409 protein-coding genes, 6 tRNA genes and 3 pseudogenes are annotated in these 454,190 nt (G+C 65.8%); 218 read left to right on the forward strand and 200 right to left on the reverse strand.

Annotated features, from left to right (window positions below):
* Nucleotides 1–9 precede the first annotated feature (9 nt).
* Nucleotides 10–210 (forward strand): HNH endonuclease, encoded by a 201-nt coding sequence (locus tag ACYVF5_RS00320; protein WP_460942924.1) that lies wholly within the window; start codon nt 10–12, stop codon nt 208–210.
* Between the two features lie 253 nt (nt 211–463).
* Here the strand turns inward: ACYVF5_RS00320 and pip are convergent, their stop codons facing one another.
* On the reverse strand, nt 464–1,438 hold the full coding sequence (pip, locus tag ACYVF5_RS00325) for a prolyl aminopeptidase (RefSeq protein ID WP_460942140.1): 975 nt from the start codon (nt 1,436–1,438) through the stop codon (nt 464–466).
* Nucleotides 1,439–1,858: 420 nt separating this feature from the next.
* Between pip and ACYVF5_RS00330 the strand changes: the two genes are divergently transcribed.
* Complete coding sequence (locus ACYVF5_RS00330; RefSeq protein WP_460942142.1) at nt 1,859–2,854, forward strand: TRM11 family SAM-dependent methyltransferase; 996 nt, start codon at nt 1,859–1,861, stop codon at nt 2,852–2,854.
* A 121-nt stretch (nt 2,855–2,975) separates the two neighbouring features.
* Here the strand turns inward: ACYVF5_RS00330 and ACYVF5_RS00335 are convergent, their stop codons facing one another.
* Genes ACYVF5_RS00335 through ACYVF5_RS00345 form a run of 3 tightly spaced genes read right to left on the reverse strand, consistent with a single transcriptional unit; the run spans nt 2,976 to nt 9,305 of the window.
* Nucleotides 2,976–4,727: an ABC transporter ATP-binding protein gene (locus ACYVF5_RS00335; protein ID WP_460942144.1), complete on the reverse strand. Its 1,752-nt coding sequence runs from the start codon at nt 4,725–4,727 to the stop codon at nt 2,976–2,978.
* Nucleotides 4,708–6,711, reverse strand: coding sequence for an ABC transporter ATP-binding protein (locus ACYVF5_RS00340; RefSeq protein WP_460942146.1), 2,004 nt, complete (start codon nt 6,709–6,711; stop codon nt 4,708–4,710). Before ACYVF5_RS00340 ends, ACYVF5_RS00335 begins: the two co-directional genes overlap by 20 nt.
* Nucleotides 6,708–9,305: a glycoside hydrolase family 38 N-terminal domain-containing protein gene (locus ACYVF5_RS00345; RefSeq protein ID WP_460942148.1), complete on the reverse strand. Its 2,598-nt coding sequence runs from the start codon at nt 9,303–9,305 to the stop codon at nt 6,708–6,710. The genes ACYVF5_RS00340 and ACYVF5_RS00345 overlap by 4 nt, the downstream gene beginning before the upstream one ends.
* Before the next feature lie 240 nt (nt 9,306–9,545).
* On the opposite strand from ACYVF5_RS00345, the gene ACYVF5_RS00350 reads away from it, so the two are divergent.
* Nucleotides 9,546–10,913 (forward strand): ABC transporter substrate-binding protein, encoded by a 1,368-nt coding sequence (locus ACYVF5_RS00350; RefSeq protein ID WP_460942150.1) that lies wholly within the window; start codon nt 9,546–9,548, stop codon nt 10,911–10,913.
* Nucleotides 10,914–11,239: 326 nt separating this feature from the next.
* Here ACYVF5_RS00350 and ACYVF5_RS00355 read toward each other — a convergent pair whose 3' ends face one another.
* Together ACYVF5_RS00355 and ACYVF5_RS00360 are read right to left on the reverse strand one after the other, a co-directional pair.
* Nucleotides 11,240–12,196, reverse strand: coding sequence for a carbohydrate ABC transporter permease (locus tag ACYVF5_RS00355; protein ID WP_460942152.1), 957 nt, complete (start codon nt 12,194–12,196; stop codon nt 11,240–11,242).
* Nucleotides 12,196–13,170, reverse strand: coding sequence for a carbohydrate ABC transporter permease (locus tag ACYVF5_RS00360; protein ID WP_460942154.1), 975 nt, complete (start codon nt 13,168–13,170; stop codon nt 12,196–12,198). The genes ACYVF5_RS00355 and ACYVF5_RS00360 overlap by 1 nt, the downstream gene beginning before the upstream one ends.
* A gap of 253 nt (nt 13,171–13,423) precedes the next feature.
* On the opposite strand from ACYVF5_RS00360, the gene ACYVF5_RS00365 reads away from it, so the two are divergent.
* Nucleotides 13,424–14,461, forward strand: coding sequence for a LacI family DNA-binding transcriptional regulator (locus ACYVF5_RS00365; protein ID WP_460942156.1), 1,038 nt, complete (start codon nt 13,424–13,426; stop codon nt 14,459–14,461).
* 21 nt (nt 14,462–14,482) lie between these two features.
* Here ACYVF5_RS00365 and ACYVF5_RS00370 read toward each other — a convergent pair whose 3' ends face one another.
* Both ACYVF5_RS00370 and ACYVF5_RS00375 read right to left on the reverse strand, forming a co-directional pair.
* Nucleotides 14,483–15,559, reverse strand: coding sequence for a Gfo/Idh/MocA family protein (locus ACYVF5_RS00370; protein WP_460942158.1), 1,077 nt, complete (start codon nt 15,557–15,559; stop codon nt 14,483–14,485).
* A 147-nt stretch (nt 15,560–15,706) separates the two neighbouring features.
* Nucleotides 15,707–16,702, reverse strand: coding sequence for a Gfo/Idh/MocA family protein (locus ACYVF5_RS00375; RefSeq protein ID WP_460942160.1), 996 nt, complete (start codon nt 16,700–16,702; stop codon nt 15,707–15,709).
* A gap of 283 nt (nt 16,703–16,985) precedes the next feature.
* Here ACYVF5_RS00375 and ACYVF5_RS00380 point away from each other — a divergent pair, with 283 nt between their 5' ends.
* The 3 genes from ACYVF5_RS00380 to ACYVF5_RS00390 all read left to right on the forward strand — a co-directional run bounded on the left by ACYVF5_RS00380 (nt 16,986) and on the right by ACYVF5_RS00390 (nt 23,800).
* Nucleotides 16,986–18,527 carry an FAD-dependent oxidoreductase gene (locus ACYVF5_RS00380; RefSeq protein WP_460942163.1) on the forward strand — a complete coding sequence of 514 codons (1,542 nt, stop codon included), beginning with the start codon at nt 16,986–16,988 and terminating at the stop codon, nt 18,525–18,527.
* 313 nt (nt 18,528–18,840) lie between these two features.
* Nucleotides 18,841–20,469 (forward strand): stealth family protein, encoded by a 1,629-nt coding sequence (locus ACYVF5_RS00385; protein ID WP_460942926.1) that lies wholly within the window; start codon nt 18,841–18,843, stop codon nt 20,467–20,469.
* A 25-nt stretch (nt 20,470–20,494) separates the two neighbouring features.
* Nucleotides 20,495–23,800 (forward strand): ATP-binding protein, encoded by a 3,306-nt coding sequence (locus tag ACYVF5_RS00390; protein ID WP_460942165.1) that lies wholly within the window; start codon nt 20,495–20,497, stop codon nt 23,798–23,800.
* Nucleotides 23,801–23,909: 109 nt separating this feature from the next.
* Here the strand turns inward: ACYVF5_RS00390 and ACYVF5_RS00395 are convergent, their stop codons facing one another.
* Nucleotides 23,910–24,752 carry an ABC transporter permease gene (locus ACYVF5_RS00395; RefSeq protein ID WP_460942167.1) on the reverse strand — a complete coding sequence of 281 codons (843 nt, stop codon included), beginning with the start codon at nt 24,750–24,752 and terminating at the stop codon, nt 23,910–23,912.
* Nucleotides 24,749–25,774 (reverse strand): ATP-binding cassette domain-containing protein, encoded by a 1,026-nt coding sequence (locus ACYVF5_RS00400; protein ID WP_460942169.1) that lies wholly within the window; start codon nt 25,772–25,774, stop codon nt 24,749–24,751. Before ACYVF5_RS00400 ends, ACYVF5_RS00395 begins: the two co-directional genes overlap by 4 nt.
* 196 nt (nt 25,775–25,970) lie before the next feature.
* On the opposite strand from ACYVF5_RS00400, the gene ACYVF5_RS00405 reads away from it, so the two are divergent.
* Entirely contained in the window at nt 25,971–26,102 is a 132-nt protein-coding gene (locus ACYVF5_RS00405; RefSeq protein ID WP_460942171.1) for a type II toxin-antitoxin system RelE family toxin, read from the forward strand.
* Here the strand turns inward: ACYVF5_RS00405 and ACYVF5_RS00410 are convergent.
* The 3 genes from ACYVF5_RS00410 to ACYVF5_RS00420 all read right to left on the reverse strand — a co-directional run bounded on the left by ACYVF5_RS00410 (nt 26,093) and on the right by ACYVF5_RS00420 (nt 28,446).
* A complete protein-coding gene (locus ACYVF5_RS00410; protein ID WP_460942173.1) occupies nt 26,093–27,007 on the reverse strand; it encodes a DMT family transporter in 915 nt (304 codons plus the stop codon). The two genes, ACYVF5_RS00405 and ACYVF5_RS00410, sit on opposite strands and share 10 nt — an antisense overlap.
* Nucleotides 27,008–27,031: 24 nt before the next feature.
* A complete protein-coding gene (locus ACYVF5_RS00415; RefSeq protein WP_460942175.1) occupies nt 27,032–27,988 on the reverse strand; it encodes a phosphodiesterase in 957 nt (318 codons plus the stop codon).
* Nucleotides 27,989–28,107: 119 nt separating this feature from the next.
* Complete coding sequence (locus ACYVF5_RS00420; RefSeq protein WP_460942177.1) at nt 28,108–28,446, reverse strand: hypothetical protein; 339 nt, start codon at nt 28,444–28,446, stop codon at nt 28,108–28,110.
* 168 nt (nt 28,447–28,614) lie between these two features.
* Between ACYVF5_RS00420 and ACYVF5_RS00425 the strand changes: the two genes are divergently transcribed.
* Genes ACYVF5_RS00425 through ACYVF5_RS00440 form a run of 4 tightly spaced genes read left to right on the forward strand, consistent with a single transcriptional unit; the run spans nt 28,615 to nt 31,239 of the window.
* Nucleotides 28,615–28,947, forward strand: coding sequence for a DUF7882 family protein (locus tag ACYVF5_RS00425; protein WP_460942179.1), 333 nt, complete (start codon nt 28,615–28,617; stop codon nt 28,945–28,947).
* The gene (locus tag ACYVF5_RS00430) at nt 28,944–29,237 is read left to right on the forward strand and encodes a hypothetical protein (RefSeq protein WP_460942181.1); all 294 of its coding nucleotides are present in this window, start codon (nt 28,944–28,946) and stop codon (nt 29,235–29,237) included. Before ACYVF5_RS00425 ends, ACYVF5_RS00430 begins: the two co-directional genes overlap by 4 nt.
* Nucleotides 29,182–30,777 (forward strand): phytoene desaturase family protein, encoded by a 1,596-nt coding sequence (locus ACYVF5_RS00435; protein WP_460942183.1) that lies wholly within the window; start codon nt 29,182–29,184, stop codon nt 30,775–30,777. The genes ACYVF5_RS00430 and ACYVF5_RS00435 overlap by 56 nt, the downstream gene beginning before the upstream one ends.
* An 18-nt stretch (nt 30,778–30,795) precedes the next feature.
* A complete protein-coding gene (locus ACYVF5_RS00440) occupies nt 30,796–31,239 on the forward strand; it encodes an SRPBCC family protein (RefSeq protein WP_460942185.1) in 444 nt (147 codons plus the stop codon).
* On the opposite strand, the gene ACYVF5_RS00445 is transcribed toward ACYVF5_RS00440, so the two are convergent.
* Nucleotides 31,199–31,672, reverse strand: a complete 474-nt coding sequence (locus ACYVF5_RS00445) for a pyrimidine dimer DNA glycosylase/endonuclease V (RefSeq protein WP_460942187.1) — start codon at nt 31,670–31,672, stop codon at nt 31,199–31,201. The two genes, ACYVF5_RS00440 and ACYVF5_RS00445, sit on opposite strands and share 41 nt — an antisense overlap.
* A 93-nt stretch (nt 31,673–31,765) precedes the next feature.
* On the opposite strand from ACYVF5_RS00445, the gene ACYVF5_RS00450 reads away from it, so the two are divergent.
* Nucleotides 31,766–33,184 (forward strand): APC family permease, encoded by a 1,419-nt coding sequence (locus ACYVF5_RS00450; RefSeq protein ID WP_460942189.1) that lies wholly within the window; start codon nt 31,766–31,768, stop codon nt 33,182–33,184.
* A 92-nt stretch (nt 33,185–33,276) separates the two neighbouring features.
* Here ACYVF5_RS00450 and ACYVF5_RS00455 read toward each other — a convergent pair whose 3' ends face one another.
* Genes ACYVF5_RS00455 through ACYVF5_RS00465 form a run of 3 tightly spaced genes read right to left on the reverse strand, consistent with a single transcriptional unit; the run spans nt 33,277 to nt 35,820 of the window.
* The gene (locus tag ACYVF5_RS00455) at nt 33,277–34,878 is read right to left on the reverse strand and encodes a DUF7059 domain-containing protein (protein ID WP_460942191.1); all 1,602 of its coding nucleotides are present in this window, start codon (nt 34,876–34,878) and stop codon (nt 33,277–33,279) included.
* 60 nt (nt 34,879–34,938) lie between these two features.
* Complete coding sequence (locus ACYVF5_RS00460; RefSeq protein WP_460942193.1) at nt 34,939–35,418, reverse strand: 8-oxo-dGTP diphosphatase; 480 nt, start codon at nt 35,416–35,418, stop codon at nt 34,939–34,941.
* A 9-nt stretch (nt 35,419–35,427) separates the two neighbouring features.
* A complete protein-coding gene (locus ACYVF5_RS00465; RefSeq protein WP_460942195.1) occupies nt 35,428–35,820 on the reverse strand; it encodes a TraR/DksA family transcriptional regulator in 393 nt (130 codons plus the stop codon).
* A gap of 169 nt (nt 35,821–35,989) precedes the next feature.
* Between ACYVF5_RS00465 and ACYVF5_RS00470 the strand changes: the two genes are divergently transcribed.
* The 7 genes from ACYVF5_RS00470 to ACYVF5_RS00500 all read left to right on the forward strand — a co-directional run bounded on the left by ACYVF5_RS00470 (nt 35,990) and on the right by ACYVF5_RS00500 (nt 44,373).
* Complete coding sequence (locus ACYVF5_RS00470; protein ID WP_460942197.1) at nt 35,990–36,346, forward strand: hypothetical protein; 357 nt, start codon at nt 35,990–35,992, stop codon at nt 36,344–36,346.
* Between the two features lie 113 nt (nt 36,347–36,459).
* Nucleotides 36,460–38,736 (forward strand): DUF6049 family protein, encoded by a 2,277-nt coding sequence (locus tag ACYVF5_RS00475; protein WP_460942199.1) that lies wholly within the window; start codon nt 36,460–36,462, stop codon nt 38,734–38,736.
* Nucleotides 38,729–40,363 (forward strand): murein biosynthesis integral membrane protein MurJ, encoded by a 1,635-nt coding sequence (gene murJ, locus ACYVF5_RS00480; RefSeq protein ID WP_460942201.1) that lies wholly within the window; start codon nt 38,729–38,731, stop codon nt 40,361–40,363. Before ACYVF5_RS00475 ends, murJ begins: the two co-directional genes overlap by 8 nt.
* 94 nt (nt 40,364–40,457) lie before the next feature.
* On the forward strand, nt 40,458–41,477 hold the full coding sequence (gene trxB, locus ACYVF5_RS00485) for a thioredoxin-disulfide reductase (RefSeq protein ID WP_460942203.1): 1,020 nt from the start codon (nt 40,458–40,460) through the stop codon (nt 41,475–41,477).
* 45 nt (nt 41,478–41,522) lie between these two features.
* Complete coding sequence (gene trxA, locus ACYVF5_RS00490; RefSeq protein ID WP_460942205.1) at nt 41,523–41,846, forward strand: thioredoxin; 324 nt, start codon at nt 41,523–41,525, stop codon at nt 41,844–41,846.
* A 216-nt stretch (nt 41,847–42,062) separates the two neighbouring features.
* Nucleotides 42,063–43,385 (forward strand): aminotransferase-like domain-containing protein, encoded by a 1,323-nt coding sequence (locus tag ACYVF5_RS00495; protein WP_460942207.1) that lies wholly within the window; start codon nt 42,063–42,065, stop codon nt 43,383–43,385.
* Nucleotides 43,386–43,413: 28 nt separating this feature from the next.
* On the forward strand, nt 43,414–44,373 hold the full coding sequence (locus tag ACYVF5_RS00500) for a D-alanine--D-alanine ligase family protein (RefSeq protein WP_460942209.1): 960 nt from the start codon (nt 43,414–43,416) through the stop codon (nt 44,371–44,373).
* A gap of 754 nt (nt 44,374–45,127) precedes the next feature.
* Here the strand turns inward: ACYVF5_RS00500 and ACYVF5_RS00505 are convergent.
* The 9 genes from ACYVF5_RS00505 to rpmH form a co-directional block, all read right to left on the reverse strand.
* On the reverse strand, nt 45,128–46,102 hold the full coding sequence (locus ACYVF5_RS00505; RefSeq protein WP_460942211.1) for a ParB/RepB/Spo0J family partition protein: 975 nt from the start codon (nt 46,100–46,102) through the stop codon (nt 45,128–45,130).
* Nucleotides 46,092–47,045 carry a ParA family protein gene (locus ACYVF5_RS00510; RefSeq protein ID WP_460942213.1) on the reverse strand — a complete coding sequence of 318 codons (954 nt, stop codon included), beginning with the start codon at nt 47,043–47,045 and terminating at the stop codon, nt 46,092–46,094. The genes ACYVF5_RS00505 and ACYVF5_RS00510 overlap by 11 nt, the downstream gene beginning before the upstream one ends.
* A gap of 898 nt (nt 47,046–47,943) precedes the next feature.
* Nucleotides 47,944–48,243 (reverse strand): GIY-YIG nuclease family protein, encoded by a 300-nt coding sequence (locus tag ACYVF5_RS00515; RefSeq protein WP_460942215.1) that lies wholly within the window; start codon nt 48,241–48,243, stop codon nt 47,944–47,946.
* Between the two features lie 1,070 nt (nt 48,244–49,313).
* Nucleotides 49,314–49,958, reverse strand: a complete 645-nt coding sequence (gene rsmG / locus ACYVF5_RS00520) for a 16S rRNA (guanine(527)-N(7))-methyltransferase RsmG (protein WP_460942217.1) — start codon at nt 49,956–49,958, stop codon at nt 49,314–49,316.
* A 57-nt stretch (nt 49,959–50,015) separates the two neighbouring features.
* Nucleotides 50,016–50,558: a Jag family protein gene (locus ACYVF5_RS00525; RefSeq protein WP_460942219.1), complete on the reverse strand. Its 543-nt coding sequence runs from the start codon at nt 50,556–50,558 to the stop codon at nt 50,016–50,018.
* Nucleotides 50,559–50,564: 6 nt separating this feature from the next.
* Nucleotides 50,565–51,518 (reverse strand): membrane protein insertase YidC, encoded by a 954-nt coding sequence (gene yidC / locus ACYVF5_RS00530; RefSeq protein WP_460942221.1) that lies wholly within the window; start codon nt 51,516–51,518, stop codon nt 50,565–50,567.
* A 9-nt stretch (nt 51,519–51,527) separates the two neighbouring features.
* On the reverse strand, nt 51,528–51,854 hold the full coding sequence (yidD, locus tag ACYVF5_RS00535; protein ID WP_460942223.1) for a membrane protein insertion efficiency factor YidD: 327 nt from the start codon (nt 51,852–51,854) through the stop codon (nt 51,528–51,530).
* Entirely contained in the window at nt 51,851–52,192 is a 342-nt protein-coding gene (gene rnpA / locus ACYVF5_RS00540; protein ID WP_460942225.1) for a ribonuclease P protein component, read from the reverse strand. The genes yidD and rnpA overlap by 4 nt, the downstream gene beginning before the upstream one ends.
* Before the next feature lie 29 nt (nt 52,193–52,221).
* Nucleotides 52,222–52,359, reverse strand: a complete 138-nt coding sequence (gene rpmH, locus ACYVF5_RS00545) for a 50S ribosomal protein L34 (RefSeq protein WP_460942227.1) — start codon at nt 52,357–52,359, stop codon at nt 52,222–52,224.
* A 333-nt stretch (nt 52,360–52,692) separates the two neighbouring features.
* Between rpmH and dnaA the strand changes: the two genes are divergently transcribed.
* The 10 genes from dnaA (at nt 52,693) to ACYVF5_RS00595 (ending at nt 64,015) form a co-directional block, all read left to right on the forward strand.
* Nucleotides 52,693–54,153, forward strand: coding sequence for a chromosomal replication initiator protein DnaA (gene dnaA / locus ACYVF5_RS00550; RefSeq protein WP_460942229.1), 1,461 nt, complete (start codon nt 52,693–52,695; stop codon nt 54,151–54,153).
* Nucleotides 54,154–54,665: 512 nt separating this feature from the next.
* Nucleotides 54,666–55,814 (forward strand): DNA polymerase III subunit beta, encoded by a 1,149-nt coding sequence (dnaN, locus tag ACYVF5_RS00555; protein ID WP_460942231.1) that lies wholly within the window; start codon nt 54,666–54,668, stop codon nt 55,812–55,814.
* 27 nt (nt 55,815–55,841) lie between these two features.
* A complete protein-coding gene (gnd, locus tag ACYVF5_RS00560; RefSeq protein WP_460942233.1) occupies nt 55,842–56,741 on the forward strand; it encodes a phosphogluconate dehydrogenase (NAD(+)-dependent, decarboxylating) in 900 nt (299 codons plus the stop codon).
* 46 nt (nt 56,742–56,787) lie between these two features.
* The gene (gene recF, locus ACYVF5_RS00565) at nt 56,788–58,050 is read left to right on the forward strand and encodes a DNA replication/repair protein RecF (RefSeq protein ID WP_460942235.1); all 1,263 of its coding nucleotides are present in this window, start codon (nt 56,788–56,790) and stop codon (nt 58,048–58,050) included.
* Complete coding sequence (locus tag ACYVF5_RS00570) at nt 58,043–58,540, forward strand: DciA family protein (RefSeq protein WP_460942237.1); 498 nt, start codon at nt 58,043–58,045, stop codon at nt 58,538–58,540. Before recF ends, ACYVF5_RS00570 begins: the two co-directional genes overlap by 8 nt.
* A 120-nt stretch (nt 58,541–58,660) precedes the next feature.
* Complete coding sequence (gene gyrB / locus ACYVF5_RS00575; protein WP_460942239.1) at nt 58,661–60,661, forward strand: DNA topoisomerase (ATP-hydrolyzing) subunit B; 2,001 nt, start codon at nt 58,661–58,663, stop codon at nt 60,659–60,661.
* A gap of 83 nt (nt 60,662–60,744) precedes the next feature.
* The gene (gene gyrA / locus ACYVF5_RS00580) at nt 60,745–63,360 is read left to right on the forward strand and encodes a DNA gyrase subunit A (protein WP_460942241.1); all 2,616 of its coding nucleotides are present in this window, start codon (nt 60,745–60,747) and stop codon (nt 63,358–63,360) included.
* A gap of 2 nt (nt 63,361–63,362) precedes the next feature.
* A complete protein-coding gene (locus tag ACYVF5_RS00585; protein WP_460942243.1) occupies nt 63,363–63,770 on the forward strand; it encodes a DUF3566 domain-containing protein in 408 nt (135 codons plus the stop codon).
* A gap of 53 nt (nt 63,771–63,823) precedes the next feature.
* Nucleotides 63,824–63,897, forward strand: a tRNA-Ile gene (locus ACYVF5_RS00590).
* Nucleotides 63,898–63,939: 42 nt separating this feature from the next.
* A tRNA-Ala gene (locus ACYVF5_RS00595) sits at nt 63,940–64,015 on the forward strand.
* A gap of 242 nt (nt 64,016–64,257) precedes the next feature.
* On the opposite strand, the gene ACYVF5_RS00600 is transcribed toward ACYVF5_RS00595, so the two are convergent.
* Together ACYVF5_RS00600 and ACYVF5_RS00605 are read right to left on the reverse strand one after the other, a co-directional pair.
* On the reverse strand, nt 64,258–64,908 hold the full coding sequence (locus ACYVF5_RS00600) for a transcriptional regulator (protein ID WP_460942245.1): 651 nt from the start codon (nt 64,906–64,908) through the stop codon (nt 64,258–64,260).
* Entirely contained in the window at nt 64,905–65,300 is a 396-nt protein-coding gene (locus ACYVF5_RS00605; RefSeq protein WP_460942247.1) for a DNA-binding protein, read from the reverse strand. Before ACYVF5_RS00605 ends, ACYVF5_RS00600 begins: the two co-directional genes overlap by 4 nt.
* Before the next feature lie 58 nt (nt 65,301–65,358).
* Here ACYVF5_RS00605 and ACYVF5_RS00610 point away from each other — a divergent pair, with 58 nt between their 5' ends.
* The 4 genes from ACYVF5_RS00610 to ACYVF5_RS00625 all read left to right on the forward strand — a co-directional run bounded on the left by ACYVF5_RS00610 (nt 65,359) and on the right by ACYVF5_RS00625 (nt 70,328).
* The gene (locus tag ACYVF5_RS00610) at nt 65,359–66,537 is read left to right on the forward strand and encodes a PEP/pyruvate-binding domain-containing protein (RefSeq protein WP_460942249.1); all 1,179 of its coding nucleotides are present in this window, start codon (nt 65,359–65,361) and stop codon (nt 66,535–66,537) included.
* A 68-nt stretch (nt 66,538–66,605) separates the two neighbouring features.
* Nucleotides 66,606–67,208 carry a histidine phosphatase family protein gene (locus tag ACYVF5_RS00615; RefSeq protein WP_460942251.1) on the forward strand — a complete coding sequence of 201 codons (603 nt, stop codon included), beginning with the start codon at nt 66,606–66,608 and terminating at the stop codon, nt 67,206–67,208.
* Nucleotides 67,209–67,398: 190 nt separating this feature from the next.
* A complete protein-coding gene (locus tag ACYVF5_RS00620) occupies nt 67,399–68,760 on the forward strand; it encodes a hypothetical protein (protein ID WP_460942253.1) in 1,362 nt (453 codons plus the stop codon).
* Nucleotides 68,757–70,328 carry an FAD-binding oxidoreductase gene (locus ACYVF5_RS00625; protein ID WP_460942255.1) on the forward strand — a complete coding sequence of 524 codons (1,572 nt, stop codon included), beginning with the start codon at nt 68,757–68,759 and terminating at the stop codon, nt 70,326–70,328. The genes ACYVF5_RS00620 and ACYVF5_RS00625 overlap by 4 nt, the downstream gene beginning before the upstream one ends.
* Before the next feature lie 88 nt (nt 70,329–70,416).
* Here the strand turns inward: ACYVF5_RS00625 and ACYVF5_RS00630 are convergent, their stop codons facing one another.
* Nucleotides 70,417–71,412, reverse strand: a complete 996-nt coding sequence (locus tag ACYVF5_RS00630) for an ABC transporter substrate-binding protein (RefSeq protein WP_460942257.1) — start codon at nt 71,410–71,412, stop codon at nt 70,417–70,419.
* A 195-nt stretch (nt 71,413–71,607) separates the two neighbouring features.
* Between ACYVF5_RS00630 and ACYVF5_RS00635 the strand changes: the two genes are divergently transcribed.
* Genes ACYVF5_RS00635 through ACYVF5_RS00645 form a run of 3 tightly spaced genes read left to right on the forward strand, consistent with a single transcriptional unit; the run spans nt 71,608 to nt 75,819 of the window.
* Entirely contained in the window at nt 71,608–71,829 is a 222-nt protein-coding gene (locus tag ACYVF5_RS00635; protein WP_460942259.1) for a hypothetical protein, read from the forward strand.
* Between the two features lie 19 nt (nt 71,830–71,848).
* Nucleotides 71,849–73,885 carry a hydantoinase/oxoprolinase family protein gene (locus ACYVF5_RS00640; protein ID WP_460942261.1) on the forward strand — a complete coding sequence of 679 codons (2,037 nt, stop codon included), beginning with the start codon at nt 71,849–71,851 and terminating at the stop codon, nt 73,883–73,885.
* The gene (locus ACYVF5_RS00645; RefSeq protein WP_460942263.1) at nt 73,882–75,819 is read left to right on the forward strand and encodes a hydantoinase B/oxoprolinase family protein; all 1,938 of its coding nucleotides are present in this window, start codon (nt 73,882–73,884) and stop codon (nt 75,817–75,819) included. The genes ACYVF5_RS00640 and ACYVF5_RS00645 overlap by 4 nt, the downstream gene beginning before the upstream one ends.
* 28 nt (nt 75,820–75,847) lie before the next feature.
* On the opposite strand, the gene ACYVF5_RS00650 is transcribed toward ACYVF5_RS00645, so the two are convergent.
* Nucleotides 75,848–78,136 (reverse strand): ATP-binding protein, encoded by a 2,289-nt coding sequence (locus ACYVF5_RS00650; protein ID WP_460942265.1) that lies wholly within the window; start codon nt 78,134–78,136, stop codon nt 75,848–75,850.
* Between the two features lie 202 nt (nt 78,137–78,338).
* Between ACYVF5_RS00650 and ACYVF5_RS00655 the strand changes: the two genes are divergently transcribed.
* The gene (locus tag ACYVF5_RS00655) at nt 78,339–79,439 is read left to right on the forward strand and encodes a zinc-binding dehydrogenase (RefSeq protein WP_460942267.1); all 1,101 of its coding nucleotides are present in this window, start codon (nt 78,339–78,341) and stop codon (nt 79,437–79,439) included.
* A gap of 7 nt (nt 79,440–79,446) precedes the next feature.
* Here the strand turns inward: ACYVF5_RS00655 and ACYVF5_RS00660 are convergent, their stop codons facing one another.
* Nucleotides 79,447–80,187, reverse strand: a complete 741-nt coding sequence (locus tag ACYVF5_RS00660) for an SDR family NAD(P)-dependent oxidoreductase (RefSeq protein ID WP_460942269.1) — start codon at nt 80,185–80,187, stop codon at nt 79,447–79,449.
* Nucleotides 80,188–80,291: 104 nt separating this feature from the next.
* On the opposite strand from ACYVF5_RS00660, the gene ACYVF5_RS00665 reads away from it, so the two are divergent.
* Both ACYVF5_RS00665 and purU (ACYVF5_RS00670) read left to right on the forward strand, forming a co-directional pair.
* Nucleotides 80,292–81,173: a dioxygenase family protein gene (locus ACYVF5_RS00665; protein WP_460942271.1), complete on the forward strand. Its 882-nt coding sequence runs from the start codon at nt 80,292–80,294 to the stop codon at nt 81,171–81,173.
* A gap of 46 nt (nt 81,174–81,219) precedes the next feature.
* Nucleotides 81,220–82,122, forward strand: a complete 903-nt coding sequence (purU, locus tag ACYVF5_RS00670) for a formyltetrahydrofolate deformylase (RefSeq protein WP_460942273.1) — start codon at nt 81,220–81,222, stop codon at nt 82,120–82,122.
* A gap of 42 nt (nt 82,123–82,164) precedes the next feature.
* On the opposite strand, the gene ACYVF5_RS00675 is transcribed toward purU (ACYVF5_RS00670), so the two are convergent.
* On the reverse strand, nt 82,165–82,839 hold the full coding sequence (locus tag ACYVF5_RS00675; protein ID WP_460942275.1) for a GntR family transcriptional regulator: 675 nt from the start codon (nt 82,837–82,839) through the stop codon (nt 82,165–82,167).
* 126 nt (nt 82,840–82,965) lie between these two features.
* On the opposite strand from ACYVF5_RS00675, the gene ACYVF5_RS00680 reads away from it, so the two are divergent.
* Nucleotides 82,966–83,628, forward strand: coding sequence for a GntR family transcriptional regulator (locus ACYVF5_RS00680; RefSeq protein ID WP_460942928.1), 663 nt, complete (start codon nt 82,966–82,968; stop codon nt 83,626–83,628).
* Here the strand turns inward: ACYVF5_RS00680 and ACYVF5_RS00685 are convergent.
* The 6 genes from ACYVF5_RS00685 to ACYVF5_RS00710 are packed head-to-tail and all read right to left on the reverse strand — an operon-like array spanning nt 83,622 to nt 88,181.
* Entirely contained in the window at nt 83,622–84,008 is a 387-nt protein-coding gene (locus ACYVF5_RS00685) for a cupin domain-containing protein (RefSeq protein WP_460942277.1), read from the reverse strand. The two genes, ACYVF5_RS00680 and ACYVF5_RS00685, sit on opposite strands and share 7 nt — an antisense overlap.
* A complete protein-coding gene (locus ACYVF5_RS00690; protein WP_460942279.1) occupies nt 84,005–84,922 on the reverse strand; it encodes an NAD(P)-dependent oxidoreductase in 918 nt (305 codons plus the stop codon). The genes ACYVF5_RS00685 and ACYVF5_RS00690 overlap by 4 nt, the downstream gene beginning before the upstream one ends.
* Nucleotides 84,919–85,773 (reverse strand): SDR family NAD(P)-dependent oxidoreductase, encoded by an 855-nt coding sequence (locus tag ACYVF5_RS00695; protein WP_460942281.1) that lies wholly within the window; start codon nt 85,771–85,773, stop codon nt 84,919–84,921. The genes ACYVF5_RS00690 and ACYVF5_RS00695 overlap by 4 nt, the downstream gene beginning before the upstream one ends.
* Nucleotides 85,770–86,573, reverse strand: a complete 804-nt coding sequence (locus ACYVF5_RS00700; protein WP_460942283.1) for an ABC transporter ATP-binding protein — start codon at nt 86,571–86,573, stop codon at nt 85,770–85,772. The genes ACYVF5_RS00695 and ACYVF5_RS00700 overlap by 4 nt, the downstream gene beginning before the upstream one ends.
* Nucleotide 86,574: 1 nt before the next feature.
* Nucleotides 86,575–87,396 (reverse strand): ABC transporter permease, encoded by an 822-nt coding sequence (locus ACYVF5_RS00705; RefSeq protein ID WP_460942285.1) that lies wholly within the window; start codon nt 87,394–87,396, stop codon nt 86,575–86,577.
* Nucleotides 87,393–88,181, reverse strand: a complete 789-nt coding sequence (locus ACYVF5_RS00710) for an ABC transporter permease (protein ID WP_460942287.1) — start codon at nt 88,179–88,181, stop codon at nt 87,393–87,395. Before ACYVF5_RS00710 ends, ACYVF5_RS00705 begins: the two co-directional genes overlap by 4 nt.
* Before the next feature lie 126 nt (nt 88,182–88,307).
* On the opposite strand from ACYVF5_RS00710, the gene ACYVF5_RS00715 reads away from it, so the two are divergent.
* Nucleotides 88,308–89,612 carry a hypothetical protein gene (locus tag ACYVF5_RS00715; protein WP_460942289.1) on the forward strand — a complete coding sequence of 435 codons (1,305 nt, stop codon included), beginning with the start codon at nt 88,308–88,310 and terminating at the stop codon, nt 89,610–89,612.
* On the opposite strand, the gene ACYVF5_RS00720 is transcribed toward ACYVF5_RS00715, so the two are convergent.
* From ACYVF5_RS00720 to ACYVF5_RS00760, 9 genes are all read right to left on the reverse strand, one after another.
* A complete protein-coding gene (locus tag ACYVF5_RS00720) occupies nt 89,597–89,902 on the reverse strand; it encodes a Dabb family protein (protein ID WP_460942290.1) in 306 nt (101 codons plus the stop codon). The two genes, ACYVF5_RS00715 and ACYVF5_RS00720, sit on opposite strands and share 16 nt — an antisense overlap.
* A complete protein-coding gene (locus tag ACYVF5_RS00725; protein WP_460942292.1) occupies nt 89,899–90,963 on the reverse strand; it encodes a maleylacetate reductase in 1,065 nt (354 codons plus the stop codon). The genes ACYVF5_RS00720 and ACYVF5_RS00725 overlap by 4 nt, the downstream gene beginning before the upstream one ends.
* 15 nt (nt 90,964–90,978) lie before the next feature.
* Nucleotides 90,979–92,079, reverse strand: a complete 1,101-nt coding sequence (locus ACYVF5_RS00730; RefSeq protein ID WP_460942294.1) for a zinc-binding dehydrogenase — start codon at nt 92,077–92,079, stop codon at nt 90,979–90,981.
* Nucleotides 92,080–92,098: 19 nt separating this feature from the next.
* On the reverse strand, nt 92,099–93,325 hold the full coding sequence (locus tag ACYVF5_RS00735) for an acyl-CoA dehydrogenase family protein (protein WP_460942296.1): 1,227 nt from the start codon (nt 93,323–93,325) through the stop codon (nt 92,099–92,101).
* 65 nt (nt 93,326–93,390) lie between these two features.
* The gene (locus ACYVF5_RS00740) at nt 93,391–94,146 is read right to left on the reverse strand and encodes a carboxymuconolactone decarboxylase family protein (protein ID WP_460942298.1); all 756 of its coding nucleotides are present in this window, start codon (nt 94,144–94,146) and stop codon (nt 93,391–93,393) included.
* Nucleotides 94,143–95,009, reverse strand: a complete 867-nt coding sequence (locus tag ACYVF5_RS00745) for an NAD(P)-dependent oxidoreductase (RefSeq protein ID WP_460942300.1) — start codon at nt 95,007–95,009, stop codon at nt 94,143–94,145. Before ACYVF5_RS00745 ends, ACYVF5_RS00740 begins: the two co-directional genes overlap by 4 nt.
* Entirely contained in the window at nt 95,006–95,827 is an 822-nt protein-coding gene (locus ACYVF5_RS00750; RefSeq protein ID WP_460942302.1) for an N-acyl homoserine lactonase family protein, read from the reverse strand. The genes ACYVF5_RS00745 and ACYVF5_RS00750 overlap by 4 nt, the downstream gene beginning before the upstream one ends.
* Nucleotides 95,824–96,969, reverse strand: a complete 1,146-nt coding sequence (locus ACYVF5_RS00755; RefSeq protein ID WP_460942304.1) for a flavin reductase — start codon at nt 96,967–96,969, stop codon at nt 95,824–95,826. Before ACYVF5_RS00755 ends, ACYVF5_RS00750 begins: the two co-directional genes overlap by 4 nt.
* An 83-nt stretch (nt 96,970–97,052) precedes the next feature.
* Nucleotides 97,053–98,348, reverse strand: a complete 1,296-nt coding sequence (locus tag ACYVF5_RS00760) for a hypothetical protein (protein WP_460942306.1) — start codon at nt 98,346–98,348, stop codon at nt 97,053–97,055.
* A gap of 222 nt (nt 98,349–98,570) precedes the next feature.
* Between ACYVF5_RS00760 and ACYVF5_RS00765 the strand changes: the two genes are divergently transcribed.
* The gene (locus tag ACYVF5_RS00765; RefSeq protein WP_460942308.1) at nt 98,571–99,803 is read left to right on the forward strand and encodes an acyl-CoA dehydrogenase family protein; all 1,233 of its coding nucleotides are present in this window, start codon (nt 98,571–98,573) and stop codon (nt 99,801–99,803) included.
* A 40-nt stretch (nt 99,804–99,843) separates the two neighbouring features.
* Nucleotides 99,844–100,248, forward strand: coding sequence for a carboxymuconolactone decarboxylase family protein (locus tag ACYVF5_RS00770; protein ID WP_460942310.1), 405 nt, complete (start codon nt 99,844–99,846; stop codon nt 100,246–100,248).
* Nucleotides 100,249–100,285: 37 nt separating this feature from the next.
* Here ACYVF5_RS00770 and ACYVF5_RS00775 read toward each other — a convergent pair whose 3' ends face one another.
* Nucleotides 100,286–101,086, reverse strand: coding sequence for a siderophore-interacting protein (locus ACYVF5_RS00775; RefSeq protein WP_460942312.1), 801 nt, complete (start codon nt 101,084–101,086; stop codon nt 100,286–100,288).
* A gap of 117 nt (nt 101,087–101,203) precedes the next feature.
* On the opposite strand from ACYVF5_RS00775, the gene ACYVF5_RS00780 reads away from it, so the two are divergent.
* A complete protein-coding gene (locus tag ACYVF5_RS00780; protein ID WP_460942314.1) occupies nt 101,204–101,617 on the forward strand; it encodes an NUDIX hydrolase in 414 nt (137 codons plus the stop codon).
* A gap of 79 nt (nt 101,618–101,696) precedes the next feature.
* Here ACYVF5_RS00780 and ACYVF5_RS00785 read toward each other — a convergent pair whose 3' ends face one another.
* Nucleotides 101,697–102,191: a DNA helicase gene (locus ACYVF5_RS00785; RefSeq protein WP_460942316.1), complete on the reverse strand. Its 495-nt coding sequence runs from the start codon at nt 102,189–102,191 to the stop codon at nt 101,697–101,699.
* 105 nt (nt 102,192–102,296) lie between these two features.
* Here ACYVF5_RS00785 and ACYVF5_RS00790 point away from each other — a divergent pair, with 105 nt between their 5' ends.
* Entirely contained in the window at nt 102,297–102,839 is a 543-nt protein-coding gene (locus ACYVF5_RS00790; RefSeq protein WP_460942318.1) for a peptidylprolyl isomerase, read from the forward strand.
* Between the two features lie 52 nt (nt 102,840–102,891).
* Nucleotides 102,892–103,758 carry a rhomboid family intramembrane serine protease gene (locus ACYVF5_RS00795; protein WP_460942320.1) on the forward strand — a complete coding sequence of 289 codons (867 nt, stop codon included), beginning with the start codon at nt 102,892–102,894 and terminating at the stop codon, nt 103,756–103,758.
* 268 nt (nt 103,759–104,026) lie between these two features.
* Here ACYVF5_RS00795 and ACYVF5_RS00800 read toward each other — a convergent pair whose 3' ends face one another.
* Nucleotides 104,027–104,272 carry a cell division protein CrgA gene (locus ACYVF5_RS00800; protein ID WP_460942322.1) on the reverse strand — a complete coding sequence of 82 codons (246 nt, stop codon included), beginning with the start codon at nt 104,270–104,272 and terminating at the stop codon, nt 104,027–104,029.
* Nucleotides 104,273–104,348: 76 nt separating this feature from the next.
* Here ACYVF5_RS00800 and ACYVF5_RS00805 point away from each other — a divergent pair, with 76 nt between their 5' ends.
* The 6 genes from ACYVF5_RS00805 (at nt 104,349) to ACYVF5_RS00830 (ending at nt 108,790) form a co-directional block, all read left to right on the forward strand.
* The gene (locus tag ACYVF5_RS00805) at nt 104,349–105,284 is read left to right on the forward strand and encodes a class E sortase (RefSeq protein WP_460942324.1); all 936 of its coding nucleotides are present in this window, start codon (nt 104,349–104,351) and stop codon (nt 105,282–105,284) included.
* Nucleotides 105,284–105,442, forward strand: a complete 159-nt coding sequence (locus ACYVF5_RS00810) for a hypothetical protein (protein WP_460942326.1) — start codon at nt 105,284–105,286, stop codon at nt 105,440–105,442. The genes ACYVF5_RS00805 and ACYVF5_RS00810 overlap by 1 nt, the downstream gene beginning before the upstream one ends.
* 2 nt (nt 105,443–105,444) lie before the next feature.
* Nucleotides 105,445–106,080 carry an anthranilate synthase component II gene (locus tag ACYVF5_RS00815; protein ID WP_460942328.1) on the forward strand — a complete coding sequence of 212 codons (636 nt, stop codon included), beginning with the start codon at nt 105,445–105,447 and terminating at the stop codon, nt 106,078–106,080.
* A gap of 243 nt (nt 106,081–106,323) precedes the next feature.
* The gene (locus ACYVF5_RS00820) at nt 106,324–107,589 is read left to right on the forward strand and encodes an iron-containing redox enzyme family protein (protein WP_460942330.1); all 1,266 of its coding nucleotides are present in this window, start codon (nt 106,324–106,326) and stop codon (nt 107,587–107,589) included.
* A complete protein-coding gene (locus ACYVF5_RS00825) occupies nt 107,586–108,566 on the forward strand; it encodes a glycosyltransferase (protein WP_460942332.1) in 981 nt (326 codons plus the stop codon). Before ACYVF5_RS00820 ends, ACYVF5_RS00825 begins: the two co-directional genes overlap by 4 nt.
* A complete protein-coding gene (locus ACYVF5_RS00830; protein ID WP_460942334.1) occupies nt 108,563–108,790 on the forward strand; it encodes a CDGSH iron-sulfur domain-containing protein in 228 nt (75 codons plus the stop codon). The genes ACYVF5_RS00825 and ACYVF5_RS00830 overlap by 4 nt, the downstream gene beginning before the upstream one ends.
* A 129-nt stretch (nt 108,791–108,919) precedes the next feature.
* On the opposite strand, the gene ACYVF5_RS00835 is transcribed toward ACYVF5_RS00830, so the two are convergent.
* The 8 genes from ACYVF5_RS00835 to ACYVF5_RS00870 all read right to left on the reverse strand — a co-directional run bounded on the left by ACYVF5_RS00835 (nt 108,920) and on the right by ACYVF5_RS00870 (nt 118,432).
* A complete protein-coding gene (locus ACYVF5_RS00835) occupies nt 108,920–109,324 on the reverse strand; it encodes a hypothetical protein (protein WP_460942336.1) in 405 nt (134 codons plus the stop codon).
* Between the two features lie 151 nt (nt 109,325–109,475).
* On the reverse strand, nt 109,476–111,173 hold the full coding sequence (pknB, locus tag ACYVF5_RS00840) for a Stk1 family PASTA domain-containing Ser/Thr kinase (RefSeq protein WP_460942338.1): 1,698 nt from the start codon (nt 111,171–111,173) through the stop codon (nt 109,476–109,478).
* A gap of 63 nt (nt 111,174–111,236) precedes the next feature.
* Complete coding sequence (locus ACYVF5_RS00845) at nt 111,237–112,961, reverse strand: protein kinase domain-containing protein (protein ID WP_460942340.1); 1,725 nt, start codon at nt 112,959–112,961, stop codon at nt 111,237–111,239.
* Nucleotides 112,958–114,412: a peptidoglycan D,D-transpeptidase FtsI family protein gene (locus ACYVF5_RS00850; protein WP_460942342.1), complete on the reverse strand. Its 1,455-nt coding sequence runs from the start codon at nt 114,410–114,412 to the stop codon at nt 112,958–112,960. The genes ACYVF5_RS00845 and ACYVF5_RS00850 overlap by 4 nt, the downstream gene beginning before the upstream one ends.
* A complete protein-coding gene (locus tag ACYVF5_RS00855; protein ID WP_460942930.1) occupies nt 114,409–115,764 on the reverse strand; it encodes an FtsW/RodA/SpoVE family cell cycle protein in 1,356 nt (451 codons plus the stop codon). The genes ACYVF5_RS00850 and ACYVF5_RS00855 overlap by 4 nt, the downstream gene beginning before the upstream one ends.
* A 98-nt stretch (nt 115,765–115,862) precedes the next feature.
* On the reverse strand, nt 115,863–117,158 hold the full coding sequence (locus ACYVF5_RS00860; RefSeq protein WP_460942344.1) for a Stp1/IreP family PP2C-type Ser/Thr phosphatase: 1,296 nt from the start codon (nt 117,156–117,158) through the stop codon (nt 115,863–115,865).
* 3 nt (nt 117,159–117,161) lie between these two features.
* On the reverse strand, nt 117,162–117,686 hold the full coding sequence (locus ACYVF5_RS00865) for an FHA domain-containing protein FhaB/FipA (RefSeq protein ID WP_460942346.1): 525 nt from the start codon (nt 117,684–117,686) through the stop codon (nt 117,162–117,164).
* Nucleotides 117,683–118,432 carry an FhaA domain-containing protein gene (locus ACYVF5_RS00870; RefSeq protein WP_460942348.1) on the reverse strand — a complete coding sequence of 250 codons (750 nt, stop codon included), beginning with the start codon at nt 118,430–118,432 and terminating at the stop codon, nt 117,683–117,685. The genes ACYVF5_RS00865 and ACYVF5_RS00870 overlap by 4 nt, the downstream gene beginning before the upstream one ends.
* 379 nt (nt 118,433–118,811) lie before the next feature.
* On the opposite strand from ACYVF5_RS00870, the gene ACYVF5_RS00875 reads away from it, so the two are divergent.
* A tRNA-Leu gene (locus tag ACYVF5_RS00875) sits at nt 118,812–118,895 on the forward strand.
* A gap of 51 nt (nt 118,896–118,946) precedes the next feature.
* Here the strand turns inward: ACYVF5_RS00875 and ACYVF5_RS00880 are convergent.
* The 4 genes from ACYVF5_RS00880 to ACYVF5_RS00895 all read right to left on the reverse strand — a co-directional run bounded on the left by ACYVF5_RS00880 (nt 118,947) and on the right by ACYVF5_RS00895 (nt 122,312).
* Nucleotides 118,947–120,356, reverse strand: a complete 1,410-nt coding sequence (locus ACYVF5_RS00880) for a hypothetical protein (protein WP_460942350.1) — start codon at nt 120,354–120,356, stop codon at nt 118,947–118,949.
* The gene (locus ACYVF5_RS00885) at nt 120,353–120,694 is read right to left on the reverse strand and encodes a PadR family transcriptional regulator (RefSeq protein ID WP_460942352.1); all 342 of its coding nucleotides are present in this window, start codon (nt 120,692–120,694) and stop codon (nt 120,353–120,355) included. Before ACYVF5_RS00885 ends, ACYVF5_RS00880 begins: the two co-directional genes overlap by 4 nt.
* An 89-nt stretch (nt 120,695–120,783) precedes the next feature.
* Nucleotides 120,784–121,461: a response regulator gene (locus ACYVF5_RS00890; protein ID WP_460942354.1), complete on the reverse strand. Its 678-nt coding sequence runs from the start codon at nt 121,459–121,461 to the stop codon at nt 120,784–120,786.
* Nucleotides 121,458–122,312, reverse strand: coding sequence for a sensor histidine kinase (locus ACYVF5_RS00895; protein ID WP_460942356.1), 855 nt, complete (start codon nt 122,310–122,312; stop codon nt 121,458–121,460). Before ACYVF5_RS00895 ends, ACYVF5_RS00890 begins: the two co-directional genes overlap by 4 nt.
* Before the next feature lie 130 nt (nt 122,313–122,442).
* Between ACYVF5_RS00895 and ACYVF5_RS00900 the strand changes: the two genes are divergently transcribed.
* From ACYVF5_RS00900 to ACYVF5_RS00915, 4 genes are all read left to right on the forward strand, one after another.
* Nucleotides 122,443–123,153 carry an ABC transporter ATP-binding protein gene (locus ACYVF5_RS00900; RefSeq protein WP_460942358.1) on the forward strand — a complete coding sequence of 237 codons (711 nt, stop codon included), beginning with the start codon at nt 122,443–122,445 and terminating at the stop codon, nt 123,151–123,153.
* Nucleotides 123,150–123,938 (forward strand): ABC transporter permease, encoded by a 789-nt coding sequence (locus tag ACYVF5_RS00905; protein WP_460942360.1) that lies wholly within the window; start codon nt 123,150–123,152, stop codon nt 123,936–123,938. The genes ACYVF5_RS00900 and ACYVF5_RS00905 overlap by 4 nt, the downstream gene beginning before the upstream one ends.
* A 7-nt stretch (nt 123,939–123,945) precedes the next feature.
* Nucleotides 123,946–124,674: a hypothetical protein gene (locus ACYVF5_RS00910; RefSeq protein ID WP_460942362.1), complete on the forward strand. Its 729-nt coding sequence runs from the start codon at nt 123,946–123,948 to the stop codon at nt 124,672–124,674.
* Nucleotides 124,675–124,894: 220 nt separating this feature from the next.
* Nucleotides 124,895–126,325 carry an NAD(P)/FAD-dependent oxidoreductase gene (locus ACYVF5_RS00915; RefSeq protein ID WP_460942364.1) on the forward strand — a complete coding sequence of 477 codons (1,431 nt, stop codon included), beginning with the start codon at nt 124,895–124,897 and terminating at the stop codon, nt 126,323–126,325.
* A 99-nt stretch (nt 126,326–126,424) separates the two neighbouring features.
* Here ACYVF5_RS00915 and ACYVF5_RS00920 read toward each other — a convergent pair whose 3' ends face one another.
* The 3 genes from ACYVF5_RS00920 to ACYVF5_RS00930 all read right to left on the reverse strand — a co-directional run bounded on the left by ACYVF5_RS00920 (nt 126,425) and on the right by ACYVF5_RS00930 (nt 131,790).
* Nucleotides 126,425–128,512: an oxidoreductase gene (locus ACYVF5_RS00920; RefSeq protein ID WP_460942366.1), complete on the reverse strand. Its 2,088-nt coding sequence runs from the start codon at nt 128,510–128,512 to the stop codon at nt 126,425–126,427.
* A 132-nt stretch (nt 128,513–128,644) separates the two neighbouring features.
* A complete protein-coding gene (locus tag ACYVF5_RS00925; RefSeq protein ID WP_460942368.1) occupies nt 128,645–130,366 on the reverse strand; it encodes a CocE/NonD family hydrolase in 1,722 nt (573 codons plus the stop codon).
* Nucleotides 130,363–131,790 (reverse strand): amidase, encoded by a 1,428-nt coding sequence (locus ACYVF5_RS00930; RefSeq protein WP_460942370.1) that lies wholly within the window; start codon nt 131,788–131,790, stop codon nt 130,363–130,365. The genes ACYVF5_RS00925 and ACYVF5_RS00930 overlap by 4 nt, the downstream gene beginning before the upstream one ends.
* A 174-nt stretch (nt 131,791–131,964) precedes the next feature.
* Here ACYVF5_RS00930 and ACYVF5_RS00935 point away from each other — a divergent pair, with 174 nt between their 5' ends.
* Complete coding sequence (locus tag ACYVF5_RS00935; RefSeq protein ID WP_460942372.1) at nt 131,965–132,699, forward strand: adenine nucleotide alpha hydrolase family protein; 735 nt, start codon at nt 131,965–131,967, stop codon at nt 132,697–132,699.
* Nucleotides 132,699–133,277: a hypothetical protein gene (locus tag ACYVF5_RS00940; protein ID WP_460942374.1), complete on the forward strand. Its 579-nt coding sequence runs from the start codon at nt 132,699–132,701 to the stop codon at nt 133,275–133,277. The genes ACYVF5_RS00935 and ACYVF5_RS00940 overlap by 1 nt, the downstream gene beginning before the upstream one ends.
* A gap of 375 nt (nt 133,278–133,652) precedes the next feature.
* Here ACYVF5_RS00940 and ACYVF5_RS00945 read toward each other — a convergent pair whose 3' ends face one another.
* From ACYVF5_RS00945 to ACYVF5_RS00965, 5 genes are all read right to left on the reverse strand, one after another.
* Nucleotides 133,653–135,290, reverse strand: a complete 1,638-nt coding sequence (locus tag ACYVF5_RS00945; protein WP_460942376.1) for an ABC transporter substrate-binding protein — start codon at nt 135,288–135,290, stop codon at nt 133,653–133,655.
* 159 nt (nt 135,291–135,449) lie between these two features.
* Nucleotides 135,450–136,289: an ABC transporter ATP-binding protein gene (locus ACYVF5_RS00950; protein WP_460942378.1), complete on the reverse strand. Its 840-nt coding sequence runs from the start codon at nt 136,287–136,289 to the stop codon at nt 135,450–135,452.
* Entirely contained in the window at nt 136,282–137,286 is a 1,005-nt protein-coding gene (locus ACYVF5_RS00955; protein WP_460942380.1) for an ABC transporter ATP-binding protein, read from the reverse strand. The genes ACYVF5_RS00950 and ACYVF5_RS00955 overlap by 8 nt, the downstream gene beginning before the upstream one ends.
* On the reverse strand, nt 137,283–138,155 hold the full coding sequence (locus tag ACYVF5_RS00960; protein WP_460942382.1) for an ABC transporter permease: 873 nt from the start codon (nt 138,153–138,155) through the stop codon (nt 137,283–137,285). The genes ACYVF5_RS00955 and ACYVF5_RS00960 overlap by 4 nt, the downstream gene beginning before the upstream one ends.
* Complete coding sequence (locus tag ACYVF5_RS00965; protein ID WP_460942384.1) at nt 138,152–139,099, reverse strand: ABC transporter permease; 948 nt, start codon at nt 139,097–139,099, stop codon at nt 138,152–138,154. The genes ACYVF5_RS00960 and ACYVF5_RS00965 overlap by 4 nt, the downstream gene beginning before the upstream one ends.
* 254 nt (nt 139,100–139,353) lie before the next feature.
* Between ACYVF5_RS00965 and ACYVF5_RS00970 the strand changes: the two genes are divergently transcribed.
* From ACYVF5_RS00970 to ACYVF5_RS00980, 3 genes are all read left to right on the forward strand, one after another.
* Nucleotides 139,354–141,372, forward strand: coding sequence for an acetoacetate--CoA ligase (locus ACYVF5_RS00970; RefSeq protein ID WP_460942386.1), 2,019 nt, complete (start codon nt 139,354–139,356; stop codon nt 141,370–141,372).
* A 185-nt stretch (nt 141,373–141,557) separates the two neighbouring features.
* A complete protein-coding gene (locus tag ACYVF5_RS00975) occupies nt 141,558–142,595 on the forward strand; it encodes an amidohydrolase family protein (protein WP_460942388.1) in 1,038 nt (345 codons plus the stop codon).
* Nucleotides 142,592–144,109, forward strand: a complete 1,518-nt coding sequence (locus ACYVF5_RS00980; protein WP_460942390.1) for an aldehyde dehydrogenase family protein — start codon at nt 142,592–142,594, stop codon at nt 144,107–144,109. Before ACYVF5_RS00975 ends, ACYVF5_RS00980 begins: the two co-directional genes overlap by 4 nt.
* 8 nt (nt 144,110–144,117) lie before the next feature.
* Here the strand turns inward: ACYVF5_RS00980 and ACYVF5_RS00985 are convergent, their stop codons facing one another.
* Genes ACYVF5_RS00985 through ACYVF5_RS00995 form a run of 3 tightly spaced genes read right to left on the reverse strand, consistent with a single transcriptional unit; the run spans nt 144,118 to nt 147,885 of the window.
* Nucleotides 144,118–144,912, reverse strand: coding sequence for an IclR family transcriptional regulator (locus ACYVF5_RS00985; RefSeq protein ID WP_460942392.1), 795 nt, complete (start codon nt 144,910–144,912; stop codon nt 144,118–144,120).
* 13 nt (nt 144,913–144,925) lie between these two features.
* Nucleotides 144,926–146,374: an aldehyde dehydrogenase family protein gene (locus tag ACYVF5_RS00990; protein WP_460942394.1), complete on the reverse strand. Its 1,449-nt coding sequence runs from the start codon at nt 146,372–146,374 to the stop codon at nt 144,926–144,928.
* Nucleotides 146,371–147,885, reverse strand: coding sequence for a carotenoid oxygenase family protein (locus tag ACYVF5_RS00995; protein ID WP_460942396.1), 1,515 nt, complete (start codon nt 147,883–147,885; stop codon nt 146,371–146,373). Before ACYVF5_RS00995 ends, ACYVF5_RS00990 begins: the two co-directional genes overlap by 4 nt.
* A gap of 182 nt (nt 147,886–148,067) precedes the next feature.
* Between ACYVF5_RS00995 and ACYVF5_RS01000 the strand changes: the two genes are divergently transcribed.
* The gene (locus ACYVF5_RS01000; RefSeq protein ID WP_460942398.1) at nt 148,068–148,844 is read left to right on the forward strand and encodes an electron transfer flavoprotein subunit beta/FixA family protein; all 777 of its coding nucleotides are present in this window, start codon (nt 148,068–148,070) and stop codon (nt 148,842–148,844) included.
* Nucleotides 148,845–148,855: 11 nt separating this feature from the next.
* On the forward strand, nt 148,856–149,836 hold the full coding sequence (locus ACYVF5_RS01005; RefSeq protein WP_460942400.1) for an electron transfer flavoprotein subunit alpha/FixB family protein: 981 nt from the start codon (nt 148,856–148,858) through the stop codon (nt 149,834–149,836).
* 58 nt (nt 149,837–149,894) lie between these two features.
* Here the strand turns inward: ACYVF5_RS01005 and ACYVF5_RS01010 are convergent, their stop codons facing one another.
* Nucleotides 149,895–150,191, reverse strand: a complete 297-nt coding sequence (locus tag ACYVF5_RS01010) for a hypothetical protein (protein ID WP_460942402.1) — start codon at nt 150,189–150,191, stop codon at nt 149,895–149,897.
* A 190-nt stretch (nt 150,192–150,381) separates the two neighbouring features.
* Here ACYVF5_RS01010 and ACYVF5_RS01015 point away from each other — a divergent pair, with 190 nt between their 5' ends.
* Complete coding sequence (locus tag ACYVF5_RS01015) at nt 150,382–151,275, forward strand: cytochrome b/b6 domain-containing protein (RefSeq protein WP_460942404.1); 894 nt, start codon at nt 150,382–150,384, stop codon at nt 151,273–151,275.
* A 200-nt stretch (nt 151,276–151,475) separates the two neighbouring features.
* The gene (locus tag ACYVF5_RS01020) at nt 151,476–152,996 is read left to right on the forward strand and encodes a CoA-acylating methylmalonate-semialdehyde dehydrogenase (protein WP_460942406.1); all 1,521 of its coding nucleotides are present in this window, start codon (nt 151,476–151,478) and stop codon (nt 152,994–152,996) included.
* A 69-nt stretch (nt 152,997–153,065) separates the two neighbouring features.
* Here ACYVF5_RS01020 and ACYVF5_RS01025 read toward each other — a convergent pair whose 3' ends face one another.
* Nucleotides 153,066–154,601 (reverse strand): PucR family transcriptional regulator, encoded by a 1,536-nt coding sequence (locus ACYVF5_RS01025; RefSeq protein WP_460942408.1) that lies wholly within the window; start codon nt 154,599–154,601, stop codon nt 153,066–153,068.
* 88 nt (nt 154,602–154,689) lie between these two features.
* Here ACYVF5_RS01025 and ACYVF5_RS01030 point away from each other — a divergent pair, with 88 nt between their 5' ends.
* The 3 genes from ACYVF5_RS01030 to ACYVF5_RS01040 are packed head-to-tail and all read left to right on the forward strand — an operon-like array spanning nt 154,690 to nt 157,861.
* Nucleotides 154,690–156,009: an aminotransferase class III-fold pyridoxal phosphate-dependent enzyme gene (locus tag ACYVF5_RS01030; RefSeq protein ID WP_460942410.1), complete on the forward strand. Its 1,320-nt coding sequence runs from the start codon at nt 154,690–154,692 to the stop codon at nt 156,007–156,009.
* Nucleotides 156,006–156,380, forward strand: coding sequence for a cupin domain-containing protein (locus ACYVF5_RS01035; protein WP_460942412.1), 375 nt, complete (start codon nt 156,006–156,008; stop codon nt 156,378–156,380). The genes ACYVF5_RS01030 and ACYVF5_RS01035 overlap by 4 nt, the downstream gene beginning before the upstream one ends.
* Nucleotides 156,380–157,861 (forward strand): gamma-aminobutyraldehyde dehydrogenase, encoded by a 1,482-nt coding sequence (locus ACYVF5_RS01040; RefSeq protein ID WP_460942414.1) that lies wholly within the window; start codon nt 156,380–156,382, stop codon nt 157,859–157,861. The genes ACYVF5_RS01035 and ACYVF5_RS01040 overlap by 1 nt, the downstream gene beginning before the upstream one ends.
* Nucleotides 157,862–157,950: 89 nt before the next feature.
* Here the strand turns inward: ACYVF5_RS01040 and ACYVF5_RS01045 are convergent, their stop codons facing one another.
* The 4 genes from ACYVF5_RS01045 to ACYVF5_RS01060 all read right to left on the reverse strand — a co-directional run bounded on the left by ACYVF5_RS01045 (nt 157,951) and on the right by ACYVF5_RS01060 (nt 162,305).
* A complete protein-coding gene (locus ACYVF5_RS01045; protein ID WP_460942416.1) occupies nt 157,951–158,763 on the reverse strand; it encodes an NAD-dependent epimerase/dehydratase family protein in 813 nt (270 codons plus the stop codon).
* Between the two features lie 31 nt (nt 158,764–158,794).
* Entirely contained in the window at nt 158,795–160,357 is a 1,563-nt protein-coding gene (locus tag ACYVF5_RS01050) for an aldehyde dehydrogenase (NADP(+)) (protein WP_460942418.1), read from the reverse strand.
* On the reverse strand, nt 160,354–161,298 hold the full coding sequence (kdgD, locus tag ACYVF5_RS01055) for a 5-dehydro-4-deoxyglucarate dehydratase (protein ID WP_460942420.1): 945 nt from the start codon (nt 161,296–161,298) through the stop codon (nt 160,354–160,356). The genes ACYVF5_RS01050 and kdgD overlap by 4 nt, the downstream gene beginning before the upstream one ends.
* A gap of 119 nt (nt 161,299–161,417) precedes the next feature.
* Nucleotides 161,418–162,305, reverse strand: a complete 888-nt coding sequence (locus tag ACYVF5_RS01060; RefSeq protein ID WP_460942422.1) for a LysR family transcriptional regulator — start codon at nt 162,303–162,305, stop codon at nt 161,418–161,420.
* Between the two features lie 133 nt (nt 162,306–162,438).
* On the opposite strand from ACYVF5_RS01060, the gene ACYVF5_RS01065 reads away from it, so the two are divergent.
* The 5 genes from ACYVF5_RS01065 to ACYVF5_RS01085 are packed head-to-tail and all read left to right on the forward strand — an operon-like array spanning nt 162,439 to nt 167,958.
* Complete coding sequence (locus ACYVF5_RS01065; RefSeq protein ID WP_460942424.1) at nt 162,439–163,767, forward strand: sugar ABC transporter substrate-binding protein; 1,329 nt, start codon at nt 162,439–162,441, stop codon at nt 163,765–163,767.
* Complete coding sequence (locus ACYVF5_RS01070) at nt 163,764–164,708, forward strand: carbohydrate ABC transporter permease (RefSeq protein WP_460942426.1); 945 nt, start codon at nt 163,764–163,766, stop codon at nt 164,706–164,708. Before ACYVF5_RS01065 ends, ACYVF5_RS01070 begins: the two co-directional genes overlap by 4 nt.
* On the forward strand, nt 164,705–165,571 hold the full coding sequence (locus ACYVF5_RS01075; protein WP_460942428.1) for a carbohydrate ABC transporter permease: 867 nt from the start codon (nt 164,705–164,707) through the stop codon (nt 165,569–165,571). Before ACYVF5_RS01070 ends, ACYVF5_RS01075 begins: the two co-directional genes overlap by 4 nt.
* Before the next feature lie 18 nt (nt 165,572–165,589).
* Nucleotides 165,590–166,852, forward strand: coding sequence for an enolase C-terminal domain-like protein (locus ACYVF5_RS01080; protein ID WP_460942430.1), 1,263 nt, complete (start codon nt 165,590–165,592; stop codon nt 166,850–166,852).
* An 11-nt stretch (nt 166,853–166,863) separates the two neighbouring features.
* The gene (locus tag ACYVF5_RS01085; RefSeq protein WP_460942432.1) at nt 166,864–167,958 is read left to right on the forward strand and encodes a hypothetical protein; all 1,095 of its coding nucleotides are present in this window, start codon (nt 166,864–166,866) and stop codon (nt 167,956–167,958) included.
* 117 nt (nt 167,959–168,075) lie between these two features.
* Here the strand turns inward: ACYVF5_RS01085 and ACYVF5_RS01090 are convergent, their stop codons facing one another.
* The gene (locus tag ACYVF5_RS01090; protein WP_460942434.1) at nt 168,076–169,008 is read right to left on the reverse strand and encodes an aldo/keto reductase; all 933 of its coding nucleotides are present in this window, start codon (nt 169,006–169,008) and stop codon (nt 168,076–168,078) included.
* Nucleotides 169,009–169,072: 64 nt separating this feature from the next.
* The gene (locus ACYVF5_RS01095; protein ID WP_460942436.1) at nt 169,073–169,933 is read right to left on the reverse strand and encodes an aldo/keto reductase; all 861 of its coding nucleotides are present in this window, start codon (nt 169,931–169,933) and stop codon (nt 169,073–169,075) included.
* Nucleotides 169,934–170,053: 120 nt separating this feature from the next.
* On the opposite strand from ACYVF5_RS01095, the gene ACYVF5_RS01100 reads away from it, so the two are divergent.
* On the forward strand, nt 170,054–170,965 hold the full coding sequence (locus ACYVF5_RS01100; RefSeq protein ID WP_460942438.1) for a LysR family transcriptional regulator: 912 nt from the start codon (nt 170,054–170,056) through the stop codon (nt 170,963–170,965).
* A 126-nt stretch (nt 170,966–171,091) separates the two neighbouring features.
* Here ACYVF5_RS01100 and ACYVF5_RS01105 read toward each other — a convergent pair whose 3' ends face one another.
* On the reverse strand, nt 171,092–172,615 hold the full coding sequence (locus ACYVF5_RS01105) for a PucR family transcriptional regulator (RefSeq protein ID WP_460942440.1): 1,524 nt from the start codon (nt 172,613–172,615) through the stop codon (nt 171,092–171,094).
* A gap of 164 nt (nt 172,616–172,779) precedes the next feature.
* On the opposite strand from ACYVF5_RS01105, the gene gabT reads away from it, so the two are divergent.
* The 5 genes and pseudogenes from gabT to ACYVF5_RS01130 all read left to right on the forward strand — a co-directional run bounded on the left by gabT (nt 172,780) and on the right by ACYVF5_RS01130 (nt 180,234).
* Nucleotides 172,780–174,123, forward strand: a complete 1,344-nt coding sequence (gene gabT, locus ACYVF5_RS01110) for a 4-aminobutyrate--2-oxoglutarate transaminase (RefSeq protein WP_460942442.1) — start codon at nt 172,780–172,782, stop codon at nt 174,121–174,123.
* A gap of 61 nt (nt 174,124–174,184) precedes the next feature.
* Nucleotides 174,185–175,654: an NAD-dependent succinate-semialdehyde dehydrogenase gene (locus ACYVF5_RS01115; protein WP_460942444.1), complete on the forward strand. Its 1,470-nt coding sequence runs from the start codon at nt 174,185–174,187 to the stop codon at nt 175,652–175,654.
* A gap of 43 nt (nt 175,655–175,697) precedes the next feature.
* Complete coding sequence (locus ACYVF5_RS01120; RefSeq protein WP_460942446.1) at nt 175,698–177,149, forward strand: aminobutyraldehyde dehydrogenase; 1,452 nt, start codon at nt 175,698–175,700, stop codon at nt 177,147–177,149.
* A gap of 26 nt (nt 177,150–177,175) precedes the next feature.
* Nucleotides 177,176–178,567, forward strand: a pseudogene (locus ACYVF5_RS01125) (flavin monoamine oxidase family protein); the annotation flags it as partial.
* Nucleotides 178,568–178,686: 119 nt separating this feature from the next.
* Nucleotides 178,687–180,234 (forward strand): APC family permease, encoded by a 1,548-nt coding sequence (locus ACYVF5_RS01130; RefSeq protein WP_460942448.1) that lies wholly within the window; start codon nt 178,687–178,689, stop codon nt 180,232–180,234.
* Between the two features lie 26 nt (nt 180,235–180,260).
* Here the strand turns inward: ACYVF5_RS01130 and ACYVF5_RS01135 are convergent, their stop codons facing one another.
* Nucleotides 180,261–182,738, reverse strand: coding sequence for a glycoside hydrolase family 3 protein (locus ACYVF5_RS01135; RefSeq protein WP_460942450.1), 2,478 nt, complete (start codon nt 182,736–182,738; stop codon nt 180,261–180,263).
* A 116-nt stretch (nt 182,739–182,854) separates the two neighbouring features.
* On the opposite strand from ACYVF5_RS01135, the gene ACYVF5_RS01140 reads away from it, so the two are divergent.
* Entirely contained in the window at nt 182,855–183,430 is a 576-nt protein-coding gene (locus tag ACYVF5_RS01140; protein ID WP_460942452.1) for a TetR/AcrR family transcriptional regulator, read from the forward strand.
* Between the two features lie 141 nt (nt 183,431–183,571).
* Here the strand turns inward: ACYVF5_RS01140 and ACYVF5_RS01145 are convergent, their stop codons facing one another.
* A complete protein-coding gene (locus ACYVF5_RS01145) occupies nt 183,572–184,000 on the reverse strand; it encodes a GlcG/HbpS family heme-binding protein (RefSeq protein ID WP_460942454.1) in 429 nt (142 codons plus the stop codon).
* Between the two features lies 1 nt (nt 184,001).
* On the opposite strand from ACYVF5_RS01145, the gene ACYVF5_RS01150 reads away from it, so the two are divergent.
* Nucleotides 184,002–184,124 carry a hypothetical protein gene (locus ACYVF5_RS01150; protein ID WP_460942456.1) on the forward strand — a complete coding sequence of 41 codons (123 nt, stop codon included), beginning with the start codon at nt 184,002–184,004 and terminating at the stop codon, nt 184,122–184,124.
* A 140-nt stretch (nt 184,125–184,264) separates the two neighbouring features.
* Nucleotides 184,265–185,164 (forward strand): alpha/beta fold hydrolase, encoded by a 900-nt coding sequence (locus ACYVF5_RS01155; protein WP_460942458.1) that lies wholly within the window; start codon nt 184,265–184,267, stop codon nt 185,162–185,164.
* An 80-nt stretch (nt 185,165–185,244) separates the two neighbouring features.
* Here ACYVF5_RS01155 and ACYVF5_RS01160 read toward each other — a convergent pair whose 3' ends face one another.
* A complete protein-coding gene (locus ACYVF5_RS01160; RefSeq protein WP_460942460.1) occupies nt 185,245–186,060 on the reverse strand; it encodes an IclR family transcriptional regulator in 816 nt (271 codons plus the stop codon).
* 307 nt (nt 186,061–186,367) lie between these two features.
* Between ACYVF5_RS01160 and ACYVF5_RS01165 the strand changes: the two genes are divergently transcribed.
* The 9 genes from ACYVF5_RS01165 to ACYVF5_RS01205 all read left to right on the forward strand — a co-directional run bounded on the left by ACYVF5_RS01165 (nt 186,368) and on the right by ACYVF5_RS01205 (nt 195,822).
* Nucleotides 186,368–188,056, forward strand: a complete 1,689-nt coding sequence (locus ACYVF5_RS01165) for a bifunctional 3-(3-hydroxy-phenyl)propionate/3-hydroxycinnamic acid hydroxylase (RefSeq protein ID WP_460942462.1) — start codon at nt 186,368–186,370, stop codon at nt 188,054–188,056.
* Entirely contained in the window at nt 188,049–188,864 is an 816-nt protein-coding gene (locus ACYVF5_RS01170; RefSeq protein WP_460942464.1) for an ABC transporter ATP-binding protein, read from the forward strand. Before ACYVF5_RS01165 ends, ACYVF5_RS01170 begins: the two co-directional genes overlap by 8 nt.
* The gene (locus ACYVF5_RS01175) at nt 188,861–189,751 is read left to right on the forward strand and encodes a branched-chain amino acid ABC transporter permease (protein WP_460942466.1); all 891 of its coding nucleotides are present in this window, start codon (nt 188,861–188,863) and stop codon (nt 189,749–189,751) included. The genes ACYVF5_RS01170 and ACYVF5_RS01175 overlap by 4 nt, the downstream gene beginning before the upstream one ends.
* Entirely contained in the window at nt 189,744–190,940 is a 1,197-nt protein-coding gene (locus ACYVF5_RS01180; protein ID WP_460942468.1) for a branched-chain amino acid ABC transporter permease, read from the forward strand. The genes ACYVF5_RS01175 and ACYVF5_RS01180 overlap by 8 nt, the downstream gene beginning before the upstream one ends.
* Entirely contained in the window at nt 190,937–192,196 is a 1,260-nt protein-coding gene (locus ACYVF5_RS01185; RefSeq protein ID WP_460942470.1) for an ABC transporter substrate-binding protein, read from the forward strand. Before ACYVF5_RS01180 ends, ACYVF5_RS01185 begins: the two co-directional genes overlap by 4 nt.
* A 15-nt stretch (nt 192,197–192,211) precedes the next feature.
* Entirely contained in the window at nt 192,212–192,997 is a 786-nt protein-coding gene (locus ACYVF5_RS01190; protein WP_460942932.1) for an ABC transporter ATP-binding protein, read from the forward strand.
* Nucleotides 192,994–194,223, forward strand: a complete 1,230-nt coding sequence (locus ACYVF5_RS01195) for a cytochrome P450 (protein ID WP_460942472.1) — start codon at nt 192,994–192,996, stop codon at nt 194,221–194,223. Before ACYVF5_RS01190 ends, ACYVF5_RS01195 begins: the two co-directional genes overlap by 4 nt.
* A gap of 2 nt (nt 194,224–194,225) precedes the next feature.
* Entirely contained in the window at nt 194,226–195,194 is a 969-nt protein-coding gene (locus tag ACYVF5_RS01200) for a PDR/VanB family oxidoreductase (protein ID WP_460942934.1), read from the forward strand.
* A 94-nt stretch (nt 195,195–195,288) separates the two neighbouring features.
* On the forward strand, nt 195,289–195,822 hold the full coding sequence (locus tag ACYVF5_RS01205; RefSeq protein ID WP_460942474.1) for an HtaA domain-containing protein: 534 nt from the start codon (nt 195,289–195,291) through the stop codon (nt 195,820–195,822).
* A 225-nt stretch (nt 195,823–196,047) separates the two neighbouring features.
* On the opposite strand, the gene ACYVF5_RS01210 is transcribed toward ACYVF5_RS01205, so the two are convergent.
* From ACYVF5_RS01210 to ACYVF5_RS01225, 4 genes are all read right to left on the reverse strand, one after another.
* Nucleotides 196,048–196,839, reverse strand: coding sequence for an IclR family transcriptional regulator (locus ACYVF5_RS01210; protein WP_460942476.1), 792 nt, complete (start codon nt 196,837–196,839; stop codon nt 196,048–196,050).
* An 8-nt stretch (nt 196,840–196,847) separates the two neighbouring features.
* Nucleotides 196,848–197,306: a nuclear transport factor 2 family protein gene (locus tag ACYVF5_RS01215; protein ID WP_460942478.1), complete on the reverse strand. Its 459-nt coding sequence runs from the start codon at nt 197,304–197,306 to the stop codon at nt 196,848–196,850.
* Between the two features lie 225 nt (nt 197,307–197,531).
* Entirely contained in the window at nt 197,532–198,476 is a 945-nt protein-coding gene (locus ACYVF5_RS01220) for a 3-carboxyethylcatechol 2,3-dioxygenase (RefSeq protein ID WP_460942480.1), read from the reverse strand.
* Nucleotides 198,477–198,665: 189 nt separating this feature from the next.
* On the reverse strand, nt 198,666–199,481 hold the full coding sequence (locus ACYVF5_RS01225; RefSeq protein WP_460942482.1) for a helix-turn-helix domain-containing protein: 816 nt from the start codon (nt 199,479–199,481) through the stop codon (nt 198,666–198,668).
* A gap of 295 nt (nt 199,482–199,776) precedes the next feature.
* Between ACYVF5_RS01225 and ACYVF5_RS01230 the strand changes: the two genes are divergently transcribed.
* The 4 genes from ACYVF5_RS01230 to ACYVF5_RS01245 all read left to right on the forward strand — a co-directional run bounded on the left by ACYVF5_RS01230 (nt 199,777) and on the right by ACYVF5_RS01245 (nt 203,213).
* Nucleotides 199,777–201,156: an aminomethyl transferase family protein gene (locus ACYVF5_RS01230; RefSeq protein ID WP_460942484.1), complete on the forward strand. Its 1,380-nt coding sequence runs from the start codon at nt 199,777–199,779 to the stop codon at nt 201,154–201,156.
* Between the two features lie 16 nt (nt 201,157–201,172).
* Complete coding sequence (locus ACYVF5_RS01235; protein ID WP_460942486.1) at nt 201,173–202,042, forward strand: methylenetetrahydrofolate reductase; 870 nt, start codon at nt 201,173–201,175, stop codon at nt 202,040–202,042.
* 95 nt (nt 202,043–202,137) lie between these two features.
* Entirely contained in the window at nt 202,138–202,638 is a 501-nt protein-coding gene (locus tag ACYVF5_RS01240; protein ID WP_460942488.1) for an SRPBCC family protein, read from the forward strand.
* Nucleotides 202,639–202,700: 62 nt separating this feature from the next.
* Entirely contained in the window at nt 202,701–203,213 is a 513-nt protein-coding gene (locus ACYVF5_RS01245; RefSeq protein WP_460942490.1) for a bifunctional nuclease family protein, read from the forward strand.
* 54 nt (nt 203,214–203,267) lie between these two features.
* Here ACYVF5_RS01245 and ACYVF5_RS01250 read toward each other — a convergent pair whose 3' ends face one another.
* Both ACYVF5_RS01250 and ACYVF5_RS01255 read right to left on the reverse strand, forming a co-directional pair.
* Entirely contained in the window at nt 203,268–204,713 is a 1,446-nt protein-coding gene (locus ACYVF5_RS01250; RefSeq protein ID WP_460942492.1) for an anthranilate synthase component I family protein, read from the reverse strand.
* A gap of 37 nt (nt 204,714–204,750) precedes the next feature.
* Nucleotides 204,751–205,536 (reverse strand): NAD(P)-dependent oxidoreductase, encoded by a 786-nt coding sequence (locus ACYVF5_RS01255; RefSeq protein ID WP_460942494.1) that lies wholly within the window; start codon nt 205,534–205,536, stop codon nt 204,751–204,753.
* A 141-nt stretch (nt 205,537–205,677) separates the two neighbouring features.
* On the opposite strand from ACYVF5_RS01255, the gene ACYVF5_RS01260 reads away from it, so the two are divergent.
* Nucleotides 205,678–206,346 carry a GntR family transcriptional regulator gene (locus tag ACYVF5_RS01260; RefSeq protein ID WP_460942496.1) on the forward strand — a complete coding sequence of 223 codons (669 nt, stop codon included), beginning with the start codon at nt 205,678–205,680 and terminating at the stop codon, nt 206,344–206,346.
* A gap of 36 nt (nt 206,347–206,382) precedes the next feature.
* Here ACYVF5_RS01260 and ACYVF5_RS01265 read toward each other — a convergent pair whose 3' ends face one another.
* Nucleotides 206,383–207,081: a 4-carboxy-4-hydroxy-2-oxoadipate aldolase/oxaloacetate decarboxylase gene (locus ACYVF5_RS01265; RefSeq protein WP_460942498.1), complete on the reverse strand. Its 699-nt coding sequence runs from the start codon at nt 207,079–207,081 to the stop codon at nt 206,383–206,385.
* Nucleotides 207,078–207,812 carry a PIG-L deacetylase family protein gene (locus ACYVF5_RS01270; protein WP_460942500.1) on the reverse strand — a complete coding sequence of 245 codons (735 nt, stop codon included), beginning with the start codon at nt 207,810–207,812 and terminating at the stop codon, nt 207,078–207,080. Before ACYVF5_RS01270 ends, ACYVF5_RS01265 begins: the two co-directional genes overlap by 4 nt.
* A gap of 315 nt (nt 207,813–208,127) precedes the next feature.
* On the opposite strand from ACYVF5_RS01270, the gene purU (ACYVF5_RS01275) reads away from it, so the two are divergent.
* Nucleotides 208,128–209,030, forward strand: coding sequence for a formyltetrahydrofolate deformylase (gene purU, locus ACYVF5_RS01275; RefSeq protein WP_460942502.1), 903 nt, complete (start codon nt 208,128–208,130; stop codon nt 209,028–209,030).
* Entirely contained in the window at nt 209,030–209,899 is an 870-nt protein-coding gene (gene folD, locus ACYVF5_RS01280; protein ID WP_460942504.1) for a bifunctional methylenetetrahydrofolate dehydrogenase/methenyltetrahydrofolate cyclohydrolase FolD, read from the forward strand. The genes purU (ACYVF5_RS01275) and folD overlap by 1 nt, the downstream gene beginning before the upstream one ends.
* Before the next feature lie 265 nt (nt 209,900–210,164).
* On the opposite strand, the gene ACYVF5_RS01285 is transcribed toward folD, so the two are convergent.
* The 5 genes from ACYVF5_RS01285 to ACYVF5_RS01305 form a co-directional block, all read right to left on the reverse strand.
* The gene (locus ACYVF5_RS01285) at nt 210,165–210,737 is read right to left on the reverse strand and encodes a hypothetical protein (RefSeq protein ID WP_460942506.1); all 573 of its coding nucleotides are present in this window, start codon (nt 210,735–210,737) and stop codon (nt 210,165–210,167) included.
* Between the two features lie 28 nt (nt 210,738–210,765).
* Nucleotides 210,766–211,914 (reverse strand): zinc-dependent alcohol dehydrogenase, encoded by a 1,149-nt coding sequence (locus tag ACYVF5_RS01290; protein WP_460942508.1) that lies wholly within the window; start codon nt 211,912–211,914, stop codon nt 210,766–210,768.
* Between the two features lie 185 nt (nt 211,915–212,099).
* Nucleotides 212,100–212,480, reverse strand: a complete 381-nt coding sequence (gene trxA / locus ACYVF5_RS01295; protein ID WP_460942510.1) for a thioredoxin — start codon at nt 212,478–212,480, stop codon at nt 212,100–212,102.
* 45 nt (nt 212,481–212,525) lie between these two features.
* Nucleotides 212,526–213,251: an acetolactate decarboxylase gene (budA, locus tag ACYVF5_RS01300; protein WP_460942512.1), complete on the reverse strand. Its 726-nt coding sequence runs from the start codon at nt 213,249–213,251 to the stop codon at nt 212,526–212,528.
* Between the two features lie 60 nt (nt 213,252–213,311).
* Complete coding sequence (locus ACYVF5_RS01305; protein WP_460942514.1) at nt 213,312–213,749, reverse strand: heavy-metal-associated domain-containing protein; 438 nt, start codon at nt 213,747–213,749, stop codon at nt 213,312–213,314.
* 200 nt (nt 213,750–213,949) lie between these two features.
* Between ACYVF5_RS01305 and ACYVF5_RS01310 the strand changes: the two genes are divergently transcribed.
* A complete protein-coding gene (locus ACYVF5_RS01310; RefSeq protein WP_460942516.1) occupies nt 213,950–215,137 on the forward strand; it encodes a M23 family metallopeptidase in 1,188 nt (395 codons plus the stop codon).
* Nucleotides 215,138–215,167: 30 nt separating this feature from the next.
* Here the strand turns inward: ACYVF5_RS01310 and ACYVF5_RS01315 are convergent, their stop codons facing one another.
* From ACYVF5_RS01315 to ACYVF5_RS01370, 12 genes are all read right to left on the reverse strand, one after another.
* On the reverse strand, nt 215,168–216,469 hold the full coding sequence (locus tag ACYVF5_RS01315) for a coiled-coil domain-containing protein (protein WP_460942518.1): 1,302 nt from the start codon (nt 216,467–216,469) through the stop codon (nt 215,168–215,170).
* Nucleotides 216,470–216,519: 50 nt separating this feature from the next.
* Nucleotides 216,520–217,254 (reverse strand): HAD hydrolase-like protein, encoded by a 735-nt coding sequence (locus ACYVF5_RS01320; protein WP_460942520.1) that lies wholly within the window; start codon nt 217,252–217,254, stop codon nt 216,520–216,522.
* 106 nt (nt 217,255–217,360) lie between these two features.
* Nucleotides 217,361–218,056, reverse strand: coding sequence for an endonuclease NucS (nucS, locus tag ACYVF5_RS01325; RefSeq protein ID WP_460942522.1), 696 nt, complete (start codon nt 218,054–218,056; stop codon nt 217,361–217,363).
* An 83-nt stretch (nt 218,057–218,139) separates the two neighbouring features.
* Complete coding sequence (locus ACYVF5_RS01330; protein ID WP_460942524.1) at nt 218,140–219,375, reverse strand: MFS transporter; 1,236 nt, start codon at nt 219,373–219,375, stop codon at nt 218,140–218,142.
* A 48-nt stretch (nt 219,376–219,423) separates the two neighbouring features.
* The gene (locus tag ACYVF5_RS01335; protein ID WP_460942526.1) at nt 219,424–221,724 is read right to left on the reverse strand and encodes an FdhF/YdeP family oxidoreductase; all 2,301 of its coding nucleotides are present in this window, start codon (nt 221,722–221,724) and stop codon (nt 219,424–219,426) included.
* A gap of 5 nt (nt 221,725–221,729) precedes the next feature.
* A complete protein-coding gene (gene fdhD / locus ACYVF5_RS01340; RefSeq protein WP_460942528.1) occupies nt 221,730–222,593 on the reverse strand; it encodes a formate dehydrogenase accessory sulfurtransferase FdhD in 864 nt (287 codons plus the stop codon).
* Nucleotides 222,594–222,691: 98 nt separating this feature from the next.
* Entirely contained in the window at nt 222,692–223,315 is a 624-nt protein-coding gene (locus tag ACYVF5_RS01345; protein ID WP_460942530.1) for a response regulator, read from the reverse strand.
* Entirely contained in the window at nt 223,312–224,604 is a 1,293-nt protein-coding gene (locus ACYVF5_RS01350) for a sensor histidine kinase (RefSeq protein WP_460942532.1), read from the reverse strand. Before ACYVF5_RS01350 ends, ACYVF5_RS01345 begins: the two co-directional genes overlap by 4 nt.
* A 67-nt stretch (nt 224,605–224,671) precedes the next feature.
* Nucleotides 224,672–225,610, reverse strand: a complete 939-nt coding sequence (locus ACYVF5_RS01355) for an ABC transporter permease (protein WP_460942534.1) — start codon at nt 225,608–225,610, stop codon at nt 224,672–224,674.
* Nucleotides 225,603–226,517, reverse strand: a complete 915-nt coding sequence (locus ACYVF5_RS01360; protein WP_460942536.1) for an ABC transporter ATP-binding protein — start codon at nt 226,515–226,517, stop codon at nt 225,603–225,605. The genes ACYVF5_RS01355 and ACYVF5_RS01360 overlap by 8 nt, the downstream gene beginning before the upstream one ends.
* A gap of 96 nt (nt 226,518–226,613) precedes the next feature.
* Nucleotides 226,614–227,174, reverse strand: a complete 561-nt coding sequence (locus tag ACYVF5_RS01365; RefSeq protein WP_460942538.1) for a flavin reductase family protein — start codon at nt 227,172–227,174, stop codon at nt 226,614–226,616.
* 88 nt (nt 227,175–227,262) lie between these two features.
* Nucleotides 227,263–227,859, reverse strand: a complete 597-nt coding sequence (locus ACYVF5_RS01370; protein WP_460942540.1) for an RBBP9/YdeN family alpha/beta hydrolase — start codon at nt 227,857–227,859, stop codon at nt 227,263–227,265.
* Nucleotides 227,860–227,998: 139 nt separating this feature from the next.
* On the opposite strand from ACYVF5_RS01370, the gene ACYVF5_RS01375 reads away from it, so the two are divergent.
* The 3 genes from ACYVF5_RS01375 to ACYVF5_RS01385 all read left to right on the forward strand — a co-directional run bounded on the left by ACYVF5_RS01375 (nt 227,999) and on the right by ACYVF5_RS01385 (nt 230,605).
* Entirely contained in the window at nt 227,999–228,340 is a 342-nt protein-coding gene (locus ACYVF5_RS01375; protein WP_460942542.1) for an ArsR/SmtB family transcription factor, read from the forward strand.
* Nucleotides 228,337–228,831 (forward strand): SRPBCC family protein, encoded by a 495-nt coding sequence (locus ACYVF5_RS01380; protein ID WP_460942544.1) that lies wholly within the window; start codon nt 228,337–228,339, stop codon nt 228,829–228,831. The genes ACYVF5_RS01375 and ACYVF5_RS01380 overlap by 4 nt, the downstream gene beginning before the upstream one ends.
* Nucleotides 228,832–229,090: 259 nt before the next feature.
* Nucleotides 229,091–230,605 carry a DHA2 family efflux MFS transporter permease subunit gene (locus ACYVF5_RS01385; protein ID WP_460942546.1) on the forward strand — a complete coding sequence of 505 codons (1,515 nt, stop codon included), beginning with the start codon at nt 229,091–229,093 and terminating at the stop codon, nt 230,603–230,605.
* Nucleotides 230,606–230,708: 103 nt separating this feature from the next.
* Here the strand turns inward: ACYVF5_RS01385 and ACYVF5_RS01390 are convergent, their stop codons facing one another.
* Complete coding sequence (locus tag ACYVF5_RS01390) at nt 230,709–232,022, reverse strand: MATE family efflux transporter (RefSeq protein WP_460942548.1); 1,314 nt, start codon at nt 232,020–232,022, stop codon at nt 230,709–230,711.
* Nucleotides 232,023–232,134: 112 nt separating this feature from the next.
* On the opposite strand from ACYVF5_RS01390, the gene ACYVF5_RS01395 reads away from it, so the two are divergent.
* Entirely contained in the window at nt 232,135–232,776 is a 642-nt protein-coding gene (locus tag ACYVF5_RS01395) for a response regulator (RefSeq protein WP_460942550.1), read from the forward strand.
* Nucleotides 232,777–232,832: 56 nt separating this feature from the next.
* On the opposite strand, the gene ACYVF5_RS01400 is transcribed toward ACYVF5_RS01395, so the two are convergent.
* The 3 genes from ACYVF5_RS01400 to ACYVF5_RS01410 all read right to left on the reverse strand — a co-directional run bounded on the left by ACYVF5_RS01400 (nt 232,833) and on the right by ACYVF5_RS01410 (nt 236,770).
* Nucleotides 232,833–234,524, reverse strand: a complete 1,692-nt coding sequence (locus tag ACYVF5_RS01400) for a sensor histidine kinase (protein WP_460942552.1) — start codon at nt 234,522–234,524, stop codon at nt 232,833–232,835.
* 79 nt (nt 234,525–234,603) lie between these two features.
* Nucleotides 234,604–236,094, reverse strand: a complete 1,491-nt coding sequence (locus ACYVF5_RS01405) for a signal peptidase I (RefSeq protein ID WP_460942554.1) — start codon at nt 236,092–236,094, stop codon at nt 234,604–234,606.
* 70 nt (nt 236,095–236,164) lie between these two features.
* Nucleotides 236,165–236,770 carry a hypothetical protein gene (locus ACYVF5_RS01410; protein ID WP_460942556.1) on the reverse strand — a complete coding sequence of 202 codons (606 nt, stop codon included), beginning with the start codon at nt 236,768–236,770 and terminating at the stop codon, nt 236,165–236,167.
* A gap of 213 nt (nt 236,771–236,983) precedes the next feature.
* Between ACYVF5_RS01410 and ACYVF5_RS01415 the strand changes: the two genes are divergently transcribed.
* Both ACYVF5_RS01415 and ACYVF5_RS01420 read left to right on the forward strand, forming a co-directional pair.
* Entirely contained in the window at nt 236,984–239,482 is a 2,499-nt protein-coding gene (locus ACYVF5_RS01415) for a transglycosylase domain-containing protein (protein WP_460942558.1), read from the forward strand.
* A gap of 93 nt (nt 239,483–239,575) precedes the next feature.
* Entirely contained in the window at nt 239,576–239,929 is a 354-nt protein-coding gene (locus ACYVF5_RS01420; RefSeq protein WP_460942559.1) for a VOC family protein, read from the forward strand.
* An 81-nt stretch (nt 239,930–240,010) separates the two neighbouring features.
* Here the strand turns inward: ACYVF5_RS01420 and ACYVF5_RS01425 are convergent, their stop codons facing one another.
* The 3 genes from ACYVF5_RS01425 to ACYVF5_RS01435 all read right to left on the reverse strand — a co-directional run bounded on the left by ACYVF5_RS01425 (nt 240,011) and on the right by ACYVF5_RS01435 (nt 244,510).
* Nucleotides 240,011–241,309 carry a peptidoglycan DD-metalloendopeptidase family protein gene (locus ACYVF5_RS01425; RefSeq protein ID WP_460942561.1) on the reverse strand — a complete coding sequence of 433 codons (1,299 nt, stop codon included), beginning with the start codon at nt 241,307–241,309 and terminating at the stop codon, nt 240,011–240,013.
* A 235-nt stretch (nt 241,310–241,544) separates the two neighbouring features.
* The gene (locus ACYVF5_RS01430; RefSeq protein WP_460942563.1) at nt 241,545–243,107 is read right to left on the reverse strand and encodes an MFS transporter; all 1,563 of its coding nucleotides are present in this window, start codon (nt 243,105–243,107) and stop codon (nt 241,545–241,547) included.
* A gap of 5 nt (nt 243,108–243,112) precedes the next feature.
* Nucleotides 243,113–244,510, reverse strand: coding sequence for a glutamate decarboxylase (locus ACYVF5_RS01435; RefSeq protein ID WP_460942565.1), 1,398 nt, complete (start codon nt 244,508–244,510; stop codon nt 243,113–243,115).
* Between the two features lie 56 nt (nt 244,511–244,566).
* Between ACYVF5_RS01435 and ACYVF5_RS01440 the strand changes: the two genes are divergently transcribed.
* Nucleotides 244,567–246,573: a M13 family metallopeptidase gene (locus ACYVF5_RS01440; protein WP_460942566.1), complete on the forward strand. Its 2,007-nt coding sequence runs from the start codon at nt 244,567–244,569 to the stop codon at nt 246,571–246,573.
* Between the two features lie 233 nt (nt 246,574–246,806).
* On the forward strand, nt 246,807–247,751 hold the full coding sequence (locus ACYVF5_RS01445) for a serine hydrolase (protein WP_460942568.1): 945 nt from the start codon (nt 246,807–246,809) through the stop codon (nt 247,749–247,751).
* A gap of 42 nt (nt 247,752–247,793) precedes the next feature.
* Here ACYVF5_RS01445 and ACYVF5_RS01450 read toward each other — a convergent pair whose 3' ends face one another.
* Entirely contained in the window at nt 247,794–248,864 is a 1,071-nt protein-coding gene (locus ACYVF5_RS01450) for an NAD-dependent epimerase/dehydratase family protein (RefSeq protein WP_460942570.1), read from the reverse strand.
* A gap of 69 nt (nt 248,865–248,933) precedes the next feature.
* The gene (locus tag ACYVF5_RS01455; protein ID WP_460942571.1) at nt 248,934–249,650 is read right to left on the reverse strand and encodes an esterase/lipase family protein; all 717 of its coding nucleotides are present in this window, start codon (nt 249,648–249,650) and stop codon (nt 248,934–248,936) included.
* 360 nt (nt 249,651–250,010) lie between these two features.
* Here ACYVF5_RS01455 and ACYVF5_RS01460 point away from each other — a divergent pair, with 360 nt between their 5' ends.
* Nucleotides 250,011–250,355 (forward strand): DUF4190 domain-containing protein, encoded by a 345-nt coding sequence (locus ACYVF5_RS01460; RefSeq protein WP_460942573.1) that lies wholly within the window; start codon nt 250,011–250,013, stop codon nt 250,353–250,355.
* Between the two features lie 130 nt (nt 250,356–250,485).
* Here ACYVF5_RS01460 and ACYVF5_RS01465 read toward each other — a convergent pair whose 3' ends face one another.
* Complete coding sequence (locus ACYVF5_RS01465) at nt 250,486–251,817, reverse strand: glutamyl-tRNA reductase (RefSeq protein WP_460942575.1); 1,332 nt, start codon at nt 251,815–251,817, stop codon at nt 250,486–250,488.
* A gap of 73 nt (nt 251,818–251,890) precedes the next feature.
* Between ACYVF5_RS01465 and hemE the strand changes: the two genes are divergently transcribed.
* From hemE to ACYVF5_RS01515, 10 genes are all read left to right on the forward strand, one after another.
* Nucleotides 251,891–253,027, forward strand: coding sequence for a uroporphyrinogen decarboxylase (hemE, locus tag ACYVF5_RS01470; RefSeq protein WP_460942577.1), 1,137 nt, complete (start codon nt 251,891–251,893; stop codon nt 253,025–253,027).
* The gene (gene hemG / locus ACYVF5_RS01475; protein ID WP_460942579.1) at nt 253,024–254,613 is read left to right on the forward strand and encodes a protoporphyrinogen oxidase; all 1,590 of its coding nucleotides are present in this window, start codon (nt 253,024–253,026) and stop codon (nt 254,611–254,613) included. The genes hemE and hemG overlap by 4 nt, the downstream gene beginning before the upstream one ends.
* A 105-nt stretch (nt 254,614–254,718) precedes the next feature.
* Complete coding sequence (locus ACYVF5_RS01480; protein ID WP_460942581.1) at nt 254,719–255,105, forward strand: hypothetical protein; 387 nt, start codon at nt 254,719–254,721, stop codon at nt 255,103–255,105.
* A gap of 17 nt (nt 255,106–255,122) precedes the next feature.
* Nucleotides 255,123–255,536, forward strand: coding sequence for a phage holin family protein (locus tag ACYVF5_RS01485; protein WP_460942583.1), 414 nt, complete (start codon nt 255,123–255,125; stop codon nt 255,534–255,536).
* Nucleotides 255,523–255,744: a DUF3618 domain-containing protein gene (locus ACYVF5_RS01490; RefSeq protein WP_460942585.1), complete on the forward strand. Its 222-nt coding sequence runs from the start codon at nt 255,523–255,525 to the stop codon at nt 255,742–255,744. Before ACYVF5_RS01485 ends, ACYVF5_RS01490 begins: the two co-directional genes overlap by 14 nt.
* 264 nt (nt 255,745–256,008) lie before the next feature.
* Nucleotides 256,009–256,644, forward strand: a complete 636-nt coding sequence (gene hemQ / locus ACYVF5_RS01495; protein WP_460942587.1) for a hydrogen peroxide-dependent heme synthase — start codon at nt 256,009–256,011, stop codon at nt 256,642–256,644.
* On the forward strand, nt 256,641–257,843 hold the full coding sequence (locus ACYVF5_RS01500; protein WP_460942589.1) for a ferrochelatase: 1,203 nt from the start codon (nt 256,641–256,643) through the stop codon (nt 257,841–257,843). Before hemQ ends, ACYVF5_RS01500 begins: the two co-directional genes overlap by 4 nt.
* Nucleotides 257,786–258,847: a hydroxymethylbilane synthase gene (gene hemC, locus ACYVF5_RS01505; protein ID WP_460942591.1), complete on the forward strand. Its 1,062-nt coding sequence runs from the start codon at nt 257,786–257,788 to the stop codon at nt 258,845–258,847. Before ACYVF5_RS01500 ends, hemC begins: the two co-directional genes overlap by 58 nt.
* A gap of 6 nt (nt 258,848–258,853) precedes the next feature.
* Complete coding sequence (locus tag ACYVF5_RS01510) at nt 258,854–259,651, forward strand: uroporphyrinogen-III synthase (protein WP_460942593.1); 798 nt, start codon at nt 258,854–258,856, stop codon at nt 259,649–259,651.
* 95 nt (nt 259,652–259,746) lie between these two features.
* Nucleotides 259,747–259,917: a CsbD family protein gene (locus ACYVF5_RS01515; protein ID WP_460942936.1), complete on the forward strand. Its 171-nt coding sequence runs from the start codon at nt 259,747–259,749 to the stop codon at nt 259,915–259,917.
* A gap of 72 nt (nt 259,918–259,989) precedes the next feature.
* Here ACYVF5_RS01515 and ACYVF5_RS01520 read toward each other — a convergent pair whose 3' ends face one another.
* Nucleotides 259,990–260,595: a class I SAM-dependent methyltransferase gene (locus tag ACYVF5_RS01520; RefSeq protein WP_460942595.1), complete on the reverse strand. Its 606-nt coding sequence runs from the start codon at nt 260,593–260,595 to the stop codon at nt 259,990–259,992.
* A 97-nt stretch (nt 260,596–260,692) separates the two neighbouring features.
* Between ACYVF5_RS01520 and cmtR the strand changes: the two genes are divergently transcribed.
* From cmtR to hemL, 4 genes are all read left to right on the forward strand, one after another.
* Nucleotides 260,693–261,049, forward strand: coding sequence for a Cd(II)/Pb(II)-sensing metalloregulatory transcriptional regulator CmtR (cmtR, locus tag ACYVF5_RS01525; protein WP_460942597.1), 357 nt, complete (start codon nt 260,693–260,695; stop codon nt 261,047–261,049).
* A complete protein-coding gene (locus ACYVF5_RS01530; protein ID WP_460942599.1) occupies nt 261,025–261,696 on the forward strand; it encodes a cation transporter in 672 nt (223 codons plus the stop codon). Before cmtR ends, ACYVF5_RS01530 begins: the two co-directional genes overlap by 25 nt.
* Before the next feature lie 192 nt (nt 261,697–261,888).
* Nucleotides 261,889–262,815 (forward strand): porphobilinogen synthase, encoded by a 927-nt coding sequence (gene hemB, locus ACYVF5_RS01535; protein WP_460942938.1) that lies wholly within the window; start codon nt 261,889–261,891, stop codon nt 262,813–262,815.
* Nucleotides 262,812–264,128: a glutamate-1-semialdehyde 2,1-aminomutase gene (hemL, locus tag ACYVF5_RS01540; RefSeq protein WP_460942601.1), complete on the forward strand. Its 1,317-nt coding sequence runs from the start codon at nt 262,812–262,814 to the stop codon at nt 264,126–264,128. Before hemB ends, hemL begins: the two co-directional genes overlap by 4 nt.
* A 19-nt stretch (nt 264,129–264,147) precedes the next feature.
* On the opposite strand, the gene ACYVF5_RS01545 is transcribed toward hemL, so the two are convergent.
* Nucleotides 264,148–264,846 carry a YceI family protein gene (locus ACYVF5_RS01545; protein ID WP_460942603.1) on the reverse strand — a complete coding sequence of 233 codons (699 nt, stop codon included), beginning with the start codon at nt 264,844–264,846 and terminating at the stop codon, nt 264,148–264,150.
* Nucleotides 264,847–264,884: 38 nt separating this feature from the next.
* Entirely contained in the window at nt 264,885–265,757 is an 873-nt protein-coding gene (locus tag ACYVF5_RS01550) for an SDR family oxidoreductase (protein WP_460942605.1), read from the reverse strand.
* Between the two features lie 83 nt (nt 265,758–265,840).
* Between ACYVF5_RS01550 and ACYVF5_RS01555 the strand changes: the two genes are divergently transcribed.
* A complete protein-coding gene (locus ACYVF5_RS01555) occupies nt 265,841–266,275 on the forward strand; it encodes a winged helix-turn-helix transcriptional regulator (protein WP_460942607.1) in 435 nt (144 codons plus the stop codon).
* Between the two features lie 125 nt (nt 266,276–266,400).
* Nucleotides 266,401–267,306 (forward strand): hypothetical protein, encoded by a 906-nt coding sequence (locus tag ACYVF5_RS01560; RefSeq protein ID WP_460942609.1) that lies wholly within the window; start codon nt 266,401–266,403, stop codon nt 267,304–267,306.
* A gap of 20 nt (nt 267,307–267,326) precedes the next feature.
* Here ACYVF5_RS01560 and ACYVF5_RS01565 read toward each other — a convergent pair whose 3' ends face one another.
* Complete coding sequence (locus tag ACYVF5_RS01565; protein ID WP_460942611.1) at nt 267,327–268,085, reverse strand: MerR family transcriptional regulator; 759 nt, start codon at nt 268,083–268,085, stop codon at nt 267,327–267,329.
* A 43-nt stretch (nt 268,086–268,128) separates the two neighbouring features.
* Between ACYVF5_RS01565 and ACYVF5_RS01570 the strand changes: the two genes are divergently transcribed.
* Nucleotides 268,129–268,653 carry a DUF6194 family protein gene (locus ACYVF5_RS01570; RefSeq protein ID WP_460942613.1) on the forward strand — a complete coding sequence of 175 codons (525 nt, stop codon included), beginning with the start codon at nt 268,129–268,131 and terminating at the stop codon, nt 268,651–268,653.
* A gap of 99 nt (nt 268,654–268,752) precedes the next feature.
* Here ACYVF5_RS01570 and ACYVF5_RS01575 read toward each other — a convergent pair whose 3' ends face one another.
* Nucleotides 268,753–269,781, reverse strand: a complete 1,029-nt coding sequence (locus tag ACYVF5_RS01575; protein ID WP_460942615.1) for an MDR family oxidoreductase — start codon at nt 269,779–269,781, stop codon at nt 268,753–268,755.
* 360 nt (nt 269,782–270,141) lie between these two features.
* On the opposite strand from ACYVF5_RS01575, the gene ACYVF5_RS01580 reads away from it, so the two are divergent.
* The 4 genes from ACYVF5_RS01580 to ACYVF5_RS01595 all read left to right on the forward strand — a co-directional run bounded on the left by ACYVF5_RS01580 (nt 270,142) and on the right by ACYVF5_RS01595 (nt 274,555).
* Complete coding sequence (locus ACYVF5_RS01580; protein WP_460942617.1) at nt 270,142–271,521, forward strand: HNH endonuclease signature motif containing protein; 1,380 nt, start codon at nt 270,142–270,144, stop codon at nt 271,519–271,521.
* Between the two features lie 301 nt (nt 271,522–271,822).
* On the forward strand, nt 271,823–272,665 hold the full coding sequence (locus tag ACYVF5_RS01585) for an LssY C-terminal domain-containing protein (protein ID WP_460942940.1): 843 nt from the start codon (nt 271,823–271,825) through the stop codon (nt 272,663–272,665).
* Nucleotides 272,662–273,129: a hypothetical protein gene (locus ACYVF5_RS01590; RefSeq protein ID WP_460942619.1), complete on the forward strand. Its 468-nt coding sequence runs from the start codon at nt 272,662–272,664 to the stop codon at nt 273,127–273,129. Before ACYVF5_RS01585 ends, ACYVF5_RS01590 begins: the two co-directional genes overlap by 4 nt.
* A 211-nt stretch (nt 273,130–273,340) precedes the next feature.
* Nucleotides 273,341–274,555: an acyltransferase family protein gene (locus ACYVF5_RS01595; protein ID WP_460942621.1), complete on the forward strand. Its 1,215-nt coding sequence runs from the start codon at nt 273,341–273,343 to the stop codon at nt 274,553–274,555.
* A 22-nt stretch (nt 274,556–274,577) separates the two neighbouring features.
* Here the strand turns inward: ACYVF5_RS01595 and ACYVF5_RS01600 are convergent.
* Together ACYVF5_RS01600 and trhO are read right to left on the reverse strand one after the other, a co-directional pair.
* Nucleotides 274,578–276,065, reverse strand: a pseudogene (locus tag ACYVF5_RS01600) (glycosyltransferase); the annotation flags it as partial.
* Nucleotides 276,013–276,916 (reverse strand): annotated as a pseudogene (gene trhO / locus ACYVF5_RS01605) (oxygen-dependent tRNA uridine(34) hydroxylase TrhO). The pseudogenes trhO and ACYVF5_RS01600, both read right to left, overlap by 53 nt.
* A gap of 118 nt (nt 276,917–277,034) precedes the next feature.
* On the opposite strand from trhO, the gene ACYVF5_RS01610 reads away from it, so the two are divergent.
* The 6 genes from ACYVF5_RS01610 to prpB all read left to right on the forward strand — a co-directional run bounded on the left by ACYVF5_RS01610 (nt 277,035) and on the right by prpB (nt 282,849).
* Nucleotides 277,035–277,589 (forward strand): YbhB/YbcL family Raf kinase inhibitor-like protein, encoded by a 555-nt coding sequence (locus ACYVF5_RS01610; RefSeq protein ID WP_460942623.1) that lies wholly within the window; start codon nt 277,035–277,037, stop codon nt 277,587–277,589.
* Nucleotides 277,590–277,831: 242 nt separating this feature from the next.
* Nucleotides 277,832–278,635, forward strand: a complete 804-nt coding sequence (locus tag ACYVF5_RS01615) for an enoyl-CoA hydratase/isomerase family protein (RefSeq protein ID WP_460942625.1) — start codon at nt 277,832–277,834, stop codon at nt 278,633–278,635.
* Between the two features lie 52 nt (nt 278,636–278,687).
* On the forward strand, nt 278,688–279,515 hold the full coding sequence (locus tag ACYVF5_RS01620; RefSeq protein ID WP_460942627.1) for an SDR family oxidoreductase: 828 nt from the start codon (nt 278,688–278,690) through the stop codon (nt 279,513–279,515).
* A gap of 105 nt (nt 279,516–279,620) precedes the next feature.
* Nucleotides 279,621–280,310: a GntR family transcriptional regulator gene (locus tag ACYVF5_RS01625; RefSeq protein ID WP_460942629.1), complete on the forward strand. Its 690-nt coding sequence runs from the start codon at nt 279,621–279,623 to the stop codon at nt 280,308–280,310.
* On the forward strand, nt 280,307–281,830 hold the full coding sequence (locus ACYVF5_RS01630) for an MmgE/PrpD family protein (RefSeq protein ID WP_460942631.1): 1,524 nt from the start codon (nt 280,307–280,309) through the stop codon (nt 281,828–281,830). The genes ACYVF5_RS01625 and ACYVF5_RS01630 overlap by 4 nt, the downstream gene beginning before the upstream one ends.
* 119 nt (nt 281,831–281,949) lie before the next feature.
* Nucleotides 281,950–282,849: a methylisocitrate lyase gene (prpB, locus tag ACYVF5_RS01635; RefSeq protein ID WP_460942633.1), complete on the forward strand. Its 900-nt coding sequence runs from the start codon at nt 281,950–281,952 to the stop codon at nt 282,847–282,849.
* A gap of 104 nt (nt 282,850–282,953) precedes the next feature.
* On the opposite strand, the gene ACYVF5_RS01640 is transcribed toward prpB, so the two are convergent.
* Nucleotides 282,954–284,102, reverse strand: coding sequence for an ice-binding family protein (locus tag ACYVF5_RS01640; protein WP_460942635.1), 1,149 nt, complete (start codon nt 284,100–284,102; stop codon nt 282,954–282,956).
* Between the two features lie 296 nt (nt 284,103–284,398).
* On the opposite strand from ACYVF5_RS01640, the gene ACYVF5_RS01645 reads away from it, so the two are divergent.
* Both ACYVF5_RS01645 and ACYVF5_RS01650 read left to right on the forward strand, forming a co-directional pair.
* A complete protein-coding gene (locus ACYVF5_RS01645; RefSeq protein ID WP_460942637.1) occupies nt 284,399–285,574 on the forward strand; it encodes a bifunctional 2-methylcitrate synthase/citrate synthase in 1,176 nt (391 codons plus the stop codon).
* A gap of 171 nt (nt 285,575–285,745) precedes the next feature.
* A complete protein-coding gene (locus ACYVF5_RS01650) occupies nt 285,746–286,306 on the forward strand; it encodes an acyl-CoA thioesterase (protein WP_460942639.1) in 561 nt (186 codons plus the stop codon).
* A gap of 157 nt (nt 286,307–286,463) precedes the next feature.
* Here the strand turns inward: ACYVF5_RS01650 and ACYVF5_RS01655 are convergent, their stop codons facing one another.
* On the reverse strand, nt 286,464–286,856 hold the full coding sequence (locus ACYVF5_RS01655) for a RidA family protein (RefSeq protein WP_460942641.1): 393 nt from the start codon (nt 286,854–286,856) through the stop codon (nt 286,464–286,466).
* Nucleotides 286,857–287,014: 158 nt separating this feature from the next.
* On the opposite strand from ACYVF5_RS01655, the gene ACYVF5_RS01660 reads away from it, so the two are divergent.
* Together ACYVF5_RS01660 and ACYVF5_RS01665 are read left to right on the forward strand one after the other, a co-directional pair.
* Nucleotides 287,015–288,091 (forward strand): DNA-3-methyladenine glycosylase family protein, encoded by a 1,077-nt coding sequence (locus ACYVF5_RS01660; protein ID WP_460942643.1) that lies wholly within the window; start codon nt 287,015–287,017, stop codon nt 288,089–288,091.
* 305 nt (nt 288,092–288,396) lie between these two features.
* Nucleotides 288,397–288,732, forward strand: a complete 336-nt coding sequence (locus ACYVF5_RS01665) for a hypothetical protein (RefSeq protein WP_460942645.1) — start codon at nt 288,397–288,399, stop codon at nt 288,730–288,732.
* On the opposite strand, the gene ACYVF5_RS01670 is transcribed toward ACYVF5_RS01665, so the two are convergent.
* Both ACYVF5_RS01670 and ACYVF5_RS01675 read right to left on the reverse strand, forming a co-directional pair.
* Nucleotides 288,702–290,411 (reverse strand): phytoene desaturase family protein, encoded by a 1,710-nt coding sequence (locus ACYVF5_RS01670; protein WP_460942647.1) that lies wholly within the window; start codon nt 290,409–290,411, stop codon nt 288,702–288,704. The two genes, ACYVF5_RS01665 and ACYVF5_RS01670, sit on opposite strands and share 31 nt — an antisense overlap.
* 115 nt (nt 290,412–290,526) lie before the next feature.
* Entirely contained in the window at nt 290,527–291,204 is a 678-nt protein-coding gene (locus tag ACYVF5_RS01675) for a hypothetical protein (protein WP_460942649.1), read from the reverse strand.
* A 139-nt stretch (nt 291,205–291,343) separates the two neighbouring features.
* Between ACYVF5_RS01675 and ACYVF5_RS01680 the strand changes: the two genes are divergently transcribed.
* On the forward strand, nt 291,344–295,141 hold the full coding sequence (locus ACYVF5_RS01680; RefSeq protein ID WP_460942651.1) for a proline dehydrogenase family protein: 3,798 nt from the start codon (nt 291,344–291,346) through the stop codon (nt 295,139–295,141).
* A 103-nt stretch (nt 295,142–295,244) separates the two neighbouring features.
* Here ACYVF5_RS01680 and ACYVF5_RS01685 read toward each other — a convergent pair whose 3' ends face one another.
* Together ACYVF5_RS01685 and ACYVF5_RS01690 are read right to left on the reverse strand one after the other, a co-directional pair.
* Complete coding sequence (locus tag ACYVF5_RS01685; RefSeq protein WP_460942653.1) at nt 295,245–295,376, reverse strand: putative transporter small subunit; 132 nt, start codon at nt 295,374–295,376, stop codon at nt 295,245–295,247.
* Between the two features lie 8 nt (nt 295,377–295,384).
* A complete protein-coding gene (locus tag ACYVF5_RS01690) occupies nt 295,385–297,061 on the reverse strand; it encodes a sodium:solute symporter family protein (RefSeq protein ID WP_460942655.1) in 1,677 nt (558 codons plus the stop codon).
* A 337-nt stretch (nt 297,062–297,398) separates the two neighbouring features.
* Between ACYVF5_RS01690 and ACYVF5_RS01695 the strand changes: the two genes are divergently transcribed.
* Nucleotides 297,399–298,793 (forward strand): MFS transporter, encoded by a 1,395-nt coding sequence (locus tag ACYVF5_RS01695; RefSeq protein WP_460942657.1) that lies wholly within the window; start codon nt 297,399–297,401, stop codon nt 298,791–298,793.
* A 4-nt stretch (nt 298,794–298,797) separates the two neighbouring features.
* On the opposite strand, the gene ACYVF5_RS01700 is transcribed toward ACYVF5_RS01695, so the two are convergent.
* Nucleotides 298,798–299,373: a TetR/AcrR family transcriptional regulator gene (locus tag ACYVF5_RS01700; RefSeq protein ID WP_460942659.1), complete on the reverse strand. Its 576-nt coding sequence runs from the start codon at nt 299,371–299,373 to the stop codon at nt 298,798–298,800.
* A 128-nt stretch (nt 299,374–299,501) separates the two neighbouring features.
* Here ACYVF5_RS01700 and ACYVF5_RS01705 point away from each other — a divergent pair, with 128 nt between their 5' ends.
* Nucleotides 299,502–299,891 (forward strand): DUF7882 family protein, encoded by a 390-nt coding sequence (locus ACYVF5_RS01705; RefSeq protein WP_460942661.1) that lies wholly within the window; start codon nt 299,502–299,504, stop codon nt 299,889–299,891.
* A gap of 49 nt (nt 299,892–299,940) precedes the next feature.
* Here the strand turns inward: ACYVF5_RS01705 and ACYVF5_RS01710 are convergent, their stop codons facing one another.
* Complete coding sequence (locus tag ACYVF5_RS01710; protein WP_460942663.1) at nt 299,941–300,303, reverse strand: GntR family transcriptional regulator; 363 nt, start codon at nt 300,301–300,303, stop codon at nt 299,941–299,943.
* Nucleotides 300,304–300,333: 30 nt separating this feature from the next.
* On the opposite strand from ACYVF5_RS01710, the gene ACYVF5_RS01715 reads away from it, so the two are divergent.
* The 3 genes from ACYVF5_RS01715 (at nt 300,334) to ACYVF5_RS01725 (ending at nt 307,750) form a co-directional block, all read left to right on the forward strand.
* Nucleotides 300,334–301,938 carry an FAD-dependent monooxygenase gene (locus ACYVF5_RS01715; RefSeq protein WP_460942665.1) on the forward strand — a complete coding sequence of 535 codons (1,605 nt, stop codon included), beginning with the start codon at nt 300,334–300,336 and terminating at the stop codon, nt 301,936–301,938.
* 324 nt (nt 301,939–302,262) lie between these two features.
* Entirely contained in the window at nt 302,263–304,053 is a 1,791-nt protein-coding gene (locus tag ACYVF5_RS01720; protein ID WP_460942667.1) for a 2-isopropylmalate synthase, read from the forward strand.
* 184 nt (nt 304,054–304,237) lie between these two features.
* Complete coding sequence (locus ACYVF5_RS01725; protein ID WP_460942669.1) at nt 304,238–307,750, forward strand: choice-of-anchor I family protein; 3,513 nt, start codon at nt 304,238–304,240, stop codon at nt 307,748–307,750.
* Between the two features lie 70 nt (nt 307,751–307,820).
* On the opposite strand, the gene ACYVF5_RS01730 is transcribed toward ACYVF5_RS01725, so the two are convergent.
* Nucleotides 307,821–308,591, reverse strand: a complete 771-nt coding sequence (locus tag ACYVF5_RS01730; RefSeq protein ID WP_460942671.1) for a GTP pyrophosphokinase — start codon at nt 308,589–308,591, stop codon at nt 307,821–307,823.
* Nucleotides 308,592–308,727: 136 nt separating this feature from the next.
* Here ACYVF5_RS01730 and ACYVF5_RS01735 point away from each other — a divergent pair, with 136 nt between their 5' ends.
* The 3 genes from ACYVF5_RS01735 to ACYVF5_RS01745 all read left to right on the forward strand — a co-directional run bounded on the left by ACYVF5_RS01735 (nt 308,728) and on the right by ACYVF5_RS01745 (nt 312,183).
* Entirely contained in the window at nt 308,728–309,747 is a 1,020-nt protein-coding gene (locus ACYVF5_RS01735) for a malate dehydrogenase (protein ID WP_460942673.1), read from the forward strand.
* Between the two features lie 61 nt (nt 309,748–309,808).
* Nucleotides 309,809–311,287: a lipase maturation factor family protein gene (locus ACYVF5_RS01740; RefSeq protein ID WP_460942675.1), complete on the forward strand. Its 1,479-nt coding sequence runs from the start codon at nt 309,809–309,811 to the stop codon at nt 311,285–311,287.
* Nucleotides 311,288–311,448: 161 nt separating this feature from the next.
* Entirely contained in the window at nt 311,449–312,183 is a 735-nt protein-coding gene (locus ACYVF5_RS01745; protein ID WP_460942942.1) for a glycosyltransferase, read from the forward strand.
* Between the two features lie 133 nt (nt 312,184–312,316).
* Here the strand turns inward: ACYVF5_RS01745 and ACYVF5_RS01750 are convergent, their stop codons facing one another.
* Together ACYVF5_RS01750 and ACYVF5_RS01755 are read right to left on the reverse strand one after the other, a co-directional pair.
* On the reverse strand, nt 312,317–312,967 hold the full coding sequence (locus ACYVF5_RS01750) for an HAD-IB family hydrolase (RefSeq protein ID WP_460942677.1): 651 nt from the start codon (nt 312,965–312,967) through the stop codon (nt 312,317–312,319).
* Nucleotides 312,964–313,926: an AvrD family protein gene (locus ACYVF5_RS01755; protein WP_460942680.1), complete on the reverse strand. Its 963-nt coding sequence runs from the start codon at nt 313,924–313,926 to the stop codon at nt 312,964–312,966. The genes ACYVF5_RS01750 and ACYVF5_RS01755 overlap by 4 nt, the downstream gene beginning before the upstream one ends.
* A gap of 31 nt (nt 313,927–313,957) precedes the next feature.
* Between ACYVF5_RS01755 and ACYVF5_RS01760 the strand changes: the two genes are divergently transcribed.
* Both ACYVF5_RS01760 and ACYVF5_RS01765 read left to right on the forward strand, forming a co-directional pair.
* On the forward strand, nt 313,958–314,542 hold the full coding sequence (locus tag ACYVF5_RS01760; protein ID WP_460942682.1) for a ScbR family autoregulator-binding transcription factor: 585 nt from the start codon (nt 313,958–313,960) through the stop codon (nt 314,540–314,542).
* Nucleotides 314,543–314,777: 235 nt separating this feature from the next.
* Nucleotides 314,778–315,194: a hypothetical protein gene (locus tag ACYVF5_RS01765; RefSeq protein ID WP_460942684.1), complete on the forward strand. Its 417-nt coding sequence runs from the start codon at nt 314,778–314,780 to the stop codon at nt 315,192–315,194.
* Between the two features lie 105 nt (nt 315,195–315,299).
* On the opposite strand, the gene ACYVF5_RS01770 is transcribed toward ACYVF5_RS01765, so the two are convergent.
* From ACYVF5_RS01770 to ACYVF5_RS01790, 5 genes are all read right to left on the reverse strand, one after another.
* Nucleotides 315,300–316,607 carry an alpha-hydroxy acid oxidase gene (locus ACYVF5_RS01770; protein ID WP_460942686.1) on the reverse strand — a complete coding sequence of 436 codons (1,308 nt, stop codon included), beginning with the start codon at nt 316,605–316,607 and terminating at the stop codon, nt 315,300–315,302.
* Nucleotides 316,562–317,389 (reverse strand): FadR/GntR family transcriptional regulator, encoded by an 828-nt coding sequence (locus ACYVF5_RS01775; RefSeq protein WP_460942688.1) that lies wholly within the window; start codon nt 317,387–317,389, stop codon nt 316,562–316,564. Before ACYVF5_RS01775 ends, ACYVF5_RS01770 begins: the two co-directional genes overlap by 46 nt.
* A 128-nt stretch (nt 317,390–317,517) precedes the next feature.
* Complete coding sequence (locus ACYVF5_RS01780) at nt 317,518–318,093, reverse strand: phosphoheptose isomerase family protein (RefSeq protein WP_460942690.1); 576 nt, start codon at nt 318,091–318,093, stop codon at nt 317,518–317,520.
* 76 nt (nt 318,094–318,169) lie between these two features.
* Nucleotides 318,170–318,928 (reverse strand): helix-turn-helix domain-containing protein, encoded by a 759-nt coding sequence (locus ACYVF5_RS01785; protein ID WP_460942692.1) that lies wholly within the window; start codon nt 318,926–318,928, stop codon nt 318,170–318,172.
* Nucleotides 318,919–320,016 carry a sugar ABC transporter substrate-binding protein gene (locus ACYVF5_RS01790; RefSeq protein WP_460942694.1) on the reverse strand — a complete coding sequence of 366 codons (1,098 nt, stop codon included), beginning with the start codon at nt 320,014–320,016 and terminating at the stop codon, nt 318,919–318,921. The genes ACYVF5_RS01785 and ACYVF5_RS01790 overlap by 10 nt, the downstream gene beginning before the upstream one ends.
* Nucleotides 320,017–320,247: 231 nt before the next feature.
* Between ACYVF5_RS01790 and ACYVF5_RS01795 the strand changes: the two genes are divergently transcribed.
* From ACYVF5_RS01795 to ACYVF5_RS01815, 5 genes are all read left to right on the forward strand, one after another.
* Entirely contained in the window at nt 320,248–321,270 is a 1,023-nt protein-coding gene (locus tag ACYVF5_RS01795) for an autoinducer 2 ABC transporter substrate-binding protein (protein ID WP_460942696.1), read from the forward strand.
* A gap of 106 nt (nt 321,271–321,376) precedes the next feature.
* Nucleotides 321,377–322,942 (forward strand): sugar ABC transporter ATP-binding protein, encoded by a 1,566-nt coding sequence (locus ACYVF5_RS01800; protein WP_460942698.1) that lies wholly within the window; start codon nt 321,377–321,379, stop codon nt 322,940–322,942.
* Complete coding sequence (locus ACYVF5_RS01805; protein WP_460942700.1) at nt 322,939–323,952, forward strand: ABC transporter permease; 1,014 nt, start codon at nt 322,939–322,941, stop codon at nt 323,950–323,952. The genes ACYVF5_RS01800 and ACYVF5_RS01805 overlap by 4 nt, the downstream gene beginning before the upstream one ends.
* Nucleotides 323,949–325,031: an ABC transporter permease gene (locus ACYVF5_RS01810; RefSeq protein ID WP_460942702.1), complete on the forward strand. Its 1,083-nt coding sequence runs from the start codon at nt 323,949–323,951 to the stop codon at nt 325,029–325,031. Before ACYVF5_RS01805 ends, ACYVF5_RS01810 begins: the two co-directional genes overlap by 4 nt.
* An 83-nt stretch (nt 325,032–325,114) precedes the next feature.
* Complete coding sequence (locus ACYVF5_RS01815; RefSeq protein WP_460942704.1) at nt 325,115–325,882, forward strand: SDR family NAD(P)-dependent oxidoreductase; 768 nt, start codon at nt 325,115–325,117, stop codon at nt 325,880–325,882.
* A gap of 242 nt (nt 325,883–326,124) precedes the next feature.
* On the opposite strand, the gene ACYVF5_RS01820 is transcribed toward ACYVF5_RS01815, so the two are convergent.
* The 3 genes from ACYVF5_RS01820 to ACYVF5_RS01830 are packed head-to-tail and all read right to left on the reverse strand — an operon-like array spanning nt 326,125 to nt 327,817.
* Nucleotides 326,125–326,568 (reverse strand): type II toxin-antitoxin system VapC family toxin, encoded by a 444-nt coding sequence (locus ACYVF5_RS01820; protein WP_460942706.1) that lies wholly within the window; start codon nt 326,566–326,568, stop codon nt 326,125–326,127.
* Entirely contained in the window at nt 326,565–326,843 is a 279-nt protein-coding gene (locus ACYVF5_RS01825; protein WP_460942708.1) for a hypothetical protein, read from the reverse strand. The genes ACYVF5_RS01820 and ACYVF5_RS01825 overlap by 4 nt, the downstream gene beginning before the upstream one ends.
* A gap of 44 nt (nt 326,844–326,887) precedes the next feature.
* Entirely contained in the window at nt 326,888–327,817 is a 930-nt protein-coding gene (locus ACYVF5_RS01830; RefSeq protein WP_460942710.1) for a 2-hydroxyacid dehydrogenase, read from the reverse strand.
* 205 nt (nt 327,818–328,022) lie between these two features.
* On the opposite strand from ACYVF5_RS01830, the gene ectA reads away from it, so the two are divergent.
* From ectA to thpD, 4 genes are all read left to right on the forward strand, one after another.
* Nucleotides 328,023–328,574, forward strand: coding sequence for a diaminobutyrate acetyltransferase (ectA, locus tag ACYVF5_RS01835; protein WP_460942712.1), 552 nt, complete (start codon nt 328,023–328,025; stop codon nt 328,572–328,574).
* 70 nt (nt 328,575–328,644) lie between these two features.
* Nucleotides 328,645–329,973, forward strand: a complete 1,329-nt coding sequence (gene ectB, locus ACYVF5_RS01840) for a diaminobutyrate--2-oxoglutarate transaminase (RefSeq protein WP_460942714.1) — start codon at nt 328,645–328,647, stop codon at nt 329,971–329,973.
* Complete coding sequence (locus ACYVF5_RS01845) at nt 329,970–330,395, forward strand: ectoine synthase (protein ID WP_460942716.1); 426 nt, start codon at nt 329,970–329,972, stop codon at nt 330,393–330,395. Before ectB ends, ACYVF5_RS01845 begins: the two co-directional genes overlap by 4 nt.
* Before the next feature lie 64 nt (nt 330,396–330,459).
* On the forward strand, nt 330,460–331,359 hold the full coding sequence (thpD, locus tag ACYVF5_RS01850) for an ectoine hydroxylase (RefSeq protein ID WP_460942718.1): 900 nt from the start codon (nt 330,460–330,462) through the stop codon (nt 331,357–331,359).
* Nucleotides 331,360–331,579: 220 nt separating this feature from the next.
* Here thpD and ACYVF5_RS01855 read toward each other — a convergent pair whose 3' ends face one another.
* From ACYVF5_RS01855 to ACYVF5_RS01890, 8 genes are all read right to left on the reverse strand, one after another.
* On the reverse strand, nt 331,580–331,870 hold the full coding sequence (locus tag ACYVF5_RS01855) for a hypothetical protein (RefSeq protein ID WP_460942720.1): 291 nt from the start codon (nt 331,868–331,870) through the stop codon (nt 331,580–331,582).
* An 82-nt stretch (nt 331,871–331,952) separates the two neighbouring features.
* Nucleotides 331,953–332,429, reverse strand: a complete 477-nt coding sequence (locus tag ACYVF5_RS01860; RefSeq protein ID WP_460942722.1) for a hypothetical protein — start codon at nt 332,427–332,429, stop codon at nt 331,953–331,955.
* 16 nt (nt 332,430–332,445) lie between these two features.
* Nucleotides 332,446–333,369: a hypothetical protein gene (locus tag ACYVF5_RS01865; RefSeq protein WP_460942724.1), complete on the reverse strand. Its 924-nt coding sequence runs from the start codon at nt 333,367–333,369 to the stop codon at nt 332,446–332,448.
* Nucleotides 333,370–333,399: 30 nt separating this feature from the next.
* On the reverse strand, nt 333,400–333,783 hold the full coding sequence (locus ACYVF5_RS01870) for a hypothetical protein (RefSeq protein ID WP_460942726.1): 384 nt from the start codon (nt 333,781–333,783) through the stop codon (nt 333,400–333,402).
* A gap of 410 nt (nt 333,784–334,193) precedes the next feature.
* Complete coding sequence (locus tag ACYVF5_RS01875) at nt 334,194–334,430, reverse strand: hypothetical protein (protein ID WP_460942728.1); 237 nt, start codon at nt 334,428–334,430, stop codon at nt 334,194–334,196.
* A 51-nt stretch (nt 334,431–334,481) separates the two neighbouring features.
* The gene (locus ACYVF5_RS01880; RefSeq protein WP_460942730.1) at nt 334,482–335,987 is read right to left on the reverse strand and encodes a rhamnulokinase; all 1,506 of its coding nucleotides are present in this window, start codon (nt 335,985–335,987) and stop codon (nt 334,482–334,484) included.
* 127 nt (nt 335,988–336,114) lie between these two features.
* Entirely contained in the window at nt 336,115–338,166 is a 2,052-nt protein-coding gene (locus tag ACYVF5_RS01885; RefSeq protein WP_460942732.1) for a bifunctional aldolase/short-chain dehydrogenase, read from the reverse strand.
* Between the two features lie 198 nt (nt 338,167–338,364).
* Nucleotides 338,365–339,123: a DeoR/GlpR family DNA-binding transcription regulator gene (locus tag ACYVF5_RS01890; RefSeq protein ID WP_460942734.1), complete on the reverse strand. Its 759-nt coding sequence runs from the start codon at nt 339,121–339,123 to the stop codon at nt 338,365–338,367.
* 428 nt (nt 339,124–339,551) lie between these two features.
* On the opposite strand from ACYVF5_RS01890, the gene ACYVF5_RS01895 reads away from it, so the two are divergent.
* The 3 genes from ACYVF5_RS01895 to ACYVF5_RS01905 all read left to right on the forward strand — a co-directional run bounded on the left by ACYVF5_RS01895 (nt 339,552) and on the right by ACYVF5_RS01905 (nt 349,847).
* The gene (locus ACYVF5_RS01895) at nt 339,552–342,122 is read left to right on the forward strand and encodes a helix-turn-helix transcriptional regulator (RefSeq protein WP_460942736.1); all 2,571 of its coding nucleotides are present in this window, start codon (nt 339,552–339,554) and stop codon (nt 342,120–342,122) included.
* Nucleotides 342,123–342,413: 291 nt separating this feature from the next.
* Nucleotides 342,414–348,371, forward strand: a complete 5,958-nt coding sequence (locus tag ACYVF5_RS01900) for a DUF7927 domain-containing protein (RefSeq protein ID WP_460942738.1) — start codon at nt 342,414–342,416, stop codon at nt 348,369–348,371.
* Nucleotides 348,372–348,698: 327 nt separating this feature from the next.
* Nucleotides 348,699–349,847: a fatty acid desaturase family protein gene (locus tag ACYVF5_RS01905; RefSeq protein WP_460942740.1), complete on the forward strand. Its 1,149-nt coding sequence runs from the start codon at nt 348,699–348,701 to the stop codon at nt 349,845–349,847.
* Between the two features lie 58 nt (nt 349,848–349,905).
* Here the strand turns inward: ACYVF5_RS01905 and rhaI are convergent, their stop codons facing one another.
* From rhaI to ACYVF5_RS01940, 7 genes are all read right to left on the reverse strand, one after another.
* Nucleotides 349,906–351,075: an L-rhamnose isomerase gene (rhaI, locus tag ACYVF5_RS01910; RefSeq protein ID WP_460942742.1), complete on the reverse strand. Its 1,170-nt coding sequence runs from the start codon at nt 351,073–351,075 to the stop codon at nt 349,906–349,908.
* On the reverse strand, nt 351,072–351,452 hold the full coding sequence (locus tag ACYVF5_RS01915; protein WP_460942744.1) for an L-rhamnose mutarotase: 381 nt from the start codon (nt 351,450–351,452) through the stop codon (nt 351,072–351,074). The genes rhaI and ACYVF5_RS01915 overlap by 4 nt, the downstream gene beginning before the upstream one ends.
* A gap of 76 nt (nt 351,453–351,528) precedes the next feature.
* A complete protein-coding gene (locus ACYVF5_RS01920; protein WP_460942746.1) occupies nt 351,529–352,980 on the reverse strand; it encodes an arabinose isomerase in 1,452 nt (483 codons plus the stop codon).
* A gap of 106 nt (nt 352,981–353,086) precedes the next feature.
* Nucleotides 353,087–354,154 (reverse strand): rhamnose ABC transporter substrate-binding protein, encoded by a 1,068-nt coding sequence (rhaS, locus tag ACYVF5_RS01925; protein ID WP_460942748.1) that lies wholly within the window; start codon nt 354,152–354,154, stop codon nt 353,087–353,089.
* A 28-nt stretch (nt 354,155–354,182) separates the two neighbouring features.
* Nucleotides 354,183–355,268: an ABC transporter permease gene (locus ACYVF5_RS01930; RefSeq protein ID WP_460942750.1), complete on the reverse strand. Its 1,086-nt coding sequence runs from the start codon at nt 355,266–355,268 to the stop codon at nt 354,183–354,185.
* The gene (locus ACYVF5_RS01935) at nt 355,261–356,241 is read right to left on the reverse strand and encodes an ABC transporter permease (protein ID WP_460942752.1); all 981 of its coding nucleotides are present in this window, start codon (nt 356,239–356,241) and stop codon (nt 355,261–355,263) included. The genes ACYVF5_RS01930 and ACYVF5_RS01935 overlap by 8 nt, the downstream gene beginning before the upstream one ends.
* Before the next feature lie 41 nt (nt 356,242–356,282).
* Nucleotides 356,283–357,818: a sugar ABC transporter ATP-binding protein gene (locus ACYVF5_RS01940; RefSeq protein ID WP_460942754.1), complete on the reverse strand. Its 1,536-nt coding sequence runs from the start codon at nt 357,816–357,818 to the stop codon at nt 356,283–356,285.
* A gap of 182 nt (nt 357,819–358,000) precedes the next feature.
* On the opposite strand from ACYVF5_RS01940, the gene ACYVF5_RS01945 reads away from it, so the two are divergent.
* Nucleotides 358,001–359,008, forward strand: coding sequence for a LacI family DNA-binding transcriptional regulator (locus ACYVF5_RS01945; RefSeq protein ID WP_460942756.1), 1,008 nt, complete (start codon nt 358,001–358,003; stop codon nt 359,006–359,008).
* Between the two features lie 123 nt (nt 359,009–359,131).
* Here the strand turns inward: ACYVF5_RS01945 and ACYVF5_RS01950 are convergent, their stop codons facing one another.
* On the reverse strand, nt 359,132–360,829 hold the full coding sequence (locus ACYVF5_RS01950; protein WP_460942758.1) for an MFS transporter: 1,698 nt from the start codon (nt 360,827–360,829) through the stop codon (nt 359,132–359,134).
* Between the two features lie 5 nt (nt 360,830–360,834).
* Nucleotides 360,835–361,260 carry a MarR family winged helix-turn-helix transcriptional regulator gene (locus tag ACYVF5_RS01955; RefSeq protein WP_460942760.1) on the reverse strand — a complete coding sequence of 142 codons (426 nt, stop codon included), beginning with the start codon at nt 361,258–361,260 and terminating at the stop codon, nt 360,835–360,837.
* Nucleotides 361,261–361,356: 96 nt separating this feature from the next.
* Here ACYVF5_RS01955 and ACYVF5_RS01960 point away from each other — a divergent pair, with 96 nt between their 5' ends.
* A complete protein-coding gene (locus ACYVF5_RS01960; protein WP_460942762.1) occupies nt 361,357–362,229 on the forward strand; it encodes an alpha/beta fold hydrolase in 873 nt (290 codons plus the stop codon).
* Complete coding sequence (locus ACYVF5_RS01965) at nt 362,226–363,764, forward strand: carboxylesterase/lipase family protein (protein ID WP_460942764.1); 1,539 nt, start codon at nt 362,226–362,228, stop codon at nt 363,762–363,764. The genes ACYVF5_RS01960 and ACYVF5_RS01965 overlap by 4 nt, the downstream gene beginning before the upstream one ends.
* An 81-nt stretch (nt 363,765–363,845) precedes the next feature.
* Here the strand turns inward: ACYVF5_RS01965 and ACYVF5_RS01970 are convergent, their stop codons facing one another.
* Nucleotides 363,846–364,505 carry a histidine phosphatase family protein gene (locus ACYVF5_RS01970; protein WP_460942766.1) on the reverse strand — a complete coding sequence of 220 codons (660 nt, stop codon included), beginning with the start codon at nt 364,503–364,505 and terminating at the stop codon, nt 363,846–363,848.
* Between the two features lie 234 nt (nt 364,506–364,739).
* Between ACYVF5_RS01970 and ACYVF5_RS01975 the strand changes: the two genes are divergently transcribed.
* The 4 genes from ACYVF5_RS01975 to ACYVF5_RS01990 all read left to right on the forward strand — a co-directional run bounded on the left by ACYVF5_RS01975 (nt 364,740) and on the right by ACYVF5_RS01990 (nt 368,362).
* Nucleotides 364,740–365,156, forward strand: a complete 417-nt coding sequence (locus ACYVF5_RS01975; protein WP_460942768.1) for a CBS domain-containing protein — start codon at nt 364,740–364,742, stop codon at nt 365,154–365,156.
* 155 nt (nt 365,157–365,311) lie between these two features.
* Entirely contained in the window at nt 365,312–366,361 is a 1,050-nt protein-coding gene (locus ACYVF5_RS01980; RefSeq protein WP_460942770.1) for a lipoate--protein ligase family protein, read from the forward strand.
* A gap of 110 nt (nt 366,362–366,471) precedes the next feature.
* Nucleotides 366,472–367,365, forward strand: coding sequence for a DNA-methyltransferase (locus ACYVF5_RS01985; RefSeq protein ID WP_460942944.1), 894 nt, complete (start codon nt 366,472–366,474; stop codon nt 367,363–367,365).
* A gap of 70 nt (nt 367,366–367,435) precedes the next feature.
* Nucleotides 367,436–368,362 (forward strand): LLM class F420-dependent oxidoreductase, encoded by a 927-nt coding sequence (locus ACYVF5_RS01990; protein WP_460942772.1) that lies wholly within the window; start codon nt 367,436–367,438, stop codon nt 368,360–368,362.
* Between the two features lie 184 nt (nt 368,363–368,546).
* Here ACYVF5_RS01990 and ACYVF5_RS01995 read toward each other — a convergent pair whose 3' ends face one another.
* Nucleotides 368,547–368,897: a metalloregulator ArsR/SmtB family transcription factor gene (locus ACYVF5_RS01995; protein WP_460942774.1), complete on the reverse strand. Its 351-nt coding sequence runs from the start codon at nt 368,895–368,897 to the stop codon at nt 368,547–368,549.
* Between the two features lie 96 nt (nt 368,898–368,993).
* Between ACYVF5_RS01995 and arsB the strand changes: the two genes are divergently transcribed.
* Genes arsB through ACYVF5_RS02025 form a run of 6 tightly spaced genes read left to right on the forward strand, consistent with a single transcriptional unit; the run spans nt 368,994 to nt 374,499 of the window.
* The gene (gene arsB / locus ACYVF5_RS02000) at nt 368,994–370,115 is read left to right on the forward strand and encodes an ACR3 family arsenite efflux transporter (RefSeq protein WP_460942776.1); all 1,122 of its coding nucleotides are present in this window, start codon (nt 368,994–368,996) and stop codon (nt 370,113–370,115) included.
* Between the two features lie 24 nt (nt 370,116–370,139).
* Nucleotides 370,140–370,550, forward strand: a complete 411-nt coding sequence (locus ACYVF5_RS02005; RefSeq protein WP_460942778.1) for an arsenate reductase ArsC — start codon at nt 370,140–370,142, stop codon at nt 370,548–370,550.
* A gap of 10 nt (nt 370,551–370,560) precedes the next feature.
* On the forward strand, nt 370,561–371,232 hold the full coding sequence (locus ACYVF5_RS02010; RefSeq protein WP_460942780.1) for an arsenate reductase ArsC: 672 nt from the start codon (nt 370,561–370,563) through the stop codon (nt 371,230–371,232).
* Nucleotides 371,229–372,257 (forward strand): thioredoxin-disulfide reductase, encoded by a 1,029-nt coding sequence (trxB, locus tag ACYVF5_RS02015; protein WP_460942782.1) that lies wholly within the window; start codon nt 371,229–371,231, stop codon nt 372,255–372,257. The genes ACYVF5_RS02010 and trxB (ACYVF5_RS02015) overlap by 4 nt, the downstream gene beginning before the upstream one ends.
* 8 nt (nt 372,258–372,265) lie before the next feature.
* Nucleotides 372,266–373,624 carry an FAD-dependent oxidoreductase gene (locus ACYVF5_RS02020; RefSeq protein WP_460942784.1) on the forward strand — a complete coding sequence of 453 codons (1,359 nt, stop codon included), beginning with the start codon at nt 372,266–372,268 and terminating at the stop codon, nt 373,622–373,624.
* Between the two features lie 35 nt (nt 373,625–373,659).
* Entirely contained in the window at nt 373,660–374,499 is an 840-nt protein-coding gene (locus ACYVF5_RS02025) for a siderophore-interacting protein (protein ID WP_460942786.1), read from the forward strand.
* A gap of 21 nt (nt 374,500–374,520) precedes the next feature.
* On the opposite strand, the gene sufU is transcribed toward ACYVF5_RS02025, so the two are convergent.
* The 7 genes from sufU to ACYVF5_RS02060 form a co-directional block, all read right to left on the reverse strand.
* Entirely contained in the window at nt 374,521–374,967 is a 447-nt protein-coding gene (gene sufU / locus ACYVF5_RS02030) for a Fe-S cluster assembly sulfur transfer protein SufU (RefSeq protein WP_460942788.1), read from the reverse strand.
* Nucleotides 374,967–376,235, reverse strand: a complete 1,269-nt coding sequence (locus tag ACYVF5_RS02035) for a SufS family cysteine desulfurase (RefSeq protein ID WP_460942790.1) — start codon at nt 376,233–376,235, stop codon at nt 374,967–374,969. Before ACYVF5_RS02035 ends, sufU begins: the two co-directional genes overlap by 1 nt.
* Before the next feature lie 171 nt (nt 376,236–376,406).
* Nucleotides 376,407–377,387 carry a LacI family DNA-binding transcriptional regulator gene (locus ACYVF5_RS02040; RefSeq protein ID WP_460942946.1) on the reverse strand — a complete coding sequence of 327 codons (981 nt, stop codon included), beginning with the start codon at nt 377,385–377,387 and terminating at the stop codon, nt 376,407–376,409.
* Nucleotides 377,388–377,608: 221 nt separating this feature from the next.
* Nucleotides 377,609–379,042, reverse strand: a complete 1,434-nt coding sequence (locus tag ACYVF5_RS02045; protein ID WP_460942792.1) for a GH1 family beta-glucosidase — start codon at nt 379,040–379,042, stop codon at nt 377,609–377,611.
* Nucleotides 379,042–379,941: a carbohydrate ABC transporter permease gene (locus tag ACYVF5_RS02050; protein WP_460942948.1), complete on the reverse strand. Its 900-nt coding sequence runs from the start codon at nt 379,939–379,941 to the stop codon at nt 379,042–379,044. The genes ACYVF5_RS02045 and ACYVF5_RS02050 overlap by 1 nt, the downstream gene beginning before the upstream one ends.
* Entirely contained in the window at nt 379,935–381,038 is a 1,104-nt protein-coding gene (locus tag ACYVF5_RS02055; RefSeq protein ID WP_460942794.1) for a carbohydrate ABC transporter permease, read from the reverse strand. Before ACYVF5_RS02055 ends, ACYVF5_RS02050 begins: the two co-directional genes overlap by 7 nt.
* A gap of 53 nt (nt 381,039–381,091) precedes the next feature.
* Entirely contained in the window at nt 381,092–382,411 is a 1,320-nt protein-coding gene (locus ACYVF5_RS02060) for an ABC transporter substrate-binding protein (protein WP_460942796.1), read from the reverse strand.
* Nucleotides 382,412–382,822: 411 nt separating this feature from the next.
* Here ACYVF5_RS02060 and ACYVF5_RS02065 point away from each other — a divergent pair, with 411 nt between their 5' ends.
* Entirely contained in the window at nt 382,823–383,725 is a 903-nt protein-coding gene (locus tag ACYVF5_RS02065; RefSeq protein ID WP_460942798.1) for an amidase domain-containing protein, read from the forward strand.
* Nucleotides 383,726–383,834: 109 nt separating this feature from the next.
* On the opposite strand, the gene pgm is transcribed toward ACYVF5_RS02065, so the two are convergent.
* The gene (gene pgm / locus ACYVF5_RS02070; protein WP_460942800.1) at nt 383,835–385,457 is read right to left on the reverse strand and encodes a phosphoglucomutase (alpha-D-glucose-1,6-bisphosphate-dependent); all 1,623 of its coding nucleotides are present in this window, start codon (nt 385,455–385,457) and stop codon (nt 383,835–383,837) included.
* Between the two features lie 157 nt (nt 385,458–385,614).
* Here pgm and pheA point away from each other — a divergent pair, with 157 nt between their 5' ends.
* The 4 genes from pheA to gdhA all read left to right on the forward strand — a co-directional run bounded on the left by pheA (nt 385,615) and on the right by gdhA (nt 389,347).
* Entirely contained in the window at nt 385,615–386,643 is a 1,029-nt protein-coding gene (gene pheA, locus ACYVF5_RS02075) for a prephenate dehydratase (RefSeq protein ID WP_460942802.1), read from the forward strand.
* A gap of 35 nt (nt 386,644–386,678) precedes the next feature.
* Nucleotides 386,679–387,296 carry a hypothetical protein gene (locus tag ACYVF5_RS02080; RefSeq protein ID WP_460942804.1) on the forward strand — a complete coding sequence of 206 codons (618 nt, stop codon included), beginning with the start codon at nt 386,679–386,681 and terminating at the stop codon, nt 387,294–387,296.
* A gap of 33 nt (nt 387,297–387,329) precedes the next feature.
* Nucleotides 387,330–387,812 (forward strand): hypothetical protein, encoded by a 483-nt coding sequence (locus ACYVF5_RS02085; protein ID WP_460942806.1) that lies wholly within the window; start codon nt 387,330–387,332, stop codon nt 387,810–387,812.
* A gap of 209 nt (nt 387,813–388,021) precedes the next feature.
* A complete protein-coding gene (gene gdhA, locus ACYVF5_RS02090) occupies nt 388,022–389,347 on the forward strand; it encodes an NADP-specific glutamate dehydrogenase (RefSeq protein WP_460942950.1) in 1,326 nt (441 codons plus the stop codon).
* Between the two features lie 170 nt (nt 389,348–389,517).
* Here the strand turns inward: gdhA and ACYVF5_RS02095 are convergent, their stop codons facing one another.
* From ACYVF5_RS02095 to ACYVF5_RS02105, 3 genes are all read right to left on the reverse strand, one after another.
* Nucleotides 389,518–390,582, reverse strand: a complete 1,065-nt coding sequence (locus tag ACYVF5_RS02095) for an HAAS signaling domain-containing protein (RefSeq protein ID WP_460942808.1) — start codon at nt 390,580–390,582, stop codon at nt 389,518–389,520.
* Nucleotides 390,579–390,956, reverse strand: a complete 378-nt coding sequence (locus tag ACYVF5_RS02100; protein WP_460942810.1) for a PadR family transcriptional regulator — start codon at nt 390,954–390,956, stop codon at nt 390,579–390,581. The genes ACYVF5_RS02095 and ACYVF5_RS02100 overlap by 4 nt, the downstream gene beginning before the upstream one ends.
* Nucleotides 390,957–391,046: 90 nt before the next feature.
* The gene (locus tag ACYVF5_RS02105) at nt 391,047–392,024 is read right to left on the reverse strand and encodes a diacylglycerol/lipid kinase family protein (RefSeq protein ID WP_460942812.1); all 978 of its coding nucleotides are present in this window, start codon (nt 392,022–392,024) and stop codon (nt 391,047–391,049) included.
* Nucleotides 392,025–392,194: 170 nt separating this feature from the next.
* On the opposite strand from ACYVF5_RS02105, the gene serS reads away from it, so the two are divergent.
* The 6 genes from serS (at nt 392,195) to ACYVF5_RS02135 (ending at nt 397,400) form a co-directional block, all read left to right on the forward strand.
* Nucleotides 392,195–393,457 carry a serine--tRNA ligase gene (gene serS, locus ACYVF5_RS02110; RefSeq protein WP_460942814.1) on the forward strand — a complete coding sequence of 421 codons (1,263 nt, stop codon included), beginning with the start codon at nt 392,195–392,197 and terminating at the stop codon, nt 393,455–393,457.
* The gene (locus ACYVF5_RS02115; RefSeq protein ID WP_460942816.1) at nt 393,454–394,332 is read left to right on the forward strand and encodes an HAD family hydrolase; all 879 of its coding nucleotides are present in this window, start codon (nt 393,454–393,456) and stop codon (nt 394,330–394,332) included. The genes serS and ACYVF5_RS02115 overlap by 4 nt, the downstream gene beginning before the upstream one ends.
* A gap of 136 nt (nt 394,333–394,468) precedes the next feature.
* Nucleotides 394,469–394,556: transfer RNA gene (locus ACYVF5_RS02120), tRNA-Ser, on the forward strand.
* A 23-nt stretch (nt 394,557–394,579) separates the two neighbouring features.
* Nucleotides 394,580–395,866, forward strand: a complete 1,287-nt coding sequence (locus ACYVF5_RS02125; protein ID WP_460942818.1) for an LCP family protein — start codon at nt 394,580–394,582, stop codon at nt 395,864–395,866.
* 67 nt (nt 395,867–395,933) lie between these two features.
* Entirely contained in the window at nt 395,934–397,196 is a 1,263-nt protein-coding gene (locus ACYVF5_RS02130) for an LCP family protein (protein WP_460942821.1), read from the forward strand.
* Nucleotides 397,197–397,311: 115 nt separating this feature from the next.
* A tRNA-Ser gene (locus ACYVF5_RS02135) sits at nt 397,312–397,400 on the forward strand.
* Nucleotides 397,401–397,569: 169 nt separating this feature from the next.
* Here the strand turns inward: ACYVF5_RS02135 and ACYVF5_RS02140 are convergent.
* Nucleotides 397,570–398,508 (reverse strand): LysR family transcriptional regulator, encoded by a 939-nt coding sequence (locus ACYVF5_RS02140; RefSeq protein ID WP_460942822.1) that lies wholly within the window; start codon nt 398,506–398,508, stop codon nt 397,570–397,572.
* Between the two features lie 197 nt (nt 398,509–398,705).
* Between ACYVF5_RS02140 and ACYVF5_RS02145 the strand changes: the two genes are divergently transcribed.
* On the forward strand, nt 398,706–399,353 hold the full coding sequence (locus ACYVF5_RS02145; RefSeq protein WP_460942824.1) for a nuclear transport factor 2 family protein: 648 nt from the start codon (nt 398,706–398,708) through the stop codon (nt 399,351–399,353).
* Here the strand turns inward: ACYVF5_RS02145 and ACYVF5_RS02150 are convergent.
* Complete coding sequence (locus tag ACYVF5_RS02150) at nt 399,335–400,249, reverse strand: LysR family transcriptional regulator (RefSeq protein WP_460942826.1); 915 nt, start codon at nt 400,247–400,249, stop codon at nt 399,335–399,337. The genes ACYVF5_RS02145 and ACYVF5_RS02150 overlap by 19 nt on opposite strands.
* A 175-nt stretch (nt 400,250–400,424) precedes the next feature.
* On the opposite strand from ACYVF5_RS02150, the gene ACYVF5_RS02155 reads away from it, so the two are divergent.
* From ACYVF5_RS02155 to ACYVF5_RS02205, 11 genes are all read left to right on the forward strand, one after another.
* Nucleotides 400,425–401,207, forward strand: coding sequence for a MoaF C-terminal domain-containing protein (locus tag ACYVF5_RS02155; RefSeq protein WP_460942952.1), 783 nt, complete (start codon nt 400,425–400,427; stop codon nt 401,205–401,207).
* A 45-nt stretch (nt 401,208–401,252) separates the two neighbouring features.
* Nucleotides 401,253–402,416, forward strand: a complete 1,164-nt coding sequence (locus ACYVF5_RS02160) for an acyl-CoA dehydrogenase family protein (protein WP_460942828.1) — start codon at nt 401,253–401,255, stop codon at nt 402,414–402,416.
* A 28-nt stretch (nt 402,417–402,444) separates the two neighbouring features.
* Nucleotides 402,445–403,011 (forward strand): flavin reductase family protein, encoded by a 567-nt coding sequence (locus ACYVF5_RS02165; protein ID WP_460942830.1) that lies wholly within the window; start codon nt 402,445–402,447, stop codon nt 403,009–403,011.
* Between the two features lie 64 nt (nt 403,012–403,075).
* Nucleotides 403,076–404,152: an NAD-dependent epimerase/dehydratase family protein gene (locus tag ACYVF5_RS02170; protein WP_460942832.1), complete on the forward strand. Its 1,077-nt coding sequence runs from the start codon at nt 403,076–403,078 to the stop codon at nt 404,150–404,152.
* Nucleotides 404,149–404,670: a VOC family protein gene (locus ACYVF5_RS02175; RefSeq protein WP_460942834.1), complete on the forward strand. Its 522-nt coding sequence runs from the start codon at nt 404,149–404,151 to the stop codon at nt 404,668–404,670. Before ACYVF5_RS02170 ends, ACYVF5_RS02175 begins: the two co-directional genes overlap by 4 nt.
* Complete coding sequence (locus tag ACYVF5_RS02180; RefSeq protein ID WP_460942836.1) at nt 404,670–405,095, forward strand: nuclear transport factor 2 family protein; 426 nt, start codon at nt 404,670–404,672, stop codon at nt 405,093–405,095. The genes ACYVF5_RS02175 and ACYVF5_RS02180 overlap by 1 nt, the downstream gene beginning before the upstream one ends.
* Before the next feature lie 148 nt (nt 405,096–405,243).
* Nucleotides 405,244–406,809 carry an ABC transporter substrate-binding protein gene (locus ACYVF5_RS02185; RefSeq protein ID WP_460942838.1) on the forward strand — a complete coding sequence of 522 codons (1,566 nt, stop codon included), beginning with the start codon at nt 405,244–405,246 and terminating at the stop codon, nt 406,807–406,809.
* Between the two features lie 141 nt (nt 406,810–406,950).
* Complete coding sequence (locus ACYVF5_RS02190; protein WP_460942840.1) at nt 406,951–407,895, forward strand: ABC transporter permease; 945 nt, start codon at nt 406,951–406,953, stop codon at nt 407,893–407,895.
* The gene (locus tag ACYVF5_RS02195; protein ID WP_460942842.1) at nt 407,892–409,730 is read left to right on the forward strand and encodes a dipeptide/oligopeptide/nickel ABC transporter permease/ATP-binding protein; all 1,839 of its coding nucleotides are present in this window, start codon (nt 407,892–407,894) and stop codon (nt 409,728–409,730) included. The genes ACYVF5_RS02190 and ACYVF5_RS02195 overlap by 4 nt, the downstream gene beginning before the upstream one ends.
* Complete coding sequence (locus tag ACYVF5_RS02200; RefSeq protein ID WP_460942844.1) at nt 409,727–410,584, forward strand: ATP-binding cassette domain-containing protein; 858 nt, start codon at nt 409,727–409,729, stop codon at nt 410,582–410,584. Before ACYVF5_RS02195 ends, ACYVF5_RS02200 begins: the two co-directional genes overlap by 4 nt.
* A 224-nt stretch (nt 410,585–410,808) precedes the next feature.
* Complete coding sequence (locus tag ACYVF5_RS02205; protein ID WP_460942846.1) at nt 410,809–411,543, forward strand: LysR family substrate-binding domain-containing protein; 735 nt, start codon at nt 410,809–410,811, stop codon at nt 411,541–411,543.
* Nucleotides 411,544–411,642: 99 nt separating this feature from the next.
* Here the strand turns inward: ACYVF5_RS02205 and ACYVF5_RS02210 are convergent, their stop codons facing one another.
* A complete protein-coding gene (locus tag ACYVF5_RS02210) occupies nt 411,643–412,740 on the reverse strand; it encodes a VIT1/CCC1 transporter family protein (protein ID WP_460942848.1) in 1,098 nt (365 codons plus the stop codon).
* A 341-nt stretch (nt 412,741–413,081) separates the two neighbouring features.
* The gene (locus ACYVF5_RS02215) at nt 413,082–413,531 is read right to left on the reverse strand and encodes a MarR family winged helix-turn-helix transcriptional regulator (protein ID WP_460942850.1); all 450 of its coding nucleotides are present in this window, start codon (nt 413,529–413,531) and stop codon (nt 413,082–413,084) included.
* A 39-nt stretch (nt 413,532–413,570) separates the two neighbouring features.
* On the opposite strand from ACYVF5_RS02215, the gene ACYVF5_RS02220 reads away from it, so the two are divergent.
* From ACYVF5_RS02220 to ACYVF5_RS02230, 3 genes are all read left to right on the forward strand, one after another.
* Nucleotides 413,571–413,870, forward strand: coding sequence for a hypothetical protein (locus tag ACYVF5_RS02220; RefSeq protein ID WP_460942852.1), 300 nt, complete (start codon nt 413,571–413,573; stop codon nt 413,868–413,870).
* Nucleotides 413,871–413,965: 95 nt separating this feature from the next.
* On the forward strand, nt 413,966–414,397 hold the full coding sequence (locus ACYVF5_RS02225; protein ID WP_460942854.1) for an MmcQ/YjbR family DNA-binding protein: 432 nt from the start codon (nt 413,966–413,968) through the stop codon (nt 414,395–414,397).
* Nucleotides 414,398–414,471: 74 nt separating this feature from the next.
* Nucleotides 414,472–415,047 (forward strand): ATP-dependent Clp protease proteolytic subunit, encoded by a 576-nt coding sequence (locus ACYVF5_RS02230; RefSeq protein ID WP_460942856.1) that lies wholly within the window; start codon nt 414,472–414,474, stop codon nt 415,045–415,047.
* Nucleotides 415,048–415,071: 24 nt separating this feature from the next.
* Here the strand turns inward: ACYVF5_RS02230 and ACYVF5_RS02235 are convergent, their stop codons facing one another.
* The 5 genes from ACYVF5_RS02235 to ACYVF5_RS02255 form a co-directional block, all read right to left on the reverse strand.
* On the reverse strand, nt 415,072–415,392 hold the full coding sequence (locus ACYVF5_RS02235; RefSeq protein WP_460942858.1) for a helix-turn-helix domain-containing protein: 321 nt from the start codon (nt 415,390–415,392) through the stop codon (nt 415,072–415,074).
* Between the two features lie 255 nt (nt 415,393–415,647).
* On the reverse strand, nt 415,648–416,715 hold the full coding sequence (gene mgrA / locus ACYVF5_RS02240; protein WP_460942860.1) for an L-glyceraldehyde 3-phosphate reductase: 1,068 nt from the start codon (nt 416,713–416,715) through the stop codon (nt 415,648–415,650).
* Between the two features lie 116 nt (nt 416,716–416,831).
* Complete coding sequence (locus ACYVF5_RS02245) at nt 416,832–418,061, reverse strand: acyl-CoA dehydrogenase family protein (RefSeq protein ID WP_460942862.1); 1,230 nt, start codon at nt 418,059–418,061, stop codon at nt 416,832–416,834.
* A gap of 184 nt (nt 418,062–418,245) precedes the next feature.
* Nucleotides 418,246–419,469 (reverse strand): acyl-CoA dehydrogenase family protein, encoded by a 1,224-nt coding sequence (locus ACYVF5_RS02250; protein ID WP_460942864.1) that lies wholly within the window; start codon nt 419,467–419,469, stop codon nt 418,246–418,248.
* A complete protein-coding gene (locus tag ACYVF5_RS02255) occupies nt 419,466–420,995 on the reverse strand; it encodes an LLM class flavin-dependent oxidoreductase (RefSeq protein WP_460942866.1) in 1,530 nt (509 codons plus the stop codon). Before ACYVF5_RS02255 ends, ACYVF5_RS02250 begins: the two co-directional genes overlap by 4 nt.
* 357 nt (nt 420,996–421,352) lie before the next feature.
* Between ACYVF5_RS02255 and ACYVF5_RS02260 the strand changes: the two genes are divergently transcribed.
* From ACYVF5_RS02260 to ACYVF5_RS02275, 4 genes are all read left to right on the forward strand, one after another.
* On the forward strand, nt 421,353–422,681 hold the full coding sequence (locus ACYVF5_RS02260; RefSeq protein ID WP_460942868.1) for an ABC transporter substrate-binding protein: 1,329 nt from the start codon (nt 421,353–421,355) through the stop codon (nt 422,679–422,681).
* 83 nt (nt 422,682–422,764) lie between these two features.
* On the forward strand, nt 422,765–423,754 hold the full coding sequence (locus ACYVF5_RS02265) for a carbohydrate ABC transporter permease (protein WP_460942870.1): 990 nt from the start codon (nt 422,765–422,767) through the stop codon (nt 423,752–423,754).
* Nucleotides 423,751–424,737 (forward strand): carbohydrate ABC transporter permease, encoded by a 987-nt coding sequence (locus ACYVF5_RS02270; protein ID WP_460942872.1) that lies wholly within the window; start codon nt 423,751–423,753, stop codon nt 424,735–424,737. The genes ACYVF5_RS02265 and ACYVF5_RS02270 overlap by 4 nt, the downstream gene beginning before the upstream one ends.
* Before the next feature lie 114 nt (nt 424,738–424,851).
* Nucleotides 424,852–424,924, forward strand: a tRNA-Arg gene (locus ACYVF5_RS02275).
* A gap of 185 nt (nt 424,925–425,109) precedes the next feature.
* Here ACYVF5_RS02275 and ACYVF5_RS02280 read toward each other — a convergent pair.
* The 6 genes from ACYVF5_RS02280 to ACYVF5_RS02305 are packed head-to-tail and all read right to left on the reverse strand — an operon-like array spanning nt 425,110 to nt 429,943.
* Nucleotides 425,110–425,370, reverse strand: coding sequence for a hypothetical protein (locus tag ACYVF5_RS02280; protein WP_460942874.1), 261 nt, complete (start codon nt 425,368–425,370; stop codon nt 425,110–425,112).
* A complete protein-coding gene (locus tag ACYVF5_RS02285) occupies nt 425,370–426,515 on the reverse strand; it encodes a tyrosine-type recombinase/integrase (protein ID WP_460942876.1) in 1,146 nt (381 codons plus the stop codon). Before ACYVF5_RS02285 ends, ACYVF5_RS02280 begins: the two co-directional genes overlap by 1 nt.
* A complete protein-coding gene (locus tag ACYVF5_RS02290; RefSeq protein WP_460942878.1) occupies nt 426,512–426,697 on the reverse strand; it encodes a helix-turn-helix domain-containing protein in 186 nt (61 codons plus the stop codon). Before ACYVF5_RS02290 ends, ACYVF5_RS02285 begins: the two co-directional genes overlap by 4 nt.
* A 5-nt stretch (nt 426,698–426,702) precedes the next feature.
* Nucleotides 426,703–428,148 carry a replication initiator gene (locus tag ACYVF5_RS02295; protein ID WP_460942879.1) on the reverse strand — a complete coding sequence of 482 codons (1,446 nt, stop codon included), beginning with the start codon at nt 428,146–428,148 and terminating at the stop codon, nt 426,703–426,705.
* Complete coding sequence (locus tag ACYVF5_RS02300; RefSeq protein WP_460942881.1) at nt 428,148–428,543, reverse strand: hypothetical protein; 396 nt, start codon at nt 428,541–428,543, stop codon at nt 428,148–428,150. The genes ACYVF5_RS02295 and ACYVF5_RS02300 overlap by 1 nt, the downstream gene beginning before the upstream one ends.
* On the reverse strand, nt 428,540–429,943 hold the full coding sequence (locus ACYVF5_RS02305; protein ID WP_460942883.1) for an FtsK/SpoIIIE domain-containing protein: 1,404 nt from the start codon (nt 429,941–429,943) through the stop codon (nt 428,540–428,542). Before ACYVF5_RS02305 ends, ACYVF5_RS02300 begins: the two co-directional genes overlap by 4 nt.
* 603 nt (nt 429,944–430,546) lie before the next feature.
* Between ACYVF5_RS02305 and ACYVF5_RS02310 the strand changes: the two genes are divergently transcribed.
* The 4 genes from ACYVF5_RS02310 to ACYVF5_RS02325 all read left to right on the forward strand — a co-directional run bounded on the left by ACYVF5_RS02310 (nt 430,547) and on the right by ACYVF5_RS02325 (nt 435,028).
* The gene (locus ACYVF5_RS02310; protein ID WP_460942885.1) at nt 430,547–431,164 is read left to right on the forward strand and encodes a hypothetical protein; all 618 of its coding nucleotides are present in this window, start codon (nt 430,547–430,549) and stop codon (nt 431,162–431,164) included.
* Between the two features lie 352 nt (nt 431,165–431,516).
* Nucleotides 431,517–432,806 (forward strand): hypothetical protein, encoded by a 1,290-nt coding sequence (locus ACYVF5_RS02315; protein WP_460942887.1) that lies wholly within the window; start codon nt 431,517–431,519, stop codon nt 432,804–432,806.
* A gap of 85 nt (nt 432,807–432,891) precedes the next feature.
* The gene (locus ACYVF5_RS02320; protein WP_460942889.1) at nt 432,892–433,896 is read left to right on the forward strand and encodes a DUF262 domain-containing protein; all 1,005 of its coding nucleotides are present in this window, start codon (nt 432,892–432,894) and stop codon (nt 433,894–433,896) included.
* Between the two features lie 673 nt (nt 433,897–434,569).
* Nucleotides 434,570–435,028 carry a DUF1643 domain-containing protein gene (locus ACYVF5_RS02325; protein WP_460942891.1) on the forward strand — a complete coding sequence of 153 codons (459 nt, stop codon included), beginning with the start codon at nt 434,570–434,572 and terminating at the stop codon, nt 435,026–435,028.
* A 215-nt stretch (nt 435,029–435,243) separates the two neighbouring features.
* Here the strand turns inward: ACYVF5_RS02325 and ACYVF5_RS02330 are convergent, their stop codons facing one another.
* From ACYVF5_RS02330 to ACYVF5_RS02340, 3 genes are all read right to left on the reverse strand, one after another.
* Complete coding sequence (locus ACYVF5_RS02330; protein WP_460942893.1) at nt 435,244–435,870, reverse strand: hypothetical protein; 627 nt, start codon at nt 435,868–435,870, stop codon at nt 435,244–435,246.
* A 303-nt stretch (nt 435,871–436,173) separates the two neighbouring features.
* Nucleotides 436,174–436,473: a response regulator transcription factor gene (locus ACYVF5_RS02335; protein ID WP_460942895.1), complete on the reverse strand. Its 300-nt coding sequence runs from the start codon at nt 436,471–436,473 to the stop codon at nt 436,174–436,176.
* A 156-nt stretch (nt 436,474–436,629) separates the two neighbouring features.
* Complete coding sequence (locus ACYVF5_RS02340) at nt 436,630–437,262, reverse strand: NAD(P)-dependent oxidoreductase (RefSeq protein WP_460942897.1); 633 nt, start codon at nt 437,260–437,262, stop codon at nt 436,630–436,632.
* An 89-nt stretch (nt 437,263–437,351) separates the two neighbouring features.
* Between ACYVF5_RS02340 and ACYVF5_RS02345 the strand changes: the two genes are divergently transcribed.
* The 5 genes from ACYVF5_RS02345 to ACYVF5_RS02365 all read left to right on the forward strand — a co-directional run bounded on the left by ACYVF5_RS02345 (nt 437,352) and on the right by ACYVF5_RS02365 (nt 442,071).
* Nucleotides 437,352–437,801: a MarR family winged helix-turn-helix transcriptional regulator gene (locus ACYVF5_RS02345; protein WP_460942899.1), complete on the forward strand. Its 450-nt coding sequence runs from the start codon at nt 437,352–437,354 to the stop codon at nt 437,799–437,801.
* A gap of 822 nt (nt 437,802–438,623) precedes the next feature.
* The gene (locus ACYVF5_RS02350) at nt 438,624–439,166 is read left to right on the forward strand and encodes a hypothetical protein (RefSeq protein ID WP_460942901.1); all 543 of its coding nucleotides are present in this window, start codon (nt 438,624–438,626) and stop codon (nt 439,164–439,166) included.
* Between the two features lie 78 nt (nt 439,167–439,244).
* Nucleotides 439,245–440,327 carry a peptidoglycan-binding domain-containing protein gene (locus ACYVF5_RS02355; RefSeq protein ID WP_460942903.1) on the forward strand — a complete coding sequence of 361 codons (1,083 nt, stop codon included), beginning with the start codon at nt 439,245–439,247 and terminating at the stop codon, nt 440,325–440,327.
* The gene (locus ACYVF5_RS02360; RefSeq protein WP_460942905.1) at nt 440,324–440,980 is read left to right on the forward strand and encodes an ABC transporter ATP-binding protein; all 657 of its coding nucleotides are present in this window, start codon (nt 440,324–440,326) and stop codon (nt 440,978–440,980) included. The genes ACYVF5_RS02355 and ACYVF5_RS02360 overlap by 4 nt, the downstream gene beginning before the upstream one ends.
* On the forward strand, nt 440,977–442,071 hold the full coding sequence (locus ACYVF5_RS02365; protein WP_460942907.1) for an ABC transporter permease: 1,095 nt from the start codon (nt 440,977–440,979) through the stop codon (nt 442,069–442,071). The genes ACYVF5_RS02360 and ACYVF5_RS02365 overlap by 4 nt, the downstream gene beginning before the upstream one ends.
* A 516-nt stretch (nt 442,072–442,587) precedes the next feature.
* Here ACYVF5_RS02365 and ACYVF5_RS02370 read toward each other — a convergent pair.
* From ACYVF5_RS02370 to ACYVF5_RS02395, 6 genes are all read right to left on the reverse strand, one after another.
* On the reverse strand, nt 442,588–443,352 hold the full coding sequence (locus ACYVF5_RS02370; RefSeq protein ID WP_460942909.1) for a MerR family transcriptional regulator: 765 nt from the start codon (nt 443,350–443,352) through the stop codon (nt 442,588–442,590).
* Nucleotides 443,336–444,619 (reverse strand): MFS transporter, encoded by a 1,284-nt coding sequence (locus ACYVF5_RS02375; protein ID WP_460942911.1) that lies wholly within the window; start codon nt 444,617–444,619, stop codon nt 443,336–443,338. The genes ACYVF5_RS02370 and ACYVF5_RS02375 overlap by 17 nt, the downstream gene beginning before the upstream one ends.
* Before the next feature lie 22 nt (nt 444,620–444,641).
* Nucleotides 444,642–444,965, reverse strand: a complete 324-nt coding sequence (locus ACYVF5_RS02380; protein WP_460942913.1) for a hypothetical protein — start codon at nt 444,963–444,965, stop codon at nt 444,642–444,644.
* Between the two features lie 50 nt (nt 444,966–445,015).
* Nucleotides 445,016–445,210, reverse strand: coding sequence for a hypothetical protein (locus ACYVF5_RS02385; RefSeq protein WP_460942914.1), 195 nt, complete (start codon nt 445,208–445,210; stop codon nt 445,016–445,018).
* Nucleotides 445,211–445,360: 150 nt separating this feature from the next.
* Nucleotides 445,361–445,996, reverse strand: a complete 636-nt coding sequence (locus ACYVF5_RS02390) for a phosphatase PAP2 family protein (protein WP_460942916.1) — start codon at nt 445,994–445,996, stop codon at nt 445,361–445,363.
* Between the two features lie 404 nt (nt 445,997–446,400).
* Nucleotides 446,401–449,010: a LuxR C-terminal-related transcriptional regulator gene (locus tag ACYVF5_RS02395; RefSeq protein WP_460942918.1), complete on the reverse strand. Its 2,610-nt coding sequence runs from the start codon at nt 449,008–449,010 to the stop codon at nt 446,401–446,403.
* Between the two features lie 371 nt (nt 449,011–449,381).
* Between ACYVF5_RS02395 and ACYVF5_RS02400 the strand changes: the two genes are divergently transcribed.
* Entirely contained in the window at nt 449,382–453,500 is a 4,119-nt protein-coding gene (locus ACYVF5_RS02400) for a DUF7507 domain-containing protein (protein WP_460942920.1), read from the forward strand.
* Nucleotides 453,501–453,570: 70 nt separating this feature from the next.
* A complete protein-coding gene (locus ACYVF5_RS02405) occupies nt 453,571–454,119 on the forward strand; it encodes a hypothetical protein (RefSeq protein WP_460942922.1) in 549 nt (182 codons plus the stop codon).
* The last annotated feature ends 71 nt before the right edge of the window (nt 454,120–454,190 follow it).

Raw genomic sequence — 454,190 nt, forward strand, 5'->3', positions numbered from 1 at the left:
GGCTGCAACATCCCCGCACACCTACTCGAAGCACACCACGTCCTCGAATGGTCCCAAAACGGCACCACAGCCGTCAGCAACGGAGTCATGGTCTGCTACCGAGACCACCAACTCCTCAGCACCAACCAATGGAACATCCACTTCACACACGGGAAACCCCGGATGGTCGGGCCAGCCTGGCTCAACCGCAAACACTACCTCCACCGATAAAACCCCGGCGCAGCGGGAGGTGCCGACAAGCTCGACCACCGAGGGTGCGCTCGACCGGTAGGAGGCCTCGACACGCTCGACCACCGATGCACCAGTGGTTGAGCAGACCCGACCGAGCGCAGCGACACCGGACCATGTCGAACCCCCTCATCGACAGCGACTTTGACACACGACGGTCTCGACTCGACCACCGAAGTGGGATTGACCCGCGGGAGGTCTCGACAGGCTCGACCATCGGAGGGAGAGGGCCTGCTCAACCACCGGGCGGGGTCTGGCCAACAGATGTGCTGGTCGGTCTCGAAAAGTCAGCGACAGCATCCTTCACCGCGGTGAACATCGCGGTGCCGTGGTGCCCTTCGTCCTCCACAACGATCAGTTTGCTGGCGGGCCAGGCCTTGTGAAGTTCCCAGGGAACCGAGAGGGTCGAGCTGACATCCAAGCGACCGTGTATGAGTGCGGCAGGAATGTGCATGATGCGATCCACGGCTCCGAGTATGCCGGGCGGATCGATGAATGCGGCGTGTTTCCAGTAATGGATCACCAGGGTCGCCAGCAGCAACCGCATCTGAGGATCCTCGAAACGCGGATCGGGTCTACGACACGGATCGAGAGAAACGTGAACGTCTTCCCAGTCGCACCAGGCTCGAGCGGCAGCCTCACGAACCGTGACGTCTGGATCGGTGATCCTCTTGTAATAGGCATCGAGAAGCCGCTCACCTTCGCGCGCACCAGAGGCCAGCGCGAACGCCTCCCACTCGCGGGGGAACAGTCGGCGCAGGTCCTGCGTGATCCACTCGACTTCGGACTGACTGGTCGTCGTCACCGCGCCGAGCACAAGCTCGGTCACCCGGTCAGCATGCGCCTCGGCATACGCCAGAGCGAGCGTCGCCCCCCATGAGAGGCCGACGATCAGCCACCCCTCAACTCCCAGATGCTCGCGCAGCGCTTCGAGATCGCGAATGATCGCCTGGGTGGTGTTGGTGTGGAGACGTGTCGGATCGTCGCTCGCGAGGGGCCGGCTGCGCCCACATCCACGTTGGTCCAATGAGACCACCATGTATTCCGCCGGGTTGAAGTAGGTGCGGTGATGGGTGCCGATCCCAGAGCCGGGGCCACCGTGAAGAAACACTGCCGGCTTCCCTTCGGGGTTTCCCCAGCGTTCCCAATAGATCTCGTTCAGGTGATCAACAGCGAGACGACCACTCGTGAACGGGACTTCCGCAGACATCCGAACAGCCTATGCCGCAACCTGTGGGCCTCCAAGCATCCGTGGCCCGACCCCGGTGCGAGCCGAGAGCGAAATGACGGCCACACCCACGGCGGCTCAGATCGGATCACCTCGATCGTGCGCGGTGTCACCTCCTTAACCGCCTGAACGGCCTCGGCACATCAACACACCAACACACCAGCACCAGCACCAGCACCAGCAGACCAGCGACGCGATACCGTGGAGCCATGACAACAACGTTCTTCTCGCTCGGCTAGCGCTCCGCTAGCCACCCCACTGAGGCACATTGCCCGCGGCTAGCGATGCGGGAGCGGCTACCCGGCAGCTCCCGAACGCTGACCGGAAGAACTTGTTATGCCCACTTCGCGCAGTATTGCTGTGCCCGCCTTCCAACCGCTCACACCCAGCACAAGAATCGTTGTGAGAACAACAACAGGCCTGGAACGGCTCCTCGCGTCTGAACTCGCGGAGTCGGGCCACTCCGTGGATGAGCTGTCAAAACGCCAACTCGTTGTCTGCCCCGCCGACGAATCGATCCTGACCGACCCTCCGCAGTTGGCAGACGATCTCTTCATCGAAACAGCCGGTGTTCCCGATCCAGGCGGTCACCAGGCCTCCCTCGCCCGAGCCGTTGAGACCTTGGCCACCCCGACGGTGCACCCCGCCCACCAACTCGCGACGCGAACGCTGGCGGTGTCGGCGTCATTCACAGGGCGACGCAACTACTCCCGCTTCGACATAGAGGATGCCGTCGGCAATCACCTCTCGCACCACGGTGCCGGCGAATACTTCTCGAGACGCGGCGATGTAACGCCGCCGCGCGGATCACAGCAGTGGCGGGTCACACTGGACGGGAGGATGATGCGCGTCGGTGTTCGACCGTTTGCCACTCCCCTTCACCGGCGGCCGTGGCGCCGGTGCACCGTGCTCGGGAGCATCCATCCGCCGGTCGCCGCAGCAATGGGACGTCTGGCGAGAATCGAGAACAGCTGCACAGTACTCGACCCATGCTGCGGAGCCGGCACGGTCGTGGTGGAAGCGTACGGGCTGAACTCCGCGGCCACCTATATCGGTGGTGACATCGAGCCGGAAGCCATCGCGATCGCCGCGGAGAACAGCGTTGGCTTGCCCGTCCAGTGGTACGTCGGAGACGCGGGAGACCTGGGCCTCCCTTCGGGGAGCGTCGACCGCATCGTGACGAATCCGCCCTGGGGAGTGCGCCGACAGGCAGTCGATCTCACCGGGCTCCTGACCGAGTGGCGCAGAGTGTTGCGATCTGACGGACTGCTCGTCGTGCTGTTGAACGAGGCACAGCACAGAGCACTGTCGGCGCACCCCGGTTGGAAGGTCACGACCGTCTATCCCGTAAGCATTGCGGGCCAACATGTTCGCATCATCCTGGCGCGTTCCTGCTGAGCGAGAACGGCACTGGCGTGCCTCCTCGCGCGTTCGCCGGTGCGACCTCGCCGGGGCAGTCGTTCGCGCGGGAGTCGGCGCTGTGGGCAATCCCGCGCGAAGTGGTCGAGCAGACATCTCCTCAGGAATGCCCGCTGCCCTCGTGATGCCACGAGGTCCAGAGAGCCGAGTATTCACCGCCCGCAGCCACAAGCGCATCATGCGGACCGATCTCGGCAATGCGCCCGTTCTGCACAACAGCCACCCGGTCGGCATCGTGCGCCGTGTGCAGACGGTGGGCGATCGCGACAACGGTTCGGCCCTCGAGCACACGACTCATCGCGCTCTCGAGTTCGCGGGCAGCGTTCGGGTCGAGCAACGATGTCGCCTCATCAAGGATGAGGGTGTGCGGGTCGAGCAGCACCAGCCTGGCCAAAGCCACCTGCTGCGCCTGCGCCGGAGTGAGCACCACACCTCCCGACCCGACCTTCGTCTTGACGCCGGAGGGCATCGAGCGAACCCAGCCAAGGGCATCCACCACGTCGAGCGCGCTCTCGAGCGCCGCCGTGTCTGCGCCGGGGGATGCCAGTCGCAGGTTGTCTGCGATGGTCCCGACGAACACATGGTGCTCCTGTGTGACCAGGGCGACATGGCTTCTGAGCTCTTCGAGGGGCAGCTCGGTCAGAGGCACTCCGCCCACGGTCACCGAACCGTCCGTCGGCCCGTTGATGCCGGCGAGCAGGCGCCCGAGCGTCGACTTGCCCGACCCCGACGGCCCGACGATCGCGAGGCGCTCGCCGATGTCGAGGTCGAGGGTGATGCCGTGCAGCACCTCGATGCCCCGCCGGTAGGAGAATCGCACATCGCGCGCGACGAGTTTCTCGCCAGCAGGTTTTCCGTCTCCCGGTTCGCGGTCCGGGGGAACGTCGGCCACACCGATGATCCTCGACAGGGCGGTTGTGCCGACCTGGATCTCGTCCATCCAGCGAATCAGCTCGCCGATCGGCCCCACCAGCTGCATGGCATAGAGCGCGATGGTCGTGACGGCGCCGATGGTGGCCGCCCCCGTCGAGGCAAGGTACGCCCCCCATGCGACGATGGCAACAACAGGGAGCAGGAACGACATGTCTGTCGAGGGAAACCAGACACTGCGCAAGCCGAGGGTGTATCGCTCTGAGTTTCGCCTCTCGAGAAGTGCACGGTCGATCTTGGCCCGCTGTGTCTGGGCGAGGCTCAGTGCCTCGATCGTTCTCGCCCCCTCGACGGTCTCGCTGATCGTGCCGGCGAGGCGGGCATACGACGCGAGCTGCCGCTGGTATCCGGGGCCCGAGCGCTTGAGATACCAGCGCGTCGTGACGATGAGCAGCGGCACACCGATGAACAGGGCCGGCGCCACCGCCGCATTGGTGATGAACGCCGCGACCACGGTCAACAGTGCAGTGACGCCTGCCACGAGAATGCGTGGCACGCCGAACCGCACTGTCGCCTGCACACTCTCGATGTCGTTCGTCGTGCGGGCGAGAAGGTCGCCTGTTCCCGCTCGCTCGACGGTCGAGAGGGGAAGCCGGCCCACTGTCCGCATGAACTCCTCCCTGAGCGCCGCGAACACGTCTTCACCCAGGATCATCGCCTGACGCTGGGCGAATCGCAGGACGAGGGCCTGCAGGGTGACAGCGCCGACGAGGATCAGCGCCATCAGGTGAATGGTGAGCATGGTGGCGTCGCCCGAGTCGAGAGCGTCGATGATGCGACCGATCAGCCACGGACCGACCAGGCCGAACAGCGCGGCCGCGGTGTGCAGAACGAGCACAACAGCAAGCGAGCGCCTGTGCTGGGCGATCAGGCGGAGCGCGGTCGCCCTGACAGCGGCGGTACTAGCGATCGGCAGGAGCATCCTGATCCCCTTGTTCGTCGGTGACGGAATCGCCAGGCTGCACGGGGCCGGCCTGCGTCGCAGCGGGCTGCACGACGATCGCGCCGGTCTCGACCGCCTCTGTCCACAGAGCGTCGATCGATCCGGTCGCCGCGGCATCCAGATCGGCTGGCTCCACCGGTTCTGCTGTGCTCGTCGTTCGTGCGACGACCGAGCGATAGAGATCGCCGACCCCGTCATCCCTGCGCAGCAGCTCGGAGTGCGTGCCGTGCCCGACGACACGACCGGTTCGCATCACCTGCACGTCGTCCATGTGCTCGAGAAGAAGCGGGCTGGCCGAGACCACAACCGTTGTGCGCCCGGCCCTCGCCTTGCGCAACCGTCGGGCGATCAGCGCCTCTGTGTGTGCGTCGACAGCGCTTGTCGGCTCGATGAGCACAAGCACCTCGGCGTCTGTGATGAGGGCGCGTGCCAGGCTCAACCGCTGCCGCTGACCGCCGGAGAACGAGCGTCCGCGCTCTGGGATGTCCTCTTTCAGCCCCTCTGGCAGCGCGTCGACGGTCTCTGTCGCGGCCGCGGCCGACAGCGCAGAGCTCACGCGCCTGATTCGCCCGGTGTGCGTCGACTCTCGCTGTGGCTCCCTCACGCTCAGCACGTCGAGGCCCTCGATGAGGCTTCCGCCGAAGAGATGAGGCGACGCGTCGCTCACCACGATCCGCTTGCGGATGTCTGCGACCGGCACCTGCGTGTGGGGGATTCCGCCCCAGAGCACCGGAGCTTCGCGGTGTGCTGTGTCGTCGAAGCGCCCGAGCCCCGTCGCCACCGCGGCCGCCGCATCTGGATCGCTGTCGACGATCGCCGTGAAGCGGCCGGGCCTCACCACGAGCCCAGAGGCGACGTCGACGATCTCGGCACCCGTAGGGGGAGCCTTCTCGGTCTGCTGGATGTCTTGGGCGGCCGGTTGGATCTTCAGCACGTCGAGGATCCGCCTGGCGGCGACCACCCCGCGCGTGAAGACCTGTGCGGCTTCAACACCCGTGCCGATGGGGATGGTGAGGAACACCGCATAGCCGTAGAACGCGACGAGTTCGCCGGCCGTGATCGAGCCGTCCAGCACCAGCCTCGCACCGAACCACACGATGAACGCCAGAAAGAGCCCGGGCAGGAACACCTGGAGACCGTCGAGCCACGACTGCAGTTTCGCCACTCGGACGCCGGCTTTGCGCACCTTCTGCGAGCGTGACGCGTATCGGGCAACGAACTCGTCTTCGCCGCCGATGCCGCGCAGAACCCGAAGCCCGGCCACCGTGTCGGCACCGAGGGTCGTGAGCAGACCGGTCTGGTGACGCCAGTCGGCCTGCCGCTTCTGCAAGGGCCTGATCAATCCGGCGAGCACCAGGCCGAGCGCGGGCACGCCGATGAGCACGGTGAGCCCCAATGGAACCGAGCTGACGAGCATGATCGCAGAGACCACCAGATAGGCGATGATGCCACCTACCAGCCGGCCGACGACGTCGTACATCTGCCCGAGGCGCAGCGCGTCAGACGACACCGTCGCCACGATCTCCCCGGACGCCGTTGTCGCGGTGATCGCGTGCCCGGTGTCCGCTGAATGATGGCCGATCACTCTCGAGACGCCGAGAGACGAACGCAGCCAGTTCGACACCGCCATACGGTGCCGGAACATGCCGGACACCGCCTGAACGACCGCCACGCCGAACAGCGCGAGACACCACATCCAGACGACGGCCACACCGCCGTCGATCCCCTCATCGATCGCTCGCCCGAGCAGATAGGGCCAGACGGCCTGGCACAGCATCCAGACGACGCCGAAGACGACACCGAGAATCAGGGTCTTGGGCTGGCGGGCGGCCTGCCACAGCAGAAACCGGGGGATGGAGTGCACGGGCGGGCGCTCCACGCTGCCGCCGATCGGCATCGACGTGAGCCCGGCGCCGTCGTCGGCCGGGCTCTTCCCACCGCCCGCCTGACTGTTGTCGGTCATCCGTGTGTTCGACGCACGATCAGGTCACGCGTTGTGTATCCCTCGATCACGACGTCGCCCCCTCCCTCACTCTCGATGGGCACCTCGTCAGAGATAGCGCCGTCGTTCCACCGCACGCGCACGGTCTGGTGCGATGGTCCGACATTCCTCAGCCTGACCCTTACGCCGCCATCGCCCAAGGGGCGGAGTTCGGCGATGACGTCACCCTGCTGGTCGATGCTCAACCCGCTGGAGCCGTCGAGCCGAACCGGGCCGTTGTATTGGCGCGCCTGCAGGGGTTCAGCCAGGTCGCGCCCGAACCGCCTGACCTGCTGCCTGGTCACGCCGGCTCGTTGTGGGGCGAACCGGTAGCGAAAGGTGCGGCTGATCTGCTGACGGGCCTGAAAATTGGTGAAGTGCAGGTTGTTGGCGACCCAGCTGTTGATCTGACCACCGCTCACCTCGAGCTCACGAGCCCACTTTCCGGTGTGAAACCCGCCCACCTGCACAAGCGGCGCGTCGAAGCTTCCCCAGAGGATGCCGCCGTCCGCACTGTTCACGGCCGCCGCGTGCTGGATCGAGTACCAGTCCTTGCTCGTGTCCTGGATCTGCTCTGTGCCTGCCGCATACACCGCCCCTGCCGTCTCGAGCAGGAACTCGGGGTCCGTCGCCGCGAAGGGAAACGCCACGAAGATGCTCTCGGGCCCGAAGACCTCTGGCTTGTCGATGTGCACGTCGAGATCGATCAGGTCGCTGTCGTGATAGAGAACAAGCGTCGAGTGAACGGCGATGCCTGTGTTGACGCCACCGTGCCCGTGCCCGGATTCTGGATAGTGACCGGTCCAACTGATCTGCACACCGGCATCCGTCTGCTCGATGGCCGGCTCCGCCCTGTCGACGGCGATGTGGTGTTCGAAGACCGGACCGAGGTGGTCCGGGTGAAAGTCCTTGGGGTTCCGTGTGACCATCGGATGCTCACTGCCCGGTTCGACGGCCTCGGTCACGACGGCGCCGAGACCGTGTGTCCGCTGCCTGTCGACCAGCTCGCGGCCGCTCGAGCTGTCGATGATCGACACAACACCCCCGCGCAGGGGGTCGACGGTGACCCGATAGCGCTCTGTGCTGATCTCACGGCCGGGGCCGGCTGATACCGGTGGCGGCGGAACCTCGGCGAATGCGGTGCCGAAGGCGGGAGCGGTCACGAGCATGCGGGCGCGGCGGGCGCCGTCGATCTCGACAGACACGGGCTCGGTCCGTTCGCGCTCGCTGAGGTTGGCGACGAGAACCCCGTCGCGCCGATCGTCGTCGCGGTCGCCCGTGTCGCTGCCATCACTCCCGCTGCCATCGCTCGCGTTCCCGCTCGCGACCAGCCGGAAGATTCCCTCGATCGCGAGGTCGCGAGCGTGATCGAACGCGTTGTAGGCGAAACCGGCCTTGGCGTTCCAGTGCGAGTGGCTGAACGTCGAGTGCGGCTTCGAATAGGTTTCCCACGAGCCCCAGGTGTGTTCACCGAAGAGCAGGAGCTGCTCGTCGACCCGTGCGAGATCGGCGACGACCTCGGCGTCGGAACGCAGGCGCGCCGGGCCACGGCGATAGCCGAGCACCGTTGCGAGCGCCGGATCGCCGTCGCCGCGCAGGGCGGTCAGAGCGAAGCCGGACTGTGCGGCGCGGGCGAAGCTTCGCGCCTCACGATAGACGGCCACCTCGCGCGCCGTCGAGCCGTGTCCATGCGACCACCAGTCCGACCACTCACCGCTCACAACGGGGATGTCAGCGGCCTCTGCCTGCTCCTGCAGCAGGTCGAGCGCCGCGTCGATCGTGGTGGTGCGCATCCGCACGTCCGGATGCCGCGCGTTCCAGTGGTCGACCACGTCCAGGAACGCGGCCGTCGGCCAGCGGTTGTCGTTGCCCGCGTGCACGAGAGCAGTGTCGTACGGATAGTCGTCTCGGGCCTCGAGCTGCTCGACGAACGCAGCGATGTTGCGTTCGGCGGCTGTGACGTCGCCGTCGACGATGCCCCACTCCTCGCCGTATCCGTAGTGGGTGGACAACCAGGTGAACAGACGGCTGCCGTCCTGACCCTGCCACCAGAACCCGGTCGGCTGGGGGAACGGGGCGCGACCGTGGTCGGGATTGAGGGCCATCACCAGACGACGGATGCCCGCACGCTGCATGCCGGGAACAGCACCCCAGGCGATGCCATTGACGTCACCGTGCTGCTCTGTCGAGACCGAGATGCCGGCATCGCTGAGCACACGAAGTGCGTCGTACGATCCGTCGAACTCCGATTCAGACGGCAGTTGCGTCATGTTGAGATACCCGCCGGTCACCGAGATCCGACCCTCGGCCACTCGCCGCCGCAGCCGTTCGACGTCTTCTGGCGCGGAGTGGGTGACGAAATTGATCACCGGGCGCGCGACCTCGAAGGTCCAGCGGAAGACAGCGGCATCCCCCGGCGCGCTCGTGGCCCCTTGGTGTCCATCATCGCGATCGCAGAGGTCGAGCACTTCTGAAACCAGGCGTTCGTGCATACGGTCGATGATGCGGGGGCTGTTGGTGTACCCGACATCGTGGTGGGTGTGGCCGAGAAGCAGGAGGTGTCGAATGCGCGGCATGGGTTCCTCGTTCCATATGGCATCGTTGCCACATTGAGCCTAGCGACTGCTCCATTCTCATCACAAGACTCAATAACGGTTCGGACACGGAACACGGTCCGGTGGGCCGTATGCCCTTGTTTTCGTGTGTTGGGCTGGGTTACCGTGCAATGTGGAAAGGATTCCAGTTTTTTCGGGTCTCCGGCTTTCCTGGTCGCCGGCAACGATGCCGCGACCATCGTCTTCGAAAGGGATTGACAGATGAAGAAGAGGCAGAAGGCGCTCCTCGCGATTGCCGCGACGGCATCCGTGGCCGCGCTCACCGCCTGTGGCGGAGGTGGCGCAGACAACGCAGACGTTTCATACACAGACACCCCATCGGGCACCCTCAACGCCTGGGGGTTCGACAACGCAGACGAGGTCGGCACGTCGAGACTCGACTATGCGGCCCAACAGCTGTCCGACGTCGAGATCGAGATCGACCAGACCGGTTTCGACGCGCAGAAGTTCACCACGCGTGTGGCAAGCGGCAACGTGCCAGACGTCGTTCAGATGGACCGCAGGTTCGTCACAACCTATGCCGCACAGGGGCTCATCTTGCCCCTCGACGAGTGCTACTCGGCGCACGACGCAGATCCGGCGGACCTCTATTACGAATCGGTCGTCGACGACATCACGTATGAGGACCAGATCTGGGCGGTGCCGCAGTTCTACCAGCCACCGGCGATCATGCTCAACAAGCGTGTGATGGATGCCGCAGGGGTGACGGCAGACCAGATCGACACCTCGAAGCCAGACGTGCTGATCGAGGCGATCGGCAAGATGTACCAGGAGAACGGCGGAAATCCCAGTGTGCTCGGGCTCGATCCGGTCGCCACGGGGCAGGGGGGACTCTGGGTGCTCGGGCTCGGCGGCCAGCTGATCGACGACGACGGCGCGCCGACTCTTGACGACGAGCGCAACACCGCCGCCCTCGACCTGCTCAAGCAGATCACGGATGCCCAGGGAGGCTACGCGAAGGTCAAGAGCTTCACAGACACCTTCGACACCTTCGGCGACAACAACCAGTTCGTGGCAGACCAGGTGGGTGCGCAGGTGAACGCCCAGTGGTACGTCAACGTGCTCACCCCGTACGTCGACCAGGTTCAGATCAGCGCCGTGCCGTTCAAGAACAGCGACGGTGAGCCGTTCGCGGTCGCCAGCGGCACCTCGTTCGTGATTCCTGCGGGGGCTGAGAACCCGGATGCCGCGTGCGCCTGGGCGTTGAACCTCACCTCGTACGACGCGTGGATGGAAGCTGGCGCAGCGAGGGCCGAGACGATCGAGAGCACTCCCGGGGCGATCAACACAGGTCTCTTCACCGGCTCGCCGGAGGCGGACGAGGCCATTCGGGCCGAGTACGTCACCGAGAGCGGCAACACCGGCTTCGACGAGGCGATCGCGACGTACTACGACGTCGTCGGTGAGGGTGTCTCGTTCGGGTCGTCCCCGGCCGGACAGGCCATCGAGGGCGAGCTGAACAACGCGATCTCGTCTGCGCTGCTCGGCGACAAGTCGAGCGAAGAGGCACTGGCAGACGCGCAGGCAGCGGCGATGCGCGCCTATGACAGCGCCGTGGCCGGACAGTAACAGAGCACAGAGACAGAGACAGAGACAGAGACAGAGACAGAGCAGCTTCAGTCATTCTGCTGCTCGCACGTGAGCGGGTGGCCCCTCAGGGCCGCCCGCTCTCTCGTTGCTCGAACCCGGTGGTCGAGCCCGCCGAGACGTCCGTCGACTGTTGCGCAGCCCTGAACCGTCGGGCAACCGCGCACACATCAGGCAGAGCTCGCCCGAACCGGTGCGCCACACACCGGCGGCGGCATCCGCTCGGCAAACGGCCCGAATAGAGCGCACCCGCAGCGGGTCCCCCTCGGCGCCGCCGGAACTGCACCCGAGGCCGGGGTGTCGGCGGCTCACCCCTTGCGGCCCTGGGTCGCGATCCCCTCGATGAAGTAGCGCTGGCCGAAGGCGAAGATGATCAGCATGGGCAGTGTCACCAGGAGGGCTGCCACCATCACGTACTGGTAGTCGCCGTGACCGCCGGCCGTCGGGCTGAACTTCGTCATCGCATACGAGATGCCGAGTGGTGCCGTGAAGTCGCTGACGCTGCCCGAGTTCAGGTAGATCAGGGCGGCCTGCAGGTTGTTCCAGCTCGCCTGGAACTCGAAGATGAACACGATGATGAACGAGGGGATCGACAGCGGCATGGCTATACGACGGAAGAGCCCCCAATAGCTCGCCCCGTCGATGCGGGCCGCCTCGAAGAGCTCTCTCGGCAGGCCGAGGAAGAACTGACGTTGCAAGAAGATGTAGAACGCCGAGCCGAACAGGTTCATGCCCCACAACGGAGCCCACGTGCCGATCAGGCCGAGCTCCTTCCAGATGAGGTACTGCGGCACCATGGTGACGGCGCCCGGCAGCATCATGGTGGCGAGCACGAGCCCGAACAGCAGGTTGCGCAACGGAAACGTGAAGTAGGCGAAACCGAACGCCACAACGGAACTCGACACGGCGACGGCGGTTGCGGCGAGCAACGCGATGGCGAGGCTGTTGAACATCCAGCTGAGGAGCGGCAGCTGATTCCACACCTCGAGGTAGTTCTCTGGAACGAGGGTCTTCGGAATCAGCGCATTGTCGAAGACCTGCCCCCTCGGCTTCAGGCTGGCCGCGAGCAGCCACGCGAACGGATACATGAACAGCAGGGAGAAACCCACGAGCACGATCCACAGGATCACCTTGCCGATGATGCTCTTCGGCTTGTACCAGCGGTCGGAGCGCCCTGGTCTGCCCGGCGAGCCGGTGATGAGCTGTTCACCGATCACCTGCGCCTTGAGGCCTGTTGCTGCCGCAGAGGATTCACCGACCGACATCAGTCCCTGCTCCCTTCGTAATAGACGAAACGATTGGCGAACTTCATCTGGATGAACGTGATAATCATGATGATGACGAAGAGCAACCACGCCATCGCCGCAGCGAAGCCGAAGTTGAACTGCCTGAACGCCTGCTGGAACAGGTAGACCGCGTAGAAGAGCGACGACTCAGGCGATGCGTTCGACTGATCCCGCCAGAACAGCAGGTATGCCTGGTCGAAGATCTGGATCGCCGCGATCGTGAGAACGATCACGTTGAAGAAGATCGCGCTCGAGATCATCGGAACGGTGATCGTGAAGAACTGTCTCACGGGGCCTGCGCCATCGAGCGACGCGACCTCATAGAGATCCCGCGGCACGTTCTTCAGTGCGGCCAAGAAGATGATCATCGTGCCACTCACGGTCCAGAGCGTCATAAGCACAATCGACGGCTTCACCCAGGCGGGGTCGAGGAGCCACTGCGGGCCCTGGATGCCGAAGAACCCGAGGGCCTCGTTGATCGCTCCGTTGTTGCCGTTGAGCAACAGCAGAAAAACGGATGCCGTCGCGACGGTCGGCGTCATCTTCGGCAGGTAATAGACGGTCCTGAAGAACCCGGCGCCCGTGCCAACGCGATTGAGGAGCATCGCCAGAAAGAGCGCGAAGAGGATTTCGAGCGGCACGGCCATCAGGGCGAACACGAGTGTGTTGCTCAGCGCCAGCATCACCTTGGGATCGTCGAACAACAGTGCGTAGTTGTCGAAGCCGACGGGCGTCGCCGTGTTGGTGGCGAGGTTGTAGTTGCTGAACGAGATGACGAGGCTGTACACCATGGCCCCGAGGGTGAAGACCAGGAACCCGACGATCCACGGTGCGATGAACAGGTACCCGGCTATGGCCTCACGTTTGTTGTATGTGACCGCGTGCGGCTTTCGTCTTCGTGACGTGCGGTCTGCCCGTGTGGCCTTCGCTTCGCGCCGTGCTTCAGTCGTCATCGCACCCCTCCACCGAGCGTCGCCCCCGTCGCCGACCGGTGGTGCGTCGTCGCCCCGGGAAGTGTCGCTCGTCATTGAGATGTGGCATCGTTACCACATACTGGACTATAGGACGCGATCGCCACCAGGGCAAGGGCAGAGACCCGGCGTGCCGCGTCCGTCATCCCTGAACACGCATGCGCGCTAGTCTGGTGGGGTTCGAAAGTGGGTACGTTCCCGCGTCGACGCCCGTGCCCGGCTACGAGGGAGACACATGAGCCAGAGCGTTTCACCCTCTCTTCCGCCGCGCCGCGCCACGCTCAAAGACGTCGCCCGTGCCGCGGGCGTGTCGCAGTCGACGACCTCGCGTGCCCTGAGCGGCGAGGGATACGTCGCCTCGGCAGTCAGACAGCGTGTGCTCACGGCGGCTGACGAGCTCGGTTACGTGCCTCACGCGATGGCCCGCAGCCTGCGCAAGCAGGTGACCCAGTCCATCGGCGTGATCGTCTCAGACCTTCGCAATCCGTTCTACGCCGAACTCGCGGCCGGTGTGTCGAGCCGTGCACGGAGCAAGGGCTACACCATGATGCTCGTCGACGACGAGGGCATTGCAGAAGAAGAGCTCGCCGCCGCCGAGGCGTTCGTCGGAACGCGGACCGCCGGGGTGATCGTGACGCCCCTCTCTGCAGACGTGTCCACCTATCTGCTGAAGCACCACATCCCCGTGGTCGAGGTCGACAGACAGTTCTCTGCAGGCAAGTGCGACGGAGTCGTCGTCGACAACGAGAAGATCGCCCGGCAGGTCACCGACCACCTGGTCGCGCTCGGGCACCGTCGCATCGCGCTCGTCATCGACGAGACGAACTGGACGACGGGCAGCGAACGGTTCTCCGGCTATCAGAGATCGCTCGACGACGCCGGCATCACCGCGGATCCCTCACTCGTCGTCACGGCTGGATGGGATGTCGACGCGGCTCGCAATGCCGCCGTCAACGCTCTCGCCCGCCGCGATCCGCCGACAGCTGTCTTCGCGGCCAACAACCTGCTCGCAGAGGGCGTGTGGCGGGCGGCGAACGACCTCGGCCTGCGCATTCCGCACGACATCAGCGTCGTCTCGTTCGACGACGCCAGGTGGATGACCATGGTGAGTCCCGGCATCACCGCTGTGGTTCAGGATGCCGCCAAGCTGGGCGAGACCGCCATGGATCGGCTGCTCGAACGCATCGACGAGCCCCACGCTCCGCCGACGACAGTCGTGCTTGATTCCCAGTTCGTCCCCAGGCGCTCCACGGCCGGCCCGCGCCGGCCCTGAGGAACCCGCCCGGTCACCCCATCACCCCACGGGCACCACCTCGTCGGCGGCGCCCTGCACACCCGCCGGCACGGCATCCGCGAGGGTGCGACGGCTCTCACTGGCCCTGATCACCGGTGCGACGGTGCCTGTGGCCGCCGATTCATACGCGGCGAGAATCATGCCGAGCACCTCGATGCCCTCTTTCTGCGTGTGGACCGGTCGCTCGCTCCGTTGCAGGCTGCTGGCGAAGTGCTGGATCTCCGCAGCGAACTCGTGCACCTGCTCGAACGCCAGCACCACCGATTCACCGCCCCTGAGCCGGTAGCTCAGGGTGGTGCCGTCGCTGCGCAACGACCCGAGCTCGCCGACCACAGAGAACCGTTCGGTGCTCTCGGCCGGCTCATAGGCCCAGCTCGTCGAGATGGTGCCGACCACTCCGTTGTCGAAGCGGACAAGCACCTGCGCCGAGTCCTCGCCCTGCATGAAGGTGAGCCTGTGGGTGCTGATCATGGCGGCGGCCTCCGTCGGCACGCCGCCGGCGAGATGCAGCAGCAGATAGGCGGGGTGGTACCCCGTGTCGATGAGCTCCCCGCCTCCGCTCGTTTTCGCGTCTGCCCTCCACCCCATCGTCTCCGGTGTGAAATCGTTGAAGAAGCTGTCCGTCGTGCGCACCTCATACACCTGGCCGAGCACACCCGAGTCGATGAGCTGCTTGGCTTTGGCGACGGCGGGCAGGAACAACTGGTTATGGGCGCACATCACGGTGATTCCCGACGCCTCGACAGCTGCCGACACCTCTGCTGCCTCGTCTGCCGTGAGGCAGAGCGGCTTCTCGCAGAGCACGTGTTTCCCGGCCTGCGCGGCGGCCACGATGGCATCCTTGTGCAGGTGGTGCGGCAGGCAGATGTCGACGGCGTCGATGTCTGCGAGATCGAGCATCTCGCGATAGTCGTGGTAGATCGCCGCATCGGTCCCTGCCGCGCGAGCGACGGCGTTGGCTGCAACGGGGTCTGCGACCGCCGCGAAGACGACAGAGTCGGGGTTGCGTTTATACCCGGCGACGTGTGCGCCGGCTATTCCGCCCGCTCCGATGAGTCCGATCCTGATGGGTTGCATGCTGTGTTCCTCCTGGATGCTGTGCTGGGTGTGGTGCTGCGGTGGGTGTGGGTGCTGTGGTGGGTGTCGTTCATGTGCATCACAGCGGTTTTCGCTCTGGACGCGTGGATGCCGTCGGCCGTGTGCCGCCCGTCAGGGGCGCACCGGTCACGTGCGCACCTGGACGTGTGCTCCATCTCTCGCAGAGCGGTTCGCGGCGACGACCATGCGGGTCAGCTCGGTGGCCGCGCGCAGGTTCTGGATATCCCTCGTGCCGCCGAGCGCGTGGCCCACCCAGCTCGCGAACGGGCTCTGCTCGGCGTCACGCAGGGCGACCTCCGTCCATCGTTCGGAATCGAAACGGGCGCCTTTCACCAGCATCCGCTCTGAGCCGAAGCCATAGAGCAGGCTTCCCTCTGTGCCACGCAGCTCGAATGCGAATGCACCGGGCGTCGTCACGAAGCTCGCCTCGAAGACGCCGATCGCACCGTTCGCATACCTCGCCGTGACGACCGCGTTGTCTTCGACCTCGCGCCCCGAGAACGATCCGTATTCGGCACTGACAGACACCGGGCGGTCACCGAAGAAGAGCTGCGTGAGAGAGGCCGGATGACACCCAAGGTCAGAGAGTGCGCCGCCGACGGCATCCGCCCTCACCGCGAAGCGCTCGGGCAGCCAGTCGTTGATCCAGCCGTCGTGAGCCATGCGCACACGCCCATAGGTGAGTTCGCCGAGCAGGCCGTCACCGACGATCTGCCTCGCGGTGACCGTTGCGGCCTCGGTCAGCTTCGGCAGCGAGACCACAATCGACACGTGGTGTTCGGCGGCTTCGGCGATAAGCGCCTCGCACTCCTCGACGGTCGGCGCGAGCAGCTTCTCGCTGAAGACGTGTTTGCCGGCCCTGACGGCCGCCGTGATGATGTCTGTGTGCCGTGTTGTGGCCGTTGTCACCACGACCGCCATGATCCCGGGGTCGGCGAGCACGTCGTCGAGGCTCTCGGTGAACCGCACGCCGAGCTTCTCGGCCACCGACGAACCGCGGCCCGGGTCGTCGTCCCACACGGTGGTGAGGCTGGTATGTGTATGTTCGAGCGCGGCCCGGGCGTATTCCTCGGCGTGGACGTGCCAGCAGCCCAGGAGGGCAATGGACAAGGTGTCTGGCATCTGTACGCTCCGTTGTGGTCTTCTGCGGGTAGGGTCTGTGTGTTCTGTGGGATCGTTGTCAGTGAATCCGTGCCACCATACCTTCTGCTTTTCAGCAAGCGCCAGTTCTTCGCGGGGCGTGGCTCGATGTCCCCCTGCTTCTTCGCGCTCATTCTTCGCGCTCATCGCTCCCGCGGGGAGAGATCCGTTATGGTAACGTTCCCACAAAAGTGTCGGAGACGCATAGGGTTAAGAGCGAGATCACCCGGGAACCCGCGCGACGAGGCGAGGAATGAGAACACCGATGAGCACACGGGATGCAGACGTGCTGGTCTATGGGGCGACGTCTGCGGGCGTCTGCGCTGCTGCGGCCGCCGCCGCCCGGGGCGCCCGGGTGATATTGCTGGAACCCGGCAGCCACGTCGGCGGCATGACGAGCGGCGGACTCGGCTACACCGACATCGGCGACCGTCGTGTGCTCGGAGGAGCAGCCGCGCGTTTCAGATCGGCTGTCGCCCGGCACTACCGCGTCGCGCCCGGTGTGTATGCGGGTCCGGAGCCACACGTCGCCGAGAAGATCTTCACCGGCTGGCTCGAATCGGCCGGCGTCGAGGTCTTCTTCGGCGAGCGCGTCGCATCCGTCGACGTCGCAGCGGGTCGCATCACGACCGTGCACAGCGCATCGGGGCGCTCGTTCAGCGCCCACACGATGATCGATGCCTGCTACGAGGGTGACCTGCTCGAAAAGGCAGGTGTGCCGTCGGCGGTCGGCCGCGAAGACCGCACCCTCTACGGCGAACGATTCGCCGGCCGGCAGGAGCCCGCTCCCGGCATGCACAGTATCCCGCCGTGGATCTCTCCGTTCGTCGGCGATCCGACGGGCGCGCACGAGGGCGAACTGTTGCCGCAGATCAGGCCGGGGCCGATGGCCGAGGTGGGGCACGGAGACGGCGGGGTCATGTCATACGGCTACCGGGTGTGCCTGACCACCGCAGACGACCGCATCCCGTTCGAACGACCGGACGACTACGACGAGTCGCATTGGGAACTGGGACGCCGCCTGTTCTCGGAATGGGGGAAGCGCGGCGTGACGAAACGTGCCGGTGAGCTGATCGGGCTCGAGCCGAACCTGCCGAACGGAAAGTGCGACGGAAACTCCCTCGGCCCGTTCTCGCTGAATGTGCTCGACGGCTCGGCATGGGAGTACCCGCGCGCTTCGCCCCAGCGACGCGAGCGGTTGCGGCAGAGGCACCTGTCCCACACCCGTGGGTTCCTGTGGTTCCTGAGCACAGACGACGCTGTGCCCAGGGGCATCCGAGACGAGATGCGGCGCTGGGGTCTGCCGCCAGACGAGTTCGCCGACACCGGCCACCTGCCGCATCAGCTGTATGTGCGTGAGGCACGACGGATGCTCGGTGACGTTGTGCTCACCGAGCACGATCTCGTGGAATCCCGTACGCACGACGACGTCATTGCGATGGGTTCGTACCACATCGACATCCGCGAGGTTCAGCGAACCTGGCGATGGGTCTACGAGCATCCGCGACCACTGGGGATGGTTGTGACAGAGGGGTACCTCTCCGTTCCCGTGCAGCCCTACCAGATTCCGTACAGTGCTCTTCTGCCACGGGCTGAGCACTGTGTGAACCTCATCGTCCCCGTGTGCATCTCGGCGTCACACGTCGCGTTCTCCTCGATGCGCATGGAGGTGCAGTACCAGATGCTCGGCGAGGCCGCGGGTATCGCCGCCGCCCTCGCCGCGCGCCGTGACACCGATGCGCATCTGGTGAACGTGCCCGAGCTGCAGCGACTTCTCATCGAGGCCGGCCAGGTGCTCTCGCTCTAGGCGAGTGCTCGCTCCCGGTTCACGAGCGTCTTCATCCGTTCCGGACCTTTTCGCCCGACATGCCGGGTGAAAAGGTCCGGAACGGATGACAGGGCGGCGCGGGGCTGAACAACAGGAGCCCAGCAACCTCGACGTACAATGAGCCGTACGACACATTCTTCAACCACCGAGGGGGCGCATGACGACCAAGCATCCGAGCAAGCGCACCCATCCTCGAGTCGACGATGAAGCGATTGCACAGCCGCCGCGGCCGACTCCGGATGCTTTCACGCGGGAACCGGCGCGTCACGGGCCGAATCCCCATCTCAGTGCCATGCCCGAGCTTCTGCTGGTGTCGTCGAGCACACGGCCGCGCCGATTCGATCGCCCTGACATCGTGCAGCGCAAGGGTGAGTTCGCCCTGGTCAACGGGCACCTGACTCCCCAGGAATCGATGGTCGAAGACCTGCTCGCACTGCGAGAGGCGCTCGAGGACGCCGACATCGACTATCTGCTTGTGCGCGCCGACTTCGATCACCCCGTGATCGCCGTCGACCGACGCGACCGCAAACGGCTCGCTGAGGCTCTTGCGGAGGCCTTCGCCGACGAGCCGTTCTACAGTCAGACCCTCGAGAAGAAGTCCCTCAAACGCGACGGTGCTCCCGTTCTGCTCGGTGACGGTGTGCTCTCGCACACTCGCAAAGCGTCTGTGTTCCGGCTCTACCGACCGCGCATCGAGCCGATCGGCCGCCTGCGCTACGGGCCTGAGACAGCGCCGCAGCTCGAACTGTGGCAGTTCGGCGACGACACGATCATCGCACCGCGGCCCAACGCTTTGACGAGGCGGCACCTGCCGCGCTCGGAGGCGACGGCAGACACCGTCGAACTGTACGGACGCTCCTGGCCGACCCTGGAGAACATGTTCGTCGAGCTCGCGAGCGACGTCAGTTTCGAGATCGACATGGTCTTCTCGTGGGTCGACGGATCGAGTGAAGAGTTCCAGCGCGCACGGGCCAAGCGCATGCAGAGCTATGTGGTGGGGGAGGGCGACGACTCCGAAGCCCGGTTCAGGCAGATAGACGAACTCAAATATGCACTGCGGAGCATCTATATGTTCGCGCCCTGGATCAGACGCATCTTCATCGCCACCGATTCACCGGCGCCGCACTGGCTTGCGGAGCATCCACGTGTCACTCTCGTGCGAAGCCACGAGCACTTCGCCGACACGAGTGTGCTGCCCACGCATAACTCGCACGCCGTCGAGAGCCAGTTGCACAACATCCCCGGCCTGGCCGAGCACTTCTTGTATTCCAATGACGACATGTTCTTCGGCCGGCCGGTGCGCCCCGAGCTCTTCTTCTCGCCCGGGGGCATCACGAAGTTCGTCGAGGCGCCCACCAGAATCGGGCTCGGCGAGAACAATCCACAGCGCTCGGGCTTCGAGAACGCGGCACGCGTCAACCGGGCCCTTCTGCGTGAACGCTTCGGCAAAGTCACCACCCGCCACCTCGAGCACTGCGCGGCTCCTCTTCGGGTGAGCGTGATGCGGGAGCTCGAACGGGAGTTCAGCGAAGAGTTCGCACGAACAGCCGCGGCACGATTCCGATCGGCTACAGACATCTCGGTGACGAACTCGCTCTATCACTACTACGGTCTCGTCACCGGTCGCGCCGTTGTGCAGCCACAGGCCAAGGTCACCTACATCGAGACCACGCTGCGCAACGCGCCCGAGAAGATGAGACGCCTGCTCAAAAAGCGCGATCAAGACATGTTCTGCCTGAACGACGGCTCGAAGCCCGAGATCTCGATCGAGGAACGCACACGAGCGGTCACCGACTTTCTCGAGCACTACTTTCCGTTCGCCGCTCCATGGGAGAAAGAAGCGCGGCAGGCGTCGCAGCCGGGTGTTCCGCTCTCGGCAGATGAGCTGCATCAGGTGGCGGAGAACGCCGCGGGCGCCTGAGACGAGGGTCAGTAGGATCGACCACGTGACACCCTCACCCGATCAGCGCGTGCGTGCGGCGGTTCTCGGCCCCGTGTTGATCGAGGGCGCGCGAGGCACGCTGGTCGAACCGCCTGGCGCCATGGCTCGCAGACTGATCGTCGCTCTCGCTCTCGCACTCGCACCGCGAACGCAGCTCTCCGTTGCGGGACTGATCGACGATCTGTGGACGGATGCTCCGCCACGCAACGAGAAGGCCGCGTTGCAGACGTTGGTGTCGCGACTGCGCGCAACCAGCGCCCCCGGCCTGATCGCCTCTGCCAGCAACGGATATCGCCTCGCCATCTCGGGCGAGCAGTGCGATCTCGGACGCGCGCAGGCTCACCGCGATCGAGCTCAGCGAGCACTGGACGGCGGCGAGCACACCCTCGCAGAAGATGAGGCATCCGAGGCGCTCGACCTCTGGCGGGGTGATCCAGGAGCCGACCTCGGCGACGGCGACCTAGCCGGAACGCTCGCGCGGATCGCCTCGCGCCTGCGCGACGACCTGCTGCACATCCGCGCTGTCGCCCGCCTCGAGCAGGGTGACCCCGCTGGGGCGCTGACCGATCTGGAGCCGCTGCTGGCGGCATCCGCCCTCGACGAGCACCTTCAGCTCTTGCGGATGCGCGCCCTCGCGGCGGAGGGCCGTCGCAATGATGCGGTGCGGGTCTTCGCCGAGTTCCGCGCCCGACTGCGCGATGAACTCGGCACCAGCCCGTCTGCCCGGCTCGTGAGCTTCAATGCCGAGCTGCTCCGAGAGGGCGACGAGCCACCAGCCGAACCGAAACGCGTGCGCATCGGATTGCGGGCTTCGCCGAACGAGCTGGTCGGACGCGACGCGGACGTCGCCGCCGTCACGGACCTGCTCGCACAGTCGCGGCTGACGACCATCCTCGGCGTGGGCGGACTCGGCAAAACGCGTCTCGCGCACGAGGTCGCGCGACGCGTCGCCGAGAGCACACCATCCGTTGTCGTCGTCGAGCTGGCCAGTGTGCGCAGCGGTGACGATGTGCCGCTCGCGCTCGCGTCGACGCTCGGCGTGGGCGAGGCGGCGAGCACCCGGCTGATGCTGGCCGACAGCGGCGCACGGCGGGATGTGCGCAGCCGCATCCTCTCCACGCTGGCCGAGCAGCAGACCCTGCTGGTCATGGACAACTGTGAGCACATCGTCGAAGCCGTCGCCGTGTGGGTCGCCGACATCCTCGACTCCGTCGCCTCGGTGCGCGTTCTGGCCACCAGTCGCGCCCCGCTGCAGATCGCGGCGGAACACGTGTATCCTCTCGACCCGCTCTCGAGCGCCGATGCCGCGGGCGCGCTGCCGCCCGCGATCGCCCTGTTCATCGATCGGGCGAGGGCCGCGCGGCCTTCCGCATCGCTTCCGCTCGACACCGTCGCGCGCCTGTGCCAACGGCTCGACGGCCTGCCGCTGGCTATCGAGCTGGCCGCGGCCCGCATACGTTCGATGTCTGTCGACGAGATCGAGCGACGCCTCGGCAATCGTTTCGCCCTGCTGACCGGCCGCGACCGCACAGCCCCTGAGCGTCATCGAACGCTTCTGGCCGTCATCGACTGGAGCTGGAACCTTCTCAACGCGTCCGAACAGCGGATGCTCCGCCGGCTCTCGCGATTCCCAGACGGGTTCAGCGCAGAAGCTGCACGCGTCATCGCCGCAGACAACGCGGTGACGCCGAGCGACGCGAGCGATCGCGACGATGATCTGGAATCGCTTGTGAACCAATCGCTGGTCTCTGTCACCGATTCGTCGCGGACCGGTTCGGTGCGCTACCGCATGCTCGAGACCGTGCGCGAGTTCGGCGAGATGGCTCTGACCGAGGCGGGCGAAGACGCACAGGTGACCGAGGCGATGTACCGGTGGGCATCCGCGTTCGCCCTGGAGGCCTGGCGCAGGACCTACGGTGCCGAGCAGGTTCCCACGTTCGCGCGCGTCGCCGAGGAGCAGGACAATCTCGTCGCGGTGCTGCGGTCCGCGGTGGATGACCGGCAGGGCGACGTCATCGTCGTTGTCTTCGTCGCGCTGGCGTTTCACTGGTCCATTCGCGGCGCGCACAGCGAGGTCGTGTCGTTCGCCGGATCGGTGTCAGAAGCTCTCACCGGCTATGAGCCCGATGCCGGGCACACCGAGGCTGCTCTCGCCACCTGGACCGTGATCGCCGGAGCATCGTTCGCCGGCAATACTCAGCAGGGGCTGAGAGCGCTCGTGCGAACGAAACGGCTCGCGCGCGGACACGAGTTCGAAGACCTTCCACTCGGCATGCTTGTTCACCTGATGCTGAGTCTCAACGACATGGCGAAGGCACAGCAGGTGCTGGCCGAGCACCGAGCCTCGGACAACGCGCTCGTCGCCGGATTCGCCAACGTGATGACCGCGCAGTTCTTCGAGAACACCGGCGAGATCGACAGTGCGGAGAACTTCGCGCGGGTTGCGTACGATAACGCCAGGCTCTCTGGCGACTCCTGGCTCACAGCGATGGCCGCGCAGACACTCGCCCAGCTGAACAGCCAGCGCGCTCGGCCGCTCGAGGCACTCGAGTGGGCGCGCGCGGCCGAACCGCCCTTGCGTGCGCTCGAGTCCGACGACGACCTGCGTCAGCTCGACTGGTTGGTGGCCCTGAACGAGATCTCGTCCGGGCATCCCGAGCTCGCACGGCCGACCCTCGAACGACTGGCGGCGGCAGATGCCGAATCGGCCGGATTCGACTACGCCGACCTGCGGTCGATCGCCTTCGCGGGCCTGGCAGAGATCGCCGCCGCCGCCGAAGATCTCGATGACGCCCGTCGGCTGTATACGCGGGGACGGGATGTGTTCCGCGAGGTCGAGCGGCGGGCTGCACCGTGGTCGCTGTCCGTGGCCTCCGCGTTCATCGTCGTCTCTGTGCGAGCCGGCGCAACGAACGATCAAGAGACGCGGGACGAGGCGCGCAGACTGCGCACCCAGATTCTCGTCTCGCACCGCATGCGCTCTCAGTACTCGGATCGGCCGGTGCTCGGCTCTGCCGTGCTCGGTCTCGCACTCTGGCTCCTGGCACCGGATCGTGTTGATGCAACCGACGCGGATCACACGATCGGCATCGAACTGCTGGCGCTCTCGCACGCGCTCAGCGGTCGCGAGGACCTGCCGTCGTTGAACTGGGAGCGCGCACGGACGGAGATCGCCGCCACGCATCCTCATGCCGATATCGCTGCGGCATGTGCTCGGGCTGAGACGCTCACGATGGACGAACGCACCGAGCACGCCATCGAGTTGCTGAGAGACAGGCGGGTGAGGCAGACGGTCGCACGGCCGTCATAGGCTGATCCGATTCGTGGATGCCGCTGAGCTGCGCCTCACGGGACACGAGCGTGCCGAGACCGTGCACAACGGTCTCGACACGCTTGCTCGCACGGCCTCGCCCGGGTCTCTACGCCTTTCGCATGTACGCCCGCACGGTGAGCGGCGCGAACACGGCGACGATCACTGCCGAGCCGATCAGCGAGATAACCGCATCCATGCCGACCATTCCGCTGTTGGCGAGGTCGCGAACTGCCGTCACCAGGTGCGAGATCGGGTTGACGTTCACAAACCCTTGCAGCCATCCGGGCAGCGAGTCCACCGGCACAAACGCGTTCGACAGGAACGTGAGCGGGAACAGGATGATCATCGAGATGCCCTGCACACTCGAGGCGCTGCGCGCGATCACGCCGAAGAACGCGAAGATCCAGCTGATGGCCCACGAGCACGCAATGACGAGCAGTGCGGCGAGCACAACCGACCAGAAGCCGCCGCCGGGCCGGTAGCCCATGATGTAGCCCATCACGAACGTGAGCGTCGTGGCGATCGCATAACGAATCGTGTCGGCCAGCAGCGCGCCGGCCAGTGGTGAGATGCGTGCGATCGGAAGCGATTTGAACCGGTCGAACACACCCTTGTCCATGTCTTCGCGCAACTGGACGCCCGTGACCACCGAGGTCGTGATGACTGTCTGAACCAGGATGCCCGGAATCAGAAGGGGCAGGTAGCTCTGCACGTTTCCGGCGATGGCCCCGCCGAACAGGTAGGTGAACATCAGGGTGAACAGGATGGGCTGCACGGTCACGTCGACGAGCTGCTCAGGTGTGCGCCTGATCTTGAGCAGGCCGCGGTAGGCCATGGTGAACGAGTTGCGCACGGTCTGGGCGAGACCGGTGTGGTTCTTGAGCTGGCGCTCGGCGCCCGGGGTGATGGTTCCCGGTGTTTTGCCCGGTGTCATGGTGGTGGTGCTCATGCGCTGACCCTTTCGGTCTCGTGGGGGTCGGCGTCTGCGTCAGAGGACTTCTCGTCTTCGACGCCGTGGCCGGTGATGGTGAGAAAGACCTCGTCGAGCGTGGGCTTCTGCACACTCATCTCGGTCAGGTGGATGCCGGCCTCGCGAAGCGTGATCAGCAGGTCGGTGACGCGGTCTGCATCCGCCATGGGCGCCGTGATGCGCGCGGCCTCCGGCGAGACGGTGCCCTGCGCACCGAGCACGGACTGGATGGCTCGCAACGCGTCATGGGTGTCGTTGGTGTCTTCGAGGCGCAGTTGCAGCGACGACGTGCCGACGGATGCCTTCAGCTCGTCTGCAGTCCCCTCGGCGACAACGCGCCCCGTGTCGATCACGGCTATGCGGTCGGCGAGCTGATCGGCCTCGTCGAGCATCTGGGTGGTCAGGAGCACTGTTGATCCGCTGGCGACGAGCCGGCGCACGGTGTCCCACATCTGGCTGCGCGTGCGCGGGTCGAGTCCTGTTGTCGGCTCGTCGAGAAAGATGAGCGGCGGCTGCGCGATCAGGCTGGCCGCAAGGTCGAGCCGACGACGCATACCACCAGAGAACTTGGCGAGCGGGCGCGTGGCGGCCTGTGTGAGGTTGAACTCCTCAAGCAGATCCGCCGCCTTCTTTCTGGCTTCGGCGCGGCCGAGGCCGAGCAGTCTGGCGAAGATGATGAGGTTCTCCGTTGCGCTGAGTTTCTCGTCGACGGATGCGAACTGCGCGGTCACCCCGATCAGCTGGCGCACGATCTGCGCCTCTGTGACGATGTCGTGGCCGAAGACCCGGGCGCTGCCGCCATCGGGGCGCAGCAGAGTGGCGAGCATGCTGATGGTGGTGGTCTTGCCTGCGCCGTTCGGGCCGAGCACGCCGTAGACGGTGCCGGACCGCACGCTGAGGTCGACACCGTCGACGGCGCGGTTGTCGCCGAAGACCTTGACCAGCCCGTGGGCCTCGATGGCCCAGTCGGATCCGCCTCGCTCTGCGATTCTGGTGTTCATGATGACTCCTTGCTCGGTCTCGTGGACCGGTGACGGATGGGTGATGCGTCTATGGTGTCGCCCGGCACTTACGCATCACTTGCAGAGCGCTTACAGCGTCGGTTTCTGCTGTAAGCGGCCGATGAGCGCCGCTCGGCCGAGGCCGGCCGGCGGGATCGAGATCGCCGGACGCGGTTGACCATCTTCGATCGATTTGGTGAACAGCGACGGTGCGTGGCGGATCCGAGTGGGCGACCACCGGGTGATCTACGACATCGAAGACGATCGTCTGCTCGTTCTCGCTCTCGCGCTCTCTCTCAGCGGGTCACCGCGCGAGATCTACCGATGACTCCATCGCCTGACCTCCGGAGACGATGGTGACTCGACGGGGACGACATGTCGCGCGCGCGACGAGCTGCGCTGGCCGATCAGTACTCCCGTGAGGATGAGAAGCGTGCCAACCACCTGGCGCGGGCCGAACGGCTCAGCGGCGAGCACGGTGCCGAGCAGAACGCCGGTGATCGGGTTGAGCAGCCCGATGAGACCGACGGTCCCTGCGTTCAGGTGACGCAACCCTGCGAACCAGGCGACGAACGCCACGGCAGTGGCAACGACCGTGACATAGGCGAACCCGACCAGCGCGGGCACGTCGAGCGGGGGCGGTGCGCCCTCGACGAGGAACGCGAAAGGCACTATCACCACACCGCCGCCAACGAGCTGCCACGACGTGACGGCTATCGTCGAGTCAGTCGACGCCCAGCGCTTGGTCAGCACGAAGCCGGCCGAAGACATAAGCATCGCCGTGAACGAGGCCGCAACGCCCCACGGCTCGATTGCCCCGCCGCCCTCGAACACCAACACGCACACACCGGCGAAGCCGATCGTGGCCCCGGCGATGCCCCCCAGCGCAGGCCGCTCGTGGAGCATCGGCCACGCGAGCAGCATCAGCGCAACAGCAGAGGTGGCCATGATCGTGGAGGCGACGCTCGACGGAAGCAACTGAGAGGCGATGTAGATGAGGATGAAGAATGCCCCGACGTTGAGCGTGCCAAGCACCATCGACCGCCACCACCATCGCCCACGAGGCAGGCGGCGTGCGAGAAGCAGCAGGATGACACCGGCCGGCAGGGCGCGCAGGACTGTGCCCCAGAGCGGCGCATCCGCGGGAAGGAACTCTCTGGTGACGAAGTAGTTGGAGCCCCAGGCCACCGGGGCGATCGCCGTGATCAGGATCCAGCGCCATTGAGCTTCCATCGAAGATACGAGACCAGCGCGCGGCTAGCGCAGCACCGGAATCTCTCGTGTCTCGGCGTCATCCGGAGTCAGCAGCGGCTCTGAGTCGACGGGGCCGTTCTCCGCGTCCGCGATCCTGACGCCCACAGAGGCAAGCCGCCTGGCGCTCTCATCCGGATCGACGTAGTCGAGGGCCATGTGCGCGCCCAGCGGCACAACCGAGTGCAACACCGTGTTGCCGTAGACGTGCACAAGGTTGTATGCCCTCGCCCCGTCGCGGCCGCGGGTGCCGCCCACCGGCACGGAGAGGTCCTGTGTGTAGCAGGTGGCTGAGGCGACAGAGACGGGGATGCCCGCGAACGTCGCCGTCGACGAGTAGTGCAGGTGGCCGGCGAGGATGCTGCGAACGTCGCTTCCCTCGAGCACCTCGGCGAGCGCGGACTGGTCGCGCAGCTCGACGCTGACGGCCAGGTCGAGCACACTCGGCACAGGCGGGTGATGCATGGCGAGCAGAGTTCCGTGAGGCGCCCGTATGGAGAGCTCCTCGGCGAGCCAGTCCAGTTGCGCACCCGCGATCTCACCGTGGTGATGCCCCGGAACCGTCGAATCGAGGGTGATCACCCGCAGTCCGTTGACGTCGTAGACCCGGTCGAGCGGGCGCATGCTCGGAAACTCGTCGAGCAGTCCGGCCTTGAGCGCGGCGCGGTTGTCGTGGTTGCCCATCACCCACACCACCTGAGCGCCCAGCCGTTCCGCGGTCGGCTCGACGATGCGCCTCAGCACGTCGTATGCCTCCGGCTCCCCCTTGTCGGCCAGGTCGCCCGTGAAGACGATCGCCTCCGGTCGCCCGCCGGATGCCTCGACCTCGTCGAAGAGCTGGCGCAGGTGGTGCGCGCTGTCGACGCTGTTGTAGAGGCGACGTCCCCCTCCGAGGAGGTGTGTGTCGCTGATGTGCAGAAGAAAATGGTCCGGCCTCGGGTACTCGGCCGTTCGGAGGGTCACAGTCCGTCCATTCGGGTTGGCGGTTGAAGTCATACCACGTTGTTAAACAGATATTCGACCAGAGAATTCCGAACGTTGCGTGTACGACTCACCACGGGAGCATGAATGGGGCACGGAGTTCAGTAGCCCTCGAACTCCTCGCCATAGCCCTCGTATGGCTCGTGCTCCGGCCGTGCCTCCGGGGGAGAGGTGATCAGTTGCATCCGCTCGCGCATATGTGCAACTGCATCGTCGTTGTCTGGCTCAGGCAACAGCGAGGTCGTGGACTCGGCCATCATCGACGCGCCGCTGTCGAGCAGGAACGTGGCTTCGACCTCTTCGCCGAGGGTGTCATACGCGCGCAGCTTCACTGTTTCACCCGTGGCCGACTTGGCGACAAGAGCGGCGAACTCCAAAAGGAGGTCGGCCGCTTCGTCGCCCACAAGCACCGATTTGTCAGCATAGGTGATGTGCTTCATGCCGCGACCCTATACGGATCGCGGCGTGACCGGTACCGGCTTGACACCTCTCTCACAAAGGAGGAACTTTGCACGTATACACAACGAAGAACGCTGGCGGCATCAGGGCGACACCGGTCACGCGGCAGCGGAAAGCGCCCGTTGCGTCACCTGAGCACGGGAGGTTTCATGGGCAAGCTGATCTATGATTCGACGCTGGCCGTCGACCTGGATGATCGTATACTCGCTCACCTGCAGATCGTGATCGGGGCGAAGCTGCGCCGCGGCGAGTCCTTCTACTTCAGCTGGAAGGACGATCCCGCCATCGGCGACGGCAGGAACGTGATCTGGCTGAAAGACAGCATTCCCCTGCGCTACAAGTATTTCGGCAGTCGGATGCCCGCCATCAACCGGGCCTGGATCGACGCATTGACCACGCTGGCCAATTCGCCCGGCGGCCTCTACATCATCCCCGAGCCCGTGGGCTCACCCACGAATGGCGACGAAGAGGTGACCACGTGAGACCGCAGTCCCGTATCCAGGTGGTTTATGGGGGCGTCGAATATTCCATAGGCAATCGTTCGGCCGGCGACGTGCGCGACGAGATCTCCGACGCACTGCAATCAGGCGAGCCGTACTGGTTGAGCGTGAACCACGGCGAAGGCCGCATGAATGAGTGCTCCCTGCTCCTGACGCGGGGTGTGAGCATCAGTGTGCTCGAGATCGAACACCGGGAACCGAATCCGGCGGAGCCGTATGAATCGAAGGACACACCGGGCTCACTCGACGAACCGGAGCTCGCCAGCCCATGAATCACGCAGCCGTCGCCGGTGTGCGCTCGCTGCCTCGGTGGCATACTGGCCCCAGATGAGCGAACTCGACGCGATAGTGGTCGGCGCCGGGCCGAACGGGCTCGCCGCCGCCGTCACCCTTGCTCGAGCCGGGCTGTCGGTGCGCGTCTACGAACGCTCCACCACGATCGGGGGCGGTGCCCGCACGGACGAGCTCACCCTTCCGGGTTTCAGGCACGACGTGTGCTCTGCCGTTCACCCGATGGCCTACTTCTCTGAGTTCTTCATCCGGTTCGGCCTCACAGACCGGATCGAGTTCGCCAACCCGGATCTCGCCTATGCCCAACCCCTCGACCGTGGCGAAGCCGGCCTGGCGTGGCGAGACCTCGAGCGGACGGCCGACGGCCTCGGTTCAGACAAAGAGGCATGGCGCTCGTTCTTCGCCCCGCTGGTCACCCACGCACACGAGCTGTCCGACACCATCTCGCGGTCTCTGCTCAGCCTGCCGCGGCATCCGCTCACCCTCGCCCGGTTCGGCCTGCGTGTGCTCGAGCAGGGTGGTCCGCTCTGGAACACCAGGTGGAACACCGAAGCCGCGCCCGCGCTTCTCACAGGGGTTCTCGCCCACTCGATCCGCCCGCTTCCGAGCATCGCGCCCACGGCCGCCGGGCTGGTGCTCGCGACCTTCGCGCACGCGGGCGGCTGGCCGATCCCCGTCGGCGGCAGCCAGTCGATCGTCGACGCGATGGCCGCGGATGCCGTCGCCCACGGCGCCGAGATCATCACGGGTCACGACGTTGTCGCCCTGCGCGAACTCCCGCCGGCCAGGGCGGTCATCCTCGACACGAGCGCCAGGGGCATGCAGAAGCTCGCCGGCAATCGTCTGCCCGAGCGCTACACACACCAGCTCTCGCGCTTTCGATTCGGTCACGCGGTTGCCAAGGTCGACTTCGCGCTGTCTGGTCCCGTGCCCTGGCAGAACCCGGATCTGCACGGGGCCGGAACCCTGCATCTCGGCGGAACCCGGGCCGACATCGCGCGGGCCGAACACGAGGTCGCACGTGGCAGGCATCCGCAGAACCCCTATGTGCTGGTCTCGCAGCCGAGCGGGTTCGATCCGAGCAGGGCACCGGCAGGCCGGCACACGCTGTGGGCGTACACACACGTTCCGCGCGACTCGGCCCGAGACCTCACAGAGGCCGTCACCGCCCAGATCGAGCGGTTCGCTCCCGGGTTCAGAGACGTGATCCTGGCGTCGTCATCGCGCTCGGCCGTTGATCTCGAGAACTACAACCCGAACTACGTCGGCGGTGACATCGCGGCCGGAGACATCTCGCTGCCGCAGCTCGTCGCCAGGCCGGTGTTCTCAGCGGACCCGTGGCGCACCCCTCTGCGTGGTCTGTACCTGTGCTCGTCATCGACACCGCCTGGGCCGGGCGTTCACGGCTTCGGCGGATGGCGAGCGGCGTTGTCCGCCCTTCGGCACGAGTTCGGAATCACCCGGCACCCGGATCTCTCACCGCGACCGGCGGCGTCCTCAGATGCGTCTGCACCGCATTGATCACAGCGAAAGGTCTCCATGTCTGTCACCTACCGCGCGATTGCCGCGACCCCCGACGACGTCTTCGCCGTGCTTGCGAGCGGATGGCTCTATCCGAGTTGGGTGGTCGGCGCCTCTCGCATCCGTGATGTCGACGACGCCTGGCCTGCACCCGGGTCGCGCATCTTCCACTCGATCGGCACGTGGCCACTGCTGATCAACGACTCCACATCGGTGCTGGAGTGGGACCCGCCTCGTCACGTGAGGTTCAGGGCCCGCGGGTGGCCGCTCGGAGAAGCGACGATCAGCATCGACGTGAAACCCAGGGGCGAGGGCGACGAGTGTGTCGTCCGCATGGCTGAGGACGCCTCTCGCGGCCCCGGGCGGTTCGTTCCGTCTGTCGTCCGCCAGGTCGGCATCCACTACCGCAACACCGAGTCCCTCAAGCGACTGGCCTATCTGGCCGAAGGCGGTGCTCGCTGAGCCCGCGCCGCTCCCAGCGTTCCACGGGTCCGGGCACCACGTGGAACAGGGGATGGGGCGCTGGGAGCCTCACGTGTGTCCATCGCTCGGCGACGCGCGGGCTGCGAACGGCCATCCGTTCCGACAACAGTGCCCACTCGTAGTCGAGCTGCCCGTCGGTCACGGCGATGGTCGGTGCGTTTTCACCCGGCACGCGAATCTTGCCGCCTGCGAAACTGTAGCCCCTGGCGTCCGCTTCAGCCAGGATGCCGCCGAGGAATGCGCCGACTGCGGCCGCGGGTTCCGGCTGCGCCCTGAATCGTTCGAGCTGGGGATGCCTGCTGTACCCACGGCTCAGGTCATCGATCACCGCCTGCGCGAGCAACGCCTCGCGCCAGCACGCGGTCAGTGCCTGGCGGTCGAAGTACCTCGGATGCACAGACCACAGCCTCACTCTCGCGAGGGTACCCTGGCACAGGCGCCTTGCGTAGAGCGGGCGCACTGTCAACCCCGTGGCACGCGGCGAGGACCGCCATAGTGTCGATCAATGACATCCGACACAACCGCGGGCAACGACACGATGGACGGGGCAACGGGCGACGATACCGCAGGCGCGGCGTCGTCCAGACGGCCGAAACGCGGCAAACGGCATCCGGTCGAAGCGAAGAGCGATACCAAACTGAGGCGGGCGATCACCGGGCCGCTGCTGTTCCTCTTCATTCTCGGAGACGTGCTCGGGGCGGGTATCTATGCGCTCACCGGCGCTCTTGCCGCAGACGTCGGCGGAGCCATCTGGGCTCCTCTTGTGCTGGCGCTCCTGCTCGCCCTGCTGACAGCGGGATCGTATGCCGAGCTCGTCACCAAGTACCCGAGGGCGGGCGGAGCCGCCGTCTATGCGGAACGCGCCTTCAAGCCGCCTGTCATCTCGTTCCTCGTCGGTTTCAGCATGCTGGCCGCAGGCGTCACCAGCGCAGCGGGCCTGTCTCTCGCCTTCGCCGGCGACTATCTCGGTGCGTTGATCGATGTTCCGCAGATCCCGGTCGCCATCGCCTTTCTGGCCCTGATCGGATGCCTCAACGCACGCGGCATCCGGGAATCGATGCGCAGCAACCTGGTGATGACGGTGATCGAGCTCTCTGGGCTCGTCATCGTGATCGTGGCCGTGGCCGTGATGATGGGCGGCGGAAGAGGAGACCTGTCACGGATCACCGAGTTCCCAGAGGGCTCCGTGCCGGCGATGGCGACCCTCAGCGCGGCCATCATCGCGTACTACTCCTTCGTCGGGTTCGAGACCTCGGCCAACATGGCCGAAGAGATCCGCCATCCCAGCAGGGTGTATCCGCGGGCGCTGTTCGGCGCGCTCGCCACCGCCGGGGTTGTCTACATCCTGGTGGGGCTCGCCAGCGCCATCGCGCTGCCGGCGGACGACCTGGCCGACTCCACCGGGCCTCTTCTCGCCGTCGTCGGGGCGACAGGGGTCGCGGTTCCGGGCTGGGCGTTCAGCCTCTTCGCCCTCGTCGCGGTGGCGAACGGCGCCCTGCTCACGATGATCATGTCGAGCCGTGTCACCTACGGAATGGCGGAGCAGCGGCTGCTGCCACCCGTGCTGAGCCGGGTGCTTCCGAACCGCAGAACACCCTGGGTGGCGATCGCGACGACCACCGGAATGGCGATGGCGCTCACCCTCATCGGTGACATCGCCGTGCTCGCCGAGACGGTTGTGCTTCTGCTGCTCTTCGTGTTCATCAGCGTCAACACGGCGGTGCTCGTGCTTCGGCGAGAAACCGTCGAGCATGATCATTTCAGAGTGTGGACGTTCGTTCCCGTTCTCGGCATCGGCTCCTGCATCCTGCTGCTCACCCAACAGAGCCCGACGGTCTGGCTCTGCGGGCTCGCCATGGTCGCTGTCGGTGTGGTGCTCTACCTCGTCGCGAGGCGCAGCACAGCACGGGCCTCGAAGCGCTGATCGGCCCTTCAGGCGGCCGATCAGCCGGCGGATCGGCGGGCTTCCCTCCACATCACCAGCTTCGAGCTTCGGCTGCCGAGCCCCAGACGGACTCACGCAGGAATCAGCAGGAACCCGTCGTCGATGAGCTCACGCACCCGTGGCAGCAGGTCTGCACGGAGCGCAGCCTCGTCAACCGCGAGCAACTCGGCGAGCGCACCGAGAATCGCCCCCAGGGCGAGTTCACCGTCACACGCGCCGACGAGTGCAGCCAGTGCGGTATCGAGCGGAACGCTCCTGCCGAACCCGGAGCCCTGGCGAAGCGACATCGCCGTGGGGTCTTCCGCACCTGGCCAATAGTGCCGTTCCTCTGTCACATCGGCGGCCGTGACGAGTCTCTGGGCGGCAAGCTGCTCATCGGTGAGGGATGCCTGCCGGTCGTGAGCCGCCAGGCAGGCCCCGATGTGCCCGCCGAGTCCGCTGTCAGGGTGAACTCCCCGGACGCCCGGTATGCTGCCGACGCGCTCGAAACGCCGCAGCTCCTGCGAGCCCGCCGACGGCATCCGCAGGGTCAGGTAGCCGAAGCCCACCTGTTGCACGTCGCGGGCAGCGAAGTCGTCGAGCCAGGCATTATAGAGGTGATCGAACTCGGGGGTGCCTGAACGGGTTCCTCCGTCGCGGATCCAGGTCTCGGCGTATTCGGCGGGGTCCTGCACCTCACGCTCCACCGCCCAGGCGTCGAGCGGGCCGATCCACGACCGCACACGATCGAGGCCGTGCTCGCCCGTGTGGTACTCCCAGTTCCCGAGCATCTGCGCGACGCCGCCGGGGGTCAGGTGCCGGGAAGCACCGCGCACAACGGCCTCGACGATTCCGTCGCCCACCATTCCGCCGTCGCGGTACTCATAGGCGGGAACACCGTCGACCCGCGGGGTGATCACAAAAGGCGGGTTCGTCACGACCTGGTCGAACAGTTCGCCCGCGACCGGATCGAAGAGCGACCCCCGCCTGAACTCGATGGTGTGGATGCCGTTCAGTGCCGCATTGAAGGCGGCGATGTCGAGAGCGCGCTGCGACGTGTCCGTCGCGACCACACGCTCTGCGTGCCTCGAGGCATGCATCGCCTGGATGCCGCATCCGGTGCCCAGGTCGAGCACGGACGCAACGGGGTTCTGCATCATCAGGCCGGCCAGCGTCATGGTTGCGCCGCCGACACCGAGAACGTGGTCTTCGTCGAGCGCACGCCCGAGCACGAGTTCACCGAGGTCAGAGGCGATCCACCAGCTGCCCGCACCACTCGCGTCGACGAAGCTGTATGGACGCAGGTCGAGAAGCGGCCGCATCTGCGCTCCGTCTGGCGCGAGAAGGCCGACGTCGACCGCACCCGCCGTGGTCAGTCTCCTGAACGCCAGTCCCACCCTGTCCGCATCGACGGGCTGACCCAGAATGAAGAGTTCGGCCAGAGTCGCCGCGCGTGCGCGCGCACCGTTCCCGCCGTGCTCGGCAGACCTGTGCGAGGCGAGCGCCCGCAGCGCCGGAACGCGTGCGCCGCGGTGCAGGGCGGCATCCGCGCTCTCGCCCCACAGGCTCGAGAGCGCTGAGACGCTGAAGTCGGCCGCCACGAGGTCATCGCGCAGCCTGTTGATGAGCGTCGGCTCGTTCACAGGGGTCACCAGACCATCTTCCGGCACGATGTCATCCTGCACGGACGACATCACCCGCTGTGCCGGGTGAAAAGGTCCAGAGAGAGCGAAAAGCGAGCGGGGTCACACAGCTCACACGAGATCACCGGCGACGACCGTCGACAGATCGTCACCGAACACAAAACGTCGCTCGCAGTACTCGCCGCCCAGAGCGGCCGGAAGCCAATACTTCGCGTCGTCCCACATCCGCTCGAGCGGAATCGCGGGCACCGGGTGCCAGCGCAGAAGCAGCTCGTCTGATTCCACGATCTGCCCGCTGAACACCCTCGCCGAGAACACCCACGACGACTGGGTCCACTCCTCGCGGTGCGGAAACTCGTAGTGAATGCGCCCGAGCCTCACCAGATCGTGTTCTTGGACCAGCAGTCCAGACTCCTCGCGCACCTCGCGCACGATCGCCTGTTCGGGGGTCTCGCCCGGTTCGAGCTTTCCGCCGGGGCCGACGAGCTTGCCGATTCCCAGACCCTTCTTCTTCTCGCCCAGCAGCACCTCGGTCCCGCCGTCATGGGCCTCGCGCATGATGTAACAGACGGCCACCTGGTCGAACCTCATGCGCCAAGGCTACCGGCGGCGGCGGGCGGATGCCTCGGCGATGCGCGCGCAGGCGATGCAGCGTTCCGCAGAGGGCCAGGCGTCGAGGCGTGCTTCACCGATCGGTTCTCCGCACTCGACGCACACCCCGAAGACTCCGGCGTCGATGCGAGCGAGTGCGGCGTCGAACGAGCGAAGCGCTGCCTCAGCGCCTGCCTGCAGACCCGTGGCCCGCGACCATTCGGCGGCAACGGTCGGCCCTTCGGGGTCGTGCTCGTCGTCGTGTTCTCCGTCACGAGCGGCGCGCACCTGTCTGAGGGAATCCGCTATGTGCTCACGCTGACGCTCGAGCTCACGACGGTCATGCCGCAGACGATCGGCGAATCGCCGCAGTGCGTCGTCCGCGAGCCCGGATGCAGCCATGTTCCATCATCCCATGTCACCGACAGAGCAGCCGCGTTCATCCGCGTTGATCTGGCCTGTGCGCACGGCAGGGGCAGTGCTGCCCTGCGCGGGCGTACGCTTAAACGGTCTTGCGGCGACCGCGGCGAGGCCTGCCCCACCACCGGGGAACGACGCGTGAGGAGAGCCCATGACACCATCTGCAGAAGGCCTCGCTCTGATGCGCCGCGACGCACGCGACGAACTCGATGTGCTCATCGAGCACCGCTGCCGCGCGGGAGAAGACCCCTACGTCTTTCTGTGCGAACTCCCCACCGTCGATGAACTGGTTGTGGCCGAACTGCACGCAGACGCCCTCGACGCCCGCGGCCTCACCGCCGAGTACACGATGGCCAGGCACGCCGGCCGCAGCGACAGGGCAGATGCAGAACACCACCGCGAGAGCACTGAGAAGCTGGACTACGAACTGCTCCGCGAGATCGCCCTTGCGCACCCAGAGCTGACGACCACCATCTGGCGTCTGATCGGCACGATCGGCATCCGCTGACGACTGTCCGCCGGCCTGAACGACGGGTATTGGGCGAGGCCGACAGGCGGTTCATATCTTGTGACCCTAGAATCAGGAGCTATGCCGAGCGCGAGGCGCTTGGCCCTCCGCCTATGATCACGAACCGACTCCAGATCCTGTTGCGCGCGGCGATCGCCTCTGCGTTGGGCTTGGCGTCCCTGGGAACAGGCGCCGCGGTCGCGACACCGTCTGTCACCGCGCCCGACGACGACAGCGGCACCGTGACGGTCGAGGTCACGCCGTCAGCACCCACGATCACGCCGGACGGCGCCATGACGTTCGACATCTCGGTCGAGAACGGCACCGACAAGCGCCTCGAGGCGGGCTCGGTGGTCATCAGCACCGATGACGTCGCGTTGGACTCACCGGAGGAGCTCAGCGCCTGGCTCAACGGTGAAGCGGATGCCGCGGGCAACGAGGTCCTCACGGTCCCCGTCCCCGAGATCAACGCCGGGTCGAGCTACACGTCCACCCCGCTGCCGGTGACGCCGGGAACACTCGAGATCGGCCAGGAGTACGCCGCCTATCCGGTGGGCGCCCTATACACAGCGGGTGACACCAGCGCAGACGCGCGATCGACTGTCGTCGTCACACCTGCCGAGGGCGTTCCCACCCGCCAGGTGACAGTGGTCATGCCGATGACGGTGCCCCCGGCATCCACTGGCCTCATCGACGCCGAGACCCTCGAGCTCTATACCGGCGTGAACGGGTTGCTCACCAGGCAGCTCGACGCGGTTGCCAACAGGGCGGTGGTCATCGGAATAGACCCGATGATCATCGTGTCTATCCGAGCCCTCGGAACCTCGGCGCCCGAGTCGGCCGTCGCCTGGCTCGAACGGCTCGACAGTGCGGCGAACGAGACCTTCGCGCTGCAGTACGGCGATGCAGACGTGACCGCGCAGTCCCAGGCCGGCGTCGCGACTCTTCTCGCCCCCACCTCGTTCAGCTGGGCGCTCGATCCGGCGAACTTCAGCCAGACAGAGGGCGAGCTGCCCGGGGAAGACGGCGTCACCCCGAACACCGAGGCGCCGGAGGACCCGGGAACAGGCACACCGGGAACCGACCCGACCGGCGAGTCCGGCGGCGAACCCTCTGGTGGGCAGACGGACGAGGCCGAGCCGACACCGACCGGCACCGGAACACCGTCGCCGACCGTGACCCCCGCGCCGGAAGACCAGGTGCCGACGCTCGCAGAGCTCCTCGGCTGGGACTACACGTACACGGGCATCGTCTGGCCGGGAGCAGACACACTCACGGCGGCGGACCTTCCCGTGCTCGCGGCATCCGGAGCCACAACCACCATCGTCTCTTCGCGCAACGTGGAGTTCGGTGAAGGCGAGTCCTCAGCGTGGGCAGCGGCCGGCGATGCTGCCATGCTCGTCGCCCACGCAAACGGCTCAGACGCCCTCGACCGAGCCGTGAAGGCCGAGAACGACGATGAACAGGCGGCGGCGATCGCCGAGCTCGCCGCGCAGCTCGCCGTCACCGGCGTCGACGACGATGAGCCGATTCTGCTCGCCGTCGACCGCGGGTGGACGGGAACGGAGGCACTCATCGGCGACGCGCTCGCCGCGCTCAACACACTCCCGGGCGTCTCGCAGACGTCTCTCAGAGCAGACATGTCGGGGTCGGCCGCTCCCGCCTCGGTCGTCGATCACCCGGTCGACGACACACGGGTCACGACCATCGGTCAGCTGATGGAGCGTGAGCCAGAGGTCGCAGCGTTCGCCACCGTCGCCAACGATCCCGCACTGGTCACAGGCAGGGAGCGGGCAGAGCTGATGTCGCTTCTCGGCGTGGGATGGCAGGCGGATCAGGACGCCTGGCTCGCGGCGGTGGCCACCCACGGTCAGCAGACCACAGCGCTTCTCGGCTCCGTCGGTGTGGTCGCGACCACACCGATCAACATGATCAGCATGCAGACCGAGATCCCGGTGTCCGTGCACAACGATCTGGACCAGCCGGTGACCGTTGTGCTCAACGCCCACCCCAGCAACCCGCGTCTCGACATCGATTCGTCCGTCGCAGAAGAGATTCCCGCCCTCTCGCACGAGACCATCCGTATTCCCGTCGAGGCACGCATCGGCAATGGCGAAGTGACTCTGCGCATTCAGCTGCACAGCGAAGAGGGCGTTGTCATCGGGCAGACCGCCTTCATCCCCGTCGATGTGCGCGCCGACTGGGAGACCATCGGCATCACCGTGCTCGGCGCGGCCGTGGGCCTGCTCTTCATCGGCGGCCTCGTGCGCACGATCATGAAGCGTCGATCGCAACGGAACAGTGCGGCGACGCAAGCCGATGGCGCAGCGGATGCCGGTGAGAAGACGGATGCCCGTACCGGCGCCGTGCAGGACCGATCAGATGAGTGAGCCGACACCGAACCCGTCCATCGGGCGCGCGAGCGCGTTCCTCGCCTCTGGCACCATCGTCTCTCGCCTTCTCGGGTTCGTCAAAGCCGTGCTGCTCGCGGCCACGATCGGCAGCATCGGGCTGAGCGGTGACGCGTTCGCCGTCGCCAACCAGCTTCCGAACACCGTCTACGTCATCATCGCGGGCGGTGTGCTCGGTGCGATCTTCGTTCCGCAGATCGTGCAGGCGACGCTGCACGCCGACCGCGGACACGCCTACATCAACAAGCTCATCACGATCACACTCGTTGTGCTGCTCGTCGCGACGGTCGCCGCAACACTTCTCGCACCGGCGCTCGTCTCGCTCTATGCCTCCAAGTTCAGCCCCGAGCAGCACGCGCTCGCGACGGGGTTCGCCTACTGGTGTCTTCCTCAGATCTTCTTCTACGGGCTGTATTCGGTGCTCGGCGAGATCCTCAACGCGCACAAGCTCTTCGGCCCGTTCACCTGGGCGCCCGTTGTCAACAACGTCGTCGCCATGATCGGCCTCGGCGTTTTCATCGCCCTGTTCGGCACGGACCAGGGCGGTGAGCGCCTGATCTCGGACTGGTCGCCAGACATGGTTGTTCTCCTCGCGGGGAGCGCCACCGTGGGAGTGGCCGCTCAGGCTGTTGTGCTGTTCTTCTTCTGGCGCAGGATCAATCTGCGTTTCCGTCCCGACTTCGCGTGGAAGGGTGTCGGCCTGCGCGAGACCGGCAAGCTCGCCGGCTGGTCTTTCGCGATGATCCTCTTGACCACGGGCGCGGGCATCGTGCAGTCGAACGTCGCATCAGCCGCATCGGGAGACGCCGCCGTGTTCGCACTGCAGAACGCCTGGCTGATCTTTATGTTGCCGCACTCGGTGATCACCGTCTCGATCGCCACCGCATACTTCACCCGGCTGTCGGAGCACGTGCGCGAGAAGCGCGATTCCGAGCTCAAGCACGACGTCTCGAGGGCCATCAGCCAGATCTCGCTTCTGATCGTGCTCGCCGCGGCCGTGCTCATCGTCGTCGCCATTCCTTTCGCGCGACTGTTCACCTCATCGGATCTCTCCGATGTGACAGCCCTCGGTCTCGTCATCATCGGGTTCGTTCTCGGACTTGTTCCGTTCTGCGTGCTCTTCGTTCTGCAGCGCACGTTCTATGCGCTCAGCGACACTCGAACACCGTTCTTCTTCACCCTGGTGCAGGTCATCGTCTATTCAGCACTCGCGTTCGGCTGCCTTCTGCTGCCGCGCGAGTGGATCGGCGTCGGCCTGGCACTGTCGATGACCGTGTCGATCGTCGTTCAGATGTGCACGGCCGCCATTCTGCTCAGACGCAGGCTCAACGGGCTCGCGGTCGCCCGCACGGCGCGCAGCCTCGTCAGGTACTCGGCGGCCGCCGTGCCGGCGACGGTCGTCGGAGCGACTGTCGTCTGGGCACTCGGCGGCTACACGGGCGGCTGGGCGATCGCCTCCATCTCCACGGCTCTGGCGACGCTGATGATCGGCGGTGTCGTCGTCTCGGTTCTCTACCTTCTGATGCTGGCCGCGATGCGTTCCCCCGAACTCGCCGAAGCGCTGGGTCCGGTGCGCGGCATCCTCACGCGTCTTCGCCGCCGCTGATCGCCGCTGCCCTGTCGGTGACAGGGAGACCGCGGAATACTCCGCGCATAGAATGTGTTTTATCCGCTGTCAGCACAAGATCTGAGGAGTGCGCGTGCGCAACGTCATCATCATCGGCTCAGGGCCTGCGGGGTACACCGCCGCCATCTATGCCGCTCGTGCCAACCTCAACCCGCTGCTTCTCGCGTCGAGCGTTGAAGCAGGCGGCGAGCTGATGAACACCACAGAGGTCGAGAACTTTCCCGGTTTTCCCGAGGGCATCCAGGGTCCAGAGCTCATGGCGAAGCTTCAGTCGCAGGCCGAGCGCTTCGGCACAGAGATCATCCTCGACGACGTGACCTCGCTTGACCTGACCGGCCCGGTCAAGAAGGTGAGCACAGGGTACTCGGGCGACTTCGAGGCGTCTTCGGTGATCTTCGCGACGGGGAGCGCCTATCGCAAACTCGGCCTCGACGATGAAGAACGACTCTCGGGTCGTGGAATCTCATGGTGCGCGACGTGCGACGGGTTCTTCTTCAAAGAGAAGACGATAGCCGTCGTCGGCGGCGGCGACTCTGCGATGGAAGAGGCGACGTTCCTGACCCGATTCGCGTCGAAGGTCTACATCATCCATCGCCGTGACACACTCAAGGCGTCGAAGATCATGCAGGAACGCGCCTTCGCCAACGAGAAGATCGAGTTCATCTGGAACGCCGAAGTCGTGGGCGTCACCGGTGCGGATGCCGTCAACGGCGTCACCCTTCGGTCTACGGTCGACGGATCCGAAAGCCACCTCGAACTCGGCGGCATCTTCGTCGCCATCGGCAACGACCCGCGCACGCACCTCGTCCATGGGCAGCTGACCCTCACCCCGGAGGGCACCATCGCCGTCGACGGACGCAGCTCGAAGACCAACCTGCCCGGCGTCTTCGCCGCCGGCGACGTGATCGACCCCACCTACCGGCAGGCCGTCACTGCCGCGGGCTCCGGCACCGTCGCCGCTCTCGACGCCGAGCACTATCTGGCCGCGCTCGAACAGGCCGGTGAGCCAGACCCGGCGGCCGATCTGATTTCGGCAGGCTCTACCCGGCCCATCTCAGCAGGCTCCTCGTACCCAACGATCTCAACCCCATAGGTTGTGCGTCGCACCCCGTCGCACACCTGAAAAGGAGAAAAAACAATGACAGCACGCGCCGTGACAGAAAGCACATTCGACGCAGAGGTTCTGCAGTCGGACAAGCCGGTTCTCGTCGACTTCTGGGCAGAGTGGTGCGGACCGTGTCGTATGGTCTCGCCGATCCTCGACCAGATCGCAACAGAGAACACCGACAAACTCGACATCGTCAAGGTCAACGTCGATGAGAACCCGCAGCTTGCCATGAAGTACCAGATCACCTCCATCCCCGCGATGAAGGTCTTCTCGGGCGGAGAGGTCGCACAGACGGTCATCGGCGCCAAGCCGAAGGCCGCGCTCGAGGCCGACCTGGCCGCCTTCCTGGCATAGCCGGCGGATCTCGGATCTCGGATCTCGGATCTCGACAAGCTCGATCACCGCGATCACCGCGGTCACCGCGATCACCGAACGAACCCGCCCGGCACCTCAGCCGGGCGGGTTCGGCGTTTAACGCGACCGGCGACGCGAGAGCCGACTCTCGGCATCCGCGTCGTGAGCGAAGCCACGACCCCGATAGCATCTAGTAGGACCAAGAACGGAAGAACAGTGTCTCCAAACGACCCTCGCCCCGCATCCGGCAACAACCTCGACCCGTGGTACGGCGCCTACGCCGCCCGCACGGCCGGGCTTGCCGCCAGCGAGGTCAGGGCCCTGTTCGCCGTCGCATCGCGCCCAGAGGTGGTGTCGCTCGCCGGCGGAATGCCATACGTCTCGGCGTTGCCAGAAGACCTCGTGACGGATGCCATGGGTCGCGTGATGCGTGAGCAGGGTCCCGTCGCGCTTCAGTACGGCTCGGGCCAGGGAATCGAGAAGCTGCGCGAGCAGATCACCGAGGTGATGGCGCTCGAGGGCATCCAGGGGAGCGCGAGCGACGTCGTCGTCACCACCGGAAGCCAGCACGCTCTCGAGTTGTTCAGCAAGCTGTTCATCGATCCGGGCGACGTTGTTCTCGCCGAGGGTCCCAGCTATGTCACCGCAATGGTGATCTTCAAGAGCTACGAGGCTCAGGTCGAACACGTTCTTATGGACGAACACGGGCTCGTCCCCGAAGCACTGAGCGAGCACATCACGAGGCTCAAGGCCGCGGGCAAAACGATCAAATTCCTCTACACGATTCCGACCTTTCACAACCCTGCCGGAGTCACCCTCTCTGCCGAGCGCAGGCCAGAGATCCTGCGGATCGCGCACGAGAACGACATCCTCGTTCTCGAAGACAACCCGTACGGTCTGCTGTACTTCAACGAGAAGCCGCCGGAGGCCCTTCGGTCGCTCGACGAGGACGGCGTGGTGTATCTCGGAACGTTCTCCAAGACACTGGCACCCGGATTCCGGGTGGGATGGGCTCTCGCCCCGCACGCGATCCGCGAGAAGCTGATTCTGGCCAACGAGGCGGCGATCCTCTGTCCGTCGTCATTCAGTCAGCTCGTGATCTCGCAATACCTCTCGCAGGCGGACTGGCGGGGTCAGATCGACTCGTTCCGAGGTGTCTACCGCGAACGCAAAGAGACCATGATCAGCGCGCTGGGGGAGTATCTGCCAGAGCTCAGCTGGACAGACCCCAATGGGGGATTCTATGTGTGGCTCACACTGCCCGAGCAGCTCGACTCGAAGGCCATGCTCCCGCGAGCCGTGAAGGAGCTCGTCGCATACACACCGGGAACCGCCTTCTATGCCGACGGTGACGGCAGGCACAACATGCGACTGTCGTTCTGTTATCCGACTCCGGAGAGCATACGCGTCGGAGTCAGACGGCTCGCCGCCGTCATCAACGGCGAGATCGATCTGCTCGAGACATTCGCGGGCACAGGCAGCCTCGCCCCGCTGAGAGCCAATCGCAGCTACACCGCACCGCCGCCCAACCTGAACTGATTCGTTCAAGACGAGGAAATCCCTGATCATGACAGAATTCCCTAAGCTCGATGTTGTGGTTCTCGCCGGCGGCATCTCACACGAGCGCGACGTCTCGTTGCGCTCGGGCCGGCGTGTCGCCGAAGAGCTCCAAGCCATGGGGCACACGGTCACGCTGCGCGAACCGAACGCCGCGCTGCTGTCAGATCTCGATGAGCACGGTCCGGATGTCGTCTGGCCTGCCCTGCACGGCGCAAGCGGAGAAGATGGTGCCCTGCAGGCTCTGCTCCGCGCCAGGGGAATCCGTTATGTGGGCTCACACGCAGAGTCGGCGGGCCTTGCCTGGTTCAAGCCCACAGCCAAGGTGCTGGTTTCACGTGCGGGTTTTTCGACGCCGAAGTGGCTGTCCCTTCCGACCGAGACCTTCAGGGAGCTCGGGGCGAACGGCGTTCTCGGTGAAGTTCTCTACGACATCGGCACACCGGCCGTGGTGAAACCAGCCCAGGGGGGCTCTGCACAGGGGGTGACGATCGTCAACGACCCCTCTGATCTGCCGCGCGCCATGGTGGACGCGTACACCTATTCAGACGTCGCCCTCATCGAGAAGAAGATCGAAGGCACCGAACTCGCCGTCACCGTTCTCGACAACGGAGAGGGCCCGTTCGCCCTTCCGGCCGTTGAAATCGAGCCACTCTCGGGGGTGTACAGCTTCGAAGCCCGGTACAACGCGGGCGAGACCACCTTCTACACACCGGCGAGGGTTTCCGATGACGTGGCCGCTCGGGCCGCGAAGGATGCCGTCGCCGTTCACACCCTGCTCGGCCTGCGTCACATCTCGAGAATCGACCTCATCGTCGATGACGACGGCACGGTCTGGTTCCTCGAGGCGAACATGCTGCCGGGACTCACCGAGACATCGCTTGTCCCTCAGGCCATCGAGGCCGCGGGTCTCACACTCTCGTCTGCATACACGGCACTGGCGGTCGCCGCGTCGCGTTCCACCGACTGACCCCCGCTATCGGCGGTCGAGCTTGTCGCGACCTCCACTGACGATGAGGGAGGTTTCGACACGGTCGCTCGTTTCTCGCGGCCTACTCGACCTCCGGTATGACACCTCTCCGGTGGTCGAGCGCCCGTCCGGTGGTCGAGCTTGTCGAGACCAGGCCCACTCGCCGTGTTTCACGTGAAACATCGAACCACCGCACCCGTCGTCCAATGACATGCGGCATGCTCGGCCAACGAGTTCCCGATGGCCGAGTGCCCTTTCGATGGTCGAGACCACTGAGACCCCGAGCATCGAGACCTCCGATGACAATTAAGGTCGGACACAGTCCGGCGTCGCCCTGTCCGGCCTGCTCAACCACGGGGTACCCAGGCTGCCGAAGCCCATCCGTCTCACCTGAACATCAGATCTGATCGGGTCGCGCACTCCTCGCGCTCTTCTCACGCACCAGCAGTCGTTTCACGTGAAACATCGCCCGGTGATCGAGAGCCGGGATGCTACAAGCGGTCGGGGCGCGCGTGTCGAGACCCACTCCTCCCTCGACGGCTCGTTCCGAGGCCATCCGTCTCACGTGAACCATTCCCCAGTGATCTTCAGGCCTGCCATGCTCCACGCAAGGCGGCCACCGCCCGTCCGGTGGTCGAGTGCTCTCCGGTAGTCGAGTGCTCTCCGGTGGTCGAGCTTGTCGAGACCCTCTTCCCGAGCGGGCGCGTTTCACGTGAAACACCGAGCGAGAACAGCGTCAGAATCAGCGACCGAATCAGCGACCGTAGCCGGGCTCACCCAACTCTCCGAGAATCCGGTTTAGGTCACCGATTGTCGCGAAATCAATCGTGACCTGGCCTTTACGAGCTCCAAGGCTCACTTTGACTCGGGTATTGAGTCGATCTCCGAGTCGTTCCGCAATCTCATCCAGATGACCACGGCGAGAACCCGCTGACGGTTTGGGCTTCTTCGACATGGCACCCTGACCCGCCGCCGCCTCTGCCGCCCGCACTGACAGATCTTCGTTGACGATCTTGTCCGACAGACGCTCCATCGCTTCAGGGTCTGCCGTCGAGAGGATCGCCCGTGCGTGCCCGGCGCTCAACACACCAGCCGCCACACGCTTCTGCACTGCTGCAGGAAGCTTCAGAAGTCGCAGCGTATTGCTGATCTGCGGGCGTGATCGGCCGATTCTCTCGGCAAGCTGATCCTGAGTGATTCCGAAATCATTGAGCAGCTGCTGATAGGCAGATGCCTCTTCAAGAGGGTTCAGCTGGGAGCGGTGCAGGTTCTCGAGCAGCGCGTCGCGGAGCATGTCTTCGTCTGCGGTCTCGCGCACGATGGCAGGGATTGTCTTCAGTCCGACCTCTTTGGTCGCCCGAAGCCTGCGCTCGCCCATGATGAGTTCGTACTTGCCCGCTTGTGACGGGTGAGAGCGCACGACAACCGGCTGCAGAACGCCGATCTCACGGATGCTGTGGGCGAGTTCTGCGAGGTGTTCTTCGTCGAAATTGGTTCGCGGTTGCACCGCGTTGGGCACAATGTCATCCGGATTGAGATGTGCGAGACGCGCGCCGGGAACCTCGACAAGCCCTTCTGCAGTCTGTTCAGCCTGAGAATCCAGCTGCTGTTCTTTGGTGCTCTCGGGAAAGAACACGTCGACGGGACGCGCGCTCGTTCCCGAGTCAGTGGTTGCTGTCGGAATGAGGGCGCCAATGCCCCTGCCAAGCCCGGTTCGTTTAACCGCCATGTGCGCGTGCTCCTTGGTCCTGTGTTTCTGATGTCTGACGTGGCTGAGGGCTGCGTTTCGCGATCTCAGCGGCTGCTTCGAGGTAGGACACAGCACCTACAGATGAGGGATCGTAGCTGATCACACTCTGTCCGAAGCTCGGGGCCTCCGAGATTCGGACGGTTCGGGGAATGACCGTCTGCAGAACCTGCTGCGGAAAGTGTGATCTGACGTCGTCGGCCACCTGGTTTGCAAGATTGGTGCGGCCATCGAACATCGTCAGCAGGATCGTCGTCAGGGTGAGTGGGGGATTGAGGTGCTTTTGGATGAGTTCGATGTTTCCCAGAAGCTGGCTGAGTCCCTCGAGCGCGTAGTACTCGCACTGGATGGGGATCATCACCTCACGAGCGGCGACAAAAGCGTTGATCGTCAGAAGCCCCAGCGACGGAGGGCAGTCTATGAACACATAATGCCACTGCTCGTCGGTCTCGTTCAGAAACGCATCGAGTGCCGTGCGCAGTCTGTGTTCTCGAGCAACCTGAGACACGAGCTCTATCTCGGCACCGGCGAGATGCAGTGTTGAAGGAGCACAGAAGAGTGTGTCGAACTCCGGGCTCCTCTGAATCACGTCTTCCAAGGGCTTGTCCTCGATCAGAACGTTGTAAACGCTCGCCACCTCGGCTTGGTGCGGTATTCCGAGCGCAGTTGACGCGTTTCCCTGGGGGTCCAGGTCGATCACGAGCACCCGCGCGCCCTGTTTCGCCAAGGCGGCTGCAACGTTCACAGTCGTTGTGGTCTTGCCAACGCCACCTTTTTGATTGGAAACCGTCACCACACGGGTCTCGCTCGGCACAGGGATCGACACGTCGGAGAGCACCTTGCGACGTCGAGTCAGGTCTGCCAACTCTCGTGCCAGGGGAGTATCAAAGAGGTCTGTCGACGGCTCTTGATCGGGTTGTTTCACGTGAAACGCTCTCCGTTCGTGGTTACTGATCTACCGTACCTGACGCAGGACCGGGCCCCTGACGCACGTCGCTGATACCAGCCGATTCACCGGGCCTGAGGCGCCGCTGGTCGAGCCCGTCGAGACCCGGACCGTTCACCCACCCCATCGGTGGTCGAGCCCATCGAGACGCAGCCCGTTCGCCCCGTCGGTGGTCGAGCTTGTCGAGACCCGGATCCGCTCACCCCGTCGCTGGTCGAGCCTGTCGAGACCCGGCTCACTCACCCCGTCGGTGGTCGAGCCTTTCGAGACCCGGCTCACTCACCCCGTCGGTGGTCGAGCCTGTCGAGACCCGGCCCGCTCACCCCGTCGCTGGTCGAGCCTGTCGAGACCCGGCTCACTCACCCCGTCGGTGGTCGAGCCTGTCGAGACCCGGCTCACTCACCCCGTCGGTGGTCGAGCCTTTCGAGACTCGGCCCGTTCGCCCCGTCGCTGGTCGAGCCTGTCGAGACCCGGACCCACTCACCCGGTCGGTGGTCGAGCTTGTCGAGACCCCGCATCAGTCCTGGCTCACTCGTCTCACCTGAAGCAGCCCACGACCAGTTCCGCGACGACCGGTTCCCTGCAGCCCGCGAGACCCGGTGGTCGAGCTCGTGGGGCCCGACATCTATCGCGCCTCTCGGCCCCGGTCGGTGGTCGGTGGTCGGTGGTCGAGCCTGTCGAGACCAGGCTTCCCAGGGGTCTTCCCCTTCCGCGTCGGTTTCACGTGAAACATCGCCCCGGGTTCGACACGGTCGCTCGATCCTCGCGGCCCACTCAACCAGCGAAACAGCCGGTGGTCGAAACGTGCTCGTCGAGATCCGGTGGTCGAGCTTGTCGAGACCCGTCCTGCGGAACCATCGGGGGAGTGCGGGAGCGATCATTCACGGCGCGACGGGTGCGGCTTCACTGCCTCGGTGATCTGAGGTAGCTCCTCGTGTCTTCCATCGATCAGTGCCTGTCTCTTGCGCCGGCCCCACCCCTGCACCTGTTTCTCACGCCGAAACGCGTCGTCAACACGATCGTAGTTCTCGCAATAGACCAGCTTCACGGGGAGCCGCCTGCTCGTGTACGCGGCACCCATTCCCTTCGAATGCTCCCATAACCGGGTCTCGAGCTTCCACGTGCTTCCCACGTAGTACGAGCCGTCAGCGCATTCGAGAATATACATATGGGGCATGGCATCGAGCCTGCCCGTCGGCAACGCGGGCGTAGGCGTGGTGAATAGATCTGTGGGACACGTGGCGCGGATAGACACGCTGTGCAGAACCTGTAGGTGATGCCGACACCCTGGCTTGTTTCACATGAAACGAGGAGGTTGGTTCTCGGTGAAACAGCAACCGACTGTTCCGCTGGTTGAGTGGGCCGCGAGGATCGTGGTGAATGTGTCGAAACCCTGCTGATGTTTAACGTGAGACGAGTGGGCCGGGACTGATGTAGGTCTCGACAGGCTCGACCCCCGACCGGGTCGACAGGCGCGATGGACATTGGCGCCTCGACCAACTTGAACAAGGTCGCGCAAGCTGCAGAGAACCGGCCCTTGCCCACACCCGTGCATTGACTGTTTCACGTGAAACCGACACGGAAGGGAAGACCCCTGGGAAGCCTGGTCTCGACCACCGACCACCGACCACCGACCACCGACCACCGACCGGGGCCGAGAGGCGCGATAGATGTCGGGCCCCACGAGCTCGACCACCGGGTCTCGCGGGCTGCAGGGAACCGGTCGTCGCGGAACTGGTCGTGGGCTGCTTCAGGTGAGACGAGTGAGCCAGGACTGATGCGGGGTCTCGACAAGCTCGACCACCGACCGGGCGAACGGGCCGGGTCCCGACAGGCTCGACCAGCGACCGGGGCTCGACTACCGGGAATCCCGACCCGTCGACACAGCCCTGACCGGCGTGCTCAGTGCACCGAAAAGCTGCACAGCGGATCGAGCTGCACACCTCGTTACCGGACTCGGTCCAGCGAGAGGTCCCGACGAGCTCGACCACACCTGACCACCGGTGGCTGAGCGCGCCGCCAAGCCCGGGCGAGCGTGTCGAACCCGGGCGACGTTTCACGTGAAACCGACGCGGAAGGGTGAAACCGACAGGAACCCGCGACAAAGGGAAGCCTGGTCTCGACAAGCTCGACCACCGACGGGGCGAACGGGCTGCGTCTCGACAAACCCGACCGGCGACCGGTTCGAAAGGCGCAATGGGCTTGGATCCCGACGAGCTCGACCACCGGACGACGAGGCCTACGAGATCAACGCGCCGAGCGACGGACCGTTCCGCGAATCACACGCGTCACATCGTGGGTGACACCCTCACCCAGCACCTCGACGCGAGCATCGACAACCCTGAAACGACGGAGCTCTTTTGTCGCTGCATCGATCTCCGCCTGTGCGTTCGCCCCCTTCATCAACACGAGCTCACCTCCATCGCGAAGCAGGGGAGCCGTCCACGGCAGCAACTTGCGAAGGGCACTGACAGCGCGGGCCGTCACCTGATCGAGGGGAACATCGAGTGAGACGTCCTCTGCCCGCGAACGCAAGACCTCAACGTTGTCGAGAGCAAGCTCACCGATCTGATCATTCAGCCAGGCCACCCGGCGTTCCATCGGCTCAATGAGCACAAACGAGACATCAGGGCGGGCGATGGCGAGAACAAGCCCGGGCAATCCTGCGCCCGACCCGACATCGCCGACCCGACCCCGGTGAAGCAGGGGAGCGACCAGTGCAGAGTTCAGGATGTGACGGGTCCATAAACGCGGAAGCTCGAGCGGACCGATCAACCCGAGCTGTTCACCCCGACGAGCGAGATTATGTGTGAATTCACGTGTCAGCTCGAGGCGGTCGCCCAGAACAGCTTTCGCGAACGCTGGCTCTGGCTCGAGATCGCGAAGAATCATGACCTGTTCTCTGTCAACTCTGTGTGGCCGTTTCACGTGAAACGGCCACACATACAATCAGTGGCGGGTGATCACCGTGTGGCGATCGCGTCCTTCACCCTGTGAAGTCGAGGTGAAGCCGCGTTCAGCGACGACATCGTGAACCAGCTTGCGTTCGTAACTCGACATCGGTGGAAGTGCCGCAGACGATGCACCCGCTTCGATCTGTTCGATCGCGTGGTCGACGAGCGACGTGAGTTCCGCCTGGCGCGCGTCGCGCGAGCCGCCGATGTCGAGGATCAGTCGTGAAAATGAACCGGTCTTGTTCTGCACTGCGAGACGGCTGAGTTCCTGCAGAGCGGTTACGACGTCAGGCTTCGAGAGCACACGCAGATTACTGCTTGTTTCCCCAGCCGTCACAGACAGGTAGGTTCTGCCGTTCCTGGTGTCGATGTCGATATCGCCGTCAAGGTCGCAGATGTCGAGCAACTCCTCGATATAGTCCGCGGCGACCTCACCTTCGTCTTCGAGCTCGCGAGGCGAAAGAGTCGCATCGTGCTCCGTGGCTGAGGGTTCATGGCTCTCATCGATTTCTGAAACGTTCTGGGTCACGTCAGACATTGTGCCCTATTTTCCGTTCTTCTTCTTGGCGCGATTCTTGCCAACAGGCTGCTGTCGCTGCGTGGGCTTCTTCTCTTCGACGACGATCGTGTCGCCGGCGTTCTCGGTGTTCTCGAGTTTTCCCTTGCGTGCCAGACGCTCTTCGCGCTGCTTCGCCGCCTCGGTTCCCGGCATGGGCATGTTCCTGATGATGAGGAACTGCTGAACCATCGTCCACATATTGCTCGTCAGCCAGTAGAACATCACGCCGAGCGGGAAGGCGAAACCCGAGAACAAAAAGACAAAGGGAAGCAGGTAGAGCAGAATGCGCTGCTGCTTGAACATGGGAGAAGCCTTGGTCTCGTCTGAAATGTTCTTCGAGACGATCTGCAGCTGGGTGATGAACTGCGAGGCGGTCATCAGCACAACCATCACGGCAGCTATCACCATGACGCCGACTTCGCCCTCGCCCATGGCCGTCGAGAAGCTCATGTGCAGCGGCGCCCCGAAGAGGCTCGCGCTGCCGAACTCATGGGCAAGAGCTTCATTCAAGGGGCCGACACCGGTCTTCGAGTGCTGTGCGTCGTTCAGCACCGAGAACAGGGCGAAGAAAATCGGCATCTGCACGAGAAGCGGCAGACAGGATCCGAGCGGGTTCGTGCCGGTGTTCTTATAGAGCGCCATCGTCTCGCGACTCATCGCTTCACGACTGAACTGGTCTTTTTTGCCCTTGTATTTGTCTTGGATCTTCTTCAGTTGCGGCGCGACCTCCATCATGCGCCGCTGGTTCTTGATCTGTTTGACGAAGAGCGGAATCAGAAGAGCACGAACAACGAGAACAAGGCCGACGATCGAGAGGACCCAGGTCAATCCCGCTGCGGGATCAAGTCCGGCCGGACCACTCAACACCCAATGCCATCCAACGAGAATGAGCTCGACCACCCATTTGAGTGGCCAAAGTATCGTTCCGATGATGTCCATGCTGTGGTGTCAGCCCTTTCTCTGGCCCTGTGTTGTAACGAAACCCCGACGGGTCACTCTGTAGGTGAAATTCTTCTTCGGCGGCACATCGTCAACGCCGCCTTCGGCCCACGGGTGACAACGAGCGATACGTCGAACACCGAGCGCAGAGCCGATCACCACTCCGTGCTGCTGAATGGCTTGCAGCGCGTATGCCGAACAAGACGGATAATATCTGCACACATCGCCGTAAAGCGGTGAGATCACTGTGCGATACGCCTTCAGCACAGCAACAGCCGCGTTGCGCGGGATCAGAAGAATGTTCACTGCGGGGTTCGACATCTGCACGGCGGTCATCGCGGGATGGCCGTCTTCGTCGCCGCGCGCACGAACTCACTGTGTAGGGCGGCGAAGGATGCCTGAACGGCAGACGGAAGCGCACGCACCACGATCTCTGCGCCGTCTGGAACGGCATCCGTAACGGCGTATGCAGAAGCCTTTAGTCGACGGCGCACCCGGTTTCGTGTCACTGCGTTACCGACTGTTTTTGCAACAATGAACCCGAATCGCGGATTACCGCCATTCGGGTTCATTGTGATGTAGGTCACCGTGTGCTCGCTCACGATCCGTCTGCCCCGGCGTACCACTCGTCTGTAGTCGCCGGCACTCGTGATGCGATGAGCTTTGTCGAGCACGGCGGTAGTCGAGAATCGGCCGTGTTGGACTACGCCGACAGCTCGGTACGGCCCTTGCGGCGGCGAGCCGACAGGATGCCGCGACCCGCGCGCGTGCGCATACGCAGACGGAAGCCGTGCACCTTGGCCCGACGACGATTGTTCGGCTGGAAGGTTCTTTTGCTCATAATCACTTACTCCAGGTGATGGATATCTCCGCTGCCCGGACATACGGCAGGGAAAGCTTGGCGCCCGAAGGCTCTCGTCAACTGATTAAAACTACGGCCTGCGGGCCGTCGGGTCAAACCGAGACAGCCCAAAGAATCGATTATCCACATCCTTCACAGTTTTGTCAGTACTGACACGCGACCGGTTCTGAGGTAAATTTGGCCTCTTCAGGGGGAGTCATTTAGCGTGGGGTACTCAGTTATCCCCAGCCCCGTACACTCGATCCCCGGACATTACCGAGGTGTGCGAACATCTGTGGATAACGCTGTGAATAAGTTGTCAAATGGGGAGACATGTCAAACGAGCAAGAGGCCATCGCAACGACGTGGCAGACCGTGCTCGACGTTCTCGCGCAAGACGAACGGATCACACCACCGCTCCACGGGTTCCTGAACCTGGTTGTGCCGAAGGGCATCATGTCGGGAACGTTCTATCTCGAGGTTCCGAACGAGTTCACCGCCGGGCAGTTGAACATGCGTATGCGCGCACCCCTGCTGAAGGCCATCGGCACCCTCGAGAAAACTCACGGTGCAACGACTTTCGCCGTGGTGGTCAATCCTGAGATCCTCGAAGAGGTCTACGAACCTCAGACTCCCAATCCCTCACAACATCAGCAGCCGCGTCAATACGTGGACCACGTGCCGGCATACGGGGACCACCAGACCGGCGGGTCGAGTCAGATGAGTGAGCAGATACTGCCGGCCAGACAGAACGACACGAGGCTCAACTCGAAGTACTCGTTCGACAATTTCGTGATCGGTCAATCGAACCGGTTCGCACACGCCGCAGCCGTCGCCGTCGCCGAAGCACCGGCGAAGGCATACAACCCTCTTTTCGTCTACGGGGAATCGGGCCTCGGCAAAACCCACCTGCTCCATGCCATCGGTCACTATGCGATGAGCCTCTATGCAGGGATTCGAGTGCGATACGTGTCGAGTGAGGAGTTCACAAACGACTTCATCAACTCGATCGCGAACAACCGCGGTGCGGCTTTCCAGGCGCGATATCGAGACGTCGACATTCTGCTGATCGACGACATCCAGTTTCTGCAGGGAAAAGCAGAGACGCAGGAAGCGTTCTTTCACACATTCAACAATCTTCACGACCACAACAAACAGGTGGTCATCACCTCTGACCTCCCCCCGAAGCTGCTCACCGGCTTCGAAGATCGTATGCGGTCACGCTTCGAATGGGGCCTGATCACGGATGTCCAGGCGCCGGACCTCGAGACCAGGATCGCCATCCTGCGAAAAAAGGCGCAGAGCGAGAAACTGCAGATCCCCGATGAGGTGCTCGAGTTCATCGCGTCGAAGGTGTCAAGCAACATCCGCGAGCTCGAAGGAACACTGATCAGGGTCACGGCGTTCGCCAGCCTCAACCGCACCCCCGTCGACATGGCCCTCGTGCAGACCGTGCTGAAAGATCTCATCACCCTCGACGACGACAACGTCATCTCACCGGTCGACATCATCAACACCACCGCCGCCTATTTCAAGCTCACCGTCGATGACCTCTACGGCTCGAGCCGGTCACAGGCGATCGCTACGGCCAGGCAGATCGCCATGTATCTCTGCCGCGAACTCACGAACCTCTCACTGCCGAAGATCGGTCAGCTCTTCGGCAATCGCGACCACACGACGGTGATGTATGCCAATAAGAAGATCGGCGATCTTATGCAGGAACGCCGGTCGATCTACAACCAGGTCACCGAGCTCACCAGTCGCATCAAGCAGGGCCACCGCTTCAACCACTGACGAAGACCTTCCCAGACCTGTCGACGCCGTGGAGCAGCTGACAGAGTCACCGCACACCCGCCGCACTGTCCCGTTCACCTGCGGAATGACCGGCATACATGTCTGTCACGTCATGGACTCTTCTTCTATGCCGCTTCATGCATTCATACACATGTGGATAACTTGTGGAGAACTGTGGAACAACCGGCCCGGAGCTGTTGAGGAGACGACGGAGGATGTGAACAACGGGTCCGAACGGACAGTGCGCCCGAGACGCTCATCTCTGCGGTGCCCACAACTCGCACACAACTCACACGGTTGTAGTTCTCCGAGGGAGACAAGCGTGTCGCGAGTTATCCACAGTTTCCACAGCGGTTAAGACCGTTAAAGAAGTCTTCGTTAATCAATCCGGCCACCAACCTTGTGCACAACCACACCTCTGACCCGAGCCGGAGAATCACAAAAAACACAACACGGGTGTGTGGCCACTAACATGGTGACCACTTGAAGCTTGAAATGACAGGGGATACATCGTGCGGTTCAGCGTCAATCGTGATGTCTTCAGCGAAGCGGTCTCATTTGCTGTGAAGCTGCTGCCGCAGCGGACAACGCTTCCGATTCTGAGCGGTGTGCTGATCGAGGCGGGCGAGAACGGGCTCACACTGTCGAGCTTCGACTACGAGGTGTCTGCGCAAACCGAGATTCAAGCCGAGGTCGAAGAAGAGGGCACGATTCTCGTCTCGGGTCGCCTCCTGGCCGACATCGCGAGCCGGCTTCCGAGCGCACCTGTGCAGTTCACAACCGATGACAATCGCATTCTCGTCACCTGCGGCTCGGCGAAGTTCACTCTTCTCTCGATGCCGGTCGAGGAATACCCGAGCGTCCCGGTCGTCTCCGGCCAGACGGGGCTCGTGCCCGCTGACGAATTCGCCACAGCGATCGCCCAGGTCGCGGTGGCCGCCTCGCGGGACGATGTGACACCGGTCATCACCGGTGTGCAGCTCGAGGTCACCGACAATCGCATCGGTCTCGTCGCGACAGACCGCTATCGTGTGGCCGTTCGCGAAATCAACTGGGACCACGGCGAGAACCCGGCGTCTGAGACGCTCAACGCGCTCGTTCCGGCGCGAACCCTGCAAGAGGTCGGCAAGACCTTCGGCCACGCGGGAACGATCTCGGTCTCGTTCACGAACAAAGACGATCGCGAACTCATCGCGTTCACCGCAGACAAGAAAACCGTCACGTCGCTTCTCATCAAGGGCTCGTTCCCGCCCGTCAAGCGGCTCTTTCCTGAGACAACCGACAACTACGCGGTGATCAACACGGGCGAGCTCATCGAAGCGGTTCGCCGTGTCTCCCTGGTCCTCGAACGCGAAGCCGCGCTGAGATTCACGTTCACCATCGACGGACTGACGATGGAAGCCATCGGCTCAGAAGCTGCGCAGGCATCCGAATCGGTTGACGCTCTGCTCACCGGTGAAGACATCGTGCTCAGCCTCAAACCGGCTTTTCTCATCGACGGCCTCACTGCCGTTCGGAGTGAGTTCGTGCGTTTCTCGTTCACCAAGAGCGAGAACACCAACAAACCCGGCCCCATGCTCATCACGAGCCAGTCGTCGAAAGACCAGCCGGGCGCAGACAGTTTCAAGTACTTGCTGCAGCCGAACCTGCTGCTCCGCTGAGAAACGCCGGCCCCGCTGGCAAGAAGGGTGCGAAACATGCATATCGGACTCGTCGGACTCGGTCGCATGGGCGGAAACATGCGCGACCGCCTGCGGCACAGCGGCATCGAGGTCACCGGATACGACCGCAATCCGGATGTCTCAGACGTCGCATCGCTCGCTGAGCTCGTCGCGGTGGTGCCCGCACCCCGAACGATCTGGGTGATGGTTCCGGCGGGTGACATCACCGGCGGTGTCATCACCGAGCTGTCCGGTCACCTCGAACCGGGCGATCTTGTGATCGACGGCGGCAACAGCCGGTTCACCGAAGACTTCAAGCACTCCGCTGAACTCGCTGAGAAGGGCGTCGACTTCATCGATGCCGGGGTATCAGGGGGGATCTGGGGTCTGGAGAACGGCTACGGCCTGATGGTCGGTGGTCCGAAGGAGCAGGTCGACCGGGTCATGCCGGTATTCGACGCCCTTCGCCCTGAGGGACCACGAGAAGAGGGTTTTGTGCACGTCGGCGAAGTCGGCGCCGGCCACTACGCGAAGATGGTGCACAACGGCATCGAGTATGCCCTGATGGAGGCGTACGCCGAAGGCTACGAGCTTCTCGAGAAGCGTGAAGACATCATCAGAGACGTACCGGGAACGTTCAAAGCCTGGCAGCGTGGGACGGTTGTGAGGTCCTGGCTGCTCGAACTGCTTGTGCGCGCCCTCGAGGCCGATCCGGAGTTCGAGAGGATCGAGGACTGGGTCGACGATTCAGGCGAAGGTCGCTGGACGATCGAAGAGGGCATCAGCAACGCGGTTCCGATGCCCACCATCGCAGCCTCGATCTTCGCCCGCTTCCGTTCACGTCAAGACGAGTCGCCAGCGATGAAGGCCGTTGCCGCTCTGCGCAACCAGTTCGGCGGCCACGCCGTCAAGCCGGCAGAACGCTGACCGGTCTCGAGACCTTCCGTCTGCTCGTGCGCCTACGATTGGTGATGTGATCGTCGGCCACCTCAATCTCAGCGACTACCGCAATTATGCGGCGGCCGATGTGGCGTTGCAGCCCGGCCCCAATCTCTTCATCGGACGCAACGGGCAGGGCAAGACGAACCTCGTCGAGGCCCTCGGATACCTGTCGACGCTCGGTTCTCACCGTGTGTCAACGGATCAGGCTCTCATCCGGGCAGGGCAGGACGCGGCGATCATCCGCGCACGTCTGTCGCACGCCGGCCGCGAACTGCTCGCCGAGGTGCAGATCAATCGCCAGGGCCAGAATCGGGCCCAGGTGAACCGGTCGCACATCAAACCGAGAGAACTGCCCAGGTATTTCTCGAGTGTGCTGTTCGCGCCAGAAGACCTGGGCATCGTCCGCGGTGATCCCTCGTCGCGCCGTCGTTTCGTCGATCAGCTCCTTGTGCTCCGTTCTCCTCGTCTCGCCGGTGTGCTCACCGACTATGAACGTGCCCTCAAACAGCGCAACACGCTTCTCAAATCCGCGCGGGCGTCCGGCCTGCGCGAGAGACAACTGTCGACGCTCGACATCTGGGATGACAAACTCGTCTCGCTCGGGTCTGTCATCGTCGAGCAGCGGATCGCACTGGTCGGATCGCTGGCCGGACCCATCAAGGACGCCTATGCGTCTGTGGTGGGCGATGACCACGGCCCGACACTGACGTCGGTGCTCTCGATCGACGGCGCAGGCAACGACGAGTCCGCACCGCTGATGGTGAGCTCGAACGACACAGCCCTGACGAGTTCTGCGGATGCCGACGGCTCGGCAGACATCGGCGCCCGTTTCAGGGCGGCACTCGAGAGAGCTCGCCGGCAGGAGCTCGATCGTGGTCTCACGCTCGTCGGCCCGCATCGCGATGACGTTCTGTTCGAGCTCAACTCCCTGCCCGTCAAGGGATATGCGAGTCACGGCGAGTCCTGGTCGTTCGCCCTGGCGCTCAAGCTGGCTTCGGCGGAACTTCTGCGACGCGATTCGTCACTCGGTGATCCGGTTCTCATCCTCGACGATGTCTTCGCCGAGCTCGACCAGCACCGCCGAGCGAGGTTGGCGACAGCCGTGGCGAACTACGAACAGGTTCTCGTCACGGCAGCGGTCGAGGCCGATGTGCCTGAGTCACTCGCTGCACACACCGTGTACATCGACAACGGACGCATCGTGGATCGTGCGTCGACAGCTGTCGAAGATCGCCCGTCTGCACAGGTGTCAACACCTGTCGGTTCCCAGACGGAGACGTCTGCAGATGACTGAGCCAGTGGCAGCAGATGACGAATCGGTCCGCGTCTATGAACGTCTGAAGGCGCTCTTCAGCGGTGACCGGCCGGCGTACCGTCAGCGCAAGAGACGTGTGATCCGCGAGGGCGACAGCGTTCCCTTCGGCCGCGGGCGTGATCCGAAGGGGCTCGGCGATGTCGTCGAACAGCTCACGAGTGAACTCGGATGGGAATCGCCACTCGAGCAGTCAGAGCTCGTCGCGCATTGGACGGACATCGCGGGTGAAGACACGGCCAAGCACTCTGCACCGGTCGGAATCGAGGGTGGAACCCTCACCGTGCAGTGCGAGTCGACGGCGTGGGCCACACAGCTGCGACTGATGCGCACAGAAATACTGAAACACATCATCACCCGCTATCCGAGAGCCGGCATCGACGGCATACGTTTTCTCGGACCCAACGTCCCCTCTTTCAAACGGGGCCCCAGATCGGTTCAGGGGCGTGGCGTGCGCGATACCTACGGCTAACCAGACAAATCTGGTCACGCGGCAGAAGAAAATGCCTCAGACAGCCATTTGAGCCCCACGGGGGTGGCGTTCTTGATAGAATTGCCGGGTTCACCACCACGGTTTGGAGCCCAATTCCATATGTCTGAAGAACCTCAGAACGACGCGTCACACAACGCATACGGCGCAGACGACATCCAGGTTCTCGAGGGACTCGAGGCCGTACGCAAGCGGCCAGGAATGTACATCGGCTCAACCGGTCCCCGCGGCCTGCATCACCTGGTCTATGAGATCGTCGACAACTCGGTCGATGAGGCGCTTGCGGGGTACTGCGACAACATCGTTATCACCATCCTTCCCGATGGAGCGGTGAGAGTGGTTGACAACGGGCGCGGTATTCCGGTCGATCTCAACAAGGCCCAGGGTCGATCGACGGTCGAGGTGGTGCTCACCGTGCTGCACGCCGGCGGAAAGTTCGGCGGCGGCGGATACGCGGTGTCGGGTGGGCTCCACGGCGTCGGAAGCTCCGTGGTCAATGCGCTCTCCCACCGACTCGAGGTCGAGGTCAAGCGACAGGGTCACGTGTGGCGCCAGTCATTCCACGACGGCGTGCCGGATGCGCCCCTCGAGAAGGGCGAGGCGTCCGACGAGACCGGAACGACGATCACGTTCTGGCCGAACGATGACATCTTCGAGACCGTTCATTTCGACTACGAGACCCTGCGCATCCGTTTTCAGCAGATGGCCTTCCTCAACAAGGGCCTGCGCATCGAGCTGACCGACGAGCGACCGAGCGAGGCCATCGACGAAGACAACTCGCCAGAGACACCGGACAGGCAGCCGCACAACGTCTTTCACTACGAGCGCGGGCTCGTCGATTATGTCGAGTATTTGAACTCGGCCAAGAAGATCGAGGTCGTCAACGACGAGGTCATCTCGTTCGAGACTGAAGACACCGACCGCAAGATCGCGCTCGAGGTCGCGATGCAGTGGACGACAGGTTACAACGAGAGCGTCCACACCTATGCGAACACGATCAACACTCACGAGGGCGGAACACACGAAGAGGGTTTCCGTGCGGCGCTCACCACCCTCGTGAACAGATACGCCCGTGAGAAGAACATCCTCAAGGAGAAAGACGACAACCTGTCGGGCGACGACGTGCGCGAGGGTCTGACCGCAGTGATCTCGGTCAAGCTCGCCGAACCGCAGTTCGAGGGTCAGACCAAAACGAAGCTCGGGAACACCGAGGCGAAGGCCTTTGTGCAGAAGGTCGTCGGTGATCAGCTCGGGGACTGGTTCGGTCGCAACCCGATCCAGGCGAAAGACATCATCCGCAAATCCATCCAGGCGGCGACCGCGCGACTCGCGGCACGCAAGGCCAGGGAGACCGCTCGCCGCAAGGGGCTGCTCGAGGGCGGCGGAATGCCGGGCAAGCTCAAGGACTGCCAGTCGAAAGACCCCTCGATCTCAGAGATTTTCATCGTCGAGGGTGACTCGGCCGGCGGCTCGGCCGTCCAGGGACGCAATCCAGAGACGCAGGCGATCCTTCCCCTGCGAGGCAAGATCCTGAACGTCGAGAAGGCCAGGCTCGACCGCGCGCTCGGCAACAATGAGGTCCAGGCGATGATCACGGCCTTCGGCGCCGGCATCGGTGAGGACTTCAACCCAGACAAGGCCAGGTATCACAAGATCGTGCTGATGGCCGATGCGGATGTCGACGGCCAGCACATCACAACGCTTCTGCTGACGCTGTTGTTCCGGTACATGCGGCCCATGATCGAACTCGGCTACGTCTATCTCGCGCAACCGCCGCTCTATCGCATCAAGTGGTCGAACGCCGAGCACGAGTATGTCTACAGCGACCGTGAGCGCGACGCGTTGCTCATCGACGGCCAGACGAAGGGCAAGCGCATTCCGAAGGAGAACGCGATCCAGCGCTACAAGGGACTCGGCGAAATGGACTACCGCGAACTGTGGGAGACCACGATGGATCCGCAGACCCGGACCCTGCTGCAGGTGACACTCGACGACGCGGCCGCCGCGGATGAGATCTTCACGACCCTGATGGGTGAAGACGTCGAGTCAAGGCGCAGCTTCATCCAGAAGAACGCCAAAGACGTGCGCTTTCTCGACATTTAGCGCTCTTCCGCCGGTGGGCGCGACTCGTGTCGCCTGCCAGACGCCGTATGCGCACCTCACGACAGAACAGAGATTAGAGACAGATGGCTGACGAAACGAATCCGGGATCGAACACAGGCGCAGAGCTGGGCGGTGCCGAACCGACGGCTGAAGAGATCCAGGCCGCTGCCGATTTCAAGAACCACGGCAGGATCGACCAGGTCGACCTTCAGCTCGAGATGCAGCGTTCCTACCTCGACTACGCGATGAGCGTCATCGTCGGCCGCGCGTTGCCAGAGGTGCGCGACGGGCTCAAGCCCGTCCACCGTCGTGTGATCTATGCGATGTTCGACGGCGGATACCGGCCGGAGAAGGCCTTCTCGAAGTGTGCTCGCGTCGTCGGAGACGTGATGGGCCAGTTCCACCCGCACGGCGACTCGGCGATCTACGACGCTCTCGTGCGGCTGGTGCAGCCGTGGAGCCTGAGATATCCACTCGCCCTCGGGCAGGGGAACTTCGGATCCCCGGGAAACGACGGCGCGGCAGCACCCCGATACACCGAGACCAAGATGGCGCCCCTGGCGCTCGAGATGGTCAGAGACATCGACAAGAACACCGTCGACTTCCAAGACAACTACGACGGACGTACTCAGGAGCCCGCTGTCCTCCCGTCCCGATTCCCGAACCTGCTCGTCAACGGTTCGGTCGGCATTGCCGTCGGCATGGCCACGAACATCCCGCCGCACAACCTGCGTGAGGTCGCCGAGGGTGCGCTGTGGCACCTGGCGAACCCGGATGCACCCCGCGAGGAGCTGCTCGAGGCGCTGATCAAGAGAATCAAGGGACCCGATTTTCCGACGGGCGCCCAGGTGCTCGGCATCAAGGGGATCCAAGACGCCTACCGCACAGGCCGCGGGTCGATCACGATGCGTGCCGTCGTCAACGTCGAAGAGATCCAGGGTCGCACCTGCCTCGTCGTCACCGAGCTCCCGTACCAGGTGAACCCTGACAACCTCGCGATCAAGATCGCGGAACTCACGAAGGACGGAAAGCTCAGCGGCATCGCCGACATCCGCGACGAGACGTCAGGGCGAACCGGCCAGCGTCTTGTCATCGTGCTGAAGCGCGACGCCGTGGCGAAGGTCGTGCTCAACAACCTCTACAAGCACACACAGCTGCAAGACAACTTCGGCGCGAACATGCTGGCCATCGTCGACGGCATTCCGCGCACTCTCGCCCTCGACGGCTTCATCACGGCGTGGGTCGCCCACCAGATCGAGGTGATCGTCCGGCGAACGCAGTACCTGCTCGACGAGGCCGAAGACCGTATGCACATCCTGCGTGCATATCTCAAAGCACTCGACGCACTGGACGAGGTCATCGCCCTCATCCGCCGGTCACCCACTGTTGACGAGGCCCGAGAGGGACTGATGACGCTTCTCGAGATCGATCAGCTGCAGGCGGATGCGATTCTCGCCATGCAGCTGCGTCGGCTCGCCGCACTCGAGCGCCAGAAGATCGTTGATGAGGCGACGGAGCTCGAAGCCAAGATCACCGACTTCAAGGCGATCCTCGCGAGTCCGGAGCGACAGCGGACGATTGTGAGCGAAGAGCTCACAGAGATCGTCGACAAGTTCGGTGATGACCGTCGCACCGAGATCATGATGGGCTTCGACGGCGACATGTCGATGGAAGACCTCATTCCCGAGGAAGAGATGGTGATCTCGGTCACCAGAGGCGGCTACATCAAGCGCACCAGAAGCGACAACTATCGCAGTCAGCATCGTGGCGGCCGCGGCGTGAAGGGCGCCCAGTTGCGGGCGGACGACGTCGTCGATCATTTCTTCGTCACCACCACCCACCACTGGCTGCTCTTCTTCACCAACAAGGGCAGGGTCTACCGGGCCAAGGCGTACGAGGTGCAGGAGGCCGGCCGCGACGCGAAAGGTCAGCACGTCGCCAACCTTCTCGCGATGCAGCCCGATGAAGAGATCGCCGAGATCCTCGACATCCGTGACTACGAGGCGGCGACCTATCTTGTGCTCGCCACGCGCCGCGGCCTCGTGAAGAAGAGCGCGCTCAGCGAATACGACACCAACCGCTCCGGCGGCATCATCGCGATCAATCTGCGCGAAGACGACGAACTGGTCGAGGCCCTGCTCGTCGAAGAGGACGACGACTTGCTTCTGGTGTCTCGCAAGGGGATGTCCATCAGATTCACAGCTTCAGACGAAACGCTGCGCCCGATGGGCCGCTCGACCTCTGGTGTCATCGGAATGCACTTCAGAGAGGACGACGAACTGCTCTCGGCATCCGTTGTGCCCAAAGAGCACGGTGCTGACGCCTTTGTGTTCGTGGCGACAGAGGGCGGATACGCGAAGCGCACGGCCGTCGACCAGTATCGACTGCAGAACCGCGGCGGACTGGGCATCAAGGTGGCCAAACTGAACGACGATCGCGGCGACCTCGCCGGCGCACTCATCGTGGGCGGGGACCACGAGGTTCTTGTGGTTCTTGCCAGCGGCAAGGTGGTACGCTCTGCCGTGGCCGAGGTTCCCGCCAAGGGCAGGGACACCATGGGCGTCGTTTTCGCCAGGTTCGCGGAAGACGACCGGATCATCGCCCTGGCCAGAAACAGTGACCGAAACCTTGTCGCAGAAGAAGCTGACGCTCCCGAAGAGGAAGCCGATGGCGGCGAAGAGTCCCAGAAAGAAGCTTGAATATGAGCACAAGCGTTGCCGAGAAGCTCGCGAAGAAGTCCAAGAAACGCACGAACACCAAGCAGGTGCGGCTCAAGCTCGTCTACATCGACTTCTGGTCAGCTGTGAAGCTGTCGTTTCTCGTTGCGATCGCACTCGCCGTCGTCACCATCGTGGTTTTCTTTCTTGTGTACACAGTGCTTGACCGCACGGGTATCTTCGAACAGATCAATGGGCTCTACAGTGACATCGCGGGCGTGGGCAACGACCTGACCGCGTTCTTCAATCTCGGACGGGTGATGGGCTTCGCCGTTGTGATCGCGATCCTCAACCTGATCGTGGTGACGGCGCTCGGCGCGATCTGTTCGGCGCTCTACAACCTGAGTGTGAAGATGACGGGCGGGCTTCTCGTCGGCTTCACCAACCAGTAGCGGCTCAATTCGGAAATCCGTGCAGATTCAGGTAGTCTCGGATCTGCCCAAACGGGGCTATAGCTCAGGTGGTTAGAGCGCTTCGCTGATAACGAAGAGGTCCCAGGTTCAAGTCCTGGTAGCCCCACGCTGTGTGTGAACACGGTCCACAAAGCATCATCCCAAAGACGGGGCCTTAGCTCAATTGGTAGAGCGCCTGCTTTGCAAGCAGGAGGTCAGGGGTTCGATTCCCCTAGGCTCCACCATTTCAGACCTAGTCGAACCCCTGACATGGGTGTTTTCGCTTGCTGTGACGGCGAACGGCTCCGCGAGGCTGAGGGTTGCTTCCTCGTCTTCGTTGATGTCGATGCCGGTGATGAAGGTCTGGTTGGCCAGGCGCTTTCCGTGGGGTGTCGGTGGTCTTGTAGAGGCGCTGGCAGTCGATCAGGAGCGGATCGAACCCAGACGTTCACGGTTTTCCAGCCGAGCTGCTTGATAACAGCGTGGCCTACTCGGAACCGTCTGTGTTCTCGGTGCGGCGGTCGATACTGAGAGTGGCGACGAGGTCCTCATGGAGCTCGAACCAGACACGGTGGCAGGAGTCGATGTCGGTCCTGTCGATCCACTCGAGGTGCCCGTCCTTCGCCTTGTTCAGAGCAACGTGGAAGCGCTCGGGGTAGCCGTCGAACCGTGCCAGCACATCAGAGAGCCGTTCGACGAGTGGCACGAGCGCCGCGCTGAGCTCAGTGAGTTCGGCGAGGATACGTTCATCCCGATGACCGTCGGAATGGTCGTTGGGTGCGAACGCATCCGTGTCGGTGGGTGCTATCTGCCAGTCGGTGACGGCGCGGAGGAGCCGAGAGTTGAGAGGAAGGAAGGCCCGGTAGGTCGCGGCGATCTGATGTTCCGGGTCGGCGCTCTCACGTTCGGTGGCGAGCTGGCGCTCGTTCTCGATCCTTCCGGTGTCGGTGAGCGACCAGCCCCGGAGGTCAGCGAACGAGACGTGTTGCACCCACCCCAGGCGCTCGGCCTTCCGCAACAAGTCCGCCGCGGCACCCATCGTGATCCTTGCGCGAGCTGCTATCACCGCGGTGTCGGCGAAGCCGAGCAGCCGCACGGCGTGCAACAACAGGAGCCGTGGTTCCGAGTCGCAGGTCATAGGCGTTCGCTTCGTCTCGTATTGAGGCGGGTGACGTACTGCTGGCATGCCTGAGGCGAGTGGAAACCCATGGCCTCGGCGATCTGCGCCCAGGTCAGTCCGGCGGTGCGCGCGCTGAAGATCAGACCGATCTCCATCCCCTCCACTTCTGAGCGCGCGGCAGGGAGCAGAGCCAGTGCGCTGAGCAGATCGTCCGCTGCGAGATCTGCGGACTTCCATAACGCGAACTGGGTGAGGTCGACAGCTGTCGGCGGCGTTGGGTCGGGGCGCCAGGGGCGCGGCGCGAGGCTGTCTGCCCCCAGGTTCAGAAGCCGCTCCTGGGCATTGCGCTCGCGTCGCAGTTGCGAGTGCTCGGTGCTGCCTGACTGGTCGACGTCGTGTCTGTGCTCCACGGCTCCATCCTGCTAGCATCAACACATTGTTGTCAACATAATGTTGATGGATGGAGATATGCTCATACCTCTCCGGGTAGCAACCCGGGCCCACTGCGGCGGCAAAGCAGCATCCTTGTCCGTGCTCCTGAGCGAAGGGCTCCCTGTCCCCGATGGGTTCGTGGTGCCATTCGATGACCGCGCGCCCCTCGAGGGGCGCGCGCATCATGCGCTCCGCGATGCGCTCAGACACGCGGTTGCCTGTGAACTCGGACGGATGGGGGATCCGGTGGTGGCGGTTCGCTCCTCCGCGGTGAACGAGGACACCGAAGGTGCGTCCGCGGCAGGGCAGTACGAGAGCATCCTCGGCGTCCGCGGTGCCGCCGATGTCTGCGAGGCCATCACCGCCTGCCAGGCATCCGCACGTTCCTCGCGTGTCACCGACTACTGGAACCGGAGCGCGGGCAACACGGGTGATTCGCGCCTGGATATGGCGGTGCTCGTCCAGCGACTCATCGCTGCCGACGTCTCTGGCGTCATGTTCACTCCCGCGCAAGAAGGCGGCTCGACGCGCGTCGAAGCATCCTGGGGCCTGGGGCTCGTTGTCGTGAGCGGGACGGTCGCCCCCGACAGGTACGAGGTCGCGCCGGACGGCACCGTGCGGGTCACGATCGGACGGAAAGAGGCACGAATCGACCTGAATCAGGATGTCGCGGGCCTCACCAACAGCCCGGTGAGCGAGCAGACGCGAACCGCGCGCGCACTCAGCGACGAGGACGCGGGATCTCTCGCCGAACTCGGGTCACGGATCGCCGCGCTGCTCGGCGGCCCCCAGGACGTCGAGTGGGCCATCGCCAACGGCGAGATATGGATTCTGCAGGCACGACCGATCACCGCCTCTCTACCTCCGTCTTCATCCTTCGAGCCGATCACCCCCGGCACGATGCTGACCGGAACTCCGGGATCTCACGGTGTCGTCACCGCGCAGGCCCGTATCGTGCGAGGCCTGTCGGACTTCGGCCACGTGCACCCCGGCGAGATCCTCGTCTGCCCCTACACCGACCCCGCCTGGACACCCCTGTTCACCATCGCCGCGGGCGTCATCGCCGAGACCGGCGGGGCCCTGTCGCACGCCGCGATCGTCGCCCGCGAGTACGGCATTCCCGCCGTCCTCGGCGTCGCGGGCGCAATGCAGCGCATCCATGACGGTGACCGCATCACCCTCGACGGCGCCGCGGGAACCGTCACCCCCGCGTGACCACCGCTCGAACCCCTCCCAGGAAGGAGAACGGGGCGTGACCGAACCGGGCATCCCCGAAACACGCAATGGCAACCAGGTACCTGTACATCGCCAGACACGGCGAAGCCGACGCCCTCGGAACGTTGACCGCCACGGGCCGCGAACAAGCCCAACTCCTCGGCAAGCGCCTCGCTCATCTGCCCATAGACGCCGTCTGGCACTCACCGCTGCCGAGAGCCGCCGTGAGCGCCGCGGAGCTCGACATCTTCCTCGGCGGGAACACCACGCGCGGTGAAGCCCAGGAACTCGTCGACCACGTGCCCTACGTTCCCACCCCTGACGAGACCCCAGCGACGTGGATACCGTTCTTCGACGGATACGACAACGATGAAGCCGCCGCCGGTCACAAGATCGCCCAGAGTCTCACCGCACGCTTCGCCACGGCGCCCGATGGCGATGAGGACATCCACGAAGTCCTCATCACCCACGCCTACCCCATCGCCTGGCTCGTCCGCGACGCCCTCGACGCGCCACCTGTGCGGTGGCTCGGTCTCAGCAGCGCGAACGCTGCCCTCACGGTCATCGAGTACCGGCCAGGGACCCTGCCCAGCATCAGCATGTACAACGACATGAGCCACCTCCGCCCCGAACTCCGCTGGACAGGATTCTCCGCGGGCCAGCAAGCGTGAACACCCGGTCTCGTCTGAGCGAAGGATCTAGCCCGCCCAGCTGCACAAATCGCTCCTCGCGGATGGTGCCGGGCCCGGCATAGCCTCGCCCACGCGCCATTTCAGGTAGACCACGGGTGTTCTTACCCTACGAGCGCGGTGCTGCTCTCCCTAGGCTTCGAGAACCTACACAACGAAGTGGAGACCCTCCGTGAGCGAACCGACAGCGCCGCAGCCTCAGATCCTTCCGCACTCGCCCTTCGTGCCGCGGGACCCCAATGTGGGTCTCTACACGGGATCGGGGCGCCCGTTCGCGATGCCGTACGAGTTCACCGGATGGCGTGACGAGCAGATGTCGTGGAAGGAAACCGCCTACATCCACGGCAACCTGAACCCCACACCGACCCTGCGCCTGACAGGGCCGGATGCGCTGAGGTTCCTCTCCGACCACATGGTCAACTCGTTCGAGAACTTTCCGATCGGCAGTGGGAAGCACGGCATCATGTGCACCGAAGACGGCAGCGTGATGGCCGACGGTGTGCTGCTGCGCCTCGGGGAGGACGACTTCATCACCTACTGGCTCTCGCCGTATCTGGACTTCGTGCTGATGAAGGGCGGCTACGACGTTGTGCCCGAGCAGCAGACGGGGCAGACCTTCCTGTTCCAGATCGCGGGGCCCAGGTCTCTCGAGATCCTCGAGGCCGCCACGGGCGAGGACCTGCGAGACATCGCCTTTATGCGCCACCGCCCCAGCACGATCGCCGGCTCGGAGGTCCGTGTGTTGCGGATGGGCATGGGCGGCAGCCTCGCCTACGAGGTCCACGGCCCCGTCGAGGTGGCCCATGACGTCTACGGCGCCATTCGGCGGGCGGGCGAGCCGTTCGGCATCCGGCAGCTCGGCATCCATGCGTATCTGATGAACCACACCGAGAACGGCTTTCCGCAGGCGTTCTACCACTTCAACTACCCCTGGGGGGAAGACCCCGCTTTTATGCAGTTCCTCGGGGCCGTTATGGGGGAGGCCGAACAGCTCAACGGCGACAAGTTCAGCGGGAGCATGGGGCCGGACCCGCGTCTGCGGTATCGCAACCCGGTCGAGCTGGGCTGGTCGAAGATGATCAGGTTCGACCACGACTTCGTCGGGCGTGCGGCGCTCGAGAAGATCGTAGCCGCCGACGCGCGTCGTATGGTGACCCTGGTCTGGAACGTCGACGACATCCTCGACGTGACCCGCTCGCAGTTCGAGGCCGGCGAGGCCTTCCGGCCCATCGACGAGCCCAATCACTTCACGTTCGAGTACGGCGGCACCAACCTCTTCGCCGACCGAGTGCTCGTCGGGGACGACGAGGTCGGCGTGAGCTCTGGCCGGGCCTACTCGTACTACTACCGCGACATGATCTCGCTCTGTTCCATCGACACCGCATACGCAGAGGTCGGCAGTGAGGTGGAGGTGCTCTGGGGGGATCCCGGAACCCGTCAGAAGAGGATCCGCGCGACGGTGTCGCGCTTCCCCTATCTCGACACGGTTCGCAATCAGGACGTCGACGTCGCACTCGTCGGGCGGCAGTCGTGACGGCGTCGGCGTCCGGCCTCCTCTCCGATGTCGCGATCGAGGCGTTCCGCTCGATCGTGGGGGAGGACGGCATTCACCTCGACGACGCGGACCGTGACGCGATGCGCGACCCGTACTGGATCCCCGACGACAGCACGTATGACTCGGGGGCCGTCCTCTTTCCGACCTCGACCGAGCAGGTGCAGGCGATCGTCCGCGTGGCCAACGAGCACCACGTTCCTCTGTGGACCTCGTCGCAGGGACGCAACAACGCCTACGGCGGCCCCGCTCCGCGCCTGGCGGGCTCGGTTCTGGTGAGTCTGCGCCGCATGAACCGGGTGCTCGAGATCGACGGCGATCTAGCCGTCGCGGTGGTCGAGCCCGGCGTGCGCTGGTTCGACCTCGTCGACGCCCTTCACGCGTCGGGCAACGACGACCTCATGGTCTCTGTGCCCGACATCGGCTGGGGCTCCGTGATCGGCAACTCGGTCGACAACGGCATTACCTATCTGCCCCAGGGCGCAGACTTCCAGGCGCCCTGCGGCATGGAGATCGTGCTCCCCGACGGCGAGCTGTTGCGCACGGGGATGGGCGCGCTCCCGGACGGCAAGGCGTGGCACCTGTACAAACGCGGGCTGGGACCGACGCTCGACCCGCTGTTCACCCAGTCGAACCTCGGCATCGTGACGCGTATGGGCTACTGGCTCATGCGCCGGCCAGAAGCATACGCGCCGCTCTATCTCACCGTGCCGCGTCACGACCAGCTCGGCCAGGCGGTCGACATCATCCGGAACCTCCGCCTGAGCGGGGCGCTGCGCGGCGTGCCGTGCCTGTTCAACCTCCCGGCTCTGGCCATGCAGAACCCGGTCTTCGCGGAGCAGCTCTCGCACGGCCCGCTGCCCGAGGCCGAACTGCAGGCGATGGCGGACGACTCGGGCCTCGGACGCTGGGGGATGCGCGGCGCGGTCTGGGGCGACCGGGTCGTGGTCGACCATCAGGTCGCGAAGATCAGAGAGGCGTGGTCCGCCCTCGACGGCTCTGACGTCATTCACTCGCGCACCTTCGCGGGCGACGAGTGGGATCAGATCGCCGACTTTCCCGACAAGGTGCAGGCGGGCATCCCGACGATGGACCTGTGGGACTCGTTGCCCCCGAACCTCGGGCACATCGGGTTCTCGCCGGTGGTGCCGCTCATCGGACGCGACATCGTCGAGGTGGAACGGATGATGAGCCGGTTCACCGAGACCGAGCTGAACCACAGCCTCTCGGCGGCGCTTCTGATCACCAACGACCGGACCGCGACCTTCGTCTGCAACCTCAGCCTGTTCCTGGACGACCCTGACGGCATGCGTCACACCTACACAGCGATCAAGTCGCTCGTCGGCCAGATCGGCGAGCTCGGGTACGGGGAATACCGCGCACACCTCGACTTCATGGACACGGCTTCGGCGCAGTACTCCTTCAACGACCACGCATACCGGCGTTTCGTCGAGACGATCAAAGACGCGGTCGACCCCAACGGCATCCTCTCGCCGGGTCGCCACGGCATCTGGCCGGCGGCGTACCGCCAGCACGCGGACCGCGCCTGAAACGCAGGCGGCCCCGCCGCCGGCGGGGCCGCCAGACACCGGATCGGCGGATCGGCCGTCCGACGTCGGAGTCATCTGTCGATATGCGTCAGCAGTCCTCGGGGAAGGGCACGACGATCGCGCTCATGTCGAACTCCTCGTCGATCAGCCCGAGGGTGAACAGCATGTCGGGGCTCTGCTGCAGGGCCTCGATTCGCAGGCCCGAGATGATCGACGGCTTCACCGTCGCGGCGATGGCCGCGTCGTCGTAGCCGAGGTCGTCTTTGAGCATCGCGGTGTAGGCCTCGTCGTCGTTCATCGCGGCCTCGGCGCCCGCCTGCACGGTGCACTGGAACGCGGCCACGGTGTTCGGGTTGGCGTCGAGGAACGACTGGGTGACCAGCCATCCCGACTCGGCGAAGCCCTCGAACTCGCCGGAGCCGTAGTCGAAGACGACCTCGGTGCCCAGTGTGTCGCGGACAGTGGCCTGGGCGACACCCTGCAGCGACCCGGCGTCCACGGTGCCCGTCTCGAGGGCAGCGCCGACCTCGCCGTAGGGGAGCTCGACGAACTCGACCGTGTCGGGATCGAGACCCGCCTCGGTCATGGCGTACGTGATCTTGATGTCGAGGCTCGAGTTCAGCGAAGGCACGGCGACTTTGCGGCCCTCGAGGTCTTCCAGTCCCGTGATCCCGGAGCCGGGGAGCGCCTCGAGGGTCACGATGTCGGGTGCGCTCGCGAGATCCTCGCTCACCAGTCGCAGCGGGATGCCCTGGTTGACCGCGTCGATCACCCCGAAGTAGCTCGAGAAGCCGAAGTCGACGTCGCCGGAGACGAGCTGCGACACGCCTGCCGCGCTGCTCTCGATGAAGGCAGGTTCGATGGTGAGCCCGTAGGCGTCGTCGCTCGCCTCCTGTCCCATGAGAACCGGGGCGGCGGCCGTGGCGCGGAAGGTGGCGACGCTGACCGAGCTCTGCTCGGGAGCCGCCGGGTCGGCATCCGCCGCGGTCTGGGGGCTCGACGTGCCGGGTGCCGAGCATCCGGCCAGCGCTAGGGCGCCGGCGCCGATGAGGGCGATGGTCACGAGGGGATGGCGATGTCGCATGGCGCTCTCCTTTGAGTGCTGAGAATTCTGTCCCGGCCGTCATTGACGGCAGGGTGCGGTGACGACCATCATGTCATACAGTATGACAATACGCACGCGGGTGATCCGTCGCGTGCGGGACAGGTGATTTCACGCTGGCGACGACGGGCGCCGATGGCGCAGAGTCGCCGTGCGGCACTCTTCGAAGGAGAACAGATGCACACTTTCGCCCGACCAGCCGAGAAGACGCTCTCGGTCGAGCGCACCCCCGTCGAGGGCAGCTGCCCCGAGTGCGGGGGGAGCGGATTGCAGTCCTACGACGCGCTGAGCGAAGGCGGATGGTGGCACGTCGTGAAGTGCTCGTTCTGCCTGACCTCTGTCGATCGGACGCCTGCACCCCGGCTCGGCCCGATCACGCCGCTCGTCCCCACCACCTGAAAGATCGGAACCAGAACAGATGTTCGGAGTCGATGTCGGCGGCACATTCACCGACGTAGTAGCCATCCGCAACGGCAAGATCGAGGTCACCAAGGTGCCGAGCAGCCGCACCGACCCCGCAGGGTCGGTGGTCGAGGGCGCCCGCCGCCTCGGGGTCGCCGGCAGCGCGGTCTTCAACCACGCCAGCACGATGGGCCTGAACGCCGTGCTCGAACGGCGATTGCCCAAGGTCGGATTCCTCGCCACCGACGGGTTTCGCGACGTGCTCGACCGCGGCACCATCCACAAGCCGCTCGATGCTCAGACCGACCCGGCCTGGCGCCGCAGCTTCGGCGACGTGTCGCGGCCGCTCGTGCCGCGCTACCTGCGGCGCGGCATCGTCGAGCGTATGACGGCGCAGGGCGAGACCCTGATCGCGCTCGACGAGGAGCAGGCGCGCTCACAGCTGCGGGTGCTGGCCCGCTGCGGCGTGCAGGGCATCGCGATCTGCCTCATCAACGCCTACGTCGACCCCACGCACGAGCGGCGCCTGCGCGAGCTGGTGCGCGAGGAACTGGGCGACGACATCGCGGTCTCCATCTCCTCCGAGACGTCGCCGCTCGCCAAGGAGTACGAGCGTTCATCGACGACGGTCATCGACGTTGTGATGAAGCTGCTGTTCACCGACTACGCGGGAGCGCTCAACCGCGACCTGGGCCGGCTCGGCTTCGTCGGCGACCTGAACTTCGCCGACTGCGCCGCGAACCTGCTGCCGTGGGAAGAGGCGCTCGACCGGCCGTTCCGCATCCTGTTCGCCGGCCCGGCGGCCGGCACGATCTCGAGTGCGCACCTCGGCCGGGCAATCGGTCGTGGCAACCTGCTGTGCGCCGACGTCGGCGGAACCTCGACGGATGTCTCGATGATCCTCGACGGCAAGCCCTTTGTGCAGAACACCTTCGAGATCGAGCACGACCTGATCATCAACGCGCTGTCGACCGAGGTCTCGAGCGTCGGGGCGGGCGGCGGCAGCCTCGTCACGATCTCGCCCGGCGGTGGAATCCAGGTCGGACCAGGCAGCGCGGGAGCCGACCCCGGCCCGGCCAGCTACAACCGGGGCGGCACGATACCCGCGGTCACCGACGCGGTGCTGCTGATGGGCATCCTCGAGGGGAAGGGATTCGCCGGCGGGGAGTTCGAACTCGATGTCGACGCGGCGCGCACAGCCTTCGAGAGCCTCGACACGCCCGTCTCGTTCGACGAACGGGTGCGGTCGGCCTACCGGCTGGCGGTCTCCCACATGTCGGAGGAGATCCTCAACGTCGCGGTGCGCCACGGCGTCGACATCCGGGACTTCAGCCTGATGGCGTACGGTGCCGCCGGCGGGATGCTGCTGCCCGCCGCGCTGGAGCTGCTGCCTCTCAGGGAGGTCATCATCCCCCCGCACCCCGGTCTGTTCTCGGCGCTCGGCCTTCTCTCCACCGACCAGGTGTTCCATGAGAGCCGCACCGCGTACGTGGTGCTCGGGGAGCACACGGCCGACCAGATCGATACCTCGTTCGCCGAGATGGAGGCGTCGCTGCGCGGCCGCCTGGGCTCAGCAGCAGAGGGGTTGCAGATCCGCCGCAGCCTCGATGGCCGGCTGTACGGGCAGAGCTGGGAGACACCGTTCATCCCGGTTCCGGACGGCCCGATCACCGTCGAGTCGATCGGCGGCCTGATCAACGCGTTCCACGACGTGTACGAGCAACGCAACGGCAACCGCTTCGACATGATCCCGGTGGAGGGCGTGACCTACCGTGTGGAGCTCGTGGTCCCGGCAGACAAGGTGGAATACCTGCCGGCCACGGCAGCAGAGCCGTTCGACGCCGCCGAGGAGGGACGGTTCACGCTCACCCACGTCGCCGAGGAGCCGATCCAGGCGCCCTGGTATACGCGGTCGAAACTGACCACGGGTGCGCGGGTGCGCGGTCCGGCGGTCATTCGCGAGGAACTGAGCACGACCTACGTCGGACCGGGACAGGCGGCGACCATCGGCCGCTGCGGAGAGATCGTCATCGTCAAGGAGGCCAGCCGATGAGCACAACACTGGAAGACCGGGCCGCCCGCCGCATCCGCGAGCTGAACGAGCCGGAGTTCGTCGAGCGGTACGCCTGCGACCGTTACACCGCGACCGTGCTCGGCAACCGGTTCGACTACCTCGTGGAGCACATGAGCGTGCGGCTGCTCACCGGCGCCTTCTCGCCGGTGCTGAGGGACTTCTACGATCTGGCGTCGACGATCGCGGGACCGCCGGAGCTCGGCTACCCCGTGCCTGCAGCGAGCAACGGCATAGTGCTTATGGCGGGGACGACTATCGACGCCGTGCCGAACATGGTCGAGGAGTACGGCGTCGAGAACCTCGCCGATGGAGATGTCCTGATCGCCAACGACCCGTACCGCACGGGCAACCACAACAACGACGTGGTCTTCACACGCCCCGTCTTCCGTGACGGCAGGATCATCGCCTTCGTGACGCTCAACGCGCATCAGCTCGACATGGGCGGCACAGTGCCCGGCGGTTTCAGCGCCAGCAAGCAGAACGTGTACGAGAACGGGCTCGTCCTCTCGCCGCGGCTGCTTATGCGCGCGGGAGTCGCCGTGCCCGAGACCTGGAACCTCATCTTCGACAACGTCCGCATGGCCGAGATCCTGATGCCCGACATGCAGACAGTAGTGTCGAGCCTCGACCTCGGGGAGCGGCTGGTTCTCGAATCCGTGGAGCGGTACGGGCTCGAGGCGTTCCACGGCGCCATGCGGCACGCATGCGATGCCGCGGCCGAGCGCATGGCCGAGGGCATCTCGCGGCTTCCCGACGGAGACTGGCACGGCGAGGACTCCGTCGACTGCGACGGCATCGACGACACCGAGGACTACACGGTGAAGGTGGCCATCCGCAAACGGGGCGACCGCATCGAGGCCGACTTCTCTGGGACGTCCCGCCAGGCGCGAACGACCATCAACGCGACGATCTGGGAGGTCAAGACCGCCCTCGGCATCGCCCTGAAGTATGCATTCGATCCCCGAGGCCGCTTCAATTCCGGTATGTTCCGCAACATCGACATCGTTGTGCCAGAGGCGTCGGTCATCTCGGCACTGCCCCCAGAGGGCGCGGTGTTCCTGTACTTCGAGCAGAGCCTGGTCATCCTCAGTGCGGTGCTGCGGGCGTTGGAGGAGCCCCTGGGGCAGGATGCGGTTGCCGGCGATCGCGGAGGCACCAACCTGCACGTCGCGTTCGGCGCCCACCCGGACGGGTCGTCCTGGGTGTCGGCGCTGCAGTGCGGCGGCGAGGTCGGCCCCTACGGCGCCAACCGCTTCGGCGACGCCGACTCGCAGGTGATGTCATACCTCGCCAACGGTGTCGCGCCGGCCGTCGAGGCCATCGAGAAGGACAGCCCCGTGGTGATGCTGCGCATGGAGCCGGTGCCGGACACCGGGGGCGCCGGTGAGTTCCGCGGCGGCAACGCGATGCTCAAAGACACCCTGTGGCGCACGGATGCCGCCCATTCGCTCATCGAGCTGCGGCACAAGAAGCTCGCCGGGTTCGGCGTCGCGGGCGCGGAGGGAGGCCGCAACGGAGGCGTGTGGCTGTTCCCGCCCGCGGATGACGGCGCTCCGGCCTACCCGTCGAACGACACGGCGTCCTACCGGAGGGCGAACGCCTGGGCGGGTGTCATCGATCCCGAGACGAACCTGCCGTCGCCGGGTGGCGAGTTCCACTTTCCGTTCACCAACGCCAACACCAGCCGCTCGAACTCCGTGCTGCGATACGTGACCAACGCCGGCGGCGGTTTCGGAGACCCGCTCACTCGCGATCCGGATGCCGTCTGCCGTGACGTGCGCGACGAGTACGTCACCGTCGACGGTGCCGCGCGGTTGTACGGCGTCGTCGTCACGGGTGACCCGCAGAACGACCCGGAGGGCGTCACCGTGGACCGCGCGGCGACCGACAGGCTGCGCGCCACACGCCGCTGACCCGTCAGCTGTCGTTCCCGCCCGCGCGTCAGCGAGGGTCTGGCAGGGCCTCGCGCGCACGATTGCCGGCCACCCAGGCCGCGATCTGTGAGCGCGAGCGGAACTCGAGCTTGCCGAGGATGCGCTGCACGTGACCCTCCACGGTGCGTCGGGAGATGAACAGCGTCGCAGCGATGTCTGCGTTGCCGTGGCCTGCCGCGACCAACTCGGCGATCTCCGCTTCGCGGACGGTGAGAATCGAGGCCCCCGCCGTCGCAGTGACCGGTGGCGCGGTCGCGGGCGTCACCGTGTCGATCGCGTAGGCGATCGCCTCGCTGGGCGACAGGCTGGCCGAGGAGCCGAACAGGCGGCCGAAGAGGCCCTCGCCCAGTTCGTCCCGCACTCGTCCGGCCAGCTCGGGGGTGATCTCCGAGATGCTGAGCTCGGGGATGACGCTGTTGCCCGCGATCGACCCGATGAGCTTGGCGGCCTGTTCGTAGTCGCCGCGGGAGGTCGCGATCGAAGCCATGAGGCGCACGCACAGGGCGACGCCCGACCGGTCCTCGAAGGCGTTCATCACCGCGATCGACTGCCGAACGAGATTGAGCGCCCGCTCGTTGTCTCCGCTGCGCAGCGTCATGAGGGCGATCATCCACAGCGTGTAGGCGTTGCCCCAGTTGTCGCCGGTCTCGGTCGAGATGGCCCTGCTCTCCTCGCAGAGGCGCTCGGCCTCGTCGACGCGGCCGTTCAGCAGCCGCAGCAGCGCGAGATACCAGTACAGCTCGCCCAGGCTCGGGCGCTTGCCGTCGGCCAGGGCCGCGGCCAGCGCGTCCTCGAAGGCGCGTTCAGCCTCGCCGAGCCTGCCAAGGGCGAGGTCGAGGACGCCGCCGACGAACGTCGCGAAGTCGTCGCGCTCGCCGGCGCCGATCCGGGTCGCGAGAGCGCGCGCGGCGGCGAGCTGCTCGGCGGCGCCGGCGACGTCGTTCTCGAACAGCGCGAAGTACGCGTCGACCTCGAGGGCCCGCACCCGCAGGGCGTCGTCGGTCAGGTCGGCCTGGAACGCCGCGTCGAGCCAGTCGCGCGCCCTGGTCTCCGGTCCGGTGGTGCGCCACTGCCAGTAGAAGCGCAGATCGCAGATGAGCGTCATGGCGATGCGCGCGGTTGCCGGGGCGCACGAATAGCGCTCGAGCAGGTCGAAGATCTCGCTGTGGTGGCGGGCGAGGACGGCTGCCCACGCCGCCTGGCGGTGCGTGAACCAGTCCTGCGCCGCCGAGGACATCACGCCGACCAGGAAGTCGTCGAAGCGCTCGCCGACCTCCGTGGCCTCGCCCGAGCCGTGCAGCTCACGCGAGGCGAACACCCTCGTCGGGGCGAGCATCCGGAAGGCGGCCCCGCCTTCCGGATCGGGCAGCAGCGCCGATCGCTCGACGAGCCCGGCGAGCACAGCGGCGAGGCGCGCGGGGTCGGTGTCGTCCGCGGCCACAGCGAGAGCCGCATCGAAGTCAAAGCCGCCGGGGAAGACAGAGAGGCGGCGCCACAGCGACCGCTCGGCATCGCTGCACGCGCCGTAGGCCTCGTCGAAGGCCGCTCGCATCGTCGGGCTGCGCGACTCGCGCCCGGGGAACTCGTCGAGCATGGCCAGGTCCCGGGCGAGGGCCTCGCGCAGGCGTTCGGGGCCGAGGACGGGAATCGCCCGTGCCGCCGCCTCGATGAGCGACGGGATGCCGTCGACGGCATGGCAGATGGCCAGCAGCGCGTCGATGTTCTCCGGGGTGGCCGCGAAACCGCCGACGGTCGAGGCGGTGCGTTCGACCAGGAGGCCCACCGCATCGGAACGGATGGCGGGCTGCGGCCCCTGGCGCAGGTGGCGATCGAAGGCGGGGGAGGACAGGGGACGCAGCGGCAGCACGCGCTCCCCGGTCACCCCGAGGCGCCGGCGCGAGGTCACCAGGATGCGCAGGTCCGCGTTCGCGCGCAGCAGCTCGGAGACCGCGTCCGCGACGGGCTCGGTGGCCCGCTCGGCACCGTCGAGCACGATGAGACCGTGCCACTCGGGGCCGCTCGCGCGCTCGGCGGGCAGCAGCTCGGCGACGACGCCCTCGAGCTCGTCGGCGGTGGAGTCCTCGTCGACGGTGACGAGCCGGCATCCGTCGCGAAAGCTGCGCTGCACGAGCGATCCCAATCGCAGCGCGAGTCGCGTCTTGCCGATGCCCGCGTCGCCGGTGAGAGTCACCAGGCGGTTGTCGGTGACGGCGATCTTGAGCTCGTCGAGCTCGATGCCGCGCCCGACGAAGCTCGACACGTCGGTGGGCAATGCCCGATCAGGTGCGTGTTGCATGGTTCCACCTCACTGTGGTCTCGCAGTCGAGTTTACCGGCCGTCGAGGGGTCGCGCGCCGGCCGTGGCCCGTCGGCCCGCGCACCTGTGCGTAGGTGCGAAACGGGTGTTTTCCCGTCTGGCGGCCGCTGGTTCGCTGGCACGAGAATGGGCACCTGGGTCACCGAAGACCGGTGCCCGCCGATCAGGACGAAGGAGTGGGGATGCGCGCAGCGATCTCTCGCGACATCAAGACGTCTCTTGTGATGGAAGACGTGGATCTCGCCGATCCCCGCGCGGGCGAGGTGCTCGTGCGTATGGACGCCTCGGCGATCTGCACGACCGATGCGAACGGGCTTCGTGGTATGTCGCCCGCGCCGCGCCCGTTCATCACGGGGCACAGCGCGACAGGCATCGTCGAAGAGGTCGGTGCAGACGTCACCCGCACTCGGGTGGGCGACCGGATCGTTGTGGCCGGTTCGATGGAGTGCGGCGAATGCTTCACCTGCCTGCGGGGAGCCCCGTCGCAGTGCGAGCGCATGTGGGAGGGTATCTTCACTCCGCACCACGTCGGCACGAGCCGTGTGGACGGTGCCCGGATCGCCGCAGACGGCGGCGCCGGCGCGCTCGGTGAGTACATGCTCTATCGCGAGCGTTGTTATGCAGTGGTCGAGAGCGACCTGCCGGTGGAGCAGTTGGCGTTGCTGGGCTGCGGTGTGTTGTCCGGGGTCGGCGCGGTGCTCGAGGTCGCACGCGTGCGACCCGGCGACTCCGTGGTGATCGTCGGCTGTGGTCATCTGGGGCTCTGGATGGTGCAAGGAGCCCGGCTGGCGGGCGCCGCCACGATCATCGCGGTCGAGCCGATCGCGGCCCGTCGCGACCTGGCGCGTCAGCTCGGGGCGACGCATGTCGTCGACCCGAGTGAGCACAACGTCGCCGCCGCTGTGCAGGACCTGACCGGAGGGCGGGGGGCCGACGTCGCCCTCGAGGCCTCTGCCACCACCGAGGCGATGACGCAGATCTTCGACCTCGCGAGGCACGGCGGCATCGTTGTGCCGACGAGCATGAGCGAGACGGCTCCGACCGACCAGGCGACGTTCCCCGCGCTCCCGCTCGCCCTGTTCGGCAAACAGATCCGCGGATCGCAGAGCGGTGGCGGGCACATCCGTCGCGACATCCCGCGGTTCGCCGCACTGATCGAGTCCGGCGCGCTGCAGGCGGCGCCGTTCGTCTCGCGCACATACCGTCTCGACGAGAGCCAGGCCGCGATGGACGATGCGCTCGCCCGCGTCAACATCACCGGGATCGTTCTGAACCAGTCGTAGGCGCGGATCAGCCATGCGCCATGCCCGCGACCACACCGCCGTCCACGGCGAAGGCCGAACCCGTCGAGTACGTGGATCGGACGATCGCCACCATCATCTCGGCGACCTCGTCGGCTCGCCCGTAGCGCGGCACGGGAAGGTCGCGGGTCAACTGCTCGCGCGGCGCTCCCTCCATCATGGCCGTGTCGATGAAACCGGGCTGCAGGCAGTTGACGCGGATGCCGTGGGCACCCAGTTCGAGCGCCGCCACCTTCGTGAGGCCCACGATCGCCGTCTTGCTGGCCGTGTAGTGCGCCAGGTCGGACACCGCGAGGGTCGCGACCATGGACGAGGTGTTGACGATCGACCCCCCGCCCGCCCTGATCATCGACGGCACGACCGCCTGGATGCCGAGGAAATGACCGGTCAGGTTGATGTCGAGGGTGCGCTGCCATGCCGCGAGGGTCAGGTCCATGAGGGGCTGCGGCTCGTTGACGCCCGCATTGTTCACGAGCACGGTCACATCGCTGTTCCAGTGCCGCTCTGCGGCGGCGACGGCATCGGCCCACGACCGCTCGTCGGTGACGTCGAGGTGCGCGTACAGCGCGGCAGAGCCCAGAGACCGGGCGGTGGCGTGACCGTCGTCGTCACGCACGTCGCCGATCAGCACTCGAGCCCCTGCGTCGACGAGCGCGGCCGCGTGCGCCGCCCCCAGACCCCTGGCGCCTCCGGAGACGACGGCGATGCGGTCGGTGAGATCCTCTGCCATGAGCTCTTCTTCCTTGAGGGGCTACGGATTGCCCAGATTGTCATACCGTATGATTGTACCAACATCCGCCGCACTCAACGGTGTGTGAGAGAAGGAGCCGGAAGGTGAACGAGAACGACGCCATCGCGCAATCGGCCCGAGAGGCCCTTCTCACCGAGGAGGTCGTGCGCAGTTTCGCGGGGGCACCAGATGAGCGCTATCGGCTGGTCATGGGCAGTCTCGTCCGCCATCTGCACGCCTTCATCCGCGACGTGCGCCTCACACAGAACGAGTGGGACCTCGCGATCGAGTTCCTCACGCGTGCCGGCCACATCACGGACGACCATCGGCAGGAGTTCATCCTGCTCTCGGATGTGCTCGGGGCCTCCATGCTGACCGTCGGCGTCAACGCGCCGCTCGTCTCCACCGCCACCGAGTCGACGGTGTTCGGTCCGTTCTTCGTACAGGATGCGCCGCTCATCCGTAACGGCGACGACATCGGCGGGCCTATGGCGGGACGACCCTGCTACCTGCGGGGGTCCGTGCGCAGCACGGACGGCACCCCGATCCCCGATGCCCGCGTCGAGGTCTGGGCCGCAGACGAGGCCGGCTTCTACGACGTGCAGTACGAGGGCGCCGAGCTCGCCGGTCGAGCCCACCTGTTCACGGATGCTGACGGGCTGTACGACTTCTGGACCGTGCAGCCCGCCGCGTATCCGATTCCGCACGACGGACCGGTGGGCGATCTGCTCGCGGCGGCGCGACGCTCCGTGATGCGGCCAGCGCACGTTCATTTCATGGTGGTGGCCGATGGATTCTCGACGCTGATCACCCACATCTTCGTGGCCGGGGACGAGTGGCTCGCAAGCGACGCCGTGTTCGGGGTCAAAGAGAGTCTCATCACCGAGTTCACCGTTCATTCCGCGGGCGACGCCCCCCGAGGGCGCACGCTCGACTCCGAGTGGAGCGAGGCCGTGTTCGACATCGTCCTCGCGCCCCAGCCCTGACCGCCCGCACCAGAGCCCTGACCGCCCCGAACCAGAAGGAACCCGTATGCACACCGCCGTCACCCCTCGCCCCGCAGCCGACCGGGCGCCCGATTCGCTGGAGGACATCGGCCGCCTGCTGATCTCGTGCGAGGATCGCCCAGGAATCGTCGCCGCCGTCGCCGCCACGCTGACCGATCTCGGCGCGAACATCGTCAGTCTCGATCAGTACACCACCGACCACCGGGGAGGCGCCTTCTTTCAGCGCACGGTCTTCCACCTGGCCCATCTCAGCGCCCGCATGCCAGAGCTCGAGGCCGCGATGGGTCGCCTCGAGACGGAGTTCGGGCTGACCTGGCGACTGTCGGTGGCGGCCAAGCCGAAGCGCGTCGCGATCATGGTCTCGAAGACGGATCACTGCCTTATGGATCTGCTCTGGCGCCAACGCCGGGGCGAGCTGCCGATCACGATCTCGATGGTCGTCTCCAACCACCCGGATCTCGCCGAGGAGGTGCGGCCGTTCGGCATCCCGTTCCTGCACGTGCCGGTCGCACCGGACGACAAGGTCGCCGCCGAACGACGGCATCTCGAGCTGCTCCGCGGCAACGTGGACCTGGTCGTGCTCGCCCGCTACATGCAGATCATCTCCGAGGACTTCCTCGACGAGATCGGCGTCCCGGTCATCAACATCCACCACTCCTTCCTTCCCGCGTTCATCGGTGCGGGGCCGTATCAGAAGGCGAAGGAGCGGGGCGTCAAGCTGATCGGCGCGACAGCGCACTACGTGACCAAGGAACTCGACGAGGGCCCGATCATCGAGCAGGACGTGGTGCGCGTGTCGCACTCCGACTCCGCCCGCGACCTCATGCGCCGCGGTGCCGACGTGGAGCGTGCAGTGCTCTCGCGGGCGGTGGCCTGGCACTGCGACGACCGTGTGGCGGTGCTGGGCAACACCACTGTCGTCTTCTGACGTCACGGCCCGGCGCGGCAGCTCGGGCCGCGAGGGGCCAGCTCAGCCCGCGAGGGCGATGGCCGCCGCGTTCTCGACGTGCTGCCGGCTCAGCCGCGCGGCGGCGGCGGAGTCCCGCGCCAGGATGGCGTCGTGGATCGCGGTCATCTCGGCCATCATGGCGGGGATGCGGCCGGGAGTGCGCAACGTCACGCCACGCAGTCGGCTGACTCTGGCATGCACAGTTGTGAGCATCGCGCCGACGACCTCGTTGTCCGCACCGTCGACGACGACGGCGATGAACTCGTCCTTCGCGTCGAGAAGAGCCATGATCGCGTTGTCCTCGGCGGCGGCGCGCACGTGGCCGAGCGCGACGCTGAGCCGCGTCAGCAGGTCTGCGGGGGCGCGCTCGGCGCAGTCGCGGGCGGCGAGTGACTCCAGTGCGGCGCGCACCTCGTAGAGACTGCGCGCCTCGACCGGTGTGGGTGCGTGCACGATCGGTCCCACGTTCGGGATCATCTCGATCAGGTGTTCCGACTCGAGCTGCCGCAGTGCCTCTCGTATGACCGTGCGGCTGACCCCCAGCTCCTCGCAGAGCGAGCGTTCGATGAGCCGGGATCCCGGCTCGAATCGTCCGCTGACCACCCCGTCGCGGATCGCCGTGACGACGTGCTGTCGCAGCGGCGCAGCGGTCCGCTCGATCACGCTGACGGGAGAATCGACGGGGCCGATGACCACCTGTCACCTCTGTTCGTGAGAATAGGTTAGGACGATAATACAATATGTTCGTCGAGCGATTCGCTGGGTACGTCCGTACCACCGGAAGCCGCGTCGGCTGCGTGCGAGGAGAGAGTTGCGGTGAGCATGACCACACCAGGGACGGCGAACATCCGACGCCTGGCCGCTCCGCTGCGCCAGCAGGTCGTCGATGAGATACGCAGAGCGATCGTAGAGGGCGCGTACCCGCCTGGCAGCCGCCTGATCGAGCGCGTTCTCTGCGAGCAGATGCAGGTCAGCCGCACCGTCATACGCGAGGCACTGCGGCAGCTCGAGGCGGAGCGGCTGATCGAGATGGTGCCCAACATCGGATCGGTGGTGCGCACCCCCACAACGGCTGAAGTGCGGAGCCTCTATGAGGTGCGCGCCGCACTGGAGTCGCTCGCGGCATCCGACTGCGCTCTGCGAGCCGACGACGCCACGATCGCGCGGTTGCGCGCCGCGCTTGACGCCGTGCCGCCCGCAGGAGCGCCCGTGCGCGAGCGGCTGCTGGCGCAGGACGCCTTCACCGAGATCCTCGTCGAGGGCTCGGAGAACGTCGTCGTCGGCGACATGCTGTCGTCCATCCACTCCCGCGTCAGCCGGATCCGTGCGCTCACTTTAGGCGCGGGTGGCAGAGAGCGGCTGAAACCGGGCCTCACCCGCATCTATGAGGCGGTTGCGGCCCGTGACCCCGGGGAGGCGGAACGGGTGACTCTCGAGTACGTCGCCGAGGCCGCGGAGGTGGCGCTCGGCGTCGTCGCTCAGTGATCCGGGCCGCGGTACTCGTCCGCTCTCAGCTCCTCGAACCACTCCGTCGCGCCGAGTGACGTCGCGGTGTGCGTCATCATGCTGCCGGGGGTGGCGCCGTGCCAGTGCGTCTCACCCGGCGGCACCCACACCGTGTCGCCCGCGCGGAGCACGACTGTCTGCTCACCCCGGGAGCAGACCCAGCCCTCTCCGGCGATCACCTGGAGCAACTGCCCTCGCTCATGCGAATGCCAGAAGGTGTGGGCTCCAGGGGTGAAGCACACGGTGTTGACGACGACGCCGTCGGTCGAGGGCAGAACCGGGTCGGCCCACACGGTCCCCGTGAAGGTGGGTCCGCGCTCCTCGGTCAACGCTTCGCCGCGCCCGCGCACGACCTTCATCGTGTTCCCTCCGCGTCAGACAGCCGGATTCCGCCGGATACGTCGCCGAACGCATCCACGACCCTGTTGCTGATCTGCTCGCCGTACCCGAGGGCGCTGGCCAGGCCGAAGCTCGCCAGCGGACCCGAGGCGTTCAGGCTCGAGACGCCCTTCGCGGCGAGATAGCGGATGTAGAGCACGATGTCCTTTGTCATAAGCCGCGTCGAGAGCCCGCCCTCGAGGTAGTCGCCCTTCACGATCGACGGGAAGCGCTTCTGCGTGGCGAAGTTCACACCGCTGCTCACGTTGAGCACATCGAGGAAGGTCCCGAGGTCGAGGCCCGCCTTCTTCGCGGCGACCATGACCTCCGCGGTCGCCGAGAGGCTGATGGCGTTGAGAAAGTTGTTGAGCAGCTTGGCGACGTGTCCCGAGCCGATCGCGCCCATGTGGAACACATTGCTGCTGATGGCCTGGAGCAGCCACCGCAGGTCGGCGAGCACCGCCTCGTCGCCGCCCACCATGAGGGTGAGCGTGCCGGCCTCAGCCGCCGCCGCCCCGCCCGAGATGCCGGCGTCGAGGTAGGCGGCGCCCCGTGAGCGCAGGGCGGCCTCGAGGCGCACCGTCGACTCCGGGTCGCTTGTGCTGAGATCCACGAACACGTCGCCGGGCGCGGCCGATGCGAGGATGCCGTCGGCCGCGTGCATCACGGACTCGACCACCGACGAATCGGGCAGCGACAGCAGCACGACGTCGCTTTGCGCGACCACATCGGCGACACTGCCGGCCGCCGTCGCACCCGCCGCCTGCGCACGGCCGTCGACCGGGTCGTAGCCGAGCACGGGGATGCCGGAGCGCACGATCGCGGCCGTCATCCGTCCCCCCATGTTTCCGAGTCCGATGAAGCCGACGCGGCTCATCGGCGCCCGTGCGCTCATCGGTCTCGCTCCCGCCGTGCCGTTTCGCGGATGCCCGCGTCGAGTGCCGACGGATCCCACGCGCCAGCCCCGCCGGCCGGACGCACGGTGCTGACCTGCGCCGACCCACCATCGACAGAGAGCACCTCGCCGGTGATATAGGTCGCGTCGTCGCTGAGCAGGAAGGCGACGGCCGCCGCCACCTCGGCAGGTTCTCCGGTGCGTCGCATGGGTACCGTCGTGCCGCGTTGCAGCATGTCGTCGCCACCGCCCGAATCGCCGGAGTTCGCCCGGAACAGCCCCGTCGGAACGAGGCCGGGGGCGACACCGTTGACCCGGATGCCGAGTGGTCCGCCGTACATGGCGGCCGCCCCCACGAGACCGTGGACGCCGTGCTTCGAGGCCTGGTAGGCGATGATGTCGTGGCTCGATCGCAGCCCCGAGATGCTGCCCGTGACCACGATCGCGCCCCCGGAGTCCTGCCGGGCGAACTGGCGGAACGCCTCGCGCAGGCCGATGAACGTGCCGACCAGGTTCACCCCGATGACCTTCTCGAAGTCGGCCGTGCTCGTCTCGGGCAGCGGTGCGAAGCTGCCCACGATGCCGGCATTGAGGTGGTGCAGGTCGACCCGCCCGTATGCCGAGACTGCCGCCTCGAGATACCTCGTCGCTCCCTCGTCTGTGGAGATGTCGGCGGCGACCGCGACGGCGGGCCCCGTCAGTCCCGCGGCCGTGCGTTCCGCGGCGGCGCCGTCGATGTCGACGACAACGACCTTTGCGCCTCGGCTGGACAGTTCGGCGGCGGAGGCCGCGCCGAGGCCGCTGCCGGCCCCGGTCACCACGGCGACCTTCCCCTCGACGGATGCGGTCATGCGGTCCTCATTTCTGTGACGGTGTCTGGTGTGCCCCCGCGGATCAGCCGCGCGACACGACCGCGCAGGTGAACGAAGAGATCTGTCTCCTTCGTGGAGATCTGGTCGCGAGGGTCGGGAAGGGGGACCGCCAGGTCCTCCACGAGTCGTGCGGGAGCGCTCGAGAGGACGAGCACACGATCGGCGAGGTACACGCTCTCGTCGATGTCGTGGGTGACGAAGACGATCGTGACGCCGTAGTCGCGTCTGATGCGCAGCACCAGATCCTCGAGGTCGGAGCGCGTCTGTGCGTCGAGGGAGGCGAAGGGCTCGTCCATGAGCAGCAGACGCGGGCGGTAGGCGAGTGCTCTGGCGATGGCGACGCGCTGCTGCATCCCGCCGGACAGCTGCGAGGGCAGCCGGCGGCCGAAGTCGGCGAGTCCGACAGCGTTCAGCGCCTCGGTCACGCGCCGCCGGCGCTCGGCCACGTCTCCGTGCGCCGTGGTCAGCGGGAAGGCGACGTTCTTCTCGACCGTGAGCCAGGGCAGCAGCGACCTGCCATAGTCCTGGAAGACCATCGCCATGCCGTCCGGCACGCCGATCACGGGAGCGCCGTCGAGCTCGATCGATCCTTCGGTCGACGGCATCAGGCCGGACAGGATGCGCAGCAGGGTCGTTTTGCCCGCCCCGGACGGTCCGACGATCGACACGAGCTCACCGGCGGCGATCGTGAAGTCCAGGCGCTCGATCGCGACGTGTTCGGCGGGGCCCGTGCCGTAGACGTGCCGAACGGCGCGCACGGCCAGCATGGCGTCTGTCATCTCATTCTCCTCGTCCGCGAGCGATGCGGTGCCAGCCCAGCACCCGGTTCTCGATCAGTTCCAGCAGCGTGTTCAGCAGCAGTCCGAGCACACCGAGCACCAGCATCCACGACCACATGTCGAGCAGCTGGAAGCGACGCTGCGCCTGCACCAGCTGAAAGCCGATGCCGTCGGTGGCGAGCAGGAACTCGGAGACCACGGCCAGCAGCAGCGACGCCGTGAGTGCGATGCGCAGCCCGGCGAAGATCTTCGGCGACGCCGCCGGAAGGACGATGCCGAACAGCCGCTTCGCGCCGTGCACCTTGAACGACGCTCCCACCTGCAACAGCATCGGCGGGATCGTCGACACACCGGATGCTGTGTTCACCACCACGAACCACGAGACGCCCCAGGCGATGAACGCCACGCGCATCGCGTTGTCGCCGCCGAGCAGGATGATGAACAGCGGCAGCGAGGCGGTGGCCGGGACGGAGCGCAGGAACTCGACGATTGGCGTGGTGAGCTCGCTCACCGGCCGCCACAGTCCCATGGCCACACCGATCAGGACGCCGCCGGCGGACCCGATCGCGAACCCCGCGAGCAGCCGGCCCACACTGCCGCCGATGTCTGCGGCGATCGGCGACCCGTTGGCCGCCTCGCCCGTGGTGATCATCTCGAGCAGGTTCAGCCCGATGTCAAGCGGGGCGGGGAAGAACGGCGAGCGGACCGTGACGGTCACGAGCTGCCAGATCGCCACCAGCACCGCCAGCAGCCCGAACCCGTAGGCGAGCCGAGACGCCCACCGTCCGTTGCGCGACACCGAAGAGGGCCACAAGGCGCTCATCGCGCCGCCTCCGCATCGTCCCAGGCGAAGAACCGCCGTCCGATGGCGCCGAGCACGAGATTCACGGCGAGCCCGAGAAGCCCGCAGACGAGGGTGCCGGCGAAGACCAGGCTCGGGTCGCTGGCCGTCGCGCGCTCCCTCGCGATGAACGCGCCCAGGCCGTCGGCGCCGCCGGCGATCAGCTCGACCGTGATGACCACGATCAGCGCGATCGAGGACGCGATGCGCACGCCGGTCATGATGAAGGGCGCGGCCGAGGGGATGACTATGCGCCGGATGATCGCCGCGCGGCCGAGCCCGAAGGTGCGGCCCATCTGCACCGCTCCCGGTTCCACGTCGTGCACGCCGGCGATGGTGTTGAACAGGATCGGCCACACGGCGGCGAACACCACGATCACGACCTTCGTCTGCAGACCCGCGCCGAACACGAGGAGGGCGAGCGGCACCAGGGCGACCGGCGGTATCGGCCGGATCAGCTCGATGACCGTGCGCGAGGCCCGGTACGTCGGCCGGGAGAGCCCGAGGAGCACGCCGAGGGGGATGGCCACGCCGGCGGCGATGAGCATGCCCAGCGCGTAGGAGCCGAGCGTGGAGCCGAGGTCGGCGAGGAACACGGGGTCGCCGAACGCGTGCACCGTCGCGACGAGCACGCTCGAGAACGGGGGGAGGAACCGCTCGTCGACGATGCCCGCCCGGCTGACGACCTCGATGGTGAGCAGCAGCACGGCCACACCGGCGACTCCCAGGGCGGGGCCGCGCCATCGGGCGAAGGCCAGCGTCGTCATCGTCGTATCCGTCTCGTCGTCGAGTGTTGTCTGACAATCATACGATATCCTGATGCCACCGGAAGTCACCGCAGGTGCCTCATGGGCCTGTGGCCGGTGCCGACCGTGATCGAGGAGGATCCCACGATGACCGCATCCCAGGTCGAATCCCTGCGCCGCAACACCCCCGGCTACCACCCCGGTTGGGGCGCCAGGGAGTACACCGACTGGCGCGACGAGCAGATGTCGTGGAAGAACACCTGCTACGTCGGGGACTGGTCCTTCCTCTGGGACATCGCTTTCGAGGGGCCGGACGTGCTGCGGCTGTTCTCCGACCTCTCGATCAACGGCTTCGACGACTTCGCGATCGGTCGGGCCAAACACGTTGTGCAGTGCTCGCCCGAGGGCAAGGTCATCGGCGACGGCATCCTGATGCGCCTCGGCGAGACCTCGTTCCGAGCGCAGGGCATCCCGGCGCTGCACAGCGCCTGGACCGCGTCGAAGGGCGGCTACGACCTGGAGTGGACGCCGATCGACACCTTCCAGCTGCAGGTCTCTGGGCCGACCGCGCTCGCGGTCTGCCAGGCCGTGACGGGAGAGAGCCTCGTCGGCACGAGGTTCATGCACTTCGCCCCGACCAGGATCGCCGACGTTCCTGTCTTCGCCCTGCGGCAGGGGATGGCGGGTGAGATCGGCTTCGAGTTCCACGGCCCCGGCGAGCACCGCGAGGCCGTCATCGCCGCCATCCTCGAGGCCGGGGAGAGCCACGGCATCCGTCGGCTCGGCTCCCGCACCGTGATGATCAACCACCTCGAGGCCGCGTTCCCCACGGGAGGGTGGCACTACCTCAAGGACTCCTACAGCGAGTCGATCGCCGACAGCGGTGCATGGCTGCGGGAGCGCTTCGACCTGTTCGGGCTTGTGCCCGCCATCCGCGGCAGCTTCGAGAGCGACGACGTGTCTGACTATCTCGAGGGCCCCGTCGCACTCGGGTGGGGCAGAAGCATCCGGCTCGACCACGACTTCGTGGGTCGCGAGGCGGTCGAGCGGGAGCTGGCCGACCCGCAGCGCGTGCGCGTCACGCTCGAGTTCGACCCCGAGGACGTCGTCGACGTCTACGCCTCGATGTTCCGCGACGAGCAACCGTACGCGGGCATCGATATCCCGCACAACGAGCGCTGGATCATGCACGCCGACGCGGTGCTCGCCGACGGCGACGCGGTGATCGGGATCTCGGGCACTCCCGGATACAGCCTCTCCTTCCGGAGGGTGCTCACCCTGGCGTTCGTGCACCCGTCGTACGCCGAGCCGGGGACGCGGCTGCGAGTGCGGTGGGGTGACCCAGGGTCTCGTCAGAAGGACATCGGCGTGACCGTGCGGCCGGCGCCATACAAGACAGACAACCGCCGCGCCGACCTGCCGGCCGCCGCGGCGGCTCAGGCCGCGCGCTGAACGGAGAGCCAGGTCTCGAGCAGGGGCTCGAAGCAGTCCGCCACGAGCGCCCGGTGGGCGGGGTCGGCCAGGTAGGCGGCGAAGGCGTGCTCGTCGGCGAAGCGCACCTCGAGCGAGAACTCGCTGACGCTGCGCCCCTCGGGGCGCAGGCCGAGGTCGACCCCGATGACCGCGGGCCCCTCTGCGTGCGGCGGGTTCGCTCCGAACGACCGGAGGGCGGCGACGAAGGCCCCTCGGGCGTCGTCGTCGACGGGGCGCCGCAGACGGCAGATGACGGTGTGGACGATCACGAGCGCTCCCCCGCCCCGGCCGCGGCAGACAGGATGTCCGCGATCGCATCAGCCGACACCGGCCGCGGGTTGGGAATGGGCAGCTTCGCCGAGACGACGGCGATCGCCTCCGGCAGCTGTTCGGCGCGCAGGCCCACCGATACCAGATCGGCGGGGGAGCCCAGCTCCGCGGCGAGGGCGCGAAGACCCGCGACGGCGTCCTCCGCGCCGAAGGCCTCGGCCAGGGCACGGCTCTCGGCCGCATCCAGCGCGGGGGCGTTGAACGCGAGCACGTGGGGGAGCACAACGGCGTGGGTCTGCGCGTGCGGCAGGTCGAAGGCGCCGCCGAGGGCATGGCAGATCTTGTGGTGCAGACCCGACCCGGCGACGGCGAACGACGATCCCGCGAGGTACGCGCCGTAGAGGAGGCTGTCGTAGTCGCTGTCGGCGGGGTTCGCGCCGTGGACGCCGCGCATCCCCTCGGCGAGGGCCCGGATGCCGGCGGCCGCGTGCAGACTGGTCACGGGGTTCGCGCCAGGTCCCCAGAACGCCTCGACGCAGTGCGCAAGCGCGTTGAAGCCGGAGGCGATGGCCAGCTCGAGAGGCAGCGTGCGGGTGAGGTCGGCGTCATAGACGACGACAGTCGGCAGCACCCGGCGATCGATCCCGGTCTCCTTCCGGGCGTCGGTGGTCAGGCCCCACACCGGCGTCATCTCCGATCCGGCATAGGTTGTGGGAACCGCGACGATGGGCAGCCCCGTCGTGAGGGCGACGATCTTCGCGGTGCCCGTGGTCGATCCGCCGCCGATCGACAGCAGGCCGTCGGCCCCGACCTCCGCGGCCTGCGCGCGCGCCGCCTCCGCGACGGCGACGGGGACGTGCGGATGCACGTTGTGGAAGACGCCGGCGATGCGCCCGGCCACCTGCACGGTGAGGCGCTCGGCCAGCTCGCGCTCCGCCTCGCTCGCGATGAGGAGCACCCGCTCAAGGCCGAGCGCGTCGAGCTCGGCGGCGAGGTGGCCGGCGGCCTTGCCCGCGCCGAAGCGCACGCGTCCGGGCAGTGCGGTGTAGATGAATTCCATGGCTTCTCCGAACGGTCAGCGGGACGGGATGATGATGCCGCAGACGTCGCTGTGAGAACCCGAGTTGGCCATCGCCTCGTTGATCTCGGCCAGGCCGTAGGTGCGCGTGATGATGGGCGAGGGGTCGAGCTTGCCCTCCTCGATGAGCCGGGCGTACCGCGGGATGTCGCGGCTCATGCGGACGTTGCCGTTCTGGCAGCCCAGGATGCGGCGGCCTTCCGGGGCGATGCGGATCTGATTCAGCTCCACCGTGGTGCCCAGCTCCGTGACGCCGGTGAGCACGATCGTGCCGGCGCGCCGGGAGAGCTGGATGGTCGATTCCTGGGCCGCGGCCGGTCCGGCGGTCTCGATCACGTGATCGGCGCCGCGGCCGCCCGTGAGGCGCTTGACCTCTGAGACGACGTCGTCCGACCCCGGGTCGATCACGTGATCGGCGCCGAGGCGTCCGGCGAGCTCGCGCCGCCCGGCGATCGGCTCGATCACGATCAGCGGCGCAGCCCCCGCCAGGCGCGCGCCCTGGACGGCCCAGAGGCCGAGCTGCCCGGCGCCGACGACCACAACGCTCTCGTGCTGCTGCACCTGGGCGACGTTGAACACCGCGCCCAGACCCGTTGTGACGCCGCAGCCGAACATCGAGAGCACCTCGTCGGACAGGTCGGTCTCGAGCGGCCAGACCTGGTTCTGCGACACGTTCATCAGCTCGGCGTAACCGGCGACGTTGCCGCAGCCCTCGATGGGGATGCCGTCGTCGCCCACCGCCACCTTGTAGTAGCCGTCGCTGAGGTCGAACAGCTCAGAGCACTGGTCGGGGCGCCCGATGCCGCAGTAGAAGCAGCGTCCGCACTCGGGGGTGCCGGGGACGACGACCCGCTGGCCCACCGAGAACCGCGTGACGCCGGCGCCGACGGCCTCGACGATCCCCATCGAGGAATGCCCGAGGATGCTCGGCGGGTTCTTGCCGAGCTTGCCCCCGACGCTCAGGATGTCGGTGACGCAGAACGGCGAGGCGCCGGTTCGGATGAGCATCCGATTGTCGGCGGGATCGACGAACTCGACCTCCGCCACGTGGAAGGGTGTGTTGTAGGCGCGGAGTACGGCGGCGCGGGCTCGGGGCATGGTGCAGTCCTTTCCGGGGTCAGAAGACCAGCGGCTCACCGAAGTGGTGAGCGGCAGAGGTGGCGGACAGCACGTCGAACTGCGCCGCGATGTGGGTGCGATACATGGCGGCGTCGCGATAGTACTTCTGCATACGCGATCCCTTCTTGGCGGATGCGGTTCCCGCGGTCGCGAAGGCGATGTCGATGGCCTGGGTGGCCAGCTGCGCCGCCTCGAGGATGATCGCCCGCAGCCGCACGTCGTCCAGGGTGCGCAGCGGGCGTCCGTTGTCGCGCCACTGCTCGCCCAGCCGACGGTGCTCACGCAGGGCGCCGAGCAGAGCGGTCTCTGCGGCGTCGGTCTTGGCCTGGATCTGACCGAACCAGCGCTGCACGTCGCGCGACTCGATGCGCGGTCCGCGCGGCGGGTAGCTGGTGTTCTTGCTGCGGACGAGGCTCTCGTACTCGTCGAGCGCGGCGTAGGCGGCGCCGATCTGGGTCGCCACGAGCTCCGCGTTGAAGTAGGTGAGGGTGCGGGCGAGGAAGAGGGGGTCGCCGTGCAGCCGGTAGCCAGGAGTGCCGGGGGCGCCAGCCTCGACGTCTGGGTCGCGGTAGGCGAAGGGCACCACGTGGTGATCGGGCACAACGGCGCCGTCGATGCGGATCGAGTTCGAGCCGGACGCGCGCATGCCGAGTGTGCGATCGCCGCCCCAGTCGTCCAAGATCTCGAACTGCGCACGCGGCACGACGGCGAGGTGCGGGGTGAGCTCGGTGCCGCCGGGCTGCGCCGGGGCGAGGATGCCGACGATCACGTGACTGGAATACGTGGAGCCAGAGCAGTAGTCCCACGTGCCGGTGACGCGATACCCGTCTGCCAGCCTCTCGGCGGGTGACGCGGGAGCCTGCCGCATCGGGGCGATGAAGGGCTCGTCGGCTCCGAGCAGCTCCGCCTGTGCTTGCTCGGAGAACAGCGACGCGAAGTGGAAGGTGTGGCCCGCCCCGAGGATGAAGTTCCAGCCCGCGCCCGGGTCGCCTCGCGAGACCTCGATGCCCACCCGGAAGAAGGTCTCGAGGTCGTAGCCGTAGCCTCCGTACCTGGTGGGGGTGAGGATGTCGTAGAAGCCGGCGTCCACAAACGACTGCTGCATCTCGGGGGAGTGCGATCCGCGTTCCTCTGCCGCTTCCTGATCGTCGCGCAGTCGAGTGCGCAGCGCTGCCGCGCGTTCGACCAGCTGATCCGGAGTGGGGATCGTGGCGCTATGTGTCATGAGAGCTTCTTCGCTATCTGCCGGGGTCGGGATTGTATGACAATCATACGATGGAGACGGGATCGTCACAATCCGCGAGCACGACCCTCTTCGGCCAGGATCGGTGCGCCGACCGTGACCGCGTGGATGCCGAGAACACTCGCCAGCTCCATCACGGCCAGGATCTCGTCGGCGGTGGCGCCGTAGCCGAGTGCGTTCGCGATGTGCAGGCGCAGCCCGCTCTCATAGAGATGGGTGGCGGCGGTGTCGAAGGCGATGTAGACGAGCTCCTTGACTTTGGGAGAGAGCACACCGCTCTTCCACGGCACCGACGAGAAGTCCGTGTAGGCGTCGAACACCTCAGGATCGAGTTCGAGCATCTCGTTCCAGAAGGCGTGCCAGTAGCCGCGGTTGGCTGTGAACTCCTCTTTGAGCCGCTCCTGGTTCTCGGTGAGCGCGGCGGGGGCGTCCCGCATCCCCAGCTCGCGGAGCACGTCGACGAGGATCGGCACCCCGATGTTCATGGCGTGGATGCCGAGGGTCGCACAGAGTTCGAGCACCTCCATCACCTCGGCCATCGTGGCGCCGGCGTCGAGAGCGGCGCGCATGTGCGAGCGGATGCCCGGAACGTGCAGATGGGTCGCGTTGGCGTTCACGGCCAGGCTGATGAGTTCCTGCGTGACGGGATCGAGATGACCCTTGCGGGCGGCCACCGTCGAGAACCGGCGGTAGGCGTCCAGGAATCCCGGATCGAGGTCGAGGATCGCCTGCCAGGTGTCGTTCCAGCTTCCGCGGTCTGCCATCCATGCGGCCTTGATCGCCTCGCGGTGGTCGTCTGTCATGTGCTGTCTTGTCCTTGCTCCGCCATCCAGCGGGCGATCTCGGTGTGGTCGGCATCCGGGGGCAGGGCATCGGCGGCCGCGCTCCACAGCTCCACGGCGCGGTCGGCCAACGGTGTGTCGGCGCCGAGACCGGCGGCGAGCCCGGTGGCGATCCGCATGTCCTTCAGCATGAGCGACAGGGCGAACCCCGAGTCGTAGCTCCCCGGCAGGATGAAGTTCGGCCACTTGTTCTCGGTCGAGCCGCTGCGGCCGCTCGAGGAGTTGATCGCCTCGAGCATAACGGCGGGGTCGAGGCCGAAGCGCTGGGCCGCGAGGATCGCCTCGCTGGCCGAGGCGAGGTGCGTGGCCGAGAGCAGGTTGTTGAACGCCTTCACGGCATGGCCGGCGCCCACGGCGCCGACGCGCCGCACCGACCCGAGGGTCTCGATCACCTCGGTCGCCCGCGCGACGCTCGCCTCGTCGCCGCCGGCCATGATCGTCAGCGTGCCCTTCTCGGCGCCGGACACCCCGCCAGACACCGGGGCGTCGACGAGGCCGATCCCGATTCGCTCCAGCGCTGCGGCGAGCTCTCGGGTGGCCAGCGGCTCGGAGGAGCTCATGTCGATCACGAGCGACCCGGGCGAGAGGGCCTCGGTGAGCCCGCCCGTCATAACCGAGGCGACGACAGACGAGTTCGGCAGCATCAGGATGACCAGTTCCGCGGCGGCGTCCGCGGCGTTCACGACGGTGCGTCCCCCCGCCGACTCCAGCGCGGCGCGGGCGGCGGGCGCCGGGTCCGCCCCGACGACCTCGTGCCCGGCCCGCACGAGGCGTTGCGCCATCGGGGCGCCCATCCGCCCCAGGCCGACGAATCCGATTCTCACGCGGGCGCTCCGATCGTTGCCGCCAGGCCGGCCAGTGGTCCGTCTGTGACGGGGGTGAAGCGTTCGAGGGCGCGGGGGTCATGCCCAGGCACGAGATGACGGGCGCCGGCGGCGATCATACGGCGTATCTCGTCGAACCCCGCGTACATGGCGGGCAGGTCGGCGACGAAGCGGAACGGCAGGTCGTCGTCGTACTCCTCGAAGTAGTGCACGGCGTCGGAGGCCAGCAGCGCGACGCCGTCGGCGGTGTCGACGCGGGTGAGGGTCTGGCCGGGCGTGTGGCCGCCCAGCTCGACGAGGCGGATGCCGGGGGCGACCTCGGCGGTGCCCTCGTACAGGCGCATGCGTCCTTCATCGTGCACGCGTGACAGATACGCGATCTCCTCGTCCTCCGCCGAGTAGCGGAACTGCGCTCGCGCTCCCATCGGACCGGTCCAGAACTCGAACTCCTTGCGAGAGATGTGCACGGTGGCGTTCGGGAACAGCCGCAGGTTGCCGATGTGGTCGTAGTGCGCGTGGCTGACGATGAGGTCGAGCGGCGCGTCGGTGTCGATGCCGAGTGCGGCGTAGGCCTCCGGAACGGTGATCAGCGTCGTGCGGGCGCGGGCGGCGCCGCCAGCGGGGGAGAAGCCCGTGTCGAGCAGGACGGTGCGGTGGTCGTTGCGGATCACCCAGAAGTAGTAGTCCATGCCGATCGGGGCGTCGGGGCGTTGATAGATGTCGTAGTTGAGATACACGTCGCTCTGTGTCGCCTCGCGGGTGCCGTACTTCACGATCACGACCTCGTACGTCGCCTCGTCAGGCGATGCTGTCGTCATAAGCCCTCATCCGGTGGGGTCGCGGCCTGCAGCTGCAGTGCGCGCATCTCGCGTGGGCGGGTGGCGTGGCGGCGCAGGGCGGCCAGCACGGCGGCCAGATCGCCGCGCTCGTAACCCTCCACGATCTCGCGATGATCGTCGAGGACGTCGCGTGTTGTGTACGTGTCTCCGCTGATGGTGCGGTGCTCGAGCGACCGCATTCCCAGTCGGCGGTACGCCTCGACAGCTGCGCGCGATCCGGCGAGCTCGACCATGTACTCGTGAAAGGCGTCGTTCGCGTCGACGTAGCTCGCGGGGTCGTCGAACCTGTCGCTCTGCACACGGTCGAGTGTGGCCTCCATACGCCTCCGCAGCTCGTGCAGCCGATCGTCGTCCACCTGCCCGACGGTGAGCTCGGCGACGCCGATCTCGAGCGTCAGCTTCGCGGTGTAGTGGTCGAACAGCACCGAATCCGGAACGGGCAGCATAACGAACAGCGATCCCTCGCGTCGCAGCAGCGACTCGCTCGCGAGTGTGCGCAATGCGTGCTGCACGAGCCCCTGCTCGATCCGCAGATGGGCAGAGAGCGCCACCGGGTCGATCGTGATCTCGTCGTCGAGCGAGAGAGACATCAGGTGCTCGCGCACGGCGCGCAGAGCCGCCGCGTCTGGGTCAGACTCGAGGCGGCCGAAGGTGCCGCGGAAGTACGTCAGGGGCCGGCCGGGCGACGCCGTGGCGGTGACCACGTGGGCGATGAAGATGCGGTGAGTGGCGGCGTCCACGATGTCTGAGACGCGGCAGGCCAGATGGGCGAGTGCTCCCTCGAGGAGCGGCACGTCGTCCACGCCGCGCCGGATGTCGACACCTGTGTATTTGTCTGGCGCCTTGACCGCGAACCGGCCGGCGAGCCCGACCTGGTCCTCGGCGAGCACGTTGACCGCGAAGACCTGGGCCTTCTCGATGGCACCGGCACCGGCCGAGTCCCGACGGAGGCAGACCATCAGCATGGGGGGCTCATTGGCGACGGAGCTGACGGCGCTCGCGGTGGTGCCGAAATCGACGCCGTCGACGCGGGTGGTGATGACCGTCACGCCGCTCGCGAAGTGAGCCATCGCCTCCTGGAACTGAGTCGGCGTGAGCGCCGACGCGTCCTCGCTTGGCATGAATCCTCCTCGATTGTCTGACAATCATATGGCAAGAGGATGGCTCGCCGCGCCGGGCGCGGCGAGCCATCGGGAACGGGCGACTAGGCCGAGACCGCAGCCGGCACCGCGGCGAGGTCGTCGCGCCGGTGGTCGGGTTTGTATGGCGCCGGTCGCACGGTCGCGCGGATCAGCTTCTGCCTCGTGCCGGGGTTGCCCCACAGCACCTTCACCTCGGTGCCCGGCTCGGCGTATTCGGGCAGCAGGTAGCTCAGGGTGAGAACCTTGCGGTACAGCAGACTGTACCCGGGCGTTGTGGAGACCCCGACGTATTCGCCGGCGTCGTTCTGCACCTCGTCGAACCAGGTGAACCAGCGTTCCTGTGTGGGGATGTCGAGAAAGTCGATCACCTCGCCGTCGCGAAAGTACGAGGAGTAGATGTCGATCACGTCGTCGCTGTTGAACTCCAGGGTCACGCGAGTGCGCTTCGGGTTGTCGCGCTCCGCCTCGAGCGCCGCCTTGCCGGTGAACTCGTGGTTGAAGTCGATCATCCGCCCCCAGCCCAGCTCGATCGGTGACGTGAGGTACTCGTTGATGTCGTCGTGCTGGAAGCTGCCGCGCAACGATGCCCCGAGTCCGAACGTGTCGAAGCGCGTCGAGAAGTACTCGAGCAGGCCGTCCATGCCCGCCCAGTCGGCCATGTAGTGCCAGCCGCCGGTCGGGAACGCCGCCTCGAGGTGGTTGATCATGGCGGTGCGGCGGCCCAGCTGGCGGATGCCGTGCTCGGCCCCGGCCTCGAGCACAGTGTTCCACACGTGGTCGTGTTCGGCCATCGGGCCGTGCAGTTCGAAACCGACCTCGCCCGCCATCCCCTGGCGTAGCAGACGGACGGTGACGCCACCGATGGTCACCTCACGCGAGCGGATGAACTTGATGTCGCGCACGTTCTCGTCGGCTGCCTTCTCGATGATCGCCAGTGCGTTCGGGCCCGAGACCTGGAAGATGAAGGTCTCCTCGAGATGCCACTTGACGTCGTATTTGCCGCTGTCGGCGAGGAATGCGACGACGAAAGCGGTGGTCGACTGGGTGGAGAACGACTGCTCGCCGAGGCGGATGACGATGCCTTCGGCGATGACCTTGCCGAGCTCCGAGCACTGGATGAGGTGTTTGGCCTGACCGATCTCGAACCGGTCGAAGTTGTTGATGCCCGAGTCCTTGAGCAGCTGGAGCGCGTCTGGCCCCTCGAAGTGAACGTCCCACAGGAACGACCAGTCGCCGATGTAGCTCGTCGTCTTCCACGACATCTGCTCGTCGCGCCAGTCGGTGAATTCGCGCTTGTTCCATCCGGGATGCTCCGGATTGGTCAGCGACCGGAAATAGTCGATCATCGGGTTGGTCATCGCGGGTCCTCGATTCCTCGTTGAATGATAGGAGCGATGGCCACGCTAAGCCCCGGCGGGGCCGAGGCGCACCGGTAAAAATACGTGTCCTGCGGCAGGTGTGCGGTGACGTGGAATTACGCTGGTCGCCGCGGCGGCCGACGTGGAGTCTGGTTCTCAGACATCCCACGACGTCGTGGCCGCACGGTCCGGCGCTGCGTGGCATCCATGAAGGAGTCCGCGATGACCGCCCCGAGCCCCACCGTGACGACGGCTGCTGCGCCGGCAGCCCTCGAGCCGCACGAGGCCATCGCCTCGGCGCAGCGTCTGCGTCCGACGCTGATCGAAGAGGCGCCTGCCACCGAGGAGCGGCGTTTCCACTCAGAGGGGCTGCACCTCGCCTTCGTCGAGAACGGTTATTACAACCTGATGCGACCGAAGCGCTACGGGGGATACGAGTTCTCGGCCGCCGACTTCATGCGGGTGATGCGTGAGATCGCGCGCGGCGACATGGCGACGGCGTGGTGCCTCGCGCTCGCCTCCGGCCACAACCTCCAGGTGGGATCATGGTTCGGCGAGAGCGTGCAAAACGAGGTGTTCCGGCCAGACAGCCATTTCGCGGCCCCGTTCACCAGTGCTCCCTCTGGCACGCTGGAGCGCGTGGAGGGCGGTTTCATCCATAGCGGGCTCCACGCGTACGCCTCTGGAGTGCCGTACTCGACCCATTTCATGGCAGCCGCCCGCCACACAGACACGTCCGGCCCGCCGTCGACCTTCCTCGTTCCGCGATCGGCCATCACGATCGTCGACGACTGGGGCCGGACTCTCGGGCTCAAGGGCAGCGGGTCGCACTCGGTGCGCATCGAGAACGTGTTCATCCCGTCCGAGTACGTGCTCGAGGGCAACGTGATCCCACAGATGCAGGTCGTCCTCGACGGGGCGCCGGGGGTGACGCTGCACGGCAACCCGATGTACTACGGGCGGATGATGGGCTTCTTCGGCCTGGAGCTGTCGAATGCCATGGTCGGGGCCGTTCGTGGGGCACTGGACGAGTACGAGGCGTTGATGCCTGCGAAGCGGATCTCCATTCCGCCCTTCAACGTGCGATCCGAAGATCCCTCCTATCTGCGGTGGTTCGGCGAGACGGAGGTCCAGCTGCTGGCCGCCGAGGCGATCCTGGACCGCGCAGCGGACATGATCGAATCGCATTGCGAGCGCGCGGTGCGGGAGGGGCCGCAGGCCTACGAGCTCAAAGACGATTTCCTCATCCACGTTCTGGCCCGTGAAGGACTCGTTGTGGCGTGGAACGCGTTGCTCAAGATCGTCGGCACGGCCGGCTCGAGCGCCGCGGTCAACGGGAGCCGGCTGGAGCGGATCTACCGGGACGCCTCGATGGCCTGGGGCCATTTCAATACCATCAGCGGCAACTGGTCGGCGGAAGGCTACGCGCGAGGTGTGTTCGGCACGCAGGACTGAGGCTGTATGATCGTCATACAGGTACGGAAGGCGGTTCATCATGGCAACATCTCCGGGCGAGGCTTTCGAACGCGGGCTCACGATCCGCAAAGAGGTGCTCGGCGACGAGCACGTGGAGCGTTCGCTCGCCAACGTGACGGACTTCTCCCGCCCGGTGCAGGAGTTCGTGACCGAGCATGTGTGGGGCGCCGTCTGGTCACGTGACGGCCTCGCGCGCCAGACCCGCAGCCTGCTCAATCTCGCCATGCTCACGGCCCTGAACCGCTCCCACGAGCTCGGTGTGCACGTGCGCGGTGCGCTGCGCAACGGCGTCACCGTCACCGAGATACAGGAGACCCTGCTGCAGGCCGCCGTGTATGTCGGAGCGCCAGCCGCTCTCGAGTCGTTCCGTGTGGCCGAGGGCGTGATCGCCGCCTACGCATCCGAGACGAGCAGCGACGGATGACACGGTCACCGCACCCATAACACCCACGTTCGTCGTCTCAGCTCGGCGCGGCGCGGCCGTGCCTCCAATAGCCGGAGAACGTGATGTTGCCCTTCTGCACACCCCTCTCGGTCACGAGGTGTCGCCTGGCTCCGGTGGCGACCGCGGATTCCCCGACCGCGAATGCATACACGTCTCCCGCGGGGAACGTCAGGTCGCCCAGTGCGGGCAGGACAGCGGATCCGGGGCGTGATCCCGCGTCTCGTTCCACCCAGTGCACGGTCATCCCCGGCGGCGGGTCGAGCGGTTGTCGGTCCCGAGGGTCGAACAGCTCGATGAGCGCATGCCCGGTGGCGTCTCGAGGCATGTCGCGCAGGATTCCCGCGACCGCGGGGAGACCGCTCTCGTCTGACACAAGAAGGTTCCAGTCCGCCCGGACCGCCTTCCACCCACGACCCTGGTCGACGAGGGCCGCCTCCGATCCCGATGCGACGGACGCCGCCCAGGGCCCGGCCACACCATCGTCGCCGTGGATGAAGAAGTCCACGTCGAGCTCTGCGGGATCGGGCCGGAAGTCTCGCACGGTGTAGTTGCGAATCACCGGTCGTGCCCCCTTCGGTATCGTCAGGTACTTGAGAAGACCCCCGGGGCCGAACCGGTCGGGAAGCCTGTCGAGCCGGTCGGAATCGTGCACGGGGATCGCGAGACGGAACCACTGGTCGAACCCCTTGAACTCGAACCGCTGAAGGTCGGCTCCTCCGAAGGTGACCCTCGTCATGTTCGGCGTCACCTGTTCTCGGCGGATGACGTTGACGTGAACGAGGCCGGACGGCGAGTGGGTGACAGTGATGTTGCTCATGATCCTCCGAGGTTCGTCTTAGGTTAGCCTAACCTGTTCTATGAGCACTCGCGCCCGCCCGCTCCGCGCATCGGCGCCCGCCGTCCTGATGTGCGCCTTCTGTCGTAGGGTCTTGACATGGATATTCGCGTCGCCGCATACGGGGTCGTCATCGCAGACGACCAGATCCTGCTCGCGCACTGGAATCAGGGCGGGCGGTCGGGATGGACGCTCCCGGGCGGCGGCATCGACCCGGGCGAAGATCCGGCGGATGCCGCCGTGCGCGAGATCTTCGAAGAGACCGGCTTCACCGCCGAGCTCGACGGGCTGCTCGGTGTCGACTCCTATGTCGTTCCCGCCGAGCACCGTATGAGCGGACCTGAGAACGGTCCGTTGCACGCCATCCGCATCGTCTACCGCGCCCGGGTGACAGGCGGAGACCTCACCTACGAACAGAACGGATCGACGGACTGGGCCGCATGGCATCCGCTCGCCGAGATACCCGCACTCGACCGCGTGAGCCTCGTCGACATCGCGCTCGGCTACCTCTAGCCGGCACGAATGAGCGAAGGGGCGCCCGCTCGGCGGACGCCCCTTCGTCTGTTCGTCGCCCCTGCGGGACGGATGCTGATCAGGTGTTGGGCAGCGGCGGCTCGTCTTCGGCCACCCACAACTCGTCGTCGGCCCTGAACGTCTGCCAGACGGCGTAAGCCACGCCGGCCGCAGCGAGCACACCCGCACCGATAGCGATGACGCCGCCGACGCCGATGCCCTTCTTCTCTGGCTCCGGCAGCTTTCCCCCGAGCCGGGCGATGGCCGCCTTCACACGCGCGTCTTTCGCGACGTCGCCGATCGACATGATGGTTCCGACGGCTCCGCCGATGGCGGGAACAATTGTTCTGTCGATGCCGCGCTTCGCCGTCGAGACGAGCGGGGCCACCCGCTGCTCATATGCGCTGGCGACCACCGGGGCGAGCTGTTCCCGCCCGTAGTTGCCCACCTGCCGCGATGCTTCGCGTGCCACGGCATTGGCGTGGTCAAGGATGTCTTGCTGGTGCTGCCACAGCTTGGCGGCATCACCCTTGAGCCGCTTGAGCTCTTTCTTTCGCTTACGTGACAGACTCACGGCTGACCTCCATTGATCGAGTATGAACGCGACAGGTTCCATCTTGCCACCGAATGGTCGGAATACCATCCGAGTGCCCAGTTCCCGTGTGCAAGAATTGAGTCCATGTCAATCCACACCGCTGTTGCCACCCTCCACACGAACTACGGCGATATCAAGGTCGACCTCTATGGCAACCACGCTCCCAAGACGGTCAAGAACTTCGTGGGGCTCGCGACGGGCGACATCGAGTGGGTGGATGAGACCACGGGTGAGAAGAAGCAGAACACCCCGCTCTATAGCGGAGTCATCTTTCACCGCATCATCCCCGGTTTTATGATTCAGGGTGGAGACCCCCTCGGCAACGGAACCGGTGGTCCCGGTTACGCCTTCGACGACGAGATCCACCCCGAGCTCACGTTCAACGAGCCATACATCCTCGCCATGGCGAACGCCGGCGTCCAGATGGGCAAGGGAACGAACGGCTCGCAGTTCTTCATCACGGCAGGACCGACCCCCTGGCTGCAGGGAAAGCACACGATCTTCGGCGCCGTCGCCGATGACGCCGGCCGCAAGGTCGTCGACAAGCTCTCCGGTGTGCCGACGGATGCCCGTGACCGGCCGATCGACGATGTTGTGATCGAGAAGATCACCGTCGAAGAGGTCTGATTCACAGAACGGTGATCGGAGAAGACGCGAGGTACCGATACGTGGTCACGCAATGAGTGCCTCGATCCCGGCCGCGAATCGCGACAACTTCTGTTATCGGCACCCTGACAGGCAGAGCTTTGTGCTCTGCCAGCGGTGCGGCAGAACGATCTGCGGCGAGTGCCAGACGCCTGCAGCCGTCGGGGTCGTCTGCCCCGAGTGCATGCGCGAGCAGCGCGCGGGCATGACGCCGGCGCAGCGCAGGGCATCGCGCGGCGGAGGAGCATCGGTCCAACGCCTTGTGCGCTCCGGTCGACCGGTCGTGACCTATACGCTGATCGGAATCACCGCCGTCGTCTATCTGCTTCAGTGGCTTGTGCCGTCTCTCACGTCGGGACTGCTGTACGCGGGTGTCTACTCGTACCCAGAGGCGTTCGAGCCGTGGCGTATGCTGACGTCGGTGTTCCTGCACTCGACGGGCCTGATCTTTCACGTGCTGCTCAACATGTACACCCTGTGGCTGTTCGGCCAGGCACTCGAGCCGCTGCTCGGCCGAGCGCGTTTTCTGACGCTCTATCTCGTCAGCGGGTTCGCCGGATCGCTCGGCGTGATGCTGTTGTCGAGCCCGCAGACCGCGGTGGTGGGTGCATCCGGTGCGATCTTCGGCCTGATGGGCGCGTTCCTGGTGATCCAGCGACGGCTCGGCGGAAACACCACGGGTCTTCTGGTGCTCGTCGGCATCAACCTCGTGATCGGGTTCGTGCCCGGTTTCAACATCGCCTGGCAGGCACACCTCGGCGGGATGATCGGCGGCGCGCTTGTGGGCCTGATCTTCTACGAGACCCGCAAGCGCGATCAGAGGGGGCTGCAGATCGGTCTGCTCGTCGCCCTGTGCGTGGTGTTCGTGCTGCTCAGCCTGCTGCGGTTCGTCGTCCGCTGACCCTGCGGGGTCCGCTGACCCTGCGGTCGGATGCCTGTCCGTCGCCTACGCATGAGGCGCTCATCCGTCACGAAGGCACCGAATACGACGTTATTCCCTGCTTAAGCGCCGGCTGAAGAGGCGAAAAGCGTCTGCACCACGCGGCGAAGCCTGCCGCAGCAAAGTTATCCACAGGTTATCCCCAGTCTGGGGACAATTACACCCGTGTAATTATCCACACTGTTACTAACCTGTGGAGGGATCGACGGCAGGCTTCAGACGCCGGTGATCAGCGCCAGCGGGTGGTCATCAAGAAGCCGATGAAGGCGATGCCGAAGCCCACAACGATGTTCCAGGATTCCAGAGAGGGAATCGGGAACTGGCCCTGACTGATGTAGAAGACGATGATCCAGAGCAGCCCGATCAGCATAAAGCCGAACATCACCGGCTTGAACCACACCGGGTTCGGTGCGTCTTCTCCGGTTCGCTGAGCGCGCTCGGTCGCCTGCGTGTTGGTGGTTTTCGTGCGTGCCATGCACACGATTGTATCCGGTCGCGCCCGGGGAAGTTCACAGGCTTTGTCACAAGCTGCCGCCGATAGACTAAGGCCCATGTCTTTGCCGCCCGAACTGACTCCGAACGGCGACGTGCCGACAGGCGAACAACCGCCGGTTCAGCACGCTTCGCGACGGGAGGCTCGCGAGTATGCGCGGAGGCGTGCCCAGGCACCGGCCGCTCGAGCCGCTTACACGGAGGACACGAAAGCAGGGGACCCGAAAGAGGACCCGAAGCAGCCTCAGGCAGAGGATCCGAGACAGCCGGGCAAGAAGCCGCACCCCAGGGTCACGGTTCTCGGCGTTGTCGGTGAACTTCTGCTCACGACGGGTGTGCTCGTGCTGCTCTTCTTGTTCTGGCAGCTCTGGCTGAACGACCTCGTTGTGCGCAATGAGCAGAATCAGGCTGCGGCAGACCTCGCAGAGGGGTGGACGCCGCCCGAGATCGAGAGTCCTCCAAAGGACTCGGAGCCCGTCGACTTCGGCGAACCCGTCATCATGGAGCAGCCCGCAGACGCTGAAGCATTCGGTGTGATGTACATCCCGCGGTTCGGGGAGGATTACCAGCAGACCATCGCTGGCGGAACATCCGCCAGCCGTGTGCTCAACACCATCGGGATGGGCCACTACAACGACACGCAGATGCCAGGGCAGGCCGGCAACTTCGCACTCGCCGGTCACCGGAACACACACGGTGCGCCGCTGAAGCAGGTCGCCGAGCTGCAGGTCGGCGACGCGATAGTCATCAAGACGCCAGAGGGCTGGTACACCTATCGCTTCCGCACACTCGAGTACGTGAAGCCGACATCCGTCGAGGTTCTCAACCCGGTCCCGCAGGCCGACGTCGTCGAGACGACAGACGCCCTGATCACCCTGACCAGCTGCAATCCGATGTTCTCGACGGCCGAGCGTATCATCGCGTACGGCGTCTTCGAATCGTGGCAGCCGTTGTCCGCCGGTGAGCCGCCGGCCCTGACAGAACTGGAGAGTTGATGTACGGTGCCCTCTGGCGCGCGCTGCCCGGACCGTTCTGGGTCCGTCTCATTATTATGCTTGTGCTGATCGCGGCGGTTCTCGTCGCGTTGTTCACCTGGGTCTTTCCCCTCGTCGAGACCCTTGTCTTCAGCCCAGACGTCACCGTTGAGGAGTGACCGTGACCCGTGTTCTTGTCATCGACAACTACGACAGCTTCGTCTATACGCTCAACGGCTACCTGCTTCAGCTCGGAGCTGAGACCGAGGTCGTGCGAAACGACGCTTTCGCAGCATCGGATGCCGCCAGCCGCCTCGACGGGTTCGACGCGGTCATGGTCTCGCCCGGGCCGGGCAAACCGGCTGACGCCGGTGTGTCGATTCCCGTTGTGAACGCCGCCCTGAAATCAGGTGTTCCGCTGTTGGGTGTGTGCCTGGGGCACCAGGCCATCGCCGAAGCCTTCGGGGCGACGGTCACGAACGCCGATGAGCTTATGCACGGCAAGACCTCGCTCATCACCCACGATGACAGTCCGTTCTATGAGGGAGTGCCGCAGCCGTTCACGGCGACGAGATATCACTCCCTCGCGGTGGTGGACGGCACGGTCCCGAGGGAGCTTGTGGTCACCAGTCGCACAGAGGGCGGTGTGATCATGGGTGTGAGGCACGAGTCGGCGCCGATCTATGGTGTGCAGTTCCACCCCGAGAGCGTTCTCACGGAGGGTGGTTACCGAATGCTCGGAAACTGGCTTGCCGTGAGCGGACTTCCGTCTGCGGCCGAGACGGCCAGAACGCTCACCCCGCTCGTCACCGGCTAGGCGCCCTGCTCGCTCACTCGTTTCGTGTGCTCCCGCTCGCCGACGCCACGCCATACGGCTTCCCACGCGCCACACCTTTTGTGACGCGCGCCCCTATCTCGGAGCGCGCATCACAAAAGGTGTAGCGCGTGGGCGTTCCGCAGCACGAGCACGAGCACGAGCACGAGCGCGCAGTGCGCAGCATGCCCGTGTCTCTGAGGCAAGGGGGTTGTCGCCGCGGGCAAAACCGGCACATTGTGAAGCATGACAGTGCTTTCTCCCTCTGACACCCCCGCACCACGGGCTTCTGCATCCGCAGAGGTCTCTGAATCGACACACGCTTCTGCATCGCAACAGGGGCCGCCACCGCCCGTCTCATCGCACGTCGCGCCGGCCGCGCCGCCGGTCTCATCGCAGGTCGCGTCGGCCGCGTCGCCAGCCGCGTCGCACGTCGCGCCCGCGGCACGGCTGAGCCCACGCTCCGTCGCACAGCCCTGCGCTCGCGGACCGGTGAGCTCCGCGCTTCTCGACGTGCTGAAGAACACCCCGGACGAGAGCGGTGCTCTGCTCGACCGGCTCGGCGCGCAGGTCGACCTCGTGCTGCCCACCGTCGATGACCTCGTGCACAACGACGACCTTCAGCTCGCCCTCTTCGTCCTCTATGGCCTTCACTACGGCGGTGTGCTCGACGTCGATGACGGCTGGGAGTGGAACCCCTCGCTGATTCAGCTGCGCGGCCGCATCGAGCGCGCCTATGAACAGCAGTTGCGCGCACTCGTGCGCGTGCCGCACCCGCCTGAGCCAGACGCCGAATCGGTCGCCTCTGCGCTGTTCGCCCTGACGGCCGACGACGACGGACCCAGCCTGTCTCGTTATGTGGCTCGAGAGGCCACGCGTGAGCAACTCGTGGAATTCGTTGTGCAGCGCTCGATCTATACCCTCAAAGAGGCCGATCCGCACAGCTGGGCGATCCCTCGCCTCGGCGGCAGAGCCAAGGCGGCGATGGTCGAGATCCAGTCGGACGAGTATGGCGGCGGTCGCCCAGACCGGATGCATGCAACGATCTTCGCGCGCACCGTGCGCGCTGTCGGCCTCGACGACAGCTACGGCGCCTACATCGACAACGTTCCCGCCGTGACACTGGCGTCGTTCACCATGATGTCGATGTTCGGGCTCAACCGCCGACTGCGGGGCGCCATCGCCGGCCACCTCGCCGCGTTCGAGATGACCTCGTCCGTGCCGAACCGGTTCTATGGCAACGGGTTCCGCCGGCTCGGGTTCGGCCCAGAGGTGACGGACTACTTCGACGAACACGTCGAGGCGGATGCCGTTCACGAGCAGATCGCCGGACGCGACCTCGCCGGCGGGCTGGCCGAAGACGAGCCGGAGCTTCTGCCGGACATCGTGTTCGGTGCCGCTGCGTGTCTCGCCGTCGACGGGCTCGTCTCCCGTCACATGCACGACTGCTGGTCCGAGGGCCGCTCCTCACTGCGGATGCCCCTGGCCGACCGGTCGGCGACGCGACCATGAGCACGTCGTCGCGGCCGCTGCATCCGCCCGCCCGTCTCGACGCGGAGTACGTTCTTCCCCTCGCCTGGAACGATGACATCGAACTCGACGACCTCACCGAGTACCTCGCCTGGCTGCGCGAACGCGTCGACGTCACTGTCGTCGACGGCTCGCCCGAACCCGTGTTCGCGGTGAACGAGCATCGCCTCACGCCACTCGTCAGGCACATCAGGCCGGATGCCGCTGCGGGCGCAAACGGAAAGGTCACGTCTGTGGTCACGGGGCTGCGCGTCGCGCGCCACGAGCGGGTGATCATCGCAGACGACGATGTGCGCTACGACGACGGCTCGCTCGATGCGGTGTTCACGGCGCTCGGTGCTGCCGACATCGTGCGTCCGCAGAACGTCTTCACGTCGCTGCCGTGGCATGCCCGCTTGGACACCGCGCGCACCCTCGTGAACCGGGCGTTCAGCGCGGACTATCCGGGCACGCTGGGAGTTCGGCGGTCTGCCGTTCCAGACGACGGATACGATCCGAACGTGCTGTTCGAGAACCTCGAGCTCATTCGCACGGTCATCGCCTGCGGCGGACGGGAGACGAAGGCGAACGCGGTGTTCGTGGGGCGCGTGCCGCCGACGAGCGAGCATTTCAGGAGGCAGCGGGTTCGGCAGGCATATGACAGCCGAGCCCAGCCGCTGCGATTCGTGCTCGAACTCGCACTGCTGCCGGCCCTTCTGTGGGCTCTCGCGCGGCCCAGGCGGCTGATCGCCGGTGCTGTGCTGTGCTGTGCGGTCGCCGAGCGTGGCAGGCGGCGTGACGGCGGGCGCAGCGTCTTCCCGCCGGCTGCCGCGCTCTGGGCTCCGCTCTGGGTGGCCGAGCGAGCCGTGTGCTCCTGGATTGCGCTGGGGGCCAGGATTCGCGGCGGCGTGCGATACAGGGGCACCCGCATCCGGCGCGCTGCGACGCCGATGCGCAGGCTCGAGAGGCGGTACAGATGACAACACCAGCAGAGGATGCCGGTCCAGACGTGCGCATCATGGCCTGCACAGACGGTCCGTTGCTCGTGCGCGGTGAGATCGATCTCGTCGACGCGAACGGCGAACCGATCGAGCGCCGCAGGCGTGCCGTCGCGCTCTGCCGTTGCGGGGCATCCACGATCAAGCCGTTCTGCGACGGCACGCACAAGCTCACCGGGTTCAAGACCGGCGCCGGTTCTGAGTGAGCGGGCCGGGAAGGGTTCGACGACAGCGAACCGGCGGCGGTCACAATGGAGGACGTCCGAACGAGAACTTCGTCCCCACCTGGTCCGGCGTCGAGAAGGCCATCCGCTCGGCGATGCCCGCCCAGGGCGTCAGATGACCTTGCCCTCGTTCTCTGGGGTCATCAGGGGCGCGGCCGTCTGGGGAGTCAGGGCGAGGACGATCGCGAGTGCGCCACTCGTGATCTGGGCGCCGATATCGAAATCGGTGAGGCCCGTCGGCAAGAGGCCGAACGCCGTGCGGTCGCCGGAGAGGCCGATGAGTGCGAGAAGCACCATGATGCCGCCGACGCCGATGAGCACCACACGAAGAGGCGCAGACGACGTGCCTTCCCTGAGGCCGACAGCGAGGAGCGCGGCCGCCATCGCCAGGTAGAGCAGGTCGATCATGATGTCCACATTGAACATCGCGAGAAAATGGGTGCCCTCGATGAAGAGCCCGCCGAGCCCGTGCATGGCGAACACGATGCCGAGGATCAGCGCATATGGTCTGCCCACCACGAACCTCCCTGTTGTGCGTGCTGCGTTTGTGCGCGTGCTGCGTTCACGCACCGCTCCTCGGAGCAAACCAGAAAGCACAGGGGGTATCGAGGGGGTTGACAGAATCGGGCCCACACGGGACCGGCCTCAGCACTGCTGGCCGAGCGCGTCAGCCGGAGCAGTAACCGAGCTGGATCGTGGACTTCTGCGGCACGTCACCCGGTGCGAGCGACTGCGTCACGACGGGGTTCCCTGCGGCGGACGCACAGTTGGGGTCCGGCACCGGTTCCACGATGAGGCCCACGTCATCCGCCTGCATCATCTGTGTTGCGACCTCGAGGCTCTGCCCACGGACGTCTCTGATCGTCACAAGACCGCTCGAGGCGATCAGGTTGACCGTGGTGCTCTCAGCGACCTCGGTGCCGGCCTCGGGGTCGCTGTCCATCACGGTGTCCGCAGGAACGTCAGGGGAGTTCTGTGTGGTGATCGACCCGAGCCTGAGCCCTGACGCCTCGATATCCGTCGTCGCCTGCGCGGTGGTCTTGTTCGTCACGTCCGGAACGGCGACGGTCTTCGCGCCGGACGAGACGATCACCCTGATGGTCTCTTTGGGTTCGACGACGACGCCCGACGCCGGTTCCGTTCTGACAACGGACCCTTCGTCGACGGTGTTGCTCTCTTCGGTGGCGATGCTCGGCACCAGGTCGAGCCCCACAAGCGTGTCTTCTGCGCTCGCCTGTGTGACCCCAACGAGATTGGGAACGGTCACCGTGTCTGTCGGCAGATTCGGTGTTGTGGGCAGCGAGAGCACCCAGATGAGCACGGCGACCATCACGACGGCGACAGAGGCGATCGCCGCCCAGATCCAGACAACCGGGGGCCGGCGCTGCGTGCGCACCGACGAGTCGTCACTCGTCAGCTGCCTGAGCGCCTGCTCTGTGGTGTTCGACGGACTGGGCGTCTCACCGAACAGCACGGTCGCGGGGTCGTCTTTCCGCTTGTGCACGGGAACCTTGCCCGCCCCCGCCAGGTCGAGTTCTTCACGGAACTCCGCCGCAGACTGGTAACGTTCGGCACGATCTTTTGTGAGCGCACGGCGCACCACCAGATCGAGAGCGGGTGAGACGCTCGGGTTGAGCGACGAGGGCTTCACAGCGATCTCGCTCACGTGCTGGTAGGCAACGGCCACAGCCGTGTCCCCCCGAAACGGCGCACGCCCGGCGAGCAGCTCGAAGAGCACAACACCCGTCGAATAGAGATCGGTGCGGGCGTCGACGGTCTCGCCCTTTGCCTGCTCGGGAGAGAAATACGAAGCGGTGCCGAGGATGGCCGTGGTCTGCGCAACCGTCGACGACGAGTCTGACACCGCTCGTGCGATCCCGAAGTCCATCACCTTGACGGCATCGCTTTCGGTGAGCATAACGTTGCCTGGCTTGATATCGCGGTGCACCACCCCGGCACGGTGGGAGTACTCGAGAGCGGTCAGGATGCCGCCGACGATCGCAACAGCGCGACCCGGATCGAGAGGGCCGTGTGCGATCAGCGACTTGAGGGTGCGTCCCTCGACGTATTCCATGATGATGAACGGCTCGCGGGTGATGCGGCCGTCGTTGTGCTTGATCGACTCTTCACCGGCGTCGTACACCCGAACGATTGCGGGGTTGGACATGCGTGAGGCCGCCTGCGCCTCTTGCCTGAAGCGTGTGCGGAAAGTCGGATCGGCGGCGAGATCCGCCTTCAGGATCTTGATGGCGACGGTGCGGCCGAGCGTGGTGTCGGTGCCGCGATACACATTGGCCATGCCCCCACGGCCAATGAGGTCACCGACGAGATAGCGCCCGGCGAGCAGGCGTTTGTCGTCAGCCACGTGTTTGTTCTCCTTCTGCCCCCGAGCGATGCTGCTCTGCTCAAGCTTAGCGACCGAAACTGATCAGTCCTCGGTGCCAGGCGGGGGCGTGGTGGCGCCGCCACTCGGGGCAGCCTCGATGTCTCCGGTGTATGAGGGAGAGGCACCGGATTCGCTGTCGTTGCAGAAAACCGAGTAGTGCGCCTCGAACGGCCCTGCCGTGCCGAGCTTGACCTGCGCGGTGTTCGTGCTGACCGCACCGCCAGGGGCGTTGATCACCTCACCGCCAGACACGCTGATGCGGTAGCCGAGCACCTGCATGCCGGCCGGGCACTGGGTGAATGCCGGCCAGGTCACTGTCACCGTCGCGCCGGCCACCAGCTGATCGCCCTGCACGGTCGGCGCTGTGCTGGGTGTGGGGATCTGCGCCACTTCTGTGTAGACGCTCAGCGTGACGACGGTGCCCTCGTTCAGGTTGCCAACGGGGTTCACGTCATAGACGGTGCCGACCTGTTCGGGCGAGGGTGCTGCGTTGCCGTTGTGGCGTTCCGCGGCGAGCCCCATCTGAGTGAGCAGCGCGGCGGCCTCGTCATAGCTCTTGCCCAGGAAATCCGCTTCATTGACCGAAACCAGCGTGGAGGTGGGCTCCGGTTCCTCTGTGGGTGTGTTCGTCGGCGTCGACGCGGTTCGCGTCGCAGAGGCGGATGTCTCGGGAGCGTCGCCCCCGTTGCCCTGGTTCACGAGCGCGATGATCGTTCCCGCGAGCACAAGAAGCAGGATGGCGACGAGAGCGATGAGAGGCCACGTCCACGGGTTGCGCTTCTTCTTCTCACCGTCTTCCTCTTGCTCGGGAACGGGAGCCGTTGTGGTCGGTGGTTCGCCCGCGCCGAGGAGTGTCGTCACGGCGTCGTCCGAGCCGGAGGCCATCACGGTGGTCGCGGCGGTGAGACCGCCGGCGATCGCCGGGACCGCCGCCGTGGCCGCAGCGACATCGCCGCGACGAAGCGCTTCTGCCGCACGGGCGACGTGTGCCGTCGACGAGGGGCGGTCGGATGGCTTCTTGGCGATCATCGACAGCACGAGGGCGCGCACCGGTTCAGGCACCGTCGCCGGCAGATCGGGCGGCATCTCGTTGATCTGCGCCATGGCGATGGCCACCTGCGACTCACCCGTGAACGGGCGCTTGCCTGCGAGGCTCTCATAGGCGACGATGCCGAGCGAGTAGATGTCGGTGGCGGGCGACGCCGGGTGGCCGGAGGCCTGTTCCGGAGAGAGGTACTGCACGGTTCCCATCACCTGGCCGGTCGCCGTGAGGGGAACCTGATCGGCGATGCGGGCGATGCCGAAGTCGGTGATCTTGACGCGGTTGTCGGGGGTGATGAGCAGGTTGCCGGGTTTGATGTCGCGGTGCACGAGCCCTGCCGCGTGCGCGGCCTGCAGTGCGCGAGCGGTCTGGGCGACGATGTCGAGCACACGATCGGTCGGCAGCACCTGCTCACGTTCGAGCACCGTCGACAGTGCCTCACCGGGGACGAGCTCCATCACGAGGAACGCGCTGCCCTCTTCTTCGCCGTAGTCGAAGACGTTCGCGATGCCCTCGTGGTTCACCAGCGCTGCATGTCTGGCCTCTGAGCGAAAGCGCTCGAGAAAGTTCGGGTCGCCCAGGTACTCGTCCTTGAGAATCTTGATGGCGACCGTGCGGCCGATGACGAGGTCGGTGGCCTGCCACACTTCACCCATGCCGCCGATCGCGATACGGGATTCCAGCTCGTAGCGCCCCCCGAAGGTGAGCCCTGCTGTGGGTCTCATTTGTTCAGCACCGCCTCTATAACTGTTTTTGCGATCGGCGATGCAATGGCGTCGCCGTAGCTGTGGTGGCCCAAGTTCGCATCGTTCTCCACCACAACGGCGACAGCGACCTCAGGGTTTTCTGCGGGAGCGAATCCGGTGAACCAGAGTGTGTACGGGTTTGACTCACCATTCTCAGCGGTGCCGGTTTTCCCCGCCACATCCACTCCTTCTATTCTTGCATTGCTGGCCTGACCGGATTCGACGCCTGCGACCATCATGGCAGTCAGATCGAGAGCGACATCCTCGTCGAGCACCTCGCTCAACACGCTGGGCTCGTGTTGCAACAGCGGTTGCAGGTTGCTGCCGATGACCTCGTCGACGAGTGTGGGCTGCATCAGCGTTCCGCCATTCGCGATGCCGGCAGAGACGAGGGCCATCTGCAGCGGCGACGCTCGCACCTCCCACTGGCCGAAACCGGTGAGCCCGGTCTGCGGCTCGTCGAGCCCAGGCGGATAGATGCTCGCCTCTGTGGTGGTCGGGATGTCCATCGACTGGTTGAACCCGAACTTGTCCGCCATCTCGCGAATGGCGTCGTCACCGAGTTCCATGGCGAGTTCTGCCATGGGGATGTTGCAGCTGAGCCTGATCGCCTCTGCAAGGGTCACCGTCTCACCTGAACCGCAGGTGCCTCGCGTGAAGTTGGTCACTATCGAGTTGGTGCCTGGCAGTCGCAGCTGCGCGGGGTTCGCAAACTGGGAGTCCGGTGTGTAGTCGCCGCTCGCGAGGGCGGCGGCGGCGACAACGACCTTGAACGTGGAGCCCGGAGGGTTGAGGTCTCCGCCGATCGCACGGTTGATGAGCGGATGCAGGGGGTCTGCGTTGAGCGCCTTGTAGGTCTCGACCATCTGGGGGATGTTGTGGGTGGCGAGAACGTTCGGGTCGTACGTCGGCTTCGACACCATGGCGAGGATGCGCCCGGTGGACGGCTCGATCGCGACCACCGCACCCTGAAGGTCGCCGAGGGCATCCCATGCCGCCTGCTGCACGACCGGGTCGATCGTCAGCTCGACGGCCGCGCCCTTCGGCGGCTGGCCGGCGATGATGCGGTTGATCGTGTCGAAGAACTGCGAGTTGCTCGAGCCGGAGAGGTACTCGTTCATCGACTGCTCGATGCCCATCGAGCCCTGCGTCGGGTTGTAGTACCCCGTCACCGCGGCATAGAGCTCACCAAGCGGGTATTCGCGTTGAAAGACGAATTCATCACCCGTCGGCACGGACTGGGCGATCACCTGGCCGTCTGCGAGAATCGCACCGCGTTCGGTGTCGTAGCTCTGATAGAGCGCACGGGTGTTGCGTGCGTCGCCGATGAGGGCGTCAGCCTGCACCACCTGGATGATCGTCGTCGACCCGAACAGGGCGAGGAACATCGCCAGCACAACGAAGCCGACGCGTTTCAGTTCTTTGTTCACGTTGTATTCACCGCCGATGTGTTCTGGGGTGCCGCCCTGACGCTGTCGCTCGCACGCATGAGCAGGGCGACGATGATCCAGTTCGCGACCAGGGAGGACCCGCCGGCCGCGAGGAAGGGGGTCGTCAGGCCTGTGAGCGGGATCACCCGGGTGACACCACCGACCATGATGAAGACCTGCAGGGCAACGGTGATGGCGAGCCCCACGGCGAGCAGCTTCGAGAAGTCGTCTTGGCTGGCGAAGCCGATGCGCAGTCCACGTGAGACGAACAGCAGGTAGAGCGCGAGGATGGCGAACAGGCCGGCGAGACCGAGTTCCTCGCCGAGGCTCGCCACGATGTAGTCGCTCTCGGCCAGAGCGGTGAGTTCGGGCCGGCCCTGTCCGAGGCCCGTCCCGATGAGTCCGCCCTGAGCCAGGCCGAACAGGCCTTGCACAAGCTGCCAACTCCCGCCCTGGGCTTCGTACACGGCAGGATTAAAGGGATCCAGCCAGTTCTCGAAGCGGCCCTGCACATAGGTGAGGGTGCGGCTGGCGAAGAACGCTCCCGCGCCGAACAGCAGGATCCCCATGATGACCCAGCTGAGGCGCCCCGTCGACATGTAGAGCATCACGAGGAACATGCCGAAGTACAGCAGCGCCGTGCCGAGGTCGCGCTGGAAGACGATGATCGCCATCGCGAAGGCCCAGACCACCAGGATCGGGCCGAGGTCGCGCAGACGGGGGAACTGCATTCCGAGGAACTTCTTGCCGACCATCGAAAGGCTGTCCCTGGTGCGCACGAGGTAACCGGCGAAGAACACGGCAAGAGCGATCTTGGCGATCTCGCCGGGTTGGAAGCTTCCGATGCCGGGGAGGCTGATCCACACCTGCGCACCGACATCCTGTCTGGCCAGTCCTGGCACGAACGGCAGCAGCAGCAGCACGAACGCGAACAGCCCGAACAGGTAGGTGTAGCGGAAGAGCAGGCGATGGTTGCGTATGAGGACGATGACGGCGATGGCGGCCACCACGGCGATGGCGCTCCAGGCGATCTGCCTGGTCGAGAATGCCTCCCAGCCGCTGTCGCCCTCCGCGAGGTCGATGCGGTAGATCTCGGCGATGCCGAGACCGTTGAGGAGTGTCGCGATCGGCAGCAGCAGCGGATCCGCCTGCGGGGCCACGTATCTCAGGCAGATGTGAAGGCCGATGACGAGCACAGAGAGTGCCGCGCCGAGATACACGAGATTGAGGTCGACGTGGCCGAGCGCGCCGAGTTGCACGAGCAGAATCGCGCTCGCGTTGATGGCGCACGCGAAGATGAGCAACGCGAGCTCACGGTTGCGGAGCTTCTGCGGCAGGCGCAGCTTCTTCATGGTGCGGATGACAGCGGTGTCCGCTTTGAACTCCGGCTGGGGACGGCTCACGTCCACAACGCGACCTCCGACCGCAGCCGTCTTCCTGGGCTCTGACATCATTCACCGCCCCCGGGCTCGCCGGTGTTCCCGGTGTCGCCGTTCTCGCTCTCGTCGATGGACGTCGTGCGCAGGCTCGCGACGATCCGCTCGGCATCGCTGAGCGACTCTGCGCTGATGGTGTTCTCGACCTGCTGACGCTGATAGGTGGACAAGAGCGACAGCGGAATACCTGTGTCCTCGTGCTCCTGCGACAGTTCGAACGGGCCGATGTTCTGCTGGATGCCCTGGTAGATGACAACCGTGTCCTCGTCGGCGCCGACGAAGTACCTGGTCTGCGTCCAGGCGTAACCGAGGATGCCGATGAGCACAACGCCCATCACCACGGCGATCGCGCCGACGAGCCAGGTGAGCCGGCGGCGTCTCGCGCGTCTGGCATCCTCTTCGATCAACTCGTCGAGGTAGTCGTCGGATTCGGGTTCGAAGTGCGAGGGGCCGGTCGACGTCACCCGGCCCGGGTGCAGACGAAGGCCGGGGAGCAAGCCGGTGCGTCTGGGAGCCTGCGGTTGGAGGGCGAGCGGACGAGAGGCCGAGCCGACGGTGACCGGGGCAGCGGCCGTCGCAGAGCGGTCGGCTCCCATGTCGCAGACGACGACGGTGACGTTGTCTGGCGCACCACCGGAGAGGCTCTTTCGGACCAGAAGCTCGGCGGCGCGCTGTGCGGGGATCTGCTGGGCGAGGATGTCGCGGATGTCGTCGGCGTCGACGACGCCGGAGAGGCCGTCTGAGCAGATCATCCATCTGTCGCCCGGCTGTGTGCCCATCACCATCGTGTCGACCTCTGGCGACGAGTCGACATCGCCGAGCACACGCATCAGCACCGACCGCCTGGGGTGGACCATCGCTTCTTCAGGGGTGATGCGGCCGGAGTCGACGAGGCGCTGCACGAAGGTGTGATCGGTTGTGATCTGACTGAGCTCGCCCTCGCGCAGCAGGTAGATACGCGAGTCGCCGATGTGCGCGATGGCGACCTCGTCACCCACGACAGCGATGGCATCCACTGTTGTGCCCATTCCGGTGAGCTCGGGATGCTCGAACACAGTCTCGGTGAGCTCGCTGTTCGCGCCGATCACCGCACTCTGCAGGGCGCGAAGGGCATCTTGCGGAGAATCGTATTCGGCGTCCGCCTCGATCAGGCGCTGCACGGCGATCGCCGATGCGACGTCACCGCCAGCGTGGCCCCCCATGCCGTCTGCGACCACGAACAGATGGGTTCCGGCATAACCGGAGTCCTGGTTGTTCGACCTGATCTTCCCGACATGGGAGATGGCCGCGCTGTCGCTCGCTTGTGCCATCACCTACCGCCGCAGCTCGAAACTGGTCGCACCGATTTTGATCGGAGTGCCGAGGTGAACCTGCGTCGGAGAACTGATGCGTTTGCCTGCCAGATAGGTGCCGTTCGTGGAGTCGAGGTCCTGGATCATCCACTCGTCGTTCCAGAGCAGCAGGCGTGCGTGGTGGGTCGACGTGTAATCGTCTTTGATCACGAGCCCTGAATCGTTCGCACGGCCGATAGTGAGCGGATCGCGTCCGAGACTGACCTCGAGACCTTCCTTCGGTCCCGATGTGATCACCAGCCGTGACGTGTTGTGGACCGTCGCCTTCTCGTGCCTGCCTGCCGCGGGCGGCGGCGCAGGGGCGGGCTTCCTCGCCGGTGCTGCCGCTTTCGAGGGGGCGCCCTTTCTGGCATCCGCCGGTGTTCTGCGAGGCGTCTGGCCGAACATGTCGCTTCGGAGCGCGTAGATCACGGCGAAGACGAAGAACCAGAGCAGAAGCAGAAAGCCGATGCGCAGGATCAGAAAGGTGAGCTCACTCTCGATCACGTTCGGGGCCCCCAGAAACCGTCGCCGACATCGTCTGCCGAGAACGCCGTGGTGGCGTCGTCGACGGCGGGCTGCGCGGCAGCCTGTTGAGCAAGCACTCGGAACACAATACGCGTCCGGCCGATCTGCACAACCGAGTCGGGCTCGAGGGCGGCCTGCTGGATGCGCCTCCCGTTGAGCTCTGACCCGTTCGTGGAGCCGAGGTCGCGGACCTGGGCGCGCTCGCCGTCCCAGAGGATCTCGACGTGCTTTCGGCTCGTGCCCGAGTCGTCGATGGTGATGTCGGCGTCGCTGCCCCTGCCGATCACCGTGCGGCTTTTGGTGATGCGGTGGCGCTTGCCGTCGATGTCGACGGCCGGCGTCCAGGACACCTGTCCTTTGACGTTCGTCGAGTCGATCTGCATCATGCCGTCACTGAGGCCCTCGTCCGGCCTGAGCCGGATGCGCACCCCGCCGGCGAACTGGTAGCCCTGCTGCTTGGCGTGCTTCTGCACAACTGTTGTCAGCTCGTCGATGAGCGCGGGACCGATTCCGGACATCCGCTCGTGGTCCTTCTGCGACATCCGCACCGTGAACTCGTTCGGGGCCAGGATGCGGTCGCGGGTCACGACGGCGGCACGGGTGTCGAGCTCACGCTTGAGGCCGCTCGAGATCTCGACCGGCTGCAACCCCGAACGGAAAGTCTTCGCAAACGCACCGTTCACGGCGCGCTCGAGACCTTTCTCGAAGTTATCCAGTATGCCCACGACTCTCCCGATCAGGTTCAGTTGGCTATGCACATGTTAGTAGGAGGTACTCGGGATCCGCCTGAGACCCTGCTGGCGCCGTGGTGCGGGCCCTGCGCCGGTCGAGCTCGTCGAGACCCGCGGTGTTCGAGACCCGAGGGGCTCGGTGCTCGGGACGGATGGTTTCGACACGGTCCGGCCTCGCTTCGCTCGGTCGCGCCCGCTCAACCATCGGGGGTTCGGCCGGGCCGCTCGATCAGCGGGGATGCCACCACAGCGACAGATTCGACCGGGTCACGTGCACCCCATTCGCGTACATGGCCGCCGGGTTTCGTTCCACCCCTGTGCTCGTGCTAATCTCACTGGGTTGACACGTGTGTTTGCCGCGTGTCAGTGGCTCGCGCGAGTGGCGGAATTGGCAGACGCGCTGGCTTCAGGTGCCAGTGTCCTTACGGACGTGGGGGTTCAAGTCCCCCCTCGCGCACAGTAATCGCACAGCAACGCTGTCCCTGGCGACATCGTGCCGCTTCATCCGTCACTTAAGCACGTTATGGGGCGCCAAAGCGTGCTTAAGTGACGGCCGAACCGCCGAAGCTGCGGAGAATCTGGCCTGCAGCCCGGGTCGTGGGTTTCGGGGTGCCCAAACGACGAAAGCCACGGCGAGCACGGGGATGGCGAACGACAGCATCGGGGCGATGAGCATCCCGAGGAATGCTGCGTATCCGATCCCGATGAGCACGCCCGCGGCAGCTCGGATACGGGCGGGTGCGCTAAGTCGCGGGATGATCCACCAAGCGATCGCCGTTCCGCCCAGGATTGCTCCGACAGCTGTGGCAGGGGCCATGTCTTCCCACTCGGGTGCGTTCAGGTAGGCGACGGCCTCGGCTGCGAACGAGAGGAGGACCAGGAGCAGCGGCCCCCAGGCATGGGCGGGGTGACGGGACGTGCGGGCAGTGACGAGAACACCAGTTCCGGCGAGTAACGGCAGTGCCGAGACGAGCGCGATAGTGATGCCCTGTCCCATAACGGCTGTTCCGTCCGGACCACCGGGAAACCACGATGTGCCCGTCAGCGCATACACAACTCCCACCGTGCTGGTGACGGCGGATATCAAGGCCAGGCCTCGCGCGAGGCTCTGTGTCCGCCGCGGAACGACGGCGATAGAGGCAGCCACTGGGGGGACGACCGGCGGTGCTGGTTGTTCGCGGCGGATTGTGGCGAGTGCGAGCAGCGTGACACCGGTGGCGACGAGCGCAGCGATGTAGGGTGAGATCGGCTGGATACCGATCAACGGTGCGAGCACGATGCCCGCGAGAGCCGCCAGTATCACGCAAACGATGCGCCGCAGTCGAGATTGGCGGAGTAAGCCGTCTACGAGCACGGCGATCGCCGTGGCACCCAGGGCCCAGGATGCGAGGAACAGCCATGGCCAGACCGTCGCTATCCCCGTTGTCGGGAGACCCTCGTCCGCGGCGTTGAACCCTGCACTCCAGGAGAGCGCAGTGACTGCGCTGCCTCCCACGGCCAACAATGACAGTGAGAGCACCGCGATCACACGCGGTTCAGACAACAGGCCCCTGTGTCGTATCAACGACGCCGCCCCGAGCACAGCCAGTCCAGGACAGATCGCGGTCGTGAGCACAGGAAGCACCCAGCCCAATCCCGCCGTTGCCATCGGGGCAACGGCCCAGACGGTGATAATCCCGGCTAGGGCGGCTGCGAGCATTGCGATAAGCGCTGACCGGAGCGCCACCTGCGCTGTCAGCCGCGTGGCCAGACCGTGAAGGGCCGCGGAGAAGCGTTCGGACGGTGTCGGAGCAGTTCGACCGTTGCGCTCGGCCTCGTCGAGCATCGCACCCAGCAACACGTCGCCGTTACGCTCGCGCCATGCGCGCGGATACCACCGCAGCAGACGCCGAAACCGCCCCTCCTGCACCATGCTCACACCACCATCGCACGAGACGGTACGAATGCCGCTTTGCCGGCCGCTAGACGACTGCGGGCTACGAGCGCGGAACGTTCCAGCAGCTCGACCTCGTCCGCCAGCTTCCCAGACCCGACATCGGTGATCCGGTAATACCGGCGAGCACGACCATTAACAACCTCTTCGCCAGCTGCACGGATCAGCCCGTCGCGCTCAAGCCGCTCAAGCGCCGCATACAGTGTCGTGACCTTCAACACAACCCGCTCTCCTGACGCCGTGGCTGTCTCGCGCATGATCTCGTACCCGTGCCTACGCCCGCCCGCGAGGGCGGTGAGGATCCAGAATGTCGGTTGCGGCATCGAAGAACTCATAGGACAAGTTATATACCCGTTTGTGGAGTATTTCAACTGTTCGGGATACCCACAGGAGCAGAAGGCTGAACGGAGAATCAAGCGGGTGCGACGAGCCCGGCTTCGTAGGCGGTGACGACGAGTTGGGCGCGATCTCGGGCGTGGAGCTTGGCGAGAAGACTGCCGATGTGGCTTTTGACGGTCTTGATCGAGATGCTGAGAGCTGCGGCGATCTCAGTGTTGGACAGGCCGCGTGCGACGAGGGTGAGCACCTCGGTCTCCCGCTCCGTGAGCGCGTCGAGACTCCGGGCCGGTGGAGCCGTCGGCCGGTCGACGTAGTGCGCGACGAGCCGCGTCAGGATCGCTGGCGCGAACAGCGACTCGCCGTCATGGGTGCGGCGGATCGCATCGAGAAGCTGGTCTGGGTGTGCGTCTTTGAGGAGGAAGCCGCTGGCTCCGGCGCGGAGCGCCCCGTAGACGTACTCGTCGAGTTCGAACATGCTGAGCACAAGCACCCGACACCCGGACAGCGCCGGGTCGAGAGTGATGCCGCTGGTGGCGTCGATACCGTTGCCACCGGGCATCCGGATGTCCATGAGGATCACGTCGGGGGCGAGTTCGCGGGCGAGTCTCACGGCGTCGTGACCCGTGGCGGCTTCGCCGACGATGGCGAGGTCCGGGGTGCCGTCGATGAGGATGGCGAGACTGCGGCGCAGCAGGGGCTGGTCGTCGGCGATGAGCACGCGGATCGTCGACGGAGGCGATTCCGCGGTCACGGTTGCTTCCGATCGGGGATGCGGGCGACGAGCCGGAAGCCGTGCTTCTCCGGCTCGGCGTGAAGGGTGCCGCCGAGGGCGGTGACGCGCTCGCGCAGCCCGTCGAGGCCGTGGCCCGCTCCCGGTTGCGGCTGCCATGACTCGCGCGGCCCGGCATCCTGAACGTCCACGACGATCACGTCCCCGTTGCGCTGCAGCCCGATGCTCGCCCTGGTGGGCCCCGCATGCCGAATGGTGTTGTTCAGCGCTTCGCGGACGACGATGCAGACGGTGAGCTGCACGCCGGGTGACACCTCGCCCAGGTCGTCGATCCCGATGGCGGCCGTGAGCCCGGCGGTGTTCGCGGCCTGCACGATCCCGGGGAGGTCGTCGAGAGTGTCGGCCGGGCGCAGCGGCGCCGCACCAGGGGCACGGAGCACAGCGAGCATACGACGCAACTCGGTTGTGGTCTCGCGGCTGACGTGCTCGATGTCGGCCAGGGCGGCCGCCCGTTCGGTCTCTCCGTCCGGTCCGGTCCTCCTCCTGGCGACAGCGGCCCGGACGGTGATGAGCCCGAGGCCGTGTGAGACCAGATCGTGCAGGTCGCCGGCGATCCGCAGGCGCTCGGCCTGGGTGGCTCGCTCAGATGCCCACGTCGCCAAGTCCTCTTCATACTGCCGGCGTTGCGTTCGTGTGCGCGCGAGCGCCCAGCTCAACACCGAGACGGCGACGGTGGCGGCCACGGCCACAGCGCCCCACACCGCGGGCGGGTTGTCGACGCCGACGACTGCGAGGGCGAGTGCCAGTGCGAACAGCACCGTCGCGGCGATGAGCCACGCGCGTGAACGCCACGTGGGCCGGCCGGTCTCCATCTCTTGAGTCTAGGTTTCGCCGCTGACGGGTGCATCGGACCTGGGTCTGACGGACCAGAGACGGAGCGTGCCGCGAAGGACCGGGCCCAGGTCCGATGACCGGCCGTCGATCTTCGGCTGAGATGGGGGGATGCTCTCGATAGACTCCCTGACCAAACGCCACGGATCTCGCACCGTGCTCACTGACGTGACCTTCCACGCGCTCCCCGGCCGGGTGACGGGGTTTCTCGGCCCGAACGGCGCGGGCAAATCCTCGACCCTGCGCATCCTGCTCGGTCTGGACCGGCCCACCGGCGGCAGCGCCTTGGTGGACGGGCGACCGTACCGGAGCCTGCGCGACCCGCTGCGCAGTGTCGGGTCCATGCTCGACGGCTCTGGCGCGCACCGTTCGCGCACGGCGCGCAACCACCTCGCCTGGGTCGCCCGCAGCAACGGCATCCCGAAACGCCGCGTCGATGAAGCGCTCGACGAGGTGGGCCTCTCCGACGCGGCGCGCACCCGCGTCGGCCGGTTCTCGCTCGGCATGGGGCAGCGACTCGGCCTCGCCGCCGCGCTGTTGGGTGAACCGGCCGCGCTCGTGCTCGACGAGCCCGTGAACGGGCTCGATCCCGAGGGCATCCGGTGGATACGCGGCCTGCTGCGCGGTCACGCGGATGCCGGCGGTACCGTCCTGTTGTCCAGCCACCTGATGACGGAGGTCGCCGAGATCGCCGACGACCTGGTGGTCATCGCGGGCGGTCGCGTCGTCGCCTCCGGACCGGTGGCCGAGGTCACCGCAGGATACGCGACGCTCGAGGACGCCTTCTTCGGCCTCACCGGTGCTCAGGGGTCGGTGCGATGAGCTTCGCGAACACCCTTCGCGCGGAGCTGCGCAAGACCGCAACCCTGCCCGCGGCCTGGGCTGGTGTCGCGGTGGCGCTGCTCGGAGGCGTGGGGATCACCGTGCTGAACGCTCTCAGCGTCCGAAGCGCCGTGACCTCAGGGCGAACGGAGATGCTCGCCGACACCTCTCCGTTCGAGGCGGGATTCGCCGCGATGCCGATCATCGGCGTCGTCGGTGCTGTTGTGATCGGCGTCATCGTGATCGGCAGCGAGTACACGTCCGGCCGGGCCGAGGCGGGGGGCGGGCGGCAGATCACCACCACGCTGGTCGCGAACCCGCACCGCACGGCCCTGTTCGCCGCCAAGGCGCTCATCGTGCTCCTGTTCGTCGCCGTCACCGCCGCGGTCACCATTCCCGGCAGCGTCGGCCTCGCCCACACGATCATCGGCGACGCCGGCACCGAGACCGTCGCCCTCGATGAGGCACTCGCCCGCTCGTTCGGCACCGCTCTCTACTGGGCACTGATGGGACTCATCGCCTTCTCGATCACCGTGCTGACCCGCAGCGGCATCATTCCGCTCATCGTGTTGATCGCGAACAGCTCGCTCGTGTCGTTCTCGCTGCTGCTGACCAACCTCACGCCGCTCGCACACTGGCTGCCCGATATGGCAGGCCGTCGTCTGTTCGGCATCAACACCGTCGACGGCGGACTGGAGGCCGTGCCCGGCGCCCTCGTTATGGGCGGCTGGACACTCGTGCTGCTCACCGTCGCCGCCGTGGTGTTCCGCCGACGGGATGCCTGAGCCGGTCATGCGCCTCTGGAATGTTCTCGCCGCTGAGCTGTCCAAGCTCCGCACCCTGCCCGTCGCGGTCCTCGCGGCGGTCGGCACCGTTCTGGTCGGTGCTCTGATCGCCGTCGCGCTCGCCGCGAACGCCGCCGAGCGCGACGTGCCGGCATCGGCAGCGGCCGTCGCGCTCGAGGCTGTACCCTTCGCGCAGGCGGGGATCATCCTGCTCGGCATCCTGCCCGCCGCTCACGAGTACCCCGGGGGCCAGATCCGCACCAGCCTCGCCGCGGTGCCGAACCGGGCGCTGCTCGCCGGCGGGAAGGCCATTGCGGCGTTGCTCGCGGTCACCGCCACCGCGGTCGCCACGGTCGGGGCGAGCCTGGTCGCCGCCATGGCCACACAGCATCTGCTCCACGTCTCTTCTGACACAGGCGGCTGGCAGCCGTGGACGCTCGCCGGGGCCGCGGTCTACCTCGCGCTCATCGGCATGCTCACGCATGCCGTCGCGGTGCTGGTTCGTCATCTGGTCCCCGCGCTCGTCGGGATGCTCGCCGCCCTGCTCATCGTGCCCCCGATCCTGGGCGCCGTCACCGAGCACGCCCGCTGGCTCCCCGATCGGGCCGGTGGCCTGCTCTACCTCCCAGACACCGACACGGTGCTCACCCCGTGGACCGGAACGCTCGTCCTGCTCGCCTGGATCATCGTGACCGCCGCGGCAGGCATTGCAGCCTTTGTGGTTCGCGACGCGTGACACCCTGCCGCGGGATGCGGAGTACCGGTCTCGGGAGACGACGACGAGCTCGCTTCGACAGCTCGTGGAACCATCTGTAGCGGTCTCTTGACGCACGCCGCTCCCGAATGGCGTTCCGTCAGTCAGAAACCAGCGCGATGCACACACCTGTTCCGCAAGAATGTAGGCAGGTTTGACGTCCGCGAGCGCGATGCCAGCGGCGCCCCGACGTGAGGACACCATGAGTACTGGGCCGGCATACGGGCACACCATCCGGGCACCCCTGGGGGTAATCGACGGGTCATTGGCGGATGCCAGCACAACGCCGTTCTGGTTGGACGACCCCACACGTCCCGAACCGCGTCCGGCACTGGTCGGCGAGGTGGATGCTGATCTCGTTGTGGTCGGGGGAGGCTTCTGCGGTCTGTGGACGGCCCTGCGAGCGAAGGAGCGAGATCCCGGTCGCACGGTGGTCCTCCTCGAAGCGAAGCGGGTCGGGTGGGCGGCGAGCGGGCGCAACGGAGGTTTTGTCGAAGAGACGCTCACGCACGGGCGGGAGAACGGCGAGCTGCACTTCGCCGAAGAGCTCCCCGTCATCGAGCGACTCGCGGCGAAGAACTTCGCCGACTTCGCCGAGTCCCTCCGCGCGTACGGGATCGACGCCGAGTGGGAAGAGACGGGGATGCTCACCGTCGCGACCGAGCCCCACCAGGTCGACTGGTTGAAGGAGGAGGCAGAGACCGATCCGTCGGCTGCGCTTCTCGTCGGGTCCGAGCTGCGGGCCAAGGGCGACTCACCCCTGTATCGAGCGGGCCTGTTCAGCGAGAGCGGCACGGGGTACGTCAACCCCGCGAAACTCGCCTGGGGGTTGGCCGCGGCAGCGGAGCGTCTGGGCGTGGTGATCCATGAGCACACCGCGGCGATCGGCCTCCACGCGCCGCGCTCCGGACGCGTGACCGTGCGCACGGCAGGCGGCTCCGTCCGCGCCAGGCGGGTGGCTCTGGCCACAAACGTGTTCCCGTCGCTTCTTCCCGCGATGCGTCTGTTCACGGTGCCGGTCTACGACTATGCGATCGTCACCGAACCGTTGACGGCACAGCAGTTGAGTGCGATCGGCTGGACAGACCGCCATGGGATCACCGATTCGTCGCGGGAGTTCCATTACTACCGCAAGACCAGCGACGACAGGATTCTCTTCGGCGGGTACGACGCCGTGTACCACCGTGGCAGGAAGGTGAAGTCCGCACAGGATCAGAGGCCGGAGACCTTCCATCGTCTCGCGGATCATTTGCTCCTGACGTTCCCCCAGCTGGAGGGCGTGCGATTCACACACGCCTGGGGCGGCGCGATCGACATGTCCACCCAGCTGGTGGCGTTCCACGGCACGGCCAAGGGGGGCCGGGTCGCCTACAGCGCCGGGTACACCGGTCTCGGGGTCGCGGCCACCCGGTTCGGCGCTGACGTTATGCTCGACCTGCTCGAGGGGGCGGACACCGAACGAACACGGCTCAAGATGTCGCGGCGTCTTCCCGTTCCGATCCCGCCCGAGCCGATCGCGTATCCCCTGATTCAGCTGATGCGCCGGGCTGTCGCGAAATCGGACCGCAACGGCGGCAAAGACGGGCCGCTCCTCAAGCTCGCCGGCCTGTTCGGCGTCGGCTTCGACTCGTGATCGGTGTCAGGCAGGCCGCCGCACGCTCGTGAACCCTCCTGGGTTGCCGGGCGAGGCGGCGGCGTGGCACAGGGACGTCCCGTGCCACGCCGCCCTGCGTCACTGAGCCCGGGCTACGACAGGACGTTCGCGCGCGTACAGAAGCGGTATGGTCGGCTGTTCTGAGTCGATCTCCATCGCGAGCCGCCTGCCGTCGAAGATCGAGTCCGCGATGATGCGCGGCGTGACGCAGTCGCCGACGCGATAGACCTCGGGAAAGTCCGGGTCCTTCGACTCCGCTCGTCGCGCGGTGAGCTCGTGATACAGCGCGTCATGCGGAACACGGCGAGTGACAAGCACAACGGCCGAGATCTCCACCTCGGTCGCCACACCCTCGCCGTCCACGACGGTGACCGCGCCCGAGCCGATCGCCGTGACCGACGTACCGGTCCGGGTCCGTACTCCGAGTTCGCTCAGGCGCTGACGGAGCATCGGCCCCTCGAGAGTCAGGTCGCACTTCGGCGCGACCGCGCCGAGCGGGGTGATCAGTTCGACGTGGAACCCTTCGCCGACCAGAGTCTCGGCCATTCCCGGGCCCACGAAGTATCCGTCCACGTCATAGACGACGACGTTCTTGCCGGGCGGACGGATGCCCTCCGTCATCACCTGCTCGGGTGTGAGGATGAGCGGAGCGCCGTCGGATGCGACCGGCAGCGGATCGTGGTTGAACGCAGACACGCCGTCGGCAGACCACGAGGCGCCTGTCGCGACGACGACGATCTCGGCGCCGTACGCGGCGATCTGCTCAGCCGTGAGGCGCGTGCCGGTGATGACCTCGACCGACGACAACCGCTCCAGCTCTGAGACGCGCCAGTCGACGAGGCGGCCCCACTCGCCGAGTCCCGGCAGCCGTCTCACCCAGTTCAGGTGCCCGCCGAGTTCCTCGTCCGCGTCGACGATGTGGACGTCGAAGCCGCGATTGGCGAGAGTGATCGCGCACTCCATGCCAGAGGGTCCGGCCCCGACCACGAGTGCGGGGCGGTCCGAGTTGGCCGCAACGGGGTATCGCTCGGGGTGCCAGCCGCGGCGATACTCTTCGCCCGCTGTCGCGTTCTGCGTACACCCGATGTGACCGCCGCTCTCGGCCTTCATAACGCAGACGTTGCATCCGATGCACTCGCGGATCTCGTCGTAGCGTCCCTCGCGGATCTTCTCGGGAAGAAACGGATCGGCGATAGAGGGACGAGCGCCCCCGATGATGTCCCATGCGCCGGAGCTGACGATCTCCGCCATACGATCCGGATCTGTGAGTCGTCCCACCCCGACGACGGGCTTGCGTGTCGCCTCCCGGATGAGGGATGTCGTCGGGAGCTGGTGCCCCTGGGGGAAGAAGCGCGAAGGACCCGTGTCCTTGAGATCCGTCAGCGACTCCATGTTCACGTCCCAGAGATCGACGAAGGGGTCCGCGAGCTCGACGAACTCGAGGATGTCCGGCAGGGGCACCCCTCCGTTCAGCAGGGCGTCCATGCTCATCCGCGTGGCGACGGCGCACTCCTGCCCCACCGCGGCTCGGACGTCCTCGAGGAGCTCGACCCACAACCGAGCGCGGTTGCGCAGGCTTCCGCCGTACCCATCCGTCCGGCGGTTGTGATGGGGTGAGAGGAACTGGAACGGCAGATCCGAGCAGCCGTAGACATAGACGATGTCGAACCCGACGTCTCGCGCTCGTTTCGCCGCGAGCGTCCAGTCACGGCGGACGCGGCGGATGTCGTCGCCGTCCATCTCTTTGGGCACGGACGTCGGATCGTACGGGCTGGGGAACGCCGTCGGCGCCAGGCTGGTCCCGCGAGACTCGTTCCGCGACGCGTATCCGCCGAGATGTGTCAGCTCCAGCCCCGCGAGCCCGCCGTGCTCGTGGATCCGTTCGGCCGTGTGACCGAGGTTCTGTGCGTCGTCTGCGTCCCAGATGCGAGCCGAGATCGAGGGACTCTCGTCTGAGTCGGGGCTGATGGGTGCATATTCCGTGCAGACGGCCCCCCACCCGCCTTCGGCCTTGAGCGCCCGGAAGGCCGCCTGGGCGAGAGGCTTCGTTGTGCCGAGGCCGGCGCTGTGAGCGACGGCGTAGAAGCGATTCCGCATGGTCTTCGGACCGATCGCGATCGGCTCGAAGAGACAGTCATGACGCGGATCGCGCTGGGGTGTGTGCATGGCAGGATGCTCCTTCTGGGTTCTCACGCGTCTCTGCTGGTGCGTCGTCGTCGGTGTTCGCGGGCCGACTTCGCGCCGTGGTGCGCAGCTTCGAGGGCGATCCTCGGGTCGGCTCGCCCTGTCTCTCTCACTTCAGCCGTTCGCCTCCTGGGCGTACGTCAACACGAGGGTGCTCAGCGCCCCTGGGCCCGTCTGCAATGTCTGTGTGCTGACTCTGGTCTCGGTGATGAGCCAGCGGTTGCCCGCGACGCCGGGATGAGGCAGGTACACCGGTGCTTCGCTGCTGGCGATGTGGATCCGGAGGGCATGCCCGCTGCGGACGCGGTATCCCGTGTGCCCCATCCGCAGCCGGCAGGCGATCCCGGATGCGGGCATCTCGTCGACAGTCACCTGCTCGGCGAGGATGCGGTGTGCCTCGCCGTTCGGATACACGTCCAGCAGGGTCACGAAGACATCCGTCGACGGCGCTGATGAACGCAGCTGCAGCTCGACCTCGACGGGGCCGGTGAGATCGCGATCTCTGGGAGCGGGGTCGCTCGTGAACACGAGCACATCCGGTCGTCCTCCGATGGCGCTCTCGTCCGGGTAGTCCTGGAGGAGCGAGAGGAACTCGGGATTGTCCGCGCTGACGGGGTTCTCCGGGTCGTGAACCCACTGCACAGACTCGTGATCGGTGGGAGCCTGCTCGGAGAGGCGCCCGCCGGGCGCCTGACGAGCGGCGTCCTCGAGTGAGCTCAGGTGAAGCGTCTCGCGGAAGCGTTCCGGTGGAGGCCAGACAGCGGACTCTCGGGTTTCCCCGTGGGCGACGTCCCACCTCACCCGGGGAAGCGATTGCACGTCCTTGGTTCCACGGAGGTACACGTCGAAGAAATCGAGAGACGGGCCCAGATAGCTGGGCAGGAGCGCGGCCAGCGCGACATCGTTGGAATCGTGGTCGGATTCCTCCCCGTAAGGCGCACCGTCGATGTGGTAGTTCTCGTGGTCGGACGCTTCGGCGATCAGGTGCTGAAGAGGTGCCCACGCCGGTCGCCTCATGAGCTCGAGGAACACCTCGATTCCGCCCTTGGCGATGGGGTCGAACCACCCCAGTGTGTGGAGGATGGGAACGGGCCTGCCCTCGTAGGGGTGGCCGGTGACGAACACCTTCTGGGGGACATGGTGGGGGATGGATGCGTCGAAGCTCGCCGAGCGACGCCCGATTCTCGTGAACGCCTCGTCGAAGGTGCGCAGCGGAGGACGAAGCGTCCAGTCCAGTTCCTGCTCGACCTCGCCGTTCCCCATCCAGAAGAGCGCCAGGAACTGAGCCCAGCCAGACGAGGGCGGCCGGCTGAAGCCCGGCTCGGTGGGAGGGACTCCCGGTCCCGTTCCCGGTGTCGTCACGCCGACGGGTTCTACGCTCGGCGGGGTGAGCGAGCTCATGCGCAATGACAGCGCACGCACCGCCGGGTGCCCGCTCGCGAGAGCCGCCCATTGTGTGTATGCATAGTAGGAGTCGCCGAACATGCCGACCTGGCCGTCCGACCATCCCTGCCGGACGAGCCACTCGAGGGTGTCGTTGCCGTCAGCCACCTCATGCACAGCCTGGAGGGTGACGCCCTCCGAACGATACTTGCCACGCACGTCCTGCACGATGAACGCATACCCGCGCGACGTGAAATAGGGTGCGCAATGGGGCAGGAACGTGTAGCGGGAGCGCTTGTCATACGGCGTGCGAACGAGGATCGCCGGCGCCTGGTCGACGTCGTCGGGAAGATACACGTCGGTCGCGAGCCGGATGCCGTCGCGCATCCTGACGAACTGCTCTGCCGGTTCGGCTGGGACGGCCCTGCCTGCCTCGTCGACAGGACCTGTCACTCTCCGCCTCCCGTTCCGGTGCGGGGATCACGAGGAGTGAATGCCCCCGCACGAGCCTCGATGTCCGCGGCCGCCGTGAGGGCGCGCTGCTCGCGAAAGCGCCAGCTGACAAGCTGGACGGTCTGGGGCATCCCGCTTTCGCCGACCCCGACCGGGACGGTGACGGCGGGAAGGCCCAGCAGGCTGCCGGCGAAGTTCATAGCGAACCGCGGTCGCAGCACCTCGAACACCCGAGCGATGTCACCAGTGGCATCGAACTCGGTCGGGAAGGCAAGATCCGTGTCGACCGGGGCGAGGATCACCGGGGTCTTCTCCATCTGAGTGCGCCACTCGCCGGCCACGCCGACGCGCCTGGCGTAGCCGTCGGCGTAGTCGCGCTTGTCCAGCACGTTGCTCGTGGCGATGGCCGTCTCCACCCAGCGACGCGACGGCTCTGTGGCCTCCGCGAACGCCTCCTTCGGCACGAACATGTCGATCTCGGTGGTACTGAGGTCGCGCCAGAGGGCGAGCGCCTCCTCCATCCGCGGCATCTCTCCCTCCTCCACGATGTAACCCGCGTCCTCGAGGTGCCGGGCTGCGAGGTCCAGGGCTCGCGAGACCTCCGGGTGCACGTCCACACCGAGCCAGCCGCGAACGAGCAGGACCCTGCACGGGCCGGACTCGCCGAGGCTCGCGTCGACCCAGAAGGGGTCGGCCGGATCGTCGGTGCGCATAACCGACAGCGCGAGCTCGAGGTCTGCGACGGAGCGCGCCAGCGGCCCCTCCGCATAGAACAACTGCACCGTCAGGCCGTCGGGTTCCGAGGGGTCGACCGCCGTGGGCAGACGTCCGGGCGTCGGCCGGAGTGACGGGATGCCGTTGTACGCCGCCGGGGTCCGGATGGACCCCCCGTAGTCGTTCCCGATGCTCAACGGCGACATCCCCGTCGCCACGGCCACAGCGCATCCTCCGCTCGATCCGCCCGGCGATCGCGTCGCATCCCAGGGGTTGCGCGTCGGCCCGTGAAGTGCGTTGTCCGTGTTCCACCGCATGCCGAAGTCGGGCATGTTCGTGCGTGCGTGGAAGATCGCGCCCGCAGCACGCAGCTTGCGGATAATCGGCGCGTCTTCCTCGGCCAGGACGTCGGCCAGTGAGTGCAGGCCCTGGTCCGAGGCCTGGCCCGCGACGTCGAGGTTGATCTTGACCGACACGGGCACACCGTGGAGGGGTCCGAGAGGCTCGCCGCGACGGAGCGCCTCGTCCGCCGCGTCCGCGGCGGACAGCGCCTCGTCGTCGAAGCGGGCAACTACCGCATTGACCGACCCGTTGACCGTGTCGATGCGGTCGAGGTGCGACTGCATCACGTCGCGCGCCGAGAGCTCACCTCGCTTGACCTGATTCGCGAGATCACCGGCGTTCGACTGCCATGCGTGACGCTTCTCCATTGAACTGGTCCTCCTCGTGTCCTGCCGGCAACGTCGGCGTTCGGACGTTCTCGAATCCTATGAAGTGGAGGGGAGGGTCTGCCCCTACTTTCCGCAGCGCAGAATGTGCCCGATCGGTGCGAGTTCGCGCCGACATAATGGATCTGCTTATCCGTCTGACGAGGAGGTACCGCGATGCGTATAGTCGTTTTGGTCAAACGCGTGGTGGTCCCTCGAGCGGGCTTCCGCATGCGCCCGGACGGTTATGGGGTTCTGTCCGATGACCTTGATTATGCCATCGGCGAGTCCGACGTGGCTTGTGTGCAGGAGGCCGTCGCGATCCGCGATGCCCACGGCGGCGAGGTCGTCGTCGTGACCGCGGGAGATGAGACGGCCGACGCCGTGCTGCAGTACTGTCTCGACATCGGTGCGGATCGAGCCGTTCGCGTTGTGAACCCTGCGTTCGAGATCCCCGAGCCGCTTATGGTCGGGTGCGGAATCGCGCCGGCGGTGCGTCGGGAACGACCGGACCTCGTGCTCTGCGGCGCCGAGTCGCCAGACGACCGATTCGCGGCGTCGGGGGTCGCGCTTGGATATCACCTCGGCTGGCCCTCCGTGACGGCTGTCACCTCTCTTGAGCTCGTGGACTCGTATCTCCACGTGGTACGCGGCGGGGCGAACGGGGGAACCGAGCGACTCCGTGCTCCCCTCCCCGCCCTGGCGACTTTGGCCCGCGGACAGGGGATCATTGAGACCGCAACGGTTTCCGTGACGGGGAGCGGGATCGAGCGGATTCCACTGGAGTCGCTCGGCCTCTCAGAAGAGACCGTCGACGAGTTCGCGGGCGGTATGCTCCGACGCGTCCAGGCAGGAGCGCCGCCACACGATCCCGCGGTTCGAGAGCTCAGCCTCACCCGAGAGGAGACATAATGCGCACCCTCGTCATCGCCGACACTCAGGGGCCCGAAGCCGAGCAGGTCAACGAGCGGCTCGTTGGCGCGGCTCGTCGCGTGGTCGACGGCGACGCTCTGCTTGTGGCCGTCATCGCACCCGATCCGGTGCCGTTCGCACAGGCCGTGGCGCGCGGACCGGTCGACGAGGTCATCTGTGTGTCGACAGCGCCTCTGACTCGTCAGGACCCCGCCGTGCTCGCCGCGGCAGTGACGTCGCTGATCGAGAGCGAGGGGCCGACGCTGGTCCTCTGCAACGAGGGGGCGGAGGCACGAGGTTATCTCGCGGCAGTCGCCAGCGCCTTGAAGCTCGGCTTCGCCAGTGGAGTCACCGGAGTCTGGTTGGATGACGGGGAGCTCGTCGCGACTCGCGGCGCCTACGGCGACACCTGCTGGCTGGAGATGGACTTCGTCGAAAAGGACCGCGTCGCGTTGGTCGTCCACTCCCACGAGTTCGCCCGCGCGGAGATGGCTCCGTCCGCTCGTGCCGTGGTGCGGACCGTCGAGCTGTCTTTGCCCGCCCCGTCATGGGAACTCCTGGAGTCATCACCCGCCTGACGTCTCACGGCTCCCGGCGGCATGCCGCTGCGGACCGATGCGATCTTCCGCGTCCAGTCGATGACGAAGACGGTCACCGCCGTGGCGGCGCGATCTGCATCGTTGTGATGCAGGTGGAGATGGACGAGCGGACCTTCGCGCTCCTCGGCGAGCTACAGGGGCTGAGCCGGGCCTCGGCGCGGTCCGCAGTCCGCCACACGATCCGCTCGAGCGTCCAGACCCTTCTTCTGCGACGTGGGCCTGTCACACCGACCACCCGTTCAGCAATGCCACAAGGCTGTGACACCCCAATGCATGAACCGCGGGCAGCCCGAGATGTGAAAGACGTGTGGCCCCGCCGGTTTTGCCGGCGGGGCCACACTCGCTGCGCGGGGGCTACTCGGCGGCCCCGAGCAGTGCAGCCCACGGGTAGCTGACGTACGCCTGAGAAGCGGGCACACCGGTGAGTCCTTCACCGAGGTAGAGCCGCTCGTACTGCACCGCCACGGGGATGGTGAGGCGATCCCCGTACCAACTCGCCTGCGCTTCGACGAGAGCTTTGGCGGACTCGGTCGGATCCGTGGACGCCTTCGCCTTCTGCAGAAGCGCCAGCGCTTCGGGGTTGTCATACCCGATGAAGTTGGTCAACCCCCCGGGTTCGATGAACGTCGACGCATAGCTCAGAATGGTCGGGCTCTCGAAATACCCTGAGGTCGCGAGAAAGTCGACGCCCTCGCGTGCGCCATCGTTGTAGAAGATATCGACCATCTCGCTCTCCTGGACTTTCTGGATGTTCATGGTGAGGCCGATCTCCTTGGCGGCTGCCTGCATCAGCGTGGCTGCCGACAGCCCCACCTGGTCACCGGAGACGATCACGATGCTCATCTCGCCCTCCACGTCCACGTCGGCGAGCATGGCCTTGGCGGCTTCGACGTCTGCCGTGTTGTTTGTCTCGAGTTCTTCGAACGCCTCGGTCAGAACGTCGGCGGCGGGATGCCCGCCCGTGACGAATGACGGGAAGATCATATGCAACGGCTCGCCGGCGCCGTTCAAGATGTTCTTCACAAACGCCTCACGGTCGAAGGCCAGCGACAGCGCCTGTCGCACACGCGGATCGGCGCCCGGCCCCTCGCTGTCGACGGGGCCGAACAGGAAATACTGGCTGCTCGGACCGAAGTACAGCGTTCCATCGGCGTTCGCGAGGCTCGTGAAGCCGGAGGGCGGCACGTTGTACGCGCCATCGATCTCGCCCGATCTCAATGCGGTCACCAGTGTGCTCTCGTTCGTGAGCGCGTCGAAATGGATCGTCTCGGTCATGGGTTGCAGGTCTGGGTTCCAGTAGTCGTGATTCGCAACGATGTCGATGCCTTCGCCCGCTGCCCAGTCTCCCAATGCGTACGGCCCTGTACACATCAGCCCAGCCTGCGGTGTTCCATAGGCCTGACCCGCGGCTTCCACGGCGGCGCGTTGGCTGATCGCCCCGCTGAGCCCCGCCACTGCAGCGAGAAAGTTGGCGTCCGGGCTGGTGAAAGTCACCGTGACCTCGAGCGGAGCAGTTGCCTCGATCGAAGCGACCTGCTGATAGAGGAATGAGTTGTACGCCCCCGTCGAGGGGTCCATGTTCCGGCCGAGGCTGTATGCGACGTCGTCGGCCGTGAGCGGATCGCCGTTCCAGAAGGTCACGCCGTCACGGATGCTGAAGATGATCGTCCGGTCGTCCGGCTGTTCGAAGGTCTCAGCCAGACCCAGGTCAACGGAGAAGTCAGGCTGGAGTTGGAGAAGGCTCTCGCAGAGGTTGCTGGTGACCGTGTTCTGCGGGATGGTGCCCACGAGGATGGGATCCAAGGTGGTGGGCTCGCTACCGACCATGCCCCACGTGACGGAGTCGACTTCGCCGTCGGCCGCCGGTGTCATGGTCGTGAGCTCCGTTGTGTCGGTGCTCGGACGATCGTTGTTCGATGTACAGCCGACGACGCCGGCCAGCATGACCATCCCCGCGACGGGTATGGCGAGAGATCGTGATATTCGATTCATGGGAGGTCCTCCAGGTTCAGGGTGAGACTGTTGACGGACACTGTAGGGAGAGGACGATGCCGCCCGAACAAATTCCGCCCTGCGCAATTCGCCAACCGTGTCCGGCCTGCTTCGTCGCTCGCATCTCGGGCGACAGGCATGGTGCAGGCGGGTGAACGCTCACAGATCGTCACCGGCCATGCTGAGGTCCCGGCGACGAGGTTTCCAGCCCGGCCGTGGAACGGAGGCGACGAGACGTTGGGTGTACGCGTGTTGTGGATCCTTCAACACGGTCTCCACCCTCCCGCGCTCCACGACCGTCCCCCTGCGCATGACGATGACCTCGTCGCAGATCTGTTCGACGACAGCGAGATCGTGACTTATGAACAGGATCGCGATGTTCCGTTTCACACGGATGTCGGCGAGGAGATTGAGGATCTGAGCCTGGATGGAGACGTCGAGGGCGGCGACGGCCTCGTCGAGCACAAGCACTCGCGGCTCTGGCGCCAAGGCCTTCGCGATGGCCACGCGTTGACGTTCGCCCCCCGACAACCCGCGAGGGCGGATGTTCGCGTGACGCTCGTCCAGCCCGACGTCCGCAAGGAGACCACGCATTCGCTCCCTCGCCTCGTTCCGGCTCAACGGAAAGTGAAGCTGAAGGCACTCCATGATGGCCTCACCCACGGTTTGACGCGGGTCGAGAGAACTGTAGGGATCCTGGAACACCATCTGCATGTGACGAGCGCGAGTGAGTTGCCGGCCACGTCGGCCACGCCCGGTCGTCGACAGCGGCAACTCGACGGAGCCGGAGGTCGGGATCTCGAGCCCCATGACCATTCGGGCGATGGTGGATTTACCGGAACCGGACTCGCCGACGACCGCCAGCGACCCGCCTTCGCACAGGTCGAAACTGACGTCGTCGACCGCTGCGAAGCTCTCGACGACGCGCGAGCCGAGCCGGCGCAGCGTGAAGACCTTGCCCAGATTCCGCGCGATGAGCACTGTCGAGGACTCAGGCATGAGCGGCACCGTTCTTCAGCACGCCTTCTGACGCGACCGTGTGAGGCACCGCGACATGGCAGGATGCCGTCCCATGCGGAGTGATCATCGGAAGGGGCCGTTCGATCGAGCACTCCTCGATCGCCTGCGGGCATCGGGGATGGAATGCGCACCCAGACGGCGCCTCGTACGCGGCGAGGGGCCTGCCGGCGATCGCCTCGAATCGCCCTCGTGTGCGGCCCAACCCCGGGCGCGCCGAAATCAGGGCGCGGGTATACGGGTGCGTCGCGTGCGAATACAGCTCATCCGCGCGACATTGCTCGACGAGGGAGCCGGCGTACATCACGGCGATCTTGTCGCACACGGCCGTGCCCAAGTCGAGATCGTGGGTGACGAAGACCATGGCCAAGCCGTTCCGGACACGCTGCTCGTTCAGGATCGCCACAACCTCCTCTTGCGTGGTCACGTCCAGAGCGGTGGTGGGCTCGTCGGCCAGCACAAGACGAGGCTGCACGATCAGGGCCGAGGCGATCAGCACGCGTTGGAGCAGGCCACCCGACAGCTGATGGGGGTACTGGTTCATCCGCTCGTCCGCACGCGTGACGCCGACGTCCTTGAGTATGGCGATCGCACGAGCGTGCGCCTCCTGCTTCGACACGCCGCGGTTCGCGATCAGGGACTCGCAGACGAAGTCCCCGACACGCAGAAGAGGGTTCATCGACGCCTGAGGGTTCTGAAAGATGGATGCGACCTGGGTCGAGAGGAACTTTCGCAGACGTGCCTCTCCGAAAGAGAGAACGTCTTCGCCGTCGAACCGGATGTGTCCCCGGGTGCTCGCGCTACGGGGCAGAAGCCGGAGGATCGATCTGAGGGTCATCGATTTGCCCGAACCTGACTCGCCGACCAGGCCGAGCGCCTCACCCGCGTCGAGCTCGATGCTCACATCGCGCACGATCGGACGACGATCGCCGTCCACAACGACGTCGATTGACAGAGAGTCGATTTCCAGCAGGCTCACGCGAACTCCTGAATCTCATAGCGACGCGCAACATGCTCGCCGAGGACGTTGAACGAGACGACACTCACCGTCACGATCGCGGCGGCGGCCACTGACTGCATGGGGTATCCCGCGATGAGGGCGCTCTGGCCGGTGGCCGCCATCGTTCCCCATTCTGGCGCCGGCGGCTGCACACCCAAGCCGAGGAACGAGATCGCGGCGAGATCCAGCATGGCGTAACCATAGAAGATCGCTGACTGCACCACGACCAGCGAGGCTACGTTCGGGAGGAGATGTCGAAACCAGATCCGCGGCGTCGACGCTCCCTGCGACACGAGTGCAACGACATAGGCGAGATTGCGCTCACGCTGCACAACAGGACGCAGCACACGCGCGACCATCGGCGCATACGCCACCGCGAGAGCCATGACCGGCGGCAGAAACCCCGCTCCGAAGATGGACACGACGGCGATCGCGAGGATCAAGCCGGGGAACGAGAGCATCACGTCGACGACTCGGCCGATGACGGAGTTCACCCAGCCTCCGTACCAGGCGGCCACGAACGCCATGCTCACGCCGATCGCTACCGCTACGAGCACGATGATCGCCGGGCCGGCGAGGCTGAGCCGGGCGCCGTGGAGAAGTCGTGAGAGCAGATCCCGCCCGAGGTCGTCAGTCCCAAGCAGGTGCGTCCACGAGGGTGACAGATTGGCGTTCAGAGGGTCGACCTGCAGCGGATCGTACGGAGCGATCCACGGCGCGAGTATCGCGACGAGCACAAGCGCAGAGCAGATGACGAGTGCCGGAGACACCACCCACCGCTTCTTGGCGACGGCACGCGGAAGAGCCACCTTGCGCCGGATGGGGCCCGTCATCACGTGTTCGCTCATGCGGATGCCTTCGCTCGTGTGCGCGGATCGAGGCCTGCGACGGCGACATCCACGATCATGTTGATGATGACGAAAGCCGAGACGATGATCATCGAGACGGCCAGCACAACAGCGATGTCCTGGTTCGCCGCCGCCGTCACCATCAGCGATCCCAGACCGCTCAGGCCGAACGCCTGTTCAGCGACCGCCGTTCCTGCGACCAGTCCCGCCACCGTGAGTCCGACCAGCGTCACGACCGGCGGCGACGCGTTTCTGAGCACGTGCCTCCGAAGGACCAACCCCTTGCTCAGCCCCCTGCTGCGTGCGACGTCGACGTGCTCCGACTGCAGCTCGGCCGCGACGGCCGTGCGAGTGATCCGGGCGATGTACGCGATGAACATCAGAGCGAGAGAGATCGCGGGCAGCGTGAGATGCCACAGTCGGTCGGCGAGGTCGGTTCCGGTGCCGTAGATCGGAAACCAGTCCAGCTGACTGGAGAAGATCCAGATCAGGAAGATGGCCACCGCGAACGCGGGCGTGCCCATGGCGACGGTGGCCACCCCGGTGATGAGGCTCCCGGCACGCCGTCCGAGGGTCGCCGAGAGAACTCCGACCGCGAGCCCGATGACAACGATCAGCACCGAGGCATAGACGACGAGCAGCGTGGTCGTGAGGCTTCGCTCGGCGATGAGCCCCGCGACCTCTGTGCGGAACGTGGTCGAGCGGCCCAGGTCGCCTTGGAGCGCGGATGTGAGCCAGTGCAGGTACTGCACGAAGAGCGGCTGGTCGAGGTGGTACTGCTCGCGGATGAGCGCGATGGTCTCGGGACTGGCATTCCGACCGGCGAGGAGCTGTGCGGAATCTCCGGGCGCGAGGTCGATCGCTGCGTAGATCGCGAACGATGAGATCAGCAGCGTGATCGCGAGCGACGCGAGCCGGCGACCGATCAGGCTCAACAGGCGCACGGGCGCACCGTCCTCCGGCTATGGTTCGGGTGTTTCACCATCTGGCGCCAGCTTCCGTCCTGCAATTGCGCTCCACCTCTTCGTGTCACGGGCGACCGTCTCAAGTCTTCCACCCTAGACGCGGCCGAGATCACCGTGCGTTCATTCCACAATGCAGAATCCGCCGGCCCGCTCCTCGTTTCGGGGCCGGGTGCCGGACTGTGCGGGGTGCAGAAAAACCGGCACACTCGTCACGGCGTCCGTACCGTGGAGCCATGCGATCCCTTATGCAGGCCTCTCACCACAAGGATGACGATGTCCTCTATGTTCCTGGCCCGAACATCACCCAGGAGGCGGATATCCACGATTACCTTCAGTGGTTGGAGACCGAGAAGCGGTTGCGGTTCACCTCGTGGCAGGATCTTCACGACTGGTCGATCCGCTCGCTCGAGGATTTCTGGGAGTCCGTTTGGCAATGGTGCGACATCCGCGCGTATTCTCCCTATACAGAGGTCTTGACAACCCGCGATATGCCCGGTGCACAGTGGTTTCCGGGCGCGACCCTCAACTATGCGGAGCATTGCGTCGACTCCCCGGCCGACCTCGATGACGTGGCCGTCGTCGCCTATTCTCAGACCAGGGCACCGACCGAGCTCACCTTCGCCGACGTCGCGGAGCAGGTCAGGAGGGCTCGCGCCGGTCTCCAGCTCCTCGGCGTTGGCCGCGGAGACAGGGTTGTCGCGTATCTGCCGAACATACCGGAGACCCTGATCGCGTTTCTGGCGACCGCCAGCCTGGGGGCGGTGTGGTCGAGCGCTGCCCCTGAGTTCGGCGCTCGCAGTGTCGTCGACCGTTTCGCTCAGCTCGAGCCGAGCGTCCTCCTCGCCGTTCCCGGGTACACCTACGGCGACAGGCAGATCGATCGAAGCGACGAGGTGCGTCAGATTCGCGAGGCGCTCCCGAGCCTTCGCCACGTGATCACCGTCCCCTACGGGCCGGGAGCCCTCGAGGACACCGTGGACTGGGACGACCTCGTCGCGCCCACCAGTGCTCCGCTGTCGTTCGATCCCGTGCCGTTCGACCACCCGCTCTACGTCCTGTTCTCGTCTGGCACCACCGGCCTGCCGAAGCCGATCGTCCACAGCCACGGCGGGATCCTGATCGAACACCTGAAGAATCATCGTCTGCACTGGGACCTCGGCGTCGGCGACCGGCTTCTCTGGTTCACCACCACCGCGTGGATGATGTGGAACAGCCTCGTCTCGGCGCTCCTCGTGGGCTCGGGGATCGTTATGGTCGACGGCAACCCGAATTTTCCCGACCTCCGTCAGATGTGGCGGCTCGCCGAAGAGACCGGAGCGACGCTTATGGGCGCGAGCCCGGTCTATCTGATGGCGTGCCGCAAGGCGGGTATCGATCCGGCCGAGGAGTTCGATCTGGGCTCTCTGAGACAGCTGGGCGTTGTGGGGAGCCCCTTCCCTCCGGAAGGCTTCCGCTGGGTCTTCGATCAGTTCGGCGACCGGATACTGCTCAACGTCGGCAGCGGGGGCACCGATGTGTGCACCGGCCTGGTGCAGAGCTCTCCGTTGCTGCCGGTTCGAGAAGGTGCCATGTCCGGCGCAAGCCTCGGCGTCGACGTCAAGGCCTTCGACGATGCGGGACGCGCTGTCGTCGGCGAGCTCGGCGAGCTGGTCATCACCTCGCCGATGCCGTCGATGCCGGTCGGCTTCTGGGGAGACGAAGACGGCACCCGATTCGCGAGCACCTACTTCGACAGGTTTCCCGGTGTCTTCCGGTTCGGCGACTGGTGCCGGTTCGACGTCAGCGGCGCGTGTCGCATCACCGGTCGAGCCGACGCGACGCTGAACCGCGGTGGTGTCCGGCTGGGTGCGGCCGACTACTACCGTCTCGTCGAGGAACTGCCCGAGATCGCAGACAGCCTCGTGGTCCATCTCGAGGACCCAGAGGGGGGATCGGGCGAGCTGATCCTCTTCGTTGTGCCCGCGTATGCCTCAGCACTGACCCCGGAAACGGAGCGACGACTCGGTGAGCGCATCCGAACCGAGCTCTCGCCACGGCACCTTCCGGATCGCATCGTGAACGTGTCCGCCGTCCCGTACGGGCGGAACGGGAAGAAGCTGGAGGTCCCCGTGAAGAAGATCCTGCAGGGGGCTGCGCCGCACGAGGTGCTCTCGACAGGCGCCATGGCCGATGCAGACGCGCTGTCGCCCTATCTCGAGTTCGCGACCAGCCGCGCCGCGCACCTGACCGGCGCCACCTCAGACCGGGCATGAACGACGAATCAGACGATGGATCCGAGGTCTCATCCCCGGCCCTCGTCGTCTGCCGAGGCATACGCACTCCGCGATCGACAACGGGAGACTGCCGCGCGTGACTTCCGTGCTACAGAAAAGCCCCCCGTACCGGCCTCACACCCCGACGATGAGCTGAGAACAGTTTCGACACGAAAGGAACACGCATGTCGCCAGCTGGCTACGAACGGATCGCGACCGAAGAGGCATATGCCCCTCCCGAGGTGCTCGCGGAGTATCGCAAGCTTCTCGACGCGGGAGGCGGCGACAGAGGGTTCCGCAGTCTCTGGAGCTACTATCTGCTGAACAACAGCGATCACACGAATCTCCTTGTGGAGCGCATCCAGGATCTCGGCGAGGGCCGACTGGCCGAGATGGACCGGCTCGGCATCGACAGGCAGGTCATCGCGCTGACGTGCCCAGGTGTCGAACCGCTCGAGATCGACCGCGCTCGTGAACTCGCGCGCCTGGCGAACGATCGGATCGCTGCGGCGTGCCGGGAGCACCCGAGCCGCTACATCGGTCTCGCGGCCCTCGCGCTGCAAGACATCGAGTTCAGTGTCGCCGAGCTTCACCGCGCGGTGAAGGAACTCGGGCTGAAGGGTGTGATCATCAACTCGCACACCCGCGGCGAGTACCTCGACGACCCCAAATTCGAGCCCATCTTCGCGGCCGCCGCCGAGCTCGACGTGATGATCTACCTTCATCCGAACACACCGAGCGATGCGCTCATCGGTCCTCTCCTGGACGCCGGGCTCGATACCGCCACCTTCGGCTTCGGTGTGGAAACGGGTATGCACCTCATCCGGATCATCTTCTCGGGCATCTTCGACAAGTACCCGACCCTTCGGATGGGTGTGGGGCACCTCGGCGAGGGCCTGCCGTTCTGGCTCTTCCGCATCGATCACTATCACGGTGTGCACGGCCGGACGAAGCGGTACCCGTTCCGCCCCGATCTTCTCGAGAAGCCCAGTTTCTACATGCGCAACAACATCTGGGTCACCACAAGCGGAATGGCCTGGGAGCCCGCCATCTCGTTCACCCGATCCGTGGTCGGCGCGGATCGTGTGATGTACGCGATGGACTACCCCTATCAGGTGTCCGCAGAGGAGGTCGCCGCCCAGGACGCGCTTCCTCTGAGCGAGGCCGAGAAGAAGGTCTTCTTCGAGTCCGCCGCCCGCACCCTGTTCGGGATCGAACAATGAGCTTGGCTGGGACGGACGAGCTGATCGGCTCCGAGCTCGCGGTCGCCGACGTCGTCTCACCCGTCGCGGCGACGGGCCTCCCGTACGCGGAGGTGTTCGACCCCGCGCACCGCAGCACCGTCGTTGGGCGCTACGTGCTCGCGGACGCCGACACCGTGGATCGTGTGGTGTCCTTCGCGGCGGCGGCCGGGCGCGATTGGGCACGACTGACCGGGCACGAGCGGGCGGCGTACCTCCGCGCCGCGGCCGACGCCGTCACCGCGGACGAGCGGTCCCGCGCCGTCCTCCTCACCAGGGAACAGGGAAAGGTCCTCTGGGAATCCGAGGTCGATGTGCACAGTCCCGCTCGCGCCCTTCGGCAGAACGCCGACCTGGCCGAGACCCTCGACGAGGACGAGGTCGTCGTCGATGCCAGAGGCACAACGATCCTCCGCCGGTTGCCCATGGGTCCCACGGCGGTGATCGTCCCGTGGAACTACCCGATCTACCTCTCGCTCGCCGGGGTCGCTCCGGCGCTTGCGGCCGGCAACCCTGTGATCGTCAAGCCTTCCGAGTTCGCGCCGCTGGCGATCACCCGCACACTCGAGCTGATTGCCAAGGTCTTGCCGCCCGGTGTCCTCTCCGTGCTGCCCGGGGACGGAGCGACAGCGGGCCGTGCACTCGTCAGCCATCCGCTCATCCGCAAGGTGATCTTCACGGGTGGCACCGTCACCGGTCGCCAGGTGGTCAAAGACGCCGCAGACACTCTGAAGAGCGTCAGTCTCGAGTTGGGAGGCAACGACCCCGCATTCGTGCTCGACTCGGCCGAACTCTCGGATGACGTCATCCGAGAGCTGCTTCGCGCGGTCTTCACCTGCTCCGGCCAGATCTGCATCAACGTCAAGCGCATCTACGTGCAGCGCTCCCGCTATGCCGAGTTCGTGGCGAAGTTCTCCGATGCGGCGAACGAGATCGCCGTCGGGCCGGGACTCGACCCCGAGAGCACGATGGGTCCCGTGAACAACTCGAAGCAGTTCGACGCCGTGACGCGGATCATCGAACAGACCCGCGGCCACGCGGACCTGCGTACCCTCGGACGGAAGGTCGATCCGCGCGGATGGGACCACGGAAACTTCATTCTGCCGAGCATCGCGCTGGATCCTCCTCGTGATGCGCCGCTCGTGACGCTCGAGCAGTTCGGTCCCGTGATCCCGGTGCTCCCGTTCGACGATGAGCTCGACGTGATCGCCGAGGCCAACGTCAGCGAGTTCGGCCTGGCTTCGTCCATCTGGTCGACGGATGTCGAACACGCCCTCGCTCTCGCCCGACAGGTCGAAGCCGGTTCGGTCTTCGTCAACTCGCACAGGATGGGCAGCTCAGATCAGAGTATGCCCTTCGGCGGGATCAAGCAGAGCGGCCTGGGCCGGAATCACGGCATGTGGGCGATCGAGGAGTGTATGGAGCTTCAGGCGATCGCCCATCGGGCGTCCCCCTCAGAGTTCCCCGGCCCCTCTGAGTACCCCGGTCCGGCCTGACCGGGGCGTCAGGAGAAATGCTCCGCGAAGCGGCGGGCCGCCGTCCGCAGGTGGCGGACCGTCGCCGCGGTCTTTCCGGCGGGGTATTTCTCCGGTGGCCAGCCGACCGTGACGGCGGACTGCGAGGGGCCGTCGTCGTCCGGGAGCGACACTCCCATCCCTCCGATGCTCTCGTGCGCAGCCCGACTGAGCGCATAACCGTGACGCCGAACATCGACGAGGTAATCACGAAGCTGTTCAACGGTGCGGAGCGCGCAGGAGCGTGTGGCCGGAAGCCCGTCGGGGTAGAGCTCGTCGAGTTTGTGGTCAGGTAGCCCCGCGAGGATCGCCCGCCCGCCCGCGGTCGCATGTGCCGGCAGCAGCCATCCCACTCGTGTTGTTGCCATACCTGCGCCACCGCGTGAACTCTCGACGCCGGCGAGGAACCGTATGCTGTTTCCCTCCAAAGTGACGATGTGCGCTGTGCCGTCTGTCACCTCGGCGAGTTCTGTCAGGATCTCCTTGCCGCGCGGCTGACCGTACTGTGCCGATGTCGCCCATCCGTGTCGATGGACGAAGGCAGTCGATCGTGGCACGTATGCACGAGAGTCGTTCTGCTTGATGTAGCCGTGGTAGACCAGCATCTGGAGGAGCCGATGCGCCGTCGAGGGGGCGACATCCAGGATCTCCGCGGCCTCGGACACGGTCAGCAATCGTCGCTGGTTCGCCACCGAGAGCAGCGTCAGGGCGCGCCCGACCGACGCGATGTAATAGGCCGGCAGCCGCTCCGCGCCGAGCGAGCCGGGACCTGGTGTCGGTTCCATAACTCCCTTCGGCTCAGATCGGGTAGTTCCGATTTCCATTATGCACCGTCAGCCATCGCAGGTCGGTGAACTCAGGCACCGCGTAGCTGCCGCCGAAGCGCCCCCAGCCGGAGTCCTTGACGCCGCCGAACGGCACGTGGGGTTCATCGTGGACCGTGGCGCCGTTGATATGGCACATCCCGGTGACCAGGCGGTCTGCGACCGCTCGTGCGCGTGCGGCGTCCGTCCCGAAGACGGCAGACGAGAGTCCGTATGCGGTGTCGTTCGCCAGGCGGATGGCCGCCTCGTCGTCGTCGACGACGCTCACGGTCACAACCGGACCGAAGGTCTCTTCGTGATAGATCCGCATCGCCGGGGTGACGCCGACGACGACCGTCGGCGCCACGTTCACTCCGTCGACGTCACCGCCCGCCAGAAGCTCGGCTCCCTGCTCGACGGCGTCGGCGATGAGGCTCTGGATCCTTGTGGCCGCAGCCGCGGTCACGACCGGGCCGACAGCGACCGCTGGATCGCGGGGGTCACCGGCGGTCAGGTCGCGCGCCCGAGCGGCGAGGCGCTCGACGAAGGGGTCGGCCACCCCCCGTTGCACGATGATCCGTTCGGTCGACATGCAGATCTGTCCCGAGTTCATAAACGCTCCGAAGGTCGCTGCAGAGACCGCCTCGTCGACCTCGGCGTCATCGAGGACGACGAACGGCGCCTTCCCTCCGAGCTCCAAGAGCGTGCGCTTGAACAGCCCGGCCGAGCGGATCGCGATCGCGCGACCCACTTCGGTGGAACCGGTGAAGTTGATGTGGCGGACAGCCGGGTGGTCGATCAGCGCATTCACGACGTCGGGACCGTCGCCAGGCGCGTTGGTGAGCAGGCTGATCACGCCCGCCGGGATGCCGGCGTCGCGCAGAATGTCGACGACCGCGCCCTGGGTGCGCGGCGACTCTTCGCTCGCTTTCAGGATCACGACGTTGCCGAGCGCCAGCGGCGCCGCGATCGCGCGGGTCGCAAGAATGATCGGAGCGTTCCACGGGGCGATGCCGACGACGACGCCGAGGGGGCGTCTGACGGCGCGGGCGTCGAGACCGGGGACCCCCGATCCCAGCTCGACCTCCGTCGCTTCAGCCGGGAGCGACGACACCGACCGAAGTATGCCGGCCGCGAGCGCGCAGTTGAAGTGGCCCCATCCGACAGTGGCGCCGAGCTCCTCGGTCATCACGCCGGCGATCTGCCCGGCACGCTCCTCGAGCAGGTCGGCGGCGCGAAGCAGGTAGCCGACGCGCTCCTCGGCGGGCAGGGCGGCCCATGCCGGGTACGCGAGCTCCGCAGCCGCGACCGCCGCATCGACGTCCTGGGGGTCAGCGGCCGCTGCTCGGGACACCACGTCGCCTGTGACGGGGCTGATCTTCTCGTAGGAGCGGCCTGACCGCGCCGGGGTCGGTGTTCCGCCGATGAAAAGTTCCTGGATCATGTGTAGCTCATCTCGATCTGGTGTTGAAGGTCGGGGTCGATACGTGAGTGGTCAGGCGCGTAGTCAGCCGTCTCCTCGGCAGGCACCCAGGTGCCGTGCAGCCCGTTGCGAAGACGCAGGGGCATCGCGAGCGTCGCGACGGGGGCCTCGTCCATGCGCGTCGCATCGATGATCAGCAGATCGGAGCGCATCTCGGTGTACCGGTTCACGAGCACCATGAGGTAGCCGTCGCCCTCCTCCGTGCTGCCGGGGCGCGGCACGAAGATCGGCTCCTGCGTTGCAGAGTTCTCGCCGATGTCATGAGAGGTGAGCTCACCGGTCTTGTGATCGAGCCTGCCCAGACGGGTGAACCGCATTCCGGTGAAGCTGCCGGGAAGGCTCTCGTCCTGCACGGGTTCCTGGACGCAGACGAATCCATAGCGGTACTCCAGGGTGCTCGCGCGCTCGTCGATGCGCGGGAACTCTCCGGGCAGCTCGCTCAGCCGGTCGAGGGTGAAGTCCGTCGAGTTCGAGCGAAGGTCGATCGTCCACCGCGACACATAGGGGACGGCGGCGTCCGGATCGAACGGCGCTCCGTTGATCTCGGGGAAGAACGGGAAGACACAGCTGTCGCCGACCGGCATGTCGACGTGGATCTTCAGATCACGTTCGAAGGCGTTCATGGTGTGGCTCGCGAACTTCGCCGGCCCGACGTACCAGCGGATGGGAGCGGCGGGGTCACGTCGCGATACAACACCCATGTACATGGGCTTCTCCGGGTCCCACTCGAAATACGGGTGACCCTCCTTGAGTCGTTGCAGGTCGCTCACCAGCGGAAAGACCGGGAACACGATGTAGTTCTCGGTCACGCCGAAGTCGTGGAGCATCGCCGAGTATGGCGACTCGAACCATCTCTCGAACACGATGGCCCCAGACGCGTCGGCCTCGTAGTACGCGATGTCGTTCGTCGCCTCGCCGCGCGCGGCGTATCCGAAGAACACCAGGTTCCCTGTCCGCGGATCGATCTTGGGATGTGACGTCGCCGTCACGCTGGAGAGCCCGCCGTCGTAGTCCCACTGCCCGATGGTCTCCAGGGTCAGGGCGTCGATCTCGATGGGATGGCTGTCCTCCTTGAGCGCGAACAGCCTTCCGCCGTGCCAGAGCACGTTCGTGTTCGCCGTCCCCCCGCAGACGCCGGCGACGCGCGCGTCGTTTGTGAACGGGTTGCGGTAGGCGCCGAAGAGCGGCTCGCCCGCCTCCCGTTCCGCTATGAACCTCGGAGTGCGCACCCAGCGGTTCCGGAAATGCGCCCGCCCGTTCTCGAAGCGGAACACGGAGACCATGCCGTCGCCGTTGAGCGGGATATCGGTGCCGAGCAACGGGGGGAACTGCGGATCTGGCCCCACACGGTAGAAGGCGCCGTTGAGGTCCGCGGGGATCTCACCCTGGATGACCGGAATGTCGCGGACGTCGGCCTCGAACCGACCGGGTGCCTGGAATCCGCGGTACATCCGGATATCGGGGAACTCCATCGAACGCGCTCCTAAGTGGGTGTGGTGTGTCGTTGCGATGATTCCACGGCTGGTCGAGACACCATGGGCTTTCTGTGTTGCAGAACGATGCGGGCGGCAGGTCTTTTCCGCCGGACAGAATTTGCCCGAGCCGGCGTCCGTCAACCGAGTTCAATAGACAGGGAACTGTGTGAGGAGAATCGATGAAGATCGTCGTCCTGGTGAAGGAGGTCCCTGACACGTACGGGGAGCGCAGGCTGGACCTCGAGACCGGGCTGACCGTCCGGAGCGCCGACGGGAATGTGCTCGACGAGATCAGCGAGCGTGCCATCGAGGTCGCCCTGTCCTACGCTGACACGCACCCGGGGACCGACGTCACCCTCCTCTCGATGGCGCCGGAAGAGGCCGTCCCCACCATACGCAAGGGGCTCGCGATGGGGGCGACCGCCGCCGTGCTGGTGTCCGACGACGCACTCAGCGGCGCAGACCTCGGCCTGACCGCTCAAGTGCTCGCGGCGGCCCTCGAGCGCATCGGCTACGACCTCGTGGTCGCGGGGAACCTCTCGACGGACGGATCCGGCGGGATGATCGCCGCGATGGTCGCCGAGCTGCTCGGTGTGCCGGTGGCGTCGAGTCTCAGCACCGTGGAGCTCGATGATGTCGCTGTCACCGGGACCCGCGACGTCGACGGCGGCGTCCAGCATCTCTCGGCTGCCTACCCCGCCGTCATCTCGATCACCGAAGCGCTTCCGGACGGACGCTTCCCGAACTTCAAAGGGATCATGGCGGCCAAGAAGAAGGCGATCGAGGTGCTCTCCGCGACCGACCTCGGCGTCGTCGCAGACGATCCGGCGGCGGCTCGCACGATCATGACGACGGTCAGCGAGAAGCCGCCGCGTGTCGCGGGCCAGAAGATCGTTGACGACGGGGATGCCGGTGCCCAGCTCGCAGAGTTCCTCGTTCAGAACCGGCTGGTGTGAGGAATCCCGACATGACTGACTTTCCCTCCGACGCGATCCTCGTGTTCCTCGAGGCGACCCCCTCCGGAGCGCTCAACGCCGATGCGGCGGCTCTCATCGGGGCCGCGAGCGACATCGGCACACCCGTCGCGCTCGTGGTCACAACACCCGGCGCCGCAGACGACCTGGCGGCCGCCGCGGCCGAGCTCGGGGCCGCCCGTGTCGTCGTCGCCCAGAACGCCGACAGCGGCTCGCTCGGAACCGCAGAGACCGACGCCCTCGTCGCTGCCACCTCGCTCGTCGGCCCCGATGCCGTCCTGTTGTCGCATTCGGTGACGGCACGTGACATCGCCGGTCGTTTCGCGGCACGCACCCGCTCCGCCGTTTCGGTCGACGCGGTCGGCGTCTCCCGCGACGACGAGGGTGTGCTCGTGCACCACTCCGTGTACGGCGGCGCGTTCAACGTCACGTCCGCTCCGACGAGCGGCGCCCCGGTCGTCACGATTCGCCAGGGGGCGATCGAGACCCGCGCCGAGGCCAAGCCCGTGACGAGACACACGCTGACGGTGGAGTCATCCGGGGCGCCTTCGGCGACGGTGACCTCCTTCACGCACGAGACCCTCGTGTCTGCCCGCCCCGAGCTGCGCGGCGCGGCCAGGGTCGTCTCTGGCGGGCTCGGCCTGGGCTCGAAAGACAGGTTCGCCCTGGTCGAGCAGCTCGCGGACGTCCTGGGCGCGGCGGTCGGCGCCTCACGGGCCGCCGTCGATGCGGGTTACGTGCCCCCATCGCACCAGGTCGGCCAGACCGGGGTCTCCGTCTCTCCGGAGCTCTACGTCGCGCTCGGCATCTCGGGTGCGATCCAGCACCGGGCCGGCATGCAGACGGCCAAGACGATCATCGCCATCAACAAGGATGCCGATGCGCCGATCTTCGACGTGGCCGACATCGGAGTGGTCGGCGACCTCTTCGACGTCGTCCCGCAACTCATCTCCGTCCTCGAATCGCGGAAGTAGTCGTGGGGACGTCTTCCCGAACGCCCCGCCAGGGTCTGCCCCGCGTCCCGGGTAGTGCTCAGCAGCCTCCCTCCGAGCCGGAGCCGGACGTCGACACAGCCGAGGCGAAAACGGCGCCAGAGATGAGCATCGAGGCCGACGTCACCGGCGCCGCAGCCGTCGCGAGCACGGGGGCACGGTCACCACGTCGTGGTCTTCCGCGTGTCGCGGGCGCAGGCTCCTCGTCGCCCGAGACGGACGCGGCGCCCGCCGCATCCTCATCGCCGCCATCGGTCGCCTCGAGCGCGTCTGCGTCGACCCAGGCTGCGTCGACCCCGGCTGCGTCGACCCCGGCTGCGTCGACGGGCGGTGTCACGGCGCCGGCCGCGCGGCGGGGCTTGCCGCGCCAGGCCGGTGGCCCCCCGCCGCCCGCTGAACGGGCGCCGGGCGGTTCCCCCGCGATTCACGATGCGTCGGCACCGCTCCACGACACGCCCCCGAGCACAACGCCGCTCGGCGCCAGCGTCGTCGCCCCTCCCGTCGTCGCAACACAACGATTCGGACGCTTGCCCGCACGACGGGTCACCCGCCTCGTCGGAGGAGGAGCCGCGCTCCTGTGCGCAGCGGCGCTCGCGGTGCTCATCGCGCGCTGGCTGGTCTCATGGGACCAGGTGCAGGACTTCCTCACGACCTATCCCGGCGAATACGGACTGCCGGACACCGCGCAGCCTGGCTTTCCCGGCTGGGTGCAGTGGCAGCACTTCTTCAACGCCTTTCTGATCGTGCTCATCATCCGCTCCGGCATCACAGTGCGCAACGAGCGGAACCCTAGTGCGTTCTGGGTGAGCCGCCGGTCGAAGAACGGCACGGGCAAGATCAGCCTCACACTGTGGTTTCACCAGGCGCTCGACGTGCTCTGGCTGGCGAACGGCGTCATATTCGTTGTGATGCTTTTCGTGACGGGACACTGGATGCGAATCGTCCCGACGAGCTGGGAGTTCGCACCCAACGCGCTGTCGGCACTGCTGCAGTACGTCTCGCTGGAGTGGCCGACCGAGAACGGCTGGGTGAACTACAACAGCCTGCAGCAGCTGATGTACTTCGTCACGGTGTTCATCGCAGCGCCTCTCGCCGCGATCACCGGCTGGCGGATGAGCGGCATGTGGCCCGGCAAAGCAGAGGCGTTGAACCGGGCGTATCCCATCGGCGTCGCGCGGGCGATCCACTTCCCCGTGATGTTCTACTTCGTGATCTTCACCGTCATCCACGTGGGACTGGTGTTCGCGACGGGTGCGCTCCGGAACCTCAACCACATGTTCGGCGGCGTCGACGTCGTGAACTGGTCGGGCTTCTGGATATTCGTCGCCGGTCTCCTCGCGATCGCCGGCGCGTGGATCGCAGCGCGGCCGATTGTCCTCGCCCCCATCGCACAGCTGTTCGGCAAGGTCAGCAGCCGCTGACGCGCCGCCGCACCGCCGGTCGAAGAGCCGGGTCCGGTCTCTCACCGACGACGAGTGCGGCGTGGCTCGGCCGTGAGAACCGGTTCGGCCGCTGACAAAGCCGGGGCACTCGCATCCCTCTCGCAAGAATGTCCATTCGAACGGGACGGAGTGCCAATCTGGCATCACACGAGAGGGCCTTCCCCGGGTTGACTGTGGCCATGACTAATCCCGCTCTTCCCGTTATCTCACATTGGATCGATGGTGCCGAACATCCGTCGACGAGTGGCCGCACAAGTCCCGTGCACAACCCAGCGACCGGGGCCGTGACGGCCAACGTCGCACTTGCAGACGATCACGAGATCACGCAGGCGATCGCGTCGGCTCAGCGCGGCTTCGAGGTGTGGAGCACCTACTCCCTCGCTAAGCGCCAGACCGTTCTGTTCGCCTTCAGAGAGCTGCTCAATGCCCGCAAGCCCGAGCTTGCACGCATCATCACCGCCGAGCACGGCAAGGTGCTCTCCGATGCGATGGGCGAGATCCTCCGCGGCCAGGAGGTCGTGGAGCTTGCCACCGGGTTCCCGCACCTGATCAAGGGCGCGTACTCCGGGAACGTGTCGACGGGAGTCGACGTCTACTCCCTGAAGCAGCCGCTCGGGGTCGTTGGCATCATCAGCCCCTTCAACTTTCCCGCGATGGTTCCGATGTGGTTCTTCCCCATCGCGATCGCCGCGGGCAACGCCGTTGTGCTCAAGCCCAGCGAGAAGGACCCGTCGGCGTCCCTCTGGCTCGCGAACCTGTGGAAGGAAGCGGGGCTTCCGGACGGGGTCTTCACGGTTCTGCAGGGTGACAAGGCCGCCGTCGACGGGCTGCTCGCCAGCCCGATCGTGCAGTCCATCTCGTTCGTCGGCTCGACTCCGATCGCGCAGTACATCTATGAGACGGCGTCGCGCACCGGCAAAAGGGTCCAGGCTCTGGGCGGGGCGAAGAATCACATGCTCGTCCTTCCCGACGCCGACCTCGATCTCGTCGCCGACCAGGCGGTCAACGCCGGTTTCGGTGCCGCCGGCGAGCGGTGCATGGCGATCTCGGTTGTGCTCGCGGTCGAGCCCGTCGCCGACGAGCTGATCCAGAAGATCAGCGAGCGCATCGCGAGAATCCGAATCGGAAACGGTGCAGGCGACGCAAGCGGAGAGCCGGATATGGGCCCCCTGATCACGCGTGAGCATCGCGACAGAGTGTCGTCCTACGTCGACATCGCCCAAGCCGACGGAGCGAAGATCGTTGTTGACGGACGCGACTACCGGGTCGACGGCGGCGAAGAGGGGTTCTTCTTCGGCCCGACCCTCATCGATCAGCTGCCCACCAGCTCCCGCGCGTACACCGAAGAGATCTTCGGCCCCGTCCTGTCAGTCGTGCGGGTGGACACCTTCCAGGACGGCCTTGAGCTGATCAACACCGGTCAGTTCGGCAACGGCACGGCGATCTTCACCAACGACGGCGGCGCGGCGCGTCTGTTCCAAGAGCAGGTGCAGGTCGGGATGATCGGTATCAACGTGCCGATCCCCGTTCCCGTCGCGTACCACTCCTTCGGCGGCTGGAAGGCGTCTCTCTTCGGCGACGCGAAGGCATATGGTGTACACGGTTTCGACTTCTTCACCCGCGAGAAGGCGATCACCAGCCGCTGGCTCGACCCGGGGCTCCATGGCGGGATCAACCTCGGCTTTCCTCAGAACAGCTGAGAGAGCGTCCAAGGACGCGCCCTCACGGGAGGGCAGGCCCGGTGCCGCGCGAACCGCGCGACACCGGGCTCAGTCGTCGTCAAGCGGGATCCGATAGTCGTCGGCGAGATCCATCGCAGCCCACAGCTGCGCACGCCCGCTGAACTCCGAGAGGTCGAGGTTCAGAAGCTCCCCGATCTGGTCGATTCGCGCACGGAGTGTGTGCCGATGGATCCCGAGCGCGCGCGCCGCAGGATCCCAGGCCGTATTGGCATCCAGCCACGCTCTGGCCGACGCGCGGAGGTGATCGCGCTCCGAGGCCGGAAGGCGGAACAGCGGTTCCAGCACATGGCGAGCGACCACTTCACCGCCACCGGACCTCAGCACACCCATCACGCCTTTGCCCGCGACGTCCGCGAACATCACGACATCGTGGTCTCCGCCGGTCGATGCGGCATGCATGGCCTTCTTGATCCCCCACTCGAGAGCCGTCCAGTTCGTCTCGTCCGAGACCCCGAGCGTCAGGCCGTGACGGCGTATCAGCGGCAGAAGAGACTTCAGAGCGCTGTCCTGCATGGTGATCACCACGTTGTCCCCGTGCTCGGCGAAGAAGACGGTCGAATGGTGTGTCGCGCTGAGCAGTTCGAGCTCGTCGAGCACGGACTGCCCCCGCACCGGCCCGCGGATGACGCCCACGAGGAACGGTGTCTCGGGCAGTGATCCCCATACGGCCTTCGCCGTGCGGTTCGCGGCGCGCGTCTGGCCCGCCAGCAGGAGCTCGAGTATCCCCGTCCGGATCCGTCTGCGTGACGCGTCGACGGCCCGCTGCTGCTCGAGGGCGATGCTGGCGAGCGCGACCACACTGCCGATCAGATCGTTCGAGGCCGGGTCCAGGGACACGTCGGCGCCCACCGCGAGCACACCGCGCAGACGATGGCGTTGTCCGATCGTCTGGAGCGTCGCAACCGCAGGTGGGTGCGTGCGGAGGGCCGCCGGCACCCCGCGGTCGAGGAGCATACGGGCCTCGGCATCGACGATGTCGGCGAGATCGCCGGGCAGAGCACGAAGCCTTGAGACGTTCACGCGGCCGCCCGCACTGTCGTACAGCGCGACCCAGGTGCGCAACCGATCCGACAACGTGCGCAGAATCTCGCGGAGTCCGTCGTCGCGCACTGCCGCGCGTGCGACGGCGCGGTGCGCTTCGAGCGTCCAGGACAGCCGTGCGCTGCGGTCGGCTGCGACGGCATCGGCGACGTGGCGGATGATGCTGATGAAGGGCGTCCCGCCCGCGACCTCCAGCAAGGGGATCCGATGGCGTTCGCATGCGTCCACGAGCACGCCGGGGATCTCCTTGTGAATCACGTCTGTCGCGAAGCCGAGACCGGCCACGCCGAGCCGCATAAGCCGCCCGCAGTATCCGTCCACCGTCGCCGCGTCGACGTCCCGGGAGAACTGCGCGCCGTCGGTCAGCAGCAGCTGACCCGCTTCGAGCCACGGCGTCGGATCGATGAGGTCGGAGCTGTGCGCCCACACGATCGGCCGATCGAGGGACGCGGCGTCTATCTGCGTCCGCGGGCGCAGGGCGAACGTTCCCACGCCGAGAAGCGAACGCAAGGATGCGGGCATCAATCCTCCGCCAGATTGTCCAGTCGTCGGCCAGTCTATCGACAAAGTCGCGGTCACGCTCATGGTCCTGTCCCCTCAGAATGACTACATGACCTTCCGTTCGAATGCCGACATCGTCCAACGCGATCGCACACGCGTGTTCCACTCGTGGTCTGCGCAGGGAGCGCTCTCGCCACTCGCCATCGTCGGAGCCAGCGCCAGCGAGGTCTGGGACGCGGAGGGGAATCACTACCTCGACTTCTCCAGTCAGCTCGTCAACGTCAATATCGGCCACCAGCATCCCCGTGTCGTTGAAGCCATCCAGCGCCAGGCAGCAGAGCTGACGACGATCGCGCCAGCGCATGCCAACGAGACGCGTGCTCGCGCCGCCGAGCTGATCCTCGAGCGGGCGCCTCGCGGATTCGCCAAGGTGTTCTTCACGAACGGCGGCGCTGATGCCAACGAGAACGCCATCCGCATGGCGCGTCTCACGACCGGTCGCGACAAGGTCATCTCGCACTATCGCTCGTACCACGGGAACACCGGAGCCGCGATCAGCGCAACGGGCGATTGGCGGCGAATGCCCAACGAGTACTCGCGCGGGCACGTGCACGTGTTCGGACCGTACCTCTATCGGAGCGAGTTCTGGGCGCAGACGCCCGAGGAGGAGGCGGAGCGTGCACTCCACCACCTCGAGCGCACCATCCAGTCAGAGGGGCCGGACACCGTTGCGGCCATCTTGATCGAGACGATCCCCGGCACGGCAGGCGTTCTGGTGCCACCGCCGGGTTACCTCGCCGGTGTGAGGGCCATCGCCGATCGTTACGGGATCGTCTTCATTCTCGACGAGGTCATGGCGGGCTTCGCCCGGGCAGGGGAATGGTTCGCACTGGACGCTTTCGAGGTGCGCCCAGACCTCATCACATTCGCCAAGGGCGTCAACTCCGGATACGTCCCGCTTGGCGGTGTTGTGATCTCCGAACCGATCTCTTCTGCGTTCGATGACCGGGTCTTCCCCGGGGGACTCACCTACTCCGGTCACCCGCTCGCCACCGCCAGTGCGGTTGCCACAATCGAGGCCATGGCAGACGAGGGAGTGGTCGAGAACGCCCGTCGTCTGGGCGCAGAGGTCATCGGTCCCCGTCTTCGGGAGATCGCGTCTCGGTCAGCGCTCATCGGCGAGGTCCGCGGCCAGGGGGTGTTCTGGGCACTCGAGCTCGTCAGCGACCGTGACACCCGCACCCCGCTCCCCGCAGCTGACATGGGAGCGATCAAGTCCTCGCTCCTCGAGCGCGGGGTTCTCGGCTTCTTCGCAGACAATCGCATACACGTGGTGCCGCCCGCCGTGATCACCGACGAGGAGGCAGCCCGTGGACTCGACCAGATCGAGGATGTTCTGGTGAACCATGTCGTCGGTGGTCGTTCATGACCTCTCTCGAGCCATTCGTGCCGAATGACGCGCGCCGCCTCGACGTGCCGGTCGAGAAGGTCGACGCCGATCAGGTCGTCGCTGGCGGTCCGCGCACCGGCTCTTCGCCGTTGGCGGTTCTCGGCGGCGTCGAGATCGGAGTGTGGGAGATGACCGCCGGAGGAATGCGGGACATCGAGTCCGACGAGGTGTTCGTCGTCATCGACGGCGCAGCCGTGGTCACCCTGGAAAACCCGGGTCACGCCGCGCAGACCATCGACCTTCACCCGGGCGTCGTCTGCCGGCTCACGGCCGGTATGTCGACGAGGTGGGATGTGTCACGCGCCCTGCGCAAGATCTATATTCTGCCGACACACGAGGAGAATGCCTGATGTCTGACACCGCTATGCAGTTCATCGGGGGCGAGCGCAGCCATGGCCGCGGCGATGAGACCCTCACCGTGCTCGACCCGTCGTCGGGGGAACAGCTCGCGACCTTCAGCGCTGCGGACGAATCGGACGTCGACATGGCCGTCGGGGCCGCGCGGAGCGCCTTTCCCGAATGGAGCGGAGCGGCCCCGGCTGTGCGCGCGGGGGTCCTCGCCCGTGCCGCTCGACTGCTCGACGAGAGGTCCGAGCAGATCGCTGAGCTCGAGAGCCGCAATTGCGGCAAGCCGATCCGTCTGACGACGGAGTTCGACGTGCCCGGAACGATCGACAACGTCGAGTTCTTCTCGGGCGCCGCGCGACACCTCGAGGGAAAGGCGACGGCCGAGTACATCCCGGGTCTCACCTCGTCGATCCGTCGCGAGGCCATCGGAGTGGTCGGGGCGATCTCCCCCTGGAACTATCCGCTGCAGATGGCGGCGTGGAAGATCCTCCCGGCGATCGCCGCCGGCAACACCATCGTCTTGAAGCCCTCGGAGCTCACCCCTCTGTCGACCCTCGCCCTCGCAGAGATCTTCGCCGAGGCGGGACTCCCTGGAGGTGTCGTCAACATCGTCTCCGGAGCGGGGAACACCACAGGCGCCGCGTTGCTCGACCACCCCGGAACCGACATGCTCTCGTTCACGGGTTCCACACGAGTCGGTCTGATGGTCCAGCAGGCGGCCTCCCGGGCCGCCAAGCGTGTGCATCTCGAGCTCGGCGGCAAGGCGCCCTTCGTCGTCTTCGAGGACGCCGATCTGGAGGCGGCGATCCACGGCGCGGTCGCGGGAAGCCTCATCAACAGCGGCCAGGACTGCACAGCTGCGACACGCGCGATCGTCCACCGGTCACGCTACGAGGAGTTCATCGCGGGCGTCGCAGCGCTGTACGCGCAGGTCACGGTCGGGCCGCCGGAGGACCCCGCGACCGACCAGGGGCCACTGATCTCGGCAGCGCACCGAGACCGCGTCCACGGCGTCGTCGACCGTGCGAGAAGCGTACGGCGTGTGTTCGGCGGCGAGATCCCCGACCTGCCCGGTTCATATCTTCGTCCGGCGCTGATCGCCGATGCCCACCCAGACGACGAGTGGTTCCGCGACGAGATCTTCGGCCCGGTCCTGACCGTCACGCCCTTCGACGACGAAGACGAGGCCGTCGGGCTCGCGAACGACACCGTGTACGGTCTGGCCGCATCGGCGTGGACCGGTGACGTCGCCCGTGCGATGAGGCTGACCCGAACACTGCGGGCGGGATGCGTCTGGATCAACGATCACATCCCCGTCGTCAGCGACATGCCCCACGGCGGCGTCAAGCAGTCGGGTTTCGGGAAGGACCTGTCCGCGTACTCGCTCGAGGACTACACCCTCGTCAAGCACGTCGCCATCGACGCGACCGGCGTGGCGCGCAAGCCCTGGCATCGGACGGTGTTCGCACAGCACTCGGAGTGAAGACGTCCTGTGCGGTGTCGCCCTCACCGCCGCACGGCTCCTCCTCGCCGGCCGGGGTCAGACTCATCGCCGACGCCGGCCTCGCGGCGTCAGCGTCTTCCCGGCCGAGCGGGCATCTCGTTCCAGACCGTTCCGATCGGATGGTCGTCGTCTGTGAACGCTCCGCCGAGCCGGGTCTTCGGGTTGAGGGGGAGCCGGCCTCCGAGTCGCTGTCGATGGCGCTCGGCATCGTCGATCGGGTCGTATCCGATCTCTCGTCCGGCCTCGAGCGAGGCCCAGCCGCTGGTGTTGCGTGACACACCCCAGATGACATGCCCGCCCCTCACCTCGGTTGTGAGTGCGGCTTCGACGATGCGCACCATGTCGTCGGGTGAGAGCCATGTCGACAACGCTCGCGCGTCAGGCGGCATCTCCGCGGCGGTTCCGATGCGGGCCGACACGACGGTCATGCCGAAACGGTCGGCGTACAGCCGGCCGAGGGCCTCGACCGCTGCCTTGCTCCAGCCGTAGTACGTGTCAGGGTGCGGGGTGGGCTCGACGACGTTCGAGATCTGCTCGGCGCTCAGCATCCCGACGGCGTGGATCGAGCTTGCCAGCAGTACCCGCCCCACACCGGCCTCCCGTGCGGCTTCGAGGACGGCTCGTGCGCCCGTCACATTGACATCGAGGATGTCCTCCCAGGCCCGTTCCATGGCGTGACCGGCCAGGTGCACAACGAGGTCGACACCTTGCAGGGCTCGGCCGAGGAGAAGCATGTCCGTCACGGAGCCCTCGACCGCATCCTCGCCCGGTGAGGGGACGATCGGCGCCGTGTCGAGCACGCGCAGCCGGTGCCCGCGTTCAAGGAGCCGCGGACGGATCATCGTCGCGACCTGTCCTGCAGCGCCCGTGATGAGGATCATCGCGCCTCCTCGTTCTCGTCCTGCTCGCTTGTCATCTCGGGAAGGCGTCGACCACGCGCGGCAGCCGCCAGGGGTTGTCCTCCCGCAGCGGATGCGGGAGGAAGACGTCGGGGGTGTGCTGGTACGTGATTGGACGCAGGAACCGTTCGATCGCAGCCGTGCCGACGCTCGTCGCCCGTGAATCGCTGGTCGCGGGGAACGGACCGCCGTGCACCATGGCGTGACTGACGGCGACGCCCGTCGGCCACCCGCCCACGATGATACGGCCGGCTCTGCGCTCCAGCAGCCGGAACAACGTGGGAAGAGCGTCCGATTCCCCCGCTTCGGCGTGCACGGATGCCGTGAGCTGGCCGCCGAGCGCGGAGACGGCGGTGAGAAGCTGTTCAGTTGTGCTGTACCGCACGACAAGACCCGCGGCGCCGAACATCTCGGCCTGAAGTTCCGGCTGCTCGGCGAAACGTGTCGCGTCGACCTCGAACAGGCGCGGAGCCGGTGCGTTGAGGGCGTCACCCGCGGTGCCCCGCGCGATCTCGCGCACTCCGTGCGCCGCAGCGATGCCCGCCGTGGCCGTCTCGAACGCGTCGCGGATGCCGTGCGTGAGCATTGTCTGCCCGACAGTCTCCGTCAGCGCCTCGGCGATCTTCCCGACGAACTCGTCGCCAGTCGCGCCTGTGGGAAGAAGGAGCAGTCCGGGGTTCGTGCAGAGCTGTCCGCTGCCGAGCGTGAGCGAGTCGACGTAGTCGTGAGCGGTCTTCTCCGTCAGAGCGGAGGGGAAGAGGACAACGGGATTGATACTGCTCATCTCGGCGAAGACGGGGATCGGCTCGTGCCGGTCTCTCGCGGCCTCGACGAGTGCGAGCCCCCCGGATCGCGATCCGGTGAAGCCCACGGCTTTGATCGAGGGGTGCCGCACGAGGGCGGTGCCGATGCCGTTCCCGGGTCCGACGAGCGCTGAGTACACTCCGCCGGGCAGCCGTGCCTCCGAGATGGCGTCGGTGATGTGACGAGAGACCATCATCCCCGTTCCGAGGTGCGCATTGTGCGCTTTGACGACCACCGGGCACCCGGCGGCGAGGGCGGAGGCGGTATCACCGCCCCCGCTTGAGAAGGCGAGCGGAAAATTGCTGGCGCCGAAAACGGCGACGGGGCCGATCGGAATCCTGTGGAACCGAACGTCTGGTGTTCCTGCCCGCGCATCGGCATGGTCGATGCGGACGTCGGCGAAGCCGCCTTCGCCGAGCAGGGACGAGAAGAGCCGGAGCTGACCGGTGGTGCGCGAGAGCTCTCCGCGGAGCCGTGACCGGGAGAGTCCGGTCTCGAGCTGTGCGCGTTCGACGATGGCCTCGGCGTCTGCGTCGAGTCGTTCGGCGATGTCGACGAGCAGGTTGCCGCGCTGGGCGGGGGATGTGGAACGGAACTCGTCGAAGGCGTCATCGGCCGCGCGGGCTGCGCGATCCACCTGCTCCGTATGTGCCGCGACGAACGCGGGGTCGAGTTTCTCACCCGTTGCGGGGTTTGCCGACTGCAGCGCACCGGAGCCTTCGCCCGCCTCCCACTCGCCCGCGATGGGCATGCGGCCGTCACAGGTGCTCATGCTCGTCCTCCGATCGGGCTCAGGGTCGTCTGCACGCGCTCGACGAGAGTCGTGAGCGCGGCGACCTCGTCGGCGGTCAGGTCGGTGAGAGGTGGTCGCACGCGAGTCGGCCGGCGCCCTGCGGCCGTGAGCCCTGCTTTGACGATCGAGACGGCATAACCCTTGGTCCGGTCACGTATGGTCAGGTACGGCAAGACGAAATCCCGCAATCGCCGGTAGACGGCTTGACGGTTCTGAGCACGCACATCGTTATAGAAGGCGACGGCGAAGTCCGGCACGAAGTTGAAGATCGCAGAGGAATACGTGGTCACGCCCAGCTCGAGAAACGGCAGTGCGAACGTCTCGGCGGTGGGCAGGCCGCCGATGAGGGTCAGGCGTTCGCCGAGGTGGGCATACACACGGGTCATCAGCTCGACGTCACCCGTTCCGTCTTTGAAGCCGACCAGATTCGGGCATTCGTCGGCCAGTTGCGCGAGCGTCTCGGCATCGATGCAGCCGTTCGCGCGGTTGTAGTAGATGACGCCGAGGTCTGTGGCTTCGCACACTGCACGCACGTGGGCGCGTATGCCTGCTGCGGATGCCTCGGTGAGGTATGGCGGGAAGAGCAGCAGTCCGTCTGCCCCGGCCCTTTCCGCAGCCTTCGCCTGTTCGATCGCGACGGCCGCGCTCATGCCCGCCGGTGCGATCACCGGAACACGCCCGTTGACCTCGCTCACGGCGGCGCGCACGACCCGATCGACCTCCCGCGGCGTCAGCGAGAAGAACTCGCCTGTGCCACCCGCGGTGAAGAGACCGGCGACGGGATGCTCGGTGAGCCACCCGAGGTGTTCACGGTACGCAGCCTCGTCGAAGGCGAGATCGGTGTCGAAGTGCGTCACCGGGAACGACAGCAGGCCGGTCCCAATGCGCATGGCGAGCTCTGCCGGGGCGATCGGCGACATATGCAGGTCCTCCAAATCATGCGCGTCCACACACGCTTCCGCCCAGCGTAGGAGCCATAACCGATACCTGTCCAAGACCAGAAAAGCATTGCTCGATGCGTGTGCGGTATCGGCTACGGCTATGCGCCGCGCATAACGGGCAACACGGCGAGCGCTCGCCGTAGCGCGGGGTTGGCGGAGTCGGTGCGCCAGACAGCGCGTAACTGCACAACGGGGTCGTTCCAGCCGACCATGTCGCGGAACACGATCCCCTCGGGGTGCAACCGCGTCGCGGACTGGGGCACAAAGGCGACGCCGCGTCCCGCCGCCACCAGCGCGAGAATCGACGGGACCTGAGAGACGCGCTCCAGCGATCGCGTCGAGACCCCCGCGAGCACGGCGCCCACGAGATCGTCGAAGTAGCCGGCGGATGTGCGTGAGTAGCCGATGACTGACCGTCCTTCGAAGTCGTGCGGGGGGATGGGATCCATCCGATGCGCAAGAGCGTCCCCTGACGGGATCGCCGCAACCAGACGCTCGCGGTGCACAACGCGAGACTGGAACTGTTCTCCCATCGGCGCTATCCGCACCAGTCCGAGGTCAAGTCGCCCGTCGAGAAGCTGGTCGGCCTGTCGCCCGCTCACATGCTCCCGGAGAACGGTCTCCACGTCGGGCAGATGGTCGTCGAGTTCGCGAAGCAGCTGGCCGAGCAGACCGAGAGCGGCCGTCGCGGTGAATCCGATCGAGAGGTGCCCGGTGATTCCCTGTGCTGCTCGTTTCGCCAGTTCGGGGGCAGACTCGGCGAGTGTCAGCAGTCGCCGCGCCTCATCGATCAGCGCCTCACCCGCTGCTGTGAGCGTGACCGCCCTGTTGGAGCGGACGAACAGGTGGGCGCCGATGGTGAGCTCCAGCTTCTGGATCTGACGCGAGAGCGGTGGCTGGGTGATGCGGAGCCGCTCGGCGGCGCGGCCGAAGTGCAGTTCTTCGGCGACGGCGACAAAGGCCCGCAGTTGATCGAGAGTGAGCATGATGCACTCAAGGTATCAGACCATGCAGAGATGGATTTGTGTGAGCATCCTCGTGCTCCTTAGGCTGATCACCATTCGGCCGCCCCTGGCCGAGCCACGAGGTGACTCGTGGTCATGAACAACGGAGATCATGATGAGACGCACATCCATCGCCGGGGCCGCTCTGGTCGCGGTTCTCTCTCTCACCGCCTGCTCAGGTGGCGGCGGGGCGGCGACTGTCGACCAGGCCGACGAGGGCGAGCAGACCCTGGAGATCTGGCAGCGAAAGGCCCCGGGCAGCCCCTCAGACACCGTCGGCCAGCAATTCGTCGAGGCGTTCACCGAGGCGACAGGCATCCAGGCCACCATGACGTCGATCCTTGAAGACTTCGAGGTGAAGCTGCAGCAACGCGCCGCGCAGGGCGACCTGCCGGATATCGTCATCAATGACACCGCTCAGCTCGGCACTCTTCAGAGCCAGGGGCTCGTGCGCGAGGTCGATCCGGGCGAGATCGCGGGTGGCGACGACGTGTCCGACCGCGCCTGGGAAGGCGCCAAGGCCTACGACGGAAAGTACTACGGTGTTCCCGTGACGTCGCAGACCGTCGCCTTGTTCAACCGAAAGGACTGGCGGGAGCGGCTGGGGCTCGAGATCCCCACCGATTGGGACTCGCTCGTCGGCATGTGGAAGGCGTTCGCCGAAGACGATCCGACCGGGAGCGGTCAGGACGTCGCCGGTCTCGCGGTTCCCGGAACGACCAAACGAGGCTATATCTCGTGGTACACCTCGACCTTTTTCTGGTCAGGAGGCGGCGAGTACGTCGAGCAGGGCGAAGACGGGTACACCTCGGCTGTCGCGAGTGACGGATCGATAGCCGCGGCGGAGTGGATCAGGAACCTCGCCTGCGAGGCCGACGTGCTGCAGCCCGGCGCTGTGAGTCAGGACACCACGAACACAAAGGAGCTCTTTCAGACAGGGCTGGCAGGCTCGTACCTCGTGGCACCGTACGAGCTGGCGAGCTTCGATCTCGCGCCGGGCGCCGACGCCGTCGAGGTGTTCGCGCCGCCCGCCGGCCCGGGCGGTCTGGTGACGCTCGCCGAGGGCAACAACATCTATCTTATGGCCGGTTCGTCCAACGAGGCCGCGCAGGAGAAGTTCGCATCGTGGGCGGTTTCCGTTGAAGGTCAGGAAGTGGGGATGGCCGGAGACGAGGAGGGCAATATCGTGCGCCTTCCGGTCAACACGGACGTGAGGATCTCGGACACCCGCTCGGACGACCGCTGGCAGCTTTTTCAGGAACTCTACGACGAGAGCGGGCGCTACGTCCCCGCGGTGCCGAACTGGGCTCCGTTCCTCAACGCCTCTGCGGCGACGCTCAATGCGCTGATCAGCGATTGCGGCCTCGACGTCGCCACCGAGATGCAGAAGCTCGACGAGATCTTCACCGACGAGCTCGAGGCGCAGGGAGTCCTCGCCGGATGACAGTCGTCGAGAACCGCTCTCGGGCAGCGAGCGCCGCACGGCCGCCGGTGACGGCGGCACCGCGGCGCCGCAAGCCCGTGAAGCGCGGTCTGTGGGTACCGTGGGCGTTCGTCGCCCCGGCGCTTGTGCTGTTCGCGCTGTTCAAGTTCGTTCCGATGGCACAGGCCGTCACGATGAGCTTTCAGAACGTGCAGCCTTTCCTCGGCAACCAGTGGGTGGGCATGGCGAACTACGAGACTCTGTTCTCGAGCCCGGACTTCCGCTCCGCGGTGGGACACACGCTCCTGCTTGCCGGGGGTCAGGCGGCAGGTTCGATCGTGATCGGTTTCGCTCTCGCGCTGCTCCTCGAAGGGCAGGCCCGCCGGTTGTGGTTCGTGCGCTCCGCCGCGTTCCTTCCCGTGGTGGTCCCGCTCGCGGTCATCGCCGAGCTGTGGCGCATCATCTACCACCCCACCGAGACAGGGCTGGCCAATCAGATCATCGGCCTCGTCACCCTTGGCCCCTCCGAGTGGATCAACTCGCCCGACACGTCGCTGCTCTCGGTCATGATCGTCGGCATCTGGCGAAACGCACCGTACGACATGATCATCATCATCGCCGGTCTCGTCGGAGTGGACCGCTCGTTGTACGAGGCATGCGCTATCGACGGTGGTGGCTGGTTCCGTCGGATCCGCCACGTCACCCTTCCCGCGCTGCGCCCCGTGATCTCGATCGTGCTCACCCTGGCCGCCATTCGCGGGATGCGGGTGTTCACGGAGGTGTATCTGCTCACCAACGGCGGGCCGAACGGATCGAGCGACGTGGTGATGACCCTCATCTACCGCCTGGGCTTCGAACGCAGCGAGCTCGGGGTCGCCGCCGCCGGCTCGGTCGTGCTGCTCGTCGCGACGATCGTCCTCACGATTCTGGTGCGTGCGGCAGGCAAAAGGAGAACACCGTGAGCACGGACCTCGACACCGCACTCGGCCTCGGCGCGACGAACCGATGGTGGGTGAAAGCCGTCAACGTCGGTGTGTGCGCGCTCGTTGTGCTTGTTTTCGCTGGCCCGCTCGTCGCCATCCTCGCAGGCGCCTTCTCGGGGACACGCGACCCGTCACACCTCAGCCTCGTCCCGACCGATTTCTCGCTCGCGAACTGGAAGGTCGCGTTCGACCGCGACGTGTTGCTGTATCTCGCGAACTCGCTCATCGTCGTCGGTGGCGGGCTCGTGCTGCAGATGGCCGTCTCGGTGCTCGCTGCCTACGCACTCGCGCGCAAACGCTTCCGTGGAGCGGGCATCGTGATGCTCCTTGTGCTGGCCACGTTGATGCTTCCCGAGGAGGTGCTCGCCATACCGCTCTCCGTTGTGCTCGCCGATGTGCCGATCGTGGGTGTGAATCTCATCGACACTCACGCGGGCATGATCCTGCCGATCGTGGCGTGGGGGTTCGCGATACTCGTTATGACCGAGTTTATGCGCGAAGTGCCTGCAGAGCTCGAGGAAGCCGCGCGCATCGACGGGGCCGGCGAGCTCCGGATCTTCTGGAACATCGTTCTCCCGACCGTGACGCCGGCTCTCGGTGTCATCGGCGTGTTCGGATTCACGATGATCTGGGACCAGTATCTGCTGCCGCTCATCGTCGCATCGAGTTCCGACATGTTCACGCTTCCGCTCGCACTGCGCACACTGCGGGCCGACCCCGAGGTCGGCATCGGTGTCGTCCTCGTCGCGGCGGCACTCGCGATGCTTCCCGCGATCCTCGCATTCCTCACCTTCCAGCGCTCATTCATGCGGGGCATCTCGGCGGGGGCGATCAAGGGCTGATATGAACCAAGGGCTGATATGAACGGATCACAGGCTTATACACACGATTATCGGATCGCCGACCTCTCGGTCGTCCCGCTGGCGTTCTCCGATCCGCCGCTCCTCAACGCGGCAGGTGTGCACGAACCCCTCGCGCTGCGTACGATCGTGCGAATCGAACTCGCCAACGGTGTGCACGCAATCGGGGAAGGACGCGGCGACGCCCTGCCCACATCCGTGGTCGACGCCGTCCGCGAGACCGTGGTCGGACAGAACGTCTTCCAGACCACGCGGATCGAGCACGCCGTCGACAAGGTGTTGCGACGTCTTCTGCCCGGATGCACAGCACAGGACCGTCTCATCAGCTTCGCTCCCATCGAGGTCGCCTGTCTCGACGCGCAGGGGAAGACGCTGGGGCTTCCGGTGAGCACACTGCTCGGCGGCGCGGTCCGCGACCAGGTCGACTACAGCGCGTACCTCTTCTACAAGTGGGCGGGGCACCTCGGCGCTGAGCCAGACGAGTGGGGTGAGGCGCTCGATCCGGATGGCGTCGTGCGCCAGGCGCGCTGCTTGATCGACAGGTACGGGTTCCGGTCGATCAAGCTCAAGGCCGGAGTCCTCGCCCCCGAGATCGAAGCGGACACCATCCTCGCCCTCGCTCAGGCATTCCCGGGTATGCCGTTGCGGATCGATCCGAACGGAGCCTGGCGTCACGACACAGCCGTTGCCATCGGCCGCCGGCTCGGATCGGTCTTGGAGTACCTCGAGGACCCCGTGCTCGGAATCGAAGGAATGAGCCGAGTGCACAACGAGATCGGGATTCCGCTGGCCACCAACATGTGCGTCGTCGAGATGTCGCACCTCCGTTCGGCATCGGAGCGGCGCGCCGTGCAGATCGTTCTGAGCGACCATCACTACTGGGGCGGGCTTCGCCGCACGAAGGACCTCGGCGCGATCTGCGAAGCTCTCGGCATAAGCATCTCGATGCACTCCAACTCGCACCTCGGTGTCTCTCTCGCCGCGATGACCCATGTCGCCGCGACGATGGAGAACCTCGCCTACGCCTGCGACACCCATTGGCCCTGGAACCGCGCGGACGACATCGTCCCCACCGGCGGCATCGAGATCATCGGCGGCGCCGTGCGGGTGCCGACCACACCAGGCCTCGGCGTCGAGATCGACGAGGGCCGTCTCGGCGAGCTGCACGAACGCTATCTCAGTTCAGGGCGAACGATCCGGGATGACGCGGGATACATGCGCCGGGTCGATCCGTCCTTCGATCCGTCGCTGCCACGGTTCTGAATCGCCGCGTCATGCCCGAGATCATCCCCTACCTCTATCCCTGGGACGTGCTCGACGACGACATGGTCGCAAGGCTGACGCGGCTGGGCACGCGTCGTGTCGCGATGGCCGCCTACTATCACGCCGTGCGCGCGGCGACACCACGTCACCAGGGCCACCGATTCGTCGACGCCGCCTGGTCTGCTCTCTATGTCGACACCACCCGGCACGGTGTGCTTCCTCTGGAGGCACCCGCGTGGACGGCTCGCAACGCGTTCACACTCGCGAGACGCAGGCTGAACGATGCGGGGATCGCGGCCTCGGCGTGGATCACGCCGACGCACGCCGATCCGCGCCGGCCAGGGACGACGGCGGCGCGTGTCGTCGACGCCTTCGGCACTGTTCACCAGCATGCGCTCTGTCCCGTCACCGCAGACGTCGAAGACCTGATCGAACGAGTCGTCACCTCAGTCGTCGATGCCGGAACCGATGGTCTCGTCATCGAGGCCGTCGGCCAGCTGGGCATCGACCACGCACATCTGCACGACAAGACCGTCGGCGCCGACTGGAGCGACGACGAGCGACGGCTTCTCTCGATCTGCTTCTGCGCCGCCTGCCGAGACGCGAGAGGCTCCGACAGCACAGCGTGGCTCAGAGAGATCGTCCGCGATGCGCTGTCCGGCCGGGTCGCCCCTGCCGAGGCCCTGTCCATGGTGGCTGAGCTCGTCCTTCCCCTCAGAGAGAAGACGACACGGCGGATCTGGGGCCGAATCCGGCGGGCCGCCGGCTCCCATCCGCAGGCCGTCCATGTCACAGACGATCCCTGGGCGACAGGTCCGTCGACGCCTGCCGGCTGGGTGCCGGGCGCGTCGACGGTCATCGCGCCCGGGTGGCATCGTGGTGACTCCGCGTCCCTCTCGCGCATCCGAGAGGCCGTGCCAGACGCACGCCTCGCCGCATACGTCACAGTCCTGCCACCGACCGAGCCGCGCACGGACTCGTTTCGCCGGCACATCGGCTCGCTCGTGGACATGGGTGTCGAGGAGTTGCACCTCTATCACCTCGGGCTCGCATCGAACACGAGACTCGCTCTCGCCGAGGACATCGTCGCCGCGTTCACGGATTGACCAGCCGACGCGCGGCCGCTTCTCGGACGTCGTCGAGGTGTGGTCGTCCTCGCCTTGTCGTGAGACCCGCCGGTGGCCGCGGTTCAGGTTCCTGTCCGATCGGCACCGGGTGCGAAATCACGGCACTCTGTAACCGGCGGCGCGGAAGAGCTCGTACCACTCGGGTCGGGTCAGCGGCAGGTCCGACCCCAAAGCCGCGGCTGCGACCCTTTCCGGGGTGGTGGTGCCGACGACGACCTGCATCCGGGCCGGATGGCGGGTGATCCACGCGGTCGCGACGGCCAGCGCCGGCACATCGTATTGCGCGGCCAGCCTGTCGATGACCTCGTTCAACTCGGGAAAGCGCGGCGAGTCGAGGAACGGGCCGTCGAAGAATCCGGCCTGGAACGGCGACCAGGCCTGCAGGGTGATGTCGTGCAGACGGCAGTAGTCGACGAGGCCGTCATCGCGGCTGATCGACTGGTCGAGTCCCTGCATGTTCGCGGCGACACCTTGAGCGATCAGCGGCGCGTGCGTGATCGACAGCTGCACCTGGTTCGCGACGATGGGCTGCGTCACATACCGGCGAAGCAGGTCGATCTGGCGCGGAGTGTGGTTCGAGACCCCGAAGGCACGCACCTTGCCCGATGCCGTGAGCTCGTCGAAAGCGCGCGCCACCTCTTCTGGTTCGACAAGTGCGTCGGGGCGGTGGAGCAGCAGGATGTCGATGTAGTCGGTGTTGAGCGCCCGAAGTGAGCCGTGCACCGATTCGATGATGTGCTCGTATGAGAAGTCGAACGAGGGGCCGTCACGCACGATGCCCGTCTTCGTCTGGATCACGAGACCCTGCCGGTCAGAGGGGCTGAGCTGCATCGCGTCGCCGAATCGCCGCTCACAGCCGTGCAGTTCGGTTCCGTAGATGTCCGCGTGGTCGAGAAAGGTGATTCCGGCGTCGAGCGCCGTGCCGACGAGGGTGCGCACCTCTTCGTCGCTCTTCTCCTGGATGCGCATGAGGCCGAGCACGACGTTCGGCGCGGTGATGTCGGTTCCTGGCAGGGTGATGGTCTTCATCAGTGGTTCCTTGTGCAACGGCGTGGCGGATCGGCACTGTTTGTGCCGCCGAGAGGTGTGTGGCTCATAACGCGGACAGGTGCGCGATCTGTGCGGGGATCAGCGTGATGGCCGCAGCGCCGGCTGAGTCCCTGATGCTCTGAGGCCGGGAAGCACCCGGGATGGGGATCACAACAGGAGCGAGGGCGAGTTCCCACGCGAGTGTCACCTGATAGACGCTGGCGCCGAGCTCATCGGCGACGTCGCGGAAAGCGGTGTGCCGACCGGCGAGCTCCGGGGCGTTCGCGATTCCGCCGAGCGGGCTCCAGGGCAGAAACGCTATGCCCAGCTCGGCGCACCTGTCGAGCTCCACGCGGCTCGATCGGAATCGGGGCGAGAACTGGTTCTGCACCGATGCGAGGCGGCCGCCGAGAATCTCGTTGGCTTCGTCGATCTGCTCGACGCTCGCGTTCGAGATTCCGGCCATCAGGATGACGCCGTCGTCGAGCAGATCGCGGATCGCCCCGATCGACTCTGCGTAGGGGACCTGCGGGTCGGGGCGGTGGAACTGGTAGAGCCCGATGGCTTCGACGCCGAGCCGCCGTGCCGAAGCCTTGGCGGCCTCTGTGAGATGGCCGGGCGTCCCGTTCGTCGTCCAGGATCCGTCTCCGGGTCGCAGGTGCCCGCCCTTGGTGGCGACGAGCACATCCTCGGGACCGGCACCGCGTTCGCGGAGGGCGCGGGCGATCAGCTCCTCATTGTGCCCGACCTCATCGGCATCCCGGTGGTATGCGTCGGCGGTGTCGATGAATGTCACACCGGCGTCGAGCGCGGCATGGATGGTCGTCACCGACTGCGCCGTGTCAGGGCGGCCTTCGATGGACATCGGCATGCCTCCGAGGCCGATGGCAGACACCTGACGTTTGCCGATGACACGCTGCTGCATGGGTGATCTCCTGGTACGCCGTGAAGAGGAGCGGTTGCCCTCGTGAGCTCAGAGTCTAGAAAGCGCTAATCTAGAAGTCCAACAGCTGACGTCAATCATATTCAGAAGCGAGAGAGCTCAATGGATCTACGGCAGATGGAGTACTTCATCGCTCTCGCCGACGAGCGCCACTTCACCCGCGCCGCCGAGCTGGCGCGCATCTCGCAGTCTGGTCTGTCTGCGGCGATCCGCACCCTGGAGGATGAGCTCGGCACACGTCTGTTCGACCGCACCACCCGCAGTGTCGAGCCCACCGAGGCGGGATACGCGCTGCTCCCGTTCGCCCGCGCGATGCTCGAGCAGGCCGCCGGGGCTCGCGATGCGGTGGTGAAGGCGGGACGTGCGGTCACCGGCTCCCTCAAGATCGGTGCCGAGCAGTGTCTCGGCTTCGTCGACATCGCTTCGCTGCTCGAACGGTTCCACCGCCGTCATCCCCTCGTCGAGACACAGTTCGTCCAGGCGGGTTCCCACGAGCTTATGGAATCGACGCGCAAGGGCGCTCTCGACATCGCCTTCGTGGCCACCAGCAAGAACCTCGGCACGCTCCCTCACGCCACTCTCGGGCACGAGTCACTCGTGGTGCTCGCTCCCCTCGACCACCCGCTCGCCGCTCGCGTGTCTGTGGACCGGGGGATGCTCCGAGAGCGTGACTTCGTCGATTTCAGCCCCTCATGGGCTGTCCGCACGCTCAACGACGAGGCTTTCGCCGCATATGGCGTGCGCAGGCGGGTGCGATGCGCGGTCAATGACGTGCATACGCTCCTCGATCTGGTCACACGCGGACTGGGCCTGGCCATCGTGCCCAGGCACGTCGCCGCCAAGCCGCAGGCCGCGGCGCTGAAAACGATCCCGCTCGCCGAGCCCGATGCGCCGGGCTGGACGGTCTCCGTGGTCTCGAGCAGCTGGGAGCACACGGACTCACCGTCCGCGCACCTCCTGGAACTCCTCAACGTCGATCCTCCCGCGGTGGCCTCCGAAGAGGCCGTGCGGTAGCCCCTACGTCTCTGTGGCGGTTTCCAGACCGTGCTCGAACGGGTTCGCCCACCGTGGTTCGCGGCAGTGTCCGCGTCGACCTCGCATCAGCGCCATCGTGCGTGGGCCCCGCCTCTGGCTGCCCCTCTATCCGCGCCGGCGTAGTGCCAACCAGAGGGTGGCCCGTGACTCGAAGCTGTCGAGGTTGAGGCCGACGAGCTTCTCGACGAGGGTGATACGGGTTTTCAGGGTGTGTCTGTGGATGCCGAGTGTTCGGGCGGCCGGATCCCACTGGCCGTTGTGCTCGAGCCAGGCCGACAGGCTCGTGACGAGGTCGGTCGCCTTCTCGGTGTCGTGCTCGATGAGGGGGGCGAGGATGGCGTGCGCGACGTCGGCGTCGGCGGACTCGCCGATGAGCGCGGCGATTCCCTGGCGGCCGAGGTCTGCGAATCGCCGAACGGATGCCGGTGAGGCGTCCGCCAGAGCGCGTTCGGCCTGAGCGATCCCCTCGGCGGCCTCGGCGTAGGTCATCGCCAGCGAGATCCCGACGTGGGCGCCATTGGCGGCACAGAGCCGCGTCGCCCGGTCGTCACCGTCTGAGGCGGCGATGGCGATGGTGTCTCCGCGCAGAGCGAAGAACACCCTGCCGTCGGGCTCGTCTGCCGCGAGATCGGCGAGCACCGCATCGCGTCGCGGTGACTCCACCCGGGCGAGCGCGAACTGCACGGGCTCCGAGGGGAGTGCTCGACCCAGCGATCGTGCTGTGTGCGCGGCGAGTTCCGGCCGGCCGGCGAGCATCGCGGCGAGCATCGTCGAGCGCAGGTGGTGTGCGGCCTCATCGAGCGCTCTACCCTGCTCGAGCGAGAGCTCTGCGAGCGCGATGACACCGGTGAGCACACTCTGATCGGCTGCATCGCTCGCTCCCGTGCCCGCGACGGCGAGGGCGCCCCTGAGCTCCGCGCGATGACCGAGCGTCTGCACGATCAGGGCGGTGCCCGCGTTCTCGATCGACGAGCTCGCCCGCTGTCCCTTGCCGAGCAAGCGATCCACCTCCGATGCCACAGCCGCGGGCTCGAGGCTCTCCGGCAGTGCACCGGCTTGATAAGAGAGCCGGCCATGAGCGTCGAAGAGCGCCACCCACCGACCCAGTTGACGCGACAGCTCAGAGATGACGGCCGCCATGGCATCCGGCCGCAGCGCGGCGCGTGAGATCGCCCGCTGCGCACCGAGCGCCCAGCTGTCGCGGGCGTGGGCAGCCTCTGAGATGAGGTCTGCGGCGAATCGGGCCACGGCGATGAACGGCACCCGGAACGGCACCTCGAAAAGCGGAAGCCCCAGGCGTTCGCAGGCATCCACGAGCCCTCCGGGGATACCCGCCGTGACGACTTCTGTGCCGAAGCCGATGCCGGTGACCCCGGCATCGGCGAGTCGTCGCACGTAGGCGATCGAGCGATCGTCCGTTTCCTCACCGTCGACGAACCCGCTGGCCACCGCGAACTGCGTCCCGGTGGTCAGCAGGACATTTCCCGGCTCGAGAAAGGGGGTCGGGTCGTCGAGGTCCGAACTGTGCACCCAGGTGAGGGGAGCATCGTGCAGTCGCTCCTCGCCCGTCACGAGAGTGCGCAGACCGAGCCGGCGATTGTCGAGCAGACGACGCAACGTGGGAGCCATAGGGCAACGGTACGCAATCCCCTGCCGAAGTATCGAATCCGGCTCTCTGCATTCGACAAAGTGGCAGCTCTCGACCGGGTGGCCAGCTCTTACGATCGCAGTCAGGCGGAACGCAACACGGCAACGCGACGGCGCACGCAGCACAGCGCAACGAGGAGGACATGATGACACTCGTCGACACCCTGACCGGTGGGCCGACGCTGCAGCAGCAGCGCCGCCTCGTCACCCCGATCCCCGGCCCCGAATCCGAGCGCCTGATGGCGCGCAAACGGGTCGCCGTGTCGAGCGCGGTCGGCACGACCATGCCCGTCTACGCGCACGCCGCCGGAGGAGGCGTTGTGGTCGACGTGGACGGCAACTCGCTGATCGACCTCGGTTCCGGCATCGCCGTGACCACCGTGGGCAACAGTGCCCCGCGCGTCGTCGAGGCGATTCAGCGTCAGGTGGCGCAGTTCACCCACACCTGCTTTATGATCACGCCGTACGAGGGTTACGTGTCCGTCGCAGAGGCCCTCAACCGGCTCACCCCCGGTGATCATGAGAAACGCAGCGCCCTGTTCAATTCGGGCGCAGAAGCGGTCGAGAACGCCGTCAAGATCGCCAGGAGCCACACCGGCAAGCAGGCGGTCGTCGCATTCGATCACGCCTACCACGGCCGCACCAACCTGACGATGGCGCTCACCGCGAAGAACATGCCGTACAAACACGGTTTCGGTCCGTTCGCCTCAGAGGTCTATCGCGCGCCCCTGTCGTACCCGTTCCACGACGGCCTGAGCGGTGAGGATGCCGCCGCGCGCGCGGTCGAGGTGATCGAGAAGCAGGTCGGTGCGGGCAACCTCGCGGCGATCGTCATCGAGCCGATCCAGGGCGAGGGCGGTTTCATCGTGCCCGCGGAGGGATTCCTGCCCGCGCTCGCCGACTGGGCAGCGGCCAACGATGTGGTCTTCATCGCCGACGAGGTGCAGACCGGTTTCGCCAGGACCGGAGCCATGTTCGCCTCTGAGCACTTCGGCATCGTGCCGGACCTCGTGGTCACCGCGAAGGGCATCGCCGGCGGTATGCCGCTCGCGGCCGTCACGGGACGCGCCGAGATGATGGACGCGCCGCACACCGGTGGACTCGGCGGCACCTACGGCGGCAACCCGATCGCGTGCGCGGCCGCACTCGCGACGATCGAGACCTATGAGCGCGACGGCCTCGTTCAGCGCGCGAGAGAGATCGGCGAGCAGATCGTCCGGCGGATGACCGACGCGGACGACCCGCGCATCGGTGAGGTCCGTGGTCTCGGCGCCATGATCGGCGTCGAGTTCGTCGACCCGTCGACGGGTGAACCAGACGCGGCGCTCACCGGCCGCATCGTGGCGGCATGCCACCGGCAGGGAGTGATCGTGCTCACCTGCGGCACGTTCGGGAACGTCATCCGCTTTCTTCCGCCGCTCAGCATCGGCGACCCGCTGCTGAACGAGGGTCTCGATGTCGTTGTTGCCGCACTCCGTGCCGAGCAGTAAGGTGCGGCGGAGGAACGTTCAGCATCAGACTTCAGCATCAGACTTCAGCAGAGGAGACCGTATGACCAGGGCATCGCAGATCAGCGAGACCGAGCTTCTCGGCAAGGTGCCGTCCGGGCTCTACATCGGGGGCGAATGGCGAGACACCGGCAAGACGATCGAGGTGAGTGACCCGGCGACCGGGCGTGTGATCAAGACCATCGCCGATGCATCAGCCGCCGACGCCGTGGACGCGCTCGACGCGGCCGTCGCCGTTCAAGACGACTGGGCGAACACCCCTCCCCGCGTGCGCAGCGACATTCTGCGCAGGGCGTTCGACCTGATGCAGGAACGCCGTGACGAGTTCGCGCTGCTGATGACTCTCGAGATGGGCAAACCATTGGCAGAGGCCCAGGGCGAGGTGACCTACGGTGGTGAGTTCCTGCGCTGGTTCAGCGAAGAGGCCGTCCGCATCCAGGGACGCTACGGCACGAACCCCGAGGGCACGGGGCGGATGATCGTCTCACAGCACCCCGTTGGGCCGTGTTATCTGATCACACCGTGGAATTTTCCTCTCGCCATGGCGACGCGCAAGATCGCGCCTGCGCTCGCAGCCGGCTGCACAGTTGTGATCAAGCCGGCCTCACTCACGCCGCTGACCACTATCTACTTCGTGAAGCTGCTCGAAGAGGCCGGTCTGCCCGGCGGCGTGGTCAACGTCATCACCACCTCGTCTTCCGGCGCGGTCACCGAGCCGCTCCTGAGCGACCCGCGTCTGCGCAAACTCAGCTTCACCGGTTCGACGCCGGTCGGGCAGAGGCTGATCGAGCAGTCGGCGCAGAACGTGCTGCGCACGTCGATGGAGCTCGGGGGCAACGCCCCGTTCGTCGTCTTCGACGACGCCGACCTCGACAAGGCGGTCGACGGTGCGATAGCCGCGAAGTTCCGCAATATCGGACAGGCGTGCACGGCCGCAAACCGCTTCATCGTTCACGCGAGCGTGGCGGACGAGTTCGCTCGACGCGTCACGGAGCGGGTCACGGGCTTCCGCATCGGCCGCGGCACCGACGAAGGCGTGACGATCGGCCCGCTCATCGACGACCGTGCCGTGCAGAAGGCGAGCGACCTGGTCGCGGACGCCACCCGGCGCGGGGCGACCGTGCTCACCGGCGGCAAGGCGGTCGAGGGCGACGGATCGTTCTACGAGCCGACGGTTGTGACCGGTGTCGTCGCGGGATCGGAGATCCTGCGCGAAGAGATCTTCGGACCAGTGCTGGCCATCGTGCCGTTCTCAGACGAGGACGAGGCCGTTCGCCTCGCGAACGACACCGAATACGGTCTGGTGAGCTACGTCTTCACCGAGAGCCTGGCGCGTGGTCAGCGGATGATCGACCGGCTGCAGACCGGCATGATGGGCCTCAACGTGGGCGTCATCTCGAACGCGGCAGCACCGTTCGGCGGCGTCAAGCAGTCCGGAATCGGCCGCGAGGGCGGGCTCGAGGGCATCCACGAATACCTGTCGACGAAGTACACCCTCACCCCGGCCCCCTGACTCCAGATGCCGCGACAGCGGTGTGACCCAGAAAGGAACGACAATGGCTGTCTCGACGCCTCACTCCGTCCCGACTCTTCAGAACTACATCGGCGGGCGGTTCGCCGACGCCCAGGCGGATGCATCGATCGAGGTGGTGAGCCCCGTCACCGGTGAGGTCGTCGCGGTCTCGCCGGTCTCGAACGCCGCGGACGTGGACGCGGCATTCGACGCGGCGCGTGTGGCCTTCACCACCTGGAAGAGGACGACCCCGGGCGAGCGGCAGAGGATGCTGCTCGCGATAGCCGACGCGATGGAGGCGAACGCCGACGAGCTCGTCGAGGCGCAGTGGCGCAACACCGGGCAGCCCCGTGACGCGATCCGCGGCGAAGAGGTGACAACGGGAGCCGATCACCTGCGTTTCTTCGCGGGGGCTGCACGTGTTCTCGAGGGCAAGTCTGCCGGCGAGTACCTGGCCGATCACACCTCCTTCGTGAGGCGGGAGCCGATCGGGGTCGTCGCACAGGTCACCCCGTGGAACTATCCGCTGATGATGGCTGTCTGGAAGATCGCACCGGCGCTCGCCGCCGGCAACACGATAGTCCTGAAGCCGAGCGACACCACACCGGAGTCGACGCTGGCGCTCGCCCGCCTGACCCAGGGCATCCTGCCTGACGGCGTGCTCAACATCGTGCTCGGCGACGGCACGACCGGGCAGCTGCTCACCGAGCATCCCGTCCCCGGCCTCGTCGCGATCACGGGATCCGTGCGCGCGGGCATGGCCGTCGCGGCATCGGCGGCCAAGAACCTGCACCGCGCCCACCTCGAGCTCGGCGGCAAGGCGCCAGCGATCGTGTTCGCCGATGTCGACCTCGCGAAGACGGCGGATGCCGTCGCCGGCGCGTCGTACTTCAACGCCGGGCAGGACTGCACGGCCGTGACGCGTGTGCTCGTGCACGAGAGCGTCCACAACGCGTTCGTCGACGAGCTCGTGCGTGCGGCCGAGGCCACTGTCACCGGCGACAGGGAGGATGCGTACTACGGCCCGCTCAACAACGCGAACCACTTCGAGAAGGTCTCCGAGGTGATCGCCACGCTGCCGGCGCACGCGAAGGTCGTGACCGGCGGGCACAGGGTCGGCGACAGCGGCTTCTTCTTCGCCCCCACGGTGATCACCGGGGTGTCGCAGGTCGACGCGTGTGTGCAGGAGGAGACCTTCGGCCCTGTCATCACCGTGCAGACGTTCTCGTCGGAGGAGCAGGCCATCGACATGGCGAACGACGTGCCGTTCGCCCTCGCCTCGAGCGTCTGGACGACCGACCACGGCACGGCGATGCGGGTCTCGCGCGACCTCGACTTCGGGGCCGTGTGGATCAACACGCACATTCTGCTCGCGGCAGAGATGCCGCACGGCGGCTTCAAGATGTCAGGCTACGGCAAGGACCTCTCGATGTATGGTCTCGAGGACTACACGCGCATCAAGCACGTGATGACGAATCTGTCTGCGGGCGAGTAGCTCAACCGCCGGCTCGAGCGCTTCAGGAGAACCAAGCGCTTCAGAAGAATCAAGGAGACGAAATGATCGAACGGGAACGCGACGTCGTTGTGATCGGCGCGGGGGCATCGGGCCTCACCGCTGCGAACGACCTGAGGAAGGCCGGGCTCAGCGTGACCGTGCTCGAGGCCCGCGACCGCGTGGGCGGGCGCCTGTGGACAGACACGATCGACGGCGCCATGCTCGAGATCGGCGGGCAGTGGGTGTCTCCCGACCAGAACGCGCTCATCGACATGCTCGCAGACCTCGGCCTCGAGACCTACTCGCGTTATCGCGAGGGCGAGAGCGTCTACATCGACAAGGCCGGTGAGAAGACCCGGTTCACCGGAGAGATCTTCCCGGTCGCCGAGGGCACCGCGGCCGAGATGGAGCGCCTGATCGAGGTGCTGGACGGACTGGTCGCCGAGATCGGCATCACGGCGCCCTGGGCTCACGCGAAGGCGAAGGAGCTCGACTCCGTCTCGTGGAAGGCCTGGCTCGAACAGCAGACCGACGACGCCGAGGCGCGTGACAACATCGCCCTGTTCGTGGCGGATGCGATGCTCACGAAGCCCGCGCACGCGTTCTCTGCGCTGCAGGCGATCCAGATGGCGGCATCCGCCGGCAGCTTCACCCACCTGGTCGACGCCGATTTCATCCTCGACAAGCGTGTTGTCGGCGGCCTGCAGCAGGTGCCGCTGATGCTCGCGGACCGGCTCGGCGACGACGTGATGCTCGGCCAGCCGGTCCGCAGGCTCGAATGGTCCGACGGCGGGGTGACGGCGGTGGCCGACGGCGTCACCGTGAAGGCGAGGTACGCGATCGTCGCGGTGCCGCCGAACCTGTATTCGCGCATCGACTTCCAGCCGCCTCTTCCACGGCTGCGGCACCAGATGCACCAGCACCTCTCCCTCGGTTTCGTCATCAAGGTGCACGCTGTCTACGACACACCCTTCTGGCGCGACAACGGCCTCTCCGGCACGGTCTTCAGCCCCTACGAGATCGTGCACGAGGCGTACGACAACACCAACCACGGCGACGAGCGCGGCACCCTCGTCGGCTTCGTCTCCGACCAGAAGGCCGACGACGTCTTCAGGCTCTCGCCCGAGCAGCGCAGGCAGCGCATTCTCGAGTCGCTCTCGCACTACTTCGGCGACGAGGCCATGAGTCCGGCGGTCTACTATGAGAGCGACTGGGGCAGCGAGGAGTGGACGCGCGGCGCATACGCGGCGAGCTTCGACCTCGGCGGTCTCTCCCGCTATGGGGCAGACACCCGTGTTCCGGTCGGCCCGATCCACTGGTCCTGCAGCGATCTGGCCGCCGAGGGCTTCCAGCACGTCGACGGCGCCATCCGGATCGGTCGCGACACCGCCGCCGCGATCATCGCTGCCGCCGGCTGACCGTCGGCTGGCGGCCGCGCGACAACGACGCACCATCGCAAAGGAGCGAACATGCGGAGCATCGTCGGATACACCGATACCCGAGACTCCCTGCTCGGCGCCCGAAAGAGGATCAGGCCATGACCCAGGAGAAGGCTCAGAACGCGTCGCGTCTGTCGAAGAAGGGGCTTGGCGCCGGCACCGTCGGCCTGATCGGCGCCATTGTGATCGGCGTCTCGTGCATCGCCCCCGCGTATACGATGACGGCGGCGCTCGGGCCCACCGTCTCGACAGTCGGCGTGCAGGTGCCAGCGATCATCCTCGTCGGGTTCATCCCGATGCTCCTCGTCGCCTTCGGATATCGCGAGCTCAATCGGGCGATGCCCGACAGCGGCACGTCGTTCACGTGGGCGACGAGGGCCTTCGGGCCGTGGATCGGCTGGATGGCCGGCTGGGGACTCGTCGCGGCGACCATTCTCGTGCTGTCGAACCTCGCGGGCATCGCCGTCGACTTCTTCTACCTCATGATCTCGCAGATCGTGGGCGATCCCGACATCGCGAACCTCGCGCTCAACCCGTTCATCAACGTCGTGACCTGTCTCGCGTTCATGGCCGGAGCGACGCTCATCTCGTATCGCGACATGCAGACCACCCAGAGGGTGCAGTACTGGCTCGTCGGGTTCCAGCTGCTTGTGCTCGTGATCTTCGGTGTCGTCGCGTTCGCGCACGTGGCATCCGGCACCGCCTTCGATGCCACCCCTCTCTCGTTCGAGTGGTTCAACCCGTTCGCCGTCGGATCGTTCGGCGCGTTCGCCGCTGGGCTCTCGCTCTCGATCTTCATCTTCTGGGGCTGGGATGTGACGCTGACGATGAACGAGGAGACCCGCGGCTCGGCGTCGACTCCGGGCAAGGCCGCGACGCTCACGGTGCTCATCATCGTCGCGCTGTACCTCTTCGTCTCGACGGCGTCGATCAGCTTCGCCGGCGTCGGCACGGGAGCGTACGGACTCGGCAACGAAGAGATCCAGGGCAACGTCTTCGTCGCGCTCGCGGGACCCGTGCTTGGCCCGCTGGCGATCCTGGTGTCGATCGCCGTGCTCTCGAGCTCGGCGGCGTCGCTGCAGTCCACGTTCGTCTCGCCCGCGCGCACCCTGCTGGCGATGGGCCACTACGGCGCACTGCCGCCGGCGTTCGCCACGGTGAGCCCGCGTTTTCTCACCCCCGGCTACGCGACGCTCGTCTCGAGCGTCGTGGCCTCCGCCTTCTACGCGATCATGCGCTTCATCTCGGAGGACGTGCTCTGGGACACCATCACGGCACTGGGGATGATGATCTGCTTCTACTACGGCATCACAGCGTTCGCCGCGGTCTGGTACTTCAGGCGTCTGTGGTTCGCCTCGTTCCGGAACGCCATGTTCCAGTTCGCGTTCCCGCTCGCCGGCGGGGTCATCCTCATCGTGCTGTTCTTCGCGACCCTGATCGAGAGCACGGACCCCGGCTACGGCTCCGGCTCGAACATCGGCGGCGTCGGCCTCGTGTTCATCCTCGGGATCGCCGTGATCGGCATCGGCGTTGTGATCATGGTCTGGCAGCGCATCGTGCGCCCGGACTTCTTCCGGGGCACGAGCATCCGGCGCGGCGTCTCGGATGGCACCGTCGACGAGGCGGCTCAGCTGGTCGAGGACTGACGGCCACGAGGCCCGTCAGAGAGACCTCAGAGCTCGATGGGGACGGAACCCGTCAGATCGAGCACCGAGGTGCCGACGCGGAGTTCGTACTCGCCCGGTTCGTATTGCCAGCCGTCCTGCCAGTGGGCGAGCATCCGTCGGGGCACAGACACCCGCACCGTCTGCGTCTGTCCCGGCTCCGCCCGCACCGGGGCGAACCCCACGAGCCAGCGGACCGGTCTGTCCACCGTCGACTCGGCGCGCTCCGCATAGACCTGGATGACCTGCTTTCCCGCACGGTCTCCGGTGTTCGTCACCGGCACCGAGACGGTGGTGGTGTCGTCGGCGCCGAAGCCGGTCACGCTCGGCTCGCCGAGGGCCCATGAGGTGTAGCCGAGACCGAAACCGAAGGGATACGCCGGCTGCGCGGTGTGTCTCAGCCAGGCGCGGTAGCCGATGTGGACATCCTCGTCGTAGCGCAGCACGCCGTCGGCTGGCGTGACGTCGAAGACCGGGAGGTCTGCCTGCGCGACCGGCCAGGTCGTCGGCAGCCGGCCGCCGGGCTCGCGGTCACCGCTGAGGATGTCCGCGACCGCGTTGCCGTACTCCTGTCCTCCGAAGTAGGTGAGCAGAACCGCCTCGACGTCGTTGCGCCAGGGCATCTCCACCGGAGATCCCGCGTTGACGATGACAACCGTCCTCGGGTTCGCCGCGACGACCGCGCGCACCAGGTCGTCCTGACGCCCGGGCAGCGCGAGGCTCGTGCGGTCGTACCCCTCCGACTCCACTCGCGAGTTCGTTCCGACCACAACAACGGCGACCTCTGCCGCCTTCGCGGCGTCTGCGGCATCCGCGATCAGCCGGTCGGGGTCTGACGCATCGGCCTCCGTGCCGATGGTGATGCTCATCGCGCGCACGAGCCCGCCCTCGTGCTTGCGGGGCTCGAACTCGACGCGCAGGTCGATCGGCTCGCCCTGCACCACGTCGATCGGGACAGAGACCGACGGAGGAGAGAGGAACGCGGCGCCGAGGTCCGTTCCCCCGGCACGCGAGGTCGCCTCCCCGGCCAGCTCGCCGTCGACGTAGATGCGTCCGTGGCCGACCGAGGCGAAGCCGAAGAGGATCGTGCCGTTTTCGCTCGGCGTGTAGACGGTGCTGAACTCGAAGATCGATGACTCGCTGATCGGCGCATCTCCGCCGAAGTAGACGAGTGCGCTCGCGAGGCGTTCCTCACAGAAGAGTTCGGTGCCCTGTGCGTCGAGAAAACGCACGTGGGCTCCGGGATCACCGGTCACGGGGTTCGCCATGGTCTCGAGAGGCAGCTCGCTGATGCCCTCCTGCACAACGGCGCCGAGAGAGTACGTCACCTTCGTGTGACCGAAGGCAGCGCGGATGCCGTCGAGCGGAGACACAACCGACTCGGGTACAACCGTTGCGCTTCCTCCACCCTGGGTGCGTGCGTGCCTGGCATTGTGCCCGATGACCGCTATGCTTCCGATCGACGTCTTCTGCAGTGGCAGGATGCTGTTGTTCCGCACGAGAACCGATCCCTCGGCCGCGGCCTCGCGGGCGAACGCGATGCCGTCCTCGGTCTGGTGGGGCTTCCGGGCGACAGGCTCGAAGCCGTCGAGCGCGCCGACGCGCGCGGCGAGTCGCAGGAGCCGCAGAACCTTGCGATCGACGACCGACTCGTCGATCTCGCCGGAGCGGACGGCCCCGACGAGCGCCGCGCCCCAGGGGCCCACCGGGCCCGGCATCACCAGGTCCTGTGCGTATTTGGCAGACTCGACGCTGCGGACAGCCGTCCAGTCGCTGATCACCACGCCGTCGAAGCCCCATTCCGAGTTGAGCGGGGTCTCGAGCAGGTCGTTCTCGGTGGCCGTCGCGCCGTTGATCGAGTTGTAGGCACTCATAACGAGCCACGCCTGCGACTCGACGATCGACTTCTCGAATGCGAGCAGGTACAGCTCGCGCAGAGCGCGTTCACTGACCTCGACGTCGGCGGTGAAGCGCTCCGTCTCGAAATCGTTCGCCACATAGTGTTTGGGCGTCGCGCCGACGCCGTTCTTCTGCACGCCGGCGACATACGCGGCTGCGAGTTCCGCCGTGAGCACCGGGTCCTCGCTGAACGCCTCGAAGTGACGTCCGCCGAGCGGGGAGCGATGCAGATTGATGGTGGGGCCGAGCACAACGTCGACGCCCTTGCGCCGTGCCTCGACGGCGGATGCCGCACCGTAGCGTGCGGCGATACCGGTGTCCCATGACGACGAGAGAGCGCTCGCAGACGGGAGGTTGAGGGAGGGCGACCGTTCGTCCCAGACTTCGCCGCGCACACCGCTCGGTCCGTCCGAGACGAGGATGCGACGCAGCCCGATCTTCTCGTTGGGCCAGGTCGTCCAGAAGTCGCGCCCGGTGAGCAGCTGCACCTTCTCTTCGAGGGTGAGCAGCGCGAGCACATCCGAGAGACGCTCGTCCGTGTGCGTGTCAGACGCGGCAGTCGTCCGGTGCGGGCTGAGGTGGGCCACGATGCCTCCAAGGTCGTCCTGTGCCGTCGTCCTGACGGTAGGGAGAGGTTACCAGCAAAAACCGACTAGCAGTAGGTTTTAGTGGTGCGGTCGAAGACACCGATTACCATCGGGGGATGACGAAGACCGGATCGTATGCCAAGGGGCGAGCGAAACGAGAAGAGATCCTGCGCGTCGCCCTCGAGGTCATCGCCCTGAACGGCTACCGGCGGTCGTCGCTTCGCGAGATCGCGTCGTCGGTCGGCCTCAGCAATGCCGGACTGCTGCACTACTTCGGCTCGAAAGAGGAACTGTATGCCGAGGTGTTGCGCATGCGCGATGACGTGAGCGCACGGGCGGACAGTGTTGCCGCGGATCCGCTGGGATCGCTCGTCGAGGTCGTGCGGCACAACGCCGATGTCCCCGGTCTCGTCCACCTGTACTCACGTCTCTCGGCAGAGGCCGTCGACGACGGGCACGGCGCCCACGACTATTTCGCCGAACGATACGCGAGGCTGGTGCCCATGATGGCCGATGGCATCCGCGCGGCGATGGCCGACGGACGCATCCGTCCGGACATCGATCCCGAGATGCTGGCCCGGATGCTCGTGGCGGTCAGCGACGGTCTGCAGGTCCAGTGGCTGATGCAGCCCGACTTCGACATGGCTGCACACGTCGACTACCTGCTGGCGCTCGCCGCGCCCGCGCGCTGATGCGTCTGTGAGCTCTCGTCCATCGCCAGAACGCCCCCTGTTGTCACCGGCAGATCGCGCACATCCTCAACCGCGCAACGCGCCAGGATTCGCGAGGGGTGGCGAGTCCATGTGACGGCCGCCCCATGAGGAACCGTGCCGTCAGCTGCCCAGTCGGCGCACGGCGCGGCGGACGCTGGCCGTCGCGCTCCTCGCACACTCCTCGTCTTGAGCCGGAAGTCCCCCGCTGACCCCGATGGCGCCGAGCAGTCGGTCCGGGGCGTAGATCGGGAGACCGCCCGCGAGTGAGGTGGGGCGAAAGGGGAGCGCCTCGGAGGCGAGGTCGAACACATCCGGGAACTCCGAGCGAAGGTTCTCCAGTTCACTCGTCGTCCGCCGAAATGCGGCAGCGGTCTTTGCCTTGGCCCGGGCGACGTCGAGTGTGAACCACGATGCGCCGTCGTCGCGACTGCTGAGCAGCTCCTGGGTCAGCGGGTCGACGATACACACGCTGGCTCTGAACCCCAGCTGGGTGGCACGCCGCATGGCGGAGGAGCACGCGAGCTGAGCATGTCTGAGTGTGAGTTCCACGATGAACGTCCTCTCGGTGGTCGAGTGGCTCGACCACACGCGTTCGGCTGCAGCGGTCGGAGGGGCAGGTTCTGCGCCGGAGGTGCTCAGAACGGGTTCCATCGTCACGATGGAGGCGGAATGACGACACACCGGGAAAGGTGTATAGTCCCTAGTGGTCAGTCTACTGTACACATGAACAACATATTGACCGTGAGGGCGACGGAGAAGGATCCGTCTTTCGTGCCCCGCTTCCGCAGTAGAACGCAATGGAAAGGTATGTCGATGACAGAAGACGCCCCCTATGGGGTTTCAATGGATCGCCCGATCTGGGCTGCCGTGAACGATCTCCCGATCCGCATCCATTATGTGGATGTCGGTCAGTGGCGCACGCGGGTGCTGGAGCTCGGCGAGGGGGAGCCGCTTGTGCTCACCCATGGCAGCGGAGGCCATCTTGAGGCGTACATGCACAACATCCGGGCGCTCTCGGAGCGTTTCCGGGTCATCGCCTACGACTTTCCGGGGCACGGGTACACAACCCTCGCCACCGAGGATCTCGAACTGCCGACGTACCTCGAGCACCTGAGGGGCCTTCTTGACGTTCTCGGAATAGAACGCGCTCACATCGACGGTGAGTCCCTCGGTGGGTGGGTCGCGATCAAATTCGCCGCTCAGTACCCCGAGCGCGTCGGCAGTATCGTGCTCAACACGCCCGGCGGCACCATGGCGACTCCTGAGGTCATGGAGCGCATCCGCTCGCTCAGCCAGGGGGCGGCGGATGATCCGTCGTACGATCGGATCAGAACCCGTCTCGAATGGCTGATGGCGCATCCGTCCGCTGTAACCGACGAGCTGGTTGCCATTCGGCAAGGTGTCTACTCCCAGCCGGGCTTTGCCGAGTCGATGCGCCACATCCTGTGTCTGCAGGATCCGGAGATCCGTCGTCGCAACCTCATCACCGACCAGGAGCTGGCATCGGTGCAGGCTCCTGCTCTGGTGCTGTGGACCAGTCACGACCCGTCCGGGCCGGCGTCGGCCGGCCGTCAGATGGCTGAGAAGCTCCCGAACTCTCGGTTCGAGTTCATCGAGGGCGCCGGGCACTGGCCGCAGTGGGAGCAGACGGAGCAGTTCAACGCATTGATGATCGACTTCCTCGAAGCCTCTCGTCTGTCGCCGACGAGCTGACCGGAGGTGCCCGCCCCGGTGCACGCTCGGGGCGGGCACGGCCGCTGGCAGCCTTGTGGCCTACGGAGCCGCTCGCCGATTCAGAGGGCGAGTTCCCCGCCGATGCGCGCCGCGAAGCGGGCCGCAAACGCGCGTAGCTTCTCACCCGCCTCGTCGGCGTCGGCGGGCAGGGCCTGTTCGGGAAAGCTGAAGCTCACGGCGATGAGGCCGTCGCTGCGGTGCGGCGTTCTGACCGCCGTCCCGAAGCAGGTCAGGCCAACAACCGTCTCGCCCTTCTCCATCGAATATCCGCGGAGGTGAGTGGCCTCGATTTCTGCTTTGAGCGCGTCGACGTCGCCAATCGAGAAGGTGGTGAGCACGGGCAGCGGTGCGTGTTGAGGCAGACGCGATTCGAGTTCCTGGTTGCCGGCGACCGCGAGCAGCGCTCGGCCTGCCGCCGTGCAGTTCGCCGGCACGGAGCGGCCGATCTCTGAGGCCAGCCCGAGGTTGAGCGGGTCACTGCCGTCGTGGCGGGCGAGGTAGACCACGTTCAGGTCATCGCCCAGCACGCCCAGTTGGATCGTGTGCGCGGAGTTGGACTCGGATCGACAGAGCTCGTAGAACTCCTCGACCTCCGCGACGCTCTTGAGATATGCGGTGCCGAGTTCGGCGAGCCGATGGTCGAGCTGGAACCCTCCGGGGCTGCGCCGGAGGTAGCCCGCCTCGAGCATTGCGGCGCAAAGGTTGAGGACTGTCGACTTGGGCACGCCCGTGACCCGGGCGAGCTCACTCGCTCCATAGGCCCGCTTGGGCTGTTCGGCGAGGAGCGAGAGGATCTCGGCAGCGCGCGTGATCGCCGGGGAAGGGGAGCGGCGGACCTTGTTCTCAGCCACACCGGCGCCGGCCTTCGATGACATGCAGCTCTCCTTTACATAGTGCGCCGATTGCGAGAAGTTCTCTCGATCGAGAGAACTTCCGTCGGGGAGTTCTCTCGCGAGGGTTCCAGCCTAACCGGCCATCGTCCCTCACCGCCCACGACGGTCAGTATATTGTTTCGAGGGTCAATATTCTGTTGACCCGGTCCAAAACTCGTGCTAGCTTAACGACTCGAGTCAGCTGTCCAACGATGAACGCATGAAACGGAGACACGATGATGGTCGTGGTCCCGCTTGTCATAGGCCCTCTGTGGAATCATCCGCAGCGCCGCGACGGTCGGAGGCTTGTATGAGCGCTTCTGTTTCCTGCAGTGTACTCATCGTCGGAGCCGGACCCGTCGGACTCATGACGGCCAACCTGCTCGGCACGTACGGCGTCGATGCGATCGTGATCGAACGCAATGACGTGCTCATCGACTACCCCAGGGGAGTGGGGATCGACGACGAGAGCCTTCGTGTGTTCCAGACGACCGGACTGGTTCACCTGGTGCTTCCGCACACCGTGCCCAACCAGACGATGGTGTTCGCCGATGCCAAGGGTTCGGTGCTTGCCGAGATCTCACCCACGATCGACGACTTCGGGTGGCCCCGGCGCAACGGCTTCGTCCAGCCGCTGGCCGACCGGGTCCTTCTCGACGGGCTCGATCGTTTTCCCCACGTCGACGTTCGATTCCGGCATTCTCTGGTCAGTGTGGAGCAGAGCGGCTCCGGTGTGACGGCAGTGGTCGAAACACCTGACGGAGTGGCCGAGATCACGGCGAGGTATATGGTCGCGGCCGACGGAGGCAGCAGCCGCACGCGGCGAATGCTCGGGCTGGAGTTCGAGGGACGTTCTTCCTCGGCCAATTGGCTCGTCATCGACCTGAGGAACGACCCATTGGGCCGTCCCGGCGCCTACGTGGGGATGGACCCCGCGCGCCCCTATGTGTCCATCAGCATCCCTCACGGCATCAGGCGTTTCGAATTCATGTTGAAGCCCGGAGAATCTCAGGACACGATAGAGGATCCCGCCTTCATCCGCCGTCTGCTCACCGGCCTCGTGCCGGATGCGGGCGCAGTCGATGTGATCCGTCGCCGCATCTACACGCATCACTCGCGCATCGCGAATCGCTTTCGCTCCGGGAACGTTGTGTTGGCGGGTGACGCCGCCCACATCATGCCGGTCTGGCAAGGACAGGGTTACAACAGCGGCATTCGCGATGCGCACAACCTCGCATGGAAGCTGGCGGCGATCATCCGCGGATCCGCTGGCGACTCGCTGCTGGACAGCTATGACGTCGAACGCCGTGGACACGCGAAGGCCATGATCGAGATCTCCACCTTGGTGGGCCGGGTGCTTTCGCCGACGAACCGCGCCGTGGCCTTCGGACGCGATATGGCATTGCGCGCACTGCGGGCGGTCCCCGCGTTCAAACGGCATATCGTGGAGATGCGCTTCAAGCCGATGCCGACTTTTGACTCGGGAATGATCACGCGGGTGGGATCGGTGTCTGTTCCCTGTGAGGCGGGCCGGGTCTTCATCCAGCCGATGGTCTCCCTGCGGAACGGGGAATCCGTCAGATTGGATGACGCGATCGGCGCATGGTTCAGTGTGCTGGTCTGGAACAACGATCCCTGCGCCATCCTCGACGAGCGCACCCGCGAGCTGCTGCGCGACCTCGGAGCGCGCTTGATCGCTGTTCGGCCACACTCGCAACTCCACTGGTCCGATCAGGACAGCGAGGGGATCACCGTCGTCGGAGACCCTACGGGCCGACTGCAGGCCTGGTTCGAACGCCATCCGGAATCGGTTGTGCTTCTGCGTCCGGACCGCGTGGTCGCGGGGGCCAGCCACGCGCAGAACGCGCAGGCGATGGTACGGGCCGCACTGGAGATCTTGAATCCGGATACACGTGAGGGCCAGGCCATGGGAATGAGCACCCGTATCGGCGCCGGACGTTCGCAGCGCATGTCTATCAAAGGAGGCCGTCATGGCTGAGCCGAGTCCGGACGCGCCGTTGCTGTGCGTCGATGACGTGACTCTGCGGTTCGGCGCGGTCGTCGCGCTGTCTGAGGTGTCGCTCCGGGTCGAACCGAAGCAGGTGCACGCCGTGATAGGACCAAACGGCGCTGGAAAATCCACCCTGTTCAATGCGATCTCGGGGGTCTTCCCGCTTTCAGCGGGAAGAATCTCGCTCGGACAGACACAGCTCTCCGGTCGGCGGCCGAGCCAGATCGCCGGAGCGGGTGTCGGGCGTTCCTTTCAGAACGTGTCACTCAGCGGCGACGAGACCGTGTTGGAGAGCTTGCTTGTCGGACGCCACCACCTTGTGCGCTCGAATGTCGTCTCGACCATGTTCGGGCTTCCATACGCTCGCCGTGAGGAACGTCGCCACCGCGCTCGGGTGCAGGACCTCGCCGCGCTGTTCGGCATCGAGGCAGACCTGGATCGACCGCTTCGCGAGTTGTCGTACGGCAGGCAGAAGCTCGTGGACGTGGCCAGGGCCGTGTGCATGGAGCCGGTCATCCTGCTGCTGGATGAGCCGGCGGCGGGGCTCAATGGGAGTGAGACCGCCCATATGGCGCAGCTCATCGTGTCGTTGCGCGACTCGCTCGATATCGCGGTGCTCTTGATCGAACACGACATGGGAATGGTGATGTCAATCTCAGACCACGTGACGGTGCTCGACTTCGGCAGGCCCATCGGCGGTGGAACTCCAGCCGAGGTCCAGAGCGATCCCGCCGTCGCGGCGGCCTACCTGGGCACAGACGCCGCGGCCGAGCAGCTGATCGAGCAGGCCTCATGATCAAGTTCGTCTCTCTGCTACTCGCCGGGCTCTCGCTCGGAGCGATCTACTCGCTGGTCTCGATGGGGTTCGTGATCATCTACAAGTCGAGTGGGATTCTCAACTTCGCTCACGGCTCATTTCTGGTCTTCGCTGCGTTTGTCGTCGCTGTCACCCAGGGCACTGTCGGCTTCGGCTGGGCCTTTGTGATCGCACTGGTGGCAACGGGGCTTTTGGCCCTCATCGTCGAAGTCCTGTTCGTGCGCCCGATGCGCAACGCGCCCCCGGTTCCGACGACTATCCTCACGATCGGCATCGAAGTGCTTCTCGGCACGCTGCTGGCGACGCTCATCGGCTCCGATCTGCTCGACCTCGGCCAGCCGTGGGGCGGCTCTGTGACGACAGTCGGCGATTTCGGAATAACTGTGAACCGGCTCATCGCCCTCGTTGCGGCTGCCGTGATCATCGCCGTGTTCTTCGCCCTGTTTCGATACTCTTCGTGGGGTATCAGCATGCGGGCGGCAGCCGAGGACCGCGAAGCGGCGGCTCTGGTCGGTGTGCGATTGGGCCGGGTGGCGGCGATGTCGTGGGCCGCTGCGGGACTGCTTGCCTGCGTTGCGGCGGTCTTCCTGACCGGCGCACCGACGCCCGGGCTTTCGCCGAGCCTCGCGGCGGTCGCCTTGATCGCATTCCCCGCGGCGATCATCGGGGGCGTCACGTCGATTCCGGGGGCGCTCCTCGGCGGTTTGATCGTGGGCATCTCGGAAAGCCTCGCCACGGGGTATCAGGATCAGTTGCTGTTCCTCGGGCGGGGTTTTGGTGAGGTCGTCCCCTACGTGGTCCTTTTGATCGTGCTCCTGATCAGACCACAAGGAATCCTCGGCGAGAAGGAGCGTGTCCGTGTCTGAGCATCCCTCGATGGTGGCGACACCACATCGTCTGTCCCGGATCGCTTCGTCGCGAAGAACACTGATCCTCACGACTCTTGCGACGGGGATCACGATAGTCGTGCTCGTCGCTCCGTTGTACTTAGACGAGTTCTGGTTGCGGCTCGGTTTCACCATCTGCGGCGCCGCCATCGGAGCCCTCGGTCTCAATATCCTCACTGGCGCAGCGGGACAACTGAGCCTCGCCCACGCGTTCTTTCTGGGGATCGGCGCCTTCGCATACTGTTACTTCGCGGGCGAGGCGAACCCGGCGACGGGACTTGGCGGCCTCGGGCTGCCGCCCATCGGCGCGATGGTGCTGGCCATGCTGCTCGCAGCCTTTGTGGGCTTTTTGATCAGCCCTGTCTCGAGCCGGCTCGGCGGCCTCAACCTCGGAGTCGCGACCCTCGCACTCGTATTCGTGGGGCAGTACCTTTTGAACACCCTGACCCCGGTGACCGGTGGGTTCCTCGGCCGCTCGGCTCCCCGCTTCGATCCTCTCGGTTTTGCTGGCGACGCGCCGGTCATCCTGGGAGTGCCGTTCGGGCGATTCGAGCAGCTCTGGTATCTCGGCGTGGTATTGCTGTTCATCTGCGCGGTCGTTGTGCGGAACCTCCTTGCGAATGGCCCCGGCCGAGCTTTTCGGATGATTCGCGACAAAGAACTCGCCGCAGCGGTGATCGGTATCCAGGTGCGACGCTGGAAACAGCACGCGTTCGTCATATCCTCCGGCCTCGCGGGCCTCTCCGGGGTGTTGTTCGCTCTAGCGATCGGCAGTGTCGCTCCCGAATCGTTCACCCTCGAGCTGTCGATTCAATATCTTGTGATGATCGTGATCGGTGGACTCGCCACCGTGGGCGGATCGATCGCCGGGGCCGCCTTTGTGGTGTCGCTCCCGCTCCTGCTCCAGCAGTACTCGGCGCACCTTCCGTTTCTGAACGATCAGCTCACGCCGGCGGATGCCGCGCGCTACATATACGCGGGAGTGCTCATCCTGGTACTGATGTTCGCGCCCGGCGGCATCGCCAGCCTGTGGTCCCGCCGAACCACCCGCCGATCGCTGATGGGACTGGTGCGGCTCCGGTCGAACGGCGCCGGTGCGCCCACGGCTCTCCCTTCTTCCCAGGCGGGTCCCGATCACCAAAACGACAGAGAGGTCGAGCATTCATGAAAAGCACAACTGGAGCCGGTGCCACGGCACTGGCACTTGCCACAGCGGCACTATTGACGCTGTCCGCGTGCAGCACCAAAGCGAGTTCCCAGACCGGCGACACGAGCGGTGACGTCATAACGGGCTCAGGAATCTCCGATGGCACGATCAACCTCGGCATGCTCACCGATCTGAGCGGCAACTTTGCCGCTGTGGGAAAGGAGATGGCGCAGACCGCCGAGCTCTATTGGCAGCAGAAGAACGCCGAAGGCGGTGTGTGTGGCGAGTATCCCGTCGAGCTGAACATCAAAGACAACGCCTATAACGTGCAGAACACCGTGTCACTCTTCAGCGAGATGAAGAGTGACGTGCTCGCGTTTCAGAACATCCTCGGTACGGCGCCCGCCCTCGCTGTGCTTCCCGACCTCGTCGACAGCGAGATGCTCGCGATTCTGCGGGGTCAGGGGCAGGAAGCACTTGGCCATTCGAATCTTCTGATGACCGGGATCACCTACGAGCTCGAAGCGATGAACGGACTGTCGTATTTGCGGGAGCAGGGTCTGCTCGACGACGGCGCGACCATCGCGAGTGTCTACCTGCAAGGATCGTTCGGGGAAAACGTTCTGGTGGGCGTACAAGACTATGCAGCCATCCACGACGTCACCGTCGAGGAGACTCAGGTGACGGCGCAGACGACCGACCTGTCACCGGCCATCGCTGATCTGAAAAGCAAGGACGTGTCGGCAATCGTCTTCTCCGGCACACCTCCGCAGCTGGCATCGCTGGCTACGGCCGCGGAGGCGGCCGGTCTGGATGTTCCCATCCTGACAGGAGCGCCGGTGTGGACGTCTGGTCTTCTTGATACGCCGGCTGCCGCCGCTCTCGTGGAGCATCTGTACCTGACACTGCCCGTGACCTCATTCGACAGCGAAGCGGCATCTGCCTTTCGGGAGGGCTACGTCGCTGAGCACCCGGATGAGGATCCGAGCATTACGACCGCAATCCAGTACTCCGAGGCGTTGACCCTGGATGCGGTACTCGAACAAGCCTGCGCAGACGGTGACCTCACGCCGGCAGGTGTGCTGGCGGCCCGCTCGAAGGTGACCTCCGTCGACACCGGTGGGCTGACGCCGACCCTGGACCTGTCCGACCCGGCGAAGCCGTCCACGCCCGAGAGCTTTATCGCGCGCGTGAATGTCGAATTCCCCGGTGGCCTTGAGACGGTCGACGGGCCCTACGTGAGCGACGACGTTCTGGCGCTCGTCGAGAACGAGTAGCACAGAGGGGTGACCATGCTATCGGTCTCATCGCTCAACATGACCTACGGTCGGGTGATTCACGCGCTAAGAGGCGTTGACCTCACGGTCGATGCCGGCTCGATCGTCGCCCTGCTCGGCAGCAACGGAGCCGGCAAGACGTCGCTCCTGCGCGCGATCAGCGGGAACCTGTCGGCCTACCGGGCGTCGATCTCGGGCGGGATCACACTCGAGGGTGAATCGCTCACCGGCCTTTCGCCCTCGGAGGTCGTTCGACGAGGCCTCGTTCAGGTGCCTGAAGGACGCCGGATCTTTCAGCGGATGACCGTGCAGGAGAACCTGGCCGTCGGTGGCGCCCTGGTGGGCAGGCGCGCCAGGGCGACGGCCGAGCGCGAGGTCTACGAGCTCTTCCCGATCTTGGCGGAGCGCCGCCGGCAGGCGGCGGGGCTGATGAGCGGAGGCGAGCAGCAGATGCTCGCCATCGGACGGGCGATGATGAGCGCACCTCGTATGCTGATGCTCGACGAGCCCTCTCTCGGTCTTGCCCCCAAAATGATCGCCGTGATCGAGGGTGTGATCCGCCAGATCAACGCCGCCGGCACAACGGTTCTCGTGATCGAGCAGAATGCGAACCTCGCACTTTCGCTGGCCGGTCACGCCTCGGTGCTTGAACTCGGTCGCGTCGCGCTTTCGGGGCCGACCTCCGACGTGACACTCATGGAGGACGTTCGACGGCTTTATCTCGCATCCGCATCCGAACCGGCTCGGGCAGGGGCCGGTGACACGGCACGTAAACTCAGCGCAAAGGAGACTCTCTTATGAACGATTCCGTGAACTCGACGGGTCATGGCACATCGCTGGCCGGCTTCGGCCCTGATGGACAGTTCGACCACCACGACCCCGACTTCGTGGTCGATCCTTGGGAGACGTACGCCAGACTGCGCGAGGAATCGCCGGTGCTGCACTCGGCCAACTACGGGGGCTTCTGGCTCGTGTCTCGTTACGATGACGTCGTAGCAGTGGCCTCCGACTGGCAGAGTTTCACGTCGAGTGTTCCCGGGGTGCTGCTCATCCCATCCGGGATCCCGCGCACCGATCCCTACCTGCCGATCGAGGTCGATCCGCCCAAGCACACGCAGTACCGATCGATCGTGCGGCCGGTGTTCTCACCTCGCCGGGTGGCCAGCTTCGCCGAACCGCTTGCACAGTTGGCGTCTCGACTTCTGGGAACGATGGTCGAGGCGGGTGGCGGTGACGTCACGACCGCCTTTGCGGAGCCGCTGTCGGCAACCTCACTGGCAAAGTTCATCGGCCTGCCGGAAGAGGATCACGAACTCTGGGTCGATCTGGTCGAGCGCTCGCTGAGCGGTCAGATCGGTGACAAAGAGGACGCGGCTCGGGCGGCGAAGGAGTTCCAGGTCTATATCTCACGGATCATCGCTCTACGCCGTGACAACCGTGAGGACGATCTCATCTCGATGCTGATGGACTCCGAGGTCGATGGGGCGAAGATGACCGATCACGAGGTGCACGGCTTCATCCTCATGCTTCTGATCGCGGGTCATGAGACCTCGGCATCGGCTGTGTCCTACCTGTACTGGCACTTCGCCCGTCATCCTGAGGATCTCGAGTTCTTGCGCGAGAACCGTTCGAAGATACCCCTCGCGATCGAGGAGATCGTGCGCTTGTCGTCTCCCGTCAGCATCTTCGCCCGCAATGCGACCCATGACCTCGAGTTCGGCGGTCAGCAGATCAAGTCCGGCGATGTCGTCGGAATGTCGTTTGCGTCCGCAAACCGGAGCCCCGATCGATTTGACGATCCGGATACCGCCCGCCTCGACCGATTCCCCAATCCACATCTTGGGTTCGGGCATGGCATCCACGTCTGCCTCGGCGCGCCCCTCGCGCGGTTGGAGATGTCGAGTGCGATCGTCGCCCTTCTCGATGCCAACGTGATGCTGACGATGGCGGGCGAGGTCGAGTGGAAAGGCCGTGGCGACGCGCTTTCGCTGCGTCACGTCCCGGTGAGGATGGAGCCGCTGAAGTGACCATGACCATCGAACAGGAACGCGTGCACGAGAACGAGCACACCTCTGCCCGGGTCACACGCATGACCGCTATCGCAGACGGTGTGGTCGAGGTGGTTCTCCAGCCGGTCGAGGAGATCATGCCGTGGACCGCCGGCTCCCACATCGATCTGATGCTGCCCGGCGGGGAGATCCGCCAGTATTCTCTTTGCGGTGACCCGCTCGACAGAAGCGCGCTGACGCTCGCCGTTCTTCGCGAGGTGGAGGGCAGAGGGGGATCCGAGCAGGTGCACACTCGACTGGCGATCGGCGACGAGATCGGGATCAGTCTCCCGCGCAATCATTTCCCGCTCGTAGCGTCGCCGGACTATCTCTTCATCGCCGGAGGAATCGGGATCACTCCGATCAGGGGAATGATCGCCGAGGCGCAAAGAGCCGGAGCGAACTGGCGCCTCCTCTATCTGGGGCGGAGCCTGACATCGATGGCCTATGCCGCGGAGCTGGCTTCACTCGGTGAGAAAGCAGTGGTCTGGTCGAGCGAAGATCGCGGTCGGTACCCGCTCCGGCAAGAACTCGCCGGCCTGACCGCGGGCACTCTGGTGTACGCCTGCGGGCCCGAACGCCTGCTCCGCGATGTGGAGGAGGCGGCGGTTCTGTGGCCGGCCGGCACTCTTCATGTGGAACGCTTTCAAGCCCGTGAACGAGACGCCGATGCCGATCATGACACGGCATTCGAGGTCGAGATCGAATCCAGCGGTCAGGTGCTTTCGGTACCACCGTCTTGCTCTCTGCTGTCGAGACTGCACGACGCAGGACACTACGTGCCGTCGTCCTGCGAAGAGGGCACGTGCGGCACCTGTGAGATCGTTGTGGTCGACGGGGAGATCGATCATCGTGACTCGATCCTCAGCCCCGCCGAGCGGGAGTCACACAGCGTGATGTTCCCCTGCGTCTCACGAGCGAGATCGAACCGCCTCGTTCTCGGGCTCTGAGAGCCCACCGAGATTCGCGGCTTCGCGGTGGCTGAAGCGGATGTCGCTGTGAGGGTATGAGTGAGGGGCCAAGCCGAGGAATGGAAGGAACACTGTGAAACAGGAACGCGTGGACACGGGTCTTGTGTGGGGAATCAAGAACAGCCTCATCGACTACCTTGCCCGGGTCGGCGATGCCTCGTCGCAGGTGTCTGCGGGGGCCGGGCTCGTGGGTCCCGGCGAGTTCTATTTCGCCGTGGCAGACACGAGCGGTTTCGATGGCTCGACGCTGACGGGCACGATTCGATTTCGAGGCGAGCTGCGCTTGAGAGCTCACTCCGGCCTTCTTGCGGTGGACGTCCGCGATCCATGGCTCGAGTTCGGCGATGAGGGATGGACGTTGACCAGTGAGGTCGGCGGCGAGCATAAGCCGGTTTCGAACGATAGCCCGTCGCGCGCGCGTCTTGTGGACCTCGAACCTGTCGACGTGGTGAACGACGGAGAGGTGATCATGTTGCCCGATGTGCCCACCAGGCTGGCGGCCGAGAGCGCAGGCCTCTTCGACGGGATGTACCCGGTGGGCACGGCCTTTGCGCCCCTTCACGTCCGCGTGGCGCGCACCGCGCCCGGCGCGCTCGCGACTGCTTGACCCGCGCGCACGACCACTGTGCCACGACCACTGTGCCGCGACGGCTGACGCCGCTGCTGCGGTTGTCAGAGCGGCTGTCTGGAGTCGACTGGCGTATAACGGACACCGTCCACGCGACGCGGCACCGCGATCTGGCCATCGCGGAGCTCGGGCGGCAAGATGGAGACCGGAGGAGCGTTCTGGAAGGTCACCGATACTCCGTATATCGTTTATGACTCCCTTTCATCAAGCGAGGTGCCCGCCCACGCGGAGGGCGAAGCGGCTGGCGAACTCGAGCAATTCAGTCCCGACCAGACCGGTATCACCCGGGACGGAGTGTTCCGGGTAGCTGAAGCTGATGCCTATGAGCCCATCCGAGCGATGGGGGGTGCGCACGGCTGCGGCGAAGCATCGAAGACTGCCGACGATCTCGCCGAGCTCGGTCGCATAGCCCCGTGCCGTCGTCGCGCGCAGCTCGTCGTCGAGCATGCTCAGTGTGCCGATCGAGTTGGGCGTGACCTTGACGAGTTGGTCGCCTCCCGATCGAAGATGGGTCTCGACAACGCCACTGGCGGCCAGCAGTGCTTTTCCGGTAGCCGTGCAGTGCGCGGGCACTGATCGCCCGATCTCCGAGGCCAGACCGAGATTCAAAGGGGCTGTGCCGCTATGACGGGCAAGGAAGACCACATTCAGCCCGTCGCCCAGCACACCCAGCTGAATGGTCTGGGCGGCTCTCGGATAGGTCGCGCGGCACAAGAGATAGAACTCTTCGATCTCCGCAACGCTCTTCAGATACGCGTTGCCTAGTTGGGCGAGCCGATAGCTGAGTTGGATGCCGCCTGAACCCCGCCGTATGAAGTCGGCGTCTTCGAGCGCTGCGCACAGATTGGTGGTTGTCGATTTGGGGATCTGTGTGAGACGGCTGAGCTCGCTTACGCTGAAAGCGCGGTTCGGCTGCGCAGCCAGGATGTCCAGCACGGCGGCGCCCCGGGTGACCGCGGGAGCCGGTGCGCGCCGCGCGGACGCATCAGAGCTCACGGAGAGCCCTAACCTTGTGACGGTGCGCGCAGTGCGTAGCCCCGCTCGTCGTAATCGAACCCGCCGAGCTCCATTCGGTCGAGACCGGCTGCTTGCGGCGAGGCGTAGTACGCTCGGATCTCGCTGATCAGGCCGGATTCGTCGAACTCGTACCACTCCGTTCCTCGCAGAATGACTCCCGCGCTCTGCTTGAAATGCGTCCACTCAGAGACAGCTGAGCGGCGAACCGTGTCCACGGCGATCGCGTCGACGGTCCACGCGGAACGGCCGCTCTCTACCAAGCCGGCCCAGCGCGCTGCGATGTATTCCGAACCCACCCACGGTCCGTCGTACATGCCAGGAGGAAAATAGTGCACAGCATCGGCTGTGAGGTGCTTCTCGACCGCTTCCGCATCGCCGGACGTGCACGCGTCCATGTATTCGCGCACTCGAATCTCGAGTTGCTCGCTTGTGAGCTGGTTGGCCATTACTGACTCCGATCAAAGGACGATAGCGGCTGAAACCAGCGCGCGTACAACATATTACTATACAGGTCAAGATATTGACTGTCATTCTGGCTGTGTGAACGTGAGCTCAATCACATCAAGATCCCCGAATCGTCGCGCAGGGCACGCCGGTCCGGTGGGCTCGTCGCAGACATTCCGCCGCCGTCTCGATCGCGGACGCATTCCCGTCATCCGTCATAAAACAGGTCAGGGTGCGAGGGGGAGTGCCGTCGTGACCCCGAAGCCGGCGATCCACTCGGGGATGGGCCGATAGAACGACGAGAGTACCCTGTACGGACCTGCGGCGCTCAGGGCCGCATAGGTCGCGATCCAGTTGCGGGTTTCGTGTGAGGAGTGACCGGCGAGCTCCGTGAACGACTCAGTCGTCCATGAGTCGAAGGTCTCGAGATCGCCGTCGGCCAACATGGCGAGCACCTGACGGTCCCATTCCGGGTTGAGCTCCTGGATCGTCCCCGCCCCGGCTGCGAGATCCATTCCGGCCTTGAGCGCAGCCTGCTGGCGTAACGCCCGCTGCTCCGGCGTCGGATTCCGGCCGTCGATCAGCCTTTCGGCGACTGCGGGAGCCGCGCCCTCGAGCGTCGGCACGGGTGGGTCGTGCGACAGGCCGCCGGAGCCCATGATCAATACCCGTTTGCCGGTGCTGATCGCGGCCCGGCCGGCCGCTTCGCCGAGCAGCCGAGCTCGTTTGACCGGCCCGAACGGCTGGGCGACGCAGTTGATGAAGATCGGCACGAGAGGCGGGGTGTCAAGGCTGCCGAAGATCAGCCCGAGAGGCTGGGCGAAGCCATGGTCGACGTGCATCCGTTCCGAGATGGCGACATCGATGCCGGAATCCAGAATCTCGCGGGCCACCGCGGTCGCCGTGTCGTACTCGACGTTCAGGGGACCGGCCAGGGTGTCGAAGTCGCCGAGGGCCTGTGCGGTGCGACCGAGACAGAACGGCGGCATCATGTCATAGAAGAAGCCATTGAAGTGGTCGGGGCCGAACATGATCACCAGTTCGGGATCGAACTCCGCCACGAATTGCCTCGCGTCTTCGAGGGCCGCGTCGACGGCCTCCGAGACCTCGCTCGCAACGGGGTTGATCCCCATCGCGGGGGAGTGCGAGAGTGCGCATAGTGCTAACGGCATGCCTGGCTCCTTTGCTGATGACTTTCATGAAAACTGGTCCAAATGCTGACCAGGGTACTGCAATATTGACCACCGTCGAGAATAGCGCCTCCGAGGCGTCTTGTCATCACCGATGGAGAAGTCGTTCGCGGCAAGACGGCACGATGCATTCGTCGACGGCTGTTCGGGCCAACGGCCTGGCCTCGCGGATCACTGGCTGTCGGGCGAGATCCCCGGGTGCGTCAGCTGGTCGATGGCACGCTCGAGCGACGCCACGCCGTTGCGCAGAGTGACGAGATTGCGGCGCACGAGATTTTCGGGGTTGAACCTGCTCGTGCTTACCAGATTGACGGTTCCGAAGTCGCGAGGCCCGTATCGCAGGGGGAGTGCGAGACTCGTGATACCGCCTTCGACCTGCTCGACCGCGACGGTGTAGCCGCGCGTCTGGGTTCGGTCGACCGCCCTCATCAGATGCTGACGCAATCTCGGTGGCACCTCGCGGTGGATCACCTGCTCCGCGACGTCTGGTGACAGCTGGGAAAGGTAACTCGCACCGACGCCGCTGATGAGAGGGACCCTCTGCCCCGTCATGTCGCGATACCGAAGGCGCGACGGGAGTCTGTGTGTTGACACCTGAACGATCATCGAGCCGCTCTCATAGGTGGCGAAGTTCACCGGCCAGGACAGTTCCGCGGTGAGTTCCCTGAGGATGGGCGTCGCGGCGTGCACTGCCCGTTCGACCGGGTCGACCCCAGCGCTCAAGTCGAGCACCTTGGATGCCAGCCTGAAGCTTCCGTCGGTGCGACTCGTGACGTAGCCGGACTGATCGAGGGTCGCGAGCAGCCGATAGATGCTCGTGCGGTTGACGCCCGTTTCCTTCGCGAGCTCGCTGGCCGAGGCGGGGCCGTCTGCGAGAGCCGAGAGCAGGGCGAGCGCTCGTTCGATCGAGCGGACGGATCCGTAGGCTCCAGCGTTGCGGTCGGCGGCAACGCGAGCTGATCGTACCTTTTTCGGGTCACCGTCCATCGACCACTCCATCCACGTTGATGACTGTCGTGCCACAAGCTGCCGTTGAGGCATTGAGCGTCATAATATACCGCGAACCTCGTCCGTGAGATCCGACCGATGAACGAGAGATGTTCGTCCTGCGAACAGAGTGATGCGTCGCCTTCCCCCGCCTCAGGCTCGCGGTCTACGTTATTCGCAGCAGGATGCTCAGCACGCTGGGCCGGCCGAAGAACGCATCACAACGCGCGACGGCGGAACAGATGACGCAGACGTATGCATCGGACCCCCACCCTTCAACGACGAGGAGAACGTTATGACCAAGCCAGAATCCCTTGATGAGGCGATAGTCGCCGCTGGCGGGGCAGTGCCTCTGCTTCGCAACTCGCAGTCGCTGCCATGGGCCGTGCCTTTCGTTCCGGCCGAGTACTCGAACTGGCGTGACGAGCAGCTCGCCTGGCGAACAAGCGCCGTTGTGTTCGACCAGTCCCACCACATGAAGCGTCTTGTGGTCGAGGGCCCTGACGCGCTCAAGATCTTGTCGAACCTCGGGATCAACAGCTTCGCGAACTTTCCGGTCGACAAGGCCAAACAGTTCGTCGCCGTGAGTCACGACGGTTATCTCATCGGCGACGCCGTGCTGGTTCACGTAGAGGAGGACCGGTACGAACTCATCGGAACCCCTGTTCTTCACTGGGTGCGGTACCACGCCCTCACGGGACCCTACGACGTGCGTGTGGAGCTCGAGGAGAACTCAGCCACCCGTCAGGGCCCGCCGGAGCTCTACCGGTATCAGGTTCAGGGGCCGAAGGCCATGGATGTGATGCGAGGGGCACTTGGTTATGAAGCGCCGAAGCTACCCTTCTTCAGCATGACCAGGTTCACGATAGCGGGTAAGGAGGTGCGCGCTCTTCGGCACGGCATGGCCGGCGAGCCCGGCTTCGAGTTCTGGGGCCCATGGGCGGACGGTGAGGTTGTGCTCGACGCGATACTCGAGGCGGGCCGTGAGTACGACATCCGCCGTGTCGGCGCGCTGGCCTACCCGACCAATGCCCTTGAGTCTGGATGGGTGCCGCGTCCGATTCCCGCGATCTACTCGGGCGAGGCCATGGCGCCCTACCGCAAATGGTTGCGTGCCAACTCATTCGAGGGCAACTCGCCCCTCGGTGGCAGCTTCTACTCGGAGGACGTGGCCGACTACTATCTCACGCCCTATGACCTCGACTACGGGCGTATCGTCGCCTTCGACCATGACTTCATCGGGCGCGAGGCGCTCGAACGATTCGTGGCAGAGGGCCGCGATACACGAAAACGCAAGGTGACGCTCGTCTGGCACGGCGAGGATGTCGAGAAGGCCATCGGTTCGGCTTTCCGCCCGGGACTCGGAGCGAAGAGCATCAAGCTGCCCCTGTCGGTCTACAACACGTATCAGTTCGATTCCGTGACCAGCGGAGGGCGTCAGATCGGTCTCTCCACCTGGACGGGGTACTCCTCGAGCGAGAAGGCGATGCTTTCGCTCGCCACGGTGGACAGTGAGTTCGCCGAGCCGGGCACCGAGGTGGAGGTGGTATGGGGCGAGAGTCCGGTCACCGACAAGCCGACGGTCGAGGATCACCAGCAGATCACGATCCGGGCCACCGTGAACCCGGCGCCTCTCACCGAGAAGGCCCGCACCAGCTACCGGGCGAACTCCTGACTCAGATGGTGGTCGTATGGTGACAGAAAGCGCGGCCGTCAGCGCGCAGCGCTCCCCGCGGTTGGTGAACGGCTATTCCCTGGAGATGACGGGCAAGGATGTGCCGGGTCTGATCGAGGCGAAAGCCGCGATCCCGCCCGGCACGAAGATCAACGTCACGTTCCTCGGCAACGAGGACCTGGAGATGCGCGTCTCGGCTGCCAAGGCCGTGCGTCAGCTCGGGTTCGTTCCCGTCCCCCATATCTCTGCGCGGCGTCTCGCGTCGCGATCTCAGCTGGAGGAGTTCCTCGATCGGCTGCGGGATGTGGGTGCCACCGAGCACGTTGTTGTCGTCGGTGGCGACCCGGCGGCACCGGCGGGCCCGTATCAGGACTCCTATGACGTGATCCGCACCGGCCTGCTCCTCGACTACGGCGTCAAGGAGGTCTCGATCACCGGTTATCCGGAGGGGCACCCGGACATCGAGGAAGAAGCCCTGTGGCGTGCGCTGGATGAGAAGTCCCTCGCCCTCGCCCAGCAGGGTGTGGACGCCACGATCGTCACGCAGTTCGCGTTCGACACCGACCCTGTGCTGGAGTGGATCCGGTCCGTTCGCGGGCGGGGCATCGAGAGCACGATTCGCATCGGCACGCCCGGTCCGGCCGGCATCAAGCGCCTTCTCGGGTTCGCGCGCCGCTTCGGGATTGGCGCGAACGCGATGATCGTGAAGAAGTACGGCTTCTCCCTGACCAACCTGATGGGCACCGCCGGTCCAGACGCGTTCGTCACCGATCTGGCGGCATCTCTCGCCGGCGACTCGATGTCGGGTGATGTCGCGTTGCACTTGTACACATTCGGTGGGCTGCTGGCGACCGCGGAGTGGGCACGCGGGTTCGACGCGGCTTAGTCCGCGGTCGGGCCTTCAGGCACACGCGATCCAGCACGTCTGGTCCTGCCGCTTTCGCCCCCTCGCCGCGATGTGCGGACGTGCAAGGATAAGACATGCCCGTCGTCGAGTCACGTATGGAGGTGCCCGTCGGCGTCGAGACCGCGTTCGCGGTGTCCCAGACGACAGGGGCGGTCCGCCTGCGCTGGGATCCATTCATCCGGCACCAGGAGTTCCTCGACGGCGCGACCGAGCCGGCGACCGGTGTGCGCACCCACACGGTGCAGCGCCTCGGCTTGCGGATGGAGAGCACGTATGTCTCGTACAACCCGCCGACGAACGTCGGTATGAAGATGACGAAGGGCTCCTGGTTCTTCGACAGGCTCGGTGCAGGGTGGCGCTTCAGCTCCGTCGACGGCGACCCCGCTCGAACGCTCGCCGTGTGGCGTTACAATTTCGCCTGCCGTCCCCGCTGGCTCGCACCGGTCGCCGAGCGCATCGGCGCCGTCGTCTTGCAGCGTGACATCGACCGTCGCATCCGGGGCTTCGCGAGAGGATGCGAGGACCCGGTCGTCCTCGCTGCCGTCGTCGGCCGTCTCGATCGAGACGGCCTCTGAACGATCGCCGGCAACCGGCATACGATGGCAGTGTCACACCCGATCCTTCGACAGGAGCCCCCATGGTCCAGGTCCGTGTACTCGGTGTTGCGCTCGATGCCACGCAGCAGCACATCGTGCTCCTGAAACCCTTGGGTGAGGAGTCGGGTGAGGGGCACGTGCTGCCGATCTGGATCGGCTCGCAAGAGGCGAGTTCCATTCTGCTCGCCGTCTCTGGTGAGAAGGCACCGCGGCCCCTGTCGCACGACCTTATGAAGACGCTGCTCCAGACACTCGACACCGAGGTCGAGCGCGTTGAGGTCACACGCATTCACGAGGGCACATTCTTCGCCGAGATCGTGCTCCAGACACCATCGGGGCTGCGTTTCATCGATGCGCGGCCATCGGATGCCGTCGCGCTCGCCGTGCGGGTCGAGGCTCCGCTCTTCGTTGCCGATGACGTGCTCGATGAGGCGGGCATCCCGGCCGCGATGGTCGACCCGGGTGAGCATCACGACGCCGAAGACGACGAGCAGAAGCTCGATGAGTTCAAGAAGTTCCTCGAAGACGTCGACCCGGAGGACTTCCAGGGCTGAGGGTGCTGTGGCCTTCCGCGATCGCGAGGGCCCCCTGCCGTCGACGCCGACCGCTCACGGGCCGAGATGCGGCTCTTCGGGCGTGAGCACGGCGTTCGCGGCGGCGAGAAGCGGCTGGGCTTTCAGCAGGGTCTCGTCGAACTCGGCTTCTGGCACAGACCAGGCCGTGATCCCGCCGCCTGCTCCCATGGTCGTGCGATGAGGTTCCACCACAAGACTGCGGATGGTCATGGCGAGGTCGACGCGTCCGTCGAGGCCCAGGTATCCGAAAGCGCCGGCATACGGCCCCCGAGCGCCGCCCTCGAGCTGGTCGATGATCGACATCGCACTGTGCTTCGGCGCTCCTGTCATCGAACCGGCGGGCAGGCACGCCTCGACGACGTCCACACACGAGCAGCCAGGGGCAAGGCGCGCCGTGATCGTGCTCACCAGCTGATGGACGTTCTGATAGGTCTCGACGGTGAGCAGGTCGCTCACCGCCACAGTCTCGGGCTCGGCCACACGGCTCAGGTCATTCCGCATCAGATCGACGATCATCACGTTCTCGGCGACCTCCTTGTGATCGGACGAGAGCTCTCGCACAAGCGCGGCGTCTTCGTCTGGGGTCGTACCGCGTCGTCGTGTTCCCTTGATCGGTTTCGTTGTGACGCGACCGTCTGGGCGGATGTCGAGAAACTGCTCCGGAGACGAACTCAGCAGGGCGAACTCATCGAAACGCAGGAATCCACCGTGGTGGCTCGGGTTCAGATGCCGCAGCCGCCGATAGACGGGCACCGCGTCGAGCGCTCGGTTGACGGTGATCTCGTTGGTGAGGCAGATCTGGTACGCCTCTCCGGCGGCGATCGCCTCGGTGCATGACGCCAGCATCCGCAGGTACTCCGGCCGGGAATGGCGAAGCTCTGCCGGGACCGGCGGGCCGGGTTCTGGCAGGGGGCTCAGCGCCTGCCCGCACAAGAGAGCCAGCGCGGCTTCGGTCTCTGCGAGCCAGCCGTCTTCGGCCGGCGACCCGTGCAGCACGCGCAGAGCCAGCCGTTTGGCGGCGTGGTCGAAGACGATCACACGGTCTGCCCTCATCAGGGCGGCGTCGGGCAGCGAGGACCTGTGACGCGGCGAGCCCACGGTCATGGCCCCCAGCTCATAGCCGAGCCAGCCGACCCAGCCCAGCCGGAATCCTCCGTCGCTTTCATCGGCAGCGGCTCTCACCGGGGCGCTGGTCGCAGCCAGCAGGTCGAAGACTGAGCCCGGGTATCGGGTCTGTCGGGGGTCTGAGCCCGATGTGAGCACAACCTCCCCGTCGCTGCCCGTGGTCAGCGCGATCGGGGCGTGGGGGGAGGGAGCGCCCATGTAGGTCATCCCGCCGGATGCGTTCGCGCCGCCGTCGAGCCAGAACGCGACCTTCTCGCCGTGCAACAGCTCGGTGAACGCGACTTCTGGATCCACCCAGAAGTCCAGGCCGATCTCGCGGCACTCCCCCTCGCTCACGAGGTTCGTTGGCGGCATGCCGGGATGGTCGTCGGCGACGGAGGTGCGCACGCGGTCAGGCAGCAGGGGCCGACGGCGACTTCGCAATGGCCTCCAGCCACTCCGTCGTCGCCGCGGTCATCCAGGTCGGTGTGCCGAGTGTCTCGAGATAGTCATGTGCGTCGTGCATCTCGTGGGCGCGGCGCGGCGCATGCACAAGAGTGCCCGAGACCAGTCGTTCGACAAGCGCTTTTCCGTCCGGACCCAGTTCCGCCGCGATCTGCGACCGCATCCAGTCGGCTGCACCGACCTTCTCGGCAGCGGTCACGCTCTCGAAGACCAGACCGGCAAGTCCTTTCATAAAGACGCTGCGCAAGAGCTTGAGCCCGGCAGAGGCCCCCGCCTTCGGTCCCAGGTTCTCGATGGGCAGGGAGAGATCGCTGAGGGCGGTGATGAGCCCCTCCGCACCGGTTCCGCTGGCGAGCAGGGGTGTGTTGACGCCGGCGCGTGGCACGGGCGCCATGATGGCGACATCGACGAAGCGGATGCCCGCACGTTCGGCAGCCGAGGCGAGTCGCATCATCAGCTCGGGCGTCGCCGTGTTCATGTCGGCGAACATGGCTCCTGGACGCATAGCCGAAAACGCCTGTGACGCGGCGCTTTCGGCAGCGGCGGAGCCGACGATGCTCAGCACGAGGTCGGCGTCGCGCACGGCGTTCTCAAGACTCGTCGCAACCTGTGCGATGCAGATCGGACCCGAAGACAACGCCGGGTCGAAACCGCTGACGCTCATGCCCCTGCGCGCGAGTCCCTCGGCATACACCCGCCCCGCCTCACCGAGCCCGAGAACGGCGATCTCCATAACGGGACTCCTTTCCGATCAGCGGTCCTTCACAATTGTAGACAAAAATGATAGAAGTATGCCGGAGGATACCCTCGACGGGGTCGGTCACGGTCTACGCTCAGAGACAGAATCGCACCCGAGAGAAAGGTCGTGCAGCTGATGTCGGATGCTGGAACCGCGAACGAGGCCGGGTCGAGGCCGAGTCCGACTCTGGCCGATCTGACCAAGGCCATTCGCGACGCGATCATCGACGGCGAGTATGCGCCGAACCAGCGGCTCATCGAAGCGGACCTCAGCATTGCTTTCGGCGCGAGCAGGGCGGCTGTGCGGACGGCGCTTCTCGAACTGGCCAACGACGGGCTCGTCGACCGCATTCCGAACCGCGGCTCGCGTGTGCGTGCCGTGGCTCTGGACGAGGCGATCGAGATCCTCGAGGTGCGGATGGAGCTCGAGGGCCTGTGCGCGGTCAAGGCCGCCGAGCGGATCTCTGACGACGAGGTCGAAGAGATGCTCGACCTGCGTGAACAGCTTATGGCGACGGCCAATGCCGGCGACCTTCTCGGGTACTCGCGGCTGAACCAGCAGCTTGACCGCCGCATCCGAGAGATCAGCGGGCACAAGACCGCGGTCGCGGTGCTCGACAGGCTGCGCGCACAGGGAGTCAGGCATCAGTACAGGCTGTCGTTCAGGGCAGGTCGTGCCAGTGTGTCTGCGCCTGAGCATGCGGCCATCATCGATGCGCTCGTCGCCAGAGATCCGTCCGAGGCCGAGCGCGCGACACGTGTGCACCTGCGTGGTGTCATCGAGGCGTTGAAAGAGCTGCCGTAGGCGGTGCAGGGCGGGTTGCGCCGGGCGGGTTGCCGCTCAGTCGGCTGACTGCGATTCGGCCGCGATGTACTCAACACCGAGGTCTGCGAGAACCGCACGGAGCCTGTAGCGGTCCAAACCGAGCTCGCCCTGAAGGAATGCCTCACGCGTGAGCCGTTCCTTCTCTTCGCGTGCTTCCGACGCCTCGATCGCCTCGCCGACCTGCTCTCGTGGAACGATCATCACGCCGTCGTCGTCGGCCAGCACAACGTCGCCGGCGCGAACGGTGGCGTTGCCGACGACGATCGGAACGTTCACAGAGCCGGCCGTGGCCTTGACCGTGCCCTGGGCGTTCACGGCCTTCGCCCACACCGGAAACCCCATCTCACGCAGGTCTGCTGTGTCGCGCACTCCCGCCGTGATGACGAGTCCGCGCACGCCCCGGTGTTTCAGGGCAGTGGCGAAGAGCTCGCCGAACATGCCGTCCGTAGACGGAGAGGTCGTTGCGACCACGAGCAGGTCACCCTGTCGGCACTGTTCGATGGCCGCATGGATCATCAGGTTGTCGCCCGGCCAGCTCAAGACGGTCACCGCCGTGCCCGCGACGCGGATGCCGTTCTGGATCGGCCGCACGTCGTGGCCGACGAGCCCGACGCGTCCGAGCGCTTCGTGCACGGTCGCGACGCCGAATTCAGCGAGCCGGTCGACGTCGTCGATGTCCGCTCTCTCGGGGTCGGTGACGATGACCCGTCTCATCGGAGGGTGTCCGTGACCTCGGGGTAGTACCGCACGTACGCCTCACCCTTGGTGTCGCTGGTGAGACCGAGGTTCGGCCCGGCGTTCCGCCTGAGCTGTACTCCGCGGCGGATCGCGAGGTCTGTGTAGTAGTCCCACATGTGCTTCTGGGCGGGGAGGCATTCCATCGCGGCGCGCTTGGCGTCGAAGGCGCCTGTGATGTCGAGAAGCACGTTGGGCTTGAAATCGGACTGCTCCGGTTGATGGGGCTCGAAGAAGAAGACAGGGGGAGCGCCGAGCGGATCGCCGGGAGCCTCATACCCGATGGCCTGGGCCAGGATGCGCGCCTCGATGGCCATCTTTCCCGCGATCGGATGGTCTGAGTTATAGGGGTCGGTGAGACTGTGGGTCAGAACGACGTCCGGGTTGACCCGGCGATAGATGCGAACGAGCTGGTCCACGAGTTCTCGGGTCTCGAGGAGCGGGTAGTCGCCGGCGTCGAGGAACTCGATCTCTGCGCCGAGCGCGGCGGCGGCGTTCTCGGCCTCAGAGCGTCGGATGGCCTTGATCTCGTCGAGGGACTTGCCCTGCAGCCAGGCGCTCGCAGACTCGCCACGCTCTCCGTACGAGAGGCAGACGATCACCGCTCTCTCGCCTCGTTGTGCTGCTGTGGCGATGGCGCCCCCTGCTCGCCACACGAAATCACCTGCGTGAGCGCTCACGACCAGGGTGGCACGCGTGGTCTCTGTCATGGTGCTCCTTCTTGTGCGCACTGTCATCTCGCCCCTGCGGGTCCGTTGTCATCTCACAGCCAACAGGGGAATCGCGGAATTGTCAACACTTATGTCGGCAATCGGGGCGCTGTCGATTCCCGACTGCTACCGGCATCACGACGCACGAGCGCGCCGTCTTCGCGCGCGATGCTCGTTCGAGGCGTTCGAGGCGTTCGAGGCGTTCGAGGCGCTGACCGTTGAGATCGCTGTGCACAGACGGATGTCGCGTCCGAGAGAATTTCCCAGCTCGCTAGAGTGAGAACAGCTCCACGCAACCGACCGAGAGGACACACAGTGACAACGACGACACCACGCCCCCGCACCACACGCGCAACGGATTCGCTCGCAGACCGCATTCGACTGCTGGTCTCCGGCGAAGACCGGCCAGGCATCGTCTCCACGGTCTCTGGGATCCTCGGCGCGTTCGGCGCGAACATCGTGTCGCTCGACCAGTACTCCACCGACCCCGAGGGCGGACGGTTCTTTCAGCGGACGGAGTTCCACCTCGAGAACTACACGGCAGTGCATCCGGAGCTCGAGCAGGAGCTGCGGTCCCGCCTCGGTGACGAGCTCGGTCTGACCTGGACGCTCACGCCGACCAGTCAGGTGAAGAGAGTGGCGATCTTCGCGTCGAAGTCCGATCACTGCCTTCTCGACCTGCTCTGGCGTCACCGCCGTGGCGAGATCGCGATGGACGTCACGATGGTGGTCTCGAACCATCCGGACCTCGCAGACGACGTGCGGCAGTTCGGGATTCCCTTTATGTACGTTCCCGTCGACCGCAACGATCGATCGGTGGCCGAGCAGCGTCACCTCGAACTGCTCGAGGGCAACGTCGATCTCGTTGTGCTCGCGCGCTACATGCAGATCATCACCGGGGACTTTCTCGAACGAGTCGGTGTGCCCGTGATCAACATCCACCACTCGTTCCTGCCCGCGTTCATCGGCGCAGGCCCCTATCAGAAGGCGAAGGACCGCGGTGTGAAGCTCATCGGAGCCACAGCGCACTACGTGACGGAGGATCTCGACGAGGGGCCGATCATCGAACAGGACGTCGTTCGCGTCTCCCACTCCGAATCGGCCACCGACCTCGCACGTCGCGGAGCAGACGTCGAGCGTCAGGTCCTCGCGCGGGCAGTTGTGTGGCACTGCGACGACCGGGTGATGAGGAACGGCAACTCGACGGTCGTCTTCTGATGACCGCGCAGCTCATCGACGGCAGGCAGGTGTCGCGTGATCTTCGCGCGCGACTGGCCGAGGAAGTGGCGGGGTTCGTCGCCGAGACCGGGCACACTCCCGGTCTCGCGACCGTGCTCGTCGGAGACGACCCGGCGAGCGAGGTCTACGTCGCCAACAAGCGCAAGCAGGCGGCGGCCGCCGGAATCACCGACCATCACGTTCACCTCGAGGCCGATGCGACGCAAGAGAGGATCGCCACGGTCATCCGCGACCTCGCGGCTGACGACGCGGTGTCCGGCATCCTGCTGCAGCTGCCGATACCCGCCGGGCTCGACTCCGCGCGGCTCATCGACCTCATCCCCGCGAACAAAGACGTCGACGGTCTCACCACGCTGAGCGCCGGGCTGCTCGCGCGCGGGGAACAGGGGCTTCGACCGTGCACACCGAGCGGCGTGATCGAGCTGCTCGACGTGAGCGGCGTCGACCTCGACGGTGCGCTGGCCGTTGTCGTCGGTCGCTCAGAGCTCGTCGGCGGCCCTCTGGCCAGAATGCTCACTCAGCGGAACGCGACGGTCTCTGTGGCCCACTCCCGCACACGCGACCTCGGTGCGCTGACGCGTGCCGCAGACGTGGTTGTGGCCGCTGCCGGCGTGCCGGGGCTCATCACCGCCGACCTGGTCAAGCCCGGTGCGGCGGTCATCGACGTCGGAATACACCGCACTCCTGAGGGGCTGCGGGGCGATGTCGACTTCGACGGCGTCTCGCGGGTGGCCGGCCTGATCACACCTGTGCCAGGAGGCGTCGGCCCGATGACCATCGCGATGCTGCTGCGCAACACGCTGCTCGCCGCACGCATGCAGCACGAGGCGCGGCTCGCGCAGTCCTGAGCGGACGACCTCGAGAGTGTCTCGGTGTGACCTCCGATCATCGCCGTCCACGCGGTTCGTCTCGTTGAGCGGCGCCGTGATCACATCTCCTCGCGCCCGTCACGAAGAGTTCGGGGCAGTCGCGTCATAATCCGAGGAGGAGTGCATCTCTTTAGTGAGGCGGTGTAGCAGGGGCCCCGAAACCCTCGCTGCACCGTCTCACCCGTTTCCGGCGCGCGGCAAGCGCCGCTTCGAGGATGCCTCTCCGCACGACGGTGGGCGTATCTCAGCTCCCTCGCCTGCGACGGCCCGTGAGCATCCTGACGGCGAGCCATCCCGCGAGCACCCAGGGCCCCGCGATCAGTATCGGATCGAGCCAGGCGTGCTTCACATCCGCCCTGCCGCGTCCGAACCGCGAGGTGAACCCGCCGTGTGTGAACTCGCTCTTCACACCGGTCTCGGTGAACGGGTTGTCCGGGCGCGTGGTGGCGAATGAGCGCAGATGGCTTTCGACGGCATCCACCCGGTCGGCCGCGATGAGCATCAGCCAGTGAGCGGCGCGGCCCTCGCTGTATCGCTTGTACGCAAGCCTGCGGAGGGCACCCGACGCCCCTTTGAGAGGCACCGACGTGCCGAACACCGGTGGGAGCATCCGGTGCTCGATCGACCGCTCGCGCGACCGGAGCTCGTGCTGCCGTTCCGGAAAATCCCAGTGCGCTCCCGTCGCCGACGGGTCGTACAGTTCCTGCGGCATGCCCGGGCGGTCCTTCGGGTCGAGGTCGGCGCCCCAGCCCGGAATCCGGGCCCGGAGTTCGTCGTTCGATTCCGCCCGCGGCGGTCGTTCTGCTGTGTACGGCATGGTCTTCTCTCCCTTCGTCATTCCCGTGTCACGCCGCGCTCGGGACGATGAGCGGCTTGATGCACTCATCGAGCTTGGACGAGAAGATGTGGTATCCCTCGGCGATGTGCTCAAGGGGGATGCGATGCGTCACGATGTCGCTCGGCGTCAGGTGGCCGTTTCGAATGTGCTCGAAGAGCCTCGGCCACTGTCGTTTCACCGGGCACTGGTTCATGCGCAGCGTCAGGCCCTTGTTCATGGCGTCGCCGAACTTGACGGCGCTGAAGATCGGGCCGTACGCACCGACCACAGACACGGTTCCCCCCTTGCGCACGGCATCGATCGCCCAGTTGAGGGCAACGGGAGAACCTCCCTGCAGCTTGAGCTTCGCAGCCAGGATGTGCTGGGTGAGGTTGCCGTCCGCCTCTGCTCCGACGGCGTCGATGGCGACGTCTGCGCCGAGGTAGTCGGTTGTCTTCTTCATCTGCACAACGATGTCGTCGTAGTCGGCGAAGTTGAGCCTCTCAGCATGGGCGAAGGTGCGCGCCTTCTCGAGCCGGTAGTCGAGGTGGTCGATCACGATCACCCGTCCGGCGCCCATCAGCCAGGCGGACTTCGCGGCGACGAGACCGATCGGCCCGGCGCCGAACACCGCAACGGTGTCGCCCTCGACGATCTCGCCGAGCTGAGCGCCGAAGTACCCGGTGGCGACGGCATCCGTCAGCAGCACAGCGTCTTCGTCGCTCATCCATTCCGGAATCAGCGACGGGCCGACATCCGCGAACGGCACCCGCACGTACTCGGCCTGCCCGCCGTCATAGCCGCCACAGGTGTGCGAGTAGCCGTAGATTCCGCCGATTGCTGTCGCGTTCGGGTTCACATTGTGGCAGTTCGAGTACAGCCCGCGTGCGCAGAAGTAACAGGAGCCGCAATAGACGTTGAAGGGCACCATCACGCGATCGCCGCGCTTCAGGTTCTGCACAGACGAGCCGACCTCTTCGACGACCCCGATGAACTCATGGCCGAACGTCGTTCCGACACGTGTGTCCGGCATCATGCCGTGATACAGATGCAGGTCCGACCCGCAGATGGCGGCGAGCGTCACACGCACGATGGCGTCGTTCGGATGCTCGATGCGGGGGATGTCTCTCTCTTCGACCCTGACCTTGTACGGCCCGCGATACACCATCGCCCGCATGGGCACCCTCCTTGGATTGCGTGTCTCTGCATGCTTCGATGCAGACCAGCAGACTCCCTCAGACCACGGTGCTCAAGGGCTTGCGCGGGTGCGCACCGCGCGCTAAGTTCACGGTGACTTGCGGATGTGTGCGGTTCGTCGGCACGATCGGCAACGGATCTCCGCAATCGGTGCTGCTGTTGGCCCTACTCGGCGCCCGCCTCTTTGGCCTTCATCTGTTCCTCGTAGTCACGGCGCACGGCATCCATGTCGAGGGCTCTGATCTGTGCGATGAGGTCGTCGAGGGCAGCGGCGGGCAGCGCGCCTGCCTGCGCGATCAAGGGGATGCCGTCTCGGTATGCCACGAGGGTCGGGATCGACGTGATGCCGTATGCGCTCGCGAGCTCCCGCTGGTCTTCGGTATCGACCTTCGCGAAGGTGATGTCGGTGTGCTGTTCAGAGGCCTCCTCGAAGACCGGCGCGAACCGATGACACGGTCCGCACCACTCTGCCCAGAAGTCGATGAGGACGATTCCGTCTGCGGTCACCGAGTCGTGGGACTGTGAGGTCAGTGCCTGTGTGCTCATGGTGACACCAACGGTAACCCCGCCGACGCTATTCCGCGAGTGCGCTCAGCGATGGTTCTCGGTTTCATCCACCTGGGCAGAGAGGTCGTCGGGCGACAGGTCCGCGTGCTGGAAGGCATCCGTCACCGGCAGTCGCAGGTGAAGGTCGGTGCCGATGCACAGCTCGACGACCGCGTCGTCACCGGTGACGAAGTCGAGCACGTGCCCGCCGCTGCTCTTCGCCTCGTCGATGAAGTGCACGTGCCCGCCTGGAACGCCGATTCCCCGCTGATAGAGAGGGGTGCGGAACCCGGCGACGGTTCCACGGATGTTCTCGAAGCGCCTGCTCGGTTCTCCGCGCGTCACCTCGCGCATCGGCCGGTATGGCCGCTCCTGCCTGGCGACGGTGCGGGTGGTGATCCAGTCGAAGGCGCCGGTGATGCGTATCGCATAGAGAAAGTTCAGCGACGGCTCGAGGTCCTCGATGAAAGCGACGACGTCGGCACGCGACGCATGAGAGGGCAGCGCCGTCGTGATGGCCGGAGCGAACGTTGTGGCGATGGCGAACGGCGTTCGCCATCCGGGGTCCGCGATCCGTGCGCTGCCGTCCTGTGTCAGCTGGTAGCAGACAGAATCGAGGATGAGCATCTCGCCGTCGAGCTGATTGAACGTGCCCAGGCCGAAGTCACCGTGCTCGAGAAGCTCGTGGATCGTCAGCTCACCGTCGTAGACACCGTCGAGCAGGGCGCTCAGCAGGCTCGTCTGAAAGACCTCTCGGCGTTCGTATGCCACTCTGCGATCTTCTCACGGATGCCGTGTTGTGGCGGTGAGAGCGGGCAAACCGGCTGCTGTTCAGGCGTGCAGCGCGTAACCCGCGTCGTCGAGCGCCTCGCGCACAGCGGCCTGGGCGAGAGGCGCCTCTGACGTCACGCGCACGGTCGACGTGCCGCCGGCGACGAGCTCCGCCGTGACCGAGCGGACGCCGGGCAGGGATTCGAGGGCTTCTGAGACGTGTCGCACGCAGTTGCCGCAGGTCATTCCGTCAACTGCATACTCGGCAGAGAAGGCAGCATCATGAACGGCGCTCGGCGCGCTCGGCGCGCTCGCCCTCGACGGATCCGGTCTGCTGCCGGCGGTCATGTCGGACTGCGAGGCGCCGTGTCCGTGCCCGTGGTCGCAGGCACAGGCGCCCGCCTGCCCTCCGCACCCACAGGCCGCGCGCCCTGCTGGTCCGTTGAGGTTGCCGGTGAGGTCTGCCAGCGAGGGGCCTGCCGTGGTGTTCTGGTTCATTCCGCTCATCCTCCGATGATACCCCCAGAGGGTATTGGTGAGTCCATACCCGCCGCAGATCGCGACCCGAGGCTGCGAATTTCCGCAGATCACCGTTATCCGGTTGTTATCGTGTCTCTGAACCGTTAACCTCGTTGAGTCCCTGTGTATCGCGACCCGACGATCGCGCGGTACATCAGTTTTGCCCTGGAGGATAGAGCTTGGCCCACGACGAGATGCCCGAATCGCTTCGCGCGACCCCGGCCGTCAGCGGACCCTCGACCGACACAGACACCAACGCGGCAGACGCCGGCACAGGAGCGGGCGAAAGCCTTCCGACTCGTCGCAGTCTGCGTGAGGCCGCTCGGGCCGCGGCCGCCGTGAGCAATGGCGCGCCGCGGAGCGACAGCGCCCAGCAGAGACCGGCTCAGGCCCGGGGAACGGCGCAGCGGATGTCACCGGCCGTCGACGACCCGACGGTCGACGCGGCATCTGCGGACGTCACGTCGCCCGCGCCGCAGTCGGCGTCGTCTCGTTCCGAGCACCCGTCACGGGCATCCGAGCGCAAAGCGGCCAGAAGCGCACATTCGAACGCCGCCACACCTGAGACCGACGCCGCGACGGCTCCTGCCCGACGCCGCGGCACGTGGCGTTCCTGGAGACCGACGATGATCGTCGGTCTCGTTGTTCCCGCGCTGTTCGGAACGCTCGCCCTTCCGGCGTATGCCGCTCCGAGCGCCAGTTATACAGTGGATGCCAACGCCACGATCCTCGCTGACACGCAGTCGCTCGTCGTGAGTGAAGACGTCGTCGCGGCCGCCGTCGACCGCGAGGGTTACACGGCTACGACGACCGAAGAGCTCGCGGCCGCGAAAGCGGCCGAAGCCGCGAAGAAGATCGCCGAGTCGCGTGCGTCGTCCACAGCAGGGGCGACCGGAGAATACACAGGCAACCCGAACGACCCTGAGCTGCAAGAGTTCCTCGCATCCGTTCCCGGCACGTGGTATCGACCCCTCGATGTGCCGATCTCATCTGGCTACGGGCCTCGGGCCATCGTCTGCAACGGAGCCGGGTGCTCGTCGCCGTTCCACTACGGAATCGATTTTCCGACCGCGTGCGGCACACCGATCATCGCTGTCGCGCCCGGTCGTGTCACCTTCGTCGGCTCGGGCGGGGCCTTCGGCAACCAGGTGATCGTCGACCACGGCAACGGCGTGGAGTCGGTCTACGGCCACCTCAACGGGAGCTACCCCGTTGAGGTCGGGCAGCTGATCGAGGGCGGATCACACGTCGCCAACGTCGGTGCGACGGGTGTCGTCACCGCCTGCCACCTCGACCTGAAGATCCGTGTGAACGGCGAGCACACGAACCCTGAGACCTATCTGCGTGCACGGGGCGTGGCGATCTAGCCGTTCTCCCCAGATGGATGCCCGCGAAGCCTATGCCCGCTTGAGCGGTGCGGTCCGCGGCCCGGCGTCATACAGCGCGAGGGCTTCGGCGTCTTGAGCGATGCGCGATGCGCGCCTGGCCGTGTCGAGAGCCGTCACGGGGTCATCTGCCGCCTCGGCCAGGTCGAGCTGGCGACGCGACTCGGTGAGCCTGGTGCGAGCATCCGCGCCGACTCGCGACCTGTTGGCCTCGATCAGCTGCTCGGCTGCCTGGATGTGGCTGCGCGCCGTGAACAGTGCTCCCCGAAGGGCGGCGCGGGCGTTGTCGATGCGCTGCTGCTGGTTGCGCGCGCCGGCGACGGCTGCGTCGAGTCGATCCGCTGCAGCCCGAAGGGTGTCGATGTGCGCGAGCGGGTTTGTGCGTTCCGAGGATGAGAGACCGGCTCGACCGCTGACGTGGGTCAGGGCTGCTGCCACCGCCTCGATGGACTCGGCGATCTGTGCGCCTGCCTGCGGGATCTCGGCGGAATCACGCATCACCCTCGCCTCTGCCACCTCGAGCCTCACCTCGGCGATCATGGCCCCGAGTTCATCCTGAGCGGCGTCGAGATTCTCCGCCGCCTGGTCGAGCTCGTCGAGCCTGTGCCTCGCCTCGAGCAGGTGGGTGGTCGCACGTTGCAGCCCGTCGGATGCCGCGGCGTGCGCGGCCAGCGCATTCTCGACGTCGAGAATGGCCTCGTCGGCCCGCTCGAGCTCGGCAGAGGCAGCCGACGTCGCGCCGGTCACCTGGGCATAGGCTGCGGCGGCATAGCTCGACCGCAGCCTCTCGAGGGTCTCGATGGCGCCGGCGACCCGTGCCCTGGTCGCCTCGACGGCCGCCTTCAGCTCTGCAACGCGTTCCGGTGCGGTGCGCTCCAGGGCCCGTCGCTCGTCGAGGCGGCGACTCTGGCCCTGGATGCCGTCGGTAACGTGCGCGCACAGCTCGAGGATGCTGGTGTTCCACCGCCTGTGCTGCGTCGGTGTGTCCGGGATCTCGTCGTGCAGCTGCTGGCGCAGCCGAAAGGCCTTGCGCAGCGTGTCACGCCCCCGTGCAACGGCGTCGGCGAGGTCGTGGGCGGCGCGATCACCGAACTGGGCGCGGGCGAACTCCACCTCGAGCTCGGCGTTGCGAAGGGCGTCGTCCGCGCGAACGAGTGCGATGCCCGCGCGCTGGTCGAGCTCATCGGGGCGCTCTGCGCCGGAGCCGAGCGCGCCACGGCGGCGAAGCATCCTCACCGTCTTGACGGCGATGACCACCACCACAACGGTGCCGCCGAACACAACGAGCGATGGTACCCACCAGAGTTCAGCCATGATGCTCGAGTGTATGAGCGTTGGCTGCGAGCTCGCTTAGGGCTTGTGTGCTACCCCAGCAGCAGCTTGCACAGCTGATCGGTGGAGTGCACTACGGCCACGGCGTTCTCGGCCTCTGCCGGTGAACCGTAGCCCCACTCGACCATGATCGTGGGGATGCCGTGCACGGCTGCGCCCTCGACATCGTGGTGCCGATCGCCCACGAGCACCACCCGCGACAGGTCGATTCCTTGTTCGCGCAGGCGCCGAAGACCCTCTTCGATCACGTCGGCCTTCTCGCTCCTGGTCTCGTCTTCAGACGCCCCGGCGACGACTGTGAAGTAGTCGTGCAGGTCGAAGTGCTTCAGAACCTCGGTCACCTGGGACTCTGGCTTGCTGCTCGTGATCGCGAGCGGGATGCCCGCCGCATGCACCTGCCGGATGACGCCGGCCATACCCGGATTGACGGCTGCTCCCGCCCACGCGCCCTCTTGCGCCGAGATCTCGCGGTACAGGCCGAGGGCATCCAGTGCCTCCTGAGGGGTCATTCCGGCACGAGTCTCAAATGACTCGAGCATGGGCGGTCCGACCCATGCGAGCAGGGAGTCCTCTGCGGGCGCAGGGCGTCCGAGGCGATCGAAGGTGCGCTGGATGCGTGTGATGATGCCCGGCGCCGAATCGGTGATCGTGCCGTCGAGGTCGAAAAGGATGCATGACCAGGTGCGGTTGATCGAGGGGGCCTGCCCTGTGGCCGGCTCTGAGGTCGGCTCTGAGGCCGGTGTGATGTCGAGAGATTGAGTGGACATAGGTTCTCCATAGTAGAGACTGTGCGCGAGAAGCGCATCGTGGCGCAAGCGATGTCGGCCGGGTTGCCGCACGCACAGCCGGGTGTCGGCCTGAGAGCGGGTGGGCTCAGAACAGTCGGGCGAGCCCGTCGTCGAGGCCCCGCATGGAATCGTAGTCCAAGACGACGCACCTGATGCCCCTGTCCTCTGCAAGCGTACGAGCCTGCGGCTTGATCTCCTGCGCGGCGAACACTCCGCTGACAGGCGCGAGGTGGGGGTCCCTGTTCATCAGCTCGAGGTACCTGGTCAGCTGCTCGACGCCGTCGATGTCTCCGCGTCGCTTCAGTTCGACGGCGACAGACGCGCCAGAGGCATCCCTCGCCAGGATGTCGACGGGGCCGATCGCCGTCATGTACTCCCGACGCACGAGAGTGTGCCCGTCGCCGAGAATGTCGATCTGCTCGGCCAGAAGCTTCTGCAGGTGCGCCTCGACGCCGTCTTTCTGCAGGCCGGGATCGATGCCGAGTTCGTGAGAGGAATCGTGCAGCACCTCGAAGATGCTGACGATCAGCTGGTCTGCCGTTTTGGTGTGTGTCACCTTCCACACCTCGATCACGCCCGCCTCTGCCTGGGCGTCGTCCGGCTCGACCGTGCTGAGCGTGCAGGGCGGGCTCATCCAGTTGAGCGGCTTGTAGCTTCCGCCGTCCGAGTGCACGAGCAGGCTGCCGTCGTTCTTGAGCAGCAGCAGCCTGGTGGCACGCGGAAGATGCGCAGACAGCCGTCCGGCATAGTCAACTGAACAGTTCGCAATCACCAAACGCACTCATCGAGGGTAACCCAGTCGAGGGCGCACGGTTGCACTCACAAGCGCAGCGGCGCGAAGTGGCATCGGCCGAGAGGCGAGTGTCAGCCGGCACGACCGGATCGCGAGCGGGTCGCCGGCGACGCGAGCCCTGAGAGCGCAACCAGCCCGAGAACCACGAACAGCGCGTTGAGCAGCCCGATCTGATCTCCGATCAGTCCGATCATCGGCGGGCCGACCAAAAAGGCGCAGTACCCGATCATGGCGACGGCACTCACCCGAGCGGCGGGGTTGTGGCTGTCATCGGCGGCGGCCGACATGCCGACGGGGAACCCGAGTGACGCTCCCAGTCCCCACAACACGGTGCCGGCGAACATCATCCAATCCCAGGGGGCCAGGATGAACATCAGCAACCCGACCACCGCAGACACGGCCGAAGCCTGCAGAACGACGACCCGGCCGAGACGGTCGATGATCGGACCGCCGATCAGACGGCCGACGGTCATCGCGGCGGTGAAGACTCCGAAGACCACGGCACCCATGGCGTTGCTCAGGCCGTGGCCGTCGACGGCGGCCAGAGCCAGCCAGTCGTTCGCGCTGCCCTCGGCGAACGCCATGCCGAGCATCACGACGCCGATCAGAATGAGCCGTATGTCCGCCCACACCTTCAGGTTGTCGATCAAGCGCTGCTTCCAATCGGGGCGTTCGTGGATCGTCGAGGTGTCTCCGAGCCCTTCACGGATCGGCACGTAACGCACGGCGATCACAACGGCTATCGCGACGAGCACGGCGATCGCAAGCGAATGCCAGAAGACGCTCACTCCCACGGCGGATGCCAGCGCGCCGAGCCCGGCGCCGGTCATCGTTCCGAAGCTGAAGAAGGCGTGCATCAGCGGCATCACCGTCTTGCGCAGCTCTCCCTCGGCGGCAGCCGCCTCGACGTTCATGATGACGTCGACCGATCCGTTGCCGAACCCGAAGAGAGCGAGGCCGAGGCCGACGATCACAGGCGACGGCACAAGAGCCGAGCCGACGCCGATGAGCAGCAGCCCGATCGCCACGAGACCGAGCGTTATGATCATGCCTCGCCTGGCACCGAGCCTGGCGAGCAGCGGGGCCGAGACCATCAGTCCGATGATCGACCCGGCGGCCATGCAGAAGATCAGCACCCCGACGGCGGACGTGGACAACTCGAGGCTGTCGCGGATGGCAGGCAGGCGCGCCACCCAGGTGGAGATGCTGAGGCCGCTCAGGGCGAAGATGACGAAAAGGGCGTTGCGCCAGGCGACGAGTTGTCGGTGAGGGCGAACGGCAGGCAGGGATGAAGAGTTCTTGGACATCACGATCAGACTGGGAAGACGTATGCGGCGAGACCCTCGCCGCTCCTCTCAGCCTAACGAGTCGGTGTGACGCTCGAATCGCACGGTCATCGCCTTGTATCCCGGTGTGTTCGACTCGCGTGCAACCAGCTCGCGGTGCACAAGCGCGTTCGCCTCTGGAAAGTATGCTGCGGCGCATCCACGCGGTGTCGAATACGCGACGAGCCTGAACCGGTCAGCGCGGCGCTCGGTGCCCTGGAAGACGCTGATGACGTCGACCAGATCTCGGTCGTCGAACCCGAGATCCGTCAGGTCGTCGGGGTGCACGAGGATCACCCGACGGCCGTCCGAGATGCCGCGATAACGGTCATCCACCCCGTATGAGGTGGTGTTGTACTGATCGTGGCTGCGGATCGTCTGCAGGATGAGGTGGCCCTCTGGCGGCACCAGATACTCGAGGGGGCTCACGGTGAACCGGCCCCGACCGATGTCTGTTGTGAAGCTGCGGGTGTCGCGTGGCGGATTCGGCAGCACGAATCCGTTCCGCTGGCGGAGTCTCTTGTTGAAGTCGTCGAAGCCCGGCACGACGCGCGAGATGTGATCCCGGATCACGTCGTAGTCTTCTGCCATCGTCTGCCAGTCGACGGGATGATCGGCACCGAGCGTTGCCACGGCCATCCGTGCGATGATCACCGGCTCGGCGAGCAGGTGATCGGACACGGGCGTGAGCCTGCCGCGCGTGGAGTGCACAACCGACATCGAGTCCTCGACCGAGAGGATCTGCGGGCCGGTCGGATGCTTGTCGTCGGTGTCGGTGCGGCCGAGCGTCGGCAGGATCAGTGACGTCTGCCCGTGCACTACGTGCGAGCGATTCGGTTTGGTCGAGATGTGCACGGTGAGCCCCGTGCGTTTCAAACCGCCCTCGATCGCCGCGGTGTCTGAGGTGGCCTGCGAGAAGTTACCCCCGAGCGACACGAAGACATCGACGTCGCCGTTCTCGAATGCCTCGACGGAGTCGACGGAGTCGTAGCCGTGCACGCGTGGAGACTGGATGCCGAACTCGGCGTCGAGCCGGCCGAGGAATGCCTCAGCCGGTTTCTCCCACACCCCCATGGTGCGGTCGCCCTGCACGTTCGAGTGCCCGCGCACGGGGCAGGCGCCTGCCCCGGGCTTGCCGAAGTTGCCCTGCAGCAGAAGCAGGTTGATGATCTCTTTGAGCGTGTTCACGGAATGCGGCTGCTGGGTCAGGCCGAGCGCCCAGCAGACGATGGTGGCCTTCGACGCCACCATCATGTCTGCGACGGTGCTGATCTCGTCGCGGGTCAGTCCCGTCGCCCGGAAGGTCTCATCCCAGTCGATGACCCGGCGGGCTTCGCGGTACTCGTCGAACCCGTCGGCCTGGCTCTCGATGAATGCGTGGTCGACGACGGTGCCCGGATTCTTGTCTTCCGCCTCGAGCAGCAGATGGCCGAGCGCCTGGAACAGCGCGAGGTCGCCGCCGACCTTGATCTGCATGAACTCGTCTGCGAGAGTCGTGCCTTTGCCCACAACCCCCGAAACCGTCTGGGGGTCTTTGAAGGCGAGCAGACCGGCCTCTGGCAGCGGATTGACCGCGACGATCTTGCCGCCGCGCTCCTTGCATTCCTGCAATGCCGAGAGCATCCGTGGATGGTTGGTTCCCGGGTTCTGCCCGACGACGAAGATCAGCTGGGCGTCGTGGATGTCTTCGAGAGAGACGGTTCCCTTGCCGATGCCGATCGTCGCGTTCAGCGCAGACCCGGACGACTCGTGGCACATGTTCGAGCAGTCGGGCAGGTTGTTCGTGCCGATCGATCGTGCGAACAACTGGTAGAGGAACGCTGTCTCGTTCGCCGTGCGGCCAGAGGTGTAGAACACACAGCGATCGGGCGTCGTCGCCCTGATCCTCTCGCCGATGAGGTCGAACGCCTCACCCCAGCTGATCGGGGAATAGTGAGTGTCGCCGGGTCGGATCACCACGGGCTCGGTGATGCGGCCCTGGTTGCCGAGCCAGTACTCGGTCTTGTTCTCGAGGTCGGCGATCGAGTGTTCCGCCCAGAACGCCGGAGTCACGGTGCGCAGCGTGTTCTCTTCGGCGATGGCCTTTGCGCCGTTCTCACAGAATTCGGCGGGGCTGCGGCGCCCGTCTGGCTCGGGCCACGCGCATCCGGGACAGTCGAACCCACCACGCTGGTTGACGCGCAGCATCGATCGCACGGTGCGGCTGACGCCGGCCTGGGCGATTCCGCGCTCGAGGGCGACCCTGACCGCCGTCACTCCGGCCGCCTCGGTCTTGGGCTTCTTGACGACGAGGTCGTCTTCGTTGATGTCGTTGACTGGTGCGTGAGACATGGAACCTATCCTGCGACTGAGGCCGGCACCTGGGTGGAGATCCGCCCGGGATTGGCATAGACGTTGATGCTTGTGCCGCGGCTGAAGCCCGCGAGTGTGAGACCGACGGACTCGGCCAGCTGCACGGCGAGTGATGAGGGCGCGCTCACCGCGGTCATGATCGGGATGCCGGCGAGGTGACACTTCTGAACCAGCTCGAACGACGCCCGGCCAGAGACCTGCAGAACGGTGTCGCGGAGCGGCAGCCGGCCCTCGCGCAACGCCCAGCCCACCACCTTGTCCACCGCGTTGTGTCGGCCGACGTCTTCGCGCAGGCAGAGCAGGTTTCCCTCGAGATCGAACAGGCCGGCGGCGTGGACGCCGCCGGTTCGGTCGAAGATGTCCTGGTGATCCCTGAGACGGTCCGGCAGGGTGAGCAGCAGGTCGAGGGAGATGACGGCGTCGTCTGCAGGGAGCGCATCGTCTGCGGTGAAGTGCGAGCTCTTCTGCACGGCCTCGATCGAGGTGGTGCCGCAGATGCCGCACGAACTCGACGTGTAGACGTGTCTCTCCATCGACGTGTCTGGCGGCACAGCCCCGAAGCCGACTGTCGCGTCGATCACGTTGTAGGTCTGTTCGCCGGCCTCGTCGCGCCCGGCGCAATGCCGCATGGCGACGAGCTGCGGCGTCTGCCAGACGATTCCCTCTGAGACGAGAAAGCCGGCGACGAGGTCGAAGTCGTGGCCCGGTGTGCGCATCGTGACGCTGAAAGTGCGCCCGGCGACGCGAACCTCAAGCGGTTCTTCGACGGCCAGAACGTCTTCGCGGTTGCGCGGCTGCTCACCGTGCTGAAGTCTGACGATTCGGCGTCTGCGTGCAGTCCTCACCATGACCCCTCCAATGCGGCTTCCGGCCCAGCATATCCCGTGCTCAGGCCTCTGACGACGCCGGCTCCACTGGGCGGAACCGCTTACAGCACCCCGAGTGCTCACAGCAGGCCGAGTTCTATGGCCCTCGTCGCAGCACGGGTGCGATCAGAGACACCGAGCTTCTCGAACACGTGGATGAGATGCGTTTTGACAGTGGCCTCGCCGATGAAGAGGGCTCTCGCGATCTCGGGATTGCTGCTCCCGGCTGCGACGAGGCGCAGCACGTCCAGTTCTCTCGACGTCAGCGAAGGAACAGAGGCGTTCGCGCGCATCCTGTCGACCAGCCTGGCGGCGATGGCCGGTGCAAGAACGGTCTGCCCGCCCACGACGGAGCGCACCCCCGCCACGATCTCTTCGTGCGGAGCGGCCTTGAGCAGGTAGCCGCTCGCGCCCGCTTCGATGGCGCCGAGAATGTGGTCGTCCGTCTCGTAGGTGGTGAGAATCAGCACACGGATGCCTGGGAGCTCGTTGATGATGCGCGCCGTGGCCGCTGTGCCGTCGAGCTGCGGCATCCGCAGGTCCATCAGAACGAGGTCTGGCCGGTGCTCATGGGCGAGCTCGATGGCCTCTGTGCCCGTCGTCGCCTCTGCGACCACCGTGATGTCGTCTGCGAGCGCAAACAGCCCGACGATCCCAGAGCGCACGATCGGGTGGTCGTCGGCGACGATGACACGGATGTTCATGCGTTCACTCCGTTGTCGGGGGACTTTTCGCTGTGCTCGGGATTCGCGCCGCTCGATTCGGCTCGCGATGCCGAACGTTCTGCGGCCGGGCTCTGCAGCGCGTGCGGCGGGGGAGCCGACGAAGGATCGAGCGGGATCGCCACGGTGAGTTCGGTGCCGGTCGCGCCGGCGGACGGCGATCGAACAGAGAGGGTCCCGCCCACGAGCGAGACGCGGTCGCGCATGCCGGTCAGACCGAATCCGCCCCCGTCGCCCAGACGGTAGCCGCCCAGGCCACGGCCGTCATCGCGCACCCGCAGCTGAACGGATGCCTCTGTGCGTGAGACCGAGAGGGCGAGCGTCTGTGCGTCTGCGTGCTTGCGCACATTGGCGAGACCCTCCTGCGCGCACCGGAGCAGCACGACCTCGAGTTCGCGGGGAATCGCATCCGGGGTTGCCACCACGCTCACCCGCACCCCGGTTTCGCGTTCGAAGCGCTCGCCGAGTCGTGCGAGGGCGTCAGAGAGGGGAGTCGTGCCACCCGGCAAAGCCGAGTTCGAGGCGACGAGAGCGCGAGCCTCTGTGAGGGCTTCGCGCGCGGTGGTCTCGATCAGTTCGAGTGAACGGTGGTCGACCGACTGGCCAAGTGATGCCCGCTGTGCGAGCATCACAACGCTCGTCAGGTTCTGTGCAATCGTGTCGTGGATCTCACGCGCCAGACGTTCGCGCTCGGCGGTCGCACCGGCATCCCTGTGGAGCAGCTCGAGCTCACCCTGGGCCTGCTGCAGAGTGTCGAGAAGCCGCTGTCGCTCTTCGCCCCACTCCGCGATGCTGGTGATCCACAACCCGAGAGCGACGCTGAACGCCAGTGAAACCCCCTCGATGACGAGGCCCTGCACCACCACCTCTGGATCCGCGCCCAGCGAGACGATGTAGCCGATGCAGAACACGACAGAGGCGCCGACACATGCGGCGATGGCACGGCGCACAGACGCGGACGTCACCCAGATGAAGGGAAAGACGACCACCTGCATGGTGAGCATGTTCGGCTCGAGTGCGGCACCGATGCCGCCGATCACGATGAACGCCGTCTGCACGACGATCGTGTGACCGGCCGAGGCCCCGGTCTCGCCGCCGATGGTGTCGGGAATCAGGCGTCGGCCGAAGACGTAGTAGACCACGCAGAAGATGCCGATCGCGCCGATGGCACCCCACTGGGTTGTGCCGAACCCGGAATTGACCAGGATGACACCGGTGACGACGAGCGACGCTGCGGCGACAGCGACGTTCCACGCGGTGCGAATGTTCACGCGTCTACCTTCTCACCCGCCGTGCGCCTCTGGTGCTCGCCTCGGCCCGCCCGCTCGGTCCGCCCCCTCAGCTGTCCTTGCGGATCCATCTGAAGCTCATGCGGCAGAGGACGACGCCGAGGACGCACCAGACGCCGAGCACGATGGCCACCAGACCGGGCTCCCAGCCGCCGCTCGGCTCCATGGCCGCGAAGTGTTCGGGAAGGAAGACCGATCGCATCCCCTGAGCGATCCACTTGAGGGGGAACACGCTCGCCACGTTCTGCAGCCACTCCGGAAGCATGGTGAACGTGAGGTAGACCCCCGAGATGAACTGCAGAACGAGAACGATCGGGATCACCACCGCCGTTGCGGTCTTGCCGCTGCGCGGCAGGGCCGAGAGCGCGATGCCCAGAACGGCGCTCGTGATGATGCCGAGCAGGTAGATCCAGGCGAAGTCGAGCCACCTCTGCGGCTCGGTCGGCAGGGCGACGCCGAACGCGATCCGGGCCACGAGCAGAAGCAGCACCATCTGCAGCACAGACGTCACGAGCACCTGGCCCATCTTGCCGATGAAGTAGCTCAGCACGGGCAGGGGAGAACCGCCGAGGCGTTTGAGCGTGCCGTCGCCCTTCTCGGTGGCGATGTCGACAGCGAGGTTCTGCATGCCAGAGAGCAGGATGCCGGCCGCCACCATGCCCGGCAGAAAATACGCCGCCTGGGTGATGCCGCCCGTGCCGTCCGGCAGTGCGCCGACGTCACCCGTGCTGCTGAAGGCCGTGGAGAAGATCGCGAGCATCACGACCGGGAACAGGAAGGTGAAGAACACCTGGTCCCCGGCGCGAAAGTACAGTCGCGTCTCGTAGGCGACCCGCGTGAGGCCCAGGCGGATGCCGCGGCCGTGCGGCAGCGGGGGAACCGCGCCAGCCGTGCCGGGGGAATCGGCGTGGGACGAGGATGTTTTCGCCGCTTTCGTCCTATCCTCGCGCTGGTTTCCTTGTGCCGGTGTGATGACGTGTTCAGACATGACTCGGTTCTCCTTCGGATGAGGCTGCGGATGTCGAGATGCCGGTGACGGCGTCGGCGGACTGTGCTTTCTCGACGAGCCCGAGATAGATGTCTTCGAGACTGGGGCGGATGACTTCGAGGTCCCGAGGCTCACCGAGGTCGCGTGCGAGTTCGGTGACCACCCGCGCGGGCTCGTGGGTGCGCCTCCGCTGCACCGCTCCGCTGCCGTCACGCCACCGCACGACAGGCACGCGGGCATCCGCACCACCGATCTCGTCGACGGTGCCGATATCGACAAGAGTGCCGCCGGCGATCACCGCGACGCGGTCGCTCAGCACGGCCGCCTCATCGAGGTAGTGGGTGGTGAGCAGGATCGATGTGCCCTCTTCTTTGAGCGAGAGGATCAGCTGCCAGAACTGTCGTCGTGCCTCTGGGTCGAATCCCGTTGTCGGCTCGTCGAGGAACAACAGCTGGGGTCTGCCGATGATGCCGAGCGCCACGTCGACCCGTCGGCGCTGCCCGCCGCTCAATGTGGCGATTCGCGTCGTCGCCTTCTCGGTGAGCCCGACCGACTCGATGACCTCGTCGACGTCGCGCGGGTGCGGGTAATAGCGTGCGAACTGCGCGAGCTGCTCGCGCACAGTGACGTTGCCGGCCTCAGCGCTCGTCTGCAGCACGATGCCGAGTTGGGCCTTCCAGGCCAGGCCGCCGCGCTGGGGGTCGACGCCGAGCACACGCACGTCACCACCCGATCGATTGCGATAGCCCTCGAGGATCTCGATCGTCGTGGACTTGCCCGCGCCGTTCGGGCCGAGAAGGGCGAAGGTCTCGCCACGGCGGATCTCGAAGCCGACATCGCTGACAGCTGTGGTGTTGCCGTATTTCTTGTAGAGGCGCTGCACCTCGACAACGGGCTGAGTAGTCATATAACGATCGTGGTGTGCGATGGTGCCCGCGCGTCAGGTATGACCGATGGATCTCTGCATCAACCGGTCGGTGGATGCGCCGGGCGGTTCGTGCCGTCAACCGATCTTCGAGGCGTCTCCGAGTGCGTGCCAGGTGCGGTTGTGATAGACGAGGGGTCTGGCCGTGGTGGCGTCTGCCGAGGGGTCCCCGGCCTCGGGAGACATCGCCTCGAGGGCGAGCACAGCCACAACCGTGGATTCGCCGACCTCCATCTTGTTCACAACGCGTCCGCGTATCCAGGCGTGTGCAGCAGGAAAGTACGGCTCTCCGGTCGGCAGCCGCGTCCAGATCGTGGGGTCGGCGAACCTGTCGATTCCGCTTGTCGCGCCGAGTTTGGCGATGTCGAGCTGGTCCGCGCCGAGCAGATGCACGACAACCGTCTCTGCGCGTCGGATCGTGGGGGTGCTCGAGGAGTGCTCAGAGATCGAGAAGACGAGCACCGGCGGGTCGGCGCTCACCGAGAACACGGATGTCGCCGTGAGGGCGACGGGGCCGTCACCCGCGTCTGCGGTGATCGCCGCGACGCCGGCCGGGTGGTTGCGGAACGCCGCCTTGAACGACTCTGGGCTGACACCCTCGGATTCGGGGAGCGGCAGGGGTATCAGGTGTTCAGTCACTCAGCAACACTCGCTCTCTCTTGTGTTCTCACGTACAACAACGCGGGCACACAAACCGTTCCCGACCCAGGGCACAACGGCCGGCCCGTCAGACGGATCGCTCGGATGCGGACTCCGCCAGGTCGGCGCCGAGCATCCGGTCGAGCACGGGCACGATGCCGGGAACCTCCCGAGCTCCTGCGTCGTCTGTGAAGTGCTGCGCACCCGGCACGATCGTGAGGGGTGCGGCGAGCTGTTCGGCGAACCGAGCCGTGAGCTCGGGTGCCACGGTGGGGTCGTCGTCCGACCCGAACACGTGTCGCTGAAGAGCGTTGTCGACGATGACCGAAGCCTCTATCGGTTCGTGTGTGAAGGCATCGAGCTGCGGCAACGTGGCAAGGGGTTCGCCGAAGCCCGCCACGAGCACAAGACCGCCGACCCGCCACGGCCGCGGAAACTGCTCGAGCATACGAATCGTGGCGATGCAGCCGAGGCTGTGGCAGACGAAGAACGTGTGCTCGTCGACGTCGCCGACGGCGTCGCCGAGGGTTCGGATCCAAGCGTCAGGTGACGGATGCTGTGGGTTCGGCAAGGCGGGAACCATCACCACACCCGGGTTGTACTGCCCGGCCAGCCACTCGAACCAGTGCCTGCCCGGGTGCGCGTTATAGCCGTGAACGACGACGATGCGGGGTGAGTGGGTCATACCACCAGGGTGTCACAGCCTGCGTGCTTGTCGACCCCTGGGCCGGCTCGCGCGGGATGCGGCTCGAGGGGTTGACACTCGTCGCACGCTGTCGTAATCTTTAATCAACCGAAGCATTGATAAAACGATAGGTTGATAAATGTCCACGGAGTCCGACGGTCAGCTCGACAGGGCTTTTCTCGCCCTGGGCGATCCGGTTCGCCGGGCCATCGTGGCCAGACTCAGCCGCGGCCCGGCCACCGTGAACGAATTGGCCGAGCCGTTCGACATCTCGAAACAGGCCGTGTCGAAGCACATCCAGGTGCTCGAACAGGCCGGCCTCGTGACTCGCACACGCGACGCACAGCGGCGCCCCGTGCACTTGAACCCTCAGCGTCTCGAGGCGCTCACCGCGTGGATCGACGGCTACCGCCTGATCCATGAACAGCAGTTCCGTCGGCTTGACGGGCTGCTCGACACCATCACAAAGGAAGAGAAATGAGCACAACAACCAATCCCGTCACCATCACCGTGCCAGAGGGTGTTCCCTTCATCGACATGGAACGCGAGTTCGACGCGCCTGTCGGGGCGGTCTACCGCGCCTTCGCCGAGCCGGATCTCGTCAAGCAATGGCTCGGGCCGAACGGATACGAGATGGTGATCGAGCAGTACGACCTGAGGACGGGTGGCCGGTACCGCTACATCCACCGGGACCCGCAGGGCGAGGAGTACATCTTCAACGGAGTCTTCCACGTCGCCAGAGAGAACGAGTTCATCATCCAGACCTTCGAGTTCGAGGGTTTTCCGGATGTTGTGAGCATCGAATCGATGACGCTGACAGACCTGGGCGACGGGCGGACGAAGCTGACGACGCACTCGGTCTACCCGTCGGTGGAGGCCAGGGACGGAATGGCGCAGAGTGGCATGGAACAAGGGGTCACCGAGGGCTACGAGAAGCTCGACGCCATTCTGGCCTCGGCGTCGGAGCGGTGACAGGGCCGTGCTCTGAAGCTCCCCGCGCTACTCCGTTTGTGGTGCGCGGCCCTATTTCGGGTAGCGCGCCACAAACGGAGTAGCGTGCGGCGACGGATGGGAGGGCGAGGGGGTGATGCCCTCGCTCTCTGTGTGGTCGTTGTCGGGGGTGGCAGCGGTTGTCGGGTGTGGCGCGTATGGTCGAGAGCGGTGAGCACACGGCGCTCACCGGTGACCCTGAGCTTCGGTGACCCCGCACGTCGGAAGGAGAGAACACTCCGTGGAAAACGCCCTCAAGCCGTGGCCGGCCCTGTGGGCCCTCGTCGTCGGGTTCTTTATGATCCTGGTCGATTCGACGATCGTCTCCGTGGCAAATCCCGCGATCATGCACGGTCTCGCCACGGACATCAATTCCGTGATCTGGGTCACGAGCGCCTATCTGCTCGCCTATGCCGTGCCGCTTCTCATCACCGGTCGCCTCGGCGACCGCTTCGGGCCGAAGAACGTCTACCTCATCGGTCTCGCCGTGTTCACCGCGGCGTCGGCCTGGTGCGGGCTTTCGGGCGACATCGGTATGCTGATCGCCGCGCGAGTGCTTCAGGGGCTCGGAGCGGCGATGATGACGCCACAGACCATGTCGGTCATCACCCGCACCTTCCCCCCGGACCGCAGGGGACAGGCCATGGGACTCTGGGGTGCGACGGCAGGAGCGGCCACGCTCGTCGGACCGATTCTCGGTGGTGTTCTCGTGGACTCGCTCGGCTGGGAGTGGATCTTCTTCATCAACGTTCCCGTCGGCGTCGTCGCGTTTGTGCTCGCCTGGCGGCTCGTACCGAGACTCACCGTGCATCGCCATCGTTTCGACGTGCTCGGTGTCGTGCTGAGCGCCATCGGGATGTTCCTCATCGTGTTCGGCATCCAAGAAGGGGAAGGCTACGACTGGGGAACGATCGTCGGTCCGATCACCGTGTGGTCGCTCATCATCGCCGGCCTCGTCGTCTTTGCCGCATTCATCGTCTGGCAGGCGGTCAACACAGGAGAACCGCTTGTGCCGCTCCGGCTCTTCAGGGATCGCAACTTCTCACTGTCGAGCGTCGCCATCGCGGCGGTCGGTTTCGCGGTCACGAGCATGGCACTGCCCGTGATGTTCTACGCACAGACGGTGAGGGGGCTCACTCCGACGGGAGCAGCCCTCCTGCTGGTCCCGATGGCTGTGATCTCTGGTGGACTTGCGCCGTTGGCGGGCAAACTCGTCGATCGGGTGAATCCGAAGTACGTCGCGTCCGTCGGGCTGGCGCTGCTCGCCGTGTCGCTGTTCTGGCTGGGGTCGATGCTCACTCCAGACGTGCCGATTCCGATGCTGCTGCTGCCGTTCGCACTGCTCGGCGTCGCCAACGCCGGAATCTGGTCGCCTCTCGCCTCGACGGCCACACGCAATCTGCCTCCTCGACAGGCAGGAGCGGGCTCAGGAATCTACAACACGACCAGGCAGGTCGGTGCCGTTCTCGGGAGTGCGGGAATCGCCGCGCTGATGCAGGCTCGACTCGTGGCAGAACTTCCCGGCACGCCCATCGCGGGCGAACCCGGCGAAGGCGGCGCATCCGGCCCGCTTCCCGAAGCGCTCCAGGGTGGTTTCAGCGCGGCGATGGGCCAGTCGATGTTCCTGCCGGCAGTTGTGAGCCTGCTCGGGCTGGTCGCCGTCCTGTTCTTCGCCAAGCCGAAACCCGTTGCCCCAGAGGCGGATGCCGTCTCGCAGCGGAAAGAGGGCGCGGGCAGCGGTGAGATTCGTGCCTGAAGCGCCCCGCGCCACTCCGTTTGTGGCGCGCGGCCCTCTTTCGGGGAGCGCGCCACACACCGAGTAGCGCGCAACGGATGCGAGCGCGCCGATCTCGACGCGCTCACACACCCGTGCGCATCCACGCTGTGGTGCGCGACCTGACCCAGAGGGTCACCCCCCTCGCCGCGAGATAGCCGATCGCGAACGCGGCCGTCAGCCAGGCCAGCCCGGCCGCATCGTGTGGCGCCGTGAGCTGCACCCAGCCGGCGAGCGGCACGAAACAGGCCAGGTTCAGCATGCCGGTGAGCGCCAGGTACCTGGCGTCGCCCGCTCCGATCAGCACGCCGTCGAGCACAAAGACAAGCCCGCTGATCGGTGTGCCGATCCCCAGCACGATGAGGCTCGGCATAAGCATCGCGGCGAGGTCGGGGTCACCGGTGAACAGCAGGCCGATCACGGGACTGGTGCCCGCGATCAGCGCGCCGACCACGACGCCGCTCCAGACGCCCCACCGAAGGCAGCTGGCGAGGACGGCGCGCACCCCGGCGACGTCCGCCGCGCCGAGGGACTTCCCGATGAGCGCCTGGGCCGCGATGGCGAGCGCGTCGAGGGCGAACGCGGCTGTCGCATACAGCGTCATCACCACCTGGAATCCGGCGAGCTCCCTGGCTCCGAGTCCCGTCGCCACGAACGTCGCCAGCAGGATCGCCGCACGCAGGCTCGCGGTGCGCACGAAGAGCCATCCGCCGGATTTCGCCGTGCCTCCGATGCCCGCACGGTGCGGCCTGATCGACGCGCCGGTTCTCGCCGCGTGACGACCGATCACGATCAGGTAGGCGAGCACCATGCCCCACTGCGAGATGACCGTGCCGAGAGCGGCCCCCGCGATTCCGAGGCCGATGCCGTAGATGAGCAGTGCGTTCAGGGCGATGTTCACACCGAAGCCAGCCGTCGCCACAACAAGCGGGGTTCTGGTGTCCTGCAGCCCGCGCAGCAGGCCCGTCGCCGCGAAGACCAGGAGCATCGCGGGCACGCCGGCCACGGATGTCGTGAGGTAGACGGATGCCTGCGCCGAGACATCCGTGCCTGCGCCGAACATGCCGACCAGTGCGGGCACCGCGAACCAGGCGCAGACGGCGAGCACCGCACCGAGACCGAGCGCGAACCAGAGCCCGTCGACGCCCACAGACACGGCTGCGCGGGGGTCGCCCGCGCCGAGCCGCCTCGCCACGGCCGGAGTGGTCGAGTACGCCAGGAACACCATGAGGCCGATGATCGTCTGCAGAACGGCGCTGGCGATTCCGAGGCCCGCGAGCGGGGCGACGCCGAGGTGGCCGACCATGGCGGAGTCGGCCAGCAGAAAGAGCGGCTCGGCGATGAGCGCACCGAGAGCGGGCACCGCGAGGCGCAGGACCTCGCGGTTGACCGATTTCACCCTTCGAGCCTAGCTGCGCCGGGATTCACCGCAGACTCGGGACCTTAGGCCCTCGACGCTCGCGGGGACGAGCAAGGATACTGGACGTAATATTCGAGAGTGAGAAGAGCACATGCCGATCCGCGTATTCCTGTTGGATGACCACGAGGTGGTCAGAAGGGGCCTGCGCGGTCTGCTCGAGAGCGAGGGCGACATCGAGGTGGTCGGTGAGGCGGGCACCGCCGCAGACGGGCTCGCCCGGATTCCCGCACTTGTTCCCGATGTCGCGATTCTCGATGCCCGGCTTCCGGACGGCAACGGGGTCGAGGTCTGCCGACAGGTGCGTTCCGCGTTCCCAGCCACCAAGGCGATCATCCTCACTTCGTTCGACGACGATGAAGCACTCTTCGCCGCCATCATGGCTGGTGCGTCCGGTTACGTTCTGAAACAGGTGACGGGCCAGGATCTGCTGTCGGCGGTGAGGCACGTTGCAGCGGGAGGTTCCCTGCTCGACCCCAGCGTGACCGAGCGGGTCATGCAGCGGCTGCGGCAAGGCGGCCCCGAAGAGCCTGAGGAACTCAAGAACCTCACGGCGCAGGAGCGCCGCATCCTCGAACTCGTCGCAGAAGGACTGACCAACAGGCAGATCGGTGAACGACTGTTCCTGGCCGAGAAGACCGTCAAGAACTACATGTCGAGCGTGCTGTCGAAGCTCGGGGTGGAGCGCCGCACTCAGGCCGCCGTTTTCGCCAGCAAGGTCTTCGGGCGTCCGTGACGCCGGGCCGACACGCGACGACGCCGGTCGCCGGTCAGATGGTCACCACCGGCGCCCTATACCGGCACTGACCATTCGAGGTGGGTGCCGCCTCCGTCGCGCGCTGCGAGTCCGAACGTGCCGTCGCGGCCTTCGGCACGTGCGCGCAGGTTTCCGAGTCCGCTGAGGCGCGGGCTGTCGCCTGGGCCGGTGCCGTCGTCGTCGACCTCGACAGTGAGGCGTCCTGACGTCGCAGACACCGAGACAACGACGACGGATGCCGACGCGTGCTTCACGACGTTCGCCAGCGCCTCGTTGACCACCGCGCAGACGTCATCGGTGAGCGCGGCATCTGCCATCAGGTCGACGGGCCCGACGAAGCTGATGCGCGGTCGGCTGTGCAGCTGATCGGAGACACGGTCTGCGATCTCGAGCACGCGTGCCCGAACGCCGGAGTTCGCAGTGGTTTCATGTGGGCTTCGCATTGCGAAGATGCTCTGCCTGATCTGCGCGATCGCGCCGTCGAGCTCGGCGATCTGAGCCATGATGCGCGAAGACACCTCTGGCGAGTCGCTGCTCGCCGCAATGGACTGCAGGGTGAGGCCGGTGGCGAAGAGATGCTGGATGACGTGATCGTGCAGGTCACGCGCGATGCGGCTGCGGTCCTCGAGCAGGGTGACCCTCTGGCGGGCGCTCGCGGTCTCTACGCGCTCGAGCACGACGCTCACATGGCCGGCGAATGACGTGCCCATGTCGAGATCGCGTTTGTCGAAGCCCTTGTGATCGTGGGTGCGTGCGAGCGCGAGCACACCTGCAGGACTATCGCCGATGCTGAAGGGCACGGCCATCGCGTGCGTCAGGAGCCCCTGCTTCTCGAACTGCGGCGTGTACGCATCGAAGCTGTTGACGATGAGCGACTCACCGCGTGTGATGGCATCGCCGACCATGGTGCCTTTCACCGGAAGAGAGCGCCCTTCGAGCTCGTCTGCGCCGATTCCAGAGGCCCGATCGACGACCAGCTCTTGTCGATCGTCCGAGAGCCGGGAGATGGTGACGAGATCGGACTCGGTGATCGAGCGGACCTGATCGACGAGCAGGTCGCGGTGGCTCTCGTCGTCGTGGTGCCCCATGAGCACACGCGAGGCATCGGCGAGGGCTGATGCGACCTTCTCGCGATAGCGTGATTCTTCGAACAGGCGGGCGTTGGTGATGGCGATTCCGGCGATGTCCGCGAGTGCGTGGGCGAGTTCCTCATCATCGGCAGAGAACCGTCCCTGGGTGCTCTCCGCGAGGTACAGCTTGCCGATGATCTGCTCGCGCACGATGATCGGCACGCCAAGAAACGTCGACATCGACGCGAGCGGTTCCGGGAGCGAGGCGACTCTGCTGCCGACGTCACCGGATCGGACGGGTGCCGGATCGTTGATGAGCGATGTCAGCTGCCGCATGGCCTCTGGTGAACGAGTGATTGCAGCGGCGACATCCGGTTCGAGTCCGACGTGAAAGATCTCAGCGAACTCGTTCTCGTCACCGACGATTCCCAATGCCCCGAATCGTGCCCGCAGAAGATCGGTGCCGACATCGACGATGCGTTGAAGCACGGAGTCGATGTCGAGGTCGCTGGTGAGATCGTGACTGATGCCGAGCAGGTCTCGCAGTCGCGACTGCGATGACATGAGGTCTTGAGCGTGTTCGACGAACTCCGCGAGGTGTTTCTCGAACTCCAGTTTCGGCCCAGAAGTCGCTGGTTTGCGTGCGGCGTCTCTCACGTGCCCCCCGTTCGACGTCCTCGACTCTCTCACCTTAGGCTCATGAGCGTGGAGAGCCCAGCGGAGCGTGCCGCGTTGGTCAGCCGATCGAGAACGTTCTGGTGGTGTTCGTCGTGTTTCCGGCGGCGTCAGAGGCGTACACGGTGATCGTGTACCAGGTTCGAGCGAGCTCAAGCGCGGAGCTGGGCACGCGCGCGATCCAGAGTCCCTGGTCGAGAGTTGCCAGTGGCCGTTTTGTGCATGCGGCCCCTGTCCACTTCTCGCCGTCGAAACAACGCGCGTCGCTCGACCTGAAGAGCACGTACCCGACTGCCACGACTCCGCTGCCGGACCCATCGGTCACGGTTCCGCAGACCGCCTCGCCGGCGCCGGCTAGAGAACAGGCGGATGCCCACTCCTTGTGCGTCATGTCACCCGTTCGCGACGTGACCGCGAGCACCGGAGCCTGATTGTCGAGTTTCACATGGTCGGTGTGCGCGGCTTCTGCGACGCCGAACCTGTCTGTCGCGTAATAGGTGATCGTGTTGTCGCCCTGGGTGCTCAAGGTGAAGGTGAGTGAGGAGCTGTTGATCGTCACCGGCGCTTGGCCATTCACCCGGTAGGTGATCGACCGCACGGCGCCGTCTGTCGAGGTCGCAGCGATGTTCACTCCCACTGATCCCCTCTGGTACCACCCGCTTGCGGACGGCATGTCCCAGACGCGCATGGTGCTCACGGCTCGAGAGGTCTTCACGGCGACCGTCCATGTGCTCCCGGCGTTGGCGGTCTGCGCCGTGAACGCGGCATCCGCCCTATCGACCGAGAACCCGACGGTGAGTGCGGCCCCGAGCCCGATGACCGTGGCGAGGGCGATGGTCGTTGTAGCGCGCCCGGCTATCAGCCGGGCAAGAAGTGGCGACCGCGGTGCGTCCCTATCGTGCTCGTCGGTGCGGTCGGTGCGGTCGGTGTCGCGTTCATCGATCGTCGGTTGAACCTCCTCGCGGTTCGTTCGGCGCGCGGCCAGGATCAGCGCAGCCACGGTGATCAGCAGCCAGGCCGTGAACGGAAACAGGTCGCCTGTCGACAGCCAGATGAGAGGCAGACCGGCGAATGGCACGCAGACGAGGCCACGCGCGTGAAAGTTGGATGCCGGAACCGGTGTGGTGTCCACATCGGCGTTTGCGTCGCCTGCTGTTGTGTATGTGCCGTCGTCGAGTCTCTCGACGACGCGGTGAAGCAGCATCTTCTCGTCGTCTGCTGGTGTGGTGAAGAACATCACCCGGCCGACGGGAATCTGCTCGTCGGTGCCGAGCCGCTGGCCGATGACGACGTCGCCCCGGGAGATCGAAGGCTCCATCGAGCCGCTCTCCACGAGGTAGGTGTCCAGACTGAACAGCGAGGGAACGATGGCGGCGCACACGAGTGTCAGCAGGAACGCGCGATAGGCCCGGGCGAAAAGGACCAGGATCAATCCGGCCCAGGCTCGCGCGACGATCCTCTGAGAGGGGGCGTCGATGTGAGCCTGGTCTTCGGATCGCGGGTCGGCAGGTGACTGACCGTCGTGCACAGAGAGGGCGACGTTGTCTGACACGATACGTTTGCCTCTCTGTGCACTGTCGATGTGTGGAGCTGTGGAGCGAGGAACTATGCTGCCTGCGCGGCTAGTTGCTCTGCAGTTCCCACTGCATGTCGATGCCCGTCGACGCACCCTGCAGGCGGTCGAGCTCAAGCTGGGTCATACCCGTGGTGTCGAACGTCCAGGTGAGCTTGTAGGTGCGTGACTGCGTGCCGGCCACGATGTTCCAGCCGCCGATTCCCTCTTCGAAGGTGTTGATGCTCGCGAACGAGGTGAGCGATGCGCTGGGAACAGCCACTCCTTGTTCGACGAACCCATCGCACGAGCCGAACCCGCCGCCGGTTCCATAGGTGATATTCACCATGATGTGATCCTGCAGGCCGGCGGGCGACAGGACGGGGTTCACGGCATAGGCCTTCACAACACCGGGCACGCTTGTATTCGCGGTCACGGTGATGCACTTCGTATCCGTTGCACCCGGCACCATGTCTGCTGCTTGGAAACGTGCGGCGCCGGCGTCGTCATCGGTGAGGGCGACTGACCCCGTTGACCAGTTGTTGCCCGAGTTTCGCGTGCTGCCGGTGAACGCCGCATACGAGGACTGCCAGATGAGGGCGGCGGCCGCGATGATGGCGACGGGTGTGAGGACGGCGCTCGTGATGGTGCGCGTCTTGAGCGAGGGAAGCTGCATGGAAGTCTCCTTGATAGGGGTGAACTCCGGTTGGAGCTCTCACCTCCTACTTTCCGCCTCTCGCGGGCCGTGGAGCAGGGCTGGAGGGTCCCTTCTGACAGGACCAAGGTCCCGTGTGTTCGGCGCCCTCGACAACTGCCGCGAGAAGGTGCTCACAAGAAAAACCTAGGGTTTGATGGGCAACCGTCCAGGCTCGTGCATGAGCATCGACACGTGCCCGATCCGAAGAAATCTGCGCGTGAGTTCGCCGCCAACCTGCTCGCGTTCCTGGGCGGCTCGGTTGTTCTCGGTGTGCTGGTGACCGCCGGGGTGACCCCGGCGCTCGTCGTCACGGGCGCCACGGCGAGTGCAGGCGTCGGGCTGTTCGAAGGCCTGCCGAGCTATCTCAAGATCGGGCAGCCGATGGAGACGACCAACATCTACGCGACGGGCGCAGACGACCAGCCGGTGCTTCTGGCATCCTTCTTCGACCAGAACCGCGAAGAGGTCGAGTGGGACGCCGTCTCGCAGTATCTCAAGGATGCCGCGGTATCGGCGGAGGACCCGCGCTTCTATGAGCACGGTGGCGTCGACATGGCCGGCACCATCCGCGCCGTTATGGCGACCTACATCGGCGGAGACACGCAGGGCGGATCGACGATCACCCAGCAATACGTCAAGAACGTGCTTGTGCAGCAGTGTGAGACAAAGGCGCAGAGCACCGAAGAGCTGGACGAGTGCGCCGATGAGGCGACCACATCGAGCGGCATCGAGGGTGTGGCGCGAAAGCTCAAGGAGATGCGGTTCGCCGTCGGTGTCGAAGATGAATATGCCAAAGACGACATACTTCTCGGCTACCTGAACATCGCGACCTTCGGCGCGAGGACCTACGGAGTGCAGGCCGCGGCGAAGTACTATTTCGGCGTGAACGCGGCAGACGTCACGATCGAACAGGCCGCCACGCTGATCGCGATCCTCAACAACCCGTCGAATCTTCGCATCGATCAGCCGGACAATGAGGTGAACGGCGAGGCCGACGGTTATGCGGTCACAAAAGAGCGTCGCGACTATGTGATCGACAAGATGCTCGAGGAGGGCAAGATCAGCCAGGAAGAGCACGATGCGGCTGTCGACGCGCCCATCACTCCGGCGATCACGCCGCCGAGCACCGGCTGCAGCACGGCGGGCGGAAGTGCGTATTTCTGCGATTACGTGACCAGGATCATCCTGAACGACGAGACGTTCGGTGAGACGCCCGACGAGCGCGCACAACTCCTGCGTCGCGGCGGCCTCGATATCTACACCACTCTCGACCTCGCCCTGCAAGCTCCCGCAGAGGCCAGTGTCGCCGAATACATGCCGCAGGCGCTCGCGACCACCGAGCTCGGCGCCGCGGCGGTGACGGTCGAGCCCGGCACCGGTCGTGTGCTCGCGATGACCCAGAACAAAACGTATACGAACGACGCTGCCCTCGCCGAGACGGGCGATGAGTACACGGCGATCAACTACAACACCGACTATGCATACGGGGGGTCGAGTGGGTTCCAGGTGGGGTCGTCCTACAAGATCTTCGCTCTTGTGGAGTGGCTGGAGCAGGGTCACTCGCTGTATGAGACGGTGAACGCGAGCAGGCGCACCTTCACCGAGTTCACCGACACCTGCGATGGTGGATCGACGTGGACCGGTCAGTACAACCCACAGAACTACGACGGGTCGTCCGCGTCGTCGATCACCCCGTATCAGGCGACGAAGCGCTCTGTGAACACCGCGTTCATCGCGATGGCCGAGGAACTCGACCTGTGTGAGATCAAGAACACCGCAGAGGCGCTCGGAGTGCATCGCGCAGACGGCGGCGACCTGGTCGAATGGCCTTCGGCGGTGCTCGGCACGAACGAGATCGCACCCATCTCGATGGCGTCTGCGTTCGCCGCCATCGCCGCCGAAGGCGTGGCGTGCGACCCGGTCGCCATCGACCGCATCGTCGGCCCCGACGGTGAGGAGATGGATGTTCCGGATGCCGATTGCCGGCAGGCGATCACCCCGGAGGTCGCCAATGCGACGGCATACGCCATGCAGTCGGTGATGGAACCGGGCGGAACGGGTGCGAATGCGGCGGTGTCGGGCGCCGACCTCTTCGGAAAGACGGGTACCTCCGACAACGCCTATGACACCTGGATCACTGCGGGCACCACAAATGCGGTGACCTCGCTCTGGGTCGGCAACGTCGAAGCGAATCCGGACACCGGCGAGAAGACGAGTATGTACGACGCCATCGTCAACCACGGCTACAGCGGGTATCAGGCCAAGTACCCGGTGTGGTCTGGCATCGGTGAGGCCATGGTCTCGCTGTATGGCGGTGACCCCTTCCCCGAGCCGGACAACGACTATGTGCGCACACCTCGTGTGTCCGTTCCCGATGTCACCGGGGACGCTGTCGCCGCCGCAACGGCTGAACTCGAGGCCGCCGGCTTCTCGGTCACGGTGGGCGCCTCCGTGGAGTCCGAGATCGCGGCGGGCCTTGTGGCACGCACAGATCCCGGCGGCGGGGCGTCGGTGTCGAGGGGTGCGACGGTGACGATCCACCCGAGCAGTGGCACGGCGACCACCACCACTCCGCCAGACGAACCGGATGACGGTGGTGGCCAGGGCGACGGGGATGGTGGTGAGGAAGGCGGCGACGGTGGTGATCAGGGCGGTGGCGTCGACATCGATCCGGGTCTCGGCGAAGACTGAGCCGGTGCCGAGATCCCTGGGCCATCTGTGCAGCGGGGGTCGCGACAAGAACGACAGTGGTTACGAAGAACGACAGTGGTTACACTGACGGCCATGATTGCGACATGGCACTCCACGGTCATCGACTGCCCCGACCCCGCCGCTCTCGCGGACTTCTACCAGGAGCTCCTCGGGTTGGACCGCCTCGACACCAGCGACGACTGGGTGACGATCGGCGACGCGCCCGATCGCCCGAGAATCGCCTTTCAGCGGGTCGAGGGCTACCGCCAGCCGGAGTGGCCCGGGCAGATCGTTCCGCAGCAGATGCACCTCGATGTGCAGGTGAAGGACCTCGACGAGGGCGAGCGTGCGGTGCTCGCCCTCGGAGCCCGTGACGCCAACTCGAAGCACGATGGCTTTCGGGTCTATCTCGACCCGGCCGGCCATCCGTTCTGCCTTGTGCTCTGAGCTCTGTCGTGTGCTCTGAGGCCGGTCACGGCTCTGTCGTGTGCTCTGAGGCCGGTCACGCGAGGCGATCGCAGACGAAGGCTAGAGAATCACTCCGACCGAGCGCAGGAACGGTGCGGGGTCAGAGCCGCCCTCGTTGATCTTGAAGTCCAGGTGGCATCCAGACGACACACCTGTGCTGCCGATCGAAGCGATCACCTGCCCTGCGGCGACCTGGCTGCCGGCTCCGACCCGGAACGATCCGTCTGACAGGTGCCCGTATGTCGACGAGACACCGCCGTGGTTGATCGTGATCCGGTTGCCGTGGCCGTTGTTGTAGCCGTAGCTCGCATAGGTGACCGTTCCGCCGAAGGCGGCTTTCACGGGGGTGCCGCATCCGCTCGCGAAGTCGATGCCAGAGTGCCAGCCGGGCGTCGAGCATCCGCCCGGCGTGCAGATCTGAGCACGTGGGCCGTACCACGACGAGATGTAGCCGGGAGCGGGTCGCCACCAGCCCGCGGCAGACGGCCCGAAGTACGTTCCCGATGCACCAGCGACCGGTGCGGAAGGAGCACCTCCGCCTCCGCCTCCGCCGCCGGCTGCCGCAGCGGCAGCCGCTTCGGCAGCCGCTTTGGCTGCGGCTGCGGCAGCTGCGGCCGCGGCGGCAGCGCGTACTTCAACACCCTTTTTGTATCCGGCCTCGATCTCGGCGGTGGTGTCCTTCAGAAAGGCGAGCTGTTCGAGGAGTTCCTGCTGGTGCTCTTCCTGTTCCTGCAGTGCGGCCTGCGCTGCCGCCGCGGCCTCTTCAGCGGCCTGCAGCTTGAGCTCGGCGTCTGCACGGGCCTGTTCGAGCACCTCGGCCGCAACTGCGGCCTGGTCGCTGAGCGACGTCACGAGGTTGGCGTCCTGCTGCGCGGATGCGAACATCTCGGATTGCTGCCCCGTGAGCTTCGAGATGGCGCCGAGCTTGTAGAGAGCGGAGTCCGCATTCTCTGAATCGACGAAGATGCTTGCCGTCACATCGTTCGAGTTCATGCGGCCGAGCTTGGCGAAAAGCGCGCCGGCCTGCTTCGACGAGGCCTCAGCGGCCACCTGTGCATCGGCGAGTTGTGTGGCGAGGCTGGCCGACTTCGCTTCAGCCTGGGTCGCGACGGCCAGAGCTGTTGTGTATTCGTCTGCGGCAACGACCGCGGCCTCGCGTGCGGCATCGGCGCGTGCGATCAGTTCGTCGATGAGACGGTTGATCTTGTCGATCTCGGCCTGTTTGGCGGTCTGGTTGTTCTGCGCGGCCTTGACGTCGTCCCAGGTGGGGTATTCGTCGGCCTGAGCAGGGTTTGCCAGGCCGAGGGTCGCGATGGTGACGAAGGCGGCGAGGATCGCAATCCGGGATCGCAACTTCATACCTGAGTCCCTCTCGTTTCGGCCACTGGTCACCCTAACAGCAGAAAGCACATTAGTTAAGTCCTATCGCTTCAGTCACATGAGTAACATCCGTACCGCGATGGGACGCTCCCATGCTAAATCTGGCTCGGTGGAATGCCGGGAGGCGCGGCGGTGCGACGCCGATCTCGAGCTGTTGCGTTGTGGCCGGGATGATCCCGGCAGCGACCGACGGACACGGTCGCGGCTCGGCGCCTCAGTCGACCGTGCCCTTCGCATACGACGCGACGAGATCGAGTTCGCGTGCCCGGCGCGGGTACAACACGAACACCAGAGCGAACCCGACGACCATCGTGATGATGCCGCACAGGTAGGCCCAGTCTGCGCCCGAGAGGAACGACTCGCGTGCGGCCCGCATGATGGCGTCCGCGTGATCCGGGTAACGCTGCGCGATGACGAGCGCACCGTCGAACGACTTCTGCAGCTGTGCCTGGATGTCGTTCGTGACCTCCGCGCGCACGCCGGCCGGTGCGTCCGAGACGTGTCGAGCGATCGCTCCGGCATAGCTCGCCGTGAGGAGCGCACCGAGGATCGACTGCATCAGGGCTCCGCCGAGGTCACGCTGCAGGTCCGCGGTGCCGGACGCCATGCCGGCGCGGTGCACCGGAACGGCATCCGTCAGCGAATGAGAGGCGGGAGGTCCGGCGACGCCGACGCCGAGTCCGATCAGGGCATATGAGAGGCAGACCATGGCGTAGCCGGTGGTCAGGTTCCAGAGCAGCAGCATGCTGATGAAGCCGAGCAGGCACAGAGAGATCCCGATGAGCATCGCCGTGCGACTGCCGCGCTTCGACACGATGGAGGCGGAGAGCGGTGCGCCGACGACGAGCAGGGCGGCGGCCGGCAGCACGGCGAGGCCGGCCTGCAGGCCCGTGTATCCCAGAACGTTCTGCAGATAGAGCTGCCCGATGTACATCGCTCCCATAAGCGACCCGAAGACCAGGATGCCGGCGACGGCCGCGACCCAGAAGGTGCGCCTTCCGGCGATGCGCAGGTCGTAGAGCGGTGTGCGCGCACGGCGCTGTCGCAGCACAAAGAGAACGGCTGCGGCAATCCCGACCACACCGAGAATGAGCGCGATCCCGCTCGCGCCCGGGGTTGCCGCGAGGCTGATGGCCAGCACAAGCGGAACCACCATCGCTATCGACAGCACGCCGCCGAGATTGTCGACGGGTTCCGCGGACTCCTCGACGCGAGCGGGGACGACGACGATGACGATGACGATGGCGACCACGGCGAGGGGGAGGGTCATGAGAAAAACGGCCCCCCACCAGGCGACCTCGAGCATCCACCCGGCAGAGAGCGGGCCGAGCGCCGAGATCGCCCCGCCGAGGCCAGACCACAGCGCGATTGCGCGTGTGCGCTTGGCGCCGCTCCAGAGGGCGGTGATCAGGGCGAGGGTTGTCGGGTACGCAGCTCCCGCGGCGACGCCGCCCACAACGCGCGCGACCATCAGCACCTCGATCGACGGGGCGAACGCCGCCGCGAGGCACGCGGGAATGCTCACGAGCATCCCGACCAGCAGGATGCCCTTGCGGCCGTGGCGGTCACCGAGCGCGCCGAGATAGAGCACAGAGCCCGCGAGGCCGAGCGAATAGGCGACGGCGACGAGGTTCAGGGCCGACTGCGAGGCGTCGAGGTCGTGCCCGATCGTCGGCAGGGCGACGTTGGCGACCGAGAGGTTCAGATTGGCGACCGCGGCCGCGAGAATCAGGGCTGAGAGCACCAGGCCCGCGTGCCGGGGCGATGTTCTGGGCATCGCGATCAGTGGTGGAAGCCGGCGGGCGCCTTCGGCGGAGCACTCTCGCTCAGCCGCCCGATCACCCGCTCGAGGTCGCGCAGAAAGAGCCCCGCGAGCTCTTCGGTGAAGCCGTTGCGCACAACGACGCGCAGCACGTGGACATCCGTTATGCCCTCCGGCATCGGATACGCGGGAACCTGCCACCCGAACGAGCGCAATGCCTCTGACACGTTGTAGACCGTGAACCCGCTCCCCTCGGTCACGGTGAACGCGAAGACGGGCAGCTCGTCGCCGCGGGTCAGCAGCTCGAACGGCCCGAGCTCCTCGATCCTTCGAGCGAGCTCTGTCGCGGTTGTGCGGGCCGCCTGCTGCACGGCTGTGTACCCGGCCATGCCGAGCCGCACGAACTCGTAGTACTGCGCCACCACCTGTGCGCCGGGGCGCGAGAAGTTCAGGGCGAAGGTCGGCATCTCACCGCCGAGGTACGAGACCGTGAAGACGAGGTCGTCTGGAAGGTCGTCAGCGCTTCGCCACACCACCCAGCCGACGCCGGGGTAGACGAGACCGTACTTGTGCCCTGAGGCGTTGATCGACTTCACACGCTCGAGCGAGAAGTCCCACACGAGCTCGCTGTCGAGGAATGGCGCGATGAATCCGCCGGATGCCGCGTCGACGTGGACGGGGACGTCCGGGCCGCCGCTCGCCGCGAGCCGATCGAGTGCCGCGCCGATCTCTGCCACGGGCTCGTACGACCCGTCGAACGTCGAACCGAGCACGGCGACGACGCCTATCGTGTTCTCGTCGCAGGCCGCTGCCGCCTTCTCCGCCGTGAGGTGGGTGGCGCCGTCTCCGACGGGGACCAGACGCGGCTCGACCTCCCAGTACCGGCAGAACTTCTCCCAGCAGACCTGCACGTTCGCGCCCATCACGAGGTTCGGCTTCGCTGTGCTCTCACCCGAAGCCTCGCGGCGCTCACGCCACCGCCACTTGAGCGCCATGCCCGCGAGCATGGCGGCCTCGCTCGACCCGGTCGTCGAGCATCCGGTCGCCGGGGTGCCAGGTGAAGCAGTCGAACCGGCATCCGAACCTGGAGCATTCCAGAGATCGGCGAGCATGTTGACGCAGCGGCGCTCGAGTTCAGCCGTCTGCGGGTACTCGTCTTTGTCGATCATGTTCTTCGACAGCGTCTCGGTGATGAGGTCGACGGCCTGAGGCTCCATCCACGTCGTGACGAACGTGGCGAGGTTCAGCCTGGCGCTGCCGTCGAGCAGCAGCTGGTCTCGAACCACCCCCAGTGCGGTGTCTGCGGGCATCGACGTCTCTGGCAGCCGATGTCGTGGGATGTCGCTCGCTCCGTCGACGGCCCCGAGACGGGAGCTGAGGGGTGTTTCCTGACCTCGGTCGTGCATGTGCATCGGCATGGTGCACACGCTAGCGGACTCATGGGTCCGCTCGTCTCCCTCTATAGGCTGTGATCATGACCGTTCAGCCCCAGACTTCAGCTGCTCACACCCGCTCTGCGTCGGGTATCGACATCACCGAACTCGATTCGAGCGTCAGGCCGCAAGACGATCTGTATCGCCATGTCAACGGCCGCTGGCTCGATCGCACAGAGATCCCTGACGACAAGGCGAGGTGGGGCTCCTTCCACATGCTCGCCGAAGAGGCCGAGAAGGCCGTGCAGGCGATCATCATCGAGGCGCAGGATGCCCGTCCGGGCACAGAGGAGCGCAAGGTGGGCGACCTCTACGCCAGTTTTATGAACACCGACCGCATCAACCAGCTCGGCGCGTCTCCGATCTCAGACCAGCTCGAGCTGGTGCGGAACATCGATTCGATTCCGGCGCTGCTCTCGACGCTCGCGCTCTTGGAACGCCAGGGAGTCGGCGGATTCGTGCAGCTGTTCGTCGACAACGACCCCGGCAACCCGGAGCGATACCTCGTCTTCTTCGAGCAGGGCGGGATCAGCCTGCCGGACGAGAGCTACTACCGCGACGAGAAGTTCGCCGAGGTCAGGGCCGCGTACCGCGCGCACGTGGAGCGGATGTTCGATCTCATCGTCGACGACATCCCGGCGTGGGCCGGAACGGCAGCCGATGTCGCAGGGCGGGCGTTCGATCTCGAGACGAGGCTCGCCGCCCATCACTGGGACAACGTCACGACCCGCGACAGTGTCAGGACGTATAACCTGCACAGCCTCGCCGATGCGCTCGCTCTGGCCGATGGGGTTGACCTCGGTGTGTGGATCGACGCGCTCGAGGCCGCGCCAGGGACGTTCAACGAGATCGTTGTGCGTGAGCCGAGCTTTCTCAGCGGCCTCGCCTCGTTGCTCACCGAAGAGAACCTTCCGCTGTGGCGCTCGTGGCTGGCGTGGAAGGTCGTGCACTCGGCTGCGCCGTACCTGAGCGATGCCTTCGTCGACGAGAACTTCGACTTCTATGGGAAAACGCTCACCGGCACTCCGCAGATGCGCGAGCGCTGGAAGCGCGGCGTCGCTCTCGTCGAGGGCGCGATGGGCGAGGCCGTCGGCAAGGTGTATGTCGACAGGCACTTTCCGCCCCAGGCCAAGGAGCAGATGGACGTTCTCGTGGCCAACCTCGTCGAGGCCTATCGCCAGTCGATCGGCTCACTCGAGTGGATGAGCCCCGAGACGAGGCGGCGTGCTCTCGAGAAGCTCGAGAAATTCACCCCGAAGATCGGGTTCCCGGTGAAATGGCGCGACTATGCAGAGCTCCACATCGCGCACACCGACCTGGTCGGCAATGTGCGCAGGGCCGCGCGATTCGAGTGGAACCGCGAACTCGGCAAGATCGGCAAGCCGCTCGACCGCGACGAGTGGTTTATGACGCCGCAGACCATCAACGCCTACTACAACCCCGGTTTCAACGAGATCGTGTTCCCCGCGGCGATTCTGCAGTACCCGTTCTTCGACGAGAGCAGGGATGCCGCGGCGAACTACGGAGCGATCGGCGCCGTCATCGGTCACGAGATCGGGCACGGCTTCGACGACCAGGGATCCCGCTACGACGGCGACGGCCGGCTCACCGACTGGTGGACGGAGGCCGACCGTGAGGCCTTCGAGGAGCGCACGAAGTCGCTCATCGAGCAGTACAACGCCCTCGCCCCGGCGCAGGTGCCGGACCACCACGTGAACGGCGCGTTGACGATCGGCGAGAACATCGGTGACCTCGGCGGTCTCTCGATCGCGTGGAAGGCCTACCTCATCTCGCTCGGGGGGAGGGAAGCCCCCGTCATCGACGGCCTCACGGGAGCCGAGCGCTTCTTCCTCTCGTGGGCGCAGGCGTGGCAGCAGAAGGGGCGGGATGAAGAGACGATCCGCCTGCTCTCGATCGACCCGCACTCGCCGAATGAGTTCAGGTGCAACCAGATCGTGCGCAACATCGACGCCTTCTACGACGTCTTCGGTGTGACCGAGAACGATGGCCTCTGGCTCGCCCCCGAGAAGCGGGTTTCGATCTGGTAGGGGCAGCGCGCGCTCGGCGGGCAGCGGAAGAAGGGGTGCGCCCGTCTCCGTTGCCGGCCGTTGTCCCCGCCTTCAGCCGGATGCTCGTGGTGGTGCTCTGTGCAGGGGCCTCAGGCTGAGGTTGAAGCCTTGCCAGGTGGATGTCAGGCCTTTAAGGTAGCTTCGATGTGTGTGCCACAAGAGTGTGGCGGGGGACGCATGGCATTCACTTTTTTGTCGAGGAGAAGTTGCACGTGGCCCCCAGCACGCCAACCGCAGGATCGTCCTCGTCCGGCTCGTCTCGTTCACACGCCGAGCAGCGCGCGAGGCAGCGGGCCAGGCGTCGCGCCAAGCACCGGTCGTACGATCAGATCGAGTCGTTCAGTCGCAGTTTCGCGGCTCTCGGGTTCGTCGCCCGCAACGGGGTGCAGGTCTCTGCGCGGGTGACAGACCTTGCGACCGGTGATGCCCTGCTGAGCATCGACGACTATGTTGTGATGCCGACAGCCTCGGTGGGGAAGGTCCTGCTGCTCATCGAGGTCGCCACGAGGCTCGACGACCCGGACTTCGCCGCACTCACGATTCTGGAACGCGATTCCGCCGACGTCGTCTCACAGGCGGGGGTGTGGCAGCACCTGCAGGCATCGGCGTTCCATCCGGCCGACCTCGCCGCCTTCATCGGAGCGAGCGGCGACAATCTGGCCACAAACGTGCTGCTTCGTCACGTCGGCCTCGACGCCGTGCGGTTTCGCGCCGAAGGACTTGGGCTCAAGCGCACGGCTCTTCTCGACATCGCCAGAGACCAACGCGGGCCAGACGACGCCCCCCATCTCTCGGTCGCTTCGATGCGCGAGCTGACCTGGCTGCTCTCTGGACTGGCCCACGGCGAGATCGTCGATCAGAAGGTGAGCCAGCGCGTTGCGGGTTGGCTGTCGTTGAACAGCGACCTGTCACTCGTGGGCTCATCATTCGGCCTCGACCCGTTTTCCCACCGCGCGCACGACCACGGCATCCAGCTGTTCAACTCGACGGGCACCGACAGTGGTGTGCGTGCCGACGCCGGAGTCGTTCGCGGCCCCCGGGCGGGCGCGACCTATGCCGTCGCGATGTCGTTCAGCGACACAGAGCTTCCGGTCCGCCTTGCCGTTGTCGACGCGATGCGCACGATCGGCAACGACGTGCTCGAATACATCTATTAGAGCGTCGCTGCCCATGAGAGCGTCGCCGCCGTGCCGCCGCCGTCACCGGCCCTGAAGCCAGCGATCTTCGCTCTCGTAGTCGAACCATCCGTCGGCTCCATAGCGCTCCCTCAGCACGGGGAAGGCATCTCGCCAGGTGCCGCCGTTCTCTTCGGCCGTGCCCACCGCTTCGAGCACCCAGCGGATGTCGTCGGCGACGGCGTCCGAATAGCTCACGGCCTGTGTGTAGCCCAGTTCGTCGTGCGCGCGCCGCATGCTGAGGGCGAAGGGTCGCGGCACACTCCACGGTGTGGCGCCGATGCCGTCGACGGGGGCGCCGTCGAAACCCACCGGTTCGTACTCTCGCCCGAGCGCGGTGAAGATGCGCCGGCCGATCTCGACGACCGGGTGGTTCTCGGTGTCGACCGCGTTGAGCACCCGCCGCCCAGGAGTTGCGCCGCAGAGTGAGATCAGGTGAGCGAGGTTCTGGGTGCCCGTTGTGCTGAAGATGCTCTCGCCGTTGTAGGCCAGTGCGACGCGCGTGCGACCGTCGAGTGCTCGTCTGATGAAATACCACTCGCGAGGGGCTTCAGACGCGCGCCCGTGAATCGCACCGGGCCTCAGGATGCTCACGGGCAGGTCGTCGGTCTCGAGCAGACGACGTTCCATGGCGGCCTTCTGCGCCGAATAGGTGTGGTCATCCGACTCGATCGTCTGCTGGTCCTCGGTCACGGGAACCGGAAGGTCGGGAAAGTCGTGTGGCCCGGTCGACGTGTCGAGGTAGGCGCCGTTCGACCCGAGGTACACAGAGGCGGTCGAGATGACGACAAGAGAACCCACGCTGCCGGCGAGGAGCGCGAGCTGGTCGGCGTGTGCCGGGGTGTAGGCGACGGCGTCGACGACGAGGTCGCACCCGCGAGCGTGGTGCACGAGTTCTGCGGTGTCGTCGCGGTCGAGGACAACCTCGCGCACACCGTCTCTCACCAGCTGGGGGTCGAGCTCCGCGTGCCCGCGGTGTGCGACAGCCACCGTATAGCCCCTGTGACTGAGCGCTCGTGCGGTTGCGGAGCCGACCTGTCCGGTGCCGCCGATGATGAGTGCTCGTTCGCGGGCGGATGCGGTAGGCGTTGTCATACGCGCCACGTTATGTCGATCGGCCGGTCGCCGGCATGCCTTTTCGCTCAGAGCAGACGGGCCTCTATGTCAATCGCGGCCGACGCTGCGCCTGTCTTCAGCGGTCAGCGGCTTCAGCGCGTCTTCGACCGCATCGCGTGTCTCGACCGCGCCGAGAATCCGAAAGTGCCCGGGCACGCGCAGCCGCACGTTCGTGGCCCCCTCGAGCACACTGCCGTCTGGCACGTGCGGGTCGAACGAGCCGAACACCGACACGATGTCATTGTTCACCGAGTCTTCGGCAGAGAGCGACAGTATCGTCTCATCCTTGGGGCTGAAGGTGCGCAGGTAGGGATCGAGCACATACCGGGCATATCGCGACCCGGTGAAGGGCGTGCAGATGGCGATGAGCCGGCGGATGCCGAGGTCGTCTCGTGAGGTCACCATCAGCTGCTTTCCGACGAGACCGCCCTTTGAATGAGCGAGGATCACGCGGCCGGCGCGAGGGGTGTCGAGACGGCGGAGGGCGCGCTCGATGCGCGCAGCCGTCTCGACGATCGGCAGCAGGTTGTAGCCGAGGCCGTGCACAACGCTCACCCGGTAGCCGTTCTGGTTCAGCCGGTCGGTGATCGGCTGAAGAAACGACCAGGTCTCATACACACCGGGGATCACGAGGATCACGGGCTTGTTCGGGTCACCCAGCCGGTAGTGCCGCGGCACTGTGCGCGACGGAGCGCGCAGGTGCAGCCACCCGCTGTAGGCGTAGTCCAGGGCCCACCACCCCGGTTTCTTCAGTGCGTTGCCCACGGACTCCCCACGTACTGTCTGATTCAGTCGATCAGATCACGAGCATAGGGTTCGCGCAACACGGCTTCTTCTGCGGGAGGGCATCGGTGCAGTCGGCTGTCGAGGCCCGGTGCAGCTCGGTCAGGTCTCTCGCATCGACGCCAGAGGCCGTGAGGTCGAGACGTATGGCGGCCGCGATGGGGGTGTCCTGGGACGGGGACAGACGGCCTCAGCGGCGGGGGCTGGGCAGAACTCCCCATGGTCGGATGCGCGAACTGCCGTCGGATAACGTTGACACCGCATGAGCACAGGTGTCACGATGGGCATGCACTCGGAGCCTATTCACAGGTTTCGGAGCTTGTCCAAACAGAAGGAACAGTCATGACTGACCCCAACATCAACAACCAGCCGCCGGCCGGCGACCAGCCTGCTTATGGTCAGGCTCCCGCCTATGGCCAGGCCCCTGGTTACGGCCAGCCTCCACAGCAGCAGAAGTACAACGTCCTGGCGATCATCTCGCTCGTCGGCGCGATTCTGCAGTTCTCGATCATCGCCGCGGTCCTCGGGTTCATCGCCCTCTCGCAGATCAAGAAGACCGGCGAGCAGGGCAAGGGACTGGCGATCGCCGGTATCATCATCGGCCTCGTCACCACCGTCATCTGGATCATCGTCACGATCGTCACCGTTGCGGCTCTCGCGAGCCTGGGAGACATGAGCACCTACTGACCCACCCGGTCAGGAAACTCAGCATCGCGCCCGGCGGCTTCGGCCCCGGGCGCTTCGCTGTGTGCGCACAAGCCCTGCACGCCCACGTCTTCTGGTGGCCCCGTCTACGGGTGGAGTGTGTGCTGAGCGCTCAGGAGGCGGCTTCGCCCGCAGCGTCGTCTGCCAGAGTCTGCTCGACGGTGATGCCGAGCAGTGTCTGCAGGGCGTCGAGATAGCGCTCGTGCTCGCCCGCTCGGGCGGATTCCCTGGCGCGGATCGTGGGTGTGTGCACAAGCCGGCCCATCATGTGACGAAGAGCGCGTTCTGCGGTGCCGTCGGGGTCACGGGGTCGCACGCGGGCGATTTCTTCGTCGAGCACCTCGTTCGCCCTCGCTCGAAGAGCGACGACCGCCGGCGCGAGCGACTCTTCATCGGTGGACCGGGCGAAGGTGCGCGCGGCATTTCGCACCATGGCGCGAGCCACGTCAGTGGCCTGCAGCTCGTCGAGCGGCGCGTGGATGCGGATGGTCTCGAGGTCGAGCAGGTCGACGCCGTCGACACGTGCGACGTCCGGGTCGACGTTTCGCGGAAGCCCCAGGTCGATCACGAGCTGTGACGCCGTGTGGTCGACGGGGCAGCCGGGCGTTCCGTCGCGTTCGAGTCGTGGCAACTCCGCGGCGATGGCGTGTCGTCCCGCTCGCAGAGTCGCCGCATCGAGCACGGCGCCCGATGCGGTTGTGCAGGTCACGATGACCGTCGCACGGGCGGCCTCGCCCGCGTACTCCGCGTCGTCAACCCGGCGGATGCCGTGGCTGGCGGCGAAACGAGCGGCGCGGCCAGAGGGCGAGAACACGGCGACATCCGTGACGCCGCGCTCCCTGAGGGCAGCAAGGCTGGCCCCCGCGTATGCGCCCGTGCCGACGAGCAGCACGCGCACAGTCGACCAGTCAGAGATGCGGCTCTCGGCGAGGTCGAGTGCGAGACGCACAATCGATCGTCCTGCTCTGCCGATCGGAGTCGTGTTCTTGATGCCGCGAGATGTGTGCGCGGCGCGCTGGAACAACCGCTCGAGCGCGCTGGTCGTTGTGCCGGCCTCGCGTGCGGACTCGAGCGCACGGCGCACCTGCCCGGCGATCTCTCCCTCGCCGACGACAACGGATTCGAGCCCGGATGACACGGCGAACAGGTGTTCCGCCGCCGCCTTGCCCTCGTGCACGTTCCACATGCTGTGCAGTGTGTCCGGTGTGACGCCTGCCGCATTCGCCACGGCATCCGTGATGGCCGCTGTTGCGCCGGAACCGTCGTCGTGCACGTCGAGATATGCTTCGAAGCGGTTGCAGGTCGAGATCACCACCGCGCCCGCGAGGGCATCGGCGCTGACATGCTCGTTGATTCTGGCGGTCACCGCATCGCCGCTCGAAGACAACTGTTCGAGCAGCGCGAAGGGGGCGTTCTTGTGACTCGCCGAAAGACATAGGAGCACCCTTAAAGAGTAGCCGCTGTTGCGAGTGCTTCTGTCCGCGGCGGTCCAGGGAGCGAAGTGCGAAGATGGACGGGTGGAACTTGACGCCAGACATCCGCTCGCCGCGGGACTCACCGATCGCTCGCGACTGATCACCGCGTATGGCGGGACGCGTCCCGACGTCACTCCCGTGTGGTTTATGCGCCAGGCTGGTCGTTCACTGCCCGAGTACCGCGACCTGCGGGTGGGAACGGCCATGCTCGACGCCTGCCTCGACCCCGCGCTCGCGAGCGAGATCACCCTTCAGCCGGTCAGGCGTCACGGCGTCGATGCCGGCATCTTCTTCTCGGACATCGTTGTTCCGCTCAAACTCGTCGGCGTCGATGTCGAGATCGTTGCGGGCAAAGGGCCTGTGCTCGGCAAGGCGGTGCGCACGGCTCGAGACGTGGATGAGCTCACCTCGCTCGACCCCGCGGTGCTCGAAGACGCGCTCGAACCGATCCGCGAAGCGGTGTCGCTGACCGTCGCGGGCCTGACCGAGCTCGGCGACACCCCGCTCATCGGTTTCGCGGGCGCACCGTTCACGCTTGCCGCCTACCTCGTCGAGGGCGGGCCGAGCAAAGACCACATCCAGGCACGTATGCTGATGCACGCCGATCCCGAGGCATGGTCGGCGCTTATGCTCTGGACGGCAGAGGTCACAGGCCGGTTCTTGCGCGCCCAGGTGCTCGCCGGGGCATCCGCCGCTCAGCTGTTCGACTCGTGGGCCGGTGCGCTCTCGCTCGACGACTATGCCAGGCACGTCGCGCCCGCATCCGCTCAGGCACTCGAGCGGGTGCGCGACCTCACGTACACGGTCGCCGCCACGCCCACCGAAGACGTTCCGGAACCTGCTGACGTCACCAGGAATGTGCCGATCGTGCACTTCGGCGTGGGAACGGGCGAGCTGCTCAAGGCCATGCACGACATCGGCGCCGACGTGGTGGGCGTCGACTACCGGGTGCCGCTCGACGAGGCCTCGCACCGGCTGGGCGGTGTGGTGCCGCTGCAGGGGAACATCGATCCCGCTCTGCTGGCGGCGCCCTGGCCAGCGCTCGAAGCACACGTGCTCGACGTGCTCGAGCGCGGCCGTCAGGCGCCGTCGCATGTGCTCAACCTCGGTCATGGCGTTCCGCCCGACACGGATCCTGCCGTGCTCACCCGCCTCGTGGAGTTCGTGCACAACAGATGACCGAACTGCCGCTGATCGAACCCAAGCACGTCGTTGTCGTCGGGGGCGGCGTCGCCGGACTCGTCGCTGCGCTCGACTGCGCGAGGGTAGGCATCCGGGTGACAGTGGTCGAGGCATCGCCGCGACTGGGGGGCGCCGTTGCACGTGAGACGCTCGACGGTGTGGCCGTCGACACCGGGGCCGAGAGCTACGCCACACGCGGCGGGCACGTGCGATCGCTGATCGACAGCCTCGGCCTGGCGGATGCCGTTGTGCGGCCGGAGGCACCCGGCGCCTGGGTCCACCTGCCAGACGGCCGTACGGAGCCCCTGCCTGCGGCAGGCATCCTCGGCATCCCCTCCGTGCCGCTCGCGGCCGACGTCGTTCGTGTGATCGGCTGGCGTGCCGCGCTGCGCGCGTATCTCGACCGGGTGAAGCCGGTGCTCACGATCGGGCAGGCCCACAACCTGGGCGCGCTCGTCGAGAAACGGATGGGAAAGGCCGTGCTCGACTCGCTCGTCGCTCCTGTGACGAGGGGGGTGTACTCGGCCGACCCCTATGACCTCGACGTGACGCGAGCCGCACCCGGGTTGAACAAGGCGATGACCACAGCGGGTTCGCTCTCTGGCGCCGTCGCCGCGCTGCGCGGGTCGGCGCCGGCCGGTGGCGCCGTCGAGGGGCTGCGCGGCGGGATGCATCGGCTGGTCGACGCCCTCGAAGCCGACCTGCGGAACCGCGGCGCCGAGCTGCTGGTCGGGGCGGGTGTCGTGGCGCTCGAACGCCGTTCCGCCGCCGCGGACGTCGACGCTCCCGCTCCCGACATCGCCGATGCCGATTCCGATGTCCCGGCCGAAGGCGCCCCCGCCGATGACGACGAAGCCGGCTGGCGCCTCACCCTGTCTGACGACACCGCGATCGAGGCTGACTTCGTGATCATCGCCACGGGCGAAGCGCAGGCGCTGTCGCTGCTCTCCCCGCACTCAGACACCCTTTCGCGCGAAGATCCGATCGAGGCGCCGGCCGTCGAGATCGTCTCACTCGTCGTCGACAGCGCAGACCTTGACGCCGCCCCTCGTGGCACCGGTGTGCTCGTGGCCGGGTCCGAGAACGGCGCGGTACGTGCGAAAGCGCTCACCCATTCGACGGCGAAGTGGCGATGGCTGAGAGAGGCGGTCGCAGAAGGGCATCCGCACAGGCACGTCGTGCGCCTCTCATACGGCAGTCAGGGTTCGGTGAGCGCAACACGCGGCCGCACCGACGCCGAGGTGCGCATGATCGCACGCGAAGACGCCTCGACGCTGCTCGGTGTCGCTCTCGACGACACGCAGGTCGTCGGCGTCACGAGAACACCCTGGACGGGCACACTCGCCGGTGCCGCCCTCGGGCAGAGGGATCGGGCCGAACGGTTGCGCGATGTGATCGCGGCCGTCGGCGGGGTCGACGTCACCGGCGCGTGGCTTGCGGGAACCGGGCTCGCGTCGGTCGTGCCAGATGCGCTCGACGCGGCCGCGCGCATCCGGCGTTGTGTCGTCGCCGCCTATCGTGACGCCGGCCTCGACCTCGGGAAGCTCACCGAAGCCGGTGACGACACCGCGTACGGGAGTTGAGCGGCGTGCGTATGCCGATCCGGTGATGAATCGGGTCAGACGGGTGGCGCGCGAAGCGCTTCAGGCTACTCTGGAACAGTTGATCGGTGACGAAACGGAGCGACGATGAAGGGCAAGCTGATATTTGTGGCCGGTCTGGCCACGGGATACGTGCTGGGCACTCGGGCAGGACGTGAGCGTTACGAGCAGATCAAGAAGGGCTGGCTCTCGGTGTGGAACACCGAGCCGGTTCAGAATCAGGTCGAGAAGGTGCAGAAGCTTGCCAAGGCGAGGATCAGTGCCGTTCCCAGCGCCGTCTTCAGCGGAATCGGCAAAGTCGTGAGCACCCTCACAAGCGATGGGACGCCGGGGCAGAAGCTCGACAAGACCATAGCTGAGACCAAGGGGACCGTCGACGAGATCAAAGACGCCGTCGACGAAGGGGCGTCATCGACTCGCGGTGGCTCGGCTTCTTCCGGCACTCCATCGTCTGCCGCGAAATCATCGAAGTAACGCGAGGAGGGTCACACATGACGAACCCCGACGCGAGCGGCAAGAGCAAGGAATCGCTCTTCAAACTCGTGGGCGACGTGCCCACGCTCGTCTCGAACCTGGTGAAGGCCGAGCTCGAGCAGGTCAAGCAGAAGCTCGCTCACATGGGCAAATACGCCGGCATCGGCGCCGGGCTCATGGCGGGCGCCGCTGTGTTCCTGTTCTTCGCCATCGGCATCCTGATCGCCGTGTTGATCCTGGTGATCGCGATCTGGCTGCCCGCGTGGGCTGCTGCCCTGATCGTGTTCGGGCTGTTCATTCTTGTCGCGCTGATCCTCGTGTTGATGGGTGTGCGCTTCTTCAAGAAGGTCAACGAAGACCCGGGGCCGATCGACGGCGTGAAAAAAGATATCCGTGCTGTGAAGGGAACCGGCGAGTATGACCGCTACTAATTCAGTGCCGTCGCCCGAGCGTGCGCGTGAAGAGCTCGTGGCAACGCTCAACGCCATCGAAGACAGGCTCAACGTGCCCAAACGCGCGAAGGCCAAGATCAACGAGCTGAAAGAGACCAACCCGGGAGCCCTGATCGCCGGTGCCGCCGGCGTTGCGGCCGGGGTGGGCCTCGTTGTGTGGGGAATCGTCCGCTCGTTCACGAAGTAGCGCACTGCCACCTTGCCTCGCCCGCACCTTCACGCCACGCGCTACACCTTTTGTGATGCGCGCCCCTAACTAGGAGAGCGCATCACAAAAGGTGTGGCGCGTGGCGGTTCAAAGCGAATCGAACCCCCTGCAGCCGCCAGATTTGGCGTGTCGTGGGGAGCGGGGGAAGATGAAGGCATGACTCTTGCGGCCGCTGCCGAACCCCATTCAGCCCCTGATTCTTCGTCGCCGGAAAGATCGCCCGCCGGCTTCACACTCTGGGTGGTGCTCCGACGCGACCCTGAGCATCCTGCACCGACCGGCCCTGAGCCGCTCGCCAAGCTCGAGGCCGCCGTGCAGGCCGTCGAAGCAGACGGTGTGACCGTCCGCGGTTTCTACGACGTCTCGGCGTTGCGCGCAGACGCCGACCTGATGGTGTGGCTGCACGGCGACACCGCCGAGGGGCTCCAGCGCGCCTGGCGCGGTCTGCGCCGCACCCTGATGCTGGCGCCATTGCTGCAGACCTGGAACGCGATGGGCGTGCACCGCGACGCCGAGTTCAACCGCAGCCATGTTCCCGGTTTTCTGCGAGGCATCGCGCCCAAGGACTGGCTCTGCCTGTATCCGTTCGTGCGCAGCTACGAGTGGTACCTGCTGCCGGAGGACGAGCGCAGGCGGATGCTCGCCGATCACGGCCGCAAGGGCGCAGCGTTCACGGGTGTTCTCGCCAACACCGTCGCGGCGTTCGCACTCGGCGACTACGAGTGGCTTCTTCCGCTCGAGGCGGATGAGGTCACTGACCTCGTCGACCTCATGCGTGACCTCAGGGCCACGGATGCGCGCAGGCACGTGCGCGAAGAGGTCCCGTTCTTCACCGGCCGGCGTATTCCGGTGAGCGACATCCCCGAGGTGATTCTGTGACAGACGACCAGCGTGTTCTCGGGGCGACGGATGCCGCCGCCCCCGGTCCGGAGCACGTCACCGAACCTGTCGCGTACGACGCGATCCTGCTGGCCGGGTTCGGCGGGCCGGAGGGGCAGGACGACGTCATCCCGTTCCTGCGCAACGTGACCCGCGGCAGAGGCATACCGGAGGAGCGACTCGAAGAGGTCGCGCACCACTATCGCCACTTCGGCGGTGTGAGCCCGATCAACGACCAGAACCGTGCACTGAAGGCCGCACTCGAGGCCGAGCTCGCCGCGCGCGGCGTCGATCTTCCCGTGCTGTGGGGAAACCGCAACTGGGATCCGTACCTGCGTGACGCCGTCACCGAGGCGAAGGAGCGCGGGTTCACCAAGCTGATCGCCATCGCCACGAGTGCGTATTCGTCGTATTCGAGCTGCCGCCAGTACCGCGAGGACTTCTGGATCGCCCTCGACGAGGCCGATCTGCACGGTGAGCTGCAGATCGACAAAGTGCGTCAGTTCTTCGATCACCCCGGTTTCGTGACTCCCTTCATCGAGGGTGTGCGAGACGGGCTCGCCCGCGTGAAGCAGGAGCTGCCCGATATCGACCTGACGACGGAGGTCGAGGTGCTCTTCGCGACACACTCGATTCCGACGGTCGACGCCTCGAAGTCGGGGCCGGCCGAAGACGGTTTCGGCGAAGGCGGCGCGTATGCGGCTCAGCACCTCGCGGTCGCCGAGGTGGTGATGGAGGCGGCGAAGCGCGAGCTCGGCTCCGAGCTCGTTCCGGCCGACGCAGACATCGCGTGGCAACTGGTCTACCAGTCCCGCTCAGGACCGCCGAGCATGCCGTGGCTCGAGCCGGACATCAACGACGCCATCGCAGACCTGCCGGCCACGGGCATCCGTGCCGTTGTCATCGTGCCTCTCGGGTTCGTCAGCGACCACATGGAGGTGCTCTGGGATCTCGACAACGAGGCGATGGAGACAGCGGGTGAGCACAACCTCTTCGCCGTGCGCGTTCCGACGCCGGGCACGCATCGCGCGTATGTGAAAGGCCTGGTGGATCTCGTTCTGGAACGCCGCGACGGTGTGCCGGTCGGTGAACGACCGGCAATGACGTCGATCGGGCCCTGGTACGACGTGTGCAGGCCCGGATGCTGCGAGAACGCACGGCTGGGCTTCAAGCCGGCATTGGCGGGTCTGCGGCCGTGACACTCCGCGTCGGCACTCGGGGCAGCGCACTCGCGACGGCTCAAGCCGGTGATGTGGCTCGGGCGATCACGGCTGCGACGGGGATCCCGACCGAGCTGGTGCTCGTGACCACCCACGGCGACACCTCCCGTGAGTCCCTGGCGAGTCTCGGGGGCACAGGTGTGTTCGCCTCGGCGCTGCGCGAGGCGATGCTCGCGGGTGAGTGCGATCTGGTGGTGCATTCGATGAAGGATCTGCCGACCGCGGCGTACCCGGGCCTTGTCATCGGTGCTGTTCCGTCGAGAGCGGATGCCAGGGATGCCCTGTGCGCGCGTGACGGGATGACGTTGGCGGATCTGCCCGAGGGAGCACGGGTCGGCACCGGGTCACCACGACGTGCGGCTCAGCTGCGCGCCCGGCGCCCTGATCTGGAGGTCGTCGACATCCGCGGGAACGTCGACACACGCCTCGGGTTCGTCTCGGCGGGCGAGCTGGATGCCGTGGTGCTCGCCGCGGCGGGACTGTCGCGTCTCGGGCGGAGCGAGGTCATCACGGAGCTGTTCGACCTCGAGACCTGGCCGACGGCGCCCGCTCAGGGCGCGCTGGCCATCGAGGTGAGGGTCGCCGACCTCGAGCCCACTGCCGGGGCGGCGGCCTCTGAGCGGTCCGCGGCCGCCGAGGGACTGCGCACGGCGCTCACCGCTGTCAACGACTCGGACGCGTATGCAGCCGCAGCCGCGGAGCGTGGTGTCCTGGCTGGTCTCGACGCCGGTTGTGCTGCTCCCGTCGGGGCGCACGCCCGTGTGTCCGACATGTCGGTGACCGTTGTGGCCTCGGTCTATTCGGTCGATGGCGCCAGATCGCTGACCGATGAGCTCACCGCCGAACTCGGTGCCGCACGGACCCCGGATTTCTCGGATTCGGCTGTTCGGGCGATGATTAAGAGATCCGAGCATGCCGGCAACGCCCTGGCTGACGCCCTGCTGGTCAGCGGTGCGGCAGCTCTCGCTCCCCTAAGGCGATAACACCCGATGACGCATCAGAATGAAAAGCCCCTGCATGGCTGGCGAGTGCTCGTTCCCCGAGGCGGGCCGTGGGGCGACGACGTCGCCGCAGAGCTGCGTTCGCGCGGTGCGACCCCCGTCGTGGCACCGATGATCAATTTCGCTTCGGCTGAAGATCCGCAGGCTCTCAAAGAAGCACTGGTCGCCCTCGAGGCCGGTGCGTTCGACTGGCTGACAGTGACGAGCGCGACGACAGTAGACGTGCTCTATTCGGGACGGGTGCGGATTCCGGAGCATACGAAGGTCGCCGCCGTCGGCGAGACCACCGCGGCTGCGCTCGCCGCCGTCGGGTATCGTGTCGATCTGGTGCCGGCCAAAGACAATTCCGCGAAGGGCATGGTCAAAGAGCTGACTGCTCTCGAGCCGGAGCCCCGCAAGATCTTGACTCTGCGATCCGAGATCGCCAAACCCGTGCTCACGCGGGGCCTCATCGAGGCCGGTCACGATGTGCAGCAGGTCGTTGCCTATCGCACCGTCGGCGAACCGGTGAGCGCCAAGGTGGTGGCAGATGTTCGCAGCGGACGCATCAACGCACTGCTCGTGACCTCCGGCTCGGTGGCCGAACAGGTCGTCGAGCAGTTCGGTGAATTGCCTTCTGGAACACTTGTCGCCGCGATCGGGCCTCGTACGGCCACGGATGCCGCCAAACAGGGACTGCACGTCACCGTCGTCTCGAGGCACCAGACGATCAACGCCCTGCTCGATTCCATTGTGGCCGCTGTCGCCTCAGGTGACATCCAGGTGCCAGAGCACCGCGCAGAATAGGCGCGTTCCGACGCCAGATCCACCCCTACCGGGGCGTGGGGCGCCTGGTTACCATAGCGTTCACAGTCGGTAGATTGAGAAAGCGGGTGACCATGATGAGTGGTGCTGACAAGTTCAAGAACGCCGCAGAAGAGGCGGTCGGCAAGGGCAAAGAGAAGGTCGGAGACGCGACCGACAACGAAGAGCTTCAGGCCGAAGGCGAGGCGGATCAGGCCAAGGCGAACCTGAAGCAGGCCGGTGAAGACGTCAAAGACGCCTTCACATAACGAGGCGCCTCTGGAGGCCGACACGGGCGTTGCCCGTGTCGGCCTCCTCGTTTGTGTCGGTCCTCGTTCGACCTATTCCGGCTTGGCCCACCGGAGTGAGTAGCGGTAGTAGAACCGGCGGTGTACGCGGCTTCCTGGCAGCAGCGCTGAGGCCGCGGCTCGGACCTCATCGAGAGACTCCTGCGGCTCGGCGATGGCGACACCCGCATCGCTGCGGGCATGATGGGCGGCGCTCATCAGGTGCACGGGAACGATCATCAGCGCAGAAAGCATCCAGTCGAGAGCCGTTCTGTTGGCCGCCAAACCGACGACCTCCAGCTGTCCCCCCGCCGACAGCAGGTCGCGCATCCGTTCGAGGGCCGGGCGCAACGGCATGTGATGAAGCGCCGCGACGCAGGTAATGGTGTCGAAGCTCTCTGCGGACAGATCGGCCGACAAGAGGTCTGCGCACAGGGCTTTGGCGTTCTGTGCGTTGTTCGTGTCGCGGAACCGAGCATTGGCTCGATCGACAGCAGCAGGGTCGGCGTCGATCCCGACGATCTCGTCGGCGACGGGAGCCAGGCGTTGCAGCAGCAGCCCCTCACCGCAGCCGACATCGAGCACACGACCGCCTCTTGTGGCGGCGAGGGAAACCAGCTCACGGTGAAACGCCGTGTTGTGGTTCCAATAGTCGTCCATCGGACCAGAGTAGTGCTGCCCGAAGGCTTTGCCTCAGCATGTGAAGTAAGACGAGCCGGCCCTTCTGACTATACAGCCAATGCTGTATAGTCAGCGTATGCTGACTATTGCCTCTCGTCTTGACGTGATGAACCGGCTCGGCCGGGCGATGGCCGACCCGACGCGGTCACGGATTCTTATCACGCTTCTCGGCGGCCCGAGTTATCCGGCTGTGCTCTCGCGCGAGCTCGGCCTCACACGCTCCAACGTCTCGAACCACCTCACCTGCCTGCGCGACTGCGGAATCGTGGTCGCCGAACCAGAGGGCAGGCAGACTCGTTATGAGATCTCAGATCCGCACCTCGCGCGTGCCCTCACGGCGCTGGTCGATGTGACCCTCGCGGTCGATGAGAACGCTCAGTGCATCGACCCGGGCTGCACAGTGCCCGGATGCTGCGAAGAGGCCGCACGATGATCGGCGGGCTGACCGACGAGCGAAGGACGAGGCTGCATCGCAGGGTGCGTTTCATCGTCGCATTCACGATCGCCTACAACGTCGTCGAGGCGATCGTCGCGATCTGGGCCGGGGCGCTCGCGTCGTCGGCAGCTCTCATCGGCTTCGGACTCGACTCGGTGATCGAAGTGCTCTCGGCGGCGGCGGTCGCCTGGCAGTTCACCCGCACAGACCCGGAGCGGTGGGAGAAGGCAACTGTCAGGACGATCGGCATCGCGTTCTTCGCGCTCGCCGCCTACGTGACCGTTGACGCCATCCTGACCTTGGCGGGTGTGCAGACGGTCGATCACAGCCCGCTGGGAATTGCGATCGCCGCGCTGAGCCTGATCGTGATGCCGGCACTGGCATGGTTCGAGATCCGCACCGGTCGCGAGCTCGGCTCGAAGAGCGTGCAGGCGGATGCCAGGCAGCTGCTGCTGTGCACCTATCTGTCTGGCGCTGTTCTCGTCGGGCTTCTGCTGAACACCCTCTTCGGCTGGATGTGGGCCGATTCGGTCGCTGCCCTCGTTGTCGCCGTGCTTGCCGTCCGTGAAGGCATCGAGGCGTGGAGGGGCGACGTCGAGTCGCCGTTCGAGGTGCTCGACGAGCTTGGCGAGCGTGCCGAGTGAGAGCGACGAATGGCCGGCAGCGGCACACGCCAGTTCGCTGATCGTCCCGCGGCCGGCCGAGCCTCACGCTGCCGCTGGGGGCGGCACGCAACCGGGGGTCAGCCGGCTCGGGCAGCGCTCAGCCGCGGAGCGTAGGCTTGCCGAGTGAGTTTTCCCGCTGATCGCCCCCGCCGACTCCGTCAATCCGCAGCCATGCGCCGCCTCGTCAGCGAGACCAGGTTGCACCCGGCCGAACTCGTTCTGCCGATGTTCGTGCGCGAAGGAGCGACCGAGCCCGTGCCGATCGCATCCATGCCCGGGGTGATGCAGCACAGCATGGACTCGCTGCGTCGCGCGGCAACCGATGCCGCAGAGGCCGGTGTGGGCGGTGTGATGCTCTTCGGAGTGCCTGAGGTCCGCGACGCGACGGGGTCGCAGGCGAGCACGCCAGACGGCATCCTGAACCGGGCGACAGAAGCGCTCGTCGCCGAGGTCGGCGATGCGCTTGTTGTGCAGACCGACCTGTGTCTCGACGAGTTCACGGATCACGGCCACTGCGGGGTGCTGGATGCCACGGGCCGGGTCGACAACGACGCCACCCTCGAGCGTTACGCCGGGATGGCGCTCGCGCAGGCCAGGGCCGGCTCGGTGCTGCTCGGGCTGAGCGGCATGATGGACGGCCAGACGACAGTGGTGCGGCAGGCGCTCGACGCCGAGGGTTTCACAGACACCGCGATCCTCGCCTACTCGGCCAAATACGCCTCTGCGTTCTATGGACCGTTCCGTGACGCCGTCGATTCACAGTTGCAGGGTGATCGCCGCACCTACCAGCTCGATCCGGCCAACGGCCGCGAGGGCCTGCGCGAGGCCATGCTCGACGCCGCCGAAGGTGCGGACATCGTGATGGTCAAACCGGCGATGAGCTATCTCGATGTGCTCGCGGACGTCGCCGCGGTGAGTGATATTCCCGTCTGGGCATATCAGGTCTCCGGTGAATACGCGATGATCGAGGCCGCCGCGGCGCACGGCTGGATCGACCGTCGTCGTGCCGTAGAAGAATCGGTCGTCGGCATCCGCCGGGCGGGGGCAGACGCCGTTCTGACCTACTGGGCGACTGAGCTGGCGGGGTGGCTGCGATGAGTGTGAACGACGATCTCTTCGAGCGGGCCAAGCGGGTGATACCCGGCGGCGTCAATTCGCCGGTCCGGGCGTTCGGGTCCGTCGGCGGAACACCCCGGTTCCTCGTCTCGGCGCGTGGGGCATTCGTGACGGATGCCGATGGCCGTGAATACGTGGACCTCGTCGGCTCGTGGGGTCCTGCGCTTCTCGGGCACGCGCATCCAGAGGTCGTGCGCGCGGTTCAGGACGCCGCGGCGCGCGGCCTCTCATTCGGCGCGTCGACTCCGGCAGAGACCGAGCTCGTCGAGCTCGTCACCGAGCGGGTGACGGCGGGCGGGCACACGCCCGTCGAGAAGCTGCGCCTGGTGTCGACGGGCACCGAGGCCACGATGACCGCGATCCGCCTCGCACGCGGCTTCACGCAGCGTGACCTGCTCGTGAAGTTCGCCGGGCACTATCACGGGCACTCTGACGGCCTGCTCGCGCAGGCCGGATCCGGCCTGGCGACTCTCGCGCTGCCGGGATCGGCCGGCGTCACCGAGGCGACCGCATCACAGACGCTTGTGCTTCCCTATAACGATCTCGACGCCCTGCACGAGGCGTTCTCGCTGCACCCGGGCCGCATCGCCGCCGTCATCACAGAGTCCGCGGCAGCGAACATGGGTGTGCTGCCGCCGGAGCCCGGTTTCAACGCGGCGCTCGTCGACATCGCCCATGAGCATGGCGCGCTCGTGATTCTCGACGAGGTGCTCACCGGGTTCCGCGTCAGCTCGGCGGGCTACTGGGGATACTCGGTTGATGGCGGTGAGGACTATGTTCCCGACCTCTTCACGTTCGGCAAGGTCGTGGGCGGGGGGATGCCCCTGGCCGCCCTCGGCGGTCGCGCAGACGTGATGGATCACCTCGCGCCGGCCGGCCCGGTCTACCAGGCGGGGACTCTCTCGGGAAACCCGGTAGCCGTCGCCGCAGGGATCACAACACTTCGACTGGCAGATGCGGATGTCTACGCGAGAGTGGACAGAGCATCAGCCCTGCTCTCTGCCGCTGTGTCAGACGCGCTGACCGCCGCCGGCGTTGCGCACGTCGTTCAACGGGCAGGCAACCTCTTCAGCTTCGTCTTCGCCGAGACCGCGCCGCGGAACTACGCCGAAGCTCAGGCCCAGGAGTCGTGGCGATATGCGCCGTTCTTCCACTCGCTGCTCTCTGACGGCGTCTCGCCGCCGCCGAGCGTCTTCGAGGCCTGGTTCGTGTCTGCCGAGCACTCGGACGAGATCCTCGGGGGCATCATCGATGCGCTGCCCGCCGCAGCCCGGGCGGCAGCGGCCGCAGGCTGACGCAGCCCCGCGCGGTCGGTCAGGACCGGCTGACGACGAGCTGGAATTCGACGAAGCCTGTGGGTTCGACAGAGACGAATCCGAGATCGGGCGCCGTGATGTTGTAGTCGGCGAAGGTGATCGGGATGCTGCCGGCGATCTGTCCGTCTGTGCCGTTCAGCGCGACCTGGAGCTCGACGGTGACCTGTTGCGTCACCCCGGCGAGGGTGAGGTTGCCCGTGGCTTGCACTGTGCGCACCTCGCCGACGGTGGGAGCGCTGTCCGTGGTCACCGGTTCGGTGAGCTCGAAGGTCGCCGTCGGGAACTCGTCAGTCTTCAACGCCGTCGAGCGGAAGTACTCGTCTCTGGCGGCCTGATCGGTGGCGATCGAGGCGACATCCACCGTGATCTCGGCCGAGGTGAGGGTGAGGTCGTCGACCTCGAGGGTTCCCGTGACCTCTTCGGTGCGGCCGGTCACGGTCACGTCCGTGCCGTTCAGCACCTCGTCGACGCGATAGCCGGCTTCTGACCCATCGCTCACGTTCCAGGTGCCGGACAGATCCGACGGGGCGTCTTGCGTTGTGCCGGGTGAGGGATCGGTTGTCACCGAGGGTGGGGCGGCGGCATCCCCCGCGACGATGTCCCGGTAGATGACGGGTCCGGCGAATGCCGCCACGGCGCCGAGCACAACCACTCCCGCGATGATCGATCCGACAACGATTTTCGTGCGCTTCTTCATGGGGTCCTGTTCTTCTGAGCCGTTGCAGAGAGCCGGTGTCAGCGTCGAGCTCGGACGACCTCGACGAGTGGTGTCGGGCTCCGCCCGAGGAGACGGGCGAGATCGTCGCTGTCGGTCTCGAGCTCACCACGGGCGATGGAAGCGTCGAGCGCTGCTACGAAACCCGCAGTCGTTTCGTCCATGCCGGCATCCACCAGCGCGGCCGCGTAGTCTGCGTGCGGCAGATCGCGTGAGGTCACCGTTGTGCCGGTCACGGAGGTGACTGCAGCGGCCAGCTCCTCGAAGGTGAAGGGGCCGCCGCCGAGCTCATAGACCCGGTCGCCGTCGACGTCTTCGAGCAGCGCCGCCGCGGCCGCGATCGCGTAGTCGTCGCGAGACGCCGCCGAGATCTTCGCCCCGTTCGTCGCCCCGAGAATCTCGCCCCGTTGGACGTACTGGCCCATCTGGTCGGTGTAGTTCTCGAGATACCAGCTGTTCCGCAGAATCGTGTGCGGCAGCCCTGCGGCGCGCAGCTCCCGCTCTGTGGCGGCATGCTCGGGGGCGAGCGGATTGTCGCTTGTGTCTGCCTTGAGAATGCTCGTGTAGACGATGCGCTCGACGCCCGCCGCCTTCGCGGCGTCGATCACGGCTCTGTGCTGTGCGGCGCGCTTGCCGACCTCGCTGCCAGAGACGAGAAGCACACGATCGGCGCCGGCCAGCGCCGGTGCGAGCGTCTCTGGGCGCGAGTAGTCGCCTTCGCGCACCTGAACGCCTCGAGCGGCGAGATCCTCGGCCTTGCCCGGTGTGCGCACAACGGCGATGACGTTGCGCGGTTCGACACCGCGAGCGATGAGCTCCTCGACAGCACGGTGGCCGAGGCGACCGGATGCACCGGTCACGGCATATGTCTTCGGCATTCCAACCTCTTTCATGGGTACTAACTATCGGATAGTACTATAGGGAAATCCCCCGAGGTATGGTGATGAACAAGGTGTGAATGGGCTGGGAGGCTGAGATGGCGTCACCCGACTCGCTCGGTGAAGAAGAAGACGCGCCGAGCGCCGAACTGGTAGCCGATGTCTTTGCACGCGATTGCCCGTCCCGTGCCGTTTTCGACGACATCACATCGAAATGGGCGTCGCTGGCGCTTCTCGCGCTGCTCGAGGGAACGTACCGGTTCAACGCTCTTCGCCGTCGGGTCGAAGGGGTCAGCGAGAAGATGCTCTCTCAGACCTTGCGGGTTCTCGAGCGCGACGGGCTCGTTGTGCGCGAGGTGATCGACGTGATCCCGGCGAGGGTGGAGTACGAGCTGACGCCCCTGGGGCGCGACGTGGCGCAGAAACTCCGCGCCCTCGCTGATCTTCTTCAGAACTCGGTTGAACAGCTCGACATCGCTCGCACCTCGCACCCCGTGGGTGATGCTTCTCGCCGGAGGGCTGACGCGCTCTGAACACGGGCGATCATGTGGTCGACGGGGCCCGTGATCGTTCGCAGTGGCGACCGTTCAGCGGAAACGATTCCGATTTGTGAGGTTCGCGCACAGCATTCCCATGCTGAACGCGGCAGACTGGTGCTATGGCTCGCCTTCATCTGCTTTCCGATCGTCTCGAGATCACACTGACGACCGCAGAAAAGGTGCTTGCCCTACGCAAGAGCGACATCGTTGTGCCCCGCGAGGCCATTCGCTCCGCGACGATAACCGATGACCCGTGGATCTGGGTCCGCGGGATCAGGGCTCCCGGAACGGCGATCCCGCTGAGCCTCGCCGTCGGGCAGTGGAAGTTTCACGGCGGCAAGGACTTTCTCGTCATCAAGGGCAGCCGTGCTGCAGTGGTGATCGATGTCGAAGGTGAGGAGTTCGCCCGGCTGGTGGTCACCACCACACACGCCCTCGAGCTGGTCGCTGCCCTGCGCCTCGACGAGCGTGCCCCCAAAAAGGCGCGCACGCGTGCCGCGAAGCCGAGGGAGCTTCCCGGCTCGGGCGCCCATGACGCGGTGACGGGCGGTCCTGCGAAACGTGCCCTTGAGCCCGCAGCCGCTGACCGGCAGGCCGAAGGCGGCACACGCTCCAAGCGCAAGCGCTCGACGAAGCCGGCAACGACCGACACAACGGCATCCGTCGAGGTCGTGGCGGCTGCAGACATCGCGACGGCTGACGCAGTGGATGGGGCTGATGCGACGGATGCCGATGCACCCAAGAAGAAGACTCGCACGTCATCGGCAGAGACGTCGGCAACCAGAGGGAAGCAGGCGCCTGTGAAGAAGCCCGCGCCGACTCGTTCGAAGGCAGCCGCGAAGAAGCCTGCCGCGAAGAAGCCGGCCACGCCGGAGGCTGAGGCACCCACTGCGTCGGTCGATTCGACGCCAGACACCGGCTCCCAGGCCGTGACAGACAGAGAGACTCCGCCAGAAACGGGCGCAGAAACGGGCGCAGAGACGCTGCCAGAGAGCCTGCCGGAGAGGCCGTCGGACGAGACCTGACAACACGCACGCGCAAGGTGTCAGGTGCACGAGGCCAGCACGTTGTTGAGGGCTGAGTGACGCAGCATGCAGGCGATGTCGGTGCCGGCCCGCAGCATCGCCTCGGATCGTGCGGCGATGTTGTGCAGGCGTTCTTGGAGGGCATCGCGCGCGTCTTGTGTATCGTGCACGGTCCGCAGGGACGCCATAACAGCTTGCACGGCCGGGATCCGGTAGCCGCCAGCACGGAGGGCGGCGACGATACGAGCATCCCTGACCGCATCGGGTGGATAAAATCGCGTGTTGAGACGCTCTGAACGTTCGGGAGCGATCAGTCCCTGCTGTTCCCAGAAGCGGAGCGTGGAGGAGCGCACGCCGAGCGCAGCAGACAGTTCGGTGATGCTCATCGAATCCTCCGGAGCAGGAGCTTCGTCGTGGGCGCTTTCGTCGACGATGCTGTCGAGAGCACTGAGTGCAGAGATGGTCTCGTCACGGGAGCGGGCGAGGTCCACGTGAAGGGCGACGACTCTCGCGACCGCCTCGTGATGGGGCAGACCGCGGATCTCGCGCATCTTCGCCCGGGCGACGACCGGTCCGACCGCGATCGCCAGTTGACGGTACGCGCGCAGCGCGGTCACGTGCACAGTTGTGAACTGGCGGTATCCATTGGGCCGCCGAGGCGCTGGGGGGATCACGTCGAGTCGTTCAAGGTCGCGGATCTGCTGCACGGAGTAGCCCACGGCGGCGGCGAGGCGGCTGGTCGTGTATCGCGCGGAGCCGGGCTCGTTGGCGTCCTTCACTGGGTGAAACCCTCCATAAGCGCTTCAAGATCACACTTGAACCATGTCTATGGAACAGATCCTCTCAGAAGTCCGAGCCTACGACGGCCTCCTCGAGCTCGCACCCGCCCCGGGGAGCGAACACCCTGAGATCTCGTGGGGCGATCACTACTTCTACTACGCACCCGATGGCCAGGTGCCCCGCAATCGTCAGCCCTACGCGACCATCGTGACGAAGAACTACCCGAACGACGCGGACTCCCACCTCGACGAACCCGGCCGTTGGCGACTGAACATCCACGTCGGCCCGGCGGTCTTCACCGCACTCATCGGGTACCCACCGGAGGAGATCGACGACGCCGACGTGGACTACAGCGCCGAGGACGCGTTCACCCCTCACCCTCTCTATGGCGTTTACGGGTGGGTGTGCGTCGTGAACCCTGGCACTGCGACGCTCGATCGCGCTCTGGAGCTCCTCAACGGTGCGCACCTCGCTGACCGGCGGCGCGTCGAACGCCGACAGGAACGCCGCGAATCCGTGCCGAAGAATGAGCGTCAGCGTTCACCGAAACGCGCCGATGACCTGTGAAGGCCGACGGCGGCTCGTCGAGCGATGCCGTTACCGTCCGGTCGCGCGTGAGGCCCGCGTCGGCCGCTCCAAGCCTCTCAACGTCCTGGCCTCATAGTTCTAGACGTTGACGTCGACGACAGTGCGTCCGCGGATGCCGCCGGCGAGTATCCGTTCGGCAGCCGTTTTCGCATCGGCAAGCGCCACGACCGACGTCATCTGATCGAGCAGGCCGACGTCGAGATCCCTCGCGAGGCGTTCCCACACCACGGCTCGTTCGTCTGGTGCCACCTCCACGGAATTGATGCCGACGAGACTCACACCACGCAGGATGAACGGCATCACCGTGCCCGCAAGATCGGTTCCCTGAGCCAGCCCGCATGCCGTGGCGATACCGCCCCGTTCGAGCTGCGCGATCGCATTGACGAGGGTATGGCTTCCGGCGACATCGAGCACGGCGGCCCAGCGTTGCTTCTGCAGAGGCCTGCCCGGTGAAGCGAGCTCGGCGCGGTCGATGATGGCGGATGCTCCGAGGTGCGTCAGATAGGCCCCCTCGGTCTCTGCTCGACCGCTTGACGCGATGACGTTGTATCCGAGGCGGGAAAGCACGGCGATGGCTATGCTTCCGACACCACCGGCCGCACCGGTCACGAGAACCGGTCCGTCGCCCGGGCGTACTCCGTGGCGCTCTATTGCGAGCACGGAGAGCATGGCGGTGAACCCGGCCGTACCGATTGCGGCGGCCCGCAGTCCGCCGAGCGGCTCCGGAACGCGCACCAGGTGAGTGCCGTCGACCCGGGCGCGCTGAGCGAGCCCGCCATGGTGGTGCTCGCCGAGCCCTGTCCCGTTGAGCACCACGTGGTCACCGGCCTGCCATCGTTCCGATTCGCTCGATTCCACGGTGCCGACGAGGTCGATGCCGAGAATCAGCGGCCACTCGCGAACAACGCCGGGTTTGCCCAGCAGGGCGAGGCCGTCTTTGTAATTGACGCTGGTGTACTCGATGCTGACGACCGTGTCTCCGGGCATCAGGAACTCGTCGGTGACCTCGAGCAGGCTGGCCCCGGCAGTAGTGCCTGCGTCGCCCTCTGGACTCTGCTCATCTTCGGGTTGCCGGTCGACCACCCAGGCGCGGAACGTCGATGTCATGTCTTCAGCCTATGACCGGTTGGCGACGTCTCTGCATGAGTGAAGGCGGAGGAGGCCACTCCTGGAACCGGGCCAAATCGATGGCGGGTTACCCCCATTGATCTCGCAGATCCGCCGATTTCACCCACGAAGCGACTAGAACATATGTTCGAATGTGTGGTAGTGTGGGGTATGGCCGCTGATGAGGGATCCGGTTCTCCGGATGACGGGGTGTGTTCCGCTGCGGCGCGTCGTGCGGATGAGGTTTCGGTTTTGATCGCGGAGGTTGTCGAGGCTGATCGTGAGGTCGCTCGGGCTGAGTTTCGGCGGGCGGTGGTGCTTGATCGGGCGAGGCGGTGTGCTGAAGAGACTGCGTCGGGGGTGGTGTTGGATTCTGGTGTTCTGTCGGGGTCGCGGGTGGATGAGCTGGGGTATCGGTCGTTCATTGCGGAGCTGGCTGCGGCGATGCGGGTTTCGGAGTCGTCGGTGCGTGTGCTGGTGGAGGAGGCTCGTGTGTTGCAGGAGTCGTTGCCGTTGACTCGGGCTGCGTTGGCTGCGGGGGAGATCGGTTATCGGCATGCGAGGGTGATCGTTGATCAGGTGTGGTCGTTGCCCGATGACGCGGTGCCGGGGTTCGAGGAGCGGGTGTTGCCGGTCGCGAAGACGATGACGTCGGCGCGGTTCGGCACGGCGGCGCGGGTGTTGCGTGAGAGGTTGCATCCGGAGACGATCCGTGAGCGCCGGGTGAAGGCTGAACGGGGTCGTGGTGTGGAGTTCTGTCCGGCGGCGGATGGGATGGCGTGGTTCGGGTTGAAGCACACGGCGGAGATCGTGTCCTCGCTTCACGCGGCGACGATGGCTGCGGCGCGGAGTCTGCACGAGGGTGCGGGTGGGGTGGATGGTCGCACGATCCAGCAGATCGCTGCTGATGTGCTCGCTGATGTGATCGTCGCCGGGCATGTCCTCGGTGGCACCGGCGGGCCCCTCACCGAACAGGCACCGGCACCGGCCACGGGTGAACCGGCCGAAACAGTGCCGGCCGAACCAGCGCCGACAGTGCCGGCCGATTCGTTGCCGGCTGAGCCGGTGTTGTCGGCGTCAGCCGCAGGCGCAGATGACGGGGGTGAGGGTGCTGGTGAGGGGTTGGCGGGGTTTCGGGCGGTGCTCGGGGTCGGGGATCGGCGTCTGTCGATCCGGCCCACGGTCATGGTCACCGTTCCCGTGCTCACTCTTCTTGATCTCGATGACGAGCCCGCGATCCTGGACGGGTATGGGCCCATCGATCCGGAGACCGCGAAACGACTTGCCGGGAACGCGTCCTCGTTCACCCGGATCCTCACCCATCCCGAGACCGGCGCGGTTCTCTCTGTCGGCCGTGACTCCTACACGGTGCCCGCTGACCTGAAGCGGGCCCTTCGCGTCAGGGATCAAACCTGCAGGTTCCCGGGCTGCAACCGCAAAGCCGTGAACAGTGACATCGATCACACTGTTGACTGGCAACACGGCGGTCAGACCGCGCTCACGAACCTCGCGCATCTCTGCCGCAAACATCACACGGTGAAACACCGCACCCGGTGGGACGTGACCCAGCATGCAGACGGGGTGCTGGAATGGTCCACACCCCACGGAGACACCCACTTCACCTACCCCGCACACAGGCTCCCCACTCCCGCACCCGCACGTCCGCCGTCACGTGCACGGGAACTGCTCGACGCCCTCCTCCCCCCACCCCGAGAACTCCCCACAGAACCACCCTTCTAAACCCACAGCGATGCCGTGCCGGTTGCCGGGTCTCGGTGACCCTGCGAGAAACGTCGTCAGAGGACTGGCAGGAGACCCGCGCAGGAGACCGCGCACTCAACACCCACGTCTCCCTCGACGCAGGAGAACGCGCACTCGCGCGCAGAAGAACGCACTCGCGAGGTTCCCTCGACTGCCGCCATCGTGCGAAGCTACACTCATGGCAGCATCCGGGGCCGGATCCACTGGCGGGAACCGAGGCACAACAGATCGTGCCGCGGTCGACGAGCCGAAGAAGAAACGCAACTTCTCGCTCAGCGCCATGGTCGACAACGCCTTCTTCGTGTTCGGCGGTGTCGCCGCGGTCTGGCTGGCCATCCTCGTGTTCACCGAATCATTCAGCCTCGGCTGGCTCGGCATCGTTTCGATGGTCGCCTTCTGGGTGCTGCTGGCCTATCTCGTGCTGCCGCGGTTGCATCGCATTCTCACCCAGCTATACGTTCCCGGTTATTTCATCGGGCGAGCGCGCACGAGCGACGGCCTGCTCGGCGACCCCATCAACCTCGCTGCGCAGGGCACAACCGATCAGCTCCACACCGCCATGGCCGCCGCAGGCTGGACGAGAGCCGACCCCGTGACGCTCGCCTCGAGCATCCGTATCGTCACATCGACCCTCAGGCGCAAAACATATGCAGAGGCGCCGGTCAGCCCGCTGTTTCTCTTCGGACGTATGCAGGACTACGCATATCAGCAGGAGGTCGCGGGAAACCCGGCGAAACGACACCACGTCCGGTTCTGGAAGACGCCGGAGGGCTGGTTGCTGCCCGGCGGGCACGGGGTGGACTGGCTCGCCGCCGGCACCTTCGATCGCGCCGTCGGGTTGTCTTTGTTCACCCTGCAGATCACGCACAAGATCGACGCAGACACCGACATCGAACGCGACCACATCGTGCAAACCCTCCTTGCCGCGGACGCCGCGGTCGCCCTCGACGTCATCCGGGACTTCTCGACCGGGTATCACTCCCGCAACGGCGGCGGAGACACCATCCAGACCGACGGCGACCTGCCCATCCTCGACCTCAGAAATGTGCGTGTTCCCACCGCCGGCGATCCATCCACAACGACGGCGGATGCCGCTGCCATACGACAGGACGTTCACCGGTGAAGCGCCCCATCGCCCTGATCATGGGTGTCGTTCTGCTTGTCGTTCGTGTTCTCGCCGGCGTCTATTACGTTGTGGTGGCGAGCCTCAACCCGGCGGCCTTCATCGACAATCTGATCATTGAGAGCGACGCAGGGATCGAAGGCAGCGAGAGAGCCACGGTGTCCCTGACGCTCACCGTGCTGCTCGCTCTGTACGCCGTTGCGCTCCTCGTGATTCTCGCACTCGCGATCTTCGTCTATCTCGGGCACAACTGGGCTCGGCTCATCGCGATGCTCGGCTCATCGATCAGCATCGCCCTCGCCTTCGTCGACTACTGGAACAACGGCGCAGAGATCACCCTGCGCACCACCCTGCCGACGCTCGCCAGTGACATCCTGATTCTGCTCGCCCTGTCGAGCCGGTCTGCCCGGCAATTCGCCAAGCGCGAGCCCAAGCGCGAGCGCCACGTGAAAGCGTCGTCCTGAGGCTGCACGGCTCAGGAGCGCGGGCGGACGGTCTGGAACAGCTCGTCACAATCGTATTCCGCGTGGATCGCCGGCCGCGCTCCCCGCCCCCCTCGGCGGGCTGTGGAAGGAACAGCCGGGTCCACCGTGCGCCGAACCGCCGCAGGGGATGCACACTCGAGGCACAGCTTGTATGTATTGGGGTTTCAGCGGCTGGGCGTAACGTGAACACATGGCCACTTCTGTGCAGATGAACAGTGGACAGGCGGGCGTCGCACACCGCGCGGACCTCCGGCCGGGGGCACAGCGTGCGTCGCAGACCTCTCGACTGCACTCTCTCGACGGTCTGCGCGGCGTTGCTGCGGCAATAGTCGTCATCTATCACCTGACCCTCGTCGCCCGGCCTGCGCTCGACACCGGCACCGGCGCGTGGGAGTGGATGACGCAGTCTCCCCTGCGTGTTGTGACCGCGGGCACAGAGGGTGTGCTCGTCTTCTTCGTGCTGAGCGGACTCGTCGTCACGCTCCCCGCCTTCGCCGGAACCATCGACTGGGCCTCGTACTACACCAGCCGTATGCTGCGTCTGTACCTGCCGGTGTGGGGGGCGCTGCTGCTCGCGGCCGGACTCATCCTCACCCTGCCGCGACCGGCGTCGTCTGCAGCACCTGAGAGCTGGCTTCTCGAGCGCAACGCGAATGCCATCACCGTGCAGCACCTTCTCGATGAGGCATCGCTTCTGCCCCCGAGCTACACGATCAACAACCCCCTGTGGTCGCTGCGCTGGGAGATCATCTTCTCGGTGCTCCTGCCGGTGTTCGTCGTCGTCGCTCTTGCGGTCCGCCGATTCCGGGTGATCGCCGTGCTGCTGAGCGTCGCGCTCATGGTGGTCGGCCGGCTCACCCAGATCGACGCGCTCGTGTATCTGCCGACGTTTTTTCTCGGCACATTGCTCGCCGCCAACCTCGCGCAGGTGCGGGCCTGGGCCGATCGGGTGAACGCCGGCGCTCGCTGGCGCGTCTGGCTTCCCGCCACCCTTGTCTCACTCACGCTGCTCGTGCTCAGCTGGCTCGCGCGCCCGATCGCTCCGGCCGGCTCGTTATGGAGCCAGGTATTCTGGGCACTTTCCGGTGTCGGAGCCGCGGGACTCGTTGTGGTCGCGATCGGGTCGCCCGCAGTGACACGGGTGCTCAGCTCCGGTGCCCTGAGCTGGCTCGGCCGCGTGTCGTTCAGCCTCTATCTTGTGCACGTTCCCGTCATCGCGACAGTCGCGTTCCTGCTCGGCGACGAACACTGGGTGCTCGTCGCCGTCATTTCCGTCCCCACAAGCGTTGTGCTCGCCTGGCTATTCCACGCCGCAGTCGAAAGACCATCGCACGCACTGGCGCGCCGGGCAGGAAGCCGCGCCTCATCGCTGCTCGATCGAGTTCGCGCGCCCAGAGAGCGGTGACCGATTCGTCTGAGAATCGCGCAGCGGTCTGAGCCGCTCGGCGCCGCATGGCGGCGCGCTGGGCTGACGGCATCCGCTGGAGGCGTTCGATCGCGAGAGCGAGGGCATCGGTGTCACCGGCCGGCACCAGAAATCCGTTGACGCCGTCTGCGATGAGGTCAGAGGGGCCGTAGTCGATGTCGTAGGCGATCGGGATGCACCCGGCTGCCATGCTCTCGACGAGCACCAGGGGAAGCCCCTCGCTCGTTGAGGTCAGGAGCAGGAACGACGCCTCCCTGAGCTTCGTCGCGGCGTCACGCTGATACCCGTGCAGGGTGACGGATGCCCCGGCGCCGGCTGCCGCGGCCTCGACCCGTTTGCGTTCCGGTCCATCGCCATAGACGTCGAGAGTCACATCGTTCCCGCGCTCGCGGGCGCCGATGATCGCGGTGACTGCGTGCGGGACGCGTTTGCGCTCGTCGAGTGACGAGAGCATGATCCCCGTGCCAGCCGCACGATTCTCGCTGCCCATGCCGCTCGCGTCCCTGCTGTTCGGGATCGTCACGAGGTTGGTCTCGGCTGGGACGACGCTCACGGCATCCTGCCGCTGCCGTTCGGTCAGCACCACCACCCCGTCGAAGCGATCGGCGTTCTCGAGCACCGTGCGCCGCGATGCCCGCAGGGTCTGTGCAGACGGCGGCCCCTGCAGGTGCGACGCATGCACCACGTGCATCGTGAGTACCCGTGCGCGGCGGTAGTCGAGCATAAAGCGCGCACTGGTCTTGCTGTCGACGATGTACGTTGCCGGATCACCCTCGCGCAGTTCGTCGAGCCACCATCGATAGAACGTCCACACACCCGTCCACCCGCGGACCGGTTCACCCCTTTCGTCGCAGAGCACGACGGATCGGCCACCCGCGACACCACGTTCAGCGACATCGCGTCTGTCGCTCGCGGCCAGAGTGCCGTCCGCGCGATAGTGATCGACCTGCAGCACGGTGCTCGCGTCGTCGGCATAGCGCACACGGTTCATCTCCTGGCCGTTGCGCAGCGCCGAGGCGAATGAGGGCGATTCGCCGAGCGGATCGAAGGCGGCGACGGCCTTCGCGCTGCCGCCACCGCCGGAGCGCACGTCTGCGATGCGAGCGGGATTCTCGCGCACCCAGTCCCACAGATTGAGCACACGCATGCCGTCGATGAGCTCACCCTCGTCGCGGAGCCGGCGGTCGAGAGCGGGATAGTCGGCCCGTGTGTCGAAGGTGAGCACGTCGACCGACACGTCAGCGAGCCGCACGAACGCTCGCGAGCGCTGCAACATCGCCCCGGTCATGCCCCCGAAGCTGTCCGGAATCCCCCACGTCACCGCATACTGGCGACCTTCGGGCAATCTGACCTGTGCCACATCGGCCTCCACATGTCGTGAACTCGTAGAGTGCCCCTCTTTGCTATGCGGCGTCTCGGAGTTTGCTGTGAACACGTCAGACCGGCTCAGCCGCGTGTTCCTCGCAGGACGGCGCGCTGCTGTGCTCATCGCAGACGACGAGCTGAACCCGGCAGGACGGATCCGCGCAGTTGAGCATCCGCTTGGATGCCGCGTCGCAGACGTAACACCTGCCGATCACCGCGGTGTGGTCAGAGAAGTCGACCGACATCCGCTTGTCGAAAACGTAAAGCGACCCCTGCCAGAGCCCGTCATCGCCGAAGGTCTCGCCGTATCGCACGATGCCGCCGTCGAGCTGGTAGACCTCGCCGAAGCCACGCGACGCCATCAGCCCGCTCAGGACCTCGCACCGGATGCCCCCGGTGCAGTAGGTGACAACCGGTTTGTCTTTGAGATGGTCGTACGCACCGCTCTCGAGTGCCTGGACGAACTCTCTGGTGTTGCTCACATCTGGAACGACGGCATCCTTGAACCGGCCGATCTCAGCCTCGAACGCGTTGCGGCCGTCGAAGAACACGACCTCGTCGCCGCGCTCGTCGACGAGCTTGTGCAGTTGCTCCGGATCGAGCGGGATGCCGCCTCCCACAACGCCGTTCGCGTCGACGCGCAGCTCCTCCGGGGCACCGAACGACACGAGCTCGTCGCGCACCTTCACCACGAGCTTGGGAAAATCGACGCTGTAGCCGTTGTCATCGACCCCGGTGCCCTCAGACCACTTCGGGTCGAGGTGCTTGAACGCCGGGTACTCGCGTGTCGTGCGCAGATACCTTTTGACGGCATCCAGCTCGCCGCCGACGGTTCCGTTGATGCCGTGCTTCGAGACGAGGATGCGTCCGCGCAGGCTCAGGGGATTCACACAGGTCTCGCTGCCAGAGCCTGATGGCGTCTGGGTCGGCCAGTGGAGTGAAGACGTAATAGAGAAGGATCTTCGAGATGGCCACCCCGTGATTTTACCCGGGCAGGTGGTGGATGCCCGAGGTGACCTGGCCGTACGGCCACAGGGTGCCTAGGCTGGTGGCGCAGAAGCTCGTGACCGCTGATACAGATGAGGGCGCACACATGCCGAATGATATCGATGTCGATTTCGACCCCCACGCTCGTTTCGGGGAGGTTCCGTCGTTCACGCTCACCAGCGACGACGTCGCGCACGGACAGCCGCTCAGAGCCGCGCAGTACGCGGCGGCCGCAGGCGGCGACGACGTGTCGCCGCAGCTCAGCTGGTCAAGAGCACCGGAGGGAACCAGAAGTTTCGCCGTGACGTGTTACGACCCGGATGCTCCCACCGGGTCGGGCTACTGGCACTGGGCGGTCTTCGACATTCCGGCGTCTGTGACGTCGCTGCCGTCCGGCGCCGGGGCTCAGAGCACGGGCTCCCTGCCAGAGGGAGCCGTGACGCTGCCGAACGAGTCGCGCAGCGCGTTCTTCCAGGGCGCGAACCCGCCAGACGGAACCGGAGTGCATCGGTACCTCTTCATCGTGCACGCGGTCGATGTCGAGAAACTCGGCATCGACCCCTCGTCCACACCGGCGGCGCTCGGATTCAACCTGCATTTTCATGCGCTGGGCCGCGCGCAGATCACGGGCACGGGGATCTTCGGCGGCGCAACGCGCTGACGCGTTCCGGCTCCGCGCCTCGGCTCCGCACTCCGGTATGGGGGAGGGCCGAAGCGGGCCTGCGCGTGCACTTGTGCGCCGCCCACAGCCCGTGCGCTCGGTGATGCTGTCGATGCAGCATCGCGAACAAGTCTGCCGACGGCACTGGTACCGCGGGCGTGGGAGCCATAGGCTCGCAAGTGCGCCACGGCGCGTTCTCGTCACGGTGTTGTGACGAGAACCGGACCGAGGAAGGACACGGTGTGACCGACAGCATCCTCTGCGAGGTGAGTGACGGCCTCGCCCGCGTCACCCTCAACCGCCCGGACAGCCTCAACGCCATCGACGAGAGCGCTGCGCGCGCGTGGTGTGAGATCGCAACCGAGATCGCCGAGAGCGACGAGGTGCAAGTCGTGCTGCTCGACGCACTGGGACCTGCGTTCTGCGCGGGTGGAGACGTTATGGCGTTCGCGCAGATGGCGGGCGGATCTGGGGCCGACCCCTCGACGGGCAGCGGCGGAGCGCGGCTGATCGCTGAACTCGCCGACGTGATCCACAACGGTCACCGCATTCTGCGCGAGACGCCCAAGCCGATCGTCGCAGCCGTGCAGGGTGCTGTCGCCGGCGGCGGCCTCGGGTTTATGCTCGTCGCCGACTACATCGTGGCGAGCGGACACGCCCGTTTCGTCTCGAAATACGCGGACATCGGTCTCACTCCCGACTGCGGGGTGTCGACCCTGCTTCCAGAGGCCGTCGGAATGCGGCGAGCACTCGAACTCATGCTGAGCGACCGCTCTCTCACGGCCGCCGAGGCACTCGAGTGGGGCTTGATCACCGAGGTGGTTCCGGCTCACGAACTCTCGGCGCGTGCCTACGTCGTCGCCGACCACTGGCTCGCGGGGGCGACGGATGCGTTCGGCCAGGCCAAGAGACTGCTGAGGGCGTCGCCTTTCCGTGACTACCGGGACTCGCTCGACGATGAGGCGCGAACGATAGCCGCGTCGCTGGCGAGCCCCGCGGCTCACGAGAGGATCGCCGCGTTCGCCGCCCGCTCTGCCGGCCGGTAACATCCGCTTCACCCACCGAACCCGTTCAACTCGCACGAAAGAGGGCATCCGCATGAACGCACCGCTCGCGGGCAAGACCATCCTGATGTCTGGAGGAAGCCGCGGAATCGGCCTCGCCATCGCCCTGCGCGCGGCGCGTGACGGGGCGAACATCGCCATGCTCGCCAAAACCGATACTCCCGACCCACGGCTCGAGGGCACGATCCACACGGCCGCAGAGCAGATCAGGGATGCGGGCGGGCGGGCACTGCCCGTGCGCGGCGATGTGCGCAACGACGACGACATCACTCGAGCGGTCATCGAGACCGTCGGAGCCTTCGGCGGCATCGACATCGTCGTCAACAATGCGAGCGTGTTGAACCTCTCGCACACACTCGATCTCGAGCCGAAGCGGTTCGACCTGATGCAAGACGTCAACATGCGCGGCACGTTCATGCTGACGCGTGCCGCGATCCCGCAGCTGAAAGAGTCAGAGAACGCGCACATCCTGTCGCTCAGCCCGCCGATCAACCTCGATCCCAGGTGGCTCGGCGCGCACACCGGCTACACACTTGCGAAGTACGGCATGTCGCTCGCGACACTCGGCATCGCCGCCGAGTTCGCCCCTGACGGCATCGCGGCGAACACCCTCTGGCCGCGGACGACGATCAGAACGGCTGCGGTCGGCAACATTCTCGGGGGTGATGCGCTGATGGCGAAGAGCCGAACGCCTGAGATCTATGCGGATGCCGCGTATGAGGTTCTCATCAAGCCGGCGCGTGAGTACACCGGCCGGTCGCTCATCGTCGAAGACGTGCTGGCGGATGCCGGTGTCACCGACCTCGCCAAATACTCGCCGGGGGTCGATGAGAAAGACCTCTTTCCCGACATCTTTCTCTGATGCACCAGCTTATGCAGCCATACGGTATACCCGGGCCGGCGTTGAGTCATGAATCGGGCGCTCATTACCCGCTCAGGTATACCTAGGTGTTCGCTGACGCGTATAATGGCATCCGTGCGTGCCAGCGACAGGGCTTATGAAGCGCTGAAAGAAGACATTCTTCAGTGGCGTCTCGCACCGGGCGCCGTGCTCGCCGAGAACGAGCAGTCCGCACGACTCGGCATCTCGCGCACCCCGCTGCGCGAGGCCATCACCCGCCTCGCAGCCGAAGGCCTCGTCCACGTCACGCGCGGGCGTGCCGGTGTGGTGACCGGGGTCTCACCGGCCAGCCTCATCGAGCTCTTCGAGCTCAGAGAGGCACTGGAGACCCAGGCGGCACGTCTCGCTGCTCGCCGGCGTGACGCCGCCGTGTTCGAGGGGCTGCGCGGCGATCTGCTCTCGACCACCCGTGACGTCGCGGAGAACGCCACCGCGGCATCCGTCGACGCCTATTACTCACTCGTCTCTCGTCTGGACGCTGCGATCGCGCAGGCCATGGCAAGCGCCCACCTGCTCGGTGCACTGAACAGGATGAGCGGCCACCTGGCGCGAGCCAGGCGGTTCGCGCACAACAACCCGCTTCGCCTGGCCGAGTCCGTCGGCGAACACCTGCTCATCGTCGACGCGATCATCGCTCGCGACGAGACTCTCGCCGCGCAGGCGACCGCCGTGCACCTGCGCAAGAGCCTGTCGAACCTGCTCGAGACCATCGGCACGGAGACGGCCCCACACTCCCAGCCGGAAGGAACAGCATGAGACACCACCACCTGCGCACCCATCGAAGTGACGAGAATCTCGAGCGCGAGGGTCAGCTCGCGTGGGCGATCGCCGAGGTCGCGACCGACGAGGTCGCTGTGACCGACGAGGCCACCGAGATGGTGATCAACCGGGTCATCGACAATGCGGCGGTGGCAGCCGCATCGCTCACCCGCGGACCGGTCGTCGCCGCGCGCTCGCAGGCCGAGGCGCACCCGGTCACAACGGGCGGCGACGGGTCGACCATTTTCGGCCGGGATGCCGCGCGTCGTGTGAGCCCCGAATGGGCAGCGTGGGCCAATGGCGTGGCCGTGCGAGAGCTCGACTACCACGACACGTTCCTCGCCGCCGAGTACTCGCATCCGGGTGACAACATTCCGCCCCTGATCGCTGTTGCACAGCACGCAGGCGCCAATGGGGCGGACCTCGTGCGGGGGATCGTCACCGGTTATGAGATCCAGATCGACCTGGCGAAGGCGATCAGCCTGCACAAGCACAGGATCGACCACGTCGCCCACCTTGGCCCGTCGGCAGCTGCAGGCATCGGCACGATGCTGTACCTCTCCTCAGAGGTGATCTTCCAAGCGGTCGGGCAGGCGCTGCACACCACAACGGCCACCCGGCAGTCTCGCAAGGGCCAGATCTCGACGTGGAAGGCGCACGCCCCCGCCTTCGCGGGCAAGATGGCCATCGAGGCCGTTGATCGCGCGATGCGCGGGCAGACCTCCCCGGAGCCCATCTGGGAGGGCGAAGACGGGGTGATCGCCTGGCTGCTCGATGGCCCTGATGCCTCCTATGAGGTTCCACTGCCCGAACCGGGTGAAGCGAAACGCGCCATCCTCGACAGCTACACCAAGGAGCACTCGGCCGAGTACCAGGCGCAGGCCTGGATCGATCTGGGCCGCAGGCTGCACCGCGAGCATCCGGTCCTTCTCGAGCCCGGAGCGATCGCGAGCGTGGTCATCCACACCTCGCACCACACCCACTACGTGATCGGCTCCGGGGCGAACGACCCGCAGAAGTACGACCCGACGGCGTCGCGCGAGACGCTCGACCACTCGATTCCCTACATCTTCACCGTCGCCCTGCAGGACGGCCGCTGGCACCACGTCGACTCCTACACCCCGGAGCGCGCGGGGCGTGCAGACACCATCGACCTGTGGAACCGCGTCACGACGGTCGAAGACCCCGAGTGGACCCGCAGGTACCACTCTGCAGACATCACCGAGAAGGCCTTCGGCGGCCGGGTCGAGATCGAGCTCGAGAACGGCGAGACGATCGTCGACGAGATAGCCGTCGCCGATGCGCATCCGCTCGGAGCACGGCCGTTTGCACGTGCGGACTATGTGCACAAGTTCCGCACGCTCGCGGCGCACGTGCTCGAACCAGAAGAGATCGAGAGTTTTCTCGCGCTCGCCGAGCGTCTGCCGCACCTCACGGCGAACGAGGTGCGCGGACTCACCATCCAGGCGGCGCCAGGGGTGCTCGCATCGGTCGAACCGCCGCGCGGACTGTTCTAGTCCGGCCACCGTGCACAACGTCGGAGATCTGATGCATCGCGGCTCGAATCGGCCGCCTGGGCGTCGTCACAGCGGAAGGTTCCGAAGTTGTGCACACCTGAGTCTTGAGAAGGAGAGAAATGCTCTACGCACGCACACCCGCCGGTGAGAAACGCCGCCTGTTCCGCGAGCGGCTCGGCACCGGTCAGACCCTGCGGTTCCCCGGGGCGTTCAACCCGCTGTCGGCGAGGCTGATCGAGCGCAAAGGCTTCGACGGTGTCTACATCTCCGGTGCTGTGCTCAGCGCCGACCTCGGGTTGCCCGACATCGGCCTGACCACCCTCAGCGAAGTCGCCGGACGCGCGAAGCAGATCGCGCGGATGACCGAGCTGCCCGCCATCGTGGATGCCGACACCGGCTTCGGCGAGCCGATGAACGTCGCGCGCACGATCCAAGAGCTCGAGGATGCCGGTCTCGCCGGCACACACATCGAGGACCAGGTCAATCCCAAGCGCTGTGGGCACCTCGACGGCAAGCAGGTCGTCGATGAGTCGACGGCGCTGAAGCGCATCCGTGCGGCGACCGATGCGAGGCGCGACCCGAACTTTCTCATCATGGCGCGCACAGACATCCGCGCCGTCGACGGGCTCGATGCGGCTATCGACCGCGCGAAGAAGCTCGTCGATGCGGGCGCCGACGCGATCTTTCCCGAGGCGATGCGCGACCTGGGCGAGTTCGAGGCGATCCGCAAGGCTGTCGACGTGCCGATTCTGGCGAACGTAACGGAGTTCGGGAAGAGCGAGCTCTTCACCACCGACCAGCTCGCGGACGTCGGCGTCAACATCGTCATCTGGCCGGTGTCGATGCTGCGCATCGCGATGGGGGCCACGGAGCGGGCCCTCGACACTCTCAACGAGCAGGGCGCGCTCGCCTCGAAACTCGATGAGATGCAGCATCGCGCCGAACTCTATGACCTGATCGACTACGAGGGATACAACCACTTCGACACGTCGGTCTTCAATTTCACCGTGGAGCGCTGACACCCGCCGGCCGCTGACACCCGGGGCCGCTGACGCCCGCCGGCCCCTGGCATCCGCCAGGCACCGGCGGGCGCCACGATTCGAGAGATCAGCTGTGCTTAGCGCTACCGCCGGGTGTTCCTTGCCGAGCGGGAGACCGCCAGCGTCAGAACTCCGAGACCCGTGAGGATCACTGTCACGAGCAGCATGCTGCTGGCGTCTGTGCCCGTCGCGGCCAGTTCGTCTTCCGGGTTGCTATCGGCGTCTGCGCCCGTGCTGTTGTCTGTGTCTGCGGCGTCCGTGTCTGTGGCGTCTGTGTCTGTGTTGCCGTCGGTGTCCACGGCGGCATCGGTGTCCACGTTGCCGTCGACGTCGGTGGCAGTGTCGACGTCGGTGGCAGTGTCGACGTCGGCGTCAGTGTCCACGTCGGTGGCAGCATCCACGTCGGCGTCGGCGTCGGTGTCGGTGGCCGCATCGGTGTCGGTGTCGGCGTCGGTATCTGCGTCGCCGTCTTCATCACAGGTGGGAACGGTGACGGTGTCGTTGATGAGGGTCACGGCACCGGTTTCCGCGCCGGCGCCGGCCAGAAGGCGCCCCTCGATCGTCGCGGCGTTGAGCACACTGATCGATGCGCTCGCCATGATCGTTCCGACGAACGTTGTATTGGCATTGAGCGTTGCGGAGCTGCCGATCTGCCAGAAGACGTTGCACGCCTGCACCTCGCCGCTGAGAGCGATGGTGCTCCCGGTCCCCATGGTGAGAGTGCTGCCCGCCTGGAACACGAAGACGTCGTCGGCGTCTCCGACGAGGGTGATCGTTCCGCTGTTCAGCAGCGAACTCGCTGATGAGTAGACACCGGCCGTGAACTCGCTGCCGGTCAGGTCACCCGTGCCGACATCGTCCTGTGTGGGCGTCATGCCTGCAGCGGTCGTGTACGCGGCGATGAGTTCGTTCCGCGCGGCGAGCGCGTCGGCATCGGCCGCATGGGTCTCGCCGTTCACGGTGCCACCACCGGGGATGCCGAACCCGACGACCGCGGTGCCCGGGTGAACCCCGAGGTCTCCGTTGATGACCGTGGGTCCGGTGTTGGTGACCGTTGCGGCGCCGAGCACTGCATAACCGGCCGCGCTGCCGAGGTAGTCGGCGCCTCCGGGGAGCCCGGCCGCATGGGCGCGGGCGCCGCCGGCGAAGGCGAGGGTCAGTGCCGCGAGAACGGCGAGGCTCAGCCAGATGGCCGAGCGTGTGATACCGGGTCGATCCGCTGATCTGAGCATAAGGCAGGCGCTTCTTTCGTGAGGACGCGGCTGCTACGCAGTTCGGCAGCGGCGGCTGCAACCCCAGTTATTCACCACGCGTGCCTATACCAAGGGTCGCACAGACTACGCCAATGTCAAGACCGCGTAAGGATTCCGTCGGAACGAGCCCGCACGCGCTTAGCGCTATCCGACCTCGATCGGTAGAGTCATGCCTGTACCCACACAACGGGTTCAGAGGAATCGAGCGTCGCATCACGTCGAGCGTCGCACGCCGTATGACCGGCCGATCCGACAAGCGCGCAAAGGAGCAGACCATGACCGTTGCCGACCTCGCACCAGGGGCCACGCCCCAGATCAAAAAGGGCCTCGCAGGTGTGGTCGTCGACCACACAGCGATCTCAAAGGTCAATCCCGAGACGAACTCACTGCTGTATCGCGGGTACCCCGTGCAAGAACTCGCGGCGAGCTGCTCCTTCGAGCAGGTCGCCTGCCTGCTCTGGCACGGCGAGCTCCCGACCGACTCCGAGCTCGCCGAGTTCGAGAAGCTCGAGCGCTCGCTGCGGCCTCTCGACCCGCGCACCAAGAGGATCATCGACGAGTTGCCGCTCGACGCGCATCCGATGGATGTCGTGCGTACGGCCGTGAGCGTTGTCGGAGCCACCGACCCGACCCTCAATCACGAGAACGGGGTGTCAGACCTCAGACTCAACGAGGGCAGGGCGACCTACCTGTTCGCGCAGCTGCCCGCCATCGTCGCATACGACCAGCGTCGCCGTCGTGGGCAGGGCATCGTTCCGCCGCGCGACGACCTCGGCTACTCGGCCAACTTTCTCTGGATGACCTTCGGCGAAGAGCCCGCGCCGGTCGTCGAGAAGGCGTTCACCGTGTCGATGATTCTGTATGCCGAGCACTCTTTCAACGCGTCGACGTTCACCGCGCGTGTGGTGACCTCGACGATGAGCGACCTCTATTCGGCGGTGGTCGCGGGCATCGGAGCGCTGAAGGGCCCTCTGCACGGCGGAGCCAACGAGGCGGTGATGCACACCTTCGACGAGATCGGCGAGGCCTCGAAGGCCGAGGCCTGGCTCGAGAACGCGCTCGCCGAGAAGCGCAAGATCATGGGTTTCGGGCACCGTGTCTACAAGAACGGCGACTCGCGGGTGCCGACGATGGAGGCCGCGCTCAAAGAGCTGGTGGAGCACTACGATCGGCCAGATCTGCTCGATCTCTATACGACCCTCGAAGAGGCGATGGTGTCTCGCAAGAACATCAAGCCGAACCTCGACTATCCCTCTGGCCCGGCGTACAGCCTGATGGGGTTCGACACGCTGCAGTTCACACCGCTGTTCGTCGCCTCTCGTGTTGTCGGCTGGACGGCCCACATCGCCGAGCAGGCGGCATCCAATGCGCTGATCCGGCCATTGTCCGAGTACAACGGGCCCGACGAGCGCCACCTGCAGACAGCTCGATCCTCACCAGCGGGAGGGTAGAGCTCGCCGCGAGACGAGGATGAATTCGCGGGAATCGTCCTAGCCCCGTGACTTTTGCCTGCTGCGCAGCTGTTCTTCGACGTCGGGTGTCGCTGCGTGAGACTGTGCCCTGATTGTCGCGCATCTACAGGGCGGATGCCGTGGTGCCGACGGGCGGGATAACATCCGTGAATGCACATGATGTTTCGCACGATCCTGACGTTCTGGCTCGCCCGCAGACGCATGAGACGTGGCCGGGCCCTCGGCCACTACGATGTCGGGCGTATTCGCTTGACCACGCTGCCGACAGATCTCGATCTGATGATGCACATGAACAACGGTGTGTATCTCTCGATCTTCGACCTCGGTCGTTTCGATCTGCTGATCAGGAGTGGGCTCTGGGACATCTTCACCGAGCGGGGCTGGTACCCGGTGGTCAGGAACGAGACGATCTCGTTTCGCAAGTCCCTGAAACTGTGGCAGCGGTTCACCGTGGAGTCGCGGGTGATCGGCTTCGACGACCGCTCGGTCTTCATCGAGCAGCGCATCGTTGTGAAGGGCGAGATCTATACGAAGGCCCACATCCGCGGCCGTTTTCTCAAGAAGTCCGGGGGATCGGTCTCGATCGACGAACTCATCGACGCGGTGGGTGGAATGCCGGAGAACGCGCGGATCGAAGAGTGGATGGTGCGCTGGTCGGCGGATGTCTCACTGCCGTCGACGAAAGACCCTGCGCCGAGCGCCTGGGATTGAGCCGGGCTGACTGAGCAGCGCGGGCTAGCGCGGGCTGGGCAGCATCGGCGTCTCGGGGAGCTGGGGGCATTGCCGGGCTGCCGCAGCTCGGCGATGGGGAAGGGCGCGTGAGCGCGGTGCTGGAAGAATCGTACGGGCGGGCACCGACACCGGCTGCTCACCGTGCGGGGATCGCGGCCACCGCGTCGATCTCGACGAGAGCACCGGGTCGAGCGGGAGTCACAGCGAGCACGGTGACGGCGGTGCGCCGGTTTCCCCACACCGTGCCCGTCGCCGCATAGGCGTCGGCCGGATCGATGCCCGCGGCGAGATAGATCGTCAATTTGACCACGTTCTCCGGGCCGGTTCCGGCTTCGGCGAGCACGGCGAGCACGTTGCGCAGGGCCTGCTCCGTCTGCGGCCCGAGCCCGTCGAGCAGGGCGCCCGTGCTGTCGGTCCCGTTCTGGCCGCCGACGTAGAGCGTCGGCCAGGCGGGTGCGATCATGCCCTGTGCGAACGCCGGACTCGTGTGCAGCTGGGGAGGGTCGACGGGGACGGGCTGAATGGTCATGATCTTCTCCGTATGCTCATGTGGTGGCGAATGCCTCGAGTGCAGAATGCGTCGAGTATCGCATCGGCGGCCGACACGGCCGCACGTCCAGGCTCGACCGCCGGCAAGGATGCGCGCCGTGCCGGCCCTGTCGGTGGTGCTGACGTATGGTTGTGGCCATGCATCCCACGCTCGCCGAACACAGCATCACGGCTGAGCTCGATGAGATCGTCGCTGGTCTTCGGATAGCCGATGGGGCCGCAGACGACAGCCGTGCAGAGCATCCGGGACCGGCGAACAGCCCGTCGTCCGCCACGTCGGCCACTCCGGCCACGTCGGTCCGCGCGGAACCCGCCGTTCGCACCCGCTACACGCCGAGGCATCCGCTCGACCTGTCATCGACGCTGAGCCCGCTGGCTCGAGGGGGAGACGGGCCGTGCTTTCGGCGCACTCCCGGTGGCGCGTGGCTCACTCTGCGCACCCCGATCGGGCCGGCGACACTTCACATCGAGCGCGAGGCGCACGCCGTCGAGGCCGCCGCGTGGGGTGCAGGCGCCGAGTGGGCTCTCGAGCGGGTTCCATCGCTGCTCGGCGCTGACGACGACTGGAGCGACCTCGATCTGTCGTCGAGCCGGCTGCTCACCGAGGTCAGGCGACGAAACCCCGGCCTGCGGCTGGCTCGCACCGGCACGGTGTTCGAACTGCTCGTGCCCTCTGTGCTCGAGCAGAAGGTCACCTGCCATGAAGCGTGGCGATCGTGGCGCACGCTCGTCCGCCGGCACGGAGAGGCGGCGCCCGGCCCAGCCCCGGAGGGTCTCGTCGTCGCCCCGAGCGCCGAGCAATGGCGCGACATCCCGAGCTGGGAATGGCACGAAGCAGGCGTCGGGCCACAGCGCTCGCAGACCGTCGTACGAGTGAGCCGAGTGGCGGACGCCCTGGAACGGACGGCAGGCGTCGACGCCGCCGAGGCATCCGCCCGCATGACGAGCCTGCCGGGCATCGGCGTCTGGACAGCCGCAGAGGTCACGAGCAGATCGCACGGAGACCCGGATGCCGTGAGCGTCGGCGACTATCACCTCGCGTCGACAGTCGGCGCGGCACTCACCGGGTCTCCCGTCGACGACGACTGCATGCTCGAACTGCTCGAACCGTGGCACGGGCAGCGCCAGCGTGTGATCCGCCTGATCTGGATGAGCGGCGTCCGAAGACCACGCCGAGGGCCGCGCACAGCCGTTCCGGACCACCGCAGGCGATAGAGCGGCTGCCGGTCCGAGGTGCCGCCACTGACTGGCACGTCGGGAGAAAGCGGGCTATGGTTCGAAGCAAGGATCATGCAGACCACACCGAACGGCCACTCATTCACCGCGCTCGCTCGAACGAGACGCGGGTCTTCTGTGTGCCCGGCGTTCAGTCGCCGATCCTTTTCGCGCCGCCCCGTCGATCGCACTCCCTTCGCAGCACCCTCGATCGACGCACCCACGTTCATCTAGACGCGCGCACCCGCACACCGGCGCTCGTCCACATCTGGGCGGGCGCTTCTTGTTTTGCACAGGAGGAACACATGACCGAATCGCCACGCGTCATCCGGCTGACCGATGACGACATCGAACGTCTGCAAGAGGGGCAGCGCCGTGTGCAGATCGCCCCCAGCGCGGAGTACGTCGCCGCGAGAAGACATGTGCTCGCGCTCGCAGCCGGCACCGACGCCATGATCGAGATCGCTGCGGCCTTCCGCGAGCAGGTCGGAGCCCTCGGCTACGATCGCACGGCAACCGATCGTGCAGCGCTCGCCGTGAGGTGGGCGGCGCTCGCCGATCGGTTCGCGCCTGAACTGAGCGACGACGAGGTGCGAGCGCTCACAGCCGTCTACGACCAGGCAGTCGGTGTGTCCGCCTGACGGCCTGACGGCCAGCGACCCTCAGCTTCGAGCACCGCCATCGCGGCATCGCGACCGCCGATGCCGCGGATGCCGCCGCGAACGGCGCCTGCGGCGCAGAGCAGCACACGGGGGTGGCCAGTGGCCACACCCCAGCGTTCGGGCGGCGAGTCCACACGTGCGTCGTCTGAGGCGAACGGCCACGACATCCGCGCAGGACCGCCGTCGACGAGAGCGCTGGCGATGCACGGCCCCTCAACAGTGGTCATCAGCAGCGATCCGACCGGCTCGGCGAACACAGACTCGAGGGACGAGATCACCGTCTGCTTCAGGCGGTGAGCCGTCTCGGGCGAGTCGCGCTGATCGAGCAGCTGCTGCGGCATGTGCACAGCCGTCACGGTGAGAACGTGGGCCCCCGCGGCTCGCGGCGCGGGCGACAGAACGCGGGGATCGACGACCGAAGGCGAGAACACCCGAACGGGCAGCGGGTCGGGGATGCCGCCGCCGGCGGCAGTGACAGATGCGGAGTGCAGCAACGACGCGGTCTGGTTGACGTGCACACCGCTGCCGAAGGCCTCGTCAGGAGTGACCAGAGCATCGTGCAGGCGGGGCAGGCGACTCAGAAGCATCGTCACCGTCAGATGCGCCGTGCGTGACCGTTCCCGGCGCACCCGTGACCAGTCCGGGTCGCCGAAAGGGCGTGCCTCGAACGGCCCGAACGAGGGCTCGCCGGGAGCACCGCCGCCCGATGATCGGTTTCCGAGCAGAAGGGCGAGCTCGTCCGGATCGACGCCGGCGATCACCCACGCGGTGGCGATGGTGTGCGAGGTCGTGCCGAGGGTGTAGTCGACCAGGTTGCCGGCGTCTCCCGAGGCATCGATGGCGGTCACCTCGGCGGAGGTCACCACCTGCACACCGGCCTTCTCGGCCGCACGGGCCAGCTCCTGGGTGATCGTCGCGGCTGTTCCGCCCCGGGTGTCAGCGGTCTCGTCGTTGAGCAGATGGGTGAGCAAACGGATGTTGTCGCTCAACAGCGCGTCGTCGCCGTGCGGTGTCTGGTCGCCTGGCATCCGGTCGCCTGGCGTTGAGGGGAGTGGCGTTGGGGGGAGTGCCTTCGACAGCATCACGCCGCGCGCGAGGTCGCTCTGACAGGTCTGCTCGATCAGGTGCCGGAGCGGGACCGTTGTCATCGAGTTCCAGAGGTCACCCGCCTGAGGGCTCGCACGACCGATGAGCTCGCCCAGTTCGTCACGGCGCAGCAGCGGACCGGTGAGCGTCGGGCGGATCGTCGCGGCGACCAGGCTGCACAGCTCGGTGAACCGCTCGAAGCGAGAGGCGTCGTGTTCGGCGCCGATCCTGCCGAACGACTCACGGGTGCGCCGATGATCGCCGGGGTCGATGACCAGACCGACCCGAGGGTCGAAGGGCAGGGGCGCATACACCCTCTGCGATCGCGTCGAGGCGGTCAGATCGAGGCCGAGATCGTCGATGACTGACGACGGAAGCCGATGCCCCCCAACGGTCTCCGAGAGACGGGCGGTGTCGACCCCCTCGACTCCGGGCTGCGATGCGGTGACGCCGCCGACGGCATCCGCTCGTTCGAGCAGCACCACGCGTTTGCCCGCCCTGGCCAGAGAGGCCGCGGCGATCAGGCCGTTGTCGCCGCCGCCGACGACGACGATCTCGGTGTCTGTGCGCATGTGCACCTCGTTGCGGTTGTGAGAGGGCCTGTCTCGACACTACTCAGTGCAGCGGGTCAGGCCAGGTCAGTGCAGCGGGTCACGTCAGGGCTGCGGGGTCACCGGATGCCGTGGGTCATTCGAGCAGGATCACAAGCGGTTCGTAGACCGCGAAGAGCAACGCCACGAGGGTTGAGGCGAATCCTGAGACGAGCAGCAGGCCGGGGTGTGCGAGTGCGACGACGACGCGCCTCGCATCGGGGCGAGACGCGAGAAGCGCATCGGGGATCCGGTCGTCGGCCGGATGCTGGGTCCAGCCCCTCAGCCGTGCGAGGAACCAGGCGCATCGAACCAGAAGCGCTGCCCAGAGCAGGATCAGAACCACGGGCCCACTGGCGGCGACCAGCTCGAAGCCCGTGCCGAGGATCTCTTTCTCGTTGTTGTCCAAGGCGAGCTGCAGCGTCGACGAGATCGATGCGCCGATCACTATCGACACCGTCCACGCCGTGAACGCGAAGACGAGGGTGAGAAACCGGATCAGAAAGTGGCTGAGGATCGAGTCGTGCACGTCGAGGTGCGTTCGCGGGGTCGCCTTCAGCACAACGACCGTCGCCGTGCCAGAGGGCGCGATGCACGCCAACGCGAGAGGGAACCAGATCCAGTCCTGTGCGTCGATGAACTCGAAGACCGCGATCACGGCGACCCAGAACAGCACCCAGGCCCATCCGAGGGCGAGCGGATGCCGCACCAGGACTCCCGCGCGTCGATCGCGGGCAGGCGTGGGATGTTCTTCGGGCGAGGCGTCTGCGACCACGAGCCCAGACTACCGGGGTGCGATGGCGCACGGCCCGACCCTGCGACCGCCGAGGTGACGGAGCAGCTGAACTTTCAGCACGCTGTGAACTCCGCGCGGCTCAGCGCGCCGCCCGCGGTCAAGCAATAGCCTCGTGATCATGCCGCACTCCTCTGCAGATCACAACTCGGCTGAGCCGAGCGCGACCGAACTCGCCGCAGAGGCCGTTGAGATCGCGCGCAGGTGGATCGCCGAGAGCGCCGACGCACAGGCAGACCAGGCGGCGGAGCGTCTCGCCGGTGTGCTGAAAGACCCGAACGGCCTTGTGTTCACCGTGGGGTTCGTCGACGGGGTGGCGAGACCCGAAGACCTGTTCGTCGCCGGATACAACCTGCAGAAGATCGCGAGACTCGCACCCCGGTTCTTGCCGTGGCACCTGCGCGCGGCCATCCGGATCGGCGGGGTTCTCGGGCCGGTCGTCCCCGCGGTCGTCATCCCCATCGCCAGACGGCTGTTACGCGGGATGGTCGGGCACCTGGTCGTCGATGCCACTCCGAGCAAGCTCGGGCCGGCGATCAGCGCACTGCGGTCAGACGGCGCGCGGCTCAACCTCAACCTGCTCGGCGAGACCGTGCTCGGCGAGCGCGAGGCCCTCAAACGCCTCGAGGGAACCCGTGAGCTGCTTGAGCGCGACGACGTGGACTACGTGTCGATCAAGGTGTCGTCCATCGCGTCGCAGCTGTCGATGTGGTCGATGGACGAAGCCGTCGACCGAGTCGTCGAGCGCCTCACGCCCCTGTATGAATACGCTGCCTGGTCGCAGAAGAACGCGGGCGAGAAGTTCATCAACCTCGACATGGAGGAGTACAGCGACCTCGAGCTGACCATCGAGGTGTTCACCAGGCTGCTCGACCAGCCGAAACTCAGGCATCTGCACGCGGGCATCGCGCTGCAGGCATACCTGCCGGATGCCCTCGGCGCGATGCAGAGACTGCAGGACTGGGCTGCCGCTCGGGTCGCCCGCGGCCGTGCACCGATCACGGTGCGCCTGGTGAAGGGCGCGAACCTCGCGATGGAGAACGTCGATGCCACGATCCACGGCTGGCCGCGCGCCCCATACGACCTGAAGCAAGACACGGACACCAACTACAAGCGGGTGCTGATGTGGGCGCTCACTCCCGAGCGCACAGAAGCGATCAGGATCGGTGTCGCCGGCCACAACCTCTTCGACGTGGCGTTCGCCTGGCGACTCGCGCAGTCCCGTGGTGTGACGGACCGCGTCGATTTCGAGATGCTTCTCGGCATGGCGACCGGCCAGGCGGCAGCGGTGTCGCGCGACGTGGGCGGGCTGCTGCTCTACACGCCCGTCGTCGACCCGCGTGAATTCGATGTGGCGATCTCGTATCTGGTCCGTCGTCTCGAAGAGAACGCGTCGAGTGAGAACTTTATGTCGGCGGTGTTCGAGCTGGCCGATGACCCCGCGCTGTTCGAGCGGGAGCGGGAGCGCTTTATGGGTTCGGCCGAGGCACTCGATGCCGCGATCGACGAGGTGCCACGGCCGCGGCGCACCCAGGATCGCTCCACCGAGTGGTCATGGGCAGAGCAAGGCACCGAAACGGATGCCGTGGTGAACCCGGGCGGCCGGCCGGCGGCATCCGAGGGCCGGCCGGGCGACAGGGCAGGCGAGACGGCCGGTGAGGGCGGGGGCGAGCAGCTGGACGATCAGGAGCTCTATCGCGCTGCGGACGACGAGCAGAGCATGACCGAGCAGGTGCTCGGCCTCGCCAGGGGAGCGCGGCCCGAGTCGCCGTTCGACACGGTGAGGGTCTTCGACACAACGACCCTCAACGACGTGGCGCCGGCCACCGAGATCGGTGCTCCCGGCTTCTTCAACACTCCAGACACCGACCCCGCGCTGCCGGCGAACCGGGCGTGGGCCGCGAGACTACTCGCCCGGGTGCCGGAGTCGGACATCGGCACGGCAACCATCGACGACGCTCGTGTCTCGACAGCTGATGAGCTCGACGCGATCGTCGAGACCGTTCGCGCCGCAGGTGCCGCGTGGGGCGCCCGCCCCGCGACCGAGCGCGCCGCGATGCTCGAGAGGATCGCGCTGTCGCTCTCGGCGAACCGAGATCGACTGATAGAGGTGATGGCCTCAGAGACGGGCAAGACCATCGCCGAGGCCGATCCAGAGGTGAGCGAGGCCATCGACTTCGCGCGCTACTACGGGTCGAAAGCGCGTGAGCTCGATGCCGTTCGCGGCGCGAAGTTCGTGCCGTCTCAGGTGATCGTCGTCACACCGCCGTGGAACTTTCCCGTCGCGATTCCGGCCGGCGGTGTGCTTGCCTCGCTCGCGGCGGGATCCGGTGTCATCATCAAACCCGCACACCAGGCCAGGCGCACAGGAGCCGTGATGGTCGAGGCTCTCTGGGAGGCCGGTGTGCCCCGCGAGCTGCTCGCCCTGGTCTCGTTCGACGAGCACGATCTGGGGGAGAGGCTCGTCTCGCACGATGCCGTCGATCGCGTGATCCTCACCGGAGCGTGGGAGACCGCACGGCTGTTCCGCTCGTGGCGCCCCGAGCTGCCGCTGCTCGCCGAGACCAGCGGCAAGAACGCGATCATCGTGACGCCGAGCGCGGATCTCGACCTCGCCGCGACGGACGTCGCCACGAGCGCGTTCGGTCATGCGGGACAGAAGTGCTCTGCCGCGAGCCTTGTCATCCTGGTGGGCTCCGTCGGCAGGAGCGAGCGTTTTCAACGGCAGCTCGTCGACGCCGTGACCTCTCTGCGCGTCGGCTACCCGGACGACCCCGCGAGCCAGGTCGGCCCTGTCATCGAGCCGGCCACAGGCAAGCTGAAGAAGGCGCTGACCGAACTCGGCGTCGGGGAGCGGTGGCTCGTCGAGCCACGGCAGCTCGACGACACCGGCCGGCTGTGGTCGCCAGGTGTGCGCACGGGAGTGGTCGCCGGGTCGGAGTTTCATCGCACGGAGTACTTCGGCCCGGTGCTCGGAATCATGTTCGCACCGACGCTCGGCGATGCGATCAGGCTCTCGAACCAGATCGAGTACGGGCTCACCGCCGGACTCCACACACAGGACCCGGTCGAGCTCGGAGAGTGGCTCACCCGGATCGAGGCCGGAAACCTCTACGTCAATCGCGGAATCACCGGCGCCATCGTGCAGCGTCAGCCGTTCGGGGGCTGGAAGAGGTCGTCCGTCGGGCCAGGCGCAAAGGTGGGTGGGCCGAACTACCTCGTCGGGCTCGGATCGTGGCAGCCGGACTCAGGCTCATCGAGTCCCACGCTGCACCTGCGCGGACTGGATTCACGCATCACCCGCATCATCGAGGCGGCGCAATCGTCGCTCGGCTATGAGGAGTTCGACGTGCTGCGGCGTTCGGCGCTGTCGGATGCCATCGCGTGGGGCACGGAGTTCGGCGAGGTGAAGGATGCCTCTGGGCTCGGCGTCGAACGCAACCTGTTCCGCTACCGGCCGGTGCCCGTCGCAGTGAGGGTGAGCGGCGAGGCGGACCTCGGCGATGCGCTGCGTGTTGTGATCGCCGCTGTGCGCTCGCGGTCCCGCTTCAGCCTGTCGCTGGCATCCGGTCTGCCCGCGGCGGTGCGAGCCGTGCTCGGGGATCTCGATGTGCCGGTGTCTGTCGAAAGCGACGACGAGTGGATCGCCCGTGTTGCGGCGAGGGGCTCGGACGAGGTCGTCGAGGCGGGTCTGCCGCGGGCAGACCGTGTGCGTATCGTCGGCTCCGATGCCTCGCGTCTGGAGCTTCACCTGTCGCTCGCCCGTGCCGTCGACGGCGACCCGGACCTCGCGATCTACTCGGGCGCCATCACCCAGGCGGGCCGCGTCGAGCTGCTGCCGTTCGTGCGCGAGCAGTCGATCTCGATCACGGCGCATCGCTTCGGCACACCAGATCCGTGGAGCGGCGACGTCATCTAGCCACGAAGCGACGGTAGCAAAAAGTCACGAGGGGAGGACGCAATCAGCTCATTCGTCCTCACCTCGTGACTTTCTCCTCGCGTACCGAGCGAACGGGGTGGGGTCAGATGATGCGGCGCCCCTCACGCCGCGCCTCGCGCCAGTCCCTGACGAAGGCACGACAGATCACGAACAGGGTCGCCGCGACCACCACCGGCCAGATGAGTACGTACAGGGTGAGAAGAAAAACATCCATGACTGCTCCTAGCGAGAGGTCGGTGCGGGTTCGGCGTCGAGATCGCGTGTGTCGAAGTCGCCCGTCCGCTGTGTGATGAGGCTGAAGTCGAAGTTCTTTGTGCTTCTGAACGACATCAGGTAGCAGATCACTGTGCTCACAGCATAGGCAACGAGGGATCCGCTGAGCACCGTGTAGTCGTGAAGGAACCCGATGACGAACGGTGCCGAGATCACAGCCGCGGCGATGCCGACGATCAGGGCCACCTTCTTGCCGAAGAACCCGAACGCCATCAGGCCGAGCACAACGCCGATGCCGATCACCGAGAGAACGTCTATCGCGTAGCCCGTGACGCCGCTGAGCGGAATCAGCTCGAAACGCACGACGACGAACACCGCGAGCGCGGCGAGCACCGAGACGGTGAACGCTGCGTTGGTGACCTTGCCCCAGTAGAAGCTCGCGATGACGGGGAACACGAGCGCGCCCCAGAGCGCGCCGACGAAGACGAGCAGGTCGAGGATGTTCATCTGCCCGCTGGCGAAGAACAGCCCGGCTGCTGTCGCCACGATCATCGTGATCCGGCCGATCAGCAGCATCGTCTTGGGGTTCGCCTTGCCCTTGCGCGCGATGTTCTGGCCATAGACATCCGCCATCATGATCGATGACAGCGCGGCGAGATCGGAGTCGGCAGTCGACGACAGCGAGCCGATGATCATCACAAAGAAGATGCAGAGCAGAACCGGGCCGAGATAGGTGGACGCCATCTGCGGGATGATGTTGTTGACGTCGCCGTTCAACGGCTCGATGCCGAGATACAGCGCCATCACCCCGAGCATGCCGACGCCGATGATCGTGGCGCCGTAGCCCACTGTCGCCGTCACGAAGGTCCGCTTGATGAGATCCTCGCGAACGGCGAAGAGCCGCTGCGCGATCGTCTGATTGCCGATGGCATACGCCAGAACGGCGGCGATATACGGGGCGCCCTGGTTGAGGAAGGCGTCTGACGAGAAGAAGTTGCCCTGCTCCGGCGTGAGGTTCTTCGCCCCGTCGACGAATATGGAGGGACCGCCGGCGAGAAAGAACACGGCCGGAACGATGATGACCACCGCACCGAGCATGGCGACGACCTGAGCGAAGTCGGTGAGCACTGACGCGCGGAATCCGGACCACAGGGTGTAGAGCAGCACACCGGCGGCGATGAACAGCACCCCCTGGCCGAAGGTGAATGGCGAGAGCATCGAGATCAGAGCGCCGCCGGCGATGAAGTTCGAGGTGAGGCTGATCACGCTTCCGAGCACGTTCGACCCCGCGAGCATCAGCTGGCTCGACCGGCCGTGCCTGGCGCGCATCACCTCGGCGAGTGTGTGCGCGCGAGGGGCGACGGCGCGGATGCGCTTGCCGAACGGATAGATGAAGAGAATCATCAGCGCGCCCCAGAGGCCGTAGTGCACCGGGCCGGAGATTCCGTAGGTGTATCCGGACGTCGCAGACGCATACATGGACGAGGCCCAGATCCAGGTGGCCGTCATCGACGCGGCCGAGATGCCGAAGCCGATCCGGTGGCCGGCGTTCATATAGCCGTCCGCGTTCTCCTTCTTCTTGCCGATCACGATTGACATGACCATGGTTCCGCCGAAGAAGACGATCAGCAGACCGATGACCAGCGGCCCACCCAGTTGCTGCAGCTGAATACCCTCGGATTCCATCCGGTTCCTCTCATGAGGCGGGCGCCGGTTCCCGCGTTTTTTGGCACGCGCCAGCCCACGGGCATCACGGACATCGATCAGCGAGAGAGTCGCTGAGACCGGCGAGTGATTCACAGGCGCTCGGTGCCCGGCAACGGCCGGGCGGGGCGGCGGTCACACGTCTCAGCGCTCGAATCGATTCAGGGCGCTGAGTGGTGTCTCGCACCGGTGTGAATCAAGATGAGCGACGAAGGAGCAGGACCATCGCAACCCCTTCACCATAGCAACGTCCCACCACAATCCGACAAATCGGGTCTTCTCGTCGTCAGTCGCGATGGGCGCGGAGCATACTTGACCCATGGCATCCGTCTCGCCCGGCACGAGAATGACCACGTCGCAGCGGCGCGTGCTTCTCGTCGCCGTCCTCGCCTCGTTCGTCGCCTTTCTCGACGGCTCGATCATCAACGTCGCGCTGCCTGCGATCACCGGTGAACTGGGCGGCGGTCTTCCCGTGCAGCAGTGGGTCGTCGACGCCTACCTGCTGACGCTCGGTGCGTTCATCCTGCTCGCCGGGTCGCTGTCGGATGCCTTCGGCCGGGTGAAGGTACTGGCCGCCGGTCTCGTCTGGTTCGGTGTCACCTCGCTGTTGTGTGCGATCGCTCCGACCGCCGAGCTGCTCATTGCCGCGCGTGCTCTGCAGGGGGTGTCTGCTGCGCTGCTCGTGCCCAGTTCGCTGGCGATCATCATCTCGACCTTCAGCGGTGTGGCGCAGGCGCGGGCGATCGGCACATGGACCGCATGGACGGGCACGGCCATGATCGTCGGACCTCTGCTCGGCGGTGTGCTCGTCGACGCGCTCTCGTGGCGGCTCGTCTTCGGCATCAACGTGCTGCCGATCGCGATCACCCTGTGGCTGTTGAGCCGGATCGAGCGCGTGCCGCGTTCCGCGGAGCGGCCGCGCATCGACTACCTCGGCGCCGCACTGGGCGCCGTCGGCCTCGGCGGACCCGTGTTCGCGCTCATCGAGCAGGCGCGATACGGATGGCAGAGTCCGGTGGTGTGGGTTCCGCTGGTCGTCGGCGTCGCCTGCATCGGAGTGTTCCTCTGGTGGGAGCACCGGGCGGCGCAGCCCATGATGCCGCTCGGTCTCTATCGTGTGCGCAACTTCTCTGCGGGGAACGCGGCGACCCTGTTCATCTATGCCGCCCTCGGTTTCGGTTTCTTCGTGCTGGTGATCTATCTGCAGCAGGTCGCGGGCTGGACCGCCTTCTTCGCGGGTCTCGCCACCCTGCCGCCGACGATCGTGATGCTCCTTCTCTCATCACGCGTCGGCGCGTTGGCCGGCCGGTTCGGCCCGCGGTTGTTTATGACCGTCGGCCCGATCGTGGCGGGCGGTGGTTTTCTGATGATGCTCACCGTCGGAACCGTCGTCGACTACTGGTGGCAGGTGCTGCCTGGGCTTGTTGTGTTCGGCCTCGGGCTGTCGATCACCGTCGCCCCGCTCACGAGCGCGATCCTCGGTTCGATCAACCCGGCGAACGCGGGAATCGGGTCGGCGATCAACAACGCGGTCGCGCGCATCGCCGGTCTGATCGCGATCGCGTGTGCCACACTCATCGTCGGTGACGTTCTCGACATCGACGGCTTCTCGCGTGCGATGGTCGCGACGGCCCTGATGCTGTTCGCCGGCGGAGTCATCTCGTGGTTCGGCATCCGCAACCCCGCAGGCGCGCCCGCCTCAGAAGCGGCGTGAGCCGTCAGACGGCTCGGTGACGCTCGATCAGGTCGCCCGCCATCGACGCCGCCAGTTTCGCGGCGTCTTGGTCTCCCTCGGCGGCAGACACGATGGACCCTTTCATCAGGATGTGCCATGACCGGGCGAAGACCCGTGTGTCGGTGAGCCCGGCCTCGATCGCCAGGTTCTCGACGACATCTCGGATGTGGTCGAGGTGCTCGATGCTCGCGAGGGTGAGCGGATGCCCCGGGCCCATCTCGAGCAAGACGTTCACGAACGGACATCCCTCGTAGTCGTCGCGCCGGAACCACTCGTCGAAGATGTCGAAGATGGCGAGCAGCTGGTCTTCTGCGGTCATGCCGCGGCTTCGGGCGCCTGCCTCGACTGTTCCATGGGTCCACAGCTCTTCGCGTCGCTCGAGGAACGCGATGACGAGATGGTCTTTCGAGGGGAAGTGCCGATAGAACGTGGCGAGTGCGACATCTGACCGCTTGACCAGCTCTTCTACGCCCACGTCGCGGATGGCGCGGGCGGAGAACAGGTCGTAGGCGGTCGAGAGAATGCGCTCGTGTGCGGCCATCGATGTCTCTGGTGACATTGGCACCGAGTCTAGCTTGACAGTCCCGTTGCGTGAACTGAGAATAAAGAGCGATCACTCTTGTTCATCACACCCCGTGAAGCCTGAACAGTGTCATCGAACGAGCACCGAAAGGGTCGGGGACAGACTTGGCGCATCTTGTTTATGCCGAACACAGCGAGTACGAGTTCGACGAGCGCACGCTCGTGCACGTCAAGACGGCAGTCGGGGCCAAGCTGCGCCGCGGAGAGTGCTTCTATCTGAGCTGGGACACAAAAGACGATGACAGCGGTCGGGTGACGTTGTGGATCTCGCCCACCATTCCCTTGCAGTTCCACTTCGACGAGTCAGAACCGCCCGCGCTCGACCGCGAGTGGCTCGAAGAACTGTCCCTGACCTCGCACAGCCTGCGCGGTATGGTGGTCGACGCTCCACGGGGTGCGAGAGCGCGTCGCCACGGGGCGGATGCCGTCGAGAGCGATGTGGAACAGGCATCCGGATCGGCGGCAGCTGCTGACGGGATGTCGCTCACTCGCTGAGCACGATATTCCGCTGAAGGCATGCGTTCTGCACCGGCGTCTTCGGCCGTCAATCGCGCTCGCCGAGGGCTGCCCGCACCAGAGCGAGTCCCCTGGCGGAGTCGATTCCGAGTTGTGTGATGCGCTCGGCATATGCCATGGCCGCCATCTGCGCCTTTTGAAGCGTTGGATCGCCCGTGGTTGCGATGAACGACCCATTGCGCCCTCTGGTCTCGATGACGTCGTCCGCCTCGAGTTCGCGGTAGGCGCGGGCGACGGTGTTCACCGCCAGGCCCAGATCTGAGGCGAGGGCGCGAACCGGTGGCAGCTTGTGCCCGGGAACGAGATCGCCCGATTGCACGCCGGCGAGAATCTGGGTCCGCACCTGCTCGAACGGCGGAACGGGGCTGGCCGGATCGATGCTGAAGTCCACGGCAACACCCTACTGCGGTACGCTCGCCGCATGGCAGAGCGCGTGTGCGATGTTCTTGTTGTCGGAGCGGGACCGACCGGACTGATGCTCGCGAACTGGCTCGCCCGGCTCGGGGTCGACGTTGTGATCGTCGATCGCAAAGACGGCCCCACCCGCGAGTCGCGGGCGCTCGGTGTGCAGGCCCGCAGCGTGGAGATCTATGACCAGCTCGGTGTGATCGACAGTGTGCTCGCCGAGAGCCGGCAGGTGCCGACCCTGGTGCCCGGCTATGAGCGGCGCTCGTTCGGCCCGATCCCGATCGGGGAGCTGGGCACGGGACTGACGCCGTACCCGCGCATCTACATCCTGGAGCAGAGCCGCAACGAACAGATTCTTCTCGACGCTCTGCGCGAGACCGGGCACGACGTGATGTGGAGCCGTTTGCTCGAAGACCTGACCGTCGGCGAGTTGCCCGACGGTGCGCATCCGTCGGATGCGTCACATCACCCGGTGGTCGCGACGTTCTCGAACGATGCGGGCGAAGGCGGGGGCGACGTGGTGGGCGACACCGAACCGCTCACCGTGCGGGCGCGGTACTGCGTCGGCGCAGACGGGTCGTCTTCTGCCGTGCGAAAGCTCAGGGGGATCCCCTTCGATGGGCTCACGAACGAGCACATCTTCTATGTCTGCGATGCGCGCGGTGTGAGTGGGATCCGGCGGGGCAGCATCAACGTGCGATTCGGGCACACGGAGTTCCTGCTCAGTTTTCCGATGGGCGGCGACCACGATCGGCTTCTCGGTGTGGTGCCGGCCGCGACGCGGGTGCGCGACGAAGACATCGTCGAAGACGAGGTGAGGCAGCGGATCGACGACACCTTCGGCGTCCGCTATCGCGACAGCGCCTGGTTCGCGACGTACCGGGTGCATCACCGGATGGCATCCGTGTTCAGAGACGGACCGGTGTTCCTTGCCGGCGATGCCGCTCACGTGCATTCGCCCGTTGGCGCGCAGGGGATGAACACCGGGCTGCAAGACGCACATAATCTCGCCTTCACGCTCGCCGATGTTGTGAAGGGCCGCGCGGATGACTCGGCACTCGACAGGTATGAGGCAGAACGGATGCCGGTGGCCAGAAATCTGGTGGAGACCACGGACCGGGTGTTCGCTTTCGTCACCTCTGATCGTGTGGAGGCGCGGCTGGTTCGTCGATGGGTGCTTCCGCTTGTGATGCCGATCGCAACGCGAGTGGTGCCCGGGGCCAGGGGCGCGAACCGTCTGTTTCAGTATGTGTCGCAGATTCGCATTCACTACTGGATGGGCGATGAGGCGCGCGAGCGCGCCCGCGGCGTCCGCGATGCGGTGGTGGGGAGGCGGCTTGTGTGGGTGCCGACGGCGGACGGGTCGAATTTCGACAGTCTGCGGTCGTTGGAATGGCAGGTGCATGAGTACGGTCGTGTCGATCCAGCGGTCGTGAGGCGGATCGGTGACGAGCTGGGCGTCGCGGTTCGGGTGTTCCCTGCCGCTGCGCGGACCCCGCTCGTCGCCGGTATGTTCTATCTCGTCAGAGACGGGTTCGTCGCGGCGAAGGCGCGAGCGAGCGACGCGTCTCGGGTGTTTCGGGTGTTCGTGAATCGGGTCCAGGCGCCCCGGCCATAAGGTCCGGAGATCTGCGGGAGAGCAGAGAGATGCCCGCGTTCCACCTCCGGGCGATCCTGATGCGCGCCTCGACCACCGCGGTGATATCGGCACGGCGCAGCACCGCGTCCCAGTCCTCCGGAACATCGAGGGCGGTGAAGAACAGGCCAGCCGTCCTTTCGCTACCGCTCTACTTGTCTGAGGAGTTGTGTTAGATTCTACCCGTGCTCGCACTCGGACTCCTTCTTCTTCGCCGCCACGGCGGGGCCTAGCCAGACCGGCTCCCCGCCGTGGAGCCGCTCCCTGCGCCGGTCTCCTCAGCAGCACACCGAAGAAGGACCCGATATGACCAGCGCACCATTCCCTCGCATCTCCACCCCGGCCGGCACCATTCCCGCGGACGCTCCGGCATGGAACCGGCAACGACACTCGCAGATGCCCTCCCGCCGCTACCGGGAGGTCTACTCCCGCGTCGACGTTCCTCTCACCGAACGCGACTGGCCCACCCACCGCCTGACTCGGGCGCCGCTGTGGGTGCCGGTCGACCTGCGCGACGGCAACCAGGCGCTGGCCGAGCCGATGGACCCGGCCCGCAAGCGCCGCTTCTTCGAGCTGATGGTCGCGATGGGCTACAAGGAGATCGAGGTCGGCTACCCGTCCGCGTCACAGACGGACTTCGACTTCGTGCGTCTCCTCGCCGAGTCCGACATCGCCCCCGAGGATGTCACCATCGTCGTCTTCACCCCGGCCCGCCGCGACCTGATCGAGCGCACCGTCGACTCGATTCGCGGCATCCGCAAGCCGGTGGTCATCCACATGTACACCGCCACCGCACCCACCTGGCGCGATGTTGTGCTCGGCAAGGAACGCGACGAGGTGCGCGAGCTGATTCTCGCCGGCGGCCGTGACGTGCTCGAGTTCGCCGGGCACCTGCCGAACGTTAGGTTCGAGTTCTCTCCGGAGGTCTTCAACCTCACCGAGCCGGACTACGTCCTCGAGGTCTGCGACGCCATGACCGAGCTGTGGGACGCGACGTGTGGGCGGCCGGTCATCGTGAACCTTCCGGCCACGGTCGAGGTCGCGACGCCGAACGTGTATGCCGACCAGATCGAGTACATGCACAAGAACCTGGGCCGCCGCGACGCGGTGATCCTCTCGGTGCACCCCCACAACGACCGCGGCACCGGCATCGCCTGCGCGGAGCTGGCTGTGCTCGCGGGCGCGCAGCGCGTCGAGGGATGCATCTTCGGCAACGGCGAGCGGACCGGCAACGTCGACATCGCCACCCTGGCTCTGAACCTGCACGCACAGGGGATCGACCCGATGATCGACTTCTCCGACATCGACGAGATCCGCCGTACCGTCGAGTACTGCAACCGCATCGACGTGCATCCCCGGCATCCCTACGTCGGCGACCTCGTGCACACCGCGTTCAGCGGCACCCACCAGGATGCGATCAAAAAGGGCTTCGCCGAGCACCGGAGCCGGGCGACAGCCGAGAACCGCCCCGAGCGAGACATCGAGTGGCGGGTGCCCTACCTGCCCATCGACCCCGCCGACATCGGGCGGACCTACGACGCGGTCATCCGGGTCAACTCCCAGTCCGGCAAGGGCGGCATCGCCTACCTGCTCGAAACCGAGTATGGGATCGAACTGCCCCGTCGTCTCCAGATCGACTTCGCGCGTCGAGTCCAGGAACGCACCGACACCACCGGTCTCGAGATCGACCCGCCACAGTTGCTCGAGCTCTTCGAGTCCGTTTACCTGACCGCCGACGCCGACGCCGACGGCATCGAGCTCGTCGATCTCGAATCTGTCAGCCACAACGGGATCAGCCGCACAACCATCAGCCTGCGCATCGACGGAGTCGAGCACAGCGCCACCTATAACGGCATCGGTCCCGTCGACGCCACCATCCGGTTGCTCACGGAGCAGCACATCGGTGTCGAGATCCTCTCTCTGCACCAGTCCTCGGTCACGGCCGGGAGCGACAGTGACGCGCTGACCGTGATCGAATACCGCAACAGCGCCGGCACCCACTGGACGGCCGGGCGAGACCGGTCGGTCCTCACCGCCAGTGTGAACGCGGTGCTCTGTGCCGCCCGCGCGACCGCAGACGCCCTCACGTCAGCCTGACCGTCTCCCGAACCGTGCGCGGTCACAACGGTCTCGGATCGCACGTGCGCTGCTCGCCGAGGCTGGTCGACGGCCGACGCGCGCCGACAGCACATCGTCGCCGTGTGGTCATCTTGCGTTCACCCTCTGGCTACGTCGAATCCGTAGACAGGGACGGAACCCGTTCGGCCATCCCTGGAGAACCATGTCTGCATTCCGGCGAAACCCCCGCCGCACCCTCACGGCAACGGCGGTGACCGCCGCAGCGATCATCGCAGGATCATGCCTCGTCGCGGCTCCCGCCGTCGCGGCTCCCGCCGCCGTTGTGCCCGCGCCGGTATCGACGTCTGCCGAAGACGCGGCGCTCAGCCTCTCGCCCGTCGGCTCATATGAGACCGGCATCTTCGATGAGTCCGCCGCCGAGATCGTGACCTTTCACGCGGCGACCCAGCGGCTCTTCGTTGTGAACGCCCAGGCCGGCGCGATCGACGTGCTCGACGCACAATTCGTCACGGCGCCCACGAAGCTCTTCTCGATCGCCGGAGAAGGCGTCGCGAACTCCGTGGCGGTGCGCGAGGACGGACTCGGCGTCATCGCACTCGAATCGACGACAAAAACCGATCCGGGCACACTCGTCTTCTTCGACGCAGCCGGTGACGGCACAGTGCTCGGCACGGTCACCGTCGGCGCCCTGCCAGACATGGTCACCATCTCTGCAGACGGCAGCTATGCGATCGTCGCGAATGAGGGCGAGCCGAGCGAGGACTTCACCGTCGACCCAGAAGGCTCGGTCAGCATCGTCGCCCTGCCGGCCACTGTCGACGCGGCAGCGCAGAGCGATGTGCGCACGGCCGGCTTCAACGACTACGAGACAGACGGATCGAAGACGCTCCCCGACGATGTGCGCGTCTTCGGGCCGGCGCCGCACGGCGACGACAAGCCGATCTCGCGCAACCTCGAACCCGAGTACATAACCATAGACGGCGGCACGGCATACGCGGCGCTGCAAGAGGCGAACGCTGTGGCCGTGATCGACATCGCGACGGCAGAGGTGACGGATGTCTGGCCGCTCGGATCCAAAGACCACGGTATCGAGGGCAATGGAGTCGACGCCTCTGACCGTGACCCTGAAGATGCGCCGACGTTCAACATCCGTACGTTCGAAGGCCTCAACGGCGTGTACATGCCCGACGGGCTGAACGCGTACACCGTCGGTGGCGAGACCTACCTGGTGAGCGCGAACGAGGGCGACGCCCGCGAGTGGGGCGACTATGAGGAGGGCGTCCGGGTGAAAGACCTGGGCGAAGACGGAACGATGCCCGTCTGCGAGACGAGCCCACTCGCAGGCCTGACCGGCGACGGTGATCTCGGGCGGCTGAACGTCACCACGGAGAACGGTCTCAACGACGACGGCACCTGCTATGAGGAGCTCTATTCCTTCGGCAGCCGTTCGTTCTCGATCTGGACGACGGACGGTGAGCAGGTCTTCGATTCCGGCCAGGACTTCGAAGAGATCACACACGCGGCGAACCCCGAGTTCTTCAACTCGAACCATTCGGAGTCGAACCTCGAGGGCCGGAGCGACGACAAAGGACCTGAGCCGGAGAACCTCACCATCGGAGAGGTCGACGGCCGCACCTATGCCTTCATCGGATTCGAGCGTGTCGGCGGAGTCGCCGTCTATGACATCACCGACCCTGCCGCATCGGCCTTCGTGACCTACGTGAACAACCGCGACTTCTCGCAGTCGGTCGAAGACGGCGGCGATCTCGCCGCGGCGGGCGATCTGGGACCGGAAGGCCTCACGTTCATCTCGGCAGACGACTCGCCGAACGGTCAGCCATTGCTCGCGGTCGGCAATGAGGTCTCTGGCACCACAACGTTCTTCGCCATCCAGTCGAAGACGGCAGACACCACAACCGTGCAGGTGCTCGGCATCAACGACTTCCACGGACGCATCGAGGCCAACGGCGCAGAGGCGGGCGCCGCTGTGCTTGCCGGAGCAGTGAACGAGCTGAGCGCCGTCAACCCGAACACCCTGTTCGTGTCGGCCGGTGACAACATCGGCGCATCGACCTTCACCTCGTTCTCGCAGCAGGACAACCCGACGATCGACGCACTGGTCGCCGCAGGGCTGCAGACCTCAGCGGTCGGCAACCACGAGTTCGACCAGGGTTTCGCAGACCTCGCCGAACGGGTCATTCCGCGATACGGTGACGGCGGCTTCGCGCTCGGTGCGAACGTCTATGACGAGGCGACAGGCGAGCCGGTGCTCGACGAGTACAGGGTGTCAGTGGTCGACGGCGTGCGCGTCGGTTTCATCGGAACGGTGACCGAGCAGACCGCGGCGATGGTCTCGCCGGCAGGCATCGAGGGCATCGTCTTCGGCGACCAGCTCGAGGCCGCCAACCGCGTCGCCGCTGAGCTGCAGGACGGCAACACCGAGAACGGCGAGGCGGATGTCATCGTGCTGCTCACTCACGAGGGCTCAGCCGGATCCGACTGCGCAGCGATCGCGACCGAAGACACGCTCTATGGCGACCTCGTGCGCGGTGCATCGAACCAGATCGACGCCATCCTCTCTGGTCACACCCACCAGTCGTACAACTGCTCGTTCCCGGTCGAGGGCTGGGCAGACGGGCTCGAGCGTCCGGTGATGCAGGCGCACCAGTACGGCACCACTCTCGATCAGCTTGAGATCGAGGTGAACAGGTCCGATATGTCGATCGCGTCGATCACCTCGGCTCTGCTCCCCTTGACCGAAGAGGTCGGCGAGGGAGATGACGCCGAGATCGTGCCTCTGTATCCCGCCGATCCGGAGGTCGCCGCGATCGTGGCAGCGGCCGCGGACGCCGCTGAAGAGGTCGGTGCTCAGGAGATCGGGTCGATCAGCGCCGACATCACACGCGGGGGCGAGAACGGGTCTGACCGCGGTGTGGAGTCATCGCTCGGAAACCTGGTCGCAGACATGCAGCTCTGGGCCACCTCCAACGAGAACTTCGGCGGAGAGCCGGCGCAGATCGCACTGATGAACCCGGGCGGGCTCAGGGCCGATCTGTTGTACGGCGAAGACGGCACCGTCACCTATATGGACGTCGCCAGTGTGCAGCCGTTCGGCAACACCCTGTGGACGATAGACCTCACGGGTGCGCAGCTCAAGCAGGTTCTCGAGGAGCAGTGGCAGCCAGACGGATCGTCCAGGTCCAAGCTTCACCTCGGTGTCTCCGAGGGTTTCAGCTACGAGTACATCGAAGACGCTCCCCGCGGTGAGCACATCGTGTCGATGACGTTCGACGGACAGCCCGTCGACGACGCACAGGTGTTGCGCGTGGCGACGAACTCGTTCCTTGCGGCGGGCGGCGACAACTTCACGACCTTCGCCGAGGGTGCGAACGCCGCAGACTCCGGGCAGATCGACCTGGTCGCCGCCGTCGAGTACTTCAAAGCGCACGATGTGGTCGACCCGGCCCCGCTGGGTCGTGCTGTGCTCGTCGCTCCCGGTGCCGAACCTGGCAGCGACGGCGGTCGAGACCCGGGGGCGGGCGCCGGCGCCGAAAACACAAGCGGCTCCGCAAGCGAGGGAAACCTCGCCTCCACCGGAGCGAACGTCGGGTTGATCGCCGGGCTCGGTGTTCTGCTCGCGCTCGCGGGCGGTATGCTCCTGCGCCGCCGTCGGCTGTTCCTCGGGGCAGACGATGGCTTGACGCCGCGAAGCTGACGCACGCGAAACGGATGCCCCGGTGCCAGCTGGCACCGGGGCATCCGTCGTGCGGCGGAGCGCCTGAGCGTCAGTCGTCGGGATGCTGGCGCTGCTCCACCATCCGCTGGAGCAGAGCGTCCGGCAGATCGACGTGCGAGGCTTCACCCGTGCTGATGGTGCCGTCGTCTGTGCCGCTGTCGCCGTTCAGCGCTGTCACCCAGTTGTGCAGGTGCTCCATCTTGAGGTCGAGCTTGTTCGCCGCGTCTGCGGCCTCGCGCAACTCGTCGAGCAGCGTCGCGGGCACCACGCGGTTGTACTTGTAATAGATCTTGTGCTCGAGGCTGGCCCAGAAGTCCATGGCGATGGTGCGGATCTGCAGCTCGATCTTCACCTGCTGCGCGTGGTCGGACATGAACACGGGAACCTCGATGATGGCGTGCAGACTCTTGTAGCCGTTCGGTTTCGGGTTCTTGATGTAGTCGCGCACCTGCACCACCGTCACATCCTGCTGACCGGCGATCATGTCGAAGATCTTGTAGGTGTCTTCGATGAAGCTGCAGGTCACGCGCACACCGGCGATGTCGTGGATATTCTCGCGCACGGCCTCGATCGTTGGCTCGCATCCCTTGCGCTGCACCTTCGCAATGAGGCTCTCCGGTGACTTCAGCCGCGAGCTGACATGCTCGATGGGACTGTAGGCGTGACGGTGGCTGAACTCCTCTTTGAGGATGTTGATCTTCGTCATCACCTCGTCGATGCCGAACTTGTACGACAGCATAAAGCTCGTGAAATCGTCTCGAAGCTGACGGATGTCGTCGACACGCGTTGAGAGGGATCCGGTCTGCAGTTCTTGCGTCACGGTCGTTATCCTGTCACGCACTGCTGACGGTTGCCTCCATCTTTCCTTTCTGAGCCCACAGCGAGGCCGGGGCCCGTTATGAGGCGCGGGCCGAGATGCGCACGAGGTGTGTGAGCCGGGTGAGTAGGCTGACAGCATGGGTGGCGCGCACAGCAGAGGTCGAGCACACAACGGCAGTCCGATGAGGGTGACAGTGACAGGAGCGGGCGGCCAGATCGGTTATGCACTGCTGTTCCGCATCGCGTCCGGGCAGCTGCTCGGGCCCGAGACGCCCATCGAGCTGAGGCTGCTCGAGATTCCTCAGGGAATCGCCTCCGCCGAGGGCACGGCTCTCGAACTCGCAGACTGTGCGTTTCCGCTGCTCGCCTCCATCGACGTGACGGATGTCGCCGCCCGCGCGTTCGATGGAGCGAACATCGCGCTCCTGGTCGGCTCGCGGCCGAGAGGCCCCGGTATGGAGCGCGCGGACCTTCTTGAGGCGAATGCGGGGATCTTCGGCCCGCAGGGCGCCGCCATCGCGGAGCACGCCGCAGACGACATCCGTGTGACCGTCGTCGGGAATCCCGCGAACACCAACGCACTGGTCGCACGTGCTCACGCACAGGAGATTCCAGACAATCGGTTCACGGCGCTGACGAGACTCGATCACAACCGGGCGTTGCACCAGCTCTCCGGCGCCGTCGACGTGCCGACAACGGCGATCCGCGGACTCACGATCTGGGGCAATCACTCGTCGAGCCAGTATCCGGATGTTTCGCACGCGACGGCGAACGGCACACCCGTGCGAGAACTCGTCGACGACGAGTGGCTGACAACGGAGTTCATTCCCCGGGTGGCGCGCAGAGGCGCAGAGATCATCGAGGTGCGTGGGGCGTCGTCAGCTGCATCCGCCGCGTCGGCCACGATCGACCACGTCTCGGACTGGGTCAACGGAACGCCGCAGGGGGAATGGACGAGTGTCGCTCTGCCGTCAGACGGCAGCTACGGTGTGCCGGAGGGACTCGTCTCGTCGTTCCCGGCCGAATCGGTCGACGGGCAGTGGCGTATTGTGCAGGGGATCGAGATCAATGGATTCTCTCGCTCGCGGATCGATGCGTCCGTGCGCGAACTCGTCGAGGAGCGCGATCTGGTGCGCGAACTCGGGGTGCTGCCCTAAAGCGACACGTGTATGGCCAGACGGGCTTGTCACACCGCAGCGATCGGAGTGACATGTGTACATGGAGGTCGCAGCGTGGCTCGGCTGGTTCGGGTGGCTGGACGCGGGCGATTACGAGATCGCCAGGCTGGTGCTGCAGCGCGGCACCGCCGCTGTCTTCGCCATAGCGTTTCTCTCGACGGCCATGCAGTTCCGCGCGCTGCTGGGCGAGAACGGCTTGATGCCCGCTCCGGATCTCATCGCGCGCACACCCGCCTCTGCCTACCCGAGCCTGTTCAGATGGAGATACAGCGACAGGATGCTGCTCGCCGTCGCCTGGACGGGGTTCGCCATCGCCGCGCTGCTTGTGATCGGTGTGCCGCAACTCGGCCCGCCCTGGGTTCCGCTCGTCGCCTTTCTCCTCTGCTGGGGTCTCTATCTGTCTGTGGTGAACATCGGCCAGACCTTCTATGGCTTCGGCTGGGAGTCGCTCCTGCTCGAGGCGGGGTTCGTTGTGGCGTTCCTCGGCTCGAACGAGGTGGCTCCGCCGCTGCTCGTCATCCTCTTCACCCGGTGGCTCGTCTTCCGACTGGAGTTCGGCGCCGGAATGATCAAGATGCGCGGCGGCCGTGAGTGGCGTGATCTCACGGCGCTGATGTACCACCACGAGACCCAGCCGATGCCGAACCCGCTCAGCCGGTTCGCACACCTGTTGCCGGCTCCGGTGCACAAGGCCGAGGTGCTCGGCAACCATTTCGCACAGCTCGTCGTGCCGTTTTTTCTCTTCGCTCCGCAACCTGTGGCATCCGTCGCCGCGCTCATCGTCATCGTGACCCAGCTGTGGCTCGTGATCACGGGCAACTTCGCCTGGCTCAACTGGATCACCATCGTGCTCGCCTTCGCCGGAATCAGCGACAGCTTTCTGCACGCGCTGTTCCCGTTCATTCCGCAGGACCTCGGCACCGATGCGGCGTCGCCGGTGTGGTGGACGATTCTGGTGGCGCTCGCCGTCGGTCTGCTCGTGGTGCTCAGCTGGAAGCCGCTGCGCAACCTGTTCGCACGTCGTCAGCTGATGAACGCGAGCTTCAACCGCTGGCACCTCGTCAATGCCTATGGCGCATTCGGAACGGTGACGAAGGAACGCTACGAGGTGATCGTCGAAGGGTCAGACGACGAACGGGCCGGCCACGACGGCGAAGGTGTGACCTGGCTCGAATACGAGTTCAAGGGAAAACCGGGAGACCCGCACCGGATGCCGCGGCAGTTCGCGCCCTATCACCTGCGACTCGACTGGATGATGTGGTTTCTCGCGCTCGGCGCACGAAACGAAAGCTGGTTCCACGTGCTGCTGCTCAAGCTGCTGATGGCCGATCGGGCGACGCTGCGACTGCTGCGGGTCGACCCTTTCGAGGGCGCCGCGCCGCGCTGGATACGCGCCCGGCTGTTCCGCTACCGGTTCACCACGAGGGCTGAACGTCGTCAGACCGGCGACTGGTGGGTTCGCGAACCCGTGGCGTATCTCGTGCGCCCGGTCAGCCTGGATCCGTCCCACCCACGGTGAGTGTCTCGAAAGCAGCAAAACCGTGATCCGGAGCTCGGTTGGCCGCTTTTTGGACACTCACCGTCGGAGCCGGCCGCTGGCGGCCGAGCCCGTGCCTGGGGGCGAGCGGATGGCTCTCGCTTGTAGGCTTGTTGCTCGCGGCGCTCGACCGCGAGGAAGGGATGGACGTGGCCGACGCGCTCGTGATCATCCCGACCTACAACGAGCGCGACAACATCGGTCCGGTCGTCGCTCGCGTGCGTTCCGCCGTTCCTGACGTCGACGTGCTCGTCGTCGACGATGACTCGCCAGACGGCACGGGCGCGCTCGCCGATGAGCTGGCAGCCGCCGACCGACAGGTGCACGTGCTGCACAGGCCGCGCAAGCAGGGCCTCGGAATGGCATACGGACAGGCGTTCAGATGGGGGCTCGAGCGCGGATACCGCCTGCTCGTCGAGATGGACGCAGACGGATCCCACCAGCCCGAGCAGCTCCAGACGCTTCTCGACGCGGCAGATGCCGGGGCAGACGTTGTGCTCGGGTCGCGCTGGGTTCCCGGCGGCGGCGTCGTCAACTGGCCGTGGCATCGCGAGTGGCTCTCGCGCGCGGGCAGCACCTATGCCAGGGTCGTTCTCGACCTGCCGCAGAGGGATGTCACCGGCGGATACCGTGTGTTCACCGCAGACGCGCTCCGTCGCATCCGTCTCGACGGGGTGCACAGCCAGGGCTACGGCTTTCAGGTCGACATGCTCTGGCACGCGCACCGAGAGGGCCTGCGCATCGTCGAGGTGCCGATCACGTTCGTCGAACGCACCGCCGGCGCCTCGAAGATGACGACGGGCATCGTGCTCGAGGCGATGTGGCGGGTGACCTGGTGGGGGATCACCACACTTCCCGCGCGGCTGCGTGCGCGCTGAACGAGTGCGTCCCGTCGGCGAGGAGTTTCTGCGTCATTCTGCAGGGAGAAGGCGGCGCGCGGTGCGCAGATGAATCTGAGTGCGCGTGCCGAGCCCCGCCGATGGCAGGTTCCGAGACGAGGCGGAGCATCCGTCACCAGACGATGCGTTCCCACCTGTTCGTTGTCGCGTGGTGGAGAAGCGGGGCGTTTCGCCCGACGACCGCGGGCCGGCCGACGAGCTCGAGCATGGGGAGATCTGAGATGTCGTCGCCATACGCGGTGCTCGTCTGCCAGTCGACGGGGTGCGTTTTGTGCAGGGCTTGCATGGCGTTCGCTTTCGTCGATCCGAGCATCTGCACGTCGAGCTCACCGGTGAGCACCCCGTCGACGATGGTCGGCTGCGAGCAGAGCACGGTGGCGCTGAGGACTGTTGCGAGAGGCTCGAGGCACGGCGCCCAGGAGCCCGAGACGAGGACTATCCGGTGGCCGCTCTGGTAATGCCAGATGAGTCGGTCGAGTACCGGCCGGTGGAAGAGCGTCGACTCGTCCAGGCTGGTGTACCAGTTGTTCCCGGCCGCCAGCAGGGCATCCCAGTGCTCGCCGGCGAAAGCCCGGAAGTAGGCGCGGTTGACGGTGGAGCGGCCGGCCCCTGCATCCACAAGCTCTTGCAGGCCCGCCACGCGCGCGGCGACCGTTCGGCCTCCGGGCGTTCGCGTGTAGTACATCAGAAAGCTGGTCAGGCTTTGGGCGCTGATCAGCGTGCCGTCGACGTCGAAGAAAGCCGTTGTGGTTCCGTGACTCATGGCGCGGGGATCTCGTGAGCAACGGAAGCGGTCGCGTGAACACCGCCGAACTCCACGGCGAGCTCGCTCGCACGCCAGCGTGACGAACCGCGCTCGAGCAGTGTCGTCTTCGTTGTTCGGAGCGCGGATGAGATCCGGCCGCGAGGAACGCGATCGGGACCTGTCGCCGAAAGCGTGATCTTGCGAAGCCAGAAGGTGTTGCTGTCTGCGCGGGCGATATCGTCGATGGTATACATAAGCACCTGTCCGAGCTGAGCCGTCGTCACGAGGGCGTCGAGGTACGACACCGAGCGGCCGTATGCGGACTCCGCGTCTGCGCTGACGTGCGCGGGCTCGACCCTGTGACTGGTGTGCAGCGTCAGCTCGTTGAGGTCGACGCGGATGCTGGCGCTCGAGATCGTGGAACGCTTGTACGCAGAGCCGTAGATCCTCTGTTCGGCGGGCGCGAGGGCATCGGTGACGTTTTTGTATTCGGCATCGCGCCGGTCGCCGGATCCGCCCTCATGGTGAACAACGATCGTCGCCTTCGCTGCCCCGACCGTCACGTGAACATCGCTGATGGTGCGGCTCGTCCGTGTCGACGTGCCCGCAAGCGGGATGTCTCCCAGATCAAGGTGCGGCTTCGTGCCGGCGCGGAGCTCGATGGATGAGATCCAGCTCCGCCTGCGGTCCGCCGCGTTGAGACCGTTCTGATGGGCCACGCTGAGCTCCGCGAGACTCGCCGAGAGCACGATCATGTCGATCGTGCTCAGATGCGGCGCGAGCTGTCGATCCGCCTTGCTCGACCAGGCCTCGGGATAGGAGACCGCTCCGCGCGCTCGAAACCGAACGTGCGCTCCCTCGGTGTGGAGCACGGCATCCGTGATCTCGTGCGATATTCTGTGATACCCACGGCCGAAGTATCGGTCTCTTGCTGGCCCGAGGGCGTCGTCCAGCGAGTCGAACTGTGGTTGATTCATCGTCTGCTCCAGTGAACGTGAAGGGGTTGAGGTGGCCCAGCAGGAACGAGCGGTACGCACTTACAACGCCGTGCTCGATTCCGGCGCGCGAGAGTTCGCACGGCACGGCGTTCACGGCGCTCGGCTCGCGGACATCATCGCGGGCTCCGGCTACACCAAAGGCGCCGTCTACTTTCACTTCGACAGCAAGGAGTCCATCGCTCACGCCCTCGTCACCGAGAAACTCGATCTGTGGCCCGGTGTGATCGCGGAGGTGAACCAGCAGGGCCTGCGCGGGCTGGACGCGATCAAAGAGCTCGCGAGACACGTCGCACGTGTCTTCCGAGACGACCTCCGCGCCCGCGCGGCGGTTCGGGTGTCCCAGGAACTCGGCCTGGCAGCCGGTGAGAGCAACCCATACAAAAGATGGGCGTCGCTCCTCACCCTGCACCTGCAGCAGGGGATCGCCGACGGAACCGTGCGCGAAGACAAAGACGTGCACGACCTCGCAGAGGTCCTCGTCCAATGCTTCTTCGGAGTCCAGTCCGTCGCACAGGACACGAACACCTCTGACACCGTCGAGCAGCAGCTCGAACGCATGTGGGACATCGTTTTGCTCGGCGTCAAACCCCAGTGACGCAAGCGGGCGGCACATAACGGCCATAGCGCCCCTCTCGTCCACGGGCATTCTCTTCGAGCACAATATTTCCCAAAGCCTACCCCGTAGTATTTTCGTTCGGCGAGCTTGCTCGTTCTGCATGCCGGTCCCGCCGGGCCGGGCCGGCAGGCTGATACGACGTATCAGCTCATACCGTGCTGAATGGTACGATCGATCGCAGCAAAGTAGCTTGTGCCCAGCAGGTGCAGTCACCATGAGAAACGACGTTTTCATCAGAAACGAGCAGAGCGTGCCGGCGTACGTGGCCCCACCGCCTGGCAACCCGGCGCTGCGGTTGATCGTCGGCGGCATGGTCGGCGTCTTCGCTCTCCCGTTCGGACTGCTGGCGATCGCGTGCGTCGCCCTCGCCGGCTTCGTGTTCGCCGAGGGGCACCTTGTTCACGGTCCGGGTTGGGAGGCCGCGGAGAACACGTCGGCACTCCTGCTCGGGCTGATGGCCGCTGTCGCCTGGGTGTGTCTGCTCGCCGGCTGCTACGTGCTGATGGCCCGATGCCCGCTGGCGGCGTGGGGGCGGTTTCTGTTCGCGGTCGTTATGCTGCTTAACCTTGTGCTGATGGGAGTGGCCGCCGGGTTTCTGCTGTCGGGTCAGCCCTTTCTTCCCAAGGCATGACCTGCGCAGGTCTTCGCCGAACACGTTCGTACTGTGGAGCGCGGCCGGGAACATCCGACATGCGGCGGTTGTCCCCGGCCGGTCGATCGCATTGTGCTGGTCGTCTTATTTCTCCAGCGCCGGTTTGCGCGCAGGGGCCTTCTTCTTGGGCGCCGGGGCGGCAAGGGCCGCAGAGACGTTCCGCGACACCGGCGTCAGGCGTGCGAGCTGCGTGACGTGGCCAGGTTCCAGCTCGTCGAGGCTCGCAACGCCGAGCAGGCGCATCGTGCGCTCGATCTCGGCGCGCAGGATGTCGATGGTGCGGTCGACGCCCTCACGACCACCGGCCATCAGCCCATAGAGGTAGGCGCGGCCGATCATCGTGAATCGTGCGCCGAGGGCGACGGCGGCGACGATGTCCGCACCGTTCATGATGCCGGTGTCGAGGTGCACCTCTGTGTCTGCGCCGACCTCGCGCACGATCTCTGGCAGCAGGTGGAACGGAATCGGCGCCCGGTCGAGCTGCCGGCCGCCGTGGTTGGACAGGGTGATGCCGTCGACGCCCATGTCGGTGAGCCGCTTGGCGTCTTCGAGGTTCTGCACCCCCTTGACGACGACCTTGCCCGGCCACTGTTCCTTGATCCACGCGAGGTCGTCGAAGTCGACGGTCGGGTCGAACATCGTGTCGAGCAGTTCGGCCACCGTGCCAGACCAGCGGTCGAGCGATGCGAACGCGAGGGGCTCCGTGGTGAGAAAGTTGATCCACCACGCCGGACGGGGGATCGCGTTGATCACGGTCTTCGGTGTGAGCGACGGTGGGATCGACATGCCGTTGCGCTTGTCGCGCAGGCGGGCGCCGGCGACCGGAACGTCAACCGTCACCAGCAGGGTGTCGAACCCGGCTTTCGCGGCCCTGTCGACGAGGGCCATCGACCGGTCGCGGTCCTTCCACATGTAGAGCTGGAACCAGTTGCGCCCGTGCGGGTTCGCCGCCTTGACGTCTTCGATCGATGCGGTGCCCATCGTCGACAGCGCGAAGGGGATGCCCGCGGCGGCGGCGGCGCTCGCTCCGGCGTGCTCGCCCTCGGTCTGCATCATGCGCGTGAAGCCGGTCGGTGCGATGCCGAACGGCATGGCCACGGGCGCGCCGAGCACCTCGCGGGTGGTGTCGACGGACGAGACGTCGCGCAGGACAGAGGGATGGAACTCGATGTCTTCGAACGCCTGGCGAGCGCGCTTCAGCGAGATCTCGCCCTCCGCGGCCCCCTCCGTGTAGTCGAACGCGGCCTTCGGGGTGCGGCGCTGCGCGATCGCGCGAAGATCTGCGATCGTGAGCGCGGCATCCAACCGGCGCTTCTTGGCGTTGAGCTCGGGGGTCTTGAACTGCATCAGCGGCGCGAGGTCACGCACCTTGGGGATGCGGCGTTGAACCATGTGTGTCTCCTTCGGGGGTGAGCGGCGCTCGAGAGCCCCGTCTCGGCGTAGTAGGTCTCGATGTGCGAGCGGATGCCCGTGCGCGCCCGGTTGTGGTCGCCCGCCTCGATTGCGGCGACGATTCCGCGGTGCTCGCGCCTGAGGCGTTGGCTTGTGGTGCTCCACGAGGCGAGCCGGGGCACCCCGGCGATCACATAGGACTCGATCGACGAACGCAGGCCCGCCATCGTGGCCGTGATCACCTGGTTGCCGCTCGCTTCGGCGAGAGCGAGGTGGAACTGCGCGTCGAGCGCGAGGAACTCGACCTCGTTCGCAGCGTCGTCCATGGCGTCGAGAAGCACTCTGGCCTCGTCGAGGTGTGGCGCCGGGGGCGGGTTCTGGTCTGCGCGCTCCGCCGGGTCCTGGCGGCTGGAGGAGTGCCGGGCGAATGCCTCGGCGAGTTCTGCGGCGACCGCTGATTCGACGATGACACGGGTCTTCACCACGTCTTCGACGGCGAATCCCTGCGCGGCGACCTGCAGGCGCATGAGCGCAGACATCCCGCCGCCCGGCACGGCGACGATGATGGCGCCCGAGCTCGGGCCGGAACCCGTTGAGGTGCGGATGAGACCGAGCACCTCGAGCACTCGAAGGGCTTCGCGCACACTGGAGCGCCCGACACCGAGGGCGGCGGCGAGCGAGCGCTCGCCGGGAAGATGGTCACCGGGGCGAAGACGACCCTGGATCAGCTCGCGCTCGATGTGCGTGAGCACAAGGTTCCACGCGCGTGGCTCGTCTGGCATCCGCTTCTCCGATGTGTGGTCTGACCATAGTGGTCAGACCACAGCTTACACGTTCGCCTCGCGGACGCACTACTCGCCGGAAGCCGTCTCTTCAGCGGGAGGATAGGTGATGCGCCTGCCGGTGCTTGCTACTCGAGATTGGTGTGCCTGGCCCGCATCTCCTCCGGCGACCCGGTGCGGTGCTCGCGAACCCGGTTCGTGATCAGATCGACCAGCACGAAAAGAGCGATCTCGTATCCGCTGCCCATCGGCAGCACGGCATCCGATCCCGTGTCGTTCGCCATCGTCTGGGCGTTGATCACAACAACCGTGTCTGCGAGGTCGGCCGGCGGTGTCTGCGGCTCCGCTGTGAAGTAGAGAATGCGCGCGCCCGCTCTGCGCGCGACGCCGGCGAGCGCTTCGACCATCGAGATCCGCCCCGGTCCGCACGACAGCACGAGCAGGTCGCCTTCGCCGACAGCCGGGCAGGTCATCTCACCGACCGAGTGGGCGTCGACGCCGGCGTGGAAGAGCCGCATCGTCAGCCCCTTCATCACGAGCCCCTCACGTCCGCCGGCATAGCTCGCGACCACTCGTGCTTCAGAGATCATCCGAGCGACGTCGTTGAGGGTGCCCTCCGGCACACTCCTGACCGCCGCGGCGACCTCGTCCATCGCTCTGGTCGCCTCGTCCCGTTCGGCAGCCGTCACTCGTTCGGCAGTCATCCTCTGCCTCCTCTCTCGATTCGCGGCACCCGGATCGAGTGCGTTCGCGCCCGGGGTGCCGGCGTCATATGCCTGATCACCCCGTCTGCCTTTCGTCGATCCGCTCGACCAGGTCGCGCAGCGCGCTGTGCAACGCCGATGCCTCGGCGTCGTCAGTCGTTCCCGGTGCCAACTGCAGAGTGATGACGGCGGGTGTCGCATCGTCTGCGACCGGTCGCAGCGCCACGCTCAGCTCATCGTTGCCCGTCGACGCCCGCAGCACACCGGGGTCTGCTGTGTGCACTGTGCTGTGTGCGCGCGTCCACCGCGTGATGCGCTCGGCCGTCTCGGCGTCCACACCACAGAACGCCCCGAAAGCGTCGAGCGAGCGTTCGACGTCGTCTGGATCGAGGCTGGTGAGGATCGGCTCTCCGCGCTCGCCGTTCCACACGGGCGATCGGCTGCCAGCCCGTGGCGTGAACGGAAGCAGTTGCCGCCCCATTCGCACGTCGACGCACATCGTCTGGTCGCCGAAGAGCACCTGCACGCTGAGGGTATGCTCGCCGAACGGATGGTCGCGCCCCAGCTCGAGGGCGAAGAGCTCGAGGACGGGCCTGTTGCCGACGAATCCGGCCGCGAGTTCGCCGAGTGCGTTCCCCAGTGCGAAACCCGAGCCCCGGCGACGGATCAGCCGCTCGTCGAGAAGCGTGCCGATGAGGTCTGAGGTCGAACTCCTGGCCAGTCCCAGCGAGCGCGAGATGTCTGGCCAGCTCACATCGCCGGAGTGCGCCAGCACGTCGAGTGCGGCCATGCCTCGCCTGACCGCCGGCGCACGCCGGTTCTCGTTCACCCCCACGGTGTGTACCCAGACGCGTTCTCAGCGGTGACGAGCCGCACGGGAATCAGCACAGCGGCCTGAACGGGCTGTGTTCCGTTGCACAGTTCCGTCGCGAGCTCGAGGGCGCTCCGGATGATGCGCTCCGGGTCTTGCGCGGCGGTCGCGACGATCGGTCCACGGCCAAGCTGGTCGATGGCCTGTGCGCGACCGTCGACGCTCGCCACCGTTACGCGGGCTCCCACTCTCGTGAGGTGCTCGGTGACGCCGAAGGCGACGGGATCGCACACGGCGAAGACGGCGCTGACGTCTGGCACGTCCCTGAGCAGTCGCTCCGCCATCGTGCGACCGGATGCCGGGTCGTCGTTCCTTCCGCGCACGTGGGTGGCGATCTCGATGCGCGGGTGGTCTCGCAGCGCTTCGCGGAATCCGGCGACCCTGTCGGCGTTCGCGTTCTTGTGCAGGCCGTCGACGATCGCGACCTTGGCGCCGGGCTGCAGTCGCGCGGCAAGGTAGTGCCCGGCCAGGAGTCCGGCCTGGGTGTTGTCACTCGTGACCGAGGCATTCACCCCGTTCATACGCGAACCGATCGCCAGCACCGGAACACGCTGGGTGCGCGACCGTTCGAGCAGGTCGTCGAATGCGTCGGAGTCGACGGCGTCGACGAGGATCGCGTCGACGCCGATCGAGAGAAGCTCGTTCCACTGCCGTCGTTGCTCGTCCGGATCGGAGTTGGCATCGCGAATGTGCAGTTCGCTGCCACTCGAGTGGGTCTCGTGCTCGGCCGCGGAGAGCATGGCCGTGTAGTACTGGTTGTCTCGTGTGGGAATCAGGAGTCCGAGGCGCAGCGTGCGGCCCGCGTGCAGTCTTTCGGACGCCGCGAACTCCGCCAGGCGAGGCCCGAGCCAGTAGCTTCCATCTGCACCGCGCGTGAGCATCCGTTCATCTGCGAGAGCGGAGCAGATTCCGAGAACACTCGTTTTCGGCAGCCCTGTTTCCCGGGCTATCGCACTCACGGACTGAGGGCGCCCGAGCTGTGCGACGCAGCGGATGACGGAGACCGAGCGTGAGAGAGAGGGCACACGCGACACCTGGGCCTTTGTGCTCATCTTCCTCCATTCCCGCGCTGGAATACGCACCCTTGACACCGGCTGAGAGTAAGCCTACACTACCGAGAACCACACACCGTACTATAGTTCGAAATACGGAACACGGACCACCGAATGAAGAAAGGGGCGCGGTAACCGGATCGGATCACGCGGTGTGCCAGCTCACAGCGGAGCGACACGGCCTCGGGCGACATGGCCCTCGGGCACAACCTCACTCATCAGGAGAAGTCAATGAAGAAATCTCGTTCAGCACTCGTGCTCGCCACGGCGGCCATCGCCGGGCTCACGCTGACCGCCTGCTCAGGCGGCGGCACTGGGGAAGACGGCGGTGGGGGAGACGACACCATCACCGTGGCCTTCGTTCCCAAACTCCAGGGCTCGCCGTACTTCGAAGCGATGAACACCGGCGCGGAGCGCGCAGTCGAGGAGCTCGGCAACATCGAGTGGCTGTATCAGGGCCCGACGACAGCGGACGCCGCTGCGCAGGCCGACGTCGTCCGGTCGTTCATCCAGCAGCAGGTCGACGTGCTCATCGTCGCTCCGAACGACCCGGACTCCATGGCGCCGTTGCTGCAGCAGGCGCAAGACGCCGGCATTCACGTCGCCACAAGCGACACAGACGCACCCGACTCGGTTCGTGAGGTCTTCGTCAACCAGGCGACGGCCGAGGGCATCGGCACACAGGTCATCGATTCACTCGCGGAAGCCATGGGCGAAGAAGGAGAATACGCGATCGTCTCGTGTGGAGAGACCGCAGAGAACCTCAACTCGTGGATCGAGGTCGAAGAGGCCTACCAGACCGAGGCCTACCCGAACATGAAGCTCGTCGACATCGGCTACTCCGGTGAGGATCAGGCGGCCAACGCGCAGATGGCAACGGACTTCATGAACGCGAACCCCAACCTCACAGGGCTGATCGGGCAGTGCACCACCTCGGCCGTCGGTGTGGCGCAGGCCGTGCGAGACGCGGGCGCCATCGGCGAGGTCTTCACCGTCGGAGTCGGAACGCCGCAGTCGATGGTTCCGTATCTCGAAGACGGATCGTCGTCGGCATCCATTCTCTGGGACGTCGAAGAGTTCGGTTACCTCACCGCGTGGGCCGGGCTGCAGCTCGGCCTCGAAGAGCCGTTCCAGGCGACCAACGAGGTGAGCGAGAACCTGCCCGCCGTCGAATACGTCGAAGACGAGAAGATGCTGATCCTCGGACCGGCGCTCGAGATCACGCTCGAGAACGCGGGGGACTTCGACTACTGAACCGTCGAGGCGGCGGGCGACGTCCAGCCGACGCCGTCCGCCGCCCGGTCACCCAGACGCGCACCCACAGACCGCTCACCATCACATCCCCGAAGGAGTGGACACGTTGGCACATAACGATCAGCCCGCCACGGCATCCGCCCGCCCGCCGAGCGACACCCCACGAGTGAGACTCGCAGGCGTGGCCAAGCGCTTCGGCGCCGTTCGAGCCATCTCGCACGCGAACCTCACCGTGAAACCGGGGAGTGTGCACGCGCTCGTCGGCGAGAACGGAGCGGGCAAGTCGACGCTCATCAAGATTCTCGCCGGCGCTGAGATCGCAGACCAGGGCTCGATCGAGATCGATGGCGCGCCTGTGAGTTTCGCGACCACAACCGACGCGATCGCCGCCGGCATCGCGACGGTGTACCAGGAGCCCCAGCTCTTCAACGAGCTCACCGTCGCCGAGAACATCTTCATCGGTCGCGAGCATCGCACCGGCGGTCGTGTCGACTGGAAGAGGCAGAACGCCGAGGTGGGCGACCTGCTCACGCTGATCGGGCTTCCGGCCCGGTATGCCACCCTGGCGGTCGACGACCTGTCGATAGCCAGCAAACAGCAGGTCTCCATCGCGAAGGCGCTCGCGCAGGATGCATCGGTCCTCATCCTCGACGAGCCGAGCGCCATCCTCACCGACGCCGAGATCGACGTTCTGTTCCAGGTCGTGCGGCGGCTGCGGGAGCGCGGGGTGTCGATCATCTACATCTCGCATCGACTCGACGAACTGTTCCGCATTGCAGACGAGGTGACGGTGATGCGAGACGGCCGCACGATCGGCACCCACAACATCGGCGACATGACCGTGCGGTCCATCGCCGAAGAGATGGTCGGCGGGCTTCCGAGCGCCGAGAAACGCGTGGCAGAGCTCGATTCCGCGCAACCGATGTTCGAGGTGAGAGGGCTGAGGCGGGGGGATGCCTTCCGCGACGTGAACGTCAGCGTCGCGGAAGGCGAGATCGTTGCGCTGTACGGCCTCGTCGGCTCGGGGGCCGCCGCCATCGCCGCATCGATCTGGGGGATGGAGAAGCCGAGCGGAGGCGAGATGTACCTGGACGGGCGGCCGATCTCACCGCGTTCCCCTCGTCACGCCCAGAGACTCGGCATCGCCCTGCTGCCCGCCGATCGCAAACGCCAGGGCATGTTCGGCTTTCAGTCGATCGCGTTCAACATCTCGGCAGGGCACATCCCGCTGCTCACGAGGCTCGGTGTGTGGTTCGATCGCAGGCGCGAGACCGAGGTGGCGAGGTCGATGGTCGATCGGCTCTCGGTGAAGACGCCGAGCGAGCGCCAGCCCATCGGCGCGATGTCAGGGGGGAACGCCCAGAAGGTCGTGCTCGCCAGGCAGCTCGTCGAGCGTCCGAAACTGCTGGTGCTCGAAGAACCGACACAGGGTGTCGACATCGGTGCGAAAGAAGAGATCCACGGCATCGTCAGCGAGCTCGCCGACGGCGGAGTGTCTGTGCTCGTTGTGACGAGCGACCTTCCCGAGGCGTTGCGCATAGCCGACCGGATAGTCGTCGTCAGGGGCGGAACGACAACAGTCGCCTTCGGCCCGGAGGCCACTCAGGTCGACGTGCTCGCCGCCGCCGCGGGCGACGTCGTCACCCCGGACCGACGGGCGGGCGCAGCATGACCGAGACCACAACCCCTCCCGTGGAGAAGTCGACGGCGCCGCGCGGACGCGCGCTGCCGTTCCCCGTGACCGGCCAGGAGTTCGTGCTCATCGGCGTGATAGCCGTGCTCTGGGTGCTCCTCGGAATCTTCACCCCCGCGTTCCTGCAGCCGCAGTCCGTTCAGCCGATGCTCTCGAACGTCGCACCCATTGCGATGATCGGCATCGGCATGACGATCGTCATCATCACGGCAGGCATCGACATCTCGGTCGCCGGCATGATCATGGTCTGTTCCGTCGTCGTCGCGAAACTGCTCGTCGAGGCTCAGCTCCCCTTGCCGCTCGCCCTGCTCATCGGTGTGCTCATCGGCGGTGCGCTCGGACTGCTCAACGGCGTGCTGATCTCGATCGGTCGCGTTCACCCGATTATCATCACCTTCGGAACCGCCAACATCTTCTTGTTCATCGGCCTGCGCATCTTCGACTCGCAGGTGGTGAACGGGATCCCCTCGTCGATCGCGATCCTCGGCCGAGGAGAAGCGGGCAGGATCCTCGGTGTTCCGATCTCGTTCCTGATCATGATCGTGCTGGCCGCGCTCGCCTGGTGGTACCTGCGCTACACCGCGGGCGGGCGTCATTTCTACGCCATCGGAAGCGATGCGGACGCTGCTCGTCTCGCCGGCATCCGTGTGCAGCGCCGCACGATCTACGCATACGTCGTCACCGGCCTGCTTGTCGGACTGGCCTCGTGCATCGTGATCGCGAACGGCACCCAGTCGCTCGCCCCGACGGTGGGGCGCGGCATGGAGCTGCAGGTGATCGCGGCCGTTGTCATCGGCGGCACGTCGATCCTCGGCGGGCGTGGAACGGTGCTCGGCACCGTTCTCGGCGCGATTCTCGTGCAGACCGTCACCTCGGGTGTGATTCAGCTCGGATGGCCGTCGCAGCTGGCGAATCTCTTCGTCGGCCTCGCGATCATCATCGCCGTCGGCGCCGACCTCGTGCAGCAGCGATTGAGGAGAAAAGCATGACCCAGGTCACTCCCGCGACCAAGGCGCCGCGACAGGACCCCGCCGCGAAGACGAACGTCATCGTGCGGATGCTGCTCACCCAGAGGGTGCTGCTCGTCGCGATCCTGCTGGTGATCGTGCTCGCCCTGATGCTGATCCTGGACGCCGCCGGCCAGATGTCGGGCTCATACAACGCCAGATACCTGGCGAGCTCGCTCATCAACGTGGTCCCGCTCGCCATGCTCGGCCTCGCGCAGCTTCTCGTCATCGTGTCTGGCCGCGGTGCCATCGATCTCTCGGTGGGGTCCATGGTCTCGTTGGTGAGCATGGTCTTCGGCTTCGTCTACGGCATGTGGGGTGTTCCTCTTGTTCCCTCGATCGTGATCGCCGTTGTGGCCGGGGGCCTGCTCGGTGCGGTGAACGGTGTGCTCGTCGCCTACCTGGGATTCCCCGCGCTGATCGCCACACTCGCCACGTACTACGCCTACGGGTCGCTCGCCATCGTCGTGAACAACCAGCAGCCGATCAATTCGCCGGTGATCCAGGAGTTCTATTCGACGGCGCAGTCCGTCGAGCTGCCGCTTGTCGGATCGATAGTTCCGCCGATCCCGTTCGGCATCTTCCTGTTCCTCGTTCCGACGGTGATCATCGTCTGGTACGCGCTGAACAGGTCGCCCTACGGCAGGCGGCTCTATGCGACGGGCACAAACGACGTTGCAGCAGAATGGGCGGGCATCAACGTCGCCTGGGTGCGGATGCGCGCCTACATAGCGTCTGGCATGATCTCGGGACTCGTCGCCGTGGTGACCGTCGGGCAGTTCGCCTCTGCGAGGCCTGACGCCGGAACCTCGGGCAACGGCATGGCCCTGCCCGCGATCACGATCGCCATTCTCGGTGGCGTCGCCATCACCGGCGGCATCGGGCGGGTCTCGGGCGTGGTCCTTGCGACGCTCCTGATCGTCTGGCTGAACGCCGGCATCCTGCTGCTGTTCCCCGGCAACGCCGGCACTCAATACCAACTGCTCGCGCTCGGTGTTGTGCTCGTGTTCGCGGCGCTGCTGAACGGCTACAGCAACCGGAAATTCGGTGTGCTGACCTGACCAGACCGACCCTGAACCTGCGCTTGGGCGCACCATCCCGTGCATCAGCTGTGCACAGACGCATCATCACAACAGGAGGAATCATGGGCGTGCTAGACACGTTTTCACTCGCCGGCAAAAAAGCAGTCGTCACCGGCGGAAACCGCGGATTGGGGCTCGCGTTCGTTCGCGGTCTCTGCGAGGCGGGGGCCGAGGTCGTCATCGGGGCTCGCGACGCGGAGAAGAACGCAGAAGCGGTGGCCGCACTGCGTGGCGAAGGCCACTCGGTGCATTCGGTCGACGTCGACATCACAGAGCCGGCCGATGTCGACCGGATGATCGAGTTCACCGTCTCGACGCTCGGGGGACTGGACATCGTTGTGAACAACGCGGGCATCGCCATCCATCGCCCGTCGCTCGAGGTGCCGGACGACGAGTGGGACGCCGTGATCGACCTCAACCTGCGTGCGCTGTGGAAGGTGTCGACGGCCGCTGCGCGATACATGCGCGAGCACGGCGGCGGCAACATCGTCAACGTCGGATCGATCAGCTCGCTCATCGTCAACCGGCCGCAGTGGCAGGCGGCGTACAACGCGTCGAAGGCCGCAGTGCATCAGCTCACGAAGTCGCTCGCCGCCGAATGGGCTGATGACAACATCCGTGTCAACGCCGTTGCGCCCGGGTACGTCAAAACAGAGATGGCGCCCGTCGACAGACCGGAGTTCAAGCGCTACTGGATCGACGACTCCGCACAGAAGCGCTACGCGCTGCCTGAAGAGATCGCACCGACGATCGTCTACATGGCGTCAGAGGCATCGTCGTTTATGACCGGTTCGGTTGTGATCATCGACGGCGGCTACACACTGTACTGATCCACGTCGGTGGTCGAGCTTGTCGAGACCCGCTCGTCGAGACCTCCACTCCGGTGGTCGAGCCTGTCGAGACCCGCTCGTCGAGACCTCCACTCCGGTGGTCGAGCCTGTCGAGACCCGCTCGTCGAGACCTCCACTCCGGTGGTCGAGCTCGTCGAGACCCGCTCGTCGAGACCTCCACTCCGGTGGTCGAGCTTGTCGAGACCCGCTCGTCGAGTCCCCGAGTGTGCGCTCAGAACGCGTCAGGGCTCGTGGGGTGAGGCGAACGACGCGGCGAACTCCTCGACACCCGCGCGGGTCAGGCCGGGGATTCCATCGAACGCCGTGTCTGGTGTGATGATCGTCTCGATGCCGTAAGCGAGAGCGGATGCCGCGTGCACGGCATCGCGGCCTCTGATCGTGGGCATCCGTGCGAGAAGGTCGAGGCTGGCGTCGAGTATTTCGCGGTCGAAGGGAAGCACCGTGCATGTCGACATCGCCAGGCGTGCCTCGGCGACGGCGCGCGTGCGGTCAGAGGTGCGACGCAGACGGTGGAAGGCGACCTCTTGGATCACCTCGACGTTGCAATAGAAACGCAGTCCCTGTGCGGCCCCTTGCTCGATGACGGCGACACTGGCCTGTTTCAGCGGATGCTCGGTGCCCAATGCATAGAGAAATACCGTCGAATCGAGAAAGGCGCTCGTCACGGGATGTCTCGGAACGTGTCGGCCAACTGGTTATCGAGCGCTTGTTTGCCTTCACGCCAGTCGTGGAGGGAGGTATCACCGGTGTTGCCTTGTGCATAGGCGACGAAGTCGGCGGCAGCACGCCGCCGCGTTGCCTGCCCCCGGTCGAGACGCTCGTCGATGGATTCTCTGATGATCGAAGCGATGCTGCGGTGTTTCTCGTGGGCCTCAGCTTCGAGCACAGCGTACTGCGCAGGATCGAGCAATATCTGCACACGACGTTCCAGGGTGGCCATGCACATACAGTAGCATGTGTATGTTTCAGGTCCGACCGAGTGCGTCAGGTGCGCAGCACGACGTTGACCGGTTCTTCGCCGGCGAGCATCCTGTTGATCTGGCGGCGAAGAAGACGCGCCATCCGCGGGACCATGGCGGTCGACGCGCCGCCGACGTGCGGCGCGATCAGCACGTTCGGCAGGGCGAAGAGTGTGTGGCCGTCTGGGAGCGGTTCTGGGTCCGTCACGTCGAGAGCGAACCGCAGGCGTCCGGATGACGCATGGCGGATGATCGCGTCGGTGTCTGCGACCCTGCCCCTGGCGATGTTGACGAGCAGCGCGCCGTCTTTCATCGCCGAGAGAAAAACATCGTCGACCAGCCCGACGGTGCTGTCGGTCAGGGGAACGCCGATGACGACGACATCCGCCCGAGGCAGGAGCGCGGGGAGCTCATCGAGCCCGTGGATCTCACCGCGTTCGTCGCTTCTGGCCCGAGAGGCGACTCTCACGACATCGGTCTCGAACGGCAGCAGTCTGGCTTCGACGGCCTTGCCGACTCCGCCGTAGCCGACCAGCAGTACCGTGTGGTCTGCGAGACTCTCGTGGCGTGCCGGCGCCCAGTGCCCCCCGTCCGTCGCCGCAGCCCGCACGAAATCGGGGATGCCTCTCTGGCTCGCCAGAATGAGTGCGAGCGCGAGCTCTGCCGTCGACGTCTCATGCACCGTCGCCGCGTTCGCGAACACGTGCCCGGCTGGGAGCACGTCACTCACATCGTCATAACCGATCGACTGGCTCTGCACGAGCCGCGTCGACACCTCGCTCAGCCGCGAGAGGAGGGGGGTTGCGCCCATATACGGTGGCACCGCGATATCGAGATGCGCGGCCGGCGGCTCCGAGATGAAGTCCCACTCCACGAGCTCGACGGCCTCTGGCAGGGAGCCCAGCGCTCGACGAAGGGTTTTCCCTGGCACGCTCACGACGATGTCCGAACTCACCGTTCGACTCTATCGAGTCCGGGCGACGCGGGCGACGCGCGCCAGGCCCGTCGCGATCCTGCACGGTCTTCACCTCATCTTCTTTATGAATTGTTAAGGTTCACGCCGTCGCGCGGCCTGACGCGGAATATCGGCCCTCCGTCGATCCAGAAGCGCTCCTCTGCGGTTGACCTTCCGTGGGGATCTCGGTAACGTCGCTCGGCGTATGGACCCGACAGCGAACGTCCCAACCGATGTCAACGGATCCCGTAACCCGACCGATGAGCGGATCCTCGAGCCCCGACGAGAACACGCCGCAGACATGTGGCGCCTCGCCAGAGATTCAGTCACCCTCGATCTCAACACCTCGTACGCCTACCTTGTCTATTGCCGCGATTTCGCGCGTACGAGTCGCATAGCCCTCATCGACGGCGACCCGGCCGGTTTCGTGATCGGGCACCTGCGGCCGGAACACCCCAGCAACCTCTTCGTCTGGCAGATCGCGGTGTCAGAGCGATACCGCGGCATCGGCCTGGCGGGCAGAATGCTCGACGACCTTGTCGAGCCGTTCGCGCGAGCGGCAGGGGTCACCGTCGAGACCACCATCACACGCGACAACGCCGCCTCACAGCAGCTCTTCGCCTCGTTCGCCAAGCGGCGAGCCCACGGCTCGATGAGCGTGACGCCGCTCTTCGTCGAGGGCGACTTTCCCGACGGACACAGCGCCGAGGAGCTCTATGAGATCGGCCCCGTGCACACGTTCGACGGCGACGATTAGCTGCGTTCGCGGTCGATCGCCTTCGTCCATCCCTGTCATTCACAGCCCCGACCCCACAGGACTCCTCATCATGCCTTCACATATCTCTGAACCCGCCATTGAACTCGAATCGAATGTGCGCAGTTACTCCCGCTCATGGCCCGTTGTGTTCGACCGCGCCAGCGGCAGCGAGCTCTTCGACCAGCACGGCAACCGCTACCTCGACTTCTTCGCCGGAGCGGGTGCACTCAACTACGGGCACAACAACCGGTACCTCAAAAAGACACTGATCGACTACATCTCAGACGACCGGGTGATGCACTCGCTCGACATGTTCACCACCTCGAGGAACGACTTCATCCGCACCTTCTCCTCGAGCATCCTCGAGCCGAGGAACCTGGACTACAAGATGGTGTTCCCCGGCCCCGGCGGCGCGAATGCTGTTGAGGCGGCGCTCAAACTCGCCCGCAAGGTCACCGGGCGCGAGTCCGTGATCAGCTTCACCAACGCCTTCCACGGCATGACACTCGGCGCGCTGTCCGTGACGGGCAACTCGCTGAAGCGCGGCGGCGCCGGTGTGCCGCTTGTGCACTCGACGCCGATGCCGTACGACGACTATTTCGACGGCGACTTTCCCGACTTCTTCTACTTCGAGCGCCTGCTCACCGACAGCGGGAGCGGGCTGAACCTGCCGGCAGCCGTCATCGTCGAGACCGTGCAGGGTGAGGGTGGTCTGAACCTGGCGCGCATCGAGTGGATGCAGGGACTGGCCGAGCTCTGCAAGAAGCACGACATCCTGCTGATCGTCGACGACATCCAGATGGGATGCGGCCGCACCGGAACGTTCTTCAGCTTCGAAGAGGCGGGCATCACCCCCGATATCGTCTGCCTGTCGAAGTCGATCAGCGGCTACGGCCTGCCGATGGCGCTGACGCTCATCCGCCCCGACCTCGACGTCTGGGAGCCCGGCGAGCACAACGGCACTTTCAGGGGCATCAGCGCGGCTTTCGCCACGGCGACCGAGGCCATCCGCCGCTACTGGAGCGATGACCAGCTCACGAGGTCAGTGGTCGCGAAGGGCGAGAAGGTCGGCAGGTGGTTCGAGTCGATCGTCGACGTCACGCCTGAGCTGACGGTGGCGGCCAAAGGCCGAGGGCTCGCCCGTGGTATCGAGTTCCGCACCGGTGAGCTCGCCAACGAGGTGTCGCTCGAGGCGTTCGAGCAGGGGCTGCTCGTCGAGACGTCGGGGCCAGAAGGCCAGGTGCTCAAGATCCTGCCGCCGCTGACGATCTCAGACGACGAGCTCGAAGAGGGTCTCAAGGTCATCGAGAGCGCCATCGCGAGCGTGGCCTCGCGTGTGCTCACCGACTCCGCATCGACCACCGACTCCGCATCAGAGAAGAGGGCATCCATCGCATGATCGTTCGCAGCGTAGACGACGTCACAGACACCGACGCGGATATCAAGACCGAGAACTGGCGCAGCAAGAGGATCATCCTCGCCAAGGAGGGCGTCGGCTTCTCTGTGCACGAGACCACGCTGTACGCGGGCACCGTCAACGAGTTCTGGTACGCGAACCATGTCGAAGCGGTGTTCGTCGTCGAGGGTGAGGGAACGATCACAGACAGCGCGACCGGCGAGGAGCACACACTCGCTCCTGGCACCCTGTACCTGTTGAACGACCACGACAAACACGTGGTCCGCCCGACGACCCGAATGCGCACCGTCTGCGTGTTCAACCCGCCGATAACCGGGCGCGAGGTGCACGACGAGAACGGGGTGTACCCGCTCGTCGTCGAGGCCCCGGTGAGCTCGGTCGACACGGACCCCGCGAGCACCTGAGACCCCACGATCCATACCGGCGGGACGATGTCGGTCCCGCCGGTTCGATAAGAAGGAGGACGACATGACACTGACGCAACGCCTGGAACACGACCTGTACCCGACTCGCCTGCCAGAAGCCGGGGAGCTCATCGAGCGCCAGCACCCGGCCGTCTGGGGCGATGCCGCAGACGGTCCGTTCAGCCAGGAAGAACTCGTGGCACACGAGGCCCGTGGCTTCACCATTCTCGACAACTTCATCTCGCACGACGAGGTCGACCTCTACAGCTCGGAGCTCACGCGTCTCGCCGAGGACCCGGCGCTCGACGCCGACGCACGCAAGATCACCGAGAAGAAGACGGGGCAGGTGCGTTCGATCTTCGACGTGCAGCACCTCAGCGCGTCGATCGCCGCACTGGCGACCGACCCCCGTGTGCTCGGCCGGGCGCGGCAGATCCTCGGTTCAGACGTGTATCTGCACCAGACCCGCGTGAACTACATGCCCGGCTACAAGGGCACCGGGTTCTACTGGCACTCGGACTTCGAGACCTGGCACGCAGAAGACGGTATGCCGATACCTCGCGCCGTGAGCCTGTCGATCGCCCTGACAGACAACTTCCCGTTCAACGGCGGCCTCATGGTGATGCCGGGGTCGCACAAGACCTATGTGTCGAGTGTCGGCGCGACGCCTGATGACAACTACAAGTCGTCGCTCAAGGCTCAGGAGGCCGGGGTCCCGACCGAAGACGCCGTCACCGAGCTCGCCCACCGCTACGGCATCGAGCAGTTCACCGGTAAGGCCGGATCGGCGCTGTGGTTCGACTCGAACATCATGCACGGCTCCGGCAACAACATCACGCCGTACCCGCGGTCGAACATCTTTATGGTGTTCAACAGCGTCGAGAACACGCTGGTCGCCCCGTATGCCGCGAAGGAGCCGCGCCCGGAGCACATCGCGCACCGGGACTTCACGCCGCTCGGCTGAGCTCGCGCACTCGCCGAACACCACGAGGGGCGTCAGGTCGACAGTCGATCTGCCGCCCCTTGTGGTGTCTCGTTCGTCCGTCTCGTTCGCTGAGGGTCCGAAAAAGTAAGCATTGGGCGGCCTAGGGATTTCGGACAGTGTGCCCTCTTATTCTGAGAGGGTTACTGAAAGAGAGATCCTGAGATTATGGCGGCTTCACATCGATGGTTCAGTCAAGAGTTCAAGGATGAGCGGACGCGAACGCGTGATCGACCGAGTGCCCGTTCGTCCAGCCCGCGATGATCTTCTCCGAGATCACCGCACGGTCGGTCGGCCTCGTCGATTCGGGACCGGTATGCTCGCTCCTTCTGTCCGACCAGGTCGGCGAACTGGCGCGCGACTTGGTCCGCATGTTGTCCTGCTCTGCGTTGATCACGAGGGTTCGTGGGAAGTCGTCGAGCTTGTGGCCGCCGGGGAAAGCGAGGCGATCAGTGAGCGCTTTTCTTGAACCGGCGTAGTTGCGATTTGCCACGTCCAATGCCCATGCCGCGTGGGTGAGCCGGCGGTGACCACGGGATCGTTGCTGAGCGTCTCGTACCCGGGGGCGTAGTGCATCACAGAATGAGCGTGAATGCTCCGACGATGCAGAAGAGGGCGGTGGAACCAAGAATGAGCCAGCTGAGCGCGGGGTGTGAGGTGAGGGGTTTGAGCAGAAGGGCCGCCGCGGTCATGCACCAAATGGTTGGCAATCCGAAGAGAAGGAAACCGTTATAGAACGGGGATATCCCAAACAGCTCGGTGACGATCCCGGCAACAACGGCTAAAGCGATAGAGGAGCCCACTGTGATGAGGATGGCAGTGGGTGTGTTCGTATTGTGTCGGTTGAAGCGAAAGATCAGCGGCAGGCCGATCGCGAGGAGGCCGATCAGTAGGGGAGCCACACCGAACAGGATGGTACGCGCGGCGAGGGAAAGAAAGTCGGGCCCAGGGATCAATGCGGAGTATGCAAGAGCACCCGTGAGGAGTCCGAGGGCCCCACCCGCAGCACAGGCCAGAAACGAGTACGTGCGGCGGGTGGGGGTGGAGCTCATTTAGTCGGGACCAATCTCAGTATGTTTTCGATGCAATTACGGGCTTGGTGCCGCAAGCTCCAGTGAGGCATCCGAAGCCTTCGTTCCCTACCTGGACAAGGGGCCGCCACGTCGGAAGTCCTGTCGATGGGTTATCCCAGCCCCCGTAAACCTCGTGGTTCGGAACAGGGAACCGTGAGCCAGCCACCTCAATTGTTCCACTCCTATAGAAGCGGGCGGTCACATCGTAAGTGATTGCTCCTGCAATGCACCAAGGGTTCCCCACCGAATGGTTGATCCGAGCCTGCGCATAGCTTCCTGACTTGTACGCGTTCGTGATGTTGAAGTTCGCGGAGGATGCAGTACGAGTCTCGATGAGGTTGCCGTGGTCATAGAGGCGGGTCGGCGAAACGTCAGTCACCCAGGAGACATCGCCCTGGCCGGCGGGATTGTTCCAATTGATATTAATGAATGCCGACGTTCTATAGGAAGTGCTGTCCCAAGGCGTGTTGTAGGGTGGCGTCACCCAGCTGCGGCCATCGCCGCCGAAAGTCCTTCCGTCAAATCCGGCCTGGCCGCATCCCACTGCGGTCATGAAATCCATTGAGACTGAGGACGGGGCGATAAAGGTCCTGTAGATGAACGATGTTGTGTATGTCTGGTAGGTCTGAATCCCCAGATCCTTCCGCGACTTGTTTGCGGTCGGGTCAGGGGTGCCGATCGGCACCGCTCGAGAACCTACGGGAGTGCCCGTCGAATCTTTGGCGATGATTTCGTAAACGAAATTACTTGAGGGTGGCAGCGAGTTCTCCTCGAACTCTGGCACGCTCGTTGTCGCAAGCAAAGCACCGTCTCTCATAACGTCGTATGTGATCGCCGAAGGTTCTGCTGCCCAAGCGAGGGCCACAGATTGTGGTGTAGCTGCTCCCACGAATCGAAGGTCTAGCTCGTTCGGGTCCACCGTATCAGTGCCGAGAGTTCCCTCTTCTCGCTAAGAAACGTCGCCCTCAACTGCGCCGGGGACGAGCTCGATAGGTACGGTGCCTTCGATCTTGTTGGCTTCTTCGATTATCTCCGGATCAACGGGCTCCGGCTCGACGGGCACGGATTGGATAGGCAAAGCGCTTTGTCGAAGTATGACCACCGGACGGTTGTCAGGAGTCAGGCTGTAGGTGATCGTTTCTCCCGCGTCACCCTCAGTAGAAACATCGGTGAGTGGTTGCCCATTGCCATCAGTTACGACACCACCCGCAGCCATATCTATCTGTAGTGGTAGATCATCGTCCGCAGATGCTGGAGCTGCGTAAAACAAACCACCTACAAAGACTGCGGCCGCCAACGCCGCAGCACATTTAGCCAACTTTCTGAAATTCACGTATCCTCCAAATTCGGAAACTAGCAACCTCGGTCAGTCTTGCAGAGCACCTGCTTTTCGCGCGTCGTCTCTTTGGGGGACCCCGCGTAGCGGCTCGTGTCAAGATGCGCGCGAAAGCTGGGTGCGTGCCTCACCTGGTTTTGCTCGCGAAACGCCGGCGCTGATCGCGGCGGTCTTCGCGGCAGTCTGGTCTGGATTACGATGATGTCGCGGGTCAGGTCGGCGGGGTTGACGGCGTTGAACAGTTTTTTCAGTTCCGCAGCCTTCTCGGCGGTGAGAACGCTGGTAGGGGGTGCGGGGCTTGTCGAAGACGCGGACATTCCTGCCGTTGCGGTTGCTGCGGTAGCCGATCGCTTTCGTGGTCCCGGTGAACAGATCCAGCCGGACTCTCACGAGCGCGTAGAGTTCGTTCAACAGCCGTAGCTCAGTCTGGGTATCGTAACGGTAGTGGAACGCGTGGCGGCGTACCACGTCTCCGTTCTTCTGCTCGACGTGGCCTTGTCGTTGGAGCGGTAAGGGCGGGAGCGGGTGAAGAACAGGTTCCGCTCCCAGGCCCAGGCGATGAGGGCCTCGTTGATGAACTCCCCGCCGTTGTCGCTGTCGATCCCGGTCAGGCGGAACGGCAGCGGTGACTCGATGACCGGCATCGCTCTGTCGTGGTGCTGCCCGGATGGACGGCGCGACCGCGACGTCGGGAGTCAGCGTGAGGGGCGCGGGTCGTAGCGAGCCGGCTCGAACGTGCGCGCGACGAGCGCGCGCAGCGATTCGAGTGAGCCGGAGACCAGGCCGACGGCGCGTGCCTGCACGAGCACGTTGCCGAGCGCTGTTGCCTCGACGGGGCCGGCGAGCACCGGAAGCCCCGCCCGGTCTGCGGTGAGCTGGCAGAGCAGCGCATTCTGCGAGCCGCCGCCCACGATGTGGATGGTGTCGACGCGGTGACCAGAGAGGTCAGCCGCCGTGTGCACGGCGCGCGCGAAGGCATCCGCCAGGCTCTCGACGATGCTGCGCACGAACTCGGCTCTCGACGCCGGTGCCTGCAGGCCGCGTTCGGTCAGCCACTCCGCGATGCGGGCGGGCATGTCCCCAGGCGTGAGAAAACGGGGGTCGTCCACATCGAACACGTTCACGGGCGTCTCGATCGCCGCCGCGTGCCGCAGCAGTGCGGGCAGTTCGATGGTCTCGCCCTCGCGCTCCCAGGTGCGCACAGACTCGCTCAGCAGCCACAGCCCCATCACGTTGTGCAGAAACCGCACCCGGCCGTCGACGCCGCCCTCGTTCGTGAAGTTGGCGTCGCGGCTCGCATCGGTCAGCACGGGGGCGTCGAGCTCGACGCCGACGAGCCCCCAGGTGCCGCACGAGATGTACGCGGCGCTCTGGTCGGTCATCGGCACAGCCACCACAGCGGATGCCGTGTCGTGCGACCCGATGGCGGTGACCGGAACATGCAGGGGCAGCCCGGTCTCTTCCGCCACCACAGGCAGAAGGGTGCCGATGGGTGTGCCAGGCACGACCAGGCGCGGGAACACGCCGCGCGGCAGGCCGATGCGCTCGATGAGCGAGTCGTTCCAGGTGGGCGGTGCGCCGGGATAGGCGCCTGCCGGTTCCCCCGGATCGACAGGACGCCCAGCACGTCCGTGCGACCCGGGGGAACCGGAAGAGAGACCGAGCAGACCTGTCGTCGAGGCGTTGGTCACCTCGGCGACGCGTTCGCCCGTGAGCCAGTAGGCGATCAGATCGGGGATGAGCAGAGCGGTGTCTGCGAGATGCAGTGTGCCGGACTCGCGTTCGGCGGCCAGCTGGTAGAGCGTGTTGAACGGCAGGAACTGCAGTCCGTTCTCGCGGTAGAGCTCGTCGAACGGGACCGAGCCGTGCACGGCGCTGACACCGGCATCCGTTCGCTCGTCACGATAGTGGAACGGGACGCCGAGCAGCCGGCCGTCGCGGAGCAGACCGTAGTCGACGGCCCACGAGTCTATGCCGATCGATGCCAGGTCTCCGGCCTCTCGCCCGGCCGAGGTCAGCCCGGCGACGATCGAGCGATAGAGCTCGAGGATGTTCCAGTGCAGGCCGTCCGGCGTGCGCACGGGGGTGTTGGGAAACCGGGCGACGGGAACAAGCCGAAGCTCGCGTTCGCTCACGTGCCCGAGCATCACGCGGCCGCTCGTCGCCCCGAGGTCGACAGCCGCGACCACGCCGCCGCTCATGCGTGCACTCCGCGCGTCGTCACGCCCGACACCTTTTCACCCGTATCGGACTTTTTCACCTCGCGTGCGCGATGAAATTGTCCGATATGGGTGAAAACGCCGCGCGAGGCCGCGGCCGGTCGCGAGCTCATCGCAGGAACGCCGCCGCAACGCCGGCGTCGACCGGAATGTGCAGTCCCGTTGTGTGGCTGAAGTCGCTTGTGCAGATCGCGTAGACCGCGTTGGCCACGTTCTCTGGCACGACCTCGCGCTTGAGGATCGTGCGCTGTGCGTAGAACTTTCCGAGGTCCTCTTCGGGGATGCCGTAGGTCTTCGCCCGGTTCGCGCCCCAGCCAGAGGCGAAGATGCCAGAGCCGCGCACGACCCCGTCGGGGTTGATGCCGTTGACGCGGATGCCGTGCTCGCCGAGCTCGGCCGCCAGCAGCCGCACCTGATGGGCCTGGTCCGCCTTCGTCGCGGAGTACGCGACGTTGTTCGGACCGGCGAACACCGAGTTCTTGCTCGAGATGTAGACGATGTCACCCCCGAGCCTCTGCTCGATCAGCACCCTGGCGGCGTTCTTCGAGACGAGGAACGAGCCCTTCGCCATCACGTTGTGCTGCAGATCCCAGTCGGCCTCGGTGGTGTCGAGCAGCGACTTCGAGAGCGAGAGGCCCGCGTTGTTGACCACGAGGTCGAGCCCCCCGAACGCGAGAACGGCTGTGTCGATCGCGGCCTTCACGGCCAGCTCATCCGAGACATCCGCCGCCACGCCGACGGCGACATCCGTGGTGCCGATCTCGGCTGCCGCCGACTGCGCTTTCGCGAGGTCGAGGTCCGCGATCACAACGCAGGCGCCCTCGGCGGCGAGACGGGTCGCGATCGCCTTGCCGATTCCGGATGCCGCGCCCGTCACGAGCGCGACGCGGGTCGCGAGCGGCTTGGGCTTCGGCATCCGCTGCAGTTTGGCCTCTTCGAGAGCCCAGTACTCGATGCGGAACTTCTCGCTCTCGTCGATCGGCGCGTAGGTCGAGAGCCCCTCTGCGCCGCGCATCACGTTGATCGCGTTGACGTAGAACTCGCCGGCGACGCGCGCGGTCTGCTTGTCTTTGCCATAGCTGAACATGCCGACGCCCGGCACGAGCACGATCAGTGGGTCCGCGCCGCGGATCGCCGGCCACCTGTTGGTCGAGTTTGTCGAGACCGCGTTGCGGTCGTAGTAGGCCTGGTAGTCGGCGCGGTACTCCTCGTGCAGGGTGTGCAGGCGCTCGATCGTCTCGTCCACCGAGGCGGATGCCGGCAGGTCGACGACGAGCGGCTTCACCTTGGTGCGGAGGAAATGGTCTGGGCAGCTGGTGCCGAGGGCGGCGAGGCGCGGATGCTCCGCGCTGGCGAGGAAGTCGAGCACAACGTCGCTGTCGGTGAAGTGGCCCACCTGGGGTCTGTCCGTCGAGACGAGACCGCGGATGGTCGGCGCGAGGGCGGCGGCCTTGGCGTGGCGCTCGGCCTCGGGAAGCGCGGCGTAGCCGTCGAGTGCCGGGCCGAACGGCTGCGGACGCGAGTTCGCGGCGATGTGCTCGGCGGCGGTGTCGATGATCCAGAGCGAGTTCTTCTCGGCCTCGTCGCTCGTGTCTCCCCACGCGGTGATGCCGTGGCCGCCGAGGATGCAGCCGATGGCATCCGGGTTCTTCGCCTTGATCTCGGCGATGTCGAGCCCGAGCTGGAAGCCGGGGCGGCGCCAGGGGACCCAGACGACCCTGTCGCCGAAGATCGTCTCGGTCAGCTGTTCTCCGTCTGCGGCGGTCGCGATGGCGATGCCGGAGTCAGGGTGCAGGTGGTCCACGTGCGCGGCGTCGACCAGGCCGTGCATCGCGGTGTCGATCGAGGGAGCTGCGCCGCCCGTGCCGTGCAGGGTGTAGTCGAACGCGGCGACCATCTCGTCTTCGCGTTCGATGCCGGGGTAGACACCCGTCATGGCGCCCAGCCGGTCGAGGCGCAGCACCGCGAGGCCGCTCTCGGTGAGGGTGCCGAGGTCGCCGCCAGAGCCTTTGACCCAGAGCAGCTCGACGTCTTCGCCGGTGACCGGATCGGTCGCCGTTCCTTTGGCCGAGGTGTTGCCGCCGGCGTAGTTGGTGTTCTTCGGGTCGCTTCCGAGACGGTTGCTGCGCGCGATGAGCTCGGCGGCCGTGGGGTGGGTCATGGAGGCTCCTGGGGCGATATCGGTGGTCGAGCTATCGGTGGTCGAGCTTGTCGAGACCCGTCGGTGGTCGAGCTATCGGTGGTCGAGCTTGTCGAGATCTCGGTTTCGACGCACTCAGCCACCCGGTAGGGTCTCTGTGTTCCTTTGTGTTAACTATTACAGAAAATAACACTGCGGGCGGATGCCGTCAAGGCTCGGTCAGCAGATCTCAACGAGCTCTCTATAGGGGTCGAGCCTCGGGTCGCCCGGGTCGAGCTCGGTGACCATGAGCGCGATGCGGTCCCACTCGAGTGTGCGCACGAGTGCGCGCTGGCCGAGCTTTGACGAGTCGACGAGCAGGATCGTCTCGTCCGCCGCGTCGGCGAAGGCGAGTTTGACCTGCGTCTCGGGCATCGAGACCTCCGAGCTTCCGGCCGCCGGATCGACAGCAGAGGCAGATGTGAAAAAACGACTGTAGTTGAGTGCCGCAGCGGCGCGACACGCGATGTGTCCGACAAAGCTGTCCGTGCGGTCCTCCGGCTCCCCGCCGATCAGAATCGCGCGAACGCCTGGGATGCGTCTGGTGACGAGAAAGTTCTCGTGCGAGTTCGTGCAGATCGTGAGGTCGCTCACGGTCATGCGCGAGAGCAGGGTGCCCGACGTCGATGAGGCGTCGAATGCGACGGCTCCGGTCGCCGGAACCAGGGTGAGGGCCTTCTCAGCGATTCGGGTCTTCGCCGACGCACCCGTCGACATCCGCTCGACGAAAGATCGGGGGCGAAGGGACGGCACGGCGCCGCCGCGCACGCGCCTCAGCGAGCCGCCTGACTCGAGGTCGGCGAGATCGCGGCGAACGGTCATCGCCGAGACGTCGAGCTCGGCGGCGGCGGGCTCGAGCCGGATGCGCCCGTCGCGTTCGAGCATGGCCAGCAGCAGCCGGCGGCGTTCCTCGGCGCTGATGGTGGAGGTCGTGGCCATGCCGTGAATGCTACCGCCTCGTTCAGCCGCCGTCGCTGGATGGCGGGAGCGCAGCACACCTCTGCGCCGATCACGTGGTCAGCGGGCGTGCTCGGGAAGGCCGGCAACGCCTCGGCGGGCAGGCTCGCGAGAGGGTGAAATCGGGTGTGAAACCGATGTTGATCGTGTCCGGCCGGGGCCTAACTCCCCCGTAACCTATTCGGGGGTCGGATCGCGTAGTGTGTGTGACGCATTCCGGGTGTCGGGGGTGGGCGGCCGACCCGGGTGTATGTCATCGGCTGATGGGCGCGTGAGCGTTCATACCATAATGAACGGGGTCGCACCTGATGGGTGGAGTGGGGAGAGTCTCCGGCGTGCACAGGTCGCACGATCGCCCCTCTCTCGCGAGCCTCCCCCGACTCTCGGAGCGGGTTGTCGTCCGTGAGCGCATGACCGAGCGGCTCGACAGACTCGCTGCGCTCACGTTCGTGCAGGCACCGCCCGGATACGGCAAGACGGTTGCGGCAGCCCTCTGGGCGCGCCATCGCCACGATCGAGGTGACGCCGTTGTGTGGGTTCGCTGCACGCCCGACATAAACGAGCCTGGCGCGCTCACCGCCGCGCTCACCCAGAGCTTTGTGATCTCTGGTCTGCTCCCGTTGGCAGAGGGGGATTCCGACGCGCACACCGTGCCACTTGCCACCGCTCTCGCGTCGATGGGGGACCGCCGCATCATCGTGGTGCTCGACCGGTTCGGGCGGGTGACGGATGAGGGCGCCCTCAACGCCGTGGCCGGGCTGCTCGGCGACGCCGTGAACGTGCACGTCGTCGCCATCAGCAGGATGCCGCACCCGCTCGTCGACACCGCTGCCGACTACGGCGTGGAGGTGGACCACATCACCGCAGGCACACTCGCCGCCACCGCAGACGAACTGGTTTCGCTCGCGCGCTCGTGGGGTTTTCACCTCACACCGTCGACGGCAGACAGACTGACGCAGATGACGGGCGGATGGCTCGAGCTCTCGAGACGTGTTCTCGGCTCACCGTCCTTCGACGAACGGACCGATCCAGGTTCCGGTGTGACCGGCTCATACATCGCGGATGTTGTGCTTCCGTCGATCGGCGAGGCGAAGACCGCACAACACGTTATGCGGCTGTCGCTCGCGGCTCCCGTCATCCGCCCTGAGCATCTGGACGTTGTGGGGACCGGAGGGCGGAACACGGCGCGGCTGATGCGCGACCAGGGATTGCTCGACGAGGTCATCGCGCCGGACGGGGCGAGTTACTGGCGGTTTCCGTCCCTCGTTCGCAGCGCCCTCGCCGAGCACTTCACCGACTCCCAGCCGGGCGAAGCAGGGCGAATACACCGCCAGTTCGCCGAAGCCCTGTACAACGACGGCGAGGGCATCGCGTTCGACCTCGTGCTCGAGCATGCCAGAGCGGGCAAGCACTGGCAGCTGCTGGGCGAGCTGTGGCTGAAACACGCACTGATGCTCCTGCAGGCCTACCCCGTGCAGACACGACGTGTCTATGACAACCTGCCGAACACGGCGTTCGCGGCTGCGCCCATACTCCAGCTCGCGGCGCACGAGTTTCTCGCTTCAGAGGCAACCGCGCCCGCACAAGGCGACCGCAGCTCGCTCGAAGACATCGCAGACTCCCTTGTCTCCCACCTCGGTCACACATCGGGCATCGATGAGATCACCGCCGCGTTCAGCGCCCAGATCTCAGCGCGCAGGACCCAGGGGCGGCTCGCCGACGCCCTGGCGATCGATGAGCGGCTCTCGAAGCAGCTCCAGCACGCCCGGCGCAGGGGTGTGGCGCCGGTGCCGATGCGTCGTGCCTGGTTCTTGCTGCAGCGCGCGAAGACACTGCTGCTCGTCGGTGATTCCGTGCAGGCGATCCAGACGATGCAGCGCGCCTATTCGGCGGCGAAGACGCCCGAGACCCGATGGATCGCGTCGTCCGCCGCCGGGCATCTGGCACTCTTGCACAGCACCGTCGGTGATGCGTCGCAGGTGCAGTATTGGATCGATCTCGCACGACCGGTGGGTGAGATCGATGACGAGCTCGACAGGCAGACCATGCTGCCCGCCCGAATCGCCGAAGCACTCATGGCCGTGGCCCGGCTCGACCGGGTGGAGTCCCCGCGGGCCATCGCCCAGCTGGGCACCGAGGCCCAGCTGGGCGAGCTCTGGCCGTTCGTCGCACTCGCCCAGACGTCGTATCGCCTCGCCTTCGGTGAGCCGGTGACGGCATACGAACAGCTTGCACACCTGGCCGCCGTGCATGCGGACGAGATGGTCGACGACCGGCTGGCCGCACGACTTGTCGAACGGTGCACGGCTGACGCCCTTCTGGCCATGGGCGAGGCCAACCGCGCACGGCGGTATCTCGATGATGCGGCTGCACGTTTTCGAGCGTTCTCCACCGGGCGCTCCAGTGAGGTCGGTGCGGCGGATCTGCCCTGGTTGCGCCTGCCGTCTGCGACCTTCGCGCTGATGGTCGGCGACAACGAGGTGGCCCTGCGGCTCGCATCTGCAGCGGTCTGGTTTCAGGATCTTCCGCCGCGAGATCGGGCAGAGCTGTTGATGGCCCGCGCATGTGCGGCGCTTCGGCTCGGTGCAGAGGGAACGGCCGTCGAATCGTTCCTGCGGGCGATCATGCTCGCCGAAGAGTCTCAGACGCTGTATCCCTACCTCGTGATACCCGAACCGTCTCTGCGCGCGCTCGCCGGCGTCGCCGGCATGGTGCTGCCCGATGCGCTCGAAGCTCATCTGGCGGCGAAGGGAACCAGGTTTCCGGAACATGCGGAGTTCATCGAGCTCTCACCGAGGGAACGTGCTGTGCTCGACCAGATGACGAGACACGCGACCCTGGCGGGCATTGCGCAGGCGCTGACGGTCTCGACGAACACCGTGAAGACACAGTCGGCGGCGATCTACGCGAAGCTGGGTGTTCGAGATCGCGAAGCCGCCGTCGCGCGCGCTCACGAACTGGGATTTCTGCCACGGGTATGACCGCTTGCGGCACTCATGTTTGTGGGTGAGCTCTATGGGGTTTATGGGTGAGCTCTAGGGGAGAGCTGTGGGTGAGCTATGGGTGATTCGAGGTTGAAAACCGCGTTGGCGACATTCCCAGACTGCTAAGAACGGTGAAGGAAACCGTTCGTGCATACGCATCAGAGTGGCGCTGCCACCGCATGGTATGCACATGTTCGGGCATGAGCTGTATCAGAGGGGACTGAATTGAACCGGCTAAGAATGCTGTTCGGTGGGGGACAACGCACAGACGACTCAGGGCGGGCACTCGTGCTCCGACCGCGCAGGGTCATGGCGATCCTCGCCGCCATCGCGATGGTCGGGGTGGGCACGTTCACCTCGGGTCCGGCGTGGGCTGCTCCCGCGTCCGTCCACGAGATCACCGCCAACTGGGTCGGCGACCCGGTGCCGACGGAGGCGCCGTACGGCCAGCCGGTGACGGCGGAGTGGCACGTCAACACCAACGACGTGGACGACCCGTACTCCAACGAACCTGTCGACAACGTGCGCGCCACCCTGACCGTGGGCAACGGCGCCTTCACCAGCATCCCCCAGGTGTGTAAGACCAAAGATGTGACGCCCGTCTCCGAGATCTCGGCAGATGGCACCACGCTGCTCTGCAACCTCGGCACGATCACGGAGGGCACCGCGTCGGTCATCCAGGCCCCGGTGCGTGCCACATCGACCGAAGGCGGCAATCTCACCGCCGTCGGCACCGCGACCTCGGACTCCGCCGTCGCCGAAGCAGGACCCGCGGATCCCGGCCCCCTGCCGATCACGTATGCGCACGGCATGGACCTGTCGCTCTACCAGGCCCCTGGCGTGGGCGGTCAGGGTTTTGCCGGCGAGAGCCGCCTCGGCGGCAACCGCCCGTTCCTCCAGATGAACTACTCGCTCATTCTGGATGCGGGCAGCCGCCCAGGGCCCGAGAGCTACTCGTTCCCGGTGACGATCAGCTCGAACATCGCTGGGACAACCAACGGGCTCGCGTGGGAGAACTGCCTGCCGGTCAGCAACTCGTCGCGATCGACGGGTCAGCCCTACTCCGACCCCGCAGAGGGCGACCGCACCAACTTCCCGACGTGCAGTGTGAGCGGCACGGGGACCACCTACACCGTCTCGCTCTCGGACCTCGACTACACGCTGGTCAATGCGCCGGTCAATGACAGCATGGGGCAGCCGCTCCCGGGCAACGGCGTCTACATCGCGTCGGGGACCGTGCAGTTCAGCATTCCTACCGCTGTGACGGACATCACCACCTACACGTTCACCGCCGCTCCGGGCGCCTTCGTCTTCGATGACGGTGTGTCTGAGCCAGACGGAAACCCCGACAACAACGTCTCGAGCGCCACGCTCACCCCGCCAGGCGGGTTCAGCAACGCATGGTCCGGAACCCCCGCCGCTTCGCGGACCCCCTGGGACCCGAACCTGTGGGTGAGCCCGGGGACGAGCGCCGACGTGACGCTGCCGCAGCCTGGCATCGACAACGAGGACGACTGGAACGAGGCAGTCGCCAACGGCACCGCGCAGTCGACGCTCCCTCTGTACCACCAGGCCAACATCCAGGCGTGGAACGGCTACGCAGGTCCAGGCGGTCCGCAGATGGCCGGCGCGTGCACGATGAACCAGAACCCCGCATTCGTCCCGACCTCGTTCGAGGGCGGCGGCTGGAACGGCGGCGGTCTTGACGGGTACGAGAACTACGAGACCGCCCGGTTCTTCTACACCACCCAGGCGATCGACACAAAGACCGAGACCTGTGGTGAGGCGGCGCCGAGCGCGAAGTGGATCGAGGTCGTGCCACCGGCCGGTCATTCCCTCACCGACCCTCGCATCGCCAGCGACATCCTGATGGACCTCCCCGCCGGCGTGACCGGTGTGAAGATGACCTGGAACCCCGCTGTGGACACGTCTGAAATGGGCTTCCTCCGTGTCTTCGGCTACATCGACCCGGCCGCGCCGACCTCCGGCGAGGGGTGGACCGTCGGAGCGTTTAATGCGCCGTATGACGTCGCCGCCCGCTGGCCCGGCTATCCGACGCTGAACAACTACATCAACCTCAGCACCGGTCCCGGCGGGACGGTCATTCCGGGCAGCACATATGGCCCGAACACAAACTCCTCGCGTGATGTCTACCGCCTGCAGGGGGCCCAGGGCCTGATCGAGAAGGTCGTCTCCGACACCACGGCGCAGCCGGGCGTGCCGGTGACCTACACACTCCGCGCTCAGGCGCAGAACCTCGTGACGAGCCCGCCGCCGGCGACCTTCACCGTCGTCGACACGCTTCCGGAAGGAATGGTCTACGTGCCCGGCTCAGCCGAGCCTGCTCCGACGAGCGTCAGCACCGATGGCCGGACACTCACGTGGGACTTCGTCGACGTGGCTCCGAACGTGTTCCAGACGATCCGGTATCAGGCCCAGCGCCCGGCGGACAGCGTCATCACGCCGGGAACGAGGCTCACGAACACCGCCGTGATCAACACGGTCGGCGACAACCGGCCGGCGAACACCCCGGGACGAACGGCGAGCGCGACAGTCACCGTGCCGAGCGCATCCGCCACGATCTTCGGCAAGTCGGTCGAGGCGAACGTGCTCTCCTTCGATGGCGACAGCTCCGCGTGGGTGCTGACGATCAACTCGCAGGATCCGGTGACGAACGAGTTCACCGACACGATCGACATCCTGCCCGCGGTCGGCGACGGCCGCGGCACGGATATCGATGGCACGTACACCGTCACCGGCGTTGATGCGCCGGCCGGCTCGACGGTCTACTACACGTCGGAACCGATCGGCTCCGTGAGCAACGACCCGCGTGACGCGTCGAACGGTGGCACACCCGGTTCGGTTGCCGGAAATACGGTGGGCTGGTCGACGACAGCCATTCCGAATCCGACGGCGATCCGTGTGATCGCCCCGGAGCTCGCGCCCGGTGCGACTCAGACGATCCGCATCGAGTTCGACACACCTGCCGGGAGCAGCTGCGAGGAACCTGCGGCGGGTGACAACAAGCCCGGGCAGATTCTGGTGAACTCGGCCAGCTCATACGCGGGACACACGGCGTTGCCGATGCTGTCCTCCGCCATCGCCGAGATCGCCAGCTGCTACGCCGTCAACCTCAAGAAGTACGTGCAGGATGCAGACGGCGACTGGCACGATGCCAACACGATCGCTGACTACCCGTCCTATCGGGTCGGCGACGAGGTGAACTACCGGATCGTTGTGGAGAACATCGGCCAGGGCACGGTGACCGATCTCGAGATCACGGACGACCTGTTCCCCGAGGGAACGTTCACCGTCGACTCACTCGCACGGGGCGAGTCGCAGACGCACGAGTACACGGTGACGCTGACCGGTGGCGGAAACATCGTCAACACCGCCTGCGGCACCGCTGCGACCCCGCCTGACGCTGATGCCCCGACGATCCCCTGTGATCCGGCTGGCGTGATCGTCACGAACTACTCGACTGAGAAGTCGTCGGTTCCGGCATCGGGTGAGACCGTTCGCCCGGGTGATTCGATCACGTACACGATCGCGGTGACGCAGGAGGGTGATGCTCCGGCTGTTGCCGAGTTCACGGACACTCTGGCCGATGTGCTGGACGATGCGACGCTCGATGGTGTGGTGACGGCTTCGATCGGCACGGCGACGTTGAACGGTGACGTGATCTCGTGGTCTGGGACGATTCCGGTCGGTCAGGTCGCGTTGATCAGCTACACGGTGATCGTGAAGGACTCGGCCGCGCTTGCTGCGGAGGGAAGCTACTTTCTCGAGAACGGTGTGGAGAGCCCGGGTTGTGCTGACGGCGGGTGCCCGCCGGTCGAGCACGAGGTCGCTGACTTCTCGGTGGTGAAGACCTCTGACCCGGCTGACATGTCGAACGTGGACGAGGGTTCCGAGATCGAGTACACGGTCACGGTGACTCAGATCGGCAAGGCCGCGTATGAGAACGCCTCGCTGGTCGACGACCTCTCCGATGTGCTCGACGACGCCACCTGGAACGATGAGCTGGACGCGAGTGCCGGCACCGTCGGGTTCGATCCGGCGACCGAGCAGCTGAGTTGGTCTGGTGATCTTGCGGTCGGTGACGTGGTCACGATCACGTATGTCGTCACGGTGACCGGTGCGGGTGACACGCACCTGCACAATGTGGTCACGAGTGAGGGCTGCGCTTCGCAGGATGTCTGTGAGACGGAGCACTACACGGCGACCTACACGACGGTGAAGACGGCGAACCCGGCGAGCGGCACGGATGTGCAGGCGGGTCAGGAGATCGAGTACACGATCACGGTCACCCAGTCGGGTGAGGGTCGTGTTGTCGGTCAGTTCTTCAACGACGACCTGGCAGATGTGCTCGACGACGCCACGTTCAACGATGACCTCAACGCGACGCTCGGGACCGCGACATTTGATCCGGCGACGGGTCTGATCTCGTGGACCGCGGACCTCGGCCCTGGTGATGTTGCGATCGTGACGTACTCGGTGACGGTCACGGCAGCGGGTGACACGGTCATCGGGAACACGGTTCAGTCTCCGGGTTGTGAAGAGCCGGGTGACTGTGTCACGGAGCACAAGACGGGCCGGTACGAGACGGTGAAGTCGTCTGATCCGGTGTCTGGCAGCGATGTGCAGATCGGTGAGACGGTCGAATACACCGTGACCGTCACGCAGATCGGTGAGGGCCCTGTCGAAGACGCTGCGTTCACAGACGATCTGACCGCGGTGCTCGATGACGCGACCTGGGACGACACTCTCGCCTTCGACGGCGGGTCGGCGTCTTACGCCGAACCGATCGTCGACTGGTCTGGTGACCTCGGTGTCGGTGACGTGGTGACGGTGACCTATTCGGTCACGGTGACCGGCGACGGCGACATGACCCTGGAGAACGTGGTGACCAGCGACGGATGTGTTGATCCGGCGGACTGCACCACCATTCACCGCACGGGTGACTACACGGTCTCGAAGATGTCGGACCCGGCCTCGGGTTCCGATGTTCCGGTCGACGGCGTCATCACCTACACGGTGACGGTGTCACAGCGCGGGCCGGGTTCGGTCACGGCTGCGACGGCGACCGATGATCTGTCGGATGTGCTCGACGACGCGGCCTGGCAGGACACCCTCAACGCGGATTCCGGCACGGCGACGTTCGATCCCGCAACCGAGGTTCTGGACTGGACGGGAGATCTCGCCGTCGGCCAGGTCGTGACCATCACCTACACGGTGGAGGTCAACGCCGAAGGCGACATGTTCCTGAACAACCAGGTCACGCCGGGCGAGCTCGGTGAGTGTGTGCCGGCCGCGGATCAGACCCCGGATTGCAAGACGTCGCACCTGACGGGCCGGTTCGAGTACTCGAAGATGGCCGATCCGGTTCACAACTCCGATGTCTCGGTGGGTGAGACGATCACCTACACGGTCACCGGAACCCAGGTGGGCCCGGCCGGCGTCACGGCAGAGCTGACAGACGACCTGTCGGATGTGCTCGACGATGCGACCTGGAACGATGACGCGACAGCGTCTGTCGGCACGGTTGCCCTCGACGGCACAACCCTCACCTGGACCGGCGATGTCGGTGTCGGTGAACTCGTCACGATCACCTACTCGGTCACCGTGACCGGTGCAGGGAACACAACCCTGGCGAACGTCGTCACGGGCACGGGCGAGTGTGTTCCTGCTCCGGACCAGACCGAGGACTGCCGCACGATCCACAAGACCGGTGGGTATGTCTATAACAAGGTCGCGGACCCGAAGTCGGGCACCAGTGTTGACGTCGGCGACGTGGTCACCTACACACTCACGATCACCCAGCGCGGTGAGGGTTCGGTCACCGGTGCGACAGTGACCGATGACCTGACGGATGTTCTCGATGACGCGAGCTGGAACGGGGGCGAGTCGGCGACATCCGGCACCGTGGCCCGCTCCGGCAACACGCTCACCTGGAACGGTGACCTCGCCGTGGGTCAGGTCGTGACCGTCAGCTACCGGGTCACGGTCACCGCGGAGGGCGACAACACGCTGCTCAACGTTGTGACCAGCAACGACCCGCGAGCGTTGTGCGACCCCGACGGTGTCTGCACGACCACCCACCGGACGCCGCCACCACTGGCATCCACAGGTGGTGACCTCGCCTGGCCCGTGATCTTCGGAGCCCTCACCCTGCTCATCCTCGGAGGGGGAGCGCTGATCATCACACGCCGGCGACGTGAGAGCACCGACCAGCTGCAGAGCTGACCGAGGCCAGCTGTAGAGCTGACCGAGGAGTACACCTGGTTGTGCCCCGTCTCATGCGAGACGGGGCACAACCATGTTCGGCGTGGAGCCGACGAGCACCGTGTGCCGCCGCCTCGGCGTTCGGGTCAGTTCTCTCGCAGCTGCTGCCGCTCGTCACCATCGGCTGGTACGTGAGGACACCTCGAGCGTGAGCGTGCACCATACCGCGATGGGCCGCTCTCGACCAGTGGTTGAGTCGACGTGCAACACCGACCTAGCGTCAGAGGAAACCACAACGGGTGACGAACACTGCTCTGGAGCGCAGTGCGGCAACGGGAGTATCAAGCGATGACGGCGATCGGCAGCAGCAGCACAACAGAGAACACGAACCCTGCAGAGAACACGAACCCTGCAGAGAACACGAACCCTGCAGAGAACACGAAGAAACGATCGACGGGGCGGGTCAACAGCGAGTTCACCGAGCTGGCGCGGCTCATCCACGATGCGGGTCTGATGAGGCGACGGTACGGGTACTACTGGGCGAAGCTGATAGCGGTACCGATCGCATATGCGGCGGCCATTGCCCTGTTCGTCTGGATCGGCGACACCTGGTGGCAGTTGCTCACAGCTGTGCTCTTCGCCGTGCTGTTCACACAGACGGCTTTTCTCGGCCACGACGCCGCTCACCGCCAGATCTTTCGTTCGGGAAAATGGAACGACTGGACGAGCCTGATCGTCGGCGACCTCTTCATCGGCATGAGCTACGGCTGGTGGCAGCACAAGCACACCAGGCACCACGCCAACCCGAACAAACAGGGGTCTGACCCCGACATCGAGATACCGGTGGTGTCGGTCACCCCGGAACAGGCACAGCGGCGACGCAACCGCGTCACATCGTGGCTCATCGCTCACCAGGGCGTTTTCTTCTTTCCCATCCTCCTTCTCGAGGGCATCGCCCTGCACGCCTCAAGCGTCAAGCGGGTTCTCTCGCCGGAACCGGTCAAACATCGCTGGGTTGAGATCGTGTTCCTCACCGTGCGCCTCGCAGGTTTCATCACCCTTGTCTTCGTTGTGCTCTCGCCGGGTGTCGCCGTGGCGTTCCTCGCGGTGCAGCTGGGGGTGTTCGGGTTCTACATGGGAGCGTCGTTCGCACCGAACCACAAGGGGATGCCGCTGGTTCCGAAAGACGCGAAGCTCGACTTCCTGCGGCGACAGGTGATGATGAGCCGCAACATCCGGGGGAATCGTGTGCTCGACACCCTGATAGGAGGACTCAACTACCAGATCGAACACCACCTCTTCCCGTCCATGCCCAGGCCGCACCTGCGCAGGGCCGCACCCCTCATCGCGGACTACTGTCGAAAGGCCGGCGTTCCGTATACGCAGACCGGGCTCTTCGAGAGCTACCGCATAGTGATCCGCTACATCAACAGGGTCGGGCTCGGCGAAAAAGACCCCTTCACCTGCCCGCTCATCCAGCAGCGGCTGTCGATCTGAGCGCGCGGAGGGTGTGAGGGGCGAAAAGAGCCGCCACACCCTCCGGCTCACTCCGGGTCTACGCGCCCCAGCCGGCCTGCTGGCCACCGACGCGCTCTGCCGCGATCCTCTGCTGGTAGCCGGACCGGTCGTATGCCGTCATCGGGTCGGCGGGCAGCCCTCGCGACTCTCGCCATTCGGCGAGGGCGGGTCGCACATCGGTGTAGAAGGCGTCCATGAGGATGCCGTTGGCGCCGAGCACGTCGCCGGCATCCTGTGCGTCGGAAAGGGCTCTCCTGTCGACGAGCAGTGCGCGGGCAGTCATCTCCTGCACGTTGAGCACCGAGCGGATCTGGCCGGGGATCTTGTCTTCGACGTTGTGGCACTGGTCGAGCATAAACGCGACGGGCGAATCGTCGGCGAGCCCGCCCCCGCGCACGACCTCGTAGAGGATGCGGAACAGCTGGAACGGGTCTGCCGCGCCGACGATGAGGTCGTCATCCGCATAGAAGCGTGAGTTGAAGTCGAACGAGCCCAGCTTGCCGAGCCGCAGAAGCTGGGCGACGATGAACTCGATGTTGGTGCCTGGCGCATGGTGTCCGGTGTCGAGGCAGACCATCGCCCTGTCGCCCAGCGCCGAGACCTGGGCATACGAGGTTCCCCAGTCGGGAACATCCGTGTGGTAGAAAGCCGGCTCGAAGAACTTGTACTCGAGCACCAGGCGCTGTTCGTCGCCGAGACGGTCATAGATCTGCTGCAGCGAGTCGGCGAGTCGATCCTGACGTGAGCGGATGTCGCCCTGCCCCGGATAGTTCGTGCCGTCTGCGAGCCAGATCTTGAGATCCTGCGAACCGGTCTGGTGCATGATGTCGATGCACTCGAAGTGCGTGTCGATGGCCTTGCGGCGCACTGCCGGGTCAGAATGTGTGAGCGACCCGAACTTGTAGACGTCGTCTTGGAAGGTGTTCGAATTGACCGTGCCGAGCTCGACGCCGAGTCCGTTCGCGTGCTCGCGAAGTGCTGAGTAGTCGTCGACCTTGTCCCAGGGAATGTGCAGAGCGACCTTGGGAGCAAGGGCTGTGAGCTCGTTGACCTTGGCGGCGTCTGCGAGCTTCTCGTGAATGGCGCGAGGTGTCCCGGGGGTCGAGAAGACCTTGAAACGGGTTCCCGAGTTCCCGAACGCCCACGACGGGAGTTCGATGGCCTGCTTCTCAAGCCGGGTGAGGATGTCGGTGGTGAGGATGCTCACGATGCGTCGCTTTCTGTTTCTGTCTCGTCGAGTGCCGCGAGTTGGTCTTCGAGGTGAAACACCTCTGTCAGTTGAAGGAACCCGGTGTCTGGTGCGCCATCGAGTTCGACGAAGAACTGGCTCATCTCGGCTTGCCAGCGCGCGTTCACATCGGTCTTCGCCATGCCGGCCTGCGCGGCTTCGAGCGACGGCGTCTCGACGTAGCCGATGAGAAGGCCGTCGTCGCGCACGAACAGCGAATAGTTGTTCCAGCCCGTCGATTTCAGCGCCCGCAGCATCTCTGGCCATACGGCAGCGTGTCGCTCGCGGTACTCCGCGAGTCGGTCCGGTCTGACCTGGAGCTGGAAGCAGACACGGGTGTTGCGGTTCGCGTTCATCTCCGGCCTCCTCTCAGAAGGCGGTCTGTGGGTTCCATGGGTTCCTGCCGATCTCGTTCTCGATGTTGTGACGCGCTCAGGCCGACACGTGGCGGTGTTCGATGCCGAGCAGGCTCGCCGCCGCGGCGACGTCTCCTGCACGATGACCGACACAGAGTGCCCAGTGATGGCCGATGCCGGTCTGGCTCCACTCGTCGACCCAGAGACCGGGGTCCATTCCGAAGTCGACCCGGCTCGTCGTGTTGCCGATCGCGAGCAGAGGGCCGGGAACGACCTCGCCCTCTGACGTGACGAGCACGTAGGAACCGTTGTGGTCCTGCCCGAGGCCGAGTGTCGTGACCGGGCCATGCTTGACGTCGAACTCGACGGACACCCCCCAGCCGCGTTTGCCGTGATAGACACCGAGGCCGCGCAACAGCGGATCGCCTGCGCTGACCGCGAGGTGTGCCGGGCCGTCGTGGCCCATCTCGACGACGTTGTCGAAGAAGTTCAGGGCCTGGATCTCGGTGAACGAACCGCCGGCTCCGAGCGACTGCCCGACGAGCTGCGCGATCGAGGTGCGCAATTCATACTCACCGGCCATCGGCACGCCACGTGCCGTGAGAATCGACGAGCCGAGGATCATTCCCGCACCGAGGCGCTCGTGCTGCTCGCCGGCGAGGCCGCGGTGGTAATAGGCGACGGTGTCGAGGTCGAAGTCGTCGACGAGTCTGTCGAGCCCGACCGAGACCTTGGCTCCCCACGCGAAGTCCTCGTCATTCACGGATTCGTCGAGAGTGAAGAGCTTGCGTGCGAGGTCCATGCGCTCGGCGACCTCGGCGTCCGTCACGACGTTGACCCGCTCGCGCAGATCGTCGAACTCGAGAACCTCGACGTGTGAGCCGAACGTCGTCGACACCGTGGTGAGGTCGGTCGAGACATCGAGCATGCCGGGGTAGAGATGACCCATGAGGCCATGCCTGGCGTTGCGGAGGGCGCCTCGAACCCCGGCGGCGTGCACCCAGCGGTCGATCCGCTGCCAGGCGCTGTCTTGGCGAAGGTGCCCAGAGACCGACCGGAAAGGGATGCCCGCGCGACGAAAGACGTTCGCCACCTCTGGCACCGGGCACTGGCCGCAATAGGCGAGCCACTTGCCCGTGTCGACGTTCGCGTGGTCCATCGCCTCGGTCGGCTGCAGGTCGAGCACAAGAACCGGGGTCTTGGCCTTCTGGGCGATCGGCAGCACCATCGAACTCGTGAGGTAGGTCGCGAGAAAGATGACGATGATGTCGCAGTCCGCCACCCGCAGTTTCTCAGCAGCGGTGTTGGCCTCCTGGGCGTCAGAGACGAAGCCCGCATCAACGACCTCGGCGTCGAGGTCGTTGAACCGCCCGGTCACATAGCGAGCGGAGTCCTGCAACTGCGGCAGCAGGTCGGGGAATTGGGGCCAGTACGCCCCCAGGCCCCCCGAGACGAGGCCGATCCGGGTCTTCCGTCGCTGCTTGGGCGGCAGCAGTGCGCCCACATCGTTTGTGAGTGCGTCAGGCATTGCGGTTACTCCTCATATTTCAGTCCCTACTCTTCAGGCGGATGACGCAACGGGGGCGGAGCCCAGGCAAGAGCTCGCGTGAGCATCCGCCCCCGTCGCTCGACGACTAGAAGTCGTAGTCGTCGATGTTGTCGGCATTGAACACGGTGGGCGGGCCGACGATGACCACGCCGCCCTCGCCGATCTCGCGCTCGCCGAGCTCGCCGGCTTCGAACGTCTCGCCTGATTCTCCGGTGATGGTGCCGTCGGCGAGCGCCTTGCCGGCGAACGCGGCGACATAGCCGAGCTGTGCCGGGTCCCAGAGCGCGAACTCGGTGACCGTGCCGTCTTTCACAAACGGACGCATCTCGTTGGGCAGGCCGAGCCCGGTCAGCGCGACCTGGCCCTTGTACTCAGAGGTCGAAAGGTAGCGCGCGGCAGCCGCGATGCCGACGGTCGTGGGCGAGATGATGCCCTTGAGATCGGGGTAGGCCTGCATAAGACCCTGCGCCTCTTGGAACGACTTCGTGTCGTCGTCGTCACCGTAGACCTTGGCGACCAGCTCGATCTCTGCGTAGTCCGGGTTCGAGGCGAGTTCCTCCTCCATAAAGGCGATCCACTCGTTCTGGTTGGTCGCGTTCGCCGTGGCCGAGAGGATGGCGATCTGGCCCGATCCTCCGATCTGCTCGGCGATCAGCTCGACCTGGATCTTCGCGACGTCCTCGGCGACGACCTGGCTGATGAAGACGTCGCGGCAGTCCGGATTGGTGTCGGAGTCGAATGCGACGATCTTCGCACCACCGGTGCGCGCCTCTTCGAGTGCCGAGCAGACGGCGTCAGGGTCGTTGGCGGCGATCACTATGACGTTCGTGCCCGCCTGGGTCTCTGCGTTGATGAACGAGACCTGACTCGAGGCGCTCGCGTCGAGTGGGCCGACGATCTCGCTCGACGCGAAACCGGCTTCGTCTGCGCCGGTCTCTCCGCCGCCGAGCACGACGTCTGTATAGGGATTGTTCAGCTGCTTGGGAATGAATGTGATCGTCTGATCACCGTCGGCACCCGAGCCTCCGCCCTCTCCGCCTTCTCCGCCGCCAGCGCAGCCGGTGGCGATGAGGGCGACGGAAGCGGCGACCGCTGCGACAGTCGTCAATCGACGTGCCATGCCTCTTCGAGCACGATTGCGATTCAACTCCATTGTTCTTCCTTTCGATACGGCGCCGGTGCTAGGCGCTCGGTGTTCCCGAGGGTGAGACCCGGGGAATTTCTCGTCGTAATCGGCTGGCGTGCCGCCATTTCACCATCGCCGCGAAGATGCTCGGAGCGACAACGGATGCGATCAGGAGCGACCCGGTGACGATGATGAGCACCACATCCGAGACACGCCCGAGGCGCAGCGCGTAGTTGATGATGCCGATCAGCAGCACTCCGGCGACCACACCGGGAACCGAGCCCTTGCCTCCGAATATCGAGACGCCGCCGAGGAGCACGGCCGCGATGACGGCCAGCTCGAGCCCGCTTGCGTTGTCAGACCGGGCGCTGGAATAGCGAAGCGTCCAGAACACGCCGGCGAGTGCCGAGACGGTGCCAGAGCCGACATAGAGCCAGAGTTTCGCACGAGCGACCTTGATGCCCACAAAGCGTGCGGCCTCTTTGCTGTAGCCGAGGGCGTAGAGCCCGCGGCCGAACGGCGTGAGGTGCAGCAGAATTCCGAAGAACACGATAACGATGAGCACGCCGATCATGACCGTGGGGATCCCCGTTGTGCCGAGCTTCGAGGTGAAGAACGAGGTCAGCTCCGGTGGAAAGCTCGCGACGGCATTGTCGCCGATCACCACGAGGGCGAGCCCGCGGAACAGCGCGAGTGTGCCGATCGTGACGGCGAGCGACGGCAGGCCGACGACCGCGACCAGAACGCCGTTGAACGCTCCCGCGAGGGCTCCGACGACAACGCTGACGAGCAGCACCATGGGCATGTCCCAGCCGGCCTCCCAGAGCACACCCATGAGGGCGCTTGTGAGGCCGACGATGCTCGCCACCGAGAGGTCGATCTCGCCGGTGATGATGATGAGCGTCATCGGCATCGCGATCAGCAGCACGGGGATGACGTCGAGCAGCAGGAATCCGGTCGTCACCGGTGAGGCGAATCGCGGGATCGCGATCATAAACGAGACGATCACCGCGATGAGCGCATAGATCATGATGGCGTCGCGCCCCAGCAGGATGCGCGCGAGCCCGGTGCGCCCCCGTGGCTCTGCGGCGAGTGCTCTCGTGCTGTCGGGGCCGGTGGTCACTGTTGTGGTCTCAGACATCGCGGGCCTCGCTCACTCGTAACTTCTTGGCTCTTCGGGCGCTCGCTATGCGGTCGATGACGATCGCAGAGAGGATGAGCACACCGACTATGGCCTGCTGCCAGAACTTGTCGACGCGCAGAGCGGTGAGTGCGCTCGTGATGGTGGTGAGCAGCACGGCGCCGATCGCCGCACCCGCCACCGAGCCGCTGCCGCCGAAGATCGCGACGCCGCCCACCACCGCGGCGGCGACGACATCGAGTTCCATTCCCGTGCCGGTGGTCGCGCCGACCGAGTTGAAGCGGGAGGCATAGAGCACACCGGCCAGCCCCGCGAGCACGCCGTTTGTCAGGAACGCCAGGAAGACCCTGCGCGAGACCGGGATGCCGAACAGCCTGGCGGCCTCGGGATCTGAGCCGATCGCATAGAGGTCGCGGCCCGAGCGAGTGCGTGCCATGTAGACGGCGACGACGGCGACGACGACGATGGCGAGAAGGGTGATCACCGGGAAGCCGGCGATGGTGTTGACGGAGAGCGCGCCGAAGGCATCCGGCCGGTCATCGGCGAAGTACTGTGTGCCGCCCGCCCAGGCGTTGTTCAGTCCTCGATAGATGTAGAGAGTTCCGAGAGTGATCACGAGCGCGGGCACCTTCGCCACCGTGACGAGCAGTCCGTTGAACGCCCCGAGCACGGCGCCGAAGGCCAGCCCGATGAGAAAAACGAGGGGAATCGGCATGTCTGGCGCGTTGGCGAAGATCGTTCCCGTGCCGAAGGCGACGAGCCCGAGAATCGAACCGATCGAGAGATCGACGTTGCGGGTGATGATCACGAGCGCCTGGCCGACGGCGAGGATGCTCATGATTGTCGCGTTCAACAGCAGGTCTTTGACACCTTGTGGGCTGAGGAAGAGGGGGTTCGCCGCATACGTCGCGAGAACGAGGACGATCAGCGCGAACGCAACGGGCAGTTCCCGCGCGCGAAGTACCGCCCTCATCGCCGATGACCGTTGTTTGGCGGGGGGTGCAGAGGTGGTTGTCACGGTGTGGTCTCCAGTGATGCTGTCGCGGCGTGCATAACGTTCTCCGGTGTCGCGTCGGCCCGATCGATCTCTGCGCTGATGCGGCCTTCGTGCATCACGATCACCCGGTCGGCCATGCCGAGCACCTCGGGCAGCTCAGACGAGATCATGAGGATGGCGATGCCTCGCCCGGCGAGGTCGGAGAGCAGACGATGCACCTCGGCCTTCGTGCCGACGTCGATGCCGCGGGTGGGCTCGTCGACGATGAGGAATGCCGGCTCTGTCGCGAGCCACTTTGCCAACACGACCTTCTGCTGGTTGCCACCGGAGAGTGTCGAGACCGCGTACTCCTGGGAGCCGGTCTTGACCTGCAGCCGCTTCGTCCACTCCGCAGCGACCCGCTGCTCCTCGCCGCCATTGATCAAACCGAATCTCGCGAGCCGGTTCCGCAGGGTGAGCGCCGTGTTCCGGGCGACGGAGAGGTCCATAACGAGACCCTGCTTGCGCCGGTCTTCTGGAACGAAGCCCATGCCCGCGTCGATAGCGGCTTGCGGGTCGCGCGGTTTGAGGGCCTTTCCGCCGATCTCAACAGAACCCGCGTCGTACGGGTCGATACCGAAGATGGCACGGGCGACCTCGGTTCGACCCGCGCCGACGAGGCCGGCGAGAGCGACGATCTCACCCGAACGCACCTCGAAGTCGATGTCGGTGAAGACGCCGGCACGGGCCAGACCCTGAACTCTCAGGACGGGAGCGCCGATCTCGGCCTCCTCCTTGGGAAACAACTGGTCGATGTCGCGCCCGACCATCTCGCGCACGATCTCTTCGACAGTGACGGAGCTTGTGTTGTGCGTCGCGATGTAGTTGCCGTCGCGCATGACCGTGATCCGGTCTGTGAGCGCGAAGACTTCGTCGAAGCGGTGGGAGATGAAGAGAATTCCGGCGCCGCGCTCCCGCAGATTGCGAGCGACAGCGAAGAGCCGTTCCACCTCTACTCCGCTGAGGGCGGCTGTCGGCTCATCCATGATCAGCACCCTCGCGTCGAGCGAGATCGCCTTCGCGATCTCGATGATCTGCTGGTCGGCGATCGAGAGACCCTCTGCGATGCGATCCGGGTCGATCGGCACGCCGAGCTGTTCAAAGAGGTTGTGCGCGGCGCGGCGCATGCTGCCCCGGCTGATCAGGCCGAACCCACCACGGGGCTGACGCCCGATGAAGATGTTCTCGGCCACGGTCAGGTCGGGGAAAAGCGTCGGCTCCTGGTAGATCACAGAGATGCCGGCGGCTTTGCTGTCTGCGACCGAACGGAACGCCACCTGCTCGCCACCGACTCGGAACACACCTGCGTCCGGGTGATAGAGGCCGGCGAGGATTTTGACGAGAGTGGACTTGCCGGCCCCGTTCTCGCCGACCAGTGCGTGGATCTCGCCTGCGCGGATCTCGATGGTCCCGTCTGCCAGCGCAACGACCGGGCCGAACCGCTTGGCGGCACCCGTCAGCGACAGCACATTCTCGGCTGTCGGCCCTGTCGTGCCGGCTGCTGCACGTTCCATCGTGGGCTACCTCCCCTTTGAGGACTGAATCGTTTCATATCGGACCCCCTCAATGTAGGTGTGTCGTTATGGGGCTGTCAACCCGACCGATGCGAGCGTTCGCGTATTCGGTTGATTCGTTTCATAATTGTGATCATCTGGCTCCGATAGTGTCGTCGGAGCCGCCGAAACAGAGGAGACCGATGGTTGCCAGTGTGAGAGAAGTCGCACATGAGGCGGCGGTCTCAGTCGGCACGGTGTCCAATGTGCTGAACCGGCCAGACAAGGTGGCGCCCGCCACCGTGGAGAAGGTGCAGGCGGCGATCACCAAACTCGGTTTCGTGCGCAACGATGCCGCGAGGCAGCTGCGGGCCGGGCGGAGCAGCAGCCTTGGTCTTGTTGTGCTCGACGTGCGCAACCCGTTTTTCACTGACGTCGCCCGAGGTGCTGAAGACCGCGCGTCGGCAGACGGATTGACCATTCTGCTCGGCAACAGCGACGAGACGTCTGCCCGTGAGAACGCCTATCTCGACCTGTTCGAGCAGCAGCGTGTGCACGGCGTGCTCATCTCGCCCGTCGCCGAGGACCTTCCGCGCCTCAAGCGGCTTCGCGGACACGGTATTCCCGTTGTGCTCGTGGACCATCATGCGGGCGATCGCAGCTTCTCGTCGGTCGCCGTCGACGACGTGGTCGGCGGGTATCTGGCCACGGAGCACCTCGCAGACATCGGCAGGCGGCGCCTCGCGTTCGTGGGCGGGCCCACGAGCATCCGTCAGGTGGCGGACAGGCTTGCGGGCGCTCGACGGGCTGTCGAAGCAACCGACGGCATGTCGCTCGAGGTGATCGAGACCGACTCGCTCACCGTGCTGCAGGGACGCGCAGCGGGCAACGAGATCCGCTCGAGGCCGCCGGCAGAACGGCCGGATGCCGTGTTCGCGGCGAACGACCTCCTTGCCCTTGGGGTGCTTCAAGCGCTTATGATGCAGGGCGATGTGCGTGTGCCTCGCGACATCGCGCTCATCGGCTATGACGATATCGACTTCGCCTCTGCGGCAGTGGTCCCGTTGTCGTCCATCCGCCAGCCGAGCGAGCTGATCGGCAACACTGCCGTCGACCTGCTTCTGCGAGAGGCAGAGGGCGGCCCTGATTTCGTGCACGAGCACGTGGTGTTCCAGCCCGAGCTCGTGGTGCGTGAGTCCACGGCAGGCTGACCGCTCGCGTGAGCCGACGTCTTCACCTCGTTCGGACGATTTCACCGGGAATGCGCGGTGAGAACGTCCGATACGGATGAGAACGCTTGGGGGCGGGGCGCCGGGCGCGGGGCGCCGGCGCGGCTATCGGCGGCGGATCGGCCCGGTGAGCGTCTCGTCTGGGCTGCCGTAACGGGGCTGGTCGATCGGAACCTGTTGAGGCGCTGAGTCGGGAACGGCGACGGTCGGGAGCGGCTTCGTCGTCGGCTCCGCGGGTTCAGCCGGTTCAGTCGACGCAACGGGTTCAGCCGCCCTGATGGGTTCGGCCGACCCGGCCGACGCAACGGGTTCGGCCGACCCGATGGATGCAGTCGACCCGGCCGACGCAACGGGTTCAGCCGACGCAACGGGTTCAGTCGACCCGGCCGACGCAACGGGTTCAGCCGCCCTGATGGGTTCGGCCGACGCGTCGGGACCGACGCGCTTGCTCCCCTCCGCACGCGCGGCGGCGGCACCACTTTTCTTGCGCGGGAGGGCGATCGGAGCGGTGAGGGCGACGGCCTCAGAGAACTCGGCGGGAGATGTGCCGGGCAGGGGCCTCGCGACGTGTGTGACAACAAGACGCCAGCGTGAGTCCGGGTGAAAATGCAGGCGCAGACTGCGCGCGACGATCAGCCAGGTGAGCCCGATCGCGCCGGCGACGATGCCGGCGATGGCCGCTGCGCCGAGCGTCCAGCGTGCTCCGAACTCATTGGCCACCCATCCCACGATCGGGGCGCCGATCGGAGTGCCTCCCATGAGAATCGCCATGTACAACGCCATCACCCGTCCGCGCACCTCGGGGTTGGTGGTCGTCTGCACGAATCCGTTCGCGGTGGTGAGCAGTGTCACCGTGGAGAATCCGATCAGGATGAGAGAGAACGCGAACGTCCAGAACGTCGGCATGATCGCAGACAGCACAGACGCGACACCGAAGCCCCATGCCGCGATGATGACCACACGCATCCGTGCGCGTTCGCGGCGTGCCGCGAGCAGGGCGCCCGTGAGCGATCCGATCGCGAGAATCGACGAGACCAGGCCGTACTCGCTCGCGCCTCGGCCGAACTCGACGGCCATGGTCGACGAGATGATCGCGAAGTTCATGCCGAAGGCTCCCATCAGGAACACGATCACGAACACGATCATCAGGTCTGGGCGACCCCGCACATAGCGGAATCCCTCGGCGAGAGCGCCCTTCTGCGATGAGCGCTTGCGCGGCTGCAGCTCGCTCTTGCGCAGCATCAGCAGCGCGCCGATCATCGCGAGGAAGGTGACGGCGTTGACGATGAACACCCATCCAGACCCGATGCTCGCGATGAGCACACCCGCGACGGCCGGGCCGATGAGACGCGCCATGTTGAACGAAGCCGAGTTGAGCGCGACGGCGTTCGACATGTTGTGCTCGGTGACGAGGTCAGACACGAACGTCTGACGCGCGGGCCCGTCGATGGCGTTCACGATGCCGAGCGAGAGCGCGAAGAGATAGAGGTGCCAGAGCTCGGCGTGGCCGAACAGCAGCAGCAGGCCGAGCGAGGCCCCGAGAAGCCCGAGGGCACTCTGGGTGATCAGCAGGATCTTGCGCCTGTCGAAACGGTCGGCGATGAAGCCGGTGAGCGGCACGAGCAGAAGCTGCGGGGCGAACTGCAGGGCCATGGTGGTTCCGACCGCAATGGCGTCATTGTCGGTGAGGTCGACGAGCACCACCCAGTTCTGTGTGGTCGCCTGCATCCAGGCGCCCACGTTCGACACCAGGGCGCCGATGAACCACAGGCGGTAGTTGCGGGTCGATAGCGATCGGAACATCGCACTCACTGGGTGGCCAGCCTCCTCATCACTGTTGCGGCTGTCGCCAGCGCCGCGCGGTCGTCCTGCGACATGCCGCGCAGCTGAACGCTCAGCCAGGCGTCTCGTTTCTTGACGGTGTCTTTGACAACGGATGTTCCGGCATCCGTCAGCGCGATGCTCACCTTGCGGCGATCACCCTCATCCGTCTGCCTTGTGAGGTATCCGGACTCTTCGAGACAGTTCACGGTTCTGTTCATGGACGGAGCCGAGACGCGTTCCCGTTGTGCGAGGTCGCCCAGTGTGTGTGGTCCGTGCAGATGCAGGGCGGTGAGCACGGCGAACTGCCCGTCTGAGAGCTCATCGTCTGCCTTCTCTGCGCGGAGTCGTCGCGCCAACCAGAACGTCGCCATTCTCAGGTCGGAGCTTTGTTCTGCGATCGTCCGTGCCATAGGAGGCCATTCTAACAGATTAGTTAGGCTAGGTAAATATCAACTTAGCGAGGCTAACGAACTGGATGTCGGCCGGCGCGGAGGTACGCTGAGTGGATGCAGGACGACGTCGAACGCGCAGCCTCAGCCGTCGGCGCAGAAGCGCACGTGCTCACGGATGCCGACGGTGTCTGCATCTATTACTACAGCTGGTCTGCGGCACGCCCGAGGGGCATCGTGCACATCGGCCACGGGGCGGGGGAGCACGCGCTCCGCTGGGCGCCGACCGCACGGCTCCTCGCCGACGGCGGCTATACGGTTGTCGCAGACGACCACAGGGGTCACGGCTTCACGGGAGCGCTCGGCCGTGGATACGGTGACCTCGGCGCGCGGACGACGCGGGCCGCCATCGACTCGATGCAGCTCGTCGCAGAAACGGTCAAAGACGAGAGCCCGGGCCTCGCCCTCGTTGTCCTCGGTCACAGCTGGGGGTCGCTGATGGCGCAGAAGATCATCGCGCGCGCGCCGTTGTACGACGCAGCGGTGCTCTCTGGATCTTCGCTCGCGGCGCCCGGCGTCATCAACGCGGGCAATCTCAACAAGCGGTGGAAGAGCGAGCAGGCGACCGGACTCGAATGGCTGAGCAGAGATCCTGAAGTCGCCGAGCTCTTCGCGGCTGACCCTCACTGCTTCGACATCGCTGCGAAACCGGTGTGGACGCCGTTGCAGGCGTTCGGATTTCTCGGTCGCCCTCCAAAGCGGATGCCGCGTGACATCCCGGTCCTGATCCAGGGCGGCACAGACGATTCGCTGGGCGGCGTCCGCGGAATGTCGCTGCTGCGCAAGGCCTATCGGCAGCGGTCCCGCCTCAGCGACGTCACGCTGATGCTCTACCCCGGCGCGCGCCATGAGATCTACAACGACCTGAACAAACACGAGGTGGTGAACGACCTGCTCGGATGGCTCGACTCGCGGATCGACGCCGCGTGAGCTTTCGAGTCGAGACGGCCGAGGGGGTCGTCATCGGGGAGTCAGACGGCGACGTCTCGGTCTGGAGAGGCATCCCCTATGCGGATGCTCCGGTCGGCGCACTGCGCTGGCGTGCCCCGAAGCCTGTGGTGCCGTGGAAGGGTGTGCGCGATGCAACGGCGTTCGGCGCGGTGTCGTGTCAGATTCCCTCACGGCAGCCCGGTTCACTGCGCGCTTCTGTGCCGCAGAGCGAGGACTGCCTGTCGCTCAACGTCTGGTCTCCGGCTGCACCCTCGGCCGGCACGGGTACGGCTCTTCGACCGGTTCTCGTCTGGATCCACGGCGGATCGCAGACGGTCGGCGCCGGTTCCCTCCCCGATTTCTCAGGGCGGTTTCTGAGCGGCAACGGCGACATCGTGGTGGTGACGATCAACTATCGCCTCGGCGCACTCGGCTGGGCCGACTTCAGCTCGTTCCGCCGCGGGCGCCACGGGTTCGACTCGAACCTGGGATTGCGCGACCAGGTCGCTGCGCTCGAGTGGGTGCAGCGCAACATCCGTGCGTTCGGCGGCGATCCGCGGCGCGTGACCATCATGGGCGAGTCCTCGGGAGGCACGGCCATCACCACACTGATGGCGACGCCGGCGGCAGCGGGCCTGTTCCGCGCGGCTGTGGCGCAGAGCCCGGTGGCGGCCGCCGTCTATGACCGCGAGCTCAGCGCTGAGCGCGCTGCCCGGCTGCTGCAGATCCTCTCTGTCGAACCGCGCGAGGTGGAACGGCTTCGCGAGGTTCCCGTGCCCAGGCTGCTCCGCGCGATGTCAGCACTGGTCGACGAGAACACACTCGAGCGCCCGGGCACGCTCGCCCTCGGTCCGGTCGTCGACGGCGCATACCTGCCGAGGCATCCGCTCGAGGTCCTTGCCGCCGGGCAGGCGCACCCCGTGCCGCTGATGATCGGCACCACGCGAGACGAGGCCGAGCTCTTCGCGTTCGGCGACCCACCGCTTCTGCCTCTCAGACACCGGCAGACCGACGGGCTGATCGCGAGGCTCGAGGCCGAGGTCAGGGCCGCCGGCCGAGCGGATGCTGCGGGCGTGCGCGAGCGCCTGCAACGTGTGTACGGTGCTCGGCTCGGCCGCGGCGCACGACACGCGCTCGCGGCGGACTGGACCTTCACGATGCCCAGCCTGCGCGCGGCAGACGGGCACGCAGGCGCCGCGCCGACGTTCGTGTATCGGTACGACTACGTGCCGCCGGCGCTGGCGCTGACGGGGTTCGGTGCGACGCACGGCACCGAGCTTCCGCTGTTCTTCGGCACGCTCGACGCGCCCATCGGGCGCCTTCTCGTCACTCTCGGTGGCCGAGGAGCCCTGAGAAAGCGTTCGGCGCAGATGCAGAACGGGCTCATCGCCTTTGTGCGGGCGGGTGATCCCGGCTGGCCGCGCTACAGCCCCGCCTCTCGCGCCGCTCGGCTGTTCGGCCGACGCATCGTCGACACCGAGCACCCGGCGACCGATCGGATGCCCGCGTGGGACGGCATCCGCTTCACCGAGTGACCCTTTCGGTGGAGCTCGTCAGTGATGACGGGAGGTCTCGACAGGCTCGGCCACCGTGGGGCTCGAGCACTGTGGGCTCGATCAGCGCGTGCGCTCGGGGCGGGGCGCACCGGCGATCGGCAGGCCGGGTCGCGGAGGCAGGTTGAAGCCGAGCATCGAGAATGGCCCGCGCGGGCCGTCGAGCTCGATCGGCGCCAGGGCGCAGTTTCCGATCTCGGGAAAGAGGGCGCGATAGCCGTTCGGATCAACACCGATCAGGCGGCAGAGCACCAGCCTGAGCGCGGTGCCGTGGCCGACGACGAGCACACGACCGTCTGGATGCTCGTTCTTGATCCGGCCGAACGCGCGCAGCCACCTTTCGATCGCGTCTGTGCCGCGCTCGCCGCCGGGCAGCGGATTCTCGGCCGGTTTCTCGACGAAGGCGGCGACGGCATCCTCGTGACCGGCTTCGCGCAACTCGCCCAGGGTTCTTCCCTCGCCCTCTCCGAAGTCGACTTCGGTCAGGTCGTCGAGCGTCGTCGCCTTCAGCCCCGTGACGATGGCGCTGGCCTCTGCCGTGAGGACGGCGCGCTTCAGCGGCGATGAATAGATCGCGTCGAGACCGGCCGTCGCGGCCCAGGCCGCCAGGTCGTCTGCGTCGCTCTCGCCGTTGGCATCGAGCTCGATGTCGCTGACGCCCGCATATCTATGCCCCACGTGCCAGACAGTCTCACCGTGCCGTGCCAGAAAGAGTATTGTCATGCGCCCATTGTGCCCCAGGGTCCGCTGCAGGCAGAGCTCGCTGCAAGGCAGGGCTGCAGCGGGGCAGGGCTCGCCGCAGGCCAGTGTGCAGCCGGCGGGCAGCAACGACCGGGTCGAGAACGGGTGAACCCGTCAACGAGAACGGACGAGTCTGTCAAGGGGGTGTTCGTGTGTCCGATCGTGCGAATCATGGGGAGCATCCGCACATCCCAACGAGATCACGAGGAGATCATCATGGCCAGTGTTGCACGTGACATCATGACCGGCGGCGCCGAATGCGTCGGAGAGAACGAGACGCTCGAACAGGCCGCACGCAAGATGCGCGACCTCGACGTGGGATCGTTGCCGATCTGCGGCGAAGACAACCGCCTGAAGGGCATGCTCACCGACAGGGACATCGCCGTCAAGTGCGTCGCAGAAGGCGGCGATCCGCGCACGGCGACGGCTGGGGAGTTCGCCCAGGGCAAGCCGGTGACGATCGGCGCAGACGACTCGATCGAAGAAGCCATCAAGACCATGCAGGACCACCAGGTGCGCCGGCTTCCCGTGATCGACGGGCACGACCTCGTCGGCATGCTCAGCCAGGCTGACATCGCCCGCAACTACCCGGAGGACCGGGTCGGAGACCTCGTGGAGTTCATCTCGTACTGACTGCGGTCGGGTCGGGTCCGGCACAGCGCCCGGCACAGCGCCCGGACCCGCGTACGGTTCAGCAGGATCCGCGCGCCCTCAGCCCGCGGCATCATCATGCGGCTCGCGCCTGACCTGTCCGCGGAGCACACCCACGGCGCGGCTAGGCTTGGGTCATGCACGGTGAATACAAGGTTCCCGGCGGCAAACTCGTTGTCGTCGACCTCGACATCGTCGACGGCGTGATCAGCGATTTTCGACTCGCCGGAGATTTTTTTCTCGAACCGGATGACGCCCTCGAGGCCATCAACGCGTCTGTCAACGGCATGCCGGCAGAGACGGATGCCGCCGGCCTGGCTTCGGCGATCCGCCGCGGCCTGCCCGAGAACACCACGATGCTGGGCTTCAGCCCGGAGAGTGTCGCCACGGCCATCAGGCGCTCGCTCTCTGGCGCCGCCGACTGGCGCGACTTCGACTGGCAGCTGATTCACTCCGCGTCCGTCTCGCCTCGGATGCACCTGGCGCTCGACGAGGTGCTCACGGCAGAGGTCGGCGCCGGCCGGCGCGGCCCCACGCTGCGCATCTGGGAATGGGACGAGTCAGCGGTTGTGCTCGGAAGCTTCCAGTCCGTGAAGAACGAGGTGGACCTCGAGAACGCGGAACGATTCGGCTTCGACGTGGTGCGCCGCATTACGGGTGGCGGCGCGATGCTGATGAAGCGCGGCGAGGTCATCACCTATTCGATCTATGTGCCCGCCGAGCTCGTGCAGGGCATGACCTTCGCCGACAGCTATGCCTATCTCGACGACTGGGTGCTGACCACTCTGCAGTCGCTCGGCATCGACGCGGTGTACAAACCCCTCAACGACATCACGAGCCCGAGCGGCAAGATCGGAGGCGCCGCGCAGAAGCGGCTCGGCAACGGCGCCGTGCTGCACCACGTGACGATGAGCTATGACATGGACGGCGAGATGATGGCGAAGGTGCTGCGCATCGGCCGAGAGAAGCTGAGCGATAAGGGCACAACCTCCGCCGCCAAGCGCGTCGACCCGCTGCGCAGCCAGACGGGCCTTGCCCGCACAGAGATCATCGACAGGATGATCGACACCTTCACAGCGCTGACCGGCGCGATTCCCGGTGATATCACCGCGGAGGAATATAGCAGGGCCGAGCGTCTCGTCGAGTCGAAGTTCTCGACAGACGCATGGTTGAACCGGGTGCCCTAGACATGGCCTCACCCGATCAGCCGGTGCCGGACGAGCGGATGCCAGAGGGCATCCGTCGCCGCACCAAGCCGAAGAAGCGCACGAGCGGCACGGTCACCGGCGGCATCGTGATGGGTGTGGACGAGATCTTCGCGCCGACGCGCTACGAGGCGCAGATCGAGCGCGACACGGTCATCGGCGGAGACAACATGGCGGTGCTGCCCACGCTGCCAGATGAGCGGTTCACCCTGATCTACATCGACCCCCCGTTCAACACAGGGCGTGAGCAGCAGCGTCACGTGACCACGAGCATCCGCACCGCAGCAGGGGCAGGTGGGAACACCGGTTTCAAGGGGCAGAGCTATGAGCGGATTCGTGGAGAGCTGCGCAGATACGATGACGCGTTCGACGACTACTGGGCGTTTCTCGAGCCCAGGCTCGTCGAAGCATGGCGGCTTCTCGCAGACGACGGCACGCTCTATCTGCACCTCGACTACCGCGAGGCGCACTACGCGAAGGTGCTGCTCGACGCGATCTTCGGCCGCGATGCCTTTCTGAACGAGATCATCTGGGCATACGACTACGGGGCGAAGTCGAAGAGCCGGTGGCCGACCAAGCACGACACGATTCTCGTGTATGTGAAGAACCCCAGAGCGTACTTCTTCGATTCGGATGCCGTCGACCGCGAACCGTACATGGCGCCCGGTCTGGTGACGCCAGAGAAAGCAACGAGGGGCAAGCTGCCGACCGATGTCTGGTGGCACACCATCGTCTCGACGACGGGCCGCGAGAAGACCGGGTATCCCACGCAGAAACCGCTCGGTGTGCTGCGGCGGATCATCGCGGCGTCGACCCGAGAGGGCGACTGGGTGCTCGACTTCTTCGCGGGCAGCGGCACAACGGGTGCGGCCGCCCAGGAGCTCGGCAGGCGCTTCGTGCTCGTGGACGAGAATCCAGAGGCGTTCGCCGTGATGCAGAAGCGCCTCGCGGGCGATGTCGACTGGCTGGCGCCGCCGGCCCGCTGATTCCGCGCACTCGCGACAGACCCGCATCCACAAGCTGATATCGACCGACACCGAACGATCAGGGGAGCACATGAGATTCCGCATCTTCACCGAACCGCAGCAGGGCGCGACCTACGACGATCTTCTCGCCGTGGCACAGGCCACCGAGAAGCTCGGCTTCGACGCTTTCTTCCGCAGCGACCACTATCTCAAGATGGGCGACCACGTCGACGGGCTGCCCGGTCCGACCGACGCCTGGACAACGCTTGCGGGTCTCGCCCGAGAGACGTCGACGATCAGGCTCGGCACTCTCGTGTCGAGCGTGACCTACCGCTACCCGGGCATCCTCGCCATCCAGGTGGCACAGGTCGACCAGATGTCCGGCGGACGCATAGAGCTCGGCCTCGGCACGGGCTGGTTCGCCGAGGAACATGCCGCTTATGGAATACCGTTCCCCGAGAAGCGGTTCGGCATGCTCGAAGAGCAGCTCGAGGTCGTGACAGGGCTCTGGTCGACGCCTGTCGGCGACACCTACAGCTTCGGTGGCACGCACTACACGCTGACCGATTCGCCTGCGCTTCCGAAACCGGTGCAGCAGCCCCTGCCGATCATCGTCGGAGGTCACGGCAAGAAGCGCACCCCTGAGCTCGCGGCGCGGTATGCGGCCGAGTTCAACATCGCCTTTCCGAGTTTCGACAACGTCGCACCGGCTTTCGCCCGTGTGCGCGAGGCGTGCGACCGGGTGGGGCGTGCAGCGGACTCGATGCGATACACGGCTGCGTTCATCGCCGTCGCGGGTTCGGATGAAGCCGAGTTCGCCCGGCGCGCGGCGGCAGTCGGCCGCGCGCCGGCGGAACTGCGTCAGAACGGCCTCGCAGGCACTCCCTCCGAGATCGTGGATCGCCTCGGAGTGTTGCAAGACGACGGTGTCGAGACGATGTACCTGCAGATCATGGACCTGCAGGACCTCGATCACCTCGACTTCATCGCGCGCGAGATTGTTCCGCAGCTCGGCTGAGCACCTCGGCTCCGCCGCCCGCGATTCACCACGCGCTACAGCTTTTGTGACGCGCCATCCTATTTCGGGTAGCGCATCACAAAAGCTGTAGCGCGTGGCGGTCTGTGCGGAGCGCGCGCGAGCGCGAGCGCGAGCGCGCGAGAGAGGCGCATCGTTCACGGCGCCTGAGAGAGAAGCGCGGCGGTCAGACCGTGACGAGAAGGGTCGCGAGCGAGTCGAGTGCCCCTGGAACGAGTTTGTAGTACGCCCAGGTTCCGCGTTTGTCGCGCGAGAGGATGCCCGCTTCGACGAGGATCTTCAAATGGTGCGACACCGTCGGCTGGCCGAGGCCGAGCGGCTCGGTCAGATCGCAGGCGCAGGCCTCCTCGTTCTCGTGCGCCGCCACGAGCGAGATGAGGCGCAGCCGTGCCGGATCGGCGATGGCTTTGAGCGAGCGGGAGAGTTTGTCGGCATTCTCTGCGGTGATCGCCTCACGGGTGAGGGGTTCGCAACACGCTGTGACGTCGGTGACGGGCAACAGCTCGGTTAACGACATCTGAACTCCCTCTCGATAGATTGACATCCATCGATATTGTAGCAATACTGCATATCGAAGCACATCGATATCTTGTGCCAACACTAACGGAGCTCCATGACATCCACCAGCGGCACGTCGAACACTGTTCGGTTGGGCACCGCCGATCGGCTCCTGCCCGTCTGGATCGTTGCCGCGATGTGCCTCGGCCTTGTGCTGGCCATCTTCGTGCCGAGCGTCGGAGAGGCACTGCACGCGATCCAGATCGGATCGGTGAGCGTTCCGATAGCCGTCGGGCTTCTCGTGATGATGTATCCGGTGCTGGCCAAGGTGCGCTACTCAGACGCGCGAGCCGTTGCCGGAGACAGACGTCTGCTGGTGTCATCGCTCGTGATGAACTGGCTGATCGGCCCCGCTCTGATGTTCGCGCTGGCGTGGGCGTTCCTGCCAGACCTGCCCGAATATCGCACGGGGCTCATCATCGTCGGGCTCGCCAGATGCATAGCGATGGTGCTGATCTGGAATGACCTCGCATGCGGTGACCGCGAGGCTGCGGCGTTCCTCGTCGCGGTCAACTCGGTGTTCCAGGTCGTCGCCTTCGGTGCGCTCGGCTGGTTCTACCTGCAGGTTCTGCCGACGTGGCTCGGCCTCCCCACAACGAGCGCTGACTTCTCTTTTTGGGCCATCACCGTGAGTGTGCTCGTATTTCTCGGCATCCCCCTTCTCGCGGGATACCTCTCGCGTCGAATCGGTGAAGCGCGTCGCGGCCGGGTCTGGTATGAGTCGGCGTTCCTCCCCAGGGTGGGCCCGTTCGCTCTCTACGGCCTGCTGTTCACCATCGTGATGCTGTTCGCCCTGCAGGGCCAGCAGGTGGTCGACCGCCCGCTCGATGTCGTGCGGATCGCGCTCCCGCTGCTGGTGTACTTCGCCGTGACCTTCATTCTGGGCTTCGGCCTCGGCAGGCTTGTCGGGCTCGGCTATGAGCGCACGACGACCCTTGCCTTCACCGCTGCGGGCAACAACTTCGAGCTGGCGATAGCCGTCGCCATCGGCACCTTCGGCGCGACGAGCGGCCAGGCCCTCGCCGGCATCGTCGGTCCGCTGATCGAAGTGCCGGTGCTCGTCGCGCTCGTCTATGTCGCACTCTGGCTTCGACGGCGTGTGTTCCCGAGAGAGCCAGTGGCGGCCGAGCCGAAGAACACCGGCGTTCCCCCCGTTCCGGTCGCCGACCGGGTATAACCGCTCCGACAGAAAGACACGAACATGACCGACAAGCCCACAGTTCTCTTCGTCTGCGTGCACAATGCCGGGCGCTCGCAGATGGCCGCCGGATACATGAAGGCGCTCGCCGACGGTGGGGTCGAGGTGCTCTCCGCCGGCTCAGAGCCCAAAGACCAGATCAACCCGGTGGCGGTCGAGGCGATGGCCGAAGAGGGCATCGACATCGCGAACAACACCCCCAAGATCCTCACAACGGATGCCGTCAGAGAGTCAGACGTCGTCATCACGATGGGATGCGGCGACACCTGCCCGATCTTCCCGGGCAAGCGCTACGAGGACTGGGAGCTCGACGACCCCGCGGGCCAGGGCATCGATGCTGTGCGGCCGATCCGCGATGACATCAGGTCGCGCGTCGAGAAGCTGCTGGCCGAGATCCTTCCCGTGACGGCTTAGGACGAGGGTCATGAGCGACGTCACCACGAGGCGCGGGCTTCCGGGCCTGAGCTATCCGGAGGCCTATCTGAAGCGTCTCGCCGACGAGCTCGCTGAGCGTTTCTCCGGCGTGTTCGCCGTCGAGACCGTCGAGCGATACGTGCTCGAGTCCTACACGGGGCTCCTGCGCACGTCGACGGTGAAGGCGCACCTGGCGAACAACACGATACGGTTCGCCACTGATCGGCTCACGGCGCTCGCCCAGGCGAAGGGCTCGGTCGAATCGCCCGTCCCCGAAGTGCTGTTCGTCTGCGAGCAGAACGCCGGTCGCTCGCAGATGGCGGCGGTCTTCACCAATGCGCTGGCCGCAGGCGCCGTTCACGTGCGCTCCGCCGGTTCCGCCCCGGCCTCCGAGATCAGCCCGGCTGTCGTCGAGGCCATGCACGAGGTCGGACTCGACCTGAACGAGGCGTTCCCCAAACCGCTGACGGATGACGTGGTTCAGGCCGCGGATGTCGTCGTCACGATGGGATGCGGCGATGCCTGCCCCATCTATCCGGGCAAGCGCTATCAGGACTGGGAGCTCGACGACCCGGCGGATCTGCCGCTCGACGGTGTGCGCCGCATCCGTGACGAGGTCAGGGACAGGGTCGAGGCGATGCTCCGAGACCTGGGTGTCGACGTGACGGAGACGGCGCGATGAGCGGGATCGAGAACGTCATCGTCGTCGGCTCAGGGCCTGCCGGATACACGGCCGCCGTCTACCTCGCGCGGGCCGGTCTGAACCCCGTTGTGCTCGCGAGCTCTGTGGAGATCGGCGGCGCGCTGATGAACACCACAGAGGTCGAGAACTTTCCAGGCTTCGCCGACGGCATCATGGGGCCGCAACTGATGGAGAACATGCGGGAGCAGGCCGAGCGGTTCGGCGCACGAATCGTCTATGACGACGCCACCGAGCTCGATCTCACCGGCGATGTGAAACGGGTCGGCAGCGGGTACGGCACCGAATACCTGGCACACGCTGTTGTGCTCGCGATGGGTTCGGCGTACCGCAAGCTGGGCGTCGCGGGTGAGGAGCGCCTCTCTGGCCACGGTGTCTCGTGGTGCGCCACCTGCGACGGGGCGTTCTTTCGCGGCCAGCACATCGCCACGGTCGGCGGCGGAGACTCAGCACTCGAAGAGGCGATGTTCCTCACCCGTTTCGCCGACTCCGTCACCCTCGTGCATCGGCGAGACACGCTTCGCGGCTCGAAGATCATGCAGGAGCGCGCGTTGGCGAACCCGAAGATCCGACTGCGGTGGAACAGCGAGATCGTCGAGGCGAAAGGCGACGAGAAGCTCTCAGGCCTCACCCTGCGCGACACGACGTCCGGCGAACGGTCCCACCTCGACGCGACAGGACTTTTCATCGCCATCGGCCACGACCCGCGCAGCGAGCTCGTCCGCGATCAGGTGGACCTCGATGAGAACGGGTATGTGCGCGTCGAGCACCCGACGACCCACACCAGCCTGCCCGGAGTCTTCGCATGCGGCGATCTCGTGGACGACCGCTACCGGCAGGCGATCACCGCTGCGGGCACCGGATGCGCGGCAGCGCTCGATGCCGAGCACTATCTGGCCGCGCACGGCCTCGCCTCCACCGCACAGCTCGAGACCGCACAGCTCGAGACCGCACAGCTCGACACAGAACGTGACACTGCAGAACTCGACGACGCGTCGGTGCGGTAGACGACACGATGACGATCTCTGAACTCCCCGCACTCACCGTTCCGGCATCATCGAAACTCGGTTCCTTCCCCGTCGCCGTGATCGGAGCCGGCCCCGTCGGCCTCGCCGCTGCGGCGCAGTTGCTGGAGCGCGGCATCGACGTGGTCGTCTATGAAGCAGGAGACGCAGCGGGAGCAGCCATCCGGCTGTGGGGGCACACACGGCTTTTCTCACCGTGGCGATACCTCGTGGACGAAGCCGCGACCCGGCTGCTCGACAAAGCGGACTGGGACGCCCCAGAAGCCAACGGGCTGCCGACCGGGCGCGAACTCGTCGACGACTACCTCGAGCCGCTTGCCGAGACACCGGAACTCGCACCACGCATCCGCTACGGGCATCGTGTGATCGCGGTCACCCGCCAGGGTATGGACCGGACCCGTTCGACCGGGCGCGCGTCGACTCCGTTCCTGCTTCGGCTCGGCACCGCCGACGGCATCGTCGACACCCTGGCCAGGGCCGTCGTCGACACGTCTGGCACCTACGGGTCGCCCAATGCCCTCGGCGCGAGCGGGATCACCCCCGCGGGAGCCGACCGGGTGAGCGGAAACATCAGCCACGCGCTGCCCGATGTGCTCGGTGCTGACCGAGAGAGGTTCGCCGGCAGGCACACCCTGGTCGTCGGGGCAGGCCACTCCGCCGCGAACACACTGCTGAAGCTGGCCGAACTGGCGCGTTCTGCGCCGGGCACAACGATCACCTGGACCATCCGCGGCGCGAGCCCCGTTCGGGTGTACGGATCGGCCACAGACGAACTCGAAGCGCGGGGGCGTCTCGGGGGAGTCGTTCACGACCTGGTCAGAGCCGGGGGCATAGCCCTCGTCGACCGGTTCGAGATCGACGAACTGCACGCGGCAGACGACTGTCGTGTGAGCGTGTCTGGCCGCCGAGCGGGTGAGCCGATGGCGATCGAGGCGGATGTTGTGGTGAACGCGACGGGGTTCCGTCCCGATCTCGAGATGCTCCGCGAGATCCGGCTGTCGCTCGACGAGATCGTCGAGGCCCCACGGGTGCTCGCGCCGCTCATCGATCCGAACCTGCACTCCTGCGGAACCGTCTCACCGCACGGCGTCGCCGAGCTCTCGCACCCCGAGCCGGATTTCTTCATCGCCGGGATGAAGAGCTACGGCCGCGCCCCCACCTTCCTGCTGCGCACCGGATATGAGCAGGTCCGCTCCATCGCCGACGAGCTGGCGGGCAACCGCGAGGCTGCGAGACGCGTCGAGCTGGTGCTGCCAGAGACCGGATTGTGCTCGACCGACATCGGGAGCGCCGCGCCCGGCACCGACCGCCGGGCGAGCTGTTGCGGTGACGACGAGCAACGACCATAGGGGTGAGTCCCCCGAGGATGGGAGGATAGGGGGATATGGACACCACTGAACGCCCAGCTCGTCCCCGCCGGCCACAGATCGTCGTCGAGGTGCTGCGCTCGGTCTGGTTGACGCCCCACCTCGTTCGGGTGACGCTCGGCGGCCCCGGTTTCGACGATTTCACACCGAAAGACGCGACGGACAGCTACGTGAAGATCATGTTCGCGAAGCCCGCATTGCGCCTCGATCCTCCGTTCGACCTGACGGCGTTGACCGAGCGGCTGGCACCGGAGGATCTGCCCGTCACCCGCACCTATACCGTGCGGAGTGTTGATCTCGTCGCGCGCACGATCGACATCGACTTCGTTGTGCACGGCGACGAAGGTGTCGCGGGTCCGTGGGCCGCCCGCGCGCAGCCAGGGGAACGGGTCGCGCTCACCGGCCCCGGTGGCGCCTACCGGCCAGACCCCGCGGCCGATTGGCACCTGTTCGCCGGTGACGAGTCGGCGCTGCCGGCGATCGCCGCCGCCCTCGAGGTGTTGCCGGATGAGGCGGTCGGCACAGCCTTTCTCGAGGTCGGAACCGCCGACGACGTGATCGATCTGCACAGGCCGGCAGGCGTCGAGGTCGTCTGGCTCCACCGTGGTGTCAGAGACGAGTCGACCCCGTTGTTGCTGGCGAACGCCATCTCGAGCCATCGGTGGCCCTCTGGTCGCGTTCAGGTCTTCGCTCACGGTGAGCGTGAGTCGATGAAAGCGCTGCGCGATGTGTTCCTGACGCAGCGCGGTCTCGATCGAGGTCAGCTCTCCCTGTCCGGCTATTGGGCATCGGGCCGCACCGAGGACAGGTTCCAGGCCGAGAAGCGCGAACCCATCGGGGTTGTACTCCCCGGCTGAGACCGCGAGAGGGCACCCAGGCTACGCAGCGTGGAGCTGCGCGAGGTCATGCTCGAGCGCAACCCAGGCGAGCATGGCGCACTTCACGCGTGCCACGTACTTCGAGACGCCCTCCAGCGCCGCGGCATCCCCGAGCGGCTCGTCGTCGGCGACGCCAGCGCCGCGGGACTGCATCAGCTCGCGGAAGAGCCCGATGCGCTCAGGCAGTTCGGCGACGGACAGACCGGTGGCGAGGTCTGAGAGCAGCGACGCCGACGCCATCGAGATCGAGCAACCCGCCCCCTCCCAGGTGATCCGCTCGACAACACCATCGCTCACGTGAAGCTGCAAGGTCAGCTCATCGCCGCAGGTCGGATTCACCTGGTGCGACTCGGCGCTCGCGCCAGACGCCAGACCGAACCCGTGCTTCTCGCGGGAGTGATCGAGGATCACCTGCTGATAGAGACTCTGCAGCTCGCTCGAACCCATCAGGCCACCTTGAAGAACGACCGGATGCCGCGCACACCGTCGAGCAGGGCGTCGATGTCGTCCGTCGTGTTGTAGAGGTATGCGCTCGCCCGTGTCGACGACGTCACGCCGAGCCTGCGGTGAAGTGGCTGGGCGCAGTGATGGCCGACACGCACGGCGATGCCCAGGTCGTCGAGGAACTGGCCGACATCGTGGGAGTGCACACCGTCGACGTCGAAGCTCACGAGCCCCGATCGTCTCGACGCGTCTGCCGGCCCGAGCACACGCACACCGTCGATCTGCATGAGCCCGTCGAGCAGGCGCTCGCCGAGGTGGTGCTCCCAGCGGGCGATGTTCTGCATGCCGACGTCGCCCAGGTAGTCGATGGCCCCGGCCAGCGCGATCGCCTGCGAGACCCGCTGCGTGCCCGCCTCGAACCGCTGTGGCGCGGGCAGGTACCCGGTGCCCTCGGCAGACACGGTGGTGATCATCGACCCGCCCGTGAGGAACGGCGGGAGCGCATTGAGCAGCTCCTCGCGTCCGTAGAGAACACCGATCCCCGTCGGCGCCAGCATCTTGTGGCCGGAGAACACGGCGAAGTCCACGTCGAGCCCCGCGAGGTCGAGCGGCAGGTGCGGAGCGGACTGACAGGCGTCGAGCACGGCCAGTGCTCCGACCTCGTGGGCGAGCGCGACGAGGTCGGCGACCGGGTTGATCACCGCTGTCACGTTCGACACGTGTGTGAAGGCGACCACCCTTGTGCGCGGTGCGATGATCGCTCGTGCGTCGTCGAGGTCGATCGTCCCGTCGTCCTGAACCCCGAGCACCCGCAGCACCGCTCCGGTGCGCAACGCGAGCTCCTGCCAGGGCACGAAGTTCGCGTGGTGCTCGCCCTCGGTGACGACGATCTCGTCACCGGGCCCGATCACGAACCGCGAGGCATCCGGCCGGCCTCGACCCAGCGACGCGTTCGACATGCCGTAGGCGATGAGGTTGATGCCCTCTGTCGCGTTCGAGGTCCAGACGATCTCGTTCTCGCGCACCCCGACGAAATCAGAGACGGTTCTGCGGGCGGATTCGAAGAGCTCCGTCGCGGCGGCCGCCAGGGTGTGCGCGCCACGGTGCACGGCGGCGTTCTGCCGTTCATAGAACGAGCGCTCTGCATCCATCACCTGAACGGGTTTCTGCGAGGTGGCGCCGGAGTCGAGATACACAAGCCGGTGCCGGTTGACCTGCTGCCGCAGCGCGGGAAAGTCGCCACGCAGCGTCGCGGCGCGCTCATCGGTCATCGGAGTGACAGAAGACGTGATGACGGACATGGGGGCTACGGATGCTTTCGGTCGGAAGTCGCGGAGCACACGTTCGCGCGTGGCTGCACCACAGGCAAGGCGTGCTTCGATGCGGATATTCCCATTGTCTCGCTACTCTCACCGCATGGCCAGCCCGGCGGGCTTCACCGATCAGGCGGAGTCCCTGACCACAAGCGTTGTGGGCATCATCGTGACCCTGTCGACCTCGTCGCCGTCGATGAGCCTGACGAGGAGTTTGGCCAGCGTCTCACCCATGGCCACCGGTCTCTGGTCGACGGTGGTGAGCGCCGGTGACGCGGTGGCGCCGTAGTTGTCGTTGTCGAAGCCGACGACGGCGATGTCGTCGGGGATCGTGCGCCCGGCGTCGCGGAGAACGCCGTACGCGCCGACGGCCATCTGGTCGTTTGCCGTGAAGACGGCGTCGATGCCCGGGTTCCTCGCGAGCAGCCGGCGCATCGCATTCGCACCGTGCAGGGGAGCGAAGTCACCGTACTCCACCAGATCGGTCGGCAGCCCGGCCTCCTCCATCGCCTGGCGCCATCCGGTGAGGCGGTCGATGCCGGCCGGCATGTCCTGCCTGCCGGCGATGGTCGCTATCGTTTTGCGGCCGGAGTCGATGAGCAGCCGCGTCGCATCCCGAGACGCTGCCACGTTGTCGACGTCGACGTAGTAGCCCACGTGGCCGCTCGCCCAGCCGAGGGGACGACCGCCGTAGATGATGGGGAGCGACTCTTCGAGGCTGACGTACGAATGGTCGCCGGAGTGGTGAGAGACCACTATGGCGCCGTCGACGTTGCCGCCGCGCAGGTATCGCCTGGTCTTCTCCGGCGCCGTCTCAGAAGCGATGAGCAGGTTGAGCGTGTAGTCGGTTTCAGCCAGCGCGAACGCTACGCCCTGCACAACGGATGCGAAGAACGGATCGCTGAAGACCTTTGCCGTCGACTCGGGCACCACGAGGGCGATCACCTGTGTGCGCCGCGAGACGAGGGAGCGCGCGGCCCGGTTCGGTATGTAGCCGAGCTCGTCGATGGCCTCGTTCACTGTTGCGACCACTTCGGCAGTCACCTTCGGCGAACCGTTGACGACGCGCGACACCGTCGCGCGGGAGACACCCGCGAGTGCCGCCACCATCTCGAGTGTCGGTGTCGCACCGGTTGTCGCAGTCACGTTGCCGCCTTTCGTGGTCCATGGTATTCGGTGGCCGGCTTGTGGAGACCCCCACCGGTGGCCGGCTTGTCGAGACCTCTCTCCGGTGGCTGGCTTGTGGAGACCCCTCTCCGGTGGTCGAGCTTGTCGAGACCCCTCTCCGCTGGTCGAGCTTGTCGAGACCCCCAACCGGTCCGCCACCGTGGTCAGCCGGCACGCTCTGCCGCCGAGGCTCGATGCTCCCCGATGATGCGCGCGTACGCCAGCCCGGAGTCCTTGATCGTGCGCTCGAAGGTGTCGTAGTCGACCCGGACCATGCCGAAGCGCTTGTCGTAGCCCCACGACCACTCGAAGTTGTCGAGAAGCGACCAGACGAAGTAGCCGCGCACGTCTGCTCCCTGGCCGACGGCATCCGCGATCGCCGTGACGTGCGCTTGGATGAACGCGGCCCGCTCGGTGTCGTGCACTCGAGAGTCGTTCAGCCGGTCATCGTCGTCGAAGGCCGCGCCGTTCTCGGTGACGTACAGCGGCGGAAGTCCCTCGTACTCGCGGCCGAGTCTGATGAGCAGCGTGGTCAGCCCGGCCGGGTTGATCTCCCAGTTCATAGCTGTTCGCGGCAGGCCGCGGCTCGGGAAGGTGATGTGCTCCGACCCGATCCACGGTGAGCTGAGCTCACGGTCGGTGGCGCCGGAATGACCGTCGCCGGCCTGGTCGATTCGATGCCCTGAGATGACGTCGTCGTGATAGTGGTTGACGCCGAGAAAATCGATGGGGGCGCCGATGATCTCGAGGTCACCCGGCATGATGACCTCTCGAAGCCCGAACGGCGCAAGATCATCGAGAGCGTCTTCTGGGTATGCGCCGCGCACGATCGGGTCGAGGAACACGCGGTTCTGCAGCACGTCGAAGCGCCTGGCCGCTTCGACGTCGACCGGGTCTGAGGCGTCCCGCGGAATCGCGTTCGACAGGTTGAGGGTGATGCCGACGCTCAGGTCACGGGATGCCGCAGCGGCGAGCTCGTGCAGTCGTGCGACGGCGAGGCCGTGCGCCAGGTGCTGATGGTGCACGGCGGCGATGGCCGCGGCGGGCTCCCGCCGGCCGGGCGCGTGCACACCAGAGCCGTAGCCGAGCAGAGAGGAGCAGAAGGGCTCGTTGAACGTCGTCCAGTGCGAGACGCGATCGCCGAGGGCGTTATAGACGGTCTCCGCATAGTCGGCGAACCGTTCGGCGGTGGCGCGGTTCGCCCACCCGCCCGTCTCTTCGACGGCCTGCGGAAGATCCCAGTGATAGAGCGTGAGCCAGGGCAGGATGCCCGCGGCGAGCAGGTCGTCGACCAGACGGCTGTAGAAGTCGAGTCCCTGCCGGTTCACGAACCGGTCACCCGGTTTGATGCGCGCCCAGCTGGTGGAGAACCGGTAGGAGTCGAGGCCGAGTCGCGACATGATCTCGACGTCTTCTCGCGAGCGATGGTAGTGGTCGACGGCGTGCTCGGGGGTGTCGCCGTTGGCGATCGCTCCCGGGATGCGCGCAAAGGCATCCCACACCGAGTCCTCTTTGCCGCCCTCGTGGCCTGCGCCCTCGATCTGGGCGGCGGCGGTCGCCGAGCCCCAGATGAATCCGGGGGGAAGATTGGTGGCCATCAGCCTTTCACCGCTCCTTGCATGATTCCAGAGATGAGTTGTCTGCCGGCGAGCACGAAGAGCACGAGCAGGGGGATGGTGGCGAGAACGGCGCCCGCGAGCACTATCGAGTAGTCGACGTAGTGCGAAGACTGCAGCTGGGAGAGCGCGGTCTGCAGCGTCGGGTTCGATGCGTCGAGCACAAGAAGCGGCCAGAGAAAGTCCGTCCACGCGGTCATAAACGTGAAGAGCCCGAGAATGGCCATGGCCGGCCGTGCCGCCGGCATGGCCACGTGCCAGAAGGTCGAGATCATGCTGGCGCCGTCGACGCGTGCGGCTTCGATGAGCTCATCGGGGATGACGTCGACGAGGTACTGCCGCATAAAGAACACACCGAAGGCGGTGACGAGCGTCGGCACGATGACGGCTCCGATCTCTCCTGTCCACCCCCAGTTGCGCATCAGCATGAACAGCGGGATGATGCCGAGCTGCGTCGGCACGGCGAGGGTCGCGATGACGAAGACGAGCAGACCGTTTCGGCCCCTGAACCTGAGCTTCGCGAACGAGTATCCGGCGAGCGTTGAGAACGTCACAACGGACACCGTGATGATGCTCGAGATGATCAGGCTGTTGCCGAGGGCAAGCCAGAAAGGAACCGCACCGAGCACTTCTGAGACGTTGGCCCAGAAGTTGCCGCCGGGCAGAAGCGGAGGCCAGTCGAGGCCGAGGGCGCTGTTCTCGCGACTGGCGATCACTGTCGACCACCACAGCGGATACGCCGAGACGATCAGGAATACCGAGAGCAGGCCGTAGGTGAGAAACCCCGGTCGGCGGTCGATGCCGAAGAATCGGCGGCGCCGTTGTGGCGGCGCAGACGGTCTGGTGGCCTCGCGTGGTGTGCTCGCTGTCGCGGTCACGATCTCTTCTCCTCTGCTGACCTGGCGAGAGCGAGCCTGGCTTCGTCTTCTGCCCTGAGGGCGGTGAGGCGTTTACGCGACCGGCGTGAGCTCGCCCTGGCCTCAGCCGTTGCGATGCGTCTCGACAGCAGGTAATTGACGACGCCGAAGCTGACGATGAGCAGGAACAGGAGCCAGGCGATGGCCGATGCCTCTCCGAAGTTCTGACGGAAGAACGCCATCTCCCAGAGATAGAGCACAGTGGTCTGGAACTGGCGTTGTGCGCCGCCGGCTGTCACCGCGTCGAAGAGGCGAGGCTCGACGAAGATCTGCAGCCCGCCGATCGTCGAGGTGATGATGACGAAGATCATGGTCGGGCGAATGCCGGGCAGTGTGATGCTGAAGAACCGTCTGAGAGCGCCGGCACCGTCGAGCGCTGCAGATTCGTGGATGTCGCGGGGGACAGCCTGCATGGCGGCGAGCAGGATCAGCGCGTTGTAGCCCGTCCATCGCCAGTTCACCATCGTCGCGATGGCGAGGTGGCTCGGCAGCGTGTCTGTCTTCCACCCGATGGGCTCGACACCGATGTTGCCGAGCAGGTTGTTCACGAGACCGTACTGCTCATTGAACATGTTCGAGAAGATGAGCGCGACGGCGACAGGGGTCACGATGTATGGGAGCAGCACGCTCATGCGCCAGAACGTTCTTCCACGGATGTTCTGGTCGAGCACCGCGGCGATGATGACGGCAGCGACCAGCTGCGGGATCGCTGAGAGAAAAAAGATGCTCACGGTGTTGAAGAGGGAGTTCCAGAAGAACCTGTCCTGCAGCACGGATATGAAGTTGCCGAGGCCGACGAAGTCGCCCTGGCCCTTGAGAAGATGCCAGTCGTAGAGCGACACGACGAAGGTGTAGACCAGCGGGAACAGACCGATGAGTCCGAAGAGGATGAAGAAGGGCGCCACGTATGCGTACGGTGACGCCTTGACGTCGAAGCGGCTCAGCTTGTGCGCGAACGGCTCGGTTCGTTTTCGCGCGGATCGCCTGGCCGCCGGCGGGGTCGTGCCGGACCGGTCGCCGGCGTCTGCGCCGGGTTCGACGCGATCACGTGTGATTGTCATGATGGTCCCTGTCGGGTGCGGGCTCCCGGCCGATGCCGGGAGCCCGGGCACCGCTAGTTGTTGACGACGAGCTCGTCGAGCAGGGCGAGAGCTTCGTCCCACGCTTCTTGCGTCGTGATCTCGCCCCGGTCGAGCTGGGTGAGTGGTGGGCCGAAGACGTTCTCCTGGATCACCGAGTCATCCGGACCCTTGAACTGGGCGACGACGCCTTCAGCGCGCGAGGCGAGGATCGCCCCGGTCGGTGCGCCGTTGAAGACCTCATTCGGTGTGGCCTCTTCTGCCAGCACCTGCTGCGCCTCGAGAGTGCTGGGAAAGTTGTTCGCGGCGGCGGACTGCTTGACCTGCTGGTCGGGGTGAGTCAGCCATGCGGCGAGCTTCGCGGCTTCTTCTTTGTGCGCGCTGGTCTCTGGAACGCTCAGGAACGCACCGCCCCAGTTGGTGGGTCCGCCCGGGAACACGTCGGCGAAGTCCCACCCCGTCGAGGCGTCGCCGCCGCCGGCTTCAAGCGAGCCTTGGATGGTTCCGAGCATCCAGCCCGGGCAGACGAATGTGGCGAACGAGCCGTCGACGAAGCCTTTGCCCCCGCCCCAGTCCCACGCGGTCATCGCCGCGGACTGGCCGTTCTCTGTCGCGCTCCCCAGAAGGTCGAACCGGCCCTCCAGCTCGGAGTTCCCCTCGACGTTCAGCTCACCGTCTGCGGTGTAGTAGCCCTCGTCGAGCTGATTCACCATCGAGTTCCAGACGAAACCGGAGTGGTCGTACCAGGCCTTGCCGGTGGCATCCTTGTACTGCTGACCGACCTCGAAGTACCGCTCCCACGTCGCGTCGTCCCCGCCGAAGAGCTCGGCGACGCTCTCGCGGTCGCTCGGCAGTCCTGCAGCCTCGAAGAGCTGTCCGTTGTAGCAGAGGCCGGAGGGGCCGATGTCGGTGCCGTAGCCGATGACGCGACCGTCTGGGTCTGTGCCCTGCGCGTACTTCCAGTCCAGCCAGCGGTCCTCGATGTCGGCGGCGCCGTACTCGTTGAGGTCGACGAACTGGTTCGAGACCTCCATGATCGCACCGAGCCATCCTTCTTCGATGGCGACGACGTCACTCAGACCGGAGCCGGCGGCGAGTTTGGTGAACGTGTCGGTGCGGGCGTTTCCGCCGGTGTCGATGTTCGTCGCTTCGATGGTGATACTCGGGTTGGCCTCTTCGTACTCCGCATAGAGCTCGTCATAGCCGAAGGTGCCGAATGTGGTGACGGTCAGCTCGATCTGCTCGCCACCGCCCGTGGTGGCGTCGCCCCCGCCTGAACAGGCGGTGGCGACGAGGGCTATGGACGCGGCTCCGGCCAGCGTGGCGGCGATTCTGGTGCGTCGTGTTGTGGACACGGTCACTCCTTTGTGCGTGGTTGTGGTTCGTTGCGTGAATGGTGCGGTTGTGCTCCTGAGGGGCGCTCGCGTCGTGAGAGCGCTCTCATTTTGAGTGTGAGAGCGCTCTCACGACTCTGGGAACGACCCTAGGCCTCACGCTGCAGATGTGTCAAGCGATCGCTCGCTGGAAGGCGCCGGAGAGACGGGCGTGCCCGAACCGCCCCCACCACGGGCGTCTCACCGTGGACGTTGTGCCACGGACGTTCCGCCGTGGACGTCCCCCCGAAGTCCTTTTGTCGACCCTTTCCCCGTGACACCCGCCCCTGTGTCGCCGCGACGCCGGGTCGAACGCGGCAGGTCACGAGGGATGCCCAGCTTTCGTCGTTAGCATGGTGCCGTTCCCCGCACTCATTCGTCTCGAGGTCTCACGTGGCACGACGTCCTGGTACCGTTCGCCGTTCGGCGGTGGCGGCATCCGTCATCGCCTGCCTTGCCCTTGCCGGATGCGCGACAACCGGAACGCCCACCTCGTCAGAGACGAGCGCCCGGCCGACTCCTGCCCAGGTCGACGATCCGAAACCCGTCACCAGCGTGAACGGCATCACCCCGGCATCCGGCCCCGTGACGGGAGGCGCAACGCTGACCATCGACGGGACGGCTCTCGACGGTGTCACCGGTGTGACCGTCGGCGGGCAGCCTGCCGGCGATCTCACCCTCGTCGACGACGGCACACTCACCGTCGTCACCCCGCCCGCAGCGGATTATCAGCCGGCGTCGGCCGAGATCGTTGTGACGGGCGGCGACGCCGCAGAGCCTCTGATGACCCTCGAGTATGCCTACGAGGTGCAGACCCCCGTCGACGCGCAGATGCAATACGCATTCGCGCATTGGCAGGAGTACAACTCGGCGGAGTGGGGAAACCTCAACCCCGTGGGGGGAGACTGCGCGAACTTCGTGAGCCAGACCCTCATCCAGCGTGGATGGACGCAGAGCGATGCGTGGTACAACCGCGGTGCCGGCGCAGACTGGAGCTCGACCTGGGGATACGCCCCGGCGATGGACGACTGGTTCGCCAGCGACGCGAGTCTCGGTCTCACGCGTCTGTCACTTGAGCAACGTGACCAGGTGAAGGTCGGTGACATCGGCATGTTCGACTGGAACGACAATGCAACACCCGATCACGTGATGGTGGTGTCGAGTGTCTCCGGCGAGGGCGCAGACACGAAGATCGCGTTCGTGAGCCACAACCTCGACGGCCAGTATCGCGACCTCGACAACGTGATCACCGTCGAGCACCCCGGTGGCACGGCCTGGTTCTGGAGCGTTCCCTAGCCCGCGCCCGCGCCCGCGCCCGGCGCAACGCCCGCCCTCTGTGACCTTTGCGGACCTATGTGCTCGTTCCGCCTGCCACCTGCGTCCGCAAAGGTCACCTAGAGGCAGCTCAGCCGCCGAGCGCGGCGTCGACGATCGCCCGAGCCTCCTGCTGCACCAGCTTCAGGTGCTCTGCGCCCTTGAACGACTCCGCATAGATCTTGTAGACGTCTTCTGTGCCACTCGGCCGCGCCGCGAACCAGGCGTTCGCCGTGACCACCTTCACGCCGCCGATAGCCGCACCGTTGCCGGGGGCCGCGCTGAGCTTCGCCGTGATCGGGTCACCGGCGAGCTCGGTCGCCGTGATGGCGGAGCCGTCGAGTTTCGAGAGCCGGGCCTTCTGCTCTTTCGTCGCTGCGGCATCCACTCGTTCGTACACCGGGTCGCCGAACTTCTCGGTGAGTTCACGGTAGAGCACAGACGGCGTCTTGCCGGTGACGGCGAGGATCTCGGCGGCCAGCAGGCAGAGCAGGATGCCGTCTTTGTCCGTCGTCCAGACGGTGCCGTCCGCCCGCAGAAAGCTGGCACCTGCGCTCTCTTCGCCCCCGAAGCCCACCGAGCCGTCGATGAGGCCGGGCACGAACCACTTGAACCCGACGGGGACCTCCCACAGGGTTCGCCCCAGGCTCTCGGCGACCCGATCGATGATCGAGCTCGAGACGAGGGTCTTGCCGACCGCTGCATCCTCACGCCAGCCCGAACGATTGCGATACAGGTAGTCGATCGCCACCGCCAGAAAGTGGTTCGGGTTCATCAGACCGCCGTCCGGCGTGACGATGCCGTGCCTGTCTGCGTCTGCATCGTTGCCCGTCAGCAGGTCGTAGTCGTCTTTGTGCTCCAGAACGGATGCCATCGCACTCGCGCTCGAGGGATCCATACGGATCTTGCCGTCCCAGTCCAGTGTCATAAAGCCCCATTGCGGGTCGACCTTCGGGTTCACGACGGTGAGGTCGAGGCCGTAACGTTCGGCGATGAGCTGCCAGTAGTGCACGCTCGCGCCGCCGAGCGGGTCGACTCCGATGCGGACGCCCGCCCGTTTGATGGCATCCATGTCGATGATGCTCGGAAGGTCGTCGACATATATGCCGCGAAAGTCATATTGCTCGACGGCGCTCGGCTCGGCCCTAACGACGTCAGTCATCCCGCCCTCGATGATCTCGTTCGCGCGGTTGGCGATCCAGCTCGTGGCATCGCTGTCTGCCGGCCCCCCGTGGGGCGGATTGTATTTGAAGCCCCCGTCTGACGGCGGGTTGTGGCTCGGGGTGATGACGATGCCGTCTGCCTGCCTCGTGTGAGCCGGGTCGTTGTTGTAGCGCAGGATCGCGTGGCTGAGCGCGGGCGTCGGCACGAAGTCGTCGAACTCGTCGACGAAGACCTCGACCCTGTTGCCGACGAGCACCGTGAGGGCTGTGGTCTGAGCCGGAAGGCTGAGGGCGTGGGTGTCTGAGCCGATGAAGAGAGGTCCGGTGATGCCCTCTGCCCTGCGATACTCGACGATCGCCTGCGTGGTCGCGGCGATGTGGTTCTCGTTGAATGCCGTGTTGAGCGATGAACCGCGATGTCCGCTCGTGCCGAAGACAACGCGCTGCTCGGGCACAGACGGGTCTGGGGCGAGTGCGAAGTACGCGTGCACGAGTGCTTCGACGTCGATGAGGTCTGCGGGGGTTGCCGGTGTTCCTGCACGCTCGTTCATGTGCCCATTGTGGCAGTCGGCGTTGTGCTTCACATCCCTGCGCGGGGCTCGCTGCCGCCACCACGAACTCTCGCACGAGGTGGTGCGGGGCCGGCTTGACGCACCCGGCGGCGTCTGGCTCGACGCACACGCGAGGCTGGTTCGCTAGGCTCGGTTCATGTCGAACCAGCCCCAACCAGACCCGCTTCGCACCTACAGCTACCTGGGTCCGGCTGGCACCTTCACCGAGGCTGCGCTCGCCCAGGTGCCAGAGGCACAGGGGCAGATCTGGCGAAGCGTGAACAATGTCGGTGAGGCCCTCGACGACGTGGTGAGCGGCCGGAGCGACGCGGCCATGATCGCCATCGAGAACTCGATCGAGGGCGGTGTGTCCGTTGCGCAGGATGCCCTCGCGACCATCCCCGGGCTGCGGATCGTCGGCGAATACCTCGTTCCGGTGAGTTTTGTGCTCGTTGCACGCCCGGGCACACGCCTGTCGGATGTCGCCACCGTCAAGGCCCATCCGGTCGCCTACGCGCAGTGCCGGCTGTGGCTCGACGCGCATCTCTCGGGGCACGGGCACATTCCGGCCGCGAGCAACGTCCAGGCGGCGATCTCACTGTTCGACGACGACCATGCAGAAGCGGCTGTCGCGCCCCCTGGCATCGTCGACCACCACGACCTCGAGGTGCTCGCCGAGAACATCGGAGACAACCCAGACGCGGTCACGCGTTTTCTGCTCGTGAGCAGGCATCGCGAGCTGCCCGACCGCACCGGAGCAGACAAGACGAGCCTCATCGCCGAGCTCCCCGTTGACGAGCCGGGTGCCCTGCTGAGCCTGCTCGAGCAGTTCTCCACCAGAGGGGTCAACATGAGCCTCATCGAGTCGCGCCCCATCGGTGATTCCCTCGGCCGATACCGGTTCGTCATCGACGTGGACGGCCATATCCTCGACGAACGCGTCGCAGACGCGGTGTTGGGTGTGCGCAGGTTCAGCCCGAGCGTGATCTTTCTCGGTTCGTTTCCTCGCGCAGACGGCATGCGGATTCGTTTCGATCCTCGGTATGCAGACGAGGTCTTCGTCGAGGCGCGTGACTGGCTGCGCGGGCTGATCGCCGGCGAGCCCATGGCGGCAGAGACCTTGGACGCGCATCCAGACGAGCCGGACGCGCATCCAGACGCGGCAGATGCGGATGCCGCGGGCTGAGCACCTGCCCGCGGCATCCGCCAGAAGGAGCATCGATGTCAGACGAGTTCGACCCCCGTTTCGATCGGGAGTTCCAGCCCGGCTTCGATCCGGAGCGCCACCGCGGGCGCAAGCACGGGGATGACGGGGCGGATGCCGCTGACGGCTTCAGGGGGGACCGGACGTCGTATGCGGTGCACCCGGTGGTCCCGCCTCGTCCACAGGTCGACGTGGTGCGGCCCCGCGGTGCGGCTGCGGGCGCCGCCGCCGGCACCGTTGCTGAGCCGGTCCCTCTTCGCCCGTCCGTCGAAGCCGAGGCGCAGCCTGAACGCAGATCCTCGGAGGGGGGTGGACCTGACGACGACAACGCAGAGACCGCTCCCGGCCGGCGAGCCGTCTGGCGCAATCCGTGGCTGATCGCTCTCACCGTGCTCGGTGTGTTGCTGATCGTCGGTGGGCTCCAGGCGTTCAGAACGTCAGTTGAATCGATGTACGGCCCGATGGTTTCCACGGGAGTCAACGACGAGCCGGACTGGGTGAGCGTTCAGCTCTGGTGGAGCATGGGACCCTTGTTCGCTCTGGCCGGGGTGGTCACCCTGGCCGGTGTGCTCTATCTCATCGCGTGGCACTGGATGCGCGCAGATGCGGAGCATAAGCCGCGGCCGGATGCCTGATGGGAACGGACGCCTGATGGGAACGGACGCCTGATGGGAACCAGACGGTCACAACGACGGTGGGCTCCGGCACTCGTTGTTGTCGTCGGGCTGTTCGTGACAGTGGCTGGCCTGCTCATCGTGGTCGCCGAGGCCGATGCGCGGCTCGCCTCGATCAGCGTCGTCGGGGGTGGCGAGACCGAGATGCCCGAGAGCGATCTCGAGATGGTCAGGCAGGGGATGATGCAAGAGAGCATCCGCACGGGAACGGGTTGGGATCGCTCGGCGACGATCATCGTGACCGAGAACGGCTCATTCACGGTGTCCGAGAATGAGGGAGGCAGTCCGTACCGCGGGTATGGGCTGTCGTTTATGGGCTGGCATCTCAGCCCGCTCGCGCTGACCAGCGCGGCGGGTCTGATCCTGACGATCGGCGGGCTCTTTCTCGTTGCCGCCCGTGCACTGTCCCCACCTGGGCGAGGTGCCTCGCCGGCGGCGGCATCCGCTCGACCCGGCGGCGGCATCCGCTCGACCTGACGGCGTGACGACCACGTCGTAAGTTTGACGAAACACACACGAAACATAGAGACTGACACAGGCCGCACGACGGCCCTCCGCTGCCCCGGCGATCCGCACCAGTCGCCTGTGCGTACCTCGTGGCCGCATCTCACTTTCCGCACGTCTTACCCACAGAGAGTCCTCCTGCATTGACTTCTACCCTGACCGCCACCGCCTCGGAAAAGCTCATCCACGACGTCTATAGACACGCCGTCCAGCGGAACGCCGGTGAGCCGGAGTTCCACCAGGCCATGCACGAGGTGCTCGAGTCGATCGGCCCGGCGCTGGCGGAGCACCCCGAGTTCGTCGAGGCCGGCATCCTGGAGCGCCTTGTCGAGCCGGAGCGTCAGATCATGTTCCGCGTGCCCTGGACCGATGACCGGAACCGTGTGCAGGTGAACCGCGGTTTCCGCGTGCAGTTCAACTCCGCCCTCGGCCCCTACAAGGGCGGCCTGCGTTTTCACGAGAGCGTCAACCTCGGCATCATCAAGTTCCTCGGATTCGAGCAGATCTTCAAAAACGCCCTCACGGCGCAGGGCATCGGCGGCGCGAAGGGCGGCAGCGACTTCAATCCGCACGACAAGAGCGACGCAGAGATCATGCGGTTCTGCCAGAGCTTTATGAACGAGCTCTACCGCCACCTCGGAGAGCACACGGATGTGCCCGCCGGAGACATCGGTGTCGGCGCTCGAGAGATCGGCTTCCTCTTCGGGCAGTACCGCAAGATCACGAACAGGCACGAGTCCGGCATGTTCACCGGCAAGGGCGTCACCTGGGGTGGCGCAGAGGTGCGCACCGAGGCGACGGGATACGGGTCCGTCTTCTTCGCCGACGAGATGCTTCGGGTGAAGGGTGACTCCGTCGAGGGAAAGACAGCCGTCGTCTCGGGCTCTGGCAACGTCGCGATCTATGCGATCGAGAAGGTGCACCAGCTCGGCGGCCGGGCCATCACCGCATCGGACTCGTCGGGCTACGTCGTCGACGAGAAGGGCATCGACGTCGAGCTGCTCAAGCAGATCAAAGAGGTCGAGAGGCTGCGCATCTCCGAATACGCGGCGCGCAGGCCGAGCGCTCGCTATGTGCACGGCGGCGCTGTGTGGGATGTGCCCGGACAGCTCGCCTTCCCGAGCGCGACCCAGAACGAACTCGACAGGCGCGACGCCGAGACACTCGTGAAGAACGGCGTCATCGCCGTCGCCGAGGGCGCCAACATGCCGTCGACACCGGATGCGGTCCACGTCTTTCAGCAGGCTGGTGTGCTGTTCGGACCCGGCAAGGCGGCGAACGCGGGAGGTGTCGCCACGAGCGCCCTCGAGATGAGCCAGAACGCCGCCAGGCAGCGTTGGAGCTTCGACGACAGCGAGGCCAAGCTGCGGAACATCATGCACGGTGTGCACCAGGCTGCGTTCGAGGCGGCAGAACGTTATGGCGCCCCCGGCGACTACGTGGTCGGCGCCAACACCGCCGCGTTCGTGAAGGTCGCCAATGCGATGCTCGCCCAGGGCGTCATCTGACGGGCGGCGAGGACGGTTCGGCCGCGACGACCCGCTCCGTCTGGACCGGTGCAGCGTCGCCGGTCGCCTCGGCGGCGGTGCGCCACGGAGTGAGGTCGATGTGGATCGTGTAGGTGCGCGCGGACCGGAGAAACGGTGGGAAAGGGACGGTCGCCCGGCCTGAGGTCGGCTCACTCCGCTCCTGAGGCATCCGTCTCTCCCTCCTGCGTGCCGGGGGTCTCAGGTGTCTCTGGGCTTTCAGGGGCACCGGGTCCGGTCTCCGACCCCTCCTCCGACCCCGGGCATAAGCCGTCGGCATCCGCCAGGGGCTGCGTGACGGCGAACGGCGGATCGGGAGCCTCGGCCGTCGACGGGTCCGGCTCCTGGCCGGTGGGCGCATCCGCCTGTTTGAGCGGGAAGACGTTCCAGCCGGTGCCGCCGGTGACCCCGGGGTTCGGGATGAGCACACCATGGGCGCCGGTCCCGCTGTAGGCGAACATCTGGAGCTCACCGTCCGCGGCCACGCTGAGCGGGTTGCCGTTCTCATCGAAGAGCTGCACGTCGGTGAGGGGCTTTCCGGAGCAGTCGTAGGCGAAGATGTTCTCGACGGTGTCGCCGTTCAGGAGAAGTCCCTGCTGAGGCTCGGGGTACACGTAGGGATCCGACTGACCGGGCAGCATGGACGCCACGGATACCAGCAGCGGCAGGAACGCGACCGCCGCGACCGTGCTCAGCGCGATCTTCACATACCTGAATCCCTGCCAGGCGAGCCAGTGGCCGCGCCCCCACTCGACGCTCAGCAGGATGCAGGCCAGCAGGAAGACCCACGCCACCGGGTTGTCGGGCAGCCCCGGTCGTGCCCCGGCGATGGGCACCGCGATCAGGTGGAAGATCACCCATCCCCTCATCACCCACCAGACAGGTCTGAGGGCGATCAGCAGGTCGAGGAGGCGTGCGCCTCCTGGCATCGACCTGACCCGCCGCGCTGCCGACTCGCCGGTCCGGCGGAGGGTCGTCCCGAACCGCCGCCTGCTCGGATGCTCGCGTTCGGGCAGCCCCGACGCCGAGCGCAGCTCGCGGGCGTACTCTGCGGGATCGCCGAAGCTGTCGCCGGCGTCCTGGGCGCGTTCGGTCAGGTCGGCCTCGAGTCCATCCGTAAGCTCCTCGACCTCGTCGGCCGGAAGATCGTCGAGGTGTGCTCTGACGGCCGCGGCGAAATCGCGGACGGCGGCGGGAGCGGTCGCTGATTCGTTCATCGTTCTTCTCCGGTCGAGGTGACGGTCGTCGCGGCGTCGCCGCCGTCGAGTGGGCCTGTGCCGTTGATCAGGCGGGTGAGGGTGGCGGAGAACTCGTTCCAGCTCGCCCGTTGCGCCGCGAGCATGTCGGCGCCCTGACGGTTGATGCCGTAGTACTTGCGATGAGGCCCCCCGTCAGACGGCACGACGTAGCTGGTCAGCGCCCCCGCGACATAGAGCCGACGCAGCGTGCCGTAGACCGATGCCTCTCCGATGTCGCCGAGGCCGGCGGCGCGGAGTCGGCGCACCACGTCGTATCCGTAGCCGTCCTCGTCTTTGATCGCCGCGAGGACCGCGGCGTCGAGGACGCCCTTGAGGAGTTGCGTTGTGTCCACGGATGGTTCCCTTCGCCGATTGCACAGTACCACGTATTCCGCGGTAGTGCGCAACGCGACGCACCGAGTGGTCCTGCAGGGGCGGACTGCTCAGGCGGCTGGGCGCACCCGCACGTCGAGCGCGCCCGGCTGCACGATGAACCGGGCCTCGCGTGTCGATCCGAAGGCGTCGCCATCGAGTTCGATCTGCTGTTCGTCGTCGAGTCGGATGCTCGCCGACGACGTGCGCAGATAGGTGACCGTCGCGGCGCGGCGCGAATTCGTGAGGCGGATGATCTTGCGTCCGATGCTCCAGCGCCGCAGCACGCTGTTCTCCCACCGCACTTTGTTCCACACCTGCAGCCAGCCGAGAAGGCCCTTCGGCTGGAGCACGGCGATGTCGAGCAGGCCGTCGTCGATCAGGGCGTCCGGCATGAGCTCGAGACCCGCGGTGAGGGTTCCGCAGTTGCCGAAGAGGATCGTGCTGAGGTGGGCACTGTGCTCAGGGCGACCCTCGAGGCGGTAGCGCACGTGGAACGGCCGCGACTTCGGCAGCGACCTCATGCCTGCATCGACATAGGCGAGCCAGCCGACGGCCTTCTTGAGAGCGGGATTGGTGTTCGCGATCATCGCGGCGTCGATGCCCATGCCGGCCATCACGAGAAACACGTGCTCGTCGACCTCTCCGGAATCGCGGCTGATGCGGGCGAGGCCGATGTCGATGCGGCGTGTGGCGCCCTCGAAGGCGATCCGTGCGGCCTCGTCGATGCTCGAAAGCGGGATCCCGATGTTGCGGGCGAGCAGGTTTCCCGTGCCGGCGGGGATCAACGCCATGGGCACACCCGTGTCTCGCAGCCCCTCGGCCACCGCGCGCACCGTGCCGTCACCCCCGGCGGCCACAACGAGTGCTGCTCCGTCGTGCGCGGCGATCCCGGCAAGCAGCTGGCCCGCATCGTGGGTGGTCGTTGCATACCAGCGGGTCTCGCCCCACCCGGCTCGTGTGGCGGCGAAGTCGATCGCAGAGCGCAGGCGAGTGGCGTTCACCTTTGTGGGGTTGTAGACAACGGCGGCGCGCTGCAGATCGCTCATAGGAGACACCTTAGAGTGTGCTGCGCCGACACTCTGAGCGAAGCCGAGGGCCTGGCGCTTCATCACTCGTCGCCGGGCCGCGCCACTCGCCACTCGCCCCGTGCCCTGCCCTCCTGGCCCCCACTGCCGGCGCAGGTCATAAGCGGGCGCCTCGGCATAGACTTGCCTCTGTGATTGATCCCGTACTTCTGCGCGAGAACCCCGACCTCATCAAGGCATCCCAGCTGGCGCGCGGTTCGTCGGTCGAGCTTGTCGACCAGGCGCTCGAGGCGGATGCCGCCAGGCGAGCGGCGATCACCTCGTTCGAAGAGCTGCGCGCCGAACAGAACGCCTTCGGGAAACGCGTCGCCACGGCGCCGAAAGACGAGAAGGCGGCGCTCGTGGCGCAGGTCACAGGCCTGGCCGAGCGCGTGAAGCGAGCGCAACAGGCGGCCTCAGATGCAGAGGCGCGCTTCATCGAGATCGCCGGCGCCATCCAGAACCCCGTCATCGACGGGGTGCCGCCAGGGGGCGAAGAGAACTTCGTGACACTGCGCGAGGTGGGTGAGAAGCCCGGCTTCGACTTCGAGGCGAAAGACCACGTCGAGCTCGGTGAGCTGCTCGGCGCCATCGACATGCAGCGCGGCGCCAAGGTGAGCGGCGCGCGCTTCTACTTCTTGCGCGGCGTCGGCGCGCGACTCGAACTCGCCATCATGAACATGGCGCTCGATCGCGCACTCGCCAACGGCTTCACCCCGATGATGACCCCGACTCTCGTGCTGCCAGAGATCATGGCAGGAACCGGGTTCCTGGGCGAACACGCAGACGAGGTCTACAGGCTGGCCGATGACGATCTCTACCTCACCGGCACAAGCGAGGTGGCGCTCGCCGGCTATCACTCAGGCGAGATCATCGACGTGACGGATGCCCCGGTGCGGTATGCGGGATGGTCCACCTGTTACCGCCGCGAGGCGGGCTCGCACGGCAAGGACACCCGCGGCATCATCAGGGTGCACCAGTTCAACAAACTCGAGATGTTCAGCTATGCGCATCCGGATCAGGCCGAAGAGGAACACGCACGACTGCTCTCGTGGCAGGAGGACATGCTGCGGAGTCTCGGCCTCAGCTACCGCGTGATCGACGTCGCCGCCGGTGATCTGGGCTCGAGTGCGGCGCGCAAATACGACATCGAAGCCTGGGTGCCGACGCAGAACGCCTACCGCGAGCTCACCTCGACGTCGAACTGCACCACCTACCAGGCGAGGCGCCTCGGCATCCGGTACCGCACAGAGAGCGGCAGAACTGCACCCGTCGCGACGCTCAACGGCACCCTCGCCACCACGAGGTGGCTGGTCGCGTTGCTTGAGACGCACCAGCAGGCCGACGGTTCTGTGGTCATTCCTGAGGCACTTCGTCCGTATCTCGGCGGCCTCGACGTCGCGAGGCCTGCGTGAATCCCGCACACAACGATTCGCCTCTCTCGAGCGCGCCCGTGCACGGCGGCAGCGATGCGCTGCTCGTCGCCCTCGACGTCGACGGCACGATCATGCACGCCGACGGCACGATCTCGGGTGCGGTTCTGCGGGCTGTGCGCGAGGCATCCGCCGCCGGTCATATTCTGACCCTGGCCACCGGACGAAGCTGGGAGAGCACGGTCACGGTTCTCGATGACCTCGGCATCGAGCCCGAGTACGTGGTGTGCGCGAACGGGGCTCTGATCATGCGCCGTGATCTCGACGAGCCGAGCGGATACCGCCGTCACCTGATCGAGACGTTCGACCCGACGGAGGTGCTCCAGACCATTCGGCCGCACCTGGCCGACGGTCGGTACATGGTGGAGTACCCGAGTGGGTTCAGGCGCTACACCAACGGCATGAGCGACTGGAACCTCGACAATGCCGAAGAGGCGGAGTTCGACGATCTGCTCTCTGAACCGGTGACCCGTGTCGTTGTGGTGTCGCCTGGGCACGACGAGCAGGAGTTCCTGTCGATCGTCGAACGCATCGGCCTGCACCAGGTCACGTATTCCATCGGGTGGACCGCATGGCTCGACATCGCGCCGCTCGGCGTGAACAAGTCGACAGCCATGGAGCGCGTGAGGGCTTGGCTGCAGGTGCCCGCCGACCGCGTGCTCGCCGTCGGAGACGGGCGCAACGACATCGAGATGTTCAGCTGGGCGGGTTCATCCGGCCGAGCCGTTGCGATGGGCCAGGCGCCAGACGAGGTGAAGGCCGCCGCGACGGATGTCACCGGTGACGTCGACGAAGACGGTCTCGTCGACGTGCTGCGCGCCCTGCCGGTCGTCGCGCCTGCCGGGCGACCTCGCTGACGAGATCGCCCGAATCGGGGTCTCGGCGCGTCGCCCAGAAGGCCTTTCAGAGTCCGCCCAGACAGCCGTGTAACCCTTGTTATGCCCGCATCGGCTACAATCGAGCGTTGTTGTCCGTGCACACCATGGTCAACATGGAGGGCTGTCCGAGCGGCCGATGGAGCTGGTCTTGAAAACCAGTGGGCAGAAATGTCTCGTGGGTTCGAATCCCACGCCCTCCGCCATATACCCACCTGAGAGGATCTTAGTGAGCGAACCCCTTCGACGCTCTCGAGAGAACCGATCCGTGTCGACGATCGCCAGACACGGACGACTCAAGCAGTCGTCGCCGTTCGCAGTCATCGCGAAGATCATCGCAGCCTGCCTCGCCGTGCTCCTGGTGAGCGGTGGAGCTGTCGCGGCATATGCCGTCTGGAACGTCTACAGCTCGGTCAAGCCGGCCGTCACCCTCGCGGGCGAGACGCCGGGTGCTGCAGTGCCGAACATCGACGCCATCGAAGGCGGCGTCAACCTGCTTGTCGTGGGCAGTGACAGTCGGCAGGGTGAAGACCCGAATGTTTTCGGTGATGCTGAGACAGAGTCCGGTGTGCTGAACGACGTGACGATGCTGCTGCACATCTCAGAGGATCACGACAGTGCCACGGTCGTCAGCTTTCCGCGTGATCTCTTCGTCTCCATTCCGTCGTGCCCGAAGCCCGACGGCGGTTCGTACTCGTCGATGAGCTCGCAGAAGATCAACACGACTCTGAGCTACGGCGGCCTGGCCTGCACGGTGCTGACCGTCGAGAGTCTCACGGGGCTCGACATCCCGTTCGCCGCAGAGGTGCAGTTCTCCGGTGTGATCGCGCTCTCGAACGCGATAGGCGGCGTCGACGTCTGTGTGGCCGAGCCCATAGCAGACCCTTATACCAACCTCTACCTCGATGCGGGCACCCACAACCTCCAGGGGCTCGACGCTCTTCAGTTCCTGCGCACACGACACGGTGTCGGTGATGGTTCCGACCTCGGTCGCATCAGCAACCAGCAGGTGTTCCTCTCGGCGCTGATGCGTGAGATGCAGAGCGCAGAGACGCTCACCGATCCGACGAAGCTCTATGGGATCGCCAAGGCTGCGGCGTCGAACATGACCCTGTCGACGAGCCTGTCGAGCATCAACACCATGGTGTCGATCGCGATGGCGCTCAAAGACATTCCGCTCGAGAACATCGTGTTCGTGCAATACCCGAATGCCTATGGCACGAGCAACGGCGAGAGCGGCGTTCTTCCCATAACGGATGCCGCTGACGACCTGTTCGAAGCGATCGCCAACGACCAGCCGATCGGGTTGAGCGGCGACACAGGTGTGGGCTCTGTCATCGATCCGAACGCTCCCGTGGCCGATCCGCCTGCCGATGACACGACGCCGGCTGATCCAGACGCATCCGCCCCTCCTGCGACGACCACCCCGTCGGCGGAGGGAGGCGAAGTCGTGCTCCCCGAATCCGTACAGGGTCAGACCGCGGGCGATTACACCTGCTCTGCTGGTAACGGTTAGGTAAAGCGGACTGAGAAGCAGTCGAAATCAACGCAGATCGTGCGTCACCACACTCTAGAGTGATGCCGTGGTACGTGCTTCGAGAGACAGTCCCTCCGCTGTGCGGCACGGACGCCAGCGGCATTACGGGGCGTTCGCCGCGGTCACAAGGACTCTCGCGATCGTTGTGGCCGTTGTGGTGGTGAGCGCCATGTCTGTCGCGGGGTACGCGGTCTACAACACCGGTGAAGCGATCGTGAACAATGCCGTCGACATCAACCAGCCCGGCGAGTCGACGTCCCCCATCCCCGAGATCGGTGACTTCGAGGGTGGCTTCAACATTCTGCTCTCGGGGGTCGACAACGATCCGAACCAGGATCCCGATCGCTGGGGTGACCGCGATTCCACGGTTCTGAACGATGTGAACATGCTCATTCACATCGCTGAAGATCACCAGAGCGGCGTTGTGGTGAGTTTTCCGCGCGACCTGATGATCCCGCATCCCGAGTGCACTGACCCCGAGACCGATGTCGTCTACCCGGCGATGCGCAAGCAGATGCTCAATACGGCGTTCACACGCGGCGGCCTGTCCTGCGCCGTGGAGACCGTCGAGAACCTCACCGGACTCGACATTCCTTTCGCCGCATACATCACCTTCGATGGTGTGATCGGCATGACGAACGCCGTCGGGGGAGTGCCCGTCTGCCTCGCCGAGCCGATCCGCGACTCGTCGTCGGGCCTCGACCTGCCCGCCGGCATCAACACGATCTCGGGCGACACGGCCCTCGCGTTCCTGCGCACACGCAAGGCCATCGGCGACGGCAGCGACCTCGCGCGCATCGCCGTGCAGCAGCAGTACATGTCGTCACTCGTGCGCACCCTCAAAGACAACGGCACTCTCACCGACATCACGAAGCTCTATCCCCTCGCCCGCACAGCGGCGAAGACCGTTGTGCTCTCGCAGGAACTCGCGAACCTGAACACCATGATCGCGATGGCCCAGACGCTGGGCTCGATGAGCCTCGATGCGCTCAACCTCGTGCAGTATCCGGTCGGCACCGACCCCGACGACACGAACAGGGTCGTTCCGATCACGTCGCTCGCCGATGAGCTGATGACGATGATCGCCGGCGATCAACAGTTCTCCACCGATCCGAATGCTCGCAGACCGGGGGTCGAGGCGTCCGCAGAGACGGCTCTGCCAGAAGATCCGAGCGTTCCGGCCGACCCTGACCCGAGTGTTCCCGTCGACCCGGGCCAGACCTCACCGCCCACGGATGCCGCTCCTCCCGTCATCGACGGCCTCGTCGGGCAGAGTGCTGCCGAGGAATCCTGCGTCGTCTCGAACTGATTCGGGTGGATTCGGGTGGGGTTTCGGTCCGGGCCGATTCGCCGTGATCGCTGATTCGGCGTGGGGCGCCGATGCAGTTATGATTATGGGCGTGCGCCTGCAAGCAGCCGCGCACGGAGACGTCGCATAGTCCGGCCGAGTGCACCACCCTGCTAAGGTGGAGTCCCCGTAAGGGGACCGCGGGTTCAAATCCCGCCGTCTCCGCACAAAATCCCCGGTCAGTTGCGATTTTCGTCGACGCGTCGACCTCGCGAATCAGTTAGATTCCGAGGCCGGAACCCCTCTGATCGGGCAGTCCACGGATGAGCGTCAGCACCTCCTGGATGTGGTCGGCGGGTGAGGCGAGCATCTCCTTGAGCAGAGCATCGGTGCGTCAAGCCTCGGCGTGGATGCCGTCGGGGAACTCCACACGCTCGGCGGCGCGACGCAGCAGGCCGAGGAACCATCGCAGTGCCGGATCGTCCACTCGGCTGGGGTGCCAGTGGGCCGCCTCGACCAGCGTCGCGGGCCTCAGCGGTGTGTCGGCGACCACAAGCGACAGTGCGGCGCCGTAACGGTCGGCGATGCGTTCGGGGACGATCGCCACGTAGTCGGTTCCCGAGACCATAAGAGCCACCTGCAGCGATCCCGGAGCGCGGGCCGCCACCCGGGGAACGATTCCCAGGAGGTCAAGCATGTCGGTCGCCGGGGTGCGCAACTCGCCGAACGACCAGACGACATGGCTCATCGCCTCGAGGTCGCTCTGCGACAGCCTCCCGCTGCGGAGCCGCGGGTTGCGGGCGTCGACGACCACAACGAAACGGTCGGAGTAGAGCGAGGTGCGATGGCCGGGCACGCCGCGCCCCGTGCCCGTGATGACGACGTCCCGGCGCATAAGCATGTTGTCGGAAACGCCTGTATCGGTCAGCGGGAGGGAGTCGAAATCGACCGACATCCGAGGCGCCTCTGCAGACATCATCGCGCCGATCGGCGCCCCGAGCTCGGCGAAGGCGTAGTCGGATGCCGAGACCAGGAAGCGCCGGACACTGGTCGTCGGGTCGAACGAGGCGCGCACGGAGTAGGTGGCCGCGATCTCGGTGAGTGCTGCCGTGACGAGAGGCTGGAGGCTCTGCGCTTTCGGCGTGAGGTCGAATCCCCGGCCCGCACGCACGAGGATCTCGTCGCCGAGCTGGCGACGCAGACGAGACAACGCCCCGCTCACGGAAGGCTGGGCCATCCCGATCGCCTCACCCGCGCGCGTGAGATTGCGGTGGGTGAGAAGCGCATCAAGAACGATGACCAGATTCGCATCGACACGACGAAGTTCGCTCACGGTGATCACCAGCCCGGTCGCCGCATGATGCGGACAGTCCATCTTATCCGGCCACGAACACCGTCCGGCGGGTGCGCCCATCGCGGCGGCGAATGGCTGGCATCGGTACCGCCTCTCGCACCCGGTCACCGTTGACGCCTACCGTAGGAGCGCGTCTCCGGGCGCCCTTCAACGACGATCGGAACAAAGGAGCGACCATGACCGAGGCATACAACGACCTGCCGTCGCGCATCGCCAGACTCGAAGCGGTGCATCAGGTGCAGAATGTGATGGGCCGTTACTCTTTTTTGCATTCGGCCAACATGCACCGCGAGTCGATGGAGCTGTTCGCACTCGATCTTCCGGATGTGCGAGCCGAGATGATGTGGGGGGTGTACGAGGGGCGCGAAAGCCTTGAGCGCCTCTATCCGGGATACCACGCCTGGGTCGACGGCGACGCAAAGGGCAAGATGCACATGCACACCCTGACGACTCCGATCATCGAGGTCGCTGCCGACGCGAAGACGGCGAAGGGCGTCTGGATCTCGCCCGGACACGAGACGATGGCCTTCGTCACGGAGTCGAACGAGGCCATGTGGGCATGGTGCAAGTACGGCGCCGACTTCATCGAGATCGACGGCGAATGGAAGATCTGGCACCTCCACGTGTACGGCCTGTTCATGTCGCCATACAACACGAGCTGGGTCGATGCTCCGCTGCCAGAGGGCGGGCCGCCCCTCACCGACGCGTATCTTCCCGATCGTCCGCCGACGACGCAGTGGATGTACTCCCCGGATGCGGTCTACGTCAATGAGCCGGCACCGCCCGTGCCCTACACGACGTTCGATCAGAGCGAGGCGTTCTGAGGGATCGACGACAGCAGGGCGTTCCGGAACCAGGTGTGCGCCGGATCGGTCCTGCGTGACGGATGCCACCAGATCGTCTCCACGATGTCCACCGGACCGAAAGGGGGCTCGACCCCGACGGTCCCCGTCGACGTGCCGAGCCGGTCGACGAGGCGGCTCGGCACGACCGCGACCAGGTCGGTGCCCGCGACGATCGCGGGCACCGGCAGGTAGCTCTTGAGGCGGATGCTCGGCTCACGCTGGAAGCCGAGCTCGGTCAGTTTCATGTCCGCGGGTGTGCGGTAGTCCTGGTCGAACTCGACCACCAGCTGCGGCAGCGCTCGGAACGCGTCCCAGCTGAGCGTGCAGTTGTCGAGTGCCGGGTTCGCCTTGTCGACGAGGCACACGAACCTGTCGCGGAAGAGCACGGCGCATTCCCCCTCGACACCTCCAGACGGCACCGTCGAGAGGAAGTCGTGTTGAAGCAGGTCGTGCTCAGAGGTCTGCTGCTGCGTGGCGGGCGCGATCATCTCGATCGAGACGTGCGGAGCGTCGGCGATGATCCGCTCGAGGTCCGCCCAGATCTCCAACGCCGTGAAGTCGGGAGTGACGAACGTGAACGTCCTGGCGGAGTTCGCCGGGTCAAACGCGTCGACATCACCGAGCACACCCTCGATCAACGGGATGGCGCGCTGCACGTGCGGGAGCAGGTGGCGCGCGAGCGGGGTGAGCTCGTATTCGCGGCCCACGCGCACGAGCAACTCGTCGTTGTACTCCGAGCGCAACCGCGAGAGCGCGATGCTCATCGCCGACTGGCCGACCTCGAGCCGGTCGCCGGCGCGGGTGACGTTGGCCTCCTCCAGAAGAGCCCTGAGACTCACGAGGAGGTTGAGGTCTTTGTTCGCCAAGTGCTGCATCGCGCTCCTCGCCGTCGTCGGTGCGTCCAGGGTACCGGCACCCCGGTCATCGCAGGGAAGCATACGTGTGATGCGCGCTGCCCATGAACACATCGCCCCAACCGCTCGCACAATAGGAGGGCGGGACAGGATCCCGCGCACGCCCATTCGAAGAGGAGTTGAGGCTACGGTGCCGATGCCCACCGCAGGACCCCCGGAATCGATGGCGGCCAATCGGCTGCCGAGCACCGATGCCCTCGACGGAGGCGAGCTGGCGCTCGAACTCGTCGACGGAGGGATGCTCAGCGTCGCGATCGGCGGTGGCCGCGCGCGGTGGGCGGCGACGGGCGTGGGCTGGCAGGGCGGCGGCGACGATCCGGTCGACGTCGTTGAGGCGGCTCCGGAGCTGTACTTCATCGACATCGACTTCACCGAGTTCGACCGGATGCTCGAAGCCGTCTCCATCGTGTGGGACCGAGCGAGCGGGTGGGCGCTCCTCGTGCATCAGCGCCGCTTCCACCCGGAGGAGACGTGGTCACGTGGCCCCGAGGTCCTGCACGATTTCTCCGTCGCGCGCGTCGCAGGCTCGAAGCCCGCCGGCACTCCGCCCGCCGTCACCCGTGAGCTCATCGGGCGTCGTCACCTGTATCGCTACAGCCCGAACAACCTGTACGAGCACATCTACCTCAGTTCCCAGAAGTTCTGTGCGCACAACGTGCACACCTTCGGCACACCGGGTCGCGCCGACTGCCACCCCGTCAGCTACTACAAGATGCGCGACGACGTCTTCGTCGTGACGTGGCGCGAATACGACAGCGCCGTCGGCATGGTGACGGTGCTCGACCTCGACGCCGGCCGTTCCAGCGGCAAGGCCCACGACCCGGAGCATTTCCTGCGCTCCACCAGCCGTCCGTTCGGCGGCTTCATCACCGAGATCACCGATGCGATCGACTACCCCGACGGCCTTCAGCCGCTCTGACCGACACATCAGACCACCCGACACATCCGACCACCAGGAGGAACCATGACCACCGCAGCCCCGCCGGTCGACGCGCCGCCGATCCCCTCGAACGACGAGCTCATCGCCCGTGCTCGTGCACTCAAGCCGGTACTGCGCGAGAGGGCGCGGCAGGTCGAGGAGAGCGGGTCCATCCCGCCCGAGACGATCGACGACCTGCGTGAGGCGGGTTTCTTCCGCTTCAATTCGCCCCGTGAGCGCGGAGGGTACGCCGTCAACGGACGCACGCGCACCGAGGTGCTGTCGATCCTCGCCGAGGGCTGCGCGTCGACGGCCTGGGTCGTCGGCGTCTACAGCGGCGGTGTGACGAGCGTCGCGCACTCATCGCCGCAACTGCAGGACGAGGTCTTCGCGGACGGCCCCGATGTTATGATCTGCGGCAACGGCACGCCCACCGACGACGTCGAGAAGGTCGACGGGGGCTATCTGGTGACGGGCAGATGGTATTCGGTGTCTGGCAGCGCCCACGCCGGCTGGGTCTCCCTGTTTCTGGCACTCCCTCCCGTCGACGGCGGGATGCCGGGTATGGCGAAGGCGCTCGTTCCCCTCTCGGACGTCACCATCGAGAAGACCTGGGATGCGGCAGGCATGCGTGGGACCGAGAGCGAAACAGTTGTGGCCGACAGGCTCTTCGTGCCGGACCACCGCGTCGACGTGATGACCGGGCCACCGCCGGCCGACCCGGTGCTCGCCGTTGGCCCCTGTGCCATCCCGGTCGGGATCGCGCAGGGCGCGCTCGAACGCGCCATCGAGTACGCCGCCAAGAAACCGCTCTCGGGCACGATCTACGCTCCGGCCGCCACCTCCGCCACGTTCCAGATCGAGCTCGCCGACGCCGCCATGCACATCCAGACGGCGCGGCTTCATCTTATGCGGGCGACCGAGCTCCTGGACGCCGCCGACGAGTCGGGCGAGCGACTGGATCTGGCGACGCGAGCTCAGTGCCGCGGCGATGCCGGGTGGATCATGCGCAACATCACGCAGGCCATCGACATCATCATGACCGCGATCGGCGCCGGCGCCTTCGCGGAGTCGAGCCCGTTCGAGCGCGCATGGCGCGATGTCAGCACCACCGCCCGCCACGGCGCAGTGAACTACATCATCAACCGTGAGATCTACGGCAAGGTGCTTCTCGGGCAGGACGGGAACATCTCCCGGCTCGCGGTCTAGCGCGCTGGCACGGAGAGGGGGACGCACAATGGCCCAGACGACAGACGCGGATGCTTTTCCGAGGCGCTTCCGCCAGGTGCTGAGTCACTTCGCGAGCGGCGTCGTGGTGGTCACCGCCCAGGGCGACCGCCCCGTGGGCATAACGTGTCAGTCCTTCTTCTCCGTCTCGCTCGAACCGCCGCTCATTGCGATCTCGCCGTCGGTGCATTCGGCGAGCTGGAAAGCGATCGCCGAAACGGGGTCGTTCGCGGTGAACGTCCTCGACGCCGACCAAGAGGCACTGTGCCTCGCCTTCGGCCGCGCGGGCGTGCCAGACAAGTTCGCCGGTGTGGAGTGGACGCCCGCGCCCTCCGGGTCGCCCCTCCTCGCCGGCGCGATCGCCTGGCTCGACTGCGACATCGAGGCGGTGCATCCCGCCGGCGACCACCTCATCGTCCTCGGACGGGTGCGCACCCTCGAGCTGGCCGAGCACGGCAAACCGCTTGTGTTCTACAAGAGCAGGTTCGGCAAGCTGTCTCCGACCCCTCTCCGCCACACCGAATGGAACGACGAGCTCATCTGGGGCGGCGGTCCATGGTTCGGCGGCGACTCCTGACACGGCGCGCGACCGCGCGCCCGCACAACATCGCGACGAACCGTCGCACGACAGAAAGCAGAACATGACCCGCTCCGCGCTCATCATCGGCGGCAATGGCCAACTGGGCCGCGCCGCCGCGCTCACCCTCGCCCGCGAGGGCTGGACGGTCGAGCTGGCACACCGCGGCGACCGTGCGCCGCAGGCCGAACTCGACGCGCTCGAGGTGCGATCCGTTGTGCTCGACCGCAACGACACCGACGCCCTTCTCGCCGCATCCCGCGGACGGGATGCGGTCATCGACACGGTCGCCTTCGACGTCGGCCACGGCGCCCAGCTGGCCCGCCTCGCCGGTGATGTCGGATCTCTGATCGTGGTGTCCACCGGCGCGGTGTACGCCGTCCGCGACACGACGGGCGAGGGTCGAGACGGCGACCAGTTCCCGGACTATCCGGTGCCGATCACCGAGGACTGGCCGACGCTGTCTGGCGACGGAGAGGACTACGGTTCGAAGAAGGCTGCCCTCGAGCACCTGCTTCTCGGCGTCGACGACCTGCCCGTCAGCATCCTGCGTCCCGGCACCCTCCACGGGCCGTTCAGCACGTCGCTGCACCACTGGTCGTTCATCAAACGTGCGCTCGACGGGCGCGCCTACACGGTCCTCGCCTTCGACGGCGAGAGCCGATTCAGCACCTCCGCCTCGGCGAACGTCGCCGAGCTGATGCGACTGTGCGCCGAGAACCCGGCCAAGCGCGTCCTCAACGCGGCAGACGACGACGCCCTCACCGTGGCAGAGATCGGCCGCAAAGTCTTCGACGCGATGTCGCACGACGCGGCGATCGTCACGTTCGCCGGGCCACCGCGCGAAGACCGTGTCGGTTTCAACCCCTGGGGCATACCGAAGCCCGTTGTGCTCGGAATGGAGAAGGCCCGGCGCGAGCTCGGCTATCGGCAGGCGATCTCCTACGACGACGCCGTGCGTGCCGACATCGACTGGGCGGTCGAGGCGGTCACCGCGGCAGAACGCCACGGTCGAACCTGGAAGGACGTTTTTCCGGGAGTGATCGAACGATACGGCGAGCAGGGTTGGTTCCCCTACGAAGCGGAGGACGCCTATCTCGTCTCGCTCCTCGCCGACGCTCGTGTGGGAGCAGGACGGTGAGCGGCGCGAAGCTGAGCGGGGTCACGCTCTCGGTGCGGGATCTGAACGCGCAGAGCCGGTGGTACCGCGAACGGTTCGGCCTCGAGCAGTTGGCGGCCCTCGACCTGGAGTCCTACCGACTGTGCGGTGTCGTGCTGTCGTCGCCCGCGGGCTGGACCCTCGAACTCCTGCAGCGAGAGGGTTCGGGCGGCGGGATCCGGGAGGGCCACCCGCTCGACGCGGCGCGGACCCTCGGATACGGCTCTGTCACGATCGAGGTGGACGACCTCGTTGCGGACTTCGACAGTCTCGTCGAGCACGGCGCCACAGAGCTTATGGGCCCGCACCCCGGGCCGAGCGGCTTCGGCGCATTCGTCAGTGACCCCGAGGGGAATATCATCAGGCTGGCCAGCCGGCCAGGCGTCATCCCCGACATACCACTGCCGCCGGGCCCGCCACCGGGCGGGCCCGCCCGCCCGGGTGAACTCCCTCCCGTCGATTCGGGCACTCTGGCGACCTCGACAGGAGGAGCACCCTGATGGACGAGAGCACGTTCATGGAATACATCCGTCGCTTCAACGACGAGGACGACACGGCCTTCGACGACTACCTGCATCCAGCGCTTCACATGAAGAACGGCACTCTGGAGTTCACGGGCGTCGACGGGATGAAACACCACTACCGTGATCTGATCTGGGGCAGGTTCCGGGAGGTGCTCGACGTCAGGCGCTTCGTCGGCGACGGCGACCGGATCGCGATCCAGATGCGGACGCTGTTCACCGCTCTGCACCACCAGGGGGAGTCCCTGTTCGGTCCGGTCGAGAAGGGCGAGACCTTCGAGTTCAACGGGCTGATCATGTACGAACTGGAGGAGGGCAGATTCCGCGACATCCTGGTGGCCTACAACAGCTTCGTCTTCACCGATCTGTCGGGGAACTCCCGCGACCTGGGGATTCCGCACTGATCGCACACGCCCGGTGCATCCGTCACGCACATGTGTCTCATTCGCGATCGCACCTATCTCGTTCACGAGCAGTGATGCTCCACTGAACATCACCACCAGAAGTGTCGACGCATCGGCACATCATCATCACTCAATGAGGAGAAGGACGATGAAGTACAGCACGTTCACAACCGCCGCCGCCGTCGCGGTGCTCACCATCGGTCTCGCGGCGTGCGGATCGCCGGACACGTCCACGTCAGACGACAGCGGCGGCCGTGCCGAGACGCTTGGTGTCGGCACGCAGACGGCGGTCACAAGCCTGAACCCGGTGCTCACACCGGTCAGCAACACCGTGGGATATGCCTACGACCCGGTCATCTTCAAGGCCAACGACGGTTCGTACCTTCCCGATCTGGCCACCGAATGGGGTTATGTCGGACAGGGCAACACCGTCTTCGAGTTCACCCTGCGCGAGGGCGTCACCTTCCATCAGGGCGGTGAGCTGACGGCGCAGGCGGCGACGTCGTCTCTCAACTACTTCTTGGCCACGCCGAACCCGAACATGGCGTCTGTCGGCCTGATCGAGAGCGTCGAGGCTGTTGATGACCTGACCGTGCGCATCACCTATTCGGCGCCGTTCCCGAACGCCGTCGAGTCGCTGACGCAGTTCTACGGGATGGGACTGCTCATCGGTCCCACGGGTGTCGCATCGCCCGACACGCTCGAGACGGCATCCGACGGCGCAGGGCAATACGTGCTCAACCAGGCCGAGACGACACCGGGTGAGGTCATCGTCTTCGACGCGTTCGACGCGTACTTCGAACAGGACGCGATCCACTTCGACGAGGTGGAGGTCCGTGTGCTGACCGACGCCAACGCGCGTCTGGCCGCTCTGAAGTCTGGCCAGATCGACGTCGCCCAGCAGATTCCGGTCGCCCAGGTAGGCGAGGATGCGATTGACGGACTCCAGACCATGACCGGCTACACGAACTCCAAGTCGATCCAGTTCGTTGTGACCGACTCGGGGCCGCTGGCGAGTGAGGAGGTCCGTCAGGCGATCAACTACGGCATCGATCGCGACTCGCTCGTCGAAGACTTCTACAAGAGCCGCGCGATCGCGCAGTATCAGACGACCTCGGTCGGGCGTCTCGGCTACGACGCGGACCTCGACGACCACTACGCGCACGACGTCGAGAAGGCGACCCAGCTGCTCGCCGACGCGGGCTATCCAGACGGCTTCGAGATCGAGCTGCTCACGAACTCGATCTCCGACCAGGGCGGTCTCCTCAGCCAGGCGATCGTGAACCAGCTCGCAGAGATCGGCATCACGGCCCATCTCACCGTCGCATCGGGCACGTTCGACGAGTTCGTCGGCCAGCTGCAGAGCGGCGAGTTCGATGCCGTGGTGTACGGGCTCTTCGCGAACGATCTCTACACGATGGTGACGCAGTCGATCGTCTCCCCCGGCACGCTGCTGAACCCGATCGGCCAGCCTGATGCAGAGGCTCAGGCGCTCATCGAGTCCGCCGCCGTTGCTCCGAGCGCTGACGAGTTCGAGTCTGTGCTGCAGGAGCTCAACGAGTACCTCACCGTCAACGCGAACGGAGTGCCGATCGTCACGGAGCAGGCCACCGAGGTCATCGGAGACGAGATCGTGCTGCCGTCGACCGAGTACGACATTCCGCAACCGAACATGATCGCGCCAGACCCGGAGCTCGGCGTGCGAAAGAACTGAGACAGCCGTGAGACGAGCACCCGTTCCGGGGCACCCGGCGCGGGTGCTCCCGGAGCGGGAACCCGACGAAGGAGTCACCATGATGTCGAAGAACGAGGCAGCGCTCAGGGCGTGTGCCCAGGCGGGCGGGAGGTCTGCCCGGTGACGCGTGTGATCGCGCGCAGGCTCGTTATGGGCGTCGCCCTGCTCTTCATCGTCTCGGCCATCGCATTCCTGCTGGTGTCGTTCATCCCGGGCGACGCCGCCTCGAGCATCCTCGGTCCGTATGCGAGCGAGAGCCAGGTCGACGCGTTGCGAACCGAGATGGGGCTCGACCTGCCCTTGTGGCAGCAGTATGCGAACTGGCTCTCGGGCGCCGTGGCCGGGGATCTCGGCACAAGCATCCTCTCGCCGCAGCCCGTAGCGGATCAGCTCTACAAAGGCGTCTGGGTCAGTCTTCCCCTCGCGCTCGGCGCCGTTGTGTTCGGTATGCTCATCGGCGTCGCCATCGGAACCCTCGCCGCCGTCCGTGGCGGACTCCTCGCCCGCTCGCTCGACACGGTCGCCCTGATCGGGATGGCGTTGCCCGCGTTCTGGGTCGCGCTCGTGCTCAGCAGCTTCTTCGGTGTCGAACTCGGGTGGTTTCCTGCAACGGGTTTCGTCTCGTTCACGGACTCACCGGCGGAGTGGGCGCGGAGCCTGACTCTTCCGATCGTCTCACTGAGCATCGGAGGTGTCGCGATCATCGCCAAGCAGACGAGGGACTCCGTCGACGACGTCTTGCGTCGCGACTTCGTGGACGCGCTACGAGTCGGGGGCATCCCGCGGTCGCGGATCCTCTTCGGGCATGTTCTGAAGAACGCTTCGATCCCCATCATCGCCGTGACCGGGAACAACTTCGTGGCGGCTCTCGGCGGCGCCGTGCTGATCGAGAGCATCTTCGGCCTGCCCGGGCTCGGTTCGATAGCGGTTCGCGCGACGCTGACGCGTGACGTTCCGGTGATCATCGGGGCAGCCGTCTTCTTCTGCATCATCGTGATCATCGTGAACCTCCTGCTCGACATCGTCTACGCGACGATCAACCCGAAGGTGAAGGCAAAAGCATGAGCACGCCCGTTCCCGACACCACCGGTTCCTTTCTCACGGCGCCGGAGGTCGCGGCGAGACGCGCGCGTCCGGCTGTCGCCAACATCATCACCCGCAAACCGGTTGCCTTCGCCGGCCTGATCTTCCTGCTGCTCGTCGTCTTCGTCGCGATCCTCGGCCCGGCGATCGCCCCGTACGACCCGCTGGTCGGCTCACTCGCCGACGCACTGCAGGGCCCGTCGTGGGCGCATCCGCTGGGGACGGACCAACTCGGCCGCGACACGCTCAGCCGGTTGATCGTGGGCACCGGGCCGACGGTGCTGTACACCTCGCAGGTCGTCGCCGTGGCGCTCGCGCTGGGTGTGTGCCTGGGAACCCTCGCCGGTTTCGTCGGGGGCAAGGCCGACACCGCGGTCATCTCGCTCAGCGACATCCTGATGTCGATTCCCGGCATGGTCCTGCTGCTGGTCGCCCTGACGATCTTTCAGGACAACATGGAGTACGCGATGTTCGCGGTGGGTGTGCTCATCTCCGGGCCGCTTATGCGTGTGATCCGGGCGTCGACGCTCGCGTTCCGGCAGGAGCTGTTCATCGAAGCCGCGCAGGTGTCAGGTCTGCCCACCCGGCTGATCCTCGTGCGCCACATCCTGCCCCGCGTTATGGGCACCGTGCTCATCCAGACGTCGCTGCTCATCGGCCTCGCCCTGCTCCTCGTCACCGGAGTCGCCTATCTGGGCTTCGGCACTCAGCCCCCGTACCCGTCGTGGGGCTCCATGATCGGCGACGGAGCACAGATCTTCGGCACCAATCCTCTGCTTATGACGGTGGCCGGCCTGGCGATCGCCTCGACAGTCGTCGCCGCGGCACTGCTCGGCGACGGACTCCGAGACCTCACGGTGGAACGGTGGAGCGGCGAACGCGCGAAACGCCTCACTCGCCGCCAGCGGAGGGCGACGATGACGCCCCCCGCGATCGTCACAGCGGATGACGTCGCCGGTTCTGAAGCCCTTCTCGCCGTGCGCGGGCTGGAGATCTCGTATCTCGTCGACGGCGACGAGGTCCGCGTCGTCCACGGCATCGATCTCGATGTGCCCGTCGGCGGAACCGTCGGTCTGGTGGGGGAGTCCGGGAGCGGGAAGTCCGCGACGGCGCGCGCCATCCTCGGGATCCTTCGCGGCGGACGCGTCACCGGGGGCAGCATCCGGCTGGACGGCGAGGACATCGCCGACATCGGCCGGTCGACTCCCGCCCGGCGCGTGGGACTGCGGATGGCCTACATCTCGCAGGAGCCTCACGTGTCGCTCGACCCGACCTGGCGAGTGGGAGCACAGCTGGTCGAGGCGCTGCGTCGACACGACCAGAGCCTGACGAAGTCCGCTGCGCGCGGCCGGGCCCTCGACCTGCTCGGCAAGGTGCAGATGCGGGACCGCGAAGAGGTCTTCCGGGCCTATCCGCACGAGCTGTCCGGCGGCATGGCGCAACGCGTCGCTATTGCGCGGGCGCTGTGCTCTGATCCCCGCCTGCTCATCGCCGACGAACCGACCACAGCTCTGGACGTCACCGTGCAGGCCGAGATCCTCGACCTGCTGCGCGACATCCAGGCGTCGACGGGCATGTCCATCCTGCTGATCACGCACGACTGGGGAGTGGTGGCCGATCTCTGCCAAGACGCCGTTGTGCTGTGCAAGGGCAGCGTGGTCGAGGCCGGCTCCGTGCGCGAGATCGTGCGGCATCCGAAAGACCCATACACCGCGACCCTGTTGCTCTCGAGTCCGGCGGTTATGCTCGCCGACGCCAAGAGCGGGCGTGCCGGGCACGAGCGCACCGAGGCCACCGACGAGAAAGCGACAGCATGACTCCGCCATTGCTCCAGGTGTCAGACCTGAGCGTCGACTTTCGAAAGGGCCGGCACGGCGTGCATCGCGCCGTCGACTCTGTCAGCCTGCGTCTGGACGCGGGATCGACGCTCGGCATCGTCGGGGAGTCCGGTTCGGGAAAAACGACCTTGGCGCGGGCCATCATCGGTCTGGCGCCCATCGCCGCCGGAACCGTGACTCTCGAGGGCGTCGACATCACACGGGCGAAGGGCCGTCGCCGTCGCGGCCTGGCGCGCGATGTGCAATACGTGTTCCAAGACCCGTTCGGGTCGCTGAACCCGACGAAGACGATCGGACAGACCCTGAGCGAAGCGCTCCACTGCCGCCCTGACATTCCGCGAGAAGAGCGGCGACAGCGCGTCGAGCACACACTCGAGCTGGTCGGAATGCCCCCGGACACAGCGCGGCGGTACCCGGGGTCGTTCTCTGGCGGGCAGCGTCAGAGGTTCGCCATCGCACGCGCTGTGCTTCCCGGCCCCAAGCTCATCATCTGCGACGAACCCACCGCGAGCCTCGACCTGTCGATCCAGGCGCAGATCCTGCATCTGTTCAAGGACCTGCAGAAGGAGTTCTCCATCGGCTATCTCTTCATCGCGCACAACCTCGACGTGGTCGAATACATGTCGGATCACACCATGGTGATGCGAGCAGGGCGCGTCGTCGAGGAGGGGCCGTCGGAGAAGCTCGCGACGGCGCCAGACGATCCGTACACCCGGGCTCTGCTGGCCGCGACGCCCGTCGCCGACCCCGATGCTCAGGCCGAGAAGAGAGAACTGCGCCGGCGACTGGCGACTGCGGCGATCTCGGGGGGATCTGGCGGTTCCCCGTCGTGAGGGGTTCTCCGGCCTTTCCGAGGGGGACCCGGGTTCGACGGTAGGCCCGACCGGGTAAAACGCGGTCATCGACGGCTGTTCGCCTGCCCTGGCGGGGGTCGGCGCACCTCACATCCCGATCGACCAGACGGCCAGGCGCCAGACGGGTTCGTGCCGACGGCGCTCGAGACGAGTTGAGCGCGAGCTCACTGCCGCGTCTGGCCACGCCCGCGTAGAGTCGACGTGTGCATGAGACCGACGACCTCCAGCGCGAAACCCTTCGGGTCGCGTTCGTCCCCGGTGTCACCCTGGCCAGATGGTCGCGCGCCTGGGCCGAGCGGATGCCGGCAGTCGCCCTCGACATCCTGCCGACGGCAGAGGCGGAACAGGCGGCTGCGCTTCACAACGGCACCGCAGACGTGAGCTTCGTGCGTCTTCCGGTCGACCGGGATGGTCTGCACGTGATTCCGCTCTATAACGAGAAGCCCGTTGTGGTCGTGCCCGGGGAGCACCCGTTTGTGCTCTTCGACGAGGTGCCTGCCGAGGAGCTCGCCCACGAGACGATGCTGCCAGAGACGGATGCCTGGGCCTCGGTCGGCGGTGACCTCGCTCTCGCCGTCGAACTCGTCGCCGCGGGAACCGGACTGCTCGAACTGCCCATGTCGCTCGCCCGGCTTCACCATCGGCGCGATGTCGAGTACCGCGTCGTGACCGATCGCCCCGAGACGACTATCGCTCTCGCCTGGCGAGCCGACGACGAATCGCCGCTCATCGAGGAGTGGATAGGCGTTGTGCGGGGGAGGACCCCCAGGAGCTCGCGCGGGACGGCACCAGAGGCATCCGCCCCTCAGCCGGCGCCCGCGAAGAGCGGTCCACCGAACACGCCCGCTTCGGGCGGCCGAGCGCCGACGGCGAACAGAGGTCGCCACGCGAAGGCCCCGGGCAAGCGGCCCCGGCCGAAGCGCCGTCGCGGGCGCTGACCGTCACGCGCTACACCATTTGTGACGCGCTACACGAGATAGGGGCGCGCGTCACAAATGGTGTAGCGCGTGAAAGCGGGGGGTGCGGGGCGACTACCGCTACGCCACCGTCGTGCCGAACAGCAACCCGAGCAGGAATGTCACCGCCGCCGCACCGTAGCCGATGGCGAGCTGACGCAGTGCGCGTTTCAGGGGCGATGCCCCAGACAGCACGCCGACGATGGCTCCGGTGGCGAGCAGGGCGACCCCGACGAGCGCGGCGCCGAGCAGTGCGGCCTCGGCGCCGCCCATGCCGAACAGGTAGGGGATGACGGCGACGACGGCTCCAGACGCGAAGAACAAGAAACTCGAGATCGCCGCGTGCCCGGCAGACCCGACGGCTTCGTGCTCGTCCCGCTGCGTGCGCATCGAAGCCGTGGAGACCCCCACGTGCACACAGTCCTTGCCGTGAAGGATCTCGTCGGCGTGCTCGACGGCATCCGTCGGGCTCATGCCGCGCGCACGATAGAGCAGGGCAAGCTCGTTGGCGTTGACATCGAGGTCGGGCAGCACCTGCCGGGTGCTCGGGTTCGGTGTCGTCGAGTGCAGGAGCTCCCGCTGTGAGCGCACAGACACGAACTCGCCCGCCGCCATCGACAGCGCACCGGCGAGCAGGCCCGCGATGCCAGACGCGAGCACGATGGGTGTGGCCACCCCGGTGGCCGCCATGCCGACGACGAGCGCGAGATTCGACACGAGCCCGTCGTTCGCGCCGAACACCGCCGCCCGGAAGGTGCCAGAGAGCCGATTGCGCCCTCGTGCGGCCAGGCCGCGCACCACTTCTTCGTGGATCCTCTCGTCTGCCGCCATGGCATCCGTCGCGTCGTCGTCGTCTGCGTAGGGGGAGCGTGACTCGGTGCGCTGCATCAGCGCGAGCACGAACACCGAACCGAAGTGCCTGGCGAGAAATCCGATCAGCCGTGTGCGCAGTGCCACTCGCGTCGGACGTGCCGCATCGGAGCCGAGAAGGTCGAGCCAGTGCTGCTCGTGTCGGCGCTCGGCCTCGACGAGTCCGAGCAGAATCTCGCGCTCCTCGCCCTCACGCTTGTCTGCGAGGTGCTGGTACACGGCGGCCTCGGCGCGTTCATCTGCCAGGTATTGCCGCCAGCGGCGAATGTCGGATGCTCGCTGCTTGCTGTTCGAAGATGGTTCGGTCACGCGTGCTCCCTGTCGCGGTGGCCGAGAAATCTGGGGTGCCTCGGCCACGGTGTGTGGCCGAAGGTCTCGCTCGCCCTGTCGGGTGGGCTGCCGGGCGCCCGTACGGTGGGCACCAGTATGTCGACAGTCCCGCTTCGCCTGCCGGTGCGGGCGGTGGGAGCTACTCCCCTTCGATTTGGTCAGTCTAGCGTGAGCCGCGCGGAAGCCGCGATGGTGAACATCGCCCTTTTGCTGTGTTCCCGCACCCTTGCTTGTTCTCGTCCGCAGGCCCACAACCCCTACACTCGCCGAATGGGCGCCGGGGCGCCGGGCTGAATGGGCGCCGGGCGCGGGGCTGAGCGTCAGCCGCGTGAGGCCGCGTCGATCACCGCGTGCAGCTGTTCGCGCAGCACCTCGAGCTCGTGCGTCGACATGCCGAGCTCAGAGACGATGCGCGGCGGGATGCCCTCGGCCTGTGTCCGCAGGGCCGCTCCCTCTTCTGTCAGGGTGACGTCGAGCATCCGCTCGTCGGTGCTGCTGCGCTGACGGACGATGTGCCCCGCGGCCTCGAGCCGCTTGAGCAGGGGCGAGAGCGTCGCGGGTTCGAGCTGGAGTGTTTCACCGATGTTCTTGACCGAGCGCGGGCTCTGCTCCCAGAGCGCGAGCATCACCAGGTACTGCGGATGCGTGAGCCCGAGAGGCTCGAGAACCGGACGATAGAGCGAGAGCACACTGCGCGAGGCCACAGCGAGCGCGAAGCAGACCTGGTTCTCGAGTGCGAGCAGATTCTCGGGGTCGGCGGGCTGAGTCACACTGTCGAGTATAGTCAGTTGGCCTATACACTAATAGTTATGGCACGAAGCAAACGCACGAGACTGACGATCGCAGAAGCGGGCGGGTTCACCAACTGGCTCAATGCAACGCTTCGGCCCTATCTCGGGGCGCCGCCGCTCGGCCCCTATAACGAGCCGCCGCTTCCGCCGGCCTCTGGTGCCGCATGCCCATTGTGCGGTTCGCCCATGTCTGAGCACACCATCGATCGTTCCGGTGTGCGCACCCAGGTGCACTGCCCCGACCCCGCCCTCGTCCCGGCACCCGACCCTGAGCGTGAGCGTCCAGAAACGCAGTCGAACCTCGCCGATCTCGGCTGAGGTCTGCTTTTTGACACCCGCCGCCGTGTAGCCGGAGGCGGCGGGGCGAGGGCGGTGCGAGGGCCGTGCGGCGGTGACAGGGAGGGCGGGTGCGGATGTCTGACGGGAGCCGTATGCTCTCAGCCATGGAGCATCCGGAACTCTTCGACGCAGATGACCCGATCGTGCAGAGGGTGAGAGAGGTGTGCGCGCCCTACCCCGAGGTCACCGAGGTCCAGGCGTGGGGCAGACCCACGTTTCGGGCGGGCAAGAAGATCTTCGCCGTTGTCGGATCGTCGATGGATCGCCCGCATACGATCGTGTTCAAACCCGAACCAGAAGAACGCCCGGCGCTTCTCGAAGACGCGCGCTTCTTCTCGCCGCCCTACTTCGGCCCCGGCGGCTGGCTGGCGATCGAGGTCGAACTCGATGACACCGACTGGGGTCTCGTCGCCGAACTCATCGATGCGTCATACCGCCAGGTCGCCCTCAAGCGGCAGGTCGCCGCACTCGATGCGCACCCCGTGATTCCCCGGGGCGATGACTAGCCCGTCTGCCCTCGGCAGATCTTCCCACGGCAGAATCGCCCGACAGCGTCGTGCGCGGAGCGCAGGATGGGGCCATGACGACAGAGACACCCACCCCAGACGCCATGATCTTCAAGCGCCTTCTCGAGGAGCGCATCGTCTTTCTTGGCTCGGAGGTCACCGATGAATCGGCCAATCAGGTCTGCGCGCAGCTGTTGATCCTCAACTCGATCGAGCCTGCGAAAGACATCTATCTCTACATCAACTCGCCGGGCGGATCGATCACGGCCGGGTTCGCGATCTACGACACCATGAACTTCGTCCAAGCAGACGTCACCACGGTCGCCCTCGGTTTCGCCGCGTCGATGGGGCAGTTCCTTCTTTCATCTGGCGCGAAAGGCAAACGATATGCGTTGCCGAACTCGAGTGTGGTGATGCATCAGCCGCACGGCGGGTTCGGTGGAACGGCCGCCGACATCCAGACACAGGCGAAGCAGATCCTGCGCTTCAAGAAGCGGATGGCCGAGCTGACGAGCGAACAGACCGGCAAGCCGATCGATCAGATCGTCGAAGACGGCGACCGCGATCGCTGGTTCACCGCGCCGGAGGCACTCGAATACGGATTCGTCGACAGGATCATCGGGAGCACGTCGGCTCTGTCGACACCCTGACGCCCGATCCCGTGATGTCGAGATTCAGGCGGCGAGGCCGAGCGGCGAGACAATGCCGGCGGACGATCTCGCGAGCAGGGAGGGGGCGTCGACCGGGTGCAGGGTCGCAGGCTCGGCAGCGCGTGAATACTCATCGCCGACCTCGCGAAGCAGCTGCTCCTCGGTGAGGTCGAGCACCCGGCAGAGGGCGGCGAGGATCTCGCTCGACGCCTCTTTGCGGCCGCGTTCGATCTCGGAGAGATAGGGGAGCGAGATGCGTGACTCCTCGGCGAGCTGGCGGAGCGTCTTGCCCCGTTGCAGCCGCAGTCGGCGAAGCACCGATCCGATCGCGTGACGCAGAAGCATGGCGCCAGTTTAGATCGGCCGGCCTGCTGCCGGGCAGACGTGTCTGTGACTTTCTGCTCTCAGCAGAACCTTTGCCCTCCGGCACGGGTCAACCCGTCGATGTGTGCATCGCTCGACCGGCTTCAGATCACCCTGTGCCGGACCAGCGCACATCGAGGTTCAGTCGTTGACGTCGCTGATGAATGATGAGAACCCGGGGATCGTGAACTCGGGCTGGCCACGCCCGTGAGCCTGGACAGCGTTCCACGGGGAGTCCTACAGCTCGCTCGACTTCGCCCAGAGGTTCACGCCGGCATCCCCGGCGTGCTCGTCGATCGCCGCGAGCTCTTCGTCGCTGAACGACAGGTTGTCGAGGGCTGCGAGGTTCTCGTCGAGCTGTTCGATGCGTGACACGCCGATCAGGGCGGATGTCGCGGCTCCGTCACGCAGGACCCACGCGATGGCCATCTGGGCGAGAGACTGCCCACGTGCCGAGGCGATGTCGTTGAGCGCGTGCAGCCGGCGCAGGTTGTCTTCAGACACGAAGCTGCTGTCGAACGACGGCCGAGCCGTCGCGTGCGACGCCGCCGGGTCGTTCAGGAACCTGCTCGTCAACAGCCCCTGCGCGAGAGGTGTGAACGCGATCGACCCCATGCCGGTTTCGGCGAGGGTGTCGAGCAGCTCCGTCTCGACCCACCTGTTGACGAGCGAATACGCCGGCTGGTGGATGACCAGCGGAGTGCCGAGTGACCGGGCGACCTCGACGGCTTCGCGAGTGCGCTCGGCCGAGTACGACGAGATGCCGGCATACAGGGCCTTGCCCTGACGCACGGCGGTGTCGAGAGCCCCGATCGTCTCGGCGATCGGGGTGTCGGGGTCGACCCGGTGCGAGTAGAAGATGTCGACGTAGTCCGTCGAGAGGCGCCGCAGCGACTCGTCGAGGCTGGTCAACAGGTACTTGCGTGAGCCGAGGTCTCCGTGCGGGCCAGGCCACATGTCCCATCCGGCCTTGCTCGACACGATGAGCTCGCTGCGGTACGGCTTGAAGTCCGTGCGCAGCATCCGCCCGAAGTTCTCTTCTGCGGACCCGTACGGGGGGCCGTAGTTGTTCGCGAGGTCGAAGTGGTTGATGCCGTTGTCGAAAGCGTGGCGCAGGATCGCTCGCTGGCCGTCGAAGGGCCGGTTGTCACCGAAGTTGTACCAGAGCCCGAGCGAGATCGGCGGGAGCAGCAGTCCGCTGGCGCCCACACGGCGGTACCCGAGGTGTGTGTAGCGGTCCGCCGCTGCCAGGTACGGCGCGTGTGTCTCTGGCACGGATGCGGTGTAGCGCACTTCTTCGGTCACGTGGATGTCTCCTCTGCGAACTGGGCTCGGTTGTTCCGCATGGGTGGGCGGCTTCGCCCTGCCGACTTTACGCGGAGGCCGGTGGCTCGTCCAACAGCCGGCGGTTGTCGGATTGATCAGCCGGTGCGATGGATGCCGATCGTCCAGATGAAGGGTGGCGCCGTCTCGTTGACCGCCCAGTCGCCCACCACACGTGACTTGAACAGCCAGGGATTGTGCGACGAGACGGTGCGGGCGTTGCGCCAGTGACGGTCGAGAGCTCTGCTGCGACTCACCGCAGAGGCGCCGAGCGTGTCGAACAGGCGCGTCGCCGCCTGAGGCACCAGCTGCGACAGCACGATCTGACCCTGCGCAGAGCCGATCTCGGCCGAGACGTTCGCCGCGACATCCGCTGTGGAACCCAGATCAGACGCCGTCTCTGAGGCGCGTTGCACGAGCTCGGCGACATGCTGCACAGTGGCATCGGCGACGAAGGCGGCAGACGAGATCTCACCGACGACCGCGAGGATCTGCGGGTCGTTCCGCGTCAGCGGGGCATTGCCGTGACTGTAGACGCGCTGCCGGGTGCGGATGCTCTCGCTGACGTCTGCCTCGACGGCCGACGCGATGCCGGCAAGAACCGTGAGCAGCACCAGCTGGTAGAGCGCCGTCTGGTAGCGGAACCGGTCGCCGAACGGGCGCACCTCGGTGTGCTCGACGACGGCGTCGGAGAAGACGACGGTGCCGGTTCCCGTGAGCTGCTGGCCGAAGCCGTCCCAGTCGTCGGTGATCGTCACACCGGGCTGATCTGCGCGCACGAGAACCGTCACCTCGGTGTTGTCATCGCTGTTGTGCGCGGTGACGTCGATCCAGTCCGCATAGATGCTGCCCGTTGTGTAGTACTTGCTGCCGTTCAGCGCCCAGCCGTCGCCCGAGCGGCTCACGGTGGTCTGTGACGTTCCGAGGGCGCCGGTGCCGACCTCGCTCCACGCGTTGCCCACGATCTCGCCCCCGACGAATCGCCGCAGCCACGCGTCGCGCTCGGCGGACGCGGGAGCGACGAGCTGGTCTTCGACGAACGCGATATGTCCGCGAAAGATCTGCGGCAGATTCGAGTCGGCCGCCGCGAGCTCTGTCAGCACCCGGGCGAGTTCAGGCACGGTGAGGCCGGCGCCGCCGCGGCCGGCGGGCACACGCAGCGAGCCGAACCCGGCATCCACCAGCCAGCGCACCTGCTCGCGCGGAAGAGTGTGCGTCTGCTCGCGCAGCATGGCGTCGGCGGCGATCCGGTCGAAGATCGGGCGCAACCGGTCGAGCACGGCCTCGATCGCCGGTGCGGTGCGATTCAGGGTGGTGGTGTCAGGCATCGCGGCCCTTTCTTTGTGGTGGTGGTGCCTTCCGCGTTTTCATTCTTTCTGGACCCTTTCACCCGGCATACGGGGTGAGAATGTCCAGAAAGGGTGAACAGGTCGGCATGGGGTGCGGATGAAGGTGCGGATGCGGATGCGGATGCGGGTGCGGATGCGGAGGATGCGGCGACGGGTGCGGCGATCAGGTGTAGAGCGAGATCGGCTGGAACTCGCCGTTGAGGTAGTGCGTACCGACCTCGAGTTTCTTGTAGTCCACGGGGTCGTGCAGTGAGTGCGTGCGGATGTTGCGCCAGTGCAGGTCGAGACCGACGCTCGCCTTGGCCGAGCTCGAGCCCGTGACCTCGAAGATGCGGTTCGCGACCTCGACGCCGACCTCCGTCGACACGACCTTCGCCTGCGCGATCTCGATCTCGAGCTCTCCGCGGGTCTCGAACGTCACGGCCGACCCCAGGTCGACGACCTCGTCGAACCGGCGCCCGACCCGATCGGCGAGTGCTTCGGCGGCGGCGACGCGTGAGACGAACTCGCCGAACACCCGCTGCACGAACGGGTCGTTGCGGTAGCGATCCGCACTGCTCAGAAACCAGGCGTTCTTTCGGGCACGGGTGATGTCGCGCCCCTGTTCGAGGGCGCCCTGGGCGATGCCGAGATACAGGTTCACGAACGCCAGCTGGATGCCGGGGGTGATGAGGTTCGCAAAGGGCTCGTCGCCGAGTTCCCCCAGCACCTCGTTCGCGTCGACGCGAACCTCTGAGTAGCGCACAGAGCCGCTCGCGCTCAGCCGCTGACCCAGGGCATCCCAATCGCCGAGCGGCTCGACGCCGTCGCGGTGATCGACCACAACGAGCAGGTATCGCCCGTCGCGTCGCCCGCCGCGCACGAGAGCGCTCACGAGAATGCGGTCGCCGACCGATGCCCCCGTCGAGAAGTGCTTGGTTCCGTTCAGCCGGAACCCGTCGCCGTCGGCGACGAGCTCGAGATCCGGGTCGACCGGATTGACGGAGTCGCCCCAGACCTCCTGCCCCGCGATCGCGCGCTGGTACCAGGCGTGTTGCCGCTGACGTGGCACGGTGAAGCTGATGTTGCTCTTGTTGATGTAGCTGTACGCGAGCACCTGGGCGACAGAGGCATCCACTCTCGCGAGGGTGCGCAGCACGAGAAAGGCTGTCTGCCAGTGCGCGCCGCCGCCACCCTGCTCGAGCGGGTCGAGCAGGGTCACCAACCCGGCATCGCGCAGCAGCTGCAGTTCTCGGTGGGGGTCTTCGTTCGCCCTGTCGCGTTCGAGCACGTCGACCGCGAGTTCCCGGGCCACGCTCTCGGCGACCTGCTGCCAGTGATCGAGTTCGCGGGCGCTGGCGACGCCGGTGTAGTGCGTGCGGGGCACGGATGCGTCGGTGAGGGTCATGCGGGCACTCCCAATGAGGATTCGTCGGACGGTTCAGAAACGGACGGTTCAGAGGCGCCGGGTTCAGAAACGGCGGGTTCAGAGGCGGCGGGTTCAGAGGCGCCGGCCCCGTCGAGGCGGGACGGCAGCTGGCTGTCTGCGGCGCTCGGCAGACCGGCGAACGCGCCGCGATATCTGTGGGCTGGATGCCAGCCGGGTACCGCCGGGCTGCCGGATCCGTTGAGGCGTTCCCTGAGGGTGCCCTCGGGGTAGTCGTCCCAGACGCGGCCCCTCCGCTGAAGCTCGGGCACAACGAGGTCGACGAACTCCTCGAAGCTGCCCGGTGTGATCACATAGGCGAGGTTGAAGCCGTCGACCCCACCGACCTCGACCCATCGCTCGAGTTCATCGGCCACGGTGGAGGGGCTGCCCACGATGACCGGTCCGATCCCGCCGATGCCCGCGTAGTGGGCGATGTCGCGTGGGGTCCAGTCGCGCTCGGGATCAGCGTTCGTGAAGATCGCCAGGGCCGAGCGCGCGGCATCCGTGTCGACGTACTTGAGCGGCTCGTCCGGATCGAAGCCAGAGAGGTCGAGGCCGGACCAGCCGCCATAGAGCGCCAGGGCGCCCTCGAGGCTCACATAGTCGCGGTAGGACTCGTATTTCGCCTGCGCGAGCTCATCGGTCTCAGCGGTGATGACCGTCACGAGGGTGAGGATCTTGACCGTCTCACCCGGCCGGCCGTTCGCTTCGGCGCGGGCACGGATGTCGTCTGTGGTCTTGCGGGTGAGCTCTGGCACGATGCCGTTGATGAACACGGCCTCACCGTGTTTGGCCGCGAACTCGCGCCCCTTCGACGACGCGCCGGCCTGAAAGATGACGGGAGTGCGCTGCGGGCTCGGTTCAGAGAGATGGATGCCCGGCACGTCGAAGTGCTCACCGCGATGGGTGATCGGATGCACCTTCGTGGCATCGGTGAACACGCCGGACTCGCGGTCGCGCCTGACGGCGCCGTCCTCCCACGAGCCCTCCCACAGCTTGTAGGTCACGTCGAGGAACTCATCGGCGATCACGTAGCGCTCGTCGTGGGGGATCTGCCGGTCGAGTCCGAGGTTCTTCGCGGCGCTGTCGAGATACGAGGTCACGACATTCCACCCGATGCGGCCGTTCGTGAAGTGGTCGAGGGTCGAGAAGGTGCGTGCGAGAGCGTACGGCTGCTCATAGGTGAGCGCGACGGTCACACCGAAACCGATCCTCGAGGTCGCAGCGGCCATGGCGGGAACCTGCAGCAGGGGATTGCCGACCGGCACCTGGGCGGCATCCGTCAGCGCGGCGGCGGCAGACGCGCGATAGACGTCGTGGAGGCCGACGACATCCGCGAGGAACACGGCGTCGAACTTTCCGCGTTCGAGCGTCTGCGCGAGGTCGGTCCAGTACTCGAGCGTGTTGTACCGGTCCGCACGATTCTCGGGATGCCGCCAGAGCCCGGGAGCCTGGTGCGTGACACAGCTCATGTCGAAAGCATTGAGGATGATGCGGTCTGGCACGGTGGGTCCTGGTTTCGCTTGCGGTGGCCGGTGGTTCTCCGAAGCTACGCCGGAGCGATGCCACCGCGCCGAAATGTTGAGCCGCGTTACGTCACGTTTCGCTCTGTGACGCGACCCTTTTACACAGGGGCGACACGCGCATACCGTCGCCACATACCTCGGGCATAACGGTCCCGGTGCAGTTGCCCGGGAACACCGCCCGGGAGCCGGTGCCCGGCCGATCCCGGCAGCCGAGAACGGATGCCAGGCGAACCGTCCCGCTCCGGTCCCGCACCACAGCTCTTCCGCACCACAGTCCCAGCCCAGACCCGCACCACAGTCCCGACCACAACACCAGCACCGCACAAGGAGAAACCCATGTCGTTCAGACGACGATCCCTCGCCGCCGTGGCACTCGCCGCGACCTCAGCACTCGCCCTCAGCGCCTGTGGCGGATCGGCGCAAGCCGGATCTGCGGAAGACGGCGACTTCAGCGGGCAGGAGCTGACCGTGCTGCTCATCTCGTCGCACGAGGGGGCGTCGAAATGGCTCGCCGAGGAGTTCGAGAAAGAGACCGGCGCCACCGTCAACCCCGTGATCGTGCCATATGACGAGATCGGCGCCAAACTCAGCCTCGACCAGCAATCCGGCGCCAACACGATCGACGTCGCCGCGCCGTGGTATGTGTCCATCGGCGATCTCGCTGCAGACGGGGCGATTCAAGACCTGACGGACTGGATCGACGCCGAAGAAGAGACGCTGAAGACCGACGACTTCATCCCGTCGATCTATGACGCCTATACGAAGGTCGGTGACAGGCGCTACGGCCTGCCGTTCGATGGCGACACCCACGTGCTCTTCTACAACACAGAGATCCTGGAGCGGAACGGCTTCACCGAACCGCCGACGACCTGGGACGAGTACAACGCGCAGGCTGCCACGATCACCGCGAACGAGAGCGCGAACGGTGTGTACGGCTCGGCGATCTTCGGCCAGAAATCTCCTCTCATCCTCGGGGCGAGCTTCGCCAACCGGCTCGCCGGGTTCGGCGGCGAGTTCCTCGACGAGAACGGCGAGCCGGTGATCAACTCATCAGCGGCCGTGGCGGCAGCCCAGTCGCTCGTCGACGCCGTTCCGAACGCTCTGCCGACCCCGGCCGAGACCGCTTTCGGCGAGGGGAATGCAGCCTGGTTCAGCGGCAAGGTCGCCTTCATCGAGAACTGGACCGACCTCGGTGTCGGCTCTGAGAACGCCGAGACCGGATCCACCGTCGCCGGCAAATGGGGTGCGACCCTGCTGCCGGTCGGCGGCGACCAGACCGAGCCACGGGCATCCCTCGTCGCCGGATTCACCTGGACGATCGCCGCGAACACCGAGAAGACCGATCTCGCGAAGAAGTTCATCGAGTTCGCCTCGTCGAGCACGGTGAACGAGGCGCTGCTCACTGCGTCGCCTCCGACGGGCATCGACCCGAACCGGATCTCGTCGCTCGAGAGCGCGAGCTATGGCGAGCAGTTCCCGGTTCTGCAAGAGGTCAACCGCGCGACGCTCGAGGGAACCCTCGCCTGGCCGACGGGTGAGCACGCGACGGAACTCGCACAGATCCTCACCGACGAACTCGCGAAGCTCATTGCGGGCGAGGGTGGCACAGCGCAAGAGACCCTCGACCGCGTGCAGAAAGACTGGGAAGAGATTCTCGGATCTTGAATGCCACGCGCCATGTGTGACGCGCCACTGTATTTCGGGTAGCGCGTCACACATGGAGTAGCGGCACGAGTTGGAGTAACGACATGAGCAGCAGAGAGACGCTGGAACGGGCCGAGGTGTCTCGCGAGGCAGGGGTGACGGGCGGTCTCGGATCGCCCGTCACCGCTCGGGGGCGCCGCCGCCCACCCCGCCCGGTGCGGGCGAGGGGTGCGCGGTGGTCGCCACGCCTGTTCGTGGCGCCGAGTGCGCTCTCGCTCGTTGTGCTCGGGGTGTATCCGCTGGTGTTCATCGTGCTCACCGCGGTCAGTGAGTCGAGCCTCGGTCGGCTCTTTCAGGGGTGGGTCGGTGTCGACAACGTCGCCGCCGTGCTGAGCGATGCGGATGTCTCTGCCTCCCTCGTGCGCAACGTTCTGTATGCGCTCGCCGTGACGACGGCATCCGTGGTGTTCGGTGTCATCACCGCATACGCGCTCTTCCGCAGCACGCGCAGCGGTTCGGTCGTGCGTACCCTTCTTCTGTTGCCGCTGATCACACCGCCGGTGATCGTCGGCATCCTGTGGAAACTGATCTTCAACCCGACGGGCGGGCTGCTCAACACGGTGATCTCGTGGTTCGGCTATGCGGGTGAACCCGTGTCTGTGCTCTCTTCTCCGATCTGGGCACTTGCCGGCATCGCGGTCGCCGACGTGTGGGAGTGGACGCCGCTCGTCGCCCTGCTCGTCTTCGCGGTGCTGCTCGGACAGGACCACGAGGTCATCGAGGCCGCGGCGCTCGATGGCGCGCATGGCTGGCGGCTGTTCCGGGCGGTCACCCTGCCGGCGATCGCAGGCACGATCGCCGCAGCGTTCTTCATCCGCCTGGTTCTGGCTTTCAAGGTTTTCGACCTCGTGGTGATGATGACGTCTGGCGGACCCGGCACCTCGACGACCATGCCGTCGTATCTCATCTATCAGGCTGCCCTGCAGCAGTTCGATGTGGGGCGCGCCTCTGCGATCACCCTCGTGCTCGCGGTGGTCGTCACGGTGATCACGCTGCCCGTCGTCGCCATCACGAGAAAGTTGCAGCGCGCATGAGCTCGACACTCGATCAGAACCGGTCAGACACCGTAGCCGGTGGTCCACGGACTCCGGCCGGCGCAGCTGCGGAGGGCGACCTGACCGGAGACCGGGCGGTCGGGGCGGTGCGCACCGCGCGATCCGGGGCCGGCTACAAACGGGTTCGCGCGCGCCGCGGTTCGCATCACGGTCCACTCGCACCGTCGCGGGGAGCCAACGTCGTTGTGCTGCTCGTGCTGATCACCGTGCTCGTGCCGATCCTGTATCTGTTCGCGGTCTCGCTGATGGATCGCGCCGAGGTGACCAGCGGCATCCTCTTCACAACAGAGCCCAAGTGGGCGAACTGGTCAGAGGCGATCACCGGTTCGAACCTCGTCAGCGGTGTGGTGAACTCGTTCATCGCGGCCTTCGCCGGTGCCGCGCTCACTCTGGTGTTCGCGCTGCCCGGCGCCTGGGCGATCGTGCGATATCGCACGGGCGGCTCGACCCTCGCAGGCACGATCATGAGCCCGTGGCTGCTGCCGCCCATCGTCGCGATCGTGCCGCTGTTCGTGCTGCTGCGAACGCTCGGACTCAACAACACCCTGGTCGGTCTGGCCCTCGTCTATGCCTTCGTCAACATCCCCGTGGCCGTGTGGCTGCTCGAGGGGTTCTTGCGCAAACTTCCCGTCGAGATCGACGAGGCCGCGCAGCTCGACGGCGCCGGCGCATTCCGGATGCTGTGGAGCGTCGTCCTGCCGCTCGTCGCACCGGGGCTCGTTGCCGTCGGCATCGTTGTGGCGATCCTCGACTACAACGAGTTCGTGCTCGCGTCGTTTCTCACCCAGAGTCCAGACGCGCAGACGCTGCCCGTGGTGATCTCGCTGTTTCTGGGGGAGCGTCTGACGCATCTGGGAAAGATCGCCGCGGCATCCGTCATCGGAATCATCCCCGTGTTCGCGGCAGCCGTCTTTCTGCAGCGCTGGCTCATCGGCGGCCTCACGAGCGGCAGCGTGAAATAGGGAGCGCGTTTCGACGGACTCCTGCGAGACGCTGCCCAATTGGCGCGCCCCGTGCCGGTGATGTAGGCTCTACTACGGCCTGCGAACGAGTCATGTTTGCGAGGCCGAAGCCATGCGCCCGTAGCTCAACGGATAGAGCATCTGACTACGGATCAGAAGGTTGGGGGTTCGAATCCCTCCGGGCGCACACTGGTTGAGACAGTTCGAAACGGCTCGCGAAAGCGGGCCGTTTTCGTTTTTCTTTACGATCATCTGGGGTTTTTCCTTCTCGTGGTTGGTTGAATGGGCTTGTGATCAGTCGAGGCCCGGGCTGCTCAATGGTCACTGCGTTGGTCATGACAGCAACGGTGACAGCAACCGAGGCGACTGGCCTCAGCCACCCTCTGCGTTCTGAGCACGAAGCGCATCGTGGGCGAGGGTGTAGGTCTCTTCATCGATGAGTTCATCGTCGAAGGCCGCCGCGACCTCGTCGAACGAACCGGGTACGAAGTTGAGCAGGCTGTCGTGCAGCCCGGTTGTGCGTGTCTCACTCGGGAGGTAGTGCCACGACGTCAGTCGATAGATCAGTTCATTGCGCGAGATCTCACCGCGTGCGTAGCTCTCGGCCGACTCGTAAGGGGAGTGGCTCGGCATCAGGTCACCTTTCTCTGAAGAGCGTTGTCGATCGCGGTTGCCGCGTTTGTGAGGGCCGAGGGCATGACGTGGGCGTAGATGTCCGATGTGATCCCCATCGCGGAGTGCCCCAGGATCTCCATCACGACGCGCATTGGCACTCCCTCTGCGAGAAGGAGTGAGGCGCACGTGTGCCGGAGATCGTGGAAGCGGATGCGTCGGACGCCGGCCCTCTCGATCGCGGCGTCGAAGCTGCGGCGCAAGTTCGTCGGTTCGATGATCGTGCCGATGGACGTCGTGAAGACGAGCCCGTTTTCATTCCACCGGTCACCGGCGAGCTGCTGATCGACGAGCTGTGCTCGACGGCGAGCCATGAGGGCATCGATGGCGATCTGGGGGAGTGGGATCGTGCGCCGAGAACGGTTGGTCTTGGGCGTGCCGATCACCATTCCGTGTCCGGCGCCGAGGCGTTGGACCGTCTGGCGCACCCGCAGCTCCCGCGAGTCGAGATCGATATCGGTCCAGCGAAGGGCGAGTAGTTCCCCCTTCCTCATCCCGAGTGACAGTGCCGCGGAGTACAGATGCACGTAGGAGTCGGAGTGATTGGCCTCGAGGAATGCTGCCGCCTCATCCGGTGTCCAGGTCAATACATCGGTGCGCTCGACGCGTGGCGTGCGGACGAGAGTCGCGACGTTGCGGGCGACGAGTTGTTCTCTCATCGCTTCCGACAGCATGGTGCGAAGCACTGCGTGCGCGAGCTGCACGGTACGTGACGAGACTCCCGCCGCGGCCACCTTGGTGTGCAGCTCGCGCACGTGGGCTGGCGTCAGATTGTCGAGTCGAATTCGGCCGATGGCCGGCACGATGTGTTTCCTCATCATCCACGAGTAGTTCGAGACGGTAGACGGCTTGAGCGAGCCGTGAGCTGCGTGGGTGAGCCAGTGTGCAGCGTAGGTTTCCACGGTCCACGTGCTGATTGATGCCGGGATACCGCGATCTGTCTTCGCCTTGAGATCGGCGAGCAGCCGGGAGACTTCGGTGCGAGTTGCTCCGTACACTTGCCGTCGTCGTCTGCCACCGTCCGGTTGGAGTACGTAGGTTGCGCCACTCCAGCGACCGTCCTTCCGTTGGTAGACGGACCCCTCCCCGTTGGCACGCTTGCTCACTGCGGCACCGGAGCGTCCATCAGGGCGTTGACGTAGACCCGCAAATCCTCGACCCGGACACGACGGGAACGCCCGATCCGAACGCTCGGCAGCACCTTCAGCCGCAGCAGGTCGTAGACAGTCGACCGTCCGACGCCGAGTGCATCCGCCACTTCTTCGGGGGTCAGCATCAGCTTCTCCATTGCAATCACATCTCCTCTTTCTCGTTGGTTTTCTTCTGCTGGCGTCGGTTGTCGCTCCACTCCCGTGCATGAGCGGCGGCTTCCGCGGCGAGGGCTGCGTCTCCAACGGTCAGCCAGCCCATCCCGGCGAAGCTCCATTGACCGATGACGAGTGTGGTGTCGTCGTCGAGCTCGTCGTGTTCGCTCTGCGTCTCAACGGCGAACGAATTGACTCGCTTCGCGGAGATGCGCTTCTGCCAGAGCTGCCGGGCGGACCTCAGCTTGCCGAGTGTCGTGGAGTAGCGGCGCGACTTCGTCGCGAAGTGGCCGCGGAAGCCGAGCATGCCGACCCATTTGCCCAGCAGCTCGTAGGTATCGTCGTCGGAGCCGAGACGGGAAATCCGCGCTAGATCCTCGATGGTTTGCTTGAGCTGCGGGACGTGCGGTCTCGGGCCGTGGGCCGTTGCCGACGGGTCCACCTCTTCCGTCGCCTTTGTTGCATACTTCGCGATGTAGGCCGCGACGGCACGATCGGTCAGCTCGACGTCACTGTCGACTTCGTGGCGGACGACTACGCGCGCATCCGCCTGGCGACCGAAGCGGAGAACACGAGGGTCATCGCCGGGCCCTATCGGAGCGGCAACGACGGAAACGGAATCCGCGCTATCGATCGCCATCGTCGCGAGGTGCGCAGAGGCAATCGGCACTAATGGCGCGGGATACGGATCGCCGTCGTGAGCATCACCGTCCAGGCGGATGAGAGCGTGGAAGTGCACGAGGCCGCGCTTCTGGAATTCGGCGACCTTGGCGAACTGCACCCGCACGAGCTTTCGTGTCGCGGCCTCGGTGAGTCCGAGGGACTGCGCGATCTTGCGGCGGAGAGCGATCGTAAAGCGTCGCCACAGCTCGGGCGCGTGCCACTGCCAGACAATGTGTCCGAGGTAGTCGTAGCAGTCTCGGCACAGTGGTTCTCCGGCAACTGGAGAGTCGGCTTCGTGCACGCCCATGCACCACGTTGGACGGCCGTGTGGGCACAGCTCCTTTTTCGACCGCGGGCGGCAGCGCGCTGAGCCTGAACGGCCGGACTTCTTGGCCGAGTGAACGGCTCCGAACGATGGTGCGGTAAGCGTGAGGAACACGAGCGGGTGGCTTCCGACAGATTCGGGCACGTCCTTCGTTCCGCCCGCAGCGCCCGCCACGACGAGATGCCACATGTCGCCCTTGTACTCGTGACTGCACGAGGGGCAGCGGACAGCGCGACGGTTGCCGCAGCGCACGTAGATGACGCCGTCGGGTTGCTGCGCCGACTCGTAGGAGGACACGACTTCGCCTGAGACCGCGTCGACCACGTGTGAAGACCCGACGAGACGAACCGGGTTGGCGCAATAGCCAGTGGCGGCGGCACCCCGCATCCAGTCATCGAAGTCGTGACGTCGCACGCGGTCGGCGACGGAATCGGCGAGTGTCGGCATCAGTAGGTAGTGCTCGTCGGGACAGTGCAGACGTACGCGCCGATGATCGCGGTGAGGTTGTCGTCGATCACGCACCCTCGTTCGTCAGCGCCGGCATCCTGCTGCGCGTTGTTCCACGAGGTGACCAGCTCTGGGCTGCACGACGCGTCCGCCACGATCGCCGAATCGGGCAGGCCGGCGTAGGTGCGCGGGTCGTCGGCGACCGGCTTGTGATCGTCATCGAATTGCAGGTTGCAGTAGTCCCAGCGAGCCGTCTCGATACCGGTCGCGTAGGCCCTTTGTGCTTGGAGGTTGGACGCGGCGCCGATGGCGTAGCCGGTGGTTGCCGTTCCCGCGAGCAGAGCGGCTCCGAGCGTCAGACCGACGATCCAACGGGTACGGGTCTTGATAGTCATGCTTCTTCTCCTGTCTTGCGGCTGCGGCGAGGTCGTCGCGGGCGTGGCGAGCTGGCTTCGGGATCTGTGGGAACGTCGGCGGGCACGACGATTGCCTCTTGCCGTGGCGCGGGGTAGCGCTCCGCGGTGTAGCGGATGACGTCGTCCAACGCATAGCCGGCGCGCACCCGGAGGGGGTCGCCCCCGTTGTCGGGAACCACGTAGGCGACACCGGGGAGCGTCGGCGGGATCCGGTGGCAGAGAGCGCCCTTCTCCCTCATACCTTCACCGAGCACCATCGAGGTCTCCATCGCATCGCGGAGGCGAAGTCCGATGGTCTGCGTGAAGAGCCCCCGGACGGGCAGGGTCTCCTTGCGTGGATCCTGGAGGCACGCGAAGACGGTGAATCCAGGTGCCCGGCCTTGCGAACACAGCAGCGCAAGGGCGTTGTTCGCTCGGCGCAGCAGGTCGCGATCCGTTTGGTAGGCGGTTAGAGCGGCCAGTTCGTCGATCACCACGAGGACGTGGGGACTCTCGACCGCCGCTGTGTGCTCGCGAACGTTGCCGGCCAATTGAGCTGCACGCTCCTGCATCCGGACGACAGCTCGCTCGAGCAGGATGACCGCGGCCTCCGACTCGGTGGCGTACTGGGTGAGCAGCGCGCGCCCCATTGTCAGTTCCATGCCGCCCTTAAGATCGACGCCATAGACCTCGATCCGTCCCTCGCGGATGGCGGGGCTGAGACCAATGAGCAGGCTCCAGATGATTGATGCCTTGCCCGAACCGGACGAACCGGCCACGAGTGTGTGAGGGCCGACGCGCAAGGTCCAGGGTGCTCCCGAGGCTTGAATCCCCATCGGCACTGCGCGGAGGTCGACATCGTCGCCCGGGTCCGGAACCATAACTGGCTGGGTGAGTGGGTCGGCGAAGCGGATGACAACCTCTGCCCCGTTGGGAGCGACTTCGACGGTGACCGCAACGGCTCCGAGGGACTCGGCGATCGCCGAGGCGGATAGCGCGAGTCGGTCTCGTTCCATCCCGAGCGGTAAGCCGACGACGAGCACGAGCGAGTGACCGTGCCACCGTCCCGTGCTGATGCGTGGAACTTCCGGCGCGGCCGGAGCTAGGCGGATTGCGAGTCCGAGGCGGAGCATCAGCTCGGGCCAGACCGCGGTCACATGAACGTACTGACGCCGCTGCCACACTCGGAACCGGTGGATATCGAGGTTCGCGCCGTCTCGGTAGCGCCATATGACCGCGCCCGCGAGCAGTGCGACTGCGATCAGCCACAACACGACCTGAGCGGGTCGCCACTGGCCGAGCAGCAGGATCGCGATGACGTAGAGTGCCGCGACAACCTTGTGTCGGCGCAGCGCTTCCCGCAGAACGCTGGTGTAATTGCAAAGTTCTGCGGCGATCACGAATCACCGGCTTTCCGCGTAGGAGCGGGTCGGACTCCGCTTGCGCGCAGCGAGTATGCGACTCGGGGGCGGCCGTTGTTCTCCTTAACATAGGGAATGACGACAAGGTCGTCGAAGATCACTGGACGGAAGGGCAGACCTGGCAGTGCGGCAGGGAGCGTAGGAGGACTAGCCGAAGCGATCTTGACTGTGACCTCACCCTGCCCTTTGGGTGTGTCTGGGTCGGCGTCGAAGACCCTCACAATCCACAACGGCTTGCCCGTCTCTTTATCGTGCTGTTGTCCTGCTGGTTTACCTTCGACGAACTCGACCTGGGGGTCCGCTTCGCCGAAGGCAAGGCCCGGCCCCCTGAAGTAGCGCTCGCTGTCAATAGGCAAACCTGTTCGTGGCCATCCCATGGGTTCCTCCAACTGATTGGGTGCGTCTTAAGCACGTTTTCTGGGTACAAGGTCGATGCTCCTCGCCGACCCTTGCTTGATCTCTTGTTTGAATCGCGAGGAGCGAGAATTCTGGACGTTCGGAGACGCCAGCTGGTCCACAATCGTCCGTGATGTGTCGATAATAAACATTTGTTTATATATAGCGCAAGAATGAATAGTTGAAATGGATGCGGAGATCTTCCTCATGCGCGAGACTGGTGGCATGAGCGAGAATGACGCCAAGGAGGCGCTGGAAGGCTGGGGCCTCGTCCCTAAGCCGGTCGTGGAAGCCGTACACGCGCTAAATCGCAAAATTCTGCGCAGCGGCGGGCACCTCGACGGCCTTGTATGGCCGGAGAAGCCGAGAGACATTCAGGACCTGCTGCGGATGTCCGTCTCGGACGCACACAAGGTTGCTCGCGCTAGCACGGACCTCCGTGCCCTGCTCACTGCCTATGCGCACCGGTTTCATCAGCCGCGACCAGTGATGGCTGACCTCGCCCGGGCTCAAGACGCCTCTCCGCAGGGGATCCCGCGCCGCTATGGGCAGGCTGCTGTTGATGGTCTTGGGGCTCTTCTGTCTGACAAGCCGGACATAGACGTGATTCTGGCCGGATTCACGTCCCTCGCCCTGTCGGATTTGGCGGAGTTCGAGGGACCTATTGGGGAAATCGCGCGCTCGATGAGGGACAGCGGGACGCGGCCTCGCAGCATCGAGCGTGTCCGAGCTGACAATCATCGCGCTCGAATCAACGAGACCGCCATAACGCTCGATCCGATCAGGCAAGAGTCGAAGGACTGAATTTGTCCGATAAGCTGCGCGCTACTGACGAATGAGAGTGCTTTGAAGTCGATGCCGAGCTTGTCAGCAGTCTTCTGCAGCGAAGTCATCGGAACTGCTTGGGTCCGCTCGCGAACGGACTTCGCTATCTGGAGATCCTCAGTCATCGGCAGCAGCGACGCGTAGAGCTCAAACTGGATAAACGCGGCCTCGGGCTTGCAATCCGCCCCGAACACAATCGAGGGCGTCCTGTCGCCGGGTAGCGACGTGGGGAGGACCTATGGGTACGTTTTGCACAGAACCGTGGGGGACGTTTTGCACAGAACCGTGGGGGCTCCGGTTGGCGGCATGGAAGCCGCTAGACTCTCGTCACATGAGTGAGCGTGCGGCTATCGACTTGGACAATGTCCGGTCACCGAAGCTCAATCCGGGCGCTGGGCGTCGTTGGTACCGGTACTACGCAGGTTACGCTCCGGAGTTTGTTGACGATGTCTGCGCTCAAATACCCGGAGAGGGCGGGCTTCGGGTTCTCGACCCTTGGACTGGTTCCGGAACAACGCTAGCAGTGGCGGCTGGTCGAGGCCACGCGGTGAGCGGGCTCGATCTGAACCCAGCAATGGTCGTAATCGCCAAGGGGCGGTTGGTCGCGGACGATACGACTGCGAGCGTTGACACGCTGCGGCAAGACCTGCTCCGTCATTGGAAAGACGCGCGACTCAAGCTCGACGACCCTCTTGGACAGTGGTTTGTGCCCGAGACAGTGAGGTCGATTCGCGGTCTAGCAGATCGTATAGATGAAGTTCTCATCGACTCGAAAGTGCGCGCGCACCGCAAGGCGGATCTGATGAGTTCGTTGGCGGCATTTTTCTATGTTGCGCTCTTCGAATCGGTGTCAACGTCCCTAAAGAGTTACGGCTCCCGCAACCCGACGTGGATCAAGCGCGGGAGTGCTGGCGCTGGGACTGTGCGCCTAACTCGGGAGGAGATAACTGAGGTCTTCACGCTGGCCGTGAGGCGGCTTCTCTTCCATATTCAGTCATCTCGATCGATAACTGCGGATGAACGGGATCGAGCTCAGATCATTACGGGTGACTCGCGTTTTCTGCCGTTCGAATCTGACTCGCACGATTTGGTCGTTTCCTCCCCGCCCTATCTGACTCGCCTTGATTACGTTGTAGGGCACTTGCCTGAACTTGCCGTCCTGGGATTCTCGAGCGACGACGTTCAAGATTTGAGGAACTCGATGATTGGCACTCCCACAATGGGAGGCCGATCTAGTGAAATTCCAATCGGGAGCGTTGCGGAGGGTTTGCTCGCGCGTGTTGGCGCGCATGAATCCCGCGCAGCGCGTACGTATTACGAGCCCAACTTTCGGAAGTACTTCGAAGGGATGGCCGACTCAATGAGTGAGATTCAACGGGTTTGCCAGCCTGGAAGCGATGTCTTACTCGTTGTGCAGGACAGCAGATTCAAGGATATTCACGTCGACCTGGCGGCGGCCCTGTCAAGCTTGGCTGTCGAGCGCTCGTGGACATCCCACGGCCAGCGAGACTTCGTCAATGTCCGAAGCATGGCGCAGGTCAACAAGCGAGCTCATGAGCTTGCACGTACCACCAAGCCAATCGAATCAGTGCTCTACCTGCGCACGCCGACCAAATCATAGGAGCGGGCAACTAACGATGAGAACGCAAAGCACAACCATCACCGTCGCTGACTTCTGTAAGGGTCTGGCTCGACGGGAATACATCGTGAATCGGGACTACCAGCGCAGCGATACAGTCTGGCCATTGGTTGCGAAGTCGTTCTTAATTGAGACCATCCTGCTCGACTACCCGGTGCCCAAGATGTCTCTGCACCAAAAACTGGACATCGTTTCGAGAGATGTGCACAAGGAAATTGTTGACGGTCAACAGCGTAGCCGTGCCATCCGAGACTTCTATGAGGGGAAGCTCCGTCTCTCACGCACGACATTGGCCGCCGAATTTGCTGGGCGGACGCTCTCAGAGCTAAGTGAAGAGGCCCAGGCACAGTTCCTCAACTACGGCCTGAACTTCGACATCTTTGTTAATGCGCGAGATGAAGAAGTTCGGGAAGTGTTCCGTCGGATGAATTCTTTCACGGTGCCCTTGAACCCGGAGGAAACCCGACATGCTACGTTCCAAGGGCCATTCAAGTGGTTCGTCCACCGCATAAGTCGCGACTATGACGTCGCTTTCGAGAGCGCCGGCGTCTTCACGGAGAAGCAAATTAATAGGATGAGTGACGCCAAATTGCTAACCGAGATCCTGCACACGCTTTCCAAAGGATTTGCCACTACGACGAAGGCATCCTTGACTGCTCTGTACAGAGACAACAACACGACCTTTGAGTACGAGGAGGAACTGGACTCTACCCTTCGCTCTGGACTCGATGCCGTGCTTTTCGATGCCGAGATTCAGGGCACCGCTCTTATGAAGTCGTACAATTTCTACTCCCTTGTTCTTGCGCATATTTATGTAGCCGACCTGTGGGAGATCCCAGGGGATAACTTCAACTTTCCTGAGATCGAATCGTTCGAATCAGGTAATCGGCAAGCAAACCTTCTCATGCTCGACGCTGCGGTTTCGGACGCCGCGGAGGCGGCGGAGCACGGTGACCCGGAGGAAGAAGACTCGGAGTTTGCGGAGTTCGTAAGCGCCGCGAAAGATCGGACGAACGTCGCGTCTCAGCGGCAGCGAAGGTTTGAATTCTTTGTCTCGGCACTTCGCTCTTGAATCGTGCAGATCGTTTCGGAAGTTCGAGCGCTCTATCTAGTCGCCCGACGGAGAATCGACTACCTTCAGGGGTTAGTCCCGACCACGCTTGTGTCGCCGACACGGGATCTCGACAGGGACGTTTCGTACGTTGTCATTGAGCTTCTCAACTGCTGGGCAAACTTCAGTCGAGCATTGTATTTTTCATCCTGTCGTGGTGCTCGAGACGGAACGGGACGGAGAATCGAAACGGCGATGCCGCTTTCTTCTCTAGACGATGCGATGAACCAAGCTGTTTGGCGATTCAAGCCAAGTCTTGCGGGGACCCGCGGTCCGTGGACTCATAGACAGGAGCCTGATTGGCTCGATCCGAATACTCTCTTGATCTTGCTCGATTTGGTCGGGGCATCGAACTCCGGCGACGTTAGTGCTGCACTCAGTCTCCGGGCTCGGGCTCTCACCGATCTCCCGAGCCTCAGAAATTTCTACGCCCACCGCGCAATGAACACGGCCGAGAAAGTGCGAAAAATGGGCCTCAACTACAGTATTCCGTCCGTGCATCATCCAGTAGAGCTTTGCCTTGGATATGCCCCCGGCAGGCCGCAGTCAGTATTGGCTGACTGGGTCTCCGAGTTGCGCCTGATCACTGACCTTGCTACGTCCTGAAATTATCGAAAGTGGCGAAGGTAGGCGCGTGCTTGTCGTTCTTTCGAACCCGCCCCTCGGCACAACTGGCCAGAGAACGTTGGGTCGGGTAGCGACCGCGGGACGTCTGATCAATGCCAAGGAGATTGACATTGCGAATCTCTTTTCCATTGCAACTTATCGGACGTCTGGCGTCTCGCTTGCTGGTGCCGAGGCCGAGGGATGGGTCGCAGCGAGGTCGAGCATCGAGGAAGGCCTTGATCGCGCGACTGATGTGTTGCTCGCCTACGGAACTCAAGAGCCGTCCGGAAAAGCGCGTCATCATCATCGAGCTCAGGTTGAATGGCTGAAAGGAGAGATCATGTCAAGATCTCTGACTGTCTGGGCGGTGGGCGAGAGAACAGGCCATCCGTCCAGATGGCAGCGACTCACCTTTTCACGCTGGCCGGAACTGGACTTCATTAGTGCGCTGGCGCGGGAGCTCAAACATTATTCGCTGCGAGAATGAGTCTGCGCTGCCGCCGTGAGAATTTTCTTTACTCGTTCAAGCGCCGGGCTCCGCCCGGCGGACCCGCCTGCGGTGCGTCCGGTCCTCGCTTCGCTGCGGTCCGGGCGCTCCTCGGCAGGTCCGGGACGTGACCGGTTGAACCGTTAAACAGCGAGACCCGCCGATCCACGTATGTGGGGCGAGTCCGCTGCTTTAGCTTACGGGTGGTGCTCGAACTACCCGAGCCCCAGATCGAGCTGCGCGAGCTGGGGTGCCGGCTTCGAGCGGTTCCAGGAGTTGCCCATGAGCGACCGCTGCGCGGACGTGAAGCGCAGCTCGGGTGCACCCGGAACGATGATCTGGCCGACGAGCACCGAGAGGTCGAGATCCACCTCGGCTCCTTCGAGCAGCTTGAGGCGGCGGAAGGCGCGCCGGATATCCTCGTGCGCCTCGGCATGGCTCCACCCGTTCACCGATTGCAGAACTTCGTTGACGTCTTCGAGATCGAGCGCTCGGCCGACGTGCTGCGTGTTGTGGCACCTCTTGCAGAGCGCGATGAGGTCGGCGAGCACCTGAGTTACGACGCCGTCACAGATATCGAAGCGCCAGATCTCGTGACAGTCGGGATGCTGCACCTTGCGATGAGGCCCCAAGGACTCGCCACCGCAGATCTCGCAGAGCTTGCCCGCACGGGCGGAGATGCCTAGCCGAATCCGATCCCACTCCGACTCACGGGCGATGCCGCGCACGTTCGACCCGAATACGCTCGGAGGCAGGACGTCGGCGCGCATCCGCACATGGCCGGCGGGCGCGTCGGGCATCAGCGTGGGCAGGAACAGGTCGGTCCAGTCCTGATCGGTCATCGGGTCACCACCTCTCCGCAGACAGCAACCGTGACAGCAACGCGAGTGAATGCGTGGACGTCGGGCCGGTGCGCTTGGAACACCGAGACCGGCGTCGCCGGGAGCGGCGGACCTCCGTGGACTCCGCGATTCTTTCTACGGATCAGAAGGTTGGGGGTTCGAATCCCTCCGGGCGCACACTGGTTGAGACAGTTCGAAACGGCTCGCGAAAGCGGGTCGTTTTCGTTTTGGCGATGTCTTCGCGTGTGGCGCCGAAAAGGGCCGTACCTGGGTGGGTTTGGAGCCAGGCTCAGTGCCTCGCAGTTACAGCGTCGCAATGATCCGGTTCACGTGAGTCTTGACCGTCGCAGGCGAGAGGTGCAGCGCCTCGCAGCTCTCGCTGTTCGAGAGCCCTGCACTGATACAGCCGAAGGCCTCGCGCTCGTGCGGGCTGAGCTCATCCGGCGGGCCTGCCCGGTCGGCCGCCGCGACCCATTCATTCGTTGCCGGATCGCCTCCGCCCGCATGTTGGTCCACCAGTCGGACGAAATCGAAGGTTCCCTGAGCAAGACGATCAGGGCAAGGGGATACAACAAAGGGGGATGAGAGTGCTTTCCGAAACATGACAGAGCGAGTATGGGCGCGAATGGCCGACCGGTGTTTCGGATGCGCAGGCTCACGTCGGTGTGCAACTCAGAATGCGGCCATCCTGCATTCTCGATACCGCGCACCATGTGGTGCCAGGTCGCGTCGTCCCAGGCCTGTCCGTTGTGCAGCGAGTCAGTTGGCGACGTAGACGTGTTGGCGTCCGAGATCATCGCGTTCGGCAATGTCGAGCAGAGCCGTGGCCATATCAGCGGCGGTAATCATCCACCCACGCTTGAGGGGGCTAGTCCCCAGCCGGTAGCCGCCCTTCGCCGCGGCGGACTGGATGCGCGGAGCACGGACGGCAGTCCACTGGACATCGCTCTCCCAGAGCACGATGTCCATTCGCCGCATGTCGTCGTATGTCGCACCGAGGAACTTCTGCAGCAGCGGGAGCACGATCCAGAGCTTGAGAGGCCCCTGATGCGCCCAGTGCTCGGCCACCTCCGAAGAGATGACCACGAGCCGGTTCACGCCGTGGGCGTCCATGCCATCGATGACGTTCTTCGTGCCGGCCGAGTAGAGCGCCGTTGGTCTCTTCGATGCCCCGATGCCGACTGTGCTCACCACCGCATCCACACCCTGTAGCAGCGGAATCACCGCGGCGGCGTCGAGGATGTCAACCTTTGCCTTAGTCAGCTTCGGATGCTCGATAGTCAGCGCAGAGGGCTTGCGTGCGATCGCGACCACCTCATGCTCGCGTGCGAGAGCCTGCTCGACGACATGCCTACCGACGGTCCCTGTCGCTCCCGGTACCAAGATCTTCATGCTCCTCCTTGATCGACCACCTTTAGTACGCGCCAGATATAGTACCTAACGTGTATGAAATGTACAGTGGACGGGGAGGAGGTCGGCAGATGGTGAACGATCAGGTGGCTCGTGTCCGAGTTGCGATGCAGCGACAACTCGTACACGCGATCCTCGACAACGACCGTGTTGCTCGCGAGCACGGTCTGCGGGTGATCGACCTACAGACGCTGCATCTCATGGTGCTCCGGGAGGATGTGCGCACCCCACGGCAGATCAGCGTCGCTGCCGGTATGCCCGCCAGTTCGGTGACCAAGGTCGTCGACCGGCTCGAAACCGCCGGATACATCCGCCGCGCCCATGATCCTCATGACCGCCGAAGGACCCTACTGGAACTCGTCCCCGAGGCCGTCGAACGCCTCACGATCTTCTACAGGAGAACGGATCATTCATTCGACGAGCTAAGCAGCCAATTCAGCGCACCTGAGCTCGATGCCGTCACCCGATACCTGGACGCAGTCAGCGACTTCTACATTCGCTTGTCTTCGTCTCGCACGTAGACGCGATGATGTCCTTCAATCAATTCAAATTCGCGAGCGATCGGCGACGACGACCGCGACGCTGTCCCGGCATTGACGAGGCACTACCTCGAAGCGGGGACCCCGTCTTCTGCGAAGCAACGTGGCGACGGACCGGGCTATTCGTCCCATTCGAATACATCCCGTGCGCCAGTAGACGCTACCGCTCGACGTGCTGGCGGTCGAAGTTGTCGGCTTCTCGAGATCGTTGATTCCGCAGCTCTAGTAGATGACCCCGTTCGGACCGACCCTGGGTGGTGCGAGACGCTTCCAAGGTGCCTGTGACCGCGCGATGGCAGATCACACCGGTTGAGACAGTAGAAGAAACATCAGATTCGGCCTCGTCGCTTGACGGGGCTGTTCCTGTTTTGAGCCATTCGTATGGCACACCACAACGCTCTGCAAAAGCTCGCAACGTCACTGTGCGGGGCTCGATGTGCCTCATCCCGCTCCTGTTCTGTTCTCGCCGGTGCCGTGGCGCACCTGCTGGTGTGGCGGTCGATCCGAGTGATGGCGGCCGGTGACACGCACCGGATGGCGCGGAATTGTAACTGCATTCGAGCCCTCGCGGCGCAGGATCGCTCGCCGCTCCGTGAACAGTCGGTGAACCATTGCCTGGTGACCCCGCTCCGGTGCTCCCGGTCCCTAGTGTTGTGAGTCCGGCGGTGCCAGCACAGGCGGCACGATCCACTCGCTAGCGAACGGCTGTGACTACTAGGTCGGTTCGTTGTCGACACGATCGGGCGGGAGCTGTCGCTTGACGACGGTCCCGCCCGTTCGTCGCGTGTGGAGGAAGGACAAGAGATGAAGCCCAATGGAAACGCAAAGAGGGCGTTCGGTGCGCTGAGCATAGCGGTCGCGCTGGTGATGTTGACGGGATGTGCTGTTACTGAGCCAGCAGGCGAGCCGTCGAGTACGCTGTCGCAGCCGCAGGCAGGCGACAGTTTCGCCGAGAAGTACCCTGACTCTCAGACACTTGCCGATTGCCTGAACGAGAAGGGCTGGGACGTCACGCTCAACGAGGCCACGGGCAGCGTCGAATTCGAGGGAACGACCGAGCAGATGGACCAGTACGAAATCGACCAGGCGGAATGCATGCCCGAGGATGACAGCATTCCTCTGGAGGAGCTCACCAGCGAGCAGTGGACGGCGTTGTACGAGATGGAACTCGAGACCGCTGAGTGTCTGCGCGCAGAGGGTATCGAGATCGAAGAGGCTCCGTCGGAGCAGGTCTTCATCGACCGGTACAAGAGCTCGGACCCGTGGACGTCGTACACGTTCGTGGGTGATGTCAGCTCCGATCGGTGGGATGAGTTGAATACGCTGTGCCCTCAGCCGGCGATGTGACGGCTTCCGCTCGACAATCACACGGCACCCGGCTGGGCGACGAGGTGGCCGTAACCACGGCGAGGCCCAGGGAGATGCATGCGGCAGAGTGATTCGACAACTCGTCGGCGATGGCCCGGGCTCGTGCTTGGCGGCGTTCTGCTCGTGGCGCTGGGCGCCGGCTCCGCGTGGGGCGCGCTGACCGTGCTGAGTCCGGCGGAGGATCCGCTGGAGCCGACGGACTTCACGTTCGTCGAGGTCGCCGAGGGCGACGTGGGCGCTTCTCTCACGTTGAACACGGTCGCGAAGTGGACGCCAGAGCCTGTCGGTGTGAACCGCTCAGCGGGCGTGGTCACCTCGATCGATGTGAGCGCGGGCGACGAAGTCGGTCAAGGCGCCGTGCTCTACTCGGTCGACCTGCGGCCTGTCGCAATCTCTCAAGGTGACGTTCCGGCGTTCCGCGCGATCGCCTTGGGCGCCGAGGGGCCGGATGTTCAGCAATTGCAGGTGATGCTCGGCGCGCTGGGACACTATGGTGGGATCGCCGACGGCAAGGCTGGGGCGGGCACGGTCGCGGCTATCAAGACCTGGCAGAAGGCAGCGGGAGTCGAGGCGACCGGCGAAGTCGGCGCGGGAGACATCATCTTCGTTCCGTCGCTGCCTACGCGGGTTGCTCTCGATACCGAGATCGTCCACCGTGGAGCATCGCTGGCGGGCGGCGAAGAGGTGGTTCGGGGTCTGCCGCGCGAGCCGGAGTTCTGGATCCCCGTGACCGACACCCAGGCCGGGATGTTGACAACAGGCGTCCGCGTCGAGATCACCTCGCCTGAGGGTGAGTCGTGGGAGGGGTACGCCGGCGACCAGCAGCGCGACGAGAACGGCGCCGTGACGGTCGCGCTCACCGGGGCGGACGGCGGGTCGATCTGCGGCGACGGATGCGATCAGGTGCCTGTGACCGGCCAGGCCACGCTATCCTCGCAGGTCATCACCGTCGAGACCGTGCACGGGCTCACGGTGCCGTCTGCAGCGATCATTACGCAGGCGGACGGGCAGATCGCGGTGATCGATGCGGACGGGTCGGTACTTCCCGTCGCCGTGGAGGCATCAGCGAAGGGGATGTCCGTGATCACGGGCGTGGACGCCGGTACTCGCGTCCGCGTGCCGGCGATGGCCGCGGAATGACTCGCGTGGATGAGGCGTACGCGCTCGAGGCGCGGGACGTGACTTTTGGATACGTGCCGGGAAGCCCTGTTCTCGACCGGTGGTCGGCGAGGTTTCCAACCGGGTCGATGACGGCGCTCACGGGCCCGTCTGGCCGGGGCAAGTCGACGCTGCTCTATCTCCTCGGCCTGATGTTGCACCCCGCCGGCGGAGAAATCCTCCTCGACGGCCAGCCCACTCGGCCGTTGTCGGACGCGAAGCGGGCGCATCTGCGAGCGGAGCGATTCGGTTTCGTGTTCCAGGACGCCGCACTGGATGCGACCCGCACCGTCCTCGACAACGTGACGGAGACGGCCCTCTATCGCGCCCAGCGGCGGCGCGAATCTGTCAGCCACGCGTTGGAGCTCCTGGAGTTGTTCGGCGTCGATGTGCCCCCGCATCGCAAGCCCGGGCAGGTCTCAGGCGGACAAGCGCAACGGATCGCGCTGTGCCGCGCGCTGTTGAACGAGCCCCGCGTGCTGCTCGCCGATGAGCCGACCGGCAACCTCGACGCCGTCACCGCGGATCTCGTGGTCTCCGCGCTGCGCGATCACGCCCGCTCCGGGGCAGCGGTGATCGTCGTCACACACACCCCGCAGGTCGCAGAGGCATGCGACCGGGAGATCCGACTGTGAGTATCGCGATCCTCCGTGAGGCGGCGGCGTCTGCCCGGTCGCAGCCGGTCGCGTCGACAGTGACCGTGCTGATGATCGTCGGCATGATCCTCGCGGTCATGCTCACCACCGGCCGCACGGTTGGCGCAGAGCAGCAGGTCCTGGGCTCGATCGACTCCGCCGGCACGCGATCCATCACGGTCAGAGCCGACAGCGCAGCCGGCATCACGAGCGACGTGCTCGACAGGATCGCGCACGTCGAGGGAATCGAGTGGGCGGCGGCGTTCTCGTCCGCTGTGGATGCAACCAACGCCGCGGTGCCGGACGGTACGCGTGTGCCCGTGCGTTACCTCTACACCGCGCATCTGGAGCGTCTCGGCATCCCCGATGCGAGCGCACTGCCCGGCGGGTTCGCCTGGGCCTCGCGTACCGCGCTCGACCAGCTCGGCCTTCCCGAGACCGCGGGCGGCATCACCCTCACCAGTGGCGCTTCATACGCCGTCGCTGGTTCCCTCGACATCCCGGACTTCCTCGCTGCGTTCGAGCCGGCTGTGTTCGTTCCTCAGCCCGACGCTACAGGCACGGAGCCGGTGAACATCCTGGTGATCATCGCGGCTGCACCTGAACTCGTCGCCCCTGTCAGTGATGCGGCCCGCTCTGTGCTGGCACCCGATGACAGTACGAAGGTCACGATCGAGACCAGCGAAGCACTCGCGCAGTTGCGCGGCATGATCCAAGATCAGCTCGGCAGCTTCTCCCGTGGCCTGGTGCTGGCACTTCTCGGCCTGACCGGCGGGCTGGTCGCCATCCTGCTCTACGGGCTCGTGATGATGCGCCGCAAGGACTTCGGACGACGACGAGCGCTCGGCGCGACCCGCAACCTTATCGTCACCCTGCTGCTCGTTCAAACCGCGATCCTTGCGCTCATCGGTATCGCCATCGGCACAGCCGCATCGACGATCATTCTCCGCGCGAGCGGCGACCCGCTTCCCGGTGCCGCCTTCTCGGGAGCTCTCGCCGTTGTGACTCTTGCCACCGCGCTGATCGCGGCCGCGATCCCGGCGATCATCGCCAGCAGGCGCGAACCCATCCGCGAACTCCGCGTGCCATGAGCCCGCTTAGCTGTCTGGACTCCATAGCGCCTACGCGTACAACGACGACACCTGGGACTACACGGTCTCACGCTCACCAGAGGAAGGGCTCATGCGTGTGAGGGACCGCGCAGCAGAACCCTCGACCTCCTGCGAAATCCTTCAGGGGATTCAGATCGAAGCCTTCGGTTCAGAGCAGCGATAACCCGCGCCTCCTGCGAGGCGACGAGAGCGCTCGCGGCGGCGGGCCCTTCACCCGCGCGCGTCCGCTGCTTGCCCCCAGGCGTTCGACGCAACACATCATCAATGGGGCGGGAATGTGGCACACCAGCCACCGTGCGGGAAGGGGCGCAACGCAACCCCAGCCGCGCGAAGATAACTGCCGACCGTCGTTGGAGATACCCCGAGGACCTCACCGATGGGGGCCAACGTTTCGCCGGCACGGTATCGCTCTCTCGTTTCGCTGCCGTGATCCCGCGGCTCTCTCCGGAACCGTGGCTCAGAGCAACGCTGGGATCGGGTGCAGGGGCGACCCGTTCAGGTACGCCGTTCTGCGCTGTCATCGAAGCGGTGTCGAAGGTCCTGCATCACACGATCGAGAATCTTCGACTGGGGCCGATTCAACCCGGCTTTCATGGCCTCGACGACCACCGCCGTCTTCACGTCGTCCCCCTCGTCATTCTGCGCAGAGGCGAGAAGTTGCGGATGCTCGGCAAGGAAGCCGGCGGCGACTTCGGTCATCCGCCTGGCGAGTCGCTCGGTCTCGTCGGCTCCGGCATCCGGCCTGAGCTGCCGGAAGGCCTCGTCGAGGTCGGAGAGGTCGGAGAGCTCGTCGGCGGAGTCGGCCAGAGCCCCGAACGTCTCGGCGACGTCGGCCGGTCGGAGCAGATGAGTCATGATGATCGCGATGCTGCGGCTGTCCGCATCGTGACCGAGCACGTTCATGGCGAGCGCCGTATCGGGGGTGATATCGGGGGCGACACCTGATTCGAGCGCCGTCGAGACCTCGGCACGAACTCGCTCGAGCCGGGTGATGGTGTCGGTGAGCTCCGCGTGAAGTGAACGAAGGGTTTCTTCGACCGCGAGGGGACTGTCGAGCATCTCGGCGATCTGATCAAGGGTGAGCCCGAGCGAGGACATTCGTTTGATCCGCAGCACGGTCACCAGATGCGGTATCTCGTACTGCTTGTACCCGTTGGAAAGCCGCGCGGGCTCTGCGAGCAATCCGACATCGTGATAGTGGCGGATCGTTCGCAGGCTGACTGCTGCCAGATCCGCCAGCTGCTTAGTGCTCCAGGGCATCGTCGTGCTCCTTCTCTGGCGGTTTCGCCGTGCCGAGCTCGTCGAGCGTGCGGAAAGCGGGTGCGAACAGGGCGAGGCATGCGACCACCGTAACGGCGACAGCGAGCCCGATTCCTGCCGCTTGCAGTCCCCACACGCTCGCGACCGCCGCGATCGGGGCGGTGCTGATGGCAGGCGTGGCGAGCATGAGGGCGTTCTGCGCTCCGAGAACCCGGCCGCGCATGCCGTCTGGTGTGGCCTCGATCGTCGCGACTCCGAGCACCGCGGAGATCGGGCCGTTGGTGAGGCCGATGAGAACGGCTGCAGCGAGCACGACCCATGGGGCGAGCATCGTTCCGACGAGAAAGAAGCCGACGATGGTGCCCAGCATCCCGATCACGAACCAGGTTCGCCGTGTCACCTTGCCGATCGTCGCTGCGTAGAGTCCGGCCCCCAGGAGTGTTCCGAGCGAGACGCCCGCCAGAACCAGACCGGTGAGTCCGGCAGCGTCCTCGGCAAGGAAGTAGGCGGGCATCAGCGTGGTCTGCAGGGCGACCATCACGGCTACGAGCACGGCGGAGAGCAGTGTCGCAGCCAGCACGAGTCGGTTGCGCATCAGGAATCCCCACCCGACCATCAGATCGGAGAACACACCTCGCACGCCTCGCCGAGACGAAGCCGGAGCGGAGCGGTCAGAGGCTTCCGGGATCCCGGCGCGCCGATCGATCCCCCACGAGAGCACCGCCGCGAGAGCGCTCATACCGGCCGTGATCAACAGCACGGTCGAGCCGACGCCCGAAATCCACACCAGCAGCCCGCCGATGCCGGGACCTGCGAGCATCAGGACAGCGGCCAGTGACTCGCGGATGCCGACGAGGCGATCCAGCGCCCCGGGACGTCCGCCGGCCAACCGCACGAGCCCTGGAAGCAATGTCTCACGAGCGGTCATTCCGGGAGCGTCACCGAACGCACCCACAACGGCCAGCACGACGAACGACGTCATGTTGAGACCCCAGATGATGTCGACCAGCGGCAGGGCCGCTATCGACGCGGCGGAGAGCAGGTCACTGACGATCGAGACGGTGCGACGGTTGAGGCGATCGACCACCAGTCCGGCGAACAGGCCGACGACCGCGGCGACTCCCGCCGTGACTCCCGCGACCACACCCGTTGCCAGCACATCCCCGGTGCGCGCGAGAACGAGCAGGGGGAAGATGACGGACGCGATCCCGTTGCCCAGCAGCGAGAGGCAATACGACGACAGATAGACCCATGTGCTCCGACCCATGATCCTACCTAAGACTATGCCGTTACGGCACAGTCAAGAGCGGTCTGCAGGAGCCTGAGGTCGGATCCAGCACCTCGAACGTCCGCTGGTGCAACATCTCGGTTACCGCGGCCGTAGGATCATCGGGCGGCGTACGGGCGGCGCCTGCCGCAGCGTCGGGATCGTCGGGGTCAAGGGTGAGCCAGAGCAGCCCCCGGCCTTGGTCGTTCACGATCCGGATTGCGATCGAGGAGTAGGCACCGGGGCGCTCGGCCGCTTTGCCTGCCGCCCACTCGTGTACGACGTGGAGGGTCTGATCGTCGATATCGTAGACCTCCCACCCGTGTTCGTCATGCACGACGAACACGCGGTAGTTTTGCCGATCAGCTTCCCACTGTGTATCCCGCTCGTCGAGCGTCAGAGTTCGATGCCGTGGTCCTCGTCGTTGACGCCCTGATTGCGGCCGCGCCGCGATTCGTACGCGATGAAGATGACGAGCGCGGCGAAGAGCCCGAGCAGCAGCCCGAGCCAGATGTTGCTGAGGACGAGGCCGATCAGTGCGCCGAGCGCGAGCACGCCCAGGCAGATGAGGAGGGTGCGAACGCGCGTCATGCACCTCAGATTAGCGGTCCGGGCCGTTGCGGGACGCATGTGCGTGTCAGCCGCAGCCCTGCACGATGCCGCGCACGCCGAGAGGGAGCGGAGCAACCGGATCACGCGCCAGCGCCCGGCCGCGACCCGATCGCGTTGACGAGTCGGCCGTCAGCTCGTCCTTCGTCTGGCTTGTGCCCGGCCCAGGGCGTTCGTGACCGGGCGGGCCAAACCGACGGCGGCAAGTCCGACGGTTCCGATGCCGAGCAGAGAGCCGAGAGCGACGTCGTGAGGATAGTGCACACCCTCGGCGATTCGGCCCCAGGCGACGAACACGGCCAACCCGGCGGCGAGCCACGGCAGCCAGCCGTGTCTTGTCACTGCGATCGCGCAGAAGAGGGCGAATGCGACGGTCGAGTGGTTCGACGGCAAAGACCAATCACCGACGGGCGGGCAGTCGGGAAGCTCGGCGACGATCCGGCACGGGCGCTCCTGCACGAACACAAGCTTGAGGCCCTCGCTGACGAGGTATGCCAGGGGGATGCCGGCGGCTGCGGCAACGCCGCGAGCGAATCGAGCCCGATCTGTTCTCCACGCCTGAATGAGCACACCCGCGAACAACACAGCCAGTGTGAGGATGCCTCCCGGTGCCGCGGCGGCAACACCGGGCAGGTGCCACATCGTTGGCCCGATCAACTCGTAGAGCACCACACTGAGGCTGCCTGGATACGGTGTGAGAAGGGCGATCAGCGCCAGAAGGCAGACGATGAGGAGGGGAGCCGAGGCGAAGGACGCGGAGGATTTCACGAGATCGACGCTAGCCAGCGGGCAGCATCGATGCGTCCTTCGATCGGTGCATCCCCGTCAGTCTCTCGGATGACCTCTCCGGCGCCCCATAGAACTCGGCATCATCGAGTGGCAGGGTGGTGATCTACCAGTGGTCGTCAACATCTCGACGGTGACCGAGTGTCACAACGACGATCAGGAGCACGCCACCGTCGATCGTGTAGAGGATTCGGTCGGTTCCCGACCCGCACGCGAAGACCGGGTCGACCCTGGAGCGCCCTTGCACCGGGTGGCCGGGGATCTTCGCCGAGGAGAGCGATCGCGCCTTGGACTCGCTTGCGATCCTGCGGGTCGATCTTGTGTAGGGCCTTGAGCGCAGCGGGCCGGAGCTCGATCCTGTAGCGACTCATTCCCAGCCGAGACCACTATAGGTAATGTCGTCGTTTCGCTTCGGCTATGGCGTCTTCTCGTGCGGACACACCGAGCGCCCGATAGAGCGCCTTTACGTGCTTTTTCACCGTGTTGACAGAGATCGAGAGTTCTTTTGCGATGTCTTCGAGTCGAGCCGGTCCGGCAAGCTTGACGAGGATGACGCGTTGACGGCTGGTGAGGTCGTTCCGGTGGACGGCAGCGGGAAAATAGTCCTGGGTCGCCTCGACGGACTCGCGTATGTCAGCAGGGAGTGATGCGCCCAGCACACGGAAATCGTCTCGTGGCATCGCTACGAAGGGCAGGCGAAGCCCCGCAGGCAACGCGAGTCGTGCGGCACGGTCGAACGTACGATGAGCAGAGTGCTTGTATCCCGTTCGCAACTCGGCCGATGCGGCGACGAGCAGAAGATGCGCCCGAACACGAGGGCTGAGTGTTGCGCTTCTGAGATGCAGATCGACGGTGCGGATCGAGTCGGTGAACTGTCCGCGTATAAGCAGTGCCCGTGCGGCCGGAACGGCGAGACGTGTATATGTGCGGCGGCGGTTCCAGGTCGAGAGGGACGCCGCCTCACTTACCCGGCCCGCTGCCAGCAGCAGCTCGGCCTTGGCGGCGTCGAGCTTGGCCGTCACAGCTGCGCTGATCGAGGGATGCTCATGCTTTTCTGCGAGACCACGCTGAAGCACGTCGAGCGCTGCTTCTGGCCCGGATTGCGCCATCACGATCTGTGCCTGCAGAGTGAGGATGTGTGGCCAGTTCTCGTACGTCGGCCAGTATGGCAGGCAGTGTTCCAATTCCCTCCACGCCGACTCCGGGTCAAACTTCTCGAGCTCGATGTGTGCGGCACCGAGATGCATCGGCACCGAGAAGAAACTCTGCCTGAATCCTCGTGGCAGCGAGATCGTGTTCATCGTGTCGAGGGCCGCTTGAGCGCTGTCGATGTTTCCCTGCACCGCGTTAACGAGCACGGTGAGCGCGTCTGCGTAGAAGTCGTAATGGCGCGTTCTCGTGGATGCGGGGTACCGCGGTCGGCTGGCGAGAGTCTTGTCCGCCTCAGCGAGGTCATCGAGGTACACGTGCGTGACCGCGATCTCGATCACGAACAGATGCTCAGAACTCTCGAGGTCCGTTTGCGATTCGTCGGCCTGATGCAGCATGCGAGTGAGACGCCGGAGGGCCGAAGGCAGGCGGTCGTATCGGCCGGCGAGCCTGAGTGCGAGGATGAGAGCGCCCTGGCTCCACACCTGATCGACGGATGGAGGCCCCTTGCCGTTCCACGCTGCGCGTTCGCTCGTGGAGATGGTGAGGAGGAATCGTCTGACCGCGCGGCTGGTGTTGCCGATCGCGTAGTGAGCGATGCCGACGAGCAGAGACAGCGTGGGGTGCTTGTGGAGCAGCTCAACAGGCAACGACGTCAGGGAGTCGGGGTTCAGTGCGACGACGAGCGCAATCTCTACGAACGACGAGTGGGCATGGCGAACGGCGAGCGAGAAATCAAGCGCTTCGATGGCGGCCAGGAACGCCTGTGGCATCCGCTTGTGCCGGGCGTGCCATATTGCCAGGTTGCGATGAAGTCTCTGCTTGCGTTTCTCGTCGAGTCTCTCGCTGAGCGCCTGGCGAACCATCGGGTGCAGCCGAAAGCTGGTTCCGTCCTCGTTCCATGAACCGGCACCCTTCGCCTCGGCCTCGACGAGGATGCCGGCCTGTTCCGGCCGCGCGCCGAGGGCTTCGGCCAGCTCGGTGGTGAAGCTCTCGACGACCGAGGTCGTGACGAGGTAGTCGAAGTCTGGGCGCGACCCCATGTCGCCGATGAGCAGACGGTGAAGGCGTTCGACACTGTTCTCGGGCAGAGCCGTCACAGAAGCCCGGACGTGTTCTTTCTGCTGCTGCAGCAGCATTGCTTTCAGAGCGAGCGGCCACCCGGCGCTTCGCCGGTTGAGCTCGTCGAGACCTCGTTGGTCGAGCCGGTCGAGCCGGCCCTCACCCATAAGCCGGTCGAGGGCGTGAGTCTCCTCCGAGGTGAAGGCGAGGTTGTCGGCAGCCAGGACCGTCGCATCCAGGTGCTGCAGCGTCTCGAACGTTTCGAGGCGTGTACTGGTTCGTGTGGCGACGACCAGGCTGAACGTATCGGTGTGGTGCACCAAGTGCAGCAGGTCGTTTTCGATATCGGGGGAGTTGAGTCGCTCGTAGGCGTCGACGACGAGTGTGACCGGTTCGGGAAGGGCGTCGACGACCCGCAGCATGTTTCTGCGGATCGTGGGACGGACGCCGTTGCGGGCAGGGGGAAGCATCGGCACGGAGGCGTCTCCGGTGAGCAGAACGCTGACCAGGTCCCAGAAATCGGCTCGGTCGCTGATGGTGTCGTCCACCGTGAGCCAGAGCGTCTGTGGCGTCTCTCGCTGGGAGGCACGACTGCGAACCCACTCGGAGAGCGCCGTCGACTTGCCGTATCCCGCCGGTGCATGCACGACGGTCAGCGGCCTGTTTCCGGCTTCGTCGAGCAGGCGTACCAGCCGAGGTCGTGGAACGTGGGGAACCGGTAGGCGGGGAACGCCGTGCAGGCGCGCGCGGATGCCGGTGCCATCGTTGTTGCGTGGTGGCGACATCGAAGCCATGTTCTCCATCGGGATCCGCGGTCCACGCAGCCGGCGCTGCGTGATTGCGCATCTACGGACGACGTTCTCCCGAGGAGCTCGTCCGCGCGTTCGACCGAGGAGCTCGTCCGTTGTACCCCCGCTACGGAACCTCGACATGTGCTCCGACGAACCGCGCCTAGCCTCGAATATGCACCACGTGACTCACCCCAGCCGAATCCAAACGGACCATTTCGAGGGTACTTTTTGAAGCATCCCTCGTTATGCCGTGCACAGAGACGGTTGGCTGTCCGATAGCGCATTGTCGACTGCCGGGCGGCCTCGAACACGGAGCCCTCGCCATCGATGCTGAGTGCGCTTTGGAAACGACAAAAGGGGGAAACGTGCTATCACGCCATCCACGTCGACGACGGTCGGCAACACCACTGCTCGAGGAGGTGAACGCTCGGGGGAGCGCGCTGACCTTCTCGACGCGCAAGCGAGGTTTCGCTGCGGGGGCCGTCACTCTCTTGTCTGCGCTCATCTTGTCGCTGTTCCCGGCGGTCGCCGCGAACGCTGCGCCGGTGTATGAGATCAACGCTCGGTGGGCCGATGACACTCCGACCACGGTACGCAGCGGCGACGTCGTCAACGCCGAATGGCGGGTGAACGTCAACGACGATGCAGAGGCGCCGTCGAACGAACCGGTCGACAACGTCAATTTCACGTTGACGATCGAGAACGGCACGTTCGTGGAGCTTCCGAGCTCGTGCCTGGTCGACGGAGTGACGCCGGCCTCGAGCATCTCTGAAGATGGCAAGACACTCGTCTGCAACATCGGCACTCAGGATCAAGGCACTGCGCACGTGGTTCAGACGCCGATCCTCGCCGACGGCGAAACCGGCGCGCAGCTCACCGGCACGGGCGCAATCGAGGGTGGCACCGCTGATCTCACGCCCATCGACATCGTGAACGACTTCGGTATGGACATCCGTTGGGACGTCGCGACGAGCACCGTGGATCTGCAGGGATACCCGGGAAACCCGACGATCGACCTCGACCTGCAGTGGACCTTGAGCAAGGACAAGCGGAGCGAAGCCGGTCCTCAGACCGTCGTCTACGATCTGACGATTGCGTCGGACGCGGCGTCGAGTATCTCCGTCGGCGGCCAGCAGTGCACGCCGTTCACCACCGGTATCGCCAACGGGCACCCGTGGTCAGGAGGCAGCCACCCGGCCGAAAGCATGGTGTCGCCGGTGGACACCTGCACGATTCAACAGCTTGATGCGGACACCTTTCGCCTCACCCTCAGCGGCATCGACTACGAACCTGCAACACCCCCGGCGCAGGACTCGACCGGCGCGGCACTGCCCGTCGACCAGGTCGCGCTGGCCAGCGGTTCGATCTGGCTGCGCATCGTCCCCACCACAGCCGGCTCTGTGACGCTGGAGTCGTCGGCCCCGACCTACACTTCGGCATCGGGGACGGCGACGGCGGCGGATGACCCCGCGAACAACACCGTGACCAAGACCTGGTTCTTTCCCGGTACGTTCACCTCGCCGTGGCAGCGCAACTACACCGGTTCCGGTGGCACGAACTACGACGACTCGTACGTCGTCTCTCCTGGCACAAGAATTCAACAGGGGCTCGTGAGCGGCCTTCCCATGATCGATCGGCCTGACGATCTGCCCATCGGCATGTGTTCACCGGTCGACACCCGGTACCTCGATTTTCAGGATGCTCGACCGAATGCAAACGTGCCGGGAGCGGTTATCGCGTACTACGTCGGCAATCACGCGTCGGTGAACCCGGGCAGCCCCGGTTACGACCCAAGCTCCTTCCTCGAGTGCGGTGGCACAGCAGGGTGGACCACTACACCCCCTGACGACCCGAGCACTGTCAAGGCCGTACGGATCACGATGACCCAGGGGCAGGCCGAGGCGGCGAATATCCCCGGGCAGCACATCGCGCTGACGGTCGGATATCGCGTGAAGGACGATGTGGCGGTCGGCCAGGACATCTGGAACTTCATGTTCACGCAAGCCGGTGCGGATCGAAGCTGGAACAACACGGGCGCAGGTGCGTGTGCCGCGCCCACCCCGGGTCTGCGGTACCCCTGCACTGTAGGTGCGCTTCGCGATCTGGTGCGCATCGTTGCAGCCACGCCCTATATCGAGAAGTCGGCTGATCGCGCTGCGGTGAACCCGGGCCAGCCCGTTGTGTTCTCGCTGACGTACTCGGCGAACGTACCGACAAACCTTCCCGAGTCGGTGGATGACTACCAGATCGCAGACACACTCCCCGTTGGCATGTCGTATGTCGAGGGCTCGGCCGAGCCAGCACCGGCGGTCACGATCGATGCCGAGGGGCGCCAGGTACTCACGTGGACGCTCGACGGAGTGCAGACCAACGCCAATCACGCGCTGAGCTACGAAGCGATCGCCGACGCAAGCATCGCGCCGGGCACGGTTCTCCAGAACACCGCGATAGCATCCGTGTCGGGGACGGCCTCGCGGCCGGCCACGGCTCAGGTGACCGTCTCTTCCAACGGCTACACCTCGATTGGCAAGACGGCTGACACGCCATACATCCCGAACGTGAACGGTGATGGCGTCGGTGACGGTTCGTGGACGGTGACGCTGCGTTCGTTCGACCCGCTGCCGCAGGCGTTCACAGACACCATCGACATCCTGCCCTACAACGGCGACGATCGCGGAACCTCGTTCAGCGGCGGCTACACACTGACCGGTGTGAACACCGCCGCCGGCGCCACGGTGTATTACACCGACGCCGACCCGGCGTCGCTGTCAGACGACCCGGCCGATGAGTCGAACGGCGTCGCAGGCAACGTCGACGGCAACACCGTCGGCTGGTCGACGACGATGCCCGAGAACCCGACGGCTGTGCGTGTGATCGGGCCGGAGCTCGCTCCCGGTGCGACGCAGGCGTTCACGGTGAACATCACGACCGATGGGGTCATCGGCGGTGACCTGCTCGTCAACCGCGCGCAGGCCCGTGACGAGCACACTGAACTCGTGATGCGCACGTCGGCGCCGATGACTGTCGCGAACTACTACTCGTCGGCACTGAAGAAGTACGTCCAAGACAAGAACGGAGACTGGCGCGACGCGAACGATGTCACCGACTACCCGAAGTTCTACTCGGGCGACACCATCAAGTACCGCATCGTGATCGAGAACACCGGTCAGGGGACCCTCCGGAACGTGAAGGTGAGCGACGACAAGCAGCCCGAGCTCGGTGAGTTCATCGTCGAGGAGCTCATCCCCGGCGCGAAAGAGACTCACGAATACGAGATCGTCGCCGACGACTCGATGCCGCAGACGCTGGTGAACACGGCGTGTGCGACAGCGGATCAGCCCGAAGACACCGAGGTGCCGCCGACGATCAACTGCGACCCGGCGGGCTTCGAGCTGGTCGGCAAGCCGGATCACGACAAGACACTGATCTCGGCGAACCCGATCGGTGGCGGTCAGTGGGAGGTCGTGTACGGCATCGACGTCATCAACGAGAAGCCGCACGCAACCTCGTACGATCTCGATGACACGTTGCGCTTTATGGACCAGGCCAAGATCGCGTCAGCTGTTGTGAGTGTCTCGCCAGATGGCGTCACCCTCGCTGAGCCGGCATGGGACGGCCAGGGCAACGATCGCATCGCCTCTGCCGTCCCGCTTCTGGCGAACAACGACGCGGCATACACACCTCACCACTATGAGGTGACGGTGATCGCCGATGTTCCGATCCACCTGGACGGTGCCGGATCGGGTGAGAACGACCCGACGCGATGCGGCCCAGCCGGTGACAAGTCGAACAGTGCGTTCAACAACACCTCTGTTATGACCGACCCGACGGGAGCCGTCGACGAGGGTCAGGCGTGTGCCGAGCCCCCTTCGATCTCGGTCGACAAGAGCGTGGCGTCTGGACCGACCGAGGGTGAGGACGGCCGCTGGACGGTCGTGTACGACATCGTCGCGACAAACGACGGTGGAGTGGCCGGTGACTACAAGGTGTACGACAAGCTGCTGTTCGGCGAAGGCATCGAGATCGTCTCGGCCGACGTGATCGCCGCACCTGAGGGCGTGACCACCGAGAGCGGCTGGACGGGTCTGGGGAGTGACACGGAGGCCGCTGAGAACCTCATCGCCGCCGGCGTCACCCTTGCGCCCGAATCCTCGCACATCTACCAGGTCGAAGTGGTGGTCTCAGCGGATGCTGATGCACTCGCGCCGAGCGTGCTGACGTGCCCAGAGCCCGGTTCGGGCGAGCGCGGCGGCCTGGCCAACCAGACGACGCTCGAGCACAACGGCAATGTCGTGGGCGACGACGTATGCCCGACCGTGCCCCCGGCCGACCCGCCTGGTGACCTGGCATCCACGGGTGGCGAGATCGCATGGCCTGTGCTGTTCGCAGCGCTGACCCTGCTGCTCGCCGGCGGAGGTGCTCTGATCGTCATACGGCGCCGGAGGAGCGGAGCCTCGACGGCTGAGTCCAGCTCGATCGACTAGTCGATAGCACCACGTCCCGTCTCGCACCGAGACGGGACGTGGTGCTCGGCTTTATGGGGGAGTGAATGACATGGCAGATCTGCTGCCGTCTGTTGCCGCAGAAACGCTCGTCCGCGTTCTCACAGGGGCGTCGAGTGTGGGGACCACGGCGCGAGCGCTCGATGTTCCGGTTGGGACGGTTCTCGGCTGGTGCGAGAGAGTGGGGGCGGCGCTCGGTGTTCCCGAGCGGATCGAGGAGTCACCGTGGGTGCCGGTGACGGGCGGGATCGCCGTTACACACACAGTTTCGCGCCATACGCTTATGCCAGGCAGCCTGCTGGTGTTCACCGTGACGGTGACGAACAGCACCGAGGTGGAACTCTATGGGGTGACCGCGATCCAGCGTTCGTTCACCGACGCGGTTCTCCGGCCTCTGGCGCTCACGTCGCCGCTGCGGCCGCTCGATGCCGTCGATGAGCTTGTTCCGGGTGAAAGTGTTCGGTTCGCGTCGGATTACTTGCTCGACGAAGACGATCTTGTGGAACCTGGCAAGATCGTCAACTCTGTGAGGGTCAAGGCCTTCACGGCAGCGGGCGCGTGTTTCTCCGACGAAGTCGACGTTGCGATCAACGTGCCGTAGCCGGTGGATAGTCCTATAGAAGTCAAGTGATGAGTAGGTCGGTTTTGAGGGCGTTGAAGACTTCTCGGGCG

It is taken from the genome of Okibacterium endophyticum (assembly GCF_054780075.1).

What these genes read in the sequence shown, in the direction of transcription:
- ACYVF5_RS01945 (WP_460942756.1), top strand. Translation starts at nt 358,001, where the DNA reads ATGGTTGCCAGTGTGAGAGAAGTCGCACATGAGGCGGCGGTCTCAGTC.
- ACYVF5_RS02290 (WP_460942878.1), bottom strand. Translation starts at nt 426,697, where the DNA reads ATGGAGAAGCTGATGCTGACCCCCGAAGAAGTGGCGGATGCACTCGGC.
- ACYVF5_RS02035 (WP_460942790.1), bottom strand. Translation starts at nt 376,235, where the DNA reads ATGACCGATGAGCGCGCCGCGACGCTGCGTGGCGACTTTCCCGCGCTG.
- ACYVF5_RS01115 (WP_460942444.1), top strand. Translation starts at nt 174,185, where the DNA reads ATGACCAGGGCATCGCAGATCAGCGAGACCGAGCTTCTCGGCAAGGTG.
- trxB (WP_460942782.1), top strand. Translation starts at nt 371,229, where the DNA reads ATGAGCGGGATCGAGAACGTCATCGTCGTCGGCTCAGGGCCTGCCGGA.
- ACYVF5_RS01270 (WP_460942500.1), bottom strand. Translation starts at nt 207,812, where the DNA reads ATGACAGAGACCACGCGTGCCACCCTGGTCGTGAGCGCTCACGCAGGT.
- ACYVF5_RS00650 (WP_460942265.1), bottom strand. Translation starts at nt 78,136, where the DNA reads ATGCAACACGCACCTGATCGGGCATTGCCCACCGACGTGTCGAGCTTC.
- ACYVF5_RS00710 (WP_460942287.1), bottom strand. Translation starts at nt 88,181, where the DNA reads ATGACGACGCTGGCCTTCGCCCGATGGCGCGGCCCCGCCCTGGGAGTC.
- ACYVF5_RS01555 (WP_460942607.1), top strand. Translation starts at nt 265,841, where the DNA reads ATGGCGTCACCCGACTCGCTCGGTGAAGAAGAAGACGCGCCGAGCGCC.
- ACYVF5_RS02405 (WP_460942922.1), top strand. Translation starts at nt 453,571, where the DNA reads ATGGCAGATCTGCTGCCGTCTGTTGCCGCAGAAACGCTCGTCCGCGTT.
- ACYVF5_RS01230 (WP_460942484.1), top strand. Translation starts at nt 199,777, where the DNA reads ATGACCAAGCCAGAATCCCTTGATGAGGCGATAGTCGCCGCTGGCGGG.
- ACYVF5_RS00350 (WP_460942150.1), top strand. Translation starts at nt 9,546, where the DNA reads ATGAAGAAGAGGCAGAAGGCGCTCCTCGCGATTGCCGCGACGGCATCC.
- ACYVF5_RS02270 (WP_460942872.1), top strand. Translation starts at nt 423,751, where the DNA reads ATGAGCTCGACACTCGATCAGAACCGGTCAGACACCGTAGCCGGTGGT.
- ACYVF5_RS00755 (WP_460942304.1), bottom strand. Translation starts at nt 96,969, where the DNA reads ATGCCAAGCGAGGACGCGTCGGCGCTCACGCCGACTCAGTTCCAGGAG.
- ACYVF5_RS01190 (WP_460942932.1), top strand. Translation starts at nt 192,212, where the DNA reads ATGCTATCGGTCTCATCGCTCAACATGACCTACGGTCGGGTGATTCAC.
- ACYVF5_RS00690 (WP_460942279.1), bottom strand. Translation starts at nt 84,922, where the DNA reads ATGAGCGCACGGGCGCCGATGAGCCGCGTCGGCTTCATCGGACTCGGA.
- ACYVF5_RS00640 (WP_460942261.1), top strand. Translation starts at nt 71,849, where the DNA reads ATGTTCGGAGTCGATGTCGGCGGCACATTCACCGACGTAGTAGCCATC.
- ACYVF5_RS00980 (WP_460942390.1), top strand. Translation starts at nt 142,592, where the DNA reads ATGAGCTTGGCTGGGACGGACGAGCTGATCGGCTCCGAGCTCGCGGTC.
- rsmG (WP_460942217.1), bottom strand. Translation starts at nt 49,958, where the DNA reads ATGATTCTTCGCGATCTCGAGCCAGAGCCAGCGTTCGCGAAAGCTGTT.
- ACYVF5_RS01185 (WP_460942470.1), top strand. Translation starts at nt 190,937, where the DNA reads ATGAAAAGCACAACTGGAGCCGGTGCCACGGCACTGGCACTTGCCACA.
- ACYVF5_RS01120 (WP_460942446.1), top strand. Translation starts at nt 175,698, where the DNA reads ATGGCTGTCTCGACGCCTCACTCCGTCCCGACTCTTCAGAACTACATC.
- ACYVF5_RS01975 (WP_460942768.1), top strand. Translation starts at nt 364,740, where the DNA reads ATGGCCAGTGTTGCACGTGACATCATGACCGGCGGCGCCGAATGCGTC.
- ACYVF5_RS01630 (WP_460942631.1), top strand. Translation starts at nt 280,307, where the DNA reads ATGAGACACCACCACCTGCGCACCCATCGAAGTGACGAGAATCTCGAG.
- ACYVF5_RS01060 (WP_460942422.1), bottom strand. Translation starts at nt 162,305, where the DNA reads ATGCTCACTCTCGATCAACTGCGGGCCTTTGTCGCCGTCGCCGAAGAA.
- ACYVF5_RS01150 (WP_460942456.1), top strand. Translation starts at nt 184,002, where the DNA reads ATGAACGTCCTCTCGGTGGTCGAGTGGCTCGACCACACGCGTTCGGCT.
- ACYVF5_RS01155 (WP_460942458.1), top strand. Translation starts at nt 184,265, where the DNA reads ATGACAGAAGACGCCCCCTATGGGGTTTCAATGGATCGCCCGATCTGG.
- ACYVF5_RS00630 (WP_460942257.1), bottom strand. Translation starts at nt 71,412, where the DNA reads ATGCGACATCGCCATCCCCTCGTGACCATCGCCCTCATCGGCGCCGGC.
- ACYVF5_RS01995 (WP_460942774.1), bottom strand. Translation starts at nt 368,897, where the DNA reads ATGTCGTTAACCGAGCTGTTGCCCGTCACCGACGTCACAGCGTGTTGC.
- ACYVF5_RS00465 (WP_460942195.1), bottom strand. Translation starts at nt 35,820, where the DNA reads ATGGCTGCATCCGGGCTCGCGGACGACGCACTGCGGCGATTCGCCGAT.
- ACYVF5_RS01090 (WP_460942434.1), bottom strand. Translation starts at nt 169,008, where the DNA reads ATGAAGACCATCACCCTGCCAGGAACCGACATCACCGCGCCGAACGTC.
- ACYVF5_RS02370 (WP_460942909.1), bottom strand. Translation starts at nt 443,352, where the DNA reads ATGCCCTGGAGCACTAAGCAGCTGGCGGATCTGGCAGCAGTCAGCCTG.
- ACYVF5_RS01810 (WP_460942702.1), top strand. Translation starts at nt 323,949, where the DNA reads ATGACCCAGGTCACTCCCGCGACCAAGGCGCCGCGACAGGACCCCGCC.
- ACYVF5_RS00610 (WP_460942249.1), top strand. Translation starts at nt 65,359, where the DNA reads ATGCTCATACCTCTCCGGGTAGCAACCCGGGCCCACTGCGGCGGCAAA.
- ACYVF5_RS02195 (WP_460942842.1), top strand. Translation starts at nt 407,892, where the DNA reads ATGAGCACGCCCGTTCCCGACACCACCGGTTCCTTTCTCACGGCGCCG.
- ACYVF5_RS00475 (WP_460942199.1), top strand. Translation starts at nt 36,460, where the DNA reads ATGATCACGAACCGACTCCAGATCCTGTTGCGCGCGGCGATCGCCTCT.
- ACYVF5_RS00525 (WP_460942219.1), bottom strand. Translation starts at nt 50,558, where the DNA reads ATGTCTGACGTGACCCAGAACGTTTCAGAAATCGATGAGAGCCATGAA.
- ACYVF5_RS02185 (WP_460942838.1), top strand. Translation starts at nt 405,244, where the DNA reads ATGAAGTACAGCACGTTCACAACCGCCGCCGCCGTCGCGGTGCTCACC.
- gyrA (WP_460942241.1), top strand. Translation starts at nt 60,745, where the DNA reads ATGGCTGACGAAACGAATCCGGGATCGAACACAGGCGCAGAGCTGGGC.
- ACYVF5_RS01305 (WP_460942514.1), bottom strand. Translation starts at nt 213,749, where the DNA reads ATGAACCAGAACACCACGGCAGGCCCCTCGCTGGCAGACCTCACCGGC.
- yidD (WP_460942223.1), bottom strand. Translation starts at nt 51,854, where the DNA reads ATGACCGCCGTGCAGATGTCGAACCCCGCAGTGAACATTCTTCTGATC.
- ACYVF5_RS00400 (WP_460942169.1), bottom strand. Translation starts at nt 25,774, where the DNA reads ATGAACACCAGAATCGCAGAGCGAGGCGGATCCGACTGGGCCATCGAG.
- ACYVF5_RS01815 (WP_460942704.1), top strand. Translation starts at nt 325,115, where the DNA reads ATGGGCGTGCTAGACACGTTTTCACTCGCCGGCAAAAAAGCAGTCGTC.
- ACYVF5_RS02150 (WP_460942826.1), bottom strand. Translation starts at nt 400,249, where the DNA reads ATGCAGCACTTGGCGAACAAAGACCTCAACCTCCTCGTGAGTCTCAGG.
- ACYVF5_RS00735 (WP_460942296.1), bottom strand. Translation starts at nt 93,325, where the DNA reads ATGACACATAGCGCCACGATCCCCACTCCGGATCAGCTGGTCGAACGC.
- ACYVF5_RS00345 (WP_460942148.1), bottom strand. Translation starts at nt 9,305, where the DNA reads ATGCCGCGCATTCGACACCTCCTGCTTCTCGGCCACACCCACCACGAT.
- ACYVF5_RS01680 (WP_460942651.1), top strand. Translation starts at nt 291,344, where the DNA reads ATGCCGCACTCCTCTGCAGATCACAACTCGGCTGAGCCGAGCGCGACC.
- trxA (WP_460942510.1), bottom strand. Translation starts at nt 212,480, where the DNA reads ATGAGCACACAGGCACTGACCTCACAGTCCCACGACTCGGTGACCGCA.
- gyrB (WP_460942239.1), top strand. Translation starts at nt 58,661, where the DNA reads ATGTCTGAAGAACCTCAGAACGACGCGTCACACAACGCATACGGCGCA.
- ACYVF5_RS02085 (WP_460942806.1), top strand. Translation starts at nt 387,330, where the DNA reads ATGGGAACCAGACGGTCACAACGACGGTGGGCTCCGGCACTCGTTGTT.
- ACYVF5_RS00500 (WP_460942209.1), top strand. Translation starts at nt 43,414, where the DNA reads ATGACAGAATTCCCTAAGCTCGATGTTGTGGTTCTCGCCGGCGGCATC.
- ACYVF5_RS02180 (WP_460942836.1), top strand. Translation starts at nt 404,670, where the DNA reads ATGGACGAGAGCACGTTCATGGAATACATCCGTCGCTTCAACGACGAG.
- ACYVF5_RS02165 (WP_460942830.1), top strand. Translation starts at nt 402,445, where the DNA reads ATGGCCCAGACGACAGACGCGGATGCTTTTCCGAGGCGCTTCCGCCAG.
- ACYVF5_RS01425 (WP_460942561.1), bottom strand. Translation starts at nt 241,309, where the DNA reads ATGAAGTTGCGATCCCGGATTGCGATCCTCGCCGCCTTCGTCACCATC.
- folD (WP_460942504.1), top strand. Translation starts at nt 209,030, where the DNA reads ATGACCGCGCAGCTCATCGACGGCAGGCAGGTGTCGCGTGATCTTCGC.
- kdgD (WP_460942420.1), bottom strand. Translation starts at nt 161,298, where the DNA reads ATGTCGCCGATCGCCCCGGCAGAGCTCGCCATGCGCATTGGGACCGGC.
- ACYVF5_RS01530 (WP_460942599.1), top strand. Translation starts at nt 261,025, where the DNA reads ATGCTGCGAAGAGGCCGCACGATGATCGGCGGGCTGACCGACGAGCGA.
- ACYVF5_RS02315 (WP_460942887.1), top strand. Translation starts at nt 431,517, where the DNA reads ATGAGTGAGCGTGCGGCTATCGACTTGGACAATGTCCGGTCACCGAAG.
- ACYVF5_RS02265 (WP_460942870.1), top strand. Translation starts at nt 422,765, where the DNA reads ATGAGCAGCAGAGAGACGCTGGAACGGGCCGAGGTGTCTCGCGAGGCA.
- arsB (WP_460942776.1), top strand. Translation starts at nt 368,994, where the DNA reads ATGACATCCACCAGCGGCACGTCGAACACTGTTCGGTTGGGCACCGCC.
- pgm (WP_460942800.1), bottom strand. Translation starts at nt 385,457, where the DNA reads ATGAACGAGCGTGCAGGAACACCGGCAACCCCCGCAGACCTCATCGAC.
- ACYVF5_RS02330 (WP_460942893.1), bottom strand. Translation starts at nt 435,870, where the DNA reads ATGACCGATCAGGACTGGACCGACCTGTTCCTGCCCACGCTGATGCCC.
- ACYVF5_RS01905 (WP_460942740.1), top strand. Translation starts at nt 348,699, where the DNA reads ATGACGGCGATCGGCAGCAGCAGCACAACAGAGAACACGAACCCTGCA.
- ACYVF5_RS02080 (WP_460942804.1), top strand. Translation starts at nt 386,679, where the DNA reads ATGTCAGACGAGTTCGACCCCCGTTTCGATCGGGAGTTCCAGCCCGGC.
- ACYVF5_RS01255 (WP_460942494.1), bottom strand. Translation starts at nt 205,536, where the DNA reads ATGGAGATCGCCGTTCTCGGGCTCGGTGAGGCGGGGCGGGTGTATGCC.
- ACYVF5_RS00600 (WP_460942245.1), bottom strand. Translation starts at nt 64,908, where the DNA reads ATGACCTGCGACTCGGAACCACGGCTCCTGTTGTTGCACGCCGTGCGG.
- ACYVF5_RS00455 (WP_460942191.1), bottom strand. Translation starts at nt 34,878, where the DNA reads ATGTCGTCCGTGCAGGATGACATCGTGCCGGAAGATGGTCTGGTGACC.
- ACYVF5_RS01085 (WP_460942432.1), top strand. Translation starts at nt 166,864, where the DNA reads ATGCCCGAGATCATCCCCTACCTCTATCCCTGGGACGTGCTCGACGAC.
- ACYVF5_RS01670 (WP_460942647.1), bottom strand. Translation starts at nt 290,411, where the DNA reads ATGCGCACAGACACCGAGATCGTCGTCGTCGGCGGCGGCGACAACGGC.
- ACYVF5_RS01720 (WP_460942667.1), top strand. Translation starts at nt 302,263, where the DNA reads ATGACCAGCGCACCATTCCCTCGCATCTCCACCCCGGCCGGCACCATT.
- ACYVF5_RS02335 (WP_460942895.1), bottom strand. Translation starts at nt 436,473, where the DNA reads ATGTTTCGGAAAGCACTCTCATCCCCCTTTGTTGTATCCCCTTGCCCT.
- ACYVF5_RS00685 (WP_460942277.1), bottom strand. Translation starts at nt 84,008, where the DNA reads ATGAAGGTCGTGCGCGGGCGCGGCGAAGCGTTGACCGAGGAGCGCGGA.
- ACYVF5_RS01245 (WP_460942490.1), top strand. Translation starts at nt 202,701, where the DNA reads ATGGTCCAGGTCCGTGTACTCGGTGTTGCGCTCGATGCCACGCAGCAG.
- rhaS (WP_460942748.1), bottom strand. Translation starts at nt 354,154, where the DNA reads ATGGAGTTGAATCGCAATCGTGCTCGAAGAGGCATGGCACGTCGATTG.
- ACYVF5_RS02375 (WP_460942911.1), bottom strand. Translation starts at nt 444,619, where the DNA reads ATGGGTCGGAGCACATGGGTCTATCTGTCGTCGTATTGCCTCTCGCTG.
- ACYVF5_RS01960 (WP_460942762.1), top strand. Translation starts at nt 361,357, where the DNA reads ATGCAGGACGACGTCGAACGCGCAGCCTCAGCCGTCGGCGCAGAAGCG.
- ACYVF5_RS02230 (WP_460942856.1), top strand. Translation starts at nt 414,472, where the DNA reads ATGACGACAGAGACACCCACCCCAGACGCCATGATCTTCAAGCGCCTT.
- purU (WP_460942273.1), top strand. Translation starts at nt 81,220, where the DNA reads ATGCACACCGCCGTCACCCCTCGCCCCGCAGCCGACCGGGCGCCCGAT.
- murJ (WP_460942201.1), top strand. Translation starts at nt 38,729, where the DNA reads ATGAGTGAGCCGACACCGAACCCGTCCATCGGGCGCGCGAGCGCGTTC.
- hemC (WP_460942591.1), top strand. Translation starts at nt 257,786, where the DNA reads ATGCTGCGAGAACGCACGGCTGGGCTTCAAGCCGGCATTGGCGGGTCT.
- ACYVF5_RS01485 (WP_460942583.1), top strand. Translation starts at nt 255,123, where the DNA reads ATGACGAACCCCGACGCGAGCGGCAAGAGCAAGGAATCGCTCTTCAAA.
- ACYVF5_RS00505 (WP_460942211.1), bottom strand. Translation starts at nt 46,102, where the DNA reads ATGGCGGTTAAACGAACCGGGCTTGGCAGGGGCATTGGCGCCCTCATT.
- ACYVF5_RS01640 (WP_460942635.1), bottom strand. Translation starts at nt 284,102, where the DNA reads ATGCTCAGATCAGCGGATCGACCCGGTATCACACGCTCGGCCATCTGG.
- gabT (WP_460942442.1), top strand. Translation starts at nt 172,780, where the DNA reads ATGACACTCGTCGACACCCTGACCGGTGGGCCGACGCTGCAGCAGCAG.
- ACYVF5_RS00450 (WP_460942189.1), top strand. Translation starts at nt 31,766, where the DNA reads ATGACATCCGACACAACCGCGGGCAACGACACGATGGACGGGGCAACG.
- ACYVF5_RS01315 (WP_460942518.1), bottom strand. Translation starts at nt 216,469, where the DNA reads ATGGCTGAACTCTGGTGGGTACCATCGCTCGTTGTGTTCGGCGGCACC.
- ACYVF5_RS00395 (WP_460942167.1), bottom strand. Translation starts at nt 24,752, where the DNA reads ATGAGCACCACCACCATGACACCGGGCAAAACACCGGGAACCATCACC.
- ACYVF5_RS01335 (WP_460942526.1), bottom strand. Translation starts at nt 221,724, where the DNA reads ATGTCTCACGCACCAGTCAACGACATCAACGAAGACGACCTCGTCGTC.
- ACYVF5_RS02300 (WP_460942881.1), bottom strand. Translation starts at nt 428,543, where the DNA reads ATGACTATCAAGACCCGTACCCGTTGGATCGTCGGTCTGACGCTCGGA.
- ACYVF5_RS00805 (WP_460942324.1), top strand. Translation starts at nt 104,349, where the DNA reads ATGTCTTTGCCGCCCGAACTGACTCCGAACGGCGACGTGCCGACAGGC.
- ACYVF5_RS00515 (WP_460942215.1), bottom strand. Translation starts at nt 48,243, where the DNA reads ATGCCCCATATGTATATTCTCGAATGCGCTGACGGCTCGTACTACGTG.
- ACYVF5_RS00700 (WP_460942283.1), bottom strand. Translation starts at nt 86,573, where the DNA reads ATGACAGACGCCATGCTGGCCGTGCGCGCCGTTCGGCACGTCTACGGC.
- hemL (WP_460942601.1), top strand. Translation starts at nt 262,812, where the DNA reads ATGAGTGTGAACGACGATCTCTTCGAGCGGGCCAAGCGGGTGATACCC.
- ACYVF5_RS01435 (WP_460942565.1), bottom strand. Translation starts at nt 244,510, where the DNA reads ATGCCGATGCACATGCACGACCGAGGTCAGGAAACACCCCTCAGCTCC.
- ACYVF5_RS00730 (WP_460942294.1), bottom strand. Translation starts at nt 92,079, where the DNA reads ATGCCCCGAGCCCGCGCCGCCGTACTCCGCGCCTACAACACACCCTTC.
- ACYVF5_RS02220 (WP_460942852.1), top strand. Translation starts at nt 413,571, where the DNA reads ATGGCACGAAGCAAACGCACGAGACTGACGATCGCAGAAGCGGGCGGG.
- ACYVF5_RS00995 (WP_460942396.1), bottom strand. Translation starts at nt 147,885, where the DNA reads ATGGAGTTCCCCGATATCCGGATGTACCGCGGATTCCAGGCACCCGGT.
- ACYVF5_RS02250 (WP_460942864.1), bottom strand. Translation starts at nt 419,469, where the DNA reads ATGACCCTCACCGACGCATCCGTGCCCCGCACGCACTACACCGGCGTC.
- ACYVF5_RS00920 (WP_460942366.1), bottom strand. Translation starts at nt 128,512, where the DNA reads ATGCACACACCCCAGCGCGATCCGCGTCATGACTGTCTCTTCGAGCCG.
- ACYVF5_RS00760 (WP_460942306.1), bottom strand. Translation starts at nt 98,348, where the DNA reads ATGACCAACCCGATGATCGACTATTTCCGGTCGCTGACCAATCCGGAG.
- ACYVF5_RS01665 (WP_460942645.1), top strand. Translation starts at nt 288,397, where the DNA reads ATGACCGAATCGCCACGCGTCATCCGGCTGACCGATGACGACATCGAA.
- ACYVF5_RS00660 (WP_460942269.1), bottom strand. Translation starts at nt 80,187, where the DNA reads ATGGCAGAGGATCTCACCGACCGCATCGCCGTCGTCTCCGGAGGCGCC.
- ACYVF5_RS01095 (WP_460942436.1), bottom strand. Translation starts at nt 169,933, where the DNA reads ATGCAGCAGCGTGTCATCGGCAAACGTCAGGTGTCTGCCATCGGCCTC.
- ACYVF5_RS01920 (WP_460942746.1), bottom strand. Translation starts at nt 352,980, where the DNA reads ATGCCTGACGCACTCACAAACGATGTGGGCGCACTGCTGCCGCCCAAG.
- ACYVF5_RS01660 (WP_460942643.1), top strand. Translation starts at nt 287,015, where the DNA reads ATGCATCCCACGCTCGCCGAACACAGCATCACGGCTGAGCTCGATGAG.
- ACYVF5_RS00940 (WP_460942374.1), top strand. Translation starts at nt 132,699, where the DNA reads ATGCGCACCCTCGTCATCGCCGACACTCAGGGGCCCGAAGCCGAGCAG.
- ACYVF5_RS00830 (WP_460942334.1), top strand. Translation starts at nt 108,563, where the DNA reads ATGACAACACCAGCAGAGGATGCCGGTCCAGACGTGCGCATCATGGCC.
- ACYVF5_RS01040 (WP_460942414.1), top strand. Translation starts at nt 156,380, where the DNA reads ATGTCTGACACCGCTATGCAGTTCATCGGGGGCGAGCGCAGCCATGGC.
- ACYVF5_RS00950 (WP_460942378.1), bottom strand. Translation starts at nt 136,289, where the DNA reads ATGCCTGAGTCCTCGACAGTGCTCATCGCGCGGAATCTGGGCAAGGTC.
- ACYVF5_RS01420 (WP_460942559.1), top strand. Translation starts at nt 239,576, where the DNA reads ATGATTGCGACATGGCACTCCACGGTCATCGACTGCCCCGACCCCGCC.
- ACYVF5_RS00910 (WP_460942362.1), top strand. Translation starts at nt 123,946, where the DNA reads ATGCGCCTCTGGAATGTTCTCGCCGCTGAGCTGTCCAAGCTCCGCACC.
- ACYVF5_RS02340 (WP_460942897.1), bottom strand. Translation starts at nt 437,262, where the DNA reads ATGAAGATCTTGGTACCGGGAGCGACAGGGACCGTCGGTAGGCATGTC.
- ACYVF5_RS02145 (WP_460942824.1), top strand. Translation starts at nt 398,706, where the DNA reads ATGACCGAGGCATACAACGACCTGCCGTCGCGCATCGCCAGACTCGAA.
- ACYVF5_RS01490 (WP_460942585.1), top strand. Translation starts at nt 255,523, where the DNA reads ATGACCGCTACTAATTCAGTGCCGTCGCCCGAGCGTGCGCGTGAAGAG.
- ACYVF5_RS01215 (WP_460942478.1), bottom strand. Translation starts at nt 197,306, where the DNA reads ATGGCCAACCAGCTCACAAGCGAGCAACTCGAGATTCGAGTGCGCGAA.
- ACYVF5_RS01620 (WP_460942627.1), top strand. Translation starts at nt 278,688, where the DNA reads ATGAACGCACCGCTCGCGGGCAAGACCATCCTGATGTCTGGAGGAAGC.
- ACYVF5_RS01030 (WP_460942410.1), top strand. Translation starts at nt 154,690, where the DNA reads ATGACCTTCCGTTCGAATGCCGACATCGTCCAACGCGATCGCACACGC.
- ectB (WP_460942714.1), top strand. Translation starts at nt 328,645, where the DNA reads ATGCCTTCACATATCTCTGAACCCGCCATTGAACTCGAATCGAATGTG.
- ACYVF5_RS00775 (WP_460942312.1), bottom strand. Translation starts at nt 101,086, where the DNA reads ATGAGCAACATCACTGTCACCCACTCGCCGTCCGGCCTCGTTCACGTC.
- ACYVF5_RS02105 (WP_460942812.1), bottom strand. Translation starts at nt 392,024, where the DNA reads ATGAGCGATCTGCAGCGCGCCGCCGTTGTCTACAACCCCACAAAGGTG.
- ACYVF5_RS01165 (WP_460942462.1), top strand. Translation starts at nt 186,368, where the DNA reads ATGAGCGCTTCTGTTTCCTGCAGTGTACTCATCGTCGGAGCCGGACCC.
- ACYVF5_RS01130 (WP_460942448.1), top strand. Translation starts at nt 178,687, where the DNA reads ATGACCCAGGAGAAGGCTCAGAACGCGTCGCGTCTGTCGAAGAAGGGG.
- ACYVF5_RS01655 (WP_460942641.1), bottom strand. Translation starts at nt 286,856, where the DNA reads ATGACCATTCAGCCCGTCCCCGTCGACCCTCCCCAGCTGCACACGAGT.
- ACYVF5_RS01765 (WP_460942684.1), top strand. Translation starts at nt 314,778, where the DNA reads ATGAGAAACGACGTTTTCATCAGAAACGAGCAGAGCGTGCCGGCGTAC.
- ACYVF5_RS00385 (WP_460942926.1), top strand. Translation starts at nt 18,841, where the DNA reads ATGCCCGAGCTTCTGCTGGTGTCGTCGAGCACACGGCCGCGCCGATTC.
- ACYVF5_RS00970 (WP_460942386.1), top strand. Translation starts at nt 139,354, where the DNA reads ATGCGATCCCTTATGCAGGCCTCTCACCACAAGGATGACGATGTCCTC.
- ACYVF5_RS00425 (WP_460942179.1), top strand. Translation starts at nt 28,615, where the DNA reads ATGGGCAAGCTGATCTATGATTCGACGCTGGCCGTCGACCTGGATGAT.
- ACYVF5_RS01700 (WP_460942659.1), bottom strand. Translation starts at nt 299,373, where the DNA reads ATGTCACCAGAGACATCGATGGCCGCACACGAGCGCATTCTCTCGACC.
- ACYVF5_RS01240 (WP_460942488.1), top strand. Translation starts at nt 202,138, where the DNA reads ATGCCCGTCGTCGAGTCACGTATGGAGGTGCCCGTCGGCGTCGAGACC.
- ACYVF5_RS01140 (WP_460942452.1), top strand. Translation starts at nt 182,855, where the DNA reads ATGACGAAGACCGGATCGTATGCCAAGGGGCGAGCGAAACGAGAAGAG.
- ACYVF5_RS01510 (WP_460942593.1), top strand. Translation starts at nt 258,854, where the DNA reads ATGACGCATCAGAATGAAAAGCCCCTGCATGGCTGGCGAGTGCTCGTT.
- ACYVF5_RS01985 (WP_460942944.1), top strand. Translation starts at nt 366,472, where the DNA reads ATGGGTGTGGACGAGATCTTCGCGCCGACGCGCTACGAGGCGCAGATC.
- ACYVF5_RS00725 (WP_460942292.1), bottom strand. Translation starts at nt 90,963, where the DNA reads ATGGAATTCATCTACACCGCACTGCCCGGACGCGTGCGCTTCGGCGCG.
- ACYVF5_RS01355 (WP_460942534.1), bottom strand. Translation starts at nt 225,610, where the DNA reads ATGTCTGAACACGTCATCACACCGGCACAAGGAAACCAGCGCGAGGAT.
- ACYVF5_RS01875 (WP_460942728.1), bottom strand. Translation starts at nt 334,430, where the DNA reads ATGCCGGTCATCGAGTCACCGCTGCCGTTCCGCCTGACCGGGATCGAC.
- ACYVF5_RS01070 (WP_460942426.1), top strand. Translation starts at nt 163,764, where the DNA reads ATGACAGTCGTCGAGAACCGCTCTCGGGCAGCGAGCGCCGCACGGCCG.
- ACYVF5_RS02395 (WP_460942918.1), bottom strand. Translation starts at nt 449,010, where the DNA reads ATGTCGCCACCACGCAACAACGATGGCACCGGCATCCGCGCGCGCCTG.
- ACYVF5_RS02350 (WP_460942901.1), top strand. Translation starts at nt 438,624, where the DNA reads ATGAAGCCCAATGGAAACGCAAAGAGGGCGTTCGGTGCGCTGAGCATA.
- ACYVF5_RS02260 (WP_460942868.1), top strand. Translation starts at nt 421,353, where the DNA reads ATGTCGTTCAGACGACGATCCCTCGCCGCCGTGGCACTCGCCGCGACC.
- ACYVF5_RS00585 (WP_460942243.1), top strand. Translation starts at nt 63,363, where the DNA reads ATGAGCACAAGCGTTGCCGAGAAGCTCGCGAAGAAGTCCAAGAAACGC.
- ACYVF5_RS01740 (WP_460942675.1), top strand. Translation starts at nt 309,809, where the DNA reads ATGGAGGTCGCAGCGTGGCTCGGCTGGTTCGGGTGGCTGGACGCGGGC.
- ACYVF5_RS02295 (WP_460942879.1), bottom strand. Translation starts at nt 428,148, where the DNA reads ATGCCGACACTCGCCGATTCCGTCGCCGACCGCGTGCGACGTCACGAC.
- ACYVF5_RS02055 (WP_460942794.1), bottom strand. Translation starts at nt 381,038, where the DNA reads ATGACAATCACACGTGATCGCGTCGAACCCGGCGCAGACGCCGGCGAC.
- ACYVF5_RS01285 (WP_460942506.1), bottom strand. Translation starts at nt 210,737, where the DNA reads ATGCCGTACACAGCAGAACGACCGCCGCGGGCGGAATCGAACGACGAA.
- ACYVF5_RS01895 (WP_460942736.1), top strand. Translation starts at nt 339,552, where the DNA reads ATGACCGAGCGGCTCGACAGACTCGCTGCGCTCACGTTCGTGCAGGCA.
- ACYVF5_RS01360 (WP_460942536.1), bottom strand. Translation starts at nt 226,517, where the DNA reads ATGACTACTCAGCCCGTTGTCGAGGTGCAGCGCCTCTACAAGAAATAC.
- ACYVF5_RS00780 (WP_460942314.1), top strand. Translation starts at nt 101,204, where the DNA reads ATGGATATTCGCGTCGCCGCATACGGGGTCGTCATCGCAGACGACCAG.
- ACYVF5_RS00905 (WP_460942360.1), top strand. Translation starts at nt 123,150, where the DNA reads ATGAGCTTCGCGAACACCCTTCGCGCGGAGCTGCGCAAGACCGCAACC.
- ACYVF5_RS01890 (WP_460942734.1), bottom strand. Translation starts at nt 339,123, where the DNA reads ATGGCCACGACCTCCACCATCAGCGCCGAGGAACGCCGCCGGCTGCTG.
- ACYVF5_RS00845 (WP_460942340.1), bottom strand. Translation starts at nt 112,961, where the DNA reads ATGAGACCCACAGCAGGGCTCACCTTCGGGGGGCGCTACGAGCTGGAA.
- ACYVF5_RS01570 (WP_460942613.1), top strand. Translation starts at nt 268,129, where the DNA reads ATGTCTATGGAACAGATCCTCTCAGAAGTCCGAGCCTACGACGGCCTC.
- ACYVF5_RS01170 (WP_460942464.1), top strand. Translation starts at nt 188,049, where the DNA reads ATGGCTGAGCCGAGTCCGGACGCGCCGTTGCTGTGCGTCGATGACGTG.
- ACYVF5_RS00795 (WP_460942320.1), top strand. Translation starts at nt 102,892, where the DNA reads ATGAGTGCCTCGATCCCGGCCGCGAATCGCGACAACTTCTGTTATCGG.
- ACYVF5_RS01550 (WP_460942605.1), bottom strand. Translation starts at nt 265,757, where the DNA reads ATGAAAGAGGTTGGAATGCCGAAGACATATGCCGTGACCGGTGCATCC.
- ACYVF5_RS00885 (WP_460942352.1), bottom strand. Translation starts at nt 120,694, where the DNA reads ATGCCGCAACCGACATTCTGGATCCTCACCGCCCTCGCGGGCGGGCGT.
- ACYVF5_RS00715 (WP_460942289.1), top strand. Translation starts at nt 88,308, where the DNA reads ATGACCGCATCCCAGGTCGAATCCCTGCGCCGCAACACCCCCGGCTAC.
- ACYVF5_RS01735 (WP_460942673.1), top strand. Translation starts at nt 308,728, where the DNA reads ATGGGTGGCGCGCACAGCAGAGGTCGAGCACACAACGGCAGTCCGATG.
- ACYVF5_RS02200 (WP_460942844.1), top strand. Translation starts at nt 409,727, where the DNA reads ATGACTCCGCCATTGCTCCAGGTGTCAGACCTGAGCGTCGACTTTCGA.
- ACYVF5_RS00860 (WP_460942344.1), bottom strand. Translation starts at nt 117,158, where the DNA reads ATGGCACAAGCGAGCGACAGCGCGGCCATCTCCCATGTCGGGAAGATC.
- ACYVF5_RS01375 (WP_460942542.1), top strand. Translation starts at nt 227,999, where the DNA reads ATGTCCACGGAGTCCGACGGTCAGCTCGACAGGGCTTTTCTCGCCCTG.
- ACYVF5_RS00855 (WP_460942930.1), bottom strand. Translation starts at nt 115,764, where the DNA reads ATGAAGAAGCTGCGCCTGCCGCAGAAGCTCCGCAACCGTGAGCTCGCG.
- ACYVF5_RS01980 (WP_460942770.1), top strand. Translation starts at nt 365,312, where the DNA reads ATGCACGGTGAATACAAGGTTCCCGGCGGCAAACTCGTTGTCGTCGAC.
- trxA (WP_460942205.1), top strand. Translation starts at nt 41,523, where the DNA reads ATGACAGCACGCGCCGTGACAGAAAGCACATTCGACGCAGAGGTTCTG.
- ACYVF5_RS02025 (WP_460942786.1), top strand. Translation starts at nt 373,660, where the DNA reads ATGGACACCACTGAACGCCCAGCTCGTCCCCGCCGGCCACAGATCGTC.
- ACYVF5_RS01105 (WP_460942440.1), bottom strand. Translation starts at nt 172,615, where the DNA reads ATGGCTCCCACGTTGCGTCGTCTGCTCGACAATCGCCGGCTCGGTCTG.
- prpB (WP_460942633.1), top strand. Translation starts at nt 281,950, where the DNA reads ATGCTCTACGCACGCACACCCGCCGGTGAGAAACGCCGCCTGTTCCGC.
- ACYVF5_RS01650 (WP_460942639.1), top strand. Translation starts at nt 285,746, where the DNA reads ATGCACATGATGTTTCGCACGATCCTGACGTTCTGGCTCGCCCGCAGA.
- ACYVF5_RS01330 (WP_460942524.1), bottom strand. Translation starts at nt 219,375, where the DNA reads ATGTCCAAGAACTCTTCATCCCTGCCTGCCGTTCGCCCTCACCGACAA.
- ACYVF5_RS01915 (WP_460942744.1), bottom strand. Translation starts at nt 351,452, where the DNA reads ATGAACGCGAACCGCAACACCCGTGTCTGCTTCCAGCTCCAGGTCAGA.
- ACYVF5_RS00750 (WP_460942302.1), bottom strand. Translation starts at nt 95,827, where the DNA reads ATGACGACAGCATCGCCTGACGAGGCGACGTACGAGGTCGTGATCGTG.
- ACYVF5_RS01775 (WP_460942688.1), bottom strand. Translation starts at nt 317,389, where the DNA reads ATGCCAGACGAGCCACGCGCGTGGAACCTTGTGCTCACGCACATCGAG.
- ACYVF5_RS02345 (WP_460942899.1), top strand. Translation starts at nt 437,352, where the DNA reads ATGGTGAACGATCAGGTGGCTCGTGTCCGAGTTGCGATGCAGCGACAA.
- ACYVF5_RS02355 (WP_460942903.1), top strand. Translation starts at nt 439,245, where the DNA reads ATGCGGCAGAGTGATTCGACAACTCGTCGGCGATGGCCCGGGCTCGTG.
- ectA (WP_460942712.1), top strand. Translation starts at nt 328,023, where the DNA reads ATGGACCCGACAGCGAACGTCCCAACCGATGTCAACGGATCCCGTAAC.
- ACYVF5_RS00900 (WP_460942358.1), top strand. Translation starts at nt 122,443, where the DNA reads ATGCTCTCGATAGACTCCCTGACCAAACGCCACGGATCTCGCACCGTG.
- ACYVF5_RS02310 (WP_460942885.1), top strand. Translation starts at nt 430,547, where the DNA reads ATGGATGCGGAGATCTTCCTCATGCGCGAGACTGGTGGCATGAGCGAG.
- ACYVF5_RS01050 (WP_460942418.1), bottom strand. Translation starts at nt 160,357, where the DNA reads ATGAGCACCTGTGACGGCCGCATGCCCATCGCGGGCGAGTGGGAGGCG.
- ACYVF5_RS01235 (WP_460942486.1), top strand. Translation starts at nt 201,173, where the DNA reads ATGGTGACAGAAAGCGCGGCCGTCAGCGCGCAGCGCTCCCCGCGGTTG.
- ACYVF5_RS02235 (WP_460942858.1), bottom strand. Translation starts at nt 415,392, where the DNA reads ATGCTTCTGCGTCACGCGATCGGATCGGTGCTTCGCCGACTGCGGCTG.
- ACYVF5_RS00945 (WP_460942376.1), bottom strand. Translation starts at nt 135,290, where the DNA reads ATGAATCGAATATCACGATCTCTCGCCATACCCGTCGCGGGGATGGTC.
- ACYVF5_RS00985 (WP_460942392.1), bottom strand. Translation starts at nt 144,912, where the DNA reads ATGGAACCGACACCAGGTCCCGGCTCGCTCGGCGCGGAGCGGCTGCCG.
- ACYVF5_RS01955 (WP_460942760.1), bottom strand. Translation starts at nt 361,260, where the DNA reads ATGGCACGGACGATCGCAGAACAAAGCTCCGACCTGAGAATGGCGACG.
- ACYVF5_RS02005 (WP_460942778.1), top strand. Translation starts at nt 370,140, where the DNA reads ATGACCGACAAGCCCACAGTTCTCTTCGTCTGCGTGCACAATGCCGGG.
- ACYVF5_RS01005 (WP_460942400.1), top strand. Translation starts at nt 148,856, where the DNA reads ATGACTGACTTTCCCTCCGACGCGATCCTCGTGTTCCTCGAGGCGACC.
- ACYVF5_RS01520 (WP_460942595.1), bottom strand. Translation starts at nt 260,595, where the DNA reads ATGGACGACTATTGGAACCACAACACGGCGTTTCACCGTGAGCTGGTT.
- ACYVF5_RS01545 (WP_460942603.1), bottom strand. Translation starts at nt 264,846, where the DNA reads ATGAAGAAGCGCACGAAAATCGTTGTCGGATCGATCATCGCGGGAGTG.
- ACYVF5_RS01045 (WP_460942416.1), bottom strand. Translation starts at nt 158,763, where the DNA reads ATGATCCTCATCACGGGCGCTGCAGGACAGGTCGCGACGATGATCCGT.
- ACYVF5_RS02170 (WP_460942832.1), top strand. Translation starts at nt 403,076, where the DNA reads ATGACCCGCTCCGCGCTCATCATCGGCGGCAATGGCCAACTGGGCCGC.
- ACYVF5_RS01370 (WP_460942540.1), bottom strand. Translation starts at nt 227,859, where the DNA reads ATGACCCACTCACCCCGCATCGTCGTCGTTCACGGCTATAACGCGCAC.
- ACYVF5_RS00365 (WP_460942156.1), top strand. Translation starts at nt 13,424, where the DNA reads ATGAGCCAGAGCGTTTCACCCTCTCTTCCGCCGCGCCGCGCCACGCTC.
- ACYVF5_RS00380 (WP_460942163.1), top strand. Translation starts at nt 16,986, where the DNA reads ATGAGCACACGGGATGCAGACGTGCTGGTCTATGGGGCGACGTCTGCG.
- thpD (WP_460942718.1), top strand. Translation starts at nt 330,460, where the DNA reads ATGACACTGACGCAACGCCTGGAACACGACCTGTACCCGACTCGCCTG.
- ACYVF5_RS01440 (WP_460942566.1), top strand. Translation starts at nt 244,567, where the DNA reads ATGACCGTTCAGCCCCAGACTTCAGCTGCTCACACCCGCTCTGCGTCG.
- ACYVF5_RS01000 (WP_460942398.1), top strand. Translation starts at nt 148,068, where the DNA reads ATGAAGATCGTCGTCCTGGTGAAGGAGGTCCCTGACACGTACGGGGAG.
- ACYVF5_RS01320 (WP_460942520.1), bottom strand. Translation starts at nt 217,254, where the DNA reads ATGTCCACTCAATCTCTCGACATCACACCGGCCTCAGAGCCGACCTCA.
- ACYVF5_RS01265 (WP_460942498.1), bottom strand. Translation starts at nt 207,081, where the DNA reads ATGAGACGGGTCATCGTCACCGACCCCGAGAGAGCGGACATCGACGAC.
- ACYVF5_RS00990 (WP_460942394.1), bottom strand. Translation starts at nt 146,374, where the DNA reads ATGATCCAGGAACTTTTCATCGGCGGAACACCGACCCCGGCGCGGTCA.
- ACYVF5_RS02225 (WP_460942854.1), top strand. Translation starts at nt 413,966, where the DNA reads ATGTCTGACGGGAGCCGTATGCTCTCAGCCATGGAGCATCCGGAACTC.
- ACYVF5_RS02155 (WP_460942952.1), top strand. Translation starts at nt 400,425, where the DNA reads ATGCCCACCGCAGGACCCCCGGAATCGATGGCGGCCAATCGGCTGCCG.
- yidC (WP_460942221.1), bottom strand. Translation starts at nt 51,518, where the DNA reads ATGGACATCATCGGAACGATACTTTGGCCACTCAAATGGGTGGTCGAG.
- ACYVF5_RS01770 (WP_460942686.1), bottom strand. Translation starts at nt 316,607, where the DNA reads ATGGTTCAACGCCGCATCCCCAAGGTGCGTGACCTCGCGCCGCTGATG.
- ACYVF5_RS00340 (WP_460942146.1), bottom strand. Translation starts at nt 6,711, where the DNA reads ATGACCGACAACAGTCAGGCGGGCGGTGGGAAGAGCCCGGCCGACGAC.
- ACYVF5_RS01560 (WP_460942609.1), top strand. Translation starts at nt 266,401, where the DNA reads ATGGCTCGCCTTCATCTGCTTTCCGATCGTCTCGAGATCACACTGACG.
- ACYVF5_RS02045 (WP_460942792.1), bottom strand. Translation starts at nt 379,042, where the DNA reads ATGGCCACCAATCTTCCCCCCGGATTCATCTGGGGCTCGGCGACCGCC.
- ACYVF5_RS00740 (WP_460942298.1), bottom strand. Translation starts at nt 94,146, where the DNA reads ATGACAGACGACCACCGCGAGGCGATCAAGGCCGCATGGATGGCAGAC.
- ACYVF5_RS01950 (WP_460942758.1), bottom strand. Translation starts at nt 360,829, where the DNA reads ATGTTCCGATCGCTATCGACCCGCAACTACCGCCTGTGGTTCATCGGC.
- ACYVF5_RS01460 (WP_460942573.1), top strand. Translation starts at nt 250,011, where the DNA reads ATGACTGACCCCAACATCAACAACCAGCCGCCGGCCGGCGACCAGCCT.
- ACYVF5_RS01990 (WP_460942772.1), top strand. Translation starts at nt 367,436, where the DNA reads ATGAGATTCCGCATCTTCACCGAACCGCAGCAGGGCGCGACCTACGAC.
- ACYVF5_RS01790 (WP_460942694.1), bottom strand. Translation starts at nt 320,016, where the DNA reads ATGAGCACAAAGGCCCAGGTGTCGCGTGTGCCCTCTCTCTCACGCTCG.
- hemB (WP_460942938.1), top strand. Translation starts at nt 261,889, where the DNA reads ATGCGCCGCCTCGTCAGCGAGACCAGGTTGCACCCGGCCGAACTCGTT.
- ACYVF5_RS01250 (WP_460942492.1), bottom strand. Translation starts at nt 204,713, where the DNA reads ATGCCGCCAACGAACCTCGTGAGCGAGGGGGAGTGCCGCGAGATCGGC.
- hemG (WP_460942579.1), top strand. Translation starts at nt 253,024, where the DNA reads ATGACCGAACTGCCGCTGATCGAACCCAAGCACGTCGTTGTCGTCGGG.
- ACYVF5_RS00800 (WP_460942322.1), bottom strand. Translation starts at nt 104,272, where the DNA reads ATGGCACGCACGAAAACCACCAACACGCAGGCGACCGAGCGCGCTCAG.
- ACYVF5_RS00435 (WP_460942183.1), top strand. Translation starts at nt 29,182, where the DNA reads ATGAATCGAAGGACACACCGGGCTCACTCGACGAACCGGAGCTCGCCA.
- ACYVF5_RS02280 (WP_460942874.1), bottom strand. Translation starts at nt 425,370, where the DNA reads ATGCCGAGCCACTCCCCTTACGAGTCGGCCGAGAGCTACGCACGCGGT.
- ACYVF5_RS01380 (WP_460942544.1), top strand. Translation starts at nt 228,337, where the DNA reads ATGAGCACAACAACCAATCCCGTCACCATCACCGTGCCAGAGGGTGTT.
- ACYVF5_RS00360 (WP_460942154.1), bottom strand. Translation starts at nt 13,170, where the DNA reads ATGACGACTGAAGCACGGCGCGAAGCGAAGGCCACACGGGCAGACCGC.
- ACYVF5_RS02040 (WP_460942946.1), bottom strand. Translation starts at nt 377,387, where the DNA reads ATGGTGGCGGCACTCGCGGGTGTCTCCCGCGCGACGGTGTCGCGCGTC.
- ACYVF5_RS01480 (WP_460942581.1), top strand. Translation starts at nt 254,719, where the DNA reads ATGAAGGGCAAGCTGATATTTGTGGCCGGTCTGGCCACGGGATACGTG.
- ACYVF5_RS00825 (WP_460942332.1), top strand. Translation starts at nt 107,586, where the DNA reads ATGAGCACGTCGTCGCGGCCGCTGCATCCGCCCGCCCGTCTCGACGCG.
- pheA (WP_460942802.1), top strand. Translation starts at nt 385,615, where the DNA reads ATGTCGAACCAGCCCCAACCAGACCCGCTTCGCACCTACAGCTACCTG.
- ACYVF5_RS01755 (WP_460942680.1), bottom strand. Translation starts at nt 313,926, where the DNA reads ATGAATCAACCACAGTTCGACTCGCTGGACGACGCCCTCGGGCCAGCA.
- ACYVF5_RS01220 (WP_460942480.1), bottom strand. Translation starts at nt 198,476, where the DNA reads ATGCCGTTAGCACTATGCGCACTCTCGCACTCCCCCGCGATGGGGATC.
- ACYVF5_RS01515 (WP_460942936.1), top strand. Translation starts at nt 259,747, where the DNA reads ATGAGTGGTGCTGACAAGTTCAAGAACGCCGCAGAAGAGGCGGTCGGC.
- ACYVF5_RS01930 (WP_460942750.1), bottom strand. Translation starts at nt 355,268, where the DNA reads ATGTCTGAGACCACAACAGTGACCACCGGCCCCGACAGCACGAGAGCA.
- ACYVF5_RS00915 (WP_460942364.1), top strand. Translation starts at nt 124,895, where the DNA reads ATGAGTACTGGGCCGGCATACGGGCACACCATCCGGGCACCCCTGGGG.
- ACYVF5_RS01715 (WP_460942665.1), top strand. Translation starts at nt 300,334, where the DNA reads ATGGCAGAGCGCGTGTGCGATGTTCTTGTTGTCGGAGCGGGACCGACC.
- ACYVF5_RS02095 (WP_460942808.1), bottom strand. Translation starts at nt 390,582, where the DNA reads ATGAACGAATCAGCGACCGCTCCCGCCGCCGTCCGCGATTTCGCCGCG.
- ACYVF5_RS01450 (WP_460942570.1), bottom strand. Translation starts at nt 248,864, where the DNA reads ATGACAACGCCTACCGCATCCGCCCGCGAACGAGCACTCATCATCGGC.
- ACYVF5_RS00615 (WP_460942251.1), top strand. Translation starts at nt 66,606, where the DNA reads ATGGCAACCAGGTACCTGTACATCGCCAGACACGGCGAAGCCGACGCC.
- rpmH (WP_460942227.1), bottom strand. Translation starts at nt 52,359, where the DNA reads ATGAGCAAAAGAACCTTCCAGCCGAACAATCGTCGTCGGGCCAAGGTG.
- ACYVF5_RS00705 (WP_460942285.1), bottom strand. Translation starts at nt 87,396, where the DNA reads ATGAGCGCCTTGTGGCCCTCTTCGGTGTCGCGCAACGGACGGTGGGCG.
- ACYVF5_RS02385 (WP_460942914.1), bottom strand. Translation starts at nt 445,210, where the DNA reads ATGACGCGCGTTCGCACCCTCCTCATCTGCCTGGGCGTGCTCGCGCTC.
- ACYVF5_RS00460 (WP_460942193.1), bottom strand. Translation starts at nt 35,418, where the DNA reads ATGAGGTTCGACCAGGTGGCCGTCTGTTACATCATGCGCGAGGCCCAT.
- ACYVF5_RS01880 (WP_460942730.1), bottom strand. Translation starts at nt 335,987, where the DNA reads ATGAGCGGCGGCGTGGTCGCGGCTGTCGACCTCGGGGCGACGAGCGGC.
- ACYVF5_RS01260 (WP_460942496.1), top strand. Translation starts at nt 205,678, where the DNA reads ATGTCGGATGCTGGAACCGCGAACGAGGCCGGGTCGAGGCCGAGTCCG.
- ACYVF5_RS01690 (WP_460942655.1), bottom strand. Translation starts at nt 297,061, where the DNA reads ATGGAATCCGAGGGTATTCAGCTGCAGCAACTGGGTGGGCCGCTGGTC.
- ACYVF5_RS01860 (WP_460942722.1), bottom strand. Translation starts at nt 332,429, where the DNA reads ATGAGCTCCACCCCCACCCGCCGCACGTACTCGTTTCTGGCCTGTGCT.
- ACYVF5_RS01410 (WP_460942556.1), bottom strand. Translation starts at nt 236,770, where the DNA reads ATGCAGCTTCCCTCGCTCAAGACGCGCACCATCACGAGCGCCGTCCTC.
- ACYVF5_RS01395 (WP_460942550.1), top strand. Translation starts at nt 232,135, where the DNA reads ATGCCGATCCGCGTATTCCTGTTGGATGACCACGAGGTGGTCAGAAGG.
- ACYVF5_RS02010 (WP_460942780.1), top strand. Translation starts at nt 370,561, where the DNA reads ATGAGCGACGTCACCACGAGGCGCGGGCTTCCGGGCCTGAGCTATCCG.
- ACYVF5_RS00370 (WP_460942158.1), bottom strand. Translation starts at nt 15,559, where the DNA reads ATGCAACCCATCAGGATCGGACTCATCGGAGCGGGCGGAATAGCCGGC.
- ACYVF5_RS01825 (WP_460942708.1), bottom strand. Translation starts at nt 326,843, where the DNA reads ATGGCCACCCTGGAACGTCGTGTGCAGATATTGCTCGATCCTGCGCAG.
- ACYVF5_RS00765 (WP_460942308.1), top strand. Translation starts at nt 98,571, where the DNA reads ATGACCGCCCCGAGCCCCACCGTGACGACGGCTGCTGCGCCGGCAGCC.
- ACYVF5_RS00895 (WP_460942356.1), bottom strand. Translation starts at nt 122,312, where the DNA reads ATGGAGACCGGCCGGCCCACGTGGCGTTCACGCGCGTGGCTCATCGCC.
- ACYVF5_RS00680 (WP_460942928.1), top strand. Translation starts at nt 82,966, where the DNA reads ATGACCACACCAGGGACGGCGAACATCCGACGCCTGGCCGCTCCGCTG.
- ACYVF5_RS00470 (WP_460942197.1), top strand. Translation starts at nt 35,990, where the DNA reads ATGACACCATCTGCAGAAGGCCTCGCTCTGATGCGCCGCGACGCACGC.
- ACYVF5_RS00420 (WP_460942177.1), bottom strand. Translation starts at nt 28,446, where the DNA reads ATGAAGCACATCACCTATGCTGACAAATCGGTGCTTGTGGGCGACGAA.
- ACYVF5_RS01685 (WP_460942653.1), bottom strand. Translation starts at nt 295,376, where the DNA reads ATGGATGTTTTTCTTCTCACCCTGTACGTACTCATCTGGCCGGTGGTG.
- ACYVF5_RS00635 (WP_460942259.1), top strand. Translation starts at nt 71,608, where the DNA reads ATGCACACTTTCGCCCGACCAGCCGAGAAGACGCTCTCGGTCGAGCGC.
- ACYVF5_RS00570 (WP_460942237.1), top strand. Translation starts at nt 58,043, where the DNA reads ATGACTGAGCCAGTGGCAGCAGATGACGAATCGGTCCGCGTCTATGAA.
- ACYVF5_RS00335 (WP_460942144.1), bottom strand. Translation starts at nt 4,727, where the DNA reads ATGCTCCTGCCGATCGCTAGTACCGCCGCTGTCAGGGCGACCGCGCTC.
- ACYVF5_RS00695 (WP_460942281.1), bottom strand. Translation starts at nt 85,773, where the DNA reads ATGACCGCATCCGTCGAGGGGAAGGTCGCCGTGGTGACCGGGGCCGGC.
- ACYVF5_RS02360 (WP_460942905.1), top strand. Translation starts at nt 440,324, where the DNA reads ATGACTCGCGTGGATGAGGCGTACGCGCTCGAGGCGCGGGACGTGACT.
- ACYVF5_RS01430 (WP_460942563.1), bottom strand. Translation starts at nt 243,107, where the DNA reads ATGCCCAGAACATCGCCCCGGCACGCGGGCCTGGTGCTCTCAGCCCTG.
- ACYVF5_RS01345 (WP_460942530.1), bottom strand. Translation starts at nt 223,315, where the DNA reads ATGAACATCCGTGTCATCGTCGCCGACGACCACCCGATCGTGCGCTCT.
- ACYVF5_RS00930 (WP_460942370.1), bottom strand. Translation starts at nt 131,790, where the DNA reads ATGGAGAAGCGTCACGCATGGCAGTCGAACGCCGGTGATCTCGCGAAT.
- ACYVF5_RS01195 (WP_460942472.1), top strand. Translation starts at nt 192,994, where the DNA reads ATGAACGATTCCGTGAACTCGACGGGTCATGGCACATCGCTGGCCGGC.
- ACYVF5_RS01225 (WP_460942482.1), bottom strand. Translation starts at nt 199,481, where the DNA reads ATGGACGGTGACCCGAAAAAGGTACGATCAGCTCGCGTTGCCGCCGAC.
- ACYVF5_RS01845 (WP_460942716.1), top strand. Translation starts at nt 329,970, where the DNA reads ATGATCGTTCGCAGCGTAGACGACGTCACAGACACCGACGCGGATATC.
- ACYVF5_RS01595 (WP_460942621.1), top strand. Translation starts at nt 273,341, where the DNA reads ATGGCCACTTCTGTGCAGATGAACAGTGGACAGGCGGGCGTCGCACAC.
- ACYVF5_RS01290 (WP_460942508.1), bottom strand. Translation starts at nt 211,914, where the DNA reads ATGCGGGCGATGGTGTATCGCGGGCCGTACAAGGTCAGGGTCGAAGAG.
- sufU (WP_460942788.1), bottom strand. Translation starts at nt 374,967, where the DNA reads ATGGGTTCGAGCGAGCTGCAGAGTCTCTATCAGCAGGTGATCCTCGAT.
- ACYVF5_RS01645 (WP_460942637.1), top strand. Translation starts at nt 284,399, where the DNA reads ATGACCGTTGCCGACCTCGCACCAGGGGCCACGCCCCAGATCAAAAAG.
- ACYVF5_RS01585 (WP_460942940.1), top strand. Translation starts at nt 271,823, where the DNA reads ATGGTCGACAACGCCTTCTTCGTGTTCGGCGGTGTCGCCGCGGTCTGG.
- ACYVF5_RS01575 (WP_460942615.1), bottom strand. Translation starts at nt 269,781, where the DNA reads ATGACATCGACGTTCCGCGCCTGGGTGGTCGACCGGCAACCCGAAGAT.
- ACYVF5_RS00440 (WP_460942185.1), top strand. Translation starts at nt 30,796, where the DNA reads ATGTCTGTCACCTACCGCGCGATTGCCGCGACCCCCGACGACGTCTTC.
- ACYVF5_RS01885 (WP_460942732.1), bottom strand. Translation starts at nt 338,166, where the DNA reads ATGACCCACCCCACGGCCGCCGAGCTCATCGCGCGCAGCAACCGTCTC.
- ACYVF5_RS01065 (WP_460942424.1), top strand. Translation starts at nt 162,439, where the DNA reads ATGAGACGCACATCCATCGCCGGGGCCGCTCTGGTCGCGGTTCTCTCT.
- ACYVF5_RS01025 (WP_460942408.1), bottom strand. Translation starts at nt 154,601, where the DNA reads ATGCCCGCATCCTTGCGTTCGCTTCTCGGCGTGGGAACGTTCGCCCTG.
- ACYVF5_RS02245 (WP_460942862.1), bottom strand. Translation starts at nt 418,061, where the DNA reads ATGCCTGACACCACCACCCTGAATCGCACCGCACCGGCGATCGAGGCC.
- ACYVF5_RS01100 (WP_460942438.1), top strand. Translation starts at nt 170,054, where the DNA reads ATGGATCTACGGCAGATGGAGTACTTCATCGCTCTCGCCGACGAGCGC.
- ACYVF5_RS01020 (WP_460942406.1), top strand. Translation starts at nt 151,476, where the DNA reads ATGACTAATCCCGCTCTTCCCGTTATCTCACATTGGATCGATGGTGCC.
- ACYVF5_RS01745 (WP_460942942.1), top strand. Translation starts at nt 311,449, where the DNA reads ATGGACGTGGCCGACGCGCTCGTGATCATCCCGACCTACAACGAGCGC.
- fdhD (WP_460942528.1), bottom strand. Translation starts at nt 222,593, where the DNA reads ATGGTGAGGACTGCACGCAGACGCCGAATCGTCAGACTTCAGCACGGT.
- ACYVF5_RS00645 (WP_460942263.1), top strand. Translation starts at nt 73,882, where the DNA reads ATGAGCACAACACTGGAAGACCGGGCCGCCCGCCGCATCCGCGAGCTG.
- ACYVF5_RS01695 (WP_460942657.1), top strand. Translation starts at nt 297,399, where the DNA reads ATGGCATCCGTCTCGCCCGGCACGAGAATGACCACGTCGCAGCGGCGC.
- pip (WP_460942140.1), bottom strand. Translation starts at nt 1,438, where the DNA reads ATGTCTGCGGAAGTCCCGTTCACGAGTGGTCGTCTCGCTGTTGATCAC.
- ACYVF5_RS01175 (WP_460942466.1), top strand. Translation starts at nt 188,861, where the DNA reads ATGATCAAGTTCGTCTCTCTGCTACTCGCCGGGCTCTCGCTCGGAGCG.
- ACYVF5_RS01780 (WP_460942690.1), bottom strand. Translation starts at nt 318,093, where the DNA reads ATGACTGCCGAACGAGTGACGGCTGCCGAACGGGACGAGGCGACCAGA.
- ACYVF5_RS00960 (WP_460942382.1), bottom strand. Translation starts at nt 138,155, where the DNA reads ATGAGCGAACACGTGATGACGGGCCCCATCCGGCGCAAGGTGGCTCTT.
- ACYVF5_RS00355 (WP_460942152.1), bottom strand. Translation starts at nt 12,196, where the DNA reads ATGTCGGTCGGTGAATCCTCTGCGGCAGCAACAGGCCTCAAGGCGCAG.
- ACYVF5_RS02160 (WP_460942828.1), top strand. Translation starts at nt 401,253, where the DNA reads ATGACCACCGCAGCCCCGCCGGTCGACGCGCCGCCGATCCCCTCGAAC.
- ACYVF5_RS01160 (WP_460942460.1), bottom strand. Translation starts at nt 186,060, where the DNA reads ATGTCATCGAAGGCCGGCGCCGGTGTGGCTGAGAACAAGGTCCGCCGC.
- ACYVF5_RS01750 (WP_460942677.1), bottom strand. Translation starts at nt 312,967, where the DNA reads ATGAGTCACGGAACCACAACGGCTTTCTTCGACGTCGACGGCACGCTG.
- ACYVF5_RS00655 (WP_460942267.1), top strand. Translation starts at nt 78,339, where the DNA reads ATGCGCGCAGCGATCTCTCGCGACATCAAGACGTCTCTTGTGATGGAA.
- ACYVF5_RS00810 (WP_460942326.1), top strand. Translation starts at nt 105,284, where the DNA reads ATGTACGGTGCCCTCTGGCGCGCGCTGCCCGGACCGTTCTGGGTCCGT.
- ACYVF5_RS01970 (WP_460942766.1), bottom strand. Translation starts at nt 364,505, where the DNA reads ATGACAATACTCTTTCTGGCACGGCACGGTGAGACTGTCTGGCACGTG.
- ACYVF5_RS00410 (WP_460942173.1), bottom strand. Translation starts at nt 27,007, where the DNA reads ATGGAAGCTCAATGGCGCTGGATCCTGATCACGGCGATCGCCCCGGTG.
- cmtR (WP_460942597.1), top strand. Translation starts at nt 260,693, where the DNA reads ATGCTGACTATTGCCTCTCGTCTTGACGTGATGAACCGGCTCGGCCGG.
- ACYVF5_RS01795 (WP_460942696.1), top strand. Translation starts at nt 320,248, where the DNA reads ATGAAGAAATCTCGTTCAGCACTCGTGCTCGCCACGGCGGCCATCGCC.
- ACYVF5_RS00790 (WP_460942318.1), top strand. Translation starts at nt 102,297, where the DNA reads ATGTCAATCCACACCGCTGTTGCCACCCTCCACACGAACTACGGCGAT.
- dnaA (WP_460942229.1), top strand. Translation starts at nt 52,693, where the DNA reads ATGTCAAACGAGCAAGAGGCCATCGCAACGACGTGGCAGACCGTGCTC.
- ACYVF5_RS01035 (WP_460942412.1), top strand. Translation starts at nt 156,006, where the DNA reads ATGACCTCTCTCGAGCCATTCGTGCCGAATGACGCGCGCCGCCTCGAC.
- ACYVF5_RS01935 (WP_460942752.1), bottom strand. Translation starts at nt 356,241, where the DNA reads ATGAGGGCGGTACTTCGCGCGCGGGAACTGCCCGTTGCGTTCGCGCTG.
- ACYVF5_RS01610 (WP_460942623.1), top strand. Translation starts at nt 277,035, where the DNA reads ATGCCGAATGATATCGATGTCGATTTCGACCCCCACGCTCGTTTCGGG.
- ACYVF5_RS01200 (WP_460942934.1), top strand. Translation starts at nt 194,226, where the DNA reads ATGACCATCGAACAGGAACGCGTGCACGAGAACGAGCACACCTCTGCC.
- ACYVF5_RS01805 (WP_460942700.1), top strand. Translation starts at nt 322,939, where the DNA reads ATGACCGAGACCACAACCCCTCCCGTGGAGAAGTCGACGGCGCCGCGC.
- ACYVF5_RS01625 (WP_460942629.1), top strand. Translation starts at nt 279,621, where the DNA reads ATGGCATCCGTGCGTGCCAGCGACAGGGCTTATGAAGCGCTGAAAGAA.
- ACYVF5_RS01080 (WP_460942430.1), top strand. Translation starts at nt 165,590, where the DNA reads ATGAACGGATCACAGGCTTATACACACGATTATCGGATCGCCGACCTC.
- ACYVF5_RS00935 (WP_460942372.1), top strand. Translation starts at nt 131,965, where the DNA reads ATGCGTATAGTCGTTTTGGTCAAACGCGTGGTGGTCCCTCGAGCGGGC.
- ACYVF5_RS00820 (WP_460942330.1), top strand. Translation starts at nt 106,324, where the DNA reads ATGACAGTGCTTTCTCCCTCTGACACCCCCGCACCACGGGCTTCTGCA.
- ACYVF5_RS01940 (WP_460942754.1), bottom strand. Translation starts at nt 357,818, where the DNA reads ATGGAACGTGCAGCAGCCGGCACGACAGGGCCGACAGCCGAGAATGTG.
- ACYVF5_RS02020 (WP_460942784.1), top strand. Translation starts at nt 372,266, where the DNA reads ATGACGATCTCTGAACTCCCCGCACTCACCGTTCCGGCATCATCGAAA.
- ACYVF5_RS01725 (WP_460942669.1), top strand. Translation starts at nt 304,238, where the DNA reads ATGTCTGCATTCCGGCGAAACCCCCGCCGCACCCTCACGGCAACGGCG.
- ACYVF5_RS00770 (WP_460942310.1), top strand. Translation starts at nt 99,844, where the DNA reads ATGGCAACATCTCCGGGCGAGGCTTTCGAACGCGGGCTCACGATCCGC.
- ACYVF5_RS00375 (WP_460942160.1), bottom strand. Translation starts at nt 16,702, where the DNA reads ATGCCAGACACCTTGTCCATTGCCCTCCTGGGCTGCTGGCACGTCCAC.
- ACYVF5_RS00975 (WP_460942388.1), top strand. Translation starts at nt 141,558, where the DNA reads ATGTCGCCAGCTGGCTACGAACGGATCGCGACCGAAGAGGCATATGCC.